This is a genomic window from Pseudomonas sp. M2 (genome assembly GCF_015751845.1).
GTDB classification, from domain to species: Bacteria; Pseudomonadota; Gammaproteobacteria; order Pseudomonadales; family Pseudomonadaceae; genus Aquipseudomonas; species Aquipseudomonas putida_E.
Window position 1 is genome coordinate 1,758,665 of the sequence record NZ_JADOUD010000001.1, and the last position, 457,313, is coordinate 2,215,977.

Here is a 457,313-nt window from a genome sequence, read left to right on the forward strand (position 1 = left end):
CGATGCCCTGGGCCTGGAGCTGGGTGCTCATCGGTGGGTAGACGTTGGCGTCCGAACCGGTCACACGGTGGCCGAGTTCTTTGGCCAGCACCGCCAGCGAACCCATGAAAGTGCCGCAAATACCGAGAATATGAATATGCATGGTCGACCTCGCAAAACTTCGAGGCAGGGTAGCCCAGGGCGCGGGAAATCGCACTCGCTGTTTCGCTCAGACGCCCCTGGCGATGCCGTGTTTGCGCAGTTTGCGATACAAGGTATTGCGGCTGATACCCAAGTGCTCGGCGACACGGGTCAGGTGCCAGCGGTTTGCCTCCAGTACGGATAACAGGGCCTGGCCCTCCGCCTGTAGGAGCGGCCTTGTGTCGCGAAAGGGCTGCGAAGCGGCCCCCGCAAACTGGGCAGCGCTATCGAAATCCTGGGGCCGCTCGGCGGCCCTTTCGCGACACAAGGCCGCTCCTACAGGGCTGGAAGTGTTGCGCACGATTGCGGGCAGATCCGCAAACGCGACATGACAATCCTCACACAATGCCACCAACGTACGCAGCACGTTGCGCATCTGGCGCACATTGCCCGGCCAGGCAAAATCCAGCAGCGCCTGGCGGGCGCTTGGCTCGATTTCGATGGCCTGGCCTTGCGCCTCCTGTCGCAACAGGAAATCCAGCAACTGAGCCTTGTCACTGCGCTCACGCACCGCCGGCATCGTCACTTCCAGGCCATTGAGCCGGTAATACAGGTCCTCGCGGAAGGTGCCCTGCTCCACCCGCTCAAGCAGGTCGCGGTGGGTAGCACTGACGATCCGCACATCGACCGCTTGCGGCTCACCACCGATCGGCACCACCTGACGTTCCTCCAGCACCCGTAGCAGACGGGTCTGCAGCGCCAGCGGCATGTCACCGATCTCGTCGAGCAACAATGTGCCGCCATCGGCCTGCAGCAGCTTGCCGCGCATGCCTTCCTTGCGCGCCCCGGTAAAACTGCCGCCGCGGTAACCGAACAACTCGCTCTCTATCAGGCTTTCGGGAATCGAGGCGCAGTTGACTGCCACGAACGGCTTGCCGCGCCGCTGGCTAGCGTGGTGCACTGCCTGGGCGAAGGCTTCCTTGCCACAACCGGTCTCGCCCGACACCAGCAGTGGCACATCACGCTCGAACACCCGCAGCGCACGCCGGAAATCACCCTGCAGCGCCGGGTCCATCAGACAAATGCCGGGGGCAGCCTCTGGCCGGGCTTCGGGCAAACCCGCCGGCACCGCCCACACCGGTGCCTTCGCCTGCCCGCGCAAGCTGGCAAATACCTGGCGACCATCACGCGTATACAGCGGCCAGGCCGTGCTGCCATTGGGCATGGCGCGGCTGAAGAGCTCATCATGGTTACAGGCAAAAAACATTTCCAGCGGCTTGCCCAGTACCCCGCCACGGACGGTGCCCAACAGGTTGAGGGCGCTCTGGTTGGCCGCGCAGACACGGCCATCGGCGTCGAACGCCAGCAGCCCTTCGCTGAACAACCCCACCGACTCGGCCTGCAGATGGAAGCGCAGCAACCATTGCTGCTCGAAGTGGCGCAGGAAGTAACAGCTCTCGATCATCTTTGCCGAAAGGTTGACCAGCGCCATGGTATGAAACTGGCTCTGACGCGAGACATCCGGCCTCGCCGATGACACATCGAGCACTGCCAGCAGCTCGCCATGCGGGTCGAAAACAGGGCTGGCCGAACAGGTCAGCCCGGTGTGCCGCCCGCGAAAGTGTTCGTTCTGATGGATGGTCAGCGCCTGGCGCTCGACCAGGCAGGTGCCGATGCCGTTGGTGCCTTCGCGCGCCTCGCTCCAGTCAGCGCCCAACCACAACCCTGCACGCTCGAAAATGCGCCGTTCGCTGGGTGCGGTGACACAATTGAGGATGACACCGCGCGCATCGGTCAGCAGTACCGCGTGCCCGGCACCTGATAGCTGCTGGTGCAGGCTGTTCATTTCATTGTCGGCGATTTTCAGCACCTGGTTCAGGCGCTCACGGCTTTCGAGCAGGCGGCCGTGTTCCAGCACGACCGGCGCCGCAAGCACCTCGGGATCAAGATGATAGTCCTCCAGGCATCGCAGCCAGGATCGGGCAATCGACGGGTCGCTACCGGCACCGCCGGCTTCGCCGTGGGCAACGGTATGCACTTGCTGGGCATGCCGACTGAGGTGGTGGCTCTGCATTGGTTTTTGTTCTCCGCAGATAGAGCGTCCTGCCAGCATCCTCCACCCGCCCGGGCTTTGCAATGCACCGCAATCAAGCGTGTCGCAAACGGTACAAAGTGTCACCCAGGCCGTGCCACTTCTGGGACAACCCCCTCTGCAGGCTCATCCAGAAACTGCGCAAACCCTTGATTCCAATGGCCCTCCCCACGCTGGCCCAACCTTTGCTCTACGCTTTCCAACTCCTCAACAAACACAATTAACCAGGAGACACACCATGCGTTATGCACATCCCGGTACCGAAGGCGCGAAGGTTTCCTTCAAGAGCCGCTACGGCAACTACATCGGTGGTGAATTCGTAGCTCCGGTCAAGGGGCAGTATTTCGACAACACCTCCCCGGTGAATGGCAAGCTGATCGCTGAATTCCCCCGCTCCACTGCCGAAGACATCGACAAGGCGCTCGACGCCGCCCACGCAGCCGCCGATGCCTGGGGCCGCACCTCGGTGCAGGACCGCTCCAACGTGCTGCTGAAGATCGCCGACCGCATCGAGCAGAACCTGGAAGTGCTGGCCATCGCCGAAACCTGGGACAACGGCAAGCCGGTCCGCGAAACCCTCAACGCCGACATCCCGCTGGCGGTCGATCACTTCCGCTACTTCGCCGGCTGCATACGCGCCCAAGAGGGCGGTGCCGCCGAGATCAACGAAAATACCGTGGCCTATCACATCCATGAGCCACTGGGCGTGGTCGGGCAGATCATCCCGTGGAACTTCCCGATCCTGATGGCCGCCTGGAAACTGGCGCCGGCCCTGGCCGCTGGCAACTGCGTGGTGCTCAAACCGGCCGAGCAGACCCCGCTGGGCATCACCGTGCTGGTAGAGCTGATTGGCGACCTGCTGCCGCCCGGCGTGCTCAACGTAGTCCAGGGCTATGGCCGCGAGGCCGGCGAAGCACTGGCCACCAGCAAGCGCATCGCCAAGATCGCCTTTACCGGCTCTACCCCGGTCGGCTCGCACATCATGAAATGCGCCGCCGAGAACATCATCCCGTCTACCGTCGAACTGGGCGGCAAATCACCCAACGTCTACTTCGAAGACATCATGCAGGCCGAGCCGAGCTTCATCGACAAGGCTGCCGAAGGCATGGTGCTGGCGTTCTTCAACCAAGGCGAGGTATGCACCTGCCCGTCGCGGGCGTTGGTGCAAGAGTCGATCTACCCGCAGTTCATGGAAGTGGTGATGAAGAAGGTGCTGCAGATCAAGCGCGGCGACCCGCTCGACACCGACACCATGGTCGGCGCCCAGGCTTCGCAACAGCAGTTCGAAAAAATTCTGTCGTACCTGCAGATCGCCCAGGATGAAGGCGCCGAACTGCTGACCGGTGGCAAGGTGGAGAAGCTGGAAGGCGCGTTGGCGACCGGTTACTACATCCAGCCGACGCTGCTCAAAGGCAACAACAAGATGCGCGTGTTCCAGGAAGAAATCTTCGGCCCGGTGGTCAGCGTCACCACCTTCAAGGACGAAGCCGAGGCACTGGCCATCGCCAACGACACCGAGTTCGGCCTTGGCGCCGGTGTATGGACCCGCGACATCAACCGCGCCTACCGCATGGGCCGCGGCATCAAGGCTGGCCGCGTATGGACCAACTGTTACCACCTGTACCCGGCGCACGCCGCGTTCGGCGGGTACAAAAAGTCCGGCGTGGGCCGTGAAACCCACAAGATGATGCTCGACCATTATCAGCAGACCAAGAACCTGCTGGTGAGCTACGACATCAACCCGCTGGGCTTCTTCTAAGCGGCAGCGGCAAGCTGCAAGCTGCAAGAAAAAGCGGATAGAACGCCAACCTGCTTTTTCTTGAGGCTTGTAGCTTGCGGCTTGTAGCTTGCATGGCTCGCTTCCTGCAGTACCCATCACCATCGGCCGGAACCCTTCCGGCCACCAAGAAAAAGAACAGGTGAAACTATGCCAAGCGATCAATCCTCCGGCGCACCGGCAGGCGCTTCCGTCGATTTCGAAAAGGTCGGTTCGGACTATTTCCAGCAACGTGAACTGAAAAAAGGCGCCGCCGGCTGGGTCCTGCTGGTGGGCCTGGGCGTCGCCTACGTGATCTCCGGCGACTATGCCGGCTGGAACTTCGGCCTCGCCCAAGGTGGCTGGGGCGGCATGTTCCTTGCCACCCTGCTGATGGCCACCATGTACCTGTGCATGTGCTTTTCGCTGGCCGAACTGTCCTCGATGATCCCTACCGCCGGGGGCGGCTATGGCTTTGCCCGCAGCGCCTTCGGGCCGTGGGGCGGCTTTCTGACAGGCACGGCGATCCTCATCGAGTACGCCATCGCTCCGGCAGCCATCGCGGTGTTCATCGGTGCCTACTGCCAGTCCCTGTTCGGCATTGGCGGCTGGATGATCTACCTGGCGTTCTACATCGTCTTTATCGGCATCCACATCTTCGGGGTCGGTGAAGCCCTGAAGCTGATGTTCATCATCACCGCCGTCGCCGCCATCGCCCTGGCTGTCTTCCTTGTGGGCATGGTGCCCCATTTTGATGCGGCGAACCTGTTCGACATCGCCCAGACCGACGCGGTCGGCGCCAGCAGCTTCCTGCCGTTCGGTTATGTTGGCGTGTGGGCGGCAATACCCTACGCGATCTGGTTCTTCCTGGCGGTAGAAGGCGTGCCGCTGGCGGCCGAGGAAACCAAGAACCCGAAACGTGACCTGCCACGCGGCCTGATTGGCGCAATGCTGGTGTTGCTGGCGTTTGCCCTGCTGATCCTCGTGGTAGGCCCGGGTGGTGCGGGCTCCGAAGCGCTCAAAGCCTCCGGCAACCCACTGGTAGAAGCACTTTCCAAGGCGTATGGCGGCTCCACCTGGATGGGCGGCTTCGTCAACCTGGTTGGCCTGGCCGGTCTGATTGCCAGCTTCTTCTCGATCATCTATGCCTATTCGCGGCAGATCTTCGCCCTTTCCCGCGCCGGCTACCTGCCGCGCAAGCTGTCCGAAACCAACAAGAGCAAGGCCCCGGTACTGGCCCTGATCATCCCTGGCATCATCGGTTTCGGCCTGTCACTGACCGGCCAGGGCGACCTGCTGATCCTGGTTGCAGTGTTCGGTGCGACGCTGTCTTATGTACTGATGATGGCCGCGCACATCACCCTGCGCATCCGCCGGCCCAAGATGGAACGCCCCTATCGCACCCCTGGTGGCATCTTCACCTCGGGCGTAGCCCTGGTGCTGGCATGCATCGCCGTGGTCGCAGGCTTTTTGGTCGACCCACGGGTGGTGATTGGCGCCGCAGTGATCTATGCAGTACTGATTGCCTACTTTGCGTTCTACAGCCGCCACCACTTGGTTGCGGGTACACCGGAAGAGGAATTCGCCGCGATCCAGAAGGCCGAAGAGGCCCTGCACTGATTGCCGACACCTGCCGCGGGCACGCCCGCGGCACTCTGGAGATTCTGTATGGCAAGTTTCGTACACACGGTAGGCCACCTGGTCTACCGCTTCGACAGCCTCAAGGACGTGATGGCCAAAGCCAGCCCCGCACGTTCCGGGGATTACCTGGCTGGCGTTGCTGCCGCCAACGATGGTGAACGGGTGGCGGCGCAGATGGCACTGGCCAATATTCCGCTCAGCCACTTCCTCAGCGAAGCGCTCATCCCGTACGAGCAGGACGAAGTTACCCGCCTGATCATCGACACTCACGACGCCCAGGCCTTCGCCCCGGTCAGCCACCTCACCGTCGGCGGCCTGCGTGACTGGCTGCTCAGTGACGAAGCCGACGAGGACAGCATGCGCGCCCTGGCGCCTGGCCTGACCCCGGAAATGGCCGCTGCTGTATCGAAGGTCATGCGCGTACAGGACCTGGTACTGGTGGCGCAGAAGATCCGTGTAGTCACCCGTTTTCGCGGCACCATGGGCTTGCGCGGGCGCCTGTCGACCCGCTTGCAGCCCAATCACCCGACCGACGAGCCGGCCGGGATTGCCGCCAGCATTCTCGATGGCCTGCTGTACGGTAACGGCGACGCCATGATCGGCATCAACCCTGCCACCGACAGCATCGCCTCGATCTGCGCCATGCTGGAAATGCTCGACGCCATCATCCAGCGCTATGACATTCCCACCCAGGCCTGTGTACTGACCCACGTCACCACCTCGATCGAGGCAATCAACCGCGGCGTGCCGCTGGACCTGGTGTTCCAGTCGATTGCCGGCACCGAGGCGGCCAACGCCGGCTTTGGCATCAACCTCAACGTGCTGCAGGAAGGTTACGAGGCCGGGTTGTCGCTCAAGCGCGGCACGCTGGGGCAGAACCTCATGTATTTCGAAACCGGCCAGGGCAGCGCCCTGTCGGCCAACGCTCACCACGGCGTCGACCAGCAAACCTGCGAAACTCGCGCCTATGCCGTGGCCCGCCATTTCAAGCCGTTTCTGGTCAACACCGTGGTCGGCTTCATCGGCCCCGAGTACCTGTACAACGGCAAGCAGATCATCCGTGCCGGCCTTGAGGACCACTTCTGCGGCAAGCTGCTGGGCGTGCCGATGGGGTGCGACATCTGCTACACCAACCACGCCGAGGCCGATCAGGACGACATGGACACCCTACTGACCCTGCTGGGTGTGGCCGGGATCAACTTCATCATGGGCATCCCCGGCTCCGACGACATCATGCTCAACTACCAGACTACCTCGTTCCATGACGCGCTTTATGCGCGCCAGACACTGGGCCTCAAACCCGGGCCTGAGTTCGAGGCTTGGTTGCAGCGCACCGGTATATTCACCCAGGCCGATGGCCGGGTACGCTTCGGCGACAACCTGCCGCCGGCGTTCCGCCAGGCCTTGGCACAGCTGGCATAGAGGTGACCATGGACCGTCAGATACCCACCCCCGAAAATCCTTGGCTGGCCCTGCGCAACCTGACGCCGGCGCGTATCGCCCTTGGCCGCAGCGGCATCAGCCTGCCAACCAGCGCCCAGCTGGACTTCCAGTTCGCCCACGCCCAGGCCCGCGATGCCGTGCACCTGGCATTCGACCACACGGCACTGAGCGAACAATTGAAGGAACGCGGGCGTGACAGCCTGGTACTGCACAGCGCCGCCAGCGACCGCAACCAGTACCTGCAACGCCCGGACCTGGGCCGGCGCCTGAACGATCGCTCGGTGGAACAGTTGCGCCAGCACGCCCAGACCAACCCTGGCGGCTGCGACCTTGCCATCGTGGTGGCCGACGGCCTCTCGGCCCTGGCCGTGCATCGCCATACCTTGCCGTTCCTGGCCCGTTTCGAGGAGCAGGCCGCCGCCGATGGCTGGACCAGCGCACCGGTGGTGCTGGTGGAGCAAGGCCGGGTAGCCGTGGCCGACGAAGTGGGCCAACTGCTGGGGGCGCGGATGACCGTGATGCTGATCGGCGAGCGCCCCGGGCTCAGTTCACCCGACAGCCTGGGCTTGTACTTCACCTACGCGCCGAAGGTGGGCCTGACCGACGCTTACCGCAACTGCATCTCCAACGTGCGCCTGGAAGGCCTGAGCTACGGCATGGCCGCGCATCGCCTGCTATACCTGATGCGCGAGGCCTGTCGCCGACAGCTGTCTGGCGTGAACCTCAAGGACGAAGCGGAGGTCCATACCATCGACAGTGAAAACACCTCTAATCAAAAGGGCAATTTCCTACTCGGTGAAGGGTAAAGAACATGTCACGGACGGCGGATTGCGCTTCTGGCCGGCATTGGGCAGCATGCGATTGAAAGCTGCTGGCATTCCGCTGTTTCCCAAATGGACTCTGAGGGCCGCACATGCGCATCATCAAGGCAACCCTGGAACACCTCGACCTGCTCACCCCGCTGTTCGTCCGATACCGCGAGTTCTATGGGCAACTGCCCTACCCGGACAGCTCGCGCAAATTCCTGGAAACGCGCCTCAAGCGCGACGAGTCGGTCATCTACCTGGCACTGCCGGACGATGACGACGCCAAACTGCTGGGCTTCTGCCAGCTGTACCCGAGCTTCTCGTCGCTGTCGCTCAAGCGGGTGTGGATTCTCAATGACATCTATGTGGCCGAAGACTCACGGCGCATGCTGGTGGCTGACCACCTGATCCGTGAAGCCAAGAAGATGGCCAAGGACACCCAGGCCGTGCGCATGCGGGTTTCGACCAGCGCCAACAACGAGGTGGCGCAGAGGACCTATGAGTCCATCGGTTTTCGCAAAGATACCGAGTTCGAAAGCTACATCTTGCCGATCAGCCAGGACTGATCAGTACTGGCCCGACCGTCGGCTGGCCGGCGATCGGGCCGGTACCGGCACCCTCAGTAACCCCCCGCTACAAACTCTCCGGGCATCCTCGCGACTTGGCCGTATAATGCCTGCTCTTGGCATGTCTGAAAATTTACCCTACCGCAAGTCCGCTCGCCCGTAGCTGCGGGTCAAGAACACAGGTGCTGTACATGGATTTCAACCCGCTGGACCTCATCCTGCATCTCGATGCCTACCTTGATCTGCTGGTCACCAACTACGGCCCCTGGATCTACGCCATCCTCTTCACCGTGATTTTCTGCGAGACCGGCTTGGTGGTAATGCCCTTCCTGCCGGGTGATTCACTGCTGTTCATCGCCGGCGCCGTGGCCGCAGGTGGCGGCATGGACCCGGTGCTGCTGGCCGGCCTGCTGATGGCTGCGGCAATCATGGGTGACAGCACCAATTACGTGATCGGGCGAACGGCAGGTGAACGGCTGTTCAACAAACCCGATTCGAAAATTTTCCGTCGCGACTACCTGCAGCGCACCCATGAATTCTATGAACGCCATGGTGGCAAAACCGTGACCCTGGCGCGCTTCCTGCCGATCCTGCGCACCTTCGCGCCGTTCGTCGCTGGCATCGCCCACATGCATTACCCACGCTTCCTGGCCTTCAGCGTTGCAGGCTCGCTGTTGTGGGTCGGCGGCCTGGTGACCCTCGGCTACTTCTTCGGCAACGTGCCGTTCATCAAGCAGCACCTTTCGCTGATGGTGGTCGGCATCATCTTCCTGTCGCTGGTACCCATGGTCCTGGGCCTGCTGCGCGGCCGCCTGGGCCGCACCGCCAAGGCACACTGACAAACGCCATGTGGTCCTTCAGCGCCTGGCGGCGCAAGCGCACGCTGGCGCGCTACCCGGTCGATCCGCAGCAATGGCAGGCGATCCGTGAACGCCTGCCAATCCTCGATGGCATCAGCGACGACGAAGACCGTCGGCTACGTGATGCCTGCATCCTGTTCCTGCTCGACAAACACCTGACAACCTTGCCCGGCGTCGAGCTGAATGATCAGCAACGCCTGTTCCTCGCCGCCCAGGCCCAGCTACCGCTGTTGCACCTTGGGGACCTCAACTGGTACCAGGGCTTTCACGAGATCATCCTCTACCCGGACGACTTCAAGAGCCCCCAGCGCCATCGCGACGCCAGTGGCGTGGAGCATGTCTGGGATGGAGAACACAGCGGCGAGGCGTGGCAGCAAGGCCCGGTGATCATGGCCTGGGCCGGAGTACTGGCCAGCGGCGGCTGGGAAGCCTACAACCTGGTGATCCACGAGCTGGCACACAAGCTCGACATGCTTAATGGCGATGCCAATGGCCTGCCACCGCTGCACAGTGACATGCAGGTTGAAGACTGGGCCACGGCCATGCAGCAGGCGTATGACGACCTCAACCGCCAGCTGGACGCCGACCCTGAAACGCAAACGGCCATCGACCCTTATGCGGCCGAAAACCCGGCAGAATTCTTTGCCGTCACCAGCGAGTACTTCTTCAGCGCGCCCGACCTCTTGCAGCAGGCTTATCCACAGGTGTACCGGCAACTGTCACTGTTCTACCGCCAGGACCCTCTGGCGCGCCTGACGCGGTTGCAGGCCGAACACCCTGACTACCGCGAAAGCCACGTCTGATGCGCCCGCGCATCAGGTCGGGCGTGGCATGCCCAGGCCGAATGTGCCTATAATCGCCGCCACTTTTTTGATCAAACACGGGGGCACTGCCCAATGAGCTACAGCAAGATTCCGGCTGGCAAAGACCTGCCGAACGACATCTACGTCGCCATCGAGATCCCGGCCAACCACGCGCCGATCAAGTACGAAATCGACAAGGACAGCGATACCCTGTTCGTCGACCGCTTCATGGCTACCCCGATGTTCTACCCGGCCAACTACGGCTTCATCCCGAACACCCTGGCCGACGACGGTGATCCGCTGGACGTGCTGGTGGTTACGCCTTACCCGGTCGCCCCAGGTTCGGTCATCCGCGCCCGCCCGGTCGGCGTTCTGAACATGACCGACGACGGCGGCGGCGACGCCAAGGTCATCGCTGTTCCGCACGACAAGCTGTCGCAGCTGTACGTTGACGTGAAGGAATACACCGACCTGCCAGCACTGCTGATCCAGCAGATCGAACACTTCTTCGCGAACTACAAAGATCTCGAGAAGGGCAAGTGGGTCAAGATCGAAGGCTGGGAAGGCGCCGACGCCGCCCGCGCCGCGATCACCAAATCGGTCGCTGCCTACAAGGGCTGATACCGGTTGCACCAAGCCCCGCCTCGGCGGGGCTTTTTTGTGCGCGCTGTAATGGTAAAAAATCCTACGCAGTCCTAATCCAGCGTCCTACCGTTAGGCGTTTTTCGTACACATCACGTCAACACCCGGTTCATATCCCTACTGGCACCCCGCCGCTACACTCGGCTGCATGAAAACCTCCGGTGACCGCCTCAAGGCCCTCCTCCACGAGTGTGGCCTGACCCCTTCCGACTTCGCCGCCCAGCGCGGTGTGACGCCCCAGCACGTCAACAACTGGTTCAAACGCGGCGTTCCCCTGGCTCGCCTGGACGAACTGGCCGACCTGTTTTGCGTACACCGCCGCTGGCTACGCAGCGGCGAAGGCCCCAAACACCCCAGCTCGATCCTGCGCACCTGCACCCTGCCGCCCGCCTCGGACAATTCGCCCACCTCGCTATCGACCCGGGCCACCCGGCTCTTGCAAGTGCCGTTTCAGCAAGTGCACGACGGCAAGCTGGTAACTCTCGACGGCAAATACCTGCAACTCCCGGTTGAAGCGCTGCAGGCCTTAGGCGTGGCAACAGAAAATGTCGTCTGCCTGGCCATGCCAAGCCAAAACATGGCGCCGTGGATGCCACGCGACGCGATACTGGCCATTGACGTCAGCCAGACCCGGGTCAAGGACGGTGAAACCTATGCCCTGCTGCACAATGGCACCCTCAGGGTGAACAGCCTCAGCCTCGGCCACAACGGCACCCTGTGCCTGCACAGCCATGACCGGCGCAACTACACCGTGGAACGCTTCACCCCTGCCCAACGCCAGGCACAGCACTTGAAGATACTCGGCTGGGTATTCCACTGGTCGCATTTTTGCCAGCAACGCCCCGAATGAAACACCCTGTGCCATTTTTTGCTGGGCATCCTGTGCAGGCCCTTGTATGCTACGCGCCACATTCAGCCCCGACCGGCGCAAGCCGCAGTCCAGAGGGCTCGGCAACGTTTCACACGAACGTTCGCCATCTCTTTCAGGCCCTTGATGGCCACACAGTTAAGGCGGTTGCGGCTTACCATAAATTAGCCGGAAGCGTCCCCGAGAAGCCGGCCACAAGCCGGCTTTTTAATGCCTGCTGTTAATGCATCATGCCCAACTCGGCATCATCCATCAGCGCCTTGGCCATGGCACTGAGGTAATGCGAAGCCCATATCATCATGGGTTTCTCATCCATCAGGCCAATTATGGTCAGTTCCCGCACATACCCCATCAACTCCGACGCTTGCTCCCGGGCATCCTGGCATGGAATGCCGGCTTCGATGCGGAACAGTGGGTGGCTGTGGTCTTCACCCTGGAAGAAGGTGGTCTTGCCGACAGTGAATTTGGTCGTGTGAGTGGTCATTGCTCAAACTCCTTGAAATTTCCGCTGCCCGGCCTGGCCTCATCGCCGGCAAGCCGGCTCCTACAATGCCCGCAGCGCTGCTGAACCCTGTGGGCCGGCTCAGGCGGCAGATCATTTAAGCCTTAATGCAAGGTCCGAGGGCCTGTGGGCATCTGCACCTGGATCAGCGCCGATTCGAGCAAAACCCGTAGCGCCTCCATTTCATGCAGCGAGGTCATCATCAAGATCGATACCGGGGATTTGGGGTGCAGCAGCAGCGCCTGGTGCACCACAGTCGTGGCGCACAGCGCATAGTCCGCGGCCTGGATCAGGGTGTCTTCAAGGGAATGATTATCATGGGGTGGGTCGGGGACAATTTTAAGCATGATGTAATCTCGTCTGCGTCCTGATGGACCACCACGACATCACTTGCATTTGATGGGTGGCGGCTACGTGCAGGTCTGCAAGACCGGACAGACGAGAACCGGCAGATCCGAAGATCTCCAGCACGCAGCCACCATTGGCCGAAGCTGCCGACACTAGGCACCTAGGATAGCGCTGGGATTCGTCTGCGGGCTTGCAGGCCCGGTCGCTGATTTGGCAACGACGGGGCCAGACTAGGCCGCAGAGAAAAGCAGCACAATGCCGAAAAGGCGGTAGCAAGCTATTTCAGAAATGGACTACAAGCAACGGTAAAAATCTGAATATTTCCTGGGAAATACGTCAGAAATCGTAACGTGCACCAACCATCATGCTGCGCGAAGGCCCATAGAAGTTGAACGTCGAAATCCACCCCACCCGCGACAGGTAATCGCGGTCGAACAGGTTGTTCACGTTGAAGGTGGCCGTCAGCGTCGAGGCCTCCTTGAAATTTCCGCTGCCCGGCCTGGCCTCATCGCCGGCAAGCCGGCTCCTACAATGCCCGCAGCGCTGCTGAGCCCTGTGGGCCGGCTCAGGCGGCAGATCATTTAAGCCTTAATGCAAGGTCCGAGGGCCTGTGGGCATCTGCACCTGGATCAGCGCCGATTCGAGCAAAACCCGTAGCGCCTCCATTTCATGCAGCGAGGTCATCATCAAGATCGATACCGGGGACTTGGGGTGCAGCAGCAGTGCCTGGTGCACCACGGTCGTGGCGCACAGCGCATAGTCCGCGGCCTGGATCAGGGTGTCTTCAAGGGAATGATTATCATGGGGTGGGTCGGGGACAATTTTAAGCATGGCGTAGCCCTCTGTGGATTCACTAGAGCCGCACTCATGACTTGCAGTGTGATGGGTGGCGGCCACGTACGGGTCTGCAAGACCGGACAGAGAACGAAAACCGGCAGGTTCGAAAACCTCCCGTACGCAGCCACCGTCAAGCGTGCTCAATGGCAAACCATTGGCTTTCGGTGATAAGCATGCGTTTTCTGTGCGGGCTTGCAGGCCCGGTCGCTGATTTGGCAACGACGGGCCCAGACTAGGCCGCAGAGAAAAGCAGCACAATGCCGAAAAGGCGGTAGCAAGCTATTTCAGAAATGGACTACAAGCAACGGTAAAAATCTGAATATTTCCTGGGAAATACGTCAGAAATCGTAACGTGCACCAACCATCATGCTGCGCGAAGGCCCATAGAAGTTGAACGTCGAAGTCGACCCCACCCGCGACAGGTAATCGCGGTCGAACAGGTTGTTGACGTTGAAGGTGGCCGTCAGCTTCGAGGTGACCGGGTACGACAGCATCGCATCCACCGTGGCATAACCCGGTGCATCGATGCGCACGCCGCCGCTCTCGGAATGGAAGTTGCTCATCGCCGAGACGCCGCCACCAATGGCCAGCCCGGTCAAAGGCCCTTGGCTGATGGTGTACTTGCTCCACAGCGACGCCTGGTTGCGCGGCATGATGAAGAAGGTGGTTTCGGCATCACCGTCGAGGGTTTCGGTTTCCATCCAGGTGTAGCCCGCCAGCAGCTCCCAGTTCGGCGTCAGCTTGCCGCTGACTTCCACCTCGGCGCCCTTCACGCGGGTCTTGCCCGATGCCACGGAGAAACCGGTGTCTACGCCATCTTCATCATATTCGGTGCTGGCGCGGTTCTCGTCGGTCAAACGGAATACCGAGACACGCGTATTGAGGTCGCCGCCAAAGTAACTGCTCTTGAGGCCAAACTCATACTGCTCGCCTTCACGCGGTTTGAGTACGCGGCCATTGCTGTCGGTATCTGACTGCGGCTTGAATACCTGCGAATAGCTGGCATACAGCGCATGGTTTTCGGTCAGGTCGTAGACCACGCCACCGTACGGTGTGAACCGTCCATCCACGCGTTTGTTGTCATCGACAGTCGAAGCAGTGCTCAGGGTAGTGGTGTAGAAATCACCGCGATACCAGCTGAAGCGGCCACCAGCAATCAGCGCCAAACGCTCGACCGGGCGCAAGGTGACCTTGGAGTACAGGCCGTACTCTTCCTCCTGCATACCGGTTTCGGTGCTGTAGTTCGGTGACGGCTTGGCGAACTGGGTCGGCGAGTAGCTGTTGACGTTGATGGCCCCCAGGTTGGTGGTGCCGTTGAGGTACTCGGTGTCGTAGTTCTTGTAGTCGGTACCCACCACGAATTCGCTGACCTGGCCGAAGGTTTCGAACGGCTGGCTGTAGCTGGCATCCAGCGAATAGGTATCCTGGGTGAAGTCTCGGGCGCTGGCGCGCTCGGAGTTGGCACCGGTGGTGGCATTGGTCGCAGTGAAGGCATAGAGGTAGTTGGTGTCGCGGTGCGAGCCACGGGCGGCGATACGGCCATAACCACCGTTGTCAAAGCGGTGCGTCAACTCGGCAACCAGGTCGGTGGTCTTGCCGTCGAAGTAGTTCCAGTCAGCGCCAAGGAACTTCGAATGGCTGAAATCCGGGACCTCACCAGACAGCGTTGCCGGGTAGCCGTTGTGCGGGGTGATGTTCTTCACTTCGTGGATCAGGCCGAACGATAGCTGGGTGTCGTCATCAAGGTCGATGTCCAGCGCGCCGTAGTAGCTGTTGCTGGTATTGGCGTTGTAGTCCACTTCACCATTGGTGTCGTCCCGCGATGCAACGAATCGCCCGCGCACCCGGCCTGCATCATCCAGCGGCCCACTCAGGTCGATTTCTTCGTGGTTGGTGTCCCAGGTGCCGTAGCTGGCTTCGACGTGGCCCTGGAAATCGGCGGTTGGGCGCTTGCGCACCATGTTGACGATACCGCCCAGCTCGCTGGTGCTGCTGAACAACCCCGCCGGGCCGCGCATGATCTCCACACGGTCGAATGCCGCCAGCGACGGCACGGTGCCAAAAATACTGGCCATGGGCGCCGGCAGGCCATCGATGTTGAACTCGCTGTACTCGTAACCACGGGCATAGATCGACGACCGCCCGCTGTCGTTGGTCAGGGTGCGCAGGCCCGCAGTGTACTTGGCCAGGTCGTCCAGGTGCACGAACTGGCGGTCTTTGAGGTAGTCCTGGGTGTAAACGGTGACCGACTGCGGTATTTCCTTGAGCGACGCTGGGGTCTTGGTGCCCACCGTGGCAGCGTCGACGCTGTAACCGCCGGTTTCTTCCGAAGGCAGCATGTCGTACAGGCGGTTGCCTTCGATGGTCAGCGCCGGCAGGTCGAGCGAGCTGTCCGCAGCAACCTCACTGGCGACCGTTTCGGCCAGTGCCGACAAAGAAAACGGCGTCAACAACCCCAGCATCAGCCAGCCCCGCACCCGTCGGGGGCTTCCCACACCTTTGAAACCGCTCATGACACACCTTCCGCCCAAATGATATTTAATCGCAAACGAAACACGTTGCTTTTTGCGAACGATACCGGACGAAAACTAGGGGTGCAGCAGGATTAACCTTCTTAACACTTAGGCCCGGCACGGGGCGATTGCCCTTCCCCTGCCTGCAATGGGATGATCGCCAACTGATACGAATTCTCATTCAAGACTGCCAATGCCAACCTCACTCCTGCTCGTCGAAGATGACCCACGCCTGCGTGAGGACCTCCAGCGCCACTTCCTCAACCGGGGCTTTGTGGTCAACGCCTGCGCCACCGGCCCTCAGGCGTTGAACGCGGTGCAACACAATGGCTTCGATCTGGTGTTGCTGGACATCATGCTGCCAGGCCTGGACGGCCTCAGCCTGCTCGACGAGTTGCGCCGCCAGCAGGCAGTTCCGGTGATACTGATGTCGGCGCTGGGGGCCGAGCAGGACCGCATCAGTGGCTTTACCCGCGGGGCGGACGATTACCTGCCCAAGCCCTTCAGCCTGGCGGAACTGGACGCGCGGGTCGATGCTCTGATGCGCCGGGTGGCCTTTGACCGCAGGCCGGCGGCACCAAGCGAAACCGGCAAGGTAATGCTCGACCAGGACCATCAGGATGTCATTCACCACGGCAAGGCTGCCGGCCTCACTGCCTCTGAGTTTCGCTTGCTGGCCACCTTGAGCGCCCACCCCGGTGAGGCCTTGAGCAAAGCATTCCTCTACCAGACCGTATTGCACCGCGCCTACACCCGCCTGGACCGTGGGCTGGACGTGCATGTGTGCAACCTGCGCCGCAAGCTGGCCGATATCGGTGCCCAGCATGTGCAGATACAGGCAGTACGTGGCCAAGGGTACATCCTGGTCGACACGGAACACCTGTGATGCGCCGCCATCCCCTGCTGTGGAAACTGGCCGCACTGCAAGTCAGCTTCTGCCTGCTGATGACCTGGCTGATCTGGACCTGGGGCCTGTCGGTGGAGCGCAGCACTTATTTTCTGTCCCAGGCCGACCAGGATTATCTGGCGCGCTATGCGCAGCAGGCTGAACAGGCCTGGCAGCAAGGCGGTGCGGCCGGCGCCGAAGCCTTTCGCAGAAAACTGCAGCACGCCGAGAACACCTGGGCGGCATTGATCGGGCCGCACCTGCAAAGCCTCGGCACCGCGCCGCTGAATGTCGACGAGGCCAGCCGCCTGACCTTCATGCGCAAACTCGACTGGCCGATGAGCCGGCGCCTGCAGGATGAACTGCCCTACGTCAGCATCGAGTTCCCGCAGCATCCAGAACAGGGCCGGCTGGTGTTGCAGCTGCCCGAGCGCCTGCTACCCACCGGCCTGACCCCCTGGACCCACCTCATCACTCACGGCGTTGCACCCACACTGCTGGCGCTGTTACTTGGCCTGGCGATCTACCGGCACCTGGTGGTACCGCTCAACCGCCTGCGCGACCGCGCTGATGCTTTGCGCGCGGACGACCTGGACGGCCCTGGCCTGCCCCTGCAGGATCGCCGCGATGAATTGGGCGAACTGGCGCAGGCCTTCGAACACATGGCCGGGCGCCTGCGCCAAAGCCTGGAGCAGCAACGCCTGCTGCTGCGTACTTTGTCTCACGAACTGCGCACGCCCCTGGCGCGGCTGCGCATCGCCCATGACAGTGATTTGCCCCCCGCCCAGTTGCGCGAGCGCCTGGGCCACGAGGTCAATGACATGCAGAAGCTGCTCGAGGACACGCTGGACCTCGCCTGGATGGACACCGAGCAGCCGCAGTTACGCACCGAACCGGTGCTGATGGTGTCCGTGTGGGAAGCGTTATGCCAGGACGCCTGCTTCGAGAGCGGCTGGGACCGTGCACGGCTGCCCTGCTCGCTCGGCATCGAATGCGTGGTGCAGGCCCATCTGGACAGCCTGGCCCAGGCGCTGGAAAACCTCATGCGCAATGCCATCCGCCATTCGCCTGCCGATGGCCGGGTCAGCCTCGATGGCTGGCGTGAGGGCGACCACTGGCATTTGCGCCTGAGTGACCAGGGCCCCGGCGTGCCTCACGCTGAACTCGAACGCATCTTCAAGCCCTACCAGCGCTTGCCCGACAGCGGCGCAGGTTTCGGCCTGGGGCTGGCCATCGCCCGCCGCGCGGTCGAACTGCAAGGCGGCCGGCTGTGGGCCAGCAATGGTCATCCCGGCCTTTGCCTGCACCTGTTGCTGCCTGTTGCCCAGGAATGTTTAGAAAGTTAATACGCTTTACGCTCAATCAGGACTGATTATCATCTGGGCTCTCCCGCCTTGCGCTCCTTGCAAAGCATCGATGAGGCGCCTGATGAGCAAGATCACCCTGTCCCTGGCATTGGCGTTGGCCCTTGCGACCCCGCTTGCCCTGGCGCAGCCGCAACGCGAGCAGAAGATGGACACTTCACTGCTGCAGCGCCAGGACCTGGCCTATCGTTTCAGCCACCTCGATCTGGACTCGGCCGATGGCCAGCGCCATTACCGCTTGTGGGTCGGCAAGCCAAACCGCCCGGCGCCCGCCGCAGGTTATCCGGTGTTGTGGATGCTCGACGGCAATGCCGCTCTCGGTGCTTTGGACAGTGCGCAACTGGGCAAACTCGCAGCGGGCCAGGCACCACTGCTGGTGGCGGTTGGGTATCAGACCGAGCAGCGCATCGAGCGAACCGGGCGTACCTACGACTACACACCGGCAATTGCCGGGCTTGCAGAACAACGCGATCCGCTGACCCACCTGCCCAGCGGTGGCGTGGATGCATTCCTGGACTTGCTTACCGAGCGCATGCGGCCGATGGTAGCCGGTGTGGCGCCCATCGACCCGCAGCGGCAGACGCTGTGGGGGCATTCCTATGGCGGCTTGGCGGTGTTGCACGCGTTGTTCACTCGGCCTGGAGCGTTCAGCGACTATGCGGCGGCCAGCCCGTCGTTGTGGTGGCACGATGGAGCTATCGTTCGGCAAGCGCAGGGGCTACAGCAGCGCTTGGGCAATAACCGACCGACGCTGTTGCTCATGCGCGGTGGCGACGAACCGACGAGCCCGCGCGCACCGGTGCAAGGCGATGTAGAGCGGCCGACGCGCGAGCTGGCGGCTTACCTGGCCAAGGTGCCGGGGTTGCAGGTGCGTTTCGAGCGGTTCGAGGGGGTGGGGCATGGGCCGATGCTGCCAGCTTCATTGCAAGAAGTAATTGAGGATATGTCTCGCTAGACCTGCGCGTTCCATCAGGCCTGTCACCCCTGATACGCCAAAGGTCGCAGATCATCGGCTTGTCAGCAGGGTGGCACTGTGCGGTATGCTTGCCCGGTCTTCAGGGCGGGGTGAAAGTCCCCACCGGCGGTAAATCGAAAGATGAGCCCGCGAGCGCCCCGGCCATGCCGGGGGTCAGCAGATCTGGTGCGACTCCAGAGCCGACGGTCATAGTCCGGATGAAAGAAGGCGTCAGGCAAGGGCCATTCGGGCGCCTTTGCGCGCGCATTTTGTTCGCCCCGAGACGTTCATCGATCATTCACGAGGAGCGTTTCATGTCCCCCAAGCATCACCAGCAATTCCCCAATGTGTCCGCTGCCATCGCCGCCTTCCAGGCAGGCCGCCCCGTGCTGCTGCTCGACGATGACGACCGCGAGGACGAAGCGGATATCGTTGCCGCCGCCGAAAACCTGTCGTTGCAGACCATGGCCATGATGATTCGCGATTGCAGCGGCATCGTCTGCCTGTGCCTGGACGAAGCCACCGTCGACGCCCTGCAACTGGCACCGATGGTGGCGAACAACCAGGCGCGTCATGGCACCGGCTTCACCGTGACCATCGAAGCGGCAGAAGGTGTGAGCACCGGCGTTAGCGCCCAGGACCGCATCACCACCATCGAAGCAGCGCTGCGCTCGACGGCGCAGCAACGGCATATCGTCAGCCCCGGCCACGTGTTCCCGCTGCGGGCGCGTGATGGTGGGGTGCTGACCCGTCGCGGCCATACCGAAGGCTCGGTGGACCTGGCTCGCCTGGCAGGCCTGCGCCCGGCAGCGGTGCTGTGCGAGCTGATGAACCCCGACGGCAGCATGGCCCGCGGCGAGCAGGTGGCGGTGTATGCCCGCCAGTACAATCTGCCGGTGCTGACCATTGCCGAGCTGGCACGCTGCCGCGAGGCAATGGTGGAGCTGGAAGCTGTGCCAGCCTGATTGATCGACGGGGCCGCTTTGCGGCCCAATCGCCGGCAAGCCGGCTCCAACAGGTTCAGCACAGCCTTCTGGTATTGTGCTGTACCTGTGGGCCGGAAAAACCACCCTCAAGTTTGCTCCCCCCGCCCCGCTCTGCTAGTGTCGCGCCGTTCTGAACAGCCACCGAGACCCGTCGCCATGGCCCGCAAAAAAGCCTCCATCGATTTCGAGCAATCCCTCGCCGACCTGCAAGCCCTGGTCGAACGCCTGGAGAACGGCGAGTTGTCGCTGGAAGACTCGCTGGCCGCCTTCGAGCAAGGTATCGCCCTGACCCGCGATTGCCAGGGCGCCCTGGCCCAGGCCGAGCAAAAAGTACAGATACTGCTGGAACGCGACGGCGAGCTCGCCGCTCAGCCCTTCGATGCGGAGCCAGAGGCATGATCGGCGCCTACCAGGCCAGCAGCCAGGCGCGCGTCGATGCGGCTCTTGAACCCCTGTTCATCGCCCCCACCAAGGAGCTTGAGCGGCTGTACACCGCGATGCGCTACAGCGTGATGAACGGCGGCAAGCGCGTGCGCCCGCTGCTCGCCTATGCGGCTTGCCAAGCGCTGGGCGCACCGGCCGAGCAGGCCAACGGCGCCGCCTGCGCGGTGGAGCTGATCCATGCTTATTCGCTGGTGCATGACGACCTGCCGGCCATGGACGATGACGACCTGCGCCGTGGCCAGCCGACCACCCATAAAGCCTTCGACGAAGCCTGTGCGATCCTCGCAGGCGACGGCCTGCAGAGCCTGGCCTTCAGCGCCCTGCTCGACCCCCGGCTGAGCCCGCAGCCCGACGCCATCCGCCTGGCCATGGTCCAGGCCCTGGCCAAAGCTGCAGGCCCTGCCGGCATGGTCGGAGGCCAGGCCATCGACCTTGGCTCGGTCGGCGTGAAGCTGGACCAGCAGGCCCTGGAATTCATGCACAGGCACAAGACCGGCGCGCTGATCGAAGCCAGCGTGCGCCTTGGCGCCCTGGCCAGCGGCCGCGCCGAGCAGGCGCAGCTGGACGCCCTGCAGACTTATGCACAGGCCATTGGCCTGGCATTCCAGGTGCAGGACGACATCCTCGACGTGGAAAGCGACACCGCCACCCTCGGCAAGCGCCAGGGTGCCGACATCGCCCGTGACAAACCGACCTACCCGGCCCTGCTTGGCCTGGAAGCGGCCAAGGCCTATGCGATCGAACTGCGCGACCAGGCGCTGGTCGCACTTGAAGGGTTTGGTGAAAACGCAGAACCTCTGCGGGCGTTGGCGCGCTACATCGTCGAACGCCGCCATTAAGAAGCACTGGTTCCAAACCCGCACACAGGGGGCTGCAACCTCTGGTCGAATGGGCACTTTTCCCACAATGGGGTAAACTGCCGCGTCTTAACATCTATAACGACTCGCCTGATGCCCACGACGTTTCAAGAGATCCCCCGCGAACGCCCGGTCACGCCGCTGCTCGACCGCGCTGACACGCCTGCCGGCCTGCGCCGGCTGGCCGAAGCCGACCTTGAGCACCTGGCCGACGAGCTGCGCCAGGAGCTGCTCTACACCGTGGGTCAGACCGGTGGGCATTTTGGCGCCGGCCTGGGCGTGATCGAACTGACGATCGCCCTGCACTACGTCTTCGACACCCCGGACGACCGGCTGGTGTGGGACGTCGGCCATCAAGCCTACCCGCACAAGATCCTCACCGGCCGGCGCAACCGCATGCTGAGCCTGCGCCAGAAGGACGGGATCGCCGCCTTCCCGCGCCGCAGCGAGAGTGAGTACGACACCTTTGGCGTCGGCCACTCCAGCACCTCGATCAGCGCCGCACTGGGCATGGCCATTGCCGCCCGCCTGCAGAACAGCGCGCGCAAGTCGATTGCAGTGATCGGTGACGGTGCCCTGACAGCCGGTATGGCGTTCGAGGCGTTGAACCACGCCCAGGAAGTCAACGCCGACATGCTGGTCATTCTCAACGACAACGACATGTCGATCTCGCGCAACGTTGGCGGGCTGTCCAATTACCTGGCCAAGATTCTTTCCAGCCGCACCTACGCAAGCATGCGCGAGGGCAGCAAGAAGGTGCTGTCGCGCCTGCCAGGTGCCTGGGAGATTGCCCGCCGCACCGAGGAATACGCCAAGGGCATGCTGGTACCCGGCACCCTGTTCGAAGAGCTGGGCTGGAACTACATCGGTCCGATCGATGGCCACGACCTGCCGACCATGATCGCCACCCTGCGCAACATGCGTGACCTCAAAGGCCCGCAGTTCCTGCACGTGGTGACCAAGAAGGGTAAAGGCTTCGCGCCGGCCGAGATCGACCCGATCGGCTACCACGCCATCACCAAACTCGAGCCTGCCGACAAGCCGGCCGCGCCGAAGAAGGCCAGCGGGCCGAAGTACTCTGCGGTATTCGGCCAGTGGCTGTGCGACATGGCCGCTGCCGACAACCGCCTGGTGGGCATCACCCCGGCAATGAAGGAAGGCTCCGACCTGGTTGCCTTCAGTGAGCGTTACCCCGAGCGCTACTTCGATGTGGCCATCGCCGAGCAGCATGCCGTGACGCTGGCGGCGGGCATGGCCTGCGAAGGCAGCAAGCCGGTGGTCGCGATCTACTCGACCTTCCTGCAGCGCGCCTACGACCAGCTGATCCACGACGTGGCGGTACAGAACCTCGACGTCCTGTTCGCCATTGACCGGGCAGGCCTGGTCGGCGAAGACGGCCCGACCCACGCGGGCAGCTACGACCTGTCGTACCTGCGCTGCATCCCGGGCATGCTGGTGATGACGCCCAGCGACGAGAACGAACTGCGCAAGATGCTCAGCACCGGCCACCTGTACAACGGCCCGGCAGCGGTGCGCTACCCACGCGGCACCGGCCCCAACGCGCCGATCAGTGGTGACCTGGAACCGCTGGAAATCGGCAAGGGCGTCATCCGTCGTCAGGGCGAAAAGGTCGCTTTGCTGGTGTTTGGCGTGCAGTTGGCCGAAGCCCTGCAGGTTGCCGAGAAAATCAACGCCACCGTGGTCGACATGCGTTTCGTCAAGCCGCTGGACGAGGCACTGGTGCTGGAGCTGGCAGGCAGTCATGAGCTGCTGGTGACCCTCGAAGAGAACGCCATCATGGGCGGTGCGGGGGCTGCGGTGGGTGAGTTTTTGGCCAGCCAGGCCGTGATCAAGCCGCTGCTGCACCTGGGCCTGCCGGATATCTATGTCGAGCACGCCAAGCCTGCGCAGATGCTGGCTGAATGTGGGCTGGATGCGGCCGGCATCGAAGCTTCGGTGAAGGCCCGCATGGCCAGGCTCGGCCTGTAATCCCTGGGGCCGCCTTGCGGCCCATCGCGACACAAGGCCGCTCCTACACAGGACCGCGGAATCCTGTAGGAGCGGCCTTGTGTCGCGATCGAGGGCGCAGCCCTCGCAAACTGGTACTGCCCATGAAAACCTCAACCTTCGCCACCCTGCTCTGCCTGCCCCTGCCGCTTCTGGCCGCCGAACGCGACGACGCCCTGAAGCTCACCGACGTGCTGATCAGCGCCAACCGCCAGGTCGAATCACGCACCGCCACCAGCGCCGCCAACACCGTTTTCACCCGCAACGACATCGACCGCCTGCAACCGACCAGCGTCACCGACCTGCTCGCCCGCGTGCCAGGCGTGCAAGTCGCGCCCACCGGTGGCCGCGGTAGCCTGCCGGGTATCTTCATCCGCGGCACCAAGGCCGCGCAGAGCCTGGTACTGGTCGACGGTGTGCGCATCGCCAACGCCACCTCGGGCGACAGCGGCCTGCAGTTTCTCGACGTCGACCAGATCGAGCGTGTCGAAGTGCTGCGCGGCTCACGCTCGGCGATCTACGGCAGCGATGCCATCGGCGGTGTCATTCAGATCTTCACCCGTCGCAGCAACGGCACGGGCCTGCAGCCGCGCCTGCGCATGGCGGCAGGCAGCAACCAGACCTGGCAACGCAGCCTGGGCCTGTCCGGAGGCGAGGGCGCGACCCGCTTCAACCTGGGCGCCAGCCTGGACGAAACAGCAGGCATCGACTCGACCGGCCCGTCCTTCGCCAGCGACGGCGATCATGATGCCTACCGCAACAAGTCGTTCAACCTGAGCCTGAGCCACACCTTTGGCGAACGTTTCGAAGCCGGCCTGAACCTGCTCGACAGCCAAGGGCGCAGCGAGTACGACAATCCGTTCGGTGGCTTCGACCCGGTCACCTTCGAAAGCTTCGGGCAAAAGCCCTACACCGACTTCAGCGTCAGCAGCCTGGGTACTTACTTCGATGCACAGCTCAATGACGTGTGGCATTCACGCCTGGAGCTGGGCCATAGCGAAAACCGCGACGACAAGCGCGACAAGCTCAGTGACGAACGCTCGGTGTTCAACACCTATCGCGACCAGGTCACTTGGCAGAACGACCTGGCCCTGAGCGAGCGGCAGAACCTGTTGATCGGCGGCGACTGGTACGAAGACCGCGTGCACGCCAGCACCGATTTCAGCGAAGACAGCCGCTGGAACCGCGCCGCTTTCATCCAGCATCGCTTGCGCGGCGAGCACGTCTCTACCGAACTGGGCGTGCGCCGCGACCAGAACCAGCAGTTTGGCGGCCAGACCACATGGAGCGGTAGCCTGACCGTGCCGCTGAATACGCACAACGATGTGCTGCTGTCCTACAGCGAAGGCTTTCGTGCGCCGACCTTCAACGACTTGTACTACCCGCAGTACAGCAACCCGCAGCTGGACCCGGAGCATTCCAGAAGTTACGAGCTGCAATGGCGCAGCCAGCTCAGCCGCGACAGCCGCCTGGAAACTTCGCTGTACCGTACTGACCTGCGCGATGCGATTATCTTTGGCCAGGACTCGATCCCGCGTAATGTGGCCTCTGCGCGTATCAACGGCGTGGAAATGGCACTGGAGCAACAGTGGGGCCAATGGCGCAGCCAGCTGGGCCTGGCGTTGATCGATCCACGTGATCGTGACAGCGGCCACACCCTCGCCCGCCGCGCAAGGCGCACCTTGAGCCTGGACCTGGACCGTCAATTCGAGCGTTTTACGGTAGGAGGCAGCTGGCAGGCCGTCAGCGCCAGTTACGACGACGAGGCCAACCGCAACCGCCTCGGCGGCTATGGCTTGCTGGGCCTGCGCAGCAGCTGGGCAGCGACCGACGAGCTGAAGCTGGAACTAAAGCTGGATAACCTGCTGGACAAAGGCTACAGCCGTGCGCTGTACAGCTACGATGGCGCCAGCTACGGCTACCGCGAAGAGGGCCGCACGGCCCTGTTCAGCGTCACCTGGACGCCGGCGCTTTAGCTTCGAGCAGCGCACACAAGCGGGCGGTGGCTTCGATCATCTGCCCGCTGGGCCGCTCCAGGCCCTTGTCCGGCACCACCAGCAGACGATCACCGGCCACAGCGCCCAAATCTGGCCAGGCCTTCCAGCTTGCCAACTGCCCCTGGTCGCCAGCCAGAATCACCTGCGGATCGCGCATCAGCACTGATTCCACATTCACTTGCGGTGCCGGCTGGCTCAGGTCGGCAAAGATATTGCGCGCCCCACACACCGCCAAGGCATCACTCACCACCTGTCGCCCACCCAAGGTGTACAGCGGCCGGTCCCAGACCTGATAGAACACCCGTAGCGGCTGTTCACGCCGATAGTGCTGACGCAGTTGCCGCAACCGTTCACGCAGGCCTCCCACATAACGCCGCCCCTGCTGTGCCCGCCCTACACGCACGGCAATGGCCTCGATCTGTTCAAGCAGTTGCTCAAGGTCGTGGGGTTCTGCACTGTAGGTCGCGATACCCAGGCGCGTAAGCTGATCGCGCTGGGCCGGAGCCACACTGCCGGGCCAGAGCAACAGCAGGTCAGGCCTGAGGCTGAGCAGGCGTTCCATGTCCAGTTGCCCCTGGCGCCCTACCGAAGGCAGGTGGCGCAGCGCCGCTGGGCGCTCGCCGCCGTCGAGCACGCCCACCAGCAGGTCATCGGCCTGCAGCTCAAGCATGATTTCGCTCATCGAAGGCGCAAGGCTGACCACGCGCAGAGGCTCGCCAGCCTGGACGGTGCAGGCCAGCAGCGCCAGCAGGCAGAGCAGGCGGCGCATCACCCCAGCTGACGCGGGATGCGGTAGAGGTAAAGCACCACCACTGTGGATAACGCCAAGAGGATTTGCGGCACAGCTTCGAGCCCTACCAGCACCGACAGCGCGGCGACCCAGGCAGGGAAACAGGCGAACAGCATGGCCATGCGCCGCACCCGGGCCAACTCGATCCAGGCAGCCGGCTCTTCAGCCGTGCCAAGCAACTTGGAGGTGGCGATCAAAGCACGCTTGTAGGCGCCGAAACGCGGCAGGCTGAGGAACATGGTTGCCGCACCGGCGATGAACAGCGGCATCGCCAGCACCGGGATCAGCGCATCGCCACCGCCAAAGGCCCAGGCCATCACCGGTAGCGGCACCAGGCCAACCGCCAGGTATTGCCACCAGGCCAGCGCCAGGCGCCGCTTCACCTCGCTGCGGGTCACGCCTGGGGGACCTCACCCTGGTGTTCGTTACCCAGCATGTGGCCAAGCTTGTCGGCCTTGGTCGCCAGGTAGTAACGGTTGTGCGGGTTATGCCCGGTATGCAGCGGCACGCGCTCGGCAACCTTGATGTTCATGTCGGTTAGCGCCTTGACCTTGCGCGGGTTGTTGGTCATCAGGCGCAGCGATTTCACGCCCAGGTGCTCGAGCATCGGCAGGCAGATCGCGTAATCACGCTGGTCGGCAGCGAACCCCAGACGCTCGTTGGCCTCTACAGTGTCGGCACCACCATCCTGCAACTCATAGGCGCGGATCTTGTTCAGCAGGCCGATGCCACGGCCTTCCTGACGCAGGTAAAGCAGCACGCCGCGCCCTTCACGGGCAATGGCCTGCAGGGCGGCTTCCAGTTGCGAGCCGCAGTCGCAACGCTGGCTGAACAGGGCATCGCCAGTCAGGCACTCGGAGTGCAGGCGCCCCAACACCGGCTCACCGTCGGCGATGTCACCCAGGCTGAGCACCACGTGCTCACGGCCGGTGGCTTCGTCGAGGAAACCATGCATGGTGAAAGTCGCGAAGGGGGTCGGGAGTTTAGAGGCGGCAACAAAGACGACGGGCACGTTGTGCTCCTGGATAAGTAGGAAAATTCTCGTGAAGCGATTGTATCAGCAGGTCAGCGCCTGTGCGCTGGCTGAATACCGTGGGTTAAGATCGAAAAGTTCGATGTTCGGTTAGCCTGTGGCAGCCCATGGTGCTATTGAGGCTTGCTGTCGGCAGTAAAGGGATACGGCTGTTTCCAGTGCTGGAAGATAGGCTTCAACTCGCCGCTGCGTACCAGTTCAGCCATGCGTCTGTCGAACAGTTCACGCAGGGCCTTGCCGTGCTCGTTGCGGGCAAAGGCCAGGTACAACGGCAGTTCGGCGACATGGGTTCGCCGGAACCGTTCTGGCTGAGAGGTTTGGCCAAGCACGTAGTCAACTTCGGTCAGCGCATCGATGTAGAAGTCCACGCGATCATGCTCAAGCATTGGCAGGATGCCTTCGCGGCGCTGAATCTCGCGCGACTCCTTTACGTTCGGCAGGTAGCTGCCGTAATCGTAGCCACGCACCCAGGCCAAGCGATACTGACCAACGGTCTCCAGGGTAGGCACCGGTTTGCTGGCAAGCCCCAGCGCATAGATGTGGTCCATGTCGAAGTGCCAACGCGGGTAGAGATTGTCGTCGTTCTCATCCTTGTAGGAACCGACCCAGGCATCGGCCTCGCCGCGTTTGACCAGCCCGACGGCACGGCTGTAAGGAGCACTCTTTGCCACCACCTTGACGCCGGCAGGCTCAAAGACCTTGCGCAAGACATCCCAGGCCACGCCGGTACCATCGGCATTGGTGTAGTCCAGCCACTCTTCACTGACCAGATGGACCTGTTTCGGTACGCCTTCGGCCGCCAGCGCCCCATGGGCAACGCTGAACAAAATTGCCAGCAGCACAGTCCGAATGGCCATCAAAGCGCTCCCTGTCTCAGCCTACCGCCCACACCAGAACCTGCATGCCCAGCCAGGCGAACACGCCGGCCAGGATATCGTCGAGCATGATGCCGACACCGCCATGCACATGGCGATCGATCCAGCGAATCGGCCATGGCTTGAGGATGTCGAAGAAGCGGAACATCAGGAACCCCGCCAGAATCCACTGCCACCCTTGCGGCACAAGCCAGAGGGTGATCCACATGCCGACCATTTCATCCCAGACAATGCCTTCATGGTCGTGCACGCGCAAGTCATTGGCGACTTTACCGCACAGCCAGAAGCCGAACAGCATGGTGATGCCCAGCAGCAGCCAGTAACCCCAATCGGGCAGCATCTGCCACAGCGGGATGAACGGAATGGCCACCATCGAGCCCCAGGTGCCGGGGGCCTTGGGCAGCGTGCCCGAACCGAAGCCGAAAGCGATGAAGTGCCACGGGTTGCGCCAGACCGATGGCGGAACGAACTCCGCAGGCACCTGGTTGGGGTGGTCGGTCACGGTGTCTCCCTAAAGTGTTGATAGCCCCGCTGTACGGGGGTGATGTCCTGGCCTTGGGGGTCACGCAGGGTCACGCCCTGCCCTTGGAGCACTCGGCCGACGACATGTACGCCGGCGTCCGCCAGGGATGAAAGCGCCTCAGGCGGCAGGGTGAACGCCAATACGTAATCGTCGCCACCGGTGAGCGCCGCTTGCACCGCCGCGTCGCGGCCGAGAAAGGCCTCTAGTGCAGGAGACACTGGCACCTGCGCCAGGTTCACCTCAAGGGCGACCCCGGAGGCCTTGGCGATGTGCCCACAATCGGCAAGCAGGCCATCGGAAATGTCCAGCGCCGCCGTCGCCCGCCCGCGCAAGCGCCGGCCCAGGCCGAGTTGAGGCAGCGGCGACCAGTAGTGGGCCAGCAGGGGCTCGGCCTGCTCGGCAGGCGCTTCCCGCTCGCCCAGCACCAACGGTAACGCACCGGCTGCCTTGCCCAGCACGCCCCCCACACACAGCAGGTCACCCGGCCGGGCACCGCTGCGGCGCAGAGCCTGGCCAGCCGGGACGCTGCCCAAAACAGTGACGGTGATGCTCAAGGGGCCGCGGGTGGTGTCGCCACCAATCAGGCTCATGCGGCAACGCTGGGCCATGCGGCTGAGGCCGTCGGCGAAGGCGGCGAGCCAGTCGGTACCGACATCGGGCAGGGTGAGGGCAAGGGTGAAGCCGATGGCATTGGCGCCCATGGCTGCAAGGTCGCTGGCCGCCACGGCCAGTGCGCGCTGCCCCAGCAAGCGCGGGTCACAGACCGTCGGGAAGTGCACCCCGGCAACCAGGGTGTCGGTAGACACCGCCAACTGCTCGCCCGGGGCAAGCTCGAGCAAGGCGCAGTCGTCGCCAATGCCCAGTGCCACGCCCTCACCGCCCTGCGCACAGGGCGCGGCGGCGAAGTAATGGTTGATCAGCTCGAACTCACCCATGGCTCGACAGCGCCAGGATCAGCGCTTGTTCGCCTTGACTTCTGCTTCGCGCAGCGAAGGTGCCAGCTTGTCCAGCACGCCGTTGACGAACTTGTGGCCGTCAGTGGCGCCGAAGACCTTGGCCAGCTCTACGCCTTCGTTGATCACAACGCGATACGGTACATCGACACGCTTGATGAACTCCCAGGTGGACAGGCGCAATACGGCCAGTTCGACCGGGTCGAGCTCTTCCAGGGCGATGTCCATGCACGGTTTCAGCGCGCTGTCGATTTCGCTCTTGATGGCCGGAACCCCATGCAGGATTTCGCGGAAATAGGCGCCATCTACATCGGTAAAATCGTTATCGACCCGGAACTGCGCTTCGATCTCGTTCAGCGAATGCTGAGCCATGTGCCATTGGTACAGGGCCTGGGTCGCGAGCTTGCGGGCTTCGCGGCGCTTGGCGCTCTTCGATGGCTTGCCGGCATCCGCAGGTTTTGGATCGCGCGGGTTGAAACGATCGCTTTCGTCGCTAATCACTTGGCCTCCAACTGCGCCAGCAGGCTGACCATTTCCAGAGCGGACAGGGCAGCTTCAGCACCTTTGTTACCGGCCTTGGTGCCGGAACGCTCGATGGCTTGCTCGATGGAGTCGACGGTCAGGACACCGAAGGCCACCGGCACACCGAACTCCATGGACACCTGGGCCAGGCCCTTGGTGCATTCGCCCGCCACGTATTCGAAGTGCGGGGTACCGCCACGGATCACTGCGCCCAGGGCGACGATCGCGTCGTATTCACCTTGCTGGGCGACTTTCTGAGCCACCAGCGGGATTTCGAACGCGCCCGGGGCACGGATGATGGTGATGTCGCTTTCGCTGACACCGTGGCGTACCAGGGCATCAACGGCACCGCTCACCAGGCTTTCTACGACGAAGCTGTTGAAGCGGCCAACCACCAAAGCATAGCGACCTTTGGGGGCAATGAAGGTACCTTCGATGGTCTTCAGGGTCATTCCGATGTTCTCATCTTCAAGAGCGAGGCCGCGCTCTGGCGGCCTCGGGAGGGTTTGGACTCGAGCGTGAGGGCGCAAGCGCCGCCTCAAGTCACTCGGAGGGCACGTATTCTACAACTTCCAGATCGAATCCGGATATCGCATTGAATTTCATCGGCGAACTCATCAGGCGCATCTTGCGCACGCCAAGGTCACGCAGGATCTGCGAACCGGCACCCACAGTGCTGTAGGTGGTCGGTGCCTTGGTCGGTGCATCGCCTGCGCTTTCGCGGATATGTGCCAGCAGCACATCGCCATCCAGTGGGTGGCCCAGCAACAGCACCACGCCGCTGCCGGCCTCGGCAACCGCGGCCATGGCGGCGCGAAGGCTCCAGCGGCCAGGCTGCTTGACCAGCAGCAGGTCGCGCAGCGGGTCCATGTTGTGCACACGCACCAGGGTCGGTTCTTCGGCGCAGACCTTGCCCAGGGTCAGGGCCATGTGCACATCGCCTTCCACGGCGTCGCGGTAGGTGACCAGGTTGAACTCACCCAGCTCACTCTCGATCGGCTGCTCGGAAACGCGCTGCACGGTGCGTTCGTGGATCATCCGGTAGTGGATCAGGTCGGCAATGGTGCCGATTTTCAGGCCGTGCTCGGCGGCGAACACTTCGAGCTCGGCGCGACGCGACATGGTGCCGTCATCGTTCATCACTTCACAGATCACGCCGCTCGGCTCGAAACCGGCCATGCGCGCCAGGTCGCAGGCGGCCTCAGTGTGGCCGGCGCGTGCCAGGGTACCGCCGGGCTGGGCCATCAGCGGGAAGATGTGGCCCGGGCTTACGATGTCTTCGGCCTTGGCATCCTTGGCGGCGGCTGCCTGCACGGTACGTGCGCGGTCGGCCGCCGAGATGCCGGTGGTAACACCTTCGGCCGCTTCGATCGACACGGTGAACTTGGTACCGAAGCCCGAACCGTTGCGCGGCGCCATCAGCGGCAGCTTGAGCGTTTCGCAACGTTCGCGGGTCATCGGCATGCAGATCAACCCACGGGCGTGCTTGGCCATGAAGTTGATGTGCTCAGGCAGGCAGCACTCGGCCGCCATGATGATGTCGCCTTCGTTTTCACGGTCTTCGTCATCCATGAGGATGACCATTTTGCCCTGGCGGATGTCTTCGACCAGTTCTTCGATGCTGTTGAGCGCCACGCGGCACCCCCTTCTCAATCAGGATTTCAAGAAGCCGTTGGCGGCCAGGAAGCTTTCGGTAATGCCACTGCCCTTGCTCGGTTCGCCAGCCTTGTCGCCCAGCAGCAGGCGCTCCAGGTAACGGGCCAGCAAATCGACCTCAAGGTTGACCCGACGCCCTGCGCGGTAGTCGGCCATGATGGTTTCGGACAGGGTGTGCGGGACAATGGTCAGCTCGAACTCGGCGCCATTGACCTCATTGACCGTCAGGCTGGTGCCGTCGACGGTGATCGAACCCTTGTGGGCAATGTACTTGGCCAGCTCCTTGGGTGCACGCACGCGGAACTGGATGGCGCGAGCGCTATCGCTGCGCGAGATGATTTCGCCGACACCGTCGACGTGGCCGCTGACCAGGTGGCCGCCCAAGCGGGTGGTCGGGGTCAGGGCCTTTTCCAGGTTGACCTTGCTGCCGCTCTTGAGGTCGATGAAAGCGGTGCGCTTGAGGGTCTCGACGCTGACGTCGGCCCAGAAGCCATCGCCCGGCAGTTCGACGGCGGTCAGGCACACGCCGTTGACGGCGATGCTGTCGCCGAGCTTGACGTCACCCAGGTCGAGCTTGCCGGTCTCGACGTAGACGCGCACGTCACCGCCCTTGGGGGTCAGGCTGCGGATGGTGCCGATGGATTCGATGATGCCGGTGAACATGGGGACTTCCTCAAAAACGGGTTGCGCAGGGCAAGCCCGGCATTATACGCCGGGCGCCGGCAGAGGGATGGCCGTGACCCGCCAGTCATCGCCCACTGCACGCATTTCGGTAATTTTCAGCCGTGGCGCTTCGCTCATCTTCGACAGCGGCCAGTCCAGCAACGGACGGGCCTGGGAGCCAAGGAAGGTGCCGGCGACAAACAGCTGGTACTCGTCGATCAGGCCCAATTGTGCAAAAGCGCCGACCAGGCCAGCGCCGGCTTCCAGCAGGATGTCGTTGACGCCACGCGCTGCAAGTGCCTGCATCAAGGCGAGCAGATCGACCTGGCCATTGCTGCCCGGCAGGCTGAGCAGCTCGTGGCCAGCCTGGGCGTACCGCGGGTCGTTCCCCCTGGCGGTTACCACCAGGGCCGGGCCAGCCTGGAAGAACGGCGCGTCCAGTGGCAGGCGCAGGCGGCCATCGATCAGCACGCGCAAGGGGGGGCGGCTCAGCGCCAGCGCGGTGGTGTCGGGGTCCAGGCCCAGCTCGGCGCCGCGCACGGTCATCCGTGCGTTGTCGGCCAATACGCTGGCGGCGCTGGTCAGTACCACGCTGGCACGGGCACGCAGGCGCTGCACTGCAGAGCGGGCGGCAGGGCCGGTGATCCATTGGCTTTCACCGCTGGCCATGGCGGTGCGGCCATCCAGGCTCATGGCCAGCTTGGCCCGCACGAACGGCAAGCCGTGCTCCATGCGCTTCAGGAAACCGGGGTTCAGGCCACGGGCCTGGGCTTCGAGCACGCCGCTGGCGACTTCGATGCCCGCTTCGGCCAGGCGGCGCAGGCCCTGCCCGGCGACCTGCGGGTTGGGGTCCTGCATGGCTGCCACCACCCGCGCCACACCAGCCTGTACCAGCGCTTCGGCGCACGGTGGGGTGCGGCCATGGTGGCTACAAGGCTCGAGCGTCACGTAGGCACAGGCGCCGCGGGCACGCTCACCGGCCTGGCGCAGGGCATGCACTTCGGCATGTGGTTCACCGGCGCGCACATGCCAGCCCTCACCCACCACTTCGCCGTCACGGACGATCACACAACCCACGCGCGGGTTGGGGTGAGTGGTGTAGATGCCCTTGCGGGCAAGCTCCAGGGCACGGGCCATGTAATGGGCGTCGAGGATCGCGGTCTGGCTCGGCATGCTCACTCTTTAGCCGGCTCGCGGGCCAGGCGGTCGATTTCTTCGCGGAATTCATCGAGGTCCTGGAAGCGGCGGTACACCGAAGCGAAACGGATGTAGGCCACTTCATCGAGCTTGCGCAGCTCGGCCATCACCAGCTCACCCACCACCAGCGACTTGACCTCGCGCTCACCCGTAGCGCGCAGCCGGCTCTTGATATGTGCCAGGGCCGCCTCGAGGCGTTCGACGCTGACCGGGCGCTTCTCCAGCGCGCGCTGCATGCCGGCACGCAGCTTTTCTTCGTCGAAAGGCTGGCGCGTGCCGTCCTGCTTGATCAGCCGGGGCAAGACCAGCTCGGCGGTTTCGAAGGTGGTGAAACGCTCGCCGCAGGCCACGCATTCGCGACGGCGGCGCACTTGTTCGCCCTCGGCGACCAGGCGCGAGTCGATGACCTTGGTGTCGTTGGCACCGCAAAAGGGACAGTGCATGGTGGCAGGCAACAAAAAAAGGGAGGGCCATGGTAGCGCATCCCACTGGCAAGACAAGCCAAAGGGGTTAACATCCAAGGTAAATCTGCCCCTGAAGGACTACCCCATGCATTATCGAGCGCTCGTCGTGCTGGGCTGCGCCGCCCTGCTCGCCGCCTGTGGCAGCGATCGGCCGAAGACCGAGCCAGCCCCGGCACCTGCGCCCGCCAAGGTGGCGAAAAAGGCCGAACCACTGGGCCCGCTGCCCGCCTATCAACGCGAACTGAGCGGTACCTTGCTGGAAATCCCCCGCGGTGCCGACGTGGAGCTGGCCTTGCTGGTCATCGACGAGCGCGACCGGCCGCAACAGCTTCTGGCCAGCAGCACCCTGACCGGGACCGGCCAGGCGCTGCCCTACCGCCTGCGCTTCAACCCGGAGGTCTTTCCGGCCGGGGCTCGGGTCGAACTGCGTGGCCGCGCCAGCCAGTCGGGCCAACTGATCATGCACCTGCCGCCCGTGCGCATCACCCAGGCCCAGACTCAGGCCACTGGCCCGCTGCGTTTCAAGAAGGCGCCTTAGGTGGCGCCGCTTGCCTTGCAACAGGCCCTCAGCGGCCTGATCGGCGAAGCGCGGCTGGTCGTCAGTGAACTGCCTGGGTGCGCGCTCAAACTCTGGTTGATCGACGATCAGAACATGGACCGCGCCTTCAGCATTGAAGAAACCCGGCGTATTCTCGAAGACCCACCGTACTGGAGCTTTTGCTGGGCCAGCGGCCTGGCCATGGCCCGCTACCTAGCCGAGCACCCTGAATGGGTGGCCGGCAAGCGCGTGCTGGACTTTGGCGCCGGCTCCGGTATCGCCGGCATTGCTGCAGCGCGCGCCGGGGCATTGGAAGTGGTGGCCTGCGATCTCGACCCGCTGGCACTCGATGCCAGCCGCGCCAATGCCGAGCTGAACGGGGTCGAGCTCAGTTACAGCAATGACTTCTTCGCCGAAGAAGACCGTTTCGACCTGATTCTGGTTGCCGATGTGCTGTACGACCGCGCCAATCTGCCGCTGCTCGATGCCTTCCTCGGCCGCGGTCGCCAGGCGCTGGTGGCAGACTCCCGAGTACGCGATTTCAGCCACCCGCTTTACCAGCAGTTGGGCGTGCTTGAAGCACTGACCCTGCCGGACCTGGCCGAGCCGCACGAATTCCGCCGGGTCAGCCTGTACCACGCCAGCCGCGAGCCTTTATAGTGGTGCCATTCACGGATTTGCGAGAGTCACGATGAGCCAGGAAACACCGTTTATCTTCGATGCCACCGATGCCAACTTCCAGCAACTGGTGATCGAAAACTCCTTCCACAAGCCGGTCCTCGTGGACTTCTGGGCAGAGTGGTGCGCGCCCTGCAAGGCGCTGATGCCACTGCTGGCGAAAATCACCGAGGGTTATCAGGGCGAGCTGCTGCTGGCCAAGATCAACTGCGACGTTGAGCAGCAAGTCGTTGCCCAGTTCGGCATTCGTAGCCTGCCCACGGTTGTGCTGTTCAAGGATGGCCAGCCGGTCGACGGCTTTGCCGGCGCGCAGCCGGAGTCGGCGATCCGCGCCATGCTCGAGCCGCATGTGCAGATGCCTGCCGCACCGGCCGCCTCGCCCTTGGAGCAAGCCAAAGGCTTGTTCGCCGAGAGCCGTTTCGCCGAGGCAGAGGCGTTGCTGCAGGCCCTGCTGGGTGAAGACAACAGCAATGCCGAGGCGCTGATCCTGTATGCCCGCTGCCTGGCCGAGCGCGGTGAGCTGGGCGAAGCGCAGATCGTGCTGGACGCGGTCAAGACCGATGAGCACAAGGCCGCCCTGGCCGGTACCAAAGCGCAGCTGACCTTCCTGCGCCAGGCTGCCAGCCTGCTGGAAGTCGCCGACCTGAAAAGCCGCCTGGCGCAGAACCCGCAGGATGATGAGGCGGCTTACCAGCTGTGCATCCAGCAACTGGCGCGCCAGCAGTATGAAGCGGCGCTGGATGGGCTGCTGAAACTGTTCCAGCGTAACCGCGCCTATGAAAACGGCTTGCCGCAGAAGGCGATGCTGCAAGTGTTCGACCTGCTCGGTGGCGACCATCCGCTGGTGGCTGTTTACCGCCGCAGGCTGTCTTCGGCCATGTTCTGATTCGCCCAACAGGCGAGGGCCATGCCCTCGCTCGTGGGGCAACACAGGCCTACAGCTTTACCCGATCCAGTGATACACCGGCGCATCCGCGCCACTTTCCACCTTCACCTCACTGCTGTGTCGCAACCGCACCAGCAGCCGCTTGCCCGCCGCCGTACTACCCGCCAGCCCTTCCAACCGGTCCAGCAATTCTGGCCCGTTCATCTGCCCCGCCTGACGCAGCACCTCCCGCGCAGCCGTCCACTGCCCGTCATCCTGGCGCGGCGCTGCCGCTATAGCCTGCGATACCGTTTCGGCCGCCACAGGCATTTCAAGCTGCCGCCCCAACTGCGCCCACTCTTCGGGCTCCAGCTCAATGCTCAGGTCCACCGGCCAGTCACCAATCTGTCCACGAATTCTCACGATGCATTCCTTCAAGCGCGTTCAATACCCTCATGCTACAACAACATGAAACCTGCACCACGCAGGCTGGCGGGACAGAGAAAAGTTGTTATAACATTACCAAATCATTCCCCGTCTGCTTCTGGAGTCGTCCATGCGTCGCCTGCTGCTCGCCCTGCCCTTCGCACTGCTGCCACTGGCCGTGGCTCATGGCCACGAAGGCCATGACCATGACCATGATCACGCCCACGGCACGCTCGGGGCGCATGAGCACGGTGTGGCCAAGCTCAATGTGGTGCTCGACGGCAACACCCTTGAGCTGGAGCTGGACAGCCCGGCAATGAACCTGGTCGGCTTTGAACACAGCGCCAGCAGTGATGCCGACAAAGCCAAGGTCGCCGCCGTGCGCCAGCAGCTCGAGCAACCTCTGAAGCTGTTTGGCCTGGCAGCGGCTGCTGGCTGCCAGGAAGATGCTCAGGAGCTGGAGAGCCCACTGTTCGGTGATACGGCAAAAGATGACGACGGTGATGAACATGAGCATGGCCACCAGCACAGCGACATCAGTGCGCACTATCAGCTCAAATGCTCCGCCCCGGAAAAACTCTCTCAGCTCGACCTCACACCGCTGTTCAAGACCTTCCCCGCCACGCAGAAAATCAATGTGCAGTTGATCGGCCCGAACGGCCAGAAAGGCCTGGAAACCTCGCCTGCCAAGGCCGTGGTCGCGTTCTGAATGAGCCTGCCGTTGATCGCGCTGCAAGACCTGGTGTTCGCCTGGCCAGGGCAGCCGCCATTGCTGGATATCCCCGCGTTTCGCCTGGAAGCAGGCGAGGCCCTGTTCCTCAAGGGCCCCAGCGGCAGTGGCAAGACCACCTTGCTGGGCCTGCTGGGCGGGGTGAACGTGCCAGCCCAGGGCCGTATCCAGTTGCTCGGCCAGGATCTCGGCAGCCTTGGCCAGGGCGCCCGCGACCGCTTTCGGGTCGATCACACCGGTTATATCTTCCAGCAGTTCAACCTGCTGCCGTTCCTCTCGGTACGGGAAAACGTCGAACTGCCCTGCCGCTTTTCGCACAGCCGGGCCGACCGCGCCCGCCAACGCCACGGCAGTGTCGACCAAGCTGCCCGCGAGCTGCTTGCCCATCTGGGCCTGAACGACCCGGCACTGCTTGCCCGCCGCGCCGACAGCCTGTCGATCGGCCAGCAACAAAGGGTGGCCGCTGCCCGAGCATTGATCGGCCAACCCGAGCTGGTCATTGCCGACGAACCGACCTCGGCACTGGATGCCGACACCCGCGAGGCGTTCATCCGCCTGCTGTTCGATGAATGTCGCGCCGCCGGCTCCAGCCTGTTGTTCGTCAGCCATGACCAGAGCCTGGCACCGCTGTTCGACCGTCATCTGTCACTGGCCGAACTCAACCGCGCAGCCAAGCCCCGGGAGGCCTGATGTACCTGCTTCGCCTTGCCCTGGCCAGCCTGGCCAATCGCCGTTTCACGGCGTTTCTCACCGCCTTCGCCATCGCCCTGTCGGTGTGCCTGCTGCTGGCGGTGGAACGTGTGCGCACCGAAGCACGCGCCAGTTTCGCCAGCACCATCAGCGGCACCGACCTGATCGTCGGCGCCCGCTCGGGTTCGGTAAACCTGCTGCTGTATTCGGTGTTCCGCATCGGCAACGCCACCAACAATATCCGTTGGGACAGTTACCAGCATTACGCCCAGGACCCACGGGTGAAGTGGGCGATTCCCATCTCGCTCGGCGACTCGCACCGCGGCTACCGGGTAATGGGCACCACCGGTGAATACTTCAGCCATTACCAGTACGGTCGCCGGCAGCACCTGGAGCTGAGCCAAGGCCGTGAGTTCGCCAGCGACCCGTTCGAGGTGGTGCTGGGGGCCGAGGTGGCCGAGGCGCTGCACTACAAGCTTGGCGACAAGCTGGTGCTTGCCCATGGCGTGGCGGCAATCAGCCTGGTCAAGCACGACGACAAGCCGTTCACCGTGGTCGGCGTGCTCAAACGCACCGGCACACCTGTCGACCGCACGCTGCACATCAGCCTGGCGGGCATGGAGGCGATCCATATCGACTGGCATAACGGCGTGCCTGCCCGTGGTGCCGGGCGCATCAGCGCCGAACAGGCTCGCGCCATGGACCTGCAGCCCGCCGCGATCACCGCGTTCATGCTGGGCCTGAACAGCAAGATCGCCACCTTCAGCCTGCAGCGCGAGATCAATGAATACCGCAGCGAGCCGCTGCTGGCGATCTTGCCCGGGGTAGCGCTGCAGGAGTTGTGGAGCCTGATGGGTACGGCCGAACAGGCGTTGTTCGTGGTCTCGCTGTTCGTCGTGTTGACCGGTTTGATCGGCATGCTCACGGCCATTCTCACCAGCCTCAACGAACGTCGCCGGGAAATGGCGATTCTGCGCTCGGTGGGGGCCCGGCCTTGGCACATTGCCGGGTTGCTGGTGCTTGAAGCGCTGGCACTGGCAAGTGCCGGTATCGTTGCCGGGCTTGGCCTGCTGTATGCCGGCATCGCCCTCGCCCAAGGCTACGTTCAGGCCAACTACGGCCTGTACCTGCCGCTGGCCTGGCCCAGCACGCACGAGTGGACGCTGCTTGCTATCATCCTCGGCGCAGCGCTGCTGATGGGCAGCGTGCCGGCCTGGCGCGCTTACCGGCAGTCGCTGGCCGATGGGTTGTCGATTCACCTCTGAGAAAACGCCATGTTCCGCGCGCTGTTTTTGTCCCTGCTGATGCTCGCCGCCCCCACCTGGGCGGCCGAACCCCGCGAACTCGACTGGCCTGCACTGATCCCGGAAGGCGCGCCGATCATCCCGCCGCAACTCGCCCCACTGCACGACATGTCGCAACTGAGCAGCGCCCTGTCCGCTGAGTCAGCCCCAGCGGCGCGCCAGCAAGCGCCCGATGCGCCGGTGGTCAAGGACCTGGACGGCCAGCAAATCAAACTTCCCGGCTATATCGTGCCACTGGAAGTCAGCGAAGAAGGTCGCACTACCGAGTTCCTGTTAGTGCCCTACTACGGCGCCTGTATCCATGTACCGCCACCGCCCTCCAACCAGATCGTGCATATTTTCAGCGAAATGGGCGTACGCGTCGAAGACCTGTACCAGCCCTACTGGATTGAAGGAAAGCTGCACGTCAGAGCCTCCAGCAGCGAACTGGCCGACGCCGGCTACCAGATGGAAGCCGAGAAAATATACGTTTATGAGCTGAAGTGAGAACTGTTTCTAATTCGTGAACGCAGTTCTTTGAGCTGGGTCAAACATTCGGTTTAGACGGCTCCGTACCATTGGACAACTTGATTACTCACGTCCTTTCGGAGCTTCCATGAACAAGTCCTTGCTCGGCGCCTCACTTGTGGCCCTTGCGCTCGCCGCCCCTGCCGCCCACGCCTACCAGGCGGGAGACATGATCCTGCGCGCAGGCGCGATCACCACCGCCCCGAACGAAAGCAGCGGCGACCTGAAGTTCGACGGCAACAAGGTGTCGGGCACCAAGGCGACCCTGGACAGCGACACCCAACTGGGCCTGACTTTCGCCTACATGCTCACCGACCACGTCGGCCTTGAACTGCTGGCGGCCACGCCGTTCCAGCACACCGTGGGCGTGAAGGGCCTGGGTGGCGGCCTGGACGGCAAGCTGGCCGACATCAAGCAACTGCCACCGACCCTGTCGCTGCAGTACTACCCGATGGCACCGAACTCGCGCTTCCAGCCGTACGCGGGCATCGGCATCAACTACACCCTGTTCTTCGACGAAGACCTGAGCAGCGCGCGCAAGCAACAAGGCTTCAGCAACCTCAAGCTGCAGGACTCGGTCGGTATCGCCGGGCAGTTGGGGATGGACTACATGCTCACCGACAACCTGTTGGTCAACGCTTCGGTCTGGTACGTCGATATCGACACCAAGGCCACCGTCGACGGCCCGAGCGCGCTGGGCTACAGCAAGACCAAGGTCAACGTGGAAGTCGACCCGTGGGTCTACATGGTCGGCCTTGGCTACAAGTTCTGACCACTGCGATGCAGGGCGGCCAAGGCCTGATGCCAGTCAGTTAGTCTCATTAGGGCTGCTACGCAGCCCATCGCCGGCAAGCCAGCTCCCACAAGGTGCGGAGTACATCAATCAGCGTGGGAGCCGGCTTGCCGGCGATGGGCCGCAAAGCGGCCTAAGTCAGGCCTTGCCGAGCAAGTGCGCCAGCCCTTCGACCATCGAAGTCGGCTGCGGAAAATCGAATCGTGCCAGCAAACGCTGGTTATCCGCCCGCGAGTGGCGAATGTCACCCGAACGAGCCTCGCCATAACTGACAGGCGGCAAGCTGCCGACCACGGTTTCCAGCGCCTTGAGCAACTGGTTCAGCGAAGTCGCTTGGTTCAGGCCGATATTCACCGCGCCCTCTTCCACCTGCGGCTGCTCGAGCGCCTGCACCATCACCTGCACCAGGTCGCCCACATACAGGAAATCCCGAGTTTGCTCGCCGTCGCCGAACACCGTGATCGGCAACCCTTGGGTGGCCCGCTCACTGAAAATGCTGATCACCCCGGAGTACGGGGACGAAGGGTCCTGGCGCGGCCCGAAGATGTTGAAGAAGCGGAACACCACCGGCTCCAGCCCATGCTGGCGGCGGTAGAAGTCCAGGTATTGCTCGCTGGCCAGCTTGTCCACCGCATAGGGGGTCAGCGGTGCCTTGGGCGTCTCCTCGGCAATCGACTGGCCTTCGCCGTTATTGCCGTACACCGCCGCGCTGGAGGCGAACAGCACCCGGCGCACACCCTGCAGGCGCATGGCCTCACAGACATTGAGGGTGCCGATGAAATTGCTCTGGTGGGTCTTTACCGGGTCTTCGACCGAAGCCTGCACCGAAGCCACCGCGGCCAAATGAACCACAGCGCTGCAACCTGCCGCGGCGCGCTGCACCAATGCGGCATCGGCAACATCACCCTCGACCAGCTCAAGGCGCGGGTTGCCCAGTTGCAGGTTGTCGCGCTTGCCAGTGGAAAGGTCGTCCAGCACACGCACCGCGTAGCCTTTAGCCAGCAACGCATCGCACAGGTGGGAGCCAATGAAGCCGGCGCCGCCGGTGATCAGGATGGGGGCGTCAGCCATGGCGGTAGAAACGGTCCAGTAGAGGCGGCAGGCCGGCGCGCCAGGCACGCGGCTTGATGCCGAAGGTATGAAGGATTTTCTTGCAGGCCAGCACCGCGTTCTGCGGCTCTTCACTGGCATCCGGGCGGGCGGCATGCGCCTGCGCGGTCGGTGCCTGCACGGCCAGCTGGCGATGCTGCCCGGCCTCGGTGAGGATCGCCTGGCCCAGCGCCAGCGGCGTGGTCGCCTCGTTACCGGCGTAGTGGTAAGTGCCCCACAGCGGCGCGGTGCAATCGAGCTGCTTGAGCACCGACAGGATCACCCGCGCGGCATCGTCGACCGGCGTCGGGTTGCCGCGGCGGTCATCGGCCAGCAACAGCTCCTGCGGTTGCTCGGCGCGGGTCAGGAAGCGGCCCAGGGCACCGTCGATGCTCTCGTCCAGCAACCAGCCGAAGCGCAGCAGCACATGCTGCGGGCAGGCCGCACGCACGCTCTGTTCGATGCGCCACAAGGCCTGGCCACGCAGGCCCAACGGCACGGGCTCATCTTTTTCGCTATAGGCCGTGGCACGCGAACCATCGAACACCCGGTAGCTGGAAGGCTGCACCAGGGTGATCTGGTGATGCTGGCACAGCTCCGCCAAGCGCTCCACCGCCCGCTCCTGCTGAGCCAGGCGCGGCTCGCTGACCGACTCGGCCTGGAACCAGTCGAAGTAGTAAGCCAGGTTGACCAGCGCATCGGGGCGATGATCGTCAAGCAGCTGGGTCAGGCTTGCTGGCGTCCAGCCGTCTTCCGGCGGGCGCGGCGCCAGAAATGCGATGTCCTCCTCGGCCCCGAGACGAATCAGCGCTTGCCCGAGGGCATTGCCACCACCCAACAGCATCAGGCGCATACGCATAGAGTCAGCAGATCCGAACAGGTTGATGAGGGAAAGGGTTCATTTTGCGGTTTCCAGACGGGGAAGTCCAACCCTGAGGCTGACAGCACTACCTACCTAAGACGATTCCTACCAGACCCATGGACATCCCCCACAGCTCGCAAGACCTCGACCTTACATCAGCGGTAAAAAATATCTGGCTAAATAGTCGGCGCCCTAACAATAAGTTTTACCTTTCCCTACATACAAGGAGAACAACAATGCCAGGGGTAAACGCTAAAGCCAGACCCGAGATCCTCCATCTCACATTCAGTAAACTTCAAGCCAGCATACTTGATCACGGCTCCAGACAAACTGCCGCCATCGGCGGCCCAGATGCCGCAGGCGCTGCTGCACTATCTGCCTGCCAGGCACTAATATTGAAAAGCTCACTGGACGATGTACAACTCGAATCGCTTGAAATATTTGCCTCCGGAAAAGCGGCAGCACTTGAATTCGCGGCAATGGAAGCCCCCCATGCCGACCCTGTACCAAAGTGCCTGGCAGACATTGAAACTCTGAAAACCGACCCCGCAATCCTCTATATGGCATCACGAAACCAGATTCTTTTGAACCTTGTCGACTACCGCTCATTCGCTTTCGATATCGACAATGGCGGCATGCAAGTACGGATTGTTGGTAATTTCAAAGGCGGTGGAGAACGATCGCTGCCGAATGAATTTAGCCACCATCACGCGGAACTGAGTTCCCATGCAGGCGTTCAGCTAGGTCCGCACACTGAACCTCCCTATACCTGCTCGGTTCAGTGCGAAGGTGAGCATTCCCCAGCCCCAAGCGCATTGATCCTGAGTGCAAGATGGAATCCATTACGGGAACCGACGCAAGTGATACCCGTACGCAATGCAATTTCAAAACTCAACGCCCTTGAGGGGCTGGCGTTATCTTCCAAGTCATTTTGCTTTACCCGCAGCGACTGCTTCGTTAACGATGAGCATCAGGGGATGAACGCAAGTTCAATACTTCAGTTCGATTCTAGAGGTGATTTTACCCTCCGCTATAATAGCTATAGACACTCATTGCACCATGAAGCCAGCCATTCAACACGACAGGCTTATCAAACATTGCAAGCCTTACTAGAAAACGAGCAACCCTACGACTTTCTACCAAGCCCTGACTCCGCAATATTGATTAATAACAGCCAGGCACTTCACGCTCGCGACATCGTCAAGGACAACCGAAGACTACTGGTTCGTCTATTCGGGTACTCACCTGATGCACGGCCGGTGACATTACAACAAGATCCACTGATCGTACGCGGCTAAGGCGGGGTAGAGAAAAATGGAGACTGAAGTTTCAATACTCTTGACGCTGGCCGTTGTCGCATTGCTCGCCGGCTTCTTTGATGCGATAGCAGGAGGCGGAGGATTACTTACGTTGCCGGCCTTTTTCATTGCAGGTGTCGATCCGTTGGCTGCAATGGCTACCAACAAATTTCAGGCGTCTTCAGCCAGTGTTTCAGCAGTGTGGGCGTTCGCCCGCAAGCGAATGATCCAGTGGCGAACGGGCGGGCCGATGGCCGCTTTGTCGTTCGCGGGTGGCGTTACGGGTGCATTGTCGATCAGCATGCTCGACAAAGCCCTCCTGGAATCAATTGCCCCCATCTTGCTAATTACAGTAGCCCTCTATTTTGCGTTCAGCCCCAAGCTTGGTACCAAGGATCGCAGGCAGAGGATGTCGTATCTGGGCTTCACGCTGGTAGTTGCTCCAGCCATTGGGTTCTACGACGGTATCTTTGGACCAGGCACGGGTTCATTTTTCATGGTCGCCTTCACCTTACTCTTGGGGCAGCATCTTATGCAGGCGATCTGCAGCAGCAAACTGCTCAATGCATCCTGCAACCTCGGCGCCCTTTCGGTCTTTGCCTTTAGCGGCGCAATCATCTGGCCTTTAGCCCTGGCAATGGCACTTTGCGCCATTGTTGGCGCACAACTTGGCGCACGTTGTGCTATCTACTTCGGGCCACGGCTGATCAAGCCATTGCTAATCACTGTTTGCTGCCTGATGTCGTTGAAGCTGTTACTCAATGAGGGACATCCGGCTGGGGAGTGGTTGCGACAGCTTTGACGCGTTGTTGGCTGGCCATTTACCTATCAGATGGTCACCCGCAGCGATACCCATACAGACGCTCAATCTATTCGATTTCGAACAAGCCGTTACTGAGTGGCCCCACACTCAGCCGCTCACGCACGTCGTCATCGATTCGCGGATCGTCCGGCTGATACAGCTTCACCTGCCGGTAGGCGTTGATGCGGTTGATCTCCTCACCCAGGTACTCCCACACCACCCGTGTGCAGGCCGGGTTGCGCCGGTCGCCGCTGGAAACACCGGTCTTCAGGCCATTCAAGCGGGTGATGCGGCTCTTGAAGCTGGGGATGAGGATGGTCTGGCTCATCTCGTTCAGGGTCAGCGACTCGTAGTCGATGAGAAACATCCGGTCCTGCAACTGGAACGCCGCGCCCAGGTAGCGGCAACGCACCTCGGCATGCAGGTCGGTGGCGGTGGAGCGCTCCTGACGCTCCTGGCGTTCGAACAGGAAGCGGCCGCGCTCCTCGCGCAGGTGCACCAGTGACACCAGGATCGTGCCAGGTACCGACATGCAGTTGGAGTACTCGAAGTAATAGCCGCAGTAGCGCGACAGGTTGCCGGCGTGCTCGTGCAACGGGCGGAACAGCTCGCTGATCGGGTCGCTGGGCTGATCGGCCACGGCCGATACCCGGGCGCCGATCAGGCGGGCGAACTGCTCGGGAGGCAAGTTCAGCTCGTAGTCCTCGACACCGAAGAAATCACCGATGCGCTTGAGGTTGAACGCCGTCGGGCGGCTCTGCCCGCTCAGGTACTTGTTGAACTGCGCACGGTTGATCGACAGCTGGCGGCAAACTTCGGAGATAGAGCGGTAGTGGCTGCAGGCCAATTTGAGGTTGGTAGCGAAATGATCGCTCATGTTCTGAATCCAGGGTGACGCGAATGGCGCAAGTGTAGCATCAAGTCGCATCAATTCAGAGCAACCCGCGAAATTGTAACCACTCTTGTCATGGCCAACCATGCGCCCCAACGATAGCGGTGCGCCTGCCGTCCGCTGGTCTTTTCACGCGAAGAATAAGAATCGAGGTCATTTTCCAATGCTCGAAGCACTCAACGATTTCCTTTCGGGGAAGCTTCTCATCGTGCTGATCGTCGGTCTCGGCGGTTACTTCACCATCCGCTCGCGGTTCGTACAGTTCCGCCATTTCGCCCACATGTTCAGTGTGTTCAAGGAATCGCTGCGTGGCCAGGCAGGCCAGCTGAGCTCCTTCCAGGCCCTGATGCTGAGCCTGGCCGGCCGCGTTGGCGCCGGTAACATCGCCGGTGTCGGCATCGCCGTGACCCTGGGTGGCCCGGGGGCCGTGTTCTGGATGTGGGTCACCGCACTGGTGGGCATGGCCAGCAGCTTCTTCGAATGTACCCTGGCCCAGGTGTACAAGCGCGCCGATGGCGATGGCCTGTACCGTGGTGGCCCGGCCTACTACATCCTGCACGGCCTGAAGCTCAGGAGCATGGCCATCGTGTTCTCGATCCTGCTGCTGGTCACCTACGGCTTCGCCTTCATGGGCCTGCAGTCGTACACCGTGACACATTCGCTGCAGAACGCCTTCGGCTTCGACCCAAGCCACACCGGTATCGCCCTGGCGGTACTGCTGGCTATCGTGTTCCTGGGTGGCATCAAGCGTATCGCCGCAGTCTCCGACCTGCTGGTACCGGTCAAGACCCTGGCCTACATCGGCGTGACCCTGTACGTGATCGGCACCCAGATCGAACACGTACCGGCAATGCTGGAAACCATCTTCAAAAGCGCCTTCGGCCTGGACCCTGCATTCGCCGGCCTGCTCGGCAGCGCCATCGTCATGGGCGTGAAACGCGGCGTGTTCGCCAACGAAGCAGGCTTGGGCAGTGCGCCCAACGTCGCTGCCGTGGCTGCCGTGAAGCACCCGGGCGCGCAAGGCGTGGTCCAGGCTTTCAGCGTGTTCCTCGACACCTTCCTGATCTGCACCTGCACCGCCCTGCTGATCCTGCTGTCTGGCTTCTATACCCCGGGTTTCGAAGGTGACGGTATTGTCCTGACGCAGAACTCGCTGGCCGCCGTGGTCGGTGACTGGGGCCGCCTGTTCGTCAGCGTCGCGCTGTCGCTGTTCGTCTTCACCTGCATCCTCTACAACTACTACCTGGGCGAGAACAGCCTGCAGTTCCTCAGCCGCAACCGCCTGGTACTGCTGGTGTTCCGTGGCCTGGTACTGGCGCTGGTGGTCTGGGGTTCGGTACAGGACCTGACCACCGTGTTCGCCTTCGCCGACATCACCATGACCTGCCTGGCCTTCGTCAACCTGGTCGCCTTGGCCTTGCTGTTCAAGGTCGGCCTGCGTGTGATGCGCGATTACGACGACCAGCGCAAAGCCGGCATCAAGCAGCCCGTGTTCGACTCGAGCAAGTTCGCCGACCTGGACCTGGACCGCAACGCCTGGCCGGCCAATCCGCAGGCCGAAACAGCCGTTGACAAAGCCGTCGGCGAAGTTCAGCCGCAGCGCTGATATCCTCGCCTGCCCAGCCGCCCCGTTCGCGGGCGGCTGCCTACTCTCCGCTCACCGCTACGGATGCTTTCCATGCGTGCAGTCACGAATCTTCTCGTCCTCTACACCGGCGGCACCATCGGCATGCTCGAAACCGCCGAAGGCCTTGCACCGGCCGGTGGTTTCGATGCGCGGATGCGCGAACACTTCGCCCAACTGGGCGATGCACCCCAGGTGCAGTGGACGCTGCAGGAAATGAACCCGCTGCTCGACAGTGCCAACATGCAGCAGCACAACTGGCTGGCAATGCGCGATGCCATCGTCCGTGCAGTGGACAATGACGGCCACGATGGCGTGCTGGTGCTGCATGGCACCGACACCCTCGCCCACAGCGCTGCGGCGTTGTCGTTCCTGCTGCTGGGCCTGCCGGTGCCAGTTCTGCTGACCGGGTCAATGTTGCCGGCCGGTGCACCGGGCAGTGATGCCTGGGACAACCTGTGCGGTGCCCTGCGCCAGTTCGAGCAAGGCCTTGAGGCTGGCGTGCAGCTGTACTTCCATGGCCAGCTGTTGCAGGGCTGCCGCGCCTCGAAGCTTCGCAGCGAAGCGTTCGACGCCTTCGCCGCGTTGCCGCGTCATCGTGAAGGCGAGCGGGCGAACGACGTACCTGCCACCTTGGGTTATCGCCAGCAGCGCCAACCGGTGAACATTGCCGTGATGCCGGTATTCCCCGGTTTGCAGGCCGAACACCTGCGTGCGGTGCTCGACACCGGGGTGCAAGGGCTACTGCTTGAATGTTACGGCAGCGGCACCGGGCCGTCGGATGACCAAGCCTTGCTCGACGTGCTGCGCTCGGCGCGCCAGCGTGGGGTGATGCTGGTTGCCATCAGCCAGTGCCCCGAGGGTTCGGTGGTGTTCGATACCTATGCGGCGGGCAACCGCCTGCGCGGTGCCGGGCTGGTCAGTGGCGGTGGCATGACCCGTGAGGCTGCGCTGGGCAAGATGTTTGCGCTGCTGGGCGCGGGGCTGGATGCAGATGCTGCAGAGCAGTGGTTTGCGCTGGACCTGTGCGGCGAGCGCGCTTGAACAGGAAATTGGCGGAAGGCAGCGGGAGTCGAACCTGCCCGGGAACGGCTGCCGTCCCCAACCGGGTTTGAAGCCCGGCCGCGCCACCGGGCGCGATTGCCTTCCTTGAACTCAGTGCCTGGCCTGCTGTTGGGCCAGGGCGCTGTCGGCGCGGATGTGACGCTGATCGGCAACCCTGCGGGTCAGGCCGATACGGTCGAAGTATTCCAGAATCTGCACACTGCGCTTGCGACCGATGCCCAACATATCGCGAAATGCGGCCACCTGCACTATCGGTGTTTCATTCGCTTGCCCAAGCAGCAGCTCTGCCATGCGCTGTAGCGTCGCCTCGGGGTAGAACAGGTCACGTACCACCTGATGCACTACGCCGAGCCTGGCCAACTTTCGCAACAACAGGCGCACATCCGCCTCGGCACATTTCTCTTCGCTGGCCAGCGTCCGCACCCAAGGCGGGTCGAAGCGCCCTTCCAGCAACCTTGGCTGCAGCCGCGACCATAGCGCACTGTCGGCGTCGCTCAACTGCACCGTGTGACCAGGCAGATGCAACCACGGCCCGCTGCTGGCAATAGTGCCTTCGCCGAGCATCTCCTCGAGCAGGCTGACGAATGCGGGACGCTCGACAGGCAGGGCGGCGAAGCGGCGCAGGCGGTCACGGTCCGGGCCAAGCTGGTCGGGTTCCTGCTCATGGAACAACGCCAGTTGTTCGCGCACCTGGTGTTTGAGCGCCTGCCACTGGGCTTTAGCGAACAACAACTGGCCTTGCCTGGTTGCGACCACCAGCACGTCAGCTGGCAACTGCCAGCCCTCACGCAAGCGGTTGAACTGGCGTTCCAGCCGCTGCGGGTCGAGCCCGCCTGGTGCGTTGTCGAGCAACGCCATCAAGGCCTGCTCCAGGCCCTCGGCATCACGCAGCACGTTCAACTGGCGCAAGCGCGCCTCGCTGCGCCGCTGCCGGCTCGGTGCGAACGGGTCCAGCACCGTACCGCCGCCAAGGGTGCGTTGGGCACGCTGGTCACGCAGCACCAGGCGGTCGCCATGCACGGCTTGCAGCGGCGCATTGAGCAACAATTGGGCGAACATGCGCTGGCCTGCAAGCAGGCGCTCACCTTCGAGCAGGGCGACCCGTGCGGTGACGTCCTGGGTCCCCAGATGTACATGCACGGCACTGAAATGTTCGAAAGGACGGGACTCGCCGGCGAGCAGCTGCAGTTCGATATCGACCCGTGTGCTGGGCGCGTGCAGCCATTGCGATACCAGCCAATCGCCACGGCGCACCTGCTCCACCGCGAGGCGCTCGGCAGCAATGTTCAGCGCTACACGCTGCCCCGCTTCAGCCACCAGCGCCGCCTGGTTCTGCGCATGCAGGCCACGTACCCGCACCGCTTTACCGGCCTTGCCCAGCAACAACGTATCACCCGCACTGACACGCCCGGCCAGCGCCGTACCCGTGACCACCAAGCCAGCCCCGGTGACCGCGAAGGCGCGGTCGATAGCCAACCGAAAGCCGCCAGGCACGCTGCGCTGCTTCAAACCCTCGCCCGCCGCCAGCAACGCATGACGCAGCGCCTCGACCCCCGCGCCGGTGACACTCGACAGCGGGAACTGCGCCGCCCCGGCATAAGGCCCGGGCGCCAGCAACTGCGCAATCTGCACCTGCACTTGGGCCACGCGCGCCGGCGCGACCCGGTCGCACTTGCTGATTGCCACCAGCGCCTGGGGAATGCCCAGCAACTCGATGATCGCCAGGTGCTCACGGGTCTGCGGCATGACGCCGTCATCAGCAGCCACCACCAGCAACACCAGATCGATACCCTGGGCGCCGGCAAGCATGTTGTGGATGAAACGCTCGTGGCCGGGCACATCGATGAAGCCCGTCAGTGGCGCGCCTTCAGCCAAGGCGGCATAGCGATAGCCCAGGTCGATGGTCATGCCACGCTCGCGTTCTTCCTGGCGATGGTCGCCGGCCTGCCCGGTCAGGGCCTGGAGCAATGCGGTCTTGCCGTGGTCGATGTGGCCAGCGGTACCTACGATCACTGCACCGGCCCCAGTTGCAGGGCCGGTAGCTGCGCCAGCCACTGGGCTTCATCGTCCAGCTGGCGCAGGTCGAGCCACAGCGCGTCATCGTCGATACGGCCGAGCACGGGCACCGCCAGATCGCGCAAGGCGCGCTCCAGCACATGCAGGCTGCGCCCGCGCAGTTTCTTCGACACCTGTGGGCGCAGGCACAGCGCGGCGCTGGGCAGGCGCGCAACCGGCTGGCTGCCGCTGCCGATCATGCCGAGCGCCGGCTCGACGCTGACGGCCCATTGCCCCCCGAGGCGAGCCTTGAGCTCGGGTGCCAGGCGCTCGGCCTGGGCGTGGATTTCAGCCTGGCTGCGGGTCAACAGGCGCAGGCTGGGCAAGCGCTCGGCCAGCCTGTCCGGGTTGCGGTACAGCGCCAGCACGGCTTCGAGAGCGGCGAGGGTGATCTTGTCGACGCGCAGTGCACGTTTCAGCGGGTTCTTCTTGATCCTCGCGATCAAATCCTTGCGACCGACGATGATCCCCGCCTGCGGGCCGCCAAGCAGCTTGTCACCGCTGAAGGTCACGATATCCGCACCATCGGCCAGGGCCTGGCGCACGGTCGGCTCGGCGGGCAGGCCCCAGCGGGTCAGGTCGAGCAGGCTGCCGCTGCCCTGGTCTTCCAGCAGCGGCAGTTCATGCTGATGGGCGATTCGCGCAAGCTCCGCGGTCGGCACCTGGGTGGTGAAGCCCTGGATGCTGTAGTTGCTGCAATGCACCCGCATCAACAAGCCGGTACGCGGGCCGATGGCAGCTTCATAGTCGCGGGCATGGGTGCGGTTGGTGGTGCCGACCTCGTGCAGGCGTACACCGGCACGGGCCATGATGTCGGGAATGCGAAAGGCGCCGCCGATCTCGATCAGCTCACCGCGGGAAATGATGCCCTCCTTGCGCGCGCCCAGGCTGTTGAGCGCAAGCAGCACGGCGGCAGCATTGTTGTTGACCACGGTGACCGCTTCGGCGCCGGTCAGCTCGCGGATCAGCCCTTCGATCAGATCGTCTCGGTCGCCACGCTTGCCGGTGGCAAGGTCGAACTCCAGGTTGAGCGGATAGCGGGCGGCGGTCTGCATGGCTTCAACGGCTTCCTCCGGCAACAGGGCACGACCGAGGTTGGTGTGCAGTACCGTGCCGGTGAGGTTGAAGACGCGGCGTACCTGGCTGCGCTGCTGGGCGGCCAGGCGCTCGCCGCTGCGGCCCAGGAGGATTTCAGCGCCCAGTTCGGCAGCGCCGAATTGGCCGTTGCGAACAGGTTCGCGCAGGTCGCCGAGCAGCTGGCGCAGGGTGGCGAGCACGGCGTCGCGGCCATGACGCTCGATCAGCGGGAGGCAGGCCGGGTGGCGTAGCAGGGTGTCGATGGAAGGGAGCCGTGGTGTATTGCTGGCAAGGCTTGAAGACATCAGGTACTACCTTATCCATTGTCTGTTCGGGCCTCATCGCCGGCAAGCCGGCTCCTACAGGGCTGCATCGCTCTCGGGAGCGGTGAAATAGCTGTGGGAGCCGGCTTGCCGGCGATGGGGGCAACTCAATTGTGCAGTGTAGACACTCACCCACCACCCGGCGCCAGCATCAGGTTGGGTGCCAGCCGATGAAAGCCCTCCTCGCCCAACCGGATATCCAGCGCCAGGCTGGCCAGGTCATCGGCCAACGGCTCGGCAGCAGCGTCGTTCTCAAGGTAATTCTGTTTCAGGTAGGTATTGCACCCCGGGCAGCACTCCGCCCGCAGCGGCGCCTTGCCCGGCGCATGGCGGTCATCCTCCAGGCTGGTGTAGCACAAGCCCTTGCTCGATTCGCAATACACGCACTTGACCCGCACCACATGCCATTCGCAGGCACACAAGGAGCACGCCAGGTAACGCAGGCCGTTGTGCTTGCCACGGTTACGCACCACCCCCGCCATGGCCGGCGAACCACAGGCCGGGCACTGGGCCTGGCTGCCCGACGGCTTGAGTTCAACTGCCGGCAGCGCCAGCAACCAGCTGGACCAGGCCGCCTGCAGCGCGGCCCCCAGAAACGGCACCAGTGCTGCGGGCACAGCGTCGTACTGCCCGGCCAGCAATGCGCTCCCCCAGCCTTTGCGCTGGCTGTCATCACTGCCACGCAGCGCCAGCAGTGCTGCCGCCAAAGGGCCATTGGCCTCGCCGTCGAAATGATCGATCAGCGCCTGCAACCACGCCAGCCACGGCCCCTCGCGCACCAGGCCGTCGGCCGCAAGGGGTGGCAAACCATGACTTATGCACAGGCGCTGTCGGTCATCGGCCACTGGCAAACCACCAGGCGGGTTATCCACAAGCTGCTGCTGAATGCGACACAGCCGGGCGATCAGGCGCAGGTAGTCGCCAAGGGCATGCCCTGCAGCGAGCTGTTCGAGGCGCATGGCGCGCAGTTCGAACAGGTTGGCGGGCGGCAGGTGAAGAAACGGCGGCATCACCGCCGACGCTTCGATCTGCCCCGGTTCGAGTATCGTGCTCAAGCGTTCATCCTTCTTTACGTCCATGGTCACTCGGCGTCTTGTCGCCGGTCACCTCGCGGTACCACAACTGATGGTGTTTGCGCGCCCAGGCGCGGCTGACCCAGCCATGCAGCATGGCGCCGATCGAGCCCTTGATCCAGATACCGGCGTAGATGTGCACGATGATGCTGAGAATCAGCACGAAGCCCGCCAGCGCATGGGCCAACGACGCCAGGCGAATCGAACCTATGCCGAAGAAATGGCTGAAGTACGCACGCCAGATCACCACGCCACTGAGCAGCAACACCAGCATGCACACCAACAACGTCCAGAACAGCAGCTTCTGCCCGGCGTTATATTTGCCGATCGGCGGCACGCCCTCCTCCTTGTTGAGCATCACCCGGTCGATGCGGCGCAGCCACAGGCGGTCGTTGGCAGTGATGAAGTTGGCGCGCCAGAAACGCACCACCAGGAACAGAAAGAACACGAACATGGCCACCCCGATGAAGGGGTGCAGGATGCGTGTCCACGGCCCGCCGCCGAACAGATGGCTGAGCCAGAACAGCGCCGGATGGAACAGCGCCAGCCCCGAAAGCCCGGCCAGCACGAACAGGATGGCGACGATCCAGTGGTTGGTCCGCTCGTTGGCGTTGTAGCGCAGGATGGGTTTGTCGTCGTTCATGGCCGCTGCTCCCCTTGCCCACCGGGCTGCTTCGGATCATAGACATGCACCGCCGGGTCCACCTGGTGCACGCTGTCATCAGGTGGCGTGGGGCTGGGGTGTTCGTCCTCCTCGACCCGCTGCGGGCCAACCCGCACATAGTGGAAGAACCCGGCCAGCACCGCCGCGCCCATCGCCAGCAGTGCCAGCGGCTTGGTGATGCCCTTCCACAAGCCCACCAGCGGGCTGATCACCGGCTGGTCCGGCAGGCCGGCATACAAGCGGGGCGTATCGGCATGGTGCAGTACATACATCACGTGCGTGCCACCGACGCCGTCCGGGTCGTAGAGCCCGGCGTTGTCGTAGCCACGCGATTTGAGGTCGACGATGCGTTCGGCAGCATGCACCTTCATTTCGTCCTTGCTGCCAAAGACGATCGCGCCGGTCGGGCAGGTTTTCACGCAGGCAGGCTCCAGGCCCACGCTCACGCGGTCGGAACACAGCGAGCACTTGTAGGCCTTGTGGTCTTTCTGCGAGATGCGCGGAATGTTGAACGGGCAGCCAGTGATGCAATAGCCACAGCCGATGCAATGGTCCTGGTTGAAATCGACGATGCCGTTGGCGTGCTTGATGATCGCTCCCGGGCTCGGGCACGCCTTCAGGCAACCCGGCTCGGCGCAATGCATGCAGCCGTCCTTGCGGATCAGCCACTCCAGGTTGCCATCGTCGCGCTCGTGTTCAGTGAAGCGCATCAGGGTCCAGGTATCGGCCGTCAGGTCCTGGGGGTTGTCGTAGGTACCGTGGTTGTGGCCGACCTCGTCACGCAGCTCGTTCCACTCTGAACACGCCACCTGGCAGGCCTTGCAGCCGATGCACTTGGTGGTATCGATCAGTTTGGCGACTTCCTGCTGCAGGCGTACCGAAGGCGGTACGGTGGTGGTGGCCGAGCGGGCAATGATGTCTTGGCTGGCCATCAGATTTTCTCCACTTTGACGAGGAACGACTTGGACTCCGGCGTCTGCGTGTTGCCGTCACCGAGGAAGGGCACCAAGGTGTTGGTCAGGTAACCGTGCCGTGTCGCGCCGGTGAAGCCCCAGTGCAACGGGATGCCGATCTGGTGCACGGTCTGGTTGTTGACCTGCAACGGGCGAATACGCTTGGTCACCACCGCCACCGCTTCGATATGCCCGCGCTTGCTCGACACCCGCACCCGGTCGCCCGCCTTGATGCCTTTCTCGTTGGCCAGCACCTCACCGATCTCGACGAACTGCTCAGGCTGGGCAATGGCGTTGAGCCGGCAATGCTTGCTCCAGAAGTGGAAGTGCTCGGTCAGCCGATACGTCGTCGCCGCATACGGGAATTCGTCGTGCTTGCCGAGGGTGTCCCACACCGAATCGAAGATCCGCCCGGCCGGGTTGCTGGTGGCCTTGTTGTTCTTCGGGTGCAGCGGGTTGATGCCGATCGGCGTTTCGAACGGCTCGTAGTGCTCGGGGAACGGCCCTTCGGCCATCTTGTCGATGGCAAAGAACCGCGCCACGCCCTCGGGGTTCATGATGAACGGGTTCATGCCCGCTTGCGGTGGCGAATCGACCTTGAAGTCGGGCACGTCGGTGCCGGTCCAGGCCTTGCCGTTCCACCATACCAGGCGCTTTTTCTCCGGGTCCCATGGCTTGCCTTGCAGGTCACTGGAGGCACGGTTGTACAGAATGCGGCGGTTGGCCGGCCAGGCCCAGGCCCAGTTCTGCGCCTGGTGCATGCCATACGGGTCGCTGTTGTCACGCCGCGCCATCTGGTTGCCCTGCTCGGTCCAGCAACCGGCGAAGATCCAGCAGCCGGACGCAGTGCTGCCGTCGTCCTTGAGTTGGCCGAAGCCTGCCAACTGTTGCCCGGCCTTGATGAGCGCGCCCGTGGGATCGGTCACATCAGTGACCGCCCAGCCGTTCATTTCCTTGGCCAGTTCCTCCGGGGACGGCTCGTCAGGCAGCTTGTAGGGCCAACTGATGTTCATGATCGGATCAGGGTAAGTGCCACCCTCGGTCTGATAGCGCTGACGCATGCGCAGGAACAACTCGCTCATGATCTGCACGTCGGTGCGGGTCTCGCCCGGGCCGTCGGCGCCCTTCCAGTGCCACTGCAGCCAGCGGCTGCTGTTGACCAGCGAACCATCCTCCTCGGCGAAACAGGTGGTGGGCAGGCGGATCACTTCGGTCTGGATATTGGCCGTGTCGACGTCATTGAAGGGCCCGGCATTGCGCCAGAACTCCGAGGTCTCGGTGGCCAGCGGGTCCATGACCACCAGCCACTTGAGCTTGCCCAGGGCAGCAGTCACGCGGTTCTTGTCGGGCAACGCGGCGATCGGGTTGAAGCCTTGGCAGATGTAACCGTTGACCTTGCCTTGGCTCATCATCTCGAACATGCGCAGCACGTCATAGGCCGGCACGTCGAGCTTGGGCAACCAGTCGTAACCCCAATTGTTTTCTGCCGTGGCATTGGCGCCATACCAGGCCTTCATCAGGCTGACATGGAACTTGCCGTAGTTCTGCCAGTAGGACAACTGCCCAGGGCGCAGCGGCTTGGAGGCCCGCTTGTCAATGTAGGCGGCATAGTCCTGCTCGGCATCGCCAGGCAGGCTCAAGTAGCCCGGCAGCGAGTTGGACAGCAAGCCAAGGTCGGTCAGGCCCTGGATGTTGGAATGCCCGCGCAGGGCATTGACCCCGCCACCCGGCATGCCGACGTTGCCCAGCAGCAACTGGACCATGGCCGCACTGCGGATGATCTGCGCGCCGATCGAATGCTGCGTCCAGCCCAGTGCATAGAGGATCGTCATGGTCTTGCCCGGTACCGAGCAGGTGGCGATCTCTTCCCAGATCTTCATCATGGCGTCCTGCGGCATGCCACAGGTCATGCTCGCCAGTTCCGGGGTATAGCGGCTGTAATGCTGCTTCATCAACTGGAACACGCAACGCGGGTGCTGCAGGGTCGGATCGACCTTGGCGAAACCGTCCTCGCCCAGTTCGTACCCCCAGCCGGACTTGTCGGCATACACACGCTTGGCCGCGTCGTAACCACTGAACAGCCCGTCTTCGAAACCATAGGTTTCTTTGACGATGAACGACACGTCGGTGTAGTTGCGCACGTACTCGTGCTGGATCTTGTCATTGCTCAGCAGGTAGTTGATCAACCCGCCCATGAAGGCGATGTCGCTGCCGGTACGAATTGGCGCGTAGTAGTCCGCCACCGAGGCGGTACGGGTAAACCGCGGGTCGACCACGATCAGCCGCGCCTTGTTGTGCGCTTTGGCCTCGGTCACCCACTTGAAGCCGCACGGGTGCGCTTCTGCTGCGTTGCCACCCATCACCAGGACCAGATTCGCGTTGGCGATATCTGACCAGTGGTTGGTCATGGCGCCACGGCCGTACGTCGGGGCAAGACTTGCCACCGTCGGGCCATGTCAGACACGTGCCTGGTTATCGAACCCCAGCATGCCGGTTGCGCGGATGACCTTGTGGGTCAGGTAGCCGGCCTCGCTGGAGGCGGCGGAGGCAGCGAGAAAACCGGTGGTAAGCCAGCGGTTGACGGTTTGCCCCTGGGCGTTCTTTTCGATGAAGTTGGCGTCGCGGTCCTGCTTCATCAGTCCGGCGACGCGGTCGAGTGCCTCGTCCCAACTGACCCGCACCCACTCCTTGCTGCCCGCCTTGCGCACCTCAGGGTATTTGAGGCGGCTCTCGCTGTGGATGAAGTCCAGCAGGCCGGCGCCTTTCGGGCACAGGGTGCCGCGGTTGACCGGGTGGTCGGCGTCGCCTTCGATATGGATGATGTTCTGTTTGACGTTCTTGCCCGCATCGCCCTGGCTATAGAGGATCAGGCCGCAGCCGACCGAGCAGTAGGGGCAGGTGTTGCGGGTTTCCTTGGTATGCGCCAGCTTGAAGTGGCGCACCTGCTCGGCGAAGGCCGGCGTCGGGGCCATGCCCAACGCCGCCAGGCTCGAGCCTCCAAGGCCGACAGCGGCGACCTTGAAGAATTGCCGACGGTTGAGGTCCATCGTGCACTCCTGATCAGGTTTCGGGCGCTCGGGGCATTGCCGGCGCCTCGGGTCATCACGATGGCGGCAAAGTGATGCCGCCAACCGTTAAGACTAGCCAAGAATGCCAAAAGTGCGATTGACCCCGGTCAGCAAGGCGGCAGATTGCGCGCCACATTCAAGGCCGCGCTGCTCTGCGCCACTGGCATGATTTCGAGCGTGTTGATGTTTACGTGTGGCGGCTGTTCAGCGATCCACGCAACCGTGGCAGCAATGTCCTCGGGCAAAATCGCCTGCACATCACGGTACAACGCATCCACTGCATTCAGGTCGCCGTTCAGGCGCACCACCGAAAAATCGGTCCCGGAACACAGCCCAGGTTCGATGTTGCTGACTCGCACGCGGGTCCCCGCCAGATCGGCGCGCAGGTTCAGGCTGAACTGACGCACGAACGCCTTGCTCGCGCCATAAACGTTGCCGCCCGGGTAGGGATAAGTGCCGGCAATCGAACCAATGTTGATGATCATGCCGCTGTCGGCCCGGACCATCTGCGGCAATACCGCATGGGTGACCATGGCCAGGCCGGTGATGTTGGTGTCGATCATGCGCTGCCAGTTCTCGGCGCTGCAGGCTTGGGCCCGCTCGATACCCAGCGCCAACCCTGCGTTGTTGACCAGCACATCGATGCCCGGCGCAGCTTCGTTGATCTGCGCCACCGCTGCGCTGACCGACTGCACATCAGTCACATCCAGCGCCAGTGGAATGAAGTTGTCGCCAAGTTCATGCTCCAGGGCCTGCAACTTGTCCATACGGCGGGCGCCACCGATCACGCGATAGCCCTTGGCAACCAGGGTGCGGCATATGGCCCGGCCAAAGCCTGAGGAGGCGCCGGTTACGAATGCAGTTTTCATCAGGTTTGTCTCCCAGAAGGTAATGTCAGACCAGGTACTTCACGCCAAGGCTGGTGAACAGGCACAACATCGAGAACACCAGCGCCTTGCGCACCACGTCGTTGCCTTTGCGCAGCGCCAGTGCACTGCCCATGTGATTACCGAGGATGTTGCAGGCCACCAGCGGCAACGCCAGCAGGTAGACCACCTTGCCGGCCATGATGAATGCGACCAGCGCACCGATGTTGGAGGCGAAGTTGAAGGTCTTGGAGTTGGCCGAACTGGAAACCAGGTCCATGCGCAGCAGGTAGTGGAAGGCGATGATGAACATGCTGCCAGTGCCTGGGCCGAAGAAGCCGTCGTAAAAACCGATGGCCAGGCAGGTCACCGGCACGACGGTGTAGAGCATCCGCGCCGACAGCTCTCGCTCCTCGATCGGGCGGTCTTTGGGGGTGAGGAAGATCAGGATGCCGAAAGGGATCAACGCCAGAATGATCTTGCCTACGGTTTCCTGAGAGATCGACACGATCAGGTGCGCCCCCAGGTAGGCGCCGAGCAGTGAGAACGGCACGCCGACCAGTGCCACCTGCCAGACCATCTTGCTGTTGGCCAGGAAATTGCGGATGGCAGCCAGCGTGCCCAGCGTACTGACCAGTTTTTCCTGCCCCAGGGCTACCTGAGGCGGCATGCCCACCAGCAGAAACCCTGGTACCAGGAACAACCCGCCACCCCCGGCAATGCTGTCCACAAAGCCTGCGACAAAGGCAATGGCGCCCAGCAGCAGGATCGCCAGCAGCCAGTGTTCTGCCCAGTAAGCGCCTAACAGTTCCATAGCAGTAATTCCGTCGAAAAATGAAAAGAAATCAGGAGAGCACTTCGTAAAGGTGGTCGGCCCGGGCGAAGCGCACACGGTTCAGGTCGTTGACCGCGAACACCCGCAGCAGCCAACGGTCAGCGCCGTCGTTCTGCGGCTCGAAACCATCGCGGGCATGCAGCACGCGCTGGTTCTTGAAGATCATGAAGTCGCCTGGCAGCAGCAGGTGTGGCTCATCGAAACGCCGGGTTTCCAGCAAGCCGCGCAGGGTGGCCAGGGCCTGCTCGGCGCGCAGGTTCAGCCCGTGGGTGTTCTCGCTGTCGAAGCGGCACAACCACTCGCCTGAATGGCCACGCACCAGCACCGGCAGTTCGGCGGTGCAGCGGCGGTTACCGGTGAACGAGTCGGGGCGGCGGATTTCGAATTGCGCTTCGCACAGTTCGCGCACGGTAGCCAAGGGCAGCGACGCGATCACAGCATCAAGGTTGACCAAGGTGGTGCTGATACGTGGATCACAGCGCATGCCGAAGAACGACAGGTATTCCGGGCAGCAGGAAACCGTACCCAGCGGCTCGGAAGACAATGGCAGGTCGGGATTGTCTACGTGATAGGAAAATCGCAGCCGTGAGCCATGCGAGCTCTTGTGGCTGGATGAAGTTCGGGCCGGGATGACATGGCGAAACAGCCGACCGTCATTTTCACCCTCGTAGACAACCGGGTTGATGCCCATCAGGTTCTGCATGGTCAGGCTGACCAGGCAGGCAATCGGCGTGCTGCGTGGGCTGAGCACACCGGAGTAAGGGGTAGGAGGCACATCGCGATCGCGCGGGCAATTACGCACGATCATGCTGGTCAGTTGCGGATCTTCAACGAACCCCCGGATTTGCTGGCACAGCGCTTTGCCCAAGACCTCCTGCGCCTGCTCCTTGAGTTGCGGATAAAGCTCTTTGCTGGTTTCGAAATCGAGCGGGGTGTTGCTCAGCAAGGTTTGCCAGGCACTGGAGACAACCCAGGGCAGGCGGATCTCCAGTGAAGTCTGAGGCTCGGCTGCTTGTTGCAGGTATGCGCTTTCCATTTCGAGTGCTATTCCATTGGCCATTCGGTGTCGTGCCATGCCGGGCAGAGGCGGCAGTCATTGTCTTTTTTTGAAACCGTTCACAGCTAAGCGATGCGAACGAGGGGTGCTGCTCCAGGCACCACCACATTGCACCGACTCAATCATTGTAATTACAAAAATAGAATCGATTCAATTTATTTCATTGGCCGATTGCCATCAGCATTGAATCGAATCAATCAACTTATTGATTTCAAAAGATTTCTTCTGAACGTGGATTGATCGCGCTCACGCTTGCGCTCCCGTTGTGTAGGGAGGACCCGCTGCGACAAGCCTTCAAGTCATATCAATAGAGGCAATTCACATACATAAAACGCGATTACTCCGATCTTGCCTTTCGTGCTAGGCTTCCGCGTTCTTGCAGATTCTGGTGCCATTTCCATGTGGGTTCCTCACTACAGCGACCTGGCGCAGCCGGTCTACCTGATGATTGCCGATGCTCTTGAACAGGACATAGGCAACGGCCGGCTGGCGCCTGGCGACCGCCTGCCAACACTCAAGGATCTTGCCGAGTCATTGCACGTGACGCCTGGCACCATTGGCCGAGCCTATGACGAAGCCGCCAAGCGGGGCTTGGTGGTGGGCGAGGTTGGCCGCGGTACTTTCGTCCTGCAGCAACGACCGGCGCCTACCCCCACCGCATTCTCGCGGCCCGCACCGCTCAAGCATGAAAGCGGCCAGATCGACCTTTCGATCATCAAGCCCAACGATGCGCACATGGCCGACTGGCTGCGCGGAGCGATCACCGAGCTGGCGGCTTCCCCCGACCTTGACCAAGTGCTCGACTACGTTACCGACGGTGGCCATGCGACGCACAAGCAGGCTGGCGCCACATGGATTCAGCGCTGGTTGCCCGAAGCTCGCGCGCAACAGGTGGTGCTGACCTCCGGCGCCCAGCATGGCCTGCTGGTAGCGATCAGCAGCCTGTCGAAAAGCGATGATGTGATCCTCTGCGAGTCGCTCTGCTACCCCGGCATCATTTCCCTTGCCCACAGCATGGGCCGCCGCTTGCGCGGGGTAGCCATGGACGAGCACGGCCTGATGCCCGAGGCCTTGCGGGCCGCCTGCCTGGAGCACCGCCCCTCGCTGCTGGTATGTGTGACCACTCACCAGAACCCGACCAACTCGGTAATGCCGCACGCGCGTCGCGAGGCTATCGCCCAGATTGCCCGCGAGTTCGACCTGTTCATCGTGGATGACGATATCTACGGCTTCCTCGAACCGGCGCCTGACTACAAGCCCTTGGCCGCCTATGCACCTGAGCGCTCGGTGTACCTGACCAGCCTGTCCAAGAGCGTGCTGCCGGCCCTGCGTATCGGCTACCTCTACGCGCCGCCACAAACGCTGTCACGGTTGTCGTCTATGGTGCGCAGCAGCGTCTGGATGCCCTCCCCGCTGATGGCTCAGCTGGCCAGCAACCTGATCAACAGCGGCATGGCCGAGCAGTTGGTGCGGGTGCAGCAGGAAGAAGCCGCCGCACGCCAGTTGATGGCCCAGGAAATCCTTGGCAGGTACAAGGTGCGCAGCCAGCCCAACAGCTTCCATATCTGGCTGGAACTCCCAGAGCCATGGACCAGCGATGAGTTCGCCAACCTGGCTCGCAACAATGGCGTAACCGTGGTCAGCGGCAGCCAGTTCCTGCCTGAGCGCAGCCCAGCCAGCTGTGGCGTGCGCATCGCCCTGATGACGCCAAGCCGCGCCGAGCTGAGCTTTGCCCTGACCAAACTCGCCAGCTTGCTGGATTCGTCCGAGCCGCGGCTTTTCTACTAGAGATGAACAGGGCCGCAGGGGGCTCACGAACCGTGATGCGGCTCAGCGGATCAACCGCGCCAGCCCATCCAGCAACCGCTGCAAGGCCCCCTGATTGGCCTGCATCACCGCCCTGCCCGCCTCACCCATGCGCCGGGCATCCTGCGGCAATTCGATCAACTGCCGCACTGCCTGTGCCAACCCTTGGGCATCGTCCACCTGCTGCAACGCCCCGGCATCACGCAACATCGCGCTGATTTCGAGGAAGTTGAACACATGCGGCCCCATGATCACCGGCAGTGCCAGCGCTGCCGGCTCCAGTGGGTTGTGGCCGCCAGTGGCGACCAGGCTACCGCCAACGAAGGCGATGTCGGCCAGTGCGTAGAGGAACAACAGCTCGCCCATGGTATCGCCGAGCAGCACGCGGGTCTGGCCATCGACCGCCGCACCGGCAGAACGGCGAACGGTAGCGAACTGCCCGCTGCACAAGGCATGCACTGCATCGAAACGCTCGGGGTGGCGCGGCACCAGGATCAGCAGCGCGTCGCCATGCGCCTGCAACAACTGCTGATGAGCCTGCAGGATCAGCGCGTCCTCACCCTCATGGGTACTGGCCGCAATCCACACCGGCCGCTCGCTTGCGCCCCACTGTTCACGCAGTGCCCTGGCACGCGGCAAAAGCTGGTCATCGACCTTCAGGTCGAACTTGATCGAACCTGTGACCTGCACGCACTCAGGACGCGCACCCAAGTCGCGGAAGCGTTGCGCCTCGGTTTCGGTCTGCACTGCAATCAGGTTCATCTCGGCGAGCATCGGCCGGGTCAGTTTGGCGAAACGCGCGTAGCCACGGGCGGAACGCTCGGACAACCGAGCATTGGCCAGCGCAACCGGAATGCCACGCTTGGCGCATTGGTGAATGTGGTTGGGCCACAGTTCGGTTTCCATGATGATGCCCAGCCGCGGGCGCACATGGTCGAGAAAACGCCCCGCCGCCCACGGCAGGTCATAAGGCAGGTAGCAATGCTGGATGCGTGGCTCATCGGCGAACAGCGCGCGAATGCGCTCGGAGCCGGTGGGGGTCATGCAGGTAAGCGTGACCGGCAGGCCCGGGTAGGCCTTGAGCAAGGCTCGCACCAGGGGCGCGGCGGCAATGCTTTCACCTACCGATACGGCATGTACCCAGATGCCACCCTGGCGCATCGCCGGCAGATTGCGGGCGAAACGTTCGCCGATACGCTGGCCGTAGGCCGGGGCCTTGCGTGCACGCAGGTAAAGGCGCAGCGCGACCAGCGGCAGGCCCAGGTGGAACAACAGGGTATAGAGAGTTCTGTTCATGGCGGCGAAGTTTACCCGATCGCGCGCAAGTGCACCGCAAAGCGCTCGGCCAGCCATTGCGCGGCGGGCCCCAGCGGTTCGTCACGGCGCCAGGCCAGTTCGACGACCAAGGCCGGGGGCCGCCATTCGCTGGCCAGCTCGACCATGTGCGCCTGGTAGGTCGGGTATTGCACCACGTGGCGTGGCAGCCACGCCCAGCCCAGCCCTCGCATCAACAGCTCGGCCATGGCGTAGAAGCTGTCGGCGCGCCATACCTGCGGGCTGATCGCTTCGCCGCCGGGGTAGCCACTTTGCTGCGGGGCGATCAGCAACTGGCGGTAACGTGCCAGCTGCTGGCGTGTGACGCGGCTTTCACGCGCCAATGGATGATCCACCGCGCACACCGTGACCATCTCCACGCTACCCAGGGCACGCCGCTCCAGTGAGGCAGGCATGCTTTCATGGTGGAAAAACAAACCCAGGTCTGCACGTCGCTCCACCAGCTTGCGCGCTACATCACCTTGGGCACCGCTGGCCAGTTGCACTTCCAGAAAAGGGTAATGACTGGCCAGTTCGTCGAGGCTGTCGATCACAGGTTGATAAGGCATGGCTTCATCCTGGGCCACCCGCAACAAGGCTTCCTGGCCACGCATCAGGGCCAGAGCGCGGCCATCGAGCCGTTCGCACTGGCGCAGCAGTTCGCGGGCATCCTCCAGCAGCGCGGTACCGTTTTCGGTCAGCCTGGGCTGACGGCCGCTGCTGCGCTCGAACAAAGTGACGCCGAGGTCCGCTTCGAGCATTGCAATGGCATTGCTGATGGCTGACTGCGCTTTGCGCTGCTCGCGGGCGACGGCAGAAAACGAGCGCAGTTCGACGACGCGCACAAAGGTACGCAACTGCTCGAGGCTCCACTGTTCGGCCATCAACCTATCTCCCAGAGTGATAGGTAATGACTTTACCGCATTCAGGGACACTCTAGAATGCCCGCCCAGAACCGGAGGAACGAACCATGAACGCCTACACCTACCTCGCCATCGCCATTGTCGCCGAAGTCATCGCCACAGCCTCCATGAAGGCTGTGAAAGGCCTGAGCACGCCATTGCCCCTGCTGCTGATGGTGGTCGGCTATGCCATCGCGTTCTGGATGCTGACGCTGGTGGTGCGCAGCATTCCGGTGGGTATCGCCTATGCGATCTGGTCGGGGCTTGGGATTGTGCTGATCAGCGTGGCGGCGCTGGTGATCTATGGGCAGAAACTCGATGTGCCGGCGATGCTGGGGATGGCGATGATCGTTGGCGGCGTGGTGGTGATCCAGTTGTTCTCCAAGACTGCCGGGCATTGATGGGGCCTGTCGGCGATGAGCCAAGCCAGGCATAGCCTGTATACTTGCCAGCTGTCCCAGACTTCGAGGTACCGCCATGCCATCCGCCATTTCCACTGACGTGCTCATCGTCGGCGCCGGGGTCGCAGGCCTGTGGCTCAATGCCCGCCTGCGCCGCCTGGGTTATTCGACAGTGCTGGTGGAGCGCGCCAGCCTTGGCGGCGAACAGACCATCAAGTCCCAGGGCATCATCCATGGCGGTACCAAGTACGCCCTGCACGGTGCGTTGACGGGGGCCTCGGAAGCCATCGCCGACATGCCACGGCGCTGGCGCGAAGCCGTGGCCGGCAGCGGCGAACTGGACCTGAGCCGCACCCGCCTGCTTTCCGACGCCCACTACCTGTGGTCGCCCGGCACCCTGGCCGGCAACCTCACCAGCTTCTTCGCCAGCAAAGCCGTGCGCGGCCGGGTTGACCAGGTCAAGGGGGACCAGTTGCCTCCCGCACTGCAGGACCGCGCCTTCAAAGGCAAGGTGTATCGCTTGGCCGAACTGGTGATCGATGTCCCCAGCCTGCTGGCCAACCTGGCTGAACTGGCTGGCGACTCCTTGCTCGCCGGTGAGCACATCGAGCCCCTGCGTGAAGGTGATTCACTGGTTGGCCTGCGCGTGGACGGCCGTGAAATACGGGCCCAGCGCATCGTGCTCAGTGCTGGCGCGGGCACCGAGGGCCTGCTTCACGCCCTGGGCCTTGAGCAACCGGCCATGCAAACACGGCCGCTGCATATGGTCATGGCCAAAGGCCCTAACCTCAAACCACTGTATGCCCACTGCCTGGGCGGCGGCCCCAAGCCGCGCGTCACCATCACCACCCACCCCGCAGCCGATGGCCAATGGGTCTGGTACCTGGGCGGCGACCTGGCTGAAGCCGATGGCGTAGCACGCGACACGGCGGCACAGATTGCCGCAGCCCAGAAGGAAGTCAGCCAGCTCTTGCCGTGGGTAGATCAACGCCTGGTCCGCTGGGCCACGCTGCGGGTCGACCGCGCAGAGCCTGCACAATCGGGCCTGGTGCGGCCCGACAACGCGTTCCTCGCCGACCAGCAGCGCCTACTGGTGGGCTGGCCGACCAAACTTGCCCTGGCGCCCGACTTCAGTGACCGTGTGCTGGCCAGCCTGGAACGTGACGGCATCCGCCCAAGCGCCCAGGCCGAGCTTGCAGGGCTGCCACGCCCGCCACTCGGCGTGCCCGCCTGGGAGCAACTGCTGCCATGACCTTGCCGACCCTGCACGACTTCTACCGCCCGCTGGGCAGCACAGGCTTGAAGGTGTCCCCTCTGGGCCTGGGCACGGTCAAGCTTGGCCGCGACCAAGGCGTGAAGTACCCCACCGGGTTCACGATCCCCGGCGATGACGAAGCGCGCCTGCTGCTGGCCCAGGCGCGCGAACTGGGTATCAACCTGATCGACACGGCACCGGCCTATGGCCGCAGCGAAGAGCGCCTGGGGCCGCTGCTGCGCGGCCAGCGCGATGAATGGGTGATCGTCAGCAAGGTTGGCGAAGAGTTCGAAAACGGCCTGTCGCGCTTCGACTTCAGTGCAGCCCACACCCGTCTTTCGGTCGAACGCAGCCTGCGCCGGCTGGAAACCGACCGTATCGAACTGGTGCTGGTGCACTCCGATGGCAACGACCTGGAGATTCTCGAGCAGCAAGAGGTCTACCAGACCCTCGCAGCCCTCAAGCAAGAGGGCAAGATCCTCGGCTACGGCCTGTCGGGCAAAACTGTCGCCGGCGGGCTGAAGGCACTCGAGCAGGGCGACTGTGCCATGGTCACCTTCAACCTCAACGAGCAGGCAGAACGACCGGTACTGGACTACGCTGCCGAGCACGGCAAAGCCATTCTGGTGAAGAAGGCCTTGGCCAGTGGGCATGTCTGCCTCGCACCTGGTGTCGACCCGGTACACGCCAGCTTCGAACTGCTGTTCGCCCACCCTGGCGTCAGCAGTGCTATCGTCGGCACCATCAACCCGTTGCACCTGGCCCACAACGTGGCCACGGTCGCCCGCATTTTGGGCCAGCATTGAGTTGTCCCCACCCCGGGCCTGGAGACTGACCCGACGCAAGGAGGAGCCTCGTGCCGCGTACGCTGATTCGCAAGAACCCGAGCAACTTCAAAACACTGCCATTGCATGTCGAAGCCACCTCCGAGAGCCTGGTCTACCAGAGCATCGGCATGCCGGTGAACTTCGCCCAGACCCAACAACGGCGCCGGGCCATCCAGCTACCCGATAACCAGCGTTTCGTAGCTGAACTGGCCAACCTGGGTGTATCGGTACGCCTGACCCTGCACTGGCAGAACCGCGACTACTGGGTACTGGTGCGTCAGCGCCGCCAGGACCGGGGCGACGTGGTGCTTAAATTGATTTCAGGGTATGTCCCGGCTCAGGAGCTCAACCTGCCGCTGCACACCGCGGTACAGGAAGTGGCGGAAGAGTGCCTGCTGGAAACGCCGGAAGGCTGGCTGGGTGGTCGCTTCAACGACACCTGGCTACCTGCACCTTACGCTGCTGCCCTGCACTACCGGGAAGCGCTGCCGTTCGTGCTGACGCCGGAATCGGGTGCCGCCCGGCCGGTGCATTGCGGCAACCTGATGTTGCTGGAGCGCCCACGGGCCTACGTGCACCTGCCTACGGCATCGCTGCAACTGATCTACGACATGCGCCTGCAAGTACCCAGGGACGCCAAGAAGCTGAGCCTGTTCCATGTCGATGAACGCCTTGAAGGTGATCAGCTGGTCGCCCGGCTCAACCGTAAACGGCCCGACCTGTACCTGATGCCGGTGCAGGACGGTCAGCCGCAGGCCGAGCTGTATACATTGAGGAAAGATGAACTGGTGCCGGCCAGTACCCGCGGGCTGTACCTGGCGGAGAGCTTTGCCCGGCAGGACGGGTGGGTGGTCGCGGACGAGCGGATACGCTGGAAGGACTGGGTAAAACAGCAGGGGCTGGTGGAGCGCAAAACCGCAAAGGCTTCACACCTGCGACGCTTTGGCGACAAGGCGCGGGCACTGCTGGAGCGCGCGCGCACCTCGCTGAACAAATGAATATCCGGGGCCGCCTTACGGCCCCGGGCACATCAGTTCTTGCGGATTTTTTCGACTATCGCGGTCGTCGAGCTGTTCTCGACCAAGCCCAACACCTTCACGGTGCCGCCGTAGCCCTTGACGATATCGGCACCCACCACCTGGTCGATACCGTAGTCACCGCCCTTGACCAGCACATCCGGTTTCACCTGGCTCAGCAGGTTCTCCGGCGTACCTTCAGGGAAGCTGATGACCCAGTCCACCGCGCCCAGCCCAGCCAGCACGGCCATGCGCCGATCGACACTGTTGATCGGGCGGCCAGGGCCCTTCAGGCGGCTTACCGAGGCATCGTCGTTGACCGCGACGATAAGACGATCACCCTGGGCACGCGCCTGCTCGAGGTACGTCACATGCCCTGCATGCAGGATGTCGAAACACCCATTGGTGAACACGATCTTCTCGTTGTGCGCACGCGCATCGTCGATGGCCAGCAGCAATTGCTCCAGGCCCAGCACGCCACGCTCGGAACCTTCCTCGCGCTGGATCGCGCGACGCAGCTCAGGTGCGCTGATCGCTGCAGTACCCAGTTTGCCAACCACGATGCCAGCCGCAAGGTTGGCCAGGGCGACCGCGTGGGGCAGGTCTTCACCGGCCGCGATGGCCGCAGCCAGGGTGGAAATCACGGTATCGCCAGCGCCGGTCACATCGAACACTTCGCGGGCACGGGCCGGCAGGTGCAGCGCCGGCTGGCCGGTGCGCAGCAGGGTCATGCCGTGCTCGCCACGGGTCACCAGCAACGCGCCCAGGTCAAGGTCCAGCAGCAGCTGCAGGCCCTTGGCGACCAGTTCGGCCTCATCGGCGCAGCGGCCGACAATGGTCTCGAACTCGCTGAGGTTCGGCGTGATCAGGCTGGCACCGCGGTAGATGGAGAAGTCCTTGCCCTTGGGGTCGGCCAGTACCGGAATACCCTTGGCACGTGCGGCCTCGATCAGGCTCTGATGATTTTTCAGTGCGCCTTTGCCGTAGTCGGACAACACCAGCACCTTGACACCCTCGAGCAGGCTCTCGACTTCGGCGCCCAGCGACAGCGGGTCAGTGGCGAACGGCTCTTCGAAATCGATGCGCAACAGCTGCTGGTGACGGCTCATGACCCGCAGCTTGACGATGGTCGGCTGGTGCGCAATGCGCTGGAACACCGAACGCACCCCCGCAGCCTGCAGGCTGTTGGCCAGGCTGTCGGCGGCCTCATCCTGGCCGGTAACGCCGATCAGTGCCGCCGGGGCACCGAGGGCGGCGATGTTCAACGCAACGTTGGCCGCGCCGCCGGGGCGATCCTCGATCTGATCGACCTTGACCACCGGCACTGGCGCTTCAGGCGAGATACGCGAAGTACCGCCATGCCAGTAGCGGTCCAGCATGACATCGCCGACCACCAATACCGGGGCTTGATCGAAACGCGGCATGGACAACTTCATGGGCAACCCATATGAAAATAATGAACAGGGGCAGGATATTAGCACAGGGTAGGCGACGGCTTTACGGCCAGATCGGGCCCTGGAAAATTCCGGTGACAATCGGGGCCGTACGGCCCCGATCAAGGGCAACTCAGGTGATATCGGCCTTCGCCGGCTCGTCCAGCCCCATGGCGTGCAAGCGGGCATAATAGCCATTGGCTGCCAGCAGCTCGGCATGGGTACCGCGCTCCACCAGGCGGCCCTGGTCCATCACCAGGATCTGGTCGGCTTTTTCGATGGTCGACAGGCGGTGCGCGATCACCAGCGTGGTGCGGCCCTGCATGACATGGTCCAGGGCAGCCTGGATATGCCGCTCGGACTCCGTGTCCAGTGCCGAAGTCGCTTCGTCGAGGATCAGCAGCGGCGCGTTCTTCAACAGGGCCCGGGCAATCGCCAGGCGCTGGCGCTGGCCACCGGACAGCAGCACGCCGTTTTCACCCACGTCGGTGTCAAAGCCCTTGGGCAGCTGGTCGACGAACTCCTTGGCATAGGCATCGGCAGCCGCAGCTTCGATGTCTGCGCGCGGCGCGCCGGCCAGGTCGCCGTAGGCAATGTTGTTGGCCACTGTGTCGTTGAACAGGGTCACATGCTGGGTCACCTGCGAAACGTGCCGGCGCAGGTTGCGCAGGCGGTAGTCTTCGATCTCCACGCCATCGAGCAGAATCTGCCCCTGATCGTGGTGATAGAAGCGCGGGATCAGCGCCGCCAGGGTCGACTTGCCGCTACCAGAGCGCCCGACCAGTGCGATCATCTGCCCAGGCTCGGCGGTAAAGCTGATGTCGCTCAGCACTTCGCGATCGGTACCTGGGTAGGTGAAGCTCAGGTTGCGTACTTCGAGGCGACCGGCCACCCGCTCCTTCTCGATCGTACCGCGGTCGATCTCGGGCTGCTCGTCGAGCTGCTCGAAGATGCTTTCAGCACCGGCAAGGCCTTTCTGGATGGTCGAGCTGACCTCAGAAAGCTGGCGGATCGGCTTTGGCAGCAGGCCCGCAGCAGTGATGTAGGCCACCAGATCACCGGCGGTCGAGTCGCCCCGCAGGAACAGCACCAGGAACATCAACGCGGCCATGGCGCTGTAGATCACCAGTTGCAGCATCGGCGTGTACAGGGCGCCTGTCTTGGTCATGCGCAGCTGTTTGTCGGTGTTGCTCTGGCTGGCACGGCCAAAGCGCTGCTGCTCGTAAGCCTCGCCGCCGAAGCTGCGCACCACACGGTAGCCCTGGATGGTTTCGGAAGCTACGTGGGTCACGTCGCCCATCGCCACCTGGATCTTCTTGCTCTGTTTACGGAATTTCTTGCTGGCGACGCTGACCATTACCGCGATCACCGGCAGGATGGCGACCATTACCAGGGTCAGGTGCCAGTTCATCCAAAGCAGGTAGGCAAACAGGAACACCACGGTCAGGCCTTCACGGATCACCACCTTGATTGCATCGGTGGCGGCCCCCGTTACCATGGTCACGTTGAAGGTGATGCGTGAAATCAGGTGCCCGGAGTTGTGATTGTCGAAATAGCGGTTGGGCAGTACCAGCAGCTTGTTGAACAACTCCACGCGCAGGTCATGCACCAGGGAAAGGGAAACCTTGGCCAGGAAATAGTTGCCGAGGAACGAACCCAGGCCCTGCCATGCGGCGATCAGGATGATCAGCAGCGGTACCGCCTGCAGCAATTGCAGGTCGCGCAAGTAGGGCACGTTGGGGAACAACACCGCTTCGGGGTTGCTCAGGCCATCGACAAAGTACTTGAGGATCCCGGCCAGCATTGGCTGGGTCGAGGCAAAGATCACGAAACCGATAATACTCAGCAGGAAAATGCCGATATAGGGTTTCACGTAGCTCAGCAACCGGAAGTAGATCTTCAGGCTGGAGGTGTGCTCCGCCGGTAGCGGTGTTTCGGCCATCATCGAGCTCGCTGTTCAGGTTGAACCGGAAATTTTACCACAGGCGTCATTTTCGGCACGCCTGCGAGGCAACAACATGCCAGGCCGGCGGCCCACAAGGCCGGCGCCCGGTTTTTTTCGTACGGTATGAGCCCCCCCTGGTCAGTCAAAAGAGACCAACGTGGTGCTGGAGGATTATTTTCGGCATTATTGCCGGTCATTTTGCTCGCCAGACGACAAGGCTCAACTCATGCAATGCTCTCGGCTCACCCAGGTCGACTTCGATCAGCTGACACTTGGCGCCCAGATACTGGAGGCGGACAGCCATGGCGCCAAAGTCTACCTGCTTGAGGATGGTAACTTCCTCAAGGTTTTTCGGCGCAAGCGTCTGATTTCATCTGCGCTGCTGCGCCCCTACTCCCAGCGCTTCGTGGACAACGCTGCGCGCCTTGCGCAGCTGGGCATCCCTACGCTCGAGGTAATCAGCCAGCACAAGCTCGACCTGCCGGGCAGAACAGCGGTGCTGTACCGGCCATTGCCGGGGCGCACGCTGCTGCAGATGTCGCGGGACGAAGGCTTCAGCTGGGACATCTACCTGCCCCGCCTGATCACCCTGATCCGCCAGTTGCACCGTAGCGGCGTGTACTTCCGCTCGCTGCACCTGGGCAATGTGGTGGTCACGCCCGACCAGCAGCTGGGCCTGATCGACGTTGCGGACATGCGCTTCCTGCGCCCGCCGCTGTCTGCCCGTATGGTTCGACGCAACGTGCAACATATGGTGAGTTACATCGCACGCGAGAAACTGGGCGACCGCTTCCCCCTCGCCGATTTCCAAGCGGCCCTGCTGGCGCGTTGAACATCAGCCCGGCAGCGCCTGGCAGGCCGTTGAAAAAACCTGCCAGGCGCGGTGTCAGTGCACGAAGATGGATATACCCATACCTGCCAAGGCACCGATCACCAGCGTCAATGCGAGCTTGACCCGGTCGCGATTACGCCGCTTGGCCTTGCGGTGCACTTCTTCAGGCACGGTGACGTGGCTGCCAAAGCCTGTGTGCAGTACCGCGTCACCCTCCAGGGTCACCGCTGTCAGTTTCAACTCCGCGTAACGGCGCGACAACGCCTTCTCGCCGGCATAGGCGGCAAATGGCGCACAGCGCTGATAATCGCTCAGCCGACGCAAGCCCGGGTTGAGGGAAAAGGCCTGCCATTCGGCTTTCTCGGAGTGCAATGGATAGCACGGCACGCCGGCGATCACCTGGCGATCCCCCAGATGAATGTAAGGGCTGTGGATCGACAAGTCATGGGCGTGGCTGCGCAACCAGACTTGCAGCACATCGGGGCTGACCTCGAGGATCGCCTTGGAGTCTTCGACGAAGGCCTGGCGATAGAAGCGCCAGTCGTCCTCGCAATGGAAGATGTAAGCCGTCTTCACATGGCTGTACGCCAGGTCGATCGACGCCAGCTGCCCAAGCTTGGGGCGGTTGACGAACACCGTGCAGTGGGGTTTCCAGTGCTCGGGTACGGCACCGTGAACAGCGTCGTCACCGGAGTCCTCGGTAATGAAGACCTCGCGAATGGGCGCTGTGTTGTAGCGATCGAAGCTCTCAAGGGTTTCCTTGAGCAGATCGAACCGACCGCAGCTGGTCACGACAAGCGTGACATCACTATCATTTGAAAAGCGCACCGGACTCCCTCCGCGTTGCGACAACAGACTTTGCGTAGCCACTCCCTGGCCACGAAAGCTCTTTAGATTAAATGCCCAGCGTCAACCGCAGCCTCTGCCAGGCGGACAAGGGCGGGTGCGGCCTGAGTGCCGGGCGCATATGGTCGACGATGCTACGGCCAACTTCAGCGAAACTGAAGCGGGAAACCGCCAGGTCCCGCCCATTTTCCGCAATTTGCTGCGCCAGGCCCGGATCGGCGCGCAGGGTGCTCAGCTTCGCCTGGAGCGTCGGAATGCTGTCGTATAACACCACGTTGTGCATATCCTGCAGGCCCAGGGCGCTATTTTCTTCTGCCCCTTGGTCGAACGCCAGCAACACGCAGCCGCAGGCCATGGCCTCGAAGTTCTTGATCATGTACTCGCCCATGCCCACATCGGCACTGACGAAGAAACGGATCCGGTTGAGGGTGTTGCAATAGTCTTCGCCGGATTTGGTGCGGGTCACCACCAGGTTTTCCACCCGCCCCAGCTCATCCAGCAACGCCTTGCGCCCGCTGTAGGCAACACTGTTGGTACTGCCGACGAACGCCAGCTCGATATCACGCTCAAGCCCTTGGTCCGTGAGCAGGCGCTCGTCATAACCCTTGGGCACGAACACCGCATCGAAACCTTCCTGGCGCAGGCGCTCACTGACCATGTAGCCGGAACTGATCACCCGTGCCCACGGCAGCTTGCGGTAATGCGCACTGAACTTGCCGGTGTACTTGCAGGGGATGTAGTTCTGGTAGGCATCATGCTCGAGGATCACCAGGTTCGGCACGGTACGGATGAACGCCGCCTGGCGTATCTCCTGCTTGAAGCGCAGGAAGAAGACGATGCGGTCATAGCGCTCGACCTGCACTTCACGTTTGAAATAACGGCGCAGGTTGCGCTGGTCATCGCTGGTCAACCAGCGCAGGTCGCACTCACAGTTGGCCGCGACGCCGTCGTACAGGCGATCGAGGATCGCCCGCTGTTCCTTCTGCACCAGAAATAAGACTTTCATTGCTTTCCTTGGGCGCTCTGCGCCTTCGCGGTCAACCATCGGCATCATCTACAGCTCACGGCGCCAGAACAGTTCATGCCGGCGCACGGCCTTGCGGAAGAACTCGTTCTCACCGTAAGGCGATGGCCGGCGCCCGGCCAGCCAGCGCTGCAACAGCCGACGCACTCGGCGCTTGAACGGTGCGCCAGGTTGCAGGTCGTGCATCATGCCCAGGGCCATCGCCTTGTCGCGCTGCGTTGGCAGGTCCAGCACCAGGCTGCAGGGTGCCCACGGCTGGTCGGCACTCAATTGCGGTGGCAAGGCCACTCCATCGCCGCTGTTGCCCATGGGCCAGCGGTCGTTGTCGTGCAGATGGTTGGCATAGCACAGCAGCGTCTGCGGCTGCCACGCCAAGCCCTGCAGCGCCTGCATGACGGCAACATGGGCGCAGATGTGATCAGGGTGCGGGTCCAGTTGCGGGTGCGGCATGACCAGCACTTCAGGCCGGGCCATCTCCAGCAGCGCACGCAAGTCAGCCAGCAGGTTGTTCCAGGTTGGCGCGCCATCGCTGTCGGCCGGCAACCGCAACGGGTTGAAGCGACGGAACGGGCGGATATCGGCCATGTCGGCTTCTCGGGAAACGGCCGGCACATCGGGCGCTGCCTGCATGGCGGGCAGTTGCAGGCAGAAGTAGCCTAATTGCACGCAACGCGCCTCTGGCACCCCGGCCCAGCGCGGCACGGCAATGCTGTCCCAGGCGCGCAGACGGCCCTTCAGCCGTGCCGCCTCGGCCTTGCCCATGCCCATCTGCTGGTAGTGCTCTGTTTCGATTTCGCCAGCGGTCAAGGTCACCACCCAGGCTTCGTCCGCCTGGCTGTAAAGGCCATAGGCCGCCAGCTCGGCATCATCGGCATGCGGCGCGATCACCATCACGCGACGGCGCTGCGTTTCGACGCCGGCGGTTATCCACAGACGCGGCTGGCCCTGCAAACGACAGTGACGGCCGCGCACGCGCAGCGTACCGGCCTGCAGCGGTGCAGCCAGCCCGGTCAGGTTCAGGAAGCGAACGCCGTCGACACCGCGCTCGAACGCCTGCCGGTCAGCACACTCATCGGCCAGCAGCTCGACACACGGGTCGAGAAAACGCCCCAGCCATCCGCTTTTTACCCGCACTTCGAGGATCAGCGTTTCATTACCCTGCAGCGCCGCATCGACCTTGAGCACGCCGTCACGCAAGGTGACAGGCGCTTCGCCGGTCTGCTCGCCGAAGTTATAGGCGTAATCTTCGCCCGGTGCATAGAACAGATGATCAGCGAACCAAGCTTCGTGGGCAGCCCAGAGCAGCGGCAGCAGCAACAACGGCAGCCACCACCAGGCGAATACGCCCAGGGCAACCAGCACCGCCAGGCCGGCCAGCAGCCCCAGGCGCTTGTTGCGCCGGTGGCGCTTGAGCAACTGCTGTTTGCGGCTCACGCCTGGAACACCGGCACGGGGTTGCACCAACGGTCCTTGTACTCGCGGTCGGCACGGCCAAACGAGAAGCGCAGAGGTTTGTTGCGTGCGCGGGCATCGTCCCAGGCAGCTTGGGTGTTGAGGAAGCTCAGCACGCTGCCAGGGCTGAAGGCCTTGGTCTCAGGGTCGACGCCGCCGTTGACGTACTCGACACTGATCCACTGCGGCGCTTCGACCCGATAGACCAGCTGGATGGCGATGGGCTTGTCGTCGAGCAACAGCACCGAGCCGATCAGCAGCTCACGCAGGCGCTCGAGCACATCGGCCATACGCTCGGCACCGGTGGCCGGGAACCCCCAGCGGCGCTGGAACAGGTCGCAATACATGGCCGCGATCTGCTGGGTATTGAAATCGGTAATAGGGCGCACCACACCACCCGCCTCTTCCAGCAGGCGCAACTCGCGGCGCTGGTTGTAGCGGAATTTCTTCGACAGGTCTTCATGCGCCCGGGCCATCGCCAACTGCTCTTTCTGAGCCTTCAGGCCGCTGAAGCGCCCCTGGTTCAGCTCGGACAGGTAGCGCGCGGTATGGCGCAAGGGTGCGGCGGCATCGCCAGCGCCTGGCAGAATGATCTCGGCATTGCCCAGGTCAAACAGGCCTTTCTTGCCGGCACGCTTGAGCACGTCCTTGGACAGCGCCAAATGACGCCCCCAGGTCGCAACGCCAGCCTTCAGCTCGCCTGCCTGATGCCAGCCCAGGTAACGCACGGGTATCTGCGCCAGGTCCGCCAACTGCTCGATCACCAGCGGGTGCGTGGCAACGCTGCCACCGAAGCGTGCCCACGCCTCGGCGTAGGCGGCAGCGTCGATCACCTGCCATCCGCGTTCTCGCCAAGCCTGAATATGATTGAGCATCACTTGCCCACCACCAGCGCGCTTACCTGCGGCAGCTGCCAGAAGGCATCGCGCACGGCCTGATCGGAGAAACGCTCGCGCAGGCGCTGCAGCATGTGCGAGGCGCATGCATCGCGCTGCTGCTCGTCCAGCAACGCCATATGCTTCAAGCCTTGGGCCAGCTGCGAGGCATCGCCGAGCGGGAACAACACACCCACGCCCTCGACCACTTCACGAGCCCCGCCGCAGGCCGTTGCCAGCACAGGTACGCCGGCCACCATGGCTTCGAGCAGGACCATACCGAACGGTTCATGGTCGGAGCTCAGGGCAAACACGTCGAATGCCTGGAAGTAGTGGCGCGCATCCGGGACCTGGCCCAGAAAGTCGACTTGCCCGGCAATGCCCAGCTCGCCAGCCAGCGCCTTGAGCTTGTCTTCCAGGCGCCCCATGCCGAGGATCGCCAGACGAGCGCCGGCCGGCAGCTCAGGCAGGGCCTGGGCAAAGCCGCGCAGCAAGGTCGCCTGGTCCTTGTCCGGGTGCAGGCGCCCGACATTGCCGACGACCCACGCCTGCGCATCCAGGCCAAGGGCCTGACGCGCTTCAGCGCGCGGTACCAGTGCGGCCTGCAGGGCCTCGATGTCGATACGGTTGTACAGCGTCTGGATACGTTCGGCCGGCCACTGAGGCAGGCAACGGCGCATGTCGTCACGCACGGCGTCCGACACGCCAAGCAGGCTCAGCCGTTTGCTGAACAGGTTGGCGAACAGGCGCCGCCCCTTGCGCTCATAGTCGCCGAACGCATGGTGCACGCCGATCACCGGCAGGCCCGTCGCCAGCAAAGCCACGTAGATCGGCTTGAAACGGTGGGCGATGCAGAAGCTGAAATTGCGCTCGGCCGCGATGCGGCGCAGGGCGCGTATGGCGCCGAGCTTCAGGCCGCGGACGGCCTTGGAGCTGAATTGGAGGAACAGCACCTCGTCCGACGCGCAGCCAGCCGCAACCTGCGGGTCGGCGGCGCCGGTGAGAAATACCGTGGTGACCTTGTAGCCGCTGCCCTGGAACAGGCTGGCGTACTGACGGGCGCAGTCGAGGAACGGCCCGTCGTAGCCATGGCAGAACTGCAGGATGCGCGGTTCAGAGCGGCTGGTCATACGCGGCGGCGCCGTCCTTCACAACAAGAATGTCTTCCATGATCAGGTACTGCAGGTCCGAACCGAAGAACATGTTCAGCGCATCGGTCGGCGAGCAGATCATCGGCTCGCCACGGCGGTTGAGCGAAGTGTTCAGCGACACGCCATTGCCGGTCAGGTCTTCCAGTGCCTTCATCATGTCGTAGTAACGCGGGTTGTACTCACGCTTGAGCACCTGGGCACGCGAAGTGCCATCCTCGTGAACCACTTCCGGCACACGGGTTTTCCACTCTTCGGCCACTTCGAAGGTGAAGGTCATGAACGGCGCCGGGTGATCGATCTTGATCATTTGCGGGGCGACGGTGTCGAGCATCGACGGGCAGAAAGGTCTCCAGCGTTCGCGGAACTTGATCTGGTGGTTGATGCGGTCAGCCACACCTTCGACGCTCGGGCAGCCGATGATCGAACGGCCACCCAACGCGCGCGGGCCGAATTCCATGCGGCCCTGGAACCAGGCCACCGGGTTACCGTCGACCATGATCCGGGCGATCTGCTGGGGCATGTCGTCGAGCTTGCGCCATTTCGGCTGGTTCGGGTGACGGGCACAGGCGGCGATCACGTCTTCGTTGGAGTACGAAGGGCCGAGGTAGACGTGCTCCATCTTCTCGACCGGTACGCCACGGGCATGCGACACATAGGCCGCAGCACCGACTGCAGTACCGGCGTCACCGGAGGCCGGCTGGACGAACAGCTCTTTGACGTCCGGACGGGCGATGATCTTCTGGTTGAGCTTGACGTTCAGCGCGCAGCCGCCAGCGAAGGCCAGCTTGCCGGTTTCACGCAGGGTGTCGCCCAGGTAGTGGTCGATCATCTGCAAGGCCAGCTTCTCGAACAGCGCCTGCATGCTCGCTGCGTAATGGATATAGGGCTCGTCGGCAATGTCGCCTTCGCGCTTTGGGCCCAGCCATTCGATCAGTTTCGGCGAGAAGTAGAAGCCCTTGCCCTTCTCTTTATAGCGGCGCAGGCCGATGACGTTGGCATACTCGGTGTTGATCACCAGTTCGCCGTTCTCGAAGCTGGCCAGGCGGGAGAAGTCATATTTGCTGGCATCGCCATAGGGCGCCATGCCCATGACCTTGAATTCGCCATCGAGCATTTCGAAGCCGAGGAATTCGGTGATCGCGCCGTACAGGCCGCCCAGCGAATCCGGGTCGAAGAATTCCTTGATCTTGTGGATCTTGCCGTTTTCGCCATAGCCGAAGAAAGTGGTGGCGTACTCACCCTTGCCGTCGATACCCAGGATCGCGGTCTTTTCCTTGAAGCCCGAGCAGTGATAGGCACTGGAGGCATGCGCCAGGTGGTGCTCGACCGGCTCGATCTTGACTTTTTTCGGGTCGAAGCCCAGTTGCTCCAGGCACCAGACGATCTTCTTGCGGTAGCGCTTGTAACGGCGGTTGCCCATCAGGATCGCGTCGAGGGCACGGTCCGGGGCATACCAGTAGCGCTTGGCATAGTGCCAGCGAGCCTTGCCGAACAGGCTGATCGGGGCGAACGGGATGGCGACCACGTCGACATCGGACGGCTTGATGCCGGCCTGTTCCAGACAGAACTTCGCCGACTCGTAAGGCATGCGGTTCTTCGCATGCTTGTCACGCACGAAGCGCTCTTCTTCGGCGGCGGCAATCAGTTTGCCGTCGATGTACAGGGCCGCGGAAGGGTCATGGCTAAGGGCGCCGGACAGGCCAAGAATCGTCAATGCCAAGGGATTAGCCTCTTCATTCGGTAGAGATGCGCCAGCGGCCTCAGGGGCGGGTGGCGGCTAAAAGGCGGGATTATAACGCAAACACTTCCAACTGGCCCTATCGCCGGCAAGCCGGCACCGACAGGCGCGGCGCCGCGCAAAGAGCGGCGCCGCGGCGGCGACAGGGCCGGCCTGGGCACCCGCTTTATTCAGCGATCAGCCAGTCCATCCGGTAGCTGCCGGCCGTCTGCGCCAGTTCTCTGGCCAGCCAGGGCAGCAGTTCCTTGAGTTCTTCTTCCAGCCCCCATGGCGGGTTGGCAATTGCCAGGCCCGAACCATTGAGGCCCTGCGGGCTGTCCTGGTGGTGAACGTACAGCTCGACCCGCAGCAGCTTGGGCGCACCAGTGCTGGTCAGGTCCTGGTAGAACCGGGTGAGCGAGCGCTGGTCCTTGATCGGGTACCAGATGGCCGCGACGGTCTGGCGCATGCGGCCGATCGCCTCTTTCATCGAGGTGGTGCAACGTTTGAGCTCATCGGCCTGTTCGAACGGCGGGTCGATCAGCATGATCGCGCGCTTTTCCGGCACCGGCAGCAACGCCCGCGGCACATGCCAGCCTTCACCCAGGTGCACCACCACGCGCGGGTCTTTCTTCATGTTTTCTTTGAGCAGCGGCCCGTCTTCGGGGTGCTTCTCGTTGAGCAGGGCGCGGTCCTGCTGGCGCATCAGGCGGCGGGCCAGCTCCGGCGAGCCGGGGTAGTAGCGCAACTCGCCATCGCTGTTCAGGCGCTTGATGATGCGCAGGTAATCGGCGGCCATGGCCGGTAGATCATCGCGGTTCCACAGGCGCGCGACCCCTTCCAGGTACTCACCGGTACGGGTGGCCTGGTCGCCTTGCAGGTCATACAGGCCCAAACCGGCGTGGGTGTCGATATAGGCGAACGGCTGTTCTTTGCGCGACATCAGGGCGATGAGGCGGGTCAGCACGATGTGCTTGAGGACGTCGGCATGGTTGCCGGCGTGGAAGGCGTGACGATAGTTCATGGCAACTCCTGCGCGAGCGGCAAGTTTACCTTGCCTTGCCGGCGGAGTCAGGCCTGGCTGCCGATCGACAGCGCCCCGACCGCCGGTTTAGCGGCGGCCGGGGCACCTCGACCCGACAGGTGTCAGGTATTACTTTTCAGCGTGATACGCGGCATCAGCGGTTTCAAAGCGCGAAACCATGCTGCTCGACGGGCTGCTCAGCTTGCTCACCACGACAATGGCGATGCTGGCGAACAGGAAGCCCGGGATGATTTCGTACAAACCGATGGTGTCGAACTGTTTCCACAGGATCACGGTCAGCGCACCGACCACGATACCGGCCAGCGCGCCGTTACGGGTCATGCCTTTCCACAGCACCGAGATCAGCACGACCGGGCCGAAGGCGGCACCGAAGCCGGCCCAGGCGTAGGCCACCAGGCCCAGCACGCGGTTTTCCGGGTTGGCAGCCATGGCGATGGCGATCAGGGCCACGGCCAGCACCATCAGGCGACCGACCCAGACCAATTCACGCTGCGAGGCATTCTTGCGCAGGAAGGCCTTGTAGAAGTCCTCGGTCAGCGCACTGGAGCACACCAGCAACTGGCAGCTCAAGGTACTCATCACCGCGGCCAGAATGGCCGACAGCAGCACACCGGCCACCCAAGGGTTGAACAGGATCTTCGCCAGCTCGATGAACACACGCTCGTGGTTCTCGGTGACCGGGCCTGCCAGGTCAGGGTTCGCGGAGAAATAAGCGATACCGAAGAAGCCCACGGCGCAGGTACCGACCAGACACAGGATCATCCAGGTCATGGAAATGCGGCGCGCCTTGGCGATGGATTTGACCGAATCGGCGGCCATGAAGCGCGCCAGGATGTGCGGCTGACCGAAGTAGCCCAGGCCCCAACCCATCAGCGAAATGATGCCGATGAAAGAAGCACCCTTGAGCATGTCGAAGTGCGCCGGGTTCTGCGCTTCGATGGCCAGGAAGGTCGTGTCGAAGCCGCCCGTGGAGATCAGCACGATGATCGGGGTCAGGATCAGCGCGAAGATCATCAGCGAAGCCTGCACGGTGTCTGTCCAGCTCACCGCCAGGAAGCCACCGATGAAGGTGTAGGCGATGGTTGCCGCAGCACCGGCCCACAGCGCAGTCTCGTACGACATGCCGAAGGTACTTTCGAACAGACGGGCACCGGCGACGATACCGGAGGCGCAATAGATGGTGAAGAACACCAGGATGACGATGGCCGAAATGATCCGCAGCAGGCCGCTGCTGTCTTCGAAGCGGCTGGAGAAGTAGTCCGGCAGGGTCAGCGCATCGCCGTTGTGCTCTGTCTGCACGCGCAGACGGCCAGCGACGAACAACCAGTTGAGGTAGGCACCGACGGTCAGGCCGATGGCGATCCAGGCCTCGGACAGACCTGAAAAGTAGATGGCGCCCGGCAGGCCCATCAGCAGCCAGCCGCTCATGTCGGAAGCACCAGCGGAAAGCGCGGTGACAACGCTACCCAGGCTGCGACCGCCCAGAATGTAGTCGGAAAGGTTCTTGGTGGAGCGATAGGCGGCAAAGCCGATCAGTACCATTACCGCGATATAGATCACGAAAGTGATCGTTAGTGGATTGCCCATGCTTGTGCCCTGGCGTTTGTTTTTATTTCATGCACAACCGAATCGAGACGGTTGCACCCAGGCGGCGAATCCTATGCAACAACGTTAATAGGGTGCAACCACTTTTCGTCCGCCAGTTGCACCTTCTCGTGCATTTTCAGGTAATGCCGCTTTTTTGCTCCTTTATGGAGCAAAACCCGCGTTTTTCAGAACAAAACGCATCAGAAAAAAACGTATTTGAAGCGTAGGATCATTCATCGGACGAGTTGCACCTTTTCCGTCAAAAAATCGGGTTGCACCTGGTTGCACCCGAAATGTCCTACGGCTACTCTTGGCGTTAGCTTAGGCCACAACCGTGGCAATAACGAGGATAAGAAATGGCGACGACCACCCTTGGGGTCAAACTCGATGACCCTACCCGTGAGCGACTCAAGGCAGCTGCGCAGTCCATCGACCGGACGCCGCACTGGTTGATCAAGCAAGCAATCTTCAACTACCTGGAGAAGCTCGAGGGTGGCGCCACCCTGACCGAACTCAACGGTCAGGCCAACAGCCCGGCCGACGATGCCGGTGAAGTACAGCCCGACCATGCGCACCAGTGCTTCCTGGAGTTCGCTGAGAGCATCCTGCCCCAGTCGGTGCTGCGCTCGGCCATTACAGCCGCCTATCGCCGCCCCGAGCAGGAAGTGGTGCCGATGCTGCTGGAACAGGCGCGCCTGAGCGCGCCCCTGGCCGAGGCGACCAACAAGATGGCCGCCGGCATCGCCGAGAAGCTGCGCAACCAGAAGAGCGCCGGTGGCCGCGCCGGCATCGTCCAGGGCCTGCTGCAGGAGTTCTCGCTGTCGTCCCAGGAAGGCGTGGCGCTGATGTGCCTGGCCGAAGCCCTGCTGCGCATTCCCGACAAAGGCACCCGTGACGCGCTGATCCGCGACAAGATCAGCAGCGGCAACTGGCACCCGCACCTGGGCAACAGCCCGTCGCTGTTCGTCAACGCGGCCACCTGGGGCCTGCTGCTGACCGGCAAGCTGGTTTCCACCCACAACGAAGCCGGCCTCACCACCTCGCTCACCCGCATCATCGGCAAGAGCGGCGAGCCGATGATCCGCAAGGGCGTCGACATGGCCATGCGCCTGATGGGCGAACAGTTTGTCACCGGCGAGACCATCGCCGAAGCGCTGGCCAACGCCAGCCGCTTCGAGTCCAAGGGCTTCCGCTACTCCTACGACATGCTCGGCGAAGCCGCGCTGACCGAGCACGATGCGCAGAAATACCTGGCGTCCTATGAGCAGGCGATCCACTCGATCGGCAAGGCCTCCCACGGCCGCGGCATCTATGAAGGCCCGGGCATCTCGATCAAGCTCTCGGCACTGCACCCACGCTACAGCCGCGCTCAATACGAGCGGGTGATGGAAGAGTTGTACCCGCGCCTGCTGTCGCTGACTCTGCTGGCCAAGCAGTATGACATCGGCCTGAACATCGACGCTGAAGAGGCCGACCGCCTGGAGCTGTCGCTCGACCTGCTCGAGCGCCTGTGCTTCGAGCCTTCGCTGGCCGGCTGGAACGGGATCGGCTTCGTCATCCAGGCCTACCAGAAGCGCTGCCCGTATGTGATCGACTACGTCATCGACCTGGCCAAACGCAGCCGTCACCGCCTGATGATCCGCCTGGTGAAAGGCGCCTACTGGGACAGCGAAATCAAGCGCGCCCAGGTCGAGGGCCTGGAAGGCTATCCGGTCTACACCCGCAAGGTGTACACCGACGTTTCCTACGTCGCCTGCGCCCGCAAGTTGCTGGCGGTACCGGAAGCCATCTATCCGCAATTTGCTACTCACAACGCACACACTCTGTCGGCTATCTACCACATCGCCGGTCAGAATTATTACCCGGGGCAGTACGAGTTCCAGTGCCTGCACGGCATGGGCGAACCGCTGTACGAGCAGGTTGTAGGCAAGGTCTCGGAAGGCAAGCTTAACCGCCCGTGCCGCGTCTACGCGCCGGTCGGCACCCACGAAACCTTGCTGGCCTACCTGGTGCGCCGCCTGCTGGAAAACGGCGCGAACACCTCGTTCGTCAACCGTATCGCCGACCACTCGATCTCCATCCAGGAACTGGTCGCCGACCCGGTCGCCAGTATCGAGCGCATGGCCACCCAGGAAGGCAGCATCGGCCTGCCGCACCCGCGCATCCCGTTGCCGCGTGACCTGTATGGCAGTGAGCGGGCCAACTCGGCCGGTATCGACATGGCCAACGAACACCGCCTGGCGTCGCTGTCCTGCGCCATGCTGGCCACGGCCCACAATGACTGGAAAGCCACCCCATTGCTGGCCTGCGCCGCCAGCGAAGGCGCTGCCACAGCGGTACTGAACCCTGCAGATCATCGCGACGTTGTCGGCCACGTGCAGGAAGCCACCGTTGCCGACGTCGACAACGCCATCCAGTGCGCACTCAATGCCGCACCGATCTGGCAGGCCACTCCACCCGCCGAGCGCGCAGCGATTCTGGAGCGCACCGCTGACCTGATGGAAGCCGAGATCCAGCCGCTGATGGGCCTGCTCATCCGAGAGGCCGGCAAGACCTTCGCCAACGCCATCGCCGAGGTGCGCGAGGCCGTTGACTTCCTGCGCTACTACGCCGTGCAGGCGCGCAACGATTTCAGCAATGACGCCCACCGCCCACTGGGCCCGGTGGTGTGCATCAGCCCGTGGAACTTCCCGCTGGCCATCTTCACCGGCCAGGTGGCCGCAGCCTTGGCTGCCGGCAACCCGGTACTGGCCAAACCAGCCGAACAGACCCCGCTGATCGCAGCCCAGGCTGTGCGCCTGCTGCTCGAAGCCGGTATTCCGGAAGGCGTGCTGCAACTGCTGCCAGGGCGCGGCGAAACCGTTGGTGCCGGCCTGGTCGGCGACGAACGCGTCAAGGGCGTGATGTTCACCGGGTCCACCGAAGTGGCGCGCCTGCTGCAGCGCAACGTCGCCGGGCGCTTGGACAACCAGGGCCGTCCGATCCCGCTGATCGCCGAAACCGGTGGCCAGAACGCGATGATCGTCGATTCCTCGGCGCTGACCGAGCAGGTGGTGATCGACGTGGTGTCCTCGGCCTTCGACAGTGCCGGCCAGCGCTGCTCGGCCCTGCGCGTACTGTGCCTGCAGGAAGACTCGGCTGACCGCGTGATCGAGATGCTCAAAGGCGCCATGGCCGAAAGCCGCCTGGGCAACCCGGACCGCCTGGCCGTGGACATTGGCCCGGTGATCGATGCCGAAGCCAAGGCCGGTATCGAGAAGCACATCCAGGGCATGCGCGAAAAAGGCCGCCCTGTTTATCAGGTCGCCATCGCCGATGCTGCTGAAACCAAGCGTGGCACCTTCGTGATGCCAACGCTGATCGAGCTGGAGAGCTTCGATGAGCTCAAGCGCGAGATCTTCGGCCCGGTACTGCACGTGGTGCGTTACAACCGCCGCAACCTCGATCAGTTGATCGAGCAGATCAACAACTCCGGCTACGGCCTGACCCTCGGCGTGCACACCCGCATCGACGAGACCATCGCCAAGGTGGTGGAGAACGCCAACGCCGGCAACATGTACGTCAACCGCAACATCGTTGGTGCGGTGGTGGGCGTGCAGCCGTTCGGTGGTGAAGGCCTGTCCGGTACCGGCCCGAAAGCGGGTGGCCCGCTGTACCTGTACCGCCTGCTGTCGACCCGCCCGGCAGACGCCATTGGCCGTCACTTCCAGCAGCAGGATGGCGAAGGCAAACCGGACCGCACCCTGCACGATCAGCTGATCAAGCCGCTGCACAGCCTCAAGGCCTGGGCCGAGAGCAACCAGCAAGCTGACCTGGCCGCGCTTTGCAGCCAGTTCGCCAGCCAGTCGCAGAGCGGCATCGCCCGCCTGCTGCCAGGCCCGACCGGCGAGCGCAACAGCTACACCATCCTGCCACGCGAGCACGTGCTGTGCCTGGCCGACAACGAGGCTGACCTGCTGGCGCAGTTGGCCGCAGTACTGGCCGTCGGCAGCTCGGCGGTGTGGGCAGACAGCGAGCCTGGCAAAGCCCTGCGTGCCCGCCTGCCGCGTGAGCTGCAGGCCAAGGTCAAGCTGGTGGCGGACTGGAACAAGGATGAAGTGGCGTTCGACGCCGTGATTCACCATGGCGATTCGGACCAGCTGCGCAGCGTGTGCCAGCAGGTGGCCAAGCGTGCTGGTGCGATCGTCGGTGTGCACGGGCTGTCCAGCGGGGATCACCAGATTGCGCTGGAGCGGCTGGTGATTGAGCGGGCGGTGAGTGTGAACACCGCGGCGGCGGGGGGGAATGCCAGCTTGATGACCATTGGCTGATTGCTGTTGATAAAAAAGGGGAGCTTCGGCTCTCCTTTTTTATGGGCGCATATCTTGAGATGTTTGGCGCCTGTGAGATCGAGCGCCGCGCGGGCGGCGCTCGATCTCACAGGCGCTGAAACTGCTGCGGCGAATACATTGGGGCCTTCATGCAGCCTGAAGCCAGGCCCTCACTGCTTCATCCCCAACTCAGCATCATCCATCAGTGCCTTGGCCATCGCACTCAAATAATGCGCAGCCCAGAGCATCATCGTTTTCTCATCCATCAACCCGGTAATGGTCAGTTCGCGCACATAGCCCATCAACTCCGAAGACTGCTCTCAGGCATCCCGGCACGGGATACCCGGCTCGATGCGAAACAGTGGATGTGTGCCATTCTCGCCCTGGTAGAAGGTGGTCTTGCCGACGGTGAACTGGGTGTCTTCTGTTGTCATTGTTCAATCCCCTGATAATTCTCGACTGCCTGGCCTGGCCCTTTCGCGGGTGAACCCGCTCCCACAGGTTCATCACAAGCCCCAAGGCTTGCACAGTACCTGTGGGAGCGGGTTTACCCGCGAAGAGGCCAGCCCAGGCAACACATTACGCAGCCTCAATGCACAGGTCTGGCCTCAGCGGGCATCTGCACCTGAACCAATGCAGACTCAAGCAAAGCCCGCAGCGCCTCCAGTTCATGCATCGTGGTCATCATCAGGATCGAAGCCGGCGACCTGGGCTGCAGCTGCATGGCGTGGTGCACCACGGTTGCGGCACACAGCGCGTGATCCGTGGCCTGGATCAGGGTGTCTTCAAGGGAATGGGCGTTAGGGTGGATCGGGGACTATCTTCAGCATCATGGTTCACCTAGTGATAAAGGCCACTACACACCTGCTGTCAAACAAGAGGGTGGCAGCTGTACATGGGTTGACAGACCGGTAGGCAAACCAAAACCCGGCGCACACGAAGTGCCCCATGCACAGCTGCCATAAAGGCAAAGCGATTCGGTTTGACCTAAGCGGCCTGTCAAAGCCGGTCACTGATTCGGCAGCGACCACCCGAGACTAGGGCCCTACCCAGAGCACCGCAATGGCTTGGAGGGGGTTGGGAGTATGTTTGGGAAATGGACTACATGGAATAGGTGAAAACCTAAAATGATCTGCCGAAACTGGCCGGAATGCGGTGAGACTGGCAGGTGTTCGCGCCTCACCCTTTTCAGCGCCTGTGAGGCCGAGCGCCGCCCGCGCGGCGCTGCGCAGCACAAGGCTGCTCACATTTGTTGCAACGTGGCCATGCCTGTGAGGCCATGGTTGTCAGCCTTGTCGCATGAGCGAAGGAATGCGGGGCGGCAGCCGCGCCAACAGGGAAATACCGTCAAACCACAAAGCGGGCAACCATGGCCGAGCAGTTGCCACGCTATCTTTCCACCATGCGCGCCCCAGAGTTACGCCAAAGCCACCAGATACTCCACCCCTTAAACGCTTCTGAAGCAAGCAACAACCCAACCCATATCCAGTTATTGATGCCAGCAACGACCATAGGCAAGAGCAAAACCACCGAAACTGACGGAACGATGAAAAAAAATCTGAATGGCATCTGCACCAGCGCCAAAAACACCACGATTTTTTTACACCTGAAAAAACCCACGCATGTAACAATAACTGAAAACTGTAAAAACAGCCCGGCCCAGATCACAATGCCTGAACCACCCCAACTCCGCACTACGTCAAGACCACTATTCAAATCCGACAAAAAAGGTATTGCGCCTCGGGCGATATTACGCAAGATGTACAAAATAATATAAAACGCATCCATACTTGCCCAAAGCAAATATAGAGCTCGCTGCTTATTGGTAGTTGACACCATCAATAGGCCCCTATTCTATATTCATACTCCTCGTCAGGTACCACAGGACGCCAGTGCCAGGACTCCCCCGTGATCGCCCAGGCATCATCTGCCTGTACATAGTTTTGCGTTATCCGTCGTACATCCCCATATCGATGTGTAGCCGATAGTCTGGCGAAGCTCCGCTCCTTTTCGCCTAATGGCACCCACCTCTGACTTACCAATCTACGGGTATTAGCATAGTCTTTCCCCTCGCTCGAAAAAAGACGTCCCTCGTCACCTCGGGATGTTAAAAAGTTTGCGGCCAACGCTACCCCAGACCACAATAAATCTGTATCAATACTAAATGTTTTCCACTTGCCAGGGCCATCAGCTTCTGGGTATTTACTCTCAGACAGCAGTAAATCCAGCTTTGATTCCGCCCATCTCAAACGAGGGTAACGCGACACATCAATTGGAGAAATTGGCTGCTCCCGAATAAGGAACCACCTGCCGTCTTCCACCAGCTTCAAAGCTCGCCAGATATCATCCTGCAGCAAAGGACGCCCCAGAGGCAAATCACATGCTTTCTGGAAGTCACACAATCCACGCAGGGTCGTATTTTCCAGCAAAGCCCTCTGAACTACCGAACAAGCAAAAAAAGGGTCTTCAACCCTCTCTAAATCTTCTTTCCAAACGTCGCGCCACTCACAAATCCTGTCCATAGAATTCCTCCACAGTGAAGAATCAATATCTACCTCATTTTCCATCACTGCGGTCGTAGGAGATTTCGGCGCAGCGCGTAGGAATATTCCTGTCGCCTTCTACAAGCACGCCTCTGACGCCTCAAATTTTTCATGCAGTCAGTGGAATAGCAGAGCTTAAAAGGTGCCAAGGCTGACAGATGAATGCCTTTTGATCTCACACGTGCTTCAAGATTTGCTGCGAACGGGTGGCCTTGACGCTCACTCAACCCAGCCCCTTCCCCCGTCAACCAACATCAGAGGCTCCAAATGCGAGGATTTTTGACTGAACATCATCTCAATCAATCATGGTAGCCAGTCTTATTCGGCCAATCCTAGACTCGCCTCAAGCCCGCTCAAGGACCGCCCCCATGCCCGAGACCCTGCTCAGCCCCCGCAACCTGGCCTTCGAACTCTACGAAGTGCTCGACGCCCAAGCCCTCACCCAGCGCCCGCGCTTTGCCGAGCACAGCCGCGAAACCTTCGACGCGGCGCTGACCACCGCGCGCACCATCGCCGAAAAGTACTTCGCCCCGCACAACCGCAAGGCCGACGAAAACGAGCCGCGCTACGTGGACGGCCGCGCTGAACTGATCCCCGAGGTCAAGCCTGCCGTCGATGCCTTCCTCAAGGCCGGCTTCCTCAACGCCAATCGCGACTTCGAGGTCGGCGGCATGCAGCTACCCAGCCTGGTCTCGCAGGCCTGCTTCGCCCACTTCCAGGCCGCCAACGCTGGTACCACGGCCTACCCCTTCCTGACCATGGGCGCGGCCAACCTGATCGAAAGCTTCGGCAGCGACGAGCAAAAACGCCTGTTCCTGCAGCCAATGATCGAAGGCCGGTTCTTCGGCACCATGGCGCTGACCGAGCCGCACGCAGGTTCGTCCCTGGCCGACATCCGCACACGCGCCGAACCCTGCGCAGACGGCAGCTACCGGATCAAGGGCAACAAGATCTTCATCTCCGGCGGGGACCACGAACTGTCGGAAAACATCGTGCACATGGTCCTGGCCAAGCTGCCGGACGCGCCACCCGGTGTGAAAGGCATCTCGCTGTTCATCGTGCCCAAGTATCTGGTCAATCAGGATGGCCGCCGTGGCGAGCGCAACGACGTACTGCTGGCCGGGCTGTTCCACAAGATGGGTTGGCGCGGCACCACCTCCACGGCACTGAACTTTGGCGACAACGGCCAGTGCGTCGGCTACCTGGTCGGCCAGCCACACCAGGGCCTTGCCTGCATGTTCCAGATGATGAACGAGGCACGCATCGGTGTTGGCATGGGCGCAGTGATGCTGGGCTACGCTGGCTACCTGTATTCGCTGGAGTACGCCCGCCAGCGGCCGCAAGGCCGGCTGCCGGACAGCAAGGACCCTCTCAGCCCGGCGGTGCCGATCATCGAGCACACCGATGTGAAACGCATGCTGCTGGCACAGAAGGCGTACGTGGAAGGCGCCTTCGACCTGGGCCTGTACGCAGCGCGCCTGTTCGACGACACCCAGACGGCTGATGAAGAAAGCGTACGCCAGAGGGCACAAGCGTTGCTTGATCTGCTGACGCCAATTGTCAAATCCTGGCCTTCGACCTTCTGCCTGAAGGCCAACGAACTGGCCATCCAGATCCTGGGCGGCCACGGTTACACCCGCGAATACCCGGTAGAACAATACTACCGCGACAACCGTTTGAACCCGATCCACGAGGGCACCGAAGGCATCCAGTCACTCGACCTGCTGGGCCGTAAGCTGGCACAGCACAACGGAGCCGGCCTCAAACAACTGATTCGCCTGATCGCAAGTACCGGTGAGCGCGCCAGCCACCACCCGAATCTTGATGCCTTGCGCCAACCGCTCGAGCAACTGGTCACTCGCCTGCAAGCCGTGACCCTCGGCCTGCTGGGTGATCTCGCCCAAGGCCAGACTGCCGGCGCCCTTGCCAACTCGGCCCTGTACCTCAAGGCCTTTGGCCATTGCGTGATCGGCTGGCGCTGGCTGGAACAAGCGATACATGCCGAGCTAGGCCTGCTCAAGGGCAATGCCGCAGACCGCGACTTCTACCTGGGCAAACTGCAGGCAGCCCGTTATTTCCTGACCTGGGAGGTACCAGGCTGCCATAATGAGCTGGCATTGCTCGAGGCACGCGACGATACCTGCCTGGCCATGCAAGATGGGTGGTTCTAGGGGGAGCCACCGTGCACACGGAGGTTTTCCATGTTCGATTCCAGCGCCCTGCTGCGCCAGCGCTTTGCCACGCTGCGCAGCACGGCCGAGTTGTTTTCCCTGCGCCATGTGAAACAGTCCCACCAGGCGCTTTCGGTACGCCGTAACGTGGCCGAACCGCCATTCTTCAGCCAGGACGAGGGCGCCATGCTCACGGTGCGGGTCAACGGCGTAGAGGCCTACGCGGCCACCGCCGATCTGTCCCAGCAAGGGCTACAACGAGCATTGGAACATGCCGAAGCCATGGCCCGGCAGATCGCCAGGCACAGCCTGCTTGACCTGCGCGACCAGCCGGTGCCCAGCTCGCGCCACGACCATGTTTCGCCAAATTTCGACCGCCCACTGCCCAGCCTCGCCGACTGCCTGGGCCTGCTCGCCGCCGAATCGGCCAGCATACCCAAGGACAGCCGCCTGGTGGACTGGCAGGCCAGCCTGAGCCAAAGCCTGGTCGAGCAGACCTACCTGAACTCCGCCGGTGCCGAACTGCGCCATGCTCAGCGGTTCCTGTTCCCGGGGCTGAGTGTCACCGCCAGCGACGGCCAGGACAGCCAGAGCCGTAGCCTGGGCCGGGACAACTTCGGCCAGCAGGGTGGCTTCGAAATCATCGAACGCTGCGGCCTGGTCGGTGCTGCTCAGCGTGTGGCCGACGAGGCGCTGCAGCTGCTGCTGGCGGCCAACACACCCAGCGGCCAGCGTGACCTGCTGCTGATGCCAGACCAGATGATGCTGCAGATCCATGAGTCGATCGGCCACCCACTGGAAATGGACCGCATCCTCGGCGACGAGCGCAACTACGCGGGCACCAGCTTCGTCAAAGCCAGTGATTTCGGCCACCTGCAATACGGCTCGCCACTGCTCAACGTGACCTTCGACCCGACCATCGGGGAGGAACTCGCCAGCTACAGCCATGACGACGACGGCAGCCAGGCCAGCAAGCAGTTCCTGATCCGGGACGGTCTGTTGCTGCGCCCGCTGGGCGGCGCGCTGTCGCAGTTCCGTTCCGGGCTCGATGGCGTGGCCAACAGCCGCGCCTGCGGCTGGAACCGCGCGCCGATCGACCGTATGGCCAACCTCAATGTCGAGCCGGGTGATCGAACCCTTGAACAACTGATTCAGGGAATCGAGCACGGCATCCTGATGCGCACCAACCGTTCCTGGTCCATCGACGATGCGCGCAACAAGTTCCAGTTTGGCTGTGAATGGGGCCAGTTGATTGAAAACGGCGAGCTCAAAGGCATCGTCAAAAACCCCAACTACCGCGGCATCTCCGCGCAGTTCTGGCGCAACCTCGCGGCGGTTGGTGACCGTAGCACCTTCCAGGTACTGGGCACGCCCAACTGCGGCAAGGGCGAACCCAACCAGGTGGTGCGGGTGGGCCATGCCGCTCCGGCCTGCGTGTTCCGCCAGATCGACGTATTCGGGGGGGACGCCTGATGAGCGCAACACCACAGCATGCTTTCGAACAACTGGTCAGTGCCTTGCGTGAAGTGAAACATGCAGAAGAACAGTTCACCCTGGGCTACAGCGCTGAACAATCGCAATTCGTGCGTTTCAACCATGCCAAGGTGCGCCAGGCCGGCGAGGTCAGCCAGGCCAGTGCGCACCTGAGGCTGATCCGCGACGGGCGCCAGGCTGAACAGCAAGTGACCCTGAGCGGCGATGCGCAAGTGGACCGTCAGCGCCTGGGCGAAGCCCTTGAACAGCTGCGCCAGACGCTGCCCCTTCTGCCTGCGGACCCCTACCTGCGCCTGGACCAGAGCGCTTGGCACAGCCACAGCCTGCAGGATCAGGCGCTGCCTGAGCTGGGCGAAGTACTGGCGCTGCTCGACGGCGAAGCAGGCGACCTGGACCTGGTTGGGATCTATGCCGCTGGCCCGATCTGCAGGGGCTTTGCCAGCTCTTACGGGGCCTTCGGCTGGCACCAGGCCAACAGTTTCAACTTCGACTGGAGCCTGTTCCACAGTAACGGCCAGGCCGTGAAGGCGAATTATGCCGGCCAGGCGTGGAATGCAGACGAATTCACCGCCCGCCTGCGCCAGGCCCGCGAACAGCTGGGCTTCCTCGGCCGCCCGGCAATTACCCTGAAGCCTGGTAGCTACCGCGCCTATCTGGCGCCTGCCGCGATGGACGAAATCGCCGGCATGCTGTGCTGGGGCGGTTTCTCTGCGCAGTCTCTGGCCACTGGCAACAGTGCGTTGCAGCGCCTGTACAGCGGCGATGCCCGGCTGAGCCCGCTGGTGTGTTTCCACGAGCAGGTCAGTGGGTCGTTGAGCCCGGCGTTTTCCGATGAGGGTTCGCCGCGTCAGGACGTACCACTGATAAGAGAAGGGCAAGCGCTGGGCAGGCTGGTCAGTGCCCGCAGTGCCGCCGAGTTCGAGCTGCTTGCCAATGGCGCGGACAGCTACGAATCGCCCTGCGCACTCAGCCTTGCAGCGGGAAATCTTGCCAACGCAGACATCCTGGCGCGGTTGGGTACTGGCTTGTACATCAGCAACCTGTGGTACCTGAATTACTCGGACCTGCCGGCTGCGCGCATGACCGGGCTCACCCGCTTCGCCACCTTCTGGGTGGAAAACGGCCAGATTCAGGGGCCGGTAAGCACCATGCGTTTCGATGACAGCCTGTACAGTCTGCTGGGCAGCCAGCTGGAAGACCTGACCTGTGAGCGAGAGATGATCCTGTCGACCAGCACCTATGGACAGCGCAGTACCGGTTCGAGTCATTTGCCGGGGGCGCTGGTCAAAGGGCTGACCCTGACATTGTGATCGGCTATCCCGGCCTCATCGCCGGCTTGCCTGCGATGAGGCCAGGACAGGCAACACTGAACATTGAGGTTCATATGCCCGAACGCACTCCGCTGGACCCTGTCACCGCCCGCTGGATCCCCTGGGTAGTGGCGATCGCCTTCTTCATGCAATCCCTGGACGGCACCATCCTCAACACCGCACTGCCGGCCATGGCCCGCTCGCTCGAAGAGAACCCGCTGCGCATGCAGGGTGTGATCATCGCCTACATGCTCACCGTGGCCCTGCTGATCCCCGCCTCGGGCTGGATCGCCGACCGTTTCGGCACCAAGCGTATCTTCTTCAGCGCCATCGTGCTGTTCAGTTTCGGTTCACTGCTGTGTGCCATGGCCAACAGCCTGGGCTTTCTGATTTTCGCCCGTGTGGTGCAGGGCCTGGGCGGCGCACTGATGCTGCCGGTCGGGCGGCTGGTGGTGCTGCGCGCCTATCCACGTAGCGAACTGGTGCGGATCATGAGCTTCATCACCATCCCCGGCCTGCTGGGCCCACTGCTAGGCCCGACGTTGGGCGGCTGGTTGGTCGAGATCCTCACCTGGCACTGGATCTTCCTGCTCAACCTGCCCGTGGGCGCGCTGGGCTGTTACGCCGTGTGGAAGTTCATCCCCGACCTGCGCGGTGCCGAACGCACCACCTTCGATGGCCCAGGCTTCATCCTGTTCGGCGCGGCGATGGTGCTGATCACCATCGCCATGGAAGGCCTGGGCGAGTTGCACCTGCCGCACCTGCGGGTGATGCTCCTGTTGTTCGCCGGCATGGCCTGCCTGGCGGCCTACTGGCTGCGCGCCGGGCGCGATCCCGAACCACTGTTCTCGCCCAGCCTGTTCCGGGTGCGCACCTTCGCCATCGGTATTCTGGGCAACCTGTTCGCACGCCTGGGCAGCGGCGCCCTGCCCTTCCTGGTGCCGTTGCTGCTGCAGGTGGCACTGGGCTATTCGCCGGCGCAGGCCGGCATGAGCATGATCCCGCTGGCGGCGGCGGCAATGGTCGCCAAGTCCGTTGCCCGGCCGCTGATCGAACGCCTCGGTTACCGCATCGTCCTCACCGGCAACACCGTGCTGCTCGGCCTGCTGCTGGCCAGCCTGGGGCTGGTCGACGGGCAGACCCCGTATGCCGTACTGCTGGTGCAACTGGCCCTGCTGGGCGCCGTGAACTCCATGCAGTTCACCGCCATGAACACGGTAACCCTGATCGACCTCGACGATGCCAGCGCCAGCAGCGGCAACAGCCTGCTGTCGGTGGTCGCGCAGCTGTCACTGAGCCTGGGCGTGGCCTGCGCAGGCGCACTGCTGGGCGGTTTCACTGCAGCCGGCAATGCCGATGGTGTGGAAACCACCCTGGGCGCCTTCCAGCTGACCTTCGTGACCATCGGTATCATGGCCATGCTGGCGGCGGCGATCTTCCTGCAGCTGTCGCCGACGGACGGAAGGCGTGCCCGTCGTCCGGAACCGCACATGGAGTCTTAGGGCGAATGGCCACGAGGCTGGTAGACTATGCGGCATTTTTCGCTTCGCAACGCAGGCCCGCCTCGTGACCACCGAATCCACCGCTTTTGCCACCTTGCCGCTGTCCGCCGCCATGCTGGCCAACCTGGACGCCCTCGGCTATGCCTCGATGACGCCGATCCAGGCCCAGAGCCTGCCCGTCATCCTCAGGGGCCAGGACCTGATTGCCCAGGCCAAGACCGGCAGCGGCAAGACCGCCGCCTTCGGCATCGGCCTGCTCAACCCGATCAACCCGCGCTACTTCGGTTGCCAGGCACTGGTACTGTGCCCCACCCGCGAGCTTGCCGACCAGGTTGCCAAAGAGCTGCGCCGCCTGGCCCGCGCTGAAGACAACATCAAGATCCTCACCCTGTGCGGTGGCGTCTCGCTGGGCCCGCAGATCGCTTCGCTGGAGCATGGCGCGCACATCATCGTCGGCACCCCAGGGCGCATCCAGCAGCACCTGGACAAAGGCACCCTGGTGCTCGACGGGCTCAATACCCTGGTGCTGGACGAAGCCGACCGTATGCTCGACATGGGCTTTTTCGACGCTATCGCCAGCATCATCGGCAAGACCCCGTCGCGCCGCCAGACCCTGCTGTTCTCGGCCACTTACCCCGCCGGTATCGAGCAATTGGCCGCCGACTTCATGCGCAAGCCGCAGCAGGTCAAGGTCGAGAGCCTGCACACCGACAACCAGATCGAACAGCGCTTCATCGAAATCGACCCGCAACAGCGCCTGGAGGCTGTCACCCGCGTGCTCGACCACTACCGCCCGCAGTCCTGCGTGGCGTTCTGCTTCACCAAGCAGCAGTGCGAGGACGTGGTCGCCCACCTCACCGCCAAGGGCATCGTGGCCCAGGCCCTGCACGGCGACCTCGAGCAGCGCGACCGCGACCAGGTGCTGACCATGTTCGCCAACCGCAGCAGTTCGGTGCTGGTGGCCACTGATGTAGCCGCACGCGGCCTGGATATCGATGGCCTGGACATGGTCATCAACGTGGAGCTGGCGCGCGATGCCGAGATCCACGTGCACCGCGTCGGCCGTACCGGTCGCGCGGGCGAGAAAGGCCTTGCCGTGAGCCTGGTCGCTCCGGCCGAAGGCCATCGGGCCCAGGCCATCGAGGCGCTGCAGAAGAGCCCGCTGCGCTGGGACCAGCTAGACAGCCTGAAGAACAAAGGTGGCGAACCGCTGCTGCCGGTCATGACCACGCTGTGCATCGCCGCTGGCCGCAAGGACAAGCTGCGCCCGGGTGACATCCTCGGTGCGCTGACCGGTGATGCCGGCATCCCGGGCAAGCAGGTGGGCAAGATCGCCATCTTCGACTTCCAGGCCTTCGTGGCGGTGGAGCGGGCCCTGGCCAAGCAGGCGATGCAGCGCCTGAACAGCGGCAAGATCAAGGGCCGCGCCCTGAAAGTTCGCATTCTCTGAAATCTTTTGGGGCCGCTTTGCGGCCCTTCGCGACACAAGGCCGCTCCTACAATGGGTTGCGTACGCCTGTAGCGAAAGGGCTGCGCAGCAGCCCCAGCACTCTTAATGAGGTACCCCGTGCACACCACCGACGTGATCATCCTCGGCGCCGGCGCCGCCGGCCTGATGTGCGCCCAGCTCAGCGCCCGCCGTGGCCGCCGGGTGCTGCTGCTCGACCACGCCAACAAGCCAGGCAAAAAGATCCTCATGTCTGGTGGCGGGCGCTGCAACTTCACCAACCTGTACACCGAGCCGGCCAACTTCCTCTCCCAGAACGCACACTTCTGCAAGTCGGCCCTTGCCCGCTACACACAGTGGGACTTCATCGAGCTGGTGGCCAAGCATGGCGTGCCCTACCACGAAAAGAAGCTCGGCCAGCTGTTCTGTGACAACAAGGCCAGCGACATCCTCGACATGCTGTTGGCCGAATGCGACGAAGCCGGTGCCGAACTGCGCATGCAAACCAGCATCGAGCATATCGAGAAGACCGAAAGCGGCTATCTGCTGCAAACCAGCGCCGGCCAGTTTGCCTGCCAATCGCTGGTGATCGCCACCGGAGGCCTGTCGATTCCAACGCTGGGCGCGACCGGCTTCGGCTATCAGGTAGCGCGCCAGTTCGGCCATACCTTGCTGCCGACCCGCGCGGGCCTGGTGCCGTTCACCATTACCGAGCCCCAGCTCAAGGCACTGTGCACCGAGCTGTCGGGCACCTCGCTCGATTGCACAGCCAGCTGCAACGGCACCAGCTTCCGCGAAAACCTGCTGTTCACCCACCGCGGCCTCAGCGGCCCGGCGATCCTGCAGATTTCGTCGTTCTGGGAGGCCGGCGACACGGTCGAAATCAACCTGCTGCCCGACCGTGATGCCCTGACCTGGCTGCAACAGCAGCAGACCGAGCGCGCCAATGCGGAACTCAAGACCGTATTGGGCGAGGTGTTCACCCGCAAACTGGCCAACCTGCTGGCCGAGCAGTGGTTCGAGTCAAAGCCGATGAAGCAGTACACCCCGGCGGAGCTGGCGCAGATCGCCGACAAGCTGGCGGCCTGGCAGCTGGTACCGGCAGGTACCGAAGGCTATCGCACCGCCGAAGTCACCCTGGGTGGCGTCGATACCCGTGAGGTGTCGTCGAAAACCATGGAATCGCTGAAGAGCCCCAACCTCTATTTCATCGGTGAAGTGCTGGATGTCACCGGCCACCTAGGCGGTTTCAATTTCCAATGGGCCTGGGCATCGGCCAACGCTGCAGCACAGTTCGTGTAGAGTAGAATCCATTCAGCAGCACGGAACGCTTCTTGCTGGTCCGTGCCGCAATGCATTCAATCGATCACTGCCAGCAGGCCATCATGTCATCGAGCTCGTTCCGTCAGTCATTGCGTCGCCTGTGGGGTCAAGACAAGTTCAGCTACGCCATCCGCGTGACCATCGCGCTCACCGGCAGCATGGCCTGGTGCTGGTACCAGAACGAGATGAGCCTGCTCATCCCGCTGTTCCTCGGCATCATCGCCAGCGCCCTGGCCGAGACCGACGATAGCTGGCAAGGCCGCCTCAGCGCGTTGCTCGTCACCCTGCTGTGTTTCGCCATTGCCGCGCTTTCGGTGGAACTGCTGTTCCCCTACCCCTGGATCTTCGCCGTCTCCATGGCCTTGGCCGCCTTCTCCCTGACCATGCTTGGCGCATTGGGTGAACGCTACGGCGCGATCGCATCGGCAACGCTGATTCTGTCGGTGTACACCATGATCGGCGTGGACCAGCGCGGCGGCGAAGTCAGCGACTTCTGGCATGAACCGTTGCTGCTGGTGGCCGGTGCCGCCTGGTATGGCCTGCTCTCGGTGCTGTGGCAGGCGCTGTTCTCCAACCAACCGGTACAGCAGAGCCTGGCCAAACTGTTCTTCGAACTGGGCACTTACCTCAAGCTCAAGGCCAGCCTGTTCGAGCCGATTCGCACACTCGATGTCGAAGCCCAGCGCCTGGCACTGGCCCAGCAAAACGGCAAGGTGGTGGCCGCGCTGAATGCCGCCAAGGAAATCATTCTGCACCGGGTGGGCAACAGCCAGCCCAACTCCAAGGTCAGCCGCTACCTGAAGCTGTACTTCCTGGCCCAGGACATCCACGAAAGAGTGAGCGCCTCGCACTACCCTTACAACGCCCTCACCGAGGCGTTCTTCCACAGCGACGTGATGTTCCGCTGCCAGCGCCTGCTGCGCAAACAAGGGGCATCCTGCCAGGAACTGGCACGCTCGATCCGGCTGCGCCAGCCGTTCGTTCTGGCCACCGGCTTCGCCGAGGCCCTCGAGGACCTCAACGCTTCGCTGGAACACCTGCGTAACCAGAACAACCCGGCCTGGCGTGGCCTGTTGCGCTCACTACGCGCCCTGGCCGCAAACCTGGCCACGCTGGACCGCCTGCTTGGCGCCGCCAGCAACCCCGACAGCCTGGCCGACGCCAGCGACAGCAGCCTGCTCGACCGTTCGCCACGCAATCTCAAGGATGTATGGAAGCGGTTGCGCACCCAGCTCACACCTACCTCGCTGCTGTTCCGCCATGCCCTGCGCCTGTCGCTGGCGCTGTCGGTGGGCTACGGCATGGTGCACTTGATTCACCCGACCCAAGGCTACTGGATCATCCTCACCACCCTGTTCGTCTGCCAGCCCAACTATGGCGCCACCCGGCGCAAACTGGTGCAGAGGATCTTCGGCACAGCCATCGGCCTGACCGTGGGCTGGGTCCTGTTCGACCTGTTCCCGAATCCGCTCATCCAGTCGGCGTTCGCAGTGGTGGCCGGGGTGGTGTTCTTCGTCAACCGGACCACCCGCTACACCTTGGCCACGGCGGCGATCACGCTGATGATCCTGTTCTGCTTCAACCAGATCGGCGATGGCTACGGCCTGTTCCTGCCACGGCTGTTCGATACCTTGGTCGGTAGCCTGATCGCCATTCTCGCCGTGTTCCTGTTCCTCCCCGACTGGCAGGGCCGCCGCCTTAACAAGGCGCTGGCCAATACCTTAGCCTGCGCAAGTGTGTACCTGCGTCAGATCATGCAGCAGTATGCCCACGGCAAGCGCGATGACCTGGCTTACCGCCTGGCCCGGCGCAACGCACACAACGCTGACGCGGCGCTGTCCACCACGCTGGCCAACATGCTCATGGAGCCGGGGCACTTCCGTAAGGAGGCCGACGTGGGCTTCCGCTTCCTGGTGCTGTCGCATACCTTGCTCAGCTACCTCTCAGGGCTGGGGGCACACCGTGATACGGCGCTGCCGGCAGAGGTCCATGAACAGTTGATCGAGGGGGCGGGGCAGGCATTGGCCGCCAGCCTCGACGAAATCGCCAACGGCCTGGCCGCGCGGTTACCCGTGGCGATTCACAGCGATGCCGAAGAAGCCTTGGCCAATACGCTGGAGCAGATGCCTGAGGAACTGGATGAACATCAACGATTGGTGCAGACCCAGTTGGCGCTGATCTGCCGGCAGTTGGGGCCCTTGCGGACCTTGGCCGCGCACCTGATCAAAGAGGGCTCACCGGCCTGATTGTTCGTTGCCTGCGCTGCACATCAAAAGCCATGCTGGCGCAGAAGCCGTGCATAGCTGCCGTCTGCCTTCATCGCTGCAATGCTGCGTTCGAACCGCTCGACGATCTGCCGATGCTCAGGGTGCTTGAGGCTCACCAGAATATGCAGGGTGTTCTCGCCCAGCGCGGGTTCGACCAGCACTACCCCATCACGCACCTGCTCGGGTTCGCGCTGCAGGTTGTAGCGCGCCACGAACTCATCTTCCACTGCCAGATCCACCCGCCCTGCCGCCAGCATGCGCACGGCGGAGGAAAAGTTGCGTACCGGCACCTTGTGCAAGCGGGTGTCGCTATCGAATTCGGGTGAGTAGGCATAATCACGCACCACGGCAATGCTGTAGGGATACAGATCAGCCTGGCGCCTGTAACGGAAGCTGTCGCCCTTGCGCTTGAGCAAACGGATGCGGTTGGTCAGGTAGGCCTTGGAAAACTGGCCGATGCGGGTACGCGTATCGTTGTACCAGGCATTGATCAGTACGTCGTAACGGCCTTCGCTAACCCCGAGCAGCGCCCGCGCCCACGGTACTTCCTCGTACTCGCTGGGGTAACCTGCACGCGCCAGCGCCGTGGTGACGATGCTGGTGGCAAGGCCACCACCGGGCATGCCGGCATCGGTGAACGGCGGCCAGGTATCGGCCACCAGCCGTAGTTTGCCCTGGCCCAAGGCTGGCCCAGCCAGCATCACACCCAACAATCCCAGAACGCAAAGCAGTGGCCGCATGCTCAAGTCCTTTTGCAGTGGTAGGCACAGGCTGTTGATGGCGGTCTTCGATAACGCAGGTCATGAGACTACACAAAGCCGCCGCACAGGGCAGCGGCCAATAGTGTCAATTAGCCTCTATTCTGGCCGAAGCAGGCAGCCCCCCGCATTTACGGGTAGCCGAGCACTTCCCTGATCTGGCGCAGATGGCGGATGATCCACTGCTTGTCGATCGCACCCCAGTCATGGATGCGATAATGCCCGGCATGGTTGCGCGCCCCTTCCTGCTGCTCGAACTCGCAGACAATGTCCAGGTCAGCCAACGCAGCGATGGTGTCCTGCGCGGTGCGGCGCGGCATCCCGGTGGCTTCCATCAAGGCTGGCACGCTGGTAGCGGTCTGGCTGTCGATCAGCCAGGCCACGTACAGGCGGCGATAGAAACTGCTCTTGGTCTTGCTCACATCCATGCTGCGTGATCCTTACAGGTTACCCGGCAGCTCCCGATAGGTCAGGTAGACGCGCAGGTCGAATTCCAGTTGGTGGTAGTCCGGCTCCATGTGCTGACAAAGCTGGTAGAAGGCTTTGCTGTGGTCACGCTCGCGCAGGTGCGCCAGTTCATGTACCACGATCATGCGCAGGAACTGCGGCGCCGCCTCCTTGAACAGCGAGGCGATGCGGATTTCCTTCTTCGCCTTGAGCTTGCCACCCTGTACCCGCGACACCGCAGTATTGAGCCCCAGCGCACGGTGGGTGAGGTCCAGGCGGTTGTCGAACAGTACCTTGTCCAGGCTTGGCGCACTGCGCAGGTATTGCTGGCGCATATCCTGGGCGTAGCCGTACAGCGCCTTGTCGCTCTGCACTTCATGGCGATCGGGATAGCGGCGTTGCAGGTAGTCGCCCAGGCGGTCGCTGTCGATCATCTGCTGCACCTGCTCTTGCAGGTGCGGCGGGTAAGCTTGCAAATAGCGTAATACGGTCATGGCATGACATTCGGCGTAACGAATACCGATTCTAGCCAATCAGGACTGCGGCCAGGGAAAAATTGCCGGAAAGCCGCTGGCATCGGCGGCGGTCATCGGCCGGGCGACAAGGAAGCCCTGCACGTAGGCGCAACCGTTTGCCTTGAGCCAAGCAGCCTGGGCCGCAGTTTCCACGCCTTCGGCGATGACCGTGACGTTGTACTCGGCGCACAGGCCGATGACACTGCGCACCAACGCGGCGTCCGGCGCCGAATCGGGCAGGCGCGCCACCAAATGGCGGTCCAGCTTCAAGGTGTCGACAGGCAAGTCGCGCAGCATGCGCAGCGAGCAGTCACCAGCACCAAAGTCGTCCAGCGCCACGCGCACTCCCAGCTCGCGCAGGCGGTGGATCTGCTTGATCGCCGCGTCGATGTTGTACATCAGTGAGGTCTCGGCAACTTCCACTTCCAGTTGCGCCGGGTTGAGCCGGTAATCCTGTATCACCCGCTGCAGCTCATCGACAAGCCCAGGCATGGCGAACTGAGCGCGGCTCAGGCTGATACCCAGCACCAGATCCGGGGCAAAACGCTCACACCAGGCCTGACGCTGCGCCGCCCCCTGGCGGTAGATCCAGCTGGCCAGGCGCGTTATCAGTCGCGCCTCCTCAAGCAAAGGAATGAACAGCCCCGGCGGTACATCGCCGACGCTGGGGTGCTGCCAGCGCAGCAGGGCTTCGAAACCGCGCAGGTGACCATCGGCGAAAGCGACCTGGGGCTGGTACACCATGTTGAAGCCTTGCGACTCGACGGCGCCCCGCACGCTGTCTTCAAGCATCAGCCGTGAACGCGCCCGGCCATTGAGCTCCTGGTCATAGAAGCGGTACTGCCCGCGCCCAGCCTGCTTGGCCGCATACATCGCCGCATCGGCGGCACGCAACAGGCCTTCGACAGTGGCACCGCAGTCCGGGAAGGTGGCAATGCCGATGCTGACACCCAGGCAGACATCCAGGCCGGCCACCTGGCGCTGGACGGACATACGCTCGAGCAGTTGCTCGGCAAAGCGGCCAGCTTGTTCCGGATACGGCAGGCCATCGAACAGCGCCGTGAACTCGTCGCCGCCCATGCGTGCCAGCAACGCCTCACTACCAAGGCAGTCTTTGAGCTGCTCGGCAACCCAACCCAGTACCCGGTCCCCGGCCTCGTGGCCGAGCGAGTCATTGATCCGCTTGAAACCATCCAAATCCATGTACATCAAGGCCTGGGCCTTGTCTGAGCGTTCGTTGCGCAGCAGCACGCTTTCAGCGGCCTGATAGAACCCACGGCGGTTGAGCAGGCCGGTAAGCGGGTCGGTGACCGCCTGGTATTCGAGCTGCTGGTGCAAATTGCGCACCGCCGACATGTCCAGCACCGTCACCACCATCGCCTGCTGATCGGCCGGCAGCGGTGCGCAGGACAATGCCACCGGGACCAGATGACCGCCTGCCGTGCGCAGGTGGGCGTCGTGTACACGGAAGATCTGCCGTGACTGGTAGGCCTGATGGAAATCCGATTCGCTCCAGAGGGTGGCATTGGGCAGTTGCAGCAACTCAAGTAACTGCACGCCCTGCAATTGCTCGACCGGGGCATCGAGCAAGCGCGAGATCGCCGGGTTGGCAAAGCTGATGTTGCCGTGGGCGTCGACCACCAGAATGCCTTCGGCGGCATTCTCCAGGATGGACGCATTGAACGCCCTGGCCGCCTCCAGTTCGCGCGTCAAGCGTTGCAGCATGCGCCGGTTGCGCTGCTGGTCCAGTTGCGCCTGCACCTTGGGCTTGAGGATCTGCGGGTCGAACGGCTTGAACAGGTAATCCACCGCACCACTGGCATAGCCCTTGAGCACGGCGGCATCGGACTGCTCGTTAGCGGTGAGAAAGATGATCGGGGTCAGCCGGGTACGGTGGCTGCCACGCATCAGCCGGGCAACCTCGAAGCCGTCCATTTCGGGCATCTGCACGTCGAGCAACACAAGGTCGACTTCGTGCTCCAGCAAGGCGCTCAAGGCTTCCGTCCCTGAACCTGCTGTCAGCACCTGCCAATCTGTGCGGGCCAGTAAGGCTCGCATGCTAATGAGGTTCTCAGGGTAATCGTCCACCACCAGGAGAACCGAGTTGCCATCCGGTGGTTGAGGGTAAGCGCCATCCATGCTGCTTTCTCTTGTATGACCGACTTCGACTTGCATCTGGATCCGGTTTAACACTCTAGACTCGAGTGTGTAACACGCAATGCAATCAGAACGCTATCAGTGACTAAAGGTAAGGGTAGTCGACTAACGGTCGTTTGCCGGGCATTCAGCCATAAAAAAACCCACATTTCTGTGGGTCTTTTTAAGGCGGCCTGTGATCAGTTGACCTTGGCGGCCAGCTCACCTTTCAGGTAACGCTGGAACATGCCTTCCAGGGAGATCGGCTTGATCTTCGAGGCATTACCGGCGGTGCCGAAGGCTTCGTAACGTGCGATGCACACATCGCGCATGGCTTTCACGGTTTCACCGAAGAACTTGCGCGGGTCGAACTCGCTCGGGTTCTGCGCCATCAGGCGGCGCATGGCACCGGTGGAGGCCAGGCGCAGGTCGGTATCGATGTTGACCTTGCGCACGCCGTGCTTGATGCCTTCAACGATTTCTTCGACCGGTACGCCGTAGGTCTCTTTGATGTCGCCGCCGTACTGGTTGATGATCGCCAGCCACTCCTGCGGTACCGAGGAAGAACCGTGCATCACCAGGTGGGTGTTGGGGATGCGCTTGTGGATTTCCTTGATGCGGTCGATCGCCAGCACGTCACCGGTTGGCGGCTTGGTGAACTTGTAGGCACCGTGGCTGGTGCCGATGGCGATGGCCAGGGCATCCACCTGGGTCTTCTTGACGAAGTCGGCGGCTTCTTCCGGGTCGGTGAGCATCTGGCTGTGGTCCAGCACGCCTTCGGCGCCGATGCCGTCTTCTTCACCGGCCATGCCGGTTTCCAGCGAACCCAGGCAGCCCAGCTCGCCTTCGACCGAAACACCACAGGCGTGCGCCATGGCGACAGTCTGCTGAGTGACGCGGACGTTGTACTCGTAGTCGGTCGGGGTCTTGCCGTCTTCGCCCAGCGAGCCGTCCATCATCACCGAGCTGAAGCCCAGCTGGATCGAACGCTGGCACACGTCAGGGCTGGTGCCGTGGTCCTGGTGCATGCACACCGGGATGTGCGGGAATTCTTCGATGGCGGCCAGGATCAGGTGACGCAGGAACGGCGCGCCAGCGTATTTGCGGGCACCGGCCGAAGCCTGGACGATCACTGGGGAGTCGGTCTTGTCGGCCGCTTCCATGATGGCGCGCATCTGCTCGAGGTTGTTGACGTTGAAAGCTGGAACGCCGTAACCGAACTCGGCGGCGTGGTCCAGCATCTGGCGCATGCTAATGAGTGCCATTGTGTATCTCTCTCCCGACAAGCGTCGTTTTGTTTCGTGCAAGCCTGCCGCAGGGGCGGTTGCTGTTCAAGTAGTGTGGGCCACCGGTGCGGCCCGGCCAGTCACGGTGCCTTGCAGCCCCGCCCAATCAGATCGTTGGTTGCCACCCAGTACACCAGGCCTTCCTCGCCCTTGGTGTGGAAGGCCAGCACGCCATCGCTGTACATCGCGCCCGACGCACTCGGCTCGGACTTGAGCCGGTAGACCTGGTCGCCGCCGCCGAGGCGCACGTCGACCGAATCCTGTTGTGCATCGGCGAAGCGCCAGAGCACTTCGGTCTGGCTGTCACAGACCCAACGGGTCCAGGCGGCTGCCGGGGCGGGTTGCGCCGGCTGCAGCAGCGAGCATCCTGCCAGTGTCGCCAGGGCCATCAAGGCCATCAGCGCTTTCATTGCATATCCTCTAGATGACCACACAATGGTCGCTTGGTTGCCTGCTCCGACGAAGCGCATCGGTTCATGGGCAGCCAGGCGCCTTGCGCTGGTGGTCTTCGTCATACTTTTCCAGGCCTTCCGGGCCCACGCGCTTGCTGATTACCGGCACGGTCTCGGCCTGCCACTCAGACTGGTAGCAGCCGCCCTTGGGCGGCTGCGCCGGATCGTTGTCCGAGGACGGGCTGCTGGAGCATGCGCTCAGCAAACCAGCCAGCAAGATCACAGGCAATTGCTTGACCATCAGGTCGCTCCCTTTGCCAGGCGCCGCCATTGTCAGGCTTTTGCCCGCTCTTCAAGGATCGCCACGGCCGGCAGTACCTTGCCTTCGACGAACTCGAGGAATGCACCACCACCGGTAGAAATGTAGGAGATCTCGGCGCTGACGCCATATTTGTCGATGGCTGCCAGGGTATCGCCACCGCCGGCGATGGAGAATGCAGCGCTCTCGGCGATAGCCTTGGCCAGTACCTTGGTGCCGTTGCCGAACTGGTCGAACTCGAACACACCGACCGGGCCGTTCCACAGGATGGTTTTCGACGACTTCAGCAGTTCGGCGAAGTTGGCCGCAGTCTGTGGCCCGATGTCCAGGATCATGTCGTCGGCGGCCACGTCGGCGATGGCCTTGACGGTGGCCTCGGCGCTCTCGGCAAACTCCTTGGCAACCACCACGTCGACTGGCAGCGGTACGCTGACCTTGGCGGCGATGGCCTTGGCGGTTTCCACCAGGTCAGGCTCGTACAGCGACTTGCCCACCGGGTGGCCGGCGGCGGCCAGGAAGGTGTTGGCGATGCCGCCACCAACGATCAACTGGTCGCAAACCGAGCTCAGGCTGTTCAGCACGTCCAGCTTGGTGGAAACCTTGGAGCCGGCAACGATGGCCGCCATTGGTTTGGCCGGTGCCTTCAGGGCTTTGCCCAGGGCGTCCAGCTCGGCGGCCAGCAGCGGGCCTGCCGCAGCGACCTTGGCGAACTTGGCGACGCCGTGGGTGGAGCCTTCGGCACGGTGAGCGGTGCCGAAGGCGTCCATGACGAAGACGTCGCACAGGGCCGCGTACTTCTGCGCCAGCTCGTCGGCGTTCTTCTTCTCGCCCTTGTTGAAGCGAACGTTCTCGAACAGCACCAGGTCACCGGCCTTGACCTCGATGCCATCGAGGTAGTCGGCGACCAGTGCAACGTCGCGGCCCAGGGCCTTGCTCAGGTAGTCGGCAACCGGCTTGAGGCTGTTCTCGGCCGAGAACTCACCTTCGGTCGGGCGGCCCAGGTGCGAGCAGACCATTACCGCCGCGCCCTTCTCCAGGGCCAGCTTGATGGTCGGCAGCGCAGCCAGGATACGCGCGTCGCTGGTTACCACACCGTCCTTCACAGGCACGTTGAGGTCTTCGCGGATCAGTACGCGTTTACCTTGCAGGTCGAGGTCGGTCATCTTCAACACGGTCATGAATGCAGTCCTTCAGGGCTGTTTGGTGCGGGTTGGGTGGACGACGTGCAGATAATGTTCGGCAACGTCGAGCATACGGTTGGCAAAACCCCATTCGTTGTCGAACCAGGCCAGCAGGTTCACCAGGCGGGGGCCCGAGACGCGTGTCTGGCTGGCATCGACGATCGCCGAATGCGGGTCATGGTTGAAATCACAGCTGGCGTGGGGTAATTCGGTGTAAGCCAGCAAGCCTTTGAGCGGGCCATCCAGCGCCGCCTCGCGCAGCACCCGATTGACTTCGACCGCACTGGTGTCACGGGCGGTCTGCAGGGTGATGTCCAGGCACGACACGTTGACGGTAGGCACGCGTACCGCTTTGGCCTGTATTCGCCCGGCAAGTTCCGGCAGCAGGCGCTCGATACCACGCGCCAGGCCAGTGGACACCGGGATCACCGACTGGAAAGCCGAGCGCGTACGGCGCAAATCCTCATGATGGTAGGCATCGATCACCGGCTGGTCGTTCATTGCCGAGTGAATGGTGGTGATCTGTACGTACTCGATGCCGAACGCCTGGTCCAGTACCCGCAGCAGCGGTACGCCACAGTTGGTGGTACAGGAGGCGTTGGACACCAGGCGCTCGGTGCCGGTCAGGCAAGCCTGGTTGATGCCGTAGACCACCGTCGCATCCACATCGGCCTCGCTGGCCATGGGCTGCGAGAACAGCACACGCGGCGCACCGGCATCAAGAAAGCGCTGGCCATCGGCACGGGTGTGATAGGCGCCGGAACACTCCAGCACCAGGTCGATGTCCAGGGCGGCCCAGTCGACGCCCTCGGGGGTGGCACTGCGCATGACCTTCACGCAGTCGCCATTGATATGCAGACAGTCGCCGTCGACCTTCACGTCGCCGGGGAATCGGCCGTGAGTGGAGTCGAAGCGTGTCAGGTATTCCACACTGGCCTGGTCGGCCAGGTCGTTCAATGCAACGATTTCGAAGCCAGCCTTTGCCCCACGCTCAAACAGTGCGCGCAGGACACAGCGGCCGATGCGGCCGTAACCGTTGAGTGCAACTTTGTAGGGACGCGGGTGGGGCATTGGTGGGCTCGCTAACGCATGGTGGCTGTTGGGGCCGCGTTGCGGCCCATCGCGACACAAGGCCGCTCCTACAGGCACCGCGCCAACATCGAGGCTGCGCGGTAACTGCAGGAGCGGCCTTGCGTCGCGATGGAGGGCCAAGCCCTCCAGGGTTGCATCAGTCTTCCAGCAGCTCTTCGGCAGTACCCAGGATGTTCTCCAGGGTGAAGCCGAACTCCTCGAACAGTGCGCTGGCCGGAGCCGATTCACCGTAAGTGGTCATGCCGATGACACGGCCTTCGAGGCCCACGTACTTGTACCAGAAGTCGGCATGAGCCGCTTCGATGGCGATGCGGGCACCCACTTGCAGCGGCAGTACGGACTGCTTGTAGGCCGCATCCTGTGCGTCGAACACGCTGGTGCTCGGCATCGACACGACACGCACCTTGCGGCCCTGCTCGGTCAGCTTGTCGAACGCCTGAACGGCCAGGCCCACTTCCGAACCGGTGGCGATCAGGATCAGCTCGGGCTCGCCGGCGCAGTCCTTGAGCACGTAACCGCCGCGGGCGATATCGGCGATCTGCTGGGCGTCGCGGTCCTGATGCTGCAGGTTCTGGCGCGAGAAGATCAGCGCCGATGGGCCGTCCTTGCGCTCCAGGGCGTGCTTCCAGGACACAGCCGACTCGACTGCGTCGGCCGGGCGCCAGGTGTCCAGGTTCGGCGTGCTGCGCAGGCTGGTCAGTTGCTCGATCGGCTGGTGGGTCGGGCCGTCTTCGCCCAGGCCGATGGAGTCGTGGGTGTACACATGGATGACGCGCTGCTTCATAAGGGCGGACATGCGCACGGCGTTACGGGCGTATTCCATGAACATCAGGAACGTCGCGCCGTAAGGCACCAGGCCGCCGTGCAGGGCAACCCCGTTCATGATCGCGGTCATGCCGAACTCGCGCACGCCGTAGAACACGTAGTTGCCGCTGGCGTCGTTGGCGTCCACACCCTTGCAGCCCTTCCACAGGGTCAGGTTGGAGCCGGCCAGGTCGGCCGAGCCGCCAAGGAATTCCGGCAGCAGTGGGCCGAAGGCATTCAGGGTGTTCTGGCTGGCCTTGCGGCTGGCGATGGTCTCGCCCTTGGCAGCGACTTCAGCGATGTAGGCAGCGGCCTTTTCGGAGAAGTCGGCTGGCAGATCACCGCTCAGACGGCGCTTGAGTTCGCTGGCCAGTTCCGGGAAGGCGGCGGCATAGGCATCGAACCGCGTGTTCCACTCGGCTTCAGCCTTGGCGCCTGCTTCTTTGGCGTCCCATTCGGCGTAGATGTCGGCAGGAACTTCGAACGGAGCGTGGTTCCAGTTCAGTTCCTTGCGGGCCAGGGCGATTTCGTCGTTGCCCAGCGGAGCACCGTGGCAGTCTTCCTTGCCCTGCTTGTTGGGCGAGCCGAAACCAATGATGGTCTTGCAGCAGATCAGGGTCGGACGGTCGCTCTTGCGCGCAGTCTCGATAGCCGTGCGGATCTCGTCGGCGTCGTGGCCGTTGACGTTGCGGATCACCAGCCAGTTGTAGGCCTCGAAGCGCTTGGGGGTGTCGTCGGTGAACCAGCCTTCCACTTCACCGTCGATGGAAATGCCGTTGTCGTCATAGAAGGCCACCAGCTTGTTCAGGCCCAGGGTGCCGGCCAGCGAGGCGACTTCGTGGGAGATGCCTTCCATCATGCAGCCGTCGCCGAGGAACACGTAGGTGTTGTGGTCGACGATGTTGTGGCCTTCGCGGTTGAACTGGGCACCCAGCACTTTCTCCGCCAAGGCAAAGCCCACGGCATTGGCCAAACCTTGGCCCAGCGGGCCGGTGGTGGTTTCCACACCCGGGGTGTAGCCGAACTCGGGGTGGCCCGGGGTACGGCTATGCAGCTGGCGGAACGACTTGAGGTCGTCGAGGGTGACGTCGTAGCCGGTCAGGTGCAGCAACGAGTAGATCAGCATCGAGCCGTGGCCGTTGGACAGCACGAAGCGGTCACGGTCGGCGAAGCTCGGGTTGCTCGGGTTGTGCTTCAGATAGTCGCGCCAAAGCACTTCGGCGATATCCGCCATGCCCATGGGGGCACCTGGGTGGCCGCTGTTGGCCTTTTGCACGGCATCCATGCTGAGGGCACGAATGGCGTTGGCACGTTCACGACGGCTGGGCATCGCTTATCTCCTGGGGCTTGAATAGGTGGTGTAACGAAAAAGGCGGCCATTTTCCCCCACTGGGGGGCTGGGGGCAAACATTTAAGCGGCAAGCGGCAAGCTTTAAGCAGCAAGAGAAAGCCGAAGCGTGCGCGCAAGGCTCTATTTCTTGCAGCTCATCGCCAATATCAAAACTTTTTGATATTGGTCTTGCTAGGGCAACGATGCCTGTCTAGACTGCCGCGTCATGAACCTCCGTGCGCAACCGATCCCTCAGCGAAGCGACACACTGGCAGCCCTGTGCAAAGCCAGTGGCGACGAACTGCGCCTGAATGTCCTGCGCGCCTTGGCCAGCGACTCGTTCGGCGTCCTGGAGCTGGCACAGATTTTCGACATCGGGCAGTCGGGCATGAGCCATCACCTCAAGGTTTTGGCCCAGGCCGAGCTGGTGGCTACGCGCCGCGAAGGCAATGCGGTTTTCTACCGCAGGGCCCTGCCCGACAGCCACCGCCTGGGCGGCCGCCTGCACACCGCGCTGCTCGAAGAGGTCGACGACCTGGCACTGCCGCTGGACGTGCAGGCGCGCATCGCTCAGGTGCAACAACGCCGCGCCGCCACCAGCCAGGACTTTTTCCTGCGCGTGGAAGAAAAGTTCCGCGCCCAGCAGGACCTGATCGCCGGCCTGCCGCAGTACCGCGAAAGCCTGCTGGCGCTGCTCGACACACTGAATTTCGAGCCGACCGCCAGCGCGCTGGAAGTCGGCCCCGGCGACGGCGGCTTTTTGCCCGACCTGGCCCGGCGCTTCGCCTGTGTCACAGCCCTGGACAACAGCCCGACCATGCTCGAGCTGGCGCGCCAGGTCTGCGAACGCGAACGCCTGGATAATGTAAACCTGCAGTTGGCCGATGCACTGGGTGCAACGGATGTGGAAGCCGACTGCGTTGTGCTGAACATGGTCCTGCACCATTTCAGCGACCCGGCCCTGGCCCTGCGCCTTTTGGCCAAACGGGTGAAGGCAGGCGGCAGCCTGCTGGTCACCGAACTGTGCAGCCACGATCAGGATTGGGCGCGGGAAGCCTGCGGCGATCTCTGGCTTGGTTTTGAACAGGACGACCTGGCCCGTTGGGCCAACGCTGCCGGGCTGGCCCCGGGGGACAGCCTCTATGTGGGCTTGCGTAACGGTTTCCAGATACAGGTCCGCCATTTTCAGCGGACGGCTGGCGACACACACCATCGGTAAATTTTAGGAACCCGTCGAGATGAGCGAATACTCCCTTTTCACCTCCGAGTCCGTGTCCGAAGGGCATCCGGACAAGATCGCCGACCAGATTTCGGATGCGGTCCTGGATGCCATCATCACCCAGGACAAATACGCCCGCGTGGCGTGTGAAACCCTGGTCAAGACCGGTGTCGCCATCATCGCCGGCGAAGTCACCACGTCGGCCTGGGTCGACCTGGAAGAGCTGGTGCGCAAAGTCATCATCGACATCGGCTACAACAGCTCCGACGTCGGCTTCGACGGCGCCACCTGCGCCGTGATGAACATCATCGGCAAACAGTCGGTGGACATCGCCCAAGGCGTCGACCGCTCCAAGCCGGAAGACCAGGGCGCGGGTGACCAGGGCCTGATGTTCGGCTACGCCAGCAACGAAACCGACGTGCTGATGCCGGCGCCGATCTGCTTCTCGCACCGCCTGGTCGAGCGTCAGGCCGAAGCGCGCAAATCCGGGCTGCTGCCTTGGCTGCGCCCGGACGCCAAGTCCCAGGTCACCTGCCGCTATGAAAACGGCAAGGTAGTCGGCATCGACGCGGTGGTCCTGTCGACCCAGCACAACCCTGAAGTCTCGCAAAAAGACCTGCAGGAAGCCGTGATGGAGCTGATCGTCAAGCACACCCTGCCTGCCGAACTGCTGCACAAGGACACCCATTACCACATCAACCCGACCGGCAACTTCATCATCGGTGGCCCGGTGGGTGACTGTGGCCTGACCGGCCGCAAGATCATCGTCGACTCCTACGGCGGCATGGCCCGTCACGGTGGTGGCGCGTTCTCCGGCAAGGACCCGTCCAAGGTCGACCGCTCCGCCGCCTACGCCGGCCGTTACGTAGCCAAGAACATCGTCGCCGCCGGCCTGGCCGAACGTTGCGAGATTCAGGTGTCCTACGCCATCGGCGTAGCCCAGCCGACCTCCATCTCGATCAACACCTTCGGTACCGGCAAGGTCTCGGACGACAAGATCATCCAGCTGGTGCGTGAGTGCTTCGACCTGCGTCCGTACGCCATCACCAAGATGCTCGACCTGCTGCACCCGATGTACCAGGAAACCGCTGCCTACGGCCACTTCGGCCGTACCCCGCAGCAGAAGACTGTCGGCGACGACACCTTCACCACCTTCACTTGGGAGCGCACCGACCGCGCCCAGTCGCTGCGTGATGCTGCCGGCCTGTAATTTCTCCTGCAGCGGTGCATCGAAGCCCTTGCCGAGTGATCGGCAGGGGCTTTTTTGTAGTTTCCATGGTATCGCCCCTCGACACATCACCTGACAACTGAACCCGCCAACCTCCCCCACGCTTGCCTAGCCTGAACACTCCACTCCGCCACGCAAGGATGCTGGCCATGTCACCTTTCCTGCGCCTCGCCGCCCTGTTGCTGCTCCACACATCCATCGCCCAAGCCGGCCACTGTCCAGACTGGGATGCCAAGCAAGCCAGAACCGAAGTTGCACAACTGCGCACCACCCTGGCCAACTGGGACGACCATTACCACCGCCAGGGTATAGCGCTCGTAGCCGATGAGCTCTACGACCAGGCCCGACACCACCTGCTACACCTGCAACAGTGCTTTGGCCTGGAACCCACAGGCCCAAGCCCACTGGCCAGCGCACGCGGCCCAATTGCCCACCCCGTTGCCCACACTGGCGTCGAGAAACTCCCTGACGCAGCTGGCGTTGCACGCTGGATGACCGGCAAGAAGGGCGTGTGGGTGCAACCGAAAGTCGACGGAGTGGCGGTCTCGCTGGTCTATCGCCAAGGCCGGCTGGTACAGCTGCTCAGCCGCGGTGATGGCCGCCAAGGGCATGACTGGAGCCGCCACATCAAGGACCTCGACAGCATCACCCGGCAATTGCCTCAGCCGCTGGACGTCGTATTGCAAGGCGAGTTGTACCTACGCCTGCAAGCGCACGTGCAAGCTGAGGCAGGCAGCAGCAATGCGCGCGGTAGCGTGGCCGGGATGCTGGCGCGCAAGCAGCTTGGCCCGAAACTGGGCGCGAGCATCGGCCTGTTCGTCTGGGACTGGCCGCATGGGCCTGACAACCAGGGCGAGCGCCTCACACAACTTGCAGCCTGGGGGTTCCCCGACAGTCAGCGTTTCAGCACAGCTATCGACACCCCCGCGCAAGCTACCCACTGGCGCCTGCACTGGTATCGCTCACCGCTGCCCTTTGCCACCGACGGCGTGATTCTGCGCCAGGACAGCCGCCCGCCAGCCGCCCGCTGGCGGCCCAACGCCCCCTATTGGATCGCCGCGTGGAAATACCCCTTCGCCCAGGCGCTGGCAGAGGTGCGCGACGTACGCTTTCTAATCGGCCGCACCGGCAGGGTGACGCCAGTGCTCAAGCTGCAGCCGGTCACCCTGGACGACCGCCGGATCAGCCAAGTCAGCCTCGGCTCCATGGCCCGCTGGCAAACCTTGGACATTCGCCCAGGCGACCGGGTGGCGATCAGCCTAGCCGGGCTGACCATTCCACGTTTCGAAAAGGTGGTCCACCGCGCTGTCGAGCGACAACCGCTGACGGTACCTGTACCTGGAAGATACGGTCCTCACAGTTGCTGGCAAGCCGGCGAGGGGTGTGAAGAGCAGTTCATCGCCCGCCTGGCCTGGCTCGGGGGCAAGCAAGGGCTGGCCATGCCAGGCGCCGGCCCGGGCACCTGGCGGCTGCTGGTGCACGCGGGCCTGGTCACATCGCTGACGGACTGGTTGGCGCTCGATGCCCAGCAACTGCAACAAGTGCCGGGCATCAGTGAAGTCAAAGCCATGCGGCTGCAACGCGGTTTCGACATTGCCCGCTCCAGGCCTTTCGCCCATTGGCTGAGAGGCCTTGGCGTGCCTGCCCACGGCAACGTGCCTGAGCATGAGTACTGGCCGGCGCTTGCCAGCCGTTCCCCCAGCGAATGGCAAGCCTTGCCCGGCATAGGCGAAACACGCGCCAGGCAGCTCGCAGACTTCTTCGCCCAGGGAGAAGTACAGCGCATTGCAACACATCTGGGGAACAATGGCGTCGACGGTTTTCACATGGCTGAAGAGGCCAAATCCCACTAGCGAATGCGCAACGACCTGTAAGGGGATTTCCGAATCTGAGCCTGGAAAAACCTGCCAAGGGTTTATAAATCGGTAAAACCAAGGCAGGATTTCCCCACTTTCTGCTGCCCCGCCCCGTCCAAGAGGCTTTTCATGAAACGTATTTCCACCCTTTTCGTGCTGGCAACGCTGGCTTTTTCAGCTAACGCCGCCCAGCCCGCCAAAGAACAACCCGCGCTCACCGGTTGCGCAGCCAAGCGCCAAGCGATTGCTGAACAGATCGAACAGGCCAAGGCCCACAACAACAGCAACCAACAGGCCGGGCTGGAAAAAGCGCTGAGCGAAGTTGACGCGAACTGCACCGATGCCGGCTTGCGCAAAGAGCGCGAACAGAAGGTGCTCGAGGCGCGCCACGAGGTCAACCAGCGCACCAAGGACCTGGACAAGGCCATGAAGAAGGGCGACCCGGAGCGCATCAACAAGCGCAAAGACAAACTTGCCGAGGCGAAAAAGGAGTTGCAGGAAGCTGTCGAAGACCTGGAGCGTTGACAGCAAGTTCCTACTCCTCTTGGCTTGTAGGACTTTTCTGAAGTTACCCACTGAAGGGTTCACTTGGTCTTAGGGAAGGGGCACCATCGCAGCGCTACTGCCATATGCCCCTACAAGGAGGCTTCCATGAAAGTTGTTTCTTCCGTAGTCATGCTGGCTGTTCTCGGTTTGAGCGCATCCGCCGCCCAAGCAGCTCAGCCCACGCCTGGCTTGACCGGTTGCGCAGCCAAACGCAGCGCCATCGAAAACCAGCTGCAATATGCCAGGGCGCACAATAATTCGGGTGAGATCCGCGGCCTGGAGAAGGCCCTGCAGGAGAACACCGAGCACTGCACCGATGCCGGCTTGAAAGAAGAGCGTGAACAAAAAGTGCGCGAAGCCGAAGCAGAAGTCCAAGAGCGGGAAGCAGACCTGAAGCAGGCGCAGGCAAAAGGCGAAGCGAGCAAAATTGCCAAGCGCGAAAAGAAACTGGCCGAATCCAAAGCAGAACTCGAAGACGCCAAAGCCGAATTGACCAAGTAATCTGAGCCTTCAGTCACGCGCGCCAGCCAGCAGTCCGCAAACTATTGGCTGGCGCATCAATGATTACGAAACTCTGTATGGCAGGCCTTGCAGGCTGCCTCGACCTTGTCCATAGGTGCCTTGAGCATCGCCGCATCCAGCGGCTGCTTGCGTGTCACCGCCAGCAACTCGCCTGTCACCCCTTCCAACGCTTGCGCCAAGTCATGAAAGCGCGCCTGACGCTCCCAGACCTCGGGCCGCGCACTGCTGTCGCCATCATCCTTTACCTGCGGAAAATGCTGCCAGGGCGCATGGGCCAGGCTATCGAGTTTCACCGCACCCTCGGAAAACTTAGCCCCATCGAACGGCAACCGCCCGCGCAGCATGCCACCCATGTCCTCGCTGGTCTTGAGCATCTGCTTGAAGATCGCCTTGCGCTGCCCCAAGGGTGAGTTAGGATCGACACGGTCGCAGGCTACCAGGGACAGGCTGATCAGCAGTATGGCGGTGAAACATTTGAACATCACAGTCACATTGGCAGAGGAAAGGGCCACCAGTATCCTCGCCTGCCATGCAAAGACCAATACCCTTACGAACACTATGGGCAGCCATCCGCTGCTGCCCTCCAAGGATTCAACCATGAAATCTGCTCTGCGCCATCTCGCCTGGGCGCTGCCGGCCCTGGCCTTGCTGGCCGGCTGCAACGGCGGCGAAAACGCCAAGCCCGAACCCCACGCCGTCGCTACTTACACCCCTGCGGCTTGGGCCGACCTGCCCAGCGTCAGCGACAGCGACCTGGTCGCGGGTTTCAACGCCTGGCGCACTGGCTGTGAAAAGCTCAAGCGTGATCCGGTGTGGGCCGCCACGTGCGAAGCAGCACAGCCGATTGCCCTGGAGGCGCCCCAGGTGCGCACGTTCCTGCAAGCGCAATTGCAGGTCTATGGCCTGCGCTCGGCCGAGAACAACGCCAATGGCCTGATCACCGGCTACTACGAACCGGTCTACCCCGGCAGCCTGACACGCACCGAAGCGGCCAATGTACCGGTGTATGGCATCCCCGATGACATGATCGTGGTCGACCTGGCCAGCGTTTACCCGGAACTGAAGGGCAAGCGCCTGCGAGGCCGCCTCGACGGCCGCGTGCTCAAGCCCTATGACACCGCCGAGGTGATCTACCGGGACGGCGTGAAGGCCCCGGTACTGGCGTGGTTGACCGACCCGATGGACCTGCAGTTTCTGCAGATCCAGGGCTCTGGCCGGGTAAAGCTGGAAGATGGCCGTCAATTGCGCTTGGGCTACGCCGACCAGAACGGCCACCCGTACCGGCCGATAGGTCGCTGGCTGATCGAGCAGGGCCAGTTGAAGAAGGAAGACGTGAGCATGGGCGCCATTCATGCCTGGGCTCAGGCCAATCCGCAGCGTGTGCCGGAATTGCTGGCGAGCAACCCCAGCTATGTATTCTTCAGCACCCGCCCTGACAGCAACGAAGGCCCGCGCGGCTCGCTGAATGTGCCGCTTACCGCGGGCTACAGCGTGGCCATCGATCGCAAGGTCATTCCATTGGGCAGCCTGCTTTGGCTGTCCACCACACGCCCGGACGGCACACCGGTGGTTCGGCCGGTGGGCGCTCAGGATACCGGTGGCGCGATTACCGGCGAAGTGCGTGCGGACCTGTTCTGGGGCACCGGGCCTGAGGCCGGCGAACTGGCGGGGAACATGAAGCAGCAGGGGCAGATCTGGATGCTATGGCCAAAGGGCAAGCCACTGCCTGAAGTACCCAAAGTCCTTTGACTGGCTGCTGCCCTCCTCGCGGCTCACACGCGAGGAGGGCAGCCAGGCTTCAGGCCGAAACGACGAAGAACGACACGATCAGGGCCACCCCGGCGAACCACACCAGCGAGCGCAAAGCCGCCCAGTCCGCCAGATAGCAGATGATGTAAAGCAGCCGACTGGTGATGTACAAGACCCCCAGCACGTCCTGCGTCACCTGCTCGGCATTGCCCACGATATCGGCCACCAGCACCGCCGCGGCAAATGCCGGAAACGCTTCATAGCTGTTCTGCTGGGCGGCATGGGCACGCCGTGGCAGGCCCGATAATGTGTCGAGGAAGGCGCGTGGGTCGTGATTGTCCTTCAAGCCGAAACGGCCACTGCTCACCTTGGCGATCAAGGCGCACAGCGGCGGCAGGAACAATGCGATCAGGATGCACCACAGGGCAACGGTCATGGACAGGACTCCTTCAGTCGTTAGGTTAGAGCTTCATCACCAGCATGCCTGCCAGTACCAGCCCGCAAGCTAGGAGTCTCGGGCCGCCAAAAGGTTCTTTGAGGTAGCGCATGCCCAGCAGTACCACCAGGATGACGCTCAGCTCGCGCAAGGCCGCCGCCTCGGCCACCGAACCCAGATGCATGGCCCACAATACCAGCGCGTAGCTGAACAACACGCAAAAGCCCACTGCCAACCCCAAGCGCCACTGGGTGCGCCAGAACAGCACGAACGGCCCCCGCCGTGCCACACAGGCCAGCAGCGGAAACGGCCAGGCGCTGAGCAGGGTCAGCCATACCAGGTAGTCCCAGGGCTTACCCCACAACCGCACGGCCTGCCCGTCGAACCAGGTGTAGCAACCGATGCACAGGCCGATCAGCGCCACCACTGGCAGCATCGACCAGGGCAGGCGCTCACCCCCACCTCCCTGCCACAGCAGGCACGCCATGCCACACGGGATCAGCAATATGCCGATGATTTGCTGCTGGCTGAGCGACTCGCCGGCGAACGCCAGGGTCAGCCCCAGCACCACCAGCGGTGACAGGCCACGCATCAGAGGATAGACCAGCCCCAGATCGCCTACCCGATATGCCTGGATCAGCAGGAATCGGTACAACTGCTCGGCCAATGCCGAGGCGATCAGCCAAGGCCAGATCTCGGCAGGCGGCAGGTCCACGAAGGCCACTGCGAGCACGGCAAAGGCCAGGGCTACCGAGTCCATGCTGGCGATCACCAGCAAGCGCTCGCCACTGAATTTGATCAGGGTGTTCCAGGTCGCGTGCAGCAATGCCGCGATCAATACCAGGGAAGTTGCCAGCACGCCTTCAGGTCCTTGTGACGTTATCAGCCACTGAATATATAGCCTTGGTAGTGACAATGGGCGCGAGGCGGTTCTGCATCAAATGCGGAACGAAACCAGCCAACCAGGTCAAAAACTGTGTCCCGAGACCCTCGCCAGATCATCAAAGAACTGCCCGAGCCATTCGGGTTACGACTTGGAAGCCATTGTTACAGGATTTGGGATGCTTGAATTAGTTGCTGCGTTTATCTGCCTCACAACACTCCTCACCTACGTCAATTACCGCTTTATCGGCCTGCCCCCCGCCATCGGCGTGATGGTCACGGCACTGCTGTTCTCGCTGATGCTGCAGGGGCTTAGCCTGATCGGCTTCCCGGGCCTTGAAGAACGCGTCGAAGGGCTGATGAACCAGATCGACTTCAATGACCTGCTGATGCACTGGATGCTGGCGTTTCTGCTGTTCGCCGGCGCACTGCACGTCAACCTCACCGATCTGCGCAGCTACCGCTGGCCGATCGGGCTGCTGGCAACGCTCGGCGTGCTGATCGCCACCGTGGTGATCGGCTTTCTGTCGCACTGGGTCTTTGCGCTGTTCGGCTGGCAGGTGCCGCTGATCTACTGCCTGCTGTTCGGTGCACTGATCTCGCCCACCGACCCGATCGCTGTGCTAGGGGCCCTGCGGACCGCTAACGCCTCCAAACCGCTGAAGACCACCATCGTCGGCGAGTCTCTGTTCAACGACGGCACCGCCGTGGTGGTGTTCACCGTCCTGCTGGGCATCATTCAACTGGGTGAAACGCCAAGCATCACTGACACAGCGATCCTGTTCGCCCGCGAAGCCATTGGCGGGGCGGTGTTTGGCGGGCTGCTCGGTTACGCCACCTACCGCATGATCAAAAGCGTCGAGCAGTATCAGGTCGAGGTCATGCTGACCCTGGCGCTGGTCATCGGTGGTTCGGCGATGTGCTACGAGCTGCACGTCTCGGCACCGATCGCGATGGTCGTGGCCGGGCTGATCATCGGCAACCTGGGGCGCAACCTGGCGATGAACGACATGACCCGTCGCTACCTGGACGGTTTCTGGGAGTTGATCGACGACATGCTCAACGCCCTGCTCTTCGCCCTGATCGGCCTGGAGCTGTTGCTGCTGCCGTTCAACTGGCTGCACCTGGCGGCTGGCAGCGTGCTGGCGCTGGCGGTGCTGCTGTCGCGGCTGCTGACCGTGGCCCCGGCGATCGTGCTTTTGCGCCGCTGGCGCAGCGTGCCCAAAGGCACCGTGCGGGTACTGACCTGGGGCGGCCTGCGCGGTGGCGTTTCGGTAGCCCTGGCACTGTCGCTGCCATTGGGCGAGGAGCGTGACCTGCTGCTGTCGATCACCTACATCGTGGTGCTGTCGTCGATCCTGGTGCAGGGCTTGAGCATCGGGCGGGTGGTGCGCAAGGTCAGCGCACAACCCTGAAAACCCAGGGCCGTCTTGCCGGCGAAAGGGCTGCGAAGCAGCCCCATCACGTTATTCCACCGCGCTGTCCGGAAACTGGTCCTGAACATATTTGATCTCGGTGCGCCCGTGGGCCGCCGGCTGGCCATCCTCGCCCAGGTTGACGAAGACCATCTTGTCGACAGTCAGGATGCTCTTGCGGGTGATCTTGTTGCGCACTTCACACTTGAGGGTGATCGAGGTGCGGCCGAACTCGGTTGCGGTGATGCCCAGCTCGATGATGTCGCCCTGGCGCGAGGCACTGACGAAGTTGATCTCCGACATGTACTTGGTCACCACACGCTGGTTGCCCAGCTGGACGATGGCGTAGATCGCCGCCTCTTCGTCGATCCAGCGCAACAGGCTGCCGCCGAACAGTGTGCCGTTGGGGTTGAGGTCTTCGGGTTTTACCCATTTGCGGGTGTGAAAGTTCATCTGTACTCCTGACCTGCTTGGCTAACGTGCGGTAATGATGGCAGAGCGGCCGGCGCCGCTCCATTGATCATCGACTATCGTCGCTATTAATCGACAGAAAACCTTGGGCGATGACTCCCGCCAAGGCTATAATCTGCGCCGATTCACATGGCCACCCGCCGCGGTGCCATGCCCGCCACCTGTCCGAGGGGCGCTGCAGCAGGGTCATCCTGTCAGGCTCGGATGGGGCGTTGTCCGCTCCCGCGGACGCTCAACGCACAACGGCGCCCATTCGCACACTACGAATGGAGGCTCTCATGAGCGCTGTAAACACGCCTGCAGGTTTTACCGATTTCAAAGTCGCAGACATCTCCCTGGCCGCCTGGGGTCGTCGCGAAACCATCATCGCCGAATCGGAAATGCCTGCCCTGATGGGCCTGCGTCGCAAGTACCTCGCCGAGCAGCCGCTCAAGGGTGCGAAGATTCTGGGCTGCATCCACATGACCATCCAGACTGCCGTGCTGATCGAAACCCTGGTTGCCCTGGGTGCCGAAGTGCGCTGGTCGTCCTGCAACATCTTCTCCACTCAGGACCAGGCCGCAGCCTCCATCGCTGCCGCCGGTATCCCGGTGTTCGCCTGGAAAGGTGAAACCGAGGAAGAGTACGAGTGGTGCCTGGAGCAGACCATCCTCAAGGATGGCCAGCCATGGGACGCCAACATGATCCTCGACGACGGCGGTGACCTGACCGAGCTGCTGCACAAGAAGTACCCGGCCGTGCTGGACCGCGTCCACGGTGTCACCGAAGAAACCACCACCGGCGTGCACCGCCTGCTGGACATGCTGGCCAAAGGCGAGCTGAAGGTCCCGGCGATCAACGTCAACGACTCGGTCACCAAGAGCAAGAACGACAACAAATACGGCTGCCGTCACAGCCTGAACGACGCCATCAAGCGCGGTACCGACCACCTGCTGTCGGGCAAGCAGGCCCTGGTGATCGGCTACGGTGACGTGGGCAAGGGTTCTGCGCAGTCGCTGCGCCAGGAAGGCATGATCGTCAAGGTCACCGAAGTTGACCCGATCTGCGCCATGCAGGCGTGCATGGACGGCTTCGAGCTGGTCTCGCCGTTCATCGACGGTATCAACGACGGCACCGAAGCCAGCATCGACAAGGCTCTGCTGGGCAAGATCGACCTGATCGTCACCACCACCGGTAACGTCAACGTCTGCGACGCCAACATGCTCAAGGCCCTGAAGAAGCGCGCCGTGGTCTGCAACATCGGCCACTTCGACAACGAGATCGACACCGCCTTCATGCGCAAGCACTGGGCATGGGAAGAGGTCAAGCCGCAGGTCCACAAGATCCACCGTACCGGCGCTGGCGACTTCGACCCGCAGAACGACGACTACCTGATCCTGCTGGCCGAAGGCCGCCTGGTGAACCTGGGCAACGCCACCGGCCACCCAAGCCGCATCATGGACGGTTCGTTCGCCAACCAGGTACTGGCACAGATCTTCCTGTTCGAGCAGAAGTTCGCTGACCTTTCGGCCGAGAAGAAAGCCGAACGCCTGACCGTTGAAGTACTGCCCAAGAAGCTCGACGAAGAAGTGGCCCTGGAAATGGTCCGCGGCTTCGGCGGCGTGGTCACCAAGCTGACCCAGCAACAGGCCGACTACATCGGCGTGACTGTCGAAGGCCCGTTCAAGCCGCACGCCTACCGCTACTAAGCGGCAAGCTTGAAGCTGCAAGCGGCAAGAAAAGGCAGACCGTGCCCTTGCCGCTCGCAGCTTCAGCACCCACGATCTTGAACGATGCCAAGCCAGATCGGCCATCACCGATCTGGCTTTTACTTGCAGCTTGCCGCTTGAAGCTTGCTGCTTGAGGAACGAGTGATGTCACAAGAACGCCGCTACAGTTTCGAATTCTTCCCGACCAAGACCGACGCCGGTCATGAAAAGCTGATGGGTGTTGCCCGCCAGCTGGCTGGCTGCAACCCGGACTTCTTTTCCTGCACTTACGGTGCCGGTGGCTCCACCCGCGACCGCACGCTGAACACCGTGCTGCAGCTGGAAAGCGAAGTGAAGGTGCCTGCCGCCCCGCACCTGTCGTGCGTCGGCGACACCAAGGACGAGTTGCGCGCGCTGCTCGCCCAATACAAGGCTGCCGGCATCAAGCGCATCGTCGCCCTGCGCGGCGACCTGCCGTCGGGCATGGGCATGGCAAGTGGTGAACTGCGTTATGCCAGCGACCTGGTCGAGTTCATCCGCCAGGAAACCGCTGATCACTTCCACCTGGAAGTGGCCGCCTATCCGGAAATGCACCCGCAGGCACGCAACTTCGAAACCGACCTGGCCAACTTCGTGCACAAGGTCAAGGCCGGTGCCGACAGCGCCATCACCCAGTACTTCTTCAACGCCGACAGCTATTTCTACTTTGTCGAGCGCGCACAGAAGCTGGGCGTGGAAATTCCTGTAGTGCCCGGCATCATGCCGATCACCAACTACAGCAAGCTGGCGCGCTTCTCCGACGCTTGCGGCGCCGAAATCCCGCGCTGGATCCGCAAGCAGCTGGAAGCTTATGCCGACGATACCGCCAGCATCCAGGCCTTCGGTGAAGAAGTCATCACCCGCATGTGCGAACAACTGCTGCAAGGCGGCGCACCGGGCCTGCATTTCTACACCTTGAACCAGGCAGAGGCGAGCCTGGCGATCTGGAACAACCTGAAGCTGCCTCGCTGAAATCATTTGGTAAAATCCTATTCAGAAATGCTTAAGGCTTTAGTCATAGACTAAGGCCTTATTTCATTTCCGGTTCAGACGGGTCTTGCCAGCCATGCAACATTTCACACCCCAGCGCCCTCAACTGGTTTACCTGGCCTTCGGCCCTGCCACCTATCATCAGGAGGCCTGCTTCAGCATCGTCAGCGCCCTGGCCCACCTGGGCACGGCTGCGGGCGAGGCCATGGATATACAGGTCTACACCGACAACCCCGAGCCCTACGGCAAGCTGCCGGTTACCGTTCATCTGCTCGATGAGGCAACGCGCAAGGCCTGGAACGAACCTCACGGCTACCATTTCCGCAGCAAGCATGTCGTGTTGCGCCAAGTCCTCCAGCAGCATTCGCAGGCCGTGCTGATCGACACCGACACATTCTTCCGCAAGTCGCCGCTGAACCTGTTCCAGCGGGTCAAAGCCGGCAGCCTGCTGTGCAACGCTATCGGCGGGCGCTACGGCGCAAATCAGCAGTGCCTGCTCTACCAGAACCTGCAGAACATTCTCCAGGCGCGGGGCTTGGCAGACGGCCAGATGCCTATGGTCAACTCCGGGGTGATTGGCCTGACCGCCGAAGATGCGGGGATACTAGACCACTCGATCGCGATGATGGACGAATTCCATCCACTGGTTCGCACGGCCTATACGCTGGAAGAGTTCTGCCTGGCGGTCGCCGCCTACCGCAAGCTGGCGCTGGCTGAATGCACCGATGTCATCCATCACTACTGGAGCCGCAAGGCTCAGTTCCGGGCCAAGATACAGGCCTGGCTGCGCAAGCAGGCAGACCAGCCACTTAGCGCCGCCGCCTTGGCCGACGTGCTGTTGGTGAATGACCAGTTGCCGCGCCCGCCGACCTTGCAACGCCTGGGTTACAAGGCCATGAGCCTGACCCTGCCCAGCCGCGAGCGCCAGTTTGCCCGCGAACTGTTGTATGGCAGCTACCCCTACCCCAACGAATTTGACCGTGCCTGCGCACCCGCCTGGTGGGACAAGGCACTGCAGAATCTCAATGAGCGTTATGGCCCAATGGAGCCGGAGCAATTACGCCAGTGCCTGCGCCACCCATGCCTGCGCCTCTCGCTCGGCGCCCAACGCAAGGAAATCGAAGCGCATCTGCTGCAGTCCGCACAGCGTTGAGCGTACTACTCCCGCGAAGGTGCTGCCTCAGCGCCTGCAACTGGCCTTACCCAAGCCGAGCGCGTAATCTCGCCTCATGCCGTTCATCGTCCGCTTCTTCTGCATCCTGCTGCTCGCCTGCCTGAGCCCCATGGCGCAGGCCGAACGCCTGCGCCTGGTTACCGATGACTGGGCGCCTTATGTGTACCAGCACAACGGCCAGCCCAAGGGCATAGATTACGAAGTTACCACTGAGGTGTTCAGGCGCCTGGGTGTCGAGCTGGAGTGGGAATTCATGCCTTGGAAGCGATGCCTGGCAATGATCGAACAGGGCCAGGCCGACGGGGTCATGGACATCTTCAAAGTGGACTCGCGCCAGGCATACATGGTCTACCCGCTGGAGCCCATGTCGGATGTCGAATTCGTGCTGTATCAATCCAGCCGCCGTCGCCATGCCATAACCCGACTGAGCGACCTCACCGACCTGACTGTCGGCACCTCACCGGGCTATGCCTATGGAGCACAGTTCAACGATGCATCAGGCTTTCGGCGTGAAGCGGCGCCAAGCCACGAAGCCAATTTTGGCAAGCTGGTGCTCGGGCGCATCGATTTGCTGGTTACCGACCGCCTGGTCGGGCGCTACCTGCGCCGCCAACTCGGCCTGGAGCAACAGGTAGAGGAACTGCCACTGGTCATCAGCCGTCAAGCGCAATACCTGGGGCTGGCACGCAAACCTGGCCGCGATGCCTTGGCGCTGGCGTTTACCGAAGGGCTGCGGCGCTTCAAGCAGGAGCCCGCTTACCTAGCGATAATCGAACGCTATATCGGCAGCACTGACCACCTTCCTCACACCGTTGAGCAGCAGGAAAGCAGCACACAGCGATAGCTCTGTTATACTCGGGCCTTCCCGCCCGGCTCACGCCCGGACGCTCGGCCTCGCAACAGGCATCCCGATCGGCACCGACGCACCTTGCGTCCTAACTCCGTTTTCCGGATGTGCAGTGAAAGCCCAGCTGGACCGGACGCGATCGCATCTCACCGATGCCCGTCGCGCCAGGCAGAATATCCCTACGGGCCCAGCCCCCACAGAACAGGATTGCCCATGTCCTTTGCTTCCCTCGGTCTCTCCGAGGCACTTGTCCGCGCTATCGAGGCTGCGGGCTATACCCAGCCGACTCCGGTGCAACAGCGGGCGATTCCCGCCGTGTTGCAAGGCCGCGACCTGATGGTCGCCGCACAGACAGGTACTGGTAAAACCGGCGGTTTCGCCCTACCGATCCTTGAGCGCCTGTTCCCGGCAGGCCACCCGGACAAATCCCAGCGCCACGGCCCGCGCCAACCGCGCGTGCTGGTCCTGACCCCGACCCGCGAACTGGCGGCTCAGGTACACGACAGCTTCAAGGTTTACGCTCGCGACCTGCCGCTGGTCAGTGCCTGCATTTTCGGCGGCGTTGGCATGAACCCGCAAATCCAGGCCATTGCCAAGGGTGTCGACGTCCTGGTGGCCTGCCCGGGCCGTCTGCTCGACCTGGCAGGGCAAGGCCGTGTCGACCTGGCCCACGTGGAAATCCTGGTCCTGGACGAAGCCGACCGCATGCTCGACATGGGCTTCATCCACGACGTCAAGAAGGTCCTCGCCCGCCTGCCGGCCAAACGGCAGAACCTGCTGTTCTCGGCGACGTTCTCCAAAGACATCACTGACCTCGCCGACAAGCTCCTGCACAACCCTGAGCGCATCGAGGTCACCCCACCGAACACCACCGTCGAGCGTATCGAGCAGCGCGTCTACCGCCTGCCCGCCAGCCACAAGCGCGCGCTGCTGGCCCACCTGATCACGCTCGGCGCCTGGGAGCAGGTACTGGTATTCACCCGTACCAAGCACGGCGCCAACCGTCTGGCCGAGTACCTGGAAAAGCACGGCCTGAGCGCCGCGGCCATCCACGGCAACAAGAGCCAGAACGCTCGTACCAAGGCACTGGCCGACTTCAAGGCCAACAGCGTACGCGTACTGGTCGCCACCGACATTGCCGCCCGTGGCCTGGACATCGACCAACTGCCGCATGTGGTCAACTTCGAACTGCCCAATGTCGAAGAAGACTACGTTCACCGTATCGGCCGCACCGGCCGTGCCGGCCGCTCGGGCGAGGCCATTTCCCTGGTCGCGCCGGACGAAGAAAAACTGCTCAAGAGCATTGAGCGGGTCACCAGGCAGAAGATCGCCGATGGCGACCTGATGGGCTTCGACCCAAGCCAGGTGGAGGCCGAGAAGCCTGAGGTGCGTGAACGCCCGCAGAACAACGGTCGCGGCGGCCGCAATCAGCAGGCCCGTGGTGACGGTGGCAAAGATGGCAGTGGCGGCCGCAAGGACAAGGGCAAGGATAAAGGCAAGGCCAAGCAGCAGGCCGCCGACAAGCCTGCCGACAAGGAAAAGCCCGCCGACAAGCAGCAACAGCCGCGCAAGCCGCGTGACAAGAAGCCGCGCCAACAGCAAGCCAGCCAGAACACTGTACCTAAGGCACCGGCCGACCGTGCTCCGGATGAATTCCTGGACGACGAAATCGACAACTTCGGTAACCGTGCCGACTACGTCAGCCCCTACCAGAATGCCAAGAACCAGGGCCGCAACCGTCGCCCGGGTGCCAATGCCGGCGCTGGTCAAGGCCAGGCCAACCCTGGGCGCAGCAACAGTGGTGGCAGCAACAGTGGTGGTGGCCAAGGGCGTAACGGCGGCCAGCCGCGCAGCGCCAGTGGCGAGAAACGCCCGCCGCGCAACAACAAGGGAGGTGATGCGCGCCGCGATAGCAACGGTGGTGGCCGCAACCGTTCGGCCGGCCGTGATGACGCATCCCGTCAGGAGCCGGCAGTACGTAGCTCGCGAGAGCCGCAAAACCAGCCTGTGATCATCCGCAAGGAATCCAAGCTCGACCGTTTCCCAACGCCTGAGCAACTGGAAGACCTGCCAAGCCGCCCACGTGGTGAGCGGCCTGCGTTACTGACCCGCAAAGGCGGCTAACGCTACCGGCAAATAAAAACGCCGCCCCATGGGGCGGCGTTTTTATTGCTCAGGCAATGATCACTTCTGCTTCACACCTTCGACGCTGATGTCCAGGTCCAGGGTCTGCGAGGTTGCGCCAGGGCCCTTGATACCGAAGTCGTTCAGGTTCAGCGTGGTGGTAGCGTTGAAGCCAGCACGCTCACCGCCCCATGGGTCCTTGCCCTCACCGTTGAAGGTGGCCTTGAAGGTCACAGGCTTGGTCACACCATGCAGTGTCAGGTCACCGGTCACGTCTGCAGTCTTTTCGCCGGTCGATTTGACGGCAGTGGAAACGAATTTCGCTTCCGGGTACTTCTTCACGTCCAGGAAGTCAGCGCTGGCGATATGCTTGTCGCGCTCGGCGTGATTCGACCACAGGCTGGCGGTTTTCAGGTCGACGCTGATCTTGCTGGCTTCAGGCTTGGCGCTATCCCAAGTGAAGTTGCCGTCGAAGTCCTTGAAGGTACCGTGAATGAAGCTGTAGCCCAGGTGGCTGATTTTCCAGTCGACGAACGCGTGCTGGCCTTCCTTGTCGATCTTGTACTCGGCGGCCATGGCCTGACCAGCACTGAGCAGAGCGGTACCGAGCGCCAGAGCGGCAAAAGTCTTTTTCAACATCCTTTCAGTTCCTTGCAATTGAGGTTGAGAGTCAAGCTTTGCGGCCCAGCATGCGAACCAGGGTCGCGTCACGGTCGATGTAATGGTGCTTCAGGGCAGCCAGGGCATGCAGCGCGGCGAAAATCACCAGGCCCCACGCCAGCCACAAATGAATAACGCCGGCCAGGTCTGCCTGATCAGGCAGGTCACTGACAAGGGCAGGTACTTCAAACAAGCCAAATACCGGAATACCGACACCGTCGGCGGTAGAGATCAGGTAGCCGGCGATCATCACCGCGAACAGGCCTGTGTACAGCGCCAAATGCCCCAACCTGGCGGCCAGGCGGGTAAATGCCCCGTGGCTGGCAGGCGCCGGCGGCGGTGGGCTGATGAAGCGCCACAGCACACGCACAAGCATGACAGCCAGCAGCACCAGGCCGATGCTCTTGTGCAGGTCCGGGCCTGCCTTGCGCCAAGGGCTGTAATAATCGAGACCGACCATCCACAGACCAAGACCGAAAAGACCAAAGACCGCCAGCGCAACGCCCCAGTGCAGGAGGATGCTGACCACGCCATAGCGAGAGGGTGAATTGCGCAGTTGCATGATGCCGTGTTTCCCCGTGAAAGCTATGCACAGACTAACGCGTAACGTATCGAATAAAAGCACAAAAAATTGCTTTGGATTATCGATAAATCCGATAGTAATTGTCCGAGCTGGCTATTAAGGAAACATTAACGATAGCGGGTAATTCCAGGTTGTCAGCCCTGGCCCTGCCGTCCGCTTGACGGTGACAGGGCCAGGCGATCACCCATCAGCCAGCCTTGGCCTGGGAGTGGGTAACGGCCTGTGTTTCAGGCTCCGATTTGGCTGGGGCCTTTTTTGCCTCGACAGGCGCCGGAGCAGCCTTGGCTTCGGGCTTGCCAGCGCTGCCGAACAGCCGCGAGAAGAAACCAGGCTTGTCCACCCGCGCCTCCTCGGCCTTCACCGGCTCGGCTTTGGCAGGTGCCTTTTCGGCGTTGTCTTCTTTGTCGGATGACCCACCAAACATGTTGGAGAAGAACCCACCTTTGTCCTTCTGCGACCCAGCAGTTGCCGCTACCGGGGCAGCTTTTACAGGGTCGAACGACTTGCCGGCCAGCAGGTCCTGCACCTGGCTGGCGGCACGCTGGCCACTGCGCAGGGCACCTTCGAGGGTGCCTGGGTACAGCGCGTCGGTGTGCTCACCTGCAAATGCAATGCGTTGCACCGGGCGCTCCCACAGGCGCCAGTACTTGCTGATCTGCCCGGGGCCAAAAGCCAGGTAAGCACCGCCAGTCCCGGCGTCGGCGCTGTAGCGCTTGACCTCATAACCGGTGAACGCGCCACGGGCCTTTGGATAGAAGGCATGCAGGCGGATCAATACCTGGTCGACCATCTGTTTGTCACCGAAGGCCTGTAGCAGACGGGCGTTGTCACCCGACAGGTTGATCACCACGTTGGCGCCACCTTTGAGTGCTGGCTCGATCCATAGCATGCCAAGGCCTGCGTTGCTGAAGATTTCGCCAGACATGCGCGCGCGGCTTTCCCAGACTGGCTGCTTGAATTTGAGCAGCAGCTGATCGCGCCAACCATAGTTGGTGCCCCTCAGCGCCGCGACGTGCTGGGTGTCCAGGGCCGGAGTGATCTGGATCTTGGCCAGGGCACGCAGCGGTACGGCCATGACCAGGTAATCGGCCTGATAGCTGGCGCTGCCGACCTTGACGGTGACCCCGCCGCTGTCCTGGACGATGGAGGTGACTGGCGAGCTGGTCTTGATGGTTTTCAGCTGCTTGACGAAAGCCTGGGCCAGTACCGGGCTGCCACCAGGCAAGCGGGCGGCACGCAGGTCACGGTCGCTGACGCCGCGGTAGACACGGCTCTGCTGGGCGAAGTAAAGCAGTGAGAGACGCGACGGTTCATCGTAGCGGGTACGGATCTGCTGGTTGATCAGCTGCCGTGCAGTGCTGGGCAACTGCAGCTTGTCGAGCCAGGTGGAAACGTTCATCTGGTCGAGGGCGAACAGCGTACTGGTCGCCTGTGGCTTGAGCGGGTCATCGATCGAACGGGCCAGGTCATCGAGGGTCTTCTCGTAGCGCTTGAGGGCTTGGGCGGTAGCCGGCTGCCTGGTAGCCAGGTCGCTGGCGCTGAAGTACTCACCGTCGATCAGATACCCGGGAGTGCGTACGAACTCAGGCGCGGGCAGTGTTTCAAGCTTGAAACGCTCGAGGTACTGGTTGAGCACCGGCTGAGCCTTGCTGTTGCCGACCCACTCACTGGTGGCCAGGCCCGAACGGCCGCCCATGCCCGCCTTGGCTTCCAGCAAGGTCACCTGCCACCCCTTGCTCTGCAGCTCGTAGGCTGCAGTCAGGCCTGCCAGGCCGCCACCCACCACGATTGCCGAAGGTGTCTTGTCCTTTGCCAGCGCGGCGCCGCTGGACACACCGATCAATACCAACGCGCACAGGCGCACCCAAGCAGCAGCCATGATGGCGAACTCCGAGTTGACGTTACAGAAATGGGAAGAGGCAAAGACGCCCCGAGATGATGCGTTAAGAATACGTCAGGTATGCCGACCCTGCCACCACAGCGCCATCAAGTCCTTTTGGCAACTGGCATTTTTGTCAGTAGACGAGCCTGCTGCCCTTGCGCAACGCTGGTCCGGGTGACTGGAAAAACCGACAAAAGGAACTGCGCATGACCTATGAGGAGCATTTTGCCCACATCAAAAGGCAGCTCCTGTGGCACAAACAAACGTTACTGACGCCCTCAGGCTTGCGTATCCGCAGCAATGGCACTTCATGGGCCGGTGTTCATGAAGCCTTCAAAGGTGAAGATGGCACCGAGCTGGTGATTGGCGAGCAGAGTGAAGTGGAAATCAGCTTCAGCCAGGAAGTCGAAAGCCTACGCCTGGAATGCTACGTCGTCAGCGACCAGCATTTCGAAGATGTGACAATGCTCATGGATACCGAGGGCTTCGATTGGGACGGGATTGCCCCGACCCCGCACAATTTTTACTGGCTGACGCTTTCGGGCAGCGGATACACCGAGTTCATGCCTGGCCATTTCTGCACTCAACCCTGCTACCAGCACCTCCCCGGGCCGTTTCGACGCCTGACCATCTCCACCTCCAGAGCCGGCACCGTGCATATCCGCAAGCTCGAGTGGACCCGCACCTGTCGTCATTGACCCGCAGCGGTTGTCCTGCCTCCCGGCATTGCTTAGGCTTACGCGGTCAAACATGCCGTAACGCCAGGAGAAGTGCCAATGGGCCTCAATGATCAGTGGATGCAGCGTGACCTGAAGGTCTTGTGGCACCCCTGCACCCAGATGAAAGACCACGAGCAGCTTGCGCTGATCCCGATCAAGCGCGGGGAAGGCGTGTGGCTCGAGGACTTCGAAGGCAAGCGCTACCTGGATGCGGTCAGTAGCTGGTGGGTCAATGTGTTTGGCCACGCCAACCCGCGCATCAACCAGCGCATCAAGGACCAGGTCGACCAGCTGGAGCATGTGATCCTCGCGGGCTTCAGCCACCAGCCGGTGATCGAGCTGTCCGAGCGCCTGGTCGCGATGACGCCTGCCGGTCTGGACCGGGTGTTCTATGCGGACAATGGCTCATCGTGCATCGAAGTGGCGCTGAAAATGAGCTTCCATTACTGGCAGAACATCGGCAAGCCGGCAAAAAAGCGCTTCGTCACCCTGACCAACAGCTACCACGGCGAGACCATCGCCGCCATGTCGGTGGGCGATGTGCCGCTGTTCACCGAGACCTACAAGGCGCTGCTGCTCGATACCATCAAAGTCCCCAGCCCGGATTGCTACCTGCGCCCCGAGGGCATGGGCTGGGAAGAACATTCGCGCAACATGTTCGCAGCCATGGAACAGACCCTGGCCGAACACCACGAGACCCTCTCGGCGGTAATAATCGAGCCGTTGATCCAGGGTGCAGGCGGCATGCGCATGTACCACCCGGTCTACCTCAAGCTGCTGCGCGAGGCTTGCGACCGCTATGGCGTGCACCTGATCCACGACGAGATTGCCGTGGGCTTTGGGCGCACCGGCACGATGTTCGCTTGTGAGCAGGCTGGCATCCGCCCCGATTTCCTGTGCCTGTCCAAGGCGCTGACCGGCGGCTACCTGCCGCTGGCCGCGTGCCTGACCACCGACACGGTGTACCAGGCTTTCTACGACGACTACCCGACCCTGCGCGCGTTCCTGCATTCGCACAGCTACACCGGCAACCCGCTGGCCTGCGCGGCGGCCCTGGCGACCCTGGACATCTTCGAACAGGACAACGTCATCGAGGCCAACAAGGCGTTGTCCGCACGCATGGCCAGCGCCACTGCGCACCTGGCCGATCATGCCCATGTTGCCGAAATTCGCCAGACCGGCATGGCCCTGGCGATCGAAATGGTCCAGGACAAGGCGGGCAAGGTCGCCTACCCGTGGCAGGAGCGCCGCGGCCTGAAAGTGTTCGAGCATGCCCTGACCCGCGGCGCCCTGCTGCGCCCGCTGGGCAGCGTGGTGTACTTCCTGCCGCCGTACGTGATCACGCCCGAGCAGATCGACTTCCTTGCCGAGGTGGCCAGTGAAGGCATCGATATTGCCACGCGAGACAGCGTCAGCGTGGCGGTACCGGCAAACTTCCACCCCGACTTCCGCGATCCGGGCTAACCGACCAGCAATCGCAACGCCTTGTAGGGGCGGCCTCGTGTCGCGAACGGGCTGCACAGCAGCCCCAAGGATCATTAGCGCCGCCAAATGACCGGAGCTACTGTGCGGCCCTTTGGTGACACAAGGCCGCGCCTACAAGGACGATGTCCAACCTTCTTCCTGAGCAGAACCATGAGACTGTCCCGCTTCTTCATCGACGCCCCCCTGAGCCTCGGCGAGCACGACCTGCCCGAAGCCCAGGCCCACTATATCGGCCGCGTACTGCGCATGGCCCCCGGCGCTGCCGTGCAACTGTTCGACGGCAGCGGCCAGGAATACCTGGGCCAATTGCTCGAAGTGGGCAAGAAGACCGTGCGCGTCAGCCTCGACCAGGCCGTTGCCGGCCAGGCCGAGTCGCCATTGCACATTCATCTAGGCCAAGGCCTTTCCCGCGGCGAGCGCATGGACTGGGCCATCCAGAAGGCCACCGAACTGGGCGCCAATGAAATCACCCCGATCGTCAGCGAACGCTGCGAAGTGCGCCTCAAAGACGAGCGCGCCGACAAGCGCCTCGCCCACTGGCGCCAGGTCGCGATCAGCGCCTGCGAGCAATGCGGCCGCTCGACGCTGCCGATCATCCACCCACCGGTGACCTTGGCCGACTGGATCAAGGGCAGCGATGCTGACCTGAAACTGGTCTTGCACCCTGTCGCAGAGCCGCTGACCAGTCATGACAAACCGGCACGCCTGGCGTTCCTGATTGGCCCCGAGGGTGGTTTGAGCGATGCCGAAGTCGAACAGGCCAAGGGGGCAGGCTTCCAAGCTGCCCGTCTTGGCCCACGCGTGTTGCGCACTGAAACAGCGCCGGTGGTGGCCCTTTCGGTGGCGCAACAGCTGTGGGGCGATTTTTAACGCACGTAGAGCAATACCGCCACGAAGTGCATCAGGCTGCCAGCGATGACGAACAGGTGCCAGATGCCGTGCCAGTGGCGGAATCGGCTGTCAAATGCGAAGAAAATGATGCCCACGGTGTAAAACACACCGCCCGCCGCCAACCAGGCAAAGCCGGCGGTGCCCAGGCTTTGCAACAGCGGCTTGACCGCCACCAGCACGATCCACCCCATCACCGCATAGATGATGATCGATAGGACCCGCGCCTCCGAGCGTGGCTTGATTTCCTGCAGCATGCCGATCACCGCCAGCCCCCAGACCACCCCGAACAGGCTCCAGCCCCAAGGCCCGCGCAGGCTCACCAGGCAGAAGGGTGTGTAGCTGCCGGCGATCAGCAGGTAGATGGACAGGTGATCGAGCTTGCGCATGATCACCTTCGCCCGGCCGCGGGTGCTGTGGTAGAGGGTCGAGATGCTGTAGAGCAGCAACAGCGTGCCGCCGTAGATGGAGAAGCTGACGATCTTCCAGGGGTCGCCCTGCAGGCCTGCAGCGACGATCAGCCAGATGGCGCCGATGCAGGCCAGAACGGCACCGACCAGATGGGTCCAAGCGTTGAAGCGTTCACCGTGATACATGCAAACACAGACCTCCCAAGCACCTGCAAGGTTCAAGCTGCAAGCTTACAGCTTCAGTCATTGCAGCTGCGCGTCACGCACCAGCCTTTCCAGCCCAACCAAGTCTGGCACCCGTGCCACCTGCTCGCCCACCTGCACAGCCGCCAATTCCAGGCTACCCAGCGCCACATCCACATAATTGAGCTGGCTGTCGAGCTTGCACGAGCGTGGAATGTCCTGCAGCAACACCGCCAGATATCGCAGCCCGGTATCGCCCAAAGCGTTCAGCACCACGATACGTGCCCGCTCGCCGCACGGTGTTTCACCACCGCACGCTGCCTCGAAGCCGATCAGCGGCAGGTGCTGCTGGCGCCAATCGATCCACCCCAGGTGCCAGGCCGGCTCGGCACGCTGGCACACCAGGTTGCGCTGGCCGATCAGCTCGGCCACCGCCACATTGGGCAACACCAGGGTTCGGTCGCCCAAGGGCAACAGCAGGCCGGTCAGGCTGCTGCGCTGGCCTGCGATCAACTCAAGCATGGGTTTGGCTCCAATGGGCGATACTCTGCAGCAGTACCGACTCCTGATAAGGCTTGCCCAGGTAGTCGTTGACGCCGATGGCCATGGCCCGGTCGCGGTGTTTCTGCCCGGTGCGCGAGGTGATCATGATGATCGGCAGGTCTTTGAGGCGCTCGTCGCGACGAATGCGGGTAGCCACTTCAAAGCCATCCATGCGCGGCATTTCGATGTCCAGCAGCAACACATCCGGGCGGTGCTCCTCCAGCAACGCCATGGCATCGACACCGTCCTTGGCCGTCAGCACGCTCATGCCATGGCGCTCCAGCAGGCGGCTGGTGACCTTGCGCACGGTCACCGAATCGTCCACCACCATCACCAGCGACGCCCGGCGCGGCGCCGGGCCGAACAGCGTGCGCTGCACCCCGCTCCCCCCCGGCAGCCGCGCCAGGCGACGCTGTTGGCCGCGCAACTGGCCAAGCAGATCAAGAATCAGTACCACCCGACCATCACCGAGCAGGGTCGCGCCAGACAACCCAGGCACGGCGGCGAACTGCGGGCCAAGGCTCTTCACCACAATCTCGCGGCTCGGCGACAGGCTATCGACCTGAATGGCGAACGACTGTTCCTGCGAATGCACCAGCAACACCGGCAATGGCACGCTCTGGCCCAGAAGGCTTGGCCGTGGCAGGCCTTGCAGCAGCTCGCCCAGGTAGCGCAAATCGTATTCATGGCCAGCATAGCCATAGCGCGGCACATCCCGCTGGTAACAGAGAGCCAGCTCGGCCGGCGGCACGCGCACGATACCTTCGATGGTGTTGAGCGGGATGGCATATTGCTCCTCACCCAGGTGGACCATCACCGCACGGTTGATCGACACGGTGAACGGCAGGCGAATCAGAAAGCGCGCACCTTTGCCCTGCGCCGACTCGATACTCATCGAGCCGCCCAGTTGCTTGACCTCTTCGTGCACCACGTCCATGCCCAGCCCACGCCCGGAAATCTGGGTGATCTTCTCTGCGGTGGAAAACCCCGGGCGCAAGATGAACTGCAGTATCTCGTGGTCGCTCAGGTGTGCCTGGGGGTCCAGCAGGCCACGCTTGATCGCCTTGCGCCGCACAGCCTCCAGCGGCACGCCGGCACCGTCGTCGGTCATCTCGATGACGATATCGGCCCCCTCATGGAGCAAATTCAGCTGGATGGTGCCCAGCTCAGGCTTGCCGGCAGCCAAGCGCGCTTCACGGGTTTCAAGGCCATGATCGACAGCATTGCGCAGCATGTGCTCCAAAGGTGCAACCATACGTTCGAGCACACTGCGATCAAGCTCACCTTCGGCATTGCCGACCACCAGTTCGACCTGCTTGCCCAACTCGCTGGCCACTTGGCGCACCACCCTCTGCAGGCGCGGCACCAGGCGCTCGAACGGCACCATCAACGTAGCGGTGAGGCCTTCCTGCAACTGGCTGTTCACCCTCGCCTGCTGCTGCAACAGGGCCTGCGCCTCCTGCGCGCGCTGGGCCAACGTCTCTTTCAGGTCAAGCAGGTCAGAAGCCGATTCGAACAACGCCCGTGACAATTGCTGCAGCTGGGAATGGCGGTCCATTTCCAGCGGGTCGAAATCCTCGTAGGCGTCCCCTTCGAACGGTTGACGGCTGCTGATTCGCCCTTGGGTTTCCATATCCAGGCGCAGCAACTGGTCGCGCATGCGCTCCAGGGTGGTTTCCATCTCGCTCAAGGCGAACTGGGCGTCATTGACCTGTTGCTCGATACGCCCACGGATGACCGAGTGCTCACCCGCCAGGTTGCCCAGGTCATCGAGCAGTTCGGCGTCCACCTTGACCAGGTCACCGGGGGCCCGCTCCGGCGTAGCGGCAGGTGCGTCGGCAGGTGCAGCCCCGGCCGGGGCCTGCCCGGCAGCGCTGTCGGTCAGGGCGGCGCTGCTGAAGTTGCGGATGTAGTCGATCAACGCGGTAGCCGCATGCAGCGGCTGCCCCAGGCGCACGGCGTCAAGCATGTGCGCCAGGCGGTCATGGCAGTTCTGCAACAGGGCGAACAACGGGGCACCAGGCGGCAAGCGCCCGGCAGCCAGCAGTTCGTACAAGAACTCCAGTTCGTGGGCCAGGTCGCCGATGGCGGCGATTTCCACCATGCGCGCCCCGCCCTTGAGCGTGTGCAAATCACGCAGCAGGTTGTCCACCTCGGCGCTGTTGCGCGGGTCGGCCTGCCAGCGCGCAAGTGCGGCGGCGGCACTTTCAACAATGTCAGAGCTTTCTTCGAGGAAGACTTCAAGCAGCTCCTTGTCGCCCGGGTTCTCGGCCTCTTCGGCCAACGCCGGGGGACCATCAAGGCGCGTGACCGACCCGGGTGCCACCAGGCCGGTGGCATCAGGTGCCGGTGCGTCGTCCAGCAAGCCACGCAAGCCGTCGATGCAGGCTGGGCGGGCGGACGGTTCCTGGCCGGCTGCGATCTCGTCGAGCATGTCGAGAAGTACCCCATGGGCTTGCCGTGCCTGGGCGAAGAAGCGTTCATCAGCAGCAAGGCTGCCCTCTTCCACCGCGCCATACAGGTCCAGCAACGCTTCACAGACATCGTCCATCTGCCTCAGGTCGGCCAGGTGCGCACCGTGACAGAGGGTGGTCAGCTCATCGAGCAAGCTGTCCAGCGACTGGCGTTGCCCAGGCTGCTCCTGCCAGCGCGACAACAGGGCCTCAGCATCCAGCAGAATGTCCATCGACTGGGCGAGGAAGCTGGCGATCACCTGTGGATCACGCTTGCCCCGGCGCCCATGCTGCGGCTCCTCATGCAAGCTGGCCAAGCGCATGTCCACGGCCTGACCGACCTGCTCGATCAACTGGGCCGCGCCCGGAATGGGAGCCAGCGGGCTGCTGCCCAATTGCGCGAGGCCCAGGTGCAACAGTGCGCGCGCCGCTTCCAGCCATTCCAGCTCGGCCATTTGCAAAGGCAAGTGGTGGCCCCGGTATTCGCGTACCAGCCGGTCGAACGCGGTGGCCAGTTCGGCGATCGGCAAAACGCCGGCCATCGCAGCGCTACCCTTGAGGGTATGCAAGGCGCGTTGCAGGGTGTCGCTGACATCGGTGTCATGGCCCCCGGCGCCCTGCAGAAATGCCTCCAGGCTGGCCAGATGGCCCTGCGCTTCATTACGGAATATGTCCAGCAACAGCGGATCGAGGCCATCGATTTCGGCACCTGCCGGCGAATCGTTTTCCGCCAGCGCATGCAGATGGCTCGCCAGCTGCTCGATCTCGGTCACCTGTGGCATCTGGCCGGCGGCAAAGTCAGCCAGCAGGTCGGGCAAATGAACCACGACCTGCTGCAGGGCCACCACACCCTCCGGGGCCAGCGCCATACGCCCTTCCAGTACCCGGTTGAGCAGGTGCTCACCGCCCCATGCCAATTCGGCGACCGCCTGGGCATGGACCATCCGGCCACTGCCTTTGAGCGTATGCAAGTCCCGGCGCACCTCCAGCAAGGCATCCCGCAGGCTGTTATCAGCGCGCCAGCGCAACCAGTGCCGCTCGATCTGCGGCAGCAGCTCGCCGGCCTCTTCAAGGAAAACCTCGCGCAACTCGTCATCAACCCCGTCGGTACTGCCGTCCTGGGCAATGACGCCTTCGCCAAGCGAGCACTGCACACCGAGCGCCGCCAGGCTGGCGCGCGCCCTGTCGAGGAAAGGTTGGGCATCGGCAAGAGGGTCGGCCACCCGCCATTGCAGGTAACACTCACTGGCGCTGAGGGCATCGGCCAGGTGGTCAAGCTCCTCCGGCGGCGGCTCGACGTCCAGGTGCTGCAACCAGCCGTGCACGTAACCTGCACAACCGGCCAAGACTTCGGCAGCTGCCGGCAGCATCAGCATCGCCAACGCCCCTCGCACTTGCTGCAGCAACCCCGGCAGTGGTTGCAGGCGCTGACGCGGCCAACCGGACTCCAGGCAATCTCCGATCAGGTCTTTGGCCTGCTGCAACACGTTCATCGATTCGTTCAACACCAGTTGGCGAATCTCGGCCAGGTCCGAGCCGGGCAAGCCGCCCTGCCCGCCCTGCTCCAGCGGGCCGACCATGCCATTGAGGCTCGCCTCCACATACAACAAGGCGCCCGCCACATCCATGAGTGCGGCGTCATCCGCCACGCGTTCACCCTGGGCCAACGCCTGCAGGGCCAGTACCTGATCGATGATGACCCGCCGAGGCTGCTGAAAGCCCAGGACCGCAAGGGTATCGGCCACATGACGCAAGGGGGCCAACAGGGCGTCCAGCTGTTCGCTGTGCTGACGATCCCCGCGTACGAACTGGTCCAGACGCTCCTTGATACGCATCAGGTCGTCGCACAATGCGCTGATCACCGAACGCAGGGCGTCACGCCCAGGCCCTGCCTGAACCTGCTCACGCCAATTGCCCAGCGACAGGTCTAGATTGGCCAGGTCGTCCGAGCCTGCAAAGCGCTGCGCCGCACCACTGACCAGGCTGCCTTGAGCCAAGGGCTCTACCCCCCTGCAAGCCCGCAACTGGTTAAGCAGCGGCAGCATGACCAACGGCAAGTCATGCCGCGCTCCGCGCAGCCGCTCCAGGTACGAGGGCAGTTGCTCAAGGCCGCGGAACAGCGGGCCCAGGCAGTCGCCGCGGGGGCTGACCTGGCCCTCGGCCAAGGCCCTGGCCAGCAACTCCAGCTCTTCGGCCAGGCGCGTGGCACCGCGCAGTTCGAGCATGCGCAGGCAGCCGTGAACCTGGTGCAGGTTATCCACCACGAACGCCAGCATGGACAAATCGTCCGTCTCCCCGGCAAAGCGCTCAAGGGCCTGGCGTGCCTGGCCCAGGCAATCGAGGATGGCCGCCTTGGTCCAGGCCAGGGCGACGGTATCGTGGCGCTCGGGGCTTACTGCTGCAGCCATCATGACTCCTCAGCGCCGCTCGGCAGGTGCAGGCAGGGTGAAACCGGACACGGAGCGGCGCATCTCGCTGGCCATTCGCGCCAGGTGGCGGATACTGTCGGCGGTTGCGCCGGAGCCAGCGGAGGTCTGCGCGGTAATCTGCTGGATCACCGACATGGTGTGGGAGATCTGCCCTGCCGAAGAGGTCTGCAACTGGGCGGCGTCGGAGATGCTGTGGATAAGTTCGGCGAGGTTCTGCGACACCCCTTCGATTTCGGCCAGCGCCACCCCGGCATCCTGCGCTAGGCGTGCACCGCGCACCACCTCGGCGGTGGTCTGTTCCATGGATATCACTGCCTCGTTGGTATCGGCCTGAATGGTGCGTACCAGTGCCTCGATCTGCCGCGTCGCCGAAGACGAACGCTCAGCCAGGCGCTGGACTTCATCGGCCACCACGGCAAACCCTCGGCCGGCCTCTCCCGCCAGCGAGGCCTGGATGGCGGCATTCAATGCGAGAATGTTGGTCTGATCGGCAATGTCGTCGATCAGGCTGACGATGTCGCCGATTTCCTGGGAAGACTCACCCAGACGCTTGATCCGCTTGGCGGTGTCCTGAATCTGCTCACGGATGTTGTCCATGCCGTTGATGGTGTTATGCACCACCTCGTTGCCCTTGTTGGCGATCGCCACCGAACGCTCGGCCACCTTGGCCGACTCGTAGGCATGCGCGGAAACCCGGTCGATCGATTCGACCATGTCGCCCACAGCCTCTGACGCCTCACTGATCTGTTCGGCCTGGTGCTCTGAAGCTTTGGCCAGCTGGCGGGCAGTGTTTTGCGTGTCCTGCACTGCGGCAGCCACTTGCTCGGCGCTGTGGTTGATGGTGGCCACCAGGTCGCGCAATTGGTCGACGGAATAGTTGATCGAGTCGGCGATGGCACCGGTGAAGTCCTCGGTCACCGACACGGTCACGGTCAGGTCACCGTCGGCGAGCTCCTCGATCTCATCGAGCAGGCGCATGATCGCCTGCTGATTGCGCTCATTTTTCTCGGCGGTTTCCTGCAGTTGACGATGGGTTGCCCGCACCATCACCAGGCCGATCAGGATGATCGAGGCCAGCGCCAGCAGCCCCAGAACATACCCGCCCACAGTATCGAGGGTACGCCCGGCTGCCAGGTTCTCGAAGCCGTTGGCAAGGTGCGAGGCTTCGTCGAGCAATGTTTGCGAGAGGCTGAAAATGTTCCCGGCCGCTTCGCGAACGCGGAACAGCTCGGGCGAGGTTTCGAGGATTTCATCGACTGAACCGGCGACGAACTGGAACAGTTCGGCGATTTCGGCCAGGCGCGCACGTGCGTCGGCATCCTCGACGCGTGTCACCTGAATCGCCGGGTTGCCCGCCAGCATGCCTTCGAGCACCTGACCAAACCGGCTGGCATCGCGGCCGAAGGCATCGGCGGCCTGGGCGGCTGAGTCGTCGCCAGCCAGCACCGTGTTGACCGACCCCAGAATGCGTTCTGCGAGCAGCAACTGACGCTGGGCCACCACTACCTGGCTGGCCGGAGCCCCACTCTGCAGCAAGACCTCCACAACCTTCTCGTACTCGACCTGTAGCTGCGGTACGGTTTCGGCCAAGGTCGCCGCCACCTGATGCAGCGATAGCACGGTCTGCTCGCTGGCCAGGATGATATCGGTGTCCTTGCGCAGGTTTTCCCAGTCCTGTCGCACCGCTTCCATTTCATCCTTCACGGCGGCGGGCGCCGCTGGCAGGCCAGTGGACTTGTCACCTTCGCGCAGGTAGCTCCAGCGCTGCTCGAAATCGTTGCGCGCATCCGAAAGCAGCTTGAAAGCCAGCGCCTTGCCGGTTGCAGCCTCGGTAGCATTCTTGGCGATGCGCTGCGACAGCACGCGCAGCTCGCCGGCATGGCCGATGTACTGTTTGTCGTGATTGGACTGGGTGTTGAGGTACGCAAAATTGGCGAACAGCAGGATGATCGACAGGATCAGCACCACGAACAGCACAGTGATCTGAGCGATGCTGCGCGTGCGCGGGGTCATGCTGGTAGGGGCGACATTGGTGGCCGGCTTGTTCACGTTCGAATGTCCTATAGCGCCACGTCGAGAAAGCCCGGCGCCTGGGCCAGGGCGAAGGGGCTGAAGATGGCCCAGTTGCGCTCACGCGGGAAATGCCCCTGAACGAACCGTGCAGCGGCGCGGATCAGCGGCTGTGGCGGCGCAAGTTCCAGGGTATCCAGGGCAAAATGCTGCAGGCCGAGCACTTCGTCCACCAGCAGGCCGACGAACAGGTCCTCATGGTCCAGCACCAGCACGCGCCGCTGCTTGCCCGTTGCCGCGGGACCGAGGCCGAAAAAGCTGCTCAGGTCCATCACCGGCAACAACCTGCCGCGCAGGTTGGCTACCCCGCAAACCCAAGGCTGTACGCCCGGCACCCGACTGCTGCGTGGCTCGCGCGACACTTCGGCCACCTCGCCCATCGGCGCGACGAACCACTGCCCGGCAACGCGAAAGCCGATACCGCTCCATTGCTGCAGGCGCGTGTCCTGCGGCGGCTGGTCGGCAACCAGCAGTCGGCATCGCCGGTCGATGTCCAGCAACAGCTCGAAGGCGGTCAGCGACGCGCCTTGGGGGCGGGTGGTCAAGCGCCCAGCACTTCGTTGAGCTTTGCGATCAGGGCGTGCTCTTCCACCGGCTTGGTGACGAAGCCGCGCGCACCCTGGCGCTGCGCCCAGATACGGTCGGTTTCCTGGTCCTTGGTGGTAACGATGAGCACAGGAATTGCGCTGGTTTCCGGGTCCTTGCTCAATTGCCGGGTGGCCTGGAAGCCGTTCATGCCGGGCATGACGATGTCCATCAGCACCGCGTCGGGCTTTTCCTGGCGGGCCAGGGCCACAGCGTCAGCGCCGTTGTTGGCCTTGAGCACTTGGTGGCCATGCTTTTCGAGCCACTCGGTCAATCTGTACATCTCTGTCGGCGAATCGTCGACAATCAGAACTCGGGCCATGCTTTTTCCCCATCAGGAAAATAAAAGCCACGCCACCTCGGGCGTGGTCAGGGTGCGTGTTGTTCGTGCGCGGCGAACCCGGGCACGTGGGCCCTGATCGCGTCGAGCAGTTCTTCCTTGCTGAATGGTTTGGTCAGGAACTGATCGGAGCCGACCACCCGCCCGCGCGCCTTGTCGAACAGGCCGTCGCGCGACGACAGCAGGATGACCGGGATGTCCTTGAAGGCGCTGTTGTGCTTGATCACGGCGCAGGTCTGGTAGCCATCCAGGCGCGGCATGAGCACGTCGACGAAGATGATCTGTGGCTGGTGGTCAACGATCTTGGCCAGGGCATCGAAACCGTCGCTGGCGGTGATCACCTCGCAGCCTGCTTCACCGAGCAACATCTGCGCAGTGCGGCGGATCGTGCGTGAATCGTCGATCACCATCACCTTCAGGGGTTGTTCCATAGATGCCTACCAGAAAAAATTGAGCTGCAAGATGCAAGCGTCAAGCTGCAAGAAAAGGCGGACTGGCACATGGCTGGCTTTTTCCTGAGGCTTGTAGCTTAAGGCTTGCAGCTCATTTTTAGCACACTCCGGGTGGCCATTCCATCTACCGCGCCCCTTGACCCGCGGCGTTCGCGGCGCCACCCTGAGCCACTTTTCTTTCGATTCGTCGCGGCTACCCGCCGCCAAGAGGAACCACCCCCATGAGCGTTCGCCTCGGCATTGTCATGGACCCCATCGCGTCCATCTCCTACAAGAAGGACAGCTCGCTGGCCATGCTGCTGGCCGCCCAGGCCCGTGGCTGGAGCCTGTTCTACATGGAACAGCGCGACCTGTACCAGGCCGAAGGCAAGGCCCGCGCGCGGATGCGCCCACTCAATGTGTTCGCCGACCCGGCGCGCTGGTTCGAGCTGGGCGAAGAGCAGGACAGCCCGCTGGCCGAACTGGACGTGATCCTGATGCGCAAGGACCCGCCGTTCGACATGGAGTTCGTCTACAGCACCTACCTGCTGGAGCAGGCCGAAGCCGAAGGCGTGCTGGTGGTCAACCGCCCACAGAGCCTGCGCGACTGTAACGAAAAACTGTTCGCCACCCTGTTCCCGCAATGCACGCCGCCTACCCTGGTGAGCCGCCGCCCGGACATCATTCGCGCCTTCGCCGCCCAGCATGGCGACGTGATCCTCAAGCCCCTGGACGGCATGGGCGGCACCTCGATCTTCCGCCACCGGGCTGGTGACCCCAACCTGTCGGTCATTCTCGAAACCCTGACCGCGCTGGGCGCCCAGCAAATCATGGCCCAGGCCTACCTGCCGGCCATCAAGGACGGCGACAAGCGGATCCTGATGATCGACGGCGAACCGGTCGACTACTGCCTGGCGCGCATCCCGGCCAGCGGTGAGACACGCGGCAACCTGGCCGCAGGCGGGCGTGGCGAAGCACGCCCGCTGAGCGAGCGTGACCGCTGGATTGCTGCCCAGGTCGGCCCGACCCTGCGTGCAAAAGGCCTGCTGTTCGTCGGCCTTGACGTGATCGGCGACTACCTCACCGAGATCAACGTCACCAGCCCGACCTGCATCCGCGAGATCGACGCGGCCTACAACACCGATATCGGTGGCAAGCTGATGGATGCCATTGATCGCCAGTTGAAGGCGCGCTGACCGCCGACGCGGAGCAAAAGCGCAGAGTGGGGTATGATGCGCAGCCGCAAGCTGCAAGCTGCAAGCCGCAAAAAAAGCCGGCCTGCACCAACCTGCCCTTACTTGCAGCTTGCGGCTTGTAGCTTGTAGCTGACTGTGGATACCTGATGACGCTGCCCGCCGACATCCCCGCCGACCTGCTTCCACCCCGCGTTCGCCCGGTGGACCGGCTTGGTTTTACCCTGTTCCTGGCTGCCCTGGTGCACCTGGCGCTGATCCTCGGCGTGGGCTTTACCGTGGTCAAGCCGGCTGAAATCCGCCAGACCATGGACATCACCCTGGCCACCTTCAAAAGCGAGAAGCCGCCGGAGAAGGCCGATTTCCAGGCCCAGGCCAACCAGCAAGGCAGCGGCACCCTGGAGAAGAAGGCGGTACCCACCACTACCGAGGTCGCGCCGTTCCAGGACAGCAAGATCAACAAGGTCACCCCGCCGCCGGCGGCAAAACCTGAAGTGAAACCGCCGCCTGCGCCGCAAAAATCCGCCGTGGCCACCCAAGCCCCCAAGGCGCAGAAGGTCGAGCCCAAGCCGAAGGAAAGCAAGCCGCAGCCCAAACCGGCAGCAACGCCAGATTTCGACAGTTCGCAGTTGTCGAGCCAGATCGCCAGCCTCGAGGCCGAGCTGTCCAACGAACAGCAGATGTACGCCAAGCGCCCGCGCATCCACCGCCTGAACGCTGCCTCGACCATGCGCGACAAGGGCGCCTGGTACAAGGAGGAGTGGCGCAAGAAGGTCGAGCGGGTGGGCAACCTCAATTACCCCGACGAAGCACGCCGCCAGCAGATTTACGGCAACCTGCGGATGATGGTGTCGATCAACCGTGATGGCTCGCTCTATGAGGTGCTGGTGCTCGAGTCGTCCGGGCAGCCGGTGCTGGACCAGGCAGCCCAACGCATCGTGCGGCTGGCGGCGCCGTTTGCGCCGTTTACCGGAGACCTGGCGGAATACGACCGGCTGGAAATCATCCGTACCTGGCGGTTTGCCCGTGGGGATCGGCTTTCCAGTAACTGAGCTGCAAGCTGCAAGCTCGAATGCCTTGTCAGCCTCGCCACCTGGCGCCACACTATCCCCCATGAAAAACCTCGCCCCGAGCTACCTCAAGCATCAGTTCCTGATCGCCATGCCGCACATGGCCGATCCGAACTTTGCCCAGACCCTCACGTACATCGTCGAGCACAACGCCAATGGGGCCATGGGCCTGGTGGTCAATCGACCTCAGGAGCTGAACCTGGCGGACATTCTCGAGCAGTTGCGCCCGGACGAGGAACCGCCGGCCAGCACCCTGCAGGTGCCGATCTACCAGGGCGGCCCGGTGCAGACCGACCGCGGCTTCGTACTGCACAGCAGCGAATGCAGCTACCAGGCCACTGTCGAGCTGCAAGGCCTGTCGCTGTCCACCTCGCAGGATGTGCTGTTCGCCATCGCCGAGGGCGTAGGGCCACAAAAGAGCCTGATCACCCTGGGCTATGCCGGCTGGGAAGCCGGGCAACTGGAGGCGGAACTCGCCGATAACGCCTGGCTGAACTGCCCGTTCGATGCGGACATCATTTTTGGCCTGGCCAGTGAACAGCGCCTGGGGGCCGCAGCCGCCAGCCTGGGCATCAACCTCAGCCTGCTGACCAGCCAGGCGGGCCACGCCTGATGGCCGAGCTGCGCCTGCTGCTGGGCTTCGACTACGGCAGCAAACAGATCGGTGTGGCCGTCGGCCAGGTAGTGACCGGCCAGGCACGTGAACTGTGTACGCTCAAAGCGCAGAATGGCGTGCCGGACTGGGCCCAGGTGGAAAAACTGATCAATGAGTGGAAGCCCGATGCCATCGTTGTCGGCCTGCCATTGAACATGGACGGCACGCCAAGCGAAATGAGCGCCCGCGCCGAAAAGTTCGCCCGCCGCCTCAACGGCCGTTTCAACCTGCCGGTGCACACCCACGACGAACGCCTGACCACTTTCGAGGCCAAGGGCGAGCGCATGGCCCGCGGCGGCCAGCGCGGCAGTTACCGTGACAACCCGGTCGATGCCATCGCCGCGGCCCTGCTGCTGCAAGGCTGGCTGGAGGCCAATACCTAATTTTCCGCTTTGCCGTCGGCCCAACCCGGCGCCCTCCAGGAGACACGCAATGAGCCTACCCAATCCCGCCGATCTGATCCGGCAGATGGCTGTCGACCTTCGCGCCCATCTCGCCCGCCGCGGCATCACCGAGCCGCGTTACATCGGCATCCGCACCGGCGGCGTCTGGGTAGCCCAGGCCCTGCAGCAGGAACTGGCCGATGCCAGCCCGCTGGGCACCCTGGACGTGTCGTTCTACCGCGACGATTTCAGCCAGAACGGCCTGCACCCTCAAGTGCGCCCGTCAGAGCTGCCGTTCGAGGTCGAAGGCCAGCACCTGGTCCTGATCGACGACGTGCTGATGAGCGGCCGCACCATTCGCGCCGCGCTCAACGAACTGTTCGATTACGGCCGCCCGGCCAGCGTGACCCTGGTCTGCCTGCTTGACCTGGACGCCGGCGAACTGCCGATCCGCCCCAACGTGCTGGGTGCCACCCTGTCGCTGGCGGCCCATGAACGGGTAAAATTGACCGGCCCCGCACCGCTCGCACTCGAGCGCCAGGACCTCGCCACCGCTTCCGCCCTTTAAGAGTCCACTCGCGATGACGCCAATCGACGCCAAGCGCCCGCTGCAGCTCAATGATCAGGGCCAGCTGCGCCACTTTCTCTCGCTCGACGGTTTGCCCCGCGAACTGCTCACCGAGATCCTCGACACCGCCGACTCGTTCCTCGAAGTCGGCGCACGGGCCGTCAAGAAAGTCCCGTTGCTGCGCGGCAAGACCGTGTGCAACGTGTTCTTCGAGAACTCGACCCGCACCCGCACCACCTTCGAACTGGCCGCCCAGCGCCTGTCGGCCGACGTGATCAGCCTGAATGTGTCGACCTCCTCGACCAGCAAGGGCGAAACCCTGTTCGACACCCTGCGCAACCTCGAAGCCATGGCCGCCGACATGTTCGTCGTGCGCCACTCCGACTCGGGTGCCGCGCACTTCATCGCCGAGCATGTATGCCCGGATGTCGCGGTGATCAACGGCGGTGACGGCCGCCATGCGCACCCGACCCAAGGCATGCTCGACATGCTGACCATCCGCCGCCACAAAGGCAGCTTCGAGAACCTGTCCGTGGCGATCGTCGGCGATATCCTGCACTCGCGTGTGGCCCGCTCCGACATGCTCGCGCTCAAGGCGCTGGGCTGCCCGGACATCCGCGTGATCGGCCCGAAAACCTTGATCCCGATTGGTATCGAGCAGTACGGCGTGAAGGTCTACACCGACCTCACAGAAGGGCTGAAGGACGTCGATGTGGTGATCATGCTGCGCCTGCAGCGTGAACGCATGGCCGGCGGCCTGCTGCCCAGCGAGGGTGAGTTCTACCGCCTGTTCGGCCTGACCACCGCGCGCCTTGCTGGCGCCAAGCCGGACGCCATCGTCATGCACCCGGGGCCGATCAACCGCGGCGTGGAGATCGAGTCGGCGGTGGCCGACGGTAAGCATTCGGTGATCCTCAACCAGGTCACCTACGGCATCGCCGTGCGCATGGCGGTGCTGTCCATGGCCATGAGCGGGCAGAACACGCAACGTCAACTCGACCAGGAGAACGCCCAGTGACCCTCAGCATTCTTGGCGCCCGGGTCATCGACCCCAAGAGTGGCCTGGACCACGTCACCGACCTGCACCTGGACGGTGGCCGCATTGCCGCCATCGGCGCGGCCCCGGCTGGCTTCAGCGCCAGCCGTACAATCCAGGCAGATGGCCTGATCGCCGCACCCGGCCTGGTCGACCTCGGTGTATCGCTGCGCGAGCCGGGTTACAGCCGCAAGGGCACCATTGCCAGTGAAACCCGCGCCGCCGTGGCCGGAGGCGTCACCAGCCTGTGCTGCCCACCGCAGACCAAGCCGGTGCTCGATACCTCGGCAGTGGCCGAGCTGATCCTCGACCGCGCCCGCGAAGCCGGCAACAGCAAGGTCTACCCCATCGGCGCCCTGACCAAGGGCCTGGAAGGCGAGCAACTGGCCGAACTGGTCGCCCTGCGTGACACCGGTTGCGTAGCCTTCGGCAACGGCCTGAAAGAAATCCCCAACAACCGTACCCTGGCCCGTGCCCTGGAATACGCTGCCACCTTCGACCTGACCGTGGTCTTCCACTCCCAGGACCGCGACCTGGCCCAGGGCGGCCTGGCCCATGAAGGCGCGATGGCCAGTTTCCTCGGCCTGCCCGGCATTCCGGAAACCGCAGAGACCGTGGCCCTGGCGCGCAACCTGCTGCTGGTCGAGCAGGCCGGCGTACGTGCGCACTTCACCCAGATCACCAGCGCCCGTGGCGCGCGGCTGATCGCCCAGGCCCAACAACTCGGCCTGCCAGTGACCGCCGATGTGGCGTTGTACCAGCTGATCCTCACCGACGAGTCGCTGCGGGAGTTCTCAAGCCTCTACCACGTGCAGCCGCCACTGCGTAGCGCCGCCGACCGCGATGGCCTGCGCGAAGCGGTCAGATCGGGCGTGATCCAGGCGATCTCCAGCCATCACCAGCCGCACGAGCGCGATGCCAAGCTGGCCCCGTTCGGTGCCACCGAGCCCGGTATCAGCAGCGTCGAACTGCTGCTGCCATTGGCCATGACGCTGGTGGAAGACGGCCTGCTCGACCTGCCGACCCTGCTCGCCCGCCTGACCAGCGGCCCGGCGGCTGCCATGCGCCTGCCGGCGGGTGAACTGAAGTTGGGTGGTACGGCAGACCTGGTGCTGTTCGATGCCAAGGCCTCGACGGTTGCCGGCGAACAATGGTACTCGCGCGGCGACAACTGCCCGTTCATCGGCCACTGCCTGCCCGGCGCGGTGCGTTACACCGTGGTCGACGGGCACGTCTGCCACGAGGGCTGAGTAAGCACAACGCTCGCTGTAGGAGCGGCCTTGTGTCGCGAAAGGGGTGCGAAGCAGCCCCGGGAATTTCCGAATAGTTCCGGGATCTTGGGGCCGCTTTGCGGCCCTTTCGCGACACAAGGCCGCTCCTACAGCAACCGCGCCCCGCACAGGCTGATAGCAACCATTCATCCCCCTCGGTTGAAATCCTTCCCCCAACCCCCATATGAGTCTGCATCAGGCAATTTTGCCCCGCTGCGTGGAGACTCTCCCCTTGACCACCATCGTTTCTGTCCGCCGTCACGGCAAAGTCGTCATGGGCGGCGACGGCCAGGTATCTCTCGGCAACACCGTCATGAAAGGCAACGCCAAAAAGGTACGTCGCCTGTACAACGGTGAGGTCATCGCCGGTTTCGCCGGCGCCACCGCCGACGCGTTCACCCTGTTCGAGCGCTTCGAAGCTCAACTGCAGAAACACTCCGGCCATTTGGTGCGGGCCGCCGTCGAGCTGGCCAAAGAATGGCGTACCGACCGCTCCCTGAGCCGCCTGGAGGCCATGCTGGCCGTGGCCAACAAGGACGCATCGCTGATCATCACCGGCAACGGTGACGTGGTCGAGCCAGAAGACGGCCTGATCGCCATGGGCTCCGGCGGCGCCTACGCCCAGGCCGCGGCCCGCGCCCTGCTGAACAAGACTGACCTCTCGGCCCGCGAAATCGCCGAAACCGCACTGAACATCGCCGGAGACATCTGCGTGTTCACCAACCACAACCTGACCATCGAGGAGCAGGACCTGGCCGAGTGATCAGCTGTTCTGGCGCCCCGTCCCGGTGACGGGGCTTTTCCACGCTGACTCATTCTGCTCGAGGACCATTTTCATCATGTCCATGACCCCCCGCGAGATCGTCCACGAACTCAACCGCCACATCATCGGCCAGGACGACGCCAAGCGCGCCGTGGCCATCGCCCTGCGCAACCGCTGGCGGCGGATGCAGCTGCCAGCCGAGCTGCGCGCCGAGGTGACGCCTAAAAACATTCTGATGATCGGCCCCACCGGCGTCGGCAAGACCGAAATTGCCCGCCGCCTGGCCAAGCTGGCCAACGCACCATTCCTCAAGGTCGAAGCGACCAAGTTCACCGAGGTGGGCTACGTTGGCCGCGATGTCGAGTCGATCATCCGCGACCTGGCCGACGCCGCGATGAAGATGCTGCGCGAGCAAGAGATCATCCGCGTGCGCCACCGCGCCGAAGATGCCGCCGAAGACCGTATTCTCGACGCCCTGCTGCCGCAGGCCCGGGTCACCAGCTTCAGCGAGGAAGCCGCGCAGACCAGCAGCGACTCCAATACCCGCCAGCTGTTCCGCAAGCGCCTGCGTGAAGGCCAACTGGACGACAAGGAAATCGAAATCGAGGTGGCCGACGCCGTTGGCGTCGAAATCGCCGCGCCGCCCGGCATGGAAGAGATGACCAACCAGCTGCAGAGCCTGTTCGCCAACATGGGCAAGGGCAAGCGCAAGGCGCGCAAGCTCAAGGTCAAAGAAGCGCTGAAGATGGTTCGCGACGAAGAAGCGAGCCGCCTGGTCAACGATGATGACTTGAAGGCAAAGGCCCTGGAAGCGGTCGAACAGCACGGCATCGTATTCATCGACGAAATCGACAAGGTGGCCAAGCGTGGCAACGTCGGCGGCGCTGATGTGTCCCGTGAAGGCGTGCAGCGCGACCTGCTGCCACTGATCGAAGGCTGCACCGTCAACACCAAGCTGGGCATGGTCAAGACCGACCACATCCTGTTCATCGCCTCCGGCGCGTTCCACCTGAGCAAGCCGAGCGACCTGGTCCCTGAACTGCAAGGCCGCCTGCCGATCCGCGTGGAGCTCAAGGCGCTGACCCCGGAAGACTTCGAGCGCATCCTGCAAGAGCCGCACGCTTCGCTGACCGAGCAGTACCGCGAGCTGCTCAAGACCGAAGGCCTGAACATCGAGTTCAAGGCAGACGGTATCAAGCGCCTGGCCGAGATCGCCTTCCAGGTCAACGAGAAGACCGAGAACATCGGTGCCCGCCGCCTGCACACCCTGCTCGAGCGCCTGCTCGAAGAGGTGTCGTTCAGTGCCGGCGACCTGGCCAGTGCACATGATGAAGCACCGATCCAGATCGACGCAGCGTACGTGAACGGCCATCTGGGTGAGCTGGCCCAGAACGAAGACCTGTCGCGCTACATCCTTTAAGCGGCGAGCTGCAAGCTGCAAGCGACAAGCTGTTTGGCGTCGCTTGCAGCACTGCGCTCACATGATCTTTCCATGGTGGCTCTAATATCACTTCTTGCAGCTTGAAGCTTGAAGCTTGAAGCTTGAAGCTTGTCGCTCAGAAGAGATTCAGACCATGGCCCGCATGCCAACCGCCATCAACCTGCACAAAGCCTCCAGGACACTCAGCCTCACCTACGGTCCCGACGAGGCCTACCACCTGCCCGCCGAATTCCTGCGCGTGCACTCCCCCTCCGCCGAGGTCCAGGGCCACGGCAACCCCATCCTGCAATTCGGCAAGATCAATGTCGGCCTCAGCGGCCTTGAGCCCGCTGGCCAATATGCACTGAAACTGACCTTCGACGACGGCCATGACAGCGGGCTGTTCACCTGGGAATACCTGGAGCAGCTGTGCCTGCGTCAGGAACAACTCTGGGCCGAGTACCTCGATGAGTTGCACAAGGCCGGCAAATCCCGCGATCCTGCCGAAACAGTGGTCAAACTGATGCTCTAGCTCAAGCCTTCCACGCTTTAGAGCGCATTTTCTAATCTCATCTGCTTGAATGCCCTACAGACAGCTCATTCAAGGGCTGTCTTGCGCATTACATGAAAGTCGGGTAACCAATGGAGCTGGCAAGTTCCCTGCATTGCTTTGAAGGCAGTCAGGGCATGGCCGGTATGTAGAGGTCGCGAGCGAAAGCAGGCTGTCTTCACACGCAGATTCCCCCGCAGCTCATCGCCGATTGCATCCGGCCCGCAGCACCGCTGTTCCTTATCACTGGTCACCCGAGTAGCAGTACCGGGCTGTCGACTGTGCATGCGCCACAGCAAACCGGTACTCGTCTCAGGACAACGGAGCGTCGTAGATGAGTAACAAGAACAACGATGAGTTGCAGCGGCAAGCCTCGGACAACACCCTGGGCCTGAACCCGGTCATCGGCATCCGCCGCAAGGACCTGCTGAGCTCTGCGCGTACCGTGCTGCGCCAGGCCGTGCGCCAGCCGCTGCACAGCGCCAAACACGTGGCACATTTCGGCCTGGAGCTGAAAAACGTGCTGCTGGGCAAGTCCAGCCTGGCCCCCGAGGGCGACGACCGTCGCTTCCAGGACCCGGCCTGGAGCAAGAACCCGCTGTACCGCCGCTACCTGCAAACCTATCTGGCCTGGCGCAAGGAGCTGCAGGACTGGATCGGCAACAGCGACCTGTCGCCCCAGGACATCAGCCGCGGGCAATTCGTCATCAACCTGATGACCGAAGCCATGGCGCCGACCAATACCCTGTCCAACCCGGCGGCGGTCAAACGCTTCTTCGAAACCGGCGGCAAGAGCCTGCTCGACGGCCTGTCCAACCTGGCCAAGGACGTGGTCAACAACGGTGGCATGCCCAGCCAGGTCAACATGGACGCCTTTGAAGTGGGCAAGAACCTCGGTACCAGCGAAGGCGCCGTGGTGTACCGCAATGACGTGCTGGAGCTGATCCAGTACAGCCCAATCACCGAGCAGGTGCACGCCCGCCCTTTGCTGGTGGTGCCGCCACAGATCAACAAGTTCTACGTCTTCGACCTGAGCCCTGAGAAAAGCTTGGCGCGCTTCTGCCTGCGCTCGCATCAGCAGACCTTCATCATCAGTTGGCGCAACCCGACCAAAGCCCAGCGTGAGTGGGGCCTGTCGACCTACATCGACGCACTCAAGGAAGCGGTCGACGCGGTCCTGGCGATTACCGGCAGCAAGGACCTGAACATGCTCGGTGCCTGCTCCGGCGGCATCACCTGCACCGCACTGGTTGGCCACTACGCCGCGCTGGGCGAGAAGAAGGTGAATGCGCTGACCCTGCTGGTCAGCGTGCTGGACACCACCCTGGATACCCAGGTGGCATTGTTCGTCGACGAGCAGACTCTGGAGTCGGCCAAGCGCCACTCCTACCAGGCCGGCGTGCTCGAAGGCAGCGACATGGCCAAAGTGTTCGCCTGGATGCGCCCCAACGACCTGATCTGGAACTACTGGGTCAACAACTACCTGCTCGGCAACGAGCCGCCCGTATTCGACATCCTGTTCTGGAACAACGACACCACGCGCCTGCCGGCGGCCTTCCACGGCGACCTGATCGAAATGTTCAAGAACAACCCGTTGACCCGCGCCGATGCACTGGAAGTGTGCGGGACCGCCATCGACCTGAAAAAGGTCAAGTGCGACATCTTCAGTGTGGCCGGCACCGCCGACCATATTACCCCGTGGCAGTCGTGCTACCGCTCGGCGCACCTGTTTGGCGGCAAGATCGAGTTTGTCCTGTCCAACAGCGGCCACATCCAGAGCATCCTCAACCCGCCGGGCAACCCCAAGGCGCGTTTCCTGACTGGCGCGGACCGCCCCGGCGACGCATTGGCCTGGCAAGAGAACGCAGACAAGCATGCCGACTCCTGGTGGCTGTATTGGCAGGCATGGCTGAGCGAGCGCGCCGGCGACCTGAAAAAGGCGCCGGCCCGCCTGGGCAACCGTGCCTATGCCGCAGGTGAAGCCGCACCGGGAACTTACGTTCACGAACGTTGAGTTGTAACGCCGTGGCTGCCCACCGGCAGGCCACGGCGCTTCATTCACCACAGAGTCATGCGCATGTCGTCACACTACATATTCCGGACCGTCGAGCTGGACGACCAGTCCATCCGCACTGCCGTGCGCCCAGGCAAGCCGCACCTGACGCCGCTGCTGATCTTCAATGGCATCGGCGCCAACCTGGAGCTGGTGTTCCCGTTCATCGAAGCGCTGGACCCGGACCTCGAAGTCATTGCCTTCGACGTGCCAGGCGTGGGTGGCTCCTCCACCCCCCGCCACCCCTATCGCTTCCCCGGCCTGGCCAAGCTGACCGCACGCATGCTCGACTACCTGGACTACGGCCAGGTCAACGTGATCGGGGTGTCCTGGGGCGGCGCCCTGGCCCAGCAGTTCGCCCATGACTATCCGGAACGCTGCAAGAAATTGGTGCTGGCCGCTACCGCCGCCGGTGCAGTGATGGTGCCGGGCAAGCCGAAAGTACTGTGGAACATGGCCAGCCCTCGGCGTTACATCCAGCCCTCACATGTGATCCGCATCGCTCCGCTGATCTATGGCGGCGCCTTTCGCCGCAACCCTGACCTTGCCATGCACCATGCCTCCAAGGTGCGCTCCGGCGGCAAGCTGGGCTACTACTGGCAGTTGTTCGCCGGGCTGGGCTGGACCAGCATCCACTGGCTGCACAAGATCCAGCAGCCCACCCTGGTGCTGGCCGGCGACGACGATCCGCTGATCCCACTGATCAACATGCGCTTGCTGGCCTGGCGAATTCCCAATGCCCAGCTACATATTATCGACGACGGTCATCTGTTCCTGATCACCCGGGCTGAGGCCGTCGCCCCGATCATCATGAAGTTCCTCGAGCAAGAACGTCAGCGCGCGGTCATGCACCCCCGCCCGGCCTCCGGCGGCTAGGGTGCTGTTTGCTGTTGTTCTGTCCCGACCGTGGCCTGACGAAGGAGTGCTGCCATGAAAGACAAACCGGCCAAAGGAACGACAACGCTCCCCGCCATGAGCATGAACGCACAGAACGCGATCGTCGGCCTGCGCGGCCGCGACCTGATTTCCACGCTGCGCAATGTTGGCCGCCATGGCTTGCTCAACCCGTTGCATACCGCACGCCACCTGCTCGCCCTGAGCGGCCAGCTGGGGCGCGTGATGCTCGGCGACACACCCTATTCGCCAAGCCCGCGGGACGCGCGCTTCAGCGATCCTACATGGAGCCAGAACCCGTTTTACCGCCGTGGCCTGCAGGCCTATCTGGCCTGGCAGAAGCAGACCCGCCTGTGGATCGATGAAAGCCACCTGGACGACGATGACCGGGCCCGCGCGCATTTCCTGTTCAACCAGATCAACGACGCCCTGGCACCGAGCAACTCGTTGCTCAATCCGTTGGCGGTCAAGGAACTGCTCAATACCGGCGGGCAGAGCCTGGTGCGCGGCGTGGCCCACCTGCTCGATGACCTGCGCCACAACGACGGCCTGCCGCGCCAGGTGGACGAGCGCGCCTTCGAGGTGGGCGGCAACCTGGCCGCCACCCCGGGCGCTGTGGTGTTTCGCAACGAGATGCTGGAGCTGATCCAGTACAAGCCGATGAGTGAAAAACAGCACGCTCGGCCCTTGCTGGTGGTGCCGCCCCAGATCAACAAGTTCTATATCTTCGACATGCAGGCGAACAACAGCTTCGTCCAGTACATGCTCAAGAACGGTTTGCAGGTGTTCATGGTCAGCTGGCGCAACCCCGACCCGCGCCACCGCGAATGGGGCCTGTCCAGCTACGTTGAGGCACTTGAAGAGGCGCTCAACGCCTGCCGCAGCATCAGCGGCAACCGCGACCCCAACCTGATGGGGGCCTGCGCCGGCGGCCTGACCATGGCCGCGCTGCAGGGCCACCTGCAAGCCAAGCACCAACTGCGCCGGGTGCGCAGCGCCACCTACCTGGTCAGCTTGCTCGACAGCAAGTTTGACAGCCCCGCCAGCCTGTTCGCCGACGAGCAGACCATCGAAGCGGCCAAGCGCCGCTCTTACCAGCGCGGGGTACTGGATGGCAGCGAAGTGGCGCGGATCTTCGCCTGGATGCGGCCCAACGACCTGATCTGGAACTACTGGGTCAACAATTACCTGCTGGGCAAAACGCCCCCTGCTTTCGACATTCTCTACTGGAACGCCGACAGCACGCGACTGCCCGCTGCCCTGCATGGCGAACTGCTGGACTTCTTCAAGCTCAACCCGCTCACCCACCCCGCCGGGCTGGAAGTCTGCGGCACGCCCATCGACCTCAAGCAGGTCAACCTCGACAGCTTTACCGTGGCCGGCAGCAATGACCACATCACCCCATGGGATGCCGTGTACCGTTCGGCCCTGCTGTTGGGCGGCGAGCGACGGTTCGTGCTGGCCAACAGCGGGCACATCCAGAGCATCATCAACCCGCCCGGAAACCCCAAGGCCTACTACCTGGACAACCCCAGGCTATCGAGCGACCCGCGGGCCTGGTTCCACGATGCCAAGCGCAACGACGGCAGCTGGTGGCCCCTGTGGCTGGAATGGATAACCCCACGTTCCGGCCCGCTCAAGGCGCCGCGGGTGGAGCTGGGCAACGCAACCTACCCACCGCTGGGCCCCGCGCCAGGCACCTATGTCCTGACCCGATGAGCACAACGACTGGATGAAGACCCGCGACCGTATTCTCGAATGCGCCCTGCAGCTGTTCAACCAGCAGGGCGAGCCCAACGTTTCGACCCTTGAGATTGCCAACGAGCTAGGGATCAGCCCTGGCAACCTGTATTACCACTTCCACGGCAAAGAGCCTTTGATAATCGGCCTGTTCGAGCGCTTCGAAGAAGCGCTTGTGCCGCTGCTGGACCCGCCGCTGGAAGTGCGCCTGGATGCCGAGGACTACTGGCTGTTTCTGCACCTGATTGTCGAACGCATGGCCCAGTACCGCTTCCTGTTCCAGGACCTGTCGAACCTGACCGGTCGCCTGCCCAAGCTGGCGCGGGGCATGCGCAGCCTGATCAATGCGCTCAAGCGCACACTGGCGGCATTGCTGGCCAGCCTCAAGGGCCAGGGCCAGGTGGTCAGTGAGACGCAGGCACTGGGGCAACTGGTGGAGCAGATCACCCTGACGCTCATGTTTTCGCTGGATTACCAGCGGGTACTGGGGCGCGAGGGGGATGTAGGGATCGTGGTGTACCAGGTGATGATGCTGGTGGCGCCGCATCTGCAGGCGCCTGCGCGGGAGGCGGCGGAGCAGTTGGCGGTGCGGTATCTGGAGGGGTAGATAGCTTACAAGGTGCTGGAGCTGGCCCCATCGCCGGCAAGCCGGCCCCACACCTACCCTGCTGGCATTGAAACCAGCGGGGTACCTGTGGGAGCCGGCTTGCCGACGATGAGGGCAACCCGGTGTCAGGCTTCAGCGCTCACCGGTGCCGACGGCGCGCTGCTGGCCGGTGCCGCGCTTGGCGACGGCGCTGCGGTAGCGGCCGGTGTGGCGCTGGCCGCTGGGGCTGCCGGTTTGGCGGCGGCGGGTTTGGCCGGCGCTTTTTTCACGGCGGGCTTCTTCGCCGCAGCGGGTTTGGCTGCAGGCTTGGCGGCAACCGGCTTGGCTGCAGGTTTCGCTGCTGGCTTGGCCGCAGCAGTCTTGGCCGCAGGTTTTGCCGCCGCGGTTTTCGCCGCAGGCTTCGCTGCTGCCTTGGCCAGCGGTTTGGCCGCAGTCTTGCTGGCTGCCGGTTTGGCTGCAGCAGCGCGCGAGGAGACCGGTGTGACCGAGGCGCCGGTCAGCTTCTCGATCTGCTTGGTCAGGCTATCGACCTGCTGGTGCAGGGCCTTGATCTCGTTCCGGCTTGGCACACCGAGGCGCGAAATGGCGCTGTTCAGGCGTTTGTCGAAGGCTTCTTCGAGCTCGCTCCACTTGCCCAGTGCGCGATCTTTCACGCCGGACACACGCGAAGTGGTCGAGGCCTTGGCGTTATCGGCGACATCCTCGGCGGTTTTCTTCGCCTGCTTCTCGGCCTTCTCGCCATCTTTCACCAGCGAGTCGAACAGCTTCGGGCCGTCCTGGTCGATCTTCGAATAGATACCCAGCCCTGCCAGCCAGATCTTGCGGGAGTACTTCTCGACCCCGCCGACCCAGGAGCTGCCGTCTTTGTCGGAATTCTTCTTGCCAGCCATCCTGCTCTCCTTATGGTTTGTGCGCGACGCGCTCAAGCAGCTCATGCAGCTGTTCAAGCTTGATGGACAACGCCTCAACGTCATGTTTAGACGGAATGCCGAGGCGATTCAAGGCGCGACCGACCCGCGCGTCGAAAGCCTTCTCGATCTTGTCGAGTTGAACTTCGACCTTGCCACGTACGCGGCTGACTTCTTCGCTCGCTTCGTCGATCTGGGTGTTGGCGGCATCGAGTTCTTTGTCGATGCGCTTCTTGCCACGTTTCTCGACCCCTTCACCGGCTTTTACCAGCTCCTGAAAGTAGTCCGAACCCTCCTGGCCAACACGGGCGTAAGCGCCGATGCCTGCCAGCCAGATCTTGCGCGCGTAGCCGCGCACCTCGCCCAGCGTGCTTTGGGCGTCATCCTTTTTCTTCACATTCACTTTGGCCATGCTCTATACCTCATGCTCATGAGTGGAGGGAGAAACCGCCCATGGAGGCTGGGCTTGAGCATAAGGTAATGAGTGAAATTAGAATCTTCACCCTAAGAGCAGCTGCAGCTTTCAGACCAGAGCCTTGTCCAGCGCCCGCTCGATCTCACTCTTGATGGTGCCGCTCATCATCGACAGCATCATGCCCAACTTCAATTCGACACGGATGCTGTCCTCGCCAATATGTACGCTGCCGTTGGCGCCGCTGCGGGCGACGTCCACACGGTCACCGTTCCAGGTGGCCTTGAGGTCGTATTCCTGGCTCAGTTTGTCCACCAGCGCTTGGGCCTTGGCACGGGCGGCCTCGCGACCGAGGGAGTGTTTGCGTTCGACGCTGATCTGGGTCATGCGGGTGTTCCTGGATATGAAGACATAATCGGCATTATGCCCGCCCCTGCCGCACGGTACACCCCGCCAAGACAAATGCGCCCGTTCGCCCTAGAATGGCGATAATTTTTTCCGGTGAAGCGATATGAACGACCAGCGCAAAGGCGAACACGCCGAACCCACCACCCATTTCGGTTACCAGGATGTGCCCGAGAGCCAGAAGGCGAAGAAAGTCGCCGAAGTGTTCCACTCGGTGGCTGCCAAGTACGACCTGATGAACGACGTGCTTTCCGGCGGCATGCACCGCCTGTGGAAGCGCTTCACCATCGAGCTGTCAGGTGTGCGTAGCGGCAATCGGGTGCTGGACATCGCCGGCGGCACGGGTGATCTGGCAGCCAAGTTCTCGCGCCTGGTCGGCCCTACCGGCCAAGTGGTGCTCGCCGACATCAACGACTCGATGCTCAAGGTCGGCCGCGACCGCCTGCTCGACCGTGGCGTTGCCGGCAACATCGAATTCGTCCAGGCCGATGCCGAGAAACTGCCATTCCCGGACAACCACTTCGACTGCGTGACCATCGCCTTCGGCCTGCGCAACGTCACCCACAAGGACGAAGCCATCCGCTCGATGCTGCGCGTGCTCAAGCCGGGCGGGCGCCTGTTGATCCTGGAGTTCTCCAAGCCGACCAACAAGCTGATGTCCAAGGCCTACGACGCCTACTCGTTCGCCTTCATGCCCCTGGCCGGCAAGCTGATCACCAATGACTCCGAGAGCTACCGCTACCTCGCCGAATCGATCCGCATGCACCCCGACCAGGAAACCCTCAAGGCCATGATGGTCGATGCCGGTTTCGACCGGGTCACCTACCACAACATGACCAGCGGCATCGTCGCCGTGCACCGGGGAATCAAGCCCTGATGTTGCTGGCAGGGCTGCTCGCCAGCGTCGAACATGGCCTGAACCGCGTCCTGCGCATGGACAGCACGGCATTGCCGCGGCTGGGCGCGCTGGAAGGCAAGGTCATCGAAATCGATTGTCGCCAGCCGGCCCTGCAAGTGTTCATCCTGCCCGATGAAGAGGGCCTGATGCTTGCCGCCCACTGGCAAGGCGAGGTCGACTGCAGCCTGCGCGCGCCAGCCGGGAGCCTGCTGCAACTGGCCGTGGCCAAGGACAAGACGGCCGTGCTGCATAGCCCTCAGGTCGAGCTGCATGGCGACAGTGCCGTGCTGCTCGACCTGTTCGGTGTGTTGCAAGACCTGGAGCTGGACTGGGAACACGAACTGCAACGCTGGCTCGGCCCGGTCGCCACCTCGCTGCTCGCCGGCCACGTGCGCCTGCGTGCACGCTGGACCCGCCAAGGCCTGGCACGCTTCAGCCAGAACCTGTCCGAGTACCTGGCCGAAGAGTCGCGCACCCTGGTAGGCAAGCGCGAAGCCGAAGCCGCCTTCAGCGAGCTCGATACCCTGAAGGTCGATCTAGAACGCCTCGAGGCGCGCCTGCAGCGCCTCTCCCGATCCCTTGATACCAGCGATAACGCATGAAGCTGCTCGCCGTCCGTCGTCTCTTTCGCATCCAGCGCGTGGTGATCCGCTACCGCCTCGATGACCTGCTCTTCGACCTGCCGCTGCCGTGGTGGCTGCGCAGCCTGCGCCTGCTGATGCCATGGCGCTGGTTGCCTCGCACACCCTCCGAACTCAGCCGGGGAGCCCGCCTGCGCCTGGCGCTTCAGGACCTGGGGCCGATCTTCATCAAATTCGGCCAGTTGCTGTCCACCCGCCGCGACCTGCTGCCCACCGACATCGCCGACGAGCTGATGCTGCTGCAGGACCGCGTACCGCCGTTCGACCCGAAACAGGCCGTGGCGCTGATCGAAAGCCAGCTTGGCGCCAAGGTGGGTGAGGTGTTCAGCCGCTTCGACGTCGAGCCGCTGGCCTCGGCCTCGGTGGCCCAGGTGCATGCCGCGCGCCTGAAGACCGGCGAGGAAGTGGTGGTCAAGGTAGTACGCCCGGGCCTCAAGCCAGTGATCGCCCAGGACCTTGCCTGGCTGTTCCTGATCGCAAAAGGCGCCGAGCGGGCTTCAGCCGATGCCCGCCGCCTGCACCCGGTGGAAATCGTCGGCGACTACGAAAAAACCATCTACGACGAACTCGACCTGCTCCGCGAGGCGGCCAACGCCAGCCAGCTGCGGCGCAACTTCGAAGGCTCGGAGCTGATGTACGTGCCCCAGGTCTACTGGGACCTGTGCCGCCCCAAGGTGCTGGTGATGGAGCGCATCTACGGCGTGCCGGTGACCGACATGGCCACCCTGGCCGACCAGCGCACCGACATGAAACTGCTGGCCGAGCGCGGTGTGGAGGTGTTTTTCACCCAGGTGTTCCGCCACAGTTTCTTCCATGCCGACATGCACCCCGGCAATATCTTCGTCAGCACGGTCAAGCCGTGGAGCCCGCAATACATCGCCATCGACTGCGGCATCGTCGGCAGCCTCACCGCCGAAGACCAGGACTACCTGGCACGCAACCTGATCGCCTTCTTCAAGCGCGACTACCGCCGTGTCGCCGAGCTGCACATCGACTCGGGGTGGGTACCGGCGCACACCAAGGTCAATGAATTCGAAGCGGCCATCCGTACCGTGTGCGAGCCGATCTTCGAAAAACCGCTCAAGGACATTTCCTTCGGCCAAGTGCTGATGCGCCTGTTCCAGACTGCCCGGCGCTTCAACATGGAAGTCCAGCCGCAGTTGGTGCTGCTGCAGAAGACCCTGCTCAACATCGAGGGCCTGGGCCGCCAGCTGTACCCCGACCTTGACCTGTGGAGTACCGCCAAACCGTTCCTGGAACGCTGGATGCGCGAGCGTTACAGCCCCAAGGCCATGTTCGGCAACCTGTACAGCCAGGCCGAACAGCTGCCGCACCTGGCCGGCATGACCCGCGACCTGCTCGAACGTCTTTCCCAGCCGCACCTGCACGACCCGCAACTGCCGGAGCGGCGCCGCCAGGGCGACCGCTGGGCACTGCGCCTGCTCGGTGCCGGCCTGCTGGGTGGCGGTGCGGTGCTGGCCGCCGGCGCCGCCGAGGCCGCCAGCCTCGCCGCCCCGGCCGCCTGGCCGGCTTGGCTGATGCTGGCCGCAGGCCTTTACCTGATCGTGCGCCAATAGCCAGCCGCGCTGCTGGCTGGCACACTAGCGCAAAGGGCCCGGTACAGGAGCGGGCCCGGTTTTGGAGTCGACGATGAAAGAGTGGCTGGACGAGATCAAGTGGAGCAGCGACGGCCTGGTACCGGCGATCGCCCAGGACCACAAGACCGGACGCGTGCTGATGATGGCCTGGATGAACCGCGAATCGCTGGCCCTCACTGCCGCCGAGCAACGCGCCATCTACTGGTCGCGCTCGCGTGGCAAGCTGTGGCGCAAGGGCGAGGAATCGGGGCATGTGCAGAAGCTGCACGAAATGCGCCTGGACTGTGATGCCGACGTGATCATCCTGATGGTCGAGCAACTGGGCCATATCGCCTGCCATACCGGCCGTGAAAGCTGCTTCTACCGCGTCTTCGAAGACGGCCAGTGGAAAACCGTCGATCCGGTGTTGAAAGACCCGCATGCCATCTACAACGCAGGACACTGACATGAGCGACACCCTCAACCGCCTGGCCGAAGTGCTCGAAGAACGCAAGCACGCGGCCCCCGACAGCTCCTACGTGGCCAGCCTGTACCACAAGGGCCTGAACAAGATCCTCGAAAAGCTCGGCGAAGAGTCCGTAGAGACCATCATTGCTGCCAAGGACGCAGAGGTCAGCAAGGATTGCAGTGATGTCATCTATGAAACCGCCGACCTGTGGTTTCATAGCCTGGTCATGCTCAGTGCACTGGGCCAGCACCCACAAGCCGTGCTCGATGAACTGGAACGCCGCTTCGGCCTGTCCGGGCACGATGAAAAGGCCGCTCGCGAGCCCTCGGCCTGACCAAATAGCATTCTAGGAGAGCACCATGGGTATTTTTGACTGGAAACACTGGATCGTCCTGCTGGTCGTCGTCGTCCTGGTGTTCGGCACCAAGAAGCTGAAGAACTTCGGCAGTGACCTTGGCGAATCGATCAAGGGCTTCCGCAAAGCCATGAACGAAGAAGAAAGCAAACCCGCCGAGCAGACCCCACCGCCTGCCCAGCCGGTACCGCCGGTGCAGAACACCGCACAACAGCCACAGGGCCACACCATCGAGGGCCAGGCGCAACCGGTCCAAGAGCCGCAGCGGAAAGACTGAACCATGTTCGGCATGAGTTTCAGCGAGTTACTGCTCGTCGGCCTCGTCGCGCTGCTGGTGCTCGGCCCCGAGCGCCTGCCCGGCGCCGCGCGCACTGCAGGGCTGTGGATCGGCCGGCTCAAGCGCAGCTTCAATTCGATCAAGATGGAAGTCGAGCGCGAAATCGGTGCCGATGACATCCGCCGACAGTTGCACAACGAGCACATCCTGCAAATGGAACAGGAAGCCAAGCGCATCCTCAACCCGCTGACGCCGCCTGCCCAGCCACCCGCCGCTGTGGCCACCGAGCAGCCCGCCGCCACGCCAACATCGGCACCGGTAGCGCCGGCGCCTGCGCCTGAGCAGCCCGAACAGCCTCAACCGCCGCGAGCCCCATGAGCGAAAAACCGCAAGACGACCAGCCCATGCCGCTGGTCTCGCACCTGACCGAACTGCGCACCCGCCTGCTGCGCTGCGTGGCTGCCATCTTCCTGATTTTTGCCGGGCTGTTCTCCTTCGCCCAGCAGATCTACACCCTGGTCTCGGCGCCACTGCGCGAACACCTGCCGGCCAACGCCACGATGATCGCCACCGACGTGGCCTCGCCGTTCCTGACGCCGTTCAAGCTGACCATGATCGTTTCGCTGTTCCTGGCGATCCCGTTCATCCTGCAGCAGATCTGGGGTTTTATCGCGCCTGGCCTGTATCGCCACGAAAAGCGCATCGCCATTCCGCTGCTGGTGTCGAGCATCTTCCTGTTCTATGCCGGCATGGCCTTCGCCTACTTCCTGGTGTTCCCGCTGATCTTCGGCTTCTTCGCCAGCGCCACGCCGGAAGGCGTGTCGATGATGACCGACATTTCCAGTTATCTGGACTTCGTCATGACGCTGTTCTTCGCCTTCGGTGTTGCCTTCGAGATCCCGGTAGCGGTGGTGCTGCTGGTGTGGATCGGCGTGGTAGACGTGCAATACCTGAAGAAAATCCGCCCCTACGTGATCATCGGCTGCTTCGTGGTCGGCATGATCCTGACCCCGCCCGACATCTTCTCGCAGACCTTGCTCGCCGTGCCCATGTGGCTGCTGTTCGAGATCGGCGTGCTGTGTGGCAGCCTGATCCGCAAGCGCAGCCACGCTGAAGATGACACGGCAAACGACCCCAACGACCAGCCACCAGCGACCCAGCCGTGAATCTGTTGCTTCTTGAAGAGGCCGACTTCGTGTCGGCCGACCGCGTCGTCCTTGCCGATCGGCGCTTCACCCATATGCAGGAGATTCACCGCGTGGTGGTGGGCGACAGCCTGCGCGTGGGCCGCATCAATGGCCTGATGGGCACCGCCACCGTGGTACGTCTGGCACAGCACGAAGCCGAGCTTGAAGTCGGCTTCGACCAGCCGCCGCCGGCCAAGCTGCCGCTGACCCTGGTGCTGGCCGTGCCGCGGCCAAAAATGCTGCGCAGGCTGTTCCAGACCGTCGCCACACTGGGCGTACAGCGGTTGATCCTGGTCAACAGCTACAAGGTCGAAAAAAGCTTCTGGCAGACGCCGTTCCTCAACCCCGAGAGCATCCGCGACAACCTGATACTGGGCCTGGAACAGGCCCGCGACACGGTGCTGCCCGAGGTGGTCATCGAAAAACGCTTCAAACCGTTCGTCGAAGACCGCCTGCCTGCCATCGCCGACGGCACCCTGGGCCTGGTTGGCCACCCCGGCCCCTACCCCGCGTGCCCGCGCGCCGTCGAAGGCCCGGTGACACTGGCCATTGGCCCCGAGGGCGGCTGGATCCCCTACGAAGTCGAGTTGCTGGGCAAAGCAGGGCTCGCGCCAGTGCAGTTGGGTGACCGCATCCTGCGTGTGGAAACCGCCGTAACAGCCTTGCTTTCAAGGATTTTCTGACAAACGGGTCAGGATTTTCCCATCAAGTTTCCCCGGCGCAGGCCGATGCCTAGGCAACACAACAATAATCCGTGCTGCCAAGTTTACCGGGGAGTCGAACATGTTCCGATGGGTTACCGAAACGCTGGGAAATGTGAGCGTCAATCGCAAACTGGGGCTGGGCTTTGGCCTGGTACTGTTACTGACTCTGGCCATCACCTTCACTGGCTGGCAAGGCATGAACAGCATCATCGACCGTGGTGACAAGCTGGGCAATATCTCGGTCATCAGCCAGGGCACCCAGGAACTGCGCATCGCGCGTCAGCATTACCAGCGCGATCGCAACGAAGCGGCGATCGGCGAACTGGAAAAAGCCCTCGCTGGCCTCGACCGCCAGATCAGCCTCATGCTCGGCCAGATCGAGCAACCCGTCGATCATCAGCGCCTGCAGCAACAGCAGGAGGCGGTGCGCAAATATCAGCAAGCTTTCGCCGACCTCAAGCAGGCCGGGCAACGACGCGAAGCCAGCCGAAGCGCACTGGGTGACAGTGCCGACAAGGCAGCCGAGCTTATCAGCAGGGTGCAAGAGCGCCTGCTGCAAGCCGGCGATATCACGCCCTACCAGAGCACGGTAGAGGTCAGTGCCCTGCTACAGCAAGCACGCTTCCAGGTGCGCGGCTACACCTACAGTGGCGAAGCGAACTACCAGCAGACTGCGCTCAACGCCATCGACCAGGCCATGACCAACCTCAAGGCGCTACCGGCCAAGCTGCCCGCCGAATATGCCGCCAGCCTCGATGACTCGATGTCGGCCCTCGCCGCTTACCGCGATGCGGTCAACCAGTTCGGTAGCGCGCAATCGGCCAGTGATCAGGCCCTGCAGGTGATGACTGATCAAGGCACCGTGCTGATGGATAACAGCCAGAAGATGACGGTTTCACAGACCGAAGTCCGCGATGCAGGCTCGCGCAAGGCAAAAACCTTGCTTGCCTCTGCCACGGCACTGGCGTTGGTACTGGGCCTGCTCGCGGCCTGGGCCATCACTCGGCAGATCATCGTCCCGCTGCGCCAGACACTGGCCGCCGCCGAGCGCGTGGCCAACGGCGACCTGCGCCAGGACCTTCTGGCAAACCGCCGCGACGAGCTGGGGCAGTTGCAGGCCAGCATGCAGCGCATGACCCAAGGCCTGCGCGAACTGATCGGTGGTATCGGTGACGGTGTCACGCAGATAGCCAGCGCCGCCGAAGAGCTTTCGGCGGTAACCGAGCAGACCAGCGCCGGGGTCAACAACCAAAAGGTCGAAACCGACCAGGTGGCCACTGCCATGAACGAAATGGCGGCCACCGTGCATGAAGTGGCACGCAATGCTGAGCAAGCCTCGGAGGCGGCCCTCATGGCGGATCAGCAGGCGCGTGAAGGTGATCGGGTTGTCAGCGAAGCGGTGGCGCAAATCGAGCGCCTGGCCGGTGAAGTGGTCAACTCCAGCGAGGCGATGAACCAGCTCAAGGCCGAAAGCGACAAGATCGGCAGCGTGCTGGATGTGATCAAGTCGGTGGCCCAGCAAACCAACCTGCTGGCCCTCAATGCGGCCATCGAAGCGGCGCGGGCCGGTGAGGCCGGCCGTGGCTTTGCCGTGGTCGCCGACGAAGTGCGCAGCCTGGCGCAGCGTACCCAGCAGTCCACCGAAGAGATCGAAGAGCTGATTGCCGGTTTGCAAAGCGGAACGCAGCGAGTGGCCAGCGTGATGGACGCCAGCCGCCAGCTCACCGACAGCAGCGTCGAGCTGACCCGCCGCGCCGGCACTTCGCTGGAGACCATCACCCGAACCGTGTCGTCGATCCAGGCGATGAACCAGCAGATCGCCACGGCCGCCGAACAGCAGAGTGCGACCGCCGAGGAGATCAACCGCAGCGTGATCAATGTGCGGGATATCTCCGACCAGACTTCGGCGGCGAGTGAGGAGACGGCCAGCTCCAGTGTCGAGCTTGCGCGGCTGGGCACACACCTGCAGAACCTGGTTGGCCGTTTCAGGCTTTAAGCACACGCCAGCCCTGTCGCAAACGAGCTGCCGACAGGGCTGGTACTAATTCCTACATGCGCTACTGAAGTTTCCTACCTTATTTTCAGGTCAAGTCCTACAAGCCATCCGCCGATGGGCAGGAGTGCCATGCCGGCAAAGCGCCAGCGTGGCTTACCCACTCAACTGGATGGAGACTTGCCATGTTCAGCTACCTCAACCGCAGGATTGGCAACATCAGTGTCGGCGCCAAGCTCGCCTTGGGTTTCGCCGTAGTGCTGCTGCTAACCTTGGCCACCGCGGTCAGTGGCTGGCGCGCTCTGGACGGCGCCATTACCCGCTCGGAACAGCTCAGCGAAATTGGCCGGATCAATGATCTGGTCAAGGATCTGCGTGCCGAGCGCATTACCTATAGGGTGCTGGCCGATGATGCCAGCAAGGCGCAGATAAGCAGCATCCTGCAACAGCTCGACGGCATGCTGACGACACTGCAACAACGCAGTAGTGTCGACGAGTCACGCCAGATACTCACCCAGAAGCTGCAACTGCTGCAGCGGCTGAACGACAACTTTGCCAGCTTGCAGCGTACCGTCGAAAGCCGACGTGCCCTGCGCGAGGCCATGCAGGCGCAGGAACAAAAACTCAACGCCGTCATTGATGAGCTCGAGACCCAGGCATTGCTGAAAATGCCCGCCGATACCCAACAAGGTGGCCTACTGGGGCTGATGGACACCCTCAGCCGCCACGTAGACGGGGCCAATCAGCAAAGCCTCGTGCCGGCCTACACTTTCTCACCGCTAGAGGACTACGCCAAGGTCGGCGAGGTTGCACTGGACGCCGCCGACAAAAGCCTCGAACAACTGATCAAGGCTCTTACCCCCTTGGGCCTGCCGCGGGCAGTGATGGAGCAGCCTGGCGTCGAGCTGGGCAAGTACCGAGCCACCCTCGGTCAGTATCGAAGCGCCGCCCTGATTGTCGAGCAGTTGCAAAGCGAAATGGAGCAGATGGGCAACGAACTGCGTGCTGTGAGCCTGGAGTTGGGTGAAAGGAAGGTCGAGCAGCGCGACAGCGAAGCACTGGCCGCCCGCTCGCTGTTGACCAGCGTTGCGGTACTGGCCTTGCTGGTGGGCGTAGCAGCCGGCTGGCTGATCACCTTGCAGATCACCCAGCCGCTACGCCAGACCCTGGCGGTGGCAGCGCGCATCGCCCGGGGTGACCTGAGCCAGGTGGAGCCTGTGGGTCGTCGTGACGAAATGGGCCAGCTGCAGGCCAGCATGCAGGAAATGACCCTGAGCCTGCGCAAGCTGATCGGCGGTATCGATCAAGGTGTTGGCCATTTGTCTCAGGCCGCCACACAACTGGCTGCCAGCAGCGAGGACACCAAGCTGCGCATCAGCCAGCAACGTGAGGAAACCGATCAGGTCGCCACTGCCATGAACCAGATGAGCGCCACGGTCCAGGAAGTCGCGCAAAACGCCGAACAAGCTTCATTGGCGGCAACCAACGCCGACCAGCAGGCCCAGCAGGGCGATGAGGTGGTGACTGAAGCCATTGGCCGTATCGAGCAACTGGCCAGGCAAATGGACGACTGCCTGGCAGCTATGCAGCATCTGGCGGGCGAAAGCCAGCGCATTGGCAGCATTCTCGATGTGATCAAGTCGGTCTCCGAGCAAACCAACCTGTTGGCGCTCAACGCTGCCATCGAGGCTGCCCGAGCAGGTGAGGCCGGCCGTGGTTTTGCCGTGGTGGCTGACGAAGTGCGCGGCTTGGCGCAGCGTACACAGCAGTCCACGGAGGAGATCGAGCAATTGATCGAAAGCTTGCACAACGGCACCGACGAGGTGACCAGCCTGCTCGACAACAGCAAGCGCCTGACCGAACAAAGTGTCGAGCTGAGCCGCAAGGCCGGGGATGCCTTGAGCCAGATCACCGATACGGTGTCGAGCATCCAGGGCATGAACCAGCAGATTGCCACGGCCAGCGAGCAACAGAGTGTGGTGGCCGAACAGATAAACCGCAGTGTGATCAGCGTGCGCGATGCGTCAGACCAGACCAGTGCGGCCAGTGAACAAACGGCAGCTTCAAGCGGCGAGCTGGAGCAGCTGGGCCAGCAGCTGCGAGGTATGGTCGGGCGTTTCAGCCTCTGAAAGCTTCAAGCCACAAGCTAAAGCCGAACGCTATGGGCCGCCCATCACCGCCCGGCTTTAGCTTGCAGCTGCTTTCAGAGCACTTGGCGCAGGAACGCTTGCGCCCGCGGATCCTTCGGCGAGGCAAAGAACGCCGCAGGCGCCGAATCCTCCAGCAACTTGCCGTGATCGAAGAACAGCACGCGGTCGGCCACTTCGCGGGCAAAACCCATTTCATGGGTCACGCAGACCATGGTCATGCCTTCCTGGGCCAGTGTCTTCATCACGTCCAGCACTTCACCGACCATTTCCGGGTCGAGCGCGGAGGTCGGCTCGTCGAACAGCATCACCTTGGGTTCCATCGCCAGCGCACGGGCAATCGCCACCCGTTGCTGCTGACCACCGGAAAGCCGCGAGGGGTACTCATTGGCCTTCTCCGAGATACCCACCTTTTCCAGCAACGCCCGCGCCTTGGCCTCACGCTCTGCCTTGCCACGCTTGCGCACGACCTTCTGCGCCAGGCACAGGTTTTCCAGCACCGTCATGTGCGGGAACAGGTTGAAATGCTGGAACACCATGCCGACTTCGCGGCGGTAGGCGTTGATGTCGGTTTTCGGGTCTTCCAACCGCAGCCCGTTGATGGCCACATGGCCCTCGTCGAAATGCTCCAGGCCGTTGAGGCAGCGCAGGAAGGTCGACTTGCCGGACCCCGACGGGCCAAGCACCACGACCACTTCACCCTTGGCCACCTGGGTGGTGACGTTGTCCACCGCACGCACTACCTGGCCTCGGGTGTCGAACACTTTCAAAAGGTCACGGACTTCAATCACTTTGCGCAAGCCTCCGCTCGAGCCGGCTGGCCAGATGCGACAGCGGCAGGTTGATCAGCAGGTACAGGCCTGCCACGCAGAACCAGATCTCGAATGTCGAGAACGAAGTGGTGATGGCCTCACGGCCGCTCTTGGTCAGTTCGGTGATGGCGATCACCGAGACCAGCGAGGTGTCCTTGACCAGGCTGATGAACTGCCCGGCCAGCGGAGGCAGTACGCGTTTGAACGCCTGCGGCAGGATCACGTGGCGCATCGACTGGCTGGCGTTAAGCCCGAGCGAGCGGGCCGCCTCATTCTGCCCCTTGGCGATCGACTGCACGCCGGCCCGCACGATCTCGGCCACGTAAGCACCGGTGAACAGCGCCAGCGCTGCCACCCCGGCGAACTCACGGGACAGGTTGAGCACGGTACCGATGAAGAAGTAGAAGATGAATATCTGCACCAGCAGCGGCGTGCCGCGCACCAGTTCGACATAGACGGTCGACAGGTCGCGCAGGGTCGGGTTGTTCGACAACCGGCACAACCCGGCAAACAGGCCGATCACCAGGCCCAGCGCCCCGGACACTACCGAGATCCACAATGTGGTCCACAGGCCCCAGGCCAGTGGGCCAGCAGCCCAGTGACGGGTGACGCCGACCTGATCACCTTCGGCCAAATCGTCACCGCGGCTCAGTTGCAGGCTGTCCTTGGCCACATCGAGCACCTGCTCACCGCCGTTCTCATCCTTGAGCGTAACGCGGGCGTTATCGCCGGAGACGACGATGTCCTGCACCGTGCCGTAATCGCTGGCACGCTGCACGTCCTCGGCCTTGTAGGCAAAGTATTGTGGTACGCGGTTCCAGCGCCACTCGTAGGAAATCATCGAGGTGGCCAGGTACAGGCTGATCGCCAGGCCCACCAGGACCAGCGCCGTCAGCGCATGCCAGGGCCATTGGGCTTTCTTGTGTTTGATCACGGGGTTACTCCAGAAAGCGGCAAGCCGCAAGCCACAAGCTGCAAGGAAAAGCAGCCCGCGTATTGGCCCACCTCCTCTTGCAGCTTGCAGCTTGCGGCTTGAAGCTACTTCTTATTCCATTTCCTTCAGCCAGTCCTTGTTCTTGAACCACTTGTCGTGGATACGATCGTAGGTCCCGTCATGCTTGATCTGGTGCAGGAAGTTGTTGATGAAGTTGATGCTGTCGTAATCGCCCTTCTTCAAGCCGAATGCCAGCGGCTCGTAGGTGAAGGGCTCGTCGAGGAACAGCAGCTTGCCGGCACCGGCCTTGTCGACCGCCACCACGTTGTACGGCGCATCGTAGACAAAGGCATCAGCCTTGCCGTTGACCACGTCCATCACCGCTTCCTGCTCATTGTCGTAGCCATGGTACGTGGCCTTGGCGATCAGCTTCTTGGCGACCATCTCGCCGGTGGTACCGAGCTTGGAGGTGATGCGGTACTTCTCGTTGTTCAGGTCTTTGTACGACTTGATCTCGCCAGCCAGATCCTTGCGGATCAGCAGGGTCTGGCCAACCACGATGAACGGTTCGCTGAAGTTCAGGCGCAGGTTGCGTTCCTGGGTCAGGGTCATGCCGCTGCCGATCATGTCGAACTTGTCGGTCAGCAGGGCCGGGATGATGCCGTCATAGGCGGTGGAGACGGTCTCCAGCTTGACGCCCATGGATTTGGCCATGGCTTTGAGAATATCGACTTCGAAGCCGATGATTTCGCCGCGCTTGTTGGTCATCTGGAACGGCATGTAGGTCGGGTCCATGCCCACCCGCAAGGTACCGCGCTTGACCGCGTCGTCGATGGCACCGGCCTGGGCCGAGGCCACCGCGACCAGCGCCGTGACGCCGACCAGCAGCCGCGAAAGGTATTTCTTCATCATCACCAAGTCCCCTAGCAAGAAAAGTAGCGAATCTTATTGTTGGCACGGCCGTACCGGCCGGCATGGCTTATCGGAGAGGGATGCTAACGCATGGCGGCCCTGGGACCTAGAGCCGGGGGGGACTTTGTTGGCCAAAATCCGAGGGGATGAGAAAGATTGGAAAACCCTGTCGCCGGCAAGCCGGCGAAAGGGCCGCATAGCGGCCCCAGAGTCGGTCAGGCGCCAACCAGGCTAGGTTGCGCCTCGTCCGCCGGGTGCAACGGCAACAACGGCGAATGTGGGTCGTTGTTGATCGATGCACGCCACACGTCGATCCAGGCGGCATTGTGCTCGGCCCATACCTGTGCATGCAGACGCGCCAAGGCGACCGGGTCGCTCAGCAAGGCAAGGCGAGTACCCAGGTCCAGCCCTTTGGGCCCGACCTCGATCGCCTTGGCAAGGCGCTCGGCGCGCATCGCCTCGATCGGTGCTGCCTGGCCATGACGGGCAGTGGCCATGGCACAGGCCAAGGCGTTCTGCCGAGGGTCGACCACAGCGCGGACGAAGCCGTCGTGCAGGGCATGCCAGCGGTTCTCGTGGGTGTACTGGTCGGTGGCGAGCAGCTCCTGGGGCGTTGCGTACTCCTCAGGGATCAGGAACAGCTTCTCGTCCTTGGCCGCCAGGCCCAGGCGTGTGCGGCTGGAGATCACCGAAACGGGGATCGACAGCACCAGCGAACCAACGATCGGCGCCAGCCACCACAGGAAGCTTGGGTTCAGCCACGCCACCAGCGCCGCCCAGGCAATACCCAACAGGGTTTGCGGGCCGTGGCGACGTACCGCCTCGCTCCACGGGGTGGAGTCGTCGTCACGCTGCGGCGAGTTCCAGGTCGCAGCCCAGCCGAGGAATGCGGCCAGCACGAAGCGGGTGTGGAAGATCATCCGCACTGGCGCCAGCAGCATGGAGAACAGCATCTCCATCAGCATCGACAAGGTGACCTTGAACCGCCCGCCGAACTCGACCGCGCCCTTGGCCCAGATCAGGATGATACTGAGCAGCTTGGGCAAGAACAGCAGCACGATGGTGGTGGAGAACAGCGCGACGGCCTTCTCCGGGTGCCACTGCGGCCACAGCGGGTAGAGCTGGTACGGCTCGATGAAGTATTGCGGCTCCATCAGCGTGTTGGTTGCCAGCAGCGCGGTCGACAGCACCAGGAAGAAGAACCACAGCGGCGCCGACAGGTAAGACATCACGCCCGTGAGGAACACCGCACGGTGCACCGGGTGCATGCCCTTGACCAGGAACAGGCGGAAGTTCATCAGGTTGCCGTGGCACCAGCGGCGGTCGCGCTTGAGCTCGTCGAGCAGGTTCGGCGGCAGCTCTTCATAGCTGCCCGGCAGGTCATAGGCAATCCACACGCCCCAGCCGGCACGGCGCATCAGCGCCGCTTCGACGAAGTCGTGGGAAAGGATCGCGCCGGCGAAAGCGCCCTTGCCAGGCAACGGCGCCAGGGCGCAGTGCTCGATGAAAGGCTTCATGCGAATGATCGCGTTGTGGCCCCAGTAGTGCGACTCGCCCAGTTGCCAGAAGTGCAGGCCGGCGGTGAACAGCGGGCCGTACACGCGGGTGGCGAACTGCTGCATGCGCGCATACAGCGTGTCCATACCCGACGCTTTGGGCGCGGTCTGGATGATGCCAGCGTCCGGATTGGCCTCCATCAGGCGTACCAGGCTGCTCAGGCACTCGCCACTCATGACGCTGTCGGCGTCGAGCACGACCATGTACTTGTATTCGCCACCCCAGCGACGGCAGAAGTCGTCGAGGTTGCCGCTCTTGCGCTTCACGCGGCGGCGGCGGCGGCGATAGAAGATGCGGCCGAAGCCTTTGGTCTCGCGGCACACGTCCAGCCAGGCCTGTTGCTCGGCCACGGCAATGTCAGTGTCGTTGGTATCGCTGAGCACGAAAAAATCGAAACGGTCGAGGTTGCCGCTGGCGGCGACCGACTCGAAGGTCGCCCGCAGCCCTGCGAACACGCGCGGCACGTCTTCGTTGCAAATAGGCATCACCAGCGCGGTACGTGCTTCAGGAGCGATCGGCTCGCTGCCGGCACTGCTGCCGGAGATACGGTATTTGTCGCGGCCGGTGAGCAACTCGAGGAAGCCCATCAGCGCCGTCCAGAAGCCCGCCGACACCCAGCAGAAGAGGATGCCGAAGAGGATCAGGATGGACGTTTGCAACGCGTACGGCCAGACCTGCACTACGGTATCCCACAACGGCTGGTTGACCACTTCGTCGAGGTCGACGAACGACCAGCCCTGGTAAGGCAGGATGCCCTTCATGTACCAGCCGGCGACGAGCGTCTGGCCGATCATGAGGGTCAGCAGGATATAGCGGCGAATCGAGCCGACCGTGCGCCAGCGCGCCAGCGGCAACTCGCGCTTTGGCGGCTGCGGCGCGTTGGGGCGGCCGGTCATGCGCCGCCACATGCGGATCAGCACATTGGTGCGCCATGGCTCGGGCACGACCCGGGTACGCTTGATCGGCGGTGCGATCTTCAGGCAAAGCCGGCCGCTGCCGTCGACGCCAAGCATCTGGGCATCTTCCAGTTCGGCCGCGCTGCCTAAAGTCAGGCGCGGGCCCACCGAGGCCTGCACGGCCTCAGTGGTGGTGGCGGTCGCATTGCCCGCCAGGCGTTGGTGCAACTCACTGAACGAGGTGCAACTGGCGAGTTCCGCGCGCTGCTCATCGCTCAGTGGGAGGTGGGCCAGGTACTCGCCAAGCGATTCCGGCCTTGCGCTTGAGTTACTCATCGGCAGGCAACTGATAGCTCCAGGTCTCGGTCAGCACTTTTTCGGTGGTGGCCGGGGTCCCGTTGGTGGATGCCGCATCGGCGGCAGGTTGTTCGGCCTTGGCAGGTTGCTCGGCCTTGGCGGCTTTTTCAGCCTTGCCATGCTTGGCTGCGGTCTTGTCGTGTTTGGTTTCTTCGGCAGGCTTGGCTGCTTCGACCGGAACATCGCTGACCAGTGCGGCCCGCATCTCGGTAGCCTTCTTGGCTTCCTTGATCTTCAACCGCAAAGTCAGGCGCCAGCCCTTGGTCTCTGGGTTATAGCGCAGATTGTTCTCGACCACTTCTGCGTTGTCGCCGACGCTGATCTGGCTGCGTACCGCGGCGTCTTCCGGCAGGGCGGCCAAGGCCGGGCCGGCGAAGTCGACCAGGAACGCTACGCTACCGTCTGGTTGACGGATCAGGTTGGACTGCTTGACGTCACCGGTGGAACGCATGGTCTGGGTAACCGAACCCAGCTCCTGGGCCTGGAAACGCGACTCGTCGATGGTCCAGTGCATGCGGTAGTCGTACTCGAACGGCTTGCCCGGCTCCGGCAGGGTTTCTGGGCTCCAGAAGGCAACGATATTGTCGTTGGTTTCGTCGGCAGTCGGGATCTCGACCAGATCGACGGTGCCTTTGCCCCAGTCGCCCTTAGGCTCGATCCAGGCGCTCGGACGCTTCTGGTAGTTGTCGTCGAGGTCTTCGTAATCCTTGAAATCGCGATGACGCTGCATCAGGCCGAAACCGCGCGGGTTCTCGACGCTGAAGTTGCTCACCGACAGGTGTTTGGGGTTGTTCAGCGGGCGCCACAGCCACTCGCCGTTACCGGCGTGGATCGACAGGCCTTCGGAGTCATGCAGGGCCGGGCGATAGTTCATGACCTTGGAGGGCTGGTTAGGGCCGAACAGGTACATGCTGGTCAGCGGCGCGATGCCCAGACGGCTGACGTGGTCACGCAGGAACACGCGGGACTGCACATCGACCACGGTATCGTTGCCCGGGCGCAGGATCAGCTTGTAGGCACCGGTTGAGCGCGGCGAATCCAGCAAGGCGTAGATCACCAGGTGCTTGTCGGCCGGCTTGGGTTTCTCGACCCAGAATTCGGTGAACCGCGGGAACTCTTCGCCCGACGGCAGCGCGGTGTCGATGGCCAGGCCACGGGCCGACAGGCCGTACACATGCCCTTTGCCGACCACACGGAAATAACTGGCCCCCAGCAGGGTCATGATTTCATCCTGCTTGTCGGCCTTGTTGATCGGGTAAAGCACGCGGAAACCGGCGTAGCCCAGGTTCTTGGTGGTTTCCGGGTCGTGGGGCACGTCGCCGAACTCGAAACGGTTCGGGTCGTACTTGATTTCCTCGACGGTGGTGGCGGTGACTTCGTTGATTTTCACCGGCGTGTCGAAGTGCATGCCCTGGTGGTAGAAGGACAGCTTGAACGGCGTCTTGTCCTTGGCCCACTCGGCCTTTTCCTGCAGGAAGCGAATCTTCTGGTAGTCGGCGAACTTCATGTCGCGGAAGACTGCCGGCAGATTGCTTTTCGGTGCTTCGTACTTCTGGCCGGCGAGATCCTTTGCCTTGGCTGCAACATCGTCAAGATTGAATGCCCACAGCTGGCCCGCGCTCATCAGGCCGACCAGTGCGGCACTGGCCATCAGGGCCTTGCGCAGCCGATTGCCGGGGATTCTAGATGCTTTATGGGGACTAACAATCACGAGCAACCCTCGCCGAAAACAGATCATGAAACCAACGGCCAGCGACAAATGCCGGGTTGGCGAGCACTGTTCGGACCCCGTGAGGGCGTAATGATTCCCCAAACGGTTCCAGACAATGCTCGAGTCAGAGTAAAACGAACCTGCGAACGCAGGCCCTAACAGCGCGCGATTATCCAGCAGGATGCGTTACAACGCATCAGGCTGGATCAACTATTTATCGTACAAAACACCTTGTTTCGCGCAACCAAGGCCGTTTTTTCCTTCATATTTGTAACAGAAAAGTCACAGGGCCATCATTGACCAGGTGCACCTGCATGTCAGCACCGAATCGGCCGCTTGCCACATCTGCATGCTGGCCCTGGGCTTGCTGCAAAAGATAGTCGAACAGTTCGGCACCGAGCGCTGGCGGCGCAGCCGTCGAAAAGCTCGGACGCATGCCACTGCGGGTGTCCGCTGCCAAGGTGAACTGGGACACCAGCAGCAAACCGCCGCCCACATCCTTGAGGGACAGGTTCATCTTGCCCTGCTCATCGCTGAAAACGCGGTAGTTGAGCAACTTGTGCAACAGCTTATCGGCCTGTTCACGGGTATCTTCAGGCTCTACCGCCACCAGCACCAACAAGCCTTGGTCGATGGCGCCGACAATTTCACCCGCCACCTCTACCCGCGCGCCGCGCACACGCTGCAGCAGCCCCTTCATGCTTCTTCCAGCGGCAAATCGAGCAGGCGACGGGCCATCTGATCGGCTGCCCGTACCAGCGCATCGGTGATCCCAGGCTCGGACGCCGCATGGCCCGCGTCGCGGATCACCTTCAGCTCACTGTTGGGCCATGCCTGGTGCAACGCCCAGGCGTTATCCAGCGGGCAGATCACATCATAGCGGCCATGCACGATCACGGCCGGCAGGTGGGCGATCTTGGGCATGTCGCGGATCAACTGGTCGGGAGCAAGGAACGCGTTGTTCATGAAGTAGTGGCATTCGATGCGAGCGATGGACAAGGCCCGCTGCGGCTCGGAGAAGCGGTCGATCACCAGCGGATTGGGGCGCAGGGTGGCAGTGCGGCCCTCCCAGGTGGACCAGGCCTTGGCGGCATGCATCTGGGCGATCTGATCGTTGCCGGTCAGGCGCTTGTGGAATGCCTTGACCAGGTCATTACGCTCATCCGGCGGAATCGGCCCGATGTAGTCCTGCCAGTAATCGGGGAACAGGCGGCTGGCGCCCTCCTGATAGAACCACTCGATCTCTTGCGGGCGGCACAGGAAGATGCCGCGCAGGATCAGGCCGTGAACCCGCTCGGGGTGGGTCTGGGCATAAGCCAGGGCCAGGGTCGAGCCCCAGGAGCCGCCGAACAGCACCCACTTGTCGATGCCCAGGTGCTCGCGAATGCGCTCCAGATCCTCGACCAGGTGCCAGGTGGTGTTGTTCTCCAGGCTTGCGTGCGGGGTGGAACGGCCGCAACCGCGCTGATCGAACGTGATGATGCGGTACAGGTTGGGGTCGAAATAGCAACGGCTCTGGGCATCGCAACCCGCGCCCGGGCCACCGTGAATGAACACCACCGGCAGACCTTCAGGCGAGCCGCTTTCATCGACATACAGCACATGCGGCGCTTCCACGGCCAGATCGTGCCGGGCGTAGGGTTTGATCTGAGGGTAGAGGGTCTGCATTGCGCACTCCGTGTGAGGATTAAGTCTGCCGTTGGGCATCATAAACCTGAATTGCGCTTTGAGCATGTGTCTGTGGGTAGATCATGTTATGCACATGCCCGCCACCGCGCTCGATAGCCTCGCTGCTTTATGACGCGAGGCCAGTAAATGACGCACCTTCCCGATGCAAGGTCATCCCGAAGCGATGACACTTTTCACCCCCAGGCCCTGATAGAGGGCAAGATCCCGGCCTGGATGCTCACTGCCACGCCTGAAACCCATCAGCACATGCGCGCCGCCGTGAGCACCCCGGTACCCTGGTTCGCCGAAGCCTGCCAGAGGCAACCGGCTGACGCCCACCGGCTGGTCAAGGAATATGAAACGTACCGCAAGGCCGAAAGCGAAGCTGGCGCACTGTTCGCCCTGCTTCCCGACCTGGCGGCGTTCGCCAGGGAGCGGCTGGGCTCGGCGATCAAGGAGCGTTTCAATCTTGAGCTGGATGTCACCCGGACCTACCTGTTCAACGCCGGCAAAGCCGAAGCCTACCAAGCCAACATGACTGGGGACCCGCTCACCACTGCCCAGCGGGCATTCAAACTGGCTACCCAAAGCCTGCTGCACTGCGCCTTGCAGAATTTTGAAGCTGCCGAAGCCCAGCCTGGCGGCCTCGATGGCCAAACGTTGGAGTCCGTGATACTCGACAACAACCAGTTCCTGGCGCACCTGCCCACCGGAAACCTGGTTCAGATAGCCCCGCAGGCCTTCGCCTCGCTAGTGCGCGACTTGGACATCGGCGGCACCTATCAAGCTTTGCTCAACGCCATTTATCACCCTGGCACCGACGTTGGGAGCGCAAGCGTTATCGAGACGCTCGGCAACGCCGAGCAGTGCGCCTTTTGCCTTGAGCTGCACAGGGCTTACCTGGGCAACATGATCGACCTGCCCTTGTATGAGGCTCTGCTGACGCTCGCCAGAGGTGGCGAGGCGCACTACCTGCAAAGCCCCATGCGGTGCGCCTTTCTCAAGCTCTTTGACATCTCCCTGACCGGTGCGCTGATGATAGGCCTCGTACCCTCTCCAGAGTTGCTTCTGAGTTACGACGCAACCCGTCTTGCGTACAAGAACGTGCTGGTAACGTACCTGCCCGGCGCAGGGGTCCCGCTGAAAGTGCACGCTACCGTTCATGAAGTCCAGGCGCACTTGCGCGAGCAGCTGTGGGCAATGCAACTCAGCCATCTGCGACAAGGCGTGCCGGCGCGTGACAGTGGCCGCTTCATGGAAAAGCTGCGCGACTGTCTACAACCATTGGATTGGACCCTGCTGCTGCCAGCGCCGGCGCACCAGGGCGAACAAGCCAGGCGTATTCGTGACCCGCAGGCTTGGGTACCGGTAACGCTACAGCCCTTCAACCGGCCACTACCCAACGAACTGGTCAGCCAGAAACGCCAACGACGCATGGACGATGCTTCGTTCCATGCCGTTTCCACGGCCCAGGAAGACCAGAAAAGCGCCGAAAAACGCAGGGCCTATTTTACCCAGCTGACCTCTGGCGCCTTGAACATTGGCGCCTTCGTCGTACCGGGCTTGGGGCAGTTGATGCTCGGTCTGTCGCTCATTCAGCTGAGCTACGAGGTTTTCGAGGGCCTCGAAAGCTGGGCTGACGGCGACGGTGAGCAAGCGCTCGATTACCTGATGGATATTGTCGAGAACGTTGCCTTAACCACTGTGGCCGTAGCAACAGGGGCGGCCGACGGCAGGCCGGCCGTCGAGAAGATTTCCGTGGAAACACCCTCGTTCATCGAAGAGCTCGAGCCCGTGCTCATGCCAGATGGCAGTAGCCGCCTGTGGCGACCAGACGCCCGCCCGTACGCCCATGACGTCGTGCTACCGGCTGGCCTGCTGCCGGATGAATCCGGCCTGTATCGCCATGCTGGAAAGACCTGGCTGGCAGTCGAAGACAGCACCTATTCGGTCAAACGGATATCTGAAAATGGTGAGTACCGCCTGGTGCACCCCGCCAAGGCCCTGAGCCATGAACCGCCGCTACGCCACAACGGTGCTGGCGCCTGGTTGCTACCGGCAGAAAGGCCCGAACAATGGCCAGAACTGCAATTATTCAGACGTGCCGGCCACCTTGGCGCGCATTTCGACGATGAAACCGCCCTGCGCATACTGCGGGTGAGTGGTACCCAGGAAGATGTTCTGCGCCATGCGCTCTGCAACAGCCAGCGGCTACCCGCACAACTGGAAGACACCCTGTCTCGCTTCAAACTCTACCAGACACTCAAGCACCTGCCTGAGCTGGCCGAGCCCAACCAACTCCATGCAGCCTTCGAAAGGCGCTATCGTCAGCTGCCCGCGCCTCAGGTGCCCGGCGCCGATGTCATCCAGGCTCGCTATCCGCGGCTTCCGGCACCCCTCACCGAGGAGTTGTTGCGCCATGCCAATACCTTCGAACAGGGTGAGCTGACCACTGGCAAAGTCCCCAGACGGCTCGCCGAAGAAGTCCGCTGCCTTGCGCAACAGGTACGGTTGAATCGCGCCTATGAAGGGCTTTATCTGGAAGGTGTACGCAACTGGGATACCGACGTGCTGGTCTTGCACACCCTCGAGCAACTGCCTGGCTGGCCAAGCGAGGTCGGCATCACCCTCGAACAGCGCCAGAACTCGCCGGCCCAGATCGACAAGATCGGCGCCAGTGAGGTGCCAGCAAGCAAGTCGATCATCAGCGCCCGGGCAGGTTACGTAGTCATGGACAGTACCCGCCCCGACGATCAGCTTTGCGTCCACGGTTCATTGCATGGGGCGCTGTTCGAGGTACTCACTGCCGAGCAAAGGCAGGCGCTGGCGGTCGAGGACATGCACGCACTCAGAAGCAGGATTCAACACGCGCCTCTCTTGCCACGGGCGATATTGCGCCGGGTGCTGGGCATGCAGGGCGTGCCACCGGGCTTTCGCTCGCCCATGCGCCTGGCAGATGGGCGGCTGGGCTACCCGCTGGGCGGCACCCGCCCCCGCGCTGGCAGCACTTCAAGGCAGACGCTGCTCAATTCCATACGCCGGATCGGCCAACACACTCCCGTACCACGGCCCGCAGAGCAGATCATGGCCGCGCTGGAAAACAGAAACCTGACCCGCGCTCAGATCGATGAGATGCTCAGCGGGCTGATGGAGCAACGCGACCGACTGCAAAGCCGGCTGGACGACTGGCGTCGACAAGCCGCACAAGGATCTCATCAGAGCACCGATGGCCTGGAGCGGTTGATGAACGCCATCTCCCAGCACTGGTATGAGCGTGCGTTCCTGGCGACCAGCGAAGCCATCGCCCCGCTTCGTCTCGAGCGCCTATCCCTGGCGCAGTTTCCTCTTGAACTGCCGGACTTCTTCAGCGCCAGCGTCACGGACCTGCAATTGATTGAAACATCACCCGAACATTATGAAGGCTGGAACCAGCACGGTCCGCAACTGGACAGCCTGGTCCGACAGTTTGCCAACCTGAGATCGCTGGAGATCAGCCGCGCCTACCGGCCTGAAGGAACTCCTTCAGCATTCCAGTTCAGCCTGCCCATGATTGCCCAGCGCCTACCGGCCCTCGAAACACTGAGCCTGACCAACCAGAATCTCACGCTGTCCTCAACAGACATCGACAGCCTGGCAGGGCTCACACGGCTGCGACGACTGGACCTGAGCGGTAACCGATTTTCGGGGCAGCATCCCCCACTCTTCAATGAACTGACACTCGATTACCTGGGCCTGGACGACATGGCACTGGATCATTGGCCAGAGGGCGTTGGCTACAACACCCTGACTCAGGTTCGGCACATTGGCCTGCGCAACAACCAGATCAGACTCCTCCCGCACCTTTTGCGGGATAACCGAATCAACATTGCCGAGCACGCGCTGGTTTCCATGCAGGGCAATCCGCTCTTCGAGGATGATATACGCCGCGTTATGTTGAGCGAAGATGGCCGCGCCTCACGTTTTGAGATGGACCAGTCTGATGCGTTCAGAACGCTTCTGGCTGCCCAGTTGCAGCAGCGCCAGCAACTGCGCGACGCCATCGATAACTATGTGAATGCCTCAAGCTCAAGCGCGCCAGTCAGCCAAACGGCAATGACTGCCAGAACCCGTATCGCTGCGGCACTGAACGAGTTCTGGCATTACCAGGAAACAGGGCTGACACGCGCGGCTTTACGCCTGAATGATGTTGCCCTGGCGCATTTTCCAAGACGCTTGCCGGCCTTCTTCATCGCACAGGTGCATAACCTTGCGCTTGAGCGCGTCAATGGTACGACGGCACAGCTCGATGGATTGCTGAGCCGGTTCCCACGGGTGACGCGCCTGACGATCGACAACTACCGACAAGCCGAGCAGTCACTGCCTTCTGCGCTTCTGCGCTTGCCGGGGTTGACGGACATCGCCTTGCGCCAGTCAGGCCTGCTGATCGACCAGAACGTGATCAACACGTTGGGCGGCTTACCCACCCTCAACTCGCTGGACCTCACGGGCAACCGAATGGGGGCGATCGCACACACTCCTCAGGCCTTGCAAACACTTCGCCGACTCGACCTCAACAGCATGGGCCTTGAGCAGTGGCCGGCCTGGGTAGACAGCTTGTTCCCACTGGAGATGCTGGACCTGAGCGAAAACCGGCTTACCGAACTGCCGGCCCACATACTGGCCAACCTGGACAACGATTTCCCCATCAGCTCGATTCTGTTGTTCAGCAATCCGCTGACGGACGAAGCGGTCATGCGTGCCCGTGCATCTTCAAACAGCCAGCACAGTTTCACCTTTGGCATCGATCTGTCAGACAGCATGAGCGAGTCATCGGGAGACGGCGGGATAGTCGGTCATAACCACCTGCCCCTCCTGGACCCAGCTGCCGATGTCCCCAACGTGGAAAACTGGCTGCTTGCCTCGGACATCGAGAACCAAGCCCTGAGGGACAGTTGGGAGAGTTTGCAGCGATCGGGGGGTGCCGAAAATCTTCTGGCGCTGGTAGGCCGTCTGCGCAACTCGGCCCCATACCAGAATGGCAAGACCCGCGTTTCATTCTGCGGGCGCGTACGCAAGGTCCTGGTCAGTGCGGTGGTCAACCTGGACGACCTTGCGCTGTTCAACCATCAGGCCAACGAAGCACTTGTTCAGGACAATGGTGACCAGACCTGCCACGACGGCGCTCTGCTGGTGTTCCAGAACATCGAACTGTACATCGCCAACCAGCGCCTGCAGATCGATACGGCCGATAGCGAGGGCAACCTTTATCGGGAACTGCGGCGCCTGTATCGCCTGCAAGCACTGGATGAGATTGCCAAGAGCGAGGCTGCCAACCGGGACGAAGCGGAAGTTCGCCTTACCTACCGCCGTGAGCTCAATACCCCGCTTGAGCTGGGCCAGCCCGAAGACACCCTGCGCTATGCCATCAATGCCAATATCGACGAGTTGGCGTATGCGGAGTTGGCAGTGCAGCGCAGCGAGTTGGGAGAGGATTTCCTGAATTTTGCCGCCGGTAACCAGAGGTGGGTCCAGCACTTGCGCCAAGCCCATGCTGAACGTTTTGCAGACATCGAGCATATCTACCAGGCCCAGATACTTGAACTGCCGGATCAGTACCCTGACAGGCCAATCGCTACGCTGGGCGACGAATTCCAGGCACTGGAACGCAACAGACAGGCGCGCGAGCTGCGCCTGATTCGCGAGCTTACGTCTTTTGCAGATCCTGATCGCAAACCCCGCTCATCGACCGAGTAAGCAATAGCGTGCAGGGCGGCCGCGGTGCGCGGGCCGCCCCGTTTCGCTCAACTCCCGTAGCGCCGTAAGCCCCAGGCCAACACGCTTTCCAGCAAACGTCGCAACACTGCCTGAGTCGGTTGCGCCAGGTCCGCACGATAGGCGAACGGCTCGGTTTCCTCCATGTAGGTGCTCTGCGCCAGCTCCAGTTGTACCGCATGGACATGGTTGCCCGGATTACCATAGTGGCGAGTGATGTGACCGCCCTTGAAACGCCCGTTGAGTACATGCCTGTAGCCCGGCGCCTCGGCACACACGCCCGACAGCCACTGCGCCAGCTCAGGATCACAACTGGCACCGTTGAAGGTACCCAGGTTGAAGTCCGGCAGCTTGCCGTCGAACAGGTGCGGGATCAGCGAACGGATCGAGTGTGCGTCCCACAAAAGGGCGTAGCCGAACTGCTCACGCAGGCGGGCCAGTTCGCGCTCGATGGTGGCGTGGTATGGCCGCCAGATCTGCTCCAGGTAAGTGGCCCGTTCGTCGGCAGAGGGTGCCTGCCCCTGCTTGAACAGCGGCGCACCGTCGAACAGTGTGGCCGGATACAGGCCCGTGGTTGCACCTGCGTACAAAGGCGTGTCGTCATCCGGCCGGTTAAGGTCGATGACGAAGCGCGAATACTCCGCCGCCACCACACTGGCCCCCAGCTCATGGGCGAAATCGTAGAGGCGCGGGATATGCCAGTCGGTGTCCGGCAGGCTGCGCGCCTCGTCGACCAGGCCGTCGCGCACGGCCGGGGTCAGCTTGAGCCCCGCATGGGGCATGCTGATCAGCAGGGGCAAACGGCCCTGGTGGAAGCTCAGTACCTTGTCCATCTCGCCTCGCTCAGTGGGATATTTCATGGCCTTTGCGCACCACGCGCTTGGGCAGGTCGCCGCCCAGCCAATAGGCCAGGTCGGCGGGGCGCTCGATCTGCCAGGCGACAAAGTCCGCCACCTTGCCGACCTCCAGCGAACCATGGGTGTCGCCCATGCCCAGCGCCGTGGCGGCATGGATGGTAACGCCAGCCAGGGCTTCTTCCGGCGTCATGCGAAACAGCGTGCACCCCATGTTCAGCATCAGCCGCAGCGACAGACCTGGCGATGTGCCAGGATTGAGGTCGCTGGCAAGGGCAATCCTCACGCCGTGGCGGCGCAAGGCGTCCATTGGAGGCAGTTGGGTTTCGCGCAGGAAGTAGAACGCGCCGGGCAGCAGCACGGCGACAGTGCCAGCCTCGGCCATGGCCACGGCGTCTTCCTCGGTCATGAATTCCAGGTGGTCGGCCGACAGCGCCTGGTAGCGCGCTGCCAGGCTGGAGCCGTGCAGCGACGAGAGCTGCTCGGCGTGCAGCTTGACCGGCAAGCCCAGTTCGCGGGCCTTGATGAACACCCGCTCGACCTGCGCCGGGGAAAACGCCAGGTGCTCGCAAAACGCGTCCACGGCGTCCACCAACCCCTCGGCGGCGAGTGCAGGCAGCATCTGGTCGCAGATATGCGCAATGTAGTCGTCGGCGCGACCGGCATATTCCGGCGGCAAGGCGTGGGCGGCCAGGCAGGTAGCGCGCACAGCAACCGGCAATTCGTCGGCCAGGCGCCTGGCCACACGCAGCATCTTGCGCTCGTTGGCCAGGTCCAGGCCGTAGCCGGACTTGATTTCGATTGTGGTTACACCATCGCGCATCAGCGCCTGTACCCGCTCGCGGGCACTGGCGAACAGCTCATCCTCGCTGGCCGCGCGGGTGGCCCGCACGGTACTGGCGATGCCCCCGCCTTGCGCAGCGATTTCGGCATAACCTACACCCTGCAAGCGCTGCTCGAACTCGCCACTGCGGTTGCCACCGAACACGGCGTGGGTGTGGCAGTCGATCATCCCGGGGGTGACCCAGGCATTGCCCAGGTCAACCGTACGTTGCGCCTCGACCGGCCGCATTTCGCTACGTGGGCCGAGCCATTCGATCACGCCGCCGCTGGTAACGATCGCTGCGTCCTCGATGATCGAGTAACGGCCGTCCACCATGGTTGCCACATGGCAGTGCTGCCAGAGGGTTCTCATATGCAATCTCCTGAACTAGCGATGCAGCTCGGCCGCTGCCTGGGCCACCTCGCCCTGCCCTGCCCGCGGTTTGCACCACAACAGGTAGGACGCAACCAGGAACACCACCCAGATCACACCGACAAGCAACGCTGCCTGTGTATCGGGGAAGTAACCGAGCACGCCAAAGATGAACACCATGAACGCAATGGCCATGGCCGGGCCGTAGGGCCAGAACGGTACCGGGAACTTGAGCCGGGCCGCTTCCTCGCGGCTCATGCTGCGGCGCATGGCAACCTGGGTAACCAGGATCATCAACCACACCCACACGGTGGCGAACGTGGCGATGGACGCGATCAGCAGAAACACGTTCTCGGGGATCAGGTAGTTGAGCACCACGCCAATCAACAGCGCAGCCCCCATCACCACCACGGTCATCCACGGCACTCCGTGCCTGGACAGCTGGCTGAAGCCGCGTGGCGCATGGCCTTGCTGGGCCAGGCCGTACATCATGCGACCCGCGCCGAAGATGTCACTGTTGATGGCAGAAACCGCAGCGGAAATCACCACGACGTTGAGCACTGCCGCCGCCGATCCGATGCCCAGGTTGCTGAATATCTGCACGAAGGGGCTACCTTCGCTGCCGATCTGCGGCCACGGGTAAAGGCACATCAGCACGAACAGGGTCAGTACGTAGAACAGCAGGATACGCAACGGCACGGCATTGATGGCCCTGGGGATGACCCGTTGCGGGTCGTTGGCCTCACCGGCGGTGACGCCGATGATTTCGATGCCGCCGAAGGCGAACATGACCACCGCGAAGGACGCGATCAAGCCGCCGACGCCATTGGGCATGAAGCCGCCGTGCTCGACCAGGTTGCTCAAACCGACCGCATGCCCGGTGCCAACCTGGCTTAAGCCGAAAGCCATGATGCCAAGGCCGGCAAGGATCATCGCGACGATGGCACCGACCTTGAGCAGCGACAGCCAGAACTCCATCTCGCCGAACACCTTGACGTTGCACAGGTTCAGGCCGCCGATCAGGAAGACGATGCCCAGCACCCAGATCCAGCGGGCCACTTCAGGAAACCAGAAGCCCATGTAGATACCAAAGGCGGTGACATCGGCGATGGCGACGATGACCATTTCGAAGGCGTAGGTCCAACCGAGGATGAAGCCGGCCATGGGGCCGAGGTAGGTGGTGGCGTAATGGCCGAAGGAGCCGGCGACCGGGTTGTGCACGGCCATCTCGCCGAGGGCGCGCATGACCATGAACACGGCGGCGCCGCCAATCAGGTAGGCCAGCAGCACGGCCGGCCCGGCCATCTGGATGGCAGAGGCCGAACCGTAGAAAAGCCCGGTACCGATTGCGGAACCGAGCGCCATGAAACGGATGTGGCGGGCCGATAGCCCACGCTTGAGACCTTGAGCTTGTTGCATGTCACGTCCTGATCTTGTTTTTGTGGTCGTGAGATCGAATGGGCCGCATGGCGGCCCCAAGGGCATCACAGGCTGGGCAGAACGCCTGCCGGCAGCAGGCCGGTCAGGCTGCCCTTGGCCAACAGCTCGACGGCCTTTTCGATATCCGGCGCAAAGAAACGGTCACGGTCGTAGTGCGGCACTTCGCTGCGCAGCGCCTGGCGCGCCTGCTCCAGCTTGGCCGAGGTCTTGAGCCCCTTGCGCAGGTCCAGCCCCTGGCAGGCGCCCAGCCATTCGATGGCCAGCACGCCGCGGGTATTCTCGGCCATTTCCCACAGGCGCTTGCCCGCAGCCGGGGCCATCGACACGTGGTCTTCCTGGTTGGCCGAGGTGGGCAGGCTGTCGACGCTGTGGGGGTGCGACAGGGCCTTGTTCTCGCTGGCCAGGGCCGCAGCCGTGACCTGAGCGATCATGAAGCCGGAGTTGACCCCACCGTTTTCCACCAGGAATGGCGGCAGCTGCGACATGTGCTTATCCATCATCAACGAAATGCGGCGCTCGCTCAGCGAGCCGATTTCGGCGATGGCCAGGGCCAGGTTGTCAGCGGCCATGGCTACAGGCTCTGCGTGGAAGTTGCCACCCGAGATCACATCGCCCTCGGCAGCGAACACCAGCGGATTGTCCGACACCGCGTTGGCCTCGATGCCGAGCACTTCGGCGGCCTGGCGCAACTGGGTGAGGCAGGCGCCCATGACCTGCGGCTGGCAACGCAGCGAGTACGGGTCCTGAACCTTGTCGCAGTTCTTGTGCGATTGGGAAATCTCGCTGGTATCACCCAGCAGTTCGCGGAAACAGGCGGCGGTATCGATCTGGCCCCGCTGACCACGCACGGCATGCACCCGTGCATCGAATGGCGCACGCGAGCCCAGTGCCGCTTCAACGGTCAGACCACCGCAGGCGATGGCGGCGGCGTACAGGTCTTCGGCGTAGAACAGGCCGCGCAAGGCGTAAGCCGAGGACGCCTGGGTGCCATTGAGCAGCGCCAGGCCCTCTTTGGCGGCCAGGGTCAGTGGCTCCAGGCCAGCGACGGCCAAGGCTTCAGTGGCCGACAGCCATTGGCCCTTGTACCGTGCCTTGCCTTCGCCGAGCAGCACCAGCGACATGTGCGCCAGCGGTGCCAGGTCGCCGGAGGCGCCGACAGAGCCTTTGAGTGGTATATGCGGATAGACTTCAGCGTTGACCAAGGCGATCAGCGCATCGATCACCTTGCGCCGGATGCCGGAGAAACCACGGCTGAGGCTGTTGATCTTGAGCACCATGATCAGCCGCACCAGGTCGTCGTCCAGCGGCGCGCCGATACCGGCGGCGTGGGACAGCACCAGCGAGCGCTGCAGGTTTTCCAGGTCATGGCTGGCAATACGGGTCGAAGCCAGCAGGCCGAAGCCGGTGTTGATACCGTAGGCCGTGCGGTCTTCGGCAAGGATCTGTTCGACGCAGGCGACGCTGTCGTTGATCGGCTGATCGGCGCTGGCGTCCAAGCGCAGGCGCACGGGTGCGGCGTGGATTGCGCGCAGCTGGGCCAGGGTCAGGGTGCCAGGCTTGAGGGTCAGTTCGGTCACTTCGCTACTCCATTCTGTCAGGGCCCGCAGGCCCTTTCTTGTTGTTCAGTATCGGTCAAAGTGCAGCGATCAGCCTGTGATCATTGGCAGGTCGAGGCCTTGTTCCTTGGCGCAGTCCACGGCGATGTCGTAGCCGGCGTCGGCGTGGCGCATGACACCGGTGCCCGGGTCGTTGGTCAGCACACGGGCGATGCGTGCGGCGGCTTCATCGGTACCATCGCAGACGATGACCATGCCCGAGTGCTGCGAGAAGCCCATGCCTACCCCACCACCGTGATGCAGCGAAACCCAGGTAGCGCCGCTGGCAGTGTTGAGCAAGGCGTTGAGCAACGGCCAGTCGGAGACGGCGTCAGAACCGTCACGCATCGATTCGGTTTCACGGTTGGGGCTCGATACGGAGCCTGAGTCCAGGTGGTCACGGCCAATGACGATCGGCGCCGACAGCTCGCCGCTGCGTACCATTTCGTTGAAGGCCAGGCCCAGCTTGGCGCGAAGGCCCAGGCCAACCCAGCAGATGCGCGCTGGCAGGCCCTGGAAGCTGATGCGCTCACGGGCCATGTCCAGCCAGCGGTGCAAGTGGGCGTCGTCGGGGATCAGTTCCTTGACCTTGGCATCGGTCTTGTAGATATCCTCGGCTTCGCCGGACAGCGCAGCCCAGCGGAACGGCCCCACGCCGCGGCAGAACAGCGGGCGGATGTATGCCGGTACGAAGCCTGGGAAATCGAACGCGTTGGCTACGCCCTCTTCCTTGGCCATCTGGCGGATGTTGTTACCGTAGTCGAAAGTCGGAATGCCCTGCTTCTGGAAGTCGAGCATGGCTTGTACGTGCACGGCCATGGTCTGCTTGGCAGCCTTGACCACGGCAGCCGGCTCGGTCTGCGCGCGGTCACGGTACTGCTCCCAGGTCCAGCCGGCCGGCAGGTAGCCGTTGAGCGGGTCGTGGGCGCTGGTCTGGTCGGTGACCATGTCCGGGCGCACGCCACGCTTGACCAGCTCCGGCAGGACTTCTGCGGCGTTGCCATGCAGGGCAATGGAGATGGCCTTGCCTTCGGCGGTGTACTTGGCGATGCGCGCCAGGGCGTCATCGAGGTCTTTGGCCTGCTCGTCGACGTAGCGGGTTTGGAGGCGGAAATCGATACGGCTCTGCTGGCATTCGATGTTCAGCGAGCAGGCGCCGGCCAAGGTCGCGGCCAGGGGCTGGGCGCCGCCCATGCCGCCAAGGCCTGCAGTCAGTACCCACTTGCCTTTGAGGCTGCCACCGTAGTGCTGGCGGCCGGCCTCGACGAAGGTTTCATAGGTGCCTTGGACGATGCCTTGGCTGCCGATGTAGATCCAGCTGCCGGCGGTCATCTGGCCGTACATGGCCAGGCCCTTGGCGTCCAGTTCGTTGAAGTGTTCCCAGTTGGCCCAGTGCGGCACCAGGTTGGAGTTGGCGATCAGAACGCGTGGAGCGTTGCTGTGGGTTTTGAATACCCCGACCGGTTTGCCCGACTGCACCAGCAGGGTTTCGTCATCTTCCAGGCGGGTCAGGGTTTCGACGATCTTGTCGTAGCAGGCCCAGTTGCGGGCGGCGCGACCGATACCACCGTAAACCACCAGTTCCTTGGGGTTTTCCGCGACCTGCGGGTCGAGGTTGTTCATCAGCATGCGCAGTGGCGCTTCGGTCAGCCAGCTTTTGGCGGTCAGCGTGTTGCCACGTGGGGCACGGATTTCAACGTCACGGTATTTATTGTTGTCGGTCACGGGAAGGGTCCTCTGCGGTCGTCCGCGGGCAGGTGTGTCGTGTTGGATATACAAACACACCTTTACTTGTATGTACAAGCATGGACAACCAAAATAGTGGGACCGCTTTTGAACAGCCTGGAGAAAACCGGGGCCGCTGCGCGGCCCTTTCGCGACACAAGGCCGCTCCTACACAGATCGCGTTTGCCCAGACGGGCGCGGTTTCCGGTAGGAGCGGCCTTGTGTCGCGAAAGGGCTGCACAGCAGCCTCAGCCAGCTCAGGTTGGAATCAGCTCGATCAGGCAGAACCGCCCCTGAACCTGCAACTCCAGCAGCGTGTCGTTCCCCTCGAGCCGCAGGCAGTCATACAAGCCCAGCCGCTCCAAACCATGCCCGGCCAACTGCACCTCAACCTGGTTACTGCCCGAAAACAGCAGCACAGTCGACGCCGAACTGAACAGCCGGCTGGTACCATCGAACCACTGCAAGCGCGCGCGATAGCGCTGCGGCGAGTAGATCAGGTTGAAATCACGAATCCTCTCACCCAGCAGCTTGCAACTGACCTGGCTCTCGCCAGCGAAAGCGAAGGCGTCGAACGGTAACAGCGGCCGGCTGGCCTGCCCGTCGACCAGCAGGCGCATGCCATCCCCCTGCAAGACCGTGATGATCCGCTGGTAGCCCGCAAACATCGAGAAACCACCAGACGCTTCGATATCCGCAATCGACAGGCGCCAGCCGAACCCCTCCAGGCCCTCGCCACTGTCGCGGGTGATTTCCTCGGTGAAGCCGCCGCCGTTCTTCCACGGCATCCGCGGGTAGTCCTGCGCACGCAACAACTGCAACGGGTTCATTTGCTGAAACGTCCTTCCAGGCGATGACGGGAGCCGGGGTGGATCAACCGCGCGGCCGTCACCGGCTGGCGACCGGACCAGGTACGGCGGCGAATCAGCAGGCAAGGCTCGCCCCGCTCGATCTGCAGCAGTTGGCACTCGTGGGGCTCGGCCAGGATCGCCTCGACCACGTGCTCACCCTCGGTCAGCGGTGCGACCTGGGACAAGTAGGCGTAAGGCGTCTGCCGAGTGAAATCCTGCTTGAGGTAATCGGGCGCGATCGCCGCGTTGACGTAGCGGTCCTCGATTTGCACCGGGATGCCGTTTTCGTAATGCACGATAAGCGAATGGAACACCCGCTGGCCTTCGCGCATGTCCAGTGCCAGAGCGCGCTCGGAACCGGCCGCTTCTTCAGCAAGGGTGATCACCTGGCAGCTATGCTGGTGGCCACGCGCGGCAATCTCGTCGGCGATGTTGTTGACTTCGAACAACGCCGAGCGGCTCTTGGGTTCGGCAACGAATGTCCCTACCCCCTGCATGCGCACCAGCAGGCCTTCGGCAGTGAGCTCACGCAGGGCGCGGTTGATGGTCATGCGGCTGAATCCCAGCTGGCTGACCAGTTCGCTCTCCGAAGGGACCCGGTGATGGGGCGGCCAGCTGCCGTTGTCGATCTGCTGGATGATCATCTGTTTGACCCGCGCGTACAGCGGCGCCGGGCCCTCGCCCATCTGGGCAACCAGCGCGGAGACAGGAGGTGTCGGCACGGCGTTGGATCCTTGTGCGATTGAATGGGCGGTAGCTTGCCGCAGTTTACCCGGCAGGCAAACAACTGTATATGTATATACAAGTCAGCCATAACAGGATTTCACAGATGTCCGCCTACTTCGCCGAATGCGCCCTGCTGCCCGATGGTTGGGCCAGCGATGTCCGAATCGAGGTCGCCAGCGATGGCACAATGACCCACATCGAGTCCGGCGCTTCGGCCGACGGCGCCGAACGGCTGGCCGGGCCACTTCTGCCCGGCATGCCCAACCTGCACTCGCATGCCTTTCAACGCGCAATGGCCGGCCTGGCAGAAGTCGCGGGCAACCCCAACGACAGTTTCTGGACCTGGCGCGAACTGATGTATCGCCTGGTCGGCAAGATCACCCCGGAGCAACTGCAGGTCATCGCCCGCCAGCTGTACATCGAGATGCTCAAGGCCGGTTACACCTCGGTGGCCGAGTTCCACTACGTGCACCATGACCAGGCGGGCAAGGCCTATGCCGACCCAGCCGAGCTGTCCCGCCGCATCAGCGCGGCGGCGGCCAGCAGCGGTATCGGCCTGACCCTGCTGCCGGTGCTGTACAGCCATGCCGGCTTCGGTGGCCAGCCGCCCAGCGAGGGGCAGCGGCGCTTCATCAATTCCACCGAGCAGTACCTGCAATTGCACGCGCAACTCGCTGCGACAATCGCTGCACAACCCGCGCAGCAGCTGGGCTTGTGCTTCCACTCGCTGCGGGCGGTTACACCGGGGCAGATTGCCCAGGTACTGGCAGCGGGCAATCAGCAATGTCCGATCCATATTCATATCGCCGAGCAACAGAAGGAAGTCGACGACTGCCTGGCCTGGAGCGGCCTGCGCCCGCTGCAGTGGCTGTATGAGCATGTGCAGGTCGATGCGCGCTGGTGCCTGGTGCATGCCACCCACGCGCAGGCTGACGAAGTGGCGGCCATGGCCGGCAGTGGCGCGGTGGCCGGGCTGTGCCTGACCACCGAAGCCAACCTGGGTGACGGGATTTTCCCGGCAGTGGACTACCTGAGCCAGGGTGGCCGGATGGGTATCGGCTCTGACAGCCATGTATCGCTGAGCGTGGTCGAAGAGCTGCGTTGGCTCGAATATGGCCAGCGCCTTCGTGACCAGCGGCGCAACCGGCTTTATCGCGAAGATCAGCCGATGGTTGGCCGCACCCTGTATGACGCGGCACTGATGGGTGGGGCTCAGGCATTGGGGCAGCCCGTGGGTGAGCTGGCCGTGGGCAAACGTGCCGACTGGCTGGTGCTGGATGGGCAAGACCCGTATATCGCCACGGCCGACGAAGATGCAATTCTCAACCGCTGGCTGTTTGCCGGGAGCGACCGCCAGGTACGCGATGTGATGGTCAACGGGCAGTGGGTGGTGCGCCAGGGGCGCCACGGGCAAGAAGAGGAAAGCGCTCGGGCGTATGTCGAGGTGTTGCGACAGTTATTGGGCTGACTACAAAAGGGCCGCAAAGCGGCCCCCTAAGGCCTCAATGCATCTGCACGATCTGCTTGTCCGCCATGCGCCAGATCAAGCGGCTGGTGTCGTAGCCCTGTTGACGTGCCTTGGCCAGCAGGCTCTCGCGCTCCCATGCCGGCAGGGTCGGCGTACGCGACAGTATCCACAGGTACTTGCGGTCGGGGCTGCCGACAATGGCCGTGCGGTAGCGGTCGTCCACGTACAGGATCCAGTATTCGCCCTTGGTCAGGCCCGGTACCAGGCGGGTGAACCAGTTGTCGAACTCCACCCACAACCTGTCGGTATGCCCCGGCTGCTGGATGTTGGCATGCCCCTCGGCGCGCAGCCATTCGTCACCCATGGTGCGGCAGCGGCTCAGCACCCCGTACGAACCATCAGGCTTGAGGTTGTAATGCGCCTCGGACTGGGCGCATTCGCTCTGGTAAGGCATGGGCAAGCGCGCCAGCTCGTACCATTTGCCCTGGTAGCGCTTGAGGTCGATATCGCCGGCGGTCTTGGGTGCCAACGGGTCGTTGGCCGATGTGGCGCAGCCACCCAGCAGCATCACCAGGCACAACCCCAGCAGCAGGTGCAGACGCGTCATTTGAGGCCCTGCCCTGAATACATCAGTACTTTGTCAGCCGCATACTGCACGCTGATGAAGCTCTTTTCGTCCCCCCAGGTACAGCTGCTCATGCCCAGTGCGCCGGAGCACTCGGTGGGCGTGCCGAGCAGTTGCTCGACCTCGGCCTTGTTCATGCCGGCCTTGAGCTTGGAATAGTTTTCCTGATTGATCTTGCTGCACGCAGTCAGGATGACGCACAGGGACAACAGGGCGAGGGAACGCAACGACATGAAGGAACACTCCTGAAAGGTGGATGCAGGCGAGAGGCCTGCAGGGACCTTCGACGGGAAAAACGGTCCCTGGTTCCCTGACAGGCCTTTTTCGTTCTACACCGTTGGTCGGCAGGCGCTCAAGCCCTTGGCGGATGCCTACCCAGGCAACACGCCGCACATCAGCAGCGGCCTCAAGGAAGTCGAGCTGGATGGGCGCAAGCAGTTCATCAGTTTCACCCACGTCGACGGCGTGCCCTCAGCGGACTGGTACGTGGCCCTTGTGGTCGACCAGGACGCGGCATTCGCCATGCTCAGCGAGCTGCGTACCTCGGCCATCGTCGCGACGCTGATCGCGATACTGGTCATCATCGCCCTGCTCGGTCTGCTGATCCGCGTGTTGATGGAGCCCTTGCACCTGATGGGTCGCGCCATGCATGACATTGCCGAAGGCGAAGGTGACCTGACCCGGCGCGTGGCCATCCACGCGCAGGACGAGTTCGGCAGCCTTGGCCAGTCGTTCAACCGTTTCGTCGAGCGTATTCACGAATCGATCCGCGAAGTGGCCTCGGCCACTGGCCAAGTCAATACGGTGGCCACGCAGGTGGTGAGCGCCTCGAATGCCTCGATCCACAATGCCGACCAGCAGGCCAGCCGCACCAACAGCGTGGCCGCGGCCATCAACCAGCTGGGTGCCGCAGCCCAGGAGATCGCCCAGAACGCAGCGCTGGCTTCGCAACACTCCAGTGAGGCACGCGGCCTGGCCGAAGACGGCCAGCAGGTGGTCGGGCGCACCATCGATGTGATGAACCAGCTGTCGGCGCGCATCAGCGATTCATGCGGCAACATCGAGACGCTCAATGCCCACACCGCCAACATCGGCCAGATTCTCGATGTGATCAGCGGCATTTCCCAGCAGACCAACCTGCTGGCCCTGAATGCCGCGATCGAGGCGGCCCGTGCCGGTGAAGCCGGGCGCGGTTTTGCCGTGGTCGCCGACGAAGTCCGCAACCTGGCGCACCGCACTCAGGAGTCGGCGCAGCAGGTCCAGCGCCTGATCGAGGAATTGCAGGCCGGTGCCCAGATGGCCGTCAGCACCATGAACCAGAGCCGTGAGCACAGCGACCAGAGCGTCGGGATTGCCAACCAGGCCGGTGAGCGCCTGGGCAGCGTGACCCAGCGTATTGGCGAAATCGATGGCATGAACCAGTCAGTGGCTACCGCTACCGAGGAGCAGACGGCGGTGGTCGAGTCGATCAATGTCGACATCACCGAGATCAATACGCTGAACCAGGAAGGGGTGCAGAACCTGCAGAGCACCTTGCGTGCCTGCACCGACCTTGAACACCAGGTCGAACGGTTGAAGCACCTGGTAGGGAGTTTCAGGATCTGAAACGAACGGGGCCGCTTTGCGGCCCCATTCATCACTCAAAACCTGGAGCCAGGCTCCAGCAAAAAGTCCATCTCTTCACTGGTGCTCGGCCGCTCCAGCAACAGATTGCGATGCGGGAAGCGCCCGAACCGGGCAATCACCCGCTGGTGCTGCTCGGCATAGTCGAGGAACCCTTCGAACAACCGACGGTTGGCCTCGGGCTGCTCATCCAGCAGCACCTGGTACCGCTCAACGCACAGGTTCTGCCAGTCCAGCACCTCGGCATGCTCCAGCACCAGCAGCACGAATACCCGCTGGATCGGCAGCAGCTGGTAATCCCAGCCCTTCTGCAGCCCCTGCATGGCCACCACCTGGGCACGCCGGTCGCCCTCGAAAGCGCGCGGCGTGTCGCGGTAGATCATGCGCGGCAGCTGGTCCAGCAGTATCAACAGGCCGAGCCAGCCCTGAGGGCTTTGCTGCCACTCCTCGAGCCCACCCGCCAGGGCATGCTCGACGAGCTCGCCAAACAGCGCCTGGGCTTCGGCATCGTGATGCTTGCCGAACCACAGCGTGCTCTTCTCGTCAGCCACGGCCTGGGGACTGGTGCCCCAACCGAACCACCACTCCAGCAACGGCTGCCAAGGTGCGAGCATGATTTACTCCTTGTGATAGGCGGTGACGCGCTCGACCTCTTCCTTCGAGCCGAGAATCACCGATACACGCTGGTGCAGGCTCTCTGGCTTGATGTCGAGGATACGTTCGTAACCGTTGGTAGAAGCGCCGCCGGCCTGCTCGATGATGAACGACATCGGGTTGGCTTCGTACATCAGGCGCAGCTTGCCCGGCTTGCTCGGCTCGCGGGCGTCGCGCGGGTACATGAACAGACCGCCACGGGTCAGGATACGGTGCACGTCGGCCACCATCGAGGCGATCCAGCGCATGTTGTAGTTCTTTTTCAGCGGCCCGGTCTCACCGGCCAGCAGCTCGCCCACGTAGCGCTGGACCGGGGCTTCCCAGTGGCGCTGGTTGGACATGTTGATGGCGAACTCGGCGGTGGTTGCCGGGACCTGGATGTTTTCGTGGGTCAGCACGAAGCTGCCCAGCTCACGGTCCAGGGTGAAGCCCTTGACGCCGTTGCCCAGGGTCAGGATCAGCATGGTCTGCGGGCCATAGATGGCATAACCGGCGGCGACCTGCTCGGTACCTGGCTGCAGGAAGGCGTTTTCGTTCAGGGTTTCGTTCTGGCTCAGGTATTCGTTAGGGCAACGCAGTACCGAGAAGATGGTGCCGACCGAAACGTTGACGTCGATGTTCGACGAGCCGTCCAGCGGGTCGAAGACCAGCAGGTAGGCACCTTTGGGGTATCGGCCCGGGATCTGGTAGGCGTTGTCCATTTCCTCGGACGCCATGCCGGCCAGGTGGCCGCCCCACTCGTTGGCCTCGAGCAGGATATCGTTGGAAATCACGTCGAGCTTCTTCTGCACTTCGCCCTGCACGTTTTCAGTGCCCATGCTGCCCAGCACGCCGCCGAGGGCGCCCTTGGACACGTGATGGCTGATTTCCTTGCACGCACGCGCCACCACTTCGATCAGGAAGCGCAGATCGGCAGGGGTATTGTTGCTGCGGGTCTGCTCAATCAGATAGCGACTCAAGGTAACGCGGGACATGTATGGCTCCGAAAGGATGGGGGAGAAAAACCCCCGCAGTTTACAGGGAGAGTTCAATGCTAGCGAGTAAAGAGACACGCCTGGGCAGTCAGACGGCACAACAGGTCGGTAGTTCAGCGCTCACCAGGCCGATGGTCAGGTGGGGCCGCTGTGCGGCCCCAAGCCTCAATCCAGCACCTTCCAGATCTCGGTCGCATACTCGCGAATGGTCCGGTCCGAAGAGAACCACCCCATTCGCGCGGTGTTGAGCACCGCCATCCGCCACCACGCCTGCGGCGTATGCCACAACTCCTCCACCCGCCGCTGGGCATCCCAGTAAGCATCGAAGTCGGCACAGACCAGGAAGCGGTCGTAAGCCACCAACCCGTCGATCAGCCCGGCATAGCGCGACGGATCATCGGGGGAGAACACGCCACTGCGGATCGCCTGCAGCACATCGTTCAAGCGGTGGGAGGCGGCTATCGCGGCCACGGCACCAAAATCACCGTCACGCTTGCGCGCCTCCACCTGCTGCGCGGTCAGGCCGAAAATGAACATGTTGTCGGCACCCACCTGTTCGCACATCTCGACGTTGGCGCCATCGAGGGTACCAATGGTGAGTGCACCATTGAGCCCGAACTTCATGTTGCTGGTGCCCGACGCCTCGTAGCCGGCCGTGGAAATCTGCTCCGACAGGTCCGCCGCCGGGATGATGCTCTCGGCCAGGCTGACGTTGTAGTTGGGCAGGAACACCACCTTTAGCAGGCCGCGCACGGTAGGGTCGTTGTTGACCACCCGGGCGATGTCATTGGCCAGCTTGATGATCAGCTTGGCCTGGTGGTAGCTGGCTGCGGCCTTGCCGGCAAAGATCTTCACCCGCGGCACCCAGTTGGTGCCCGGGTCGTTACGGATGGCCTGGTACAGCGCCACGGTGTGCAGCAGATTGAGCAGCTGGCGCTTGTACTCGTGGATGCGCTTGACCTGCACATCGAACAGCGCCTCAGGGTTGACCGTAACGCCCACCCGCTCCTGGATGATGCTGGCCAACGCGCGCTTGCTGTGCAGGCGCTGCGCGGCGAACTGCTTGAGGAAGCCGCCCTTGTCGGCGAACGGCACCAGGTTGGCCAGGCGCCCTTGCGGGTCGTCAAGCAACTCTGGGCCCAGGGCATCCACCAGCATCGCCGTCAACTGCGGGTTGGACTGGTACAGCCAGCGGCGGAAGGTAATGCCGTTGGTCTTGTTGTTGATGCGCTGGGGGTAGAGCTTGTGCAACTCGGAGAACACCGTGCTTTTCATCAGCTTGCTGTGCAGCGCCGATACCCCGTTGACGCTGTGCGAGCCGAGAAACGCAAGGTTGCCCATGCGCACCCGGCGGCCGTTGTCTTCCTCGATCAGCGACACCGCCCGCAGCACGTCGAAGTCATGCAGGCCTTTCGCGCGCAGGGCATCGATATGGTAGGCATTGATCAGGTAGATGATCTGCATGTGCCGCGGCAGCATGCGCTCCATCAGGGCCACCGGCCACGTTTCCAGCGCTTCTGGCAGCAGCGTGTGGTTGGTGTAGGCCAGGGTGCCGACGGTCAGCTCCCAGGCTTTTTCCCACGGGATTTCATGCTGGTCGACCAACAGCCGCATCAATTCGGCCACGGCAATCGACGGGTGCGTGTCGTTGAGCTGGATGGCCGCAGCATCCGGCAGGTTGAGCAAGTCCTTGTGCATGTTCAGGTGGCGTCGCAGCAGGTCCTGCAGCGACGCCGAGACGAAGAAGTATTCCTGGCGCAGGCGCAGTTCCTGCCCCGCTTCTGTGCTATCGGCCGGGTACAGCACCCGCGAGATGCTCTCGGCGCGAGCCACTTCGGCCACCGCGCCAAGGTGGTCACCGGCATTGAAGCGCTCCAGATGCAGCTCCTCCAGCGCCCGCGCGCGCCACAGCCGCAAGGTGTTGACGCTGGAGCCACGCCAGCCGACCACCGGCGTGTCGTAGGCGACCGCCCGTACCGTCTCGCCCGGCCACCAAACCTGCCGTTGCTGACCATGGGTATCTTGCACCGTTTCGACGCTGCCGCCGAAACTGATCGGGTAGATCACCTCGGCGCGCTCGAACTCCCAAGGGTTGCCGAAATCCAGCCAGTTTTCGGTCTGTTCCTGCTGCCATCCGTCGACCATGGCCTGGCGGAACAGCCCGTGCTCATAGCGGATGCCGTAGCCGTGGGCGGCGATGCCCAGCGTCGACATGCTCTCCATGAAACAGGCGGCCAGACGGCCCAGGCCACCATTGCCCAGTGCGGCGTCCGGTTCCAGCAGGCGGATGCGCTCCAGGTCCACGTCCAACCCCTCCAGCGCATCACGGGCGATGTCCAGCAGGCCAAGGTTGCTCAGGCTGTCGTAGAGCAGGCGCCCGATGAGAAACTCCAGAGAGAGGTAATAGACCCGTTTCTGGCTGCGCCGGTAGGCCTGACGGGTGTGATCCATCCAGTGATCGACCATGTGATCACGGGCAGCCAGGGCAATGGCCTCGAACCAGTCGTGGTCAAAGGCGTGCTCCGGGTCCTTGCCGACCGCGTAGGTCAGCTTGTCCAGTACAGCGGCGCGAAAGTCGGCCACCTCGGCGTCACGTGCTTTGGGTTCCTGGGACATGCGGCATCCTCGGGCAAATTGGCAAAAGCGGCGGGAGAGTGTTGAGACTAGACCCTTCGACAGGGAGTGACAGCCTCGGTTCGCAGTTTTCATGCCGGCTTGGCCAATCCGGCAAAAGGTTGTTCACAAATTGAACAACTCCGGTATGATCGCGCGCCCCAAGACCGTGATCCGCCACCTATAACGATGAAAACGACCCTGATTGCCGCAGCCGAAGTCGACCGCCTGGAAACCTGGCAGCGCTATGCCAGCCACATGTGCGGGGGCTGCCATTCGACCTGCTGCACCCTGCCTGTGGAAGTGAAGATCAAAGACCTGATCCGCATCGGCGTGGTGGATGAGTTCGAAAAGGACGAACCGCCGAAGAACGTGGCCAAACGCCTGCAGAAGGAAGGCATCATCGAACGCTTCAACCAGAAGTCGGGGATCTTCACCCTGACCCGGATGAGCAACGATGATTGCATGTATTTGGACCGCAAGAGCCGGCTGTGCACCATTTATGACAAGCGCCCGGATACTTGCCGGAACCACCCGAAGGTAGGGCCGCGGCCGGGGTATTGCGCTTACAAGCCAAAATTGACCGGGCGGTCTCAGTGACCAAGTGCAACACCCGAGGTAAGGTGCTGCATGACTACTCACTACACCCACTTGACCATCGAAGAGCGCGTAACGCTAATGATCATGCGTATGCAAGGCGCCTCGCTGCGAGCCATCGCCCAAGTTCTTGGGCGCCAACCCAGCACGCTGAGTCGAGAGGTGCGGCGCCAGTCGCAGCCTGGGCACTATGACGCCAGCACTGCCGGTGCTCGAGCCCGTGCCCTCAGACACGTCCCGAGGCGCAGCAAGATTCTTGCCCCTGGTTCTGAACTGTTCCAGGTCGTACACAGCATGTTGGCCAAGGGCTGGCCTCCTCAGCAAATTGCCGCCAGACTCAAGGACTACTGGCCTGATAATCCTGAGCGGCATGTGAGTCACGAAACGATCTACCTGACAATCTATGCATACCCACGCGGCGAGCTTAAGCGTCAACTCATTGGTTACCTGCGCCAGGGCGGCAGCAAGCGGCGTACTCGCAGCACTGCGCCAGCTCGGCGCGAGCGCTATCCAGCTGAACAGAATATTCGCTACCGGCCTGAAGAGGTCGAAGGTCGACAAGTGCCAGGTCATTGGGAAAGCGACCTGATCATGGGCGCGAACAATCGCTCGGCAGTAGCGACGATGGTCGAGCGCACGAGCCGTTTCGTGATCCTGGCCAAGTTGGATGCGCCCACCGCAGACGCCGCGCTAGAGGGGATGACGCGAGAACTTTCGCGGATGGCACCGGCACTGCTGAAAACCATGACCCATGACCAAGGCAGCGAGATGGCCAAGCATCAAGAGCTGACAGCTCGTACGGGAATGAAGATCTACTTCGCTGACCCGCACAGCCCTTGGCAAAGAGGCAGCAACGAGAACACGAACGGCCTGCTCCGGCAGTACTTACCCAAGGGCACCGATTTGTCGCTGGTTAGCCAGGAGCGGCTGGACGAGATTGCCGACTTGCTCAACACCCGACCTCGTCAGACATTGGGCTGGAAATTCCCTGTTGAAGTGTTGACGGATCATCTGCAACTGCTGGCAACCAATCGGCTCAACACTATCAACTGAGTGTTGCACTTGGAACCTGAGGCCGCCAAACCTCTCGACCATCATTAAGACTATCGAGAAACCCGTGACCGGTCATCATCTCGTTGTGAGCGAAACTCATATATATCTCTCTTCTTATTTTCTCAATTTCGATTTGCACGGACGCAGCTACGCCGAACATCTCGTCATCGTCAGCATAGTGTATCTAAAAAGCTAACACTTACAGTCGGTGGCTTTCAGGAAAAATAGCGAAAAATCAACATCAGGCCGGAAGCAAGGACAACTACATTTATAATTTTGATAAACCGTTCTCTGGGCATATTCAGCGTCAGTCGTCGCCCGACTGTGATACCTACCAGCATGCTTGGAGCCAAGAGCAAAGCGAGCAAAAGCAGGCTCGGATCCAAATACACCCCAGCAATCAAAAACAACCCGACGCGAGTTAATGTACTTAAACCGATCAACGTTGTCTGTGTGATACGCAACGCATCTGGGTCTCGAAGCCGACCTCCGAGATAGATGGCATAGATAAAACCACCGCTCCCGAACAGTGCGCTAAAAAATCCGCCGACTGCTCCGAATGGGATTGATAATATGGAGGAGAAATTGCGGTTAGTCTGCAGGCCACTGAGCGAGTAAATACAGTAGCCGACCACAAAGACTCCCAACGCCAGTAGCAGAACATCGGGCTTTGCCTTGAGAAGTATGGCAGTCCCTATCAAACTACCGATCACCATAAGTGGTACCAGACGCTTGAGCTCTGTCCAATCTGCCTTGCTGCCATCGCGACTGATATTAACAAGTGCAGCGGACAGGTCCATCAGTGCTAGAAGCGGGACAATCTTCGAGATAGGTATGAAGAGCGCCAGTATTGGGCTGGCTATCAATGCAGTGCCGAAGCCTGCGATACCAAATACCACATAGGCCCCTAGAAGCGCCGTATATATCAAGATAAAACCAATCAGACTAACTTCTAAAATGTCGCTCATATTGGAATCCATTTTTCTTTTATATGTGTTGACTCCTGCCAAGGAGGAAAAGATTCCAGCGCATCGGCTGATACATCAATACGACCAAAGAATTAGTAGCCTATGGCCACTATTGGCTTTCTGTTTTTAGCATGTACAAGCTACATATTTCACACTTAATAGAAGGAAAGTACTGACTATTAAGTCGGAAAAATCCCACAAACACAAAAGACACTTCTCACCCCTTAATTCTAAAAAGGTAAATTTTCGGAATAATCTTACAGCCTTTTCAACGCGCACCTGATTTCAGGCCAGAAGTCTTGGTTACTGATGCCAGCCCATCCCGCAGCCCAACAATCGCACCCCACCATGACACACCTCGCCTCTTGCTCCGAGCCACGGTGAGTTTCTGACGTGGTCAGGCCTCTAACTCATACCTCCCTTTGCCGGGCATCTAGAGGACTGTCACCCTCAAATCACTAGTGAAAGCATCACAGCCAAGCTAATTGCGCTTGCGCGCGTAACGCAAAATTCGAGACGCCCTCAAGAAAGCTTTTCCCATAAGCTGGGAATCGGTGACTGCGAAATACCAGTCGGGAGTGGGGTAAAGGCTACTACGCACCTGCCTCAGATATTGAGGGGGTGAACAAATCGAGCGCCGCGTATCGGCAACCAGTCCGATAGCGATGAAAATGCCTGAAACAGTCACAAAGAGATTCTTCACGTAGTTTTTTGCGGGAAGATCGGATGAGGGCCAAGAGGTGCCTTCAAAAGGTACCCCAAAAAAAACGCCCCCGGCCTTTCGACCGGGGGCGTTTTCATTCAGCCTGAGCTAACTCAGTTCTTGGCTTTCTTGGCAGCGCGGGTACGCTCGCCTTCGTCCAGGATCTTCTTGCGCAGACGGATCGACTTCGGCGTAACTTCGCACAGCTCGTCGTCCTGGATGAATTCCAGAGCCTGTTCGAGGGTGTGACGAACCGGCGGAACCAGGGCGATGACTTCGTCTTTGCCCGAAGCACGCATGTTGTCGAGCTTCTTGCCCTTGGTAGGGTTCACGCCCAGGTCGTTGTCACGGCTGTTCAGACCGATGATCTGACCGTTGTAGATCTCCTGGCCGTGCTCGACGAACAGCTTGCCGCGCGCCTGCAGGGTTTCCAGGGAGTAGGTCAGTGCCTTGCCGGTCTCGACCGAAACCAGTACGCCGTTGAGGCGGCCGGACATCTGGCCCGACTTCATGGTGTCGTAGCGATCGAAGATCGAGGTCAGGATGCCTGCGCCGTTGGTCAGGGTCAGGAACTGGTTACGGAAGCCGATCAGGCCACGGGCTGGAATGTTGTACTCCAGGCGAACACGGCCCTTGCCATCCGGAACCATGTTGGTCAGGTCGCCTTTACGCAGGCCCATTTCTTCCATGACCTTGCCCTGGGATTCTTCAGGGATGTCGATGGTGACGTTCTCGAACGGTTCCTGCTTGACGCCACCGACTTCGCGGATGATCACTTCAGGACGGCCTACGGCCATCTCGAAGCCTTCACGGCGCATGGTTTCGATCAGTACCGACAGGTGCAGCTCACCACGGCCCGATACCTTGAACTTGTCAGGGGAATCGGTTTCCTGAACGCGCAGAGCAACGTTGTACAGCAGCTCTTTGTCCAGACGGTCCTTGATGTTACGGCTGGTGACGAACTTGCCTTCCTTGCCGCAGAACGGCGAGTCGTTGACCTGGAAGGTCATCGAAACGGTTGGCTCGTCGACGGTCAGCGGCTTCATCGCTTCGACGGCTGTCGGGTCGCACAGGGTGTCGGAGATGAACAGCTCGTCGAAACCGCTGATGCAGACGATGTCGCCAGCCTGGGCTTCTTCGACGTCGATACGGTGCAGGCCGTGGTGGCCCATCAGCTTGAGGATACGGCCGTTACGCTTCTTGCCGTTGGTGTCGATGGCGACCACCGGAGTGTTCGGCTTCACGCGGCCACGGGCGATACGGCCAACGCCGATAACACCCAGGAAGCTGTTGTAGTCCAGTGCCGAGATCTGCATCTGGAACGGGCCTTCACGGTCAACGTCCGGCGCAGGTACGTTGTCGACGATCGACTGGTACAGCGGGGTCATGTCTTCGGCCATGGCGGTGTGGTCCAGACCGGCGATGCCGTTCAGGGCCGAGGCGTAGACCACTTTGAAGTCCAGCTGCTCGTCGGTAGCACCGAGGTTGTCGAACAGGTCGAAGATCTGGTCCAGAACCCAGTCAGGACGGGCGCCCGGACGGTCGACCTTGTTGATCACGACGATCGGCTTCAGGCCGGCTTCGAAGGCCTTCTTGGTCACGAAGCGGGTTTGCGGCATAGGGCCGTCCTGGGCGTCGACCAGCAGCAGCACGGAGTCGACCATGGACATTACACGCTCAACCTCGCCACCGAAGTCGGCGTGGCCGGGGGTGTCGACGATGTTGATGTGGTAGCCGTTCCAGTTGATGGCGGTGTTTTTCGCCAGAATGGTAATGCCGCGCTCTTTTTCCTGGTCGTTGGAGTCCATTACGCGCTCGTCGTTGAGCTCGTTACGTTCCAGGGTGCCGGACTGACGCAGGAGTTTGTCGACCAGGGTGGTTTTACCATGGTCAACGTGGGCGATGATGGCGATGTTACGCAGATTTTCGATCACAACTGTATCTCGATCAGAGGATTCGGTTGCCGCCAGTCTAGGCGGCCAATATGAAGGTAAAAGGCTCAGCGGGCCCGGCGGTCGGGAGGGCGATGGCGGATGCTGCCGCCATACAGCCCTGGGGTCTTATGCCGGACGATAAACACGCACATTGGCATGTCCCTCACTGAGCAGGTGGTGTGCGTGCAATCGGCTCATCACACCTTTGTCGCAATACAGCAAGTACTGGCGGGTTTCATCCAGCTGCTTGAACTTGCTGTTGATCGCGTAGAACGGCATCACCTGAACTTCGATACCCTCGAGCACCAAAGGCTCGTCTTCCTGGGCGTCAGGGTGACGGATGTCGATCACGATCTGGCCTGGCAGCGCTTCGCTTACTTCCTCGATTTCCACGTCCTTGCCCAGCTCGTCGATCACGTGGTCGATCGAGATGAACTTGGCACGTTCGAGGGCGCGCTCCAGCACGGCCATGTCGAACTGCTTCTCTTCATGCTCCATGCGGTGACGCTTGGCATGGGTGGTCGGGTTCACCGAGATCACGCCGCAATATTCAGGCATGTGCTTGGCGAAGTCGGCGGTGCCGATTTCGGTCGCCTGGTCGATGATGTCCTGCTTGTGGCTGGCCAGCAATGGGCGCAGCACCAGCTTGTCGGTGGCCGAGTCGATGATCGACAGGTTCGGCAGCGTCTGGCTGGACACCTGGGAAATCGCCTCGCCGGTGACCAGCGCATCGATTTCCAGACGATCGGCCATGCGCGCAGCGCCGCGCAGCATCATGCGCTTGAGGGTCACGCCCATGTAGCTGTTGTCGACCTTGTTGAGGATCTCGCCGACCACTTCTTCGAACGGCACGCTGATGAACAATACGCGCTGGCTGCTGCCGTACTTTTTCCACAGGTAGTGGGCCACTTCCATCACGCCCAGTTCGTGGGCACGGCCGCCGAGGTTGAAGAAGCAGAAATGGGTCATCAGGCCGCGACGCATCATCTGGTAGGCCGCCACGGTGGAGTCGAAACCGCCGGACATCAGTACCAAGGTCTGCTCCAGGGCGCCCAGCGGGTAGCCGCCGATGCCTTGGTGCTGGTTGTGGATCACGTACAGGCGCTGGTTGCGGATTTCGATGCGCACCGTCACTTCAGGTTGCTTCAGCTCGATGCCAGCGGCGCCGCACTGCTGGCGCAACTGGCTGCCAACGTAGCGGTCGACGTCCATCGAGGTGAAGTCATGGTGGCCCCCGCGCTTGCAGCGCACGGCGAAATACTTGCCGGCCAGCAGGTGGCCGAAGTGCTGCTTGCACTTGGCGACGATATCGTCGAAGTCACCGAGCGGGTATTCCTCCACCTGCAGGAAGTGGGTAATGCCCGGGGTGCAGGTGAGGCGCTCGATCATCTCGCGCTGGACTTTTTCGTCTTCGACGCGGGTGACCACTTCGAGGTTGTCCCAGACACCATCGACCGCGAGCTCAGGGTCGAGGTCCTTGAGCACGTTGCGGATGTTCTTGCCGAGCTGGCGGATGAAGCGCTTGCGTACCGGCCGGCTCTTGATGGTGATTTCTGGGAAGACTTTGACGATAAGTTTCATTGGTTAACAGCGCGCGCAGGGCCTGCCGAAAAATGAGGGGCGCGAATTATATCGGAAATTGCTCAGGATTTGACCAACTTTTGTACAGAAGGTTGGATTTATATTGCCTGTACTGGCCTCATCGCCGGCAAGCCAGCATCTACAGGACGTCGGTAGGCCTCAAGACTGCACTTAGGGTGTGGGAGCTGGCTTGCCAGCGATGAGGCCCTTAAAGGAAGCACACAACCCGATCTGTGCACGCTATTGGTGCGCCCACAGCAAAAGCCGCCTCGTAAGGGTGCGTTTTTCCCCGCCAAACCGCCGCCAAATGCCCGCAAACGCCCCCTTTTATCCCGGCCTCGCCATTTTCGGGCACTGGCATGCAATTTGCTCCCTTGTGAGGCAGGTAAGCTTGGCCGACTATCCGCGCCCGGCAACACCCTTTTTTCCAGGGCAGCGGCCCACCGCGCTCTAGACCATCCGGAGGACAACATGTCGAAGTCGGTTCAACTCATCAAAGATCATGACGTCAAGTGGATTGATCTGCGTTTCACGGACACCAAAGGCACTCAGCATCACGTGACCATGCCAGCGCGTGATGGCCTGGACGAAGACTTCTTCGAAGTCGGCAAGATGTTCGACGGCTCCTCCATCGCTGGCTGGAAAGGCATCGAAGCCTCCGACATGATCCTGATGCCGGTCGACGATACCGCCGTACTGGACCCGTTCACCGAAGAGCCGACCCTGATCATCACCTGTGACATCGTCGACCCGTCGAGCATGCAGGGCTACGATCGCGACCCGCGTGCGATCGCCAAGCGCGCTGAAGAGTACCTCAAGAGCACCGGCATCGGTGACACCGTCTTCGCCGGCCCAGAGCCTGAGTTCTTCATCTTCGACGAAGTGAAGTTCCAGTCGGACATCTCCGGCTCGATGTTCAAGATCTTCTCCGAGCAAGGCTCGTGGATGACTGGCGCTGACGTGGAAGGCGGCAACAAAGGCCACCGTCCTGGCGTCAAAGGCGGCTACTTCCCGGTTCCGCCGTTCGACCACGACCACGAAATCCGTACTGCCATGTGCAACGCACTGGAAGAGATGGGCCAGACCGTCGAAGTTCACCACCACGAAGTGGCGACTGCCGGCCAGAACGAAATCGGCGTCAAGTTCAACACCCTGGTGAAGAAAGCTGACGAAGTACAGGCCCTGAAATATGTCGTGCACAACGTTGCCGACGCCTACGGCCGTACCGCCACCTTCATGCCAAAGCCACTGTACGGCGACAACGGCTCGGGCATGCACGTGCACATGTCGATCTGGAAAGACGGCAAGAACACCTTCGCGGGTGAAGGCTATGCCGGCCTGTCCGAAACCGCCCTGTACTTCATCGGCGGCATCATCAAGCACGGTAAGGCCCTGAACGGCTTCACCAACCCGTCGACCAACTCCTACAAGCGCCTGGTTCCAGGCTTCGAAGCCCCGGTAATGCTGGCCTACTCGGCACGCAACCGTTCCGCCTCGATCCGTATCCCTTACGTCGGCAGCCCTAAAGCCCGTCGTATCGAAGCGCGCTTCCCGGACCCATCGGCCAACCCGTACCTGGCTTTCGCGGCCCTGCTGATGGCTGGCCTGGACGGCATCCAGAACAAGATCCACCCAGGCGATGCTGCCGACAAGAACCTGTACGACCTGCCGCCTGAAGAGGCGAAAGATATCCCGCAAGTTTGCGGCAGCCTGAAAGAAGCTCTGGAAGAGCTGGATAAAGGCCGTGCGTTCCTGACCAAGGGCGGCGTGTTCTCCGACGACTTCATCGATGCCTTCATCGAACTGAAGAGCGAAGAAGAGATCAAGGTCCGTACCTTCGTGCACCCGCTGGAATACGAGCTGTACTACAGCTGCTGATTTGATTGGCGCATTGCGCCGATGAAATCCCGGAAACGGCCTTCTCATGAAGGCCGTTTTTGTTTTTCCAGCCGTCCCGATCGGAAGCGCCCCAACACCTTGGCGCCATACGCCACGCGCACCGATGCTCTATATTGGTGCAATGCAACGTTGCATGCCCCGCCCCGCACCCCAAAACAGGTCACGTTGAACGGTAAATCAGTGCTTTCTGGTCCGAATAGGCGCAATTTCGGGGGTTTATAAAGCAATCCCGCTTCTTTTCGGAGCCTTGGTTTGTTTCTTGCATTTTCTACGCAAAGAGCCTGGCATGAGCAGATCCATAGTGCGCAGGCCACGCTCACCGCCATGCCCGGCAAGCGCCAAAAGAGGTCAACGACGCCTTATGACCATCAGCGATGCACAGCACCGTCTGCTTCTGGACAACCTGACCACCGCCACGCTCTTGCTCAACGCCGAGCTGCGCCTGGAGTACATGAACCCGGCTGCGGAAATGCTCCTGGCCGTGAGTGGGCAGCGCAGCCACGGGCAGTTCATCAGCGAACTGTTCACCGAATCGTCCGAGGCGCTCAACTCCCTGCGCCAGGCGGTCGAGCAGGCGCACCCGTTCACCAAGCGCGAAGCCCAATTGACCTCGCTGACCGGCCAGACCATCACCGTTGACTATGCCGTGACGCCCATCCTGCACCAGGGCAACACCCTGCTGTTGCTGGAGGTACACCCGCGTGACCGCCTGCTGCGCATCACCAAGGAAGAAGCCCAGCTGAGCAAGCAGGAAACCACCAAGATGCTGGTCCGCGGCCTCGCCCACGAGATCAAGAACCCACTGGGGGGCATCCGTGGCGCGGCGCAACTGCTGGCCCGGGAGTTGCCCGAAGATGGCCTGCGCGACTACACCAACGTGATCATCGAAGAGGCCGATCGCCTGCGCAACCTGGTCGATCGCATGCTCGGTTCGAACAAGCTGCCATCGCTGGCCATGACCAACATTCACGAAGTCCTTGAACGGGTCTGCAGCCTGGTCGACGCAGAAAGCCAAGGATGCATCACTTTGGTGCGTGATTATGACCCGAGCCTGCCGGACGTGCTGATCGACCGCGAACAGATGATCCAGGCGGTACTGAATATCGTGCGCAACGCGATGCAGGCGATCAGCTCACAGAACGAGTTGCGCCTGGGCCGCATCACCCTGCGCAGCCGCGCGATGCGCCAGTTCACCATCGGCCATGTGCGCCACCGACTGGTGGCCCGCGTCGAGATCATCGACAACGGCCCCGGCATCCCCAGTGAACTGCAAGACACCCTCTTCTATCCCATGGTCAGTGGCCGCCCGGACGGTACCGGGTTGGGCCTGGCCATTACCCAGAACATCATCAGTCAGCACCAAGGCCTGATCGAGTGTGAAAGCCACGCCGGCCACACCGCCTTTTCGATCTTCCTGCCGCTGGAACAAGGAGCCACCGCCTCATGAGCCGAAGTGAAACCGTATGGATCGTCGACGATGATCGCTCCATCCGCTGGGTCCTGGAAAAAGCCCTGCAACAGGAGGGCATGACCACCCAGAGCTTCGACAGCGCCGATGGCGTGATGGGCCGCTTGGCCCGGCAGCAGCCGGACGTGATCATTTCCGACATTCGCATGCCCGGCGCCAGCGGCCTCGACCTGCTGGCACAGATTCGCGACCAACACCCGCGCCTGCCGGTCATCATCATGACCGCCCATTCCGACCTGGACAGCGCAGTGGCGTCGTACCAGGGGGGCGCTTTCGAGTACCTGCCCAAACCGTTCGATGTCGATGAGGCGGTCTCGCTGGTCAAGCGCGCCAACCAGCATGCGCAGGAGCAGCAAGGCCTCGATGTGCCCCAGGCCCTGGCCCGTACGCCGGAAATCATCGGTGAAGCCCCGGCGATGCAGGAGGTGTTCCGTGCCATTGGGCGGCTGAGCCACTCCAACATCACCGTGCTGATCAATGGCGAGTCCGGTACCGGCAAGGAGCTGGTGGCCCACGCCCTGCACCGCCACAGCCCGCGGGCGGCCTCACCGTTCATTGCCCTGAACATGGCCGCCATACCCAAGGACCTGATGGAGTCGGAGCTGTTCGGCCACGAAAAAGGCGCCTTCACCGGCGCGGCCAACCTGCGACGCGGCCGCTTCGAGCAAGCGGACGGCGGCACCTTGTTCCTCGACGAAATCGGTGACATGCCTGCCGATACGCAGACCCGCCTGCTGCGGGTGCTGGCCGATGGGGAGTTCTATCGTGTGGGCGGCCATGTACCCGTAAAGGTCGATGTGCGAATCATCGCTGCAACCCATCAAAACCTCGAGTCACTGGTACAGGCTGGCAAGTTCCGTGAAGACTTGTTCCATCGCCTGAACGTGATCCGTATTCATATCCCGCGCCTGGCCGACCGCCGCGAGGACATCCCCGCGCTGGCACGCCACTTCCTTGGCCGCGCCGCTCAGGAGCTGGCCGTCGAACCGAAGCTGCTCAAGCCGGAAACCGAAGAATTCATCCGCAACCTGCCTTGGCCTGGCAACGTCCGCCAGCTGGAAAACACCTGCCGCTGGATCACCGTCATGGCGTCCAGCCGCGAAGTGCTGGTCGGCGATCTGCCGCCCGAATTGCTCAACCTGCCGCAGGACGCTGCACCGGTGACCAACTGGGAGCAGGCGCTGCGCCAATGGGCCGACCAAGCCTTGGCACGCGGGCAATCCAACCTGCTGGACAGCGCCGTGCCCAGCTTTGAACGGATCATGATCGAGACGGCGCTCAAGCATACTGCCGGGCGCCGCCGGGATGCAGCGGTGCTGCTGGGGTGGGGGCGCAATACCCTGACCCGCAAGATCAAGGAACTGGGGATGAACGTGGATGGCGGGGATGACGATGAGGGCGATGATCACTGACTTCCCGCTGAATCAGTAACACCGTTGGGGCCGCTTTGCGGCCCCAACCATTTCTGGCCAATGCACCGAAGCTGTGCCAGCTGCACCGCGCCAAGGCACAAATCCCCTCAAAAACCGGCCAGATCGCCCTGAAACCCAATGTTTCCGGGTTTTTCAAAACTGGCACGCCACCTGCAATACGTAATGTATCTCCAGTTTCGGGGGCCTCGGTACAGGCAGGCCGGGTGAACCCCTCTTTTATACGCAGTTGCACAAGCTTTGGGGACCTCGGTACAGGCAGGCCGGGAATCCCCTCTTTTACACGCAGTAGCGCAAGCTTTGGGGACCCTGGTACAGGCAGGCCGGGACATCCCCTCTTTTATTCGTGCAGCCTCACCTGCACCCGCCAGCGCCCCGCGTCCTCTGCACCGGCCCATTCGCCACGCAGAGGGCGCGCGGCAATCACGCTCAGCAGCAACCCTTCCTCACTTTTCTGCAAACGCCAGCTCACCGGCTTGCCCTGCAGGGTCAGTTGCCCACGCTGGGCTTTACCTTCGGCCTGGAACAGCAACGCGACCGTACCCTGGACATTCTCGCCATGCAGCTTCGGTTCATCGTTGAACCACAGGTCCAGCCCGTCCTGCACCACCTCCACCCGCTCAAGCACGAGCGCTTCGGGTGCAGTCAGACGGCCGATCATCAAACCGACCATCAAGCCGACGATCGCCAACGAGAGCAAAACCTTCGGCAAGCCCTTCGAACGCACATCAGGTTCGGGGGTAGAATGCTCGCCATCTTCACGCTTGGAGCCGTGCATGTTTCACGTCATCCTCTTTCAACCTGAAATTCCGCCCAATACCGGCAATATCATTCGCCTCTGCGCCAACAGTGGCTGCGCGCTGCACCTGATCGAACCGATCAGCTTCGAGCTCGACGACAAGCGGCTGCGCCGTGCAGGGCTGGATTACCACGAGTATGCCACGCTCAAGCGCCACGAAAGCCTGGCCGGATGCCTGGAGAGCCTGGGCAACCCACGCTTGTTCGCCTTTACCACAAAGGGTTCGCACCCGTTTCATGAGGTTGCCTACCAGCCGGGCGACGCCTTCCTGTTCGGGCCGGAAAGCCGCGGCCTGCCGGCCGAGGTGCTGGACAGCCTGCCGGCCGAGCAACGCCTGCGCCTGCCGATGCGGCCGGGGTGCCGCAGCCTGAACCTGTCCAACACCGTGGCGGTGACGGTGTATGAGGCGTGGCGGCAGCAGGGGTTTGCCGGGAGCTGACAAGCCCGAGGCAGGCAGCCGGGTAATAAAAAGGCGACCTCGAAGGTCGCCTCTTTGCTACCGGGCAAAATTACTGCACGGTCGGTGCTTCGCCCGCTTCCTGCATGCGCTGCATCTCTTGCGCGTACAGGGCGTCGAAGTTGACCGGCGACAGCATCAGGGCCGGGAACGAACCACGGGTCACCAGGCTATCCAGGGTCTCGCGGGCGTACGGGAACAGGATGTTCGGGCAGAACGCGCCGAGGGTGTGGCTCATGGAAGAGGCGTCGAGGTTCTTGATCAGGAAGATACCGGCCTGCTGAACTTCAGCGATGAACGCCACTTCGTCACCATTCTTGACGGTCACCGACAGGGTCAGCACCACCTCGTGGAAGTCGCCTTCCAGGGCCTTCTGCTTGGTGTTCAGGTCCAGGGCAACGCTCGGCTCCCAGGTCTGACGGAAGATCTGCGGGCTTTTCGGGGCCTCGAACGACAGGTCGCGCACGTAGATACGCTGCATGGAGAACTGAGGGCTGTTGTCTTCGGCTGCGGCGCCGTTGGTCTGTTGGTCAGTCATGGCAGATCCTTATCCTAATGTTTTTGAATGCAGTGCAAATCAGGCCTTGAGCAGCGCGTCGAGCTTGCCGGCGCGCTCCAGGGCGTAGAGGTCATCGCAGCCACCGACATGGGTACTGCCGATCCAGATCTGCGGCACCGAAGTCCGGCCGGCCTTCTGGCTCATCTCGGCGCGTACCTGCGGCTTGCCGTCGACCTTGATTTCCTCGAAGGCCACGCCCTTGCTCTCGAGCAGGTACTTGGCACGCATGCAGTAAGGGCAGTAGTCGCTGGAGTAGACGATGACGTCGTTCATATCACTTCACCAGGGGCAGGTTATCGGCTTTCCAGCTGGAAACGCCACCGCTCAGCTTGGCGGCGGTATAACCAGCCTTGAGCAGTTCGCGGCAGATGGTGCCGGACTGCTGGCCCATTGCGTCGACGACGATCAGGGTCTTCTCTTTGTGCTTGTCCAGTTCGGTCATGCGGGTGGCGACCTTGTCCTGCGGGATGTTCACCGCACCAACGATGTGGCCGGCGGAGTATTCCTTGGCAGGGCGGATATCGATGACAAGGCCCTTCTCGGCATTGACCAGGGCGGTCAGTTGGCCATTGCTCAGGCTCTGGCCGCCACGGCGGATTTCATTGAGCAGCAGCAGGACCAGCAGAACAACGAAGATCGCAACCAGGATGTAGTGATCTGTCGCGAATTGAATCAGGTGAGCAACCATCAGCGGTGTTCCAGGCGATTGAAAATGCCGGCCAGTATACACAGCCCCCAATGACCACCAAAGTCCGACAGGCCGGTGGGAAAACTACCTTCCCGTTCTCGCGGGCGCCGCGCTGGTCAGGGAACAGGACGAATATTCGCCGCAGGTGGCGCATTTGCCCTAAAATGCGTGTCTTTATCATCTTTGAACAACCGTGAGTTTGATTGATGACGAGTACGCCCAAACCCCTGGTCCTGATCATCCTGGATGGCTTCGGCCACAGCGAAAGCCCCGAATACAACGCCATCTATGCCGCCAACACTCCGGTCTATGACCGCCTGCGTGCCACCGCGCCGCATGGCCTGATTTCCGGTTCAGGGATGGACGTCGGCCTGCCGGACGGGCAGATGGGCAACTCCGAAGTTGGTCACATGAACCTCGGCGCCGGCCGTGTCGTCTACCAGGACTTCACCCGCGTCACCAAGGCCATTCGCGACGGCGAGTTCTTCAAGAACCCGGTGCTGACAGGCGCGGTGGACCAGGCTGCAGGTGCCGGCAAGGCCGTGCATATCCTCGGCCTGCTCTCCGACGGCGGCGTACACAGCCACCAGGACCACCTGATTGCCATGGCCGAACTGGCCGCGCAGCGTGGCGCCGAGAAGATCTACCTGCATGCGTTCCTCGACGGTCGTGACACCCCGCCGCGCAGCGCGCAATCGTCCATCGAGCTGCTCGATTCGGCCTTTGCCAAGCTTGGCAAAGGCCGAATCGCCAGCCTGATCGGCCGCTACTACGCGATGGACCGCGACAACCGCTGGGACCGCGTCAGTGCCGCCTACAACCTGATCGTCGACAGCGTTGCCGAACACACTGCAGACAGCGCTGTTGCCGGGCTCGAAGCGGCCTATGCGCGCGACGAGAGCGACGAATTCGTCAAGGCCACGCGTATTGGCGAAGCGGTGAAGGTCGAAGATGGCGATGCCGTGATCTTCATGAACTTCCGCGCCGACCGCGCACGTGAGCTGTCGCGCGTGTTCGTCGAAGCCGATTTCAACGAGTTCCCACGGGCACGCCTGCCAAAGCTGGCCGCCTACATCGGCCTGACCCAGTACTCGGCGAAAATCCCGGCCCCGGCGGCGTTTGCCCCGGCCAGCCTGAACAATGTGCTGGGTGAATACCTGGCCAAAAACGGCAAGACCCAGCTGCGCATCGCCGAGACCGAGAAATACGCACACGTCACCTTCTTCTTCTCCGGGGGGCGCGAAGAACCGTTCGAAGGCGAAGAGCGCATCCTGATCCCGTCGCCGAAAGTCGCCACCTACGACATGCAGCCGGAAATGAGCGCCCCAGAGGTCACCGATCGCATCGTCGAGGCCATCGAGCAGCAGCGCTACGACGTGATCGTGGTCAATTACGCCAACGGTGACATGGTCGGCCATACCGGCGTGTTCGATGCCGCAGTCAAGGCCGTCGAAGCCCTGGACGGCTGTGTCGGTCGCATCGTCGAGGCACTGGACAAGGTGGGCGGCGAAGCGTTGATCACCGCAGACCACGGCAACGTCGAGCAGATGGAAGACGAATGCACCGGCCAGGCGCATACGGCCCACACCACCGAGCCGGTACCGTTCATCTATGTCGGCAAGCGCCAGGTCAAGGTTCGCGAGGGCGGCGTACTGGCCGACGTGGCGCCGACCATGCTCAAGCTGCTTGGGCTGGAAAAACCTGCGGAAATGACCGGCACCTCGATTCTGCTCGAGGATTAAGCGGCAAGCGGCAAGCGAAACCTGGCCTGGCGCCTGCTTTTGCTTGCCGCTTGTAGCTTGAAGCTTGCCGCTGACGCCGTGAGGCGTTTTTTTTGCAGCCCCGGGCGGGCATACTAGGCCAGTCTCCATCCTTGGTACGCCCAACCTCATGCTTCGCGCCCTGATTCTCCTAGCCCTGTCTTGCCTGCTCAGCCCGGCCTTCGCCGACGAGCGCGCACAGACCCAGCAACAACTGGACGCCACCCGCCAGGACATCGCCGAGCTCAAGAAAACGCTGGGCAAGCTCCAGGCAGAAAAATCCGGCGTGCAGAAAGACCTCAAAGCCACCGAGACCGACATCGGCAACCTCGAAAAGCAGGTGGAGGCTCTGCAGCAAGAACTAAAAAAGACCGAGGGCGAGCTGGAGCGCCTTGATACCGAGAAAAAAAAACTCCAGAGCTCGCGCATTGAACAACAGCGACTGATCGCCATTCAGGCGCGGTCCGCCTACCAGAACAATGGCCGTGAGGAATACCTCAAGCTGCTGCTCAACCAGCAGAACCCAGAAAAGTTCGCCCGCACCCTCAGCTACTACGACTACCTGAGCAAGGCGCGTATGGAGCAGCTGCGTGCCTTCAACGAGACCTTGCGCCAGCTGGCCAATGTCGAACAGGACATTTCCCGCCAGCAAGAACAGTTGCTGGCCCAGCGCGCCGATCTCGACAGCCGCCGCCAGGCCCTGGAAGCCGAACGTGGCAAACGTCAGCAGGTGCTGGCCAAGCTCAACAGTGACATGAAAGACCGCGACAAGAAGCTGCAGGCCCGTGAACAAGACCAGGCCGACCTTGCCAAGGTGCTCAAGACCATTGAGGAAACCCTGGCCCGTCAGGCCCGTGAGGCCGAAGAAGCGCGCAAGAAGGCCCTGCTGGCCGAGCAAGAGGCCCAAAAGCGCCGACAGCAGGAAGCGCTGGCCGCACAGCAAGACAGCGAACCGCCAAAAAAGGCGCGCACCACCCTAGGCCCGTTGGTTTCCAGCAGCAGCTCAACCTACGGCGGTGCTTTTTCTGCCGCACGGGGCAAACTTCCCTGGCCCGTCAATGGTCGATTGCTGGCACGTTTCGGTGAAGCCCGTGGCAGCGATGCCCGAGCCAAGTGGGACGGCGTGATGATCAGCGCCAACCCCGGCACCCAGGTGCGTGCCGTGCACGGCGGGCGCGTGGTGTTCGCCGACTGGTTGCGCGGTGCTGGACTTCTGGTCATTCTCGACCATGGTAATGGTTACCTGAGCCTGTACGGCCACAACCAGAGCCTGCTCAAGAGCGCCGGGGACATCGTCAAGGCCGGCGAGGCCATTTCCACCGTTGGCGACAGCGGCGGCCAGGATGCCGCCGGCTTGTACTTCGCCATCCGCCAGCAGGGCAGGCCAACCGACCCTTCGCAGTGGTGCAAAGGTTAAGGTTAAAGCCTAGTCACTTTTTTACGGCCCGGCGCCCCACGCTGGGCCGATGCTCCCCAGGGAGCGCCTACAGGATCAGGAGTTCGTTCGACATGCTGCACTCGCCTCGTCTCACCCAGCTGGCCCTGACCATCGCCCTGGCGACTGGTATGCCTTTGGCCATCGCTGCCGAGCCGGCGCCCGCCAAGCCCGCCGCGGTGCCAGCCACCGAGGTGACCGCCAGGGCGCCGCTGCCACTGGAAGAGCTGCGCACCTTCGCCGAGGTCATGGACCGCATCAAGGCGGCCTATGTCGAGCCGGTAGACGACAAGACGCTGCTGGAGAATGCCATCAAAGGCATGCTCAGCAACCTCGACCCGCATTCGGCCTACCTTGGCCCCGAGGACTTCCAGGAACTGCAGGAAAGCACCAGTGGCGAGTTCGGTGGCCTGGGTATCGAAGTCGGCCAGGAAGACGGCTTCATCAAGGTGGTCTCGCCCATCGATGACACCCCCGCTTCGCGCGCCGGCGTGCAGGCAGGCGACCTGATCGTCAAGATCAACGGTGCGCCCACCCGCGGCCAGAGCATGACCGAAGCCGTGGACAAGATGCGCGGCAAGGTCGGCGAGAAGATCACCCTGACCCTGGTACGTGACGGCGGCACCCCGTTCGACGTGAACCTGGTCCGCGCGGTGATCCAGGTCAAGAGCGTGAAGAGCCAGTTGCTGGAAAACGACTACGGCTACATCCGCATCACCCAGTTCCAGGTCAAGACCGGCGACGAAGTGGGCAAGGCATTGGCCAAGATGCGCAAAGACAACGGCAAGAAACTGCGCGGCGTTGTTCTGGACCTGCGCAACAACCCCGGTGGCGTGCTGCAGTCAGCGGTGGAAGTGGCCGACCACTTCCTGACCAAGGGCCTGATCGTGTACACCAAGGGGCGTATCGCCAACTCCGAACTGCGCTTCTCCGCCGACCCGGCCGACGCCAGCGAAGCCGTGCCACTGGTCGTGCTGATCAACGGCGGCAGCGCCTCGGCCTCGGAAATCGTCGCCGGCGCCCTGCAAGACCAGAAACGCGCCGTACTGATGGGCACCGACAGCTTCGGCAAAGGTTCGGTGCAGACCGTGCTGCCACTGGCCAACGACCGTGCCCTGAAGCTCACGACCGCACTGTACTTCACCCCCAATGGCCGCTCGATCCAGGCCCAGGGCATCGTGCCGGACATCGAGGTGCGCCCGGCCAAACTCACAGCAGAGGTCGATACCGAGAACTTCAAGGAAGCCGACCTGCAAGGCCACCTGGGCAACGGCAACGGTGGCGCTGACCGCCCGACCGGCAGCAGCAAGCGCAAGGAGCGTCCGCAGGACGATGACTTCCAGCTGAGCCAGGCGCTCAGCCTGCTCAAGGGGCTGAACATCACCTCAGGCAAATGATTCATCCGTTGCGGTATCTGCTGCCCGTGCTGTTATGCCTGTCGGCCGCGTTCGCCCATGCAGCGCCGGCCAACAAGGCCTACATGAGCATCATCATCGACGACCTGGGCCAGAGCACCGAGCGCGACAGCAGAACGCTTGCGCTGCCTGGCCCTGTGACGATGGCGATCATGCCGGATACCCCCCACGCCAGCGAGTTCGCCCGCCAGGCGCACAAGGCGGGCAAGACGGTAATCCTGCATATGCCCATGGACCCCGCCACCGGGCCCTATGCCTGGCACCCGGACATCGCCTTGCCGGAGCTCGCCAGGCGACTGGACGCGGCCTTGGCCAAAGTGCCCTACGCCGCCGGCATCAACAACCACATGGGCAGCCGCATGACCGCCCAGCGTGGCGCCATGACCTGGCTGATGGGGGAACTCCAGCGGCGGCATCTGTTTTTCGTAGACAGCCGTACCAGTGCTGCCACCGTCGCCGCCGCCGAGGCACAGGCACAGGCCCTTGGGCATGTGTCGCGCGACGTGTTTCTGGACGACGTACGCACCACAGAGGCCATCACCACACAGCTGCAGCAAGGCGTGGCACTGGCACACAGGCAAGGCTCGGCTGTGCTGATCGGGCATCCTTATCCGCAGACCCTGCAAGTACTGGAACAGCAAATGCCCCGGCTCAAGAGCCAGGGCATCGAACTGATCACGCTCTCACAGATGATCGCCGAGCGCGGTAATCAGGCAATGCCCGCACACGGCAAGCACGGCCGCTACAGCAACCGCTGAGGCATTTCAGTCGAAAGGGATCAGGCCCTCCACCTGGTTCAGGCGTAAATTACCCCGGTAGATCGCCACCAGGGCTTCACCGCTGGTCGCTGCCCGCAGCTGCGCCAGGCGCCCCAATTTGCGCTGCGCCCACAGCTTCAGATGGCCCTTGCTGAATTGCCGCGCCGTCGTATCCATGTCCAGGTAGTGGAAGTGCGCCTCCCACAGCCCGTCGCCTTGAGCCTGCCCGGCCCGCGGCATACGCCTGATTTCGTAGACATCCAGGTAATCGCCCGCTGCCAGCAGCTTGCGTGGCCCTGCGCGGTGTATCGTCACTTGGTGGTTGTCGAGCAGAAAGCGCAGGCTACTGGCATCCGGATGGTCGGTTGACAGGTAGATACCGGTCAGCAGATCGCGACGGGTGGCCTGCAAGCGTTCAATGGCCGCCCCCAGCTGCTCGAACAAAGCATCGTCAGGGGTCATGCGGGGCAAAGTACTGTGAGCAATCCGCAGTTTTTCCAGGTGCCCATCGACGACCGTGGCCAAACCATTGGGTTGCTCAGCCTGGAAAAAGCTTCTGGCCAGTTTGTTGATCCGATCGACCTCGTCAAGCAGTGCCTGAGCCCGCTTGCGTGCCAAGCGTGGGGTCTGCGGCGAGAATGGCGGCTTCGCTTCATCGGGCTGTGGCGCATCCTCGACCCATTCATCACCTTGCTGACGGAAGGTTTTCAGCACATGCCGGGTACGTTCGTCGCGCTGCTGGACGACCGCCACCCCATCCAGCTCGACTTCCTCGCCCAGCACCTTGCGCCCGCGATGGGTGCGGACCAGCTTGCGCCGCCCGCCGCGCGGGGTGTAGAACACCGGACGCGGCGCGGCAGGCTCGGACAGTTCCTGCTCGCGTACCGCTTGGGCCAGCTCGTTCTGGGCGGCACGCTGCAAACCGCGCAGCGTTCTCTTGTACTGCTGCAACGGTTCCTGCCTGATCGCGGCGCCGCCCACACTGCCCAGGTAATCGGCCATCGCTGCGGCTTCTTCATAACCTTCCAGGATGCCGCTCAAGACCTCGATCTGCTCGGCCAGCGCCAGGTTACTGCCAGCCAGATCGCCGTGCGCGTTGCCTGCACTTTTCAGGCTGTCGCCGGCCAGGTACTCGAGGTATTGCGACAACACCCGTTCCTCCACATCGGCCAGCCGGTCCAGGCTGACCTCCGCCAAGTCCTGGAGCAGGCGAAAGTCCAGATCGATGGCCGATACCCGACGCGCCTCAATAGTACCTTTGAGCTCGGCTTCCTTGTTGATGCGTTGGTGGGTTTCATCGTTTCTGAAAACGTAACTGTCGTCCTTGAGCGTTTCGTCGAGCAGGGTGTCGAGCAGTCGGGACATGTCCACAAGGTCCGACTCCCACTTGATGACCTCTTCCAGTACGCTGCGAAAGTGCTCGTACTGGCTGATCTCCTCTGCCTGCTCAGGGTGTATGACGACCTGGTCGGCCAGGCTTTGCACATCCTCATCATTGATGATGGAAGCCAGTTCGTTATAGAACGTCGAAATATTCTCGATCAGGCTGTGGCGGATCCTGCTGCGCTGCTCCCTGACAGCATTGCTGTAGGCATTGTTGTCATGGCGCATGCTGAAGAGGCTGGCGACCACTCGCTCATGCTCGAGTGAGTTCCCGATCAGGCTCTTGACCTCATAGACAATCTTCAAGTTGATCTGCTTGCGCAGGCGTTGGGTCAGTTCCAGTTCGCGAAGGGCCAAGTCGTCCGGCTCGGCAAGCGCCTCGAGCACTGCGATGCGCTTGTCCTTTTCACCGAGCAGGTCGCGGTGCCTGTTCAGCGTATCTGCCAGCGCATTGTGCTGGCGGGCCAGTACTGTTTCTTCGCTCTTGAGTTGCTCGATTTTCTTGCGATTTTCCTCTTTCAAGGCTTCAAGGCGACTGCGTGGCATGCCGCCTTGCAAGCGCAAGCCACGATCGACACGCCATTGTCCGTGCTCGAACGCCAACCAGGGCCCCAGGCCGCCGTCGGCCCCCACCATACGCAAACCTTGCTCCTCAAAGGTGGCCCGGTACACACCATCGCCTAGCGTAAGGTAATAGTGCTCGCCAACGCGGTACAACCCGCGTTCCGCTCCCGCTGCAAGCGGTTCCAGGCCTTCCAGCGATACATCCACGCGCATACCGGACACCACCTTGCGCTGCTGCGGTGAGAGCACATTGAACCCCTGTGTGCCACGCCAGGAAAAATCCAGCCGGGTAGAGCCATGCTTCGCCAGCCCTCCTGGAACACCAACCTTGCCTTGTATGGGAACAACCATTGCTTGTGCGCCAGGCCACGCAGGCATTGCGCCCCGAGCGGGAAGGTCCCTTACAGGCTCGCTTAAGTGCAACCGCGGCAAACGCAAATGCATCAAGGCCATGCAGGCGTTGAGCAACAGGTCCACCACAGCTGCACTGCGCTCGAACGCACTGCCATCGCGCAAGGCCACCAGGTCGTCGTGCAATCCGGAAATGGCCTGTACCAGCCAGGCAACGACGGCCACAGGCCCACGCAGCAGCAACGTTACAACGTCGAACAACAGCCAAGCCCCCTGAACGAGAACCGCCCAGCGACTCTCGGCATTGGAAACCGATTCGCGGTCAGCCAGTTCCACCAGCAGGTTGCGATTGGCCTTATACAGCCTCACATCCACATCATTGCGCCAGAACTGCGCTGCGAAAGTTGGTGGGCGCCCTCGCTCAGGCAGCAAATCGCTTGCCAGGATAGGCCCTGGCCAATGCGGCTCGTAAAAGCCGCCATATGCGTAGGCGGCACGCGAGGCGGGCGACATCCACTCAAGGACGCTGTCCTGCAATGGCCCGGGCTTGCGGATTGCAGCCATCATCAGGTCCAGGCTGGCAAACTCGAGCAGCGGCGTTGCGTTGTACAGAGGCCGATACAGCAAAACCTTTGCAGGCTCAGCAGCGAACAGAACATACATGCCACTGACCTCATCCTGCTCGATCGCGCTCGCTTCACGCCTGAAGGCCAGAGGCATCAGCATCAGCGCTGGCAATTGCGGGTCAAGGTAGCCGTGGCAAAAATCGGTCACACACTGCAAGCCTGCGTCGCTCAGCCCGCCCTGCAAGCGGGCATAGAGCGCGCTGAACAGTAGTGAACACCGCCATTCACGGCCAAAGCGTTTGATCCGCTCGGTCTGTGTAGCGGGGTCGTCCAGCTTCTGCGCGACGTAGGTGGGGTAGTGCTTGCCGATGTCGACACGCTGCACCAGCGACTTGACGTAGTCGACATTCATCCAGTCCATGATCAACTGGTTTTCACGGTGCGTTATGCCGGTAAGCTGCGCGCTCTGCAGCGACCAGAGGTTACCGATGGCGAAATCGGTCAACGTCATGCTGCGGTGCTCAACCGCCGAATCGCCCGGCCCGACGCCGGCACCACCGGGCCAGCCGGCATTGATGGTCAGTTGCAGAACCAGGTCATCCGGAAAATAGTTGGCCTCGACCGGGAAATCAGCAAGCATTCGCGCCCGCAGCGCCTGACGGGTGTAGCTGCGCAGATCAAGTACATCCTCAAGCGCCCCACCCCCTTCGGACTGAGCCTGAGCCAAAGCCAGTTCGAACACGCCCCGTTGATAGACAAAGTTATTTGCAGCATTGCTATTTCGCAGGCCAGGCGGCAATGCAATCTGTGCCTCGCTGGCTTGGCCGTAACCTTCAATGAACCAGCGCGCGGGGTCGCTCAGCGCAGAAAAAGCCCTCTCAAGCAGCGAACAGTCTGGCAACTGCGCGTAACGCAAACGCCCTATGTCATCAAGCATGATCTCCAACAACAGGCTGCTTTGCTGGGCAAACACGTCACCTTCCAACTCATAGCGGTGCCATGCCATGGATTCGAAGCGCTGGTGCTCGGCAAACTCGTCACGTAACGTTTCAGCGAAGTCATCCAGCGATGCAAATGCCCTCACCAGGCTGGACGGGGCGCACCACAGAAACACCTCGCGCTCGTCCCACTCGCCCCTGACCAGCAGGTTAGGCAACCACTGAGCGTCGTTATCGAGTTGCACCTGGACCATAAATACAGAAGGAGTGGCGCCGTGATTCTTGAGCAAGCTGAGCAAACACTGACGTTGCTGGTCGTCCAGGCTTTGCAATCTCAAATTCTGCAGCAATGCCGTTTTGAGCAGGTGCTGCAGCCACAGGTCCCGGCTCACGCCTTGACTGCCTGACGCCGTCCAGTAATCGACCAGGGCTTGGCAGAAGTTGTCCGCAAGCATAAGCAGGAGGTCATCCAAGGCAGCCAGTTGGGGCCGGATCGAAATCGCCCCAGACGGCAATTTGTTGCCCTGCTGGTCGCGCAGGAACCAGGGTTCCCGGACTGCCAGCAGGAAATCCCCACCGTCAGCCCCCAGCGATGCCAGGGGTTGGCGGGCGTGAAATGCCTCAAGCATGACCTCCAGCAATGGCCGGGGCGTCCACGCGTCGTAGGTCTGCGGGCCGGACGCAATGCGGGCAGGGATGTTGAGTATGAGCGGTTCGGCATCGGGCAGCCTGGCGCCGGCCAAAGCGGCATGACAGGGGACCAGCAATTCGAGAATCTGCTGGCTCAGAACACTACGTAGGGTTGGACGACTGAAAAACTCGGTAGCAACTGCCCGACGAAAGTCAGGCACAGGACTTGGCTGAATGGGCATGGGGCGGCTTCCTCGCGACAAATGGAGCGCAAGGATGTGCCAAGGGGCAAAGTTCGCTGCGTTACATAAAGCTGGAGCCGTTGGGCGGCCGGCATCCGGCCGCCCAAGGGCTAACCGGATCAGCTGTAGACGCGGCCCAGCAACTGGCGATGGCTCTCGAACTGGTCGAGTACATCACGCACGATCTGCTCAGGCGCGAAGCCCATCAGGTCGTACTCCTGGCTGCCATCGTGCAGGTACACTTCGGCGCGATAGAAGCGCTGGCGCACCTGCGGCTCGCCCTCGACCGGCGCATCGCTCGGTGCGGCCATGTAACCGTCCAGGCTCACCTCGTAAACGAAGGGGTTGCCCTCTTCCATCATCACCCGCAGGCCCATCATGTTGCGCGACTGGCCAACACGGCTCTCGACATCAAAGCCCAGGGTGCGCAGTTGCTCGGCTGCTTCTTTCAGGGCCGGGCTGACCTGCTTGTCCATGAAGCGCTGCACCACGGCCTGGGTCGGCTGCAGCTCCAGCTGGCTCAGGCGCTCGGTGAAACCGCGACGGCCACGGGCGGCCAGCTCGGCACGCTCCTGTTCCACGGCAACGTCCTGCTTCATGGCCTTGTACAGGCCGAACATGAACAGCACCAGCACCACCGAGAACGGCAGGCCCGCCAGCACCACCATGGTCTGCATGGCTTCGAAGTTACCGGCGAACAGCAGGCCAATGGTGACCAGGGTGATGATCACCGACCAGAACACCACCATCCAGTGCGGGGCATCTTCGTCGACCTTGCCGCCCTTGCACGACAGGTTGGCCATCATCACCGCACCGGAGTCGGCCGGGGTGAGGAACAGCACGAAGCCCACGAACACCGCCACACCGATCACGATCTTGGCGGCTGGGAAATACTCCAGCAGCTGGTAGATCGACATCGACGGCTGCTCCAGCGCGGTCTTGCCCAGCTCCACGGCGCCCTGGTTGATCACCAGGTCAAGGGCGGTATTGCCGAAGATCGACAACCAGGCCAGGGTGAAGCCCAGCGGGATCAGCAGTACGCCGCAGACCAGCTGGCGCACGGTACGGCCCTTGGAGATACGGGCAATGAACATGCCGACGAACGGGCCCCAGGAGATCCACCACGCCCAGTAGAACACGGTCCACAGGCCCAACCAGCGCTCAGAGTTGCCGGCCTCGCCTTCGTAGACATAAAGGTCGAAAGTCTTCAGCACGATGCCATTGAGGTAGTCGCCGATGTTCTGCACCAGGCCGTTGAGCAGGTGCAGGGTCTCGCCGCCCAGCAGCACGAAGATCAGCAAACCACTGAACAGCATGATGTTCAGGTTGGACAGGCGGCGGATGCCGTTTTCCACACCTGACACCGCAGCCACCGTAGCCACGCCGGCCATGACCAGAATCACCACCAGCAGGTTGGTCTGGCTGTGGTCCATGCCGAACAGGTATTCAAGGCCCGAAGACACCTGCATCGCACCGATCCCCAGGTTGGTCACCAGACCGAGCAGGGTGACGAACATGCCGAAGATGTCCACGGCATTGCCGGCAGCGCCCTTGACCCAACGCTCGCCGACCAGCGGATACAGTGCCGAGCGCAGTGCCAGCGGCTGGTTGTGCCGGTAGGCAAAGTAGCCTACGGCCAACCCGACCAGGGCGTAGATCGCCCAGCCATGCAGGCCCCAGTGCAGGAAGGTCAGTTGCAGGCCCTGGCGCGCGGCCTCGAGGCTGGCAGGGGTGCCCTGGGGCGGATTGAAGTAGTGGTCCAGCGGCTCGGAGGCGCCGAAGTACAGCAGCGAGATGCCGATACCGGAGGAAAACAGCATGCCGGCCCAGGCGCCGTAACTGAAGTCGGGCTGGTCATCCTTGCCGCCAAGCTTGAGCTTGCCGTAATCGGAGAACGCCAGGTAAACGACAAACAGCAGGTAACCGCAGATCACCAGCATGTAGTACCAGCCGAAGGTGCGCGTCAGCCACTTCTGGGCCACGCCCAGTACCTGACCGGCGGTTTCGGGAACAGCGATAAGCAAGGCAGTCAGAACGAGGATCATCAGCGCGGAAGTGAAAAACACCACGCGATTGACCCGTACCCTCTCGGCGGGGGGTTTGGTAAGGGAGGCAGAACTCATTGCACGAATGCTCCGGGCAGTGCGGCTGTGGAGGCTAATCAGTCTTTTCCCGAGCAATTGGTGGAATACCCCCACTGCGTCAGGTGTTATAAAAGCACCTTGGAAACCGTGATCCCTGATAGAAACGTTGCAAAAACCAGACAGGTGGTCGGCGCAAATGCTTCGCCAAATCAGATTGGTGCGCGCATTCGTCACAGAGCACCCCGCCCGCTCCAAGGGCCTGCCGCAGGTCGATGACCGCTCGGCAGAATCTGCAGTTCGCATCGCTCATACCCGTCAACGCCTTGTATTCCGGGGGTTACGCGATTTCCTGGGGTGTCAATCCGTGCCCTCGAAACAGCCTGAAAAACTGTCAATGGCACAAATTGTCGCAGAGCTTATTCTTTATTGATTGAACGTTCAATCAAAACAAAATAGACTGGTCCTCGCCGAGTCAGCCGCACTTCGTCTGCTCGTCAGGCCTGAGGAGATAGCAAGATGCCCAAGGTCGGTATGCAACCCATCCGCCGCCAGCAATTGATCGAAGCTACGCTGCAAGCAGTCGATCAGGTCGGCCTGGGAGATGCCAGCATTGCGCTGATTGCCCGTTTGGCCGGTGTGTCGAACGGCATCATCAGTCACTACTTTCAGGACAAGAACGGCCTGATAGCGGCGACGATGCGCTACATCATGAACATGCTCAACGAGGGCGTGATCGCTCGTCGCCAAGCGCTGACCGACGACAGCCCGCGAGCCCACCTGAGGGTGATCATCGAAGGCAACTTCGATGCCAGCCAGGTGAATGGCCCGGCAATGAAAACCTGGCTGGCCTTCTGGGCCTCCAGCATGCACCAGCCGTCCTTGCACAGGTTGCAGCGGATCAACGATCACCGCCTGTATTCCAACCTGTGCTGCCAGTTCCGCCGCGCCATGCCGCTCGATGAAGCGCGCACCGCCGCCCGCGGCCTGGCTGCCTTGATCGACGGGCTGTGGCTGCGTGGAGCGTTGTCGGGCGATGCCTTCGACACCGGCCAGGCGATACAGATCGCTTACGAATACCTGGAACTACAACTGGCTAAACAGCAGCGCCCGGACACGCAACCACCGGCCTCTGAAAAAACGCGCACAGCCCTTGCCCAGCCGGCCGGAGCGTGACGCGAAAGCCACTCACACACTGCACTTGCGAGGACACTATGGCCCGTTTCGGAACGCAAAAACTCTACATTGACGGCGGTTATGTCGACGCTGCCAGCAACGCCACCTTCGAAGCCATCAACCCGGCGACCGGCGAAGTCCTCGCCCACGTGCAGCGCGCCACTCAGGCCGACGTCGAGAAAGCCGTCGAAAGCGCCGAGCGCGGTCAGAAAATCTGGGCCGCAATGACTGCCATGCAGCGTTCGCGCATCCTGCGCCGTGCCGTCGACATTCTGCGTGAGCGCAACGACGAACTGGCCATGCTGGAAACGCTGGACACCGGCAAGTCGTACTCCGAAACCCGCTACGTCGACATCGTCACTGGCGCCGACGTGCTGGAATACTACGCAGGCCTGGTGCCGGCCATCGAAGGCGAGCAGATTCCGCTGCGCGAAAGCTCGTTCGTCTACACCCGCCGCGAGCCGCTGGGCGTGACCGTCGGTATCGGCGCCTGGAACTACCCGATCCAGATCGCCCTGTGGAAGTCCGCCCCAGCCCTGGCCGCCGGCAACGCGATGATCTTCAAGCCTTCGGAAGTCACCTCGCTGACCACCCTGAAACTGGCCGAGATCTACACCGAAGCTGGCCTGCCGGACGGCGTGTTCAACGTGCTGACCGGCAGCGGCCGTGAAGTCGGCACCTGGCTGACCGAACACCCGCGCATCGAGAAAGTCTCCTTCACCGGCGGCACCACCACCGGCAAGAAAGTCATGGCCAGCGCTTCGAGCTCCTCGCTCAAGGAAGTCACCATGGAGCTGGGTGGCAAGTCGCCGCTGATCATCTGCGCCGACGCCGACCTGGACAAGGCCGCCGACATCGCCATGATGGCCAACTTCTACAGCTCCGGTCAGGTCTGCACCAACGGTACCCGCGTGTTCATCCCAGCCCAGATGAAAGCGGCCTTCGAAGCCAAGATCGCCGAGCGCGTTGCCCGTATCCGCGCCGGCAACCCGGAAGACGAAAACACCAATTTCGGCCCGCTGGTCAGCTTCCAGCACATGGAAAGCGTGCTGGGCTACATCGCCAAGGGCAAGCAAGAAGGTGCCCGCGTACTGTGCGGCGGCGAGCGTCTGACCGAAGGTGATTTCGCCAAGGGCGCCTTCGTGGCCCCGACCGTGTTCACCGACTGCACCGACGACATGACCATCGTCAAGGAAGAGATCTTCGGCCCGGTGATGAGCATCCTCACCTACGAAACCGAAGAAGAAGTCATCCGTCGCGCAAACGACACCGAATACGGCCTGGCCGCAGGCGTGTGCACCAACGACATCACCCGCGCCCACCGCATCATCCACAAGCTCGAAGCCGGCATCTGCTGGATCAACGCCTGGGGTGAATCGCCAGCCGAAATGCCGGTCGGTGGCTACAAGCAGTCGGGCGTCGGCCGTGAAAACGGCATCAGTTCGCTGGCGCAATACACTCGCATCAAGTCGGTCCAGGTCGAACTGGGCGGCTACGCGTCGGTCTTCTGAGAAACTCAGCTCCAAGCCGCGAGCAACAAGCTGCAAGCAAGTGCCGGGTGCATCATGCCCCGGCCCTTGCAGCCCTAATCCATTCGCGAGCTTCGCACGGCTGTGTTTTCTTGCAGCTTGTAGCTTGAAGCTTGCCGCTGCTTTCGAGGAGAAAGCCCATGGAATACGATTACATCATCGTTGGTGCCGGCTCGGCCGGTAACACCCTGGCCACTCGCCTGACCGAAGACGCCAGCGTCACCGTCCTGCTGCTCGAAGCCGGTGGCCCCGACTACCGCCTCGACTTCCGCACCCAGATGCCGGCCGCCCTGGCATTCCCGCTCCAAGGCCGTCGCTACAACTGGGCCTACGAGACCGACCCGGAGCCGCACATGGACGGCCGCCGCATGGAATGTGGCCGCGGCAAGGGCCTGGGTGGTTCCTCGCTGATCAACGGCATGTGCTACATCCGCGGTAACGCCCTGGACTTCGACGGCTGGGCAAAACTGCCGGGCCTGGAAGACTGGGCTTACCTGGACTGCCTGCCGTACTTCCGCAAGGCGGAAACCCGTGACATCGGCCCCAACGATTACCACGGTGGTGAAGGCCCGCTCAGCGTTGCCACGCCCAAAGCCGGCAACAACCCGCTGTTCAACGCCATGGTCGAGGCCGGCGTACAGGCCGGTTACCCGCGCACTGAAGACCTGAACGGCTACCAGCAGGAAGGCTTCGGCCCGATGGACCGTTCGGTGACCAAGAACGGCCGCCGCTCCAGCACCGCCCGCGGTTACCTGGACCAGGCCAAGAAGCGCCCGAACCTGACCATCGTCACCCATGCCCTGAGCGACCGCGTGCTGTTCGAAGGCAAGCGCGCCGTTGGCGTGACCTATCTGGTCGGCGACAGCGAGGAGCGCGTCGAAGCCCGCGCCCGCAAGGAAGTCATCGTAAGCTCTGGCGCCATCGCCTCGCCGCAATTGCTGCAGCGCTCCGGCGTGGGCCCGCGCGCCCTGCTGGAAAGCCTCGACATCCCGGTCGTGCACGACCTGCCGGGCGTCGGTGAGAACCTGCAGGATCACCTCGAGCTTTACCTGCAGTACGCCTGCACCCAGCCGGTGTCGCTGTACCCGTCGCTGCTGTGGTGGAACCAGCCGGCCATCGGTGCCGAGTGGCTGTTCAACGGCACCGGCATCGGCGCCAGCAACCAGTTCGAGGCAGGCGGTTTCATCCGTACCCGCCCTGAGTTCGAATGGCCGAACATTCAGTACCACTTCCTGCCTGTCGCGATTAACTACAACGGTTCCAACGGCGTGAAGGAACACGGTTTCCAGGCACATATGGGCTCGATGCGTTCGCCTAGCCGTGGCCGCGTCCAGGTCAAGTCCAAGGACCCTCGCCAGCACCCGAGCATCCTGTTCAACTACATGGCCACCGAGCAGGACTGGCAGGAGTTCCGTGACGGTATCCGCCTGACTCGCGAGATCATGGCCCAGCCAGCGCTGGACCCGTACCGTGGCCGCGAGATCAGCCCGGGGGCGCACGTGCAGACGGACGAAGAGCTGGACAAGTTCATCCGCGAGCACGCCGAAACCGCCTTCCACCCGTCCTGCTCGTGCAAGATGGGTACCGACGACATGGCGGTGGTCGATGGCGAAGGCCGCGTGCACGGCATGCAGGGCCTGCGTGTGGTGGATGCGTCGATCATGCCGATCATCATCACCGGTAACCTCAACGCCACCACGATCATGATCGCCGAGAAAATCTCGGACAAGATCCGCAACCGCAAGCCGCTGCCTCGCAGCACTGCCAAGTACTACGTGGCCAACGGCGCCCCGGTAAAAGGCAAGCCAATGCGTGAAGTGAAGCAGGCCTGACCTGCTCCGGCCTCATCGCCGGCATAGGCAACACAAGAAAAGGCACCCACCGCGGTGCCTTTTCTACATCTGCAGAAACGCTTTACATGCTGCCAATTCATCAGGTTAGAATCGATTGGCACGCGACCTGCTAGTTCTTCAAAGCTATCGAGTCCTCTTCCCCGCGTTATCCCGGAGTACCTGCCTTTGGATGCAAGCACCATCAACAGCCTGTTCCTGATCGGCGCATTGCTGGTGGGCGCAAGTATCCTGGTCAGCTCGCTGTCGTCGCGCCTTGGCATTCCAATCCTGGTCATCATCCTCGCGGTCGGCATGCTCGCAGGCGTGGACGGTGGCGGCATCATCTTCAACAACTACCCGACCGCCTACCTGGTGGGCAACCTGGCACTGGCGGTGATCCTGCTCGACGGCGGCCTGCGCACGCGGGTAGCGAGCTTCCGCGTGGCCTTGTGGCCGGCATTGTCGCTGGCCACCATCGGCGTGATGATCACCACTGCCCTCACCGGCCTGGTCGCGGCCTGGCTGTTTGACCTCAGCCTCATCCAGGGCCTGCTGATCGGCGCCATCGTCGGCTCCACCGACGCCGCAGCGGTGTTCTCGCTGCTCGGGGGCAAAGGCCTGAACGAACGGGTCACGGCCACGCTGGAGATCGAATCGGGCAGCAACGACCCCATGGCCGTCTTCCTCACCGTCACCCTGATCGACATGATCGCCAGCGGCCAGACCGGGCTGCACTGGAGCCTGCTGGGGCACTTGCTGCGCGAGTTCGGCATCGGTGGCCTGCTGGGCCTGGGCGGTGGCTGGCTGATGCTGCAACTGGTCAACCGGATCAACCTGGCCGGTGGCCTGTACCCTATTCTGGTCATCGCTGGCGGGCTGGCGGTGTTCTCGCTGACCAACGCCCTGCACGGCAGCGGCTTCCTTGCCGTTTACCTGTGCGGCCTGGTGCTGGGCAACAAGCCGATCCGCAGCCGCCACGGCATCCTGCACATGCTCGACGGCATGGCCTGGCTCGCCCAGATCGGCATGTTCCTGGTGCTGGGGCTGCTGGTCACGCCACATGACCTGCTGCCGATCGCCCTGCCCGCACTGGGCCTGGCGCTGTGGATGATCCTGATCGCGCGGCCGCTGTCGGTGGTTGCCGCACTGCTGCCGTTCAAGGCCTTCCATGGCCGCGAGAAAGCCTTCATTTCCTGGGTCGGCCTGCGCGGCGCGGTCCCCATCATCCTCGCGGTGTTTCCGCTGATGGCCGGGTTGCCTGACGCGCAGCTGTTCTTCAACCTGGCGTTCTTCATCGTGCTGGTATCGCTGCTGGTGCAGGGCACCAGCCTGCCGTGGATGGCCAAACTGCTGAAAGTCACGGTACCACCGGACCCGGCACCGATCTCGCGGTCTGCGCTCGAGGTGCACATCACCAGCGAGTGGGAGTTGTTCGTCTATCGCCTGGGTGCGGAAAAGTGGTGCATCGGTGCCGCCCTGCGCGAACTGAAGATGCCCGAGGGCACCCGCATCGCCGCGCTGTTCCGTGGCGAACAGCTATTGCACCCCTCCGGCAGTACCGTGCTCGAAGTCGGCGACATGCTTTGCGTGATCGGCCACGAACACAACCTGCCAGCACTGGGCAAACTGTTCAGCCAAGCCCCGCAACGCGGCCTGGACCTGCGCTTTTTCGGCGACTTCGTGCTCGAAGGCGATGCCGAACTGGGCGCGGTGGCAGCCCTTTACGGCCTGAAACTCGACGGCCTGGACGCAAAAATGCCGCTGGCGCAGTTCATCCGACAGAAGGTCGGGGGCGCTCCAGTAGTGGGCGATCAGGTCGAATGGCACGGCACGATCTGGACCGTGGCGACCATGGACGGGAACAAGATCCAGAAAGTGGGCGTCAGATTCCCCGAAGGAACGCGACCCGGACCAGGATTGTTCCTCTAAACTTCGTTTCTGCATGATCCACAAGTAGTCTGCCTATGTCCCTGCGCGTGTACCTTCGCACAGCCCTGCTCGGGCTGTGCCTGTCCCTGCCGTTCGCCGCTGCTGCGGCCGAAGCCCCGAGCGCTGCCAGTATCCAGAACAGCCTCGACAAGATCGCCGAACGCAAGCTGCCCGAGGCCGATCAGAAGGCCTTGCAGCAGGTGCTCGAACAAACCCTGAGCCTGCTTGCCAACAAGGAAGACAGCGAGAAGAAGCTTGCCGCGCTCAAGCAACAGCTGGCTGGCGCCCCCAAAGAGACCAGCGACAGCCAGAAAGAACTGGCCAAGCTCAAGGCCAGCAAGCCACAACCGGTGGCCCAGCGCTACGCCAGCCTTAGCGTGCCGCAACTCGAACAGATGCTCAGCGAACGCAACACCCTGCAGGGCGAGCTGCAAAAAGCGCTGTCCGACGCCAACAGCCTGATCATCAATTCGCAGACCCGCCCCGAGCGCGCTCAGGCTGAGATCAGCAACAACCAGACCCGCAGCCAGCAGATCAACACTATCCTCAAGAGCGGCAAGGATGGCGGCAAATCAATCAATGCCGACCAGCGTAACCAGCTCAATGCCGAACTGGCTTCGCTAAATGCCGTGACCCTGCTGCGCCGCCAGGAGCTGGCCGGCAACGGCCTGCTGCAAGACCTGGGCAACGCCCGCCACGACCTGCTGATTGAACGCACCGCACGCCTGGAACAGGAAATCCAGGACCTGCAGACGCTGATCAATGAGAAGCGTCTGGCCCAATCCCAGCAAACCGTCACCCAGCAGTCGATCGAAGCGCAGAAGGCTGGCGGCAGCAGCCTGCTGGCCAGCGAAAGCGCAGCCAACCTCAAACTTTCCGACTACCTGCTCAAGAGCACCGACCGCCTTAACGAGCTGACCCAGCAGAACCTGCGCACCAAGCAGCAGCTCGACAGCCTGACCCAGGCCGACCAGGCCCTGGACGAGCAGATCAGCGTGCTCAAGGGCAGCCTGCTGCTGTCAAAGATCCTCTACAAGCAGAAACAGGCCCTGCCGCACCTGAAGCTCGACCGTGACCTGGCCGACCAGATCGCCGACATCCGCCTGTACCAGTTCGAGATCAACCAGCAGCGCGAGCAGATGAGCAGCCCCGTGACCTACGTCGACAAGCTGCTGGCCAACCAGCCGCAGGAAGACGTCACCCCGGCCCTGCGCAAAGCCCTGCTGGAAGTGGCGATCACCCGCAGCGACCTGCTCGAACGCCTGAACCGAGAACTGTCGGCGCTGCTCAACGAATCGATCACCCTGCAGCTCAACCAGAAGCAGCTGCTCAGCACTGCGCAAGGCCTGCGCACCACGCTCGACGAACAGATGTTCTGGATCCCGAGCAACAAGCCGCTGGACTGGGACTGGTTGAAGTCTGTTCCGGAGCGCTTTGCCAAGCAGGTCGCCGACGTGCCTTGGGGGTCTGGCCTGAAGGAGCTGGGCGACGGGCTGAGCCAGCGCCCATTGTTGTTCCTGCCGCTACTGCTGGTGATCGGCGCCTTGCTGTGGCGCCGCAAATACCTGTACCAGCGGCTGAGCAAGGTGCACCAGGACATCGGCCACTTTCGCCGTGACAGCCAGTGGCATACGCCCCAGGCGATCCTGATCAACATCCTCCTGGCGATGCCAGTGAGCCTGGGCCTTGCCCTGTGCAGCTATGCCCTGCAGATCGACGCCCGCGGGCAGAACGCCAACCTTGGCTCCGCGCTCTGGCAACTGGCCCAGGCCTGGCTGGTGTTCTACACCGCCTACCGCATACTCGCCCCGGGCGGGGTGGCGGAAGTCCACTTCCGCTGGCACAAGCCGCAAGTCGAGTTCCTGCGCGGCTGGGTGCGCAGGCTGGGCACCGTGGTGCTGGCGCTGGTCGGCGTCGTGGCGGTGGCCGAGCACCAGCCGTCGGCACTGGCCGACGACGTGCTGGGCATCGGGGTAGTGCTGACCTGTTATGCACTGATGGCCTGGCTGCTCAGCCGCCTGTTGCTGAGCAGCCCCGCGCACCGCGACGCCTCGCTGTTCCGCAGGGCCGTCGGGCTGGCCTTCACGGCCTTGCCGATCGCCTTGTTCGTGGCAGTCTGCTTTGGTTATTACTACACCGCACTCAAACTCACCGACCGGTTGATCTACACCCTTTATCTGCTGATGTTCTGGCTGGTGATCGAGGCCGCCTTCGTACGCGGCCTGTCGGTTGCCGCGCGACGCCTGGCCTACCAGCGTGCCCTGAGCAAGCGTGCGGCCGCCAAGGAAGGGCTGGATGGCGAAGTCATCACCGAAGAGCCGACACTGGACATCGAGCAGGTCAACCAGCAGTCGTTGCGCCTGATCCGCCTGGCCTTGCTCGGTGGCTTCATTGCCGGCTTGTACTGGGTGTGGGCCGACTTGATCACGGTGTTCGCCTACCTCAACAACTTCACCCTGTACGAATACACCAGCGGCACCGGCACGGCCGCCAGCATGGTGCCGATCAGCCTCGGCGACCTACTCGGCGCGCTGGTGATCGTCGGCATCACCTTCGCCCTGGCCGGTAACTTGCCGGGCCTGCTGGAGGTGCTGGTGCTGTCGCGGCTGAACCTGGCCCAGGGCAGCGCCTATGCCACCACCACGCTGCTGTCGTACACCATCGTCGGTATAGGCATCGTCAGTACCCTGTCGACCCTCGGCGTAAGCTGGGACAAGTTGCAGTGGCTGGTGGCAGCCCTGTCGGTCGGCCTGGGCTTCGGCATGCAGGAGATATTCGCCAACTTCATCTCCGGCATCATGATCCTGTTCGAGCGCCCGGTGCGCATCGGCGACACCATCACCATCGGCAACCTGTCCGGCACCGTGAGCAAGATCCGTATCCGCGCCACCACCATCACCGACTTCGACCGCAAGGACATCATCGTCCCCAACAAGACCTTCATCACCGGCCAGCTGATCAACTGGTCGCTGACCGACACGGTCACCCGCGTCACGCTGAAACTGGGCATCGACTATGGCTCCGACCTGGACCTGGTGCGCGAGCTGCTGCTCAAGGGCGCCCACGAGAACCCACGGGTGCTCAAGGACCCGGAGCCGCTCGTGTACTTCCTCAATTTCGGCGAAAGCTCGCTGGACCACGAACTGCGCATGCATGTACGGGACCTGGGCGACCGCAACCCGACGCTGGACGAGATCAACCGCTTTATCAATCGCGAGTTCAAAGCGCACAACATCAAGATCTCTGTTCGCCAGGTCGAGGTGTACCTGATGGACATGCAGGGCGGCAAGCAGCAGCTGATACCGGTGGAGCAACCGAAACCGGATGGCACTCAACCAGTGTGAGTAGACGCCGTAGCGCTTGAACACCCAAAATACATACGAGGGCTGCGCCCTCGATCGCCGGCAAGCCGGCTCCCACAGGGTCCGCGCCGCTGCGATAGTCATGTGGGAGCCGGCTTGCCGGCGATTGGGCCGCAAAGCGGCCCCTTGGCACCGATCCCCAGGAGCAGCCCGTGAAAGCCCTCGACCAACTCACCTTCGACAACCGCTTCGCCCGCCTGGGCGATGCGTTCTCCACTCAGGTTTTGCCCGAGCCCATCGCAGAGCCTCGCCTGGTGGTGGCAAGCGAGTCAGCCATGGCCTTGCTCGACCTCGACCCGGCCCAAGCCGATTTGCCCTTGTTCGCCGAAGTGTTCAGCGGCCAAAAGCTCTGGGAAGAGGCCGACCCGCGGGCGATGGTCTATTCCGGACATCAGTTCGGCTCGTATAACCCACGCCTGGGCGATGGGCGCGGCCTGCTACTGGCCGAAGTGCTCAACGACGCAGGCGAACACTGGGACCTGCACCTCAAGGGCGCCGGCCAGACGCCGTATTCACGCATGGGCGACGGCCGCGCCGTACTGCGTTCCTCCATCCGCGAGTTTCTCGCATCCGAGGCCCTGCACGCCTTGGGTATCGCCACCAGCCGGGCACTGTGCGTGATTGGCTCCAGCACCCCGGTATGGCGCGAAACACGCGAAAGTGCGGCCATGCTCACGCGCCTGGCGCAGAGCCACGTGCGCTTCGGCCACTTCGAATATTTCTACTACACCAAGCAACCGGAACAGCAGCGGGTACTGATCGATCATGTGCTGGAACAGCACTACCCCGAATGCCGTGAGGCCGAACAACCCTACCTGGCCATGTTCCGCACCATCGTCGAGCGTAACGCCGAACTGATTGCTCACTGGCAGGCGTACGGCTTCTGTCATGGGGTGATGAACACCGACAACATGTCGATCCTGGGCATCACCTTCGATTTTGGCCCCTATGCCTTCCTTGACGACTTCGACGCCAACTTCATCTGCAACCATTCCGATGATCGTGGCCGCTACAGCTATGCCAACCAGGTACCGATCGCCCACTGGAACCTCAGCGCGCTGGCCCAGGCCCTGACCACCGTGATCGAGGTCGAGCCTTTGAAGGAGGCATTGGGGCTGTTCCTGCCACTGTACCAGGCACATTACCTGGACCTGATGCGCCGGCGCCTGGGCCTGACCACGGCCGAGGACGACGACATGGCGCTGGTCGAGCGCCTGCTACAACGCATGCAGAGCGGGGGTGTGGACTACAACCTGTTCTTCCGCAGGCTGGGCGATCAACCGGTGGCCGAGGCACTCAAGGGCGTACGCGACGATTTCATCGACCTGGCAGGTTTCGATGCCTGGGGCGCGGACTATCTGGCCCGCTGTGAGCGTGAAGCCGGTAATGGCGATGGGCGCCGCGAGCGCATGCATGCGGTGAACCCGCTGTACGTACTGCGCAACTACCTGGCGCAAAAAGCCATCGAAGCCGCCGAGGCCGGTGACTACAGTGAAGTGCGGCGGCTGCATCAGGTGTTGAGCACGCCATTCGAGGAACAAGCCGGAATGCAGGCTTACGCCGAGCGACCGCCCGCGTGGGGCAAACACCTGGAAATCAGCTGCTCCTCCTGATGGCTGGCCGGCGATAGCGTCCGAACAAACACCACAAGGAAACGACATGTCCGACTCACTGCTAGTGCCCTGCCCCCACTGCGACGGCCTCAACCGCCTGCCTTCATCCCGCCTGGGCGATGCGCCGAAATGCGGCCGCTGCAAACAGGATGTGCTGTTGAGCCAGCCGTTCGAGCTCAACGAACGCAACTATGCCAGCCAGATCAAAGGCGACCTGCCGCTGCTGATCGACGTCTGGGCCGACTGGTGCGGCCCGTGCAAGTCCTTCGCCCCCACTTTCGAACAGGCCGCCCGCCAGCTTACCGGCCGCTGCCGCCTGGCCAAGCTCGACAGTGAAGCCAACCGCAACCTTGCGGGCCAGTTGGGTATCCGTTCGATTCCCAGCCTGATCCTGTTCAAGAACGGCCGCGAAGTCAGCCGCCAGGCCGGCGCGTTTCCACTGCAGTCGTTGCTGGAGTGGCTACGCAGCCAAGGGGTTTAAGCCTCAAGCGTTCGCCAGTAGGGATTCATAGGGAATGCGGAGGCCATCGTGAAGCCGTTTGATCATGGACAGACTTAGCCTGCGCTTCCCGTTCAAGACTTCAGATACGCGACCGCTTGGGCCGATGTAAGGCTCCAGGTCCCGCGCTGTCAACCCCTGCTGGTCCATGCAGAATTTGATAGCCTCGATTGGGTCTGCGGGCTGAATGGGGTAGTGCTTGTTTTCGTACACCTCAATCAATGTCACAAGAACTTCCATTTCATCAGCATCGGGCGTACCGGCTTGTGCTTGATAAATGGATTCCAGTCGCAGAAATGCGGCTTTAAGGTCGTCGTCATTGCGGATTGGCTTAATATTCACTGATCGTCTCCACGTCAATTTCGTCATATCGCTTGTGCGTTCCGACGAATTTCACCCAGGCAATACCAGCTCGATACTGCATTTCAACCACTAGCCGGTATTTATTGCCTCCGATGTTGAAGACCACGCGGTTGTTGCCACATATGCTAGCGCTGCCAATCTGGCTTTTCACCTCTTGCGGTGTTCGCCATGTGGCTTTTTGTGCCATATCGTGCCAACTCTCCAACGGTGCCTTGGCATCTTCATGCCCTGGTAACTCCCAGAATTTCACCAATGTACTTTTGGCAATGACGCGCATCCAAGCAGATCTCCCGTTTTGGGAGATGCTAGCGCTTATCTACTCCTCGCGCAAGGATGAGCATTTCACGCGGTGCGCTCAAGCAAGTCATGCAGCTCGACAAACTGCTGGGTCAGCTTGTGCCGTGGCTCCAGGTGGATCAGCGGTAAACTGGCGTGGTGCGACTCGCGCATCTTCACCGAACTGCTCAGGTATACCGGCAATACCGGCAGGCCTTCGGCCAGCAGTTCGTCGAGCATCTGCTGGGGCAGGCTGGCGCGGGACTGGAACTGATTGACGACAATGCCTTCGACCACCAGCTCTTCGTTGTGGTCATCCTTCAACTCTTCTATCTCGGCCAGCAGCCCATACAGCGCCTGGCGCGAAAAACTGTCGCAGTCGAACGGGATCAGCACACGGTCTGCCGCAATCAGCGCCGATACCGCATAGAAGTTGAGTGCAGGCGGCGTATCGATGTAGATCCGCTCGTAATCCTCGTCGAGCTCGTCGAGCAACTTACGCAGCTTGTTGATCTTGTGCTTGGCCTCAAGCTTGGGCTGCAAATCGGCCAGCTCTGACGTGGCGGTGACCACATGCAGGTTGTCGAACGGGGTTTCGTAGATATCGACCTTGTTCTTCTTGCTGAACGGCCCGCTGGAGAGGCTTTGCTTGAAGAAGTCGGCGATGCCCATCGGAATGTCTTCGCCGGTAAGGCCGGTCAGGTACTGAGTCGAGTTGGCCTGGGCATCCAGGTCGATCAGCAGGGTCCGATAACCTTCACTGGCGCTGACCGCCGCCAGATTGCAAGCGATGCTCGACTTGCCCACACCACCTTTCTGATTGAACACCACGCGCCGCATGAGAGACCTCCGTGTATCAACGAATGCCCGAGTATGTGGCGGCGCAGCGGCATTGGCCAGCGCCAATTGCCCGACGCCGATGGCAAGGGTTCAATTGCCCCCTGCGGTTACGCCCGTCAGCAATGCGGCAAAGGCCTTGGCCATTGCCGATCCGCCATGTTGGCGCTGGACCAGCCATACAGCAGAGGTGGCGTCTTCATCCAGAAGCGTTCGGTACACGACGCCCTCGATGCGCATGCGCTGAAAGGAAGCAGGCAAAATCGACACCCCAAGGCCCGCCGACACTAGCCCAATGATGGTCATGGCCTCCCCTGCTTCCTGAGCAAAATGCGGATTGAAACCCGCCTGTCGCGCCAGACTCAGCAACTGGGCGTGCAATCCACTGCCGTAACTGCGCGGGAAGAACACGAAGGGCTCGTGGGCCAGCGCCGCCATGTGCACACCGTGCTCGGTCCCTTCGGCCAGCGCATGTGAGGCATTGATCACCGCCACCAGCGGCTCGCGAAACAGCTCCGTGGCCACCAGCCCTTCCGGCAAGGGCATGGGCCGCATCAGGCCGACCTCGATGGACTCGTCGAACACCCCTTCGGCGACATCGCGGCTGCTCATTTCCTTGAGGTTCAGGTGCACCGCCGGGAAGCGCTGGCGGAAGGCATGAATCGCCTTGGGAATCTTCGAGGTAAAAGGGGCCGACGAGGTAAAGCCGATCTTCATTTCGCCCAGCTCACCCAGTTGCGCACGGCGCGCAACATCGGCCGCCTTCTCTACCTGCGCAATTACCTGACGGGCTTCCTCGAGGAACAGCCGACCGGCCTCACTCAGCTCGACCCGACGATTGGTACGTTCGAACAGGCGCGCGCCCAACTCCTGTTCCAAAGCCTGAATCTGCTGACTCAGGGGTGGCTGAGAAATGCCTAACTGCTGGGCCGCCCGCCCGAAGTGCAGCTCTTCGGCAACGGCAATGAAATAACGCAGGTGGCGCAGTTCCATGGGGCCTCCAGAACAAGTCGCAAAACGTCTTAAATAGGTCGAACAATATATTGGATCTAATCATTAGGCAGCTATATGCTTTTTTCATTGCGCCAGAGGTACCCGCCCGTGAAAACTGCTGTAGCCCCCCTTCCTGCCGACCCCGAGCCTGCACCGCTGAACGAAATCTGGATCGAGAAAGGCACCCCTGCCTTTATGAAGACCGTATTGGCCCTGTTCAGCGGCGGCTTCGCGACCTTCGCCCTGCTGTATTGCGTGCAGCCGATGATGCCGCTGCTGTCGCAGGAGTTTTCGATCAATGCCGCGCAGAGCAGCCTGGTACTGTCGGTGTCGACCGGCATGCTGGCGTTCGGCCTGCTGATCACCGGGCCGATTTCCGACCGCATCGGGCGCAAGCCGGTGATGGTATTCGCGCTGCTCTGCGCCGCGTTATCGACCATGGTCAGCGCAGTGATGCCGACCTGGGAAGGCGTACTCGCCACGCGGGCGCTGGTCGGCCTGTCGCTGAGCGGCCTGGCAGCTGTGGCGATGACCTACCTGAGTGAAGAAATCCACCCGCAGCACATCGGCCTGGCCATGGGCTTGTATATCGGTGGCAATGCCATCGGCGGCATGAGCGGTCGGCTGATCACAGGCGTGCTGATCGACTTCGTCAGCTGGCACACGGCAATGCTGACCATCGGTGGTTTGGCCCTGATCGCAGCGCTGGTGTTCTGGAAGGTGCTGCCCGAATCGCGCAATTTCAGGGCGCAGACGCTCAAACCGCGCAGCCTGCTGGATGGCTTCGTCATGCACTTCAAGGACGCGGGTCTGCCCTGGCTGTTCCTCGAAGCCTTCCTGTTGATGGGCGCATTCGTCACCCTGTTCAACTACATAGGCTATCGGCTGCTCGCCGAGCCGTATCACATGAACCAGGCGCTGGTCGGTTTGCTCTCGGTGGTCTATCTGTCGGGTATCTACAGCTCGGCACAAGTGGGTGCGCTGGCAGATAAACTGGGGCGCCGCCGGGTGTTCTGGGCGAGCATTCTGGTCATGGCGGGCGGGCTGTTGATGACATTGGCCAGCCCACTGGTGATGATCATCGTCGGCATGCTGATCTTTACCTTCGGCTTCTTCGGAGCGCATTCGGTGGCCAGCAGCTGGATCGGCCGCCGAGCGCTGAAGGCCAAGGGCCAGGCGTCTTCGCTGTACCTGTTCTGCTATTACGCGGGGTCGAGTGTGGCGGGGACGGCAGGCGGGGTGTTCTGGCACCAATGGGGCTGGAGTGGCATCGGGCTGTTCATCGGCAGCCTCCTGGCGGTGGCGTTGCTGGTGGCGTTGCACCTGAGCAAGCTGGCGCCCAAGGCTGCCTGAAACAGGGCTGCTCTGTGCAGCCCAATCGCCGGCAAGCCGGCCCCCACAGGTAAACCACTGTATTCAAGGGCAGTGGGATACCTGTGGGGGCCGGCTTGCCGGCGATTGGGGCTTCAGATCAGTTCACGATCTCGACAATATCCACATCCACTTCACGGCTCATCAGGTGCTTTTCCACCTCGCCGGTCAGCTTGACCTTGGTCTTGTCGTTGAACGGCGTCGGCGGCAGGTCTTCATCGTCGATCTCAACGGTGATGGTGCCGGTGTTGTCCTTGAATTCGTACTTGTCGTCGTTGTTGATCTTCTTGGTGACATAACCCTGCAGCACCACGGGCGTGTCATCGGCTGCGTCATTGGCAGCCGCGACGGTAGTCACCGACTGGGCGCCCGGGCCGGTATAGCCGGCGGCCAAGGCAGCGGTACTGAACAAGGGGGCGAGAATCAGAGCGAAGTAACGAGCTTTCATGAGGATCGGGTCCTGTTTCGGTTTCGATGGGACCAGATTAGCGACAATCGCTGAATTAAAACTTAATGCAACAAAAAACGGCCCGCCGGCAAGCCGGCTCCTACAAGGACCGCGCAGTTGTTGAGCTGTGCGCCGTACCTGTGGGAGCCGGCTTGCCGGCGATGGGCCGCAAAGCGGCCCCAAATCGCTTGACTGACTGCCATTCAGATCACTGGTGATACTGCGCCGACAGCTCATGCACGGCGTTGATGAACACACCCGCATGCTCCGGGTCGACCTCCGGCGTAATGCCGTGACCCAGGTTGAACACGTGGCCGGTACCCTTGCCATAGCTCGCCAGGATCCGTGCCACTTCGTTGCGAATGGCCTCAGGCTTGGCGTACAGCACGGTCGGGTCCATGTTGCCTTGCAGGGCAACCTTGTCGCCAACGCGGCGGCGGGCGTCGCCGATCTCGCAGGTCCAGTCCAGACCCAGGGCATCAGCGCCGGCTTCGGCGATGCTCTCCAGCCACAGGCCGCCGTTCTTGGTGAACAGGATTACTGGCACCTTGCGCCCATCGTGCTCACGGATCAGGCCGCTGACGATCTTGCGCATGTAGGCCAGGGAGAACTCCTGATACGCCGCCGCCGACAGGTTGCCGCCCCAGGTGTCGAAGATCTGCACGGCTTGGGCGCCGGCCAGGATCTGCCCGTTGAGGTAGCTGGTGACCGACTGTGCCAGCTTGTCCAGCAGCAGGTGCAGGGCCTGCGGGTTGTCGTAGGCCATCGCCTTGGTCTTGCGGAAGTCTTTGGACGAACCACCTTCGACCATGTAGGTGGCCAAGGTCCACGGGCTGCCGGAGAAACCGATCAGCGGCACACGGCCGTTGAGCTCGCGCCGAATGGTACTGACGGCATCCATCACGTAGCCGAGGTCTTTCTGCGGATCAGGGATTGGCAGGGCTTCGATGTCGGCCGGGGTGCTGATGACCTTCTTGAAACGCGGACCTTCGCCGGTCTCGAAGTACAGGCCCAGGCCCATGGCATCGGGAATGGTGAGGATGTCCGAGAACAGGATCGCTGCGTCAAGCGGGTAGCGCTCCAGCGGCTGCAGGGTGACCTCGCAGGCGAACTGCGGGTTCATGCACAGGCTCATGAAGTCACCGGCCTTGGCGCGGCTGGCGCGGTATTCCGGCAGGTAACGGCCGGCCTGGCGCATCATCCATACAGGGGTGACGTCTACGGGTTGCTTGAGCAGTGCACGCAGGAAACGATCGTTCTTCAGGGCAGTCATGTCGGCATCCGGCAAAAAAGTGCGGGCATTTTCTCAGACGCCAGCGCAAAAGGCACGGTTGAGACCATGCGTTTTGTCTATTGGGTGCCGTGGATCAAGCAATTTTGTATACAAAAAGCGATGAGGCCGCTGTGCGGCCCCATCGGTCACATCAGACTTCGAGGTAATCCAGGATACCTTCGGCAGCGGTACGACCTTCGAAGATGGCGGTCACCACCAGGTCCGAACCGCGCACCATATCGCCACCGGCAAAGATTTTCGGGTTGCTGGTCTGGTGCTTGAACTTACCTTTCTCCGGGGCCACCACGCGGCCTTGGCTGTCCATCTGGATGCCATGCTGCTCGAACCAAGGTGCCGGGCTTGGGCGGAAGCCGAAAGCGATCACCACGGCGTCCGCCGGGAGGATTTCTTCGGAACCCGGGATTGGCTCAGGGCTGCGACGACCACGGGCATCAGGCTCGCCAAGACGGGTCTCGACCACCTTCACGCCTTCGACCTTGTCTTCACCGACAATGGCGATCGGCTGACGGTTGTAGAGGAATTTCACGCCTTCTTCCTTGGCGTTCTTCACCTCTTTGCGCGAGCCCGGCATGTTGGCTTCGTCACGACGGTAGGCACAGGTCACCGCCTTGGCACCCTGGCGGATCGAGGTGCGGTTGCAGTCCATTGCGGTGTCGCCACCGCCCAGCACCACGACCTTCTTGCCCTGCATGTCGACGAAGTCTTGCGGCGACTTCTCGAAGCCCAGGTTGCGGTTGACGTTGGCGATCAGGAAGTCCAGCGCGTCATGCACGCCCGGCAGGTCCTCGCCCGGGAAGCCGCCTTTCATGTAGGTGTAGGTACCCATGCCCATGAACACGGCGTCGTACTCGGCGAGCAGCTGTTCCATGGTGATATCGGTGCCCACTTCGGTGTTCAGGCGGAACTCGATACCCATGCCGGTAAAGACTTCGCGACGATTGCTCAGCACGGTCTTTTCCAGCTTGAACTCAGGGATGCCGAAGGTCAGCAAGCCGCCGATTTCCGGGTTCTTGTCGAACACCACCGGGGTAACCCCGGCGCGCACCAGCACGTCGGCACAGCCCAGGCCTGCCGGGCCAGCACCGATGATGGCAACGCGCTTGCCGGTCGGTTTGACCTTGGACATGTCCGGGCGCCAACCCATGGCGAAGGCGGTGTCGGTGATGTACTTCTCGACCGAACCGATGGTCACCGCGCCGAAGCCATCGTTCAGGGTGCAGGCACCCTCGCACAGGCGGTCCTGCGGGCACACACGGCCGCAGACTTCCGGCAGGGTGTTGGTCTGGTGCGAGAGCTCCGCCGCAGCCAGGATGTTGCCTTCGGAGACCAGCTTCAACCAGTTCGGGATGAAGTTGTGCACCGGGCACTTCCACTCGCAATAGGGGTTACCGCAGCCCAGGCAGCGGTGTGCCTGCTCTACGGACTGCTGGGGCTTGAAGGGCTCGTAGATTTCCACGAACTCCTTCTTGCGCTGGCGCAGCAGCTTTTTCTTTGGGTCCTTGCGGCCCACTTCGATGAACTGGAAGTCGTTACTCAGACGTTCAGCCATTTTTCAAAACCTCTTAACAGCAGCTGCAAGCTACAAGCTGCAAGCCGCAAGACGATCACTTAAGCCGGGCAAACCTCGAGCTGCTATTACTCGCAGCTTGAGGTTTGCCACTTGCAGCTGTTTTTACTGCGGGTTGGCACGGGTGCTGGACAGCAGTTGCTTGAGGTTGGCCGCCTTCGGCTTGACCAGCCAGAAGCGCCGCACATAGTCGTCCAGGTTTTCCGAGAGCTCACGCCCCCACTCGCTGCCGGTTTCTTCCACGTATTCGCCAAGGACCCGCGCCAGGTGGCTACGGTAGGCTTCCATCGCTTCACCACTGATACGCTGGATTTCCACCAGCTCGTGGTTGAGCTTGTCGACGAAGCTGTTGTCCATGTCGAGCACGTAGGCGAAGCCGCCAGTCATGCCAGAGCCGAAGTTGTAACCGGTCTTGCCCAGAACGCAGACAAAGCCACCGGTCATGTATTCACAGCAGTGATCGCCAGTACCCTCGACAACAGCATGGGCGCCGGAGTTACGCACAGCGAAGCGCTCGCCCGCGGTGCCGGCGGCGAACAGCTTGCCGCCCGTGGCGCCGTACAGGCAGGTGTTGCCGACGATGGCGCTGTGCTGGGTTTCGAACGGGCTGCCGGCTGGCGGCACGATGGTGACCTTGCCACCGGTCATGCCTTTGCCGACGTAGTCGTTGGCGTCTCCTTCCAGGTACAGGTTCAGACCACCGGCGTTCCACACGCCGAAGCTCTGGCCCGCAGTGCCCTTGAAGCGGAAGGTGATCGGCGCTGCGGCCATGCCCTGGTTGCCGTGCAGCTTGGCGATTTCGCCGGAGATGCGCGCACCAATGGAGCGGTCACAGTTGCAGATGTCGAGCGCGAACTCGCCACCGGCCTGGTCGCGAATGGCCGGCAGGGCCATTTCGACCATTTTCTCGGCCAGCTCGCCCTTGTCGAACGGCGGGTTCTTGTCGACTTCGCAGAACTGCGGCTTGTCAGCCGGGATGTGCGAGCTGCCCAACAGCGGCGACAGGTCCAGGTAGTGCTGGCGCTCGGTATCGCCTGGCAGCACGTCGAGCAGGTCGGTGCGGCCGATCAGCTCGCCCAGGCTACGCACACCCAGCTTGGCCAGCCACTCGCGCGTCTCCTCGGCGACGAAGGTGAAGAAGTTGATCACCATGTCGACGGTGCCGATGTAGTGGTCCTTGCGCAGCTTGTCGTTCTGCGTGGCCACGCCAGTGGCGCAGTTGTTCAGGTGGCAGATGCGCAGGTACTTGCAGCCCAGGGCGATCATCGGTGCGGTACCGAAGCCAAAGCTTTCGGCGCCGAGGATGGCGGCCTTGATCACATCCAGGCCGGTTTTCAGGCCGCCGTCGGTCTGTACCCGTACCTTGCCGCGCAGGTCGTTGCCGCGCAGGGTCTGGTGGGTTTCGGCCAGGCCAAGCTCCCACGGGGCGCCGGCGTACTTGATCGAGGTCAGCGGCGAAGCACCGGTACCACCGTCATAACCGGAGATGGTGATCAGGTCGGCGTAGGCCTTGGCCACACCAGCAGCGATGGTGCCAACGCCAGCCTCTGCCACCAGCTTGACCGACACCAGGGCTTGGGGGTTGACCTGCTTGAGGTCATAGATCAGCTGGGCCAGGTCTTCGATCGAGTAGATATCGTGATGCGGTGGCGGCGAGATCAGGGTCACGCCCGGTACCGCATAGCGCAGCTTGGCGATCAGGCCGTTGACCTTGCCGCCGGGCAACTGGCCGCCCTCGCCCGGTTTGGCGCCCTGGGCAACCTTGATCTGCAGCACTTCGGCATTGACCAGGTATTCCGGGGTCACACCGAAGCGGCCGGTGGCCACCTGCTTGATCTTGGAGCTGCGGATGGTGCCATAGCGCGAGGGGTCTTCACCGCCCTCACCGGAGTTGGAACGCGCGCCCAGGCGGTTCATCGCCTCGGCCAGCGCTTCGTGAGCCTCTGGCGACAGCGCACCCAGCGAGATACCGGCGGAGTCGAAGCGCTTGAGGATCGCCTCCAGCGGCTCGATCTGATCCAGCGGCAGGGCCTCGTCGGCAACCTTCACTTTCAGCAGGTCGCGGATCATCGACACCGGGCGCTGGTCGACCAGCGTGGTGTACTCCTTGAACTTGGCGTAGTCGCCCTGCTGCACGGCGGCCTGCAGGGTATTGACCACATCCGGGTTGTAGGCGTGGTACTCGCCACCGTGGACGAACTTGAGCAGGCCGCCCTGCTGGATCGGCTTGCGCGCGCTCCAGGCTTCAGCGGCGAGCAGCTTCTGGTCGCCCTCGAGGTCGACGAAACGCGCACCCTTGATGCGGCTGGACACGCCTTTGAAGCTCAGGCCGACCACTTCTTCGGCCAGGCCTACGGCCTCGAACAGCTGAGCACCACGGTAGGAGGCGATGGTGGAGATGCCCATCTTCGACAGGATCTTCAGCAGGCCCTTGGAGATGCCTTTGCGGTAGTACTTGAAGACTTCGTCCAGGTCGCCCAGCACTTCGCCGGTGCGGATCAGGTCGGCCAGCACTTCATACGCCAGGTACGGGTACACCGCAGAGGCGCCGAAGCCCAGCAGCACGGCGAAGTGGTGCGGGTCACGGGCAGTGGCGGTTTCGACCAGGATGTTGCTGTCGCAACGCAGGCCTTTTTCCGTCAGGCGGTGGTGGACCGCGCCAACGGCGAACGAAGCGTGCACCGGCAGCTTACCCGGGGCGATGTAGCGGTCGCTGAGCACCAGTTGGGTCTTGCCCGCGCGCACCGCTTCTTCAGCCTGATCGGCGATGTTGCGGATGGCCGCTTCCAGGCCGATGCCTTGCTCGTAGTTGAGGTCGATCAGCTGACGGTCGAAGCCTTCGCGCTCCAGGTTCATCAACGAACGCCACTTGGCGGGCGAGATGACCGGGGAGCTGAGGATTACCCGCGAGGCATGCTCAGGAGATTCCTGGAAGATGTTGCGCTCGGCACCCAGGCAGATCTCCAGCGACATGACGATCGCTTCGCGCAGCGGGTCGATCGGCGGGTTGGTAACCTGGGCGAACTGCTGGCGGAAGAAGTCGTAAGGCGAACGCACGCGCTGCGACAGCACGGCCATTGGCGTGTCGTCACCCATCGAACCGACCGCTTCCTGGCCTTGCTCGCCGAGTGGGCGCAGTACCTGGTCACGCTCTTCGAAAGTGACCTGGAACATCTTCATGTACTGCTTGAGCTGGTCAGCGTCGTAGCTGGCCGCGCCCTGGTCGTCGGAGAGCGTCGCCTGGATGCGCAAGGCGTGCTGACGCAGCCAGCGCTTGTACGGGTGGCGCGACTTCAGGCGGTTGTCGATGGCATCGGTGTCGAGGATGTGGCCGGTCTCGGTATCCACCGCGAAGATCTGGCCTGGGCCGACACGGCCCTTGGCGATGACATCTTCAGGCTTGTAGTCCCACACGCCGATTTCCGACGCCAGGGTGATATAGCCATTCTTGGTGGTCACCCAGCGCGCCGGGCGCAGGCCGTTGCGGTCAAGCAGGCAGACCGCATGACGGCCTTCGGTCATGACGATGCCGGCCGGGCCGTCCCACGGTTCCATGTGCATGGAGTTGTATTCGTAGAAGGCGCGCAGGTCGGCGTCCATGGTCTCGACGTTCTGCCAGGCTGGCGGTACCAGCATGCGCACGCCGCGGAACAGGTCGATACCGCCGGTGACCATCAGCTCCAGCATGTTGTCCATGCTCGAGGAGTCGGAGCCTACGCGGTTGACCAGCGGGCCGAGCTCTTCGAGGTCGGGGATCTGGTCGTTGGCGAACTTGGTGCGACGGGCCATCGCCCAGTTGCGGTTACCGGTGATGGTGTTGATCTCGCCATTGTGGGCGAGGAAGCGGAACGGCTGCGCCAGCGGCCATTTCGGCAGGGTGTTGGTGGAGAAGCGCTGGTGGAACACGCAGATCGCGGTTTGCAGGCGCTCGTCGTCCAGGTCGGGATAGAAGGCCGCGAGATCGCGCGGCATCATCAGGCCTTTGTAGATGATGGTCTTGTGCGAGAAGCTGCAGATGTAGTGGTCGGCGTCGTGGGCGTTGGCCACGGACGAACGGCGACGGGCACTGAACAGCTTGATGGCGAATTCCTGATCGCTCAGGCCTTCACCGCCGATGAACACCTGCTCGATCTGCGGCAGGCGCTCCAGCGCCAGGCGGCCGAGCACGCTGGTGTCGATCGGGACTTTGCGCCAGCCAACCAGGGTCAGGCCGGCAGCGATGATTTCGCGATCCATGTTGGCGCGAGCGGCTTCGGCTTTTACCGGGTCCTGATTGAAGAACACCATGCCAACGGCGTACTGCTTGGGCAGCTCGACGGCAAAGTGCTCCTGGGCCACGGCACGCAGGAATTGATCGGGTTTCTGCATGAGCAGACCGCAACCGTCACCGGTCTTGCCGTCGGCGTTGATGCCGCCACGGTGGGTCATGCAAGTCAGGGCCTGCATGGCCGTTTGCAGAAGGTGGTGGCTCGGTTCGCCCGTCATATGGGCGATCAGGCCAAAACCACAGTTGTCCTTGAATTCTTCGGGATGGTACAGACCTGTTTTCATAGACACTTTCTCACCAGGTTCACCTCTCAACCGGAGGCAAATCTCTTTTTTAACAACCACTTACCATCCACGCCGATCAAATGCCAGCTTTTTTGCGGTGGCCATGGAAAACCATTGTTGCACAGCGACAGCGATGCCCACAAATTTTCATGTCTCACCATTGAAAATTTATGTCGCAATTTTGAATGTTTTTGCGCCACGCGCCGTGATAGCGGCTTGGCTCGAGTCTGAAGCGTTTCAGCCATGACTGCAAGATTGGCTTGTGGCCGGCAGCCTGGGACAGAAAAGCCTGCCGCGCTCGGGCGCAGCAGGCTAGACGAAAGTCAGTTATCGCTCAGCAACTGGGCGGCGGGGTGGTGCCGCCCGGAAGGTATCAGCGGGCCGTGGCCAGCTCTTGTTGGACGCTGGCGACAGTACGTGGCCAAGGTTTACCAGCCTGAACCTTCGCTGGCAAGTTCTTGATTGCCGCAACCGCTGCATCGCGGTTGGCGAAGCTACCATAGGTGACCACGTAGAGCGGCTTGCCCTGCAGGCTTTTCTTGAAGTAGCGATAGTCGCCACCCTGCGCCTTGACGAAGGCCTGCGCCGACGCTTCGGAGCTGGTACCAAGGATCTGCACTACATAATTGCCAGGCTTCTGTCCGGAGTACCAGCCGCTGTTTCCGCTGCCGCCTGTTGCAGGTTTGGCAGCGGGCTTGGCAGTGGCAACCTGGGTCGGTGCAGGAGCGGGCTTGGCGGGTGCAACCGGCTTGGCCGGCTGGGTTGCTACCGGCTTCTGCACAGGCGCAACCGGCTGGGCCGGCGGCGTACTGGTGGTAGCCTGAGCCATGGTCGGTGCGGGGCCTGCAGCTTCACCCTGCGGTGGTGCGATGGTCGTTACCGTTGGCGGATTGCCTGGCTGCAGCGCAGTGCTGTCCGCCGGGCCACCTTCTTCACCATCCCCCATGCCGGCGGCCTGCGCCAGCGGCTCGCGCATCACCGGCTGCGACTGGCCAACCAGGGGCAGTGGCATCGGCTGCGACGAGCCTGAGAATTCGATGGCCGGGTCAGCGGGCTTTGCTTCCCCCAGCGGCAATTGGGCTTGGGCTGCGGGCGCATCCGTAGCCGCCTTGTCGCTTTTCTTGGGCATGAGAACCGCGGCAGCAACGGCCACTACAACGACAGCGGACAGCGCGAGCACGTGTTTCTTAGGCATTTTGAACCCCATGGTTGGTCGCTTCGCCGTACTACGGCTGGCGATCATGGCTTCGATCAAGGTATCGCGGGCGACCTGGTTGATGTTGCCAGGCCAACCGTCGGAGTGTTCATGAATATCGACGATCTGCTCATGGGTGAACACCTCGATGCCCCGGCCTGCACCTTCCAGGCGCTGCTCCAGGTACTCGCGGGTCTCTTCCTCGCTGTAGGGGGCGAGTTCGATGACGTGGAAACGCTCTTCCTCGACATGGATCTCATCCAACCCGGCGATCAGCGACGCTTCGCCGAACAGGAACACGTGCGGGCGCCCCTCCGGGACACCTGCCGCCAGCTCCAGCAACGCTTGGAGTGCCGACTCGTCGAGTTGTTCCGCATCGTCGACCAGTAAATAGACTTCCTGCCCGGTGAGGGCAAGCTGTACCACCTTGGAGAGGATCGCCTGAACTTCCGCCGGAGCCACGTCCAGCGCCTGGGCCACCTGGCCCAGCACGCTGGCAGCATCGCTGGCGCCGCGCGCCGATACCACGACGCTCTGCACCGACTGCTTGTTGGTGCTGGCCACCAAGGCCTGGCGCAACAACGTCTTGCCGCTGCCGACCGGGCCTGTAACCACCAGCATCAGCTGGCTGTAACGGGCCAGGTGGTGCAGTTGGCCGAGCACAGGCTTGCGCTGGGCAGGGAAAAACTTGAAGCCGGGCACACGCGGCGCGAACGGATCGTGGCTCAACTGGTAATGGTCGAGAAACGCCTCATCGGCATGCAAACTGGTCATTGCGCTGTCACAACCTCAAAGCTGGGCCACGATCGCGCGGTAATCCGCCGACAGCGTGGCCTGAAGAATCTCTTTCGGATAGTCGTCGGTAACCACGGCTTCGCCCATCTGGCGCAGGAGCACCAGACGCAAACGCCCATCGATCACCTTTTTGTCGACCGCCATATGCTCCATGAAATGCGCCGGGGTCATTTCCTGTGGTGGCACCACCGGCAAACCTGCATCCTGCAGCAGGCGGATTGCGCGATCGCGCTCGGACTGATCGATCCAGCCCAGACGCATCGACATCTCCAGGGCCATCACCGTACCCGCTGCCACAGCTTCGCCGTGCAACCAGACACCGTAGCCCATGTGCGTTTCGATGGCATGCCCGAAGGTATGCCCCAGGTTGAGCGTTGCGCGCACACCAGACTCACGTTCGTCAGCCCCGACCACCGCAGCCTTGGCTGCACACGAGCGCTGGATCGCTTCGGTCAGCGCCGCTGGCTCGAGGGCGCGCAAAGCCTTGATATTGTCCTCGAGCCAACCAAGGAAGGGCTTGTCGCAGATCAGCCCGTACTTGATCACTTCGGCCAGGCCCGCCGACAGCTCGCGCTCGGGCAGGGTGTTGAGGGTGGTGGTGTCGATCAGCACGGCGTTGGGCTGGTAGAACGCACCCACCATGTTCTTGCCCAGCGGATGGTTGATGCCGGTCTTGCCGCCGACAGAGGAGTCGACCTGGGACAGCAGGGTGGTCGGTACCTGGATGAAATCGACGCCGCGCTGATAGCACGCCGCAGCGAAGCCGGCCATGTCGCCGATAACGCCACCACCGAGGGCCACCACCGTGGTGCGGCGGTCGTGCCGGGCCGTGAGGAGGCTGTCGAAAATCAACTGCAGGGTTTCCCAGTTTTTGTGGGCTTCGCCATCCGGGAGGATCACTGGCAGCACCGAATAGGCACCCAGCGTCTTGCTCAGACGTTCGAGATACAGGGGCGCGACGGTCTCGTTGGAAACGATGGCAACCTGCCGGCCGGCAATGTGCGGCGCCAGCAGTTCTGGCTGCTCAAGCAGGCCTTCGCCAATGTAGATCGGGTAGCTGCGCTCGCCCAGGTCGACCTTTAGTGTCTGCATGTATCCCCACAATGTACTTGGGCGCGGCGTCGGCTGAGCGACCCACGCGGTAACGTTGAACCTCGCCTCGGCGCTGGCCGAGAATAGTCCCGGCCTACCGGGGCGGCAACTGCTGCAAGCGCTCGAGAATATCCAGTACGACCATGCGCGGGGGCCGTTCGTCGGTTTCAACCACGATGTCGGCGATCTCACGGTAGAGCGGATCGCGTGCTTCAAGAAGGCTACGCAAAGTCGCCTCCGGATTGGCAGTACGCAGCAAAGGGCGATTGCGATCGCGCGCAGTACGCCCGACCTGCTGTTCCACCGAGGCATGCAGGTAGATCACCCGGCCACCATGGTGCAGAGCCTGGCGGTTGGCCTCGCGCATCACCGCGCCGCCGCCGGTCGCCACGACCACGCCATCGAGCGCGCAGAGCTCGGCGATCATCGCCTGCTCACGATCACGGAAGCCCGGCTCGCCTTCTTTGTCGAAGATCCACGGGATGTTGGCGCCTGTTTTCAGTTCGATTTCCTTGTCGGAATCTTTGAACAGCAGGCGCAGCTCTTTGGCCAACAGGCGCCCGATGGTGCTTTTTCCAGCGCCCATGGGCCCTACAAGTATCAAATTTCGCACAGAATCAACGACTCACAGCAATCGCCTGGTCATTCATGATACGCGGAGTCAGGAAGACCAGCAGCTCGGATTTTTTCTCTTGTAATGCATCGCGTCGAAACAGCCGCCCAACATACGGCAGATCACCGAAAAATGGCACCTTGTCGACCACATTGTTTTGCGTGGTCGAATACACACCGCCAATGACGATGGTTTCCCCGTCAGCTACCCGTACCTTGGCATTGACCTCGTTCTTGCGGATCGGCGGCACATCGTTCAAGGCATTGACGAAATCAGGCTCGTCCTTGGTCACCTTGACCGTCATGATCACCTTGCCGTCCGGCGTAATCTGCGGAGTGACCTCCAACGACAGCGAAGCCTCGCGGAATGCAACCGAGGTAGCGCCACTCTTCGTGGTCTCCTGGTAAGGGACTTCGGTGCCTTTGAGGATGCGGGCGGTTTCCTTATTGGCGGTGACCACCTTGGGCTGGGAGATGATTTCACCATTGCCGGTCTTCTCCATGGCGCTGAGTTCAAGGTCCAGCAGCACGCTCCCACGCAACACCCCCAGGCCAATGCTGGAACCGGCCCGTTCCACCCCAAGATCGACAAACACGTCCTTGCCCAAAACAGCAGCTTCGCTGTAGAGCCGCGGGCCCCAGCGCACCCCAAGGCTTTTCTCGTAATCGACATTGGCCTCGACGATGCGCGCCTCGATCTCTACCTGCCGTACCGGCACATCCAGTTGCGCCACCAACTGGCGCAGCTCGGCAAGCCGCTCCTCAGGCTGGTGCGCCACCAGCGTATTGGTGCGCACATCCACATTCAAACTACCGCGCCCCGTCAGAATGCCGTCATCGGCCAGCGTGGCCAGCAGCAATTCGGCAAGCTCTGAGGCCTCGGCGTGGTGTATCGGCAGCAACTCGCGGCGCAACGGCTGCGATTGGGCGTCCAGCTCCAAGCCTATACGCGCGCCCAGGGCTTGTTCGGCCAGCTCAGCCGCTGGCGCCACCAACAGCACCTTGCCCTCTTCGCGCCGGGCCAGGCCCTTGCTGCGCAACACCAGCTCCAAAGCCTGATCCCAGGGAACATCCTGCAGACGCAAGGTAATACTGCCCTGCACCGTGTCGCTGGCGACCAGGTTGATGCCGGCATAATCGGCCAGCACCTGCAACACCAGGCGCACTTCCACGTCCTGGAAGTTCAGCGAAATCGGCTCACCCCGATAAGGCGTTGCCGCCAGCAACGGCATCGGCAGCAAGGCCGCCACCACCCACTTCATCAACCTGTTCATGATCTTCCCTGATCTCCCCGTCCACGCCCTGCCTGAGCCTCAGAAATGCCGTGCGCTCGCGCCAAGTGCCGCCCACGAACAACCGCTCGCGCACCGTTACCTGGTGCTCATCCACGCGTTCCACCAGCCCCCCATCGCGCCCCAGACGGTCACCGGAACGCACGCGATAGAGCCTCCCGGCAGATGACAGCAAAGCCTCATGTTCCATGCCCCGGGACAAGCTTCCGACCATTTCCAGCTGAGCCAGCGGGACAGAGGCGAGCCCTCGCCTGACAACGCGACCCGACCACGTCGAAAACGGATCGAGAACCGCTGGCAAGACCTCACCCCGGGCGGGTATCCAGGCCAATGATTCCGGCTCTGCCACCGGCCCATCGGCGTGGAAGGCGTCAACCCGCAGCCTCAATCGCAGCAAGCCGGGCCTGCCTTGAGCATCGGCCAGATGCATGTCGCCGACACGCAGCAGGCGAACCTGCCCAAGCCACTCATCGAGCCAAAGTCGCAACGCCGCGTAACGCCCAACTACCTGCACATCCAGCGGCGTTCGTGCGAAACCTGCCTTCTTCTGCTCATCCAGTACCTCAAGTTGCTCGAAATGCAGCCCATGCACATGCCCCGACGCGGCCAACTGATCGAGCAGATCGCTGATTTCGCCCCCGGCTGCCAGGCGCCATCGCATATCGTGCAGGTGCCGCTGGGCTTCACTCAGCGCTTGCGGTGCATGCACATGCGCCAACACCTGGGTGGCCTTGGCATGATGCTTGTCGTTGAGGGCCCTTTGGTTTACCTGCGCTGCCTGCTGCAGTTGCCGCCATTCCGGCCAACGAATCAGGCAGCCGACCGCAAGCACCAGGCACGCCGCGGCTATCGGCAGGGCACATCGGAACAAGCGCGAGCGAGCTACCAGGGCCTGCCAGTCCAGACGCACGCGCAGCTTCACGACCAAGAGCCCGACATCCGCGCCAGCAGCAAAAACTCTTCACCAGCAGGCAAGCTCTTGATCCGCTTCAATTCCAGGTCGAGCAATATCCCGGAGCGCCCGAGATCACGCATCAATTGCGCTATCACAGCGCTGGAAGCGGCCAGCCCAACCAAGTGCAACCGCTCACCCTCGACCTTCAGTTCGACAACCTGAACGCCCTCGGGCAATGCCCGCTCCAGATCGCTGAACAGCGCCGTGAGAAGCCCTCGGTCCGCAAACAAAGCGTCCAGCGAGGCGGTTTGGGCCCTTGCTGCGTCGAGGGCCTGCTGAATGACGTCAAGCTGCTCCAGCTGCCTATTGAGCCCCGCGATCGCGGCCTGGCGCCCCAGGTTGGCAGCGGCCTGATGCTGCGCCCGCTGGCGCGCCAGCTGGTCCATCAACAACACAACACAGAGTGCCAGCACCACGCTGCCAATCAGCATGAGCTGAAAACGGCGAAGCGCCGCCAAGCGTTGCTGTTCGCGCCAGGGCAAAAGATTGATACGCAGCATCAGCGCAAAGCTCCCAGCGCCAGGGCAGACGCCAATGCCATGTTGTCGTCGTGACATGCAAGGCCAGCCACCTGGGGCAACGCCCGATAAGGTACTTCCAACCGGTCAATCAAGTCACCGAGCCGACCTTGCTCAAGCTGCAGGCTCCCAGCCAGAAGCAGGTCTTGCACCTGCAGGTCATCGACAAACAGTTCGGCCAGCCGGCCCAGGGGCACTTCGCGCCGCTGCGGCAATACACCCTGTGACCAGCAATGCAGCGTAGCGCTGCCGGGCTCAAGGCGCAGCAGCGCGCAGCCGTCTGCACCCGGTTGCGGCATCATTCGCCGCAAGGCGATGCTGTCGACCTCGACGACTTCCAGCAGCAACCCAGCGTCATCGAAAATCGCTTCCAACGACTGCAGCAGGGTCTGCCGGCAGGCCACCACCAGAACATCACGCGCGCCAGCCTGCCCACATGAAGCCCCCAACACCTGGAAGTCCATCACCAGGTCTTCCAGCGGGAAAGGAAACAACCTGTCCGCATCAGCCAGAAGTTGCGCCTCCATTTCGGCTACTGGCTGGTCTGCCGGTAGCTGGCACAACTTGCAGATTACCTGCGAGGCAGGCAGGGCCACTGCGACCCGGCGCTGGCGACTGCCACTGCGCCGACAAGCGCTACGCAGCGCCGCCACGACGCGATCAGCCACTTGCCACCAATCAGCAGCACCTGTGGGCTCGAATCGCTCAACCTCCCAGGCAAGACGCTCACAGCGCCCTTTTCTGCGTTGCAGTTGTACAAGCCGAACCGAATCGACGGCAATTTCAACCCCCAACAGTGAACCGGCATCCTTGCCAATGCGTCCAAGCATCGCTGCTCCTTTGTGACAGCCCTGAAACCCGCGCCAGCACCAAGGCTTGATGGCCGGAAGGTGCAGCGGGCCGCCCGGCCGGTCACCCGGCGAGGCGAAAAATGCTTATAATGCCCAGCGTTTTTTCGTCCGCCGGCTCCGTGCGCAATTCACCCCTCAACCTGGACACCCAAAAGCCTTGATACGTCTGCTGAAGTTCTTCTGGTGGTCTTTCGTCGCAGTCATCTGCGCGCTCGTACTCGGTGTGAGCGGTGCGTTTCTGTATCTTAGTCCCAACCTGCCGTCGGTCGATTCGCTCAGAAGCATCCAGTTGCAGATCCCCCTGAGGGTGTACAGCAGCGACGGCAAGCTGATCGCCGAGTTTGGCGAAATGCGCCGCTCGCCCATCCGTTTCGCGGACATTCCCCCGCAATTCATTCAGGCGCTTCTGTCAGCCGAGGACGACAATTTCCTCAATCACTACGGCGTTGACCCGGCCAGCCTGATGCGCGCCGCGACCCAACTGGTGAAAACCGGTCATATACAGACCGGCGGCAGCACAATCACCATGCAGGTGGCGAAGAACTTCTTCCTCACCAGCGAGCGCAGCTTCTCGCGCAAGACCAACGAGATTCTCCTGGCCCTGCAGATCGAGCGCGAACTGACCAAGGACGAGATCCTCGAGCTGTACGTGAACAAGATCTACCTGGGCAACCGCGCCTACGGCATCGACGCTGCCGCACAGGTTTACTATGGCAAGTCGATCCGTGACGTGAGCCTGGCGCAGATGGCGATGATCGCCGGCCTGCCCAAGGCACCGTCGCGCTTCAACCCTCTGGCCAACCCGGTGCGTGCAAAAGAGCGTCGCGACTGGATCCTGGGCCGCATGTACAAGCTCGGCAAGATTGACGAGGCGAGCTACCAGGCCGCCCTGGCCGAACCGCTCAACGCCAGCTACCACGTATCGGCGCCGGAGGTTAACGCGCCTTACATCGCCGAGATGGCCCGTGCCGAAATGGTTGGCCGCTATGGCAGCGATGCGTATACCGAGGGTTTCCGCGTCACCACCACAGTGCCGAGCGACATGCAGGAAATCGCCAACAAGGCCGTTCACGGTGGCCTGTCCGATTATGATGAGCGCCACGGCTACCGCGGCCCTGAATCGCGCTTCCCGGGCAAAGGCCAGGCTGCCTGGCTGCAGGAATTGAACAAGCAGCGCACCTTGGGCGGGCTGGAGCCGGCCATCGTTACCCAGGTTGAGAAAAGCGGCCTGAAAGTACTGACCCGCGGCGGCAAGGAAGAAGATGTCGCATGGGACACCATGAAGTGGGCGCGCCCGTTCATCAATAGCAATGCGCAGGGCCGGGCGCCACAATCGCCGGCAGACGTGGCCCAGGTTGGCGACCTGGTGCGCGTGCAGCGGCTGGACGACGGCAAACTCAAGTTCAGCCAGGTACCGGCAGCGCAGAGCGCGCTGATCACGCTGGACCCTTACAACGGCGCCATCCGTGCGCTGGTTGGCGGTTTCTCGTTCGAGCAGAGCAACTACAACCGCGCCATGCAGGCCAAGCGCCAGCCCGGCTCAAGCTTCAAACCGTTCATCTATAGCGCGGCGCTGGACAGCGGCTACACCGCCGCCAGCCTGGTCAACGACGCTCCGATCGTGTTCGTCGACGAATACCTGGACAAGGAATGGCGACCCAAGAATGACACCAACACCTTCCTCGGCCCGATTCGCATGCGCGAAGCGCTGTACAAGTCGCGCAACCTGGTATCGATCCGCTTGCTGCAGGCCATGGGCGTAGGCCGCACCATCGACTACATCACCAAGTTCGGCTTCAACAAGCAGGATCTGCCGCCCAACCTGTCGCTGGCATTGGGCACCGCGACCCTGACGCCCATGGAAATCGCCACTGGCTGGAGCACCTTCGCCAACGGCGGTTACAAGATCAACCCGTACCTGATCGAGCGCATCGAGAGCCGCAACGGCGAGACGCTGTTCACCGCCAACCCTGCGCGCGTGCCGCAGGGCGCCGAGGACGACGCAGGCCTGGCGGCACCAGAGCAGCCGATCAGCACGGCGTCGCTGCCTGGTGAGGCGCCGTCGGTTCCTGGCCAGCCTGCACCCGCCACACAGGCACCGGTAACCGCCGAGCAGATCATCGATGGCCGTACCACCTATATCCTCACCAGCATGCTGCAGGACGTGATCAAACGCGGGACCGGGCGCCGCGCCCTGGCCCTGGGTCGTACGGACCTGGCGGGCAAGACCGGCACCACCAACGAGTCCAAGGATGCCTGGTTCTCCGGCTACAACGCCGATTACGTCACTACCGTCTGGGTCGGTTTCGACCAGCCGGAAACCCTGGGTCGCCGCGAATACGGCGGGACGGCTGCCCTGCCGATCTGGATGAGCTTCATGGGCGCGGCCCTGAAGGACAAGCCCAACCACCCGCCTGCAGAACCGGAAGGCATCCTCAGCCTGCGTGTCGACCCGGTCAGCGGCCGTGCGGCCTCCCCGAGCACGCCTAACGCGTATTTCGAACTGTTCAAGGCTGAAGATTCGCCACCATCGGTGGATGAACTGGGCAACGGTGCAGCGCCGGGCAGCCCGCTGCCGGCCGATGAAGCGGCGCCCATGGATTTGTTCTGAGCCGACAGCTTGCAGCTTGAACCCAAAAAAAAACCGGCTCATATGAGCCGGTTCTTTTTTGCACCCTGCTTCAGCCGTTGAATACTTCGTCAACGCTGTTGAGCGGGTAGTGCTTCGGATATGGCAGGGTAGCCACGCCGGATTCGATGGCAGCCTTGGCTACGGCATCGGAAACGACGGTGATCAGGCGTGCGTCCAGCGGCTTCGGAATGATGTACTCACGGCCGAATTCCAGGCCTTCAACGCCATAGGCTTCGCAAACTTCCTTAGGCACCGGCAGCTTGGCCAGGTCCTTCAGGGCGATAGCGGCGGCGATCTTCATTTCTTCGTTGATACGCTTGGCGCGAACGTCCAGGGCACCACGGAAGATGAATGGGAAGCCCAGCACGTTGTTGACCTGGTTCGGGTAGTCGGAACGACCGGTAGCCATGATCACGTCGTTGCGGGTGGCATGAGCCAGCTCTGGCGAGATCTCCGGGTCCGGGTTCGAGCAGGCGAACACGATCGGGTTGGCAGCCATCGATTTCAGGCCTTCCGCGCTCAGCAGGTTCGGGCCGGACAGGCCAACGAACACATCGGCACCGTCCAGGGCATCAGCCAGGGTGCGCTTGTCGGTAGCGTGAGCGAACTGGGCCTTGTACTGGTTCAGGTCGTCACGGCCAGCGTGGATCACGCCGCTACGGTCGATCATGAAGATGTTTTCGACCTTGGCGCCCATGCTGACCAGCAGCTTCATGCAAGAGATGGCGGCAGCGCCGGCACCCAGGCAGACGATCTTGGCGTCTTCGAGCTTCTTGCCCGCGATTTCCAGGGCGTTGATCATGCCGGCAGCGGTAACGATAGCGGTGCCGTGCTGGTCATCGTGGAACACCGGAATATCGCACTGCTCGATCAGGGTGCGCTCGATTTCGAAGCACTCGGGTGCCTTGATGTCTTCGAGGTTGATGCCACCGAAGGTGATCGAAATGCGGCGAACGGTGTCGATGAAAGCTTGCGGGCTTTCCGACTCGACTTCGATATCGAACACGTCGATACCGGCGAAACGCTTGAACAGAACGCCCTTGCCTTCCATGACCGGCTTGGAAGCCAGTGGGCCAAGGTCACCCAGACCGAGGATGGCGGTGCCATCGGAAATAACTGCAACAAGGTTGCCCTTGCCAGTGTATTTGTAGGCCAGCTCAGGATCACGGCCGATTTCACGCACCGGTTCTGCAACACCTGGGCTGTAGGCCAGGGCGAGATCGCGGGCGGTGGCGGTGGGCTTGGAGAGCTCGACGCTCAGTTTCCCCGGACGAGGTTGAGCGTGGTATTCGAGAGCGGCGGTTTTCAGGTCTGACATGGTGGGCATTCCGCTATTTACTGTTCTGACGGACCGCCGAGGATACGCAAAGAGCCGGGGAGCCACAAGACTGGTCGGTCACTTGTGTCAAGGCCTTTAGCCTACGACTTTACGCTATAACACACGGGGGCATTCGAACAACAGTGTGTACAATCCAATAGCGAAATGTCTACATCTTTTCAGCTTGAAATGCGTTCCAGCATGCTCGGATCGGTGATTGGCAACACCCAGCGTCGCTGCCCCGGCTTGAGCCCACCCTTGCGGGAACGATCCAGCACCCAACCCCGCGCCTCGACCTGGCGTCCTTTGAGGTTATCGAAGAAGCCGACGGGGAAGTTGCGTTGCAGACGAGCGGGAACCTGCAGCACCACGTCAGTTTCAAGTTCCAGCCAGACTCCACCGCGATTGCGTGCAATATTCCGGATGCTGCCGCCGATCACCGCGAAGCCCGACTGGCGAACCTGGCTGGCGCGAAGTACCGGTGAAGGGCGCCAAAGGCCAGCGCCTGCCTTGCGCGCCGATTGCTCGGCCACTCGCTGGCACGCCACCAAACGCACATTGGGCGCAACCGCGACGCGATAGCCAAGCCCTTCGCCAAGCAATCGGGCTTCAAGATTGTCGCCACTACGGGCGTAAACGTGTGCCAGCGTGCGGCCGTACTTGTCCTTGGGCTCGACGCCGAGCACCAAGCCGACACGGCCGTCGCTGGCTTTGACCAAGGCTTGCAAACGCCGCTTGGCGGCCTCGGCAAAAGGTTCGCTGGTGCGCCCCTTGCGCCCTATCTCCGGGGCGTTGATGCCAATCATGCGCACGCTGCGACCATCGGTAAGGCGCAGGGTATCGCCATCGACCACCTGACGCACCGCCACGATCTGCGGCCTGTCCGGCAATGGGCAAAACGCCAGGGCCGGCACTTGCCAGAGCGCGCCCACAAAAAAGGCGCCCACAAGGGGCGCCTTTTTCAGCAACAACGCGAAGCCCGAAGGATTCGCCATGCGCATGATTACTTCTTGGTACCGAACATACCGAAGCGATCGGCGAAGCGCTGAACGCGACCACCGGTGTCCAGCACTTTCTGCTTACCGGTGTAGAACGGGTGGCACAGGTTGCAAACGTCGATCGCCAGGGTGCTGCCCAGGGTCGAACGGGTTTCGAATTTGTTGCCGCAGCTGCAGGTCACAGCAACTGCTTCGTAGTTCGGATGAATATCAGCTTTCATGGTCACTTCCTCGAGCTGCGTGCCGCCACCCAACACCAATTGTTGAATACCGCACGTAATTAGGCGGGGAATAATACCAGAGCGCCGCGTCGACGCAAGTTGTCGCTTGCACCGACTGTCGTCTGATAGGCTCGCCAGTCTTCGAAACGCCCTGCGAGACCTTACGCGTGTCCGACGTCATCCTGCGCCTTGCCCTGCCCTCCCCCCTGCGTCGCCTGTTCGACTACAGGGCGCCGGCGAGCATGGCGCACCAGGCACTCACCCCGGGAATGCGCATCCGGGTGCCGTTCGGCCGCCGCGAGATGATCGGCGTGCTGGTGGAGGTCTGCGACCACAGCGAGGTCCCTGCCGACAAGCTCAAACCGGCCAGCGCCCTGCTCGACCCGGTTTCACCGGTGCCGGCGCCGCTGTTCAAGCTGTGCCTGTGGACGGCCCAGTACTACCAGCACAGCCTCGGCGACACCCTGAGCTGGGCCTTGCCCACCTTGCTGCGCCAGGGCGAGCCGGCCGAGATGCGCCAGGAGCGCTTCTGGCACGTGGCCCCAGGTGCCCGCCTGGAAGACCCGCGCATCGCCCGCGCACCGCGCCAGCGGGACGCCCTCAGAACGCTGGCGCAACACCCGCACGGCGTTGCGCACAGCCTGCTGAGCAAGCTCAACCTTAACAAGGACAGCCTTGACCTGTTACTGGCCAAGGACTTGGTTCAGCTCGAAGTACGCCGCCACCTGCCGGATCAACGCCATGAGCACTGGCTGGCCCAGCCGGAACTGCCGCTCAACGAAGAACAGCGAGTGGCCTTCGAGGCCGTGCGCGATGGCTTTGGCAGCTTCAATGCGTTCCTCCTGGCCGGCGTTACCGGCAGCGGCAAGACCGAGGTCTACCTGCAACTGATCCGCGAAACCCTGGAAGCCGGCAAGCAGGCGCTGGTGCTGATCCCGGAAATCAACCTCGGCCCGCAAACCCTGGCGCGTTTCGAACAGCGTTTCAACGCACGCATCGCCTTGGTGCATTCGGCCGTCAATGACCGCGAACGCCTCGACGCCTGGCTGGCGGCGCGAGATGGCGAGGCGGATATCATCATCGGCACGCGCTCGGCGCTGTTCACTCCCATGAAGAACCCGGGCCTGATCATCATCGACGAAGAACATGACGGCTCTTATAAGCAGCAGGAAGGCCTGCGCTACCACGCCCGCGACCTGGCGATGGTGCGCGCTCACCAGGAGAACATCCCGATCCTGCTCGGCTCGGCCACCCCTTCGCTGGAAACCCTGCACAATGCCCTGACCGGCCGCTACCGCCTGCTGCGCATGAACCAGCGCGCAGGAGGCGCGCGCCCGCCACGCATGCTACGCCTGGATGTGAAAAGCCTGCCGCTGGACAGCGGCATCAGCGGCCCGCTGCAACAGGCCATCCGCCAGACACTGGAAGCAGGCCAGCAGGTGCTGGTTTTCCTCAACCGCCGCGGTTTCGCCCCGACGCTGCTGTGCCACGACTGCGGCTGGCTCAGCGAATGCCCGCGCTGCGATGCCCGCATGACCGTGCATCAGCGCGCCGGCGTACTGCGCTGCCACCATTGCGGGTACGACGAACGCCTGCCGCACCAGTGCCCCAAGTGCGACCATGTCGACTTGCGCCCGGTAGGTGCAGGCACCGAGCGCGCCGAGGAACGTCTGAAGGTACTGTTCCCCGATTACCCGATCCTGCGGGTCGACCGCGACAGCACGGCGCGCAAGGACGCGATGCACAATTTGTTCAGCACCATTCAGCGCGGCCAGCCGAGCATCCTGGTCGGGACGCAGATGCTGGCCAAGGGGCATCACTTTCCGCGGGTGACCTTGGTCGCGATTCTCGATGCTGATGGCGGGTTGTTCTCCGGCGACTTCCGCGCCACCGAGCGCATGGCCCAGCTCATCGTGCAGGTCGCCGGGCGCGCGGGGCGTGCCGAGGAACCCGGCAAAGTGGTCATCCAGACGCACCTGGCCGACCACCCGCTGCTGGTGCAGTTGACCGAGCAAGGCTACTTCGCCTTTGCCGAACAGGCGCTGGACGAGCGCCGCGCCGCTGGCCTGCCACCGTATTCCCACCTTGCCCTGCTGCGCGCCGAAGCGCACAAGCCAGGGCAGGCCGAAGGTTTTCTCGACGAAGCCTGCAGCGCCGCGCAGCGGCTGGTGACCGAGCAGCGCTTGCCCGGCATTGAACTGTTGGGCCCGGTGCCTGCTCCGATGGAGCGCAAGGCCGGGCGCTTCCGTGCGCAATTGCTGATACAGGCCGAAACCCGGGCACCGCTGCATCGACTGATCAGTGCCTGGTTGCTAGTGTTGGAGCAGCTTCCAGGCGGGCGGCAAGTACGCTGGTCGCTGGATGTCGACCCGGTCGACCTATATTGAGCTGTAAGCTGCAAGCTACAAGCAAGAGCAAGAGCAGGCCGGGCGATGGCGTTTGTTCTTGCAGCTTGAAGCTTGCAGCTCAAAGGTTGGCAACCCGGCCCCAGCAACGGATAATGCCCAGTTTTTCCACCTGCGCACCCAGGCGCTCCACCGCGCTAGCGGTCGAAAAGAGATCCCCATGAAAGACACCATTCGCCAGCTGATCCAGCAAGCCCTCACCCAACTCGTCACCGACGGTGTGCTGCCTGAAGGGCTGTCGCCGGCGATCCAGGTGGAAAACGCCCGGGACAAGACCCACGGCGACTTCGCCAGCAACATCGCAATGATGCTGGCCAAGCCGGCTGGCATGAAGCCGCGCGACCTCGCCGAAAAGCTGATTGCAGCCCTGCCGGCCAGTGCCGACATCAGCAAGGTCGAGATCGCAGGCCCAGGCTTTCTGAACTTCTTCCAGAACACCGACGCCCTGGCCAACCGCCTGGACGCCGCCCTTGCCGATGCGCACCTGGGTGCGCGCAAGGCTGGCCCTGCGCAGAAGGTGGTGATCGACATGTCGGCACCGAACCTGGCCAAAGAGATGCACGTCGGCCACTTGCGCTCCACCATCATCGGTGACAGCGTCGCCCGCGTGCTGGAGTTCCTGGGTGACCAGGTCATCCGCCAGAACCACGTGGGCGACTGGGGTACTCAGTTCGGCATGCTGCTGGCCTATCTGGAAGAAAACCCGATCACCAGCGACGAGCTGTCCGACCTGGAGAACTTCTACCGCGCCGCCAAGAAGCGCTTCGACGAGTCCGAAGAATTCGCCACCCGCGCTCGCGGCCTGGTGGTCAAGCTGCAGGCCGGCGACCCTGAGTGCATGGCGCTGTGGACGCGCTTCAAGGACATTTCGCTGTCGCACTGCCAGAAAACCTACGAGCTGCTCAACGTCAAACTGACCATGGCCGACGTGATGGGCGAAAGCGCCTATAACGCCGACCTCGCCAACGTGGTTGCCGACCTCAAGGCCAAAGGCCTGCTGGTCGAGGACCAAGGCGCCCAGTGCGTGTTCCTCGAAGAGTTCAAGAACAGCGAAGGCGAGCCGCTGCCCGTGATCGTGCAGAAGGCCGACGGCGGCTACCTGTACGCCACCACCGACCTGGCTGCCGTGCGCTACCGCAGCAATGTGCTCAAGGCCGACCGCGCGCTGTACTTCGTCGACCAGCGCCAGGCACTGCACTTCAACCAGGTGTTCGAAGTGGCGCGCCGCGCCGGTTTCGTCGGCCACCCGATGCAAATGGAACACATGGGCTTCGGCACCATGAACGGCGCCGATGGCCGCCCGTTCAAGACCCGTGACGGCGGCACCGTGAAGCTGATCGACCTGCTCACCGAGGCCAAGGAACGTGCCTACGCACTGGTCAAGGAGAAAAACCCGAGCCTGGCCGAGGACGAATTGCGCCACATCGGTGAAGTGGTCGGTATCGGCGCGGTGAAATACGCAGACCTGTCCAAGCACCGCACCAGCGACTACAGCTTCAACTTTGAGCTGATGCTCAACTTCGAAGGCAACACCGCGCCCTACCTGCTGTACGCCTACACCCGCGTGGCCGGCGTGTTCCGCAAGCTGGGCAAGGGCTTCGACGAGGTGGAAGGCCGCATCGTCCTGCAGGCTGCACACGAGCAGGACCTGGCTGCACGCCTGGCGCAATTCGGCGAGATCCTCAACAACGTCGCGGACAAGGGCACCCCGCACGTGTTGTGCACCTACCTGTACGACCTGGCTGGCCTGTTCTCCAGCTTCTACGAGAATTGCCCGATCCTCGCCGCCGAAACCCCCGAGCAACAGCAGAGCCGCCTGCGCCTGGCAGCCCTGACGGGTCGCACCCTCAAGCAAGGTCTGGAACTGCTCGGCCTGGAAACCCTGGAGCGCATGTAAGTTGGCTGCCAAGAAAAAACCAGCTCCCAAGCGCGGTGCAAGCCGCACCCAGGCACCGGCCAAACAGCCGATCCCCGGCTGGATATGGCTGGCAGTCGGCCTGACGGTCGGCGCCTTCATCGTCTTCCTGATGAAGCTCGAGCCTGGCGGTGGCGATATCAAGCGCGCCAAGCCCGAGCAGCAGAAGCCCGAGAAAGTTGCCGAGGCGGGCAAATCAACCGCGGCCGCTACGCAGCAGCCGGTAAAGCCCAAGTATGACTTCTACACCCTGCTGCCCGAGTCGGAAGTGATCGTGCCGCCAGAAGCCGTGCCTGAGAAGACGCCGCCTGTCCCAGCCCAGCCAGTCACCCCGGTCACACCTGCCGAAGCGGCGAAAATCGATACCGCGCGCGCCCAGGCTGCACTGTTGGGCCAGACGCCACCCCCGGCTCCGCCAGTGATCAAACCTGCGGCCACCACGCAGTACTTCCTTCAGGCCGGCTCGTTCCGCAAACAGGCCGACGCCGACAAGGTGCGGGCGCAGATCATCCTGTTGGGCCAGACGGTGAAGGTGGAGTCGGGCACGGTCAAGGATGAAACCTGGTACCGCGTGCTGGTCGGCCCATACAGCAACCGTGAGCAGTTGACCGGTGCGCAGAAGCAACTGGCCGGAGCGGGGTTCAGTAACCTGCTACTGCAGCAGCGCCAGACCCGCCAGTAACGAAAAAGGCCTTGTCGCTCAGCGTGACAAGGCCTTTTTTGTGCTCAACGGCGTTCAGCGTTGGCTTGGGAAACCTGGCTGTTCAGCGTCCAGAAGTCATACAGCACACCCACCAGGAACAGGCCACCGGTGAAGAAGTAGATGATCGCGGTGATCCACTTGCCCTGGTACAGGCGATGCACGCCAAAAATGCCGAGGAAGGTCAGCAGTACCCAGGCAATGTTGTAGTCGATGCGCCCAGACTGAAAACGCAAGTCAGCCTCGCGGTCCATCGACGGGATCAGGAACAGGTCGATCAGCCAGCCTATGCCAAGCAGGCCCAGGGTGAAGAACCAGATTGTTCCGGTGATCGGCTTGCCGTAGTAGAAACGATGCGAGCCCGTGAAGCCGAAAATCCACAACAAATAGCCGATGACCTTGCTATGGGTGTCGTGGAACGGCGCCCCTTGTTCATAACTGTTCATTCATAGCCCCCATGGGTTAGCCGAAAATTTTCTAAAAAAAAATGTGACTTTTGCGTCGCAGGCCGACGTACGGCAGCATGACAATCGACAAACGGATCAGAAATTGATCAAAAAGCTGTTATAAAGTTGCGCGCCAATACCAAAACCAACACCAAAACTTCACAAGAGCTTCATCTATGCCGCCTTTGTTCAAGACATGGCTGACCCTCTGCCTATTATTGCCCCTGGCCGCCCACGCCACCAACCGTGAGCAACGTCTTCCCAACGGTTTCACCGGCTATACCACCAATGCCACGGTGAAACACGTGCCCAGCAAGCACACCGCCTTGCGTGCACGCGCCAACAACGCTGGCCAGGTGCCAGTGGCTGCCATGTCGCCGAAACAGAGCAGCGACGTGCTCAGCCGCGCCGTGAATGTGCTCGGCACCCCTTATGTTTGGGGCGGCAGCAGCCCTAAAAAAGGCTTCGACTGCAGCGGGCTGGTCAAGTACGCCTTCAATGACGTGGCTGATGTCGACTTGCCGCGCACCTCCAATGCCATGGCAAAGGGCCACGGCGTGAAGGTGGCCAAAAGCGATCTCAAGCCTGGCGACCTGATCTTCTTCAACATCAAGAGCCGCCGCGTCAACCACGTAGCCATCTACCTGGGCAACGATCGCTTCATCCATGCACCGCGCCGCGGCAAGCGGGTAAGCATCGACAACCTGAGCAAGCCTTACTGGCAGAAGCACTATGTCGTGGCCAAGCGAGTGTTGCCGAAGGCGCCGCAGCAGTTGGCCCTGGCCAAGCGCTGACCTGGCAAGGCAACCGATGGATTGCTGGGGCCACTGCTACACGGCCCCGATCAACCCTTGGGTCTTCAATCGCTGCAACGCCCCCTCCATCGTCCGCATGCCCTGCGCAGCACCCGCCTGCATCACCGAATTCAATTGCGCCATACGCCCCTCGCGGATCAGGTTACGCACCGCAGGCGTTCCCACCAGCACCTCCCGGGCAGCCACCCGCCCACCCCGCACACACTTGACCAGCACCTGCGCCATAACCATACGCAGCGACTCCGCCAACATCGCTCGCACCAGCGGTTTCTCCTCGGCGGCAAACACCTCCACCAGCCGGTCGACACTGCCAGCAGCCGAGCGCGTATGCACCGTTGCCAGCACCAGGTGCCCGGTCTCCGCAGCCCGCAACGCCAGGCGAATCGTCTCCAGGTCGCGCAATTCGCCTATGACGATCACATCCGGGTCCTGACGCAGCGCGCTGCGCAGCCCTTGGGAAAAGTCGCGGCAATGCCGACCGATTTCTCGCTGATTGATCAGGCTTCGCTGGCTGTTGTGGATAACTTCGACAGGGTCCTCGAGGGTGATGATGTGCAAGGACCGCTGCCGGTTCAGCTGATCGATCAGCGTCGCCAAGGTGCTGGATTTTCCACTGCCGGTAGGCCCGCCGAGCAGAATCAGGCCGTCAGTCCACTGTGCAACAGACCGAAACACATCTTCCAGGTCAAGCTCGTCGAGCGTCGCAATCCGCTTTGGGATCAAGCGAAAGGTGGCCGCCGGGCCATTCAACTGGCGGAACAGGTTCAGGCGAAAGCGCCCGAGCGAGGGCAGCTCCAGTGCCAGGTCCTGCTCATCACCTTGCGCCCACTGCTGGCGCCGGCACTCATCGAGCAGCGGCGCCATGGCATCGGTCAACGCCGCTGGCGTCAAGTTCGGTAGCGCCATGCGCCGCAGCTCACCATCCACGCGCAGCATCGGTATCTCGCCCGCGGCCAGGTGCAGGTCACTCGCCCCTGCATCGCCAGCCCGGGCCAACAGGTCAGTCACGTCCATGAGACTCCCCAACAGCCATCAAGCAGGTAGAATGCCGCTGACTCCTGAGCCAACGGCATCGATCCATGTCCACCATAGCAGACAACCTTTGCGCCCTTGCCGCCCGTATCGATAGCGCAGCCAAGGCCGCTGGACGCGACCCGGCCAGCCTTCAGTTGCTGGCCGTCAGCAAGACCAAACCGGCCAGTGCCATCCGCGAGCTGCATGCCGCAGGTGTATGCGATGTCGGTGAAAACTACCTGCAGGAAGCCCTGGCCAAGCAGGAGGACCTGCGGGACTTGCCCTTGATCTGGCACTTCATCGGCCCCATTCAGTCGAACAAGACCAAAGCAATTGCCGAACATTTCGACTGGGTACACTCCGTGGACCGCCTGAAGATCGCCCAACGCCTGTCTGAACAACGCCCCCCAGGCCTGCCGCCTCTGAATATCTGCCTGCAGGTGAATGTCAGCGGCGAGGACAGCAAATCGGGGTGCGCCCCCGAGGACCTGCCGGCACTGGCCAATGCCGTGGCCGCACTGCCCAACCTGCGCCTGCGCGGGCTGATGGCGATCCCCGAACCCAGCGAGGACCGCGCCGAGCAAGAAGCCGCCTTCGCTAGCCTGCGCCAGCTGCAGGAGGGCCTGAATCTTGGCCTGGACACCCTGTCCATGGGCATGAGCCACGACCTGGAAGCTGCGATCGCGCAGGGTGCGACCTGGGTGCGTATCGGCACCGCCCTGTTCGGCGCCCGCAGCTACGGCCCCGCCTGATTCCATGCTTTACTCACTCTTTCCCTCAAGGACCTGACATGAGCAAGACACGTATTGCCTTCATCGGCGCCGGCAACATGGCTGCCAGCCTGATCGGCGGCCTGCGCGCCCAGGGCCTGGACGCCACGCAGATCCGCGCCAGCGATCCAGGCGCCGAAACCCGCACCCGGGTCCAGGCCGAGCACGGTATCGAGGTATTCGAAGACAACGCACAGGCCATCGCCGGGGCTGACGTGATCGTCCTGGCAGTCAAACCGCAGGTGATGAAAACCGTCTGCGAGGCCCTGCAGCCGAACCTGCAGGATGGCCAGCTGATCGTTTCGATTGCCGCCGGCATCACCTGCGCCAGCCTGCAGGCCTGGCTCGGCACCCGCCCGGTAGTGCGCTGCATGCCCAACACGCCGGCCCTGCTGCGCCAAGGCGTAAGCGGGCTGTATGCCACCGCCGAAGTGACCAGCACACAGCACCAGCAGGCCGAGCAGCTGCTATCGGCCGTCGGCACCGCCTTGTGGCTGGAGCATGAACACCAGCTCGATGCCGTTACAGCTGTCTCGGGCAGCGGTCCGGCCTATTTCTTCCTGCTGATCGAAGCCATGACTGCCGCCGGCGAGAAGCTTGGCCTGCCACGCGAAACCGCTACCCAGCTGACCCTGCAGACCGCACTGGGTGCCGCGCACATGGCGGTGGCCAGTGACGTTGACGCCGCCGAGCTGCGTCGCCGGGTCACTTCGCCAGCCGGCACCACAGAGGCCGCAATCAAGTCGTTCCAGAGCAACGGTTTCGAAGCCATCGTCGAGCAGGCACTGGCAGCCGCGGCGCAGCGTTCTGCCGAGCTGGCCGAGCAATTGGGCAAATAAGGAGTATTAGATGAATGCATTGTCGGGCGCCGCGATCTTCGTGGTGCAAACCCTGGTCAGCCTGTATCTGGTGATCGTCCTGCTGCGCTTCGTGCTGCAGCTGGTAAAAGCCAACTTCTACAACCCGCTGTGCCAGTTCGCGGTGCGCGCCACGCAGCCGCTGCTCAAACCGATCCGTCGTATCATCCCAAGCGTCGGCGGCCTCGATACCTCGTCTCTGCTGCTGGCGGTGGTGATCCAGGCTCTGCTGATGGGCTTTGTGCTGATGGTGACCTACGGCACCTTCGGTGATGTGCTGCACCTGCTGATGTGGGCGATCATCGGCATCACCTCGCTGTTCCTGAAGATTTTCTGGGTCGCGATGATCGTCATGGTGATCGTGTCCTGGGTCGCGCCGAACAGCCACAATCCTGCGGCCGAGCTGGCCTACCAGATCAGCGAACCCGTGCTGGCACCGTTCCGCCGGATCGTGCCCAGCCTGGGCGGCATGGACATTTCGCCGATCTTCGCCTTCATCGCGATCCAGGTGCTGCAATCGTTTGTCATGCCACCGCTGGCAGCCTATGCCGGCATGCCACAGGAACTGTGGCGGATGATCTGAGCCCTGTTGTTCCCGGCGGCAAGCCTTTGCTTGCCGCTGGGGGTAGCGCTCTTTAGACTTACGCCTCCGTCAAGCGTGAGCAGGGTCGATGTCCACTGTCCTTCCCGAAGATTCCGTCGGTCTGGTTACACCGCAAACAGCCCGGTTCGATGAACCGCTGGCCCTGGCCTGTGGCCGTTCTCTGGCCAGCTACGAGCTGGTCTACGAGACCTACGGCACCCTGAACGCCAGCGCAAGCAATGCTGTGCTGATCTGCCATGCCCTGTCTGGCCATCACCACGCGGCCGGCTACCACGCCACCACCGACCGCAAGCCCGGCTGGTGGGACAGCTGCATCGGCCCTGGCAAGCCGATCGACACCAACCGTTTCTTCGTGGTCAGCCTGAACAACCTCGGTGGCTGCAACGGCAGCACCGGCCCCAGCAGCGTCAACCCCGCCACCGGCAAGCCGTATGGCGCCGATTTCCCGGTACTGACCGTTGAAGACTGGGTACACAGCCAGGCACGCCTTGCCGATCGCTTGGGCATCCGGCAGTGGGCGGCCATTGTCGGCGGCAGCCTCGGCGGCATGCAGGCCCTGCAGTGGACCATGACCTACCCCGACCGCGTGCGCCACTGCGTCGATATCGCCTCGGCACCAAAGTTGTCGGCCCAGAACATTGCCTTCAACGAAGTGGCGCGCCAGGCCATCCTCACCGACCCCGAATTCCACGGCGGCTCGTTCCAGGACCAGGGCGTGATCCCCAAGCGTGGCCTGATGCTGGCGCGTATGGTCGGGCATATCACCTACCTGTCCGACGACTCGATGGGGGAAAAGTTTGGCCGGGAGCTCAAGAGCGACAAGCTCAATTACGACTTCCACAGCGTCGAATTCCAGGTCGAGAGCTACCTGCGCTATCAGGGCGAAGAGTTCTCTGGCCGCTTCGACGCCAACACCTACCTGCTGATGACCAAGGCGCTGGATTACTTCGACCCGGCGGCGGCCAATGGCGGCGACCTGGCCGCGACCCTGGCCGACGTCACAGCCGACTACTGCATCATGTCGTTCACCACCGACTGGCGTTTCTCGCCGGCCCGCTCGCGCGAGATCGTCGATGCCCTGATGGCGGCACGCAAGAACGTCTGTTATCTGGAGATCGACTCTCCTTACGGGCACGATGCCTTCCTGATCCCCACGCCTCGCTACATGCAGGGTTTCGCGAACTACATGAACCGCATCGCCATCTGAGGACAGCATGAGAGCCGACCTGGAAATCATCCACGACTGGATTCCCGCCGGCAGCCGGGTACTCGACCTGGGCTGCGGCAGTGGCGAGCTGCTGGCTTCGCTGCGTGATCGCAAGCAGGTCACCGGCTACGGCCTGGAGATCGACCCCGACAACATCGCCGCCTGTGTGGCCAAAGGCGTCAACGTCATCGAGCAGGACCTGGACAAGGGCCTGGGCAACTTCGCCAGCAACAGCTTTGACGTAGTGATCATGACCCAGGCCCTGCAGGCCGTGGAGTACCCCGACCGCATCCTCGACGAGATGCTGCGTGTGGGCCGCCAGTGCATCATCACCTTCCCCAACTTCGGCCACTGGCGTTGCCGCTGGTACCTGGCGACCAAAGGCCGCATGCCGGTTTCGGACTTCATGCCGTACACCTGGTACAACACCCCGAACATCCACTTCTGCACCTTTGCCGACTTCGAACAGCTGTGCCATGAGCGCCGCGCCAAGGTCCTGGACCGCCTGGCCGTCGACCACTTGCACCGCAATGGGTGGGGCGGCCGGCTTTGGCCTAATCTGTTAGGGGAAATCGGCATTTACCGCGTCAGTAGCCCCGGCCTGCAGGAGCACCAGCTCGCGGTCTGACGCCCAGCAGAGGAATCGCACCATGCGTCGCCTAGCCCTGTTTCTGATCAGCTTGTGCCTGGCGCTGCCGGTACTGGCTGCCGATGCCGCCAAACCCGAGCGCAAGGAAGTGTTCGGCGACGTGACGGTGCACTACAGCGCCTTCACCTCCAGCATGCTGCAGCCGGACATTGCCGCCGCCACTGGGCTTGTCCGCAGCAAGAATCAGGGGGTGCTCAACATCGCCGTGCTCAAGGCCAGCAAACCCGCCATGGCGGTGGTCAGCGGCACGGTAAAAGACCTCACCGGGCGCAGCAACCCACTGTCGTTCAAGCAGATTACCGATCGAGGCGCGATCTACTACATCGCCCAGTTCAAGATCCAACAGGCCGAGACGCTGACCTTCGACCTGAATGTCGAAACCGGTGGGGTCAGCCATAAACTCAGCTTCAACCAGGAAGTGTTCCCAGGCGAATGATGAATCTCCAGCAACTCGTATTGGCCAGCCACAATGCCGGCAAACTCAAGGAACTTCAGGCCATGCTCGGCCAGACCGTGCAACTGCGCTCGATTGGTGAGTTCAGCCAGGTAGAACCCGAAGAAACCGGCCTGTCGTTCGTCGAGAACGCCATCCTCAAGGCGCGCAATGCTGCACGCATCTCCGGGCTGCCCGCGCTGGCCGACGACTCTGGCCTGGCGGTCGACTTTCTCGGTGGCGCGCCGGGCATCTACTCGGCGCGCTATGCCGACGGCAAGGGCGATGCGGCAAACAACGCCAAGCTGCTCGAAGCACTCAAGGATGTACCGCAAGATCAGCGCGGCGCCCAGTTCGTCTGTGTGCTGGCACTGGTACGCCACGCCGACGATCCACTGCCCATCCTCTGCGAGGGCCTTTGGCATGGGCGCATCATGTTCGAAGCCAGCGGCAATCAAGGCTTTGGCTATGACCCGCTGTTCTGGGTGCCTGAGCGCAACTGCTCGAGCGCCGACCTCGCGCCTGCCGACAAGAACCAGCTCAGCCACCGCGCCCGCGCCATGGCCCTGCTGCGCCAACGTCTGGGCCTGGCATGATCGAATTGTTGTCCACCCAGCCGCGCCAGCCTGGCGTGGCGGGTTTCGCCACGTTGCCACCTTTGGCACTGTACATCCACATTCCGTGGTGCGTGCGCAAATGCCCTTACTGCGACTTCAACTCCCATGCAGCTGGGCCTGAGCTTCCGGAAGAGGCCTATGTCGATGCCCTGCTGACCGACCTAGACCAAGAGCTGCCTGCGGTTCAGGGAAGGCCAATTTCGTCGATCTTCTTCGGCGGCGGCACCCCTAGCCTGTTCAGCGCCAATGCCCTTGGCAGGTTGCTGCGCGGCGTGGAGCAACGCATCCCCTTCGCGCCGGACATTGAAATCACGCTGGAAGCCAACCCAGGGACGTTCGAGCAGGAGAAGTTCAAGGCGTACCGGCAGACGGGCATCAATCGCCTGTCGATTGGCGTGCAAAGCTTCCAGCCGGCCAAACTGCAGGCGCTTGGGCGCATCCACAATGGCGACGAAGCCATTCGCGCAGCGGGCATGGCCCGGGCGGCCGGCTTCGACAACTTCAACATGGACCTGATGCACGGCCTTCCCGATCAGTCACTGGACGATGCGTTGGGCGACCTGCGCCAGGCCATCGACCTGGGGCCAACGCACCTGTCCTGGTACCAGCTGACCGTGGAGCCGAACACGGTATTCTGGAACCAACCACCTGAACTGCCCGAGGACGACATCCTTTGGGACATTCAGGAGGCCGGCCAGGCACTGATGGCGGCGCACGGCTACAAGCAGTATGAGGTTTCGGCCTATGCCCAGGCGGGGCGTGCTGCCAAGCACAACCTCAATTACTGGCGCTTTGGCGATTTTATCGGCATCGGCGCCGGCGCCCACGGCAAGCTGACCTTTACCGACGGCCGTATCCTGCGCACCTGGAAAACCCGCCTGCCCAAGGACTACCTGAACCTGGCCAAGCCGTTCAAAGCCGGCGAAAAGCTGCTGCCGGTGGACGAGCTGCCGTTCGAGTTCCTGATGAACGCGCTGCGCCTGACCGATGGCGTAGAAGCCGAGCTGTTCAGCCAGCGTACCGGCTTGCCACTGACGCAACTCGCCGAGGCCCGCCGCGCCGCCGAACAAAAAGGCCTTTTGCAGGTCGAACCGGATCGGTTGGTGGCCACGCCACGCGGCCAGTTGTTCCTCAATGACCTGCTGCAGTATTTCTTGACCTAAGGATGACCCATGGATCTGGTACTTGACCTGCTGGCAACGGTTTCCCGCTGGAGCCGTAGCAACCTGTCTGAGATTTCGCTGGCCTTGGTAGGCTGCCTGCTGGTGCTGTTTGGCACCGATATCAAGGGCTGGGTGGAACAACGGCTGGGCGGCCTGGCAGGTGCCCTGCGGGTTCCGTTCATGGCGCTGCTGGTGATGATCGGCAGCGGCGCGGCGCTGATCTATGCCACGCCGTGGGTGGTGAAGGGGCTGAGCCAGTTCAACAACTACGCGTTGGCGCCGGTGCTGTTGGTGGTGCTGGTGTTGATTGGCGTGGTCGCTGATCGGCGGGGGTAAAGCTGACTGGAAGCTGCCCCGCAGAACCAGGGCAGCTCTACCACTCGACTGCCCCTTGCAGGGAGTCACCGAGGCGGTCAGGCATGCCGCCCCCTCGGCCTTGATTACAAACAAGCCCCGGAGGGCTTGCATAGGTGGCTCAGCGCAACATCGAAAGGCTCAAACAGCCAATCAACCCACCTTCTCGAACTTCAAATCCCAAACCCCATGCCCCAAGCGCTCACCACGGCGCTCGAACTTGGTGATTGGACGTTCTTCGGGACGCGGCACATAAGCCCCGTCTGCGGCCAGGTTTCGGTACCCCGGCGCCGCGCTCATCACTTCCAGCATGTATTGGGCATACGGCTCCCAGTCAGTGGCCATATGGAATATGCCACCCGGTTTGAGCTTGCGACGCACCAGCTCGGCGAACTCCAACTGCACGATACGACGCTTGTGGTGGCGCGCCTTGTGCCATGGGTCAGGGAAGAACAGCATCAAGCGGTCGAGGCTGTTATCGGCCACACAGCGGTTGAGCACTTCGATGGCGTCGCAATCGTACACCCGCAGGTTCTTCAGGCCCTCGGTCAGCACGCCGTTAAGCAGCGCGCCGACACCCGGGCGGTGCACTTCAACACCGATGAAGTCTTGCTCAGGTGCGGCAGCGGCCATCTCCAAGAGGGAATGGCCCATGCCGAAACCGATCTCCAGGGTGCGTGGCGCCGAACGGCCGAACACCTGGTCATAGTCCACCGGGCTTTCGGCCAGCGGCAGGATATACAGCGGGCCGCCCTGGTCCAGGCCGCGTTGCTGGCCTTCGGTCATGCGCCCGGCGCGCATCACGAAACTCTTGATGCGGCGGTGTGGACGCGCTTCGCCGTCGGTGGTGATCGGCGTATCTTGCGATTCAGTCATCAGTAGCTCTTACTTGATCAGACCATCCAGCGGCGAAGACGCGCTGGCATAGAGTTTCTTCGGCATGCGCCCGGCGAGGTAGGCCATGCGCCCGGCGACGATTGCGTGTTTCATGGCCTCGGCCATCAGCACGGGCTGCTGGGCGTGGGCGATGGCCGAGTTCATCAGCACCGCTTCACAGCCCATTTCCATGGCGATGGTGGCATCGGAGGCGGTACCCACGCCTGCATCGACCAGCACCGGCACCTTGGATTCTTCCAGGATGATCTGCAGGTTGTACGGGTTGCAGATGCCCAGGCCAGTGCCGATAAGGCCGGCCAGCGGCATGACCGCGATGCAGCCTGCTTCGGCCAGCTGACGGGCAATGATCGGGTCATCGCTGGTGTAGACCATCACGTCGAAGCCGTCCTTGACCAGTACTTCGGCGGCCTTGAGGGTTTCGATCACGTTGGGGAACAGGGTCTTCTGGTCTGCCAGGACCTCCAGCTTGACCAGGTTATGGCCGTCGAGCAGTTCACGGGCCAGGCGGCAGGTGCGCACCGCTTCGACGGCGTCATAGCAGCCGGCGGTGTTCGGCAGAATGGTGTAACGGTCCGGTGGCAGCACATCGAGCAGGTTCGGTTCGCCCGGGTTCTGGCCGAGGTTGGTGCGGCGCACGGCGACAGTGACGATTTCGGCGCCCGAGGCCTCGATGGCCAGGCGGGTTTCTTCCATGTCACGGTATTTGCCGGTGCCGACCAGCAGGCGCGACTGGAAAGTGCGCCCGGCCAGGGTAAAGGGCTTGTCGCTACGAACGTTGCTCATCAAAGATCCTCTGGAAAAGGTTGCTGGGCTTGCAGGTGAATCGCCAGGCCGGAATCAGCCGCCGCCAATAGCGTGGACCACTTCGACCTGGTCGCCGTCGTTGAGCTGCGTGCTGTCGTGCAGACTGCGTGGCACGATATCCAGGTTCAATTCCACTGCCACCCGGCGCCCGGTCAGCTCCAGGCGGGTCAGCAGCGCCGCGACGCTTTCGCCAGCGGGCAATTCATAGGGTTCACCGTTCAATTGAATGCGCATGCGCACGGCCACCATTGTGCGTTGGGGGCCAGCATTCTAGCGCCGATCAACGCGTTAACCCAAGGGCGGTGCACGCCATTAGTCGTGATTGTGGACCGCTTGGTCAGCCTAAACGCCATGCTGCCATGCCCAGGCAGACCCAGCCGGCCAGGAAGCACAAGCCGCCGATAGGGGTGATGATGCCAAGCTTGCCCAGCCCACTGAGGGTCAGCAGGTACAGGCTACCGGAGAACAGCACGATGCCCAGGGCGAACAGACCACCGGCCCAGCCAACCAGGCGCCCCGGCAAGTGCGCCGCGAGCAGCGCGACCCCGAAGATTGCCAAGGCATGTACCAGTTGATAGGTCACTCCGGTTTGGAAGATGGCCAGGTAATCTGCGCTCAGGCGGTTTTTCAGCCCATGGGCGGCGAATGCGCCCAGGCCGACACCGGTAAAGCCGAAAAGGGCGGCGAGCATGAGGAAGGTGCGAAGCATGGGACGACTCCTGGGATCGGGTCTGTATAATGGCCCGTTCCACCGGTCCGGCCAAGCCATCGCCATGCTGTCATCCCTACTCCGTCGCCTCGCCCGCGCCCTGTTCTGGTTCGCTGCCGGCAGCATCGTGCTGGTGCTGGTGTTCCGCTGGGTGCCGCCTCCCGGCACGGCATTGATGGTCGAGCGCAAGGTGCAGTCGTGGATCAGTGGCGAGCCGATCGACCTGCAGCGCGACTGGCAGCCGTGGGAAAATATCTCGGATGACCTCAAGGTCGCGGTCATCGCCGGTGAAGACCAGAAGTTCGCCAACCACTGGGGGTTCGACATCCCCGCCATCCAGGCGGCGCTGGCCTATAACGAACGCGGCGGCAGCATCCGTGGTGCCAGCACCTTGACCCAGCAGGTGGCCAAGAACCTGTTCCTGTGGTCGGGTCGCAGTTGGCTGCGCAAGGGGCTGGAGGCCTGGTTCACGGCGCTGCTGGAACTGTTCTGGTCGAAAGAGCGGATCCTCGAGGTCTACCTGAACAGTGCCGAATGGGGCAAAGGGGTATTTGGTGCCCAGGCTGCGGCGCGCTACCACTTCGGTATCGATGCCAGCCGCCTGAACCGCCAGCAGGCTGCTCAATTGGCTGCGGTGCTGCCCAGCCCCATCAAGTGGAGCGCCAGCCGGCCGAGCGCCTACGTGGCGAGCCGGGCAGGCTGGATTCGCCGGCAAATGAGCCAGCTGGGTGGGCCGAGCTACCTGATGCAGCTGGATGCTTCGCGCAGGCCCTGAATTGATACGCTGACTTTGACTGCCCCTTCCCGAGGCCGGTAAAGCATACGCAAACAAAAAAGCCGCTCACCCTGTCATGGGCCAGCGGCTTTTCAGTGCATCAGGCGCCAATCACGCAGCAATCAACGCCTTCACCTTGTTCATCGCATTCTTTTCCAGCTGGCGAATACGCTCAGCCGAAACGCTGTACTTGTCTGCCAGCTCATGCAATGTGGCTTTCTCTTCAGCCAGCCAGCGCTGGTAGAGAATGTCGCGGCTACGCTCGTCCAGGCCCTGCAAGGCTTCATGCAGGTTGCTGGTGGAGTTGTCGCTCCAGTCAGCGTCCTCAAGCTGCACAGCCGGGTCGTAGCGATGGTCTTCCAGGTAATGTGCAGGCGACTGGAAGGCGCTGTCGTCGTCCGCCTCTGCTGCCGGGTCGAAGGCCATGTCCTGGCCACTCAGACGGCTTTCCATCTCACGCACTTCACGCGGCTCGACGCCGAGGCTTTCAGCCACGCGGTGCACTTCATCGTTGTTCAACCAGGCCAGACGCTTCTTCTGGCTGCGCAGGTTGAAGAACAGCTTGCGCTGGGCCTTGGTGGTAGCCACCTTGACGATGCGCCAGTTGCGCAGGATGAATTCGTGGATTTCAGCCTTGATCCAGTGCACGGCGAACGACACCAGGCGCACACCCATTTCCGGGTTGAAGCGCTTGACCGCCTTCATCAGGCCGACGTTGCCTTCCTGAATGAGGTCGGCCTGGGCCAACCCGTAGCCAGCATAGCTGCGGGCGATATGTACGACGAAGCGCAGGTGGGCCATCACCATTTGCCGAGCGGCCTCAAGATCCTGCTCATAATAGAGACGCTCGGCCAGATCACGCTCCTGCTCGACAGTCAGCAGCGGGATGCTGTTGACCGTGTGCACGTAGGCTTCCAGGTTTGCACCGGGAACCAGGGCATAGGCAGGTTGCAACGATGTGGTCATTCAAGAACCTCCGACTTACCAGACTCGTGCCTTGTGAGCACTGCCAACATAGACCTGGAACCAAGGTGCAAGTTCCAAAAATGAAAAATTGTCAATGCTGGCTCAGAAAACTATCGCGGGGCCAACTCGTTCAAATGCCGAGCCACCGCAATCCATGCACCGATATACCCCAACAGTACCGCCCCGATCAAGAGCGACAGACCATCGGATGCTGGCACACCGCCCAGGGAGAAGTCGCTGCCGTAGAGCCCGGACAGCCCTACCACGGCCTCGTTCAGCCAGTTGAGGCCGAACGCGAGGATACCCCAGGCAAGCAGACCCGCACCCAGGCCGTACAACGCGCCCATGTACAGGAAAGGCCGACGGACGTAGCTGTCGGTGCCGCCTACCAGCTTGATGACTTCGATCTCGGTACGGCGGTTTTCAATATGTAGACGAATTGTGTTACCGATTACTAACAGCAAGGCAGAAATAAGCATCACCGCCAGGCCGAAGACGAACCGGTCGCCCAGCTTGAGGATCGCCGCCAGGCGCTCCACCCACACCAGGTCGAGTTGTGCATTTTCCACTCGCGGCAGCTCGGCCAGACGTTGCCGCAGCGCCTCCAGAGCCGGCTTGTCGACTTCGGTCGGGGTCACCACCACGACACCAGGCAGCGGGTTGTCGGGCAGTTCACGCAGGGCTTCGCCCAACCCGGACTGCTGCTGGAACTCTTCCAGCGCCTGCGCTGGGCTGATGTACAAGGCATCGGCCACCCCAGGCATGCCTTTGATCTCTTGGCCCAGGGCCTCGCCCTCCTTGCTGCCCGCGTCGAGCTTCAGGTACAGGGAAATCTGCGCGGCGCGCTGCCAGGAGCCCCCCAGCTTCTCGACGTTCTTCAACAGCAGCGAAAGGCCCATGGGCATGCTCAGCGCCACGGCCATCACCAGGCAGGTGAAGAAGCTGCCGATCGGCTGCTTGCCCAGGCGACGCAGGCTGTCGGCCAGGCTGGCACGGTGGCTGTCCAGCCAGGCGTGCAACAGCGTGCGGAAGTCCGGGCCGTCATCATCATGCTCGCCGCGCTTTTTCCGGGTATCCGCGTCGGCGGCCTTTGGGGCGACCCGCTCGGAAACCTTGGGTGTACGTGTAGTGCTCATTGCCCGGCCTCCCCATCGCCGATCAGACGGCCGCGCTGCAAGGTCAGCATGCGGTGGCGCATGCGCGCAATCAGTGCCAGGTCATGGCTGGCGATCAACACCGTGGTACCCAGCCGATTGATGTCCTCGAACACCCCCATGATCTCTGCGGCAAGGCGCGGGTCGAGGTTACCGGTGGGTTCGTCGGCCAGCAGCAAGGCGGGCTGGTGGACGATCGCACGAGCGATACCGACCCGCTGCTGCTGGCCGGTGGACAGGTCGGCCGGGAACAGCTCACCCTTGTCGACCAGCGACACACGCTCCAGCGCCGAATCCACGCGTTTGGCGATCTCTGCCTTGGACAGGCCGAGAATCTGCAGCGGCAGGGCGATGTTGTTGAAAACGGTGCGGTCGAACAGCAACTGGTGGTTCTGGAACACCACCCCGATCTGCCGACGCAGGAACGGGATCTGCGCGTTGCTGATCTGGCCCAGGTCCTGCCCTGCCAGCATCAACTTGCCGCTGGTGGGGCGTTCCATGGCCAGCAGCAGGCGCAGCAAGGTGCTCTTGCCGGCCCCGGAATGGCCGGTGACGAACAGGAATTCGCCCCGGCGCGCCCGGAAACTCAGCTCATGCAAGCCAACATGGCCGTTGGGGTAGCGCTTGGCAACCTGTTCGAATCGGATCATGGGTGCTCTCGCTCGGCAAACAGAGCCTTGACGAACGGCTCGGCTTCGAAGGTGCGCAGGTCGTCGATACCTTCACCCACGCCGATGAAGCGGATCGGAATGTTGAACTGCTTGGCAAGGGCGAAGATCACGCCACCCTTGGCGGTGCCGTCCAGCTTGGTCAGGGCCAGGCCAGTCAGCTCGACGCTCTGGTTGAAGTATTTGGCCTGGCTGATGGCGTTCTGGCCAGTACCGGCATCGAGCACCAGCAGCACCTCATGCGGCGCCTCGGCGTCAAGCTTGCCGATGACCCGGCGAACCTTTTTCAGCTCTTCCATCAGGTTGTCTTTGGTGTGCAGCCGGCCGGCGGTATCGGCGATCAGCACATCGACGCCACGGGCCTTGGCGGCCTGCACGGCATCGAAGATCACCGACGCGGAGTCGGCACCGGTGTGCTGGGCGATCACCGGGATCTGGTTGCGCTCGCCCCAGACCTGCAACTGCTCGACGGCGGCAGCACGGAAGGTATCACCCGCGGCCAGCATGACCTTCTTGCCCTCGAGTTGCAGCTTCTTGGCCAGCTTGCCGATAGTGGTGGTCTTGCCGGCGCCGTTGACGCCTACCACGAGGATCACATAGGGCTTGTTCTGCGCCTGGATCTTCAGCGGCTGCTCGACCGGGCGCAGCAGCGCGGCCAGTTCTTCCTGCAGCGACTTGTACAGGGCATCGGCATCGGCCAGCTGTTTGCGCGCAACCTTCTGGGTCAGGTTCTGAACGATGGTCGAGGTCGCCTCCACGCCAACGTCGGCGGTCAGCAAGCGTGTTTCGATCTCGTCTAGCAGGTCATCATCAATGACTTTCTTGCCCAGGAACAGGCTGGCCATGCCTTCGCCGATGCTGGCGCTGGTCTTCGACAGGCCCTGCTTGAGGCGAGCGAAGAAGCCGGGCTTGGCAGGTTCGGCAACGGCTGGGGTGACGGCCGCGACGGCCTGTTCGGGGGCCGGGCGCTCGGGAATCGCTGGCGGGGCTTTTGGCTCAAGGTCTGGAACCAGGGCGACCGGCTCTTCGGCAACGGGCAAGACCAGGTTGCTGACCGGGGCTTCGGGGGCTGCTGCGACTGGAGCAGGGCTTTCGAGCTGCGCAGCAGCGGGCTCAGCACTCGCAGGCAACTCCGCTCTCACAGAGGCCGGGACAGGCTCGGGAACCGGCACTGGCTCAGGGGCTGGAGCAGGCTCAGGGACCGGTGCAACCTCAGGAGCCGGAGCGGGCTCAGGGGCCGGTGCGACCTCCGGGGCCGGAGCAGGCTCAACGACAGGCGCAGGCTGGGGGGCCAGTACCGGCTCAGCGGGACGTACCGGCTCAACGGCAGGCGGGGGCGCTTCGGCAACCACCGGCTCGGCCGCAGCCGCTTCAGGCTGCTCGGCGGCAGGCTGCGGCGATACCGGCTCTACTGCCTGAGCATCAGGGGCTTGTGGCTGTTCGGCGACAGGTTGCTGCGGCTTCTTGCGAAACCAGCTGAACAGGCCTTTTTTCTCGCCAGCCTCGGCCGGCGCTTTTTTGTCGTCGTTGGAACCAAACATGGAAGACGGCTATCTCAGGGTAGCGATGGGCCAGCAGCGGCTCATCTGGAATTCTCTAAACGCAGAACAGACTGTTTTGAAGCCGGCTGGTTCATGCGCAATGTTTTGTCTTAATGGACCTGCAGGCCAGAACGGCGACAGGCATGGTCGCCAGGCAACCGGATCAGTATCCTAGCACCTCCTGGCCCGCCGACGCTAAACCCTGCGGGCCGCCGAACAGGTTAAACACCTTATGAATGCTCTAGCCCGCCGCGCCGCTGGCCTGTTGCTCAGCACGCTCTGCCTGCCGCTCGCAGCCTTTGCCGCCGATGTGCAACCCACCCACGAATTCATCCTCGACAACGGCCTGAAAGTGGTCGTACGCGAGGACCACCGCGCGCCAGTGGTGGTTTCGCAGATCTGGTACAAGGTCGGCTCCAGCTATGAGACACCCGGCCAGACCGGGCTGTCCCACGCTCTGGAACACATGATGTTCAAGGGCAGCGCCAAGGTCGGCCCCGGCGAAGCTTCACGCATCCTGCGCGACCTGGGCGCGGAAGAGAACGCCTTTACCAGCGACGACTACACCGCCTACTACCAGGTTCTGGCCCGCGACCGCCTGCCGGTGGCTCTGGAGCTGGAGGCCGACCGGCTGGCCAGCCTGCGCCTGCCGGCCGATGAGTTCAGCCGCGAAATCGAGGTGATCAAGGAAGAGCGCCGCCTGCGCACCGACGATCAGCCAAGCGCCAAGGCTTTCGAGCTGTTCCGCGCCATGGCCTACCCGGCCAGCGGCTACCACACCCCGACCATCGGCTGGATGGCCGACCTCGAACGCATGAAAGTCGAGGAGCTGCGCCACTGGTACGAGTCCTGGTACGCGCCGAACAACGCCACCCTGGTGGTGGTCGGCGATGTTACCGCCGCCGAGGTCAAAGGCCTGGCGCAGAAGTACTTCGCCAGTATCCCCAAGCGCGCCGTGCCGCCGGCCAAGCTGCCGCTGGAGCTGGCCGAGCCAGGCCGGCGCCAGCTGACCCTGCACGTGCGCACCCAACTGCCAAGCCTGATCTACGGCTTCAACGTACCGGGCCTTGCCACCGCCAAGGACCCGCGCACCGCGCACGCCCTGCGGCTGATCTCGGCCTTGCTCGACGGCGGCTACAGCGCCCGCCTGCCGGCGCGCCTGGAGCGTGGCCAGGAGCTGGTGGCCGGCGCCTCGTCCAGCTACAACGCCTTTACCCGCGGCGACAGCCTGTTCATGATCTCGGCTACCCCTAACGTACAGAAGCAGAAGACGCTCGCCGATGTCGAGAAAGGCGTCTGGGAGTTGCTCGATGAGCTCAAGACCACCCCGCCGAGCGCCGAGGAACTGGAACGTGTACGCGCCCAGGTGATCGCCGGCCTGGTCTACGACCGCGACTCCATCAGCAGCCAGGCCACCACCATTGGCCAGCTAGAGACGGTCGGCCTGTCCTGGAAACTGATCGACAGCGAACTGGACGAACTCAAGCGCGTGACCCCCGAAGATATCCAGGCCGCCGCACGCACCTATTTCACCCGCGAACGCCTGAGCGTTGCCCATGTACTGCCTGAGGAGTCCGCTCATGAGTGATTGCAGCGCACCACGCTACACCCTGATCGGCACGGGCATCATCGCACTGGTGGTGGCGATGACCTGCGTCCTGGCTCGCCCTGCCCACGCCGAAACCGACAGCACCGCGGCCCGCCCCGCCAATACCCTGCAGTCGCTGGCCGAGCTGGACGGCAAGGCCCCCAGCCGGCGCCAGCTGAACATCCAGAACTGGACCACTGCCGAAGGTGCGCGCGTACTGTTCGTCGAGGCCCGCGAGCTGCCGATGTTCGATTTGCGCGTGACCTTCGCCGCCGGCAGCAGCCAGGACGGCAACACGCCGGGCCTGGCCACCCTGACCAATGCCATGCTCAACGAAGGCGTTGCCGGCAAGGATGTGACCGCCATCGCCGAAGGCTTCGAAGGGCTCGGCGCAGACTTCGGCAACGGTTCCTACCGCGACATGGCGGTGGCCTCGCTGCGCAGCCTGAGTGTGAAGGACAAGCGCGAGCCGGCCCTGAAGCTGTTCGCTGAAGTAACCGGCAAGCCGACCTTCCCGGAGGACGCATTCAAACGAATCAAGAACCAGCTGCTGGCCGGTTTCGAATACGAGAAGCAGAACCCCGGCAAGATCGCCGGCAAGGCGTTGTTCGGCAAACTTTACGGCGACCACCCTTACGCCCATCCAAGCGACGGCAGCGCTGAAAGCATCCCGGGCATCACCCTGGAACAGCTGCGCGCATTCCACGCCAAGGCCTATGCAGCGGGCAACGCGGTAATCGCACTGGTCGGCGACCTCAGCCACGAAGAGGCCGAGGCGGTTGCCGCCCAGGTCTCCGCCGCCCTGCCCAAAGGCCCGGCACTGGCCAAGCCTGCGCAACCCGTCGAGCCCAAGGCAGGCACCACCCACATCGACTTCCCGTCCAAGCAGACCCACCTGATGCTGGCCGAGCTGGGCATCGACCGCCAGGACCCGGACTGGCCAGCCCTGTCGCTGGGCAACCAGATTCTCGGTGGCGGCGCCTTCGGTACCCGCCTGATGAGCGAAGTGCGGGAAAAACGCGGCCTGACCTACGGCGTATACTCGGTATTCAGCCCGATGCAGGTGCGCGGCCCGTTCATGATCAACCTGCAAACCCGTGCCGAACTCAGCGAGGGCACACTCAAGCTGGTGCAGGGTATCCTTGCCGACTACCTCAAGAGCGGCCCGACCCAGCAGGAACTGGACGACGCCAAGCGCGAACTGGCTGGCAGCTTCCCGCTGTCGAACGCCAGCAATGCGAGCATCGTCGGCCAATTGGGCGCCATCGGCTTCTACAACCTGCCATTGACCTGGCTGGAAGACTTCATGCAGCAGTCCCAAGCGCTGACCGTCGAGCAGGTCAAGGCAGCCATGAACAAGCATTTGGCAGCCGACAAACTGGTGATCGTCACCGTCGGCCCGAGCGTGCCGCAAAAGCCGCTGCCAGCCCCTACTGACAAACCCGCCGAGCAGCCTCTCGGCGTACCGGAGCACTAATGCCTAGATCCACCCCTCCCGCCCGACCTCAGCAGGGCCAAAGCAAGGGACAGGGCCACCTGCGCATCATCGCTGGCGAGTGGCGCAGCCGCCGCCTGGCGGTGCCTGAAGGCGAAGGCCTGCGGCCGACCACCGACCGTGTGCGCGAAACCCTGTTCAACTGGCTGGCGCCCTACATCGAAGGCGCCCGGGTGCTGGATGCCTTTACCGGCAGTGGCGCCCTGGTGCTCGAAGCGTTGTCACGCGGTGCTGCAGATGCCGTAGCACTGGACAGCAACGCGGCGGCTATCAACAACCTGAAGAACAACCTGGAGATCCTGCGCTGCCCGCGCGGGCAAATCCTCCAGACCGACGCCCAGCGCTACTTGCAAGCCCCGGCCAAGCAACAGTTCGACGTCGTGTTTCTCGATCCGCCGTTCCACCAGGACCTGCTGGCCAACACCTGCAACCTGTTGGAGCAGAACCAGTGGCTGCGCGAGCAGGCGTGGATCTACACCGAGAGCGAAGCCGCCCCCTCTACCCTGCAAATGCCAGGCAACTGGCGCCTGCACCGCGAAAAAAAGACCGGCCAGGTGCATTACGCGCTGTGGCAGCGCGCCTGAACGCAGGCCCTAACTATATAGCGCAGGCAAGCGCACAATCTCGCCGAAGCTGCTCCTGGTCACCCCAACCAGGAGCACTTGAGCAATGCCATCGACTCCCTCGTTTACCCTCGACGACCAAACGGTGTCAGCCGGCATCGTCTCCATCGCGGATGCCACCCACCCATCGTTGCAGCATTTCACACTGGATAACGGCCTGGCTGTCTATCTGCGTGAAGACCACAGCACCCCGCTCGCCGCAATCCAGCTCTGGTACCACGTTGGCACCAGCCATGAACCGGCCGGCCATACCAACCTCTCGCACCTGCTGGAACACCTGATATTCGAAGGCAGCCGCAAACTCGAAGCGGGCCGATACACCCAGGTGATCGCGCGGCTCGGCGGAAAGGCCAATGCCACTACCACCGATGACGCAACGGCATACGATGTCCTGTTACCCGCGGCACGATTGCCGATTGCACTCGAAATAATGGCGGATGCCATGGCGGGCGCAACCTTTGGCCAGGCAGACATGGAACGGGCAGTCAAAGCGATCGAAGACGAGCGCCGACTCAAAGTCGAAAACGCTCCTGCACAGCAGGCAGCTGAACGGCACATAGCGCTTGCTCACGGCAGCAGCCCGTATGCCACGGCGGCGTTTGGCAACCCGGCAGACCTGAACAACATGCGCCTGGATACCGTGCGCACCTGGTATCAAACGTGGTATCGGCCCAATAACGCCACCCTCGTGGTGGTGGGCGCCGTCGACCTTCCCACGCTTCGCCAGCACGTGAGCCGGTATTTCGCCAGCATCGCCAGGGCCCCGCTTGGCGCAGCACCGGTCCCCCGGCATGACGCGCACCTGCAGGAGCGAAGCCAGAAGCTGAAATTGCCAGGCCTGCGTGATGGTTTGTTCATGTCCTTCAATGCACCAAGCCACGCCACGGCCACCGAGGCAACCACAGTGCCTGCCTTGGGCGTGCTCTGTGAAGTGCTTGGCAAAGGGTTCAGCGCAAGGCTCTACAGCGAGCTGGTGCGAGACCGACGGCTGCTCAAGGGCATCGGCCTGTCATATGAGCCAATGGTGCGTGGCGACACGCTGTTGACCCTTTCAACCTATATCAACAGTCAAAGATCCACCCACGAGCACGCCGTAGAAGCGATCTATACCTTGATCGATACCCTGCGCCATACGCTGCTTTCCCCCCAGGAACTGGAGCGCGCGAAACTGCGCATGCTTACCCGCCGCCTGTTCAGCCGCGACAGCGTCACCCTGCAAGCTGGGCGCATCGGCGCAGCGGCGGCCGCTGGTCTGTCTCCCTCGCTGATCGATCAAGAAGCCGAACGTGTCCGCCACCTCGATAGCGCGACATTACGACAGGTAGCGTTCGACTACCTGAGCCGCGAAAGGCTGACCATCACTCATCTGCAAACAGGAGCACCGGCATGAACAAACCTCTTTCCACCAGCAGCATGCCACTGATTTGCAAGGGCCCCATGACCGATACCGCCGTGGCGGCAATGGCCCGGCTGGAGTCCACGCAAGGCCTGGACCTGGAGCAGCACCAGCCCTTGCCGGCCCAGATACAGCAATGGCAGACCGACGAAGGCGCCAAGGTCAGCTTCATGCCATCCCATGACCGCCCGATATTCGACCTGGCGCTACGCTTTCGCGCTGGCAGTGCGCTCGACGGCACTAGCCCGGGCCTGGCCGCCCTTGTCCTTTACAGCCTCGATCAGGGTACCGAGCATCTGGATGCCGCCCAATTCGCACAGGCCATCGAGGGGCTGGGTGCGATCATGGCAAGGCAGATGAACCAGGATGAGGCCGTGATCACGCTGCGCTGCCTGAGCCTGCCGGCACTGCGTACAAGCGCCCTGCAACTGCTCACGCAAATGCTGGCGCGCCCCGCCTTCCGGGAGGAAGCCGTCGCAGGCATCCGCGAACGACTGCTCAACTACCTTGGCGCAGTTGCATCGAGCCCGGCCTCAGGGATGCCTCACGCGACAATGAGCCATGTATTCGATGGCCACCCCTACGCCACACATTGGGCTGGCACCCCTGAGAGCCTCAAGCAGATCGACCAGCAGCAGCTGCGCGATTTCCACCGACGCGCCTACTCTGCCAACAACCTCGATATCGGCCTGGTGGGCGACCTCTCGCGCGAAGAGGCGCAGACACTCATCACTGAACTGCTCCAGGCGCTACCACAACACTGGGCAGGGCAGCTCCCGCCACCGGCGCCGTTGCCAGAGGCGCTCACCCGGCATCAGGAACACACCGCAAGTACGACCCGGGCCACGCTGACTCTGCTGCTGCCCACATCACCCGACAAGCCAGGGTATGCAGCTTTGACCATGCTTGACGAAATCCTCGGCAGCGGCTTCGAGTCGCGTCTGACACAAGAGCTACGAAGCCGACGTGCCTTGACCTACACCATCCGCTCGTCGCTCAGACCCTTTGATGCGGCGAGCCTGCTGCAAATTGAATGGGACATTGCCCCCCAATACCGAGATGCCTCGCGTGAGCTGGTTTCCGGGATGCTGGCTTGCCTGCGCGAGCATGGCCCAAGCCAGGCGGAGTGCGACATGGCGCGCAACCAGATCGCAGGCAGGTTGCATCGCACCATGGCGAGCAACGCAGAGCTGGCCAAGAGCCTGGCAACGTCAAGCCACCTTGGCCAACCTGCAGATCATTTTGCAACCTACATCCAAAGCCTGGCAGCCCTGACGCCCAAGGACATTCGCGAAGCCGCGCGCTTATGGCTGAGCCCTGCGCAGGAAGTGTTCATCACTCTCGGCCCGCCCCATGCGCAACAACCTTGGCCCGAGCTGCCCTGACCGACCAATAGCGCAAGTACAACGGCGGTGTTTCATGGCAATCTAGGCAGGCACAACACGAGTCGCTCAGCATGCCCAGTCTTACCGCCACATTCCGCCCGGCCACCGGGTTGTCCAACCCTCACCTGCAAACCCTTTGGGGCCCGCTGTGGCGCAAGCTGCCTGCGCTTGAACGCAAGCGCGAGCGCCTGTGGCTGGCCGATGGCGACTTCATGGACCTCGACTGGCACGGGCCTCACCAGCCAGATACACCGCTGGTGCTGGTGCTGCACGGCCTGACCGGTTCGTCCCATTCGCCTTATGTCAAAGGCTTGCAGCAAGCGCTCAATGCCCGCGGCTGGGCCAGCGTTGCGCTGAACTGGCGTGGCTGCTCGGGGGAGCCGAACCTGCTGGCACGCAGTTACCATTCCGGGGCCAGCGGGGACCTGGCCGAGGTTGTCGCCCACCTGCGCGCCCAACGCCCGCTGGCCCCCTTGTATGCCGTCGGCTATTCGCTGGGCGGCAATGTGCTGCTGAAGTACCTGGGTGAAAGTGGCAGCGCCAGCCAGTTGCAGGCGGCCGTGGCGGTTTCCGTACCGTTTCGCCTGGATCAGTGCGCCGACCGCATCGGCCAAGGCTTTTCGAAGGTCTATCAGGCACATTTCATGCGCGAAATGATGGCCTATGTGCAGGTCAAACAACGGCACTTCCGCGCACAGGGCCGTCATGAAGGCCTTGCCGCACTCGACCGGCTCGGGTCATTGCGCAAGCTCCGTACCTTCTGGGATTTTGACGGCAAAGTGACCGCGCCGCTCAACGGCTTTGACGATGTACACGACTACTACCGTCGTTCATCGAGCCGCTACTATCTCGGCGAAAACCGCACGCCGACGCTGATCATCCACGCAAACGATGATCCGTTCGTATCCCGCCACAGCCAGCCCACGGCGAGCGAGCTGACACCACAGACTCAGTTCGAGCTGCACGAGCGGGGTGGGCACGTGGGGTTCGTCGAAGGCAGCCTGCGAAATCCGGGGTATTACCTTGAGCGGCGGATTCCGCAGTGGCTGGTGGATGGGCGATAAACCAGCTGATCAGTCGCCCGTGGCAACCTGATGGGCTGGCTCATTGATCCACTCACTCCACGACCCGGCATACAGCCTGCCCAGCGGATACCCCGCCAATGCCAGGGCAAACAGGTTATGGCAAGCCGTCACTCCCGAACCGCAATACGCCACCAAGTGTTCCGGTGAACGCCCCGCCAGCTTCTCGGCAAAGCGCTGCCTGAGCTGCTCTGGCGCGAGGAAGCGCCCATCTTCGCCCAGGTTGTCGGTGAAGGCTGCGCACTGAGCGCCAGGAATATGCCCGGCCACCGGATCGATAGGCTCCACATCCCCACGAAAACGCGGCAACGCACGCGCATCGATCAACGTCAGCTCGGGGCTTGCAAGCTCAGTGACCAAGTGCTCGGCGTCAATCAGCAGCTTCGTATCCGGCTCGCCGTTGAACGTACCCTCATAGCGTGCCGGCGCGTCCAGGCTCAATGGCTGGCCCGCGGTGTGCCAGGCTTTGAGGCCTCCGTCGAGAATGGCCACACCTGTGCGTTTACCCAACCAGGCCAGCAGCCACCAGGCACGGGCGGCAAAGGCACCAGGCCCATCGTCGTACAGCACCACCTCGCTGTCATTGTCCAGCCCCCACTCACGCAAGCGCTCGACCAGCCGCTGCGGATCAGGCAAGGGATGGCGGCCGGTCTTGCCCTTGCTTACCGGCCCACTCAGATCGCGCTCCAGGTCGGCGAAGTGAGCCCCGGCGATATGCCCCTCGGCATAGCTGCGTTGGCCGTAATCCACGTCTTCCAAGGCAAACCGACAATCGAGGATCACCAACTTGGGCGAGCCCAGGCGCTCAGCCAGTTGCTGCGGGGTGATCAATTGCGCAAGGGGCATGACAATCTCCTGATCGATGGCACGAAGGCTCTGGGCTAACGTTCCAGGGCCTGGTTGAACGGAACATGAAACTCCTGACACAGGGCGTCCACAGCACTGCGGGCGCTGGCGGTGACGAAGCCGAGCTCCAGCACCAGTACCTGATAGACACCACGCTTGAAGGCTTCTTCACCCAGGTGAGCGGAGTGCTCGCGCGTGGTGCTGAGAAAGCGGACCCAAGAAGTAAGCACGATCCAGGCGTTGATGGTCAGCGATTCGATCTGCGCAGGTGCCATGACCAGAATGCCGGCCTCGACGAAGCCCCGATAGATCGCCTGGCCCTGGCGCAGGCAACGTTCGGAAAAGCGCCGGTAACGGGCAGCCAGCTCAGGGTCGCTGTCGAGCAGGTGCTCGAGGTCACGGTGCAGGAACCGATAGCTCCACATCGCTGCGAGCAACGCCTTGAGATAGAAACGCTTGTCTTCGACGGTGGCGGCGCGCCCCTGCGGCGGGCGCAGGAAGCTGTCCACCAGCTCTTCGTACTGGCTGAACAGCAGGGCGATGATCGCCTGCTTGTTGGGGAAGTGGTAGTAGAGGTTGCCGGGCGAAATTTCCATGTGCGCAGCAATGTGGTTGGTACTCACGCTACGCTCGCCTTGCTGGTTGAACAGCTCAAGGCTGTTCTGCACGATGCGCTCTCGGGTCTTCATGCGCGGGGCCATGCTCAGCTCCCAGTCTGCAGGCTTACGGTAAGGGTCCATATTACGGGGTAACAGGGCCCGGATGCACCGTGCGGTGGCGGGAAAAATATTCGTACCATCGTCCCGATTAGAGTATAGGCTCTAGAGATTCTCTAGCCCCGATGAGAGCCGCCGTGACTTCACCTATCGCCGTGCCTCCCTTGCAGTCCGACATCGACCTGGCGGCCACGTTCGCCACCCAGCGCAAAGCATTTGCGGGCAACCCCATGGCGCCCCTGGCCCAACGCCGGCAATGGCTGAAAAGCCTGCGCGAGGCTGTGCTGGCGGATCAACAACGGCTGATAGAGGCGATCGATACGGACTTTTCCGGCCGCAGCGCCGACGAAACCTTGCTGGCCGAACTGTTGCCCTCGGTACAAGGTATTCGCCATGCCGAGCGCCACCTCAAGCGCTGGATGCGACCAGCAAGGCGAACCGTAGGCCTGGCCTTCCAGCCGGCCAGCGCCCGCGTGCTGTATCAGCCGCTTGGCGTGGTTGGCATCATCGTGCCGTGGAACTACCCGCTGTTTCTCGCCATCGGCCCGCTGACCTGCGCCCTGGCCGCCGGCAACCGGGTGATGCTCAAGCTCAGTGAGGCCACACCTGCCAGCGCCCTGGCGCTGAAAACCTTGCTTGAGCGGGTATTCCCGCACGAGCTGGTCAGCGTGGTGCTGGGCGAGGTGGAAGTCGGCCAGGCGTTTGCCCGGTTGCCCTTCGATCACCTGCTGTTCACCGGCGCCACCAGCGTCGGGCGCCAGGTCATGCTGGCCGCAGCACAAAACCTGACCCCTGTCACACTGGAGCTTGGCGGCAAGTCGCCAGCCATCGTTTCGTCCAGCGTGCCGCTGGACAGCGCTGCCGAGCGTATCGCGTTCGGCAAGACCCTCAATGCCGGCCAGACTTGCGTCGCCCCAGACTACGTCCTGGTACCACGCGAGCGCCTGAACGCCTTCAGCGATGCCTACCGCAGGGCGGTCCACCGGTTGTACCCGCGCATCGCCGACAACCCCGACTACAGCGCCATCATCAATCCGAGGCAATTGCAGCGCCTGCAACACCTGCTGGATGACGCCCGCAGCAAAGGCGCGCAGATCATCGACCTGTACCCAGACGAGCCCCGCCAAGGCAGGCGCCTGCCGCCGCAGCTGCTACTGGAGGTGAACGACAGCATGCAGGTGATGCAGGACGAAATCTTTGGCCCGCTGCTGCCGGTAGTACCCTATGACAGCCTCGACGGCGCACTGGCCTACATCAATGAACGGCCACGCCCACTGGCGCTGTACTACTTCGGCTACGACCGTGCCGAGCAGGAACATGTACTGCAGCACAGCCACTCCGGTGGTGTATGCCTCAACGACACACTGCTGCATGTCGCTCAGGACGACCTGCCGTTCGGCGGCATCGGCCCCTCGGGCATGGGGCACTACCACGGCCACGACGGCTTCCTGACCTTCAGCAAGGCCAAGGCAGTGCTGGCCAAGCAGCGCCTGAACGCCGCACGCCTGGTCTACCCGCCGTATGGCAAGGCCTTGCAGCGCCTGGTCTACAAACTGTTCATCCGCTGAGGGCCGGGCCATGCAGCGGCGCGAATTCATGCGTTTCAGCCTGGGAGCCAGCGTGTTTCTGGCCAGTGCCAGCCTGGTCGGTTGCAGCCCTCAGGCGCCTGCAACCGGGTACCACGTATTGCGCGATGACGACCTGCCATTGCTGCGGGCACTGATCCCGGTGGTGCTCGCCGGTACTTCGGCAAGCGCAGCACTGGTGCTGCCCACTCTCGACGCCAAACTGGCGGCACTGTCCCCGCAAATGCTCAAGCTCACCCGGCAATTGTTCGATGTGCTCAGCCTGCCGCTGACCCGTGGCCCACTGACCGGGGTCTGGGGCGCCTGGGAACAGGCCGGTGAACAGCAGATTGCGGGGTTTCTGCAACGCTGGCAGGACAGTTCGCTGAACCTGCTGCGCATGGGACACTCGTCGATCGTGCAACTGCTGACGATGGCCTGGTACGAGCGCCCGGAAAGTTGGGCCGCCTGTGGTTACCCCGGGCCGCCGAAAATCTGACCAACAACAAGAGCATCTTCAATGCCTGTCATCGACCCGTTTCGCCAAGGCCTCGAACGCGGCTGGATCACCTACGACGGCTCACGCCTGGGGCAGGACCTCAGCCTGCAAGCCGACATTGCCGTGATAGGCAGCGGTGCCGGCGGCGCCACCAGCGCGCAGATGCTCAGCGCCGCAGGCTTCAAGGTACTGCTGATCGAGGAAGGCCCGCTCAAGACCAGCAGTGACTTCCACCTGCTTGAGAATGAGGCCTACGCCAGTCTCTACCAGGAAGGCCTGGGCAGGATGAGCAAGGACGGCGCCATCACCATTCTGCAGGGCCGTGCGGTAGGCGGCACCACGCTGGTCAACTGGACCTCCAGCTTTCGCACGCCCACGCCGACCTTGGCCCACTGGGCCGCGGCCCACAACGTAAAAGGGCTGGACAACGACGCACTACGCCCCTGGTTCGAACGCATCGAGCAAGACCTCGGCATTACGCCTTGGGCGGTGCCGCCAAACGCCAACAACGACGTACTGCGCCGTGGGTGTGAACGGCTCGGCTACCGATGGGCCGTGATTGCGCGCAATGTCCGGGGGTGCTGGAACCTTGGCTATTGCGGCATGGGTTGCCCGGTCAACGCCAAACAATCGATGCTGGTGACGCGCATTCCAGCCATGCTCGACAAGGGCGGCGAGCTGCTGTATCTGGCCCGGGCCGAACGCTTCGAGCATGACGGCGAGCGCATCGAGCATCTGCGCTGCCAAGGGCTGGATGCTCAAGGGATACACACCAACGGGCGCAGCATCACTGTGCGCGCACGCCACTACATCCTCGCAGGCGGCGGCATCAACAGCCCCGCCCTGCTGCTGCGTTCCAAGGCTCCTGACCCCCACGAGCGCCTGGGCAAGCGGACCTTCCTGCACCTGGTCAACTTCAGCGCGGCACGCTTCGACGCACGCATCGACCCTTACTACGGCGCCCCGCAATCCATCTACAGTGACCACTTCCAATGGCAGGACGGCGTCGATGGCGCGGTCGGCTACAAACTTGAAGTGCCGCCCCTGCACCCGGCGCTGGCCAGCACCTTGCTCGGTGGCGATGGTGTCGAAAATGCCCGGCGCATGGCCGAGCTGCCGCATACCCACGTCATGCTTGCGCTGTTGCGCGACGGTTTCCACCCCGAAAGCCCGGGCGGCGCGGTGGAACTGCGTGGCGATGGCTCACCGGTGCTCGATTACCCGGTCACCGACTACTTGCGAGACGGCCTGCGCCGCGCCTTTCACAGCATGGCGCAGATCCAGTTCGCAGCAGGCGCCACGCAGGTTACACCCGCGCACAGCGATGCCCGCGCTGCTGCCAGCCTGGCGCAGGCCCAACGCATGATCGACGGTTTGCGCCTGGAGCCGTTCCATACGCGGCTGGGCAGCGCCCACGTAATGGGCGGCTGCGCAATGGGCGAAGATCCACGTCACGCGGTGTGCGACAGCCTGGGCCGTCACCATCAGCTGGAAAACCTGTCGATTCACGACGGCTCGCTGTTCCCGACCAGCATCGGTGCCAACCCACAACTGTCGGTCTACGCCATCAGCGCGAAGCTCACCGACGCCCTGATAGCCCGCCTGGCACAGAGTGCATGACAACAAATGCCCCTGCTGTCTATAGTGCCATCAGCCGGCCGCATGACTTGGCCGGGCGCAATCGCTGCGCTACCATCCGACTCCCCAACGCACTCCAGCCAGGATGACGCGATGAACCGAGTGTTGTACCCGGGTACTTTCGACCCTATTACCAAGGGCCATGGCGACCTGGTCGAGCGCGCCTCGCGGCTGTTCGACCACGTGATCATCGCAGTGGCAGCCAGCCCGAAGAAAAACCCGCTGTTCCCGCTGGAACAACGGGTAGCGCTGGCCCGTGAGGTCACCAGGCACCTGCCCAATGTCGAAGTCATCGGCTTCTCCACCCTGCTTGCGCATTTTGCCAAGGAACAGGGCGCCAACGTCTTCTTGCGTGGGCTGAGGGCAGTGTCCGACTTCGAATACGAATTCCAGCTGGCGAACATGAATCGGCAACTGGCGCCAGAGGTCGAAAGCCTGTTCCTCACGCCTTCGGAGCGCTATTCGTTCATTTCCTCGACCCTGGTCCGGGAAATCGCAGCGCTGGGCGGCGACATCACCAAGTTCGTGCACCCGGTGGTGGCCGAGGCCCTGACTGAGCGTTTCAAGAAGTAAGCCTGAGCGCTGATTATCGCGCCCGCGTGCACTGCGGGCGCGAATGCGGCACAATTGTGCCCATTGCGTTGAACATGCCCGGGCGGTGAGCCCCGGCCGGAGTCCCCATGTCCCTGATAATCACCGACGATTGCATCAACTGCGACGTCTGCGAACCCGAGTGCCCGAACGAGGCCATCTCCCAAGGCGAAGAGATCTACGTGATCGATCCGAACCTGTGCACCCAGTGCGTGGGTCACTACGACGAGCCGCAGTGCCAGCAGGTCTGCCCGGTCGACTGCATCCCGCTGGATGAGGCGCACCCGGAAACCGAAGAGCAGCTGATGGCCAAGTACCGCCGGATTACCGGCAAGGCTTGAGCGCTGCGCTGCGCCTGATGGCCCAATCGCCGGCTAGCCGGCGATTGGGCCATGCCATTCAACGCTGGCAACGCGGGCAGTAAACGCTGGCCCGTTGCCCAAGCTTGGCCTCGCGCAAGGCAGTGCCACACAGCTTGCAAGGCATTCCGCCCCGGCCGTACACGAACAGTTCCTGCTGGAAATACCCAGGCTGCCCGTCGCCGCCAATGAAATCGCGCAAGGTCGTACCCCCTTGCTCGATGGCTGCCGCCAGCACGCGCTTTATCTCGATGGCCAGTTTCAGGTAACGGGCACGGGAGATTCCGCCCGCCTCACGGCGCGGGTCGATACCGGCGGCAAACAGCGCCTCGGTCGCGTAGATATTGCCCACGCCCACCACCACCGCGTTATCCATGATGAAAGGCTTGACGGCCATCGTCCGCCCGCGCGACAGCTGAAACAGACGCTCGCCGTCGAACAGGTCGGTCAACGGCTCTGGGCCCAGACGCAGCAGCAACTCGTGATTGAGCGGATCGAGGCTCCAGAGCATGGCACCGAACCGGCGTGGGTCGGTGTAGCGCAGCATCAGCCCCGACTCCAGCTCGATATCGACGTGCTCATGCTTGGCCGCCGGTAGCCCCATCTGCACCAGACGCAGGTTGCCCGACATGCCCAGATGGCTGATCAAGGTGCCGACCTCGGCATTGATCAGCAGGTACTTGGCGCGCCGCTCGACGCTGAGAATACGCTGCCCGGACAAACGCACGTCCAGGTCCTCGGGGATTGGCCAGCGCAAGCGCCGGTCTCGCACCACCACGCGGCTGACCCGCTGGCCTTCCAGGTGCGGTGCGATACCGCGCCGCGTAGTCTCGACTTCGGGTAATTCCGGCATGAATCAGTGCCCGCCCAGCTCGCGAATGGTCTGTTTGAGGTTCTCGAAGTCGTACTCCGACAAACCGATGTAGTCCAGTACCAGCGGGCCGACCGCATTCCACTCATGGTCGACATGCTGGTTGCCCAAGACCCGGCAGGACGCGCAGATGTGTTCGGCCATCTTCAGCACCGCCAGCAGGTTCTTCAGCTGGCTCTGGGTGTTGCGCGGCGACTCCTCGCGGAACACGGCCAGGGCATTGTGATGGTTGGCGATGGCCGCGCTGATGTGCTCCGGCAGGCGCCAGGACTTGGCGGTGAAATAGCCGACCACCGAATGATTGGTGTTGAATGCACGGTTCTCGGTGTCGACCACGCGTGTTTGCGCATCAGCCTTGGCGTAGGCCTCCTCCAGTACATCCATATAGTTGGGGAAACGCTTGAGCATCAGCGGGACGCCGCAATCATGGAACAGCCCGAGGGTGTAGGCCTCGTCCGCCGCCTGGATGCCGGTGCGCTTGGCCAGTGTCAGGCAGGTCATGGCCACGTCCTGGGCAGTGTCCCAGAAGCGGTTGAGGGTAACGATGGTCTCGTCGCTCATCTCGCCCTTGATCGACTGGGCGTTGATCAGGTTGATGATCGAACGGCTACCCAGCAGGTTCACCGCACGCTGGATCGAACCGATCTTGTTGGACAGCCCGAAGTGCGGCGAGTTGACCAGCTTGAGCAAGGCACCGGACAAGCCCGGGTCCTGGGAAATCAGCTTGGCGATGGTTTCCAGGTCCGGGTCGGGCATGTACTGCTCGAACTGCAGGTCGACCATGATCTGCGGTTGCGGCGGGATGGTAATGCCTTGCAAGGCTTGCTGGATCTGTTCGGCGCTGAGTTCTTGGGACATACGTACATACTCGTTGAGGACGGGGGATTCTAACCCTGTAGGTCGCTCGACTTGTAGCGCTTGTGCCCGCGAACAGGCAGGGCAGTTTGTCGTACCCTGCACCGAATCAAGGGCCAACCGGTTATACTCCCGCTCTTTTTTCCCGGAGCGACGTCATGTCCCTGCCCAGCCTTCGCCTCAAAGCCAATGCCGACCGCCGCCTGCGCGCCGGCCACCTGTGGGTCTACAGCAACGAAGTCGATGTCACCGCGACGCCGCTGCAGGGCTTTCAGGCCGGCCAACAGGCGATCCTCGAGGCCGCCAACGGCAAGCCGCTGGGTATCGTGGCGCTGAGCCCGAACAACCTGATCTGCGCCCGCCTGCTGTCACGCGATGCCAAGCTGCCGCTGGACAAGTCGCTGCTGGTACACCGCCTCAACGTCGCCCTGTCCCTGCGCCAGCGCCTGTTCGACCAGCCGTGCTACCGCCTGGTCTATGGTGATTCCGACCTGCTGCCGGGCCTGGTGGTCGACCGCTTCTTCGACATTCTCGTGGTGCAACTGGCCTCGGCCACCATGGAACTGCACAAGGACGACGTGATCGCCGCCCTGGTCCAGGTCCTCAAGCCCAGCGGCATCCTGTTCAAGAACGATTCCGCCGCCCGTGACGCCGAAGGCTTGCAGCGTTACGTCGAAACCGTCTACGGCGAAGTGCCGGACTGGGTCCCGCTGGAAGAAAACGGCGTGAAGTTCGAAGCGCCGGTACGCGAAGGGCAGAAGACCGGCTGGTTCTATGACCACCGCATGAACCGCGCGCGCCTGGCGCCCTACGTCAAAGGCAAGCGTGTGCTCGACCTGTTCAGCTACATCGGTGGTTGGGGCGTGCAGGCCGGCGCATTCGGCGCCAGCGAAGTGTTCTGCGTGGATGCCTCGGGCTTTGCACTGGATGGCGTGGAGCGTAACGCCGCGCTCAATGGCATCAGCGAAAAACTGACCTGCATCGAAGGCGACGTGTTCGAGGCTCTGCGCGAGCTGAAAGCCGCTGAAGAGCGCTTCGATGTGATCATTGCCGACCCACCCGCGTTCATCAAGCGCAAGAAAGACCTGAAAAACGGCGAAGCCGCCTACCGCCGCCTCAACGAACAGGCCATGCGCATGCTGACCAAGGACGGCATCCTGGTCAGTGCTTCGTGCTCGATGCACCTGCCCGAAGACGACCTGAACAACATCCTGCTGACCAGCGCCCGCCACCTGGACCGCAACCTGCAAATGCTCGAACGCGGCGGCCAGGGCCCGGACCACCCGGTTCACCCGGCCATCGCTGAAACCCGCTATATCAAGAGCATTACCTGCCGGTTGCTGCCCAACAGCTGATTCACGTCCAAGGGGCCGCGCTGCGGCCCCTTGGGTGCCTCAGATGCCCAGCACGTAAGAAGCAATACCGAAATACACCAGCACCCCTGCCGCATCGGCGATAGAGGTCACCAGCGGCCCGCTGGCAGTGGCCGGGTCGAGCTTGAGCCTGGTGAACATGAAGGGCAGGCTCATGCCAATCAGGCTGCCCAGCAAGACGATCACCAGCATGCTGCTGGCAACGATCAAGGCGACATCCGCCCCACCGCGCAGCGCCCCCAGCGATGCCACCGCCACTGCCATGGTGCCGCCCAGCGCCAGCGCCACAGCGCATTCACGTGCCAGCATGCGCAACCAGTCGCGCATCACCACCTCACCCGTTGCCAGGCCACGTACCATCAGTGTCGCCGACTGCGCACCCGCGTTGCCACCGCTGTCCACCAAAAGCGGCAGGAAAAACACCAGGACGATATGAGCGGCAATGGTTTGCTCGAATGCCGCGATCCCCGCCCCTGAAAACAGATTGCCAAACACCAGCAGCACCAGCCACAACACCCGCTTGCGGTACAGCAGGCTGACAGTGGCGTCCCTGAGATTGCCCACGTGGTTGGTGATGGAGGCGCCCTTGTGGAAGTCCTCGGTAGCCTCTTCGACGACCACATCGAGTGCGTCATCGCAGGTCACCAGGCCGACCAAACGGCCGGCCTCATCCAGCACCGGCACCGCCAGCAGGTCGTGCTCGCGGATCAACCGCGCCACTTCCTCCTGGCGGGTCGAGGTACACACGCAGATGACCTTGCGCACCATGAGCTGCTCGATCGGCTGTTCACGCGCCGCAAGGATAAGCTCGCGCAGGGAAAGCGAACCCAGCAGGTTGCGTTTCTCGTCGAGCACATAGGACTGATAGATGGTTTCGGCATCTGCGGCCTCGCGGCGCAGCATGTCGATCGCCTGGCTGGCAGTGAGGCCGGCATCCAGACACGAATACTCGCTGGTCATCAGGTAACCGGCTGTGCCCTCGGGGTAGCCTTCAGGATGAAGCAGGCCATCACGACGCACCTGTGCAGCCTGACGCAGGTCGAACGGGGAAACGACGAAATCGGAAGTGTGTTGCATGAGATTCTCCAGGCGCCGACGCAGGCACCCGTAAACCTCAGCCACACGAGCTCAAGCCTTCGGAAGCCCTGGCGACGGCGCGCTCAGTGCCAATTTGCAGGTTCTGTATGAACTGAAACTGGGAAGGTCCATTGAGGTGTTGTCTCGTGATACCGCACATGCGGCGCGGCGGATAATAAGCAGCCAATGCGCACCTGTCAGCTGCGCACCGGGCTTTTCAGATCGGTCCTACAAAGTGCCGGTCATGCTCCCCAAGCCACCGCCCAGACACATCGCCATTCCCTCGCCGCGCCAGCGGTGTAGAATCGGGCTATTCATCGCCAGTCATCCCCGGCGGGTTTATGAGCTCTGGTCGAGCACGCGGCGATCCCGTTGTGTCTTCGGCCCCATCCGTGCCAGTGGCAACCGGCCTAAGGCGCATAGGAAAAGAGAAGCTCACTCCCCTTTTTGTGACCTGATTAAGCCGCCAGGAGTGCTTCATGCCTGATTATCGTTCCAAGACTTCCACCCAAGGCCGCAACATGGCCGGCGCCCGTGCCCTGTGGCGCGCCACCGGGATGAAGGACGAAGATTTCAAGAAACCGATCATCGCCATCGCCAACTCGTTCACCCAGTTCGTCCCGGGCCATGTGCACCTGAAGGACCTGGGCCAACTGGTCGCCCGCGAGATCGAACGCGCCGGTGGCGTGGCCAAAGAGTTCAACACCATTGCGGTCGATGACGGCATCGCCATGGGCCATGACGGCATGCTGTACTCCCTGCCCAGCCGCGAGATCATCGCCGACGCCGTGGAATACATGGTCAACGCCCACTGCGCCGACGCCATCGTGTGCATTTCCAACTGCGACAAGATCACCCCCGGCATGCTGATGGCCGCCCTGCGCCTGAACATCCCGGTGATCTTCGTGTCCGGCGGCCCGATGGAAGCGGGCAAGACCAAACTGGCCAGCCACGGCCTGGACCTGGTCGACGCCATGGTCATTGCTGCAGACTCCTCGGCCTCCGACGAAAAGGTTGCCGAGTACGAGCGCAGCGCCTGCCCGACCTGCGGTTCCTGCTCCGGCATGTTCACCGCCAACTCCATGAACTGCCTGACCGAAGCACTCGGCCTGGCCTTGCCTGGCAACGGTTCGACCCTGGCCACCCACGCCGACCGTGAGCAGCTGTTCCTCACCGCCGGCCGTACGATCGTCGAGTTGTGCAAGCGCTACTACGGCGAGAACGACGAGTCGGTCCTGCCGCGCAGCATCGCCAACTTCAAGGCGTTCGAAAACGCCATGATGCTCGACATCGCCATGGGCGGTTCGACCAACACCATCCTGCACCTGCTGGCCGCAGCGCAGGAAGGCGAGGTGGCATTCGACCTGCGTGACATCGACCGCCTGTCGCGCAAAGTGCCGCAGCTGTGCAAAGTGGCGCCGAACATCCAGAAGTACCACATGGAAGACGTCCACCGCGCCGGCGGCATCTTCAGCATCCTCGGTTCGCTGGCCCGCGGCGGCCTGCTGCACACCGACCTGCCTACGGTACACAGCCGCAGCATGGAAGAGGCCATCGCCAAGTGGGATATCACCCAGACCGACGATGAGGCGGTGCACACCTTCTTCAAAGCCGGCCCGGCGGGTATTCCGACCCAGACGGCCTTCAGCCAGTCGACCCGTTGGGAAACCCTGGACGACGACCGTGAAAACGGCTGCATCCGCAGCTTCGAACATGCCTACTCACAGGAAGGCGGCCTGGCCGTGCTGTACGGCAACATCGCCCTGGACGGCTGCGTGGTGAAAACCGCAGGTGTCGATGAGTCGATCCACGTGTTCGAAGGCAACGCTAAAATCTTCGAAAGCCAGGACAGCGCGGTGCGCGGCATCCTCGCCGACGAAGTGAAGGCCGGTGACATCGTCATCATCCGCTACGAAGGCCCGAAAGGCGGCCCGGGCATGCAAGAAATGCTCTACCCGACTTCGTACCTGAAATCCAAAGGCCTGGGCAAAGCTTGCGCGTTGCTCACCGATGGCCGCTTCTCGGGTGGTACCTCGGGCCTGTCGATCGGCCATGCCTCGCCAGAAGCCGCCGCTGGTGGCGCCATCGGCCTGGTACGTGACGGCGACAAGGTATTGATCGACATCCCCAACCGTTCGATCAACCTGCAGGTCAGTGATGAAGAGCTGGCTGCACGCCGCGTGGAGCAGGACAAGAAAGGCTGGAAACCGACCGAAGTGCGCCCACGCAAGGTGACCACCGCGCTGAAAGCCTACGCCCTGCTGGCGACCAGTGCCGACAAGGGTGCTGTGCGCAACAAGGCGATGCTTGAAGGGCTGTGAGGCCTTGATGACGTGAAGAAACCGGCCCCCTGAGCCCTAGTGCCAGGCAGTCAAGTGATTTAGGGCCGCTTTGCGGCCCTATCGCCGGCAAGCCGGCTCCCACAGGTACCCCGCTGCTCTCAAGCTCAGCGCAAACCCAGTGGGAGCCGGCTTGCCGGCGATAGGGCCGGTAAATCCGATGCAAGACTCAAAAGAAAGCCCCGCAAAGATAATCCTGGCTAGAAAATTCGCACGAGTGGCATTCGCCCTGAGGAAAAATCAGAACGAATAGGTCACCAAAGGCGCGAAAATGGCTTGCTGATAACCATAGAGTCTCCCACAGGTACAGCGCAGACCTCAGGAACTGCGCGGTCCATGTGGGCCTGCACAGGCATCCAATGGCCTACTGAATCTGCTCCGGCGTGACGATCACCCAGTTCTTGTCCGCTGTCACCGGCAACCCGGCCTTCGCCTGGGCCGCCGCGTTCCTGGCGATCATCCCGTTCAACTGGTCCATGTACTTGGCCTTGCGGTTTATCCACAGGTGGATACCGCCCTTGCCAATGTCCACGCCATGAAACTGCATGTAGCCATCACTGGTCGGGGTATCACCGCCCACCAGTACCGGCTTCTTCCACTCATCGATATAGGAAAGGATCGCCGCCTGTTTGCCAGCCATCCAGGTCGCCGGCGTCCACAGGTAAGGGGTCAGTTCCAGGCCAGCGTTGGCCGTCGCATCGTACTTGCCTTCACTGATCTGCTTGCGTGCGGTGGTCAAGTGGCCGCTGGTGCGGTCCTTGAGTAGCAGGCTAACGCCTATGACGTTCTGCGGTTTCACGTTGTAGCCGTACTTGGGGTCGGACGCGACCATGCGCACCAGCTCTTCGGACGCTGCCGAAATGACATACACCTCGATGCCATTTTCCATCAGTTTGTTGTAAAGCTCGGCCTGGCCGGTGAAGACCTTGGGTGGTTGCACCTCGATGGCTTTTACCTTGCCCCCTTCAAAGTAGGTGCTAGGGATAGGCGTGGCAGAAGCCATCAGCTCATCGACCTGCACTTTCAGCTCCTTGAGGGTAAAGCCCGAGAACACCTGGGCCACCCACGGGTAACAGACCATGTCGTCGATTTCGCACAGGCGGTAGTAGTAACTGAACAGGCTTTCCTTGTGCTCGGCGGTGTCTTTGAACGGGATCAGCTTGAGTGACGGGTCGAGCTTTTCGCGGGTCAGCAGGCCCTTGTTCTCCATGAACGGCAGCAAGGCTTCTTCAAGGTCGTAGCGGTAGCTGGTGTTGTCCATGTCGAACACCGCGTAATTTCCCTTGTTGGCATTGGCGGCAATCATCGCGTCGAGCTGCTTGGCCGCCTCAGTTGGCCAGTGCTTAAGCTCAGTGGCTCCGCTTTCGATACTGAACAGCAGGGACAAACCGATGGCCAAGGCTTTCGGAGCAAACTTCATGTACGAATCTCCTGAATTGATCGGGAAAAGCTAGACCACTCACTCACCCGAGCCCCCTTCCACTGCGACGCTCATACAATTGTAAACGTCGTGTTCATTGCTATTTACGACCACCTGTTATTCCATAAACGACTAAGCAAATTACCTTTGGGTATAAATTCGTTTGTTTTCAGGCTGTTAGCATTTCCGTTCGCAATCGCTCACAGAGGCGATGCCTCTTCTGCTTTTTCCTGGAGCTTCAATGAACCTGCCGCTGTCTCTCAACCTGCTGGTGTTCCTGGCCTTGCTGCTGGGCCTGGCGCAAACTCGCCATACCGACTGGAGCCTGGCCAAGAAAGTCCTGCTCGGCCTGGCATTGGGTGTGGGCTTCGGCCTGGTGCTGCACACCATCTACGGTGCTGGCCACCCGGTACTGAAAGCCACCATCGGCTGGCTGGACCTGGTCGGCAACGGCTATGTCGGCTTGCTGCAGATGATCGTCATGCCGCTGATCTTCGCCTCGATCCTCAGCGCCGTAGCCCGCCTGCACAACGCCTCCGCGCTTGGCCGCATCAGCGTCCTGACCATCGGCACACTGCTGCTGACCACTGCCATCGCTGCGCTGATCGGTATCGCCCTGACCAATCTGTTCGGCCTGAGTGCCGAGGGGCTGGTGGCAGGCGTACAGGAAAGCGCACGCCTGCAGGCCATCCACAGTGACTATGCCGGCAAGGTCGCCGACCTCAACATCCCGCAACTGCTGCTTTCGTTCATCCCAAGCAATCCGGTAGGCGACCTGGCACGGGCCAAGCCGACCTCGATCATCAGCGTGGTGATCTTCGCCGTGTTCGTCGGGCTGGCCGCGCTGCAGCTGATCAAGGATGACTCCGAGAAGGGCGCACGCGCCCTCTCGGCCATCGATACACTGCAGGCCTGGGTAATGCGCCTGGTGCGCCTGGTGATGAAGCTGACCCCGTACGGCGTGCTGGCGCTGATGACCAAAGTGGTGGCCAGCTCTAACCTGGACGACATCCTCAAGCTCGGCAGTTTCGTCGTCGTGTCGTACATCGGCCTGGGCCTGATGTTCGTGGTGCACGGCATCATCCTGGCCGCAACCGGCGTCAGCCCGCTGCGCTTCTTGCGCAAGGTATGGCCGGTGCTGACCTTCGCCTTCACCAGCCGCTCCAGCGCGGCGAGCATCCCGTTGAACATCGAGGCGCAGACCCGTCGCCTGGGCGTACCACAGTCGATCGCCAGCTTCAGCGCCTCGTTCGGTGCAACCATTGGCCAGAATGGCTGCGCCGGGCTCTACCCGGCCATGTTGGCGGTGATGGTGGCCCCGGCAGTGGGTATCGACACCTTCGACCCGCTGTGGATCGCGACCTTGGTGGCCATCGTGACCTTGAGTTCCGCTGGCGTTGCCGGCGTGGGCGGCGGTGCGACCTTCGCAGCGCTGATCGTGCTGCCAGCGATGGGGCTGCCGGTCGAGCTGGTGGCACTGCTGATTTCGGTTGAGCCGCTGATCGACATGGGCCGAACGGCCTTGAACGTGAACGGCTCGATGACGGCGGGCGTGGTGACCAGCCAGTTGTTGAAAGAAACCGACAAGGATGTGCTGGCCGGCGAAGAGCATGCCGAGCTGAGCCAATCCTGATATAGACGGGGCTGCTTGCGCAGCCCCAACCACTTCAAGACTTGTCCCACACCTCGAAGTGATACGCAGGCTTGTCCGCTTCTGCCTGCGGCTCACTCGATGCCAGCTGCCACTGCGCCTTGTCGAACTCCGGGAACCACGCATCCCCTTGCGGCGAAAGCTCCACCCGGGTCAGATACATACGGTTCACCAAGCCCTTTTCCAGGGCCTGAGCGTACAACTGTGCGCCGCCGATCAGCATCAGTTCGTCAACACCCTGCTCACGTGCCCACTGCTCAGCGCGCTCCAGCGCATCTTCGAGCGAAGCGAACACTTCGGCCCCGGCCAGCACCAAGCCGGCCTGACGGCTGACCACGATGTTCAGGCGCCCCGGCAGCGGCCTGCCCAGCGAGTCCCAGGTCTTGCGGCCCATGATGATCGGCTTGCCCAAGGTGGTGGCCTTGAAATATTTGAAATCCCCCGGCAAGTGCCAGGGCATGGTGTTGTCGATGCCGATGACGCGGTTCTCGGCGAGGGCCGCAATCAGGCTGAGGGGGAGTGAAGTAGTCATGCCGGCGAGGATAGCAAACCCATGGTGGGTTATGCTTGCGCCCTGAACCGTGTGCAATGGAATACCCTGTGACTGGACATACTCCACTGGACAAGCGCTGGCTCACCGAAGCGGTGCGCCTGCGCGAGGAACACGCCGGCCCCCTGGAGGATCAGGAAGCCAACCGCCACGCCCGCCAGCAGGGCGGCGACCTGGCAGCCCGCATCGAAGCGCGCGCACTGTTCCTGGCCGAACGGGATGGCATGACCACTGCCCTGCAGCACTGGAAACAAGGCGCACGCCTGGCCCTGCTGGCGTTGCTGCTGTTGGCCATACTCAGCGGCGCGGGCCTTGCCTTTGCCGCCCTCGGCGATGGCCTGCGCCCGGTCAACGTGTTCTGGGCGCTGGGCAGCCTGCTCGGGCTCAACCTGCTGATGCTTCTGGGCTGGGCCGCCGGGCTGGCCTTGAGTGGCGAACATGGCGCCAGCCTGGGACGGCTGTGGCTCTGGCTGAGCGAACGCTTCGCGCGCGACGCCAAGGCCGTACACCTGGCGCCAGCACTGCTGGTGCTACTGCAGCGCCAGCGCCTCAACCGCTGGTTGCTTGGCCTGCTCGTACACAGCTTGTGGCTGACGGCCATGCTCAGTGCGCTGACACTACTGCTGGTGTTGCTTGCCACCCGGCGCTACGGCTTCGTCTGGGAAACCACCCTGCTCGCCCCCGAGCCCTTCATCACCCTTACCCAAACGCTTGGTGCCCTGCCCTCATTGCTCGGCTTTGCCGTGCCGGACGAGGGCATGATCCGCGCCAGCGGCGACACCCAGCTTGCCGTTGATATCGCCCGCCAGGCCTGGGCCAGCTGGCTGCTGGGCGTAGTGTTGGTTTATGGCCTGCTGCCGCGCCTGCTGTTGGCTGGCTTGTGCCTTTGGCGCTGGTACCAAGGTCGCCGACGCCTGGCCCTGGACCTCAGCCTGCCCGGCTATGCCCAACTGCGCGATGCACTGATGCCCCGCAGCGAACGCATTGGTGTGCAGGACACCGCCCCCGAAGCGTTGCCACAGTTCCAGGCAGGTCAACTGGAAACCGGCAGCAGTGGAGCCTTGCTGGTCGGCCTCGAATTGGACGACCAGCGCCCATGGCCGCCTGCGCTGGCCAAGGGGGTGACCGACGCCGGCGTACTCGACAGCCGGGAATCGCGCAACCGGCTGCTCGAGCAGCTGAGCCGCTTCCCTCCTGCACGCCTGGCCATCGCCTGCGACCCCCGCCGCTCACCTGACCGCGGCAGCCTGGCACTTCTGGCAGAGCTGGCACGCAATGCCGGTGCCACGCGCATCTGGTTGTTGCAGGCTGCCCCAGGCCAGGTCCTGGACGCCGAGCGCCTGGGGGACTGGCATGAAGCCCTCGACCGCCTGGGCCTGCCCCACGCCGACACCGCCCCCATGAGCTGGCTGGAGCATGGCCATGACTGAGCCCCTGAAACTGGCCGTGGTCGGCCACACCAATGTCGGCAAGACCTCGCTGCTGCGCACCCTGACCCGCGATGTCGGCTTCGGTGAGGTGTCTCATCGCCCGAGCACCACCCGCCACGTCGAGGGCGCGCGCCTTTCGGTGGACGGTGAGCCGCTGCTTGAGCTCTACGATACCCCCGGGCTGGAAGATGCCATTGCCTTGCTCGACTACCTGGAACGCCTCGAACGGCCGGGCGAGCGCCTGGACGGCCCGGCACGGCTGGAGCGCTTTCTGCAGGGCAGCGAAGCACGCCAGCGCTTCGAGCAGGAAGCCAAGGTGCTGCGCCAGTTGCTGGCAAGCAATGCCGGCCTGTATGTGATCGACGCGCGCGAGCCGGTGCTGGCCAAATACCGCGACGAACTGGAGGTGCTGGCCAGTTGCGGCAAGCCATTGCTGCCGGTGCTCAACTTCGTCGCCAGCAGCCAGCATCGCGAACCTGAATGGCGCGAGGCCCTGGCCCGCCTCGGGCTGCATGCGCTGGTAAGGTTCGACAGCGTTGCGCCCCCTGAAGACGGCGAGCGCCGCCTTTACGAGAGCTTGGCATTGCTGCTGGAAGACGCCCGCCCCGCCCTGCAGCGGCTGATCGACGACCAGCAGGCACAGCGGCTGGCCCGCCAGCACAGCGGTAAACGGCTGATCGCTGAGCTGCTGCTCGACTGCGCAGCATGTCGGCGCAGCGTCGAAGCTGAACCAGCGGCTGAAGCCAAGGCCATCGAGGCCTTGCGCCAGGAGGTGCGCCAGCGAGAACAGCGCTGCGTCGAAGCGCTTCTGAAGCTCTACGGTTTCCGTCGCGAAGATGCCAATGCCGGTGACCTGCCGCTGTTGAACGGGCGCTGGGGCGATGACCTGTTCAACCCCGAAACCTTGAAGCTATTGGGCGTACGCCTGGGCAGCGGCGTGGCGGCAGGGGCTGCGGCCGGCGCGGGGGTCGACTTGCTGGTCGGTGGCCTTACGCTCGGTGCTGCCGCCTTGGCCGGAGCCATTGCCGGCGGAGCCCTGCAGACTGCACGCAACTATGGCGCACGGTTGATGGGCAAACTGAAGGGCCAGCGCGAGCTGACGGTGGACGATACGGTGTTGCGGCTATTGGCGTTGCGTCAGCAACAGTTGATGGCAGCACTGGATAGCCGCGGGCATGCAGCACAGAACAGTATTCGCCTGAATGAGCCGGACGAGAAAACCTGGCGTGAAGGCAAGCTTCCCGAGGCGCTGAGCAAAGCGCGGGCGCATCCGCAGTGGTCGACGCTCAATCCGGGAGCGCGAGTGAACCAGACTGAGCGGCAGGAACAGCTGGAAGCACTGGTATTGCAGATTTGAGCTATCCGATCCAGCCTGATCGCGGGTAAACCCGCGCCCTCAGGTTTGGCGTTGCCAACCTGAGGGCGCAGGCCTTACTGCTGCGCCACCTTCTCCGACTTGCCGTCATAACGCTTGCGCCACTCGGCCAGGATCTGGTCGCGGTTCTTCGAAGCCCAGGCAAAGTCGTTCTTGATCAGGCGCTGCTCGTAGTCCGCAGGCAGCTCGGTTTGCGGTTTGGCAATACCCGGGGCAGCGAGTACAGCGAAGTTCTCTTTGTACAGTTCCATGGCCGCAGGGCTTGCCGAGAAATCCGCCAGCCGCTTGGCGGCATCAGCCTTCGGTGAACCTTTGATCACTGCAGTCGCCTCGATCTCCCAGCCCAGGCCTTCCTTGGGCAGGACGATATCCAGTGGCGCGCCCTGGCGCTTGAGCTGCACCGCCGGGTACTCGAAGGAGATACCGATCGGGAACTCCCCTGCCGCTGCCAGTTTGCAAGGCTTGGAGCCGGAATGGACGTACTGGCCGATGTTCTGGTGCAGCGCGTCCATATAGGCCCAGCCCTGAGGCTCGCCAAAGGTCTGCAGCCACGCGCTCACATCCAGGAAACCGGTACCGGACGACGCCGGGTTCGGCATCACGATCTTGCCCTTGTACTCCGGCTTGGTCAGGTCCTGCCAGCTCACCGGTTTGCTCAGGCCCTGCTTCTGGGCCTCGATGGTATTGAAGCAGATCGTCGCGGCCCAAACGTCCATGCCAACCCACGCCGGAGGGTTGGCGGCGTCACGGTAGTTGGCGGAGATCTTGCCCAGGTCTTTCGGTGCATAGGCTTCGAGCATGCCGTTCTGGTCGAGAATGGCCAGGCTGGAAGCCGCCAGCCCCCACACCGCATCGGCCTGCGGGCGCTCTTTCTCGGCCAGCAGCTTGGCAGTGATGATGCCGGTGGAGTCACGCACCCACTTGATTTCGATGTCCGGGTTGGCCTTTTCGAAGGCCTGCTTGTAGGTCTTGAGCTGCTCGGCTTCCAGGGCGGTGTAGACGGTCAGCTGCGTAGTGGCGGCCGAAGCCTGCAGGCTGAATACAGCGGTCACGGCAGCGGCAAGTGCGAGGGGCTTGAACATGATGCGTTTCCTGTCAGTGTGGGCAGTCGGTCAATGGCCGGGAGCGCGCTGGCGCCAGGCCTGGGAGCGGCGCAGCAGGCCGCGGGAAGCGCCGGCCAGCAGCAGCGATGCAGCCGCACTGGTCAGCAGGATCAAGGTCGACATGGCGGCAGCGCCGCCGACATTGCCGGCATCGTCCATGTTCAGCACGGCGACGGCGGCCAGGATGGTGTCGGGGCTGTACAGGAAGATTGCCGCCGATACCGTGGTCATGGCCGAGACGAACAGATAACGGATGATGTCCAGCAGTGCGGGCAGGCAGATCGGCACGGTCACCCGCACGAAGTGCTTGTACAACGGCGCCTTGAGCGACAGCGCGGCGGCCTCGAACTCGCCATCGAGCTGGCGCAACGCCGTGGTTGCGGTCATCTGCGCAGTGGTCAGGTAGTGGGCTATGGTGCACACCACCAACAGCCCCATGCCGCCGTAGAACACGTGCAGTGGGTTGCCATTGAGGTTGAAGAAGAAGACATAGCCCAGGCCCAGCACCAACCCCGGTACCGCCATGGGGATGAAGCTGAGCAGGCGCAGGGCCTGGTTGAGCAAACGCTGGCCCTGGGTTTTCTCCATCAGGTAGGCACCGGCAAAGATCACCATGCTGCCGATCAGCGCGGTGCCGATGGCCATGGTCACGCTGTTGCGATAGGCCAGCCAGCCACCGCCGGCGGTGTCTTCGAACATGTAGTGCTTGAACGACAAGGTCAGGTTGTAGGGCCAGAAGGTCACCAGTGACGAGTACACCGCCATGCCGATCACGCCCACCAGCACCGTGCATACCAGCAGGACGATCACCAGATAGCAGGCATCACGCCCGGGCGACGGCTTGGGTTCGAATACCTGGGCACGACCACTCATAGCCTCGCCCTGGCGGCGACGCAGCCAGGCATCGACCGCAAAGCTCAGCAATGCCGGCACCAGCAGCACCATGCCGATCAATGCACCCCGGCCGAACTGCTGCTGGCCGACGACCGCCTTGTAGGCCTCGAGCGCCAGCACCTGGTAGTCGCCACCGACAACCACCGGTACACCGAAATCGGTGATGGTCAGGGTGAACACCAGGCAGAACGCCGCGAACACCGCCTGGCGCGTTGCCGGCCAGGTAATGCTGCGAAACGCCCGCGACGCCCCGGCCCCCATGCTGGAGGCGGCATCGAACAACCGTGCATCGGCCAGCGACAAGGCCGACAGCAGGATCATCAGCGCATGCGGGAAGGTGTAGATGGCCTCCCCCAGGACAATGCCCCAGAAGCCATAGATGTTGTCACTGAGCAACCCGCGCAGCAGGCCTTGGTTACCGAACAGGTAGACCAGGGCAATCGCCGGCAACATCGACGGTGCCAGCAGTGGCAGCAGCGAGATACCCCGCCACAGCCCCTTGGCCGGGATCAGCGTGCGCTGCAAGGCATAAGCGAACAGGTATGCCAGGGGGACCACGATCGCGGCAACCGTGAAGGCAACCGACAAGCTGTTGCCAAGCAGCCAGTGGAAGTTGTCGCTGGCAAACAGTTCCCGGGCCGCCAGCAGACCGCCACCCTGGCCGGCATCGCCGCTGAAGCCGCGCCAGAAGATCGCCAGCAACGGCATCAGCACCGCCAGCAACAGCAAGGCCAGCAGCAGGCACTTGCCACCGACGACGAACAGCCGATCACCGAATGCAACATCATTGCGCGCTGTGTGCTTGGGCTGGGCCAGCGGCAAAGGCATGGGCGCGGCCATCTCAGGCAAACACCTGCAGGCTCTGCGGCGGCAGGGCCACCCAGATGTCCTGCGAGCCCAAGTGTGGCATGGCTTCTGGCGCCAGTTCGGCGAGCAGCGGATGGCCCGGCAGGGCCTTGAATTCAAAGCTCATGCGGCAGCGGTTGCCAAGGAATGTGATTTCGCGGACCTTGGCCGGGAACAGGTTTTCTTCATGCACCACCGGGTTGACAGTGATAGCCTCCGGGCGGCAGAACAACCGGCCGCTGCTGGCCCGCGGCGCACCCGCTGCCAGGCGCATGCTCATGGCGCCCACCTGGGCATGGCTGTCGCCAGTACGCTGAAACGGCAGCCAGTTGCCCTGGCCAACGAACTCGGCAACGAACGGCGTGGACGGCTGATCGTAGATTTCCTGAGGGGTGGCGTACTGCTCGACCTGGCCGTTGTTCATCACCGCAATGCGGTCGGCCATCAGCATGGCTTCGTCCTGGTTGTGGGTGACCATCAGCGTGGTGATACCCAGTTGACGCTGCAGCTGTCGAAGTTCGGTACACAGGTGCTCACGCACACGCGCATCCAGCGCCGACATAGGCTCGTCGAGCAACAGCAGCGAAGGCGACGGGGCCAGGGCACGGGCCAACGCAACCCGCTGCTGTTGCCCCCCGGACAATTGCCCGGGGTATTTCTTTTCACTGCCGGCCAGGCCTACCAGGTCCAGCATCTCGGCTACGCGCTGGCGGCTTTCTTCACGGCCACTGCGGTTCAGGCCGTAGGCAATGTTGGCTTCGACGGTGAGGTTGGGGAACAGCGCGTAGGATTGAAAGAGGATGCCGTAGTCACGGGCCTGTGGGGGCAATTCGCTGATGTCACGCTCACCGATGTACAACTCGCCACGGTCTTGGCGTTCCAGCCCTGCGATGCAGCGCAGCAGGGTGGTCTTGCCGCAGCCGGAAGGGCCGAGCAGGCAAACCAGCTCGCCGGCGGCGATGTCCAGGGAGACATCGTTCAACGCCGTGAAGGCGCCGAAACGCTTGTGGATACCGCGCACTTTCATTTGTGCGCCCGGGGTGGCGTGGTTCATGGCAAAGCCTCATCGAGCAGATGTGGCCATGCTAGAAAGGCTGTGCGAAGGTTCTGTGGCGGCGAGGCAAAAGCGGGCGATAGTGGTATAGGCAGATTTTGTAGTGACGTTGCAGGTTCAGAACTGCGACCCCACCACTTCCTGCGCCACCCCGAGGAAGGCTGCCGGCAACCGGGCCTGGCGTCTTTCCTTAAGGCAGTACAGGTACTCATGCATCACCGGCGCATCTTCCAGTGTCAGCACCCGCAGCTCCGAGTTGTGCGGCACCTCGTGCCGGGCGATCACACTGATGCCGATATTGCGCAGCACCGCCTCACGGATCGACTCGCGGCTGCCGATTTCCAGCACCGCTTCGGCCTTCACCCCAGCGCCGTGCATCATTTCTTCGGTGAGCTTGCGCGTGGTCGAACCTTTCTCACGCATCAGCAGGCATTGCCCTGCCACCACCTCGATAGACACCACCTGACGCTGCGCCAGCGGGTGATTGCGGTGCACCGCCACCACCAGCGGGTCAGTGCCCAGCACGCGCCTCACCAGGCGAGCATCCTCCACCAACTGTGACGAGGCGGCGAGATCGACGCGGTAGTCCTCCAGCATCTCCAGCACCTGCTGCGAATTACCGATCTCCACGGCCACGCCCACCTGTGGCAAGCGCTCACGGAAGATCTTCACCAGATCGAGTATGTAGTACGGCGCAGTGGCAGCGATGCGCAGGTTGCCTTGGGCATGGCCGCTGTTGCGCAGCTCGAACTCGATGTCGGCTTCCTGTTGCAGCAGCGCCTTGACCATTGGCAGCAGGCGCACGCCCTCCTCGCTCAGTACCAGGCGCCGGCCGCCGCGGTAGAACAGCTCCACCGCGTACTGGCTTTCGAGGTTGCGGATCTGGGTGGTCACCGTCGGCTGGCTGAGGCCAAGCTTCTTCGCCGCCAGTGTGATGCTGCCCAGGCGGGCCACCATGTAGAAGGCTTTGAGCTCGGCACTCAGCATTGCTGGGCTCCGCAGCCGCAAAAGCAGCCGTAAGCAGAGGCAGCGCTGTGTAGTTTCATAAGTCTCGATTCCACCTCGATCAGCTTGTAGCTTGCAGCTGCTACTTGCGCAAAAGGCGCAGGCCGTTGAACACCACCAGCAGGCTTACGCCCATGTCGGCGAACACCGCCATCCACAGCGTGGCCATGCCGGCAAAGGTGATTGCCAGGAAGATGGCCTTGATGCCCAACGCCAGCACGATGTTCTGCTTAAGGATCGCCGCACTTTGCCGCGACAGCCTGACGAAGGCCGGGATTTTGCGCAAGTCGTCATCCATCAGCGCCACATCGGCGGTCTCGATGGCGGTGTCGGTACCGGCAGCCGCCATGGCGAAACCGATCTCGGCACGGGCCAGCGCCGGCGCATCGTTGATGCCATCACCGACCATGCCAACCCGGTGCCCCTGGGCGTAGAGCTGCTCGATCGTGCTCAGCTTTTCGGCAGGGAGCAGGTTGCCTTCGGCGCGGTCGATACCGACCTGGGCAGCGATGGCCTGGGCGGTATGGGGATTGTCGCCGGTAAGCATGACAGTCTTGATGCCCAGCGCGTGCAGCTCGGCGATAGCCTCACGGCTGCTGTCCTTGACCGTGTCGGCAACGGCAAACAGCGCCAGCGGGCCAGAGCGGTCGAGCAACAGCACCACGGTCTTGCCTTGGCGCTCGAGTTGGTCCAACTGTGCGTCGAGCTGCGGTGAGCACAAGCCCAGCTCTTCGACCAGACGATGGTTGCCCAGGTGATAGGTTTCGCCATCGATGTCACCACGCACACCGCGCCCCGCCAAGGCAGCGAACGCGCTGACCTCACTCAGGGCCAGCCCCTGCGCCCTGGCCAACTGGGCGATGGCAGCCGATACCGGGTGGTCTGAGCGCTCGGCCAGGCTTGCCGCCAGTGCCTGGGCGCGGCCTTCGAACAATGGGTCTAGCACCTTGGTATCGGTCTGCACCGGCTTGCCGTGGGTGAGAGTGCCAGTCTTGTCCAGGGCCAGGAAGTCCAACTTGCGGCCCCCTTCCAGGTACACCCCCCCCTTGATCAGGATGCCCTTGCGCGCCGCAGCCGCCAGGCCACTGACAATGGTCACCGGGGTGGAAATCACCAGGGCACATGGGCAGGCCACCACCAACAGCACCAAGGCGCGGTAGACCCAGTCGAACCAGGCGCCGGCCATGAACAGCGGCGGGATGAGCGCTACGGCCAAAGCCAGAGCGAACACCACAGGCGTGTAGATGCGCGAGAAGGTATCGACGAAACGCTGGGTAGGCGCTCGAGCGCCCTGCGCCTGCTCCACGGCCTTGATGATACGGGCCAATGTGGAATGCCCTGCCACTGCAGTTACCCGGTACTCCAGGGCGCCGGCCTGGTTGATGGTGCCGGCGAACAGCTTGTCGCCAGGGGCCTTGTCCACAGGCAGGCTCTCGCCGGTGATCGGCGCCTGATCAACGCTGGATTGCCCACTGACCACTTCACCGTCCAGGCCGATACGCTCACCGGGGCGTACCCGCACGAGCGCACCGATCGCTACGTGGCGCACCTCGGCCTCACACCATTGGCCGTCGGCCTGCTGTACCGTGGCCATGTCCGGCGTAAGCTGCATCAGGCCACTGATGGCATGGCGCGCACGGTCAAGTGAACGTGCCTCGATCAGTTCGGCGATGGTGAACAGCACCATGACCATGGCCGCCTCAGGCCACTGGCCGATCAGCACGGCACCGGTCACGGCAATGCTCATCAGCGCGTTGATGTTCAGGTTGCGGTTTTTAAGGGCAATCCAGCCCTTCTTGTAGGTGCCCAGGCCACAGCCAAGGATCGCTGCCAGCGCCAGCGCGGCTACCACCCACTCGGGCGCCAGCGCGCTGAAATGGATGATTTCAGCGGCGATCGCCGCGATGCCGGACAATGCCAATGGCCACCAGCGAGTCTTGGCTGGCGCGGGTGCGACTACGCCACCCTCATCCTCTACAGCCAGCGGTTCTGCCTTCATGCCCAGGCTTTCGATGGCCCGCTCGATCTCAGCAGTGCCATCCAAGGTATGGCGCACGCCCAGCACGCGGTTGATCAGGTTGAACTCCAGCTGCTCGATGCCGGACAGCTTGCCGAGCTTGTCCTGGATCAAGGTCTGTTCTGTCGGGCAGTCCATGGCTTGTATGCGAAAACGGCTGAGCCGGGCCTGGTCACTGGCCTTTTCGCTCAATTGCACAAACGCAGGCGCCGCACTGGAACCGCAGCAACTATGCGCATGTGCGTCGTGGCAATGGCTTTTACCGGCGTTGACGTGGTCATGGTCATGGTCATGCACGTGTTCGTGGCTGACAGGCTGGTTCATGGGGTCATCCTTAGTGAGCACCTGTTGCCAAGTGAACACCCTGTAGCCACTATAGGGTCAAGCCACCTGATGGAGAATCGCCATGAAAATCGGAGAACTGGCCAAAGCCACCGACTGTGCGGTGGAGACCATCCGTTATTACGAGCGTGAGCAGCTACTGCCAGAGCCAGCGCGTACCGACGGTAATTACCGGCTGTACACCCAGGCCCATGTCGAGCGGCTGACCTTTATTCGCAACTGCCGCACCCTGGACATGACCCTGGACGAAATACGCAGCCTTTTGCGCCTGCGCGATAGCCCGGCGGGCTCATGTGGCAGCGTCAATGCGTTGATAGACGAACATATCGAACACGTGCAGGCGCGGATCGATGGCCTGGTGGCATTGCAGGAGCAACTGGTGGAGTTACGCAGACGGTGCAGTGCGCAGGGAGAGGAATGCGCGATCTTGCAGCGTTTGGAGGTGAACGGAGCCGTATCCGTGCCGGATACCGAGCATTCGCACGTGGGGCGTAGCCACGGGCATTGAAGCCGCTGGGGCTGCTGCGCAGCCCTGGGCATTTGCGTGAATCAGACCGCCATCGGCGCCGTCATCGGTGCATGGTGCTCATAGCCTTCCAGGCTGAAATCGCTCGGTTCGATCTTCTCCAGCCACTCCGGCTCGTACTTGCCCGTCTCGGCGAACGCAGGCACGCGGTTGCTGATCACCAGCTTCGGCGCTTCCAGCGGCTCGCGCTTGAGTTGCTCGTTAAGCATGTCCAGATGGTTTTCGTACACATGGGCATCGCCAATGAAGTACGTGAACCAGCGCGGCGTATAGCCCGTCAGGCGGCCGAACAGCGACAGCAGCGCCGCACCTTCGGTGAGGTTGAACGGTGTGCCCAGGCCCAAGTCATTGGAGCGGATGTAGAGCGTCAGGGAGATTTCCCTGGTCTGGACATTGGGGTGGAACTGGTACAGCAGGTGGCACGGCGGCAGTGCCATTTCGTCCAGCTGCGCGCAGTTCCAGCCATGGAACAGGATGCGCCGGCTGCCTGGGTCGTTGGCTATGGTGTCCAGGCACTGACGCACTTGGTCGATGGCCTTGTACAGCACGACGAACGCCTGGCCATCTTCCTCGTCCTGGGCAATCCTGCGAAAGCCCGCTTTTTCGGCCATTTCGATCGCTGCCGGGTTGCTCAGCGGGATGCGCTTGTAGCCCGGCCACTGGCGCCACTGCACACCGTAAATCTCGCCGAGGTCGTCATGGCCCTGGCGGAACGGGTTGGCCAGCCACTGGGCGTTCTCGTTGGCGTTCTGATCCCACACCTTGCAGCCCAGTTCGCGGAATTCACCCGCGTTCTTCACGCCACGCAGGAAGCCGACCATCTCGCCGATGGCAGACTTGAATGCCAGCTTGCGCGTGGTGATGGCCGGAAAGCCCTTTTGCAGATCGAAGCGCAGCATGGCGCCCGGCAGGCTGATGGTGCGGATGCCCGTGCGGTTTTCCTGCAGCGTGCCGTTTTCGATGACGTCACGGACCAGGTCCAGATACTGTTTCATGGCTTACCTGTAGCAAGAACGGCAGGGGGATCGCCCCTGCCGTTGGGAATCAGATGGCGGGTTTCGCCGTGGGTTTGCGATTATAAGCCCACCAGATCAATCCGAGGCCGGCCAGAATCATCGGGATGCAGAGTATCTGACCCATGGTCAGCCAGCCCCAGGCAATGTAGCCCAGCTGGGCATCCGGCACGCGGACGAATTCGACGATGAAGCGGAAGATGCCGTAGAACAGGGCGAACATCCCGGAAACCGCCATGGTCGGGCGCGGCTTGCGCGAGAACAGCCAGAGGATCGCGAACAACGCCACGCCTTCCAGGGCGAACTGGTACAGCTGCGATGGGTGGCGCGGCAGCTGGGCCGGGTCGCTGAACGGCGGGAAGATCATCGCCCACGGCACGTCGGTCGGCTTGCCCCACAGTTCGGCGTTGATGAAGTTGCCGATACGCCCTGCCCCCAGGCCAATCGGCACCAGCGGTGCGACGAAGTCCATCAGTTCGAAGAATGACTTGTTGTTGCGCTTGCCAAACCACAAGGCCGCCAGCATCACGCCGATGAAGCCGCCGTGGAACGACATGCCACCCTTCCATACCTCGAAGATCAACGTCGGGTTGGCCAGGTAGGCGTGCAGGTCGTAGAACAGCACATAACCCAAGCGCCCGCCGACGATCACCCCCATCGACAACCAGAACACCAGGTCAGAGAGCTTTTCACGCGACCAGGTGGGGTCGAAACGGTTGAGCCGGCGCGAGGCGAGCAGCCACGCGCCACCAATGCCGATCAGGTACATCAGGCCGTACCAATGGATTTTCAGCGGCCCGAGCGCAACGGCCACGGGGTCTATCTGCGGGTAAGGCAGCATGGATATTCCTCTGGTTTCAAATCAAAAAGCTCAGACCTACGCTAAACAGCAGCGCGGCGAACAAACGCTTGAGCAGACGGGGCGACAACTTGTGCGCCAGCCGCGCGCCGAAGCGGGCGAAAAACATGCTGGTCACGGCAATGCCGACCAGCGCTGGCAGGTACACGAAGCCCACGCTATGGGCTGGCAGATGCTCATCGTGCCAACCCAGCCACATGAAACTCAGGGCGCTGGCCACGGCAATCGGCAGGCCGCAGGCCGAAGACGTGGCCACCGCCTGCTGCATCGGCAGGCTGCGCCAGGTCAGGAATGGCACGGTCAACGAACCACCGCCGATGCCGAAGATCGCCGAGGCCCAACCGATCACGCCACCGGCACCGATCAGTGCGGGCTTGCCGGGAATGCCGCGGCTGGCCTTGGGCTTGAGGTCCAGTGCCATCTGCGCGGCAATGATCAGCGCGAATACGCCGATGATCTTCTGCAACAGCGGGCCCTGGATAAGCGAAGCCGTCTTCGCGCCCACCCCGGCGCCCAGCAGGATACCCACGGTCATCCAGGCGAAGATCGGCCACTGCACCGCGCCCCGACGATGGTGCTCGCGCACGGCATTGATCGATGTGAAGACGATGGTTGCCAGCGAGGTACCCACCGCCAGGTGAGTGAGCACCGAAGCGTCGAAGCCCTGCAGGGTGAAGCTGAACACCAGCACCGGCACGATGATGATGCCGCCGCCCACGCCGAACAGCCCGGCCAGCACGCCGGCACAGGCGCCCAGAAGCAGATAGAGTGCGAACTCCATTCGTCGTCCCCGAAAAAACAATCCGGCATGGTAACGGAAGCCGGGCTCGGGGCTCTAGTGAACTCTGTGACAGGATGGATCGGCGCCGCCGCAGCGGGTAGAGTGGCAAAAAACCCAGAGGCCCAACCTATGTGCCTGATCGTATTCGCCTGGCGGCCAGGGCATGCCCTGCCGCTGATCGTGGCGGCCAACCGCGACGAGTTCTATGCCCGGCCCACGCAGGCGCTGGCAGCCTGGGAAGATGCGCCCGGCGTGCATGCAGGGCGTGACCTGGAGGCCGGTGGTACCTGGCTGGGCGTGGGGCCGCAGGGGCGGTTCGCCGCGCTGACCAACATTCGCGACCCAGGGCAGCCGTTGGGCCCCCGCTCACGCGGCGAGCTGGTGGCGGCATACCTGCAGGGTGAACTTGGGGTCGAGGCCTATCTGGACCAGGTCGCCAGCCGCAGCAAGCAGTATTCGGGGTTCAACCTGCTGGTGGGCGATGGTGTGCGCCTGGGGTATCTGCACGCTCGAGACGCGGCGCCGCGCTTGCTGGCGGCTGGGGTGTATGGGCTTTCCAATGCCGGGCTGGATACGCCGTGGCCCAAGCTGGTCAAGGCGCGCGACGGGCTGGAACGGTTACTGGGGTCAGCAGACCCACAGCGTTTGATGGCGTTGCTGGCCGATGGTGAGACGGCGCCTGAGGCAGAGCTGCCGGAAACTGGCGTGGGGGTGGCGACAGAGAAGCTGCTGTCGAGTGTGTTTATTGCCAGCCAGAATTATGGGACGCGGGCCAGTACGGTGCTGATCGTGGATGATCAGGGTAAAAGACGGCTTGTCGAGCGCAGTTTCGGGCCTTTTGGGGGCCACCTGGGGGAGGTTGAGCTTTGGGTTTGAGGGCCATGGGGCTGCTTTGCAGCCCTTTCGCGACACAAGGCCGCTCCTACCAGGGTCGCGTCGCCTGTAGGAGCGGCCTTGCGTCGCGAAAGGGCCGCAAAGCGGCCCCAGAATTCACAGGGTCTTGTTGGCCTCTGGCCCGATCATCCGCGCCAGCCCCAGGTTCTTCAGCGCCAATTGCAACGAGCTGTGGATAACCTGCGGGTTGTCATGGCTCAGGGCATCGGCCAGCAGCTCCTTAGCCTTGCTCATGTTTATCTGGCGCAGCATCCACTTCACCTTCGGCAGGTTGGTGGCGTTCATCGACAAGCTGTCGAAGCCCATGGCCATCAACAGGACCGCTGCTGCCGGATCACCGGCCATCTCGCCGCAGATACTGACTGGCTTGCCCTCGCCATGGGCATCACGCACCACGGTGTTCAAGGCTTGCAGCACTGCCGGGTGCAGGTAGTCGTAAAGGTCGGCAACCCGCGGGTTGTTGCGGTCCACTGCCAGCAGGTACTGGGTCAGGTCGTTGGAGCCTACCGAAAGGAAATCCACCTGACGCGCCAGCTCCTTGGTCTGGTAAACCGCGGCCGGGATCTCGACCATCACGCCAACCGGTGGCATCGGCACGTCCGTGCCTTCGTCACGCACCTCGCCCCAGGCGCGGTGAATCAGGTGCAGCGCCTCTTCCAGTTCGTGAATGCCGGAGATCATCGGCAGCAGAATGCGCAGGTTGTTCAGGCCTTCGCTGGCTTTGAGCATGGCGCGGGTCTGGACCAGGAAGATTTCCGGGTGGTCGAGGGTCACGCGGATGCCACGCCACCCCAGGAACGGGTTTTCTTCCTTGATCGGGAAGTAGGACAGCGCCTTGTCCCCGCCGATGTCGAGGGTACGCATGGTCACCGGCAGCGGGTGAAACGCCGCCAACTGCTCGCGATAGATGGCCAACTGCTCTTTTTCGCTGGGGAAGCGCTGGTTGATCATGAACGGCACTTCTGTGCGGTACAGGCCCACCCCTTCGGCGCCCCGCTGCTGGGCACGGGCCACGTCGGCAAGCAGGCCGGTGTTGACCCACAGCGGCATGCGATGACCGTCCGGGGTGATGCAAGGCAGTTCGCGCAACGCATCCAGGCCCTGGGCCAGCTGACGCTCTTCTTCGACCACCTCGCTGTATTGCTTGCGCAGCACGTCGCTGGGGTTGGTGAACACCTCGCCCTTGTAGCCATCGACGATCAGCTCGATACCATCGACCTTGGAATACGGCAGGTCGACCAGGCCCATCACCGTCGGGATACCCATGGCACGGGCCAGGATGGCAACGTGGGAGTTGCCCGAGCCCAGCACCGAGACCAGGCCCACCAGCTTGCCTTCCGGCACCTCACCCAGCATCGCCGGGGTCAGTTCCTCGCTGACCAGGATGGTGTTGTCGGCATACACCAGCGATTGCGAACGGGCTTGCTGGAGGTAGGCCAGCAGACGGCGACCGAGGTCTTTCACGTCCGAGGCGCGTTCGCGCAGGTAGTCGTCGTCCATCAGTTCGAACCGGCTGACGTGCTCGCCGACCACCTGGCGCAGGGCGCCCTGGGCCCACTGGCCGGTCTTGATGACGTCAGTCACCTCACCGCCGAGGGCTGCGTCCTCAAGCATCATCAGGTACACGTCGAACAGCGCGCGTTCTTCCGGGCGCAACTGGGTGGCCAGTTTGGCCGAAAGCTTGCGCATGTCGGCGCGCACGCCCTCGAGGGCGTTGTGGAACAGTTTGAGTTCAGCGTCGATGTCTTCGACCGTCTTGTCCGGCACCACCTCAAGGTCGGCAGGCGGCAACATGACCACGGCTCGGCCGACGGCAGCACCCGGCGAGCCTGGTACGCCGACGAAGCGCGCTTCCTGGATGCCCTTGCCCTGGCGGCCCAGGCCACGAATCGAGCCGGTGGCCTCGGCGTGAGCGATAACCCCGGCGAGTTGAGCGCTCATGGTGACCAGGAAAGCTTCTTCACCCTCGTCGAACTGGCGGCGTTCTTTCTGCTGAATGACCAGCACGCCGACCACACGACGGTGGTGGATGATCGGTGCACCCAGGAAGGACGCGAAACGCTCCTCGCCCGTTTCAGCGAAGTAGCGGTAACGTGGGTGATCAGCGGCGTTTTCCAGGTTCAGCGGCTCTTCCCGGGTACCGACCAGACCAACCAGGCCTTCGTTGGGGGCCATGCTGACCTTGCCGATGGATCGCTTGTTGAGGCCTTCGCTGGCCATCAACACGAAGCGGTTGGTTTCCGGGTCGAGCAGGTAGACCGAGCAGACCTGGCTGCCCATGGCCTCCTTGACGCGCAAGACAATGATCCCCAACGCCGTCTTGAGATCTTTGGCGGAGTTCACTTCCTGGACGATCTTGCGCAGCGTATTGAGCATGGCTCGGGGTCGAACTCCGTCGTCAGTCGCGCGTCAAAAGACGCGGTGCTAGCTCTTTCAGGGCGCGGCGATACACTTCACGCTTGAAGGTCACCACCTGGCCCAGCGGGTACCAATAGCTGACCCAGCGCCAGCCATCGAATTCAGGCTTGCCGGTCAGGTCCATCCGCACCCGTTGCTCATTGCTCACCAGGCGCAGCAAAAACCATTTCTGCTTCTGGCCGATACACAGCGGTTGGCTGTGGGTACGTACCAGACGCTGGGGTAAACGATAACGCAACCAGCCGCGGGTGCAGGCAAGAATTTCCACATCATCGCGTTCAAGGCCAACTTCTTCGTTCAGCTCGCGGTACAGGGCATCTTCCGGCGTCTCGTCAGGGTTGATACCACCCTGAGGGAATTGCCAGGCATCCTGGTTGATCCGCCGAGCCCATAGCACCTGCCCGGCATCATTCGTGAGAATGATCCCGACATTTGGGCGAAAACCATCCGGGTCGATCACGGCAGCAACCTCGCAAACGCATGTCACCGCATTGTTCCACAAAGCCTGCGAGCGCAGCAACGCGCCCGCCACGCTTATGTGCAGCGAGGTGAAAACTCCGTATTCTGCGGGCCTTCCCTATGGCTGACGCGAGTAACCGCAATGCGCCTGGCTTTATTCGACCTGGACAATACCCTCCTCGGTGGCGACAGTGACCACGCGTGGGGTGATTACCTGTGCGAACGGGGGATTCTTGACCCGATCGCGTACAAACAACGCAACGATGCCTTCTACCAGGATTACCTGAACGGCACCCTCGACCTGCAGGCCTACCTGGCCTTTTCCATGGAAATCCTCGCAGCCACCGAACCCGCCCAGCTCGACCAATGGCACCGCGAATTCATGCGCGACTGCATCGAGCCGATCATCCTGCCCAAGGCCCTGGCCCTGCTGCAGCAACACCGTGAGGCAGGCGACCAACTGGTAATCATCACCGCCACCAACCGTTTCGTCACCGCGCCGATTGCCCGCCGCCTGGGCGTTCGCACGCTATTGGCGACCGAATGCGAAACACGCGATGGCCGCTATACCGGGCGCAGTACCGATATACCGTGCTTCCGTGAAGGCAAGGTGACGAGGCTGGAACGCTGGATGCTGGAGAACGGGTTCGACCTGCAAGACAGCTACTTCTATAGCGACTCGATGAATGACTTGCCGCTGTTGCAGCGGGTGTCACATGCTGTCGCGGTGGACCCGGACCCTAACCTGCAGGCTGAGGCTGAGCGGCGCGGGTGGCCGGTGATTTCGCTTAGGGACTGAGCCTTTTTGGGGCCGCCTTGCGCCCCATCGCTGGCAAGCGCACAAGGTATGTAGCTGGCTCGCCGGCGATGGGCTGCAGAGCGGCCCGGCCAGCTTCAGACCGGCTTGGCGCCCATCAACCCGGCGATGGACAGGAAGCAGACACCGCTGAAGACCGCCAGGGCCAGGGTAAACCGCAAACCCACCGCCTCAGCCTTGCGCAGCCGGTTCAGACGCACCAGCAGCCACCACGCGGCGAACGCACCGAGGGTATAGATGACGCTGGACGCCAGCACCCAGGTCTGCCCCAGCGGCCAACCCACCAGGTGAACCAGCCACCAACCGGTGAACGGCATGCTCAGCAGGCTCACGCCCATCACCAGCCAGACGAACACCAAAGGCCGACGCAGCAGCTTGCCATAAGCCTGGGCGTCGCCTTGGCGCCGGGCGCGCACGGTCCAGATCGCCAAGCCCAGTGCGCCCAGCAATAACAGGGCGGTGGCAATGAGGTGCAGGGCCTTGAGGGTGGTCAGGTGTTCCATGTCTTCACATCCTTGGAGGGTTAGCCAAGCTTAGTCGCTCAACCCAGGAAGAGCCGGTAAGCGGGATTGTCGGTCTCATCCCAGTACGGATACCCAATCTTGGCCAGCGCCGCCGGCACCAGGTGGCGTTCGTCCTCCGGCACCTGCAACCCGGCCACCACACGCCCGTCGGCGGCGCCGTGGTTGCGGTAGTGGAACATCGAGATGTTCCAGCGCCCGCCCAGCTTGTTGAGGAAGTTGAACAGCGCCCCCGGCCGCTCAGGGAACTCGAAGCGCAGCACGATCTCGTCGCGTGCACCGGCCGAATGGCCACCCACCATGTGGCGGATGTGCATCTTGGCCAGTTCGTTGTCAGTCAGGTCGGTAACAGGGAAACCCTGCTCGGTCAGTTGCTGCACCAACGCAGCGCGTGGGTCGTTCTCCGGATGGGTCTGCACGCCAACGAAGATATGGGCTTCGTCGGATGTGTGCTTGCGGTAGTTGAATTCGGTGATCTGGCGCTTGCCGATGGCCTCGCAGAACGCCTTGAAGCTGCCCGGCCGCTCGGGGATGGTCACGGCGATGATCGCTTCGCGCTTCTCGCCCAGCTCGGCACGCTCGGCGACGTGACGCAGGCGGTCGAAGTTGACGTTGGCGCCCGAGTCGATAGCCACCAGCGTTTGCCCGCTGACGCCGTTGAGCTCCACATACTTCTTGATGCCAGCGACACCCAAGGCACCTGCAGGTTCGGTGATCGAGCGGGTATCGTCGTAGATATCCTTGATTGCTGCACAGATCTCGTCAGTGCTGACGGTGATCACTTCATCCACATGCAAGCGGCAGATGTCGAAGGTATGCTGACCGATCTGGGCCACGGCCACGCCATCGGCGAACAGCCCAACCTGCGGCAGCACCACGCGCTCGCCAGCGGCCATGGCTGCCTGCAGGCAATTGGAGTCATCCGGTTCGACGCCAATCACCTTGATTTCCGGGCGCAGGTATTTCACGTAGGCGGCGATGCCGGCGATCAGCCCACCGCCGCCCACCGGCACGAAGATCGCATCCAGCCGGCCTGGGTGCTGGCGCAGGATTTCCATGGCCACGGTGCCTTGCCCGGCAATGGTGTGCGGGTCGTCATAAGGGTGGATATAGACGAAGCCCTTCTCATCGACCAGTTTCAGCGAGTAGGCCAGCGCCTCGGGGAACGAGTCGCCATGCAATACCACCTTGCCGCCACGCGAGCGTACGCCTTCGATCTTGATCTCCGGGGTGGTCTTGGGCATCACGATGGTGGCCTTGATGCCCAGCTCGCGGGCTGCCAGGGCCAGCCCCTGTGCATGGTTGCCGGCCGAGGCGGTGACCACGCCGCGGGCCAGTTCTTCCGGGCTCAGTTGCGCCAGCTTGTTGTACGCCCCACGGATCTTGAAGGAGAACACCGGCTGCAGGTCTTCACGCTTGAGCAGAATCTGGTTGCCCAGGCGCTTGCTCAGTTGCCCGGCGCTGTGCAGCGGGGTTTCGACAGCGACGTCGTAGACGCGCGAGGTGAGGATCTTCTTGACGTACTGTTCGAGCATCGGGAAAGCATCACTGGCCGCGGGACAAGGGCTGCGAGTCTACCCCAGCGCTACGTCGGGCGACCACAGCAAAGCCGCCCGAGCCGTTATACTAGCCTCCTTTCATTACCGCCCTGCCCCTTTCCGGAGCCCGCATGACCCAGGACCAACTCAAACAGGCCGTCGCCCAGGCCGCTGTCGACTTCATTCTGCCCAAGCTGGATGAAAAGAGCGTCGTCGGCGTCGGCACCGGTTCGACTGCCAACTTTTTCATTGACGCCCTGGCCCAGCACAAGACTGCCTTCGACGGCGCGGTCGCCAGCTCCGAGGCCACGGCACAGCGTCTGAAGGGCCATGGCATCCCGGTCTATGAGCTGAACAGCGTCAGCGAGCTGGAGTTCTATGTCGACGGCGCCGACGAGAGCGATGCACACCTGAACCTGATCAAAGGCGGTGGCGCGGCACTGACGCGCGAAAAAATCGTCGCGGCAGTGGCCAAGACCTTCATCTGCATCGCCGATGCCAGCAAGCTGGTGCCGGTGCTGGGCGCCTTCCCGCTGCCGGTCGAAGTGATCCCGATGGCCCGCAGCCACGTGGCGCGCCAACTGGTCAAGCTGGGTGGCGACCCGGTGTACCGTGAGGGTGTGGTCACCGATAACGGCAACGTGATCCTGGATGTGTACAACCTGCAGATCACCAACCCCGTAGAGCTGGAAGCGCAGATCAATGCGATCGTCGGCGTGGTGACCAATGGCCTGTTTGCCGCACGGCCGGCAGACTTGCTGTTGCTGGGCACCCCGGAAGGCGTGAAGAGCCTGAAAGCCGAGTGATGCCATTGCCGGCAAGCTGGCTCCCCCAGGCAATCCACAGCAGTGGTGACCGCGTGGGAGGCGGCCTGCCGGCAATTACGCTCAAAAGCCCAGTCAATCCGTGGGCTGTTTGAACACATAGAACAGGTTCGGCTCACTGACCAGATAAATGGTCCCCGCTTCATCCATGGCAATCCCCTCCGCCTGCGGCACCGTCTGCTTGAGCCCCTGGTACCCCTTGCGCAGCGACAGCGTGCTCAACGGTTTACCTTTCACATCCAACTCCAGCACCAGGCGTGATTCATCCGACAGTGCCAGCAGATGCCCGCTGCGCTCGTCGAACTGCAGGCTCGACAGATCCCTGACGAACAGCCGCGCATCGCGCTTGCGGTCCTGCACCACATGCACTGCATAGGGCTGCTCCGGGTTTTCATGGGGAAACCCGTGAATTTCGTAGATCACCATCGGGTCTCGCTCCTTGGCCACGAACAGGCGTTTGCCCGCCGAGTCGTAGGCAAGCCCCTCGAACCCCTTGTTGCCGTTCAGGCCGATACCAAGGCTCAACTGCTCGGCATCGTGGGCATCCAGGAACATCGTGTCGTCCTCAAGGCGCACGCGAATCAGCCGTTGCTGGCGCTCATCGGTGATCACGTAACTGTTGGGCCCTACGTATTCGACCGCCTCGGGGTCGCCGAAACCGGTCAACGGCACCCGCCGCAGGATACGACCGTCGAGGGACAACTCGATCAGTTCGGACCGCTTGTTGGTCACCGTGAACAGGGTCTTGCGGTCGGGGTCGTAAGTCAGTGCCGAAACATCATCGTCCAGCCCGTCTATAGGCTGCGCCTCGGTCACTACCCGATAGCGATCCAGGCCCATGCTTTGCTCAGCGGGCTGCCACCAGGTCTTGAAGTTGAACCAGCCACGCTCGAGCAAACGGAACTGCTGCTCCGCCACGCCCAGCAAGAGCACGGCGAGCAGGCCAATGACAGCCAGGACCAGGGGCAGACGAACATAGCGACGCATAGGGCAGACTCGGTTTGAGGATGACGAATCTAACCACGAACAACTGAAGTAAAGCTTAATGCCAGCATGCGAAAAATCTGAAATGGCCGTCAGTTTTTCTTGAATCGATAGAACAGCGCCGGCTCACTGACCATGTACAGGTTGCCCTGATCGTCCATCGCCACCCCTTCAGCACGCGGAATGGTGTCCTTGAGGCCGTTGAAACCGCCCAGCAAGGTCATGAAACTCACCTGCTGACCTTGCTCGTCGAGCTCCAGCAGCATGTTGGAGTCCGCCGACAGCACCAACAGATGGCCCGTACGCGGGTCGACACCCAAGCCTGAGAGGTTGCGCAGGTCGAGTTCGTTGCTGGCCAGCGGCTGCTTGTCACCTTTGAGCGGGCTGCGCCCATCGGTGCTCCAGGTATACAGCTTTGGCGGCCGCTCCTCGCCGATCACCAGACGCTGGCCCATCGGGTCCCATGCCACGGCCTCGAAGCCCTTGTTGCTTTTCACCGACTCGCCCAGGTCGTGGCTCTGAAAATCTGCATGGTTCAGCGACTTGGTTTGGGCGTCCACCTTGACCACGGTCAGGTCGTGCAGACGTTCATCGGTAATGGCCAAGCGGCCATCCTCCAGCACGGCAACCCCTTCGGGGTTGTTCCACCCCTGCAAGGGGATCTGCCTCAGCACATCACCATCCAGGCTCAGCTCGACCAGGAACGGGTTCTTGCCCATGACCACAAACAACGTGCGGGTATGCGGATTGAATGCTACGTCCGAGGCTTCATCATCTTCCATGCCCGGCATAGGCTTGGCATCGATATCGACCTTATAGTCCGGCAACCAGACGCTTTCGCTGCGCTCGGCGCTGCTCTCGAAGCCTTCCTGGACCCACAGTCGGCCACGGTCATCCCAGTGCATCGCCACGGCCACGCCATAGCCGATCACCGCAGCCACAGCCAGGCCGAACGGCCAGCGCAGGTAGAAGCGACGCTTGGTGGATACGGGAGCGCTGGAAGACAGGGCCATACAGAGTATTCCTGGGTAAATAGGCGGAGATTCGCGCATTATCCAGATAGGTTGTGAAAAAAACGGTAAATCGCGTCGCCCGCTTCGCGGGCGACACAGTCTCTGCTCAGAGTACCCGGCTTTCGAAGCGGCTCACGCCCGGCAACTCCAGCACCAGCTCATCACCCACTTCGAAGGGGCCGACGCCAGCCGGGGTACCGGTCAGGATCACATCCCCCGGCAGCAGCGAAAAGTGCGAGGCCATGTGCTGGATGATCGGCACGATCGGGTTGAGCATCATCGCGCTGTTACCGTCCTGGCGAACGTCACCATTGATGGTCAGGCGCACCGGGATGTCGGCCAGGTCTTCGAACGTGCCGGCAGCGACGAAAGGCGGCAGTACGCAGGCACCGTCGAAGCTCTTGCAGGTCTCCCACGGCATGCCCTTTTCCTTGAGCTTGGCCTGCACGTCACGCAGGGTCAGGTCCAGCGCCGGGGCAAAGCCGGAGATGGCATCCAGCACTTCCTCTTCAGATGGATGTGCCGACAGCGGCTTGCCCAGCAACACCGCGATTTCGGCTTCGTAATGCACCGAACCACGGTCGGTAGGAATCTTGAAACCACCCTCCAGCGGCACCACGCAACTGCCCGGCTTGATGAACAGCAACGGCTCGGTCGGAATGGGATTGCCCAGTTCCTTGGCGTGCTCGGCATAGTTGCGGCCAACGCACACCACCTTGCCCAGCGGGAAGTGGATACGGGTGCCGTCTACGTACTGGTGCTGGTAACTCATGGCCGACTCCTTTGATTACTGCTTTTATTCAGGAGCGAAGATCTTACCCGGATTCATGATGCCGTTAGGGTCGAAGACGGCCTTTATCGCCTTCATGCAGGCGATTTCCTGTGGTGAGCGGCTATAGCCAAGGTAATCGCGCTTGGTCATGCCCACACCGTGCTCGGCGGAGATCGAGCCGTTATAGCGCTGGACGATCTCGAACACCCACTTGTTGACCTTGGTGCATGAAGCGAAGAAATCGTCTTTGCTCATGGACTCGGGCTTGAGGATGTTCAGGTGCAGGTTGCCGTCGCCGATGTGCCCGTACCAGACCACCTCATAGTCGGGATAGTGCTCGCTGACGATGGCATCGATGTCGCGCAGGAACGCCGGCACCTTGGAAACCGTGACAGAGATATCGTTCTTGTACGGCGTCCAGTGGGAGATGGTTTCGGACAGGTACTCGCGCAGCTTCCAGAGGTTTCTCAACTGAGCTTCGCTCTGGCTCATAACCCCGTCCAGTACCCAGCCTTGCTCGACGCAGTGCTCGAAGGTGGCCAGCGCATCGTTGGCCACCTCCTCGGTACTGGCCTCGAACTCCAGCAGGGCATAGAACGGGCAGTCGGTGGCGAACGGCGCAGGCACATCGCCACGTGCCATGATCTTGGCCAGGCCCTTGTCGGAAAAGAACTCGAATGCCGTGAGGTCAAGCTTGCCCTGGAAGGCATGCAACACCGGCATGATCGAATCGAAGTCCGGCGTGCCCAGCACCATCGCAGTGAGGTTGCGCGGGGCGCGGTCCAGGCGCATGGTGGCCTCGACCACGAAGCCCAGGGTACCTTCGGCGCCGATGAACAACTGGCGCAGGTCATAGCCCGTGGCGTTCTTGATGAGGTCCTTGTTCAGCTCGAGCAGCTCGCCCTTGCCAGTGACAACTTTCAGGCCGGCAACCCAGTTACGGGTCATGCCGTAGCGAATGACCTTGATGCCGCCGGCGTTTGTGCCGATGTTGCCGCCGATCTGGCTGGAGCCACTCGAGGCGAAATCCACCGGGTAATAAAGCCCCTGTTCTTCGGCGAATGCCTGCAGCTGGCGAGTGATGACCCCTGGCTGGCAGACCACCGTGCGGTCGAAGGCATTGAAATCGAGAATCTGGTTCATGTAGTCGAAGGCGACTACCACTTCACCATTGGCTGCCACCGCACCGGCGGAGAGCCCGGTCCGACCGCCGGAAGGCACCAGCGCCACCTGATGGCGATTGGCCCAGCCAACGATGGCCTGAACCTGTTCCACGCTTTTGGGGAACACGATGGCAGTGGGCGCGGGCGGAAAATGCTTGGTCCAATCCTTGCCGTACGCTTCCAGGGAAGCGGCATCGGTCAGGACCTTGCCAGGGTCTACCAAGGTCATCAGTTCATCAATTACCGCGGGGTGCGTCATCGCCGGAACTCTCGACTTATTCATAGTCACCCTGAGTACTCTTCACCTGTCGGGATAAGCTCAGATTGTGTCGCGTATGCTAGCATAGCGCCCCCGCTGTTCGTGCTAAGGCCCGCGCTGCGCCTAGCATCACTTCTCGCCATTTTTTCTCCGGGATACAGGTTTACGCAGATGAGCAAGACTTCTCTCGACAAGAGCAAGATCAGGTTCCTTCTTCTTGAAGGTGTGCACCAGAACGCGGTGGATACCCTCAAGGCCGCCGGGTACACCAACATCGAGTACCTCACTGGCTCGCTGCCGGAAGCAGAACTCAAGGAAAAGATCGCTGATGCCCACTTCATCGGCATCCGTTCGCGTACCCAGCTGACCGAAGAGATCTTCGACTGTGCCAAGAAACTGGTCGCCGTCGGTTGCTTCTGCATCGGCACCAACCAGGTCGACCTGGACGCTGCACGCGAGCGCGGCATTGCCGTGTTCAACGCGCCATACTCCAACACCCGTTCGGTGGCGGAACTGGTACTGGCCGAAGCCATCCTGCTGTTGCGCGGCATCCCCGAGAAAAACGCCTCCTGCCACCGTGGCGGCTGGATCAAGAGCGCGGCCAACTCGTTCGAAATCCGCGGCAAGAAGCTGGGCATCGTCGGCTATGGCTCGATCGGTACCCAGCTGTCGGTACTGGCCGAGAGCCTGGGCATGCAGGTCTACTTCTACGACCCGCTGACCAAGCTGCCGCTGGGCAACGCAGTACAAGTCACCAGCCTGCACGAACTGCTGGGCCTGGCCGACATCGTCTCGCTGCACGTGCCTGAGCTGCCATCCACCCAGTGGATGATCGGTGAGAAAGAAATCCGCGCGATGAAGAAGGGCTCGATCCTGATCAACGCCGCCCGTGGCACCGTGGTAGAACTGGACCACCTGGCCGCAGCCATCAAGGACAAGCACCTGATCGGCGCCGCCATCGACGTGTTCCCGGTCGAGCCACGCTCCAACGACGAAGAGTTCGAAAGCCCGCTGCGCGGCCTGGACAACGTGATCCTGACCCCGCACATCGGCGGCTCCACCGCCGAGGCCCAGGCCAACATCGGCCTGGAAGTGGCCGAGAAACTGGTCAAGTACAGCGACAACGGCACCTCGGTATCGTCGGTCAACTTCCCTGAAGTCGCCCTGCCGGCACACCCGGGCAAGCACCGCCTGCTGCACATCCACGAAAACATTCCGGGCGTGCTCAGCGAGATCAACAAAGTCTTTGCCGAGAACGGTATCAACATCTCCGGTCAGTTCCTGCAGACCAACGAGAAAGTGGGTTACGTGGTAATCGACGTTGACGCCGAGTACTCGGACCTTGCGCAAGAGAAGCTGCAGCACGTCAAGGGCACCATCCGCTCGCGCGTACTGTTCTGAGCTTGATTGCGGTATGAAAAAGGGAGGCCTTGGTGGCCTCCCTTTTTTGTTTCGCCAACAAGCCAGCTCACCCAACGATGCCAGTGGGGATCGACTTGCCAGCTTAAGGGCTGCGTGATGGCTCGGCTTACTTCACTTCAACCGTGATCTTCTTCGACTCAACGCTTGGCTTGAACGGCACGTGATACTGGTCACCCAGCACCAGCTGCAGGGTGTGCTTGCCCGGCGTCAGGGTGAGGGTGGTTTCGGTCTGGGCCTTGCCGAAGTGCAGCACCTGCGGGCCGGCTGGTAACGCCGCGCCGCCTTCCGGCATCAGGCTGGTCGGCAGTGGCTGATCGGCTGCAGGCTCCTTGTCCACATCTACCAGCAGGTGGTGGTGGCCCGTGTGCGGGGTCTGGTCACCCGCAGGCTTGAGCCCCATGCCTTCGATGCCAAACTTGACGGTAAAGGTCTTGTCGACCGTTGCGCCATCGGCGGGGGAAACGATGAAGACCTTGGCATCCTTGGGCGGCTCCTGGCTCTTCAGCGCATCCGCAGCGCTGGCCAGTACCGAGGCCCCCATCAGCAGACCGGCTACGGCAGCACGCGAAAATAGGCTGTTCATTCACTTCTCCTGTGATTCACTCATTGACCGCCACCTGCAAACGAACGGCAGCGGAAGCTCACCATAGCCCACAAAGAGAAAAAATTCAGTTAGGGTTAAACATCGCCAAGGCTTCAAGGTCATAGGCTGCGCTCGACCACGACGAGGAAGAAAGTCGTGGCGACAGTTATTCATTTGCCAAAGAAAAGGGGCATTAGATGCGTTCGACCATGGGTGTACTGCTGGCAGTACTGATCACGCCATTGGCTCAAGCCGAGCTGATAGACGAAATCGCCGACCGGGGCGAACTGCGCATTGCCGTACAGGCCGACAACTCGCCGTATGCCTTCAAGGAAAACGAGCATCTGACGGGCTTTGAAATCGAATTCGGCCAAGAGCTGGCCAAACAACTGGACCTGCGTGTCGAGTTCATTGAAACGCCTGTGGCCGAGATACTGCCGGGTGTTGAAAGTGGCAAATACGACATCACCCTGACCCCATCGGACAATGCTCCCAAGGCCGATACGCCGTTTGATCTGAGCCAGCCTTTTGGCGAGAGGAAACTGGTCATCCCGTTCCAGAAAGACAACCCGGCGTTCGAGAGCGCGGTGAACAACGCGCTGCAGCGCCTCAAGGACAGCGGCCGTACAGCGGAGCTTGAGCAGAAGTGGTTCAAAGGTGTGCCGGAGACGGCTACCGGGCAGTGAGTCATTTATTGCCTGCACCAGCCTTTACGCGGCTAACCCCGCGAAAGGCCATCACCAGACTACGCTGACAGCCCAGCCAGCGCTCGCTGGGCCTCTTCCAGCTCCAGCTCACTGAACACCAGTACCCCCTCCCGCTGCAGCAGTGCAGTGGTAACCCCTTGCCCCGGCACCTTCACCCCTGCGAACGTGCCATCGTAGGTCAAGCGGTTGCCACACGAAGGGCTGCCCGCCTTGAGCACCGCGACCCGGATGCCATGCCGACGCACCAGTGCCAGCGCCTGGTGCGCACCGGCAAGAAATGCCGCGCTTACGTCCTCGCCCTTCACCGTCAGCACCTGCGCTGCCCCATCGAGCACATCGCCACCCTGCCCGCCCGGGATCTCCGCGGGCGGGCGCGGTGTGGGCAGGCCACCGGCCACCTCCGGGCACAACGGCACCACACGCCCTTCAGCCTGCCAGCGCTGCAACAGATCAGGATGGCCGCTGGCCCGCCCGTCATAACGCACCGGCTGCCCCAGCAGGCAGGCGCTGACCAGTACCTTGGGCGGGTCAGAACGGGTCATTGCCACGGCGCCGGAACCAACCCGTCAACGAAAGCCGCTCACGCCCCGCAGGCAGGACTTCGTGAGGCACTTCACCCGACAGAAACACCACCAGGCAGCCGGCCACGGGCTGCACGTCATGCTCGACAGCGTCAGCCAGGAACATGCGCAACTGGCCACCATCCTGCGGCTGCCAGTCTTCGTTGAGGTAGAGCACAGCCGAGACCATGCGCCGGTCGTCGTCGCGAAAACGGTCCAGGTGGCGACGGTAGAACGCACCTGCCGGGTACAGGGCGAAGTGACACTCGAAGTCTTCAAGGCCCAGGAACAGGCCCTGGTTGATGGCCAGGCGCAGCTGGTCCATGGCTTCCAGGTATTTGTCGCAAGCCTCGGCCTGCCCCGGGTCGATCCACTGGATCTGGTCGCCACGGATCGCCTCGCGCACCTCCTGGGCCACACCGCGCCCCACCCCGGCAGGGTTGAGCTGGCCTTCGGCATCACGGCGCCGACACTCGGCCGCAAGCGCACGCACCAGCTCGGCCGGCAGGAAAAGGGCCTGCTGCGACCAGCCATGGGTGGCCAGATCGTCAACGACGGCCGCAAGCATCGGGTGTTCAGGGGAGATATGCATGGCGCGCATCATATCCATTAGCCCTGCACTCGCACAGCGCCACTTGGCCGAGAAACACTCCGCTATCTCGACAAACCGGCGCCGAGCCAAGGACAATAGCCACCTGCCGACAGGAGTCCTGAATGCGCCGTCTGTTTTCCCTGATTCTGCTGATGATCTGCACCATGCCGGTCTGGGCAGACAGCCTCGATCAGCTGTACAAGGCCGCCGGCTGGCCCGACCAGCGCGCCCATTTCAATGATGCCGTGAGCGCCGCCCAGCAGCGCTATCGCAACAGCCTGCCGCCTGCGGTTTACCAGGCGCTGGTCAGTAACAGCAACCAGCGCTTCCAGGCCGAGGCCATGGACCGCCGTGCCCAGGCGCAATTGCGCAGCGCCCTGCCCGACCCTGCGCCGGCGCTGGCCTTTTTCCAGTCACCGCTGGGGCGCAAGATCGTCGCCGCCGAACTGCTGGCCACGCGCAAGGACCAGTTGGCCAAGCACGCCAAGGGCTTGCCGAAAATTCAGGCCAGCGACAACCGTCTGCTGATCATCGGGCACCTGGCTCAGGCCCTTCCGGCCCGCGAAGCCGGTGCCGAGGTTAGCCTGGCGATAGCCGGTGTGGCGGCCGACAGCCTTAGCTCGATGATCCCCGGCCTGTTCGGCGGTGGCCAGGCCCAGGGCCTGCTCGATGGCCAGCGCCAGCGGCTGATGAACCAGATTGGCGAAGACCTCAACAATACGTTGCTTTACGTCTACCGCGACCTGTCCGACGCCGAGCTGGAAGAGTTCGCCACCTTCGCCGAGTCCCCCCAAGGCAAAGCGTACTACCAGGCCGCCGTGGCAGCCGTGCGCGCCGGCCTGGCAGTCGGCCAGAGCGGCGCGAACCTCAAGTGATCAGCCCAAGCGCTGGTCGATGAAGTCGAAATAGCGCTGGCGGATGCCCGGCAGTTCGTTGGCCAGGTGGTGACGGGCTTCGGGCAGCAGCAGGATTTGTGGCTCGGCAAACTTGGCCTTGAGCACTTCGAGGTTGTAGGGCCAGTCCACTGTGCCATCGGCCTGCCCCTGCACGATCAACGGCCGCCGCGGGCTGCACGGCGCGGCCTCGATCCGCTTGACCCAGGCCATCAGCGCGCCGACCCAGGCTGTCGGCAGGCGCCGAGGCTGCAGCGGGTCGGCCTCCAGGAACGGCAGGAACGTCGGGTCGTTGCTGTTTTCGCTGAAACGCCGCTCAATGCCATTGACGAAGTGACGCAACACCCGATAACTGAGTTTCGACCACAGCCAGGCGCGCGGGCGCACGAGCGGCGCAAGCAGGATCACTTGGCCATCAACCGGGCTCTGTACCCCCTGATGCAACAGATGATCGACGGCGATGGCACCGCCAGTGCTTTGCCCGCACAGGTGCCACGGGTGCGGTAAAGCAAGGCCGCGCGCCTGCTCGAACAGGGCATCGAGCACCTGCTGATAGAGTGCGAAATCAGTGATGCTGGCGCGCTCGCCACTGGACAGGCCATGGCCAGGCAGGTCGCAGCTGATCACTGCATAACCCTGTTTCAGTGCCCATTCGATCACGTGGCGGTAGAGGCCCATGTGGTCGTAATAGCCATGCAGCACAAACACTGTCGCCACGGGCTGCGAAGGTAGCCAGACCTGCCCCACCAGCTCGAAACCCGCTGCCTGAAAACCGCCCAGCCAGCTCTGCGCCGGCAGGTTCAGGCCGTAGAAACGCTGATAATCCTGCGCCTGAACGGACAAGGGTTGGCGTTTGCCCAGGGGCGCGAGGCTGACGCGCAGGCGGTCGGGGTGAAAAGCGGCAGGCATCGGGTACATCCACAGCGAAGCGAGTATTGATCCGGGATATTCAGCTCTTGGCTGCGCCGTGGCAAGCTTGGCCACTTTTTCAATCAACAAGACCGCTCCTCCAAAGGCTGCGGATGTGCCATGAAAACTCGAACGATCAAGCCGATATTTTCAGCCATTGCATTACTGTCATGCGCCGCCGTGCTCTGGTGGGCATACGACAGCTTTCAGTCCCGCTACCTGCGCCCGTTCGAAAGCCAGACCACGCTGTTCGACGGCAGCCAGCTGCGCCTGCCCGCAGAGCTCGCCGGCCCCGGCCCGGTTCGCGTAGTGCACTTCTGGGACCCGACCTGCCCGTGCAATGTCGGCAACCAGCAGCACCTGGGTGACCTGGTCAGCCATTTCGCAGACAAGGGCGTGGCCTTCCACGTCGTGCAAAAGCCGGGCAGCCATGGCCAGATGCCGGCAAGCCTCACCCGCCTGCAACCCATCACCCACCTGCCGGGCAGCGAAAACCTGCCCGCCTCTCCGGCCGTAGCGATCTGGGACCGCCAAGGCAACCTCGCGTACTTCGGCCCCTACAGCGAAGGCGCGGTGTGCAACGCCAGCAACAGCTTCATCGAGCCGATCCTCAAGGCCCTGCTCGATGGCCGCCACATCACCGCATCGAACACGCTGGCCGTCGGCTGCTATTGCCCTTGGGCCGGCTGACGCACGCGCGCCGGGTTACCGACCACCACCGCGCCTGCCGGCACATCGCGGGTCACCACACTGCCCGCACCAACCACTGCGTTATCGCCAATGGTCACTCCAGGCAGGATGATTGCCGCACCACCGATCCACACATTGTTGCCGATGGTCACCGGCCGTCCGCTCTCCAGCCCGGTACGCCGCAGTTCAGGGTCGAGCGGGTGATCGGCGGTGTAGATCTGCACCGCCGGCCCAATCTGGCAATCATCGCCGATACGTACCGGCAGCACGTCCAGGATCACGCAGTTGAAATTCATGAAGGTATTGCGGCCGACACTGATGTTGTAGCCGTAGTCGCAATAGAACGGCGGGCGGATGACCGTGCCTTCGCCCACATGGCCGAAGTGCTCGGCAAGCAGGCCGTTACGGGCTTCGTTAAGCAACTCGAAGCTGGTGTTGTAGCGCTGCATCCAGTGCTTGCTGGCGATTTGCTCAGCCTGTAGTTCGGGGCAGCCGGCGTGGTAGGGCTGGCCGCTGAGCATTTTCTGTTTTTCGCTGAGGGACATGGAAACTCCTGTCGAGGGCTATGCTCTTTGCGCGAATCCGCCGAAGATCGGACCACAATTCCCGCTCGAATGCACAAGGAGCTTCAATGAAGCGCAGCCTGACCCTTTTGGCCGTGGTAGTGGCCGTGGCCGCCGGTGCCGGTTACTGGTACGTGCACGGCAAACTGCCGCAGCGTGACGGCGAGGTAGCGGTAGCCGGCCTGCAGGCTCCGGTCAGTGTGCGCTATGACACCCGCGGCGTGCCGCACCTGCAGGCGCAGAACGAAGCAGACTTGTACCGCGCCCTCGGCTACGTGCATGCCCAGGACCGATTGTTCCAGATGGAAATCATGCGCCGCCTGGCCCGCGGTGAACTGGCCGAGGTGCTGGGCGACAAGCTGCTGGCCACCGATACCCTGTTCCGCAGCCTGCGCATCCGTGATCAGGCGGCGCTGATGGTTCAGCGCCTGGACCATCAATCCCCCGCATGGAAGGCCTTGCAAGCCTACCTCGATGGCATCAACGCCTGGCAGGCGAGCCACCCCAAACCCATGGAGTTTGACCTTATAGGCATAACGCCCAGACCGTTCACCGCTGAAGACACCCTGAGCATTGCCGGCTACCTGGCCTACAGTTTTGCCGCCGCGTTCCGCACCGAGCCTGCCTTGACCTACATCCGCGACCAGCTCGGGCCGCAGTACCTGGAGATTTTCGACCTCGACTGGCAACCTGACGGCGCGCTGGGGACCCCGCTGGCGGCGCAGGACTGGCAGGGCCTTGAAACCCTCGCCCGCCTCAGCCACCAAGCCCTTGGCGATGCCGGCATTCCCCAATTCGAAGGCAGCAATGCCTGGGCAGTGGCCGGCGGCCGTACCCGCAGCGGCAAGCCGCTGCTGGCCGGCGACCCGCACATCAGCTTCGCGGTGCCGGCCGTCTGGTACGAGGCCGAGCTGTCGGCGCCAGGGTTCAACCTGTACGGCTACTTCCAGGCGCTGAACCCGTTCGCGCTGCTCGGTCACAATCGCGACTTCGGCTGGAGCCTGACCATGTTCCAGAACGACGATGTCGACCTGATTGCGGAAAAGACCAACCCGGCCAACAGCGATCAGGTCATGGTCGAGGGCCAGTGGCGAACACTGGAAAAGACTGAGCAGAAAATCGCCGTCAAAGGCGAGCAGCCGGTCAGCATCAGCCTGCGCCGCTCACCCCACGGGCCGATCGTCAACGACGTGCTGGGCGCGACCGCCGGCACGACGCCAATCGCGATGTGGTGGGCCTTCCTGGAAACCGAGAATCCGATCCTCGAAGGCTTCTATCAGCTCAACCGTGCCGACTCCCTTGCCAAGATGCGCGAGGCGGCGGCCAAGGTTCAGGCGCCGGGGCTCAACTTCGTCTGGGCCAGTGCAGGTGGCGATATCGGTTGGTGGGCTGCGGCGCAACTGCCGATCCGCCCGGATGGCGTCAACCCGTCGTTCATCCTCGATGGCGCGAGCCACCAGGCCGACAAGCTGGGTTTCTACCCTTTCAGCGTCAACCCACAGCAGGAAAACCCGGCCAGCGGTTACATCGTTTCAGCGAACTACCAGCCGCCAGCAGCGGTGCCGATACCGGGCTACTACAACTTGCCGGACCGGGGCCGCCAGCTGGACCGCCACCTGGCAAACCCGCAAATGAAATGGGATACCGAGAACAGCCAGGCGCTGCAACTGGACACCGCCAACGACTACGGCCCACGCACCCTGGCGCCCCTGCTTGCGACCCTGCGCGACATCGCCCAGGGCGATGAGGAAAAGGAGCTGGTAGAGCAACTGGCCGCCTGGCGCGGAGATCACCCGCTGGACTCGACCAGCGCCACACTGTTCAACCAGTTTCTCTACCAGTTGGCACATGCCGCGCTGCATGACGAGCTGGGCGATACCTGGTTCCCGGTGCTCATCAGTACCCGCACCATCGACTCTGCCCTGCCCCGCTTGGCGGCGGACGCGCAATCACCGTGGTGGAACACGCGCGGCGCCAACCAACGTACCGACCGCACCGCCATCGTGCGCATCGCCTGGCAGCAAACCCTCGGGCACCTGCGCGCAACCTTTGGCAAAGACCCGGCCAGCTGGCAATGGGGCAAGGCGCATACCCTGACGCACAACCATCCACTGGGTGTTAAAAAGCCGTTGAACCTGCTGTTCAACGTCGGCCCGTTTGCCGCGCCGGGTACCCATGAGGTGCCCAACAACCTGTCGGCGAAAATCGGGCCTGCGCCGTGGCCGGTGACGTATGGACCTTCGACGCGGCGGTTGATCGATTTCGCCGACGCTGGGCAGGCGTTGACCAGCAACCCGGTCGGGCAGAGTGGTGTGCCGTTCGATCGGCACTATTCGGATCAGGCTGAAGGCTATATCGAGGGGCAGTATCAGCGCGCCCAAATGGGGGTGATACCGGCCCACACTACCTTGCGTCTGGTCCCCACAGAGTGATGGAAACTTTTCTTCGGGTCGGCTTCTCCAACAGCTTCAGACTGCGATCCGCACGGCCATCACACTACAAGGACGATAACGATGAAAAGCCCCTTCCCGACTGACTCCAACGAACAACTGCTGTGGCTGCTGGCATTGAGCCGGGCATTGGGTAGCCAACGCTGAGCGTTGTGCCACCCCCCAAAAAAACGCCGACGCGAATGCGTCGGCGTTTTTCATGCAAGGGTTAAGCAGGCGAATCAGAACGCCGGCAGCACCGCACCGCTGTACTTCTTGGCGATGAATTCCTTGACCTCAGGGCTGGTCAGGGCCTTGGCCAGCTTCTGCATAGCCTCGCTGTTCTTGTTGTCCGGGCGGGCCACCAGGAAGTTCACGTACGGCGAGTCGCTACCCTCGATCACCAACGCATCCTTGGCCGGGTTCAGGCCAGCTTCCAGCGCGTAGTTGGTGTTGATCATGTCCAGGTCGACCTGGTCCAGCACACGCGCCAGCATGGCCGACTCAAGCTCCTTGAACTTCAGGTTCTTCGGGTTCTCGGCAATGTCTTTCGGAGTGGCCAGGGCGTTTTTTGGGTCTTTCAAAGTAATCAGGCCAGCCTTCTGCAGCAGGATCAGGGCGCGGCCACTGTTGCTACCTTCGTTAGGAATGGCAACGGTGGCGCCATCCTTCAGTTCGGACAGGTTCTTGATCTTCTTCGAGTAGCCACCGAACGGTTCGACGTGCACGCCGATCACGGTTTCCAGATGGGTGCCTTTACCTTCGTTGAAGCTCTTCAGGTAAGGCAGGGTCTGGAAGTAGTTAGCGTCCAGGCGCTTCTGATCTACCTGTACGTTGGGCTGTACGTAGTCAGTGAAGACCTTGATCTGCAGGTCCACGCCTTCCTTGGCCAAGGTCGGCTTGATCAGCTCCAGAATTTCGGCATGGGGCACAGGGGTCGCGGCAACCACCAGTTTCTCGGCGGCGGCAGCCAGGCCGGAGAACGACAGGGCAGCGGCCAGGGCAGTGGTCAGCAGGGTCTTCTTCATGGTGGTCCTTGTTTTGTTTCTGGGCCATCTGTGATGGCGAAGTCAGGTGCCCAACCGTTTCATCAGCGGGCGTGAGCCGCAAGATACCGAGATTTTTTATTCCGCAACAATACCTTTTAATTAGCTGCTTATTCCAAAAGCAAATTGCCATTACCCACTTTGTTTATGAGCAACGTCTAGCGCGGGGTATTCGGCAGGTCGAGGTCCTGTGGCTGGATCTCTTCACTATCATTCACCAGCAGGGCGAAGTGGATGATGTTTTCCAGTTCGCGGGTATTGCCGGGCCACGCGTGGGCTTGGAGCACCTGCTGGGCCGCTTCACTGATTAACGGCACAGGGCGCTGCAGGCGTGCGCAGTAGATACCTACGAAATACTCAGCCAACGGCAGGATATCGCCGCAGCGCTCACGCAACGGAGGCAGCTCCAGCGAGCCCTCACGCAAGTACTGGTACAAGCGTTCATTGAACCTGCCAGCTTTGACCACCCGGGCCAGGTCAATGCTCGTCGCAGCCACCAGGCGTACGTCCACCGGTTGCGGCAGCTGCGCGCCGACGCGGATGACTTCACGGTTTTCCAGCGCGGCCAGCAGCTTGCCCTGGATCGCCAACGGCAAGTCGGCGATTTCATCCAGGTACAACGTGCCGCCATTGGCCGATCCGAACCAGCCCGCCCGGCTGCTGGCGGTACCTCCATGGGTGCCGGCGCTGTAGCCGAACAGCTCAGCATCGGCGTAGGTATGGCTGATGGCCGCGCAGTTTACCGAGACGAACAGCCCACCACGGTCACTGGCCCGGTGGATTTGCCGTGCCAGCAACTCCTTGCCGGTACCGGTCTCACCGCGGATCAGCACCGGCAAGGCTTGCGGTGCCAGGCGGTCCAGCGCCTGGCGCAACTGCTGCGAGCGTGGGTCGATGAACACCAGCGCCTTGGCACGAATGCTAAGTGGGCTCTTGTCCAGTTCAGGGAAGGTCAGCAGCGGCTGGCCAAACGGGTTTTGAAAAGTCATGACTAACTCCCGCCCAAACCTCTGCGGGCCGGGCGTCAGGCAAACGATAAACAGTGGTGGCGATCAGGCGCGGCGCAGCGCGCGCTGTTCGACACGGCTTTGCAGGCGATACAGGTAGGCAAACCCCTGCTCCCAGCGTTCATGCCCGGATTTGACGTTGATATGCCCTGCATTGGTCAGCAACCCCGCTTCTGCGCCCCAAGCCTGAGCCAGGTACAGCGCGCGCGGCACGCTCACGGCAGGGTCGTTGTCGGAGCTGACCACCTGGCTGGGAAATGGCAGGGCCTGCAACGGCATTGGCGCGAAGTTGCGCAGGGCGGGCGAGCAGGTCGGCCGCTCGACATCTGCCGGGGCAACCAACAGCGCGCCGCGTACGCGCCGCAGCAAGGCCGGGCTGGCCTGGGCAGCCCAATGGGCGACCGTGATGCAGCCCAGGCTGTGGGCAATGAGAATCGCCGGCGAGCGTTCAGCAGCGATTGCCTGCTCCAACGCCTGCACCCAGTCCTGGCGCTGTGGGGTGAGCCAGTCGTGCTGCTCTACCCGCGCGCTGTTGGGCAAGGTGCGCTGCCAGTGACTCTGCCAATGATTGTCTGGCGAGCCTTGCCAACCAGGCACAATCAGGTAGCGAATGGACTCATTGCGCATGGGGAAGCCTCCTGTGAATTTGCGTACTTGGAGGCAAGTATAGGGAAGGGTTTATATCCTTAAAGGAATAAGAAGATATTTACTAATAACCAAAAATCAAAACGAGCCTGCCAACCGTTTAGCATTGGGGCTGCTCCGCAGCCCATCGCCGGCAAGCCAGCTCCCACTGGTACAGCGCAGTTCTTGAGTCTGCGCTGTACCAGTGGGAGCTGGCTTGCCGGCGATGGGCCGCAAAGCGGCCCCGAATCGCTTAACTGGCAGGCATCAGGACCTTGTCCGGGTTTTTCACCCGCTAAAGCAACTCAGATATCCGCCACCTTCTGCCAGACCTTTGGCCTGAAGAACAGCGTCTCACCTCGCGCCAGGCCGGTCAGGCTGTCGTGATCCTTGACCACCTCGGCCTCGATCAGCTCGCTCTGCCCTTCCACCTTCAAAGTCACCCGGGTAGTCGCGCCCAATGGGCGGATATCACGTACCTCGGCGGCATGGTGCCCTTCTGTTTCATGGCGCGACAACGACACCTCGTGCGGGCGGAACAGCACATGATGACCCTCGCTCAACGCCAGCCGGTTGGAGTCGCCGAGGAAGTGGTAGACGAAGTCGTTGGCCGGCTTCTCATACACTTCCCCCGGGGAGCCGATCTGCTCGATCACCCCCTTGTTCATCACCACGATGCGATCGGCCACTTCCATGGCCTCCTCCTGGTCGTGGGTGACGAACACCGAAGTCAGGTTGATGTCCTCGTGCAAACGCGCCAGCCAGCGGCGCAACTCCTTGCGCACCTTGGCATCGAGGGCACCGAACGGCTCATCGAGCAGCAGCACCTTGGGCTCCACCGCCAAAGCGCGGGCCAGGGCGATACGCTGGCGCTGGCCACCGGAAAGCTGTTCAGGGTAGCGGTCCGCCAGCCAGTCCAGCTGCACCATGTTCAGCAGTTCATGAACCTTCTCGGCAATCTTGCTCTCGCTCGGGCGCTCGCCCTTGGGCTTCATGCGCAGGCCGAAGGCAACGTTGTCGAACACGCTCATGTGGCGGAACAGCGCGTAGTGCTGGAACACGAAACCAACGTTGCGATCGCGTACATCGTGGCCGGATACGTCTTCGCCGTGGAACACGATATTGCCGTCATCCGGCGTTTCCAGGCCGGCGATGATGCGCAGCAGGGTGGTCTTGCCACAGCCAGAGGGGCCGAGCAGGGCCACCAGCTCACCGCTGTAGATATCCAGGTTGATGTTGTCCAGGGCCTGGAAGCTGTTGAAGCGCTTGCTGACGTTACGAACTTCGATCGACATGACTTATTCCTCCGCTGCGCTATGGCGCAGGCGGTTAATACGGTTCTCGCTCCACTGCTTGAGCAGCAGGATGAAGAGCGCCAGGATCAGCAACAGGCTGGCCACACTGAAGGCCGCGACGTGGTTGTACTCGTTGTAGAGGATCTCCACGTGCAGCGGCAAAGTATTGGTGACGCCACGGATATGGCCCGAGACCACCGATACCGCACCGAACTCGCCCATGGCCCGCGCAGTACACAGCACCACACCGTAGATCAGGCCCCACTTGATGTTCGGCAGGGTCACGTGCCAGAACATCTGCCAGCCGTTGGCACCGAGCAGGCGCGCAGCCTCTTCTTCCTGGGTACCCTGCTCCTGCATCAGCGGGATCAGCTCACGGGCAACGAAGGGCACGGTGACGAAGATGGTCGCCAGCACGATGCCCGGCAAAGCGAAGACGATCTGGATATCGTGGTCCTGCAGCCAAGGCCCGAAAAAGCCTTGGGCGCCGAACATCAGCACGTAGACCAGGCCGGCGATCACCGGCGATACCGAGAACGGCAGGTCGATCAGGGTGACCAGGATGCTCTTGCCACGGAAGGTGTACTTGCTCACGCACCAGGCGGCGCTGACGCCGAATACCAGGTTCAGCGGCACCGAGATGACGACGGCGAGCAGCGTCAGCTTCAGCGCCGACAAGGCATCAGGCTCGAAGATCGCCTCGAAGAAGGTACCGAAACCGTTCTTCAGCGCCTGCGATACCACGATCACCAGCGGCAGCAGCAGAAACAGTGCGAACACCAGCCAGCCAAGGCCGATCAGGATGCGCCGCGACGTGGCGCTGCCGCGACGTGCGGCATTGGCGGCGGCGTTAGTGCTCAGGGATGAACTGGACATGCCGGCCTCCTTCAAGGGGTTTCGATGCGGCGCTGCAGCAGGTTGATCAGCAGCAGCAGGATGAAGGAAACCACCAGCATCAGCACGCCGATGGCAGTCGCGCCGGTGTAGTCGTATTGGTCGAGCTTGACCATGATCAGCAGCGGCAGGATCTCGGTCTTCATCGGCATATTGCCGGCAATGAAGATCACCGAACCGTACTCGCCCACGCCACGGGCAAAGGCCAGGGCAAACCCTGTGAGCCAGGCGGGCAGCAGGGCCGGTGCAAGCACGTGCCGGAACACCTGCAGTGGTTTCGCGCCCAGGCAGGCAGCAGCCTCTTCGACTTCCCGCGGGATGTCCGCCAGCACCGGTTGCACGGTACGCACCACGAACGGCAGGGTGACGAAGGTCAGCGCCAGGGTGATGCCCAGTGGGGTGTAGGCGACCTTGAAGCCCAGGTCGGTGGCGAACTGACCGACCCAGCCCCCAGGTGCGTACAAGGCCGTCAGGGCGATGCCTGCAACGGCGGTGGGCAGCGCAAACGGCAGGTCGATCATCGCATCGATGATCTTGCGCCCAGGGAAGGTATAGCGCACCAGCACCCAAGCCAGCAGGGTACCGATAACACCATTGATGATGGCGGCGAACAGGGCGGTGCCGAAACTCAGCTTGAGCGCGGCGATCACACGCGGCGCACTGATGATGTTCCAGAACTGCTCCCAGGTCAGCTGCGCGGCATGCACGAACATGGCGGCCAGCGGTATCAGCACGATCAGGCTGAGATACACCAAGGTGTAGCCCAGTGTCAGCCCGAAGCCGGGTATGACGGGGGAAATGCGACGTGACATAAAGATCCCTGGTTTAACGCACCAAGCCCGGCGGATGTGCCAGGCGGGTGCAGGCTTGTGAATCCTGGGGCTGCTGCGCAGCCCTTACGCGACGCAGGCCACGCTCTACCTGTAGGAGCGGCCTTGTGTCGCGAAAGGGCCGCAAGGCGGCCCCGCTTCTCCATGGCTGTTTACTGCGCCTGATAGATCTGGTCGAACACCCCGCCATCATTGAAGAATTTGGGCTGTGCTGTCTTCCAGCCACCGAAGTCCTTGTCGATGGTTACAAGATCCAGCTTCGGAAATTGCTTGCCGAATTCGGCAGCGACCTTCGCGTCACGTGGGCGGTAAAAGTTTTCGGCAGCGATTCTCTGGCCAGCCGGGCTGTACAGGTGCTTGAGGTACTCCTCGGCGATCTGTTCATTACCCTTCTTCTGCGCGTTCTTGTCGACCACCGCCACAGGCGGTTCGGCCAGGATCGACAGCGAAGGCACGACGATTTCGAACTTGTCGGTACCGCCGTCTTCCTTCAGCGCCAGGAAAGCTTCGTTTTCCCAGGCCAGCAGAACATCACCCTGGCCGTTGTTGACGAACGTGATGGTCGAGCCACGGGCACCGGTATCCAGAACCGGCACGTGCTTGAACAGCTCCTGCACGTATTCCTTGGCTTTGGCTTCGCTGCCACCTTGCTGCAGGCCGTAGGCCCAGGCGGCGAGGAAGTTCCAGCGCGCGCCACCGGAGGTTTTAGGGTTGGGGGTAATGACCGCAACGTCCTTCTTGATCAGGTCACCCCAGTCCTTGATGCCTTTCGGGTTGCCCTTGCGCACCAGGAACACGATGGTCGAGGTGTACGGGGTGCTGGCGTCCGGCAGGCGCTTCTGCCAGTCCTCCGGCAAGGTCTTGCCCAGCTTGGCTATCTCGTCGATGTCACCCGCCAGGGCCAGGGTCACCACGTCGGCGCGCAAGCCGTCGATCACCGCGCGGCCCTGTTTGCCCGAGCCGCCATGGGACTGCTGGATCTTCACCTTGTCGTCCGGGTGAGACTGCTGCCAGTGCTTGATGAATTCAGCATTGTATTGCTGATACAGCTCACGGGTCGGGTCGTAGGACACGTTCAGCAGTTCGTAGTCCTTGGCGATGGCGGGACCGGCAAAAACAGCACTGGCCAACGCGGCGAGTGCATAACGGCGGATGGACATGGTGAAGCTCCCGATTGGCATTTTTCTAATTTTGTGTGTGGTGCGTGATCAGCTGGGTTTGTTGCCGGGCTGTTGCAGGCGGAACTTCTCTTTACGCTCAATCTGCACGACCTGAGCGTTATGCACGGTAATCTCCACCGCTCCGAAACGCAGATCGCGCAAGGCGCTCTGGATCTCACGCAAAATGGTGGCTTCGTCCTGACCGTCAATGCTGCGCACAGATGCACTCATGCTCGCTCTCCTGTGAGTGAGGTGCCGGGCAGAGGTTTTTGAAGGGGGTATGCGCCTGGCTTGAGAGCAATAGTAGAGAGGCGCTGATATTCTTAAAAATACTGTTTAAGAATTTTTATATAACCAGAATTATTATTCGCTGAGTTCGCTAAAGGGCCGCACTGCGGCCCCAGCTTTCTGCAGGACTAACTGGATTGCTTCTGAGGCTCGCGGATCTTGTACCAGGCCACATACAGCGCCGGCAGGAACAGCAGCGTCAGCAGCGTTGCACTGATGATGCCGCCGATCATGGCGTAGGCCATCGGCCCCCAGAACACCTCACGGGCAATCGGGATCATGCCCAGACTGGCCGCCGCGGCAGTCAGCAAGATTGGCCTGCGGCGGTGATTGGTGGCCTCCAGCACCGCATCCCAAGGTGAATAGCCCTGGGCTTCGAACTCATCAATCTGGGTCACCAGGATTACAGAGTTACGAATGATGATACCGGCCAGCGCGAGAATCCCGAGAATCGCCACAAAGCCCATGGGCGTGCCCGTCGGCACCAGTGCCACGACCACGCCGATCAACCCCAGCGGCGCCACGCTGACCACCAGGAACAGCTTCTGCACACTGTGCAGCTGGATCATCAGGAACGTCGCCATGAGGAACAGCATCAGCGGGATGACCTTGGCGATCGGCCCTTGTGCCTTGCCGCTCTCCTCCACCGTACCACCTGTGGCTACCTCGTAACCGACTGGCAACTGGCTGGCGAACTCATCGATCTTCGGCTTGAGCTGCGCGACCAGGTCGGTAGGCTGGATCTCGCCGTTGACCGACGCCTTGATGGTGATAGTAGGTTTACGGTCGCGGCGCCATACCAGCGGCTGCTCCAGCTCGTAGCGCACGGTGGCGAATGCCAGCAAGGGTATCGAGGTGCCACTGGGCGTGACGATCTGCAGGTTCTGCAGGGTGTCTGGTGACCCCCTCTCGCTGTCCACGGCACGGGCAATCACGTCCACCAGGTAGATGTTGTCGTTGACCTCGGTGACCGGCGCGCCGCTGACGATGCTGTTCATCACATTGGCCACGTCCTCGGACGACAGCCCGAGCTGGCGCGCCTTGTCCTGGGCGATTTCTATGCGCAGCACCTTACCCGGCTCGTTCCAGTCGTAGATCATCTCGCCGATGTGTTCATTGGTATTGAGCATCGTGGCCAGGTCGATCGCATGCTTTCGCACTTGGTCGATGTCCTTGCCGCTGACCCGATACTGGATCGGCCGCCCTACCGGCGGGCCCATTTCCAGCGACTGCACGTTGGTGCCGATGCCGACGAACTCTTCGTGCAACAGCTTCTGTAGACGCGCCATCATGCCCGCACGCTCCTCGAAGCCTTTACTGACGATGACCAACTGGGCGTAGTACGGGTTCTGCAGTTGCTGGTCCAGCGGCAGGTAGAATCGAATGGCGCCCTGGCCGATATAGGTACTCCAACGCACCATGTCGGGGTCGTCCTTGATCTTCGCCTCCAGGCGATCGACCACCTTGCGCGTCTCCTCGATCGAGGCGTTCTGCGGCAGGTTGAGGTCGACGAGGATTTCCGGACGGTCCGAGGACGGGAAAAACTGGTTTTGCACAAAGCGCATGCTGAACAGCGACAGGGCGAACAGCAGGATGGTGCCGATGATGGTCAGCCAGCGGTGCCGCATGCACCACAGCAAACCACCTTCGAACGCCCGCCCCACGCGGCCGGGCTCCGCCTCATGGCCCTTGAGCTTGTCGCTCTTGAGAATATGCACACCGAGCACTGGCGCAAAGAACACCGCCACCACCCAGGACACGATCAGCGCCACGGCAATCACCGCGAACAGGGTGTAGGTGTACTCACCGGCGGAGCTGGCGTTCAGGCCGATCGGCACAAAACCGGCCACGGTCACCAGGGTACCGGTAAGCATGGGGAACGCGGTCGAGGTATAGGCGAACGTCGCCGCCTGCTCTTTGCTATCACCCATTTCCAGGCGTGTGACCATGACCTCGACAGTGATCATCGCATCATCCACCAGCAGACCCAGCGCGATGATCAGCGCACCGAGTGAGATCCTCTGCATGGTGATGCCGCTGTACTCCATGAACACGAAGACCATGGCCAGCACCAGCGGGATCGAGCAGGCCACCACCAGCCCTGCACGCACGCCAAGGCTGACGAAACTCACTGCCAGCACGATCACCACGGCCTCGAACAGTGCGCTGGTGAAGCCCCCTACCGCCTCTTTGACCACCACCGCCTGATCGGACACGGTGTGAACGCCCACGCCAACCGGCAGGTCGTTGACGATGCTATCCATCTTCTTCTTGAGTGCGGCGCCGAACACCTGGATGTTGCCGCCGGCCTTCATGCCAATGGCCAGGCCAATCGCGGTCTGGCCGTTATAACGGAACATCGGTGACGGCGGGTCGACATAGCCGCGCTCGATATCGGCGATATCGGCCAGACGGAAGAAACGGTCATTGATGCGCAGGTTGACGGTCTGCAGGTCTTTCTCTGACGCGAATTGCCCGGTGGTGCGCACCGAGATCCGCTCTGGGCCTGCTTCGATCACCCCGGCCGGAGTTACCGCGTTCTGTTGCTGCAGGGCTTGCATGACCTGACGCTGGTCGATGCCCAGAGCGGCCAGCTTGCGCGTGGAAAACTTCAGGTAGAGCACCTCATCCTGGGTGCCGACCAGCTCGATCTTGCCGATATTGGGGACTTCGCGCACCTCGGCGCGGGCCTGCTCCACGTAATCGCGCAGCTGGCGCAGGGTCAGCCCATCTGCGGTGAACGCGTAGATCGAGCCGAACACATCGCCGAACTCGTCATTGAACCCTGGCCCCTGGATACCCTGTGGGAACTCGCCGCGAATATCCTGGATCTTCTTGCGCACCTGGTACCAGATTTGCGGGATGTCAGCAGCTTTGGTGGTGTCTCGCAGGTAGACGTAGACGGTGGACTCACCCGGGCGGGTGTAGCTCTTGGTGTAGTCGAGGGAGTCCAGCTCCTCAAGTTTTTTCTCGATGCGGTCGGTGACCTGGTACAGGGTTTCGTCCTGGGTCGCCCCAGGCCAGCGGGTCTGGATCACCATGGTTTTGATGGTGAACGAAGGGTCTTCTTCGCGGCCAAGGTTGAAGTAGGAAAAAATCCCCATCAGCAGGCCGACGAACATCAGGTACCAGACGAAAGACTGATGGCGCAAAGCCCATTCGGACAGGTTGAAGCTTCCTTTCATTGCGCATCCTCGTCGAAGGTGACCTTCTGGCCAGGCTTGAGGCTGTTGACGCCGGCAGTGACCACACGCTCGCCAGGCTGCACTCCAGACGCCAGTACGATACTGTCGCCGGTGCGGTCCAGCAGGGCAACGTCGCGGGTAGCGACGGTTTTTTGCTGCGGGTCGATGACCCATACCTGGGTCTTGCCATCGCGTTCAAGCAGCGCGCTCAGCGGCAATTCGCTGCGCGGGGTGATTGCCGAGGTCAGTGTGACACTGATCGCGGTGCCCAGGTGGAAGGCATCGGGTGTACTGGCAAGGGTCAGGCGGGCACGCCGGGTGCGCGTGGCGGCATCAGCCTGGGGCTCCAGCTCACGCAGCGTGGCAGTGGTATTGATGCTGTTGTCCAACTGCGAGGCAACCGTGAACGTCAGGTCCTTGGTCAGCTGTTCGGCGATGCTGATGGGGAGGTCGATCACGGCTTCCTTGATGTCAGGTCGGGCCAGCGTGACCACCGCCTGACCGGCGGTGACCGTCTGCCCGGCCTCTGCCTGCCAGGCCGTGATCACCGCCGTATGGTCGCTGCGCAAGGTACTGTAATCGAGCTGGTCACGCGCTTGGCTGACCGCCGAGCGCGCTTGCTCCAGGCTCGCGCCGGTGGTTTTCAGGTCGGTCTGGGCAATGTCCAACTGGGCCTGGGCGCCGACGCCACGGTCATACAACTGTTGTTGCCGGCGGGCATTGGCCTGGGCGTTGATCCATTGCGCCTGGACCCTGGCCAGGTCACCCTCGGCAGCGCGCAGCTGGTTCTGCTGGTCGGTGGGATCAAGGGTGGCGAGCGTGTCACCCGGTTTGACCTGAGCCCCCACATCCAACCAGCGTCGGGCAATGCGCCCGGCCACCCGGAAACCCAGCGTGCTCTCATAGCGCGCCTGGATGGTACCGGCGAAGCGGCCAAGCTGCGACTGCGCCTGGGCCTCGACCACGGTTGATAGCACCGGTCGCACAGCTTCGGGTTGTTCTTCCTCTCTGCCACAGGCCATCAACAGCAAGCATGCCGCACACATCAGCAGTACTTTATTCATGGCGCGGCGCCTCCGCCCTTGGCATCGACCTTCTCGACCTGCATGCCTGGATGCAACAACTGACCCCCGCTGACGACAACCGTCTCACCGCCTTTGATGCCTTGGGCGATGACCACTTTGCCGGTCAGATAACGGGTTACCTGGACTTTGCGCAACTCAACCTTGTCGCCTTCACCCACCACCCACACCGCAGGCTCATGCAAGGCCTTGGTCAGTGCCGCCCAAGGCAACTCGATGCTCGGCCGCCCTTGCGCGTTGGCCGTGGCGGTAACAGGCGAACCCAGGCGCATGGCCGCTGGCACATTGCGCAGGGCCACCTTGACCTGCACCGTGCCGCTCTGGGCCGATACGGTCGGGGTGATTTCACGGACAAAGCCTTGGGCCTGGACCTTGGGGTCGTCGAGCAGGCTGACCATCACCCCGGCATCGCTCGGCGGCGCCACCAGCAGGGACTCGTAGACATTGAACACCGCATCGCGGTCGCCATCGCGCGCCAGGCTGAAGATCGGCATGGTCGCCTGGACCACTTGACCGACCTCGGCCTGGCGCTCGGTGATCACCCCATCAGCCTCCGACACCAATGCGGTGTAGCCCAGTTGCTCCTGGGCATTGGCCAGTTGCGCCTGGGCTGCCTTGAGCGCGCTCTGGTTGCTGCGCAGCGATGCTTCGGCGGAATCGTACTCGCTCTGGCTGGTGTAGCCCTTGGGCAACAGTTTTTGCTGGCGCACAAAGGCGGCGCTGGTCTGGGTGACACGCGCCTGAGCGGCGAACACCTCGGCCTTGGCCGAATCGACATTGTTCTGCAGGTCTTTGGGGTCCAGCCGGGCCAGCACCTGATTGGCCTTCACGTGGTCGCCCACGTCAACGCTGCGCGAGATGATCTTGCCACCCACGCGAAACGAGAGATCAGTCTGCACACGCGCCTGCACATCACCGGTCAGGGTGACCCTGGCGGCGAAGTCAGTGGGTTGGACTTGCAATACACCGACCCGTGGCAAAACCTCGGGAGCCTCTTCCTTGCTGCAACCTGTGAGCAGGCCAAGCAGCCCCAAGCCTACGACCAACAGTGAACGCGTCACCCTCATGCAGGCTCCTAGCTTGCGCGCAAACGATTCGTGGGATGCGACTGTTAGCGTAGATCAGGGTTCAGAAAAAACACTGACCAGGGTCAGTTGGGCAGTCAAGGCGACAATGCGGGCCCTGAAACAGCAAGCCCGCTTCCACTGGATCGATGCAGCCCTCGCGGCGTGCAACCTACCTGTGGAAGCGGGCTTGCCCGCGACTACCGCGCTCAGGCCGACGCTGCGGCTGCCGTCGGGCGCTTGACCTGCGGCTGCGACACACTGGCCGCAGCACCCTCCTCGATCGCCTGCTGGATCGCCTTGCGGCGATGCTCTTCGGCGCGGCGGCTGAAGTACCAGACCATGAAGGTCACCAACGACACCGACAGCAGGATCAAGCTGGCCACGGCGTTGATCTCCGGCTTCACGCCCAGGCGCACAGCGGAGAACACTTCCATCGGCAAGGTGGTCGAACCGGGCCCGGACACAAAGCTGGCCAGTACCAGGTCATCCAGCGAAAGGGCGAACGACATCATGCCGCCCGCCGCCAGCGACGGCGCAATCATCGGGATGGTGATCAGGAAGAACACCTTCCACGGCTTGGCACCCAGGTCCATGGCCGCTTCTTCGATCGACAGGTCCAGCTCGCGCAGGCGCGCCGACACCACTACCGCCACATAAGCCGCGCAGAACGTGGTGTGGGCGATCCAGATGGTGACCACGCCCCGTTCCTGCGGCCAGCCGATCGTCTGCGCCATGGCCACGAACAGCAGCAACAGCGACAGACCGGTGATCACTTCAGGCATCACCAGCGGTGCAGTGACCAGGCCACCGAACAGCGTGCGGCCCTTGAAGCGGGTGACCCGGGTCAGCACGAAGGCTGCCAGGGTACCCAAAGCCACCGCCGCCACCGCCGTGTAGCAGGCGATCTCCAGCGAGCGCATCACCGACCCCATGAGCTGGCTGTTGTCGAGCAGGCCGACGTACCACTTGATCGACCAGCCGCCCCACACCGTTACCAGCTTGGAGGCGTTGAACGAATAGATCACCAGGATCAGCATCGGCAGGTAGATGAACAGCAAGCCGAGCACCAGCATCAGCTTGGAGAAACTGAAGCGCTTCATGCCCTGCCCTCCATTTCTTTGGCCTGGCTACGGTTGAACAGCAGGATCGGTACGATCAGGATCGCCAGCATCACCACCGCCAGGGCAGAGGCCACCGGCCAGTCACGGTTGTTGAAGAACTCTTGCCACAGCACCTTACCGATCATCAGGGTTTCCGGGCCGCCCAGCAGTTCCGGAATGACGAACTCGCCCACCACCGGGATGAACACCAGCATGCAGCCGGCGATAATGCCGTTTTTCGACAGCGGCACGGTGATCTTCCAGAAGCTGTTGAAGGTGCTCGAACCCAGGTCCGATGCGGCTTCGAGCAGGCTCTGGTCGTGCTTTACCAGGTTGGCGAACAGCGGCAGGATCATGAACGGCAGGTACGAATAGACCACGCCGATGTACACCGCCAGGTTGGTGTTGAGGATCTGCAACGGCTGGTCGATCAGCCCGGTCCACATCAGGAACCCGTTGAGCAGGCCGTTGTTGCTGAGGATGCCCATCCAGGCATAGACGCGGATCAGGATCGCGGTCCAGGTCGGCATCATGATCAGCAGCAACAGCACGGTCTGGGTTTCCTTGCGTGCGTTGGCAATCGAATAGGCCATCGGGTAGCCGATCAGCAAACACAGCACGGTGCTGATGAAGGCCATCTTCAGCGAGCCCAGATAGGCCGAGATGTACAGCTCATCCTCGGTCAACAGGCCATAGTTGGCCAGGTTGATTACCAGCTGCACCTTGTCTTCGACGTAGCTGTAGATCTCGGTATACGGCGGGATCGCCACGTCGGCTTCGGCAAAGCTGATCTTCAGCACGATGAAGAACGGCAGCATGAAGAACAGGAACAGCCAGATGAACGGCACGCCGATCACCAGGTGCCGCCCCTCGGGGATAAGGCGCTGGAAGGCTCGCTTGAGCTTGCGCAGTTTCATGACCGCAGTACCACGCCGCTGTCGTCTTCCCACCAGACGTACACTTCATCGCCCCAGGTCGGGCGGGTGCCCTGGCGCTCGGCGTTGGCGACGAAAGACTGGACCACCTTGCCGCTGGGCAGCTCGACGTAGAACACCGAGTGGCCGCCCAGGTAGGCGATGTCATGGACCTTGCCGCGCGACCAGTTGTGCTCGAAATCCGGCTGCTCGGTAGTCACCAGCATTTTTTCCGGGCGCAGGGCGTAGGTGATGTGCTTGTCTTCAACCGAAGTGGACACACCGTGGCCAACGTAGATCTTGCGCTCGAGTTCCGGCGAGGCGATCAGCGCATGGCCTTCGGCATCGTCGATCACTTCGGCCTCGAACAGGTTGACGTTACCGATGAACTCGCACACCAGGCGGCTGGTGGGCGTCTCATAGATATCCACAGGCGAACCGATCTGGGCAATCCAGCCCAAGTGCATGATGGCAATGCGCTGGGCCATGGTCATGGCCTCTTCCTGATCGTGGGTCACCATCACGCAGGTCACGCCCACGCGCTCGATGATCTCGACCAGTTCCAGCTGCATCTGCGAGCGCAGCTTCTTGTCCAGCGCGCCCATTGGCTCGTCGAGCAGCAACAGCTTGGGGCGCTTGGCCAGCGAACGGGCCAAGGCCACACGCTGACGCTGACCACCGGAGAGCTGGTGCGGTTTGCGCTTGGCGTACTGGGTCATGTGCACCAGCTTGAGCATCTCGGCCACGCGGGCGTCGATCTCGGCCTTGGGCATCCGGTCCTGCTGCAAGCCGAAGGCGATGTTCTGCGCCACGGTCATGTGCGGGAACAGCGCGTAGGACTGGAACATCATGTTGATCGGCCGCTCGTAGGGCGGCATGTCGGTGATGTCTACGCCATCGAGGAAAATACGCCCTTCAGTCGGGCGCTCGAAACCGGCCAGCATGCGCAGCAAGGTCGACTTGCCCGAACCGGAGCCACCGAGCAGGGCGAAAATTTCGCCCTTGCGGATCTCCAGCGACACATCGTCCACCGCTACCGTTTCGTCGAATTTTTTTGTGACCCGGTCGATCTTGACCAACACCTGCTTGGGTTGCTGGCCACCCTCGAGGGCTTTCTTATAGGCACCGGAGGCAACTGCCATGAGTGAAACTCCCAACAAGATTTGTGTGCCCGCCCCTGCTTTGGCGGCGGGCCTGGATTGTTACTTGCCCGACTTGACCTTGGTCCAGCTGCGGGTCATCAAACGTTGCACCTTCGGTGGCAACTCACTGTTGACGAACATCTTGTCCAGCACTTCCTGCGGTGGGTAAACCGCGGCGTCAGTCCTCACGGCCTGGTCCATCAGGTCGCCAGCCTTGGGGTTCGGGTTGGCGTAACCGACGTAATCACTGACCTGGGCGATAACCTCAGGTTTCAGCAAATAGTTGATGAAGGCGTGAGCCTCTTTGACGTTCCTGGCGTCCTTGGGGACCGCCAGCACGTCGAACCAGAGGTTGCCGCCTTCCTTGGGAATCGCGTAGGCCAGGTTCACGCCCTTCTTCGCTTCTTCAGCGCGGGCCTTGGCCTGGAACACATCGCCGGAAAAACCTGCCGCGACGCAGATGTCGCCGTTGGCCAGGTCCGTGATGTACTTGGACGAGTGGAAGTAGGTTACGTACGGGCGTACCGCCAGCAGCTTCTGCTCGGCCTTCTCGTAGTCCTTGGGGTTGGTGCTGTTGGGGTCCAGCCCCATGTAGTTGAGCACCGCCGGCAGCATTTCATCCGCCGAATCCAGGAACGCCACGCCGCATTGGGAGAGCTTCTTCATGTTCTCGGGCTCGAACAGCACGGCCCAGGAATCGATGGTGTCCACGCCCAGTGCCGCCTTGACCTTGTCGACGTTGTAGCCGATGCCATTGGTGCCCCACAGGTAAGGCACGGCGTACTGGTTGCCTGGGTCGTTCTTTTCCAGGCGCTTCATCAACGCCGGGTCCAGGTTGGAATAATTGGGCAGCAGGTTCTTGTCGAGCTTCTGGAACGCGCCCGCCTTGATCTGCTTGCCGAGGAAATGGTTGGACGGCACTACCACGTCATAACCGGTGTTGCCGGCCAGCAGCTTGCCTTCCAGGGTTTCGTTGGAGTCGAACACGTCCTGCACAGGTTTGATACCCGTGGCTTTCTCGAAGTCTTCGAGCGTGGTCGGGCCAATGTAGTCGGACCAGTTGTAGAAGTGCACCGTAGGCGCCGCTTGGACGCTGCATGCCAGCATCAGGCCCGCTCCAGCCATGAAGGCTTTGCGTAATACAGAAATAGACAAGTGGGTGGTCCTCACAATCAGTGCCTTGGTAACGGCGCAGCGCTGCCGCGCACGCAAAACCGGCGCGCAACTTACCCTCGCAGCCACCATGCCGCAATCATCAATTGCCATTCACCGGCTCTGGGCCGGAAAACCCCGGCCCAGAGGTCTTGCATCGGGCTTACTTGCCCGACTTGATCCTGGTCCAGCTGCGGGTGATCAGACGCTGGGCAGCAGCTTCTGGCGCGGCGATCGCGTACAGGTGCTTTTTCACGTCGGCAGGTGGATAGATGCTCGGGTCGCTGGTGATGTCCTTGTCCACCAACGGGGTCGCAGCAGCGTTACCGTTCGGGAAACGTACGGCGTTGGTGATCTCGGCCATGATTTCCGGCTGCATCAGGAAGTCCATGAACTTGTAGGCGGCGTCCTTGTGCTCGGCATCCTTGGGGATGGCGACCATGTCGTAGAAGGTGCCAGCGCCTTCTTTCGGGATGATGTAGTCGACCTTGACCTTGTCGCCGGCTTCGTGTGCGCGGGCTTTGGATTGCTCCAGGTCACCCGAGTACCCGACGGCCACGCAGATGTTGCCGTTGGCCATGTCGCCGATGTATTTGGACGAGTGGAAGTAGGTGATCGAAGGACGAATCTTCAGGAACAGGTCCTCGGCCTTCTTCAGGTCTTCTTTCTTGGTGCTGTCGCTAGGCAGGCCCAGATAGTGCAGCGCGGCTGGCAGCATTTCGGTCGGGGCGTCGAGGAAGCTCACGCCACAGCTCTTGAGCTTCTCGATGTTCTCAGGCTTGAACACGACGTCCCACGAATCGATCTTGTCGACGCCCAGCGCGGCCTTGACCTTCTCCGGGTTGTAGCCGATGCCGATCGAGCCCCACATGTAAGGGAAGGCGTGCTTGTTGCCTTTGTCGCTGGCGTCACCGACGGCCTTGAGCAGGTCTTCGTCGAGGTTCTTCCAGTTCGGCAGCTTGGAGCGGTCGAGCTCTTCGTAGACCCCCGCCTTGATCTGCTTGGCCAGGAAGTTGTTGGACGGCACGACCACGTCATAGCCGGACTTGCCCGCCAGCAGCTTGGCTTCCAGGGTTTCGTTGCTGTCGAAGACGTCGTACTTGACCTTGATGCCTGTCTGTTTTTCGAACTTCGCGATGGTGTCCGGAGCGATGTAGTCCGACCAGTTGTAGACGTTCAGCACCTTGTCTTCAGCCTGTACAGCGGTGGCCATGGCACCCATCAGGGCGGCGGCCAGCAACGTCTTGCCCATTTTCTTCATGCGTCATGCTCCAGAATTTTTTATTTAGCCATCTGTTCAGCAGCCAGAACCTACCGTGCAGAGCGCCGGGCGACTGAAACAGCCGCTAGTCTGGCAAGTTACAAGGCGCTGTTTCAAGGAAACCATCCCCTTGTAACGACTTAATGTCACATCGCTAGCCTAGCAGGCGCTCAACGGGTCGCTTCGAGGGTCAGGTCCAGGCACTTGCGCGCCTTTTCCACCAGCTCGTCCACCTCTGCATGGCTGATCACCAAGGGTGGAGCGATGATCATGGTGTCACCCACCGCGCGCATGATCAGGCCGTTGTCGAAGCAGAAATTGCGGCAGACCATGCCCACACCCTTGCCTTCGTAACGGCTGCGGGAGGCCTTGTCCTTGACCAGCTCGATCGCGCCGAGCAGGCCCAGGCCGCGTACCTCGCCCACCAGCGGGTGGTCCTGCAGCTCACGCAGACGTTTCTGCAAGTAGGGTGCCACTTGCGTACGGACCTTCTCGATGATCTTCTCGTCGCGCAGGATGCGCAGGTTTTCCAGGCCTACCGCAGCGGCCACCGGGTGACCGGAATAGGTGAAGCCGTGGTTGAAGTCTCCGCCTTCGCTGAGCACCTTGGCCACCTTGTCACGCACGATCACACCGCCCATGGGGATGTAACCGGAAGTAAGGCCTTTGGCGATGGTCATCAGGTCGGGCTTGAGGTCGTAGTAGTCTGAGCCGAACCACTCGCCGGTACGGCCAAAACCGCAGATCACTTCGTCAGCGACGAACAGGATGTCGTACCTGGCGAGGATCTCCTTGACCTTCGGCCAGTAGGTTTCTGGCGGGATGATCACGCCGCCGGCGCCCTGGATCGGCTCGGCGATGAAAGCTGCGACGTTGTCCTCGCCCACTTCCAGAATCTTTTTCTCCAGTTGCTCGGCCGCCCACACCCCGAAGTCGTCCGGGCTCATGTCGCCGCCTTCACCGAACCAGTACGGTTGCGGGATATGCACGATGCCAGGGATCGGCAGGCCGCCCTGTTCGTGCATGCCGCTCATGCCGCCCAGGCTTGCACCGGCGACGGTCGAGCCGTGGTAGCCGTTGATGCGGCCGATGATGGTCTGCTTCTGCGGCTTGCCCTTGAGCGCCCAGTAGTGGCGGACCATGCGCAGCACGGTGTCATTGCCTTCGGAGCCGGAGCCTGTGAAGAACACATGGGTCATGCCCTCGGGCGCCACGTCGGTGATGGCCTTGGCCAGCTCCAGCGCAGGCGGGTGGGCCGTCTGGAAGAACAGGTTGTAGTACGGCAGTTCGCGCATCTGCTTTTCGGCAGCCTGCACCAGCTCTTCACGGCCATAACCCACCGCGACGCACCACAGGCCGGCCATGCCGTCGAGGATCTTGTGCCCCTCGCTGTCCCACAAATGCACACCCTGCGCCTTGGTGATAATGCGCGGCCCCTTTTCCTTCAGCTGCTTGTAGTCACTGAAGGGTGCAAGGTGGTGCTCGCCGCTCAGGGTTTGCCAGTCACGGGTTTGCGGGTTTTTGACGCTCATGTGCTTCTCCAGGGTCCACAGGCCGCCGGCGGGCGGCCTCAGGGGTTGATCACACAGCAAACAGCAGGAACTCACGCTCCCAAGAGCTGATGACGCGCTTGAAGTTCTCATGCTCGGCGCGCTTGGTGGCAACGTAGCCGGTGATGAATTTCTTGCCCAGGTACTGGGTCAGCGCGCGGCTGACTTCCATGCGTTCCAAGGCGTCTTCGATGGTCAGCGGCAGGCGCAGGTTGCGCCGCTCGTAGCCGCGCCCCTGCACCGGCGCGCTGGCGGCAATACCTTCGACCATACCGATGTAGCCGCACAGCAAGCTCGCAGCGATGGCCAGGTAAGGGTTGGCATCGGCGCCTGGCAGGCGGTTCTCGACGCGACGGTTCTGTGGGCCGGCATCCGGTACGCGCAGGCCGACGGTGCGGTTTTCCTCGCCCCACTCGACGTTTACCGGGGCCGAAGTGTCTGGCAGGAAGCGGCGGAACGAGTTGACGTTCGGGGCAAACAGCGGCAGCGCCTCGGGGATGAACTTCTGCAGGCCACCGATGTGGTGCAGGAACAGCTCGCTCATGCTGCCGTCTTCATTGCTGAAGATGTTCTTGCCGGTGACCGAATCGACCACGCTCTGGTGCAGGTGCATGGCGCTGCCCGGCTCGCCGGTCATGGGCTTGGCCATGAAGGTGGCGGCCACATTGTGCTTGAGCGCCGCTTCGCGCATGGTGCGCTTGAACACCAGGATCTGGTCGGCCAGGTGCAGGGCGTTGCCGTGACGGAAGTTGATTTCCATCTGCGCCGTGCCGTCTTCGTGAATCAGGGTGTCGAGGTCCAGTTGCTGCAGCTCGCACCAGTCGTAGACGTCCTCGAACAGCGGGTCGAATTCGTTGGCAGCTTCGATGGAGAACGACTGGCGGCCGGTTTCCGGGCGGCCTGAACGACCTACCGGCGGCTGCAGCGGGAAGTCCGGGTCCTCGCTGCGCTTGGTCAGGTAGAACTCCATCTCTGGCGCGACGATCGGTTGCCAGCCCTTGTCGGCGTAAAGCTGCAGGACTTTCTTCAGTACGTTGCGCGGCGACAGCTCGACCGGGTTGCCCTTCTTGTCGTAGGTGTCGTGAATGACCTGGGCGGTAGGCTCGATGGCCCACGGCACGAGGAACACAGCGTTTTCATCGGGCCGGCAGATCATGTCGATGTCGGCCGGGTCGAGCAGTTCGTAATAGATGTCGTCATCGACGTAATCGCCGGTCACGGTCTGCAGCAACACGCTCTCGGGCAGGCGCATGCCTTTCTCGGCGATGAACTTGTTGGTCGGCGAGATCTTGCCGCGGGTGATGCCAGTCAGGTCACTGATCAGGCATTCGACTTCGGTGATCTTGTGCTCTTTCAACCAATCGGTGAGCTGGTCGAGGTTGTTACTCATAGATACCTCAGGAGGTAATGTGGTCCGCGCATTGATTCTGGATGGAGTGGGTTGCTAAAGCAAAAACCCCCACGCAGGAGCACAGTGGATACACTGGAAACAAGCGTGTCCGTAATGAGTTCGAAGGGCAGGAATACAAGAAAGGAAGCGAAACGGCGCTACGAGGGGTAGTCCAGAAGCGCAAAGCGTCAATTATTGCGGCCAGTGCGACCACAGCGCAATTGATGCGTGCCGCAACGGCAGGGATACCCGAGCGCACTGCACAGGCAGCGCTTTCAGGTCGCGACAAGCGGACCATGTGACCCTCGTATTATTGTGTTTTGGGTTGAGACCGAGCTTAGCCTTGTTCATTTTTTTACACAACACCTCCGTAAAAAATAAAACACGGCTTGTCGGAGATAGCCCTTTGTCAGGGAAATAGCGGATAATGGCACGCCCCGATATGCAGCAAATCTGCCGTCGATGTGCCATTTCAGGGCATCATGGGGTTGGCTTGACATCAGTAAGGCTTTTCGATTGACTGGTCCTGCAAGCCCCCCTTGATTGATATTTTTAACAACAAAGGTGTTGCATCATGTCGGTACCCCCGCGTGCCGTTCAGCTTAACGAAGCGAACGCGTTCCTTAAGGAACATCCTGAGGTTCTCTACGTTGACCTTCTGATTGCAGATATGAATGGTGTGGTGCGCGGTAAGCGCATAGAGCGCACCAGCCTCCACAAGGTTTACGAGAAAGGCATCAACCTGCCGGCCTCCCTCTTCGCCCTCGATATCAACGGGTCCACCGTCGAAAGCACCGGGCTTGGCCTGGACATCGGCGATGCTGACCGCATCTGCTATCCGATCCCGGACACGCTCTGCAACGAGCCGTGGCAGAAACGCCCGACCGCCCAGTTGCTGATGACCATGCACGAGCTTGAAGGCGAGCCGTTCTTCGCCGACCCTCGTGAAGTGTTGCGTCAGGTGGTGAGCAAGTTCGACGACCTGGGCCTGACCATCTGCGCCGCGTTCGAACTGGAGTTCTACCTGATCGACCAGGAGAACGTGAACGGCCGCCCACAGCCACCACGCTCGCCGATCTCGGGCAAGCGCCCGCAGTCGACCCAGGTATACCTGATCGACGACCTCGACGAATACGCCGATTGCCTGCAGGACATCCTCGAAGGCGCCAAGGAACAAGGCATTCCGGCCGACGCCATCGTCAAGGAAAGCGCCCCGGCACAGTTCGAAGTCAACCTGCACCACGTCCCCGACCCGCTCAAGGCCTGTGATTATGCAGTGCTGCTCAAGCGCCTGATCAAGAACATCGCCTACGACCATGAAATGGACACCACGTTCATGGCCAAGCCCTACCCGGGCCAGGCAGGCAACGGCCTGCATGTACACATTTCCGTGCTGGACAAGGATGGCAACAACATCTTCACCAGCGAGGATCCCGAGCAGAACGCCGCGCTACGTCATGCTGTCGGCGGTGTGCTCGAGACCCTGCCTGCGTCGATGGCGTTCCTTTGCCCGAACGTCAACTCGTACCGTCGCTTTGGCGCCCAGTTCTACGTGCCGAACGCGCCGAGCTGGGGCCTGGACAACCGTACCGTGGCCCTGCGCGTGCCTACCGGTTCGCCCGACGCCGTACGCCTGGAACACCGCGTGGCCGGCGCCGACGCCAACCCGTACCTGATGATGGCCGCCGTACTGGCTGGTGTGCACCATGGCCTGACCAACAAGGTCGAGCCGGGTGAGCCGATCGAAGGCAACTCGTACGAGCAGCTGGAGCAGAGCCTGCCGAACAACCTGCGCGATGCCCTGCGCGAGCTGGACGACAGCGAGATCCTGAACAAGTACATCGATCCGAAGTACATCGACATCTTCGTCGCGTGCAAGGAGAGCGAGCTGGAGGAGTTCGAGCATTCGATCTCCGACCTCGAGTACAACTGGTATCTGCATACCGTGTAAATGAAAAACGCCGCCCTCTGGGGCGGCGTTTTTCATGGGTTGGCAGGGCACTCGATTCCCTGGCTTACAGAGACTTTTCGAAAATTTTCGAATTGCGCTGGTAGTTGTACAGCGATGCTCGCGCCGACGGTAGCCGCTCTACCCCACTGGGGGCAAAGCCTCGCTCGCGGAACCAGTGCGCGGTCCGGGTGGTAAGCACGAACAGGGTATTCAACCCCAACGCCCGCGCCCGGCTCTCGATCCGCTCCAGCAGCTCATCACCGCGCCCGCCATGGCGGTACTCCGGGTTCACTGCCAGGCACGCCAGCTCACCAGCCTGGGAATCGGCAATCGGATACAGCGCCGCGCACGCGATGATCATGCCCTCGCGCTCGACCACGCTGAACTGCTCGATCTCACGCTCCAGCACTTCACGTGAGCGTCGCACCAGAATGCCCTGCTCTTCCAGCGGGCTGATCAGCTCCAGCAAACCACCCACATCCTCGATGGTCGCCTCGCGCACTACTTCGAACTGCTCCTGCGACACCAGCGTGCCGCCACCGCCGCGGGTGAACAGCTCGGTGAGCAGTGCGCCATCCTCGGCATAGCTGACGATGTGGCTACGCGCCACGCCGCCCTTGCAGGCCTCGGCGGCGGCATCGAGCAACTCGCCTTGGTAATCACTGCCCAGCCGCGCCAGGTGTGGTGCAACCTGCTGCGGGCGCAACTCACGCACCAGCTTGCCGCTCTCATCCAGCAGCCCGGGTTCGGCGCCGAACAGCAACAGCTTGTCGGCACCCAATTCAATGGCGGCGCGGGTGGCCACGTCTTCGCAGGCCAGGTTGAAGATCTCACCGGTCGGCGAATAGCCCAGCGGCGAAAGCAGCACAATCGAGCGCTCGTCAAGCAGGCGGCTGATGCCTTTGCGGTCGATGCGCCGTACTTCACCGGTGTGGTGGTAGTCCACCCCTTCGAGCACGCCGATAGGGCGGGCAGTCACCAGGTTGCCGCAGGCCACGCGCAGGCGTGAGCCCTGCATCGGCGAGGCAGCGATGTCCATCGACAGGCGCGCTTCGATGGCCAGGCGCAAGGCACCCACGGCGTCGATCACGCAGTCCAGGGTTGCCGCATCAGTAATGCGCAGGCCATGGTGGTAGTGCGGGGTCAGGCCACGGGCGGCCAGCCGGCTCTCGATCTGCGGGCGCGAACCATGCACCAGCACCAGGCGCACGCCCAGGCTGTGCAGCAACACCAGGTCATGGACGATATTGCCGAAATTCGGGTGTTCCACCCCATCGCCGGGGAGCATGACCACAAAGGTGCAGTCGCGATGAGCATTGATGTACGGGGAGGCATGACGCAGCCAGTTGACGTAATCGGGCATGACAGGGCCTGTGGATAAAGTGGACGGAGAACGTTGGATCACACGGCGTTCAGGATCATCGTCGGAACAGGCTTGCGGTCACGCGCGGTCTCCTCTAGGCAAAGACGAATCAGCAGGGTGGACGTTTAATTCAGGCAATAGTGCCGGATCAGGTCACGCAATAGACGCACGGTAGGCTCGATTCGTGACATTTCCAGGTATTCGCCCGGCTGGTGGGCACAGGCAATGTCGCCAGGGCCAAGAACGATGGTCTGGCAACCCAGTTGCTGAAGATAAGGCGCTTCGGTACCGAACGCCACCGCTTCGGCGCGATGGCCGGTCAAGCGCTCGGCCACCTGCACCAGTTCGGCATCGGCCGCCTGTTCGAACGGTGGCACCTCGGGGAACAGCGGCGCGTAGTCGATACGCACCTCATGGCGCTCGGCCACCGGCCGAAGCTTCTCACGGATGGCTGCACGCAACTGCTCTACATCCATGCCTGGCAGTGGGCGCAGGTCGAACTCCAGGGCACACTGGCCGCAGATACGGTTGGGGTTGTCGCCACCGTGGATGCAGCCAAAGTTCATGGTCGGCGTGGGCACGGTGAATTGCGGGTTGCGGTAGGTGTCCTGCCATTGCCGGCGCAGGCCCATCAGCTCACCCATCACCGCGTGCATGGCTTCCAGCGCGCTGCGGCCAAGGCTTGGGTCAGAGGAATGGCCGCTGCGCCCGAGAATGTCGATGCGATCCATGAGGATACCCTTGTGCATGCGGACCGGGCGCAAGCCGGTCGGCTCACCGATGACCGCCGCACGGCCAAGCGGCTGACCCGCTTCGGCCAGGGCGCGGGCACCGGACATCGAGCTTTCTTCGTCGCAGGTGGCGAGGATCAGCAGCGGCTGCTTGAAGTCATGCTCCAGCAACGGAATCACCGCTTCGATGATCAAGGCGAAAAAACCCTTCATGTCGCAGCTGCCCAGGCCCACCCAGCGGCCATCGGCCTCGGTCAGCTTGAGTGGGTCGCTCGTCCACAACTGCTCGTCATACGGCACGGTGTCGCTGTGGCCAGCCAGCACAAGCCCGCCCGGGCCAGTGCCACGGCTGGCCAACAGGTTGAACTTGCCTGGGCTGACCTGCTGGATGTCGCAACTGAACCCCAGGTCGCCCAACCAGCCTGCCAGCAGGTCGATGACCTGGCGGTTGGACTGGTCCAGGGCAGGTTGGGTGCAGCTGACCGAGGGCGCGGCGATCAAAGCGGCAAACTGGTCTTTCAGCGTGGGCAACGGCATGCGCGAACTCCTCGGAAGCATTGCCCATCATAGGGCCATCCGCCGTAAGGAATAAACCGTTGCCGGCACACTGCTGTAGACTGCACGGCAATCACGCCCCTCTTCGAGCCTGCGATGCACAAAGAAACCGAACTCAAGCTCCGCGCCAGCCGCGACACCCTGGCCGCACTGCGCGAGCACCCTCTGCTGAAAAAGCGCAACAAGTCCGGCTGGCAGACCCGCGAGCTGCTCAACCAGTACTTCGACACCCCTGAGCGCGACCTTTCTGCTGCCCGAGTGGCGCTGCGCCTGCGCCGCGACGGCGAGGTGATCATCCAGACCTTGAAGTGCCGTGGCCAAAGCGTCGCCGGCCTGTCCGAACGCAACGAATACGAGTGGCACCTGGACAAAGTCAAACTCGACCTGAAAAAGCTCGACGCCACCTGCTGGCCTGAGCAACTGGCCGAACTTGACAAAAAATCCATCAAACCGCTGTTCACCACCGACTTCACCCGCGAATTCGCTGAGATCGCCTGGGGCCGCGGCAAGAGCAAAGTAGTGATCGAGGCAGCGCTGGACCAGGGCTTCGTGATTGCCGGCAAGCGCAAGGAAGAGATCTGCGAGCTGGAGCTGGAACTGCGCGAAGGTGCCCCCGAGGCACTGCTGGAGCTGGCCGCCGAGCTGGCCGCCAGCCTGCCCCTGATGCCGTGCGACATCAGCAAGGCCGAGCGCGGCTACCGACTGCTGGAGCCGGACAGCTATGAGCTGGGCCTGCCAAGCACCGAACTGGACGCCGAAATGCCGGTCGACGATGCCTTCGCTGCCCTCGCCTGGCAACTGCTGGGCAGCAGCCAGCGCCTGGCCGAGCAATATCGCCACAATGGCCACTGGCGCCTGCTGCAGGACTGGGTGCAGTGCCTGGCAGAACTGCGTGCACTGGTCGCAAGCCTTGGCCAGGCCGCGCCGCGTGCCAGCACGCGTGACCTGCGCGCCAGCCTGGACGCGCTGCTGGAAGACTGGCGCCCGCTGGTACAGGCCGGCAATGACGACGAAGACATCCGTCGCGCCGCGCCAGAGCAGTTCCTCGAAGAGCTCGAGGACGTGCGCTGGGGCCAATTCTCCCTGGAAACATCACGTTGGCTGCTGGCCCGCGCCTGGACCGCAGAGCGCAAGGGCCGTGGCGAACGCCAGGGCAAGGCGCAACTGGCCAGCTGGGTGGCACACCTGCTGGGCGAAGAAGGCCGTGCGCTGAAGCTACCGCTTTACACTCAACGCCCGGAAGACCTGGCAGAACAACTGCCGCGCATCGAACAGTTGCTGGCCTGGCTGCACCATGCGCGCCAGGTACTCGAGGCGCCGCAGATGGACCGCTTGTATGGCGATCTGAAAAAGCTGCATGAGCTGGCTGAACTGCCACTGGCCGAAGAGCCTGGCGAGCTGCTGGAGGCCCGCGTGGAACAAGCCCGTGCGATTGATCAGAGCCGTGGCTGGAAACATCTGCTCAAGGCCTGACATCCCCTTGTGCATCATCGCCGGCAAGCCGGCCCCCACAGGTTACCCCGCGGCTCTCAAGCTCAGCGCAAACCCAGTGGGGGCCGGCTTGCCGGCGACAGCATCAGCGCATCAGCGGCAGGCTGGTGGTGGACTTGATCTCCGACAGCGCCACAATGGAATTCACCTCCTGAATCCCCGGTACGTTCGACAGCTTTTCGAAGAAGAACCGCTCGTAAGCCTCGATATCCTGCGTGACGATACGCAACAGGAAGTCTACTGACCCCATCAGCACATAACACTCCAGCACCTCTGGAAAGCCCCGGATCGCCTCGGTGAACTCGGTGAAGTTGGAGCGACCATGGGCGTTCAGTTTCACCTCGGCAAAGATCTGCGTGTTCAGGCCGACCTTCTTGCGATCGAGCAGGGTGACCTGCCCCCGGATGACCCCCTCTTCCTTGAGCCGCTGAATACGGCGCCAGCACGGCGACTGCGACAGCCCTACGCGCTCGGCAATCTGCGCGCTGGACAGTGACGCATCCTCCTGAAGAAGCTCGAGAATCCGCCGGTCATACGCATCCAGATCGCTTTGCATTAAAAATTCCCCAAGCTTATATTTTTCGAATCAAACAATTCGCCTGAATGGCTAATTCATCAAATAATAGCGAAAAAAAGCCGGCATCAACCTGCCAGAATTTCTCCCACCTTTGCGGAGACCAGCATGAACCCATTCGAACGCCCCCTGCCCCGAACCGATGTCTGGGCCGCCAGCAGTAGCCACAGCAACGTGTGCTATCGCCTGCAAGCCGAAGCTGAGCCGGATACCCTGTGCCGGGTACTCAACCTGTTCGCCCTGCAGTTTCTTACGCCGCACAGCGTGCAGGTCAGCCAGCAGGATGACTTGCTGTACATCGAAATAGGTATCGGCGGGCTGAGCAGGCATCGGGCCGAGGTGATTGCGCAAAAATTGCGCAATCTGGTGTGCGTCGCGCAAGTGCACCTGGATCAGGAAAAATGGACAAAGATCAAGGCGATGGACGCAACCGAATCAGATGGGTATCATGCGTGCGCGTTGCACTCGTAGCTCAGCTGGATAGAGTACTGCCCTCCGAAGGCAGGGGTCGTGGGTTCGAATCCCGCCGAGTGCGCCATATCAAAAAGCCCTGGGCCTGCGCCCGGGGCTTTTTCGTTGGCGGACCGGGGCTGGTTTGCAGCCCCTCCCTGCTTAGCGAAGATCAGTACTCAGGCTCGGCGTGCCGAAACCTTCCAGGGTCGCGTTGGACGCATTCAGGTATTGCGCCCAGAAATCGTTCAACGCATCCATGGTCTTGCCCGATCGGTAGGCATGCTTCACCGCATCGGTAACCAGGCCTGCACCGGAAACATACACCCTGGCACCCTGCAGGTCCGCATACAGCCCTTTGCTCTGTGCCAGCTTGAGTTCATTACTGACATTGAGCTGCTTGATCTGGTTTGCCGCATAGAAGCTGGTGTAGTCCGAATGCTCGAGCATGTCCGAAATCAGATACACCACCCGCTCCTGGACACCCTGCTCTTTGCTCATGTCCTCACCAACCCGGCGCAAGGTGTTCATGATTTCGCTCTTGGGGATATCCTGGCGAGCGTCACGCAGCCCTTTGACGAACAGCCCGCCGAAGCCGGCCTGGAACGCTTTCTTCTGGGTCGCCAGGCACTGATCCAGGCCCCTCAGCTTGCGCATGTTGACGTCGTCGCGAACCTCGCCCTGCAACGGCATGTCCAGCTCACCGGCGTACACCAGGCGCTGATACTCCCCCGGCAAGAACGCTGAGAATGTATAGAGCCTGACGCGATCGCCCGGCTGAACGAACCGGTCGATCTGGCCCCAGCTGCTGCGCTGCAGGTCTTCAGGCATCGGGATGGTCTGATCGATGATCACCACCAGCTCGCGCCCGGACGCTGCAGGCTTGATGTCAGCCAGACCATTGCGCGTGTAGCAGCTCTGCAGGTCATTGCGCTCAGCAGCCAGTGCTGCGCAAGGCAACGCCAGCGCAAGGATCAGGGCCTTGGCAAGCCTCATGACAGCATGCCCTCCTTTTTCGCAGGGAACAGGCCAAGCGCCTTGAGCGCCTGCTGTTGCTCGCGGATGTCACGCAGTTGTGCCTCGCTGACATTCAGCGCACGGCTGGCGGCAGCCAGGTTCTCTTCAGGCAGGCCAGTCATGTCGTGGAAGTCCGAAGCCTTGATTTCGGCAGGGGCGGCAGGCTCGGCCAAGGGCACTGCGACAGGCTCGAATACAGCAGCCTGCTGCGCAACCGGGGCGGGGGCTACAGGTTGCGCGGCAGGCGCTGGCGCAGCGGCTTCAACGCTAGGTTTTGGCTTGACTGCCTGGGGCGCGACCTTGCCGGCCTTGTACTCGACGTAGGCGAGGAAGTTGCGATGTGCGGTGTTCTCACCTTCCAGCGCGTGCAGCACAGCGGCGTCGGTGTGGTCGCGGCCAGACAGCGAGGTCTGCAGACGGCGCAGCTTGTCGTCGGCGTGGCTGGCAATGGCATGACGCTTCTGATCCATCGCGTCGAGCATTTCCTCGGCGGTGGCGTACTCGTGGGTCAGGCGCCAGGCGGTTGGCGAGTGGGTGCCGGCAAAGTAGTAACGGCTGGCCAGCCAGATACTGATGCCCTGAATAGCGATGTAGATCAGTGACAGCATGATGTAGGTGGTCAGGCTGGCCTGGCGTATCGCTTGCATCTTGTCATCGATGGTGGCGTTGTCGGCCTCATCGTTGATGGCCTGGGATTCTGCTGGCAGGTCAAACGGGGAACCTGCACTGGAGCTTTGCGCAGCGGACTCTGCGCGCATACCGTTGACCATCTCGGTCTCGATGCTGTCCAGGGTCGCCGAGCGCACGACGAATGCCCCCACGGCCATGGCCGCCACGAACACACCACAGACCACCAGCCAGACGAACTTGCGCGAGACGTTGGAATTGACGTCCTTCACCCGTACCAGCAGTTGCTCGTAGTCCGGCTTGTCCGCGTCGGAGAAAGAGTCTTCCAGGTTGATCGCCTTGCCAGCCTTCAGCGAACGCGAGCGCTTGGTAGGCTCTTCACCTTGCCACCAGTGGCGTGCACGGGCGATCAGGCTGTTGTGGTGCAACGTATGGCCGGCGGCTTCGGCGAAGAACGCCGAGGCGACGGCGAGCAGGATCGCAGTGCCGGCGGTCAGCCAATGGCGGTCATTGGTAGAAGCATCCATGTTCATCCAGCCCGCCAGGACGTAGGCAAAACCCATGGCCTCGATCAGCACCAGCATCAGCACCAGCACCAGCACCCAACCCGGGCGCGGCGAGCGCCCGGCCTCACCGGCCTTGGCGAGGTAGTCAAGGGAGGCATTGTAGGCGTTGACGCCCTTCATGTACTTCTTGTACTGGCCGTAGTACGGCTTGGACAAGGTCACTTCGTGGTTGATCCAGCCATCGCTGTCGACCGAGGAACGCTTGCGCGACAGCCGGGCCACCGTACCGATCAGGGGGAGGCTGTGCCAGACACGGATGAGAAAGTAGGAAACCTCCTCCCAGTATTTACGCACGATCAGCGCAGTAACCAGCAGCGAAAGGAGGCCGGCGGTGAACAACTGATTGGCGAGAATCAATGATTTGAGTGCAGCTAGCGAAAAGTCTTCCATTCAGGACGTCCTTGACTGGGTTATTTGGTGGCCGGGATCGGCTTGTAAGCAGCGACGAAAGCATCACCGCCGGCGGCATAGAACAAGGCACCTTGACTGGCCTGGGCATTGCCCTTGCTGAACACGATATCCATGCAGGAAATCGATGCCTGGGCATCACTGGCGAAGACCCGGTACAGCACTTCGCTTTCGCCTTCATAGGTGTTGGCCACGGCTTTCATCGTGCGTGGCTTGTGCTGCGTGGGCAGCTTGTAATCTTCGACCAGCTGAAGGATCGGCTGGCGATCGACCTTGGCGTTCTCGCGCAGGATCGATACCGGCGACACCGTCACCAGGTGCCCATTGACCAGATTGGCCCAGACGCGGTTGTTATAACCGGGCAGGTAGTCTTTGGTAGCGCGCCGCTGCAGCGGCTGGTCGTTGACCATGCTCAGGACCTCGCCAGCGTTGCGCGGCCTGTCGGCCTCACAGCTCGACATCGGCATCTGCGCGGCATAAGCGCTGCTGATCAAGGTGAAACCGCTCTGTTTGGGCTTGATGCTCTGGGCCATGGTCCAGTTGTAGCTGGCCACCGGCGTGCCAGCGAAATCGACTTGCGGCCGGGCAGCGGCTTTCGTGGGGTTGGTGCGGCCAGGGGTGCTGGCGACGCCCGTACCGGGCATTGCGGTCTCCCGCCCGGTCGGCTTGGCCTGTGCCGGCGTGCTACTGGCCCGAGCGCTGCCGGCAGCCTTGGGTTTGGCTGCGGTCGAGGTGCCATAGTGCAGGTAGCGCGTGTTGCTCGCCTCTGCCTGGGCCCGCATCACCAAGGCCTGTTCGTTGGCCAGCTCGACGATTTCCACTCGGCGGTTCTGGCCACGCAACAGCGGGTCACTGTTGTCGGCAATCGGTCGCGAGGCTCCGGCCCCCTGGTAGTAGATCGCATTGGCGGGAATGCCCGCCTGCAGCATGACCTTGCCCACGGTCTTGGCGCGGCGCTCAGACAGCTTCTGGTTGAACTCGGCGTTACCCACAGCATCACTGTGGCCGACGATCAGCAGGCGACGATCCTGCGACTCCTTGGCGGCGGCCTGCTTATCGGTGGCGGCAGGCTTGGCATACATCTGCGCCAGCTTGGCCACGGCGCGCTGGCCGCTTGGGGTCAACTGGTCAGAGCCGGTGGCGAACATGCCGCTGTCTTCGATCTGGGTCACCAACCCTGCCTGCTCGGGCACAGCGGTTACCACGGCGGCCGAGGCCACGGTCAGCTTCTCGGTGGTGATCTTCAGGTTTTCTTCCTTGGCGATGCGATCCAGCTCCTGCAGTCGGGACTGCCAGACATAACCCACGACGCAACCCACCGCGCCGCCTACGGCAGCACCCGGCAAGATGCCGTCCTTGCCTTTGAGGGCGTAACCGGCAGCCCCCCCGGCCACCACACCAACACCACAGAGCACCGGCATGCCGTAGTCCCTGCCAATGTCTTTGACTTTCTTGGAAATAGTGTCCATCTGCTGAGTGCTGCACCCGGCAGCGGTGATGAAGGCACAGCTTAGCGCTGTAAGGCGAAACACACGGTGCATTGCGGCTCCTTGCCGAAAGAGGACTGAGTGATGGCAACTTGACATGCATTGTCACAGATTATCGTGAATATTGCCCCATCCGATTCGACATCCCACCTGCGGCCTCAAGCCTGACCACTGCCTCACCACGCAACGACTTCAGCCATGACGTTTTTCAATCGACTCGATGCCGTTTCCTGCATTGCCGTGCAGGCCACCGTGCCGGATGCTTTAGTTACTCCAAGAGCTCGTTTTTTCCACCCGCAGAGGCCTGTATGAAGAACGTCGAACAAATCCTCAAGACCAAGTCCCAGCACCAGACCGTCTACACCATCGGCCCTGATGACTCGGTGCTCGACGCCCTGAAAATGCTGGCGGAGAAAAACGTCGGTGCGCTGCCGGTCGTGGAGAACAACCAGGTAGTGGGAATCGTCAGCGAGCGTGACTATGCCCGTAAGCTCGTGCTCAAGGGGCGCTCTTCGGCGGCCACGCCAGTGCGGGAAATCATGAGTGCACCTGTGGTCACGGTGGAGCCCAAGCAGAATCTTGAGTACTGCATGAACCTGATGACCAACCGCCACTTGCGCCACCTGCCAGTGGTCAGCAATGGCGAGCTGCTCGGGCTGCTGTCGATCGGCGACCTGGTCAAGGAAACCATCGCCGAACAGGCCAGCCTGATCCTGCAGCTGGAGCAGTACATCCGCGGCGAATGACCACCCTCAATGGTAGGCGCGCTCCAGTTCGTCCAACTGATGGTCGAAGCTGCGCAGGCGCGCCGACCAGGTGTAAACCAGCACTTCAAGGTCACGATTGAGCACTGCGGTGTTGCCCTGGCCACTGCTCGAGGGCTCGCACAGGTCGAGCTGGTAACGTTCGCGTGCCATGGCCGTGGCCACACTGGAGAGATCGCGGGCGTTGGCCAGCCAGTGATGCTGATGGTCGTGGATCTCGCGGTCCAGCACCCGGCACTGGCGCTTGAGCGCATCCAGGCTTTGCTCCAGGGGGGTGCCCTTGAGCTCGCCCATCACTTCCTCGAAGGTGCGCCCCGAGTGCCAATAGCTGCCCCAGAAATACCGGTCGAAAACCGTCTCTACCCGGCGTAGCGCTACCTTGGTGTTCCAGATGGTGAGCAATGTTCGCCCCTGGATCACCTCGCGCTTGTTCAGGTGCAGTTGCTGCCAGGCGATCCACGTCAGACCCAGCAGCGCGACCGCCGCCGCGACTGCCGCCGCAGCGTACAGAAACTGCACAGCCTGGCTCATCTGGTGTGTATGGCGGATACCGTAGAAGTAACCGGCCGTCAGGGTGCCCAGGATGGTCACGGTGCACCAGAAACCTGGTGCGTAGGGATCTTTCATCGCGCATATCCCCTTATTGTTTTCCTGAGCATAGCAACGGCCGATCACTCGTCAGGTGCCGCTCGGCGCTTTATTTGCGGGGGCGGCGCAACGCTTCGTTGAGTTGATCGAAGGGCACTGCCCAATCGGAATCTTCAATGATGCTCTCCTTGAGAAAAGCGCGCTGGGAGTCGCTCCAGAACGGCGCATCCACCAGCTTGATCTCGTTTTTCAGCGGTGAATGGCTGGTGATGAACTGATCGATGCTCTGAGGATCGTCGGGCAAGCCCAACTGCTTGAACAGCTCGGAAAAGTGGTGGGTAGGCGCTTCCATGTTTCCTCCTGGGTACCGGGCGGGCCGTCCACGACGCCAGCCCGGCATTGGTTTGAGAACATCAGCACAGCTCGCGTACTTCGGCTTGCGGCACCAGTTTCAGGTACTGCTCCATGCTCATGTGGATCAGGTGATCGTGGTCACCTGCCTCCAGGTAGACATCGCCCTGGCGGGTAAGACTCGAATCGAGCAGCATCTTTATCTGATAAGCGTCACCCATTGCCGGGATGGCGCCACGCTCGCAGTCACCGAACAAGCTCGGCAGGCCGCTTTCGCGGGTCAGTTGCCAGGCGCCAGACATGCGTACCTTGCTCATGTCCAGGTGCCGATTGGCAGGCAGCACCGCCATGATGTAGTTGCCATGGCGGTCGTCAAGCATGACCGACTTGGCAACCCGCTCGGCCGGCACACCAGCCGTACGCGCCGATTCCAGGCTGGTCGCCGAGTGGGGATGGGGAATGATGTCGTAGTCGCAGTTGGCCTGGTCCAGGCGCTGCTGCAGGGTCTTGGCCATTCGCATGATGCACCTCCGGTTTCGCCCCCATCTCCAATTTTAGGCCCTGCCTGGGCAGGCATGGCTAAACTTGGGGTATAGAAGCGAACAAGGTGACGACAGGTGATCGCTCGCTGCTGGCGCTGGTGGTTATTGGTGCTGATGCTTGGCCTCGCCCCGGGCAGCCAGGCCGCGCCTGGGGCGATCTGGGTGCTGAGCATCGATGATGCCATAGGGCCGGCCAGCGCCGACTATGTGGTGCGCGGCCTGGATCAGGCCAAGGAACAAGGCGCGCAACTGGTGGTGATCCGCATGGATACACCCGGCGGCCTGGACAGCGCCATGCGCCAGATCATCAAGGTCATCCTCGCCAGCCCCGTGCCGGTTGCGACCTTCGTTGCCCCAGGCGGTGCCCGTGCTGCCAGCGCTGGCACCTACATCCTGTATGCCAGCCACGTGGCGGCCATGGCGCCGGGGACCAACCTCGGCGCCGCCACCCCCGTGCAGATTGGCGGCCCTGCAGGTACACCAAAGGATGACAAGGCCAAGCCCGACGCCAATGAACAAGCCCTTGCGCGCAAGCAGGTGAACGATGCAGCCGCTTATATCCGCGGCCTGGCGCAGCTGCGCGGGCGCAACGCCGACTGGGCGGAAAAGGCTGTACGCGAAGCGGTAAGCCTGTCGGCCAGCGAAGCGCTCAAGCAGAAGGTGATCGACCACGTGGCCAACGACCTGCCTGACCTGCTGCGCCAGCTCGACGGCAAGACCCTGATCGCCGCTGACCAGCCGCGCCAGTTGCAGACCCGCGACGCCAACCTGGCCGAGCATCTGCCGGACTGGCGCACGCGCCTCTTGGCCGTGATCACCAACCCCAGCGTGGCACTGATCCTGATCATGATCGGCGTCTATGGCCTGCTGTTCGAGTTCATGAACCCTGGCTCCGGCGTGGGCGGCGTGGTCGGTGGCATCTGCCTGTTGCTGGCGCTGTATGCCCTGCAATTGCTACCGGTGAGCTTTGCCGGTGTCGCGCTGGTCATGCTCGGTATCGCCTTCATGATCGCCGAGGCGTTCCTGCCCAGTTTTGGTGTGGTCGGCTTTGGCGGCATCGTGGCGTTCGTGGTGGGCGCGGTCATCCTGATAGACACCGACGCCCCCGGCTTTGGCATTCCGCTGGCGTTGATCGCGAGCCTGGCGGTGCTCTCGGCATTGTTGATCGGTGGCGTGTTGGGCATGGCCCTCAAAGCTCGCAAGCGGGCCTTGGTCAGCGGTGATGCCGGCCTGGTCGGCAGCTTGGTGAGTGTCTCTCAGGTGGTGGCAGGCAATCCGTTCTGTGGCGCGGTAATGGCCCAGGGCGAACAATGGCAGGTCCAGTGCACTACGCCCTTGCAGCTCGGCCAGCAGGTGCGGGTCACCGCGCGTCATGGCGTGATGCTCGAAGTGAGCGCTGCTGCTCCTACGGCGCAAGGAGAATGACGATGTTCATGCAATTGGGTTTCGGCGCCCTGCTGATGCTGCTGGGCGTCTTACTGCTGTCGGCGTTTCGTATCTTGCGCGAATACGAGCGCGGCGTGGTGTTCCAGCTGGGGCGCTTCTGGCAGGTCAAAGGCCCAGGGCTGATCCTGCTCATCCCCGTGATCCAGCAGATGGTTCGGGTGGACCTGCGCACCGTGGTGCTGGATGTACCGCCGCAGGATGTGATCACCCGCGACAACGTGTCAGTGAAGGTCAATGCGGTGCTGTATTTCCGCGTGCTCGACCCTCAGAAGGCGATCATCCAGGTCGAAGACTTCCTGGTCGCCACCAGCCAGCTGGCACAGACAACGCTACGCGCGGTGCTGGGTAAGCACGAACTTGACGAGCTGCTGGCCGAGCGCGAGCAGTTGAACCTGGATATCCGCCAGGTGCTGGACGCGCAAACCGATGCCTGGGGCATCAAGGTGGCCAACGTCGAGATCAAGCACGTCGACCTCAACGAATCGATGGTCCGCGCCATTGCCCGTCAGGCCGAAGCCGAGCGTGAACGCCGGGCCAAGGTCATCCACGCCGAAGGGGAACTGCAGGCGTCGGAGAAGTTGATGCAGGCCGCGCAGATGCTCAGCAAGGAGCCGGGGGCCATGCAGTTGCGCTACATGCAGACGCTGGGGTCGATTGCCGGGGACAAGACATCGACCATCGTGTTTCCGATGCCGTTGGACTTGCTCAAGGGGATGATGGACCGAGAGAAATGAGGGGCCTGCGCAAGGCCCCGCAAATCGGTCAGACAGGTGCGCGGCGCAAGGTCGCCAGGAACGTGGCAGCACCAATGAACAAGCCCGCGAACGTCCGGTTCAAACGCTTCTGTTGCTTGGGGGTGCGCAACAGGCGCAGCACCCGCGAAGCCAAGCCGGTATAACCCGCCATCACCAGCATGTCGACGGTGACCATGGTGACCGTGATCGCCACGTATTGTGGCAACAGCGGAGCATGCGGGTTGATGAACTGCGGCAGTACAGCGAGCATGAACACCAGCGCCTTGGGGTTGCTGACGTTGACCAGGAAACCTCGGAACACCAGGCTCAACGGCTTGCCGATCGGACGCACGGCGGACTCATCGGTCATGTCCATCGGCAAAGCGCGCCATTGCTTGTAGGCCAGGTAGACCAGGTAGGCGACGCCGAACCATTTGATGATGGTGAACGCTGTAGCGGAAGCGGCAAGGATGGCGCCGACACCCGCTGCGATGATGGCAATCTGCACGACCAGGCCAATCTGCAGGCCCAGCGCGTTCCAGTAGCCGCGCCAGAAACCATATTGCAGGCCGCTGGACATCGAGGCGATCGCCCCGGCCCCGGGTGAAAGGCTGATCACCCAACACGCGGCAAAGAAGCCCAACCACACTTCCATCGACATCACACACCTCGCTCGAACATATGTTGCAAAACGTTAAGCTAAGGTTTTGGCGAAAAAATAACCAGCGAATTTTGCAGAGTCCAAAGGCAAGCCGGGTATTTCGGGTGTGCTGTAAATGCCCGGCCTGACATCCGCAAATCCTATAGCGATCTGGCCCTCAAGCCTGCGCCAACCCAAGCTTCAGGACAGCGCCTCAAGCTCGGCCTGCATGCTCTCCAACGTTTCCAGGGCTTGCATCCAGCCTTCCTCGAGTTCGCCTTCACGCTGCTTGAGCTTGCTCTGGCGGGCCAGCAGGTCGCGCAGTTCATCTTTGCGCGCCACCTCGTAGAGGCCGCTGTCGCCCAAGGCGGTTTCGATCTCGGCCAGTTGCGCATGCACCTGGTTGAGCTCGGCCTCCAGCTTGTCGGCAGCCTTCTTGTGCGGTGCCAGTTGCTGGCGCAAGGCAGCGGCGGCCTGGCGCTGGGCCTTCTTGTCGGTCTTGTCCGGGTTGGCCGGCGCGTTGCTCGCCGGTGCGCTGCGCTGCCGGTACTCGACCAGCCAACGGCTGTAGTCGTCCAGGTCACCATCGAAGGTATCGACCTTGCCATCGGCCACCAGCAGGAAATCGTCGGTGGTGCTCTTGAGCAGGTGACGGTCGTGGGACACGACTACCACGGCACCGGCAAACTCCTGCAACGCCATGGTCAGCGCCAGGCGCATTTCCAGGTCCAGGTGGTTGGTCGGTTCGTCGAGCAGCAGCAGGTTTGGCCGCTCCCAGGCGATCAGGGCCAGCGCCAGGCGGGCTTTTTCGCCCCCGGAGAAATTCACCACCGGCTCGTCCACGCGGTCGCCATGGAAGTCGAACCCGCCGAGGAAGTCACGCAGGGTCTGCTCGCGCTCGGCCGGCGCAATGCGCTGCAAGTGCAACAGCGGGCTGGCCTTGTCGTCCAGCGAGTCCAGCTGATGCTGGGCGAAGTAACCGACTGCCAGGTTCTCACCCAGCACCAGGCGGCCCGACAGCGGCGCTAGTTCGCCGGCAAGGTTCTTGATCAGGGTCGACTTGCCGGCGCCGTTAGGGCCCAGCAGGCCGATGCGCGCACCGGGCACCAGCTGCAGCTTGACCTTGTCGAGGATCGCCTTGTCGCCATAGCCCAGACAGCCTTCGGAAAGGCTCAGCAACGGGCTGGAAATCTTCTGCGATTCACGGAAAACGAAGTCGAACGGCGAATCGACGTGCGCCGCCGACAGCTCTTCCATGCGCTCCAGGGCCTTGATCCGGCTCTGCGCCTGACGGGCCTTGGTGGCTTGGGCCTTGAAGCGGGCAATGTACTTTTCCATGTGCGCACGCTGGGCCTGTTGCTTCTCGTAGGCTTGCTGCTGCTGCGCCAGGCGCTCGGCACGGGTGCGTTCGAAGGCGGTATAGCCACCCTTGTACAGGTTCAGCTTGCGCTGCTCGACGTGCAATACATGATCGACAACAGCATCCAGGAAATCGCGGTCGTGGGAAATCAGCAACAGCGTGCCCGGGTAGCCCTTGAGCCAGTCTTCGAGCCACAGGATCGCATCGAGGTCCAGGTGGTTGGTCGGTTCGTCGAGCAGCAGCAGGTCGGATGGGCACATCAGGGCCTGGGCCAGGTTCAGACGCATCCGCCAGCCACCGGAGAAGTCGCCGACGCGGCGGTCCATCTGCTCGTTGGTAAAACCAAGACCGGCCAGCAATTTGCGCGCACGGGCATCGGCGGTATAGCCGTCAGCGCTTTCCAGCTCACTGTGCAGGCGTGCCAGGGCCGTGCCGTCGTGGGCCGTCTCGGCCACGGCGAGCTCGGTCTGGACCTTGCGCAGGCGCGCGTCGCCATCGAGCACATAGTCCACGGCCAGGCGATCGAGCGTATCGACCTCCTGACGCATGTGGGCGATGCGCCAGTCACCCGGCAGCTGGCAGTCGCCACCATCAGGCGACAGCTCACCGCGCAGCAAGGCGAACAGGCTGGATTTTCCGGCGCCGTTAGCGCCGATCAGGCCGGCCTTGTGACCGGCGTGCAGGGTCATCTCGGCGCCTTCTAGCAAGCGCTGCGGACCACGCTGTAAAGTGAGGTTGGATAGTCTGATCATGATGGTCGCGGAGTCTACCAGCTTCCTCGACCCGGAGCGTAAGTGGAATCATGTACACCGACCTGTGGAATTACGCCCTGGCCCTGTATGCCCGGCCGGGAGTCGAAGCGGCTTGCCTGAGCGTGCAGGCCGAGGGGGGCGATGTGTGCCTGTTGCTGTGCGCGAGCTGGCTGCAAACCCGAGGTGTCGCCGTAGAAGCCGGGCGAATCGACGCTTTGCGCGCAATTGCCGAGCCTTGGCAAACTGAAGTGGTAACGCCGCTACGCAGTTTGCGCCAGCAATGGCGGACGGCCGCACAGCATGACCTGCACCTGGAGGCGTTGCGTGAGCACGTAAAGGGCTTGGAACTGCAGGCGGAGAAGCGCTTGCTGCAACGCCTTGAAGAATGCGCAAGGCAATGGCCCACGGGCTCGCTTGAGCCCGCAGACGATTGGCTGGCCAGGCTGGCGCCCGACCAGGTCCGTGGCCACGACTCGCTGGCTCAGCTGCGAGTCGCCGCCACAGGGCTTCAGGAGGCCGAAGACGGCGTCTGAGACGAGGTGCTTGCCGGTGCCGAGGACGGCGCCGGGGTAGCGGGGCCTGCCGAGTTGGTCACCGCAGGCGTAGCCGGCTTGGCTTCAGCCGGTTTGCTGGCGACCGGCTTGGCAGCGGCAGGTTTGGCCGCAGCCTTGGCCGGAGCTTTGGCGGCTGGCTTGGCTGCAGGCTTGGCTGCAGGCTTGGCGGCAGCTTTCGCAGCGGGCTTGGCTGCAGGCTTGGCGGCAGCTTTCGCAGCGGGCTTGGCTGCAGTGGTTTTAGCCGGCGCTTTGGCCGCGGCCGGTTTAGCCGCAGCCCCTTTGGAAGCGGCTGGTTTGGCGGCAGGCTTGGCAGCAGCGGTTTTGGCCGGGGCCTTGGTGGTAGCTGGCTTGGCCGCAGCAGCGCGCGATGGCGCCTTGGCTGCAGCCACTTTGGCAGCGGCCGGTTTGGCTGCAGGTTTAGCCGCAGCCTTGGCCGGGGCTTTTACGGCAGCAGGCTTGGCAGCAGCGCGCGACGGCGCCTTGGCAGCGGCGGCCTTGGCAGGCGCTTTTGCGGCAGCTTTGGCGGCCGGCCTTGCTGCAGGTTTGGCCGCTGCTCTGGCAGGCGCTTTTGCAGTGGCTGGCTTAGCCGATTTGGCTGCCACAGCCCGCTGGTCCAGTGCCTTGCCAGCAGCCTCACGCACCTTGCCTACACCCTGGGCCAGCTTCAGGCTTTCCTGGGCATCGCGTTTGAGTTGCTGAATATAAGTACGGGTTTGCGTCTGACGCTCTTTGAGCGAGTCGAGCAACGACTCAAGTTCACCAATGGCTTTCTGGGCTTTGCCCTGGGCCTTGGCTTTACCTGCCTTGGCCGCGTCCTGCAACTTCAGGCGACCGTTGTGCAGTTTTTCCTGGGCCTTGCCGCGCTGCTTTTCCAACTTTGCCAGCAGTTTTTCCGCATCAGCCAGCGCTTGCGAGCAGGCATCTTCCAAGTGTTCGAGCAAGCTGCCCGAAAGTTGCTGGAGCAGGTGTAACGGCGTACTTACAGGCTTCTTCTTGGCCGACATGGTTTACCTCCTGGCTGACGAGTTTGCGGCTAATACTATGCTTGTGCTGCTACCGCCGCTAGGGCATGTTGACAGTATCGTTGGCGCCGCGTTGCATGCCTGGGCAAAGTTGTTGTCTTGCAGCTGCGTGAAAGTGTAGTTGCTTAGCAAATCGTTGCCGACATTTACGCAAATCGAAGCAACAAGGCTGGCATACTTCGCAGCTCTTGAGCTCGGAGTTGACCATGCCTCGTTATCTTTTTATCGGCCTGTGCCTGGCGGCTCCTATCGCACTCGCCGCCCCCGAAACGGCTCCTGCCAGCGATCACGACGTGGCCTACAGCCTGGGCGCCAGCCTTGGAGAGCGACTGCGCCAGGAAGTGCCTGGATTGCAGCTGGAGGCGTTGGTTGAAGGCCTTCGCCAGTCCTATCAGAACCAGCCCCTCAAACTCGACAAGGCTCGCATGCAAGCCATTCTTCAGCAGCATGAAGAACAGGCGAACAACGCCGCCGTGCAAGCCGAAGTGGAAAAACTGCAAGCTATCGAGGCGCGTTTCATGGCCAATGAACGCGCACGCGCCGGTGTGCATGAGCTGCCTGAGGGCGTGCTCTACAGTGAACTGAAAAGTGGTATCGGCGCGCAGCCCAACCCCAAGGGCAAGGTGCAAGTACGCTATGTAGGCAAGTTGCCTGACGGCACGGTGTTCGATCAGAACCTGCAGCCACAGTGGTTCAGCCTGGACTCGGTCATCGAAGGGTGGCAGGTGGCGTTGCCACACATGAAAGCAGGAGCGAAATGGCGCCTGGTGATCCCCTCGGCACAAGCCTACGGTGCCGAGGGCGCGGGTAATCTGATCGCGCCCTATACACCTCTGGTGTTCGAAATCGAGCTGCTGGCGGTCGGCGGCTGACGTCGACCCTCAGGCCTGGACCGCGTCTTCTTCCTTGTGCGCGTTGTGCAACACCTCGATCAGGCAGTCTTCGAGCTCGAAGCGTTCGTGCAGCAGGCTGCCGAGCTTGCCGAGTTTATCGGCGAAGCGCTCAGTGTCCTTGCAATCACCTTTCTCGCAATGGTCATTGAAAGCCAGCGCAATCTGGGTAATGTCATTGATCCGCGGGTTGATCTCTTCAGCCAGCTTCAGCGCTTTCTGGTCACCAAACGCCTTGGCCTCGGTGACCAGTTGTTCACTGACCTCGAAATGCCAGGCTGACACGTAATCGACAAGCACCGCACAAAAGTCGCGGCTCTTGTCCTTGTCCGCAAATGCCGGCTTGGCATCGCGCAAGGCACCGAAGGCCTGAACCAACTCCTCCCGCTCCTTGAGCCAGGTGTCGATCAGCTTGTGAACCCCACCCCAGCGTTCCTGGGCGTTCTGACAACTATCGAGCATGGCGATCTCTTCCCTTCTGGGTAGATGCCGCTGCACCTCGCACCCCGATCGTGCGGTACAAAGGTGACATCAGCAGGACGGCATCGAGCAGTTGTGTTTTTGGTATGCGTGCTGGGAGATTATTCCCGCGCGTGCTGCCCTTCAAGGTACGCAGCAGACAAAGTTCATACAAGTGTTTAATACCCTGGGGTATCACCACTGGTCGTGCCGGCTACCGCAGCCGCGCCAACTCAAGCTTTGCCCAGTGTGCGGAAACGATACGCCAGCAGGCAGGTCAAGGGCAGCACTGCCAGCAGCAAGAAGGCCAGCAGGCTCCATTCGGGCAAGGTCAGGTCAAGAAAGCTCCAGGTCAACGAGCTGCAATCGGGGCCGCCGAGCAAGAGTTGACGGGCCGCTTCACGCCAGGAGCTTTCCACTACATGCCAGAAAGGCGCCGGGCACTCGTGGCTTGTACCAATTTCCCCTTGTATCCAGACATGCCTGGCCGCCAGCAGGGCCCCGGCTGCCGAACAGCCCAGGGCTGCTCGCGCATACTGGCACACAGCGGCAACGCCCGACGCATGCACAGCCGCACACAGGCAGATCATGGCATACACACCCAACAGAAACCGCTGGCTGAAGCACAGCGGGCAAGGCACCAGACCGAGGGTGCGCTCCAGGTAAAAGGACGCGACCAGCACCGCCAACGAGGCAAGGCAGGCCGGTAGAAAAAACGTGCGCAAGCGGGCCGGCAACATGAAAGGTGGTGGTCCCGGGGCAAATTGAGTGGCTTGGAACGGTAGAGGAAAGATGTGCTTTGTTTCAAGGCACTACAGGGGAGATAAGTCACTGAGGGGTAGAAGAAATTTCCACTCGCATTGTGGGAAATTTCTTGCGAAGCGTATTACAGAAGAAAACAGGTATCGCGAGACTCACCAACCACCCCATGAGCCCGCCTTCAGTGCGGGCTCATGGGGCCTCTCAGGCGCGCACGGCCTCGGGCAATGGCAGGGCCAACAACCGCTCATCAAGCAGGCCCAGGCCTTCCTGGAACAGCTGGTTACTGCGTTCGGTCTCACCGAGGCCAGCCAGCAGCCGGGCCAGTTCGGCGCAGGTTTCCGGGTTGCGCTCCATGCGCAAGCTGCTTTCCAGGTAATCGCGCGCCTTGCCCCAAAGGCGGTTCTGCAAGCAAAGGCGTCCAAGCGTCAGCAACAGGCTCGGGTCCTGGGGATGCGCCTTGAGCCAGCCCTCGGCTGTTTGCAGTTGACGCGCCGGATCATCGCCGCGCACCAGGCCATACAGGCGCGCAAGGTGGCTTTCGTAGTCACGCTTGAGGGCAGCGCGTAGTACCTGTTCGGCTTCGCCTTGAGCGCCCACCTGGCGCAGTTGTTCGGCATAAGCCAGCACCAACCGGGGCTCCTGACGCTGGGCCGCAGTCAGCTGTTGCCAGGCGCGCTCCAACGACTGACGGGCGCTTTGCTCATCGTCGCCACGGGTCGCCGCAAGCCCCAGGTTCTGACCCCAGGCACGCTGTTCCAGTGCAGCGAGTTCCTCGGCCGGCAGCACTTTGCCCTTGCGCAAGTCGGGCAACAGGCGAATCAACGCCGACCAGTCGCCGCGCTCCAGATACAGGCGCTGCAACAAGCGCAAGACCTGATTGTTGTGCGGGTGCCGCTCCTGCATGGCCAGCAGGGCTTCCAGGGCGCCATCGCTTTCGCCACGGTCCATCTGCAATTGCGCATGGGCCAGGGCGACCGCCAGTTCCGCCTGGGGCTGACGCTCCAGTGCACGCTCGAGCAGGTTGTCCCTGTCTTCCGTTCGCCCCTGTTCATTGGCCGCACGCGCGGCACCGAGGTAATACAGCAATGGCTGGCGTTCGGCCTCGGCAGCGCGGTGCAAGTGACGTTGGGCGCTGGCCCAACGACCCTCGGCGAGGTCCAGCTGGCCCTGCTCGATTGCGATGCGAATGCGGCGGCTGCGGTTGCGTCGCGACCAGGGGTTGACCACACCACTGGACGTCAGCACCAGCCCAACCAGATAGCGCAGCAGCCACAACAGTGCGAGCACGGCAACCAGCGCCGCGAGCGCCGCCCACAGCCCGGACTGGTAACGGAAGCCACCGTAGGAAATCAATACGTAGCCGCTGTGCTTGGCCACCGCGATGCCCAGTGCCGCAGCGATCACGATCGCCAGCACGGCCAGCAGGTACACACGTTTCATGGCTTGCTCCCCTCACCCTCGGCAGGCAGATGGCGGCGCTGGATATACGCCTGCACCGCAGCCAGGCTTTCGCTCAGGTCCGGGGTAACCACCGACACCGGTTGCTCGGCCAGCGCATTGAGGCTTTCGAGCATGGCCTTGCTCTGCGGGTTGTCAGCGTTGAAATTGGCCACCAGCACACTGCGCGCATCATCCAGCGCCTGGGTGTAGACCTTGGCGTCGCCATTGAGCGCAGCCCACTGGGCTTGCTCGATGGTCAGGCTCAGGGCCAGGCGCAACTGGTTGAGCGACTGCCCGGCCAGCAACGGACGGACGTTGTCGTCGGCGTTGAAATCGATCTGGAAGTACTTGGAAATCTCCGCCCACCACTGCGCCAGGCGGCTGGCGCCATCGCCATCGGCGGTCAAAGCACCGACGGCATCGGCATCGCTGTCGAATTCCGGCGACTGGGCGTTGAGCTGCTGCACCAACTCCCGCTGGGCAGCCAGCTTCAGATACAAACCGGTACGGTCCGGCTGCTGGGTGCTGTTGAGCGTTGCCAGGCTACGCGCCAACTGCTCCCGCGCGGCAAACGAGCCAGGGTCGCTCTGCTCGCGCAGGATTTCGTCGGCGCCTTCGACCAGGGCCTTGGCGCTGGTGATGTCCTGCAGGGCCGAAAGCCGCAGGGTGGCCAGGCGCAACAGGTGCTCGGCCTCGGCCAGGCGCCATTCCTTGCGGCTTTCGCCAAGCACGGTTTCAAGCCGCTGGCTCAAGCGCTGCTGGTCACCCTGCAACTGCGCCACCAGGCGGCGGCGGTCTTCCAGTTCGCTGGCTGCCGGCAGGCTGGCCAACTGGGCACTGATCTGTTGCTCGCGCTGCTGCAGTGCAGCGGCACGCTGGCTAAGCGCCTCGAGGTGCTCACCCTGGCTCAGCTCACTGCCTTGCAGATGCCGCACCTGCCAGACACCCCACCCGCCCACTGCGACCCCAGCGGCACCCACCAACAATGCCAGCAAGGCCAGGCCTGTGCCGGAACGTTTGGCAGGTGGGGGGGTGACGGGTTGCGTCGGCTCCTGCGCCGACGGCTGATCATTGTGGGACAAGACAGTTTCGCTCACGTATCCATCCTTTGCATGGGGGCGCGTCGCTCTGAGCTTAGCGCCTTAAGAGGCAGGTGCAGCGCTGCGCTGCACGGCTGCCAGCAAGGCCGTGGCACTCGCGCCACGGCAATCCACAATCTGTTGTGCCCCTGCGGCCCTGGCCTGCTCGGCCACCCTGGGGCTCGGCACGAACAATGGCAAGCGCGCCACACGCGGCCAATCGGCAGCGGCCATCCGTTGCAGGTGTTCAAGACCCTGCCCACTGCTGACCACCACGCCGTTCAGGCGTTCCGCTTCGATGCGACCCACCAGCGTGCCCGCCGGATACACCGGCAGACAACGACGATACAGTTCCAGATAATCGACACTAGCACCTTGCTCTGCAAGACGCTCGGCCAGCAGTTCGCGACCCCCTACACCACGCACGATCAGGACACGTGGCGCAGGCCCCGCCATAGCCTCGTGCAAGGCCGGGAGCGTGAGCAAGGCTTCGCTGTCGTCACCCTGTGCAGGGTAAGTCACCGTCAGCCCCGCAGACTGCAACACCGCCGCCGTGGCTTCACCTACAGTGAACCATCCGGCTGAAGGGGGCTGCAGCCCTGCTTGTGCGAGTTGCGCAAGCAGCAACCTGGCTGCAGGTTTACTGACCACGATCATGGCCTGGCACTGCCCTAGCCCGGCAAGCTGCTGGCGCTGCCGAGCGTCCGGTTGCACTGGCTCGATCGCCAGCAAGGGCAGGCAGGCGCTGGCAATGCCGGCAGCTGCCAGCGTCTGCGCCAGCGCCGCGCAGTCCTCTTCAGGACGGGTCAGCAACAGGCGCCAGGGGCTCACGGGTGCCCGGCCTCACCGTAGACTTCCTTGAGAATGGCCGCGGCACCTTGGCCCAGCAGGTCTTCGGCCACCTGCACCCCCAACGTTTCGGCGGATGCCCGCGGTGCACGGGCGTCAGCCACCAGCAGGGTCCCACCGCTGGGCTGGCCAACCAGCCCGCGCAGCCATAGTTGCTCGCCTTCGAGCACGGCATAGCAGGCAATCGGTACCTGGCAGCCGCCGTTCAAGTGCTTGTTCAACGCTCGTTCGGCCACCACACGGTCAGCGGTATCGGCGTGGTGCAAAGGCGCCAACAGCGCATGGATCTCGCTGTCTGCGCTACGGCATTCGATGCCCACTGCGCCCTGGCCACCGGCCGGCAGGCTGTCGTCGACGCTGATGCTGGCGGTGATGCGCTCTTCGAAGCCCAGGCGGATCAGGCCCGCCGCGGCAAGGATGATGGCGTCATACTCACCGGCATCGAGCTTGGCCAGGCGAGTGTTGACGTTGCCGCGCAGAAAGCGGATTTGCAGGTCAGGGCGGCGCGCCAGCAACTGGGCCTGACGGCGCAGGCTGGAGGTGCCGACGATGCTACCGGCAGGCAGAGCCTCAAGGCTGGGAAAATGGTTGGAAACGAAGGCATCGCGCGGGTCTTCACGTTCACAGATGCAGTACAGACCCAGGCCTTCGGGGAAGTCCATGGGTACGTCCTTCATCGAATGCACGGCGATGTCGGCCTCATTGTCCAGCAGGGCGGTTTCCAGCTCCTTGACGAACAGGCCTTTGCCGCCGATCTTCGCCAGCGGCGCGTCGAGCAGTTTGTCGCCGCGGCTGACCATGGGCACCAGAGTCACCAGAAGGCCAGGGTGCGCCTGTTCGAGGCGGGCTTTGACGTATTCGGCCTGCCACAGGGCCAAGGCACTTTTACGGGTGGCAATGCGGATTTCGCGAGTGGACATGGAACGCCCCAATACTTAGGAATGCCGCCGATGATAACAGCTCCGTCGGTATCGCTAGCAGATGTGGGTCACGATCCAGTTTTGCCTTGTGCGCCCTCATCGCCGTTTGCCGGAGATGAGGGCCCTGCAGGGCTCAGAGCGTCTGCATCATCTTGCGTACGCCAGCCACATGCCGGCGGCTGACAGTCAAGGCATCACCATCCAGGCCTTTGAGGAACAGTTGAAAATGCCCAAGCGGCGTGCGCTGCAGGCGTTCGATGCGCTCGCGGGCTACCAGGGCGTTGCGGTGGATACGCACGAAGCGTTCGCCGAACTCATCTTCCAGGGCCTTGAGCGGCTCATCAAGCAGCACTTCACCTGCTTCATGGCGCAACGTCACATATTTGTGGTCGGCGATGAAATAGATCACCTGCGGCAAAGGGATCAGCTCGATGCCCTTGCGCGTACGCGCGCTGATATGGCTGCGCGGGCCACCCCCTTCACTGCCCGGCCGGGTCAGCGCCGCCAACTGCGTACGGCTGGGTTTCTCAGCCTTGCGCAAGGCATCGCGCAGGGCATGGGGATGGATCGGTTTGGTTACATGGCTGAGGGTGCTGTCCGTGAAAGCCTCTGCGCCGTATTCATCGTCACCGGTGCAGAACACCACCGACGGTGGCGCTTCGCGCTCGCACAGGCGGGCCGCGACCTGCAGGCCATCGAGGCCCGGCATGCCGATGTCCAGCAGGACCACATCGGGCTTGAGGCTTTCGATCAGGGCCAGGGCCTCCTCGCCGTTGGTGGCGCTGGGCTCCAGCACGGTGTACCCCTCCAGTTCCCCGAATAACCGCGTCAAGCGTTCACGGGCTTGGGGTTCGTCATCAACGATCAGGACATTCATAATTGCTCTGGATTCCTGAGTGAGTCTCGCACAGGTATAGCGTAGACAGTTGCAGGTCGAGCGACACTGCGGTCACGCTCTAGACCAATACGATGGCCAAAGATTCACTGCGCCGGCAGATTCGCTGCCAGTCCTTTGTCCAACTGTAGACGGTCCGTGGAACACTGCCGTTCAATCGTTGAATATCGTCTTCGCCTGCATTGAGCGCTGTTTTCTGCAGATTTCTGTCGACCGGCGTCCTTCGGCCACAAGCCCAACCCTGCTATTATCGGCGCCACTTTTTCGTTCACGCCTTCAACGAGTGAATCCATGAGCACCGACAAGACCAATCAGTCCTGGGGCGGCCGCTTCAGTGAACCCGTCGACGCCTTCGTCGCCCGCTTCACCGCCTCGGTCGATTTCGACAAGCGCCTGTACCGCCACGACATCATGGGTTCGATCGCCCACGCCACCATGCTGGCGCAGGTCGGTGTACTCAGCGATGCCGAGCGCGACACCATCATCGATGGCCTGAACACCATCCAGGGTGAAATCGAGGCCGGCAATTTCGACTGGCGCGTCGACCTCGAAGACGTGCACATGAACATCGAAGCACGCCTGACCGACCGCATCGGCATCACCGGCAAGAAGCTGCACACCGGCCGTAGCCGCAACGACCAGGTCGCCACCGACATCCGCCTGTGGCTGCGCGACGAGATCGACCTGATTCTGGCCGAGATCACCCGCCTGCAGCAGGGCCTGCTGGAACAGGCCGAGCGTGAAGCCGAAACCATCATGCCGGGCTTCACCCACCTGCAGACCGCTCAGCCAGTCACCTTCGGCCACCACCTGCTGGCCTGGTTCGAAATGCTCAGCCGTGACTACGAGCGCCTGGTCGACTGCCGCAAGCGCGCCAACCGCATGCCTCTGGGCAGCGCTGCGCTGGCTGGCACCACCTACCCGATCGACCGCGAGCTGACCTGCAAGCTATTGGGTTTCGAAGCCGTTGCCGGCAACTCGCTGGATGGCGTTTCGGACCGTGATTTCGCCATCGAATTCTGCGCTGCCGCCAGCGTGGCGATGATGCACCTGTCGCGCTTCTCCGAAGAGCTGGTGCTGTGGACCAGCGCCCAGTTCCAGTTCGTCGATCTGCCCGACCGTTTCTGCACTGGCAGCTCGATCATGCCGCAGAAGAAGAACCCGGACGTGCCGGAGCTGGTGCGTGGCAAGAGCGGCCGTGTGTTCGGCGCCCTGACCGGCCTGCTGACCTTGATGAAAGGCCAGCCGCTGGCCTACAACAAGGACAACCAGGAAGACAAGGAGCCGCTGTTCGACGCCGCCGATACCCTGCGCGATTCGCTGCGTGCCTTTGCCGACATGATCCCAGCCATCAAGCCACGCCACGCGATCATGCGCGAAGCGGCCCTGCGCGGCTTCTCTACCGCCACCGACCTGGCCGACTACCTGGTGCGCCGCGGCCTGCCGTTCCGTGATTGCCACGAAATCGTCGGCCATGCCGTGAAGTATGGCGTCGACACCGGCAAGGACCTGGCCGAGATGAGCCTGGACGAACTGCGCCAGTTCAGCGACCAGATCGAGCAGGATGTATTCGCCGTGCTGACCCTGGAAGGCTCGGTGAATGCCCGCGACCACATTGGCGGCACTGCGCCAGCGCAGGTGCGCGCTGCCGTTGTACGTGGCAAGGCGCTGCTGGCTTCGCGCTAAGCGCCATTGCGAGGGCTTGGCCCTCGATCGCCGGCAAGCCGGCTCCCACTCGACCGCATCGGCTTCAAGCCCTGTGCAGTACCAGTAGGAGCCGGCTTGCCGGCGATTGGGCTGCAAGGCAGCCCTGGTCTTCAGCGCTTACCGCTGCGAATCATCTCCATGAAGGCCGGCATCGCCGCCTCCTTGTCTGCCACGATCCGCGCCATGTGCGGGTTTTCGTGCATTTTCTGCAGCAGCGCCTTGGCCTCAGGGAAGTCGGCGAAGAAGTCGACGTTCAGCACCTTCTTGCCTACTGCACAAGCCAGGTCGACCGAGAAGCAGAACATCAGGTCGGCAATCGTCAGTTGTTCACCGGCTACATAGGGTGCAAAACGGCCATTGCGCTTCAACGTGGCGAACCCCGCCAGCAGATCCGCACGCGCGCGCTCCTTGATCAAGGGCTCTACCGCCGCGCCAAAGAACGACTCGGCATAGCAGGTACGGGCCGGCAGCTCGATGTACAGCTCGATCTCCTTGAGCAGCTCGCGCACCTTGGCCTGCTCGAACGGATCGGCTGGCAGCAGCGCCTTACCCGGCTGGGTCTGCTCGATATAGTCGAGAATCACACCGGTTTCGCTGAGCAAGCCGTGTTCGGTCTGCAGCACCGGCACTTTGCCGCGCGGGCTGACGTCCAGCGCCTGAGCCGTCTGACCACCATAGAAGGTGACCTCTTCGAACGGCAGGCCCTTTTCCAGCAGGGCCAGCTTGACCATGTTGTAGTAGTTGCTGACCGAGAATCCGTGAAGCTTGAGCATGGGGTAACAGCCTCCAGGCCGTAGGGGGTTGGCCGGGCTTTTATAGCTCGTTACGCCAGTGCCTGACCAGCGTCATGCACCCGGTCGATGACCGGGCATTGCCGACGCGGGCATGGCACACTGTGTGCCCAATCACAGGAGTAGCGCCATGAGCGAGCCCACCGACATCGACAATGACGACGAAGCCTTCGCCGAGGCGACGCTGACCCAGGCCATCGAAAACCAGATCGAAAGCGGCGAACCGCCGGCAGCCAAGGCTACGTTCAACAAGCTGAGCCTGGTCGGCTACGAGCGCGAAGACATCCTCAACCTCATGGCCCACGTGCTGGCCATCGAGATCGACAACATGCTCGACGAGGACCGTCCGTTCAACACCGAGTGGTACGAAACCGCCCTGCGCGCTCTGCCCGAGCTGCCACCTGAGGCAGATCAAGGCGAGGACGAATAACCCGGCTACACTCCAGGGTCAGGCACCGCTGGCGGTGCCGCCATCCTCGTCTGGAAGTCAGGAGTCGCCATGTCCTTCACCCCCGAACTGATTGCTGAACTGGAAGTCCTTGCCCTGTTCAACCTGGACAGCAGCCAGGAAGGCATCAAGATTCACGCCAATGCCTCCCCCGCGCTGGTCGCAGCAGCTCGACGCCTGCATGAAAAGCAATTGACCGATCAGCCCGATGGCGGTTACCTCACCAGCCTTGGGCATGACGCAGTCGAAAGCGTGCAACTGTTGCTGAACATTCTCAAGTCGCCCCAGCCGGCATAAACCTGCCCCGCCCCATCGCTGGCAAGCCGGCGATGGGGCCCGCCAAGGCGCAAGAAAAATGGCGTCAAAACTCCAATTGCCGCTTATCCGAGTGCATTACTCAGGCTAAACTCGCCAGAGCTCCCCCGGCCTGCCCTGAGTGTGCAATGACCCACCCCCACGAAATCCGCCCCGATATCGACGAAGGCATCGACCGCAAGGTGCTGGCGAAATTGCGTGCGCGGTTTCTGCAATTGAACACAGGCCGGCTACAGCGCGCCATGGATGGGCTTTCGACCCGCCAGCAACAGGTGTTGACCCTGCTACCACTGCTGTTTCACGTCAACCACCCGCTGCTGCCTGGCTATGTTTCAGGTAGCACCCCGGCCGGCGTATCGGGCTTCGAGCCCGATGCCAACCTGGTCGCCGAAGGCCAACGGCTGGCGCGATCGTTCACGTACAAGACACGCCTGGGCAACCCCAACCGCCCAATCCACGGCCTGTTCCTGATGGGCAGCCTTGGAACGCTGGCCCAGGCTGAGCAAAGCGACATCGACCTGTGGGTCTGTCATGCCCCCGGCCTGGGTGACAGCCAGCTCGATGAACTGCGACGCAAATGCCAGTTGCTCGAAACCTGGGCCGCCAGCCTGGGCGCCGAAGCACACTGCTTCCTGATCGACCCGCAAAGCTTCGCCCAAGGCCTGCGCGACAGCCAGCTGAGCTCTGACGATTGTGGCACCACCCAGCATTACCTGCTGCTCGACGAGTTCTACCGCACGGCCATCTGGCTGGCCGGGCGCACACCGCTTTGGTGGCTGGTGCCGGCGTATGAAGAGCGCAACTACAGCAGCTATACCGAAACCTTGCTGTCCAAGCGTTTCATCCGCAGCACCGATGCCCTCGATCTCGGCAACCTGGCCCACATCCCGGCCGGCGAATTCGTCGGCGCTGGCCTGTGGCAGCTGTTCAAAGGTATCGACTCACCTTACAAGTCACTGCTCAAGCTGTTGCTGACCGAGGCCTACGCCAGCGAACATCCAGCCGTGCGCTGCCTGAGCCTGGACTACAAGCAGGCGGTATTTGCCAACCACCTCGACCTCGACGCGCTCGATCCCTATGTAATGGTTTACCGGCGCATCGAACGCTACCTGCAGGCGCGCGGTGAAACCAGGCGGCTGGAGCTGGCAAGGCGCAGCCTTTACCTGAAGGTCAATAAGAAACTCAGCGGCCTGGACCGCGCACGAAGCAACGGCTGGCAGCGCCGGTTGCTCAAACGCCTGGTCGATGAGTGGGGTTGGGACGAGCGCCAACTGGCGTTGCTCGACAGCCGCAGCCAATGGAAAGTGCGTCAGGTCGCCGTGGAGCGCCGCGAGCTGGTTGCTGAGCTGAACCATAGCTACCGCTTCCTCAGCCAGTTCGCGCAAAACAACAATGCCAGCAGCCGCGCCGACCAGCGCGACCTGAATGTGCTGGGCCGGCGCCTTTATGCCGCGTTCGAGCGCCGTGCCGGCAAGATAGAAGTGATCAACCCCGGCATTGCCCCGGACCTCGCCGAGGACACCCTGACCCTGGTCCAGTCGCCGAACCGCAAGGAACCGGGCAGCCATCACTGGGGCCTGTACAACGGTAACCTCAGTGTTCACGAATGGGAGCACTTCAGCCCGATCAAACGCTGCCGAGAGCTGATCGAGCTGCTGGCCTGGGCACACCGCAACGGCGTCATCGACAGCACCACGCGCCTGGCGCTGCACCCCGGCGCCAGTGACCTGAACGAGTTCGAGCTGTTCAACCTGCTCGGCAGCCTGCAGCAGAGCATCCCTCTGCCATTGGAAACCGTCAGTGAAGTGCGCCTGTTGCAACCGAGCGTGGCCAACGAGATTCTGCTGCTGGTCAACGTCGGTGTCGATCCGTTGCAACACCATCGCGACTTGAACATCCTGATGACCACCGAGCGAACCGACTCGCTGAGCTACGCGGGCGTTCGCGAAAACCTGGTGCTGACCCTCGACCAGATTACTCTCAACAGCTGGAACGAAGTGTTGGTCCAGCGCTACGACGGCGAGCACTCCCTGGCACGTTGCCTGCGCGATTTCCTCAACAGCCTCGGCCAGCGCAGCCACCGGCCGCGCGTGCGGGTGCGCTGTTTCTGCCACAACCGCGCCCAGGCCATCAGCCAGCGGGTCGAGGAGATTTTCGACACGGTGCAGCTGTTGCTAGATCAGGGGCGCAACCACCGCTACTTGCTCCAGGTGGCGCAGCACACACACGTGCTGGAACTGCTGCCCGGCCAGGTCAGCCTGACCACCCTCGCAGAGCATGAGGCCGTACTCGAATGCCTGGGCGAAGAACGCAGCACCTACAGCCCGCTGTACCTGGATGCCAATGCCCTGCAGGACCACGACCTGCCACTGGTACTGGAAAACGCACGCCCCGGCTGCATCCAGGTGTTCTACCGCCTGCTCGAGGGCTGGGCCGACCTGTATGTGCTGGATGAGTACAATGCCCTGTGGCAGCAACGCCTGCCCTTGCACGACGAAAACCACCTGCTGCTGCCGCTGCAGCGCTTTCTGCGCTCGATGGTAATGCGCCACGACGCACGCGTGCCGCTGGACAACCTGCAGCAAGCACCATTGCAGACCCACTATGCGCAACTGCTGCCCTCGGGGCCAGGCAAGGCACGCAGCATAGAGCCGCGGCCAACGCCAAACGACCTTAATGATCAGCCGTATTACGAGGTGCAGGCCATCCTCCAGGCCGGCACGGGCGATGACATGCATGTCACGCTCTATTGCAATCAGCAGGAGTTTTCCGAGCTTGACCATGGCGGCGAGCTCTATACCGTGGTCGCCCGACAGATTCTCAGCCAGCGCCGCAGCGCCGGGCACTACCGCTGTTACATCACAGATCTTGACCTGTCCGAACTGCTCGATGACGAACGGGGCTCGACCCTCCTCTACCTGCGCTACAAGCGCGACCTGGAGCAGGCTCTGAACGATGGCCTGGCGCAGTTGCAGGCAACCCTGGAGCCTTGAACCCTCAGAGGTCGAAATCGCCCGCAGCTTCAGGCTGGTACTCGACGGCCAGCAACTTGAGCTTGAGGGTCTTGCCCCCCGGCGCAGGCCAGTCGATCTGCTCGCCCACCGACAAGCCCAGCAGTGCGCAACCAATCGGCGCCAGGATCGATACCTTGCCTTCGCCGCCGGCATCCTTCGGATACACCAGGGTCAGGTGGTAGTCCTTGCCACTGGCTTCTTCGCGGCAGTGCACGCGCGAATTCATGGTCACAACACCAGCCGGCACCTCCTCGTGACCGACCACCTGCTCGGCCCGGTCCAGCTCGTCCTGCAGGGCGAGCACACCCGGGGTACTTTCGTCGAGGCTGTCGATCAGGCGCTCCAGACGCTGCACGTCCAATCGGGTAAGGATGAGGGAAGGCTTGGTGCTCATGATCCAGTCAGACTCCATTGAACGGTTGGTTTTCTAGGGGCAGATAAAGCAAAACCCCGCCCAGAGGGCGGGGTTTGATGAGTGCTTTGGCGTCACCGACGCATAACCCGACACTAACACAGCCGGACAAATACTCAAGCCTGCGCGCGCAAGGCCTCGGCTTCGCGGCAAATCTGCCGGCGCCGTTCGTCGTCGGCCGAGCGCCACTCGCGAATGTGCTCGACATGGCGATGGCAACCTGTGCAAACGCGCTGTTCATCCAGCCGGCACACGCTGATGCACGGCGACGGCACCGCTGGGCTGACGTTGCTGTAAAGCGGCTTGGCGGGCCGCGCCTGGGCGCTCATATCAGATCTCGTCGAAGTCCAGCTTTTCGCCGGCCCGCTCCCAGACAATCCGCTCGAGCATCTCGCCCAGCAGCTCTTCGCTCTTCTCGCAGACCCACTTGCCGCTCTCTTCGTCGTAGTCGAAGTGGAAGCCACCGGAGCGGTCGGCCAGCCAAAGCTGACGCAGTGGCTCCTGGCGGCTGAAGATCAGCTGGCTGCCGTTGTCGAACTTGATGGTAAGGACGCCGGCGGAATTCTCCATGTCCAGGTCCAGGCCGCTCTCGTCGAACAGGTCTTCCAGGGCCTGTTGGGTGGCGTCGACCAGATCATGGAAACGCGCTTCGCTCAAACTCATTGCAGGAACCTCGAAATTGGCTGCGTTACAGGCAGGCCGGGCACGATACGGGCGCTTGGCGCCAGCCGCAAGCGGCGAGCTCCAAGCGGCAAGAAAAAGCACAGCGTACACCTGAGCGCTTTTTCTTGCCGCTTGCCGCTCGCCGCTTGTGGCTAATTTCTGCCCGCCCGGCGGACCGGCTCTTGCATAGGCAATCCGGCAGTCGCTCGGTATACTCGGGCGCAATACTGCATATTTCAAAGGATTTCACCCATGAAGCGCCTGATTTCCTCGCTCGCGGCGCTGGTCGCGGTTGCCTGCCTCGTTTCGGCCTGCGGTCAGAAAGGCCCCCTGTACCTGCCAGAAGACGGCAAGGACGGCAAGGGCAGCCAGAAGTCGCATCAGCACCAGCACGCTCAGCCTGTCCAGCCACAGGATGAGCAGCCAATCGAGCCCGAGCAAACGCCAGAGCAGTAAGGAAATCAGATGAACGCTTTCAATTACCGCGACGGTGAACTGTTCGCGGAGGGCGTGGCCCTGTCGGCCATCGCCGAACGTTTCGGCACCCCCACCTACGTGTACTCGCGCGCCCACATCGAGGCCCAGTACCGCAGCTATACCGATGCCCTGCAAGGTATCGAGCACCTGGTGTGCTTCGCGGTCAAGGCCAACTCCAACCTTGGCGTGCTGAACGTTCTGGCTCGCATGGGCGCAGGCTTCGACATCGTTTCCGGCGGTGAGCTGGAGCGGGTACTGGCCGCCGGTGGGCGGGCTGACCGTGTGGTGTTCTCCGGCGTCGGCAAGACCCGCGAAGACATGCGCCGGGCGCTGGAAGTCGGCGTTCATTGCTTCAACGTCGAATCCACCGACGAACTGGAGCGCCTGCAGGTGGTTGCCGCCGAGATGGGCAAGGTTGCCCCGGTCTCGCTGCGGGTCAACCCGGACGTCGATGCCGGCACCCACCCGTACATTTCCACCGGCCTCAAAGAGAACAAGTTCGGCATCGCCATCGCCGACGCCGAAGCCATCTACGTGCGTGCCGCGCAGTTGCCCAACCTGGAAGTGGTCGGTGTCGACTGCCACATCGGCTCGCAGCTGACCACCGTAGAGCCCTTCCTCGACGCCCTCGACCGCCTGCTGGACCTGGTCGACCGCTTGGCCGATTGCGGCATCCACCTGCGCCACCTGGACCTGGGCGGCGGTGTTGGCGTGCGCTATCGCGACGAAGAGCCGCCACTGGTAGCCGATTACATCAAGGCCATCCGCGAGCGCGTCGGCGGTCGTGACCTGGCCCTGGTGTTCGAGCCGGGCCGCTACATCGTGGCCAACGCCGGTGCCCTGCTGACCCGCGTGGAATACCTCAAGCACACCGAACACAAGGACTTCGCCATCATCGATGCGGCGATGAACGACCTGATCCGCCCAGCCCTGTACCAGGCCTGGATGGGCGTCAGCGCGGTCACCCCACGTGAGGGCGAAGGCCGTGCCTACGACCTGGTCGGGCCAATCTGCGAAACCGGCGACTTCCTCGCCAAGGACCGCCAGCTGAACCTGGCCGAAGGTGACCTGCTGGCCGTGCAGTCCGCGGGCGCCTATGGTTTCGTCATGAGCTCGAACTACAACACCCGTGGCCGTTGTGCGGAAATCCTGGTCGACGGCGATCAGGCTTTCGAAGTCCGCCGTCGCGAGACCATCGCCGAACTGTACGCTGGCGAAAGCCTGCTGCCGGAGTGACCCCATGCTTCTGCGTTTTACCAAGATGCATGGGCTGGGCAATGACTTCATGGTCCTGGACCTGGTCAGCCAGCACGCACACATCCAGCCCAAGCACGCCAAGCAATGGGGCGACCGCCACACCGGCATCGGCTTCGACCAGCTGCTGATCGTCGAGGCACCGAACAATCCGGAAGTGGATTTCCGCTACCGGATCTTCAATGCCGACGGTTCGGAAGTGGAGCAATGCGGCAACGGTGCGCGCTGCTTCGCACGGTTCGTGCTGGACAAACGCTTGACCGCGAAAAAGCGCATCCGTGTTGAAACCAAGGGCGGCATCATCGAGCTGGACGTGCAGAACGACGGCCAGGTGTGTGTCGACATGGGCCCGCCGCGCTTCATTCCCGCCGAAATCCCATTCGTCGCTGATGAGCAGGCGCTCAATTACCCGCTGGAAGTCGACGGCGAGTTGCACTCTATTGCTGCCGTGTCCATGGGTAACCCGCATGCCGTGCTGCGTGTCGATGACATACGTACTGCGCCGGTCCATGGCCTGGGCCCGAAAATCGAGAACCACCCACGCTTCCCGCAGCGGGTGAACGCCGGTTTCCTCCAGGTCGTTGACCGCCACCGCGCCAACCTGCGGGTATGGGAACGTGGCGCCGGCGAGACCCAGGCCTGCGGCACCGGTGCCTGTGCAGCAGCCGTGGCAGCCATCAGCCAGGGCTGGATGGACTCTCCGGTGTCCCTGGACCTGCCTGGTGGGCGCCTGCACATCGAGTGGGCCGGCCCCGGCACGTCCGTGTTGATGACTGGCCCAGCCGTACGCGTCTACGAAGGACAGGTTCGTCTCTAAGCGAGTAACCGCCATGACCGATCAGCCCAAGGTTGTACCCCAGCAGTCCAGTGAGCTCGATGCCGAAGCGGTGGTCGCCTACCTGCGCGCCCACCCGACCTTTTTCGCCGAACACGACGAACTGCTGGTCGAGCAACGTATCCCTCACCAGCGTGGCGACAGCGTGTCGCTGGTGGAACGCCAGCTCAAACTGCTACGCGATCGCAACATCGAGATGCGCCATCGCCTGTCGCAACTGATGGACGTGGCCCGGGACAACGACCGGCTGTTCGAAAAGACTCGCCGGCTGATCCTCGACCTGCTCGATGCCGGCAGCCTGGAAGAAGTGGTCATGGCGGTCGAAGACAGCCTGCGCCAGGAGTTCCAGGTCCCGTTCGTCAGCCTGATCCTGTTCGGTGACCATGCAGCGCCGGTCGGCCGTTGGGTCAGTAATGCCGAGGCCCAGCAGGCCATCGGCGGGCTGCTGGGCGGCGGCAAGACAGTCAGTGGCAACCTGCGTGAGCACGAACTGGCCTTCCTGTTCGGTGAGGAGCAGCACCATGAAGTGGGCTCCAGCGCCGTCGCTGCCCTGGAGTACCAAGGGTTGCACGGCGTGCTGGCAATAGGCAGCCGCGACCCGCAACACTACAAGAGCAGCGTCGGCACCCTGTTCCTTGGCTACATCGCCGAAGTGCTCGGCCGCGTGGTCCCGCGCGTTACCCAGCCCCTGCGCCCGGTGCGCTGATGGAACGCCAGCTGGAGGCTTATTGCGCCCACCTGCGCAACGAGCGCCAGGTGTCCGAACACACACTGCTGGCCTACCGCCGCGACCTCGAAAAGGTCATCGAATACTGCAACACCCAAGGCATCGCGGGCTGGGGCGCCTTGCAGATCCAGCAACTGCGCCAACTGATCGCCCGCCAGCATCATCAGGGGCAGTCCTCGCGCAGCCTGGCGCGGCTACTGTCGGCGGTACGCGGGCTGTATCGCTACCTGAACCGTGAAGGCCTTTGCCAGCACGATCCCGCCAGCGGCCTGAGCGCGCCCAAGGGCGAGCGCCGGCTGCCCAAGGTGCTGGACACCGACCGCGCCCTGCAACTGCTCGACGGCGGCGTGGACGACGACTTCATCGCCCGCCGCGACCAGGCCATCCTCGAACTGTTCTATTCCTCTGGCCTGCGCCTGTCCGAGCTGACCAACCTCGACCTTGAGCACCTGGACCTTGCTGCCGGCCTGGTACAGGTGCTCGGCAAAGGTGGCAAGGCGCGCGTGCTGCCCGTCGGCCGCAAGGCGCGCGAAGCCATGCAGCAATGGTTGCGGCTGCGCGGCATCGGCGGCCCGCGTGACGGCGCCGTCTTCATCAGCCGCCAAGGCAATCGCCTGGGGCCACGGGCTATCCAGATGCGGGTCAAGGCAGCCGGTGAACGCGAACTGGGCCAGCACCTGCACCCGCACATGCTTCGCCATTCATTCGCCAGCCATGTGCTGGAATCGTCCCAGGACCTGCGGGCGGTGCAGGAAATGCTCGGCCATGCCGACATCAGCACCACGCAGATCTACACCCACCTGGACTTCCAGCACCTGGCCGCGGTGTACGACAGCGCCCACCCACGGGCCAAACGCAGCAAAGGCACAGACTCATGAGCATCAAGCTGATCACGTTCGACCTTGACGACACCCTGTGGGACACCGCGCCAGTGATTGCCAGCGCGGAAGTCGTGCTACGCGACTGGCTGCAGGCCAATGCTCCCATACTTGGCGGCGTGCCGGTGGAACACCTGTTCGCCATCCGCGAACGTCTGGTGCAGGCCGAGCCGGGCCTCAAGCACCGTATCAGCGCCCTGCGCCGGCGCGTGCTGTTCCATGCGCTGGAAGAGGTGGGATACAGCGAAAAGCACGCTCAGGAGCTGGCCAACGAAGGGTTTGAGGTGTTCTTGCATGCCCGACATCAGGTCGAGGTGTTCCCCGAAGTGCAGCCGGTGCTGGAAATTCTGCGCCACCACTACACCCTGGGCGTGGTCACCAATGGCAATGCCGACGTACGCCGCCTGGGCCTGGCCGATTACTTCCGCTTCGCCCTGTGCGCCGAGGACCTGGGGATAGGCAAACCAGACCCGGCGCCCTTCATCGAAGCGCTGAAGCGTGGCGAAGTAGAGGCCAGTGCCGCCGTGCATGTTGGCGATCACCCCGGTGATGACATTGGCGGCGCCCAGCGCGCAGGCTTGCGTGCGGTGTGGTTCAACCCCCAGGGCAAGGCCTGGTTGGGGGAAGCGCCGCCGGATGCCGAAGTCCAGCGCCTGTCGCAGCTGCCCGACATACTTGCGCGCTGGCGCTGACAGGGGCCGCTTTGCGGCAGTGAAACCAGTAGCCACAAAAAAGCCCGCAGCGACGGCGGGCTTTTTGGTGTTCAGCCACTCAGATAGGGCGGCTGCCGTACTTGTTGTCCGGCTTCTTGGGCGGGTCGGCGACTACGTTGGCCTCGACTTCCTGCACCTTGCCACCGCGCGAAAGGAATTCTTCCATCGCTTTGGCCAGGGCATCACGCTCCTTTTGCTTGGCTTCCATGCTCGGCATCTCGTCTACCGAGACAGCCGCCTTGGATTTGCCCTTGGCAACCGGTGCCGGGCTGCTGTCGTCATCGCCAGCGTCTTCGGCGCCATCGCCAGCCGCAGCGTCGAGGCTATCATCAGCCTCGTCTTCGTCGCCTACTTCGAGGTCATCATTTTCCAGATCGTCGTCGCTCATGTTCTACCTCATGACTTGCGAAAAGCAGGTTAGTTATAGACCAGTGCAGCCGTAGACCGGCAGCCACCAGTGAAAATTCAACTGGCCGTGGGTTGGCCACTGCCCTTGGGACGGCACTCCTGATGGGACGCCCCGCCCGGCAGGCCCTGCTCCTGGCAGGACCTGACAAAACCTTGCAGCCCTTGCTGGCCACACGCTATTGGCAAGCCTAGCAAAGGCTGACGAAGCGTGCGGACAACTCGTGCAACACCTCTCGGCGCGCATTCTAGCGCGCCCGTGGAAAAAGCAAAGCTCCATAAACGCCCTGCTTGTTGTAAGTTTTTGGCTTACGTCGCGAACGTGACTGATAAACCGTTTGCTCTGCGGGAAATGGCAAAAAACAGGCAAAAAAAATGCCCGGCAAGCCGGGCAAGTTTTTCCAGCGTCGCAGTTACAGGTTGTAACCGCGTTCGTTGTGTTGAGCCAGGTCGAGGCCGACCGACTCTTCTTCTTCGTTGACCCGCAGGCCCATCACCACGTCCAGCACCTTGAGGATCACGTAGGTGACGATGGCGGTGTAGACCACGGTGAAAATCACGCCCTTGGCCTGGATCCAGACCTGCGCACCGATATCGGTGACCGCGCCGAAGCCGCCCAGGGCCGGTGCCGCGAACACACCGGTGAGGATCGCGCCGATGATGCCGCCGATGCCATGCACGCCGAAGGCATCCAGGGAGTCGTCATAACCCAGCTTGCGCTTGAGGGTGGTAGCGCAGAAGTAGCAGAGCACGCCAGACACCAGGCCAATCACCAGGGCGCCCATCGGGCCCACGGTGCCGGCAGCCGGGGTGATGGCAACCAGGCCGGCGACCACACCCGAGGCGATGCCCAGGGCGCTCGGTTTGCCGTGGCCGATCCACTCGGCGAACATCCAGCCCAACGCTGCAGCAGCGGTAGCGATCTGGGTCACCAGCATGGCCATGCCGGCAGTACCGTTGGCGGCTGCGGCGGAGCCGGCGTTGAAGCCGAACCAACCGATCCACAGCATGGCTGCGCCCATCAGGGTGTAGCCCAGGTTGTGCGGGGCCATCGGGGTAGTCGGGTAGCCTTTGCGCTTGCCCAGTACCAGGCAGCAGACCAGGCCGGCGATACCGGCGTTGATGTGCACCACGGTGCCGCCAGCGAAGTCGAGCACGCCCCAGTCCCACATCAGCGCGCCATCACCGCTCCAGACCATGTGCGCGATCGGTGCGTAGACCAGGGTGAACCAGATGCCCATGAACACCAGCATCGCCGAGAACTTCATGCGTTCGGCGAAGGCACCCACGATCAGCGCCGGGGTGATGATGGCGAAGGTCATCTGGAAGGTAATGAAGACCGCTTCAGGGAACAGTGCGGCAGCCGACGTCAGGCCGTCCGGCGTTACGCCGCTGAGGAACGCCTTGGAGAAGCCGCCGACGAAGGAATTGAAGTTGAGCACGCCCTTTTCCATACCAGTGGTATCGAAGGCCATGCTGTAGCCGTAAACGACCCAGAGAATGCTCATCAGGCCGGTGATGGCAAAGCACTGCATCATCACCGAAAGTACGTTCTTCGAACGCACCATACCGCCGTAGAACAGGGCCAGGCCCGGGATGGTCATGAACAGCACCAGCGCCGTGGCAGTCAGCATCCAGGCGGTGTCACCGGAGTTCAGTACTGGGGCGGCAGCCTCCTCTGCCAGGGCGAGGCCCGGCATTACGAGGGACAATAGGGCTCCTAGCCCTGCGATCTTACGCAGAGTCATGTTGTTTTCTCCTGGGGCGTTGGGTTTGGTGAGGCTTTTTTTGGGCGCTTAGATCGCGTCGGTATCGGTTTCGCCGGTACGGATGCGGATTGCCTGCTCCAGATTCACCACGAAGATCTTGCCGTCACCGATCTTGCCGGTGTTGGCAGCCTTGGTGATGGCTTCGATCACTCGATCGAGGTCCTTGTCGTCGATGGCGACGTCGATCTTCACCTTGGGCAGGAAGTCGACCACGTATTCCGCACCGCGATACAACTCGGTGTGACCCTTCTGCCGACCGAAGCCTTTGACTTCGGTGACGGTGATGCCCTGCACGCCGATTTCCGACAGTGACTCTCGCACGTCGTCCAGCTTGAACGGCTTGATGATGGCTGTGACTAGCTTCATGAAACTCTCTCCCGATTTGGTGGACTTGCCCCAGGAAAACAAACCCGTCTCAAGTCTAAGCGCAGCGGTTGGCTTTGTAACGCGTCGTCGGCATCCGGCTCCGCGTGCGCACTGCCTGGTCACAAGGAACTGCATCAGTGCATGGCTCGTACAGGTCTTTGCAGAAACCTTGCCAGTTCCGTTAAAGCGCCGAAAAACAGGCAGTTGCGTGGAAGAGTCAGGCTTGGCCAGTCGCCAGCATTGAAAAGATGCACAGTCTTGGTGCGCAGCATTGCACGGGACTGCTCGAAAAATGTGCAACGGAACGCAAAACGGGCCCGTGTTACACTGCCGGCCATTTCCCGTCAGCAGTGGACAGCCGATCATGCTCGCGCCCAAAGCCCTTCTCGATGCCCTGAGCGACCAGGCCTCGCGCCTGTTCAGTGGCGATACCACCCAGCCCCGCGCCGAACTGGAAAGCCAGTTCAAGGTGCTGATGCAAGGTGCCTTCAGCAAGCTGGACCTGGTCAGCCGTGAAGAATTCGACAGCCAGATGGTCGTATTGGCCCGCACCCGTGCGCGCCTGGAGGCCCTGGAGAAACAGGTCGCCGAGCTGGAAGCCCGCATGGCACCCGCGGCACAGGATTAAGCTCCGCGCCCCGCCCTCACGCGGGAGCCCGTAGCCGGCCGGGCGCCTGGCTGCTTGGCTTGGGCGGCAGCTCACTGGCATGCAGGTCCCCTCGAAACAGCGTTGCACCGCACACCGTGAACAGCGTCCTGAACAGGTTGTGCGAGTTGCGAATCCGGGCCTGAATGCCCTCGATGGCCGAATCCCCCGGCTGCAGCGCGGCCGCACGGTTGGCCCACTCGATGGCCGCGAAGCGGCTCGGCTTGCGCGTACCATGCCCGTGCATCCAGGCCAGGCCTAGCTCCGCGCTGGCACGCCCGGCTATCGCGCAATCAGGGTAGTGCACCAGATCCAGCAGGTAGGCGACCGCCTCTGCGCGCTCCCGGGGGTCGCCGAACTGGCGCTGCAGAATGGCCAACTGCAAGCGGGCCTGGGCATCGAGCGCCTCGTTGCCTAGGCAATCGAGCAGCAAGCGCCTTACCGCCAGCATCGCGCTACGCTCGCTCAAGTTCTGGTCATTACGCATGCGTTGGCAGGCCAGGTCGTACTTGGCCATCTGGCTGCCTGCCTGCGCGGCACACAGCAGCCAATGCGCTGCTGCCCCAGAGTCTATGTAGTGTTCCGGCGTTCCCTCGAGCCGACCGCAATGCAGCGCGTAAAGCGCGGCTGCGGCATCGGGCAACTTGCACTCGGCACACTGCCTGTAGAGGAAATACGCGGCCTCGTAATACTTGGCGGCCCAAAGCAGGCGGGCTACCTCGAGTACATCAAAGCCCAGCCCCTCGCGCCCGCACTGCCGTTTCACCGCAGCGTGCAGCCAGATACGCGCCTGCTCGGCGCATTGCCTGAAACCCCACAACCCGAACTGGTGCCCCACGGACCGCAACGCACAGGCCGCCGCTTGCCTGCGGTTTTCGCTTAACCGCTCGATGGCGATACGCAAGCTGTGCGCATCGTCTTGCACGCCATGGGTCACTACCAGGCAGACAAAGCTGTAGAACGGCTCACCAATGGCCGGTACGAAGCCCTGATCGGGGTATAGCGCCACAGAAGCGACGAAGTCGTGCATCGCACCGGGGTAATCCTTTAGCGAAAAGCGGCGAAAAGCCCCTCGCCGGGCCATGAGCGTGGCGCGTTCCTTTGGCCTGAGCTCGCGTTGCATCCACCGCTCGAAGACTCGCTGCCAAGCCGTGACTTGCTGCACCTGATCGGCAGGAGGCAGCCGGAACTGATCCTCAAGTGCCAGCCAGCGGATTGCATTACGCAGGGTTTCAGGCCAGCCCCGGCACAAAGGGCCGCTGGCCACGGCATCAATGGCCTCATAACTACCGCCCCAACGGGGTGTGAGGTAGCTGGCATAGGCCTCGACCACCTCGAAGCAGCCAGGGAACCAGTTCAAGGCATGGCGCAGCCAGTAGTCCCGCGCAGGTTCCTGCTCAGCGGGCAGGCGGGCACTCAGGCACGACGGCAGCACTTGCGGCAGCTCAACCAGCGGTGCCAGCCCATATTTGACCAGTAGCGGTGCCGCAGCCTCCTGCACTTCGACATCGGCATGGGCGCTGGGCCGAAAGCGCGCCGGCCGGCCATGAAACAGCTCCACCAGCCAGCCCGGTTCACGAAAGTGCGCACTGATCTGCAACATACCGATCGCCGCCGCTACAGGCTGCGCGCAACGCTCAATGGCCCGCAGGAAGTGCCCAGCGGCCATTTCGCAGGCCTGCTCGGCGGCCAGCCAGCGCGCTGCGGACACCTCATTGGCGGCAACCGTACCGCGAATACGGCAAGCGCGATTGAAGCAGTGAAAGCCCATGGCTACCTGGGGGTGATAAGCCTTGGGGCAAGCGTGGATCCAGGCTTTGAGGCGTTGTGTGAGGGCCTTGCTGCCTTCTACATCCCAGTCGACCAGCATGTGCCCCTGAACAGCCTCAAGGTAGGCCGGGCACTCCCCTGGGCGCGCTTGCCGCCACTGCGCCTGAAGGTTATCGAAGAAATGGTTGAGTTCAGCGAACTCCTTGGCCTTTACCCGCTCCAGGATCTGCTGGCGGGTGCGAATGAGCGTTTGCACGGGCAGTACCTCAAGTCCATTTGGAGGAGATGCATTGCCATCCCTTGGCAAGGCAGTAACGGTTGAACACTAAGCCATAGCTTTGCCGGGCGCAAAGTTATTGGATCCATTTCTGTCAGGTTGCGTGAAAAAGCAGGGAAACCTGGACCTAAAAACAACAACGCTGGCTTATTGCGCCCGCCGCGCATCACAACAAGCTGGATACCGGCAGCCCATTGGGGCCATACAGCCGGTCTGCGGTAATGCGGTCAAGGAAATCTAGGATCTGCTGATTGCCTTTGAGGCGAAGGCCCAAGGCTTCACCGTTCACCCTGTTTAGCGCCCGGGCGCGTAACGCCGACTGACGCAAACGCCGCCAGGCACTCAGGCAATCTGCGTCCCGGGCAGCCCGCAACGCCCCTTCCCGTCCAGGGCCATAGCCAAGCTTCAACTGCGCCGTCGCACGCATGGCCTCCAACTGCTCCAATCGCAGCAGAGCCGCCTGCTTGCCAGCGACCAGTTCGCGCAAGCGCTCGGCATCCACCCGCCCCTGTGCCAGGGCAAGACGCTCCTGCTCCAGTAACTGCAGCAGTTGCTCGACAACCCGTTGCTGCACATCCAAGTGCCTGCCCAAACTCATAGGCCACCCACTTTCAGAGCTGCTGCGCCGAAGGGCCGTTCATGTCGGCTCACTGTCGAGCATTTCCCTGAAGTCGGCCACCAGGCTGTCATAGATGGCCTGCGAGTCGACCTGCAGGCTGCCATCGGCGATGGACTGACGCAGGGCGGCGACCTTTTCCAGGTCAACATCCGCCGCAGGGTCGGTTGGGTTGAGGTCGCTGACCTGCGAGAGCTCTACAGCGTCTTCGGGCAGCGTATCCATTTCCTGCGAGGCAACGCGGGCTGTAGCGGCGCCCGCCAGGTTGGCATCGGTCGAGGGAAGGAGGTTGGTGAGCGGGGAGCTTATGATTTTCACGATAGAGGCTTCGTTGGCTGTGGTTTGAACACTATCGGCATCCGTACGCGCCACCTTTGGCCGGCGATAGGTTTTTGACAAAAAATTAGTAGCGCAGCAGCAGTTCGTTCTTGCCAACGACCTGAGCATCGAGCATTCGGCCGTCGCCGCCCAGTACACGCACCCTGTTACCCAGGCCACCATTGTCCAAGGCCTTGCCATTGCGGCTGAGGGTGAACCCCGCCCCCTGCGCGCGCAACACCACGGGGCGGTTGCGCTCAACCAGCCAGCGCTCGCGAACCCCCTTGAGCGCAAGCACGGCGCCGCGCTCCACGCCACGAGCAGCTTGCCGGCCGACCACCTGCTCGGCGCGCAATGCACTGCCTTGGGGCAGATCTTGCAGCGGCCCGCGCCGGCTGATCAGCATATTGGCCTGGATGACCTCGCCTGCCTTGATCCTGCGTGCGCTCACGACATAGCTGCCTACGGCGCTGACCGTCACCTGCAGGTAGCCGAGCACGCCATCCTGACCTGCGCAACGCACGCCCATCGCTACACGCCCGACGGGCAGGCGGCGCGGGTGCACCAGGTAGGGTCGGGGTACGGCACAGGCACTGATTCGCGAGACCGGCTGGCCGATGTCCAGCAGCGTCAGGCGGCTACCCGCCGGCAGTCGCGGTTCGATCAGTTGCCTAACCCGAGCCTGCAGCGCATCGTCCTGAGCGAACGCGGCACTGGCCTGGGCCAGGCACAACAGCATCCCCAGCGACCGGCAGATACGCGCCAGGCCAGCACCTACGGTAAGTGGTCCGGTCATCGAGCCGATGCCTCTTGTAGAGTTTCAGGCGCAGCATTCTAGGCAGCTCTGCAACAACGCAAAGGTCGAATTGCTCGCCAAATAGCGGTCTGTTCCGGCCTTTGCCCCATGCTCATCCCCTCTACTCTGCACGCCGTTCAACAGATGGCACGGGCCGCAGGCATGATCGACAAACTCGACAACGAGCTGCGCTTTGCGCAAGACGCGATGAGCTTGCGCGCTGAGCGCCAGCAAGTGCTGGCCAACAATATCGCGAACGCCGACACGCCCAACTACCGCGCCCGGGACTTCGATTTCGCCACCGAACTGGCCAGCTCCCTGAACCAGGGCCGCTCGCGCAGCAGCATGTCCCTGGCCACCACCTCTGACCGTCATCTGCATGCCTCCAGCGGCAGCAGTTCGGTGCATGAACTGCTGTACCGCGTGCCAGACCAGCCAAGCCTTGACGGCAACACCGTGGATATGGACCGGGAGCGCGCACAGTTCGCCGACAACAGCGTCCGCTACCAAGCCAGCCTGACCTTCCTGAACAACCGCCTGCAGTCGCTCAAGAACGCGATGCAATCCGAATAACCCGGGGTAAACCGCATGTCCATGTTCAGTATTTTCGACATCGCCGGCTCGGCGCTCAGCGCACAGTCCGAGCGCATGAACGTGACCGCCAGCAACCTGGCCAACGCCGACACCACCAGCGGCCCGGACAACGAAGCCTATCGCGCCCGCCAGGTGGTATTCGAGACCCAGTACCAGGACGGCAGCGAAGTGGGCGGCGTGCGGGTGAGCCAGGTGATCGAGGACGGCTCGCCCATGCGCCAGGAGTACCGCCCCGGCGACCCGCTGGCCGACGAATCGGGCTACGTGACCATGCCCAACGTCGAGCCCGTAGGCGAGATGGTCAACATGATCTCCGCTTCGCGCTCCTACCAGGCCAACGTCGAAGTCATGGCCGCCAGCAAAGAATTGATGCTCAAGACCCTGACCCTTGGCGAGGCCTGACCATGACCAGCACCATCGCAAGTTCGGTCCTCTCGACCATGAACAGCACCAGCAGCACCAGCGACAGCACAGCCTCCAGCGCTGACGAGCTGCAAGACCAGTTCCTCACCCTGCTGACCACCCAGCTGCAGAACCAGGACCCCACCGACCCGCTGGACAACAGCGAGATGGTCACGCAGCTGGCGCAGATCAGCACCATCAGCAGCATCGAAGAAGTGACCAGCACCTTGGAGGGTATTTCCAGCCAGATCAGCGCATCGGAGACCCTGCAGGCCTCTGCTCTGGTCGGTAACGGCGTGCTGATCGAAGGCGACAGCATCCAGGTGGCCAGCGGCGTCGCCACCGCCTTCGGCGTCAGCCTGGGCAGCGATGCGGACAGCGTCACCATCAACATCTCGGACAGCAGCGGCAACGTGGTCGCCACGCTGGACGCAGGCGACATGAGCGCCGGTACTCAGGCCCTGTACTGGGACGGTGTGCAGGACGACGGCACGACTGCCGCCGATGGCAGTTACACCTTCACCGTGAGTGCGACCAGCGATGACGCCAGCGTGACCGCAACCGCACTGAAATACGCCCTGGTGACCGGTGTGACCACCGACAGCAGCGACGAGGTTGCGCTCGATCTGGGCGGCGTCAACGACAACGTCGGCCTCGGCGACATCAAGCTGGTGCTTTGAACCCTAATCACGGAGAACAACCATGGGCTTTTCCCAAGCGCTCAGCGGCCTGACCGCCGCATCCACCGACCTGGAGGTCGTCAGCAACAACATCTCCAACTCGCAGACCGTGGGGTTCAAGAGCTCTACGGTGCAGTTCGCCGACGTCTACTCAGGGGCCGATGTGGGCCTGGGTACAACGGTGTCCGGTGTCGTGCAGAATTTCGAGTCAGGCAGCCTGACCACCACGGACAACAGCCTGGACCTGGCCATCAATGGCGACGGTTTCTTCACCTTCACCGATGGCACGCAGACCGTCTACTCGCGTAACGGCCAGCTGACGCTGACAGCCGACGGCTACCTGGTGAACTCGGCCGGCGACCAGTTGCTTGGTGCCAATGGCGTGATCCAGATCCCCACCAGCGGTATGCAGGCCAGCGCCAGTACGGAACTGGATGCAGAGCTGAACCTTGATGCCAGCGAAGACATCATTACCGATACCTTCGATGCCACCGATGCATCGACCTATTCCTATTCGACCACGGCCACGGTCTACGACTCGCTCGGCAACAGCCACACCTCGACGCTGTACTTCAGCAAAACCGCCGAAAACACCTGGGATATCCACAGTGCCATCGATGGCAACCTGCTGAGCGAGAGCCAGACAGTTACCTTCAGCTCTAGCGGCCTGATCACCAGCGGCGAAACAGGCACCTATACCTACGACCCGGCCAACGGTGCGGCGACGATGTCCATCGCGCTGGACCTGACCGGTACCACGCAGTTCGGCAACGACTCCGAAGTATCGAGCATCTCCCAGGACGGCTATACCTCGGGCAGCCTGATCAGTTTCACCATCGATGACACCGGCACTGTGATCGCTACCTACTCCAACGATCAAACCCAGGAAATCGACCAGATCCAGTTGGCCAGCTTCTCCAACGAAAATGGTCTGCAGGCCAATGGCGACAACACCTGGATTGCCACCACCGCCTCGGGCCAAGCGCTGCTGGGCGTTGCCAGCAGCGGGTCGCTAGGCTCGATCCTCAGTGGCACCACCGAGGACTCCAACGTCGACCTTACCGCCGAGCTGGTAAACCTGATCATCGCCCAGCGTACCTTCCAGGCCAACGCCAAGTCGGTGACCGCCCAGAGCGAAGTGCTGCAGCAAGCCGTGAACATCGGTTCCTGACACCATGGACCGGATGCTCTTCACCGCCATGAGCGGGGCGAACCAGGCACTCGAGCAACAGGCGGTAGTCGCCAACAACCTGGCCAACATCGTCACGCCCGGTTTTCGTGCGCAACTGGTGCAGATGCAGTCTTCACCGGTGGCAGGCGAAGGCCTGCCGACGCGGGTTTCAGTCAGCGCCACTGGCGTGGGCGTGGACTGGTCCGAAGGCCCCATCACCCACACCGACCGCAACCTCGACGTGGCGCTGGGCGAAAACACGCTGCTCGCGGTGCAGACCGCCGATGGCCAGGAAGCCTACACCCGCCGTGGTGACCTGCAAGTGGACGGCAGCGGAGCCATGACCGTGGCAGGGCTGCCGGTGATGGGCGATGGCGGCCCCATCAGCGTGCCATTGGGCAGCGAAGTCAGCTTGGGTAGCGACGGCACCATCAGTGTTCGCGAACAGGGCATGGAGCCGCGTGGGCTGAGCCCGGTCGGCAAACTCAAGCTGGTGTCAGCCCTGCCAGGCACCCTGGAAGCGGGCAATGACGGGCTGCTGCGCCAGCCGGCCGACGCCAATGGCATCCATCAGCAGCTGGCGGCCGATGAAAGCCTGCGCGTCACCCCGGGCGCACTGGAGGGCAGCAACGTCAGCCCGACCGGCGCCATGGTGGCCATGATCGACAACGCCCGCCGCTATGAAATGCAGATGAAGGCCATCAGCGCCGCCGACGACAACGCCAAGAGCGCCAATCAGTTGCTCGCCTTGCAGGGCTGAGCCGGCGCCGAATGAACAGGTAACCGACCGATGATCAGATCACTGTGGACGGCCAAGACCGGGCTTGAGGCCCAGCAAGGGCAGCTCGACGTCATTGCCAACAACCTGGCCAACGTCAGCACCAACGGCTTCAAACGCTCACGCGCCGTGTTCGAGGACCTCGTCTACCAGAACGTGCGCCAGCCGGGGGCTCAGAGCAGCACCGACACCCGGCTGCCTTCAGGTTTGCAGGTCGGCACCGGCGTGCGCCAGGTGGCCACCGAACGCCTGCACACCCAGGGCAACCTGGAAGAGACCAGCAGCTCCAAGGACCTGGCCATCAATGGCCTGGGTTTCTTCGAGGTCGACATGCCCGACGGCTCGACCGCCTACACTCGCGACGGCAGCTTTCAGCTCGACGCCAACGGCGAGATGGTCAGCTCCAATGGCTATAAATTGACGGCAGGGATCACCATTCCGGCCAATGCCACGTCGATTTCCATCAGCACCGACGGCATCGTCTCGGTGACCCAGCCCGACAGCACCGCCTCCACCCAGGTGGGCCAACTGAACCTGGCACTGTTCGTCAACAATGCGGGCCTGCAGAGCATCGGCCAGAACCTGTACCAGGAAACCGATGCTTCCGGCAGCCCCACCGAGACGACACCCGGCCTGAACGGTGGCGGCACTGTCAGCCAAGGCTATGTCGAGACCTCCAACGTCAATGTGGTGGAGGAAATGGTGGGCATGATCCAGACCCAGCGCGCCTATGAAATCAACAGCAAGGCCGTCGAAACCTCCGACGAAATGCTGCAGCGCCTGACCCAGCTCTGATGGCCATGTCCCAACCCCGCAACGCATCGCTCAAGCTCCTGCCCTTCGTTTGCCTGGCCGTGCTGCTCGGCGCTGTGCTATCGGCTGCCGGTTGTGCGCAACTGGTACCAAAGCCAGTGGTGCCCGACGAGTCCATGCAGGTGCCCGACTTGCCCGAACGCCTGGCCAATGGCTCGATCTACCAAGGGCAGCGCGGTTCGCAACCGCTGTTCGAGGACCGCCGCCCGCGGATGGTCGGCGATACGCTGACCGTAGAACTCAACGAGCAGGTCAGCGCCAGCAAGACCTCATCGTCCAATGCCGACCGCAGCGGCAGCCTGGGCCTGGCGTTTTCCACCAGCTCCGACCGTGACTCCAAGGTTGGCAACTACGGCGTGAATGCCTCGACCGACCATGAGTTCGCCGGCAGTGGTGGCTCCAAGGCCAACAACTCGTTCACCGGCACCATTTCGGTCACGGTCATGCAGGTGCTGGCCAACGGCAACTTGAGGGTACGTGGCGACAAGCAGATCGCCATCAATCAGGGCACCGAGTTCATCCGCTTCTCCGGCGTGGTCAACCCACGCTCGATCACCGGGGAGAACACCGTGCTTTCAAGCCAGGTGTCCCTGGCACGCATCGAGTACGTCGGCGAAGGCTACATCAATGAGGCGCAACGCATGGGCTGGTTGCAACGCGTCATCCTCAACCTGTCACCTTTCTAACGAGCGCATCATGGCCGACTCCCCGTTCACTTCCGGGCTGCGATGCCGACTGCACTGCGCGGCCCGCGCCCTGCGCCCGCTGTTTGGCGCCTTCGCGCTGGTACTGGGCGGCACGGCGCACGCGGAGCAGATCCGCGACATCGCCGATTTCGCCGGCATCCGCAGCAACAACCTGGTGGGCTATGGCCTGGTGGTCGGGCTGGACGGTACAGGCGACCAGACCACCCAAAGCCCCTTTACCGAGCAGGGTCTGACCAACATGCTTTCCCAGCTCGGCGTTACCTTGCCGGCCGGCGCCAACATGCAGATGCGTAACATCGCGGCGGTGATCGTCACCGCCAACCTGCCGCCCCTGACCCGCCCCGGCCAGCAGATCGATGTGGTCGTTTCTTCCATCGGCAACGCCCGCAGCCTCAGGGGCGGAACGCTGTTGATGACCCCGCTCAAAGGTGCCGACGGCGATGTGTATGCCATGGCCCAAGGCAACCTGCTGGTGGGTGGTGCTGGTGCGGCAGCCAATGGCAGCAGCGTGCAGATCAACCAGCTGGCCGGTGGCCGCATCAGCCGCGGGGCAGTGGTGGAGCACAGCGTGCCGCTCGACCTCGGCGCCCAGCACGGCATCCTCGAACTGCAACTGCGCGAGCCCGACCCGGCCACCGCGCAGCGGGTAGTGTTCGCCATAAACAGCGTGATGCGCAGCACCGTCGCCTCGGCGGTGGACGGCGGCCTGGTGCAGGTACAAGGGCCACTCTCGGCCAACGAGCGGGTCAATTTCATGGCCCGGATCGACAGCATCGATGTAATGCCAATGCAGGCACGGCCCAAAGTCATACTCGATTCGCGCACCGGCTCGGTGGTGCTCAATGGCTCGGTGAAGCTGTTCCGTGCCGCCGTGGCCCACGGCGATCTATCGGTCACCATCGACACCACCAACAGCGTCAGCCAGCCAGGCGCCTTGAGCGGCGGACAAACTGCGGCCACCGCCAACAGCGACATATCAATCGAAACCCAGGCCCGCGCCCTGCACGTACTGGAAGGCAGCGCCGACTTGATGGATGTGGTCAAAGGCCTCAACGCCCTGGGTGCCACGCCACAGGACCTGATGGTCATTCTCCAGGCGCTCAAGGCCGCCGGTTCCCTGCGTGCAGAACTGGAGATCATCTGATGAGCATGGCTGATGGCGCGGCGGGGTTCGCGCTCGACGTTCAGGGCCTGCAACGTTTGCGCAGCCAGGCCGGGCGCAGTGGTGAGGCAGGCCTGAAGGAAGCGGCCCGGCAGTTCGAAGCGCTGTTCCTGCAGACGATGCTCAAGAGCATGCGTGCGGCGATACCCAAGTCGGAGCTGTCCAGCAACTCGCAAACCCAACTCTATACCGAGATGCTCGACCAGCAATGGGCGCAGAGCCTGGCCGGGCACGGCATGGGCCTGGCCGAGCAACTGACGCGTAGCCTGTCGGCAAGCGGGCTGGTGGCCGAGCCCCCGACTGCTGCACAGGAATCGCCCTTCGTCAGCCTGGCCCGACAAACGCCGGCTTTCGATGCCTGGAAGCGCTATGAAGTGCGCGACGAAGCAGCTGGCCGTGCCGAGCATGTCGAGGACTTCGTGGCCCGGCTGGCCGAACCGGCGCGCATGGCCGCACGCAGCAGCGGCGTGCCGGCACAGCTGATTCTTGCCCAGGCCGCTCTGGAGACCGATTGGGGGCGACGGCGCATCACCACCGCCGACGGCGCGGACAGCCACAACCTGTTCGGTATCAAGGCCGGCGGGCGCTGGCAAGGTGAAACCACGCAGATACAGACCACCGAATACGTCGCCGGCGAGGCACACAAACAGGTGGAGAGCTTCCGCGTCTATCCCCACGCTCAGGCCGCTTTCGACGATTACGCGCGCTTGATCCGCAGCCGCCCCGGTTATGCAGCGGCGCGCAACGCCACAAACAGCTCAGAGGCAGCGCTAGCGCTGCAGCAAGGCGGGTACGCCACTGACCCACACTATGCCGACAAGCTGATCGCGGTCATGGCGACCATCGGGCCGCTGCCATCTGCCGGGCAGGTAGCACTGGCCAACGACCAATAAGGCCCGCACGCATTTGCCAACGCTTTTGTGCAACCAGCAATGGATAAAGGCTCAAGATGCCCTGACCCGAGGCCGATGTTGCGCAGCATGTAGCCCAGGAGCTTTTCGATGAGCATCATCTCCATTGGCGTCAGCGGCCTCTCGGCGGCCCAGATCGCCCTTGCCACCAGCAGCAACAACACGACCAACGCCTATACCGACGGCTATACCCGCCAGGTCGCCAGTTTCACCGAGTCTGCCTCCGGCAGCGGCGTGCAGGTATCGAGCGTCGACCGCCAGTACAACCAGTTTGTCACCACCCAGCTCAACAGCTCCACCAGTGCAGAAAGCGCGCTGTCCACCTACCAGACCGAGATCGATCAGATCGACAGCCTGCTGGCCGACAGCGATGCAAGTCTGGATAGCCTGCTGCAAAGTTTCTTCTCGGCCATCCAGACCTTGACCTCAGATGCCAGTGACACGGCCGCACGGGAAGAAGTGGTGGGTGCGGCAGAAACACTTGCCAGCCAGTTCAACCAGCTGGGTAGCTACCTTTCAGCGATGTCGGACGACGTGAACGAGCAGATCGACGATCAGGTCACTCAGATCAACGACCTGAGCGCGCAGATCGCGACCCTCAACGAACAGATCAGCCTGTCCGGGTCGCTCGGCAGCACCTCGAACGACCTGCTCGACCAGCGCGACCTGCTGGTCAGCCAGCTCAGCGAACTGGTTGCGGTAGACATCACCGTGCAGGACAACGGCAGCTACACGGTATCGCTCAGCAATGGCCTGGCGCTGGTCTCTGCGGGCGACAGCTTCGAACTGACCACCGATGCCTCCGCCAGCGACCCGAGCGAAGCGTCCATCAGCTATGTCGATGCCGCCGGCAACAGCGTGACGCTGGACGACAGCGTGCTCGACAGTGGCTCGCTCGGCGGCCTGCTGTCATTTCGCGATACCACCCTGGCCGACACCCAGAACCAGTTGGGCCTGATGGCCGTGTCGCTGACCCAGGCCTTCAATACCCTGCAGGCGCAGGGCGTTGACCTCAACGGCGATACCGGCACGGCATTCTTCTCGGTGGCCGACCCGCTGGTATACGGCGACACCGGCAATACCGGCGACGCCACCCTCAGCGCCAGCTTCGGCGATGATGTCAGCGCCCTCACGGCCAGTGATTACACGGTGACCTGGTCCGACAGCGACGGCTTCACCGTCACCCGCAATGACACCGGCGCCAGCGTCGAGGCAAGCTACGACAGCAGCAGCGCGACCCTGAGTTTCGCCGGCATGGACCTTACCGTCAGCGGCACCGCCGAGGACGGCGACAGCTTCCTGGTGCAACCTACCCGCAACGCAGCCAGCAGCTTCACCACGCTGGTCAGTGAGGGCGAGCAGATTGCCGCCGGTACCTCCAGCGGCAGCAGTGACAACACCAATGCACTGGCGATGCTCGACCTGCAAACCAGCGATATCGTCGGCGGCAGTGCAACGCTCAGCGAAACCTACGCATCGCTGGTGAGCGACGTGGGCAACACCGCAACGCGCGTCGCCGCGCAGCTGGAAACCCAATCGGCGCTGACCGAACAGCTGACCACCCTGCAGCAGTCTGAGTCGGGCGTGAACCTTGATGAGGAAGCGGCCAACCTCATCGTCTACCAGCAGTACTACCAGGCCTGCGCGAAGATCGTCGAAGTGGGCACCACAGTCCTCGACACCATCCTCGACATCAGCTGATTGCCCCCAAAGGAGAGCCCGGCATGCGCCTGAGCAGTGCGACCATCTACAACCAGAACCTCAACTCCATGCTCGCCCAGCAGAGCCAGTACCAGGAGGCGGCCCTGGAGGTATCCAGCGGTACCCGCGTGGTAAACCCCTCGGATGACTCCCTGGCAGCGGCACAAGCGGTCACCGTGCGCCAGTCGATTGCGGCAAACGAGCAGTACGCCGATTCGCGGGCGGCCATCACCACGGCGCTGTCCCAGGAAGAAAGCACCCTGGACAGCATCAATGACGCCATCACCAGCGCCATGAGCCTGGTGGTTGAGGCCGGCAACGGGACCCTCAGCGACGCTGACCGAGAATCGCTGGCCACCTCCCTGCAAGGGGTCTACGACACACTTGTCACCTTGGCCAACAGCACCGACAGTAATGGCAACTACCTGTTTTCCGGCTACCAGAGCCAAAGCCCGGCGTTTGCCGAGAACGCCGATGGCGAGCTGGTTTACCAGGGTGATGACAATGTGGTCTCGCAGCAGGTCAGTGCTACCCAGAGCATGGCCAGCGGCGACAATGGCGCGGCGATCTTCCTTTCGGTTAGCAGCTCCGCCGGTTTCATTGCCGAAGCAGGCGACAACACCGGCACATTGACCTTCGACGGCCCGGATGTCGCCGACACCAGCGCGGCCAACTATGGCGATGCATTCACCCTGACCTTCAGCGTCGCCGACGATGGCAGCACCCAGTACAGCATCGACGGCCAGGACCCGATCAGCTACACCGACGGTGAAACCCTGGAGGTCAATGGCCTGAGCCTGACACTCAGTGGCACACCCGCCGAAGGTGACAGTTTGACGGTCGGTGCTGCTGCCGATGCCGACCCCGACGTGTTCGCCACGCTGCAGAACCTGATCAGCGCCTTGCAGACGCCGGTGGAGGACGAGGCGGACCAGGCGGCACTGAGCAACACCCTGTCCACCGCCAGCCGAGAGCTGAGCAATGCCCAGGACAATGTGCTCACCGTCCTCACCTCGGTCGGCACGCGCCTGGGCCAGGTGGAAGTGCTCGATACCATTGGCGACGACCTGGCCCTCAGTTACACCGAGCGGCTCTCCGGGCTGGTGGACGCCGACTACACCGAGTCCATCTCCCGCTACGTGACGCTGCAGGTATCGATGCAAGCGGCTCAGCAGACATTCGCCAGCGTGCAGCAGCTGTCACTCTTCGAGTACATCTGAGCGCTTGCGTAAAACCACAGTGGCGGCCTGCTTCGCACGAAAAACCCGGCGTATCAGGCATGCCCGAGCTGGCCGATCAAGGCCTGCATGAACTGCAGGGCCTGCTGCAACAAGCCCGCAAGGAACTGCCCCAGGTCGCCGACCAGTACCGTCAGCAGCAGCATGCCGACGAACAAGGTTGCCGGAAAGCCGACTGAAAACACTGTGAGCTGCGGGGCGACGCGGTTGAGGATACCCATCGCCAGGTTGATGATCAGCAAGGCCCCGACCATGGGCAACGCCAGCAGCAGGCCAGTCAGGAAGATGCTGCCGCCATGGCGTGCCAGCATGTTCCAGCCCTGGGGGTTGAAACCGAAGTGGCCGATCGGCAATTGGCTGAACGTATTGGCCAGCAGTTCCAGCACCATCAGGTGGCCGCCCAGGGAGAGGAACATCAGGATGGTCACCAGGCTGAGAAAGCGCGACAGCACCTGGCTGTTGGTGCCAGTGTCGGCGGAAAAGAACGACGCGAAGGCCAACCCCATCTGCATGCCACAAATGTCGCCCGCCATTTCCACCGCCGCCAAGGCGATGCGCATGACCATGCCCAGCGACATGCCGATCAGCAGCTGCTCGACGATCACCCCCAGCCCTGCCCAGGAAAACAGGGCGATATCGGGCATCGGCGGCAGGTTGGGTGCCAGCAGGAATGCCAGCAGCAACGCCAACCCGACCTTCACCTGGCTGGGGACATTCTTGTGGCCCAGGATAGGGTCACTCATGAAAAACGCCAGCAGCCTGCAGAACGGCCAGAAAAACGCGCTCACCCAAAGCTGCAACTGATCCCAGCCGACCTCGATCAACTGCGCTCAACCCACCAGCGTCGGCAGGCTGGTGAACAGCGCCCGCGTGTAATCGACCAGCAGCTCCATCAGCATGGGCCCTGCGAGAATCAGCACCAGGCATACCCCAGCGATCTTGGGAATGAAAGACAGGGTGGACTCGTTGATCTGTGTCGCTGCCTGGAACAGGCTCACCAACAGGCCGATGCACAAGGTAACCAATAACAGCGGCGCCGCTATCGTCATGCTCAGGCGCATGCCCTTGTAGGCAAGGTCCATCACCATTTCCGGGGTCATCAAGGCACTCCTCGCAGGCTCATACCGGGTAGAAACTCTGGGCCAGGGAACCCAGCAGCAATTGCCAGCCATCCACCAGCACGAACAACATCAACTTGAAGGGCAAGGAAATGGTCGACGGTGGCACCATCATCATCCCCAGCGCCATCAGCACACTGGCCACCAGCAGGTCGATGATCAGAAACGGGATGAAGATGGTGAAGCCTGCCTGGAAGGCGGTCTTCAGTTCGCTGGTGACGAACGCTGGTAGCAGCACCCGCATGGGCACATCTTCCGGGCCCTTGAGATCATCGATGCGCGCCAGGCGGACATAGAGCGCAAGGTCAGCCTGGCGGGTCTGCGCCAACATGAAGGTACGGAAAGGCTGGCTGGCCTCATCGAGAAACTGCTCGACCCCCATCTGGTCCTGGGAAAAAGGCACCCAGGCTTTCTGGTAAGCCTGCTCAAGCGTGGGCGACATGACGAAAAAGGTCAGGAACAGTGCCAGGCCCAGCAGCACCTGATTGGGCGGAGCACTGGTGGTGCCGATGGCGGTGCGCAGCAAGCCAAGCACAATGATGATACGGGTGAAGCCGGTCATCATCAGCAGCACCGCCGGCAAAAAGGCCATGGCACTGAGCAGCATCAAGGTTTGCAGGCTCAGCGACCATTTCTCGCCACCGGCCTGCCCGGTGAATCCGGACAACCCCTGCATTGCCGGCGCCGCCTCGGCGACCGGCAGCAGCACCAGCAACAGCAGCGGCAACAAGACCAGGCGCGCCGTCCTCATGGTCGGTTCTGCGGGTCGCGCAACCCACCCTGCTTCAAGGCGTCCATCAGACGCAGGGCAAAACCACGTGCAGCGGGCTCCACCGCCGCTTCGGTGCCAGCCACCGGCGCCTCCAGCTCTGACAGGCAGGCGACGTGCTGAGCAGTCACACCCAGCACCAACCAGCTCCCACGCACCTGGACCACCACCACTTTCTCGCGCTGCCCCAGGCGGGTGCTGGCAACGATGTGCACGACCTTTTCCGGCGACGACACACGGTTGCCAAGCCGCGATACCAACCAGCCACACAGCAGCACACAGGCCATCACCAGCCCCAACGCGAAGGCTGTTTTGCCAAGCAGGCTCAGCCCGACCAGGTTGTCAGCCGGCACCCCGAGGCTGGCGGGCACTGCAAGCGCGGTCGCGGTGCTCATCGATTGAGCTTCTGCACGCGCTCGGAGGGCGTGATGATTTCGGTGATGCGAATGCCGTAGCGGTCATCCACGACCACCACTTCGCCCTGGGCGACCAGGTAACTGTTGATCAGAATGTCCATGGGCTCACCCGCCAGGCCATCGAGGGCCAACACCGAGCCCTGAGCCAGCTCCAGCAACTGCTTGATGGTGATGCGCGTGCGCCCCAACTCGACGCTCAGCTTCACCGGGATGTCCATGATCATTTCCAGCTCGCGCGGCGATGCCAGCCCAGGGGCTGTGCCCAACGGCTTGAAGATGACGTTGTCCGCCGGGGCTGGCTTCGCCTCATGCTGCTCGGCCAATGCCGTGGCCCAAGGGTCTTGAGCATCATCACCCGCGCCTTGCTCGGCCAGGGCACTGGCCCACTCGTCGTCTTCGTGCGCTTCAGGCTTGTTCGGGTCACTCATGATCGGGTTCCTTGGCTTTGGGCAGGTGGCCCTTGATGAATCGGCTGGAATTGGGCGACTTGCCGATGGAGTGATCGATCAACTCCTTCACCAGCAAGGCGCGGGAGCCGTTGTAACTGCCGAACTCACAGGTCATGACCGGCACGCCGTCGACGCGCACCTTGACGCTTTCGGGCAGGTCGATGGGCAGCACGTCCCCCACTTTCAGTTCCATGACCTGCCCCAGGCGTGCCTGCACCTCGACGAAGTCGGCTATCAGGTCAACCTGCGAATGGGTTATCTCGTCCGCCATGCGCCGGTTCCATTGGCGCTCCTCCTCCGGGTCGGCATCGGTCAGCGGGCCACTGAGCAGTTGGCGCATCGGCTCGATCATCAGGTAGGGGATGACGATGTTGAAATCGCTTGAAAGATTGCCGACCTCCAGGTGGAACGTGGCGTTGACCACGATCTCGTTGGGCGAGCCGGTGATGTTGGCGAACTTGGCCTGCATTTCCGAACGCAGGTAGTCGATCTCCAAGGGGTAAACCGACTTCCAGGCATCGCTGTAGGCATCCACCGTCAGCCCGAGCAAGCGTCGAATGATGCGCAGCTCGGTGTTGGTGAACTCGCGCCCCTCAGACTTGGTCACGAAACGACCATCGCCACCGAACAGGTTGTCCACCACCATGAACACTACGCTTGGCGGGAATACCACCAGCGCGGTACCGCGCAGCGGCTTCATCGACAGCAGGTTGATGTTGGAAGGCATTGGCAGGTGCAGGGAGAACTCGCTGAAGCTCTGGTAGCCAATGCCTTTGAAGGTGATATCCACGTTGCGCCGGATCAGGTTGAACAGGCTCATGCGGAAATAACGGGCGAAACGGCCGTTGATGATGTCCAGGGTGTGCAAGCGTTCCTGGATCACTCGGTGCTGAGTCGCCGGGTCGTAGCGGCGCACCTGCTCCTCGGGGTGCGGGTAGCCGTCCGGGAAATCCAGGCCGTCGTCATCGCCGATACCGGAGGCGTCCAGATCGTCACCACCGCGCAGCAGCATGTCGATCTCTTCTTGAGAGAGCATGTCGTTGGTAGACATGGCTTACTGCACGATGAAGTCGGTGTAGAGCACGCCGAGCAATGCAGCATCTGGCTGCTCGGTACTCAGGGCACGGCGCAGCAGCTCGAGTATGCGTGCCGCCAACGCTTTTTTACCCTCTGGCGTAGACAGCGCTGTGCTGTCCTGCCCACTCAATACGGTCAGCAGCTGGCTGCGGATTTTCGGCATATACAGCTCCAGCAACTTGCGGGTCGCTTCATTGCCCACTTCCAGGTTGAAGCCCACGTAGAGCATGGCCGGCTCATCATTGGCGCTGTGCAGGTTGACGGTCATGGGGGCGACGTTCACCAGCAGCAGTACCGCAGGAGCCGTGCGGGTCGCTTGGGTATGGGCCCGCTCACGCATCACGTAGGTGTACACACCCGCAGAACTGGCAGCGGCGGCAACCAGGGCCAATGGAATGAACCAGAGCCAGATTTTCTTGGTGGTAGTGGGCATGGACAGCTGCCTTGGGAATGGGAAAGCGTTTCGAAAGGGCGCAAGTATGCCCACCAGGCGCCCCGTGCCATGGGCTGATTAGCGAGGGTTTAGGGCGTTAACTTGCGGCTTTGCAGGGGGCTTCACAGGTACAGGTCGACCCCTGCGCCGGAATGGGTTGTCTGAGGCACCTGTACCGTTGCGCTGGCCTGGGCTACCCGCGGGGCGCGCGCCTCGCCACCGCTGCCTGACGACTCCCGCCGCGGCTGTTCACCCGCAGCCTGACGGGACGTACCATCGTTGACCGATGTTTCGCCAAGGCTCAGGCCCTGGGCCGCCAAAGCACCCTGCAACTGCGGCAGCGCTTGCTCAACAGCCGCGCGCACCGACGCGTGGGCAGACTGGAACTGCGCCTGGATGCCACCCTCGCTGACACTGAGGCTTATCGACAGCGGCCCGAGATCGGCTGGATGCAACTGCATGTCAACCTGCTGCTCCCCACGCCGGACCATACCGATCACCTGCTGGCCCAAGTCGTCCTGCCAGGCGTCGGTGCCCAGCGTCGTGGTAATGGATGATGCAGCGCCATCGCTGGCTGGGCTGACGATGCTTCCCACCACGCTGGAATTCGATGCCGGGATGCCTGATAGCGAAGGCTGCTCCCAATTGGCTGGCGCAGAGACGGAGCCGTCACCCTGGACGCGGCCAACACCTTCGCTTGGTGCTTCAGCCGCCGGCGCGAGCTCGGCCGGGTTGTCTACACCCTCACTTGCCTGCGCCTCTAAGGGCTGCGTAGCGCTCTGCAGCCATTGCAGTTCGGTGGCCTGCCCCGGGTCATCCGCAACACCGAAGCCAGATGCCGCTTCTGCGCTTGCGGCAGGCGCCTGCACCCACGCCACCGCAGGCGTGAGGGCGAGCATGCCGGAGGCCATTTGGCCGGCGCTGTCGATCAGGTCCAGGCGCTGACGGATCGCGTCCAGCGAATCCGCCGATTGTGGCGTGTCATCATCGGCGACATCGCCCTGCTCCTTGCTGCCCCCCGGGGCTGCAGCCGGGGCCTTTATATCCAAAGGCTGCACCTCGCCATCGTCGACGCTCTCAGCCCCGCTTTCGTCGACCGCGGCTACTGCCGGCGTGGCCTCAGGTTCAGCCTGCACCGCCGCTCTGATGACCTGCTCGGTAGCGGGCGCAGCGCTCGCTTGCAGCTCAAGCGCCGCCCCCTCAACCGTTGACGTCAGGCCGTCATTGCCGGCGGCAGTCAGGGGCTGGGCAGGGGCGGCACCCGGTGCCGGCACCAAAGGCCCTGGGGCAGCGGCTCCGGTGCCGGCCTCGCTGATTTCGGCCTGCTGCAGAGCAACAGCGAAAGCTCCAGGTTCGCTGTCGCCGACACTGTCGCCGCCTGCGGCCTGCAGTGATACCGCAGGCGCAGGGGATATGGCGGTGATGATGTCCATGGTGTTTTCAGAATCCACTGTCGAGGGGTGAGGCAAATTGCCCGGCCTGGCGCGAGCGGCCAGCCAGTTCATCGGTACGCCTCTGTTCGGCGCGCCCGGCAAGCAGCCGGCCCTGCTCCACACGGCGGGCCAGCAGCGTTTCCAGGGCATTGACCTTGCGCCAGGCCTGCCGCCAGGTGTCCTGATGTTGGGCCAGTTGGGCGCGGTGGCGGTTCAAGTTGCCTTCTGCCCGCTCGATGGCCCCTTCCAGCGACTTGAGGAAGCCGCGGTAGTTGGCCAGCGTAGAGGGGCTCATGCCGGCACCGGCCAACTCCTGCTGCAGGCCTTGGCGATACTCGCGCTGATACTGGTCCAACAGGCGCAGCTGTTCGGTCATCTGCTGCTCTGCGCGGCGGCTCTGGGCCAGCGCATTGGCCGCGGTCTCGCGGCTGCGCTCGGTGAGTTCGATGAGCAGCTGGAGTGACTCATGGGCCATGGGTGCATGCCTGCCTTAGCGTGGTTGCGGTCATTTGCCGGGGAACAGCAAGTTGAGCCCGGCAAGCGTGTCTTGCATCGATGTACGCTCGTGGGTCTGCTGCTGCAGGAAGCGTTCGATGTGCGGATACAACGCCACGGCGCGGTCGAGCTGGGCATCGTGGCCCGGCGCATAGGCGCCCACGCTGATCAGGTCGCGATTGCGCTGGTAACGCGACACGGCCTGCTTGAGCTTCTGTGCCTTGCGCTGCTGAGATTCACTGACGATCGCGCTCATCGCACGGCTGATCGACGCTTCGATATCGATCGCAGGGTAATGGCCGCTCTCGGCCAACTGGCGCGACAGCACCAGGTGACCATCCAGAATCGCCCGCGCCGAATCGGCAATCGGGTCCTGCTGATCGTCGCCCTCGCTGAGCACCGTGTAGAACGCGGTAATCGAGCCACCACCGCGTGGCCCGTTACCGGCACGCTCGACCAGTTTGGGCAGTTTGGCGAACACCGAAGGCGGGTAACCTTTGGTCGCCGGCGGTTCACCGAGCGCCAGGGCGATTTCGCGCTGGGCCATGGCGTAGCGGGTCAGCGAATCCATGATCAACAGTACATCCTTGCCCTGGTCGCGGAAATCTTCCGCCAGGCGGGTCGCATACAGTGCCCCCTGCAAGCGTTGCAGCGGCGAAGCATCGGCCGGCGCCGCCACCACCACCGAGCGGCGCAGCCCGTCTTCGCCGAGAATGTTGTCGATGAAATCCTGCACTTCACGGCCACGCTCACCGATCAGCCCGACCACCACCACATCGGCCTGGGTGTAGCGCGCCATCATGCCCAGCAACACCGATTTACCTACCCCGGACCCGGCGAACAGCCCCAGGCGCTGCCCCCGGCCGACGCTTAGCAGGGCATTGATGGCGCGAATACCGACATCGATCTGCCGATCGATCGGCGCGCGTTGCAGCGGGTTGATCGGCTGGCCGTGCAGGCTGGCGCGCTGCGTGCTTTGCAGCGCCCCTTTGCCGTCCAGTGGGTTACCGCTGCTATCGAGCACTCGCCCGAGCAACGCCATGCCCAACGGCACCGGGCGCACGCCATCGCTGGCCCCCGGCTCGTCGGCCAGGGCGAAGAACCGGGCGCCCGACTGCAACCCGTGAATTTCTTCAAGCGGCATCAAGTACAGCACTTCCCCGGCAAAGCCGATCACCTCGGCCTCGGCATAGTCGGCAGCCACCCCACCCCTGGCCGGGCTCAGTTCGATACGACAGCCAGCCCCCAGCGGCAGGCGCAAGCCAACTGCTTCCAGGACGATGCCGGTAGCACGAACGATGCGACCGCTGCGGCGGTAATCTGGCACCCGCAGCGCGTCACCGGCCAAGGCCTCGAGCCCTCGGCCCCAACGCTGCAAGTGGGGGTTGTCGGTTTTCACGATGATGCGCCCGGCGCCACGCTGATCGAATCGAGCAGCCATTGGCCGTTGCGCTCGAACAGGTCCCTGCGGGTCTGGCAGGTGGCATCCAGCTCTCCTGTCGCGCTCGATACACGGCAACCACCCGGCAGCACCGAACGATCCTCCTGCACACTCCAGCCAGCGGCATCGAGCTCATCACTCAGGCAGCGCTGCACCCAGGGCAGGTCATCGGGGCTGAGGCTGAGTGCCGGCTTGCCGGTAAGCGCGGGTTCACAGGCCAGCATTTCACGCACCAGCACCTGCACCTGTTCGGGCTGTACCGCGAGCGCTTTGCCGGCCAGACGCCCGGCAAGGTCGATTGCCACCTGCCCCAGGCGCGCGGCGACCATGCCATCCACTTCGCGCATCGCTTCGTCGAAGCTCAGGCACAAGGCCCGCAGAGGCTCGAGCACGTCTTTGGCCTGCTGGCGCAGCTCCTCGGCGGCCGCTGCCCTGCCCTCGGCCAGCCCCTGGGCATAACCCAGTTCCTTGCCCTCGGCATGGCCCGCCTGCTGTGCGTCGGCCAGTGTCCGCTCACGCAGCTGCTGCAACGCCAGCCGCTGCTCGACGGCCCGCCTGCGCGCCTGCTCACGGCGGGCGGCGGCGGGCTCGCCACTGGGCGGCTCGTCATTGCCCAGCGGCGCCATCTGCCATGGCTGCCAGTGCCCTTGTGGCATCGGCTCAGACATAAGCGTCGTCACCCCGTGCGGTCACCATGTCGCCGGTTTCGGAAAGGCGCCGTACGACCTGCAAGATCGACTTCTGCTCTGTTTCGATCTGCGACATGCGAATCGGGCCACGGGCCTCCATGTCCTCAAGGAACAATGTTGACGCACGTTGCGACATGTTGCGCATGAAACGGTCGAGCAGCGGCGCCGACGCTCCTTTGAGCGCAACGGCCAGCGAGTTGCTGTCGATGTTCTGCAGCAATGTCTGGATGCTGCGGTCGTCGACATCGGCGAGGTTCTCGAACAGGAACATCTCGTCGAGGGTCTTCTGCGCCAGGTCGGCACTGTAGTTGCGCAGGTTGTCGATGGCCGAGGATTCCTGGCCGGAGGCCATCAGGTTGAGAATTTCCGCCGCCGCCTTCACCCCGCCCATCTTGCTGCGCTTGAGGCTCTGACCATCGAGCATGCCACCCAGTACCTCGGTCAGTTCGTGCAGCGCCACCGGCTGTACGCCACTGAAGGTGGCGATGCGCAGGATGATGTCATTGCGCAGCCGCTCGGTCAGCAGTTGAAGAATCGCAGAGGCCTGGTGGCGCTCCAGATGCACAAGGATGGTGGCGACGATCTGCGGATGCTCGTCGCGGATCATCTCCGCCACCATCTGCGCCTCCATCAGGTTGAGCTTGTCGATACCCGAGACGGTATTGGAGGTTTCCAGGATATCGTCGATCAGGCTGGCGGCACGCTCGCTGCCCAAGGCCTTGGTGAGCACTGCGCGGATATGGTCGCTGCTCTGGATATTGATGGCCGCGTACTGCTCGGTCTCGTCCATGAAATCCGCCAGCACCTGGCGCATTTCCTCATGGGATACCTGGCTCAGCCCCGCCATTTCGCGGCTGATGTTCTCTACCTCCAGCCCTGGAAGAAACTTGAACACCTCGGCCGCACTGTCGGCATCCAGCGATAGCAGCAAGATGGCGCTGCGCCGGGCCCCACTGATCTTGTTAGTCATTGCTCTTCATCCAACCGCGCACGATCATGGCGACCAGGCGCGGATCTTCGCTGGCAAGCCGCTTCAGGCTCTCCATGTTCTGTTCATAAAGCGCCGACTTGCGAGGCAGCGCCGGGCGCGCGAGGCCGTCATTGCCGGTGATCAAGGCGTCAGCTGCGGATTTTGCCGGCATCAGGTCCAAGTCATCCTCGGACAAGTCCATCAGGTGCTTGCGCTGTGCTTGCGCGCGCTGCTGCATCGGTTTGATCACCCGTTGCCACAGCACAAAGGCAACGACGGCCACCAGCAAGTAGCGCAGAGCGCTCATTGCCAGGTTGTAGGCCTCGGGGGTACGCCACCACGGCAGCTCCCCTGCTTGTACATCCTCGTCGACGAAGGGGCTGTTGATCACCTGCACGGTATCACCACGGCTTTCGGTAAAGCCCATGGCCTGGCGCACCAGGTCGTTGATGCCGGCCAGCTCCTCCTTGCTCAACGGCTCACTGGTGGGGGCGCCATCTTTGAGTACGGTGCGGTAATTGACCACGACCGCCGCCGCCAGGCGCTGGATGTTGCCCAGGCTCGACTTGACGTGCTCGACATCACGATCGACCTCGTAGTTGACCATGCGCTCGGTTTGCAGCGACTTGCCGGGCTCCCCACCAGTAGCGGCGGTACTGCTGCCGGCTGTCGCATTCGGCTGCGCTGGTGCCGGTGCGGTGGCGCGGGTCGGTGCGGGTGTATTGGGCGGTGAATTGGTCAGTGCGCCAGGCACGCCACGGCCGGCGTCGCTGCCTTGCAGCATGCGCTCGGAGGTCTGCTGACTGCGTACCGAAGCCGCTTTCGATTCCTGGTTGGGCGCGTAGCGTTCGGCCGTGCTCTCGCGGGTCGAGAAGTCCATTTGCGCGACGACCCGCGCATGGACATTACGGCTGCCGAGCAAAGGTGTAAGGATTTCCTCTATTCGGCGCTGGTAGGTGCGCTCTACTTCGCCCACATAGTCCAGTTTGGCATCGTCAAGCCCGTCACTGGAATGGCTGCGCGACAGCAAACGGCCGTTCTGGTCGACCACCGTCACGCCATCCACTGCCAGCTCGGGCACGCTGGAAGTTACCAGGTGAATGATTGCGCTGACCTGCCCCTGGCCCAGTTCACGGCCAGGCTGCAGGGCCAGTGCGACCGATGCGCGGGCGGCTTCGCGGTCACGGGCGAACACCGAGTCCTTGGCCATCACCAAATGTACTCGAGCATGGGCCACCGGCCCGAGGGATTCGATGGTACGCGCCAGCTCACCTTCCAGCCCACGCTGGTAATTGAGGTGTTCGGCAAACTGGCTGATGCCAAAAGCTTGCTTGTCCAGCAGCTCGAAGCCAACACTGCCCGCTTTTGGCAGGCCTTGCTCGGCCAGTTGCAGGCGCAGTGCATTCATCCGTTCGGCGGGCACCATGATGGTATGCCCACCCTCGCCCAGCCGGTAAGGCACGCCACGCTTGTCCAGTTCACCAATGACCTGGCCACCATCAGCCTCACCCAGGTTGGAGAACAGCACCCGGTACTCCGGCTCCTGCGCCCACAGCAGCAGCCCGACCAGTAGCGTCACAGCTGCGGCGCCGGCCAGCATCAGCGGCAGCAGTGGCCGGCCACGCAGCACCGCGGTCAACGCATCCAGGGAACGGACCGGCGTGGCGATCGGCAGGTTTTTTTTCGTGCCCTTGGCCTGGGCAGCAGTTGTCACGAACACCTCGAAGCTGGGGTTCTGGCCGGAAAGAGGGGCATTACAGAGTCCGCTGGCAGTGGTAATCGACCCGCGGTCCGTCGGCCGGTTGGCAAAGGGGTCCAGGCGGGATTGGCTCAGCGTCATTGTCGCCAGGCTGCTCGCCGGCAAAGGGCAGAAAAGCCCGTAGTTTTACGGTCAATTGGGCCGATTCCTACAGACTCAGGCTTGCTAACCTGCCGCGTATTCGCCAGCCACGAGCCACTGCGCCATGACCACTCAAGCCCTTGCCGATGCCTTGCAACAGTTGAGCAGCCTCGCCGAACAGGCGCAGGGCGGTAGCGCCAACAGGCTGAGCCAGGCCGCCGGGAGCTTTGCTGGCGAGCTGCAGGCCTCACTGCAGCGCATCAACCAGCTGCAACAAACCGCGAGCAGCCGGACCAATGCGTTTCAGGCGGGCAGCAGCGAAGTGTCACTGGTCGATGTAATGGCCGACTCGCAGAAGGCCAGCGTCGCCTTCCAGATGGGCGTCCAGGTGCGCAATCGCCTGCTCACTGCCTATAAGGATGTGATGGCCATGCAGGTTTGAGACATGCGTCACACATTTTTAGGGTAATGCCTTAAAGACGCAGTCATCGCTTGCCGATGTTGCGCCCAGACGCGCACATCAGGACGGACCAGCACATGACCACCACCACCAGCTCCACAGCAAGCATTACCAGCCTCGGCGTAGGGTCGGGGCTTGATCTGGAAAGCATCCTGGAGAGCCTGGAGGAATCGAAGACCACAAGCCTGCTGGACCCGATCACCGCTCAGGAAGAGTCTGTCGAAGCCGAAATCTCGGCCTATGGCACCTTGACCAGCGCACTCGACACGCTGCAGTCAGCCGCCGAAGCACTGGCCGACGCCAGCCTGTACGAGTCTCTGAGCACCAGCATTTCGGGCAGCGGCGTGGCGGTGACCACCAGCAGCGAGGCTGTGGCCGGCACCTACAGCATCGAGGTGACCCAGCTTGCCCAAGCCCAAAGCCTGGCAACCGATGGCATCAGCGATACGACCACGACCCTGGGCACTGGCACGCTGACATTGCAGGCGGGCAGCAATGATGCAGTGTCCATCACCCTGGACAGCAGCAACAACACCCTGGAAGGCCTGCGCGATGCCATCAATGATGCCGACGCCGGCATCACCGCGACCATCGTCAGCGACGGCAGCGACAGCCCCTACCGCCTGGTGCTGACGTCCGACAGCACCGGCACCGAAGCGGCCATGACAGTCAGCTACAGCAGCAGCGACAGCAGTGACCTGGCCGCCTCCCTGTTCGGCTATGCCGACGGCACGGGCAACATGACCGAGACGGTGGCGGCACAGGATGCCGAACTCACCATCAACGGCATCGCCATCACCAGCCAGAGCAACACGGTGGAAGAAGCCCTGCAGGGCGTCACACTGACCCTGAGCGACACCGGCAGCTCACAGACACTGACCATCACCCGCGATACCGACTCGATCGAAAGCGCCATCACCGCATTCGTCGATGCCTACAACGACTTCGTCACCACGGTGGACGAACTTACCGCCTATGACGCCGATGCCGGCACCAGTGGCGAGCTGCTGGGCGACTCCACCACCCGTCGTATCAGCACGGAGCTGGCCAGCGACATCTACACGCAGATTGGCAGCGGCACGTTCAGCTACCTCTCGCAGCTGGGTATTGCCCTGGAATCGGACGGCACGCTGTCGATCGATGAAGACACGCTGGCAAGCGCCCTGGAGGACAACATCGACGCGGTGTCCGAATTTTTCATCGGCAGCGATGGCAGCTCAGGCTTCATCACCCGCATGACCGAAGACCTGGACAACTACCTGGATGAAGACACCGGCCTGATCCCGGCCAAGACAGACAGCCTGGACAACAAGCTCGATCAACTCGAAGAACGCTACGACGAAAAGCAGGCGCTGATCGATTCCGAAATGGAGCGCTGGCGCGAACAGTTCACCGAGCTGGATACGCTGATCTCCACGCTGAACTCCACCGCCGATTACCTCACCGAACAATTCGAGGCTCTCAACAGTGATTAATGTGTCAACGACGGAGCATGCAGGATGATGTCATCACACGATGCCAGCGCCTATGCCAGGGTCGGCCTGGAAAGCGCCATCCTGGCCGCTTCGCCGCATCAGCGCATCAGCCTGCTGTTCGACCAGTACCAGGCGGCGCTGCGCCTGGCGAAACTGCACATGCAGGCGGGCAACACACCCGAAAAGGGCAAGGCGATCACCCGGGCGATCAACATCGTCACCCGCGGCCTGCGCGCTTCGCTGGACCTGGAGCAAGGCGGCAGCATCGCCCGGCAACTGGACGAACTCTATGACTTCGTTGTGCGCCTGCTGTTACGCGCCAACCTTGAGAACAACGAAGAATCGCTCAATGCCGCCGCCAATTTGCTGGGCACTATCGCCTCGGCCTGGACCGCGATCGGCCCGCAAACCGAGGATTAACGGTAGTTATGCTGCAAGCACAAGTTATCGCTGCCTACGAAGGGCTGCTTGAGCAATCGCGACGCATGCTGACGTGCGCGGAAAATGCCGATTGGGACGGTATTTTCGCACTAAAGTCGCAGGGCCTTATCGATGCCGCCAGCCTGCGCCGCGCCGAAAGTCAGGCCGAACTCGATGAGGCCGGGCAACTGCGCAAACTTGAACTAATCACTGAAATAGTGGCGCTGGACAGCCAAGTAAGCCGCTTTCTACAAGCCCGGCAGAACCACCTTGGCGAACTCATGCAAGTGGGCCGGCAAAAGAACGATCTTGATAATGCGTACCGCGTCACAGGCGGCAAGGTGCTATCGTTGAGCCATCGCTTGTGCCAGTAGGTACATTCCGCCATCATAAGCAAGCTAACTAATGCAACATTCTGGTGTAAAAATCAGTGCCTTCAAGAGCACGAAAAATAACCGGGAAAAAGTCTGCCCCTTTCTGTTATCGGTCGACACGCTTGATAGTTTAGGAAAAATTTCTCGATGCTCCCAAACGGAGCACACCACTGCTCAACACATTGATAAGCCGAAAAAACCAGGCCACCCAAACGCTCGCACCAACGGCTTCGAACGTGTTCGGGCCCGCACCAGGCGTGGTTGGCAAAAAGGTTTTACGGGGTATCGGGGCGTAGCAACTTTTGAAGGAGGGGAGAACGGTGCCGCACACCAATAGCTACCTTGCAGACATTCAGGAACTCAACCTTTCCTATCTGCTGCTGGCGCAGAACATGTTGCGCAAAGATCGTGAAGTCGCGATCTTTCGCCTGAAACTCAGCGAGAACATGGCGGACTTGCTGACCGGGCTGAGCAGCAAACAGATGACCCAACTGTCAAGGATCAACCAACTGATCTGCCGGCCCATCTTCGAAGAAGCCGATCGTATTTCGAAGGCACTGGAAAACTCACGCGAACTGGGCATGGTTGAAATCCACACTTCCCTGCTGATGGCGGCTGCCGACCGTTCAGATGGCATGCACAGCAGCGGCGTCTGAGCCATGTCGGAGAAAAGTCTGGTCACCGAGATGCAGCAGGTACAGCTGGCCATCGAGCTGATCCAACTGGGGGCTCGCCTGCAGGTGGTAGAGACGGAAACGTCGCTCACCCGCGGGCGGCTCATCCGGCTGTACAAGGAAGTACGTGGAGCCCCGCCGCCCAAAGGCATGCTGCCTTTTTCAACAGACTGGTTCGTGACCTGGCTGCCGAACATCCATTCCTCGCTGTTCTACAACATCTACCGCAGCATGCTGGAGATAGGCGGCCACCGGATCGATGCCTTCATCAAGGCCTACCGGCTGTACATGGAACATGCCAGCGATACCGACGGCGAGCGGGTGCTGGGGCTGACCCGCGCCTGGACGCTGGTGCGCTTCGTCGAGAACGGCATGCTTGAGCAGATTCGTTGTTCCTGCTGCTCAGGGGCGTTCATCACCCACTCCTATTCACCAACGCAGAACTATGTCTGTGGCATCTGCCAGCCACCCTCGCGTGCAGGCAAGACCTTGAAACGCCGCGAGGTCGAGCCCGATACCCTCGATAACCTGCGCCCGGCCAGCCAGCGCTGACCGGGCTTTACCCCTTCCCAGACAAGTTCTTTCAAGTCACCTCTCGTCGTTGCCGATCTTCAGCGAACATTCACTGGAAGCTGAGGAGCGGCGACGTGCTCATTTTTTTAGGTCTATTCGTGGCACTGGCCTCGTCACTGGGTGGCTTCGTGCTGTCCGGTGGCAGCCTGGGGCCGCTGTACCAACCCACCGAGCTGCTGATGATCGTCGGCGCCGCGCTGGGCGCCTTCATCGCCGCCAACAACGGCAAGGCCATCCGCGCCACCTTCGGCGCGATCTCGACATTCAAGCGCAGCACCGGCTACGACAAGGCGTTCTACCTGGACCTGCTGGGCATGCTGTACAACCTGCTCAACAAGGCGCGCAGAGAGAGCCTGCTGGCCATCGAGCGGGACATCGACGACCCGCAGCAGAGCCCAGTGTTTTCCCAGTATCCACAACTGCTGAATGACCCGTTGCTGCTGAACTTCGTCGTCGACTACCTGCGCCTGCTCATCAGCCTGTCACTACAGGCCCACGAACTCGATGAGCTGATGCAGCACGAGATCGAGGAATTCGAGAACGAGGCCCATCTGCCCGCCGATGCGTTGTACAAGATCAGTGACGGTTTGCCCGCCTTCGGCATCGTTGCCGCCGTGCTCGGGGTGGTCAAGGCCCTGAGCGCTGTGAACGTGGGCCCCGACATGATGGGGCAGATGATCGCCCACGCCCTGGTAGGCACCTTCCTCGGCATCTACCTGGCCTACGGCGTCGTCGCGCCGCTGGCCAGCCGCATCGAACGGCAAACGGCCGAGTCCACCAAGATGCTGCACTGCCTGCGCGTGACCTTGCTGGCCCATGTGAAGGGCATTCCCCCGCAACTGTCGGTGGAGTTCGGGCGCAAGGCCTTGCACAGCGAGGAAAGGCCCAGTGCCGATGAGCTGGAGAACCATGTGCGAGGGGGGATCGGGCAGCCGAGCCCGGCAACGGCATGAGTGACCAGCCGATCATCGTCCGGCGCAGGAAAAAGGCGGCCAGGGGGCACCATGGCGGTGCCTGGAAGATCGCTTTCGCCGACTTCATGACCGCATTGATGGCGCTGTTCCTGGTGCTTTGGGTGCTCTCCAACGCCGGCAAAGGCGACAAGGACGCCATCGCCCAATACTTCAGCACGCCTTTGCTGGTAGCCCTGAGCAAGGGAGACAAGAATTCCGCCAGCACCAGCGCCATACCCGGCGGCGGTACCGACGCCAGCCTGTCCGAGGGTGAAATGGCTCGCAAGGCGAGGCGCCCGACCCGCCTGTCGAGCGAGGAGCGGCGCCACCTTCAGGCCCTCAAACAGCGGCTGGAAGATGCCGTGGAGCGTGACCCCAAGCTGCGCGACCTGAAACAGCAGATCGCCATCGAGCTAAGTCCGGAAGGCCTGCGCGTGCAACTGCTCGATACCGACAAGAGGCCCATGTTCGAGCTGGGCAGTGCAAGGGTAGCGCCCTACATGAGCCAGCTGCTGCGCACGTTCGCACCGGTGCTCAATGAGTTGCGCAACCGCATCCAGATCAGTGGCCACACCGACAGCCATCCCTATCCGGGGGGCGAGGCCACCTACAGCAACTGGGACCTGTCTGCTGACCGCGCCAAAGCCTCCCGCCAAGAGCTGGTGGCCGGCGGCCTGGACCCGGACAAACTGCTGCGGGTTTCCGGCATGTCCGACCGTATCCGCTTTCCCGGCGCGGGCCCGTTCGACGCGACCAACCGGCGAATCGAGATCATCGTGCTCGACAGCCAGGTCGCGAAGCGCATCCTCAACCAGGACGAATTCGGCACCCAGCCGCTGCCCCCCGAGCAGCCTGGACAAACGCCACAATAGCGGGGCATTCAGGCGGCTTTTCGCGGGATGAGCGTGCCTGGCAGTTGCACACAATAGCGCCCCCTTCCCCGCCCGGGTGCGTGCAGCTGCCTGGAGAACCATGGCCGAAACCAGCAGAGAAGACCGGACGGAAGCGGCAACGCCACGCCGCATCGAAAAAGCCCGGGAAGAAGGGCAGATCGCCCGCTCCCGCGAGCTGAGCACGTTCATCATGCTGCTGGCGGGCATAGGTGGGCTGTGGAGCATGGGCGGGCACCTGTACGACCGTCTTGGCGGCATCGTCGAACAGGCACTGCTGTTCGATCGCGCGCAACTGTTCGACCCCGCGCGCATGCTCAGCACCTTTACTGCGCTTGGTGGCGCCGCCCTGCTCGCCTTGGTGCCCTTCTTCGCCCTGATGCTGATCGCCGCCGTGGCGGCACCTACCCTGCTCGGCGGGCTGGTCATCACCCTGGCAGCGGCGCGCCCCCGCTTTTCTCGCCTCAACCCCGTGAGCGGCCTGGCACGGCTGTTTTCCGTGCAGGTGCTGGTAGAGCTGGCCAAGGCCATTGCCAAGGCGGCACTGATCGGGACCGTGCTGTACCTGTTTCTCGATGCCCATATCGGCCAGTTGCTGGGCCTGCCAAAACTGCCACCGCAGCAGGCGCTGGTGACGCTCATGGCATTGACTGCCAAAGCCTGTGCAACCTGCGTGGCCGCACTGATCCTGGTGGTGGGTATCGACACGCCTTATCAGTTGTGGACGTACGCGAAGAACCTGCGCATGTCCAAGGAAGAGGTGCGCCAGGAGCACCGCAATGCCGACGGCGACCCCCACGTAAAGGCACGGATACGCCGCCTGCAACAGGCCCGCGCGCGCAGGCGCATGATGAGCAAGGTGCCCAAGGCCGATGTAATCGTCACCAACCCCAGCCATTTCGCGGTGGCCCTGAGCTACCGCAAGGATAAGGACGCCGCCCCGCGGGTAATCGCCAAAGGCGCAGATGCCGTGGCATTGCGCATTCGCGAACTCGCCCAGGATCACGACCTGCCCATCCTCGAGGCACCGCCGCTGGCACGCGCCCTTTACTTCCACGTGGATCTGGACAAGCAGATCCCTGCCGAACTGTACACCGTTGTCGCTGAGGTGGTGGCCTGGGCCATCCGCCTCAAACGCGTCAGTGAACAGGGCGGACTCACGCCACCCGTTCCGGTCAACCTCGACGTTCCCGAGGGCATGGACAAGCCAGGACGACGCCCCCACTCACCCGAGGACCTACAGACCCCATGAAAGGCCTGACCGCCCTGTTCCGTCGCGACAACTGGCCCGTCGGCGCCGAACTGAAGATCATGACCGGCCCGATACTGATCGTGCTCATCTTGTCGATGATGATCCTGCCGCTGCCCAGCTTCATTCTCGACCTGCTGTTCACCTTCAACATCGCACTGGCCATCATGGTGCTCATCGTCAGCATGCTCACCGAGAAACCACTGGATTTCTCATCGTTCCCCTCGGTGCTGCTGTTCACCACCTTGCTGCGCCTGTCGCTGAACGTAGCCTCGACCCGGATCATCCTGATGCACGGGCATACCGGCACCGATGCCGCTGGCAAGGTCATCGAGGCCTTCGGCGAGTTTCTGGTGGGCGGCAACTTTGCCGTGGGCCTGGCACTGTTCATGATTCTGGTCACCATCAACTTCATGGTGATCACCAAGGGTGCCGGACGTATTGCCGAAGTCGGCGCGCGCTTCACCCTGGACTCGATGCCCGGCAAGCAGATGGCGATCGACGCCGACCTCAACGCCGGGCTCATCGGCGAGCCGGAGGCCCGCAAGCGCCGCCGGGAAGTAGCCCAGGAAGCGGACTTCTTCGGCTCCATGGACGGTGCCAGCAAGTTCGTGCGTGGCGACGCCGTGGCAGGCCTGGTGATCATGGGCGTGTGCGTCGTCGGTGGCCTGGCCATCGGCCTGCTGCAACACGACATGAGCTTCGCCGACGCGGCGCACACCTACACCATGCTCACCATCGGTGACGGCCTGGTAGCGCAGATTCCTGGCCTGGTGATCTCCATCGCCGCCGGTGTAATGGTCTCGCGGGTGAACACCGAAGAAGACGTCAGCCGGCAGATGATCGGCCAGCTGTTCAGCCGGCCGAAAATGCTGATGATGACGGCCGGGGTGATGGGCTTGCTGGGCCTGGTGCCCGGCATGCCCAACCTGGTATTCCTGCTGCTGACCGCACTGCTGGGCGGCCTGGGCTGGTGGCTCTCGCGGGAGGAGCAGCAGGCTGAGCAGACGCCAGCGCAGGCCGCCTTGCCAAAGCCCGCGGCACAGAACAGCGAGGCGAGCTGGGATGACGTGAAGCTGGTCGATACCCTGAGCCTGCGTGTGGGCCACCGCCTGATTACGCTGGTTGATGTGCGCCAGCAGGGTGAGTTGAGCACCCGTATCAAGAGCCTGCGCAAGAAGTTCGCTCAGGATGTGGGTTTTCTGCCACCGGTGGTCCATGTGCGCGACAGCCTCGAGCTTTCGCCCAACACCTACATCATCAGCCTCAAGGGTGTGGAAGTCGGGCGTGGCGAGATCTACCCGGGTAAATGGCTGGCGATCAACCCCGGCAAGGTTACCGGCCAGCTTGAGGGCAAAGAGGGGGTGGACCCGGCCTTTGGCCTGCCGGCGATCTGGATCGACCAGAACCTGCGCGAACACGGGCAGATCTACGGCTATACCGTGGTCGATGCCAGCACCGTGGCAGCCACCCACCTCAACCACCTGCTGCATCAGCACGCCAAGGATATGCTTGGCCGCAGCGAGGTGCAGAAGATGCTGGACAAGCTGGGCGGCGACGGCAAAGGGCTGGTCGAGGAAGTGGTACCCAAGCTGCTGACCCTGACCCAACTGCAGCGGATATTGCAAAACCTCTTGGAAGAGAACGTCCCCATCCGTGACCTGCGCACCATCCTCGACACACTCGCCGAGCACGCAGGTGCACAGCAGCCAGCGGATATCCAGGAGCTGACCGCGCTGGTGCGCGTCGCCCTCGGCCGCTCCATCGTCAACCAGTACTACGCAAACAAGCCCGAGCTGCGCGTCATGGGCCTGGACTTCAACCTGGAGCAGGTGGTGATGCAGGCGGTCGGCAACGGCGGCTCACTGGAGCCGAGCCTGGCAGACACCCTGATGAAAGAAACCTCCCTGGCGCTCAAACGCCAGGAGCTGGCCAATGACCCTGCCGTGCTGGTGGTGCCCAACCGCTTGCGCCTGGTGTTGTCGCGCTTCCTGCGCCGGCGCCTGCGCCAGCTGACGGTCATCGCCCTGAGCGAAGTGCCCGATGACCGCACACTGCGGATCACCAGCATCATCGGCGCACCTACCACATAACCCACCGCTAAGGGGCGAATAGCCCTGCATGCATGGGGTTGTTCCGGGCTTAGCTGCCCGGACGCAGCACCGATAATCCCGAACCTACCCCTTGGGCAGCGCGCAGTCTGCGAACGGCGCGGATGCCTGACCGCCACACTTGTTCTGCACAGGCACGCACGATGTATACGGCACAAGGCAAGATGCACCAGCATGAGCTGCTTCAGCAGTACTTGCCCTTGGTCAAACGGCATGCACTGAACCTCAAGACCAAGCTGCCACCCGGCTTCGATCTGGAGGACCTTATTCAGGCAGGCAGTATCGGCTTGCTCGATGCCTTGACCCGCTACGACCAGGAACTGGGCATTCCTTTCGGCACCTTTGCCGCCCACCGCATTCGCGGGGCGATGATCGACGAGTTGCGCACGCGTGACTGGGCACCGCGCAGGGTCAGGCGCCAGGCCCGCCTGATGGAAGAAACCGTCTACCGGCTGGAGCACAGCCTCGGCCGCGCCCCCACTGAACGCGAGATTGCATCGGCCATGGGCATGGCCTTGGCCGAGTACCAGCAGCTGCTGGCAGACATCAACGGCAGCCACATGCTGCCCATCGACCAGGTCAGCGATGACTACCTGGCAAGCCACGAGCCACAGGGCTCCAACCCCCTCAATGCATTGCTCGAAGAGAGCAATCGCACCGGCCTGATCCGCGCCATCGACAACCTGCCCGAGCGGGAACGGCTGCTGATGGTCCTGTATTACCAGCAGAAGCTGAACATGCGCGAGATAGGCCTGGTGCTGGGTATCAGCGAGTCGCGGGTCTGCCAGCTGCACAGCCTGGCCATCACACGGCTGCAAGCAACGCTGGTGGGCTGAGCCCGCCCCACACGGTAGGAACGCCATGAAGATCAGTGTGTTTGGTTCAGGGTATGTGGGGCTGGTGGCAAGCGCTTGCCTGGCCGATGTGGGCCACGACGTAACGTGCATGGACATCGACCCGCAACGCATCGCGCGTCTCAATGCCGGCGAGGTGCCCATCCATGAGCCCGGCCTGGGCCTGCTGATCGAAGCCAACCTGCGCGCCCAGCGCCTGCACTTCAGCACCGATGCCGCCCAGGCCATCGCCTTCGCCCAGGTGCTGTTCATCGCCGTGGGCACGCCGCCCGATGAAGACGGTGCGGCCGACCTTCAGTATGTCCTGGCTGTTGCCAGGGACATTGGTCGCCACATGGAGGGCTACAAGGTGGTGGTGGGCAAGTCCACCGTGCCCGTTGGTACAGGCGAGAAGGTCCAAGCCACCATCAAGGCCGAACTGGCCGCTCGCGGCCTGGCGATACCCTTCGATGTGTGCTCCAACCCGGAGTTTCTCAAGGAAGGGGCCGCCATCGAAGACTTTACCCGTGGCGCCCGCATCGTCGTGGGGACGGGCTCCGAGCAGGTCAAGCGCCTGATGCGTGAGTGCTACGCCCCCTACAACCGCCACCACGACAAGCTGATGTTCATGAGCCTGCGGGCTGCGGAGCTGACCAAATACGCCGCCAACGCCATGCTGGCGACCAAGATCAGCTTCATGAACGAGATGGCCAACCTGGCAGAGCACCTGCGGGTCGATATCGAAGAGGTTCGTCACGGTATCGGCAGCGACCCGCGCATCGGTTACGACTTCATCTACCCGGGCTGCGGCTACGGCGGTTCGTGCTTTCCGAAGGATATCCAGGCGTTGAGCCGCAGTGCCCGCGAGGTCGGCTACGAACCCCAGTTGCTGAACGCGGTCGAGGCGATCAACCAGCGGCAGAAGGCTTCACTGTTCAGGAAACTGGCGCAGGCCCTGAACGGCGAGCTCGCAGGCAAGACCATCGCCGTGTGGGGCCTGGCCTTCAAACCCGATACCGACGACATGCGGGCAGCCCCCAGCCGCGAGCTGATGGAGGCATTGTGGGCCGCCGGTGCGCGGGTGCAGGCCTACGACCCGGAGGCCATGGCCGAATGCCAACGCCTTTACGGCAAGCGTGAGGACCTGCTGCTGGCCGGCGACCGAAAGCAGGCAATCGAAGGCGCCGACGCGCTGGTGATCTGTACCGAGTGGAAGGCGTTTCGCAGCGTCGATTTTCACTGGTTACGCCAGCAGTTGCGCACCGCCGTGGTCATCGACGGGCGCAACCTCTACGACCCCCAGGCCGCCGCCAGCGCCGGCCTGACCTATCGGGCCGTTGGCCGAGGCTGACCTTCCAGGCCCGCCGATTCAGCTGGCGTATGCCACCTCGTTGAAGCTTGCCACCAGCCAGGTCAGCTCATTGCGCGGGATATCTGCCATCGGCTGCAGATCGAAGCGCGCCATACGGCCGATGTACTCGGTTGGCGCCTGTAAGCGCTCGACGACGTGATAGTGCGGGCGGTCCAGGTAGTCATCGAACAGCACGATGGTCGGCTTGCGTACCCGCAGGCAGGCGGTGACGAAGCACGCCACGCGAAAGCGCCCGTCGATCAGGATCACATCTGGTGCCTGGAAGAACGGCTCATCCCATACCCGCAACGGATAACTGTGGAACCGCTTCCAGCCTTCGGCGTTTTTCGGCCGGGCCCAGGCGCCTGTGGCGCCCACGTCGACCGGATAGATGCGCGGCACCGAGGGCAGTGCGGCAGCTTCGATCCAGCGCTGCATCTGTTGCGCCCAGTGCAGGTCATTCTCGACCGATACCACGGTCTTGCCGGGCATTCGGCCGGCAAGGACGGTTGACCCGCCACTGCCATACTCGAGAATCACATTCGCCTTGCTGTAAAGCTTCTCGACGTAGCGCGCAACCTGGGCCGGGAAGGTCAACTGCGGCGCCTGGAAGGGTGCTGGCGCCACGCTTGGCACCGCCGCCGGCGGTGCGTCACGCGGGGCATGGGGCTTGCCCGGGCCGGGCTGGCAATGGCGCAGGTACTGCTGCGCGACTTCGTCGCCCAGCCCGCGCAACAGGTGCACTGCCACGTCCTTTGCGTCGTAGACCGTGTGCAGCAGGAACGCCAGCTTGCGGCGCTGGTTCTCGCAGAGCGCCGCCATGCGCTCGGCATTGGGCAAGAACAATGCATCGGCACAGACCAGTTGTGACGCGGCCAGGCCGGCACAGCCCTCATCCTGCGCGGCAAACCTGCGGTACTGCTGGTTGTGCAGCCGACAGAGGCTGAAGCCGAGCAATGCCAGGCGCTGCGAGACAGCGGCGATGTCCGGCTGGCCTTCATGGCTCGCAGAGAAGTTGATACGGGCCTGCACCAGCAACGTGTTGGCCAGTGTTCGCGCGCCATGTTCGAGCAGCGCTACGCTGTCGTTGAGGTTGTCGAGCAACAGCCAATCCACCGAGCCCAAGCCCTCGATGGCATCCAGCCGCAGCGACGGCAGCGGCAGACGGGCCAGAACCTGCGAGGGCAGCAGCGGTCCGGGTACAGGCAATGGCTCCAGCGTGGCGCTCAGCGCAGGGTCCAGGCAGGCGCGCAAAGTCACCGCACGCCCGTCGCCCAGCGCGGTATTGGGGTAGTAGTGCAACTCCCCCAACTGGGCCAGCTGTTCGGCGTTACCGATGCGGCCGGCCGGGTCGAAGGCGATGGTCGACAGCACGCCCATCCGCTGCAACCCAACGAATCGTGGCGATGCCAGCAACGTGGCGCCATGGTCCAGGGTGACGATACGCCCCTGAAATCGGAAGCTGAAGCCGCCGTCTGCCGTTGGCGCCGCAGGGTGGCAGAGCGCAACGGCGTCGTGTTCGCCTTCGAAGAAGGCTTGGCCCTGTTTGTCGAACGTCAACGCGGCGGGTGCCTGGCCGGCGCAATGACGCTGCCAGATGGCCCGTAACGCACTGCTCAAGTGGCTGGCGAAACGCTGGTTGTCGCAAACCGGCGAGTTCATCAACACCCCGCGCAGCAAGCTGCGAATGGTTACAAGGCTGCTCAGGTCACCGGCCAGGCCGGCGGCACGCGCCCTGTACTGCTCCCAACTGCTCACCACCAGCTCGGGCAGGCCGGCATTGACCAAGTGTGTGGCGCTATGGCGCCCCGCGAAGGTAGGGCCAGGCAGGGTGACCACCGGCACGCCCATCAACAGCGCTTCGCAGGTGGTCAGGCCGCCGGAGTAAGGCCATGGGTCCAGCGCAATGTCGACCCGGTTGTAGCTTTCCAGCAGGGCCTTGTGGCCCACCGGCCCCTCCACCTGCAAACGCTCCGGCACAATGCCCTGCGCGCCCAGCACCTCGAGCACATACTGGCGCAGCTCGGGGTTGGAAAAAGCGCTGCCCTTGAGCAACAGGCGCGAATCGGGCACCTCGTGCAACAGCGCGGCCCAGTGCGCCAGCAGCTCATCGTTGATCTTGGTCGGGTTGTTGAAACAGCCGAAGGTGATGAAACCATTGGCCAGGGCTGGCAGCGGTAGGACATCTGGCGCGTAGGGCGGTGGGTCGTAGCAGATGTAGTCGTCGGGCAGGCGGATCAGCTTTTCGGTGTAGAACGCATCCTCCCCTGGCGGCGACTCGATGGCGTCGCTGAGGAGGTAGTCGATGGCATCCAGCCCGGTGGTGTTGATCAGCCCGCCAACCCACTTCACCAACAGCGGGGCGGGCTGCAACGCCATGCTGCCCATGCGGTTGCCAGCATTGTGGCCACTGAGGTCGATAAGAATGTCGATGCCATCGTCGCGGATTTGCTGCGCCAGGCGCTGATCATCCATGTGCTTGATCGATCGCCAGGCATGCATGCGTGTGCGGATGCGACGGGTGAGGTGGTCGCTGACCTGGCTGCTGCTGTAGGCGAACAGGTGGAACTGATGGCTGGGCAAACGCTCCAGCACTCCGACGATCATGTTGCCTACCGGATGCTGGCGCAGGCCATCGGAAACCAGCCCGACCCGCAGCAGCCGGTCCGGTACAAGGTCGATCATTTGTGGGCGGGGCGGCACCACGTCAGGCCCGAAACGGGACTGCCACTGCTTGCACACCTCGAAAATGTACTCGCGACTTCTGCGCGGGTCGTAGTGCAACGTGGTCAGGCGGTTGGAGTAAGGCAGCACGTCCCGGCGCCCGGCCAACTCGATGGCGCGGGTGTAATGCTCGTCCGCCAGCGCCAGCTTGCCGATGTCCTTGCACAGGTTGGCCAGGTTGTTCCAATGGCTGTAGTCCTTCGGCTCCCGCCCGACCAGTGCCTCGAACACTGTGATGGCTTCACCGTGGCGGTCGAGCCGGCCGAGGATCAACCCCTTTCGGGCCAGCATGCGGCAGTCGTCAGGCTGCCCCGCCAGCGCTTGCTCGATGTGCTGCAGCGCCTGGGTGAAACGGCCTTTCTCGAAATGCAGCGTGGCCAGCCGGTGATGGGCCGGGGGGAAGTGTGGCGCGTGATCCAGTGCTTGTGCGGCCAAAGTTTCGGCGCGCTCGCTGTCACCCAGCTTCTGCGCGGCCTTGGCCACCAGTTCAAGTGTGTGCGGGTCGTGCGGCAGCAACTGCAGGGCCTGCTCGAAACTGGCCAGGGCCTGCTCAGGCTCCATGGCCAATTGCAGGTTGCCGAGCGTTTGCCACGCACTTGCGTCATCCGGGCGCCGCTGGCAGTGGCGTCGCGCTTGGGCGAGATCGACGGGGGCCTGGGTATGACGGGGGTTTGGCGTGCGGGCGCGCTGGGGCTTTGGCATGAAGAACGGCCTTGTGGCAGAGGGACTCTAGCTTGAATGCTATCCCTGTGCTGGCCAGGTCAAAGCCCGGATAAGGCGCTGTATCTGGAGGGTCGGGGGCGCTTTGCGCCCCAATCGCCGGTAAGCCTGCGAAGAGCGCGGCGTGCGCCGCGCTCCTGGCTTTATTACTGCAGCAGCGACAGCATCTGTTGCGGCATCGAGTTGGCCTGGGACAGCACCGAGGTACCTGCCTGTTGCAGGATCTGCGCGCTGGTCATGGCCGATACCTCAGTGGCGTAGTCCACGTCCTGAATGCCGGAGCGGGCAGACGTCAGGTTGGTCACCGTGGTGGAAATGTTGGTGATCGCCGAATCGAAGCGGTTCTGGATCGCACCCAGGTCCGAACGCATGGAGTCGATGGTGTTCAGCGCGTTGTCCAGCGACGTCAGGGTGTTGGTGGACTTCTTGGTGACCGCGTTGTCGGTATCGATGGTGATGGTCGCGGTGGTGGTGGAGCCGCTGGTGGTGGTGTCTACTTCAGCCGCGTAGGTCTTGCCGCCAACGGTCAGGAAGTAGTTGCCATCGGCGTCTTCCGACAATGTGCCACCGCTGACGGTGGTACCGGAGCTGTCCACATAGCTGGTGTTGGTGGAGGTGATCGCGGTACCCGAGTCGTCGGTCAGGGTGGTGGCGGTCAGGGTGGTGTCGTAACCGTTGACGTTGAAGTCGCCCAGGCCCAGGGTCTCGGCATTGATTTCGCTGAGCGAAATCTCGATGGTTTCGCCGTCGTTGGCACCTACCTGGATGCTGATGGTCTGGTCTTTGGCCAGCACGTCGACGCCGTTGAACGACGTTTGTTCGGAGATACGGTCGATCTCGTCCAGACGCTGGGTGATTTCGTCCTGGATCGACTGCAGGTCGGACTGCGAGTTGGTGCCGTTGGATGCCTGCACCGCCAGCTCACGGATGCGCTGCAGGTTGTCGTTCACCTGGTCCAGTGCACCTTCAGTGGTCTGCGCCAGGGAGATGCCGTCGCTGGCGTTGCTGCTTGCCTGCTCAAGGCCGGTGATCTGCGAGGTCATGCGGTTGGCGATGGCCTGGCCAGCGGCATCGTCGGAGGCGCTGTTGATTTTCAGGCCCGAGGACAGGCGCTCGATCGAGGTGCTCAGGCTGCTTTCCGAAGCACTGAGGTTTTGCTGGGCGATAAGCGAGGTGATGTTGGTATTGATCACAGACATCTTGCAGTTCCTTTCGTGGGTGGGCACTTGTGGCAAACACGGGGCGGCGCTCCACGCGCTCAGCGCCGTTGTCTTGCTGTCAGCGCGAACATCGGCGCACGGAAAACCGACCTTTAGCGCCACACTGAAAAAAATTTCCCCCACCCACGGCGCGCCACCGGCTGCCCGGTCGCTCAAGCTGAACAGCAAAAGTGCCTGTATTAGCCCCTTTGCCCACACCCCGGCGGCGCTATAACGCTGCACATCATTGTCTACGGCCGGGTGCCGTCAACGGGAGTGCCCATGAACCCATCGACCCTGGTCGGCCTGCTCGCCAGCCTGCTCCTGCTGACCGTCCTGCTGCTGTTCAGCGCACAGCAACCGTCGCTGCTCATCGACCTGCCTGGCCTGGGCATCGTGGTGCTGGGCACCTTCGCCGCCACCTGCATCAGCTACCCCATGGCAGAGGTGCGGCGCGTGCCGGGCCTGTTCGCAGCCGTTGTGCGAACCGAGCGTGAGCGCACCGAGCTCGATATCGACGACCTGGTCAACCTCGCCCGCCGCTGGATCGATGGTGACAGCCGCGCCGTGGAAAACGCCCTCGCGCAAGTACGCAACCCGTTCATTTGCCACGGTGTGCAACTGCTGGTCGACCAGGTAGGCGAAGAGGACATTCTTGAACTCATGCAATGGCGCATTACCCGGCTGCGCGCCAAGGAGCGCGCCCAAGCCCAGATCTTCCGCGCCATGGCCAGCTACGCGCCAGCCTTTGGCATGCTGGGCACGCTGGTCGGCCTGGTGAACATGGTGTTTGTGCTGGGCGACGGCGACCTGGGCAGTGTCGGACGCCAGATGGCGTTGAGCCTGACCACCACCCTGTACGGCGTGCTGCTGGCCAACCTGTTGTTCAAGCCGGTGGCGGTCAAGCTGGAGCGCCGTACGGAGCGGCGCGTGGTAATCATGAACATGATCCTGCAAGGCATTTCGATGATGGCCAGAAAACGCAGCCCGGGGTTGATGCGCGAAACGCTCAAGGCTTTCGTCGCCCATTATCATGACGAACTGCAGGACGAAGGCCCCCGCCCCGCCCGCAAGCCGCTGTCACTCGCCTGGCGCCGACGCCCATGATGCCCGATGCCTCGCCCAGCAGCCTGGCCGACAACCGCCACTGGCTGGCGCACCAGCGCGCCCTCGAAACCGAGCTGAACAAGGCCCGGCAGCGCCAGTGCAATCTCAAGCGTGCGGCAACCGCCCCGCACTGGCTGGATGACCCCACGCACGAAGCTGAAAGCGAAGGCTGGATGCTGACTTATCTGGACCTGATGACCCTGCTGCTGGTCATGGTCCTAGCCATGCTGGCTCAGGCGATGATCAACCGCATCCCTTCGCCAAAAGCGCCTGCGAAGCTGGCCCTGCCGTTCGACATCGCCAGCCTGACGCACGTCGATGCGCCGGGTGCGCTGTTACTGGTCCCCTCCAGCGTCGGCGAAGTCGCGCCACACGAACCCGTGGCCGACGAGCCGGTCGCTGCCGAAGAAACAGCCCCTGCCAGCCCCGCCCCGGAACCGGAACCCGACCCGCTGGCAGCGTTGCCCGTGGACCAGCTGGGCAGCGATGTGCAAGTGATCCGCAACGAGCGCAGCGTCAGTTTCCGCATCGACAGCAGCATCCTGTTCCCTTCCGGCCAGACCGACCTAGACCCCAAGGGCATGCAGGTCCTGCAACGCCTGGCGCGGGTGCTGAGCACGGTGCCGCACCGGATCGTCGTCGCAGGCCATACCGACACGCGCACCATCCGCAGCGCGCGCTACCCGTCCAACTGGGAGCTTTCCGGCGCCCGGGCCGGCAGCGTGGTCCGCTACCTGCAGCAGCAAGGCATCGCCGGTGACCGGCTCAGTGCCGTTGGCCTGGCCGATACCCAACCGCTGGGCGACAACACCACGGTACAAGGGCGGGCGGAAAATCGCCGGGTCGAGCTGACACTGGAGCAACGACCACAACCGTGATGCAGCCCTGCAGAAAGACATGGAAGCACTTTTTTCTGCAGGGCCATCAGGCCACTCACTATGCTTGAGCCAGCCGCAGGAAGCGGCCCCCTATTCGCGACAACGGAGCGTCCATGTCCCTTGCCCTCGTCCACAGCCGCGCCCAGGTTGGCGTGCAGGCACCTGCTGTCAGCGTCGAAACCCACCTGGCCAACGGCCTGCCCCACCTCACCCTGGTCGGCCTGCCCGAAACCACCGTCAAGGAAAGCAAGGACCGGGTGCGTAGCGCCATCGTCAACTCCGGGCTGAACTACCCGCAAAGGCGCATCACCCAAAACCTGGCACCGGCAGACCTGCCCAAGGACGGCGGGCGCTACGACCTGGCCATCGCCCTGGGCATCCTTGCCGCTGACGGCCAGGTGCCGGTGGCCACATTGACCGACATCGAATGCCTGGGCGAGCTGGCGCTTTCGGGCAAGCTGCGACCGGTGCAGGGCGTGCTGCCTGCTGCACTGGCGGCGCGGGAGGCTGGCCGGGCACTGGTGGTGCCGCGGGAAAACGCCGAAGAGGCGAGCCTGGCGGGTGGGCTGGTGGTGTACGCCGTGGGGCACCTGCTGGAACTGGTCGCGCACCTCAACGGCCAGGTGCCGCTGCCCCCCTTTGCCGCCAACGGTCTGTTGCTGCACAGCCGCCCTTACCCCGACCTCAGCGAGGTGCAGGGCCAGGTGGCCGCCAAGCGTGCCTTGCTGCTGGCGGCTTCAGGTGCGCATAACCTGCTGTTCACGGGGCCGCCCGGCACGGGCAAGACACTACTGGCCAGCCGCCTGCCCGGCCTGCTGCCGCCGCTGGATGAGCATGAAGCGCTGGAAGTGGCAGCCATCCAGTCGGTAAGCGGGCACAAACCGCTTGATAGCTGGCCGCAACGGCCGTTTCGCCATCCGCACCACTCAGCGTCCGGGCCCGCGCTGGTAGGCGGAAGCAGCCGGCCACAACCCGGTGAAATCACCCTGGCGCACCATGGGGTACTGTTTCTGGATGAGCTTCCGGAGTTCGAGCGCCGTGTACTTGAGGTGCTTCGCGAGCCGCTGGAGTCTGGCGAGATCGTGATTGCCCGGGCACGGGACAAAGTACGCTTTCCGGCGCGCTTCCAATTGGTGGCGGCCATGAACCCCTGCCCTTGCGGTTACCTGGGCGACCCCACGGGCCGCTGCCGCTGCAGCACCGAACAGATCCAGCGCTACCGCAACAAGCTTTCCGGCCCGCTACTGGACCGCATCGACCTGCACCTGACCGTGGCGCGCGAAACCACCACGCTCAACAATCAACCTTGCGGCGAGACAAGTGCCGATGTGGCGGCCCGGGTGGCCGAGGCGCGCGAGGTGCAGCACCGGCGGCAAGGCTGTGCCAATGCGTTTCTGGACCTCGAGGGGCTGCGCCGGCACTGTGAATTGTGCGCTGCCGACCAGGCCTGGCTGGAGAGTGCCTGCGAGCGCCTGACGCTTTCCCTGCGCGCCGCACACAGGCTGTTGAAGGTAGCGCGCACGCTGGCCGACCTGGAGGGGGCCAGCACGATTGCCAGGGCGCATCTGGCCGAAGCCCTGCAGTACCGGCCCGGTAGTCATTAGCCCTGCGGCCTGCCCCTCATATGCGCACTCAATGCTGCCCATAGCAGCAATATATTTTGCGCGCCAACTAATTGCGCGCAACATTGGTTCCAGACAGCAAGCAATCGTCGCCACCCCTTACTGAATCTGGAGAACGACCATGACCCTTCGCACCGTTTTCGCACTCACCCTCGCTACCCTTGCACTGGGCACCAGCGCCGGCGCCTTTGCCCAGCCCACCGAAGCGACGCCCTACCACTACGGCATGAACCTGGACATCGCCGAAGTGATCAGCCTCGCCCCCTCGGCCAAAATCCAAGGCCAGGCAAGCACCGCGACCATGACCTACCGGGACAGCACTGGCCAGGTCCGGAGCATTCGCTACTACCAACCAGACAACGCTCAAGGCAACCAGAACTAAATGCCCATGCGAGTTCGCAGAAGGCCGTGCAAACGGCCTTTTTAATTTGCAGGATACTGGCACTTTCGAGGCATCTGCTCGCGACACCAGTAGTAACAAGGCATCACCTAAAATCTGTAATACTTAGAAACATTTGAAAACAAAATGTAGTTGTACGACATCCTATCTATTGTGTTCGACTGCGCTCGTTTAACAAGAACAATAATCGGAGACATCCCCATGTCGAGCATTCATTCGGCCGAGGGCAGTGCTGCCACACCCTCTCAAGGCCGTGTAACACGGCTGATCAAACTGCTGGGCCCAGGTATCATCGCGGTGCTGTCCTGGCTTGGCGCAGGTGATCTGATAACCTCATCCGTGGCCGGCGCCAACTACGGTTACGCCATGATGTGGGTACTGGCCGTTTCGCTGCTGCTCAGATACCTGATCGTCAACATCATCGCCCGCTTCCAGCTGTGCAATAACCAAGGCATGACCATCCTTCAGGGGTATGCGCAACTGCACCCCGTATTTGCCTGGTTCATGCTGGCCTATGCACTGCTGATGGGCCACCTGATGAACGCCTACATGATCAAGGGCGCCGGCGAAGCCTTGGCGATGCTGTTGCGCATCGACTATCCGCTGCTGTGCTCGATGGCTGTGGTGCTGGCTGTGTGGATGCTGGTCGGGCGCAACATCTACGCAATGATCGAAGGCGTGATGAAGGTCCTGCTCGCCGTGATGACGCTGGCGTTTCTGGCACTGGCCGTGATGTCTGGCCCGGATGTGGCCGGTATCGTCAAAGGTACGATCGGCTTCAGCATCCCGGCTGACGAAGGCGTGCACGGGGCGCTGCTAGTGGCGGTCTCGGTGATCGGCGCGGTGGCAGGCTCGGTGGCCAACTTCGTGCACCCGTACGTGATGCGCCAGAAGGGCTGGGTAGGCCCGCAACACAAACGCATCCAACGCAACGACCTGCTGTTCGCGGTGTTCGTCGGTATCGTCATCAACCTGGCCATCTGGATCGTCGGCGCAGAAATCCTGCGGCCAAACGGCATCGAAGTGAAAACCCTCGGCGACCTTGGCAAGGCGCTGGAAATCTTCTTCGGCCCGATCGGCTGGTACATCTTCTTCATCGGCGTGTTCGCTACGCTGTTTGCCAGCATCTCCGGCAAGACCACGGCCTTCCCGATGCTGATTACCGATGCCTTCCAGCATGTACAGCCGCAGCGGCGCGAGCGTTACGGCAAAGAGTTCCACAAAGACCCGATGCACAAGTGGTTCATGCTGTTCATTCTGGTCACGCCGCTGATCTGGTCGATCCCGGGCATGCCCGACTTCGTGACCCTGACCATTGGCGTCAGTGCATTGAACATCATCGGCTTGCCCGTCATTTCGCTGGGCCTGCTGATCATGTCCAACCAAAAGTCGCTGCTCAGCAAGGAATACCGCAACAACCTGTTCGAAAACATCGCGCTGGCATTCGCGACCGGGCTGGCGTTGTGGGTGGCCTTCCAGTTGGGTGTGGATCTGCTCGGCCTGGGCTGAGCCCCTTGCACCATCGCTGGCGGGCCGGCGATGGTGCACTGAAGGTTAACGCTGCCTGTTCTTGGCGATCTCGATATCGTTCATCAGCGCTTTGGCCATCAGGCTGTCGGACTGGACGGTGAAGAATGGAGTAGCGACGGGTTTACGGCTAGGTGGATCCGGTACGATCTTCTTCATGGCTTGTAACCTTTGTTCGGCTTAAGGAAACAGCCACCTGAATCTTTCTCACAGATTAAGGGTGGCAGCCATACGTGGGGTGAGAAAACCGAGGAGAAATTGGCAAAGACTCGGCCAGGCGAAAGCCCGCCCACGTACGGCCGCCATAACGACGATGCCTTGTATCAGTCGGGTTCTCACACCCGGTCACCGAAGTGACCCGAAAACGTTATCCCTGAGGCATTTCCCCGACAACAGCGATACTTCAGCAGCGCTCGCAGGATAATTCCCAAAAGGTCGATGCTGAAGCATTTGGTTTCAGGCTCAGAAATGTCTTACGGCTATTGGTCCTTTCGCAGGAAGCCTCGCCACGAGGTCGACCCGGACTGTCACATCAATCGGGACAATGTTTCTTGCCGCAGGCAGATTGTCTGAACCATCCGCAATCCTCAGAATTGCCCGCCACACTGTTCTAACGCTGCCCCGGCAGCTCATGGAGTTCGAGCCAATGCCACACGAAGGCAGCCTTCTGCAAACCGCGGTGATCTTCCTGCTCGCCGCCGTCCTCGCCGTACCCTTGGCCAAACGCCTGCAACTGGGCGCCGTTATCGGCTACCTGCTGGCTGGCGTGGCCATCGGCCCACAGGCCCTGGGCCTGATCCGCGACACCGAAAGCGTGGCGCACATTTCCGAGCTGGGCGTGGTCCTGCTGCTGTTCATCATCGGCCTGGAACTGTCGCCCAAGCGCCTGTGGCTGATGCGTAAGTCAGTGTTCGGCGTCGGTACTGCACAGGTGCTGCTGACCGGCGCACTCATCGGCGCCATCGCCCTGTTCGGCTTCGGCCAGTCACTCTCTGCCGCCATCGTGGTAGGCCTTGGCCTGGCCCTGTCGTCCACCGCATTGGGCCTGCAGAGCCTGGCCGAGAGCAAGCAGCTCAACGCCCCGCATGGCCGCCTGGCATTTGCCATCTTGCTGTTCCAGGACATCGCCGCGATCCCGCTGATTGCCCTGGTGCCACTGCTGGCCGCCAGCGGCCAGGACACCAGCCACGGTGACAGCCTGCAAAATGGCCTGAACGTCTTCGCCAGCATCGCTGTGGTGATCATCGGCGGGCGCTACCTGCTGCGCCCGGTGTTCCGCATCGTGGCCCGCACCGGCATACCGGAAGTGTCCACCGCCACCGCGCTGCTGGTAGTGATCGGCACCGCCTGGCTGATGGAGGAAGCAGGCATTTCCATGGCCCTGGGCGCCTTCCTCGCGGGCCTGCTGCTGGCCGACTCGGAATACCGGCATGAGCTGGAATCGCAGATCGAACCGTTCAAAGGCCTGCTGCTGGGGCTGTTTTTCATGAGTGTCGGCATGGGCGCAAACCTGAGCCTGCTGCTGGAAATGCCGCTGGTGCTGCTGGGCCTGACACTGTTGTTGGTGACGGTCAAACTGGTACTGCTGATCGGCATCGGCCGTCTGGCCGGTGGCCTGCACAGCGCCAGCGCACTGCGCCTGGGGATGGTACTGGCCACCGGTGGTGAGTTCGCCTTCGTGGTGTTCAAGCTGGGAAAGGACCAGGGCCTGTTCGACACCCAGACCTACGACCTGCTGCTGATGACCATCACCCTGTCGATGGCCATCACCCCGCTGCTGATGCTCGGCTGCGCCCGCGCCCTCAAGCGCACGCAACCTGCCCGCGAAGTACCCGAGCAATACAAGGCCATCGATGCCGGTGCCCCACGCGTGGTGATTGTCGGCATGGGCCGCATGGGGCAGATCGTCTCGCGGATCCTGCGGGCGCAGAAAATCCCCTTCGTCGCCCTGGAAACCTCGGTGGACGCCATCGAGATGACCCGCATGCTCGAACAGGCCCCGGTGTTCTACGGCGACCCGCAGCGCCCCGAGGTGCTGCATGCAGCCAAGGTCGGCGAGGCGGAGTATTTCGTCATCACCATCGACGACCCGGAAGTGACTACACGCACGGCAGAACGGGTCAAGCGCCTGTACCCTCACCTTAAAGTGCTGGCCCGCGCGCGTAACCGCCAGCATGTGCACAAGCTGGTGGACGTGGGCGCAGAGCCGATTCGCGAGACGTTCTATTCGAGCCTGGAAATGACCCGCCGGGCGCTGGTCGGGTTAGGGCTGAGCAGTGAACAGGCGGCGGACCGCATCGATCGGTTTGCCCAGCATGACGAAGAAGTGCTGGAGGCGCAGGGGCAGGTGCGTGATGACCGGGCCAAGGTGATGCAGACGGCCAAGGAAGCGCGGGTTGAGTTGGAGCGGTTGTTTGATTCGGATGCGGATTGAGCGTCAGGCAAGTTTCCGGATTGGCCAGCCTGTTCTCAAGGGCAACTGATTTGGCGCTCCGGCAAAAGCGATAGACTGCGAAAATTGCCCCTAGCGTTCCACCTGGAGAACGATCATTGGAAGACCTCAACTCCCTCTACTACTTCACCCAAGTGGTCGAGCACGGCGGCTTCGCACCGGCCGGACGGGCGCTGGACATGCCCAAGTCGAAACTCAGCCGCCGCATCGCCGACCTTGAGGACCGCCTGGGCGTGCGCCTGCTGCACCGCACCAGCCGGCACTGTTCGCTCACCGAGATCGGCCAGGCCTACTACAACCGTTGCCTGGCCATGCGCGTAGAGGCCGAGGGCGCGGCAGAAATCATCGAGCGCAACCGCAGCGAACCGCGCGGGCTGGTGCGCATCAGCTGCCCGACTACCCTGCTCAACTCCTGGGTCGGGCCAATGCTCACCCGCTACATGCTCAAGTATCCGCAGGTAGAGCTGTTCATCGAGAGCACCAACCGCCGCGTCGACCTGCTGCACGAAGGCTTCGACGTAGCGCTGCGCGTGCGCTTCCCGCCGCTGGAAAACACCGACATGGTGATGAAAGTACTGAGCAACAGCACTCAGTGCCTGGTGGGGCACCCGCAGTATCTGGAGCACTTGCCCAAGGGCTTCGACCCGCAGTTGCTCGGCACGCTGCCCAGCGTGCATTGGGGGAGCGCCCAGCGCGAGTACCAGTGGGAGCTGTTCCAGGGCGAGGACATGAGCCGCAGCATCGTGATCCCGCACACACCGCGCATGGTCACCGATGACCTGTTTGCCCTGCGCCATTTCGTGGTGGCCGGAGTTGGTATCGCGCACCTGCCACGGGTGGCGGTGCGCGAAGACCTGGCCGAAGGCCGTTTGGTGGAGCTGTTGCCGCAGTGGCACCCTCGCTGCGGCATCGTGCACGCCATCTTCCCTTCGCGGCGTGGGTTGCTGCCGTCGGTGCGGTCGCTGATCGATCACTTGGCGGAGGAATTCGCGTTCAGCGACATGGCCTAGACCAGTAGCAGCGATAGGGTCTCTAGCCGTAAGACATTTCTGAACTTGAAAGCAAATGCTTCAGCATCGACCTGCTTGGGAATTATCCTACGAGCGCTGCTGAAGTATCGCTGTTGTCGGGGAAATGCCTCAGGGATAACGTTTTCGGGTCGCTCAGGCGACCGGGTGTGAGAAACCCGACCGATAAAACAGCAGCACCGTAATGGTTGCCGTACGTGGGCGGGCTTCGGCTCGGCCGGGTTTTTGCCGTTTTTTCCTCGGTTTTCTCACCCTGCGTACGGCTGCCACCCACAATCTGTGAGAAAGATTCAAGTGGTAGTTCCCATTTTGAAAAAATAGGAATTACATCATGAAAAAGATCGTACCTGACCCACACAGCCGTAAACCCGTCACTACCCCATTCTTCACCGTCCAGTCCGACATGTACCCGCCCGACGCCCTGGCCCATGCCAGCGAGCTGTTGCGCGGCGTCATCGAAACCATCGACGAACACTGCTGGCGGCAGCCGACTATCTGAGCCTGTTGGCCAAAGCGCTGATGGACGATATCGAGATCGCCAAGAACAGACAGCGTTGATACCCGTCAGGTAAGCGATTGCGGGCCGCTTTGCGGCCCATCGCCGGCAAGCCAGCTCCTACAGGTCCTGTGGGAGAACAGTGTGTGGCGGGCAATTCTGGGGATTGCGGCTGCCTAAGACAATCGTGCAAGGACCAATAGCCGTAAGACATTTCTGAACCTGAAATCAAATGCTTCAGCATCGACCTGCTTGGGAATTATCCTACGAGCGCTGCTGAAGTATCGCTGTTGTCGGGGAAATGCCTCAGGGATAACGTTTTCGGGTCACTTCGGTGACCGGGTGTGAGAACCCGACTGATACAAGGCATCGTCGTTATGGCGGCCGTGCGCGGGCAGGCTTACGCCTGGCCGAGTTTTGCCTTTGTTCCTCGGTTTCTCACCCTGCGTACGGCTGCCACCCACAATCCGTGAGAAAGATTCAGGTGGCGGTTTCCATAAGCCGAACAAAGGTTACAAGCCATGAAGAAGATCGTACCCGATCCACCCAGCCGTAAACCCGTCACTACCCCATTCTTCACCGTCCAGTCCGACATGTACCCGCCCGACGCCCTGGCCCATGCCAGCGAGCTGTTGCGCGGCGTCATCGAAACCATCGACGAACACTGCCGCGCCCGCGCAGGCGAACCTGGCCTGAACATGCTGAGCAATGCCATGCATGCCAGCGAGATCGCCCATTCGCTGGTCGAGCACGTGCACGCTCGGCTGTTTGGCCAACGGACCGAGGAGTGAAGCCATGGCAGACGAACCCAAGGTCCTGACCACCGTTGGCGTGGCGACCTTCCTCGATGTGGGTAACCCGCCGGTTGATCTGCTGCGTGTGCAGCCCGGCATTCCCATAGACGATGCCTACGAACAGGTGT

The 457,313-nt window shown here is 62.6% G+C and carries 416 protein-coding genes, 2 tRNA genes, 3 pseudogenes and 2 riboswitches (2 of these 423 running past the window's edge); of the genes and pseudogenes, 199 read left to right on the forward strand and 222 right to left on the reverse strand.

Annotated elements, in window-relative coordinates; translation table 11 throughout:
- Together mpl and IWW33_RS08240 are read right to left on the reverse strand one after the other, a co-directional pair.
- A protein-coding gene (gene mpl / locus IWW33_RS08235) for a UDP-N-acetylmuramate:L-alanyl-gamma-D-glutamyl-meso-diaminopimelate ligase (RefSeq protein WP_119688203.1) crosses the window boundary here: on the reverse strand, positions 1–142 show its 5' portion. It extends 1,208 nt beyond the left edge of the window; the window shows 142 of its 1,350 coding nt (coding positions 1–142); the start codon lies at positions 140–142; its stop codon lies off the left edge, out of view.
- 66 nt (positions 143–208) lie between these two features.
- Complete coding sequence (locus IWW33_RS08240; RefSeq protein ID WP_115273487.1) at positions 209–2,194, reverse strand: sigma-54-dependent Fis family transcriptional regulator; 1,986 nt, start codon at positions 2,192–2,194, stop codon at positions 209–211.
- A 256-nt stretch (positions 2,195–2,450) separates the two neighbouring features.
- Here IWW33_RS08240 and IWW33_RS08245 point away from each other — a divergent pair, with 256 nt between their 5' ends.
- The 9 genes from IWW33_RS08245 (at position 2,451) to IWW33_RS08285 (ending at position 11,579) form a co-directional block, all read left to right on the forward strand.
- Entirely contained in the window at positions 2,451–3,971 is a 1,521-nt protein-coding gene (locus tag IWW33_RS08245) for an aldehyde dehydrogenase family protein (RefSeq protein WP_046785116.1), read from the forward strand.
- Between the two features lie 168 nt (positions 3,972–4,139).
- Positions 4,140–5,588, forward strand: a complete 1,449-nt coding sequence (eat, locus tag IWW33_RS08250) for an ethanolamine permease (RefSeq protein ID WP_039604782.1) — start codon at positions 4,140–4,142, stop codon at positions 5,586–5,588.
- 48 nt (positions 5,589–5,636) lie between these two features.
- Complete coding sequence (locus tag IWW33_RS08255) at positions 5,637–7,031, forward strand: ethanolamine ammonia-lyase subunit EutB (RefSeq protein ID WP_174140984.1); 1,395 nt, start codon at positions 5,637–5,639, stop codon at positions 7,029–7,031.
- 8 nt (positions 7,032–7,039) lie between these two features.
- Positions 7,040–7,858 carry an ethanolamine ammonia-lyase subunit EutC gene (gene eutC, locus IWW33_RS08260; protein WP_115273486.1) on the forward strand — a complete coding sequence of 273 codons (819 nt, stop codon included), beginning with the start codon at positions 7,040–7,042 and terminating at the stop codon, positions 7,856–7,858.
- A gap of 107 nt (positions 7,859–7,965) precedes the next feature.
- Complete coding sequence (locus IWW33_RS08265) at positions 7,966–8,424, forward strand: GNAT family N-acetyltransferase (RefSeq protein ID WP_012312531.1); 459 nt, start codon at positions 7,966–7,968, stop codon at positions 8,422–8,424.
- Between the two features lie 191 nt (positions 8,425–8,615).
- Entirely contained in the window at positions 8,616–9,263 is a 648-nt protein-coding gene (locus tag IWW33_RS08270; protein WP_012312530.1) for a DedA family protein, read from the forward strand.
- Between the two features lie 8 nt (positions 9,264–9,271).
- Positions 9,272–10,087 carry a M90 family metallopeptidase gene (locus IWW33_RS08275; protein ID WP_174140985.1) on the forward strand — a complete coding sequence of 272 codons (816 nt, stop codon included), beginning with the start codon at positions 9,272–9,274 and terminating at the stop codon, positions 10,085–10,087.
- Between the two features lie 93 nt (positions 10,088–10,180).
- Positions 10,181–10,708 (forward strand): inorganic diphosphatase, encoded by a 528-nt coding sequence (ppa, locus tag IWW33_RS08280; protein WP_003255365.1) that lies wholly within the window; start codon positions 10,181–10,183, stop codon positions 10,706–10,708.
- Positions 10,709–10,877: 169 nt separating this feature from the next.
- Entirely contained in the window at positions 10,878–11,579 is a 702-nt protein-coding gene (locus IWW33_RS08285; RefSeq protein WP_174140986.1) for an XRE family transcriptional regulator, read from the forward strand.
- 238 nt (positions 11,580–11,817) lie between these two features.
- On the opposite strand, the gene IWW33_RS08290 is transcribed toward IWW33_RS08285, so the two are convergent.
- The 4 genes from IWW33_RS08290 to IWW33_RS08310 all read right to left on the reverse strand — a co-directional run bounded on the left by IWW33_RS08290 (position 11,818) and on the right by IWW33_RS08310 (position 15,797).
- Positions 11,818–12,081, reverse strand: a complete 264-nt coding sequence (locus IWW33_RS08290; RefSeq protein WP_046785111.1) for a DUF3077 domain-containing protein — start codon at positions 12,079–12,081, stop codon at positions 11,818–11,820.
- 122 nt (positions 12,082–12,203) lie between these two features.
- A complete protein-coding gene (locus tag IWW33_RS08295; protein ID WP_115273483.1) occupies positions 12,204–12,446 on the reverse strand; it encodes a hypothetical protein in 243 nt (80 codons plus the stop codon).
- A gap of 589 nt (positions 12,447–13,035) precedes the next feature.
- The gene (locus IWW33_RS08305) at positions 13,036–13,278 is read right to left on the reverse strand and encodes a hypothetical protein (protein WP_115273483.1); all 243 of its coding nucleotides are present in this window, start codon (positions 13,276–13,278) and stop codon (positions 13,036–13,038) included.
- Positions 13,279–13,622: 344 nt separating this feature from the next.
- Positions 13,623–15,797, reverse strand: a complete 2,175-nt coding sequence (locus IWW33_RS08310; RefSeq protein WP_174140987.1) for a TonB-dependent siderophore receptor — start codon at positions 15,795–15,797, stop codon at positions 13,623–13,625.
- Positions 15,798–15,990: 193 nt separating this feature from the next.
- Between IWW33_RS08310 and IWW33_RS08315 the strand changes: the two genes are divergently transcribed.
- From IWW33_RS08315 to IWW33_RS08350, 8 genes are all read left to right on the forward strand, one after another.
- Positions 15,991–16,683 carry a response regulator transcription factor gene (locus tag IWW33_RS08315; RefSeq protein WP_125923499.1) on the forward strand — a complete coding sequence of 231 codons (693 nt, stop codon included), beginning with the start codon at positions 15,991–15,993 and terminating at the stop codon, positions 16,681–16,683.
- Complete coding sequence (locus IWW33_RS08320) at positions 16,683–18,029, forward strand: sensor histidine kinase (RefSeq protein WP_174140988.1); 1,347 nt, start codon at positions 16,683–16,685, stop codon at positions 18,027–18,029. Before IWW33_RS08315 ends, IWW33_RS08320 begins: the two co-directional genes overlap by 1 nt.
- An 82-nt stretch (positions 18,030–18,111) precedes the next feature.
- On the forward strand, positions 18,112–19,002 hold the full coding sequence (locus IWW33_RS08325; RefSeq protein WP_174140989.1) for an alpha/beta hydrolase: 891 nt from the start codon (positions 18,112–18,114) through the stop codon (positions 19,000–19,002).
- Positions 19,003–19,094: 92 nt separating this feature from the next.
- Positions 19,095–19,236: riboswitch (FMN riboswitch) on the forward strand.
- An 80-nt stretch (positions 19,237–19,316) separates the two neighbouring features.
- On the forward strand, positions 19,317–19,967 hold the full coding sequence (gene ribB, locus IWW33_RS08330; RefSeq protein WP_115273475.1) for a 3,4-dihydroxy-2-butanone-4-phosphate synthase: 651 nt from the start codon (positions 19,317–19,319) through the stop codon (positions 19,965–19,967).
- A gap of 177 nt (positions 19,968–20,144) precedes the next feature.
- A complete protein-coding gene (locus tag IWW33_RS08335) occupies positions 20,145–20,387 on the forward strand; it encodes an exodeoxyribonuclease VII small subunit (protein WP_008092375.1) in 243 nt (80 codons plus the stop codon).
- Positions 20,384–21,271 carry a (2E,6E)-farnesyl diphosphate synthase gene (gene ispA / locus IWW33_RS08340; protein WP_115273474.1) on the forward strand — a complete coding sequence of 296 codons (888 nt, stop codon included), beginning with the start codon at positions 20,384–20,386 and terminating at the stop codon, positions 21,269–21,271. Before IWW33_RS08335 ends, ispA begins: the two co-directional genes overlap by 4 nt.
- Positions 21,272–21,382: 111 nt before the next feature.
- Positions 21,383–23,278: a 1-deoxy-D-xylulose-5-phosphate synthase gene (dxs, locus tag IWW33_RS08345; protein ID WP_119688196.1), complete on the forward strand. Its 1,896-nt coding sequence runs from the start codon at positions 21,383–21,385 to the stop codon at positions 23,276–23,278.
- Between the two features lie 122 nt (positions 23,279–23,400).
- Positions 23,401–25,272, forward strand: a complete 1,872-nt coding sequence (locus IWW33_RS08350; RefSeq protein ID WP_174140990.1) for a TonB-dependent receptor — start codon at positions 23,401–23,403, stop codon at positions 25,270–25,272.
- Here IWW33_RS08350 and IWW33_RS08355 read toward each other — a convergent pair.
- From IWW33_RS08355 to nrdR, 12 genes are all read right to left on the reverse strand, one after another.
- On the reverse strand, positions 25,250–26,062 hold the full coding sequence (locus IWW33_RS08355; protein ID WP_115273471.1) for a cobalamin-binding protein: 813 nt from the start codon (positions 26,060–26,062) through the stop codon (positions 25,250–25,252). The two genes, IWW33_RS08350 and IWW33_RS08355, sit on opposite strands and share 23 nt — an antisense overlap.
- The gene (locus tag IWW33_RS08360) at positions 26,062–26,481 is read right to left on the reverse strand and encodes a hypothetical protein (protein ID WP_046785101.1); all 420 of its coding nucleotides are present in this window, start codon (positions 26,479–26,481) and stop codon (positions 26,062–26,064) included. Before IWW33_RS08360 ends, IWW33_RS08355 begins: the two co-directional genes overlap by 1 nt.
- Positions 26,478–27,095, reverse strand: a complete 618-nt coding sequence (gene ribA / locus IWW33_RS08365) for a GTP cyclohydrolase II (RefSeq protein WP_012312515.1) — start codon at positions 27,093–27,095, stop codon at positions 26,478–26,480. The genes IWW33_RS08360 and ribA overlap by 4 nt, the downstream gene beginning before the upstream one ends.
- 134 nt (positions 27,096–27,229) lie before the next feature.
- The gene (locus IWW33_RS08370) at positions 27,230–27,973 is read right to left on the reverse strand and encodes a transporter substrate-binding domain-containing protein (RefSeq protein WP_119688194.1); all 744 of its coding nucleotides are present in this window, start codon (positions 27,971–27,973) and stop codon (positions 27,230–27,232) included.
- Positions 27,974–27,989: 16 nt separating this feature from the next.
- Complete coding sequence (locus IWW33_RS08375; RefSeq protein WP_046785099.1) at positions 27,990–28,493, reverse strand: phosphatidylglycerophosphatase A; 504 nt, start codon at positions 28,491–28,493, stop codon at positions 27,990–27,992.
- The gene (thiL, locus tag IWW33_RS08380) at positions 28,490–29,449 is read right to left on the reverse strand and encodes a thiamine-phosphate kinase (RefSeq protein ID WP_174140991.1); all 960 of its coding nucleotides are present in this window, start codon (positions 29,447–29,449) and stop codon (positions 28,490–28,492) included. Before thiL ends, IWW33_RS08375 begins: the two co-directional genes overlap by 4 nt.
- Positions 29,450–29,467: 18 nt before the next feature.
- Positions 29,468–29,968, reverse strand: a complete 501-nt coding sequence (gene nusB, locus IWW33_RS08385) for a transcription antitermination factor NusB (RefSeq protein WP_012312511.1) — start codon at positions 29,966–29,968, stop codon at positions 29,468–29,470.
- Positions 29,965–30,441 carry a 6,7-dimethyl-8-ribityllumazine synthase gene (gene ribE / locus IWW33_RS08390; RefSeq protein WP_043210219.1) on the reverse strand — a complete coding sequence of 159 codons (477 nt, stop codon included), beginning with the start codon at positions 30,439–30,441 and terminating at the stop codon, positions 29,965–29,967. Before ribE ends, nusB begins: the two co-directional genes overlap by 4 nt.
- A gap of 91 nt (positions 30,442–30,532) precedes the next feature.
- Positions 30,533–31,624 (reverse strand): bifunctional 3,4-dihydroxy-2-butanone-4-phosphate synthase/GTP cyclohydrolase II, encoded by a 1,092-nt coding sequence (gene ribBA / locus IWW33_RS08395; RefSeq protein WP_012312509.1) that lies wholly within the window; start codon positions 31,622–31,624, stop codon positions 30,533–30,535.
- A gap of 18 nt (positions 31,625–31,642) precedes the next feature.
- Positions 31,643–32,308, reverse strand: coding sequence for a riboflavin synthase (locus tag IWW33_RS08400; protein WP_046785096.1), 666 nt, complete (start codon positions 32,306–32,308; stop codon positions 31,643–31,645).
- A gap of 42 nt (positions 32,309–32,350) precedes the next feature.
- Positions 32,351–33,481 carry a bifunctional diaminohydroxyphosphoribosylaminopyrimidine deaminase/5-amino-6-(5-phosphoribosylamino)uracil reductase RibD gene (gene ribD, locus IWW33_RS08405; protein WP_115273467.1) on the reverse strand — a complete coding sequence of 377 codons (1,131 nt, stop codon included), beginning with the start codon at positions 33,479–33,481 and terminating at the stop codon, positions 32,351–32,353.
- 2 nt (positions 33,482–33,483) lie between these two features.
- Positions 33,484–33,948: a transcriptional regulator NrdR gene (nrdR, locus tag IWW33_RS08410; protein WP_008092351.1), complete on the reverse strand. Its 465-nt coding sequence runs from the start codon at positions 33,946–33,948 to the stop codon at positions 33,484–33,486.
- 106 nt (positions 33,949–34,054) lie between these two features.
- Here nrdR and IWW33_RS08415 point away from each other — a divergent pair, with 106 nt between their 5' ends.
- From IWW33_RS08415 to trxA, 3 genes are read left to right on the forward strand one after another with little or no spacing between them, the layout of a single operon-like run.
- Positions 34,055–34,507, forward strand: a complete 453-nt coding sequence (locus tag IWW33_RS08415) for a YbaY family lipoprotein (RefSeq protein ID WP_012312506.1) — start codon at positions 34,055–34,057, stop codon at positions 34,505–34,507.
- Positions 34,508–35,167 carry a 50S ribosomal protein L11 methyltransferase gene (locus IWW33_RS08420; protein WP_119688192.1) on the forward strand — a complete coding sequence of 220 codons (660 nt, stop codon included), beginning with the start codon at positions 34,508–34,510 and terminating at the stop codon, positions 35,165–35,167. It begins immediately after the preceding gene.
- Positions 35,168–35,198: 31 nt separating this feature from the next.
- Positions 35,199–36,071, forward strand: coding sequence for a thioredoxin (gene trxA / locus IWW33_RS08425; protein WP_174140992.1), 873 nt, complete (start codon positions 35,199–35,201; stop codon positions 36,069–36,071).
- Positions 36,072–36,128: 57 nt separating this feature from the next.
- Here trxA and IWW33_RS08430 read toward each other — a convergent pair whose 3' ends face one another.
- Positions 36,129–36,473: a hypothetical protein gene (locus IWW33_RS08430; RefSeq protein ID WP_115273465.1), complete on the reverse strand. Its 345-nt coding sequence runs from the start codon at positions 36,471–36,473 to the stop codon at positions 36,129–36,131.
- Between the two features lie 133 nt (positions 36,474–36,606).
- Between IWW33_RS08430 and IWW33_RS08435 the strand changes: the two genes are divergently transcribed.
- The 5 genes from IWW33_RS08435 to IWW33_RS08455 all read left to right on the forward strand — a co-directional run bounded on the left by IWW33_RS08435 (position 36,607) and on the right by IWW33_RS08455 (position 40,479).
- Positions 36,607–37,185 carry a DUF2796 domain-containing protein gene (locus IWW33_RS08435; protein ID WP_174140993.1) on the forward strand — a complete coding sequence of 193 codons (579 nt, stop codon included), beginning with the start codon at positions 36,607–36,609 and terminating at the stop codon, positions 37,183–37,185.
- Positions 37,186–37,896 (forward strand): ABC transporter ATP-binding protein, encoded by a 711-nt coding sequence (locus IWW33_RS08440; RefSeq protein ID WP_161872777.1) that lies wholly within the window; start codon positions 37,186–37,188, stop codon positions 37,894–37,896. It abuts the gene before it with no gap.
- Positions 37,896–39,161 carry an ABC transporter permease gene (locus IWW33_RS08445; protein WP_174140994.1) on the forward strand — a complete coding sequence of 422 codons (1,266 nt, stop codon included), beginning with the start codon at positions 37,896–37,898 and terminating at the stop codon, positions 39,159–39,161. The genes IWW33_RS08440 and IWW33_RS08445 overlap by 1 nt, the downstream gene beginning before the upstream one ends.
- Positions 39,162–39,170: 9 nt before the next feature.
- Positions 39,171–39,686 (forward strand): DUF3299 domain-containing protein, encoded by a 516-nt coding sequence (locus tag IWW33_RS08450; RefSeq protein ID WP_046785088.1) that lies wholly within the window; start codon positions 39,171–39,173, stop codon positions 39,684–39,686.
- A 109-nt stretch (positions 39,687–39,795) separates the two neighbouring features.
- Positions 39,796–40,479 carry an OmpW family outer membrane protein gene (locus IWW33_RS08455; protein ID WP_012312498.1) on the forward strand — a complete coding sequence of 228 codons (684 nt, stop codon included), beginning with the start codon at positions 39,796–39,798 and terminating at the stop codon, positions 40,477–40,479.
- 159 nt (positions 40,480–40,638) lie between these two features.
- Here IWW33_RS08455 and IWW33_RS08460 read toward each other — a convergent pair whose 3' ends face one another.
- Together IWW33_RS08460 and IWW33_RS08465 are read right to left on the reverse strand one after the other, a co-directional pair.
- On the reverse strand, positions 40,639–41,571 hold the full coding sequence (locus IWW33_RS08460) for an NAD-dependent epimerase/dehydratase family protein (RefSeq protein WP_046785087.1): 933 nt from the start codon (positions 41,569–41,571) through the stop codon (positions 40,639–40,641).
- Entirely contained in the window at positions 41,564–42,448 is an 885-nt protein-coding gene (locus IWW33_RS08465; RefSeq protein WP_046785086.1) for a sugar nucleotide-binding protein, read from the reverse strand. The genes IWW33_RS08460 and IWW33_RS08465 overlap by 8 nt, the downstream gene beginning before the upstream one ends.
- Before the next feature lie 239 nt (positions 42,449–42,687).
- On the opposite strand from IWW33_RS08465, the gene IWW33_RS08470 reads away from it, so the two are divergent.
- Both IWW33_RS08470 and IWW33_RS08475 read left to right on the forward strand, forming a co-directional pair.
- On the forward strand, positions 42,688–43,749 hold the full coding sequence (locus IWW33_RS08470; RefSeq protein ID WP_115273462.1) for a hypothetical protein: 1,062 nt from the start codon (positions 42,688–42,690) through the stop codon (positions 43,747–43,749).
- A 16-nt stretch (positions 43,750–43,765) separates the two neighbouring features.
- The gene (locus tag IWW33_RS08475) at positions 43,766–44,551 is read left to right on the forward strand and encodes a TSUP family transporter (RefSeq protein WP_174140995.1); all 786 of its coding nucleotides are present in this window, start codon (positions 43,766–43,768) and stop codon (positions 44,549–44,551) included.
- Between the two features lie 67 nt (positions 44,552–44,618).
- On the opposite strand, the gene IWW33_RS08480 is transcribed toward IWW33_RS08475, so the two are convergent.
- A complete protein-coding gene (locus tag IWW33_RS08480; protein WP_012312493.1) occupies positions 44,619–45,428 on the reverse strand; it encodes a helix-turn-helix transcriptional regulator in 810 nt (269 codons plus the stop codon).
- Between the two features lie 178 nt (positions 45,429–45,606).
- Here IWW33_RS08480 and IWW33_RS08485 point away from each other — a divergent pair, with 178 nt between their 5' ends.
- Together IWW33_RS08485 and IWW33_RS08490 are read left to right on the forward strand one after the other, a co-directional pair.
- Positions 45,607–47,049, forward strand: coding sequence for a sodium:alanine symporter family protein (locus tag IWW33_RS08485; RefSeq protein ID WP_115273460.1), 1,443 nt, complete (start codon positions 45,607–45,609; stop codon positions 47,047–47,049).
- A gap of 72 nt (positions 47,050–47,121) precedes the next feature.
- A complete protein-coding gene (locus IWW33_RS08490; protein ID WP_115273459.1) occupies positions 47,122–48,111 on the forward strand; it encodes an asparaginase in 990 nt (329 codons plus the stop codon).
- A 9-nt stretch (positions 48,112–48,120) separates the two neighbouring features.
- Here the strand turns inward: IWW33_RS08490 and IWW33_RS08495 are convergent.
- The 10 genes from IWW33_RS08495 to IWW33_RS08540 form a co-directional block, all read right to left on the reverse strand.
- Positions 48,121–48,216 (reverse strand) — tRNA-Sec (locus tag IWW33_RS08495).
- 6 nt (positions 48,217–48,222) lie between these two features.
- Positions 48,223–50,145: a selenocysteine-specific translation elongation factor gene (selB, locus tag IWW33_RS08500; RefSeq protein WP_115275466.1), complete on the reverse strand. Its 1,923-nt coding sequence runs from the start codon at positions 50,143–50,145 to the stop codon at positions 48,223–48,225.
- The gene (selA, locus tag IWW33_RS08505; protein ID WP_196914263.1) at positions 50,142–51,569 is read right to left on the reverse strand and encodes an L-seryl-tRNA(Sec) selenium transferase; all 1,428 of its coding nucleotides are present in this window, start codon (positions 51,567–51,569) and stop codon (positions 50,142–50,144) included. Before selA ends, selB begins: the two co-directional genes overlap by 4 nt.
- A 146-nt stretch (positions 51,570–51,715) precedes the next feature.
- Positions 51,716–52,642 carry a formate dehydrogenase accessory protein FdhE gene (gene fdhE / locus IWW33_RS08510; protein WP_115273457.1) on the reverse strand — a complete coding sequence of 309 codons (927 nt, stop codon included), beginning with the start codon at positions 52,640–52,642 and terminating at the stop codon, positions 51,716–51,718.
- A 4-nt stretch (positions 52,643–52,646) separates the two neighbouring features.
- Positions 52,647–53,303: a formate dehydrogenase subunit gamma gene (locus IWW33_RS08515; RefSeq protein WP_115273456.1), complete on the reverse strand. Its 657-nt coding sequence runs from the start codon at positions 53,301–53,303 to the stop codon at positions 52,647–52,649.
- Positions 53,300–54,256 (reverse strand): formate dehydrogenase subunit beta, encoded by a 957-nt coding sequence (fdxH, locus tag IWW33_RS08520; RefSeq protein WP_046785079.1) that lies wholly within the window; start codon positions 54,254–54,256, stop codon positions 53,300–53,302. The genes IWW33_RS08515 and fdxH overlap by 4 nt, the downstream gene beginning before the upstream one ends.
- Positions 54,256–57,324: a formate dehydrogenase-N subunit alpha gene (gene fdnG, locus IWW33_RS08525; RefSeq protein ID WP_148708297.1), complete on the reverse strand. Its 3,069-nt coding sequence runs from the start codon at positions 57,322–57,324 to the stop codon at positions 54,256–54,258. The genes fdxH and fdnG overlap by 1 nt, the downstream gene beginning before the upstream one ends.
- A 128-nt stretch (positions 57,325–57,452) precedes the next feature.
- Positions 57,453–58,214: an SDR family NAD(P)-dependent oxidoreductase gene (locus IWW33_RS08530; RefSeq protein WP_174140996.1), complete on the reverse strand. Its 762-nt coding sequence runs from the start codon at positions 58,212–58,214 to the stop codon at positions 57,453–57,455.
- Positions 58,215–58,239: 25 nt separating this feature from the next.
- The gene (locus IWW33_RS08535) at positions 58,240–59,025 is read right to left on the reverse strand and encodes a TSUP family transporter (protein ID WP_046785076.1); all 786 of its coding nucleotides are present in this window, start codon (positions 59,023–59,025) and stop codon (positions 58,240–58,242) included.
- A 31-nt stretch (positions 59,026–59,056) separates the two neighbouring features.
- On the reverse strand, positions 59,057–60,082 hold the full coding sequence (locus tag IWW33_RS08540; RefSeq protein WP_046785075.1) for a TauD/TfdA family dioxygenase: 1,026 nt from the start codon (positions 60,080–60,082) through the stop codon (positions 59,057–59,059).
- 420 nt (positions 60,083–60,502) lie between these two features.
- On the opposite strand from IWW33_RS08540, the gene IWW33_RS08545 reads away from it, so the two are divergent.
- Positions 60,503–61,891 carry a PLP-dependent aminotransferase family protein gene (locus tag IWW33_RS08545; RefSeq protein ID WP_046785074.1) on the forward strand — a complete coding sequence of 463 codons (1,389 nt, stop codon included), beginning with the start codon at positions 60,503–60,505 and terminating at the stop codon, positions 61,889–61,891.
- 42 nt (positions 61,892–61,933) lie between these two features.
- Here the strand turns inward: IWW33_RS08545 and waaA are convergent, their stop codons facing one another.
- A complete protein-coding gene (waaA, locus tag IWW33_RS08550) occupies positions 61,934–63,205 on the reverse strand; it encodes a lipid IV(A) 3-deoxy-D-manno-octulosonic acid transferase (RefSeq protein WP_115273453.1) in 1,272 nt (423 codons plus the stop codon).
- An 11-nt stretch (positions 63,206–63,216) separates the two neighbouring features.
- On the reverse strand, positions 63,217–64,107 hold the full coding sequence (locus IWW33_RS08555; RefSeq protein ID WP_046785072.1) for a LysR family transcriptional regulator: 891 nt from the start codon (positions 64,105–64,107) through the stop codon (positions 63,217–63,219).
- Positions 64,108–64,193: 86 nt separating this feature from the next.
- Between IWW33_RS08555 and IWW33_RS08560 the strand changes: the two genes are divergently transcribed.
- The 4 genes from IWW33_RS08560 to IWW33_RS08575 all read left to right on the forward strand — a co-directional run bounded on the left by IWW33_RS08560 (position 64,194) and on the right by IWW33_RS08575 (position 67,606).
- The gene (locus tag IWW33_RS08560) at positions 64,194–64,526 is read left to right on the forward strand and encodes an SMR family transporter (RefSeq protein WP_046785071.1); all 333 of its coding nucleotides are present in this window, start codon (positions 64,194–64,196) and stop codon (positions 64,524–64,526) included.
- A gap of 76 nt (positions 64,527–64,602) precedes the next feature.
- Positions 64,603–65,778 carry an FAD-dependent oxidoreductase gene (locus tag IWW33_RS08565; RefSeq protein WP_115273452.1) on the forward strand — a complete coding sequence of 392 codons (1,176 nt, stop codon included), beginning with the start codon at positions 64,603–64,605 and terminating at the stop codon, positions 65,776–65,778.
- Positions 65,775–66,587, forward strand: a complete 813-nt coding sequence (locus IWW33_RS08570) for an aldo/keto reductase (protein ID WP_046785069.1) — start codon at positions 65,775–65,777, stop codon at positions 66,585–66,587. Before IWW33_RS08565 ends, IWW33_RS08570 begins: the two co-directional genes overlap by 4 nt.
- Positions 66,588–66,637: 50 nt before the next feature.
- Positions 66,638–67,606, forward strand: a complete 969-nt coding sequence (locus tag IWW33_RS08575; protein ID WP_115273451.1) for a metal ABC transporter ATPase — start codon at positions 66,638–66,640, stop codon at positions 67,604–67,606.
- A 32-nt stretch (positions 67,607–67,638) separates the two neighbouring features.
- On the opposite strand, the gene hldE is transcribed toward IWW33_RS08575, so the two are convergent.
- Both hldE and msbA read right to left on the reverse strand, forming a co-directional pair.
- On the reverse strand, positions 67,639–69,060 hold the full coding sequence (gene hldE / locus IWW33_RS08580) for a bifunctional D-glycero-beta-D-manno-heptose-7-phosphate kinase/D-glycero-beta-D-manno-heptose 1-phosphate adenylyltransferase HldE (RefSeq protein ID WP_039602848.1): 1,422 nt from the start codon (positions 69,058–69,060) through the stop codon (positions 67,639–67,641).
- Between the two features lie 130 nt (positions 69,061–69,190).
- Positions 69,191–70,999: a lipid A export permease/ATP-binding protein MsbA gene (gene msbA, locus IWW33_RS08585; RefSeq protein WP_046785175.1), complete on the reverse strand. Its 1,809-nt coding sequence runs from the start codon at positions 70,997–70,999 to the stop codon at positions 69,191–69,193.
- Positions 71,000–71,228: 229 nt separating this feature from the next.
- Here msbA and IWW33_RS08590 point away from each other — a divergent pair, with 229 nt between their 5' ends.
- A complete protein-coding gene (locus IWW33_RS08590) occupies positions 71,229–71,834 on the forward strand; it encodes a hypothetical protein (protein WP_039603331.1) in 606 nt (201 codons plus the stop codon).
- Between the two features lie 54 nt (positions 71,835–71,888).
- Here the strand turns inward: IWW33_RS08590 and IWW33_RS08595 are convergent, their stop codons facing one another.
- The 8 genes from IWW33_RS08595 to putP form a co-directional block, all read right to left on the reverse strand.
- Positions 71,889–72,662, reverse strand: a complete 774-nt coding sequence (locus IWW33_RS08595) for a hypothetical protein (protein ID WP_046785067.1) — start codon at positions 72,660–72,662, stop codon at positions 71,889–71,891.
- Positions 72,663–72,729: 67 nt separating this feature from the next.
- Positions 72,730–73,686 (reverse strand): glycosyltransferase, encoded by a 957-nt coding sequence (locus IWW33_RS08600; RefSeq protein ID WP_115273450.1) that lies wholly within the window; start codon positions 73,684–73,686, stop codon positions 72,730–72,732.
- Positions 73,687–73,734: 48 nt separating this feature from the next.
- Positions 73,735–75,138 (reverse strand): PIG-L family deacetylase, encoded by a 1,404-nt coding sequence (locus tag IWW33_RS08605; protein WP_115273449.1) that lies wholly within the window; start codon positions 75,136–75,138, stop codon positions 73,735–73,737.
- Positions 75,135–76,031, reverse strand: a complete 897-nt coding sequence (locus tag IWW33_RS08610; RefSeq protein ID WP_115273448.1) for an antimicrobial resistance protein Mig-14 — start codon at positions 76,029–76,031, stop codon at positions 75,135–75,137. The genes IWW33_RS08605 and IWW33_RS08610 overlap by 4 nt, the downstream gene beginning before the upstream one ends.
- Positions 76,031–77,161 (reverse strand): glycosyltransferase, encoded by a 1,131-nt coding sequence (locus tag IWW33_RS08615; protein ID WP_115273447.1) that lies wholly within the window; start codon positions 77,159–77,161, stop codon positions 76,031–76,033. Before IWW33_RS08615 ends, IWW33_RS08610 begins: the two co-directional genes overlap by 1 nt.
- Complete coding sequence (locus tag IWW33_RS08620) at positions 77,145–78,902, reverse strand: carbamoyltransferase (RefSeq protein WP_115273446.1); 1,758 nt, start codon at positions 78,900–78,902, stop codon at positions 77,145–77,147. The genes IWW33_RS08615 and IWW33_RS08620 overlap by 17 nt, the downstream gene beginning before the upstream one ends.
- Before the next feature lie 184 nt (positions 78,903–79,086).
- Positions 79,087–79,923, reverse strand: a complete 837-nt coding sequence (rlmJ, locus tag IWW33_RS08625) for a 23S rRNA (adenine(2030)-N(6))-methyltransferase RlmJ (protein ID WP_115273445.1) — start codon at positions 79,921–79,923, stop codon at positions 79,087–79,089.
- Between the two features lie 129 nt (positions 79,924–80,052).
- Complete coding sequence (gene putP / locus IWW33_RS08630; protein WP_119688171.1) at positions 80,053–81,531, reverse strand: sodium/proline symporter PutP; 1,479 nt, start codon at positions 81,529–81,531, stop codon at positions 80,053–80,055.
- Positions 81,532–81,887: 356 nt separating this feature from the next.
- Between putP and putA the strand changes: the two genes are divergently transcribed.
- Entirely contained in the window at positions 81,888–85,841 is a 3,954-nt protein-coding gene (putA, locus tag IWW33_RS08635; RefSeq protein WP_046785059.1) for a trifunctional transcriptional regulator/proline dehydrogenase/L-glutamate gamma-semialdehyde dehydrogenase, read from the forward strand.
- A gap of 170 nt (positions 85,842–86,011) precedes the next feature.
- On the opposite strand, the pseudogene IWW33_RS08640 reads toward putA, so the two are convergent.
- Both IWW33_RS08640 and IWW33_RS26600 read right to left on the reverse strand, forming a co-directional pair.
- Positions 86,012–86,275 (reverse strand): annotated as a pseudogene (locus IWW33_RS08640) (DUF3077 domain-containing protein).
- Between the two features lie 155 nt (positions 86,276–86,430).
- Positions 86,431–86,671 (reverse strand): annotated as a pseudogene (locus IWW33_RS26600) (hypothetical protein).
- A gap of 539 nt (positions 86,672–87,210) precedes the next feature.
- Here IWW33_RS26600 and IWW33_RS08645 point away from each other — a divergent pair.
- Positions 87,211–87,618, forward strand: coding sequence for a hypothetical protein (locus IWW33_RS08645; protein ID WP_158621129.1), 408 nt, complete (start codon positions 87,211–87,213; stop codon positions 87,616–87,618).
- Positions 87,619–87,679: 61 nt separating this feature from the next.
- On the opposite strand, the gene IWW33_RS08650 is transcribed toward IWW33_RS08645, so the two are convergent.
- Positions 87,680–88,408, reverse strand: coding sequence for a hypothetical protein (locus tag IWW33_RS08650; protein ID WP_144415439.1), 729 nt, complete (start codon positions 88,406–88,408; stop codon positions 87,680–87,682).
- Positions 88,409–88,752: 344 nt separating this feature from the next.
- On the opposite strand from IWW33_RS08650, the gene IWW33_RS08655 reads away from it, so the two are divergent.
- The 7 genes from IWW33_RS08655 (at position 88,753) to yccS (ending at position 99,877) form a co-directional block, all read left to right on the forward strand.
- Positions 88,753–90,555: an acyl-CoA dehydrogenase gene (locus IWW33_RS08655; RefSeq protein WP_174140997.1), complete on the forward strand. Its 1,803-nt coding sequence runs from the start codon at positions 88,753–88,755 to the stop codon at positions 90,553–90,555.
- A 30-nt stretch (positions 90,556–90,585) separates the two neighbouring features.
- Positions 90,586–92,028, forward strand: a complete 1,443-nt coding sequence (locus IWW33_RS08660; RefSeq protein WP_174140998.1) for a TldD/PmbA family protein — start codon at positions 90,586–90,588, stop codon at positions 92,026–92,028.
- A complete protein-coding gene (locus IWW33_RS08665; protein WP_115273438.1) occupies positions 92,028–93,359 on the forward strand; it encodes a TldD/PmbA family protein in 1,332 nt (443 codons plus the stop codon). The genes IWW33_RS08660 and IWW33_RS08665 overlap by 1 nt, the downstream gene beginning before the upstream one ends.
- 74 nt (positions 93,360–93,433) lie before the next feature.
- Complete coding sequence (mdtD, locus tag IWW33_RS08670; protein ID WP_039604767.1) at positions 93,434–94,861, forward strand: multidrug transporter subunit MdtD; 1,428 nt, start codon at positions 93,434–93,436, stop codon at positions 94,859–94,861.
- 112 nt (positions 94,862–94,973) lie between these two features.
- Entirely contained in the window at positions 94,974–96,311 is a 1,338-nt protein-coding gene (dbpA, locus tag IWW33_RS08675) for an ATP-dependent RNA helicase DbpA (RefSeq protein WP_231386342.1), read from the forward strand.
- Between the two features lie 117 nt (positions 96,312–96,428).
- Entirely contained in the window at positions 96,429–97,610 is a 1,182-nt protein-coding gene (locus IWW33_RS08680) for an NAD(P)/FAD-dependent oxidoreductase (protein WP_046785054.1), read from the forward strand.
- Positions 97,611–97,693: 83 nt separating this feature from the next.
- Positions 97,694–99,877 carry a YccS family putative transporter gene (gene yccS, locus IWW33_RS08685; RefSeq protein WP_174141110.1) on the forward strand — a complete coding sequence of 728 codons (2,184 nt, stop codon included), beginning with the start codon at positions 97,694–97,696 and terminating at the stop codon, positions 99,875–99,877.
- Positions 99,878–99,900: 23 nt separating this feature from the next.
- Here yccS and IWW33_RS08690 read toward each other — a convergent pair whose 3' ends face one another.
- The 10 genes from IWW33_RS08690 to tkt form a co-directional block, all read right to left on the reverse strand.
- The gene (locus tag IWW33_RS08690; RefSeq protein WP_046785053.1) at positions 99,901–100,638 is read right to left on the reverse strand and encodes a transporter substrate-binding domain-containing protein; all 738 of its coding nucleotides are present in this window, start codon (positions 100,636–100,638) and stop codon (positions 99,901–99,903) included.
- A gap of 149 nt (positions 100,639–100,787) precedes the next feature.
- Positions 100,788–101,084, reverse strand: a complete 297-nt coding sequence (locus IWW33_RS08695) for a winged helix-turn-helix domain-containing protein (protein WP_012312450.1) — start codon at positions 101,082–101,084, stop codon at positions 100,788–100,790.
- A gap of 12 nt (positions 101,085–101,096) precedes the next feature.
- Positions 101,097–101,597, reverse strand: coding sequence for a M48 family metallopeptidase (locus IWW33_RS08700; RefSeq protein ID WP_125923473.1), 501 nt, complete (start codon positions 101,595–101,597; stop codon positions 101,097–101,099).
- 39 nt (positions 101,598–101,636) lie between these two features.
- Positions 101,637–103,757: an EAL domain-containing protein gene (locus IWW33_RS08705; protein ID WP_115273433.1), complete on the reverse strand. Its 2,121-nt coding sequence runs from the start codon at positions 103,755–103,757 to the stop codon at positions 101,637–101,639.
- A 197-nt stretch (positions 103,758–103,954) separates the two neighbouring features.
- On the reverse strand, positions 103,955–105,019 hold the full coding sequence (gene fba, locus IWW33_RS08710) for a class II fructose-bisphosphate aldolase (protein WP_008093958.1): 1,065 nt from the start codon (positions 105,017–105,019) through the stop codon (positions 103,955–103,957).
- 101 nt (positions 105,020–105,120) lie between these two features.
- A complete protein-coding gene (locus tag IWW33_RS08715; protein ID WP_046785050.1) occupies positions 105,121–105,450 on the reverse strand; it encodes an MliC family protein in 330 nt (109 codons plus the stop codon).
- Positions 105,451–105,514: 64 nt separating this feature from the next.
- On the reverse strand, positions 105,515–105,733 hold the full coding sequence (locus IWW33_RS08720) for a hypothetical protein (RefSeq protein WP_012312446.1): 219 nt from the start codon (positions 105,731–105,733) through the stop codon (positions 105,515–105,517).
- A 32-nt stretch (positions 105,734–105,765) separates the two neighbouring features.
- Positions 105,766–106,929: a phosphoglycerate kinase gene (locus IWW33_RS08725; RefSeq protein WP_115273432.1), complete on the reverse strand. Its 1,164-nt coding sequence runs from the start codon at positions 106,927–106,929 to the stop codon at positions 105,766–105,768.
- 12 nt (positions 106,930–106,941) lie between these two features.
- Entirely contained in the window at positions 106,942–108,003 is a 1,062-nt protein-coding gene (epd, locus tag IWW33_RS08730; RefSeq protein ID WP_046785048.1) for an erythrose-4-phosphate dehydrogenase, read from the reverse strand.
- 157 nt (positions 108,004–108,160) lie between these two features.
- On the reverse strand, positions 108,161–110,158 hold the full coding sequence (gene tkt / locus IWW33_RS08735; protein ID WP_119688164.1) for a transketolase: 1,998 nt from the start codon (positions 110,156–110,158) through the stop codon (positions 108,161–108,163).
- 226 nt (positions 110,159–110,384) lie between these two features.
- Between tkt and IWW33_RS08740 the strand changes: the two genes are divergently transcribed.
- From IWW33_RS08740 to IWW33_RS08760, 5 genes are all read left to right on the forward strand, one after another.
- Positions 110,385–111,377, forward strand: a complete 993-nt coding sequence (locus tag IWW33_RS08740; protein WP_046785046.1) for a metalloregulator ArsR/SmtB family transcription factor — start codon at positions 110,385–110,387, stop codon at positions 111,375–111,377.
- Positions 111,378–111,396: 19 nt separating this feature from the next.
- Positions 111,397–112,587: a methionine adenosyltransferase gene (gene metK / locus IWW33_RS08745; RefSeq protein WP_046785045.1), complete on the forward strand. Its 1,191-nt coding sequence runs from the start codon at positions 111,397–111,399 to the stop codon at positions 112,585–112,587.
- A 167-nt stretch (positions 112,588–112,754) separates the two neighbouring features.
- Complete coding sequence (gene ligB / locus IWW33_RS08750; protein WP_119688163.1) at positions 112,755–114,458, forward strand: NAD-dependent DNA ligase LigB; 1,704 nt, start codon at positions 112,755–112,757, stop codon at positions 114,456–114,458.
- Between the two features lie 132 nt (positions 114,459–114,590).
- Entirely contained in the window at positions 114,591–114,986 is a 396-nt protein-coding gene (locus IWW33_RS08755) for a DUF1090 domain-containing protein (RefSeq protein ID WP_115273429.1), read from the forward strand.
- A 126-nt stretch (positions 114,987–115,112) separates the two neighbouring features.
- Positions 115,113–115,508 (forward strand): DUF1090 domain-containing protein, encoded by a 396-nt coding sequence (locus IWW33_RS08760; protein WP_039601823.1) that lies wholly within the window; start codon positions 115,113–115,115, stop codon positions 115,506–115,508.
- A 56-nt stretch (positions 115,509–115,564) separates the two neighbouring features.
- Here the strand turns inward: IWW33_RS08760 and IWW33_RS08765 are convergent, their stop codons facing one another.
- On the reverse strand, positions 115,565–116,011 hold the full coding sequence (locus tag IWW33_RS08765) for a cytochrome c (protein WP_115273428.1): 447 nt from the start codon (positions 116,009–116,011) through the stop codon (positions 115,565–115,567).
- Positions 116,012–116,126: 115 nt separating this feature from the next.
- On the opposite strand from IWW33_RS08765, the gene IWW33_RS08770 reads away from it, so the two are divergent.
- On the forward strand, positions 116,127–117,278 hold the full coding sequence (locus IWW33_RS08770) for a murein transglycosylase A (RefSeq protein ID WP_046785041.1): 1,152 nt from the start codon (positions 116,127–116,129) through the stop codon (positions 117,276–117,278).
- Between the two features lie 49 nt (positions 117,279–117,327).
- Here IWW33_RS08770 and IWW33_RS08775 read toward each other — a convergent pair whose 3' ends face one another.
- The gene (locus IWW33_RS08775; RefSeq protein ID WP_012312435.1) at positions 117,328–117,714 is read right to left on the reverse strand and encodes an MAPEG family protein; all 387 of its coding nucleotides are present in this window, start codon (positions 117,712–117,714) and stop codon (positions 117,328–117,330) included.
- A 25-nt stretch (positions 117,715–117,739) separates the two neighbouring features.
- Positions 117,740–118,573 (reverse strand): EamA family transporter, encoded by an 834-nt coding sequence (locus IWW33_RS08780; RefSeq protein WP_115273427.1) that lies wholly within the window; start codon positions 118,571–118,573, stop codon positions 117,740–117,742.
- A 202-nt stretch (positions 118,574–118,775) separates the two neighbouring features.
- Here IWW33_RS08780 and IWW33_RS08785 point away from each other — a divergent pair, with 202 nt between their 5' ends.
- A complete protein-coding gene (locus IWW33_RS08785; RefSeq protein ID WP_115273426.1) occupies positions 118,776–120,011 on the forward strand; it encodes a sodium:proton antiporter in 1,236 nt (411 codons plus the stop codon).
- A gap of 51 nt (positions 120,012–120,062) precedes the next feature.
- Here the strand turns inward: IWW33_RS08785 and IWW33_RS08790 are convergent, their stop codons facing one another.
- Positions 120,063–120,464, reverse strand: coding sequence for a hotdog domain-containing protein (locus tag IWW33_RS08790; protein ID WP_012312432.1), 402 nt, complete (start codon positions 120,462–120,464; stop codon positions 120,063–120,065).
- 179 nt (positions 120,465–120,643) lie between these two features.
- Positions 120,644–120,740, forward strand: a riboswitch (S-adenosyl-L-homocysteine riboswitch).
- A 20-nt stretch (positions 120,741–120,760) separates the two neighbouring features.
- Between IWW33_RS08790 and ahcY the strand changes: the two genes are divergently transcribed.
- The 5 genes from ahcY to IWW33_RS08815 all read left to right on the forward strand — a co-directional run bounded on the left by ahcY (position 120,761) and on the right by IWW33_RS08815 (position 127,344).
- On the forward strand, positions 120,761–122,170 hold the full coding sequence (gene ahcY, locus IWW33_RS08795) for an adenosylhomocysteinase (RefSeq protein WP_046785039.1): 1,410 nt from the start codon (positions 120,761–120,763) through the stop codon (positions 122,168–122,170).
- 165 nt (positions 122,171–122,335) lie between these two features.
- Complete coding sequence (metF, locus tag IWW33_RS08800; protein WP_119688161.1) at positions 122,336–123,181, forward strand: methylenetetrahydrofolate reductase [NAD(P)H]; 846 nt, start codon at positions 122,336–122,338, stop codon at positions 123,179–123,181.
- 94 nt (positions 123,182–123,275) lie between these two features.
- Positions 123,276–124,352, forward strand: coding sequence for a hypothetical protein (locus IWW33_RS08805; protein ID WP_174140999.1), 1,077 nt, complete (start codon positions 123,276–123,278; stop codon positions 124,350–124,352).
- A gap of 76 nt (positions 124,353–124,428) precedes the next feature.
- Positions 124,429–125,217: a transporter substrate-binding domain-containing protein gene (locus IWW33_RS08810; RefSeq protein WP_046785036.1), complete on the forward strand. Its 789-nt coding sequence runs from the start codon at positions 124,429–124,431 to the stop codon at positions 125,215–125,217.
- Between the two features lie 216 nt (positions 125,218–125,433).
- Complete coding sequence (locus IWW33_RS08815) at positions 125,434–127,344, forward strand: DEAD/DEAH box helicase (RefSeq protein WP_174141000.1); 1,911 nt, start codon at positions 125,434–125,436, stop codon at positions 127,342–127,344.
- Positions 127,345–127,404: 60 nt separating this feature from the next.
- On the opposite strand, the gene IWW33_RS08820 is transcribed toward IWW33_RS08815, so the two are convergent.
- The 3 genes from IWW33_RS08820 to IWW33_RS08830 form a co-directional block, all read right to left on the reverse strand.
- A complete protein-coding gene (locus IWW33_RS08820; protein ID WP_012312426.1) occupies positions 127,405–127,983 on the reverse strand; it encodes a YceI family protein in 579 nt (192 codons plus the stop codon).
- 31 nt (positions 127,984–128,014) lie between these two features.
- The gene (locus tag IWW33_RS08825) at positions 128,015–128,566 is read right to left on the reverse strand and encodes a cytochrome b (RefSeq protein ID WP_046785034.1); all 552 of its coding nucleotides are present in this window, start codon (positions 128,564–128,566) and stop codon (positions 128,015–128,017) included.
- 208 nt (positions 128,567–128,774) lie between these two features.
- On the reverse strand, positions 128,775–130,466 hold the full coding sequence (locus IWW33_RS08830) for a flavin monoamine oxidase family protein (RefSeq protein ID WP_174141001.1): 1,692 nt from the start codon (positions 130,464–130,466) through the stop codon (positions 128,775–128,777).
- A 209-nt stretch (positions 130,467–130,675) separates the two neighbouring features.
- Here IWW33_RS08830 and IWW33_RS08835 point away from each other — a divergent pair, with 209 nt between their 5' ends.
- From IWW33_RS08835 to IWW33_RS08845, 3 genes are all read left to right on the forward strand, one after another.
- The gene (locus tag IWW33_RS08835; RefSeq protein ID WP_115273422.1) at positions 130,676–131,167 is read left to right on the forward strand and encodes a hypothetical protein; all 492 of its coding nucleotides are present in this window, start codon (positions 130,676–130,678) and stop codon (positions 131,165–131,167) included.
- A gap of 78 nt (positions 131,168–131,245) precedes the next feature.
- Positions 131,246–132,652, forward strand: coding sequence for an adenosylmethionine--8-amino-7-oxononanoate transaminase (locus IWW33_RS08840; protein ID WP_125923466.1), 1,407 nt, complete (start codon positions 131,246–131,248; stop codon positions 132,650–132,652).
- 171 nt (positions 132,653–132,823) lie between these two features.
- Positions 132,824–133,543 (forward strand): 16S rRNA (uracil(1498)-N(3))-methyltransferase, encoded by a 720-nt coding sequence (locus IWW33_RS08845; protein ID WP_046785030.1) that lies wholly within the window; start codon positions 132,824–132,826, stop codon positions 133,541–133,543.
- Here IWW33_RS08845 and IWW33_RS08850 read toward each other — a convergent pair.
- The 7 genes from IWW33_RS08850 to IWW33_RS08880 are packed head-to-tail and all read right to left on the reverse strand — an operon-like array spanning position 133,540 to position 143,005.
- Entirely contained in the window at positions 133,540–134,157 is a 618-nt protein-coding gene (locus tag IWW33_RS08850; protein WP_161871010.1) for a hemolysin III family protein, read from the reverse strand. The genes IWW33_RS08845 and IWW33_RS08850 overlap by 4 nt on opposite strands.
- A gap of 57 nt (positions 134,158–134,214) precedes the next feature.
- A complete protein-coding gene (locus tag IWW33_RS08855) occupies positions 134,215–134,676 on the reverse strand; it encodes a chemotaxis protein CheW (protein WP_012312419.1) in 462 nt (153 codons plus the stop codon).
- Positions 134,669–139,558: an Hpt domain-containing protein gene (locus IWW33_RS08860; RefSeq protein WP_174141002.1), complete on the reverse strand. Its 4,890-nt coding sequence runs from the start codon at positions 139,556–139,558 to the stop codon at positions 134,669–134,671. The genes IWW33_RS08855 and IWW33_RS08860 overlap by 8 nt, the downstream gene beginning before the upstream one ends.
- A 9-nt stretch (positions 139,559–139,567) precedes the next feature.
- A complete protein-coding gene (locus IWW33_RS08865; protein WP_217433248.1) occupies positions 139,568–141,592 on the reverse strand; it encodes a methyl-accepting chemotaxis protein in 2,025 nt (674 codons plus the stop codon).
- Positions 141,593–141,639: 47 nt separating this feature from the next.
- Positions 141,640–142,194 carry a chemotaxis protein CheW gene (locus IWW33_RS08870; RefSeq protein WP_046785027.1) on the reverse strand — a complete coding sequence of 185 codons (555 nt, stop codon included), beginning with the start codon at positions 142,192–142,194 and terminating at the stop codon, positions 141,640–141,642.
- Positions 142,191–142,556: a twitching motility response regulator PilH gene (pilH, locus tag IWW33_RS08875; protein ID WP_012312415.1), complete on the reverse strand. Its 366-nt coding sequence runs from the start codon at positions 142,554–142,556 to the stop codon at positions 142,191–142,193. The genes IWW33_RS08870 and pilH overlap by 4 nt, the downstream gene beginning before the upstream one ends.
- Positions 142,557–142,603: 47 nt before the next feature.
- Positions 142,604–143,005 (reverse strand): response regulator, encoded by a 402-nt coding sequence (locus IWW33_RS08880; protein ID WP_039602038.1) that lies wholly within the window; start codon positions 143,003–143,005, stop codon positions 142,604–142,606.
- 242 nt (positions 143,006–143,247) lie between these two features.
- Between IWW33_RS08880 and gshB the strand changes: the two genes are divergently transcribed.
- The 14 genes from gshB (at position 143,248) to IWW33_RS08950 (ending at position 157,208) form a co-directional block, all read left to right on the forward strand.
- Positions 143,248–144,201, forward strand: coding sequence for a glutathione synthase (gene gshB, locus IWW33_RS08885; protein WP_039602037.1), 954 nt, complete (start codon positions 143,248–143,250; stop codon positions 144,199–144,201).
- A 146-nt stretch (positions 144,202–144,347) separates the two neighbouring features.
- Positions 144,348–145,250 carry an energy transducer TonB gene (locus IWW33_RS08890; RefSeq protein ID WP_174141003.1) on the forward strand — a complete coding sequence of 301 codons (903 nt, stop codon included), beginning with the start codon at positions 144,348–144,350 and terminating at the stop codon, positions 145,248–145,250.
- A gap of 61 nt (positions 145,251–145,311) precedes the next feature.
- On the forward strand, positions 145,312–145,881 hold the full coding sequence (locus tag IWW33_RS08895) for a YqgE/AlgH family protein (protein ID WP_046785025.1): 570 nt from the start codon (positions 145,312–145,314) through the stop codon (positions 145,879–145,881).
- Positions 145,881–146,306 (forward strand): Holliday junction resolvase RuvX, encoded by a 426-nt coding sequence (gene ruvX, locus IWW33_RS08900; protein WP_012312410.1) that lies wholly within the window; start codon positions 145,881–145,883, stop codon positions 146,304–146,306. The genes IWW33_RS08895 and ruvX overlap by 1 nt, the downstream gene beginning before the upstream one ends.
- Before the next feature lie 49 nt (positions 146,307–146,355).
- Positions 146,356–146,874 (forward strand): bifunctional pyr operon transcriptional regulator/uracil phosphoribosyltransferase PyrR, encoded by a 519-nt coding sequence (gene pyrR, locus IWW33_RS08905; RefSeq protein ID WP_046785024.1) that lies wholly within the window; start codon positions 146,356–146,358, stop codon positions 146,872–146,874.
- Between the two features lie 13 nt (positions 146,875–146,887).
- Entirely contained in the window at positions 146,888–147,892 is a 1,005-nt protein-coding gene (locus IWW33_RS08910) for an aspartate carbamoyltransferase catalytic subunit (protein ID WP_012312408.1), read from the forward strand.
- The gene (locus IWW33_RS08915) at positions 147,889–149,160 is read left to right on the forward strand and encodes a dihydroorotase (RefSeq protein ID WP_174141004.1); all 1,272 of its coding nucleotides are present in this window, start codon (positions 147,889–147,891) and stop codon (positions 149,158–149,160) included. Before IWW33_RS08910 ends, IWW33_RS08915 begins: the two co-directional genes overlap by 4 nt.
- Positions 149,161–149,413: 253 nt before the next feature.
- Positions 149,414–149,944, forward strand: coding sequence for an ATP-dependent protease subunit HslV (gene hslV / locus IWW33_RS08920; protein WP_012312406.1), 531 nt, complete (start codon positions 149,414–149,416; stop codon positions 149,942–149,944).
- Between the two features lie 76 nt (positions 149,945–150,020).
- Entirely contained in the window at positions 150,021–151,364 is a 1,344-nt protein-coding gene (hslU, locus tag IWW33_RS08925) for an ATP-dependent protease ATPase subunit HslU (RefSeq protein ID WP_046785022.1), read from the forward strand.
- A 154-nt stretch (positions 151,365–151,518) separates the two neighbouring features.
- On the forward strand, positions 151,519–151,896 hold the full coding sequence (locus tag IWW33_RS08930; protein WP_046785021.1) for a DUF971 domain-containing protein: 378 nt from the start codon (positions 151,519–151,521) through the stop codon (positions 151,894–151,896).
- Between the two features lie 352 nt (positions 151,897–152,248).
- A complete protein-coding gene (phaC, locus tag IWW33_RS08935) occupies positions 152,249–153,928 on the forward strand; it encodes a class II poly(R)-hydroxyalkanoic acid synthase (RefSeq protein WP_046785020.1) in 1,680 nt (559 codons plus the stop codon).
- 63 nt (positions 153,929–153,991) lie between these two features.
- Positions 153,992–154,843: a poly(3-hydroxyalkanoate) depolymerase gene (gene phaZ / locus IWW33_RS08940; RefSeq protein WP_046785019.1), complete on the forward strand. Its 852-nt coding sequence runs from the start codon at positions 153,992–153,994 to the stop codon at positions 154,841–154,843.
- A gap of 54 nt (positions 154,844–154,897) precedes the next feature.
- Positions 154,898–156,580 carry a class II poly(R)-hydroxyalkanoic acid synthase gene (gene phaC, locus IWW33_RS08945; protein ID WP_161871888.1) on the forward strand — a complete coding sequence of 561 codons (1,683 nt, stop codon included), beginning with the start codon at positions 154,898–154,900 and terminating at the stop codon, positions 156,578–156,580.
- A gap of 13 nt (positions 156,581–156,593) precedes the next feature.
- Positions 156,594–157,208 (forward strand): TetR/AcrR family transcriptional regulator, encoded by a 615-nt coding sequence (locus tag IWW33_RS08950; protein ID WP_115273414.1) that lies wholly within the window; start codon positions 156,594–156,596, stop codon positions 157,206–157,208.
- Between the two features lie 125 nt (positions 157,209–157,333).
- Here the strand turns inward: IWW33_RS08950 and IWW33_RS08955 are convergent, their stop codons facing one another.
- From IWW33_RS08955 to IWW33_RS08965, 3 genes are all read right to left on the reverse strand, one after another.
- The gene (locus tag IWW33_RS08955; RefSeq protein WP_115273413.1) at positions 157,334–158,098 is read right to left on the reverse strand and encodes a phasin family protein; all 765 of its coding nucleotides are present in this window, start codon (positions 158,096–158,098) and stop codon (positions 157,334–157,336) included.
- Positions 158,099–158,108: 10 nt separating this feature from the next.
- Complete coding sequence (locus tag IWW33_RS08960; protein WP_046785015.1) at positions 158,109–158,528, reverse strand: phasin family protein; 420 nt, start codon at positions 158,526–158,528, stop codon at positions 158,109–158,111.
- 111 nt (positions 158,529–158,639) lie between these two features.
- Positions 158,640–158,915: a polyhydroxyalkanoic acid system family protein gene (locus IWW33_RS08965; protein WP_046785014.1), complete on the reverse strand. Its 276-nt coding sequence runs from the start codon at positions 158,913–158,915 to the stop codon at positions 158,640–158,642.
- 124 nt (positions 158,916–159,039) lie between these two features.
- On the opposite strand from IWW33_RS08965, the gene ubiE reads away from it, so the two are divergent.
- The 11 genes from ubiE (at position 159,040) to IWW33_RS09020 (ending at position 169,163) form a co-directional block, all read left to right on the forward strand.
- The gene (ubiE, locus tag IWW33_RS08970; RefSeq protein ID WP_012312396.1) at positions 159,040–159,810 is read left to right on the forward strand and encodes a bifunctional demethylmenaquinone methyltransferase/2-methoxy-6-polyprenyl-1,4-benzoquinol methylase UbiE; all 771 of its coding nucleotides are present in this window, start codon (positions 159,040–159,042) and stop codon (positions 159,808–159,810) included.
- Positions 159,810–160,433, forward strand: a complete 624-nt coding sequence (locus IWW33_RS08975) for an SCP2 sterol-binding domain-containing protein (RefSeq protein WP_046785013.1) — start codon at positions 159,810–159,812, stop codon at positions 160,431–160,433. The genes ubiE and IWW33_RS08975 overlap by 1 nt, the downstream gene beginning before the upstream one ends.
- A complete protein-coding gene (gene ubiB / locus IWW33_RS08980; RefSeq protein WP_115273412.1) occupies positions 160,430–162,049 on the forward strand; it encodes a ubiquinone biosynthesis regulatory protein kinase UbiB in 1,620 nt (539 codons plus the stop codon). Before IWW33_RS08975 ends, ubiB begins: the two co-directional genes overlap by 4 nt.
- Before the next feature lie 73 nt (positions 162,050–162,122).
- A complete protein-coding gene (hisI, locus tag IWW33_RS08985; RefSeq protein ID WP_115273411.1) occupies positions 162,123–162,515 on the forward strand; it encodes a phosphoribosyl-AMP cyclohydrolase in 393 nt (130 codons plus the stop codon).
- A gap of 1 nt (position 162,516) precedes the next feature.
- Positions 162,517–162,852: a phosphoribosyl-ATP diphosphatase gene (locus IWW33_RS08990; RefSeq protein WP_046785010.1), complete on the forward strand. Its 336-nt coding sequence runs from the start codon at positions 162,517–162,519 to the stop codon at positions 162,850–162,852.
- Positions 162,853–162,877: 25 nt separating this feature from the next.
- Positions 162,878–163,150, forward strand: a complete 273-nt coding sequence (locus IWW33_RS08995) for a twin-arginine translocase TatA/TatE family subunit (protein WP_012312391.1) — start codon at positions 162,878–162,880, stop codon at positions 163,148–163,150.
- Between the two features lie 3 nt (positions 163,151–163,153).
- Positions 163,154–163,528: a Sec-independent protein translocase protein TatB gene (gene tatB / locus IWW33_RS09000; RefSeq protein ID WP_115273409.1), complete on the forward strand. Its 375-nt coding sequence runs from the start codon at positions 163,154–163,156 to the stop codon at positions 163,526–163,528.
- Entirely contained in the window at positions 163,525–164,316 is a 792-nt protein-coding gene (gene tatC / locus IWW33_RS09005; RefSeq protein ID WP_012312389.1) for a twin-arginine translocase subunit TatC, read from the forward strand. The genes tatB and tatC overlap by 4 nt, the downstream gene beginning before the upstream one ends.
- On the forward strand, positions 164,313–165,020 hold the full coding sequence (locus tag IWW33_RS09010; protein WP_115273408.1) for a 16S rRNA (uracil(1498)-N(3))-methyltransferase: 708 nt from the start codon (positions 164,313–164,315) through the stop codon (positions 165,018–165,020). Before tatC ends, IWW33_RS09010 begins: the two co-directional genes overlap by 4 nt.
- A gap of 100 nt (positions 165,021–165,120) precedes the next feature.
- On the forward strand, positions 165,121–167,037 hold the full coding sequence (locus IWW33_RS09015) for a methyl-accepting chemotaxis protein (protein ID WP_174141005.1): 1,917 nt from the start codon (positions 165,121–165,123) through the stop codon (positions 167,035–167,037).
- A gap of 182 nt (positions 167,038–167,219) precedes the next feature.
- A complete protein-coding gene (locus IWW33_RS09020; RefSeq protein WP_174141006.1) occupies positions 167,220–169,163 on the forward strand; it encodes a methyl-accepting chemotaxis protein in 1,944 nt (647 codons plus the stop codon).
- A gap of 74 nt (positions 169,164–169,237) precedes the next feature.
- On the opposite strand, the gene IWW33_RS09025 is transcribed toward IWW33_RS09020, so the two are convergent.
- The 7 genes from IWW33_RS09025 to pip form a co-directional block, all read right to left on the reverse strand.
- Entirely contained in the window at positions 169,238–169,972 is a 735-nt protein-coding gene (locus IWW33_RS09025) for an amino acid ABC transporter ATP-binding protein (RefSeq protein WP_012312385.1), read from the reverse strand.
- On the reverse strand, positions 169,965–170,927 hold the full coding sequence (locus IWW33_RS09030) for an amino acid ABC transporter permease (protein WP_196914264.1): 963 nt from the start codon (positions 170,925–170,927) through the stop codon (positions 169,965–169,967). Before IWW33_RS09030 ends, IWW33_RS09025 begins: the two co-directional genes overlap by 8 nt.
- Positions 170,928–171,038: 111 nt before the next feature.
- Positions 171,039–171,836: a transporter substrate-binding domain-containing protein gene (locus IWW33_RS09035; RefSeq protein WP_046785173.1), complete on the reverse strand. Its 798-nt coding sequence runs from the start codon at positions 171,834–171,836 to the stop codon at positions 171,039–171,041.
- Positions 171,837–172,054: 218 nt separating this feature from the next.
- Positions 172,055–174,628 (reverse strand): glucans biosynthesis glucosyltransferase MdoH, encoded by a 2,574-nt coding sequence (gene mdoH, locus IWW33_RS09040; protein ID WP_174141007.1) that lies wholly within the window; start codon positions 174,626–174,628, stop codon positions 172,055–172,057.
- The gene (locus tag IWW33_RS09045) at positions 174,621–176,360 is read right to left on the reverse strand and encodes a glucan biosynthesis protein G (protein ID WP_348635180.1); all 1,740 of its coding nucleotides are present in this window, start codon (positions 176,358–176,360) and stop codon (positions 174,621–174,623) included. The genes mdoH and IWW33_RS09045 overlap by 8 nt, the downstream gene beginning before the upstream one ends.
- Before the next feature lie 262 nt (positions 176,361–176,622).
- Positions 176,623–177,060: a D-aminoacyl-tRNA deacylase gene (gene dtd / locus IWW33_RS09050; RefSeq protein WP_012312380.1), complete on the reverse strand. Its 438-nt coding sequence runs from the start codon at positions 177,058–177,060 to the stop codon at positions 176,623–176,625.
- Positions 177,057–178,028, reverse strand: a complete 972-nt coding sequence (gene pip / locus IWW33_RS09055; protein WP_115273404.1) for a prolyl aminopeptidase — start codon at positions 178,026–178,028, stop codon at positions 177,057–177,059. Before pip ends, dtd begins: the two co-directional genes overlap by 4 nt.
- A 147-nt stretch (positions 178,029–178,175) precedes the next feature.
- Here pip and IWW33_RS09060 point away from each other — a divergent pair, with 147 nt between their 5' ends.
- A complete protein-coding gene (locus IWW33_RS09060; protein ID WP_196914265.1) occupies positions 178,176–183,761 on the forward strand; it encodes a DUF6543 domain-containing protein in 5,586 nt (1,861 codons plus the stop codon).
- A 47-nt stretch (positions 183,762–183,808) separates the two neighbouring features.
- Here IWW33_RS09060 and hutG read toward each other — a convergent pair whose 3' ends face one another.
- The 7 genes from hutG to hutC form a co-directional block, all read right to left on the reverse strand.
- Positions 183,809–184,612, reverse strand: coding sequence for an N-formylglutamate deformylase (gene hutG, locus IWW33_RS09065; RefSeq protein ID WP_115273402.1), 804 nt, complete (start codon positions 184,610–184,612; stop codon positions 183,809–183,811).
- Positions 184,613–184,622: 10 nt separating this feature from the next.
- On the reverse strand, positions 184,623–185,828 hold the full coding sequence (hutI, locus tag IWW33_RS09070) for an imidazolonepropionase (RefSeq protein ID WP_115273401.1): 1,206 nt from the start codon (positions 185,826–185,828) through the stop codon (positions 184,623–184,625).
- A gap of 15 nt (positions 185,829–185,843) precedes the next feature.
- Positions 185,844–187,247, reverse strand: a complete 1,404-nt coding sequence (locus tag IWW33_RS09075; RefSeq protein ID WP_174141008.1) for an amino acid permease — start codon at positions 187,245–187,247, stop codon at positions 185,844–185,846.
- Between the two features lie 65 nt (positions 187,248–187,312).
- The gene (gene hutH / locus IWW33_RS09080; protein WP_115273399.1) at positions 187,313–188,845 is read right to left on the reverse strand and encodes a histidine ammonia-lyase; all 1,533 of its coding nucleotides are present in this window, start codon (positions 188,843–188,845) and stop codon (positions 187,313–187,315) included.
- 69 nt (positions 188,846–188,914) lie between these two features.
- Positions 188,915–190,588, reverse strand: coding sequence for a urocanate hydratase (gene hutU / locus IWW33_RS09085; protein WP_119688144.1), 1,674 nt, complete (start codon positions 190,586–190,588; stop codon positions 188,915–188,917).
- 257 nt (positions 190,589–190,845) lie between these two features.
- Positions 190,846–191,418 carry a HutD family protein gene (locus IWW33_RS09090; RefSeq protein ID WP_046784999.1) on the reverse strand — a complete coding sequence of 191 codons (573 nt, stop codon included), beginning with the start codon at positions 191,416–191,418 and terminating at the stop codon, positions 190,846–190,848.
- Complete coding sequence (hutC, locus tag IWW33_RS09095; protein WP_174141112.1) at positions 191,415–192,125, reverse strand: histidine utilization repressor; 711 nt, start codon at positions 192,123–192,125, stop codon at positions 191,415–191,417. The genes IWW33_RS09090 and hutC overlap by 4 nt, the downstream gene beginning before the upstream one ends.
- Positions 192,126–192,268: 143 nt before the next feature.
- Between hutC and IWW33_RS09100 the strand changes: the two genes are divergently transcribed.
- Positions 192,269–193,633, forward strand: coding sequence for a formimidoylglutamate deiminase (locus tag IWW33_RS09100; RefSeq protein WP_119688143.1), 1,365 nt, complete (start codon positions 192,269–192,271; stop codon positions 193,631–193,633).
- A gap of 34 nt (positions 193,634–193,667) precedes the next feature.
- Here IWW33_RS09100 and IWW33_RS09105 read toward each other — a convergent pair whose 3' ends face one another.
- Together IWW33_RS09105 and bamE are read right to left on the reverse strand one after the other, a co-directional pair.
- Complete coding sequence (locus tag IWW33_RS09105; protein WP_115273394.1) at positions 193,668–194,240, reverse strand: lipocalin family protein; 573 nt, start codon at positions 194,238–194,240, stop codon at positions 193,668–193,670.
- Positions 194,237–194,491: an outer membrane protein assembly factor BamE gene (gene bamE / locus IWW33_RS09110; RefSeq protein ID WP_012312368.1), complete on the reverse strand. Its 255-nt coding sequence runs from the start codon at positions 194,489–194,491 to the stop codon at positions 194,237–194,239. Before bamE ends, IWW33_RS09105 begins: the two co-directional genes overlap by 4 nt.
- Positions 194,492–194,609: 118 nt before the next feature.
- Between bamE and IWW33_RS09115 the strand changes: the two are divergent.
- Positions 194,610–195,863, forward strand: a pseudogene (locus IWW33_RS09115) (methyl-accepting chemotaxis protein); the annotation flags it as partial.
- 35 nt (positions 195,864–195,898) lie between these two features.
- Here the strand turns inward: IWW33_RS09115 and IWW33_RS09120 are convergent.
- From IWW33_RS09120 to IWW33_RS09130, 3 genes are all read right to left on the reverse strand, one after another.
- Positions 195,899–196,495: a DUF924 family protein gene (locus IWW33_RS09120; protein WP_012312366.1), complete on the reverse strand. Its 597-nt coding sequence runs from the start codon at positions 196,493–196,495 to the stop codon at positions 195,899–195,901.
- Positions 196,496–196,498: 3 nt separating this feature from the next.
- A complete protein-coding gene (locus IWW33_RS09125) occupies positions 196,499–197,509 on the reverse strand; it encodes a class 1 fructose-bisphosphatase (RefSeq protein ID WP_012312365.1) in 1,011 nt (336 codons plus the stop codon).
- A gap of 165 nt (positions 197,510–197,674) precedes the next feature.
- Complete coding sequence (locus IWW33_RS09130) at positions 197,675–200,125, reverse strand: glycogen/starch/alpha-glucan phosphorylase (protein WP_115273393.1); 2,451 nt, start codon at positions 200,123–200,125, stop codon at positions 197,675–197,677.
- Positions 200,126–200,311: 186 nt separating this feature from the next.
- Here IWW33_RS09130 and IWW33_RS09135 point away from each other — a divergent pair, with 186 nt between their 5' ends.
- A complete protein-coding gene (locus tag IWW33_RS09135) occupies positions 200,312–200,722 on the forward strand; it encodes a YkgJ family cysteine cluster protein (RefSeq protein ID WP_174141009.1) in 411 nt (136 codons plus the stop codon).
- A gap of 30 nt (positions 200,723–200,752) precedes the next feature.
- Entirely contained in the window at positions 200,753–201,772 is a 1,020-nt protein-coding gene (locus IWW33_RS09140) for an IS30 family transposase (RefSeq protein ID WP_174141010.1), read from the forward strand.
- A 215-nt stretch (positions 201,773–201,987) separates the two neighbouring features.
- Here IWW33_RS09140 and IWW33_RS09145 read toward each other — a convergent pair whose 3' ends face one another.
- The 3 genes from IWW33_RS09145 to thiI form a co-directional block, all read right to left on the reverse strand.
- Positions 201,988–202,740 (reverse strand): sulfite exporter TauE/SafE family protein, encoded by a 753-nt coding sequence (locus IWW33_RS09145; protein ID WP_174141011.1) that lies wholly within the window; start codon positions 202,738–202,740, stop codon positions 201,988–201,990.
- Between the two features lie 816 nt (positions 202,741–203,556).
- Entirely contained in the window at positions 203,557–205,377 is a 1,821-nt protein-coding gene (typA, locus tag IWW33_RS09150; protein WP_046784993.1) for a translational GTPase TypA, read from the reverse strand.
- A 126-nt stretch (positions 205,378–205,503) separates the two neighbouring features.
- The gene (thiI, locus tag IWW33_RS09155) at positions 205,504–206,958 is read right to left on the reverse strand and encodes a tRNA uracil 4-sulfurtransferase ThiI (RefSeq protein WP_039604090.1); all 1,455 of its coding nucleotides are present in this window, start codon (positions 206,956–206,958) and stop codon (positions 205,504–205,506) included.
- Between the two features lie 471 nt (positions 206,959–207,429).
- Here thiI and glnA point away from each other — a divergent pair, with 471 nt between their 5' ends.
- The 3 genes from glnA to ntrC all read left to right on the forward strand — a co-directional run bounded on the left by glnA (position 207,430) and on the right by ntrC (position 211,737).
- Positions 207,430–208,836 (forward strand): type I glutamate--ammonia ligase, encoded by a 1,407-nt coding sequence (gene glnA / locus IWW33_RS09160; RefSeq protein WP_012312360.1) that lies wholly within the window; start codon positions 207,430–207,432, stop codon positions 208,834–208,836.
- A gap of 382 nt (positions 208,837–209,218) precedes the next feature.
- On the forward strand, positions 209,219–210,304 hold the full coding sequence (gene glnL, locus IWW33_RS09165; RefSeq protein ID WP_046784991.1) for a nitrogen regulation protein NR(II): 1,086 nt from the start codon (positions 209,219–209,221) through the stop codon (positions 210,302–210,304).
- A complete protein-coding gene (ntrC, locus tag IWW33_RS09170) occupies positions 210,301–211,737 on the forward strand; it encodes a nitrogen regulation protein NR(I) (RefSeq protein WP_039603934.1) in 1,437 nt (478 codons plus the stop codon). Before glnL ends, ntrC begins: the two co-directional genes overlap by 4 nt.
- 358 nt (positions 211,738–212,095) lie before the next feature.
- Here the strand turns inward: ntrC and IWW33_RS09175 are convergent, their stop codons facing one another.
- Positions 212,096–212,533, reverse strand: coding sequence for a hypothetical protein (locus IWW33_RS09175; protein WP_046784990.1), 438 nt, complete (start codon positions 212,531–212,533; stop codon positions 212,096–212,098).
- On the opposite strand from IWW33_RS09175, the gene trmL reads away from it, so the two are divergent.
- On the forward strand, positions 212,532–212,993 hold the full coding sequence (gene trmL, locus IWW33_RS09180) for a tRNA (uridine(34)/cytosine(34)/5-carboxymethylaminomethyluridine(34)-2'-O)-methyltransferase TrmL (protein WP_011531803.1): 462 nt from the start codon (positions 212,532–212,534) through the stop codon (positions 212,991–212,993). The genes IWW33_RS09175 and trmL overlap by 2 nt on opposite strands.
- Before the next feature lie 70 nt (positions 212,994–213,063).
- Here trmL and secB read toward each other — a convergent pair whose 3' ends face one another.
- Genes secB through IWW33_RS09195 form a run of 3 tightly spaced genes read right to left on the reverse strand, consistent with a single transcriptional unit; the run spans position 213,064 to position 214,258 of the window.
- On the reverse strand, positions 213,064–213,549 hold the full coding sequence (gene secB, locus IWW33_RS09185) for a protein-export chaperone SecB (protein WP_012312355.1): 486 nt from the start codon (positions 213,547–213,549) through the stop codon (positions 213,064–213,066).
- 39 nt (positions 213,550–213,588) lie between these two features.
- Positions 213,589–213,843, reverse strand: coding sequence for a glutaredoxin 3 (gene grxC, locus IWW33_RS09190; RefSeq protein ID WP_046784989.1), 255 nt, complete (start codon positions 213,841–213,843; stop codon positions 213,589–213,591).
- Position 213,844: 1 nt separating this feature from the next.
- On the reverse strand, positions 213,845–214,258 hold the full coding sequence (locus IWW33_RS09195; protein ID WP_046784988.1) for a rhodanese-like domain-containing protein: 414 nt from the start codon (positions 214,256–214,258) through the stop codon (positions 213,845–213,847).
- A 206-nt stretch (positions 214,259–214,464) separates the two neighbouring features.
- On the opposite strand from IWW33_RS09195, the gene gpmI reads away from it, so the two are divergent.
- The 4 genes from gpmI to IWW33_RS09215 all read left to right on the forward strand — a co-directional run bounded on the left by gpmI (position 214,465) and on the right by IWW33_RS09215 (position 219,626).
- Entirely contained in the window at positions 214,465–216,000 is a 1,536-nt protein-coding gene (gene gpmI, locus IWW33_RS09200; protein ID WP_125923655.1) for a 2,3-bisphosphoglycerate-independent phosphoglycerate mutase, read from the forward strand.
- Between the two features lie 148 nt (positions 216,001–216,148).
- Positions 216,149–217,435 carry a murein hydrolase activator EnvC gene (locus tag IWW33_RS09205; protein WP_115273389.1) on the forward strand — a complete coding sequence of 429 codons (1,287 nt, stop codon included), beginning with the start codon at positions 216,149–216,151 and terminating at the stop codon, positions 217,433–217,435.
- A 92-nt stretch (positions 217,436–217,527) separates the two neighbouring features.
- Positions 217,528–218,850: a S41 family peptidase gene (locus tag IWW33_RS09210; RefSeq protein WP_046784985.1), complete on the forward strand. Its 1,323-nt coding sequence runs from the start codon at positions 217,528–217,530 to the stop codon at positions 218,848–218,850.
- Between the two features lie 8 nt (positions 218,851–218,858).
- Positions 218,859–219,626, forward strand: coding sequence for a divergent polysaccharide deacetylase family protein (locus tag IWW33_RS09215; protein ID WP_115275464.1), 768 nt, complete (start codon positions 218,859–218,861; stop codon positions 219,624–219,626).
- A 6-nt stretch (positions 219,627–219,632) separates the two neighbouring features.
- Here the strand turns inward: IWW33_RS09215 and IWW33_RS09220 are convergent, their stop codons facing one another.
- Complete coding sequence (locus IWW33_RS09220) at positions 219,633–224,300, reverse strand: DUF6543 domain-containing protein (RefSeq protein ID WP_148708296.1); 4,668 nt, start codon at positions 224,298–224,300, stop codon at positions 219,633–219,635.
- A 119-nt stretch (positions 224,301–224,419) separates the two neighbouring features.
- Entirely contained in the window at positions 224,420–226,366 is a 1,947-nt protein-coding gene (locus IWW33_RS09225; protein ID WP_237859345.1) for a BCCT family transporter, read from the reverse strand.
- 214 nt (positions 226,367–226,580) lie between these two features.
- On the opposite strand from IWW33_RS09225, the gene IWW33_RS09230 reads away from it, so the two are divergent.
- The 8 genes from IWW33_RS09230 (at position 226,581) to trxC (ending at position 238,303) form a co-directional block, all read left to right on the forward strand.
- Positions 226,581–226,814: a hypothetical protein gene (locus IWW33_RS09230; protein WP_125923652.1), complete on the forward strand. Its 234-nt coding sequence runs from the start codon at positions 226,581–226,583 to the stop codon at positions 226,812–226,814.
- A gap of 86 nt (positions 226,815–226,900) precedes the next feature.
- Positions 226,901–227,557, forward strand: coding sequence for a transcriptional regulator BetI (gene betI, locus IWW33_RS09235; protein WP_039601898.1), 657 nt, complete (start codon positions 226,901–226,903; stop codon positions 227,555–227,557).
- 38 nt (positions 227,558–227,595) lie between these two features.
- Complete coding sequence (gene betB, locus IWW33_RS09240; RefSeq protein WP_174141012.1) at positions 227,596–229,068, forward strand: betaine-aldehyde dehydrogenase; 1,473 nt, start codon at positions 227,596–227,598, stop codon at positions 229,066–229,068.
- 158 nt (positions 229,069–229,226) lie between these two features.
- Positions 229,227–230,918 carry a choline dehydrogenase gene (gene betA / locus IWW33_RS09245; RefSeq protein WP_046784979.1) on the forward strand — a complete coding sequence of 564 codons (1,692 nt, stop codon included), beginning with the start codon at positions 229,227–229,229 and terminating at the stop codon, positions 230,916–230,918.
- A 186-nt stretch (positions 230,919–231,104) separates the two neighbouring features.
- On the forward strand, positions 231,105–232,847 hold the full coding sequence (locus tag IWW33_RS09250) for a potassium/proton antiporter (protein ID WP_115273385.1): 1,743 nt from the start codon (positions 231,105–231,107) through the stop codon (positions 232,845–232,847).
- Between the two features lie 35 nt (positions 232,848–232,882).
- Entirely contained in the window at positions 232,883–236,191 is a 3,309-nt protein-coding gene (gene mscK / locus IWW33_RS09255) for a mechanosensitive channel MscK (RefSeq protein WP_119688139.1), read from the forward strand.
- 170 nt (positions 236,192–236,361) lie between these two features.
- The gene (selO, locus tag IWW33_RS09260; protein ID WP_119688138.1) at positions 236,362–237,822 is read left to right on the forward strand and encodes a protein adenylyltransferase SelO; all 1,461 of its coding nucleotides are present in this window, start codon (positions 236,362–236,364) and stop codon (positions 237,820–237,822) included.
- Positions 237,823–237,868: 46 nt separating this feature from the next.
- Complete coding sequence (gene trxC / locus IWW33_RS09265) at positions 237,869–238,303, forward strand: thioredoxin TrxC (protein WP_115273383.1); 435 nt, start codon at positions 237,869–237,871, stop codon at positions 238,301–238,303.
- Between the two features lie 3 nt (positions 238,304–238,306).
- Here the strand turns inward: trxC and IWW33_RS09270 are convergent, their stop codons facing one another.
- From IWW33_RS09270 to IWW33_RS09285, 4 genes are all read right to left on the reverse strand, one after another.
- A complete protein-coding gene (locus IWW33_RS09270; RefSeq protein WP_046784974.1) occupies positions 238,307–238,663 on the reverse strand; it encodes a transcriptional regulator in 357 nt (118 codons plus the stop codon).
- Positions 238,653–238,961 carry a type II toxin-antitoxin system HigB family toxin gene (locus IWW33_RS09275; protein WP_046784973.1) on the reverse strand — a complete coding sequence of 103 codons (309 nt, stop codon included), beginning with the start codon at positions 238,959–238,961 and terminating at the stop codon, positions 238,653–238,655. The genes IWW33_RS09270 and IWW33_RS09275 overlap by 11 nt, the downstream gene beginning before the upstream one ends.
- A gap of 65 nt (positions 238,962–239,026) precedes the next feature.
- The gene (locus tag IWW33_RS09280; protein ID WP_046784972.1) at positions 239,027–239,800 is read right to left on the reverse strand and encodes a ParA family protein; all 774 of its coding nucleotides are present in this window, start codon (positions 239,798–239,800) and stop codon (positions 239,027–239,029) included.
- A gap of 90 nt (positions 239,801–239,890) precedes the next feature.
- Complete coding sequence (locus IWW33_RS09285) at positions 239,891–240,790, reverse strand: LysR family transcriptional regulator (RefSeq protein ID WP_119688137.1); 900 nt, start codon at positions 240,788–240,790, stop codon at positions 239,891–239,893.
- 195 nt (positions 240,791–240,985) lie between these two features.
- Here IWW33_RS09285 and IWW33_RS09290 point away from each other — a divergent pair, with 195 nt between their 5' ends.
- Entirely contained in the window at positions 240,986–242,143 is a 1,158-nt protein-coding gene (locus tag IWW33_RS09290) for an MFS transporter (protein ID WP_231386354.1), read from the forward strand.
- Positions 242,144–242,261: 118 nt separating this feature from the next.
- On the opposite strand, the gene IWW33_RS09295 is transcribed toward IWW33_RS09290, so the two are convergent.
- The 11 genes from IWW33_RS09295 to pilM all read right to left on the reverse strand — a co-directional run bounded on the left by IWW33_RS09295 (position 242,262) and on the right by pilM (position 257,310).
- Positions 242,262–242,609, reverse strand: coding sequence for a NirD/YgiW/YdeI family stress tolerance protein (locus IWW33_RS09295; RefSeq protein ID WP_115273379.1), 348 nt, complete (start codon positions 242,607–242,609; stop codon positions 242,262–242,264).
- A gap of 208 nt (positions 242,610–242,817) precedes the next feature.
- The gene (gene hemE, locus IWW33_RS09300) at positions 242,818–243,882 is read right to left on the reverse strand and encodes a uroporphyrinogen decarboxylase (protein ID WP_115273378.1); all 1,065 of its coding nucleotides are present in this window, start codon (positions 243,880–243,882) and stop codon (positions 242,818–242,820) included.
- A 151-nt stretch (positions 243,883–244,033) separates the two neighbouring features.
- Positions 244,034–245,452, reverse strand: coding sequence for an FAD-dependent oxidoreductase (locus tag IWW33_RS09305; RefSeq protein WP_115273377.1), 1,419 nt, complete (start codon positions 245,450–245,452; stop codon positions 244,034–244,036).
- Positions 245,453–245,575: 123 nt separating this feature from the next.
- Entirely contained in the window at positions 245,576–250,021 is a 4,446-nt protein-coding gene (gltB, locus tag IWW33_RS09310) for a glutamate synthase large subunit (RefSeq protein ID WP_119688134.1), read from the reverse strand.
- A 373-nt stretch (positions 250,022–250,394) separates the two neighbouring features.
- Complete coding sequence (locus tag IWW33_RS09315) at positions 250,395–251,990, reverse strand: AAA family ATPase (RefSeq protein ID WP_046787054.1); 1,596 nt, start codon at positions 251,988–251,990, stop codon at positions 250,395–250,397.
- A gap of 15 nt (positions 251,991–252,005) precedes the next feature.
- A complete protein-coding gene (gene aroB, locus IWW33_RS09320; protein WP_174141013.1) occupies positions 252,006–253,103 on the reverse strand; it encodes a 3-dehydroquinate synthase in 1,098 nt (365 codons plus the stop codon).
- Positions 253,104–253,197: 94 nt separating this feature from the next.
- On the reverse strand, positions 253,198–253,716 hold the full coding sequence (gene aroK / locus IWW33_RS09325) for a shikimate kinase AroK (protein WP_039602073.1): 519 nt from the start codon (positions 253,714–253,716) through the stop codon (positions 253,198–253,200).
- A 4-nt stretch (positions 253,717–253,720) separates the two neighbouring features.
- On the reverse strand, positions 253,721–254,989 hold the full coding sequence (locus tag IWW33_RS09330; RefSeq protein WP_115273375.1) for a secretin N-terminal domain-containing protein: 1,269 nt from the start codon (positions 254,987–254,989) through the stop codon (positions 253,721–253,723).
- Entirely contained in the window at positions 254,913–255,929 is a 1,017-nt protein-coding gene (locus tag IWW33_RS09335; RefSeq protein WP_174141014.1) for a pilus assembly protein PilP, read from the reverse strand. The genes IWW33_RS09330 and IWW33_RS09335 overlap by 77 nt, the downstream gene beginning before the upstream one ends.
- Complete coding sequence (locus IWW33_RS09340; protein ID WP_174141015.1) at positions 255,926–256,462, reverse strand: PilN domain-containing protein; 537 nt, start codon at positions 256,460–256,462, stop codon at positions 255,926–255,928. The genes IWW33_RS09335 and IWW33_RS09340 overlap by 4 nt, the downstream gene beginning before the upstream one ends.
- Entirely contained in the window at positions 256,462–257,310 is an 849-nt protein-coding gene (gene pilM, locus IWW33_RS09345; RefSeq protein WP_115273373.1) for a pilus assembly protein PilM, read from the reverse strand. The genes IWW33_RS09340 and pilM overlap by 1 nt, the downstream gene beginning before the upstream one ends.
- A gap of 178 nt (positions 257,311–257,488) precedes the next feature.
- On the opposite strand from pilM, the gene IWW33_RS09350 reads away from it, so the two are divergent.
- Positions 257,489–259,942, forward strand: coding sequence for a penicillin-binding protein 1A (locus tag IWW33_RS09350; RefSeq protein ID WP_115273372.1), 2,454 nt, complete (start codon positions 257,489–257,491; stop codon positions 259,940–259,942).
- A 70-nt stretch (positions 259,943–260,012) separates the two neighbouring features.
- On the opposite strand, the gene IWW33_RS09355 is transcribed toward IWW33_RS09350, so the two are convergent.
- The 3 genes from IWW33_RS09355 to rpmE all read right to left on the reverse strand — a co-directional run bounded on the left by IWW33_RS09355 (position 260,013) and on the right by rpmE (position 262,500).
- On the reverse strand, positions 260,013–261,281 hold the full coding sequence (locus IWW33_RS09355; RefSeq protein WP_039603148.1) for a malic enzyme-like NAD(P)-binding protein: 1,269 nt from the start codon (positions 261,279–261,281) through the stop codon (positions 260,013–260,015).
- A gap of 179 nt (positions 261,282–261,460) precedes the next feature.
- Positions 261,461–262,282 (reverse strand): thermonuclease family protein, encoded by an 822-nt coding sequence (locus tag IWW33_RS09360; RefSeq protein WP_046787048.1) that lies wholly within the window; start codon positions 262,280–262,282, stop codon positions 261,461–261,463.
- 2 nt (positions 262,283–262,284) lie between these two features.
- The gene (gene rpmE, locus IWW33_RS09365; protein WP_012312321.1) at positions 262,285–262,500 is read right to left on the reverse strand and encodes a 50S ribosomal protein L31; all 216 of its coding nucleotides are present in this window, start codon (positions 262,498–262,500) and stop codon (positions 262,285–262,287) included.
- Between the two features lie 167 nt (positions 262,501–262,667).
- On the opposite strand from rpmE, the gene IWW33_RS09370 reads away from it, so the two are divergent.
- From IWW33_RS09370 to IWW33_RS09380, 3 genes are all read left to right on the forward strand, one after another.
- On the forward strand, positions 262,668–264,887 hold the full coding sequence (locus tag IWW33_RS09370; protein ID WP_115273370.1) for a primosomal protein N': 2,220 nt from the start codon (positions 262,668–262,670) through the stop codon (positions 264,885–264,887).
- A 178-nt stretch (positions 264,888–265,065) separates the two neighbouring features.
- Positions 265,066–266,802, forward strand: coding sequence for an arginine--tRNA ligase (gene argS / locus IWW33_RS09375; RefSeq protein ID WP_115273369.1), 1,737 nt, complete (start codon positions 265,066–265,068; stop codon positions 266,800–266,802).
- A gap of 1 nt (position 266,803) precedes the next feature.
- Positions 266,804–267,502: an SPOR domain-containing protein gene (locus tag IWW33_RS09380; RefSeq protein WP_046787045.1), complete on the forward strand. Its 699-nt coding sequence runs from the start codon at positions 266,804–266,806 to the stop codon at positions 267,500–267,502.
- 44 nt (positions 267,503–267,546) lie between these two features.
- Here IWW33_RS09380 and IWW33_RS09385 read toward each other — a convergent pair whose 3' ends face one another.
- The gene (locus IWW33_RS09385) at positions 267,547–267,966 is read right to left on the reverse strand and encodes a TM2 domain-containing protein (RefSeq protein WP_039602507.1); all 420 of its coding nucleotides are present in this window, start codon (positions 267,964–267,966) and stop codon (positions 267,547–267,549) included.
- 176 nt (positions 267,967–268,142) lie between these two features.
- Here IWW33_RS09385 and IWW33_RS09390 point away from each other — a divergent pair, with 176 nt between their 5' ends.
- A complete protein-coding gene (locus IWW33_RS09390) occupies positions 268,143–268,760 on the forward strand; it encodes a C40 family peptidase (RefSeq protein WP_046787044.1) in 618 nt (205 codons plus the stop codon).
- Positions 268,761–268,796: 36 nt separating this feature from the next.
- Here IWW33_RS09390 and IWW33_RS09395 read toward each other — a convergent pair whose 3' ends face one another.
- Entirely contained in the window at positions 268,797–269,795 is a 999-nt protein-coding gene (locus tag IWW33_RS09395; protein ID WP_174141016.1) for a PilT/PilU family type 4a pilus ATPase, read from the reverse strand.
- Between the two features lie 65 nt (positions 269,796–269,860).
- On the opposite strand from IWW33_RS09395, the gene IWW33_RS09400 reads away from it, so the two are divergent.
- The 9 genes from IWW33_RS09400 to IWW33_RS09440 all read left to right on the forward strand — a co-directional run bounded on the left by IWW33_RS09400 (position 269,861) and on the right by IWW33_RS09440 (position 276,431).
- Positions 269,861–270,547, forward strand: a complete 687-nt coding sequence (locus IWW33_RS09400; RefSeq protein ID WP_046787042.1) for a YggS family pyridoxal phosphate-dependent enzyme — start codon at positions 269,861–269,863, stop codon at positions 270,545–270,547.
- Positions 270,548–270,585: 38 nt separating this feature from the next.
- Entirely contained in the window at positions 270,586–271,404 is an 819-nt protein-coding gene (gene proC / locus IWW33_RS09405) for a pyrroline-5-carboxylate reductase (RefSeq protein WP_174141017.1), read from the forward strand.
- 10 nt (positions 271,405–271,414) lie between these two features.
- The gene (locus IWW33_RS09410) at positions 271,415–272,005 is read left to right on the forward strand and encodes a YggT family protein (protein WP_046787040.1); all 591 of its coding nucleotides are present in this window, start codon (positions 271,415–271,417) and stop codon (positions 272,003–272,005) included.
- 88 nt (positions 272,006–272,093) lie between these two features.
- Complete coding sequence (locus IWW33_RS09415; RefSeq protein WP_174141018.1) at positions 272,094–273,233, forward strand: homoserine O-acetyltransferase; 1,140 nt, start codon at positions 272,094–272,096, stop codon at positions 273,231–273,233.
- Positions 273,234–273,240: 7 nt separating this feature from the next.
- The gene (gene metW, locus IWW33_RS09420) at positions 273,241–273,861 is read left to right on the forward strand and encodes a methionine biosynthesis protein MetW (RefSeq protein WP_012312310.1); all 621 of its coding nucleotides are present in this window, start codon (positions 273,241–273,243) and stop codon (positions 273,859–273,861) included.
- 22 nt (positions 273,862–273,883) lie between these two features.
- The gene (locus IWW33_RS09425; RefSeq protein ID WP_046787038.1) at positions 273,884–274,318 is read left to right on the forward strand and encodes a DUF4426 domain-containing protein; all 435 of its coding nucleotides are present in this window, start codon (positions 273,884–273,886) and stop codon (positions 274,316–274,318) included.
- Positions 274,315–274,911, forward strand: a complete 597-nt coding sequence (gene rdgB / locus IWW33_RS09430; protein WP_174141019.1) for an RdgB/HAM1 family non-canonical purine NTP pyrophosphatase — start codon at positions 274,315–274,317, stop codon at positions 274,909–274,911. The genes IWW33_RS09425 and rdgB overlap by 4 nt, the downstream gene beginning before the upstream one ends.
- Positions 274,908–276,095 carry a radical SAM family heme chaperone HemW gene (gene hemW / locus IWW33_RS09435; protein WP_119688127.1) on the forward strand — a complete coding sequence of 396 codons (1,188 nt, stop codon included), beginning with the start codon at positions 274,908–274,910 and terminating at the stop codon, positions 276,093–276,095. Before rdgB ends, hemW begins: the two co-directional genes overlap by 4 nt.
- A gap of 9 nt (positions 276,096–276,104) precedes the next feature.
- Positions 276,105–276,431: a DUF3392 domain-containing protein gene (locus IWW33_RS09440; protein WP_003257821.1), complete on the forward strand. Its 327-nt coding sequence runs from the start codon at positions 276,105–276,107 to the stop codon at positions 276,429–276,431.
- Between the two features lie 171 nt (positions 276,432–276,602).
- Here IWW33_RS09440 and trmB read toward each other — a convergent pair whose 3' ends face one another.
- The 4 genes from trmB to IWW33_RS09460 all read right to left on the reverse strand — a co-directional run bounded on the left by trmB (position 276,603) and on the right by IWW33_RS09460 (position 278,859).
- Positions 276,603–277,325 (reverse strand): tRNA (guanosine(46)-N7)-methyltransferase TrmB, encoded by a 723-nt coding sequence (gene trmB / locus IWW33_RS09445; RefSeq protein WP_115273364.1) that lies wholly within the window; start codon positions 277,323–277,325, stop codon positions 276,603–276,605.
- A gap of 9 nt (positions 277,326–277,334) precedes the next feature.
- Entirely contained in the window at positions 277,335–278,129 is a 795-nt protein-coding gene (locus tag IWW33_RS09450) for a thiazole synthase (RefSeq protein ID WP_008092966.1), read from the reverse strand.
- A 54-nt stretch (positions 278,130–278,183) separates the two neighbouring features.
- Positions 278,184–278,384 carry a sulfur carrier protein ThiS gene (thiS, locus tag IWW33_RS09455; protein ID WP_033702586.1) on the reverse strand — a complete coding sequence of 67 codons (201 nt, stop codon included), beginning with the start codon at positions 278,382–278,384 and terminating at the stop codon, positions 278,184–278,186.
- 103 nt (positions 278,385–278,487) lie between these two features.
- A complete protein-coding gene (locus tag IWW33_RS09460; RefSeq protein ID WP_115273363.1) occupies positions 278,488–278,859 on the reverse strand; it encodes a DUF423 domain-containing protein in 372 nt (123 codons plus the stop codon).
- Between the two features lie 64 nt (positions 278,860–278,923).
- Here IWW33_RS09460 and mtgA point away from each other — a divergent pair, with 64 nt between their 5' ends.
- Positions 278,924–279,634: a monofunctional biosynthetic peptidoglycan transglycosylase gene (gene mtgA, locus IWW33_RS09465; RefSeq protein ID WP_115273362.1), complete on the forward strand. Its 711-nt coding sequence runs from the start codon at positions 278,924–278,926 to the stop codon at positions 279,632–279,634.
- Between the two features lie 111 nt (positions 279,635–279,745).
- On the opposite strand, the gene rpoH is transcribed toward mtgA, so the two are convergent.
- From rpoH to ftsY, 4 genes are all read right to left on the reverse strand, one after another.
- Positions 279,746–280,600, reverse strand: a complete 855-nt coding sequence (gene rpoH, locus IWW33_RS09470; protein ID WP_012312302.1) for an RNA polymerase sigma factor RpoH — start codon at positions 280,598–280,600, stop codon at positions 279,746–279,748.
- A gap of 110 nt (positions 280,601–280,710) precedes the next feature.
- Complete coding sequence (ftsX, locus tag IWW33_RS09475) at positions 280,711–281,736, reverse strand: permease-like cell division protein FtsX (RefSeq protein ID WP_046787033.1); 1,026 nt, start codon at positions 281,734–281,736, stop codon at positions 280,711–280,713.
- Complete coding sequence (gene ftsE / locus IWW33_RS09480) at positions 281,733–282,404, reverse strand: cell division ATP-binding protein FtsE (RefSeq protein ID WP_039601211.1); 672 nt, start codon at positions 282,402–282,404, stop codon at positions 281,733–281,735. The genes ftsX and ftsE overlap by 4 nt, the downstream gene beginning before the upstream one ends.
- A complete protein-coding gene (gene ftsY / locus IWW33_RS09485; RefSeq protein ID WP_174141020.1) occupies positions 282,401–283,963 on the reverse strand; it encodes a signal recognition particle-docking protein FtsY in 1,563 nt (520 codons plus the stop codon). Before ftsY ends, ftsE begins: the two co-directional genes overlap by 4 nt.
- 232 nt (positions 283,964–284,195) lie before the next feature.
- Between ftsY and IWW33_RS09490 the strand changes: the two genes are divergently transcribed.
- The 6 genes from IWW33_RS09490 (at position 284,196) to IWW33_RS09515 (ending at position 291,514) form a co-directional block, all read left to right on the forward strand.
- The gene (locus IWW33_RS09490) at positions 284,196–285,551 is read left to right on the forward strand and encodes a pitrilysin family protein (RefSeq protein ID WP_174141021.1); all 1,356 of its coding nucleotides are present in this window, start codon (positions 284,196–284,198) and stop codon (positions 285,549–285,551) included.
- Positions 285,544–287,028 (forward strand): pitrilysin family protein, encoded by a 1,485-nt coding sequence (locus IWW33_RS09495; protein ID WP_174141022.1) that lies wholly within the window; start codon positions 285,544–285,546, stop codon positions 287,026–287,028. Before IWW33_RS09490 ends, IWW33_RS09495 begins: the two co-directional genes overlap by 8 nt.
- Positions 287,028–287,630, forward strand: a complete 603-nt coding sequence (gene rsmD, locus IWW33_RS09500; RefSeq protein WP_012312296.1) for a 16S rRNA (guanine(966)-N(2))-methyltransferase RsmD — start codon at positions 287,028–287,030, stop codon at positions 287,628–287,630. Before IWW33_RS09495 ends, rsmD begins: the two co-directional genes overlap by 1 nt.
- 85 nt (positions 287,631–287,715) lie before the next feature.
- A complete protein-coding gene (locus IWW33_RS09505; RefSeq protein ID WP_174141024.1) occupies positions 287,716–289,059 on the forward strand; it encodes a pitrilysin family protein in 1,344 nt (447 codons plus the stop codon).
- On the forward strand, positions 289,056–290,450 hold the full coding sequence (locus IWW33_RS09510) for a pitrilysin family protein (protein ID WP_174141025.1): 1,395 nt from the start codon (positions 289,056–289,058) through the stop codon (positions 290,448–290,450). Before IWW33_RS09505 ends, IWW33_RS09510 begins: the two co-directional genes overlap by 4 nt.
- A gap of 71 nt (positions 290,451–290,521) precedes the next feature.
- Positions 290,522–291,514: a hydrolase gene (locus tag IWW33_RS09515; protein ID WP_174141026.1), complete on the forward strand. Its 993-nt coding sequence runs from the start codon at positions 290,522–290,524 to the stop codon at positions 291,512–291,514.
- A gap of 9 nt (positions 291,515–291,523) precedes the next feature.
- Here the strand turns inward: IWW33_RS09515 and IWW33_RS09520 are convergent, their stop codons facing one another.
- Positions 291,524–292,378 (reverse strand): sulfurtransferase, encoded by an 855-nt coding sequence (locus tag IWW33_RS09520; protein ID WP_174141027.1) that lies wholly within the window; start codon positions 292,376–292,378, stop codon positions 291,524–291,526.
- Between the two features lie 35 nt (positions 292,379–292,413).
- Positions 292,414–293,079, reverse strand: coding sequence for a TetR/AcrR family transcriptional regulator (locus tag IWW33_RS09525; RefSeq protein ID WP_174141028.1), 666 nt, complete (start codon positions 293,077–293,079; stop codon positions 292,414–292,416).
- A 152-nt stretch (positions 293,080–293,231) separates the two neighbouring features.
- Between IWW33_RS09525 and IWW33_RS09530 the strand changes: the two genes are divergently transcribed.
- The 5 genes from IWW33_RS09530 (at position 293,232) to IWW33_RS09550 (ending at position 297,728) form a co-directional block, all read left to right on the forward strand.
- Positions 293,232–294,662: a coniferyl aldehyde dehydrogenase gene (locus tag IWW33_RS09530; protein WP_174141029.1), complete on the forward strand. Its 1,431-nt coding sequence runs from the start codon at positions 293,232–293,234 to the stop codon at positions 294,660–294,662.
- Positions 294,663–294,672: 10 nt separating this feature from the next.
- Positions 294,673–295,158 carry a twin-arginine translocation pathway signal protein gene (locus IWW33_RS09535; protein WP_174141030.1) on the forward strand — a complete coding sequence of 162 codons (486 nt, stop codon included), beginning with the start codon at positions 294,673–294,675 and terminating at the stop codon, positions 295,156–295,158.
- Between the two features lie 21 nt (positions 295,159–295,179).
- Complete coding sequence (locus tag IWW33_RS09540) at positions 295,180–296,778, forward strand: GMC family oxidoreductase (protein WP_115273353.1); 1,599 nt, start codon at positions 295,180–295,182, stop codon at positions 296,776–296,778.
- Between the two features lie 111 nt (positions 296,779–296,889).
- Positions 296,890–297,369 carry a pantetheine-phosphate adenylyltransferase gene (coaD, locus tag IWW33_RS09545; protein ID WP_039601221.1) on the forward strand — a complete coding sequence of 160 codons (480 nt, stop codon included), beginning with the start codon at positions 296,890–296,892 and terminating at the stop codon, positions 297,367–297,369.
- Between the two features lie 107 nt (positions 297,370–297,476).
- Positions 297,477–297,728, forward strand: a complete 252-nt coding sequence (locus IWW33_RS09550; RefSeq protein WP_009683359.1) for a YfhL family 4Fe-4S dicluster ferredoxin — start codon at positions 297,477–297,479, stop codon at positions 297,726–297,728.
- A gap of 58 nt (positions 297,729–297,786) precedes the next feature.
- Here the strand turns inward: IWW33_RS09550 and mutM are convergent, their stop codons facing one another.
- Together mutM and IWW33_RS09560 are read right to left on the reverse strand one after the other, a co-directional pair.
- Positions 297,787–298,599, reverse strand: a complete 813-nt coding sequence (gene mutM / locus IWW33_RS09555) for a bifunctional DNA-formamidopyrimidine glycosylase/DNA-(apurinic or apyrimidinic site) lyase (RefSeq protein WP_115273352.1) — start codon at positions 298,597–298,599, stop codon at positions 297,787–297,789.
- 3 nt (positions 298,600–298,602) lie between these two features.
- The gene (locus IWW33_RS09560) at positions 298,603–299,421 is read right to left on the reverse strand and encodes an HDOD domain-containing protein (RefSeq protein ID WP_174141113.1); all 819 of its coding nucleotides are present in this window, start codon (positions 299,419–299,421) and stop codon (positions 298,603–298,605) included.
- Between the two features lie 209 nt (positions 299,422–299,630).
- Here IWW33_RS09560 and IWW33_RS09565 point away from each other — a divergent pair, with 209 nt between their 5' ends.
- A complete protein-coding gene (locus IWW33_RS09565; RefSeq protein ID WP_046787023.1) occupies positions 299,631–300,827 on the forward strand; it encodes a class I SAM-dependent rRNA methyltransferase in 1,197 nt (398 codons plus the stop codon).
- Between the two features lie 39 nt (positions 300,828–300,866).
- Here the strand turns inward: IWW33_RS09565 and mgtE are convergent, their stop codons facing one another.
- Entirely contained in the window at positions 300,867–301,922 is a 1,056-nt protein-coding gene (gene mgtE / locus IWW33_RS09570) for a magnesium transporter (protein ID WP_115273351.1), read from the reverse strand.
- A 479-nt stretch (positions 301,923–302,401) separates the two neighbouring features.
- Between mgtE and ilvD the strand changes: the two genes are divergently transcribed.
- Positions 302,402–304,243, forward strand: a complete 1,842-nt coding sequence (gene ilvD / locus IWW33_RS09575; RefSeq protein ID WP_125923625.1) for a dihydroxy-acid dehydratase — start codon at positions 302,402–302,404, stop codon at positions 304,241–304,243.
- A 382-nt stretch (positions 304,244–304,625) separates the two neighbouring features.
- Here the strand turns inward: ilvD and IWW33_RS09580 are convergent, their stop codons facing one another.
- Positions 304,626–305,681 (reverse strand): haloacid dehalogenase-like hydrolase, encoded by a 1,056-nt coding sequence (locus IWW33_RS09580; protein ID WP_174141031.1) that lies wholly within the window; start codon positions 305,679–305,681, stop codon positions 304,626–304,628.
- A gap of 241 nt (positions 305,682–305,922) precedes the next feature.
- On the opposite strand from IWW33_RS09580, the gene IWW33_RS09585 reads away from it, so the two are divergent.
- Positions 305,923–307,314 (forward strand): L-cystine transporter, encoded by a 1,392-nt coding sequence (locus tag IWW33_RS09585; RefSeq protein ID WP_174141032.1) that lies wholly within the window; start codon positions 305,923–305,925, stop codon positions 307,312–307,314.
- A gap of 34 nt (positions 307,315–307,348) precedes the next feature.
- Here the strand turns inward: IWW33_RS09585 and IWW33_RS09590 are convergent, their stop codons facing one another.
- Positions 307,349–307,864, reverse strand: coding sequence for a dihydrofolate reductase (locus IWW33_RS09590; RefSeq protein WP_115273350.1), 516 nt, complete (start codon positions 307,862–307,864; stop codon positions 307,349–307,351).
- 56 nt (positions 307,865–307,920) lie between these two features.
- Here IWW33_RS09590 and IWW33_RS09595 point away from each other — a divergent pair, with 56 nt between their 5' ends.
- Positions 307,921–309,312, forward strand: coding sequence for a DUF2868 domain-containing protein (locus IWW33_RS09595; protein ID WP_174141033.1), 1,392 nt, complete (start codon positions 307,921–307,923; stop codon positions 309,310–309,312).
- Positions 309,305–310,669 carry a GTPase/DUF3482 domain-containing protein gene (locus IWW33_RS09600; protein WP_125923622.1) on the forward strand — a complete coding sequence of 455 codons (1,365 nt, stop codon included), beginning with the start codon at positions 309,305–309,307 and terminating at the stop codon, positions 310,667–310,669. Before IWW33_RS09595 ends, IWW33_RS09600 begins: the two co-directional genes overlap by 8 nt.
- A gap of 74 nt (positions 310,670–310,743) precedes the next feature.
- On the opposite strand, the gene IWW33_RS09605 is transcribed toward IWW33_RS09600, so the two are convergent.
- The 5 genes from IWW33_RS09605 to IWW33_RS09625 form a co-directional block, all read right to left on the reverse strand.
- Positions 310,744–311,769, reverse strand: coding sequence for a putative 2-aminoethylphosphonate ABC transporter substrate-binding protein (locus tag IWW33_RS09605; RefSeq protein ID WP_046787015.1), 1,026 nt, complete (start codon positions 311,767–311,769; stop codon positions 310,744–310,746).
- Positions 311,770–311,799: 30 nt separating this feature from the next.
- On the reverse strand, positions 311,800–313,524 hold the full coding sequence (locus tag IWW33_RS09610) for a putative 2-aminoethylphosphonate ABC transporter permease subunit (RefSeq protein WP_125923621.1): 1,725 nt from the start codon (positions 313,522–313,524) through the stop codon (positions 311,800–311,802).
- 1 nt (position 313,525) lies between these two features.
- Positions 313,526–314,584, reverse strand: a complete 1,059-nt coding sequence (locus tag IWW33_RS09615) for a putative 2-aminoethylphosphonate ABC transporter ATP-binding protein (protein ID WP_046787013.1) — start codon at positions 314,582–314,584, stop codon at positions 313,526–313,528.
- Positions 314,585–314,701: 117 nt separating this feature from the next.
- Positions 314,702–315,571 carry a LysR substrate-binding domain-containing protein gene (locus tag IWW33_RS09620; protein ID WP_046787012.1) on the reverse strand — a complete coding sequence of 290 codons (870 nt, stop codon included), beginning with the start codon at positions 315,569–315,571 and terminating at the stop codon, positions 314,702–314,704.
- A 100-nt stretch (positions 315,572–315,671) separates the two neighbouring features.
- Positions 315,672–317,930 carry a heavy metal translocating P-type ATPase gene (locus IWW33_RS09625; RefSeq protein WP_174141034.1) on the reverse strand — a complete coding sequence of 753 codons (2,259 nt, stop codon included), beginning with the start codon at positions 317,928–317,930 and terminating at the stop codon, positions 315,672–315,674.
- An 82-nt stretch (positions 317,931–318,012) separates the two neighbouring features.
- Between IWW33_RS09625 and cadR the strand changes: the two genes are divergently transcribed.
- Entirely contained in the window at positions 318,013–318,456 is a 444-nt protein-coding gene (cadR, locus tag IWW33_RS09630; protein WP_119688108.1) for a cadmium resistance transcriptional regulator CadR, read from the forward strand.
- Positions 318,457–318,497: 41 nt separating this feature from the next.
- Here cadR and IWW33_RS09635 read toward each other — a convergent pair whose 3' ends face one another.
- Genes IWW33_RS09635 through IWW33_RS09645 form a run of 3 tightly spaced genes read right to left on the reverse strand, consistent with a single transcriptional unit; the run spans position 318,498 to position 321,127 of the window.
- Entirely contained in the window at positions 318,498–319,469 is a 972-nt protein-coding gene (locus IWW33_RS09635) for a thymidylate synthase (protein ID WP_174141035.1), read from the reverse strand.
- A 49-nt stretch (positions 319,470–319,518) separates the two neighbouring features.
- Complete coding sequence (gene lgt / locus IWW33_RS09640) at positions 319,519–320,328, reverse strand: prolipoprotein diacylglyceryl transferase (RefSeq protein ID WP_046787008.1); 810 nt, start codon at positions 320,326–320,328, stop codon at positions 319,519–319,521.
- Between the two features lie 16 nt (positions 320,329–320,344).
- Positions 320,345–321,127, reverse strand: coding sequence for a sulfite exporter TauE/SafE family protein (locus tag IWW33_RS09645; protein WP_174141036.1), 783 nt, complete (start codon positions 321,125–321,127; stop codon positions 320,345–320,347).
- Positions 321,128–321,256: 129 nt separating this feature from the next.
- On the opposite strand from IWW33_RS09645, the gene IWW33_RS09650 reads away from it, so the two are divergent.
- The gene (locus tag IWW33_RS09650) at positions 321,257–322,003 is read left to right on the forward strand and encodes an NRDE family protein (RefSeq protein ID WP_174141037.1); all 747 of its coding nucleotides are present in this window, start codon (positions 321,257–321,259) and stop codon (positions 322,001–322,003) included.
- 114 nt (positions 322,004–322,117) lie between these two features.
- On the opposite strand, the gene ptsP is transcribed toward IWW33_RS09650, so the two are convergent.
- Both ptsP and IWW33_RS09660 read right to left on the reverse strand, forming a co-directional pair.
- Positions 322,118–324,397: a phosphoenolpyruvate--protein phosphotransferase gene (gene ptsP / locus IWW33_RS09655; protein WP_046787005.1), complete on the reverse strand. Its 2,280-nt coding sequence runs from the start codon at positions 324,395–324,397 to the stop codon at positions 322,118–322,120.
- Between the two features lie 22 nt (positions 324,398–324,419).
- Positions 324,420–324,899, reverse strand: coding sequence for an RNA pyrophosphohydrolase (locus IWW33_RS09660; protein WP_003249017.1), 480 nt, complete (start codon positions 324,897–324,899; stop codon positions 324,420–324,422).
- A gap of 141 nt (positions 324,900–325,040) precedes the next feature.
- Here IWW33_RS09660 and IWW33_RS09665 point away from each other — a divergent pair, with 141 nt between their 5' ends.
- Positions 325,041–325,697: an HAD family hydrolase gene (locus IWW33_RS09665; RefSeq protein ID WP_115273343.1), complete on the forward strand. Its 657-nt coding sequence runs from the start codon at positions 325,041–325,043 to the stop codon at positions 325,695–325,697.
- A gap of 95 nt (positions 325,698–325,792) precedes the next feature.
- On the opposite strand, the gene IWW33_RS09670 is transcribed toward IWW33_RS09665, so the two are convergent.
- Positions 325,793–326,218: a DUF2269 family protein gene (locus tag IWW33_RS09670; protein ID WP_119688106.1), complete on the reverse strand. Its 426-nt coding sequence runs from the start codon at positions 326,216–326,218 to the stop codon at positions 325,793–325,795.
- Between the two features lie 38 nt (positions 326,219–326,256).
- Positions 326,257–327,771 carry a threonine ammonia-lyase, biosynthetic gene (gene ilvA, locus IWW33_RS09675; RefSeq protein ID WP_115273341.1) on the reverse strand — a complete coding sequence of 505 codons (1,515 nt, stop codon included), beginning with the start codon at positions 327,769–327,771 and terminating at the stop codon, positions 326,257–326,259.
- 134 nt (positions 327,772–327,905) lie between these two features.
- On the opposite strand from ilvA, the gene rpiA reads away from it, so the two are divergent.
- Positions 327,906–328,580, forward strand: coding sequence for a ribose-5-phosphate isomerase RpiA (rpiA, locus tag IWW33_RS09680; protein ID WP_012312262.1), 675 nt, complete (start codon positions 327,906–327,908; stop codon positions 328,578–328,580).
- 93 nt (positions 328,581–328,673) lie between these two features.
- Here the strand turns inward: rpiA and IWW33_RS09685 are convergent, their stop codons facing one another.
- From IWW33_RS09685 to IWW33_RS09700, 4 genes are all read right to left on the reverse strand, one after another.
- A complete protein-coding gene (locus IWW33_RS09685) occupies positions 328,674–329,585 on the reverse strand; it encodes an SdiA-regulated domain-containing protein (RefSeq protein WP_119688105.1) in 912 nt (303 codons plus the stop codon).
- Positions 329,586–329,674: 89 nt separating this feature from the next.
- Complete coding sequence (locus tag IWW33_RS09690; protein WP_174141038.1) at positions 329,675–330,595, reverse strand: SdiA-regulated domain-containing protein; 921 nt, start codon at positions 330,593–330,595, stop codon at positions 329,675–329,677.
- A gap of 106 nt (positions 330,596–330,701) precedes the next feature.
- Positions 330,702–331,367: a fumarylacetoacetate hydrolase family protein gene (locus IWW33_RS09695; RefSeq protein ID WP_012312259.1), complete on the reverse strand. Its 666-nt coding sequence runs from the start codon at positions 331,365–331,367 to the stop codon at positions 330,702–330,704.
- A gap of 24 nt (positions 331,368–331,391) precedes the next feature.
- On the reverse strand, positions 331,392–332,789 hold the full coding sequence (locus tag IWW33_RS09700; protein ID WP_115273340.1) for an FAD-binding oxidoreductase: 1,398 nt from the start codon (positions 332,787–332,789) through the stop codon (positions 331,392–331,394).
- Between the two features lie 171 nt (positions 332,790–332,960).
- Here IWW33_RS09700 and serA point away from each other — a divergent pair, with 171 nt between their 5' ends.
- Positions 332,961–334,190, forward strand: coding sequence for a phosphoglycerate dehydrogenase (gene serA, locus IWW33_RS09705; RefSeq protein WP_039602651.1), 1,230 nt, complete (start codon positions 332,961–332,963; stop codon positions 334,188–334,190).
- 127 nt (positions 334,191–334,317) lie between these two features.
- Here the strand turns inward: serA and IWW33_RS09710 are convergent, their stop codons facing one another.
- A complete protein-coding gene (locus tag IWW33_RS09710; protein ID WP_046786998.1) occupies positions 334,318–334,794 on the reverse strand; it encodes a DUF4399 domain-containing protein in 477 nt (158 codons plus the stop codon).
- A 197-nt stretch (positions 334,795–334,991) separates the two neighbouring features.
- Between IWW33_RS09710 and IWW33_RS09715 the strand changes: the two genes are divergently transcribed.
- A complete protein-coding gene (locus IWW33_RS09715) occupies positions 334,992–335,480 on the forward strand; it encodes a transporter substrate-binding domain-containing protein (RefSeq protein WP_046786997.1) in 489 nt (162 codons plus the stop codon).
- A 59-nt stretch (positions 335,481–335,539) separates the two neighbouring features.
- Here IWW33_RS09715 and IWW33_RS09720 read toward each other — a convergent pair whose 3' ends face one another.
- On the reverse strand, positions 335,540–336,043 hold the full coding sequence (locus IWW33_RS09720; protein WP_046786996.1) for a DUF523 domain-containing protein: 504 nt from the start codon (positions 336,041–336,043) through the stop codon (positions 335,540–335,542).
- Positions 336,030–336,662, reverse strand: coding sequence for a 2OG-Fe(II) oxygenase (locus IWW33_RS09725; RefSeq protein ID WP_046787080.1), 633 nt, complete (start codon positions 336,660–336,662; stop codon positions 336,030–336,032). Before IWW33_RS09725 ends, IWW33_RS09720 begins: the two co-directional genes overlap by 14 nt.
- 113 nt (positions 336,663–336,775) lie before the next feature.
- On the opposite strand from IWW33_RS09725, the gene IWW33_RS09730 reads away from it, so the two are divergent.
- Positions 336,776–337,528 (forward strand): DUF2059 domain-containing protein, encoded by a 753-nt coding sequence (locus IWW33_RS09730; protein WP_046786995.1) that lies wholly within the window; start codon positions 336,776–336,778, stop codon positions 337,526–337,528.
- Here IWW33_RS09730 and IWW33_RS09735 read toward each other — a convergent pair whose 3' ends face one another.
- Positions 337,529–338,455 (reverse strand): alpha/beta hydrolase, encoded by a 927-nt coding sequence (locus tag IWW33_RS09735; protein ID WP_174141039.1) that lies wholly within the window; start codon positions 338,453–338,455, stop codon positions 337,529–337,531.
- Positions 338,456–338,575: 120 nt separating this feature from the next.
- Here IWW33_RS09735 and IWW33_RS09740 point away from each other — a divergent pair, with 120 nt between their 5' ends.
- Positions 338,576–339,145: a DUF6436 domain-containing protein gene (locus IWW33_RS09740; protein ID WP_119688102.1), complete on the forward strand. Its 570-nt coding sequence runs from the start codon at positions 338,576–338,578 to the stop codon at positions 339,143–339,145.
- On the opposite strand, the gene IWW33_RS09745 is transcribed toward IWW33_RS09740, so the two are convergent.
- Positions 339,124–339,690: a sugar O-acetyltransferase gene (locus IWW33_RS09745; protein WP_119688101.1), complete on the reverse strand. Its 567-nt coding sequence runs from the start codon at positions 339,688–339,690 to the stop codon at positions 339,124–339,126. The genes IWW33_RS09740 and IWW33_RS09745 overlap by 22 nt on opposite strands.
- A gap of 86 nt (positions 339,691–339,776) precedes the next feature.
- On the opposite strand from IWW33_RS09745, the gene IWW33_RS09750 reads away from it, so the two are divergent.
- A complete protein-coding gene (locus tag IWW33_RS09750; RefSeq protein WP_119688100.1) occupies positions 339,777–342,140 on the forward strand; it encodes a penicillin acylase family protein in 2,364 nt (787 codons plus the stop codon).
- 239 nt (positions 342,141–342,379) lie between these two features.
- On the opposite strand, the gene IWW33_RS09755 is transcribed toward IWW33_RS09750, so the two are convergent.
- The 18 genes from IWW33_RS09755 to IWW33_RS09840 all read right to left on the reverse strand — a co-directional run bounded on the left by IWW33_RS09755 (position 342,380) and on the right by IWW33_RS09840 (position 363,124).
- Complete coding sequence (locus IWW33_RS09755) at positions 342,380–343,165, reverse strand: MetQ/NlpA family ABC transporter substrate-binding protein (RefSeq protein WP_046786990.1); 786 nt, start codon at positions 343,163–343,165, stop codon at positions 342,380–342,382.
- A gap of 176 nt (positions 343,166–343,341) precedes the next feature.
- Positions 343,342–344,172: a sigma 54-interacting transcriptional regulator gene (locus IWW33_RS09760; RefSeq protein ID WP_115273334.1), complete on the reverse strand. Its 831-nt coding sequence runs from the start codon at positions 344,170–344,172 to the stop codon at positions 343,342–343,344.
- Positions 344,173–344,235: 63 nt separating this feature from the next.
- Complete coding sequence (locus IWW33_RS09765) at positions 344,236–344,817, reverse strand: alpha/beta hydrolase (protein WP_174141040.1); 582 nt, start codon at positions 344,815–344,817, stop codon at positions 344,236–344,238.
- Positions 344,818–345,119: 302 nt separating this feature from the next.
- Entirely contained in the window at positions 345,120–346,109 is a 990-nt protein-coding gene (locus IWW33_RS09770; RefSeq protein WP_174141041.1) for a sulfate ABC transporter ATP-binding protein, read from the reverse strand.
- A 3-nt stretch (positions 346,110–346,112) separates the two neighbouring features.
- Positions 346,113–346,985, reverse strand: coding sequence for a sulfate ABC transporter permease subunit CysW (gene cysW, locus IWW33_RS09775; RefSeq protein ID WP_046786986.1), 873 nt, complete (start codon positions 346,983–346,985; stop codon positions 346,113–346,115).
- An 11-nt stretch (positions 346,986–346,996) separates the two neighbouring features.
- Positions 346,997–347,815, reverse strand: coding sequence for a sulfate ABC transporter permease subunit CysT (gene cysT / locus IWW33_RS09780; RefSeq protein ID WP_174141042.1), 819 nt, complete (start codon positions 347,813–347,815; stop codon positions 346,997–346,999).
- 170 nt (positions 347,816–347,985) lie between these two features.
- Positions 347,986–348,993, reverse strand: coding sequence for a sulfate ABC transporter substrate-binding protein (locus IWW33_RS09785; RefSeq protein WP_174141043.1), 1,008 nt, complete (start codon positions 348,991–348,993; stop codon positions 347,986–347,988).
- Between the two features lie 48 nt (positions 348,994–349,041).
- Positions 349,042–349,224: a sulfur starvation response protein OscA gene (oscA, locus tag IWW33_RS09790; protein WP_119688096.1), complete on the reverse strand. Its 183-nt coding sequence runs from the start codon at positions 349,222–349,224 to the stop codon at positions 349,042–349,044.
- 185 nt (positions 349,225–349,409) lie between these two features.
- Complete coding sequence (locus IWW33_RS09795) at positions 349,410–352,466, reverse strand: efflux RND transporter permease subunit (protein WP_174141044.1); 3,057 nt, start codon at positions 352,464–352,466, stop codon at positions 349,410–349,412.
- Complete coding sequence (locus IWW33_RS09800) at positions 352,463–353,530, reverse strand: efflux RND transporter periplasmic adaptor subunit (RefSeq protein ID WP_012312235.1); 1,068 nt, start codon at positions 353,528–353,530, stop codon at positions 352,463–352,465. Before IWW33_RS09800 ends, IWW33_RS09795 begins: the two co-directional genes overlap by 4 nt.
- Complete coding sequence (locus tag IWW33_RS09805; RefSeq protein WP_119688094.1) at positions 353,527–354,615, reverse strand: efflux RND transporter periplasmic adaptor subunit; 1,089 nt, start codon at positions 354,613–354,615, stop codon at positions 353,527–353,529. Before IWW33_RS09805 ends, IWW33_RS09800 begins: the two co-directional genes overlap by 4 nt.
- 206 nt (positions 354,616–354,821) lie before the next feature.
- Positions 354,822–355,715 (reverse strand): ABC transporter permease subunit, encoded by an 894-nt coding sequence (locus tag IWW33_RS09810; protein WP_174141045.1) that lies wholly within the window; start codon positions 355,713–355,715, stop codon positions 354,822–354,824.
- Positions 355,712–356,593 (reverse strand): ABC transporter permease subunit, encoded by an 882-nt coding sequence (locus IWW33_RS09815; protein WP_172655290.1) that lies wholly within the window; start codon positions 356,591–356,593, stop codon positions 355,712–355,714. Before IWW33_RS09815 ends, IWW33_RS09810 begins: the two co-directional genes overlap by 4 nt.
- A gap of 35 nt (positions 356,594–356,628) precedes the next feature.
- Positions 356,629–357,771, reverse strand: a complete 1,143-nt coding sequence (potA, locus tag IWW33_RS09820) for a polyamine ABC transporter ATP-binding protein (RefSeq protein WP_012312231.1) — start codon at positions 357,769–357,771, stop codon at positions 356,629–356,631.
- A 60-nt stretch (positions 357,772–357,831) separates the two neighbouring features.
- Positions 357,832–358,926, reverse strand: a complete 1,095-nt coding sequence (locus tag IWW33_RS09825; protein WP_174141046.1) for a polyamine ABC transporter substrate-binding protein — start codon at positions 358,924–358,926, stop codon at positions 357,832–357,834.
- Positions 358,927–359,086: 160 nt separating this feature from the next.
- A complete protein-coding gene (locus tag IWW33_RS09830) occupies positions 359,087–360,184 on the reverse strand; it encodes a polyamine ABC transporter substrate-binding protein (RefSeq protein WP_046786978.1) in 1,098 nt (365 codons plus the stop codon).
- 170 nt (positions 360,185–360,354) lie between these two features.
- The gene (locus IWW33_RS09835; protein WP_174141047.1) at positions 360,355–361,716 is read right to left on the reverse strand and encodes an aspartate aminotransferase family protein; all 1,362 of its coding nucleotides are present in this window, start codon (positions 361,714–361,716) and stop codon (positions 360,355–360,357) included.
- A gap of 49 nt (positions 361,717–361,765) precedes the next feature.
- Positions 361,766–363,124, reverse strand: a complete 1,359-nt coding sequence (locus IWW33_RS09840; RefSeq protein WP_012312227.1) for a glutamine synthetase family protein — start codon at positions 363,122–363,124, stop codon at positions 361,766–361,768.
- Between the two features lie 574 nt (positions 363,125–363,698).
- Here IWW33_RS09840 and IWW33_RS09845 point away from each other — a divergent pair.
- Complete coding sequence (locus tag IWW33_RS09845; protein ID WP_012312226.1) at positions 363,699–365,075, forward strand: glutamine synthetase family protein; 1,377 nt, start codon at positions 363,699–363,701, stop codon at positions 365,073–365,075.
- A 64-nt stretch (positions 365,076–365,139) separates the two neighbouring features.
- On the opposite strand, the gene argA is transcribed toward IWW33_RS09845, so the two are convergent.
- Both argA and argE read right to left on the reverse strand, forming a co-directional pair.
- Positions 365,140–366,438 (reverse strand): amino-acid N-acetyltransferase, encoded by a 1,299-nt coding sequence (argA, locus tag IWW33_RS09850; protein ID WP_012312225.1) that lies wholly within the window; start codon positions 366,436–366,438, stop codon positions 365,140–365,142.
- A gap of 125 nt (positions 366,439–366,563) precedes the next feature.
- Complete coding sequence (gene argE / locus IWW33_RS09855) at positions 366,564–367,706, reverse strand: acetylornithine deacetylase (RefSeq protein WP_115273325.1); 1,143 nt, start codon at positions 367,704–367,706, stop codon at positions 366,564–366,566.
- A gap of 114 nt (positions 367,707–367,820) precedes the next feature.
- Between argE and IWW33_RS09860 the strand changes: the two genes are divergently transcribed.
- Positions 367,821–369,197: a CYTH domain-containing protein gene (locus tag IWW33_RS09860; RefSeq protein WP_046786974.1), complete on the forward strand. Its 1,377-nt coding sequence runs from the start codon at positions 367,821–367,823 to the stop codon at positions 369,195–369,197.
- A 103-nt stretch (positions 369,198–369,300) separates the two neighbouring features.
- Here the strand turns inward: IWW33_RS09860 and IWW33_RS09865 are convergent, their stop codons facing one another.
- Positions 369,301–369,771: an Lrp/AsnC family transcriptional regulator gene (locus tag IWW33_RS09865; protein WP_046786973.1), complete on the reverse strand. Its 471-nt coding sequence runs from the start codon at positions 369,769–369,771 to the stop codon at positions 369,301–369,303.
- A 126-nt stretch (positions 369,772–369,897) separates the two neighbouring features.
- On the opposite strand from IWW33_RS09865, the gene IWW33_RS09870 reads away from it, so the two are divergent.
- Together IWW33_RS09870 and IWW33_RS09875 are read left to right on the forward strand one after the other, a co-directional pair.
- Complete coding sequence (locus tag IWW33_RS09870; protein ID WP_115273324.1) at positions 369,898–370,260, forward strand: hypothetical protein; 363 nt, start codon at positions 369,898–369,900, stop codon at positions 370,258–370,260.
- Positions 370,251–370,327, forward strand: a tRNA-Arg gene (locus tag IWW33_RS09875). The genes IWW33_RS09870 and IWW33_RS09875 overlap by 10 nt, the downstream gene beginning before the upstream one ends.
- A gap of 74 nt (positions 370,328–370,401) precedes the next feature.
- Here the strand turns inward: IWW33_RS09875 and IWW33_RS09880 are convergent.
- The 3 genes from IWW33_RS09880 to IWW33_RS09890 are packed head-to-tail and all read right to left on the reverse strand — an operon-like array spanning position 370,402 to position 374,398.
- Positions 370,402–371,235 (reverse strand): hypothetical protein, encoded by an 834-nt coding sequence (locus IWW33_RS09880; RefSeq protein ID WP_115273323.1) that lies wholly within the window; start codon positions 371,233–371,235, stop codon positions 370,402–370,404.
- Entirely contained in the window at positions 371,232–372,839 is a 1,608-nt protein-coding gene (locus tag IWW33_RS09885) for a hypothetical protein (protein ID WP_115273322.1), read from the reverse strand. Before IWW33_RS09885 ends, IWW33_RS09880 begins: the two co-directional genes overlap by 4 nt.
- Positions 372,840–372,859: 20 nt before the next feature.
- Positions 372,860–374,398, reverse strand: a complete 1,539-nt coding sequence (locus IWW33_RS09890) for an OmpA family protein (RefSeq protein WP_115273321.1) — start codon at positions 374,396–374,398, stop codon at positions 372,860–372,862.
- Between the two features lie 254 nt (positions 374,399–374,652).
- Here IWW33_RS09890 and IWW33_RS09895 point away from each other — a divergent pair, with 254 nt between their 5' ends.
- Positions 374,653–375,090, forward strand: coding sequence for a CBS domain-containing protein (locus IWW33_RS09895; RefSeq protein ID WP_012312219.1), 438 nt, complete (start codon positions 374,653–374,655; stop codon positions 375,088–375,090).
- Positions 375,091–375,096: 6 nt separating this feature from the next.
- Here IWW33_RS09895 and IWW33_RS09900 read toward each other — a convergent pair whose 3' ends face one another.
- The 3 genes from IWW33_RS09900 to IWW33_RS09910 form a co-directional block, all read right to left on the reverse strand.
- Positions 375,097–375,735, reverse strand: coding sequence for an NADH:ubiquinone oxidoreductase subunit N (locus IWW33_RS09900; RefSeq protein ID WP_115273320.1), 639 nt, complete (start codon positions 375,733–375,735; stop codon positions 375,097–375,099).
- A gap of 70 nt (positions 375,736–375,805) precedes the next feature.
- Positions 375,806–376,048 carry a DUF2789 domain-containing protein gene (locus IWW33_RS09905; RefSeq protein WP_012312217.1) on the reverse strand — a complete coding sequence of 81 codons (243 nt, stop codon included), beginning with the start codon at positions 376,046–376,048 and terminating at the stop codon, positions 375,806–375,808.
- Between the two features lie 61 nt (positions 376,049–376,109).
- Positions 376,110–376,568 (reverse strand): YbaK/EbsC family protein, encoded by a 459-nt coding sequence (locus IWW33_RS09910; protein WP_039601719.1) that lies wholly within the window; start codon positions 376,566–376,568, stop codon positions 376,110–376,112.
- Positions 376,569–376,664: 96 nt separating this feature from the next.
- On the opposite strand from IWW33_RS09910, the gene IWW33_RS09915 reads away from it, so the two are divergent.
- A complete protein-coding gene (locus IWW33_RS09915) occupies positions 376,665–378,014 on the forward strand; it encodes a nodulation protein NfeD (RefSeq protein ID WP_046786967.1) in 1,350 nt (449 codons plus the stop codon).
- 2 nt (positions 378,015–378,016) lie between these two features.
- A complete protein-coding gene (locus IWW33_RS09920) occupies positions 378,017–378,769 on the forward strand; it encodes a slipin family protein (RefSeq protein ID WP_012312214.1) in 753 nt (250 codons plus the stop codon).
- A gap of 28 nt (positions 378,770–378,797) precedes the next feature.
- On the opposite strand, the gene IWW33_RS09925 is transcribed toward IWW33_RS09920, so the two are convergent.
- Both IWW33_RS09925 and IWW33_RS09930 read right to left on the reverse strand, forming a co-directional pair.
- The gene (locus IWW33_RS09925; RefSeq protein ID WP_012312213.1) at positions 378,798–379,430 is read right to left on the reverse strand and encodes a LysE family transporter; all 633 of its coding nucleotides are present in this window, start codon (positions 379,428–379,430) and stop codon (positions 378,798–378,800) included.
- A gap of 180 nt (positions 379,431–379,610) precedes the next feature.
- Complete coding sequence (locus IWW33_RS09930) at positions 379,611–381,521, reverse strand: ATP-binding cassette domain-containing protein (protein ID WP_115273319.1); 1,911 nt, start codon at positions 381,519–381,521, stop codon at positions 379,611–379,613.
- Between the two features lie 50 nt (positions 381,522–381,571).
- Here IWW33_RS09930 and IWW33_RS09935 point away from each other — a divergent pair, with 50 nt between their 5' ends.
- Complete coding sequence (locus IWW33_RS09935) at positions 381,572–382,054, forward strand: TIGR02444 family protein (RefSeq protein ID WP_174141049.1); 483 nt, start codon at positions 381,572–381,574, stop codon at positions 382,052–382,054.
- Here the strand turns inward: IWW33_RS09935 and IWW33_RS09940 are convergent.
- Positions 382,030–383,079 (reverse strand): AlgP family protein, encoded by a 1,050-nt coding sequence (locus IWW33_RS09940; RefSeq protein WP_174141050.1) that lies wholly within the window; start codon positions 383,077–383,079, stop codon positions 382,030–382,032. The two genes, IWW33_RS09935 and IWW33_RS09940, sit on opposite strands and share 25 nt — an antisense overlap.
- Positions 383,080–383,303: 224 nt before the next feature.
- On the opposite strand from IWW33_RS09940, the gene IWW33_RS09945 reads away from it, so the two are divergent.
- Positions 383,304–383,969 carry an FKBP-type peptidyl-prolyl cis-trans isomerase gene (locus IWW33_RS09945; RefSeq protein ID WP_115273316.1) on the forward strand — a complete coding sequence of 222 codons (666 nt, stop codon included), beginning with the start codon at positions 383,304–383,306 and terminating at the stop codon, positions 383,967–383,969.
- A gap of 9 nt (positions 383,970–383,978) precedes the next feature.
- Here the strand turns inward: IWW33_RS09945 and IWW33_RS09950 are convergent, their stop codons facing one another.
- The 7 genes from IWW33_RS09950 to IWW33_RS09975 all read right to left on the reverse strand — a co-directional run bounded on the left by IWW33_RS09950 (position 383,979) and on the right by IWW33_RS09975 (position 390,373).
- Positions 383,979–384,449 (reverse strand): Rsd/AlgQ family anti-sigma factor, encoded by a 471-nt coding sequence (locus IWW33_RS09950; protein ID WP_046786962.1) that lies wholly within the window; start codon positions 384,447–384,449, stop codon positions 383,979–383,981.
- 230 nt (positions 384,450–384,679) lie between these two features.
- On the reverse strand, positions 384,680–385,186 hold the full coding sequence (locus tag IWW33_RS09955; protein WP_046786961.1) for a disulfide bond formation protein B: 507 nt from the start codon (positions 385,184–385,186) through the stop codon (positions 384,680–384,682).
- A 223-nt stretch (positions 385,187–385,409) separates the two neighbouring features.
- Entirely contained in the window at positions 385,410–386,648 is a 1,239-nt protein-coding gene (locus tag IWW33_RS09960; protein ID WP_046786960.1) for a heme biosynthesis protein HemY, read from the reverse strand.
- Positions 386,645–387,745, reverse strand: coding sequence for a uroporphyrinogen-III C-methyltransferase (locus IWW33_RS26605; RefSeq protein WP_251962106.1), 1,101 nt, complete (start codon positions 387,743–387,745; stop codon positions 386,645–386,647). Before IWW33_RS26605 ends, IWW33_RS09960 begins: the two co-directional genes overlap by 4 nt.
- Before the next feature lie 45 nt (positions 387,746–387,790).
- On the reverse strand, positions 387,791–388,558 hold the full coding sequence (locus IWW33_RS26610) for a uroporphyrinogen-III synthase (RefSeq protein WP_115273314.1): 768 nt from the start codon (positions 388,556–388,558) through the stop codon (positions 387,791–387,793).
- A complete protein-coding gene (gene hemC, locus IWW33_RS09970; RefSeq protein ID WP_046786957.1) occupies positions 388,555–389,496 on the reverse strand; it encodes a hydroxymethylbilane synthase in 942 nt (313 codons plus the stop codon). The genes IWW33_RS26610 and hemC overlap by 4 nt, the downstream gene beginning before the upstream one ends.
- A 133-nt stretch (positions 389,497–389,629) precedes the next feature.
- Positions 389,630–390,373 carry a LytTR family DNA-binding domain-containing protein gene (locus tag IWW33_RS09975; RefSeq protein ID WP_115273313.1) on the reverse strand — a complete coding sequence of 248 codons (744 nt, stop codon included), beginning with the start codon at positions 390,371–390,373 and terminating at the stop codon, positions 389,630–389,632.
- A gap of 309 nt (positions 390,374–390,682) precedes the next feature.
- Here IWW33_RS09975 and argH point away from each other — a divergent pair, with 309 nt between their 5' ends.
- A complete protein-coding gene (gene argH / locus IWW33_RS09980) occupies positions 390,683–392,077 on the forward strand; it encodes an argininosuccinate lyase (protein ID WP_115273312.1) in 1,395 nt (464 codons plus the stop codon).
- A 131-nt stretch (positions 392,078–392,208) separates the two neighbouring features.
- Here the strand turns inward: argH and IWW33_RS09985 are convergent, their stop codons facing one another.
- A complete protein-coding gene (locus IWW33_RS09985) occupies positions 392,209–392,871 on the reverse strand; it encodes a glutathione S-transferase (RefSeq protein ID WP_174141051.1) in 663 nt (220 codons plus the stop codon).
- 148 nt (positions 392,872–393,019) lie between these two features.
- Between IWW33_RS09985 and IWW33_RS09990 the strand changes: the two genes are divergently transcribed.
- The 3 genes from IWW33_RS09990 (at position 393,020) to IWW33_RS10000 (ending at position 396,645) form a co-directional block, all read left to right on the forward strand.
- Positions 393,020–393,319, forward strand: a complete 300-nt coding sequence (locus IWW33_RS09990; protein WP_046786954.1) for a hypothetical protein — start codon at positions 393,020–393,022, stop codon at positions 393,317–393,319.
- Between the two features lie 69 nt (positions 393,320–393,388).
- Entirely contained in the window at positions 393,389–393,634 is a 246-nt protein-coding gene (locus IWW33_RS09995) for a TIGR02647 family protein (protein ID WP_012312198.1), read from the forward strand.
- 146 nt (positions 393,635–393,780) lie between these two features.
- Positions 393,781–396,645 carry a class I adenylate cyclase gene (locus IWW33_RS10000; RefSeq protein WP_174141052.1) on the forward strand — a complete coding sequence of 955 codons (2,865 nt, stop codon included), beginning with the start codon at positions 393,781–393,783 and terminating at the stop codon, positions 396,643–396,645.
- A gap of 4 nt (positions 396,646–396,649) precedes the next feature.
- On the opposite strand, the gene rnk is transcribed toward IWW33_RS10000, so the two are convergent.
- The 3 genes from rnk to cyaY all read right to left on the reverse strand — a co-directional run bounded on the left by rnk (position 396,650) and on the right by cyaY (position 397,741).
- Positions 396,650–397,060, reverse strand: coding sequence for a nucleoside diphosphate kinase regulator (gene rnk, locus IWW33_RS10005; protein ID WP_012312196.1), 411 nt, complete (start codon positions 397,058–397,060; stop codon positions 396,650–396,652).
- Positions 397,061–397,194: 134 nt separating this feature from the next.
- Positions 397,195–397,407, reverse strand: a complete 213-nt coding sequence (locus tag IWW33_RS10010; RefSeq protein ID WP_039601412.1) for a DUF1289 domain-containing protein — start codon at positions 397,405–397,407, stop codon at positions 397,195–397,197.
- Position 397,408: 1 nt separating this feature from the next.
- The gene (gene cyaY, locus IWW33_RS10015) at positions 397,409–397,741 is read right to left on the reverse strand and encodes an iron donor protein CyaY (RefSeq protein ID WP_012312194.1); all 333 of its coding nucleotides are present in this window, start codon (positions 397,739–397,741) and stop codon (positions 397,409–397,411) included.
- A gap of 252 nt (positions 397,742–397,993) precedes the next feature.
- On the opposite strand from cyaY, the gene IWW33_RS10020 reads away from it, so the two are divergent.
- Genes IWW33_RS10020 through IWW33_RS10045 form a run of 6 tightly spaced genes read left to right on the forward strand, consistent with a single transcriptional unit; the run spans position 397,994 to position 402,604 of the window.
- Complete coding sequence (locus IWW33_RS10020) at positions 397,994–398,197, forward strand: lipoprotein (protein ID WP_012312193.1); 204 nt, start codon at positions 397,994–397,996, stop codon at positions 398,195–398,197.
- A gap of 9 nt (positions 398,198–398,206) precedes the next feature.
- Positions 398,207–399,454: a diaminopimelate decarboxylase gene (gene lysA, locus IWW33_RS10025; protein ID WP_174141053.1), complete on the forward strand. Its 1,248-nt coding sequence runs from the start codon at positions 398,207–398,209 to the stop codon at positions 399,452–399,454.
- 4 nt (positions 399,455–399,458) lie between these two features.
- Positions 399,459–400,289, forward strand: a complete 831-nt coding sequence (gene dapF / locus IWW33_RS10030; protein WP_046786951.1) for a diaminopimelate epimerase — start codon at positions 399,459–399,461, stop codon at positions 400,287–400,289.
- 13 nt (positions 400,290–400,302) lie between these two features.
- Positions 400,303–401,013, forward strand: coding sequence for a DUF484 family protein (locus tag IWW33_RS10035; RefSeq protein ID WP_012312190.1), 711 nt, complete (start codon positions 400,303–400,305; stop codon positions 401,011–401,013).
- Positions 401,013–401,912 (forward strand): tyrosine recombinase XerC, encoded by a 900-nt coding sequence (gene xerC / locus IWW33_RS10040; RefSeq protein WP_012312189.1) that lies wholly within the window; start codon positions 401,013–401,015, stop codon positions 401,910–401,912. The genes IWW33_RS10035 and xerC overlap by 1 nt, the downstream gene beginning before the upstream one ends.
- Positions 401,909–402,604, forward strand: a complete 696-nt coding sequence (locus IWW33_RS10045; RefSeq protein ID WP_161870894.1) for an HAD family hydrolase — start codon at positions 401,909–401,911, stop codon at positions 402,602–402,604. Before xerC ends, IWW33_RS10045 begins: the two co-directional genes overlap by 4 nt.
- Positions 402,605–402,683: 79 nt before the next feature.
- Here the strand turns inward: IWW33_RS10045 and sutA are convergent, their stop codons facing one another.
- From sutA to glnK, 3 genes are all read right to left on the reverse strand, one after another.
- Positions 402,684–403,013 carry a transcriptional regulator SutA gene (gene sutA, locus IWW33_RS10050; RefSeq protein ID WP_046786948.1) on the reverse strand — a complete coding sequence of 110 codons (330 nt, stop codon included), beginning with the start codon at positions 403,011–403,013 and terminating at the stop codon, positions 402,684–402,686.
- A 430-nt stretch (positions 403,014–403,443) separates the two neighbouring features.
- Positions 403,444–404,778 carry an ammonium transporter gene (locus tag IWW33_RS10055; RefSeq protein ID WP_046786947.1) on the reverse strand — a complete coding sequence of 445 codons (1,335 nt, stop codon included), beginning with the start codon at positions 404,776–404,778 and terminating at the stop codon, positions 403,444–403,446.
- Between the two features lie 48 nt (positions 404,779–404,826).
- Positions 404,827–405,165, reverse strand: coding sequence for a P-II family nitrogen regulator (gene glnK, locus IWW33_RS10060; protein WP_002555808.1), 339 nt, complete (start codon positions 405,163–405,165; stop codon positions 404,827–404,829).
- A gap of 364 nt (positions 405,166–405,529) precedes the next feature.
- Between glnK and IWW33_RS10065 the strand changes: the two genes are divergently transcribed.
- The gene (locus IWW33_RS10065; protein ID WP_174141054.1) at positions 405,530–405,793 is read left to right on the forward strand and encodes an accessory factor UbiK family protein; all 264 of its coding nucleotides are present in this window, start codon (positions 405,530–405,532) and stop codon (positions 405,791–405,793) included.
- A gap of 16 nt (positions 405,794–405,809) precedes the next feature.
- On the opposite strand, the gene IWW33_RS10070 is transcribed toward IWW33_RS10065, so the two are convergent.
- The 4 genes from IWW33_RS10070 to flgA form a co-directional block, all read right to left on the reverse strand.
- Positions 405,810–407,837, reverse strand: coding sequence for a DUF4034 domain-containing protein (locus IWW33_RS10070; protein WP_174141055.1), 2,028 nt, complete (start codon positions 407,835–407,837; stop codon positions 405,810–405,812).
- A gap of 187 nt (positions 407,838–408,024) precedes the next feature.
- Entirely contained in the window at positions 408,025–408,456 is a 432-nt protein-coding gene (flgN, locus tag IWW33_RS10075) for a flagellar export chaperone FlgN (protein WP_046786945.1), read from the reverse strand.
- A 39-nt stretch (positions 408,457–408,495) separates the two neighbouring features.
- Complete coding sequence (gene flgM, locus IWW33_RS10080; RefSeq protein WP_196997316.1) at positions 408,496–408,792, reverse strand: flagellar biosynthesis anti-sigma factor FlgM; 297 nt, start codon at positions 408,790–408,792, stop codon at positions 408,496–408,498.
- Positions 408,793–408,877: 85 nt separating this feature from the next.
- A complete protein-coding gene (flgA, locus tag IWW33_RS10085; protein ID WP_223255141.1) occupies positions 408,878–409,588 on the reverse strand; it encodes a flagellar basal body P-ring formation chaperone FlgA in 711 nt (236 codons plus the stop codon).
- Between the two features lie 162 nt (positions 409,589–409,750).
- On the opposite strand from flgA, the gene flgB reads away from it, so the two are divergent.
- From flgB to flgL, 11 genes are all read left to right on the forward strand, one after another.
- On the forward strand, positions 409,751–410,161 hold the full coding sequence (gene flgB / locus IWW33_RS10090; protein WP_046786944.1) for a flagellar basal body rod protein FlgB: 411 nt from the start codon (positions 409,751–409,753) through the stop codon (positions 410,159–410,161).
- 15 nt (positions 410,162–410,176) lie between these two features.
- Positions 410,177–410,584 carry a flagellar basal body rod protein FlgC gene (gene flgC / locus IWW33_RS10095; RefSeq protein ID WP_046786943.1) on the forward strand — a complete coding sequence of 136 codons (408 nt, stop codon included), beginning with the start codon at positions 410,177–410,179 and terminating at the stop codon, positions 410,582–410,584.
- A gap of 2 nt (positions 410,585–410,586) precedes the next feature.
- On the forward strand, positions 410,587–411,264 hold the full coding sequence (locus IWW33_RS10100) for a flagellar hook assembly protein FlgD (protein WP_046786942.1): 678 nt from the start codon (positions 410,587–410,589) through the stop codon (positions 411,262–411,264).
- Between the two features lie 22 nt (positions 411,265–411,286).
- Positions 411,287–412,435 carry a flagellar hook protein FlgE gene (gene flgE / locus IWW33_RS10105; protein ID WP_119688080.1) on the forward strand — a complete coding sequence of 383 codons (1,149 nt, stop codon included), beginning with the start codon at positions 411,287–411,289 and terminating at the stop codon, positions 412,433–412,435.
- Between the two features lie 4 nt (positions 412,436–412,439).
- A complete protein-coding gene (locus IWW33_RS10110; RefSeq protein WP_046786940.1) occupies positions 412,440–413,195 on the forward strand; it encodes a flagellar basal body rod protein FlgF in 756 nt (251 codons plus the stop codon).
- A 30-nt stretch (positions 413,196–413,225) separates the two neighbouring features.
- Positions 413,226–414,008, forward strand: coding sequence for a flagellar basal-body rod protein FlgG (gene flgG / locus IWW33_RS10115; RefSeq protein WP_046786939.1), 783 nt, complete (start codon positions 413,226–413,228; stop codon positions 414,006–414,008).
- A 5-nt stretch (positions 414,009–414,013) separates the two neighbouring features.
- Positions 414,014–414,712: a flagellar basal body L-ring protein FlgH gene (locus IWW33_RS10120; RefSeq protein ID WP_177010140.1), complete on the forward strand. Its 699-nt coding sequence runs from the start codon at positions 414,014–414,016 to the stop codon at positions 414,710–414,712.
- A 10-nt stretch (positions 414,713–414,722) separates the two neighbouring features.
- Positions 414,723–415,877 (forward strand): flagellar basal body P-ring protein FlgI, encoded by a 1,155-nt coding sequence (locus IWW33_RS10125; protein ID WP_080952146.1) that lies wholly within the window; start codon positions 414,723–414,725, stop codon positions 415,875–415,877.
- On the forward strand, positions 415,877–416,788 hold the full coding sequence (gene flgJ, locus IWW33_RS10130; protein ID WP_231386148.1) for a flagellar assembly peptidoglycan hydrolase FlgJ: 912 nt from the start codon (positions 415,877–415,879) through the stop codon (positions 416,786–416,788). The genes IWW33_RS10125 and flgJ overlap by 1 nt, the downstream gene beginning before the upstream one ends.
- A 108-nt stretch (positions 416,789–416,896) precedes the next feature.
- A complete protein-coding gene (flgK, locus tag IWW33_RS10135; protein ID WP_174141056.1) occupies positions 416,897–418,507 on the forward strand; it encodes a flagellar hook-associated protein FlgK in 1,611 nt (536 codons plus the stop codon).
- A gap of 23 nt (positions 418,508–418,530) precedes the next feature.
- Positions 418,531–419,727 (forward strand): flagellar hook-associated protein FlgL, encoded by a 1,197-nt coding sequence (gene flgL, locus IWW33_RS10140; protein ID WP_161872934.1) that lies wholly within the window; start codon positions 418,531–418,533, stop codon positions 419,725–419,727.
- A gap of 53 nt (positions 419,728–419,780) precedes the next feature.
- Here the strand turns inward: flgL and fliR are convergent, their stop codons facing one another.
- The 13 genes from fliR to fliF form a co-directional block, all read right to left on the reverse strand.
- Positions 419,781–420,533, reverse strand: a complete 753-nt coding sequence (gene fliR / locus IWW33_RS10145; protein WP_348635200.1) for a flagellar biosynthetic protein FliR — start codon at positions 420,531–420,533, stop codon at positions 419,781–419,783.
- Positions 420,534–420,575: 42 nt separating this feature from the next.
- Complete coding sequence (fliQ, locus tag IWW33_RS10150) at positions 420,576–420,845, reverse strand: flagellar biosynthesis protein FliQ (RefSeq protein WP_046786934.1); 270 nt, start codon at positions 420,843–420,845, stop codon at positions 420,576–420,578.
- Positions 420,846–420,864: 19 nt separating this feature from the next.
- A complete protein-coding gene (fliP, locus tag IWW33_RS10155; RefSeq protein WP_177010155.1) occupies positions 420,865–421,539 on the reverse strand; it encodes a flagellar type III secretion system pore protein FliP in 675 nt (224 codons plus the stop codon).
- A gap of 71 nt (positions 421,540–421,610) precedes the next feature.
- On the reverse strand, positions 421,611–422,027 hold the full coding sequence (fliO, locus tag IWW33_RS10160; RefSeq protein ID WP_174141057.1) for a flagellar biosynthetic protein FliO: 417 nt from the start codon (positions 422,025–422,027) through the stop codon (positions 421,611–421,613).
- Positions 422,024–422,476 (reverse strand): flagellar motor switch protein FliN, encoded by a 453-nt coding sequence (fliN, locus tag IWW33_RS10165; RefSeq protein ID WP_046786931.1) that lies wholly within the window; start codon positions 422,474–422,476, stop codon positions 422,024–422,026. Before fliN ends, fliO begins: the two co-directional genes overlap by 4 nt.
- Positions 422,469–423,548: a flagellar motor switch protein FliM gene (fliM, locus tag IWW33_RS10170; RefSeq protein ID WP_119688074.1), complete on the reverse strand. Its 1,080-nt coding sequence runs from the start codon at positions 423,546–423,548 to the stop codon at positions 422,469–422,471. Before fliM ends, fliN begins: the two co-directional genes overlap by 8 nt.
- A gap of 3 nt (positions 423,549–423,551) precedes the next feature.
- Positions 423,552–424,007, reverse strand: coding sequence for a flagellar basal body-associated FliL family protein (locus IWW33_RS10175; RefSeq protein WP_046786929.1), 456 nt, complete (start codon positions 424,005–424,007; stop codon positions 423,552–423,554).
- Between the two features lie 122 nt (positions 424,008–424,129).
- A complete protein-coding gene (locus tag IWW33_RS10180) occupies positions 424,130–425,440 on the reverse strand; it encodes a flagellar hook-length control protein FliK (RefSeq protein ID WP_174141058.1) in 1,311 nt (436 codons plus the stop codon).
- Positions 425,441–425,447: 7 nt separating this feature from the next.
- The gene (gene fliJ / locus IWW33_RS10185) at positions 425,448–425,915 is read right to left on the reverse strand and encodes a flagellar export protein FliJ (RefSeq protein ID WP_119688072.1); all 468 of its coding nucleotides are present in this window, start codon (positions 425,913–425,915) and stop codon (positions 425,448–425,450) included.
- 30 nt (positions 425,916–425,945) lie between these two features.
- Entirely contained in the window at positions 425,946–427,376 is a 1,431-nt protein-coding gene (gene fliI / locus IWW33_RS10190) for a flagellar protein export ATPase FliI (RefSeq protein WP_119688071.1), read from the reverse strand.
- Positions 427,331–428,044: a flagellar assembly protein FliH gene (locus IWW33_RS10195; RefSeq protein ID WP_231386150.1), complete on the reverse strand. Its 714-nt coding sequence runs from the start codon at positions 428,042–428,044 to the stop codon at positions 427,331–427,333. The genes fliI and IWW33_RS10195 overlap by 46 nt, the downstream gene beginning before the upstream one ends.
- On the reverse strand, positions 428,037–429,035 hold the full coding sequence (fliG, locus tag IWW33_RS10200; RefSeq protein WP_119688069.1) for a flagellar motor switch protein FliG: 999 nt from the start codon (positions 429,033–429,035) through the stop codon (positions 428,037–428,039). Before fliG ends, IWW33_RS10195 begins: the two co-directional genes overlap by 8 nt.
- The gene (gene fliF / locus IWW33_RS10205) at positions 429,028–430,875 is read right to left on the reverse strand and encodes a flagellar basal-body MS-ring/collar protein FliF (RefSeq protein WP_119688068.1); all 1,848 of its coding nucleotides are present in this window, start codon (positions 430,873–430,875) and stop codon (positions 429,028–429,030) included. Before fliF ends, fliG begins: the two co-directional genes overlap by 8 nt.
- Before the next feature lie 124 nt (positions 430,876–430,999).
- Here fliF and fliE point away from each other — a divergent pair, with 124 nt between their 5' ends.
- The 12 genes from fliE to IWW33_RS10265 all read left to right on the forward strand — a co-directional run bounded on the left by fliE (position 431,000) and on the right by IWW33_RS10265 (position 442,238).
- Positions 431,000–431,317 carry a flagellar hook-basal body complex protein FliE gene (fliE, locus tag IWW33_RS10210; protein WP_046786924.1) on the forward strand — a complete coding sequence of 106 codons (318 nt, stop codon included), beginning with the start codon at positions 431,000–431,002 and terminating at the stop codon, positions 431,315–431,317.
- Positions 431,318–431,412: 95 nt separating this feature from the next.
- Complete coding sequence (gene fliD, locus IWW33_RS10215; protein WP_119688067.1) at positions 431,413–432,810, forward strand: flagellar filament capping protein FliD; 1,398 nt, start codon at positions 431,413–431,415, stop codon at positions 432,808–432,810.
- A 24-nt stretch (positions 432,811–432,834) separates the two neighbouring features.
- Positions 432,835–433,230, forward strand: coding sequence for a flagellar export chaperone FliS (fliS, locus tag IWW33_RS10220; protein WP_046786922.1), 396 nt, complete (start codon positions 432,835–432,837; stop codon positions 433,228–433,230).
- 8 nt (positions 433,231–433,238) lie between these two features.
- Complete coding sequence (locus IWW33_RS10225; protein WP_046786921.1) at positions 433,239–433,604, forward strand: flagellar protein FliT; 366 nt, start codon at positions 433,239–433,241, stop codon at positions 433,602–433,604.
- A gap of 320 nt (positions 433,605–433,924) precedes the next feature.
- The gene (flhD, locus tag IWW33_RS10230) at positions 433,925–434,260 is read left to right on the forward strand and encodes a flagellar transcriptional regulator FlhD (RefSeq protein WP_046786920.1); all 336 of its coding nucleotides are present in this window, start codon (positions 433,925–433,927) and stop codon (positions 434,258–434,260) included.
- A gap of 3 nt (positions 434,261–434,263) precedes the next feature.
- Positions 434,264–434,830, forward strand: a complete 567-nt coding sequence (gene flhC, locus IWW33_RS10235) for a flagellar transcriptional regulator FlhC (RefSeq protein WP_046786919.1) — start codon at positions 434,264–434,266, stop codon at positions 434,828–434,830.
- 95 nt (positions 434,831–434,925) lie between these two features.
- Positions 434,926–435,804, forward strand: a complete 879-nt coding sequence (gene motA / locus IWW33_RS10240) for a flagellar motor stator protein MotA (RefSeq protein ID WP_046786918.1) — start codon at positions 434,926–434,928, stop codon at positions 435,802–435,804.
- Entirely contained in the window at positions 435,801–436,676 is an 876-nt protein-coding gene (gene motB, locus IWW33_RS10245; RefSeq protein ID WP_046786917.1) for a flagellar motor protein MotB, read from the forward strand. The genes motA and motB overlap by 4 nt, the downstream gene beginning before the upstream one ends.
- A gap of 100 nt (positions 436,677–436,776) precedes the next feature.
- Positions 436,777–437,946 carry a flagellar biosynthesis protein FlhB gene (gene flhB, locus IWW33_RS10250; RefSeq protein ID WP_046786916.1) on the forward strand — a complete coding sequence of 390 codons (1,170 nt, stop codon included), beginning with the start codon at positions 436,777–436,779 and terminating at the stop codon, positions 437,944–437,946.
- Positions 437,943–440,036, forward strand: coding sequence for a flagellar biosynthesis protein FlhA (gene flhA, locus IWW33_RS10255; RefSeq protein ID WP_046786915.1), 2,094 nt, complete (start codon positions 437,943–437,945; stop codon positions 440,034–440,036). The genes flhB and flhA overlap by 4 nt, the downstream gene beginning before the upstream one ends.
- A 161-nt stretch (positions 440,037–440,197) precedes the next feature.
- Positions 440,198–440,890, forward strand: coding sequence for an RNA polymerase sigma factor FliA (locus tag IWW33_RS10260; protein WP_174141059.1), 693 nt, complete (start codon positions 440,198–440,200; stop codon positions 440,888–440,890).
- Positions 440,891–440,915: 25 nt separating this feature from the next.
- Positions 440,916–442,238 carry a UDP-glucose/GDP-mannose dehydrogenase family protein gene (locus tag IWW33_RS10265; protein WP_119688063.1) on the forward strand — a complete coding sequence of 441 codons (1,323 nt, stop codon included), beginning with the start codon at positions 440,916–440,918 and terminating at the stop codon, positions 442,236–442,238.
- Between the two features lie 18 nt (positions 442,239–442,256).
- Here IWW33_RS10265 and IWW33_RS10270 read toward each other — a convergent pair whose 3' ends face one another.
- Together IWW33_RS10270 and IWW33_RS10275 are read right to left on the reverse strand one after the other, a co-directional pair.
- Positions 442,257–445,664 (reverse strand): tetratricopeptide repeat protein, encoded by a 3,408-nt coding sequence (locus IWW33_RS10270; RefSeq protein ID WP_174141060.1) that lies wholly within the window; start codon positions 445,662–445,664, stop codon positions 442,257–442,259.
- A 164-nt stretch (positions 445,665–445,828) separates the two neighbouring features.
- On the reverse strand, positions 445,829–446,881 hold the full coding sequence (locus IWW33_RS10275) for a flagellin (RefSeq protein WP_046786911.1): 1,053 nt from the start codon (positions 446,879–446,881) through the stop codon (positions 445,829–445,831).
- A gap of 282 nt (positions 446,882–447,163) precedes the next feature.
- Between IWW33_RS10275 and IWW33_RS10280 the strand changes: the two genes are divergently transcribed.
- The 5 genes from IWW33_RS10280 to IWW33_RS10300 all read left to right on the forward strand — a co-directional run bounded on the left by IWW33_RS10280 (position 447,164) and on the right by IWW33_RS10300 (position 452,397).
- Positions 447,164–447,988: a MotA/TolQ/ExbB proton channel family protein gene (locus tag IWW33_RS10280; protein ID WP_119688061.1), complete on the forward strand. Its 825-nt coding sequence runs from the start codon at positions 447,164–447,166 to the stop codon at positions 447,986–447,988.
- On the forward strand, positions 447,985–448,866 hold the full coding sequence (locus IWW33_RS10285; RefSeq protein WP_046786909.1) for an OmpA family protein: 882 nt from the start codon (positions 447,985–447,987) through the stop codon (positions 448,864–448,866). The genes IWW33_RS10280 and IWW33_RS10285 overlap by 4 nt, the downstream gene beginning before the upstream one ends.
- A 113-nt stretch (positions 448,867–448,979) precedes the next feature.
- Positions 448,980–450,470 (forward strand): YifB family Mg chelatase-like AAA ATPase, encoded by a 1,491-nt coding sequence (locus IWW33_RS10290; protein ID WP_012312183.1) that lies wholly within the window; start codon positions 448,980–448,982, stop codon positions 450,468–450,470.
- Positions 450,471–450,609: 139 nt separating this feature from the next.
- A complete protein-coding gene (locus tag IWW33_RS10295) occupies positions 450,610–450,870 on the forward strand; it encodes a DUF2790 domain-containing protein (protein ID WP_174141061.1) in 261 nt (86 codons plus the stop codon).
- Between the two features lie 219 nt (positions 450,871–451,089).
- On the forward strand, positions 451,090–452,397 hold the full coding sequence (locus tag IWW33_RS10300) for an Nramp family divalent metal transporter (RefSeq protein WP_012312181.1): 1,308 nt from the start codon (positions 451,090–451,092) through the stop codon (positions 452,395–452,397).
- A 45-nt stretch (positions 452,398–452,442) separates the two neighbouring features.
- Here the strand turns inward: IWW33_RS10300 and IWW33_RS26855 are convergent, their stop codons facing one another.
- Positions 452,443–452,574, reverse strand: a complete 132-nt coding sequence (locus tag IWW33_RS26855; RefSeq protein ID WP_256658419.1) for a hypothetical protein — start codon at positions 452,572–452,574, stop codon at positions 452,443–452,445.
- Positions 452,575–453,061: 487 nt separating this feature from the next.
- On the opposite strand from IWW33_RS26855, the gene IWW33_RS10305 reads away from it, so the two are divergent.
- From IWW33_RS10305 to IWW33_RS10325, 5 genes are all read left to right on the forward strand, one after another.
- Positions 453,062–454,849 (forward strand): monovalent cation:proton antiporter-2 (CPA2) family protein, encoded by a 1,788-nt coding sequence (locus IWW33_RS10305; protein ID WP_174141062.1) that lies wholly within the window; start codon positions 453,062–453,064, stop codon positions 454,847–454,849.
- A gap of 116 nt (positions 454,850–454,965) precedes the next feature.
- Positions 454,966–455,877 carry a LysR substrate-binding domain-containing protein gene (locus IWW33_RS10310; RefSeq protein ID WP_115273303.1) on the forward strand — a complete coding sequence of 304 codons (912 nt, stop codon included), beginning with the start codon at positions 454,966–454,968 and terminating at the stop codon, positions 455,875–455,877.
- Between the two features lie 349 nt (positions 455,878–456,226).
- Positions 456,227–456,394, forward strand: coding sequence for a hypothetical protein (locus tag IWW33_RS10315; protein ID WP_174140959.1), 168 nt, complete (start codon positions 456,227–456,229; stop codon positions 456,392–456,394).
- 518 nt (positions 456,395–456,912) lie between these two features.
- Positions 456,913–457,182 (forward strand): hypothetical protein, encoded by a 270-nt coding sequence (locus tag IWW33_RS10320; RefSeq protein ID WP_039604233.1) that lies wholly within the window; start codon positions 456,913–456,915, stop codon positions 457,180–457,182.
- Positions 457,183–457,186: 4 nt separating this feature from the next.
- Positions 457,187–457,313, forward strand: the 5' end (the start) of a protein-coding gene (locus tag IWW33_RS10325) for a DUF3077 domain-containing protein (RefSeq protein WP_119688056.1). 146 nt of this gene lie beyond the right edge of the window; 127 of the gene's 273 nt are visible here — the first part of the coding sequence; it begins with the start codon at positions 457,187–457,189; the stop codon falls past the right edge of the window.

What these genes read in the sequence shown, in the direction of transcription:
- ppa (WP_003255365.1), top strand. Translation starts at nt 10,181, where the DNA reads ATGAGCTACAGCAAGATTCCGGCTGGCAAAGACCTGCCGAACGACATC.
- IWW33_RS08245 (WP_046785116.1), top strand. Translation starts at nt 2,451, where the DNA reads ATGCGTTATGCACATCCCGGTACCGAAGGCGCGAAGGTTTCCTTCAAG.
- IWW33_RS09725 (WP_046787080.1), bottom strand. Translation starts at nt 336,662, where the DNA reads ATGCGCGCCATGCATATCTCCCCTGAACACCCGATGCTTGCGGCCGTC.
- IWW33_RS09015 (WP_174141005.1), top strand. Translation starts at nt 165,121, where the DNA reads ATGTTCCGATGGGTTACCGAAACGCTGGGAAATGTGAGCGTCAATCGC.
- IWW33_RS08315 (WP_125923499.1), top strand. Translation starts at nt 15,991, where the DNA reads ATGCCAACCTCACTCCTGCTCGTCGAAGATGACCCACGCCTGCGTGAG.
- IWW33_RS09690 (WP_174141038.1), bottom strand. Translation starts at nt 330,595, where the DNA reads ATGGCCCTGTCTTCCAGCGCTCCCGTATCCACCAAGCGTCGCTTCTAC.
- yccS (WP_174141110.1), top strand. Translation starts at nt 97,694, where the DNA reads ATGTCATCGAGCTCGTTCCGTCAGTCATTGCGTCGCCTGTGGGGTCAA.
- trmB (WP_115273364.1), bottom strand. Translation starts at nt 277,325, where the DNA reads ATGACTGAATCGCAAGATACGCCGATCACCACCGACGGCGAAGCGCGT.
- ispA (WP_115273474.1), top strand. Translation starts at nt 20,384, where the DNA reads ATGATCGGCGCCTACCAGGCCAGCAGCCAGGCGCGCGTCGATGCGGCT.
- IWW33_RS08335 (WP_008092375.1), top strand. Translation starts at nt 20,145, where the DNA reads ATGGCCCGCAAAAAAGCCTCCATCGATTTCGAGCAATCCCTCGCCGAC.
- cysT (WP_174141042.1), bottom strand. Translation starts at nt 347,815, where the DNA reads ATGTCACGTCGCATTTCCCCCGTCATACCCGGCTTCGGGCTGACACTG.
- thiL (WP_174140991.1), bottom strand. Translation starts at nt 29,449, where the DNA reads ATGGGTGAGTTCGAGCTGATCAACCATTACTTCGCCGCCGCGCCCTGT.
- IWW33_RS10035 (WP_012312190.1), top strand. Translation starts at nt 400,303, where the DNA reads ATGACCGATCAGCCCAAGGTTGTACCCCAGCAGTCCAGTGAGCTCGAT.
- rpiA (WP_012312262.1), top strand. Translation starts at nt 327,906, where the DNA reads ATGACCCAGGACCAACTCAAACAGGCCGTCGCCCAGGCCGCTGTCGAC.
- IWW33_RS09880 (WP_115273323.1), bottom strand. Translation starts at nt 371,235, where the DNA reads ATGAGGCTTGCCAAGGCCCTGATCCTTGCGCTGGCGTTGCCTTGCGCA.
- IWW33_RS08650 (WP_144415439.1), bottom strand. Translation starts at nt 88,408, where the DNA reads ATGGAAAATGAGGTAGATATTGATTCTTCACTGTGGAGGAATTCTATG.
- IWW33_RS09830 (WP_046786978.1), bottom strand. Translation starts at nt 360,184, where the DNA reads ATGAAGAAAATGGGCAAGACGTTGCTGGCCGCCGCCCTGATGGGTGCC.
- IWW33_RS09130 (WP_115273393.1), bottom strand. Translation starts at nt 200,125, where the DNA reads ATGTCCCAGGAACCCAAAGCACGTGACGCCGAGGTGGCCGACTTTCGC.
- fliQ (WP_046786934.1), bottom strand. Translation starts at nt 420,845, where the DNA reads ATGACCCCGGAAATGGTGATGGACCTTGCCTACAAGGGCATGCGCCTG.
- IWW33_RS08470 (WP_115273462.1), top strand. Translation starts at nt 42,688, where the DNA reads ATGCCAGGGGTAAACGCTAAAGCCAGACCCGAGATCCTCCATCTCACA.
- IWW33_RS10260 (WP_174141059.1), top strand. Translation starts at nt 440,198, where the DNA reads ATGTATACGGCACAAGGCAAGATGCACCAGCATGAGCTGCTTCAGCAG.
- fliG (WP_119688069.1), bottom strand. Translation starts at nt 429,035, where the DNA reads ATGACTAACAAGATCAGTGGGGCCCGGCGCAGCGCCATCTTGCTGCTA.
- phaC (WP_161871888.1), top strand. Translation starts at nt 154,898, where the DNA reads ATGAAAGACAAACCGGCCAAAGGAACGACAACGCTCCCCGCCATGAGC.
- IWW33_RS09510 (WP_174141025.1), top strand. Translation starts at nt 289,056, where the DNA reads ATGAACAAACCTCTTTCCACCAGCAGCATGCCACTGATTTGCAAGGGC.
- IWW33_RS08990 (WP_046785010.1), top strand. Translation starts at nt 162,517, where the DNA reads ATGAGCGACACCCTCAACCGCCTGGCCGAAGTGCTCGAAGAACGCAAG.
- IWW33_RS08490 (WP_115273459.1), top strand. Translation starts at nt 47,122, where the DNA reads ATGCGTGCAGTCACGAATCTTCTCGTCCTCTACACCGGCGGCACCATC.
- IWW33_RS09975 (WP_115273313.1), bottom strand. Translation starts at nt 390,373, where the DNA reads ATGAATGTCCTGATCGTTGATGACGAACCCCAAGCCCGTGAACGCTTG.
- IWW33_RS09360 (WP_046787048.1), bottom strand. Translation starts at nt 262,282, where the DNA reads ATGCGCATGGCGAATCCTTCGGGCTTCGCGTTGTTGCTGAAAAAGGCG.
- IWW33_RS08695 (WP_012312450.1), bottom strand. Translation starts at nt 101,084, where the DNA reads ATGGATGTGAGCAAGACCAAGAGCAGTTTCTATCGCCGCCTGTACGTG.
- IWW33_RS09425 (WP_046787038.1), top strand. Translation starts at nt 273,884, where the DNA reads ATGCGTCGCCTAGCCCTGTTTCTGATCAGCTTGTGCCTGGCGCTGCCG.
- IWW33_RS09740 (WP_119688102.1), top strand. Translation starts at nt 338,576, where the DNA reads ATGAAAACTCGAACGATCAAGCCGATATTTTCAGCCATTGCATTACTG.
- IWW33_RS08835 (WP_115273422.1), top strand. Translation starts at nt 130,676, where the DNA reads ATGACCTATGAGGAGCATTTTGCCCACATCAAAAGGCAGCTCCTGTGG.
- IWW33_RS08725 (WP_115273432.1), bottom strand. Translation starts at nt 106,929, where the DNA reads ATGACCGTGTTGAAGATGACCGACCTCGACCTGCAAGGTAAACGCGTA.
- flgL (WP_161872934.1), top strand. Translation starts at nt 418,531, where the DNA reads ATGCGCCTGAGCAGTGCGACCATCTACAACCAGAACCTCAACTCCATG.
- IWW33_RS08255 (WP_174140984.1), top strand. Translation starts at nt 5,637, where the DNA reads ATGGCAAGTTTCGTACACACGGTAGGCCACCTGGTCTACCGCTTCGAC.
- rpmE (WP_012312321.1), bottom strand. Translation starts at nt 262,500, where the DNA reads ATGAAAGCTGATATTCATCCGAACTACGAAGCAGTTGCTGTGACCTGC.
- tkt (WP_119688164.1), bottom strand. Translation starts at nt 110,158, where the DNA reads ATGCCCAGCCGTCGTGAACGTGCCAACGCCATTCGTGCCCTCAGCATG.
- ftsX (WP_046787033.1), bottom strand. Translation starts at nt 281,736, where the DNA reads ATGAGCACTACACGTACACCCAAGGTTTCCGAGCGGGTCGCCCCAAAG.
- IWW33_RS09650 (WP_174141037.1), top strand. Translation starts at nt 321,257, where the DNA reads ATGTGCCTGATCGTATTCGCCTGGCGGCCAGGGCATGCCCTGCCGCTG.
- IWW33_RS09355 (WP_039603148.1), bottom strand. Translation starts at nt 261,281, where the DNA reads ATGTCAGACCTGAAAACCGCCGCTCTCGAATACCACGCTCAACCTCGT.
- IWW33_RS08830 (WP_174141001.1), bottom strand. Translation starts at nt 130,466, where the DNA reads ATGGCTGCTGCTTGGGTGCGCCTGTGCGCGTTGGTATTGATCGGTGTG.
- IWW33_RS08765 (WP_115273428.1), bottom strand. Translation starts at nt 116,011, where the DNA reads ATGTTCAAATGTTTCACCGCCATACTGCTGATCAGCCTGTCCCTGGTA.
- IWW33_RS08515 (WP_115273456.1), bottom strand. Translation starts at nt 53,303, where the DNA reads ATGAACGACGACAAACCCATCCTGCGCTACAACGCCAACGAGCGGACC.
- argA (WP_012312225.1), bottom strand. Translation starts at nt 366,438, where the DNA reads ATGCCCGATTACGTCAACTGGCTGCGTCATGCCTCCCCGTACATCAAT.
- IWW33_RS10125 (WP_080952146.1), top strand. Translation starts at nt 414,723, where the DNA reads ATGGCCGACTCCCCGTTCACTTCCGGGCTGCGATGCCGACTGCACTGC.
- IWW33_RS09395 (WP_174141016.1), bottom strand. Translation starts at nt 269,795, where the DNA reads ATGGACGTGACTGACCTGTTGGCCCGGGCTGGCGATGCAGGGGCGAGT.
- hemW (WP_119688127.1), top strand. Translation starts at nt 274,908, where the DNA reads ATGATCGAATTGTTGTCCACCCAGCCGCGCCAGCCTGGCGTGGCGGGT.
- nrdR (WP_008092351.1), bottom strand. Translation starts at nt 33,948, where the DNA reads ATGCACTGTCCCTTTTGCGGTGCCAACGACACCAAGGTCATCGACTCG.
- rsmD (WP_012312296.1), top strand. Translation starts at nt 287,028, where the DNA reads ATGCCTAGATCCACCCCTCCCGCCCGACCTCAGCAGGGCCAAAGCAAG.
- IWW33_RS09920 (WP_012312214.1), top strand. Translation starts at nt 378,017, where the DNA reads ATGTTCATGCAATTGGGTTTCGGCGCCCTGCTGATGCTGCTGGGCGTC.
- IWW33_RS09805 (WP_119688094.1), bottom strand. Translation starts at nt 354,615, where the DNA reads ATGAGGGTGACGCGTTCACTGTTGGTCGTAGGCTTGGGGCTGCTTGGC.
- lysA (WP_174141053.1), top strand. Translation starts at nt 398,207, where the DNA reads ATGAACGCTTTCAATTACCGCGACGGTGAACTGTTCGCGGAGGGCGTG.
- flgN (WP_046786945.1), bottom strand. Translation starts at nt 408,456, where the DNA reads ATGAGTTTGGGCAGGCACTTGGATGTGCAGCAACGGGTTGTCGAGCAA.
- IWW33_RS08930 (WP_046785021.1), top strand. Translation starts at nt 151,519, where the DNA reads ATGGCCCGCATGCCAACCGCCATCAACCTGCACAAAGCCTCCAGGACA.
- IWW33_RS08615 (WP_115273447.1), bottom strand. Translation starts at nt 77,161, where the DNA reads ATGACCAGCCGCTCTGAACCGCGCATCCTGCAGTTCTGCCATGGCTAC.
- mdoH (WP_174141007.1), bottom strand. Translation starts at nt 174,628, where the DNA reads ATGAGTAACTCAAGCGCAAGGCCGGAATCGCTTGGCGAGTACCTGGCC.
- IWW33_RS08715 (WP_046785050.1), bottom strand. Translation starts at nt 105,450, where the DNA reads ATGAAAGCGCTGATGGCCTTGATGGCCCTGGCGACACTGGCAGGATGC.
- dapF (WP_046786951.1), top strand. Translation starts at nt 399,459, where the DNA reads ATGCTTCTGCGTTTTACCAAGATGCATGGGCTGGGCAATGACTTCATG.
- thiS (WP_033702586.1), bottom strand. Translation starts at nt 278,384, where the DNA reads ATGCGCATTCAATTGAACGGTGAACCCTATGAATTGCCCGCTGGCGAA.
- IWW33_RS09810 (WP_174141045.1), bottom strand. Translation starts at nt 355,715, where the DNA reads ATGAAGCGCTTCAGTTTCTCCAAGCTGATGCTGGTGCTCGGCTTGCTG.
- IWW33_RS08995 (WP_012312391.1), top strand. Translation starts at nt 162,878, where the DNA reads ATGGGTATTTTTGACTGGAAACACTGGATCGTCCTGCTGGTCGTCGTC.
- IWW33_RS09290 (WP_231386354.1), top strand. Translation starts at nt 240,986, where the DNA reads ATGAAGACCGTATTGGCCCTGTTCAGCGGCGGCTTCGCGACCTTCGCC.
- IWW33_RS08890 (WP_174141003.1), top strand. Translation starts at nt 144,348, where the DNA reads ATGACGCTGCCCGCCGACATCCCCGCCGACCTGCTTCCACCCCGCGTT.
- IWW33_RS09605 (WP_046787015.1), bottom strand. Translation starts at nt 311,769, where the DNA reads ATGTTCAAGCCCCTCGCACTTGCCGCTGCCGTGACCGCTGTATTCAGC.
- glnK (WP_002555808.1), bottom strand. Translation starts at nt 405,165, where the DNA reads ATGAAGCTAGTCACAGCCATCATCAAGCCGTTCAAGCTGGACGACGTG.
- motB (WP_046786917.1), top strand. Translation starts at nt 435,801, where the DNA reads ATGAGTGACCAGCCGATCATCGTCCGGCGCAGGAAAAAGGCGGCCAGG.
- IWW33_RS08975 (WP_046785013.1), top strand. Translation starts at nt 159,810, where the DNA reads ATGTTGCTGGCAGGGCTGCTCGCCAGCGTCGAACATGGCCTGAACCGC.
- fliE (WP_046786924.1), top strand. Translation starts at nt 431,000, where the DNA reads ATGACCACTCAAGCCCTTGCCGATGCCTTGCAACAGTTGAGCAGCCTC.
- IWW33_RS10175 (WP_046786929.1), bottom strand. Translation starts at nt 424,007, where the DNA reads ATGCCCACTACCACCAAGAAAATCTGGCTCTGGTTCATTCCATTGGCC.
- IWW33_RS09590 (WP_115273350.1), bottom strand. Translation starts at nt 307,864, where the DNA reads ATGACTACTTCACTCCCCCTCAGCCTGATTGCGGCCCTCGCCGAGAAC.
- thiI (WP_039604090.1), bottom strand. Translation starts at nt 206,958, where the DNA reads ATGAAACTTATCGTCAAAGTCTTCCCAGAAATCACCATCAAGAGCCGG.
- IWW33_RS09770 (WP_174141041.1), bottom strand. Translation starts at nt 346,109, where the DNA reads ATGTCGATCGAAGTTCGTAACGTCAGCAAGCGCTTCAACAGCTTCCAG.
- IWW33_RS09525 (WP_174141028.1), bottom strand. Translation starts at nt 293,079, where the DNA reads ATGGCCCCGCGCATGAAGACCCGAGAGCGCATCGTGCAGAACAGCCTT.
- IWW33_RS10285 (WP_046786909.1), top strand. Translation starts at nt 447,985, where the DNA reads ATGATGCCCGATGCCTCGCCCAGCAGCCTGGCCGACAACCGCCACTGG.
- ilvA (WP_115273341.1), bottom strand. Translation starts at nt 327,771, where the DNA reads ATGCTCGAACAGTACGTCAAGAAGATCCTCACCTCGCGCGTCTACGAC.
- hutG (WP_115273402.1), bottom strand. Translation starts at nt 184,612, where the DNA reads ATGGACAAGGTACTGAGCTTCCACCAGGGCCGTTTGCCCCTGCTGATC.
- IWW33_RS09730 (WP_046786995.1), top strand. Translation starts at nt 336,776, where the DNA reads ATGCGCCGTCTGTTTTCCCTGATTCTGCTGATGATCTGCACCATGCCG.
- IWW33_RS08240 (WP_115273487.1), bottom strand. Translation starts at nt 2,194, where the DNA reads ATGCAGAGCCACCACCTCAGTCGGCATGCCCAGCAAGTGCATACCGTT.
- IWW33_RS10055 (WP_046786947.1), bottom strand. Translation starts at nt 404,778, where the DNA reads ATGACTCTGCGTAAGATCGCAGGGCTAGGAGCCCTATTGTCCCTCGTA.
- IWW33_RS09145 (WP_174141011.1), bottom strand. Translation starts at nt 202,740, where the DNA reads ATGAGCGACATTTTAGAAGTTAGTCTGATTGGTTTTATCTTGATATAT.
- IWW33_RS09125 (WP_012312365.1), bottom strand. Translation starts at nt 197,509, where the DNA reads ATGTCCCGCGTTACCTTGAGTCGCTATCTGATTGAGCAGACCCGCAGC.
- IWW33_RS08965 (WP_046785014.1), bottom strand. Translation starts at nt 158,915, where the DNA reads ATGACCCAGATCAGCGTCGAACGCAAACACTCCCTCGGTCGCGAGGCC.
- fliI (WP_119688071.1), bottom strand. Translation starts at nt 427,376, where the DNA reads ATGGCTGCTCGATTCGATCAGCGTGGCGCCGGGCGCATCATCGTGAAA.
- trxC (WP_115273383.1), top strand. Translation starts at nt 237,869, where the DNA reads ATGTCCGACTCACTGCTAGTGCCCTGCCCCCACTGCGACGGCCTCAAC.
- hutC (WP_174141112.1), bottom strand. Translation starts at nt 192,125, where the DNA reads ATGGGCGAGGGCCCGGCGCCGCTGTACGCGCGGGTCAAACAGATGATC.
- IWW33_RS09020 (WP_174141006.1), top strand. Translation starts at nt 167,220, where the DNA reads ATGTTCAGCTACCTCAACCGCAGGATTGGCAACATCAGTGTCGGCGCC.
- eutC (WP_115273486.1), top strand. Translation starts at nt 7,040, where the DNA reads ATGGACCGTCAGATACCCACCCCCGAAAATCCTTGGCTGGCCCTGCGC.
- proC (WP_174141017.1), top strand. Translation starts at nt 270,586, where the DNA reads ATGAGCAAGACACGTATTGCCTTCATCGGCGCCGGCAACATGGCTGCC.
- IWW33_RS10225 (WP_046786921.1), top strand. Translation starts at nt 433,239, where the DNA reads ATGCTGCAAGCACAAGTTATCGCTGCCTACGAAGGGCTGCTTGAGCAA.
- IWW33_RS09900 (WP_115273320.1), bottom strand. Translation starts at nt 375,735, where the DNA reads ATGAAAGATCCCTACGCACCAGGTTTCTGGTGCACCGTGACCATCCTG.
- IWW33_RS09735 (WP_174141039.1), bottom strand. Translation starts at nt 338,455, where the DNA reads ATGCCTGCCGCTTTTCACCCCGACCGCCTGCGCGTCAGCCTCGCGCCC.
- fliN (WP_046786931.1), bottom strand. Translation starts at nt 422,476, where the DNA reads ATGAGTGACCCGAACAAGCCTGAAGCGCACGAAGACGACGAGTGGGCC.
- hemE (WP_115273378.1), bottom strand. Translation starts at nt 243,882, where the DNA reads ATGACTGCCCTGAAGAACGATCGTTTCCTGCGTGCACTGCTCAAGCAA.
- IWW33_RS09285 (WP_119688137.1), bottom strand. Translation starts at nt 240,790, where the DNA reads ATGGAACTGCGCCACCTGCGTTATTTCATTGCCGTTGCCGAAGAGCTG.
- gltB (WP_119688134.1), bottom strand. Translation starts at nt 250,021, where the DNA reads ATGAAAACAGGTCTGTACCATCCCGAAGAATTCAAGGACAACTGTGGT.
- IWW33_RS09990 (WP_046786954.1), top strand. Translation starts at nt 393,020, where the DNA reads ATGAGCGAGCCCACCGACATCGACAATGACGACGAAGCCTTCGCCGAG.
- IWW33_RS08645 (WP_158621129.1), top strand. Translation starts at nt 87,211, where the DNA reads ATGGCCGAGCAGTTGCCACGCTATCTTTCCACCATGCGCGCCCCAGAG.
- gshB (WP_039602037.1), top strand. Translation starts at nt 143,248, where the DNA reads ATGAGCGTTCGCCTCGGCATTGTCATGGACCCCATCGCGTCCATCTCC.
- IWW33_RS09495 (WP_174141022.1), top strand. Translation starts at nt 285,544, where the DNA reads ATGAGTGATTGCAGCGCACCACGCTACACCCTGATCGGCACGGGCATC.
- IWW33_RS08810 (WP_046785036.1), top strand. Translation starts at nt 124,429, where the DNA reads ATGCCGTTCATCGTCCGCTTCTTCTGCATCCTGCTGCTCGCCTGCCTG.
- argH (WP_115273312.1), top strand. Translation starts at nt 390,683, where the DNA reads ATGAGCACCGACAAGACCAATCAGTCCTGGGGCGGCCGCTTCAGTGAA.
- IWW33_RS09785 (WP_174141043.1), bottom strand. Translation starts at nt 348,993, where the DNA reads ATGTCCATCCGCCGTTATGCACTCGCCGCGTTGGCCAGTGCTGTTTTT.
- IWW33_RS09220 (WP_148708296.1), bottom strand. Translation starts at nt 224,300, where the DNA reads ATGCCCATTCAGCCAAGTCCTGTGCCTGACTTTCGTCGGGCAGTTGCT.
- IWW33_RS08660 (WP_174140998.1), top strand. Translation starts at nt 90,586, where the DNA reads ATGTTCGATTCCAGCGCCCTGCTGCGCCAGCGCTTTGCCACGCTGCGC.
- IWW33_RS09715 (WP_046786997.1), top strand. Translation starts at nt 334,992, where the DNA reads ATGCGTTCGACCATGGGTGTACTGCTGGCAGTACTGATCACGCCATTG.
- IWW33_RS09100 (WP_119688143.1), top strand. Translation starts at nt 192,269, where the DNA reads ATGTCCGCCTACTTCGCCGAATGCGCCCTGCTGCCCGATGGTTGGGCC.
- IWW33_RS09120 (WP_012312366.1), bottom strand. Translation starts at nt 196,495, where the DNA reads ATGCTCGCACCTTGGCAGCCGTTGCTGGAGTGGTGGTTCGGTTGGGGC.
- grxC (WP_046784989.1), bottom strand. Translation starts at nt 213,843, where the DNA reads ATGAACGACGTCATCGTCTACTCCAGCGACTACTGCCCTTACTGCATG.
- IWW33_RS08555 (WP_046785072.1), bottom strand. Translation starts at nt 64,107, where the DNA reads ATGGCCGAACAGTGGAGCCTCGAGCAGTTGCGTACCTTTGTGCGCGTC.
- IWW33_RS08720 (WP_012312446.1), bottom strand. Translation starts at nt 105,733, where the DNA reads ATGGTCAAGCAATTGCCTGTGATCTTGCTGGCTGGTTTGCTGAGCGCA.
- IWW33_RS09615 (WP_046787013.1), bottom strand. Translation starts at nt 314,584, where the DNA reads ATGAACCACGCCACCCCGGGCGCACAAATGAAAGTGCGCGGTATCCAC.
- IWW33_RS08825 (WP_046785034.1), bottom strand. Translation starts at nt 128,566, where the DNA reads ATGCAACTGCGCAATTCACCCTCTCGCTATGGCGTGGTCAGCATCCTC.
- IWW33_RS08845 (WP_046785030.1), top strand. Translation starts at nt 132,824, where the DNA reads ATGAGACTGTCCCGCTTCTTCATCGACGCCCCCCTGAGCCTCGGCGAG.
- IWW33_RS09925 (WP_012312213.1), bottom strand. Translation starts at nt 379,430, where the DNA reads ATGTCGATGGAAGTGTGGTTGGGCTTCTTTGCCGCGTGTTGGGTGATC.
- betB (WP_174141012.1), top strand. Translation starts at nt 227,596, where the DNA reads ATGGCCCGTTTCGGAACGCAAAAACTCTACATTGACGGCGGTTATGTC.
- IWW33_RS08400 (WP_046785096.1), bottom strand. Translation starts at nt 32,308, where the DNA reads ATGTTCACCGGCATCATCGAATCCATCGGCACCATCCGCAGCCTGACC.
- IWW33_RS08305 (WP_115273483.1), bottom strand. Translation starts at nt 13,278, where the DNA reads ATGCTTAAAATTGTCCCCGACCCACCCCATGATAATCATTCCCTTGAA.
- IWW33_RS08265 (WP_012312531.1), top strand. Translation starts at nt 7,966, where the DNA reads ATGCGCATCATCAAGGCAACCCTGGAACACCTCGACCTGCTCACCCCG.
- IWW33_RS10010 (WP_039601412.1), bottom strand. Translation starts at nt 397,407, where the DNA reads ATGAGCGCCCAGGCGCGGCCCGCCAAGCCGCTTTACAGCAACGTCAGC.
- IWW33_RS09995 (WP_012312198.1), top strand. Translation starts at nt 393,389, where the DNA reads ATGTCCTTCACCCCCGAACTGATTGCTGAACTGGAAGTCCTTGCCCTG.
- IWW33_RS09800 (WP_012312235.1), bottom strand. Translation starts at nt 353,530, where the DNA reads ATGAATAAAGTACTGCTGATGTGTGCGGCATGCTTGCTGTTGATGGCC.
- IWW33_RS09390 (WP_046787044.1), top strand. Translation starts at nt 268,143, where the DNA reads ATGCCGCCTTTGTTCAAGACATGGCTGACCCTCTGCCTATTATTGCCC.
- tatB (WP_115273409.1), top strand. Translation starts at nt 163,154, where the DNA reads ATGTTCGGCATGAGTTTCAGCGAGTTACTGCTCGTCGGCCTCGTCGCG.
- IWW33_RS09275 (WP_046784973.1), bottom strand. Translation starts at nt 238,961, where the DNA reads ATGCGCGTCATTGCCAAAAGTACATTGGTGAAATTCTGGGAGTTACCA.
- IWW33_RS09750 (WP_119688100.1), top strand. Translation starts at nt 339,777, where the DNA reads ATGAAGCGCAGCCTGACCCTTTTGGCCGTGGTAGTGGCCGTGGCCGCC.
- IWW33_RS08860 (WP_174141002.1), bottom strand. Translation starts at nt 139,558, where the DNA reads ATGGCTGCAGCAGTAAGCCCCGAGCGCCACGATACCGTCGCCCTGGCC.
- putA (WP_046785059.1), top strand. Translation starts at nt 81,888, where the DNA reads ATGGCGACGACCACCCTTGGGGTCAAACTCGATGACCCTACCCGTGAG.
- fliD (WP_119688067.1), top strand. Translation starts at nt 431,413, where the DNA reads ATGACCACCACCACCAGCTCCACAGCAAGCATTACCAGCCTCGGCGTA.
- IWW33_RS09670 (WP_119688106.1), bottom strand. Translation starts at nt 326,218, where the DNA reads ATGGAACACCTGACCACCCTCAAGGCCCTGCACCTCATTGCCACCGCC.
- ilvD (WP_125923625.1), top strand. Translation starts at nt 302,402, where the DNA reads ATGCCTGATTATCGTTCCAAGACTTCCACCCAAGGCCGCAACATGGCC.
- IWW33_RS08785 (WP_115273426.1), top strand. Translation starts at nt 118,776, where the DNA reads ATGCTTGAATTAGTTGCTGCGTTTATCTGCCTCACAACACTCCTCACC.
- IWW33_RS08880 (WP_039602038.1), bottom strand. Translation starts at nt 143,005, where the DNA reads ATGGAACAACCCCTGAAGGTGATGGTGATCGACGATTCACGCACGATC.
- IWW33_RS08760 (WP_039601823.1), top strand. Translation starts at nt 115,113, where the DNA reads ATGAAAGTTGTTTCTTCCGTAGTCATGCTGGCTGTTCTCGGTTTGAGC.
- IWW33_RS10000 (WP_174141052.1), top strand. Translation starts at nt 393,781, where the DNA reads ATGACCCACCCCCACGAAATCCGCCCCGATATCGACGAAGGCATCGAC.
- IWW33_RS08665 (WP_115273438.1), top strand. Translation starts at nt 92,028, where the DNA reads ATGAGCGCAACACCACAGCATGCTTTCGAACAACTGGTCAGTGCCTTG.
- IWW33_RS08770 (WP_046785041.1), top strand. Translation starts at nt 116,127, where the DNA reads ATGAAATCTGCTCTGCGCCATCTCGCCTGGGCGCTGCCGGCCCTGGCC.
- putP (WP_119688171.1), bottom strand. Translation starts at nt 81,531, where the DNA reads ATGGGCAATCCACTAACGATCACTTTCGTGATCTATATCGCGGTAATG.
- IWW33_RS09865 (WP_046786973.1), bottom strand. Translation starts at nt 369,771, where the DNA reads ATGCAAAGCGATCTGGATGCGTATGACCGGCGGATTCTCGAGCTTCTT.
- IWW33_RS09090 (WP_046784999.1), bottom strand. Translation starts at nt 191,418, where the DNA reads ATGAACCCGTTGCAGTTGTTGCGTGCGCAGGACTACCCGCGGATGCCG.
- IWW33_RS08450 (WP_046785088.1), top strand. Translation starts at nt 39,171, where the DNA reads ATGTTCCGCGCGCTGTTTTTGTCCCTGCTGATGCTCGCCGCCCCCACC.
- IWW33_RS10110 (WP_046786940.1), top strand. Translation starts at nt 412,440, where the DNA reads ATGGACCGGATGCTCTTCACCGCCATGAGCGGGGCGAACCAGGCACTC.
- ubiE (WP_012312396.1), top strand. Translation starts at nt 159,040, where the DNA reads ATGAACGACCAGCGCAAAGGCGAACACGCCGAACCCACCACCCATTTC.
- IWW33_RS08895 (WP_046785025.1), top strand. Translation starts at nt 145,312, where the DNA reads ATGAAAAACCTCGCCCCGAGCTACCTCAAGCATCAGTTCCTGATCGCC.
- IWW33_RS10020 (WP_012312193.1), top strand. Translation starts at nt 397,994, where the DNA reads ATGAAGCGCCTGATTTCCTCGCTCGCGGCGCTGGTCGCGGTTGCCTGC.
- ptsP (WP_046787005.1), bottom strand. Translation starts at nt 324,397, where the DNA reads ATGCTCAATACGCTGCGCAAGATCGTCCAGGAAGTGAACTCCGCCAAA.
- pilM (WP_115273373.1), bottom strand. Translation starts at nt 257,310, where the DNA reads ATGCTTGGACGCATTGGCAAGGATGCCGGTTCACTGTTGGGGGTTGAA.
- aroB (WP_174141013.1), bottom strand. Translation starts at nt 253,103, where the DNA reads ATGCAGACACTAAAGGTCGACCTGGGCGAGCGCAGCTACCCGATCTAC.
- IWW33_RS08465 (WP_046785086.1), bottom strand. Translation starts at nt 42,448, where the DNA reads ATGCGTATGCGCCTGATGCTGTTGGGTGGTGGCAATGCCCTCGGGCAA.
- IWW33_RS08610 (WP_115273448.1), bottom strand. Translation starts at nt 76,031, where the DNA reads ATGCTCAATCATATTCAGGCTTGGCGAGAACGCGGATGGCAGGTGATC.
- IWW33_RS09540 (WP_115273353.1), top strand. Translation starts at nt 295,180, where the DNA reads ATGCCTGTCATCGACCCGTTTCGCCAAGGCCTCGAACGCGGCTGGATC.
- IWW33_RS09565 (WP_046787023.1), top strand. Translation starts at nt 299,631, where the DNA reads ATGTCCCTGCCCAGCCTTCGCCTCAAAGCCAATGCCGACCGCCGCCTG.
- fliM (WP_119688074.1), bottom strand. Translation starts at nt 423,548, where the DNA reads ATGTCTACCAACGACATGCTCTCTCAAGAAGAGATCGACATGCTGCTG.
- IWW33_RS10300 (WP_012312181.1), top strand. Translation starts at nt 451,090, where the DNA reads ATGTCGAGCATTCATTCGGCCGAGGGCAGTGCTGCCACACCCTCTCAA.
- ribE (WP_043210219.1), bottom strand. Translation starts at nt 30,441, where the DNA reads ATGACCCTGAAGACCATCGAAGGTACCTTCATTGCCCCCAAAGGTCGC.
- IWW33_RS09175 (WP_046784990.1), bottom strand. Translation starts at nt 212,533, where the DNA reads ATGCACGGCTCCAAGCGTGAAGATGGCGAGCATTCTACCCCCGAACCT.
- ftsE (WP_039601211.1), bottom strand. Translation starts at nt 282,404, where the DNA reads ATGATCCGATTCGAACAGGTTGCCAAGCGCTACCCCAACGGCCATGTT.
- IWW33_RS08865 (WP_217433248.1), bottom strand. Translation starts at nt 141,592, where the DNA reads ATGACCCCGCGCACGCGCAGCATCGCTCAGATCACTGTGCTGTTCGTG.
- coaD (WP_039601221.1), top strand. Translation starts at nt 296,890, where the DNA reads ATGAACCGAGTGTTGTACCCGGGTACTTTCGACCCTATTACCAAGGGC.
- IWW33_RS08285 (WP_174140986.1), top strand. Translation starts at nt 10,878, where the DNA reads ATGAAAACCTCCGGTGACCGCCTCAAGGCCCTCCTCCACGAGTGTGGC.
- IWW33_RS09950 (WP_046786962.1), bottom strand. Translation starts at nt 384,449, where the DNA reads ATGCTCGATAGTTGTCAGAACGCCCAGGAACGCTGGGGTGGGGTTCAC.
- IWW33_RS09905 (WP_012312217.1), bottom strand. Translation starts at nt 376,048, where the DNA reads ATGGAAGCGCCTACCCACCACTTTTCCGAGCTGTTCAAGCAGTTGGGC.
- hslU (WP_046785022.1), top strand. Translation starts at nt 150,021, where the DNA reads ATGTCCATGACCCCCCGCGAGATCGTCCACGAACTCAACCGCCACATC.
- IWW33_RS09550 (WP_009683359.1), top strand. Translation starts at nt 297,477, where the DNA reads ATGTCCCTGATAATCACCGACGATTGCATCAACTGCGACGTCTGCGAA.
- IWW33_RS09755 (WP_046786990.1), bottom strand. Translation starts at nt 343,165, where the DNA reads ATGAAGAAGACCCTGCTGACCACTGCCCTGGCCGCTGCCCTGTCGTTC.
- IWW33_RS09595 (WP_174141033.1), top strand. Translation starts at nt 307,921, where the DNA reads ATGGAATACCCTGTGACTGGACATACTCCACTGGACAAGCGCTGGCTC.
- IWW33_RS08955 (WP_115273413.1), bottom strand. Translation starts at nt 158,098, where the DNA reads ATGGCTGGCAAGAAGAATTCCGACAAAGACGGCAGCTCCTGGGTCGGC.
- IWW33_RS09940 (WP_174141050.1), bottom strand. Translation starts at nt 383,079, where the DNA reads ATGTCGGCCAAGAAGAAGCCTGTAAGTACGCCGTTACACCTGCTCCAG.
- IWW33_RS09105 (WP_115273394.1), bottom strand. Translation starts at nt 194,240, where the DNA reads ATGACGCGTCTGCACCTGCTGCTGGGGTTGTGCCTGGTGATGCTGCTG.
- IWW33_RS08850 (WP_161871010.1), bottom strand. Translation starts at nt 134,157, where the DNA reads ATGTATCACGGTGAACGCTTCAACGCTTGGACCCATCTGGTCGGTGCC.
- IWW33_RS09645 (WP_174141036.1), bottom strand. Translation starts at nt 321,127, where the DNA reads ATGGAGTTCGCACTCTATCTGCTTCTGGGCGCCTGTGCCGGCGTGCTG.
- IWW33_RS08530 (WP_174140996.1), bottom strand. Translation starts at nt 58,214, where the DNA reads ATGAAAACTGCATTCGTAACCGGCGCCTCCTCAGGCTTTGGCCGGGCC.
- metF (WP_119688161.1), top strand. Translation starts at nt 122,336, where the DNA reads ATGTCACAAGAACGCCGCTACAGTTTCGAATTCTTCCCGACCAAGACC.
- flhC (WP_046786919.1), top strand. Translation starts at nt 434,264, where the DNA reads ATGTCGGAGAAAAGTCTGGTCACCGAGATGCAGCAGGTACAGCTGGCC.
- rlmJ (WP_115273445.1), bottom strand. Translation starts at nt 79,923, where the DNA reads ATGAACTATCGTCACGCCTTCCACGCCGGCAACCATGCCGACGTCCTC.
- IWW33_RS10065 (WP_174141054.1), top strand. Translation starts at nt 405,530, where the DNA reads ATGCTCGCGCCCAAAGCCCTTCTCGATGCCCTGAGCGACCAGGCCTCG.
- IWW33_RS08700 (WP_125923473.1), bottom strand. Translation starts at nt 101,597, where the DNA reads ATGACCGTATTACGCTATTTGCAAGCTTACCCGCCGCACCTGCAAGAG.
- IWW33_RS08565 (WP_115273452.1), top strand. Translation starts at nt 64,603, where the DNA reads ATGCCATCCGCCATTTCCACTGACGTGCTCATCGTCGGCGCCGGGGTC.
- IWW33_RS08440 (WP_161872777.1), top strand. Translation starts at nt 37,186, where the DNA reads ATGAGCCTGCCGTTGATCGCGCTGCAAGACCTGGTGTTCGCCTGGCCA.
- eat (WP_039604782.1), top strand. Translation starts at nt 4,140, where the DNA reads ATGCCAAGCGATCAATCCTCCGGCGCACCGGCAGGCGCTTCCGTCGAT.
- IWW33_RS09835 (WP_174141047.1), bottom strand. Translation starts at nt 361,716, where the DNA reads ATGAGCGTCAAAAACCCGCAAACCCGTGACTGGCAAACCCTGAGCGGC.
- serA (WP_039602651.1), top strand. Translation starts at nt 332,961, where the DNA reads ATGAGCAAGACTTCTCTCGACAAGAGCAAGATCAGGTTCCTTCTTCTT.
- flgG (WP_046786939.1), top strand. Translation starts at nt 413,226, where the DNA reads ATGATCAGATCACTGTGGACGGCCAAGACCGGGCTTGAGGCCCAGCAA.
- sutA (WP_046786948.1), bottom strand. Translation starts at nt 403,013, where the DNA reads ATGAGCGACGACGATCTGGAAAATGATGACCTCGAAGTAGGCGACGAA.
- fdxH (WP_046785079.1), bottom strand. Translation starts at nt 54,256, where the DNA reads ATGGCCAGCCAAGACATCATTGCCCGCTCGGCCACCACCACCGTACCG.
- flgC (WP_046786943.1), top strand. Translation starts at nt 410,177, where the DNA reads ATGTCCATGTTCAGTATTTTCGACATCGCCGGCTCGGCGCTCAGCGCA.
- IWW33_RS09330 (WP_115273375.1), bottom strand. Translation starts at nt 254,989, where the DNA reads ATGAACAGGTTGATGAAGTGGGTGGTGGCGGCCTTGCTGCCGATGCCG.
- IWW33_RS09440 (WP_003257821.1), top strand. Translation starts at nt 276,105, where the DNA reads ATGGATCTGGTACTTGACCTGCTGGCAACGGTTTCCCGCTGGAGCCGT.
- IWW33_RS08705 (WP_115273433.1), bottom strand. Translation starts at nt 103,757, where the DNA reads ATGGATGGCGCTTACCCTCAACCACCGGATGGCAACTCGGTTCTCCTG.
- ntrC (WP_039603934.1), top strand. Translation starts at nt 210,301, where the DNA reads ATGAGCCGAAGTGAAACCGTATGGATCGTCGACGATGATCGCTCCATC.
- IWW33_RS09930 (WP_115273319.1), bottom strand. Translation starts at nt 381,521, where the DNA reads ATGATCAGACTATCCAACCTCACTTTACAGCGTGGTCCGCAGCGCTTG.
- ribB (WP_115273475.1), top strand. Translation starts at nt 19,317, where the DNA reads ATGTCCCCCAAGCATCACCAGCAATTCCCCAATGTGTCCGCTGCCATC.
- IWW33_RS09610 (WP_125923621.1), bottom strand. Translation starts at nt 313,524, where the DNA reads ATGGCCGCGCCCATGCCTTTGCCGCTGGCCCAGCCCAAGCACACAGCG.
- ligB (WP_119688163.1), top strand. Translation starts at nt 112,755, where the DNA reads ATGTCACCTTTCCTGCGCCTCGCCGCCCTGTTGCTGCTCCACACATCC.
- IWW33_RS08820 (WP_012312426.1), bottom strand. Translation starts at nt 127,983, where the DNA reads ATGTTGAAAAAGACTTTTGCCGCTCTGGCGCTCGGTACCGCTCTGCTC.
- bamE (WP_012312368.1), bottom strand. Translation starts at nt 194,491, where the DNA reads ATGTCGTTGCGTTCCCTCGCCCTGTTGTCCCTGTGCGTCATCCTGACT.
- pip (WP_115273404.1), bottom strand. Translation starts at nt 178,028, where the DNA reads ATGCAGACCCTCTACCCTCAGATCAAACCCTACGCCCGGCACGATCTG.
- IWW33_RS08590 (WP_039603331.1), top strand. Translation starts at nt 71,229, where the DNA reads ATGCAATGCTCTCGGCTCACCCAGGTCGACTTCGATCAGCTGACACTT.
- IWW33_RS09585 (WP_174141032.1), top strand. Translation starts at nt 305,923, where the DNA reads ATGAACCTGCCGCTGTCTCTCAACCTGCTGGTGTTCCTGGCCTTGCTG.
- potA (WP_012312231.1), bottom strand. Translation starts at nt 357,771, where the DNA reads ATGGCAGTTGCCTCCGGTGCCTATAAGAAAGCCCTCGAGGGTGGCCAG.
- IWW33_RS09635 (WP_174141035.1), bottom strand. Translation starts at nt 319,469, where the DNA reads ATGAAACAGTATCTGGACCTGGTCCGTGACGTCATCGAAAACGGCACG.
- trxA (WP_174140992.1), top strand. Translation starts at nt 35,199, where the DNA reads ATGAGCCAGGAAACACCGTTTATCTTCGATGCCACCGATGCCAACTTC.
- IWW33_RS08655 (WP_174140997.1), top strand. Translation starts at nt 88,753, where the DNA reads ATGCCCGAGACCCTGCTCAGCCCCCGCAACCTGGCCTTCGAACTCTAC.
- IWW33_RS08485 (WP_115273460.1), top strand. Translation starts at nt 45,607, where the DNA reads ATGCTCGAAGCACTCAACGATTTCCTTTCGGGGAAGCTTCTCATCGTG.
- IWW33_RS08295 (WP_115273483.1), bottom strand. Translation starts at nt 12,446, where the DNA reads ATGCTTAAAATTGTCCCCGACCCACCCCATGATAATCATTCCCTTGAA.
- IWW33_RS09490 (WP_174141021.1), top strand. Translation starts at nt 284,196, where the DNA reads ATGAATGCTCTAGCCCGCCGCGCCGCTGGCCTGTTGCTCAGCACGCTC.
- IWW33_RS08815 (WP_174141000.1), top strand. Translation starts at nt 125,434, where the DNA reads ATGTCCTTTGCTTCCCTCGGTCTCTCCGAGGCACTTGTCCGCGCTATC.
- epd (WP_046785048.1), bottom strand. Translation starts at nt 108,003, where the DNA reads ATGCCCCACCCGCGTCCCTACAAAGTTGCACTCAACGGTTACGGCCGC.
- pilH (WP_012312415.1), bottom strand. Translation starts at nt 142,556, where the DNA reads ATGGCCCGAGTTCTGATTGTCGACGATTCGCCGACAGAGATGTACAGA.
- IWW33_RS08840 (WP_125923466.1), top strand. Translation starts at nt 131,246, where the DNA reads ATGGGCCTCAATGATCAGTGGATGCAGCGTGACCTGAAGGTCTTGTGG.
- rpoH (WP_012312302.1), bottom strand. Translation starts at nt 280,600, where the DNA reads ATGACCACATCGTTGCAACCTGCCTATGCCCTGGTTCCCGGTGCAAAC.
- fliJ (WP_119688072.1), bottom strand. Translation starts at nt 425,915, where the DNA reads ATGGCCCATGAGTCACTCCAGCTGCTCATCGAACTCACCGAGCGCAGC.
- IWW33_RS10270 (WP_174141060.1), bottom strand. Translation starts at nt 445,664, where the DNA reads ATGCCAAAGCCCCAGCGCGCCCGCACGCCAAACCCCCGTCATACCCAG.
- mdtD (WP_039604767.1), top strand. Translation starts at nt 93,434, where the DNA reads ATGCCCGAACGCACTCCGCTGGACCCTGTCACCGCCCGCTGGATCCCC.
- IWW33_RS09620 (WP_046787012.1), bottom strand. Translation starts at nt 315,571, where the DNA reads ATGCTGAGTGCCGAGCTCAAAGCCTTCTACATGGTGGCCCGCCTGGGC.
- IWW33_RS08960 (WP_046785015.1), bottom strand. Translation starts at nt 158,528, where the DNA reads ATGGCCAAAGTGAATGTGAAGAAAAAGGATGACGCCCAAAGCACGCTG.
- mutM (WP_115273352.1), bottom strand. Translation starts at nt 298,599, where the DNA reads ATGCCGGAATTACCCGAAGTCGAGACTACGCGGCGCGGTATCGCACCG.
- IWW33_RS08540 (WP_046785075.1), bottom strand. Translation starts at nt 60,082, where the DNA reads ATGGAAAGCGCATACCTGCAACAAGCAGCCGAGCCTCAGACTTCACTG.
- hemC (WP_046786957.1), bottom strand. Translation starts at nt 389,496, where the DNA reads ATGTCCACTCGCGAAATCCGCATTGCCACCCGTAAAAGTGCCTTGGCC.
- IWW33_RS08460 (WP_046785087.1), bottom strand. Translation starts at nt 41,571, where the DNA reads ATGGCTGACGCCCCCATCCTGATCACCGGCGGCGCCGGCTTCATTGGC.
- IWW33_RS09720 (WP_046786996.1), bottom strand. Translation starts at nt 336,043, where the DNA reads ATGACCCGTTCTGACCCGCCCAAGGTACTGGTCAGCGCCTGCCTGCTG.
- fliP (WP_177010155.1), bottom strand. Translation starts at nt 421,539, where the DNA reads ATGCAGGGGTTGTCCGGATTCACCGGGCAGGCCGGTGGCGAGAAATGG.
- IWW33_RS08560 (WP_046785071.1), top strand. Translation starts at nt 64,194, where the DNA reads ATGAACGCCTACACCTACCTCGCCATCGCCATTGTCGCCGAAGTCATC.
- IWW33_RS09305 (WP_115273377.1), bottom strand. Translation starts at nt 245,452, where the DNA reads ATGGCTGAACGTCTGAGTAACGACTTCCAGTTCATCGAAGTGGGCCGC.
- IWW33_RS10280 (WP_119688061.1), top strand. Translation starts at nt 447,164, where the DNA reads ATGAACCCATCGACCCTGGTCGGCCTGCTCGCCAGCCTGCTCCTGCTG.
- IWW33_RS10275 (WP_046786911.1), bottom strand. Translation starts at nt 446,881, where the DNA reads ATGTCTGTGATCAATACCAACATCACCTCGCTTATCGCCCAGCAAAAC.
- IWW33_RS09295 (WP_115273379.1), bottom strand. Translation starts at nt 242,609, where the DNA reads ATGAAAGCTCGTTACTTCGCTCTGATTCTCGCCCCCTTGTTCAGTACC.
- cadR (WP_119688108.1), top strand. Translation starts at nt 318,013, where the DNA reads ATGAAAATCGGAGAACTGGCCAAAGCCACCGACTGTGCGGTGGAGACC.
- IWW33_RS09985 (WP_174141051.1), bottom strand. Translation starts at nt 392,871, where the DNA reads ATGCTCAAGCTTCACGGATTCTCGGTCAGCAACTACTACAACATGGTC.
- glnL (WP_046784991.1), top strand. Translation starts at nt 209,219, where the DNA reads ATGACCATCAGCGATGCACAGCACCGTCTGCTTCTGGACAACCTGACC.
- IWW33_RS08325 (WP_174140989.1), top strand. Translation starts at nt 18,112, where the DNA reads ATGAGCAAGATCACCCTGTCCCTGGCATTGGCGTTGGCCCTTGCGACC.
- IWW33_RS09205 (WP_115273389.1), top strand. Translation starts at nt 216,149, where the DNA reads ATGCTTCGCGCCCTGATTCTCCTAGCCCTGTCTTGCCTGCTCAGCCCG.
- IWW33_RS09955 (WP_046786961.1), bottom strand. Translation starts at nt 385,186, where the DNA reads ATGTTGCCGGCCCGCTTGCGCACGTTTTTTCTACCGGCCTGCCTTGCC.
- IWW33_RS08790 (WP_012312432.1), bottom strand. Translation starts at nt 120,464, where the DNA reads ATGAACTTTCACACCCGCAAATGGGTAAAACCCGAAGACCTCAACCCC.
- IWW33_RS10195 (WP_231386150.1), bottom strand. Translation starts at nt 428,044, where the DNA reads ATGTCTGAGCCGATGCCACAAGGGCACTGGCAGCCATGGCAGATGGCG.
- fliO (WP_174141057.1), bottom strand. Translation starts at nt 422,027, where the DNA reads ATGAGCACCGCGACCGCGCTTGCAGTGCCCGCCAGCCTCGGGGTGCCG.
- IWW33_RS10295 (WP_174141061.1), top strand. Translation starts at nt 450,610, where the DNA reads ATGACCCTTCGCACCGTTTTCGCACTCACCCTCGCTACCCTTGCACTG.
- IWW33_RS09685 (WP_119688105.1), bottom strand. Translation starts at nt 329,585, where the DNA reads ATGCGTCGCTATGTTCGTCTGCCCCTGGTCCTGGCTGTCATTGGCCTG.
- IWW33_RS09935 (WP_174141049.1), top strand. Translation starts at nt 381,572, where the DNA reads ATGTACACCGACCTGTGGAATTACGCCCTGGCCCTGTATGCCCGGCCG.
- IWW33_RS08445 (WP_174140994.1), top strand. Translation starts at nt 37,896, where the DNA reads ATGTACCTGCTTCGCCTTGCCCTGGCCAGCCTGGCCAATCGCCGTTTC.
- lgt (WP_046787008.1), bottom strand. Translation starts at nt 320,328, where the DNA reads ATGCTGCCTTACCCGCAGATAGACCCCGTGGCCGTTGCGCTCGGGCCG.
- IWW33_RS09600 (WP_125923622.1), top strand. Translation starts at nt 309,305, where the DNA reads ATGACTGAGCCCCTGAAACTGGCCGTGGTCGGCCACACCAATGTCGGC.
- IWW33_RS08355 (WP_115273471.1), bottom strand. Translation starts at nt 26,062, where the DNA reads ATGCGCCGCCTGCTCTGCCTGCTGGCGCTGCTGGCCTGCACCGTCCAG.
- IWW33_RS09195 (WP_046784988.1), bottom strand. Translation starts at nt 214,258, where the DNA reads ATGGTTGCTCACCTGATTCAATTCGCGACAGATCACTACATCCTGGTT.
- IWW33_RS09700 (WP_115273340.1), bottom strand. Translation starts at nt 332,789, where the DNA reads ATGACGCACCCCGCGGTAATTGATGAACTGATGACCTTGGTAGACCCT.
- phaC (WP_046785020.1), top strand. Translation starts at nt 152,249, where the DNA reads ATGAGTAACAAGAACAACGATGAGTTGCAGCGGCAAGCCTCGGACAAC.
- mgtE (WP_115273351.1), bottom strand. Translation starts at nt 301,922, where the DNA reads ATGCAACACACTTCCGATTTCGTCGTTTCCCCGTTCGACCTGCGTCAG.
- IWW33_RS09845 (WP_012312226.1), top strand. Translation starts at nt 363,699, where the DNA reads ATGTCGGTACCCCCGCGTGCCGTTCAGCTTAACGAAGCGAACGCGTTC.
- IWW33_RS08950 (WP_115273414.1), top strand. Translation starts at nt 156,594, where the DNA reads ATGAAGACCCGCGACCGTATTCTCGAATGCGCCCTGCAGCTGTTCAAC.
- phaZ (WP_046785019.1), top strand. Translation starts at nt 153,992, where the DNA reads ATGTCGTCACACTACATATTCCGGACCGTCGAGCTGGACGACCAGTCC.
- IWW33_RS09280 (WP_046784972.1), bottom strand. Translation starts at nt 239,800, where the DNA reads ATGCGGCGCGTGGTGTTCAATCAGAAAGGTGGTGTGGGCAAGTCGAGC.
- IWW33_RS09410 (WP_046787040.1), top strand. Translation starts at nt 271,415, where the DNA reads ATGAATGCATTGTCGGGCGCCGCGATCTTCGTGGTGCAAACCCTGGTC.
- hisI (WP_115273411.1), top strand. Translation starts at nt 162,123, where the DNA reads ATGAAAGAGTGGCTGGACGAGATCAAGTGGAGCAGCGACGGCCTGGTA.
- flgE (WP_119688080.1), top strand. Translation starts at nt 411,287, where the DNA reads ATGGGCTTTTCCCAAGCGCTCAGCGGCCTGACCGCCGCATCCACCGAC.
- betI (WP_039601898.1), top strand. Translation starts at nt 226,901, where the DNA reads ATGCCCAAGGTCGGTATGCAACCCATCCGCCGCCAGCAATTGATCGAA.
- ribD (WP_115273467.1), bottom strand. Translation starts at nt 33,481, where the DNA reads ATGCCGAGCCAGACCGCGATCCTCGACGCCCATTACATGGCCCGTGCC.
- IWW33_RS10265 (WP_119688063.1), top strand. Translation starts at nt 440,916, where the DNA reads ATGAAGATCAGTGTGTTTGGTTCAGGGTATGTGGGGCTGGTGGCAAGC.
- IWW33_RS09710 (WP_046786998.1), bottom strand. Translation starts at nt 334,794, where the DNA reads ATGAACAGCCTATTTTCGCGTGCTGCCGTAGCCGGTCTGCTGATGGGG.
- flgA (WP_223255141.1), bottom strand. Translation starts at nt 409,588, where the DNA reads ATGACCGGACCACTTACCGTAGGTGCTGGCCTGGCGCGTATCTGCCGG.
- IWW33_RS09960 (WP_046786960.1), bottom strand. Translation starts at nt 386,648, where the DNA reads ATGAAACGTGTGTACCTGCTGGCCGTGCTGGCGATCGTGATCGCTGCG.
- IWW33_RS08570 (WP_046785069.1), top strand. Translation starts at nt 65,775, where the DNA reads ATGACCTTGCCGACCCTGCACGACTTCTACCGCCCGCTGGGCAGCACA.
- fliS (WP_046786922.1), top strand. Translation starts at nt 432,835, where the DNA reads ATGATGTCATCACACGATGCCAGCGCCTATGCCAGGGTCGGCCTGGAA.
- glnA (WP_012312360.1), top strand. Translation starts at nt 207,430, where the DNA reads ATGTCGAAGTCGGTTCAACTCATCAAAGATCATGACGTCAAGTGGATT.
- IWW33_RS09505 (WP_174141024.1), top strand. Translation starts at nt 287,716, where the DNA reads ATGCCATCGACTCCCTCGTTTACCCTCGACGACCAAACGGTGTCAGCC.
- IWW33_RS09860 (WP_046786974.1), top strand. Translation starts at nt 367,821, where the DNA reads ATGCACAAAGAAACCGAACTCAAGCTCCGCGCCAGCCGCGACACCCTG.
- flgK (WP_174141056.1), top strand. Translation starts at nt 416,897, where the DNA reads ATGAGCATCATCTCCATTGGCGTCAGCGGCCTCTCGGCGGCCCAGATC.
- IWW33_RS10305 (WP_174141062.1), top strand. Translation starts at nt 453,062, where the DNA reads ATGCCACACGAAGGCAGCCTTCTGCAAACCGCGGTGATCTTCCTGCTC.
- IWW33_RS09415 (WP_174141018.1), top strand. Translation starts at nt 272,094, where the DNA reads ATGTCCACTGTCCTTCCCGAAGATTCCGTCGGTCTGGTTACACCGCAA.
- IWW33_RS09765 (WP_174141040.1), bottom strand. Translation starts at nt 344,817, where the DNA reads ATGCGCAATGAGTCCATTCGCTACCTGATTGTGCCTGGTTGGCAAGGC.
- IWW33_RS09870 (WP_115273324.1), top strand. Translation starts at nt 369,898, where the DNA reads ATGAACCCATTCGAACGCCCCCTGCCCCGAACCGATGTCTGGGCCGCC.
- IWW33_RS08310 (WP_174140987.1), bottom strand. Translation starts at nt 15,797, where the DNA reads ATGAGCGGTTTCAAAGGTGTGGGAAGCCCCCGACGGGTGCGGGGCTGG.
- IWW33_RS09695 (WP_012312259.1), bottom strand. Translation starts at nt 331,367, where the DNA reads ATGAGTTACCAGCACCAGTACGTAGACGGCACCCGTATCCACTTCCCG.
- IWW33_RS08740 (WP_046785046.1), top strand. Translation starts at nt 110,385, where the DNA reads ATGAACCTCCGTGCGCAACCGATCCCTCAGCGAAGCGACACACTGGCA.
- ubiB (WP_115273412.1), top strand. Translation starts at nt 160,430, where the DNA reads ATGAAGCTGCTCGCCGTCCGTCGTCTCTTTCGCATCCAGCGCGTGGTG.
- IWW33_RS08480 (WP_012312493.1), bottom strand. Translation starts at nt 45,428, where the DNA reads ATGAGCGATCATTTCGCTACCAACCTCAAATTGGCCTGCAGCCACTAC.
- metW (WP_012312310.1), top strand. Translation starts at nt 273,241, where the DNA reads ATGAGAGCCGACCTGGAAATCATCCACGACTGGATTCCCGCCGGCAGC.
- tatC (WP_012312389.1), top strand. Translation starts at nt 163,525, where the DNA reads ATGAGCGAAAAACCGCAAGACGACCAGCCCATGCCGCTGGTCTCGCAC.
- IWW33_RS08290 (WP_046785111.1), bottom strand. Translation starts at nt 12,081, where the DNA reads ATGACCACTCACACGACCAAATTCACTGTCGGCAAGACCACCTTCTTC.
- msbA (WP_046785175.1), bottom strand. Translation starts at nt 70,999, where the DNA reads ATGGCCGAAACACCGCTACCGGCGGAGCACACCTCCAGCCTGAAGATC.
- IWW33_RS09060 (WP_196914265.1), top strand. Translation starts at nt 178,176, where the DNA reads ATGACGCACCTTCCCGATGCAAGGTCATCCCGAAGCGATGACACTTTT.
- flhB (WP_046786916.1), top strand. Translation starts at nt 436,777, where the DNA reads ATGGCCGAAACCAGCAGAGAAGACCGGACGGAAGCGGCAACGCCACGC.
- IWW33_RS09795 (WP_174141044.1), bottom strand. Translation starts at nt 352,466, where the DNA reads ATGAAAGGAAGCTTCAACCTGTCCGAATGGGCTTTGCGCCATCAGTCT.
- metK (WP_046785045.1), top strand. Translation starts at nt 111,397, where the DNA reads ATGAGCGAATACTCCCTTTTCACCTCCGAGTCCGTGTCCGAAGGGCAT.
- IWW33_RS09625 (WP_174141034.1), bottom strand. Translation starts at nt 317,930, where the DNA reads ATGAACCAGCCTGTCAGCCACGAACACGTGCATGACCATGACCATGAC.
- IWW33_RS08910 (WP_012312408.1), top strand. Translation starts at nt 146,888, where the DNA reads ATGACGCCAATCGACGCCAAGCGCCCGCTGCAGCTCAATGATCAGGGC.
- xerC (WP_012312189.1), top strand. Translation starts at nt 401,013, where the DNA reads ATGGAACGCCAGCTGGAGGCTTATTGCGCCCACCTGCGCAACGAGCGC.
- waaA (WP_115273453.1), bottom strand. Translation starts at nt 63,205, where the DNA reads ATGAACAGAACTCTCTATACCCTGTTGTTCCACCTGGGCCTGCCGCTG.
- fliF (WP_119688068.1), bottom strand. Translation starts at nt 430,875, where the DNA reads ATGACGCTGAGCCAATCCCGCCTGGACCCCTTTGCCAACCGGCCGACG.
- IWW33_RS10120 (WP_177010140.1), top strand. Translation starts at nt 414,014, where the DNA reads ATGTCCCAACCCCGCAACGCATCGCTCAAGCTCCTGCCCTTCGTTTGC.
- IWW33_RS08600 (WP_115273450.1), bottom strand. Translation starts at nt 73,686, where the DNA reads ATGAAAGTCTTATTTCTGGTGCAGAAGGAACAGCGGGCGATCCTCGAT.
- IWW33_RS08475 (WP_174140995.1), top strand. Translation starts at nt 43,766, where the DNA reads ATGGAGACTGAAGTTTCAATACTCTTGACGCTGGCCGTTGTCGCATTG.
- IWW33_RS08805 (WP_174140999.1), top strand. Translation starts at nt 123,276, where the DNA reads ATGCAACATTTCACACCCCAGCGCCCTCAACTGGTTTACCTGGCCTTC.
- IWW33_RS09665 (WP_115273343.1), top strand. Translation starts at nt 325,041, where the DNA reads ATGCGCCTGGCTTTATTCGACCTGGACAATACCCTCCTCGGTGGCGAC.
- IWW33_RS09450 (WP_008092966.1), bottom strand. Translation starts at nt 278,129, where the DNA reads ATGAGCAACGTTCGTAGCGACAAGCCCTTTACCCTGGCCGGGCGCACT.
- cyaY (WP_012312194.1), bottom strand. Translation starts at nt 397,741, where the DNA reads ATGAGTTTGAGCGAAGCGCGTTTCCATGATCTGGTCGACGCCACCCAA.
- IWW33_RS09535 (WP_174141030.1), top strand. Translation starts at nt 294,673, where the DNA reads ATGCAGCGGCGCGAATTCATGCGTTTCAGCCTGGGAGCCAGCGTGTTT.
- ahcY (WP_046785039.1), top strand. Translation starts at nt 120,761, where the DNA reads ATGAGCGCTGTAAACACGCCTGCAGGTTTTACCGATTTCAAAGTCGCA.
- IWW33_RS08755 (WP_115273429.1), top strand. Translation starts at nt 114,591, where the DNA reads ATGAAACGTATTTCCACCCTTTTCGTGCTGGCAACGCTGGCTTTTTCA.
- trmL (WP_011531803.1), top strand. Translation starts at nt 212,532, where the DNA reads ATGTTTCACGTCATCCTCTTTCAACCTGAAATTCCGCCCAATACCGGC.
- IWW33_RS09230 (WP_125923652.1), top strand. Translation starts at nt 226,581, where the DNA reads ATGCTTCGCCAAATCAGATTGGTGCGCGCATTCGTCACAGAGCACCCC.
- IWW33_RS08455 (WP_012312498.1), top strand. Translation starts at nt 39,796, where the DNA reads ATGAACAAGTCCTTGCTCGGCGCCTCACTTGTGGCCCTTGCGCTCGCC.
- flgB (WP_046786944.1), top strand. Translation starts at nt 409,751, where the DNA reads ATGATCGACAAACTCGACAACGAGCTGCGCTTTGCGCAAGACGCGATG.
- IWW33_RS09890 (WP_115273321.1), bottom strand. Translation starts at nt 374,398, where the DNA reads ATGCACCGTGTGTTTCGCCTTACAGCGCTAAGCTGTGCCTTCATCACC.
- IWW33_RS09210 (WP_046784985.1), top strand. Translation starts at nt 217,528, where the DNA reads ATGCTGCACTCGCCTCGTCTCACCCAGCTGGCCCTGACCATCGCCCTG.
- IWW33_RS09075 (WP_174141008.1), bottom strand. Translation starts at nt 187,247, where the DNA reads ATGCAACAAGCTCAAGGTCTCAAGCGTGGGCTATCGGCCCGCCACATC.
- IWW33_RS09035 (WP_046785173.1), bottom strand. Translation starts at nt 171,836, where the DNA reads ATGAAGAAATACCTTTCGCGGCTGCTGGTCGGCGTCACGGCGCTGGTC.
- ftsY (WP_174141020.1), bottom strand. Translation starts at nt 283,963, where the DNA reads ATGTTTGGTTCCAACGACGACAAAAAAGCGCCGGCCGAGGCTGGCGAG.
- IWW33_RS09520 (WP_174141027.1), bottom strand. Translation starts at nt 292,378, where the DNA reads ATGCCCCTTGCGCAATTGATCACCCCGCAGCAACTGGCTGAGCGCCTG.
- IWW33_RS09745 (WP_119688101.1), bottom strand. Translation starts at nt 339,690, where the DNA reads ATGTCCCTCAGCGAAAAACAGAAAATGCTCAGCGGCCAGCCCTACCAC.
- IWW33_RS08690 (WP_046785053.1), bottom strand. Translation starts at nt 100,638, where the DNA reads ATGCGGCCACTGCTTTGCGTTCTGGGATTGTTGGGTGTGATGCTGGCT.
- betA (WP_046784979.1), top strand. Translation starts at nt 229,227, where the DNA reads ATGGAATACGATTACATCATCGTTGGTGCCGGCTCGGCCGGTAACACC.
- IWW33_RS08775 (WP_012312435.1), bottom strand. Translation starts at nt 117,714, where the DNA reads ATGACCGTTGCCCTGTGGTGCATCCTGATCGCATTGTTCCTGCCGCCG.
- IWW33_RS09760 (WP_115273334.1), bottom strand. Translation starts at nt 344,172, where the DNA reads ATGACTTTTCAAAACCCGTTTGGCCAGCCGCTGCTGACCTTCCCTGAA.
- flgJ (WP_231386148.1), top strand. Translation starts at nt 415,877, where the DNA reads ATGAGCATGGCTGATGGCGCGGCGGGGTTCGCGCTCGACGTTCAGGGC.
- IWW33_RS09515 (WP_174141026.1), top strand. Translation starts at nt 290,522, where the DNA reads ATGCCCAGTCTTACCGCCACATTCCGCCCGGCCACCGGGTTGTCCAAC.
- ruvX (WP_012312410.1), top strand. Translation starts at nt 145,881, where the DNA reads ATGGCCGAGCTGCGCCTGCTGCTGGGCTTCGACTACGGCAGCAAACAG.
- IWW33_RS08275 (WP_174140985.1), top strand. Translation starts at nt 9,272, where the DNA reads ATGTGGTCCTTCAGCGCCTGGCGGCGCAAGCGCACGCTGGCGCGCTAC.
- IWW33_RS10100 (WP_046786942.1), top strand. Translation starts at nt 410,587, where the DNA reads ATGACCAGCACCATCGCAAGTTCGGTCCTCTCGACCATGAACAGCACC.
- IWW33_RS08320 (WP_174140988.1), top strand. Translation starts at nt 16,683, where the DNA reads ATGCGCCGCCATCCCCTGCTGTGGAAACTGGCCGCACTGCAAGTCAGC.
- mscK (WP_119688139.1), top strand. Translation starts at nt 232,883, where the DNA reads ATGTCCCTGCGCGTGTACCTTCGCACAGCCCTGCTCGGGCTGTGCCTG.
- IWW33_RS09580 (WP_174141031.1), bottom strand. Translation starts at nt 305,681, where the DNA reads ATGAAGTTTGCTCCGAAAGCCTTGGCCATCGGTTTGTCCCTGCTGTTC.
- dxs (WP_119688196.1), top strand. Translation starts at nt 21,383, where the DNA reads ATGCCCACGACGTTTCAAGAGATCCCCCGCGAACGCCCGGTCACGCCG.
- IWW33_RS09385 (WP_039602507.1), bottom strand. Translation starts at nt 267,966, where the DNA reads ATGAACAGTTATGAACAAGGGGCGCCGTTCCACGACACCCATAGCAAG.
- hutI (WP_115273401.1), bottom strand. Translation starts at nt 185,828, where the DNA reads ATGAGAACCCTCTGGCAGCACTGCCATGTGGCAACCATGGTGGACGGC.
- mtgA (WP_115273362.1), top strand. Translation starts at nt 278,924, where the DNA reads ATGCTGTCATCCCTACTCCGTCGCCTCGCCCGCGCCCTGTTCTGGTTC.
- IWW33_RS09885 (WP_115273322.1), bottom strand. Translation starts at nt 372,839, where the DNA reads ATGGAAGACTTTTCGCTAGCTGCACTCAAATCATTGATTCTCGCCAAT.
- IWW33_RS09340 (WP_174141015.1), bottom strand. Translation starts at nt 256,462, where the DNA reads ATGCTGCGTATCAATCTTTTGCCCTGGCGCGAACAGCAACGCTTGGCG.
- argE (WP_115273325.1), bottom strand. Translation starts at nt 367,706, where the DNA reads ATGCCGTTGCCCACGCTGAAAGACCAGTTTGCCGCTTTGATCGCCGCG.
- IWW33_RS09840 (WP_012312227.1), bottom strand. Translation starts at nt 363,124, where the DNA reads ATGAGTAACAACCTCGACCAGCTCACCGATTGGTTGAAAGAGCACAAG.
- pyrR (WP_046785024.1), top strand. Translation starts at nt 146,356, where the DNA reads ATGAGCCTACCCAATCCCGCCGATCTGATCCGGCAGATGGCTGTCGAC.
- dtd (WP_012312380.1), bottom strand. Translation starts at nt 177,060, where the DNA reads ATGAAGGGGCTGCTGCAGCGTGTGCGCGGCGCGCGGGTAGAGGTGGCG.
- gpmI (WP_125923655.1), top strand. Translation starts at nt 214,465, where the DNA reads ATGACGAGTACGCCCAAACCCCTGGTCCTGATCATCCTGGATGGCTTC.
- fba (WP_008093958.1), bottom strand. Translation starts at nt 105,019, where the DNA reads ATGGCACTCATTAGCATGCGCCAGATGCTGGACCACGCCGCCGAGTTC.
- IWW33_RS09400 (WP_046787042.1), top strand. Translation starts at nt 269,861, where the DNA reads ATGTCCACCATAGCAGACAACCTTTGCGCCCTTGCCGCCCGTATCGAT.
- rdgB (WP_174141019.1), top strand. Translation starts at nt 274,315, where the DNA reads ATGATGAATCTCCAGCAACTCGTATTGGCCAGCCACAATGCCGGCAAA.
- IWW33_RS08270 (WP_012312530.1), top strand. Translation starts at nt 8,616, where the DNA reads ATGGATTTCAACCCGCTGGACCTCATCCTGCATCTCGATGCCTACCTT.
- IWW33_RS09315 (WP_046787054.1), bottom strand. Translation starts at nt 251,990, where the DNA reads ATGACCAGTTTGCATGCCGATGAGGCGTTTCTCGACCATTACCAGTTG.
- IWW33_RS08545 (WP_046785074.1), top strand. Translation starts at nt 60,503, where the DNA reads ATGTGGGTTCCTCACTACAGCGACCTGGCGCAGCCGGTCTACCTGATG.
- IWW33_RS08435 (WP_174140993.1), top strand. Translation starts at nt 36,607, where the DNA reads ATGCGTCGCCTGCTGCTCGCCCTGCCCTTCGCACTGCTGCCACTGGCC.
- flhA (WP_046786915.1), top strand. Translation starts at nt 437,943, where the DNA reads ATGAAAGGCCTGACCGCCCTGTTCCGTCGCGACAACTGGCCCGTCGGC.
- IWW33_RS10320 (WP_039604233.1), top strand. Translation starts at nt 456,913, where the DNA reads ATGAAGAAGATCGTACCCGATCCACCCAGCCGTAAACCCGTCACTACC.
- dbpA (WP_231386342.1), top strand. Translation starts at nt 94,974, where the DNA reads ATGCTGGCCAACCTGGACGCCCTCGGCTATGCCTCGATGACGCCGATC.
- IWW33_RS10045 (WP_161870894.1), top strand. Translation starts at nt 401,909, where the DNA reads ATGAGCATCAAGCTGATCACGTTCGACCTTGACGACACCCTGTGGGAC.
- IWW33_RS08535 (WP_046785076.1), bottom strand. Translation starts at nt 59,025, where the DNA reads ATGGAACTGTTAGGCGCTTACTGGGCAGAACACTGGCTGCTGGCGATC.
- rnk (WP_012312196.1), bottom strand. Translation starts at nt 397,060, where the DNA reads ATGAGCACCAAGCCTTCCCTCATCCTTACCCGATTGGACGTGCAGCGT.
- IWW33_RS09895 (WP_012312219.1), top strand. Translation starts at nt 374,653, where the DNA reads ATGAAGAACGTCGAACAAATCCTCAAGACCAAGTCCCAGCACCAGACC.
- IWW33_RS09135 (WP_174141009.1), top strand. Translation starts at nt 200,312, where the DNA reads ATGAAAACGACCCTGATTGCCGCAGCCGAAGTCGACCGCCTGGAAACC.
- secB (WP_012312355.1), bottom strand. Translation starts at nt 213,549, where the DNA reads ATGACTGACCAACAGACCAACGGCGCCGCAGCCGAAGACAACAGCCCT.
- IWW33_RS08415 (WP_012312506.1), top strand. Translation starts at nt 34,055, where the DNA reads ATGCATTATCGAGCGCTCGTCGTGCTGGGCTGCGCCGCCCTGCTCGCC.
- IWW33_RS09945 (WP_115273316.1), top strand. Translation starts at nt 383,304, where the DNA reads ATGCCTCGTTATCTTTTTATCGGCCTGTGCCTGGCGGCTCCTATCGCA.
- oscA (WP_119688096.1), bottom strand. Translation starts at nt 349,224, where the DNA reads ATGAGTGCATCTGTGCGCAGCATTGACGGTCAGGACGAAGCCACCATT.
- IWW33_RS08370 (WP_119688194.1), bottom strand. Translation starts at nt 27,973, where the DNA reads ATGGCCATTCGGACTGTGCTGCTGGCAATTTTGTTCAGCGTTGCCCAT.
- IWW33_RS08855 (WP_012312419.1), bottom strand. Translation starts at nt 134,676, where the DNA reads ATGCTTGAGTTGATCGCAGGCCAGCGCAGCAGCCTGACCGGCCTGCTG.
- argS (WP_115273369.1), top strand. Translation starts at nt 265,066, where the DNA reads ATGAAAGACACCATTCGCCAGCTGATCCAGCAAGCCCTCACCCAACTC.
- cysW (WP_046786986.1), bottom strand. Translation starts at nt 346,985, where the DNA reads ATGTCCAGTTCATCCCTGAGCACTAACGCCGCCGCCAATGCCGCACGT.
- IWW33_RS10315 (WP_174140959.1), top strand. Translation starts at nt 456,227, where the DNA reads ATGAAAAAGATCGTACCTGACCCACACAGCCGTAAACCCGTCACTACC.
- IWW33_RS10180 (WP_174141058.1), bottom strand. Translation starts at nt 425,440, where the DNA reads ATGGACATCATCACCGCCATATCCCCTGCGCCTGCGGTATCACTGCAG.
- IWW33_RS09460 (WP_115273363.1), bottom strand. Translation starts at nt 278,859, where the DNA reads ATGCTTCGCACCTTCCTCATGCTCGCCGCCCTTTTCGGCTTTACCGGT.
- IWW33_RS09140 (WP_174141010.1), top strand. Translation starts at nt 200,753, where the DNA reads ATGACTACTCACTACACCCACTTGACCATCGAAGAGCGCGTAACGCTA.
- selA (WP_196914263.1), bottom strand. Translation starts at nt 51,569, where the DNA reads ATGTCTTCAAGCCTTGCCAGCAATACACCACGGCTCCCTTCCATCGAC.
- hldE (WP_039602848.1), bottom strand. Translation starts at nt 69,060, where the DNA reads ATGAAGTTGTCCATGCCGCGTTTCGATCAAGCCCCGGTATTGGTGGTC.
- IWW33_RS08350 (WP_174140990.1), top strand. Translation starts at nt 23,401, where the DNA reads ATGAAAACCTCAACCTTCGCCACCCTGCTCTGCCTGCCCCTGCCGCTT.
- IWW33_RS26855 (WP_256658419.1), bottom strand. Translation starts at nt 452,574, where the DNA reads ATGAAGAAGATCGTACCGGATCCACCTAGCCGTAAACCCGTCGCTACT.
- IWW33_RS09910 (WP_039601719.1), bottom strand. Translation starts at nt 376,568, where the DNA reads ATGCGAATGGCCAAGACCCTGCAGCAGCGCCTGGACCAGGCCAACTGC.
- IWW33_RS10290 (WP_012312183.1), top strand. Translation starts at nt 448,980, where the DNA reads ATGTCCCTTGCCCTCGTCCACAGCCGCGCCCAGGTTGGCGTGCAGGCA.